A 343,991-nucleotide genomic window follows, 5' to 3' on the forward strand; every position below is an offset into this window, starting at 1 on the left:
GGCCATCACCCGCGCCACCGCGGCGGGATCGGCGAGATCGGCCGTGACCACCATCGCCCGGCCCTGGCCGTGGCGGATCTCCTCGGCCACCTCCTCGGCCTCCTCGCGCGAGGCGTTGCAGTGCACCGCCACGGCGTGGCCGTGGGCAGCGAGGTCGAGCGCGATCGCCCGGCCGATCCGCCGCGCTGCGCCCGTGACGACGGCGACGCCTCTCTCGTGAACGTACATGGCGGGATCTCCCGTGGTCGGCGGCAGCGCCGACATCCGATCCTCCTACGCCGCAGGCCCCGCTCCGGTTCAGCGCCGCGGGGACGGTGCGCGCGGGAACGGGGCGGGGGCCGATCTACGTCCGCCGCGGGTGGCGGGTTTCGGCGCCGGCGGTGAATTCAAAGTGACCGGTCCGCGATCGCTTTCCGGCAAACCGGCCGGGCGTCCGGCGACGTATCGGGGAGCATCGGAAGCAGCACGACAGGCTTCCGGTCCGTCGATCCCCGCTCGGCACAGGGTGCCGACGTCAACTGGAGAGTGGACATGACCTCGTTCCGCAGTGTTTCCGCCGCCGTCTTCATCGCGCTCGCCTCGATCGGCGCCACGACGACGCTGCCGGCCCTCGCGACGGGCACGGTGACCGTGGGCGGTGCGCCGATGTATCCGGACAAGACCATCGTCGAGAACGCGGTGAACTCGAAGGACCACACCACGCTGGTCGCGGCCGTGAAGGCGGCCGGTCTGGTCGACACGCTGTCCGGCGCCGGCCCGTTCACGGTGTTCGCGCCGGTGAACGAGGCCTTCGCCGCGCTGCCGGCCGGCACCGTCGACGGCCTCCTGAAGCCCGAGAACAAGGCGGCGCTGACCAAGGTGCTGACCTACCACGTCGTGCCCGGCGCCTACACCGCCGCCGACCTGATGGCCAAGATCGAGGCCGGCGGCGGCAAGGCGATGCTGAAGACCGTCGAAGGCGCCGAACTCACCCTGACCCGCGGCGACGGCACCATCGACGTCACCGACGCCAAGGGCGACGTCGCCAAGGTCACGATCGCCGACGTCCGGCAGTCCAACGGCGTGATCCACGTGGTCGACGGCGTGCTGCTGCCGGGCTGACGGCGGCCTCGCAGATCGCGACGACGTGGGAACCGGGGGCGCTCGCGCCCCCGGTTTCGCATGACGCAGAGCCGCCGTTCACGCGTCCGTGAGCATCGTTCGCGCGGGCGTGAAGCAAGGGAGCGTCAACGTTGACGGAGCGTTAAAAGTTCCGATCGATTTCGTCATGGTTACTTGAATCTTGCCGGCTTCGTTCAAGTCGATGCAGCCCCATGTGGCAGTTTTGCAACCCTCGGAACTTTCGGTTCCGTGCCGCATTTGAGCCATGGTGTCGCGAAGGGGAGGCCACATTCGGATCCCAACTTCCGCTCATCCACACGGCGACGGTCTCCTCCCTGGACCGAGCCGCCTGGTCCGGAATCGTCCCGCCTCGGCCGAGGCCCTGGCGGGAGTGGTAGAATGGAGTACTAGAATGACCCGTGTGATCGCCGCCCTCCTGGCCGGATCCACCCTCGCCCTCGCCGCTCCGGCCTACGCCGCCGACCTCAACGAGCCGATCCCCGCCGCGCCGGTCGCCGAAGCCGAGCCGGTCGCGACCGCCTTCGACTGGACCGGCGCCTACGTCGGCGCCAACGTCGGCTACGGCTGGGGCGAGTACGACGTGCGCACCGCCGGCGGCAAGTCCTCCAAGGACGCCAGCGGCTTCACCGGCGGCCTCTACGCCGGCTACAACTACACCGTCGCCCCGAACGTGGTGGTCGGCGCCGAGATCGACGCCCAGCTCGGCCCGAGCGAGAGCTTCAACGTCAACGGCACCGGCGTGAAGACCAGCACGCTCTACTACGGCACCGCCCGCGGCCGCGTCGGCTACGCCTTCGACAGCTTCCTCGTCTACGGCACGGCGGGTCTCGCCTACGGCGCCGGCGAGGCGAAGTTCAACGGCGGCAGCGACGACAACCTGCACGTCGGCTGGACGGCCGGTGCCGGTATCGAGGCGGCCCTGACGCAGAACATCACGGCCCGCGCCGAGTATCTCTACGTCGACACCTCGGAAGAGACCTACCACGTCAACGGTCAGTCCGCGAAGGCCGACCTCGACGGCAGCCTCGTCCGCTTCGGCCTCGGCTACAAGTTCTGATCCACGACCCCGCAAGGGATCGGACACGAGGGCCCGGAGCGATCCGGGCCCTTTTCTTTTGCGACGTCAGCGGCTGCCGAGCAGGGCGAGGTACTCCCAGACCACGGTGGCGGCCGACAGCGCGGTGATCTCGGCGACGTCGTAGGCCGGCGCCACCTCGACCACGTCCATGCCGACGAAGTCGAGGCCGCCGAGGCGGCGGATGATCGCCTGGACCTGCCAGGGCAGCAGGCCGGCGAATTCCGGCGTGCCGGTGCCCGGCGCGAAGGCGGGATCGAGACAGTCGACGTCGTAGGTGAAATAGGCCGGCGCGGTGCCGACCACGGCGCGGACGCGCTCGGCCACCGCGGCCGGGCCGATCTCGTGGACGTCCTGGGCGGAGAGGATGGTGACGCCCTTGCCGACCGTCCAGTCCCACACCTCGCGCTGCACCGGCGAGCGGATGCCGATCTGGATGGTGCGGGCCGGGTCGATCAGGCCCTCCTCGATGGCGTGGAAGAACGGCGAACCGTGGCCGTAGACCTGCCCGAAGTTGTCGGGCCAGGTGTCGACGTGGGCGTCGAAATGGACCATGGCGAGCGGCGCGCCGACCCGCTTGCGAAGCGCCCGGAGCAGCGCCAGCGACACGCCGTGCTCGCCGCCGATGGCGAGCAGGTGCTTCAGCCCCTCCGCCTGCGCCTCGATCAGGGCGAGGCTCTTCGCGATGTCGCCGAGGGCGATCGCGAAGTCGCCGACGTCGGCCACCGGCATCGCCGCCGGCTCGACCCAGAAATGCGGATGCGCCCCGTCGGTCAGCATCCGGCTCGCCGCCCGCACCGCCGCCGGCCCCGACCGCGCCCCGGTCCGGTTGGTGACGCCGACGTCGAGCGGAATGCCGGCGACGACGTAGTCGGCGTCACGGGACGTGTTCGTCACGCCGAGGAAGGTCGGCGGAACGGCGAAAGTGGGAATGCCCGACATGCGTGTCTCCTCCGGGGGCTAGGCGGGAGGAGGGATAGCGCGGGGGGAGGGGTGGGGGAAGGGGGGGCGCGATGAGGCTCGTCCGGCCCCCGGCCACCTTGCCCTATGGCGGAAGGCGTTCGTCGAGGGGGAGGGTGGTGCGCAGCGATGGTGCGTCCGTACCCCGAGCCGAGCCGCTCCTGGGCTCGGCTCTTCGCACGGAAGCCCGCCGTGCCCTCTCCCCCTTTGAGGGGGAGAGTTGGAGAGAGGGGGGCGACGCGTCCGGCGGCGCGGCGTCGGAAGCCGCGCGAACCCCTCTCCCTAACCCTCCCCCACAAGGGGGGAGGGGACATGTGGCGGGGGTGGAAAGATTGGTGCGCAGCGATGGTGCGTCCGTACCCCGAGCCGAGCCGCCCCCTGGCCTGGCTTTTCGCACGGAAGCCCGACGTGCCCTCTCCCCCCCTCGTGGGTGAGAGTTGGAGAGAGGGGGGCGACGCGTCCGGCGGCGCGGCGTCGGAAGCCGCGCGAACCCCTCTCCCTAACCCTCCCCCTCAAGGGGGGAGGGGACATGTGGCGGGGGTGGAAAGGGTGGTGCGCTCCGGGGGATGCCTTCACTGCCGACTGCCGACTGCCGACTGCCGACTGCCGACTGCCGACTGCCGACTGCCGACTGCCGAAGCCCTACTGCCCCCATCTCACACCGGCAACCGCACCGTCGCCGTCAGCCCGCCCCCCTCGCGGTTGGTCAGCGTGATCTCGCCGCCGTGGGCGCGGACGATGGAGCGGGCGGTGGAGAGGCCGAGGCCGACGCCGCCGGTTTCGGCGTTGCGGGAGGTCTCGAGGCGGGTGAAGGGTTCGAACACCTCGTCGATGCGGTCGGCGGCGATGCCGGGGCCGTCGTCGTCGACGGTGATCACGGTCTCGCGGGTCTCGCGCGCCAGCGTCACCCGGGCGCGGACGCCGTAGCGCAGCGCGTTCTCGACGAGGTTGCGCAGCGCCCGGCGCAGCGCCGACGGCCGCACGGTCATGTCGAGCCGGTCCGGGCCTTCGGCGACCACGTCGGCGCCCATGTCGGCGAAGTCGTCGACGATGGCGCGCACGAGGGCGGCGACGTCGGTGCGGCGGGCGGCCTCGTCCTTGGCGTCGTCGCGGGCGAAGGCGAGGGTCGCCTCGGTCATCCGGCTCATCTCGTCGATGGTGGCGATCATCTTCTCGCGCGTCTCGTCGTCGTCGACGAACTCGGCGCGCAGGCGCAGCGACGTCAGCGGCGTGCGCAGGTCGTGGCTCATCGCCGCGATCATCCGGGTGCGGTCGGCGACGAAGCGGCGGACCCGCGCCTGCATGGCGTTGAAGGCGTGGGTGGTGCGGCGCGCCTCCTCCGGCCCCTCCTCGGGCAGCGGCGGCACGTCCTCGCCGCGGCCGAGCCGGTCGGCGGCGTCGGCGAGCCGGCGCAGCGGCCGGGTGATCCGGCGCACCGCGAAGCCGGCGGCGATCAGCACGGCGACGGCGGTGATGGCGGTCGAGACCGTCGACGGCCACGCCCAGAAGATCGGGCTCGGCAGCTGGCCCTCGACGTTCAGCCAGCGCGCCGGCCCGAGCGCGACCGACAGCGAGGCGGTGGCGACCCGGAGCGGCGGGGGCGGCGGAGGGGCCGGCCGGTCGTCGCCGTCCGCGCCGGTGCGGGCCCCGGCGTGCTCGCCGGCGTGGTCGCCGGCGTGCTCGCCGGCGCGATCGTGGTCGCGGAAGCGGCGCGGGCGCCAGTCGCGCTCGCCGACGGCGACGCGGACCTCGCGGCCGCCGAAGGCGTCGGCGAGCAGGGCGGCGAGTTCGGGCTCGTCCTCGGGCGGCGCGGAGGTCGTCACCGCCGGCGCGGCGGCGATGGCGTAGGCGAGCCGCGGCGAGCCGGCGGTCTCGAGGATGCGCTCGTGCAGGGAGGGCGGGGTGTCCTCGAGCAGACGCACCAGCGCGGCGGTGCGGCCGAGGATCTGCTCGCGCACGGCGACCTCGATCGCCGAGCGCCGGTTCTGCAGGAACACCACCGTCGACACCGCCTGCGCCCCGACGAGGGCGGCGAGCAGCAGCAGCGTCAGCTGGGCGGCGAGGCTGCGCGGCCTCAGGCGAGCGAGGAGGCTCACGGGGCGTCCTCGACGACGTCGGCGGTGAAGACGTAGCCGCCGCCCCAGACGGTCTTGATCAGGGTCGGGTTCTTCGGATCGGCCTCGATTTTCTTGCGCAGACGGCTCACCTGGTTGTCGATCGAGCGGTCGAACACCTGCGGACTGCGGCCGGAGGTGAGGTCCATCAGCTGGTCGCGGGTCAGCACGAGGTGCGGCCGCTTCAGGAAGGCCTGGAGCAACTGGTACTCGGCCGTCGACAGCGGGATCGAGACGCCGTCCTCGCCGGTGAGTTCGCGGCGGCCGACGTCGAGCGCGAAGCGGTCGAAGACGAGCCGGCGCGCCTCGATCGGATCGCGCTGCTTCGGCACGGCCTGGGTGCGGCGGAGCACGGCGCGGATGCGCGCCAGCAGTTCGCGCGGGTTGAACGGCTTGGTGACGTAGTCGTCCGCGCCGACCTCGAGGCCGACGATGCGGTCGGTGTCCTCGGCCATGGCGGTCAGGAGGATCACCGGGATCTCGGAGGATTCGCGCAGGTGTCGGCAGAAGGACAGGCCGTCCTCGCCGGGCATCATGACGTCGAGCACCACGAGGTCGATCGCGGCGGCCTTCAGCGCCTTGCGCGCGGCGGCCGCGCTCTCGGCCGGGGTGACGCGCAGGCCGTTCTTGACGAGGTAGCGGCCGATCAGGTCGCGGATGTCGCGGTGGTCGTCGACGACGAGGATGTGGGGGGCGGGTTCGGTCATGACGGGTGAGATCGTGTCCTCGGGGAACCCAGCATAGACGCCGCCGCGGCGCACGGCGGCCGACTTGGTATCGAGATGTAACCGGCCCGCCGATCCGCGGCCAGCGGCTACAAATCGGCCCTCCGGCGGAGATAGTCCTGCGACAACCACCCCCCATGTTGGGTGCGTCCGCGGCGGATCCCCCCGACCGCCGCCCGGTGACCGCGCCGCGTCCGACGCTCGCGGGAGCCGCAGAGACATCCCTAGGAGAGAGACACCATGAGGAAGACCACGCTCGCCATCGTCGGCGCCGCCATCGTCGCCACCGGCTCGCTCGCCGCGGTCGGCGCCTACGCCGCCGACGGCTGGGGCTGGCGCCACGGTCACGGCCGGCACGCGATGTTCGGCGAGGGCGGCCCCGGCCCGATGGGTGGCCCGATGGGCGGCCCGGCCCTCGGCCTGATCGGCGGTCCCGAGGGGCTGAAGGCGCTCGACACCGACAAGGACGGCAAGCTGACCAAGGCCGAGATCGAGGCCGGGCTCGCCCAGCGCTTCCCCGGCGTCGACGCCGGCCTGACCATCCAGCAGTTCGAGCCGCTGTACTGGAAGCTGCACCACGAGCGCATGGTGCGCGCCTTCCAGTTCCTCGACCGCGACGGCGACGGCAAGGTGACGTCGGCAGAACTGCAGGCCGTCACCGACGGCGTGTTCGAACGGATGGATCGCAACGGCGACGGCGCGCTGTCGAAGGAGGACCGCCCGGAGCGCGGCCCGGGTCGGCACGGCCGGCACGGCGACTGGAACGGTCCCGGCCCGCACGGCCCGAACGGCCCCGGCCCGAACGCGCCCCAGGGCGCCGGTCCGGACGTCGACGGCCCGGACGGCGACGAGGTCCCGGTTCCGCCGCCGGCGCAGTGACGGTCCGAACGATACGCCGAAGAGAACCCGGGGCGCTCCGCGCCCCGGGGTATCAGTCCTTGAGGACCAGGAGGTCGTCGCGGTCGAAGGCGATCGTGACGGCGGTGCCGCGTTCGGGCGGCGGCGAGGTCGGGTCGTTGAAGAGGTCGAGCGAGATCGCCGCCGTGCCGACCCGGACGCGGACGCGAACGATGGCGCCGAGGAACGCGACCTCCTCGATGAGGCCGGAGAGGGCGTTGCGGCCCGGGCCCGGCTCGCCGATCGTCACCGCCTCCGGGCGGAGCGCTACGGTGCAGGTGGCGCCGCGGGCATGGGCCTCGGCGCCGTGCTCGGCGATGACGCCCTGGCCCTCGATCTCGAGCCGCCCGGCGGACGGATCGACGACGGTGGCCTTCAGGAGGTTCAGCGTGCCGACGAAGGACGCCACGAAGCGGGTCTGCGGATAATTGTAGATCTCGAACGGCCGGCCCATCTGGTCGGCCCGGCCCTCGTTCATCACCACGATGCGGTCGGAGATCGACAGCGCCTCCTCCTGGTCGTGGGTGACGAAGACGGTGGTGATGCCGAGCTCGCGCTGGAGGTTGCGGATGTCCTCGCGCAGGCTGACGCGGATCTTGGCGTCGAGCGCGGACAGGGGCTCGTCGAGGAGCAGCACCTGCGGGCGCACCGCCAGCGCGCGGGCGAGCGCGACGCGCTGCTGCTGGCCGCCGGACATCTGGTAGGGGTAGCGGTCGGCGAGCTGCGGCAGCTTGATCAGCGCCAGCATCTCCTCCACCCGCGCCTTGATCTCGGCCTGCGGCTTCTGCGCCACCTTGAGACCGAAGGCGATGTTCTCCGCCACGGTCATGTTGGGGAAGAGCGCGTAGGCCTGGAACACCATGCCGACGTTGCGCCTGGCCGGCGGCAGGTGGGTGACGTCGGCCCCGGCGAGGCGGATCTCGCCGCCCGACGCCGTCTCGAAACCGGCGATCATCCTGAGGATCGTGGTCTTGCCGCAGCCCGACGGGCCGAGGAAGGAGATGAACTCCCCCTTCTCGATCGCCATCGAGAAGTCGTGCACCACGGTCGTCGGTCCGAACGACTTCTTGAGATTGCGGATGTCGATGAAGCTCATCGGCGCCTCGGTTTTCCGGTCCCCGTCCCGCGTCAGCGCCGCGCGCTGTCGCCGCGGGCGCGGCCGACGATCTGGATCAGGCCCATGCAGGCCCAGGTGACGAAGAAGGCGATGATCGCGAGCGCCGCCGGCTCGTAGGCCCGGTTGGCGCCGACCAGCTGCAGATAGGGACCGAAGGCCGGACGATTCAGCAGGCTGGCGAAGGTGAACTCGCCGATGACGATCGCGAAGGTCAGGAAGGCGCCCGACAGCAGAGCCGAGCGGATGTTCGGCAGGATGATGCGGAACAGGATGGTCGGCCAGCCCGCCCCGAGGCTCTCGGCCGCCTCGGTCAGCGTGCGCACGTCGATCGAGCGCATGCCGCTCTCGACCGAGCGGTACATGTAGGGCAGCGCCAGCGTGGCGTAGCCGCAGGCGAGCAGCACGTTGGTGCCGAAGCTCGAGTTTGTGAGCGGCAGGAAGGACGAGGAATTGTAGAGCCGGAGGTAGCCGAACACGATCACGATCGCCGGGATCACCAGCGGCAAGAGCGTGACGAACTCCACCAGCGGCCGGAGCTTCGGCAGGCGCAGCTGCACCCAGTAGGCGGTCGGCACGACGAGCAGGATGCCGAGCACCACCGTGACGACGGCCATCACGGTCGAGAACAGGAAGGACGCCTGGAAGTTCGGGTCGGAGAACACGACCCGATAGGCCTCGAAGGAGTACTCCCCGCGCTTCATGCGCAGCGAGAACTCGAAGGTGCCGATCAGCGGGATCAGGAAGTAGCTCGCGCCGAGGACGATGGCGAGCCAGGAACCGAAGCGGCTCTCCTTCATTTCAGCCACCTTTCGCTGCGCGCCCTGAGCCAGATGTAGAGGAGGTTCGACGCCGCCGTGATCGCGATCATGCCGACGGCGATCGCGAAGCCGAGGTTGGCGTTGTGCAGCACGTCGCCGCGGATCTGGGCGTAGAGCAGGATCGTGATGATGTTGAGCGAGGAGCCGGTGAGGGCGTAGGCGGTCGCGATCGCGCCGAAGGCGTTGGCGAACAGGAGCAGCGTCGCGCCCATCACGCTCGGCCACAGGATCGGCCCGGCGACCCAGCGCCAGTATTGCAGCGGACTGGCGCCGAGGATCTGGGCCGCCTCGCGCCACTCCTTCCGGAGGCCGTCGAGGGCGGGCGTCACCACCAGCACCATCAGCGGGATCTGGAAGTAGAGATAGGTCAGCGTCAGCCCCCAGAAGGTGAGGAGGTTGAAGCCGGTGGCGTAGAGGTTGAAGCCGAGCAGGTCGCGCAGCAGCAGCGTGACGAGGCCGAGCCGGCCGAGCGTCGAGATGAAGGCGAAGGCGAGCGGTACGCCGGCGAACTGCGAGGCGACGCCCGAGAAGGTCGTCAGCGTCGGGCGGATCCAGCCGGGCAGCTTGCCGAGCACGGCGGCATAGGCGAGCGCGAAGCCGAGCAGGGCGCCGCCGAGCGCCGAGGTCGCGCTGACGTAGATCGAGATGCGGAAGGCCGACAGGATCGACGGCTGCAGGAGATCGCCGAAATTGGCGAGCGTGAACGCACCGGTCTGCGAATCCTGGAAGGCGCCGACGATCAGGATGCCGGTCGGCAGCAAGAGGAACAGGATCGCGAACAGGAAGAACGGCGTCACGCCGATCATGGCACCCGCCGTCTTGCGGCGGGCTGCGGCGGCGGCGGTGGTCGTCACGGTCGTCCCCCCTCGGCGGCCATGATTCCGACGCCGGACCGCCCGGCGCCGGAACGAGACGCCGCGGGCCGGTGGGGCCCGCGGCGGTGGATGCGGATCAGGATCCGCGCGTCACTTGACGTCGGCGCCGACGGCCGCGTCCCAGCCCTTGGTGATGGTCTCCTTGAGGATGCCCTGCTCCTCGAGGGTCGGGAACTTGGCGTTGGCGTAGGCCTCGGCCGGCGGCAGCTTGTCGAGCAGCTCCTGCGGGATCTTGCCGTTCTTGGCGAGGTCGTTGAAGCGGATCGGGTGGCAGTAGCCCTTCAGCCAGCCGAGCTGACCCTCGTCCGAGTAGAGGTATTCCATCCACAGCTTGGCGGCGTTCGGATGCGGGGCGTAGGCGCTGATCGCCTGGACGTAGACGCCGGCGACGACGCCGGTCTTCGGCACGACGACCTCGACGTTCGGGTTGCCGGCGAGGGTGTCGCGATCGGCGAGGGCGTTGTAGTCCCAGCGGATGATGACCGGGGTGGCGCCCTGGGCGAGCGAGGCGGCCTTGCCGATCACCGGCACGAAGTTGCCGGCCTTGTTGAGTTCGGCGAAGAACTTCAGGCCCGCCTCGGCGGCGGCCTTGGCGTCGGCGGCACCCTCGAGGCCGGCGGCGTAGACCGCCTGGATGGCCTGGTTGGAGGCGCGCGGGTCACCGGCGAGGGCGACCGCGTTGGCGAACTCCGGCTTCAGCAGGTCGGCCCAGTCCTTCGGGGCGTCCTTGACGATGTCGGCGTTCACCTCGAAGGCCAGCACGCCGTAGTAGTCGCCGTACCAGTAGCCGTCGGCGTCCTTGGCGCTGTCCGGGATCGAGTCCCAGGTCGCGACCTTGTAGGGCTGGATCAGGCCGTCGGCCTTGGCCGACGGGCCGAAGGACAGGCCGACGTCGATCACGTCCGGAGCCTGCGGGCCCTTGTTGTCCTTGTTGGCCTTGATGGCCTCGATCTCGTCGCCCGAGCCGGCGTCGGGGTTCAGCTCGTTGACCTTCAGGCCGTACTTGGACTTGAAGCCCTCGATCAGCGCGCCGTAACCGCACCAGTCGTGCGGGAGGGCGATCGTGGTCAGCTCGCCCTCGGCCTTGGCGGCGGCGATCAGCTCGGCCGACTGCGCGAAGGCGGCGGTCGACAGCGACATCGACGCCACGGCGGCGGCGGTCGAAAGCATGAGGCTCTTCTTCAGCATGGGATTCCCCCTGTTCCTGGCCCGTTCGGGTTCGCGGAGCCGTCCTGTCGGCTCGCGGTAGCCACCGCTCGCCGGGCCGAGCCCGCACGACGGTGCGATCGGAACGCACCTCGCGCCCCCGCCGCACCACCGCCACACCCGGTTCGGATATTCCCGTTATCCCGAAATCATGACAGTTCGTTACAGATCGTCCGATCCATCGGAACGGCGCCCCGACCGCCCGTGGACGACGGCGGTCCCGCGACCGCCTCCTCCCTCGTCCCCGGCCGGTGCTTGGAGCTCCGGTCCCGGGAACTATGACGGCGCAGAAAACGAAGCGCAATCCGACGACGGCAAAGTTTTGCGGCAGCCCGCGATGCCGCGGTGTGCAGCCGCTCGGCGGCCGGGACGGCCGCCGCGCCGGCGGTTCGGGCGGCGGTCCGCCCACCGCCGCGCGACGTAAGGGTTTCGCCGGAGTTTCGTCCGTCGTCGTCTTTTGCGCGTCCGCCGCCGTTGCGAGCAGGGTGCCGGCGCGATGTCGGATTCCTACCGCGCCGACGTCGCGTCCGGCGTGTCGCCGGGCGGCGTCAGACCCCCCAGCGCAGCGCCGCGGTGTGCACCGGCGCGTCCCAGCCGCGGGCGATGTCGTCGGTGAGGCGCGTCACCGTCAGCGAGCAGCCGGCCATCTCGAGCGACGTCACGTAGTTGCCGACCAGCGAGCGCTCGATCCGGAAGCCGGCCTTCTCGAGCCGGGCGCGGGCGGCGTGGTACATCAGGTAGAGTTCCATCGCCGGCGTGCCGCCGAAGCCGTTGACGAGGAGCAGCGCCGGCCCGCCCGCGTCGGCGCCGAAATCGGCCGTGATCGCCGACACCATCTCGTCGGCGATGGCGTCGGCCGCCATCAGCTTCACGCGCCGCCGGCCGGGCTCGCCGTGGATGCCGACGCCCATCTCCATCTCGTCGTCGCCGAGTTGGAACGTCGGCGAGCCCGCCGCCGGCACGGTGCAGGAGGTGAGCGCCACGCCCATCGAGCGGGTGCGCGCGTTGACCTCGCGCCCGAGCGCCTGCAGCGCCGCGAGGTCCGCGCCGGTCTCGGCGGCGGCGCCGACCACCTTCTCGACCACCAGCGTGCCGGCGACGCCGCGCCGCCCGGTCGACCACGTCGAGGTCTCCACGGCGACGTCGTCGTCGGTGACGACGGTGGCGACGGCGCCCTCGGCCATCTCCGCCGCCATCTCGAAGTTCATCACGTCGCCTTCGTAGTTCTTGACGATGTAGAGCGTGCCGGCGCCCTGGTCGACCGCCGCGGCGGCGGCGAGCATCTGGTCCGGCGTCGGCGAGGTGAAGACCTGGCCGGGGCAGGCGGCGTCGAGCATGCCGAGGCCGACGAAGCCGGCGTGCAGCGGCTCGTGGCCGGAGCCGCCGCCGGAGATCAGCGCGACCTTGCCGGGCGTCGGGTTCAGCCGGCGCACGAACTTGTTCTCCTCGCCGAGCACGACGAGGTCGGCGTGGGCGGCGGCGAAGCCCGACAGGCTCTCGGCGAGCACGGTCTCCGGCGCGTTGATCAGTTTCTTCATGGGTGGTGTCCTCCCGGGATTGCGGCGTCCAAGGCCGCGGTCCTCATCCGTCCCTCGACGCCATCAGCCGCGTCATCCGCTGCACCAGATCGTCGACGAGGCCGTCGAACTCGGCGTTGAGCGCCTCCGAGCCGAGGTCGGGCAGCACCAGCGTGCGGCTGCGCGTCGGCGGGGCCGGATCGTCGAGTCCGCCCTTGCGCGGGTGGGCGCGGCGATAGGCGGCGAGGAAGCGGCTGCGCTCGCCCTCGGAGAAGTGGCAGACGTCGAAGATGGTGGCGAGCGTCGGCGCCGGGATCGGCGTGGCGTAGCTCGGATTGGTGATCTGGCTGACGAAGCTGCGGGTGGTGCCGAGCGCCTCGGCGAGGCGCTGGCGCATGCCCGACGGGCGGCGCTCCAGCACCTCGCGCAGCACCCGCTTGTAGGCGGCGACCGGATCGTCGCCCTCGCCCGAGAGGCTCATGACGCCGGCACCCCGTCGGAGCGGGTCCGCGCCAGCGTGCGCTTGACACGGCCGAGCGCGGCCGGCGCCACCGACACCGAGCGCAGGCCCGCGGCGACCAACTTCGGCAGCACCGCGGCGTCGGCGCCGGCGTCGCCGCACAGCGACACCGGCACCCCGCGCGCCGCCGCCGTCTCGACGACGGTCCGGATCAGCCGCTGCACCGCCGGCGCGCCGGCGTCGTCGAGGCCGTCGAGGCCGGAAGCGTCGCGGGCGGCGGCCATGACGTATTGCACGAGGTCGTTGGAGCCGATCGAGACGAAGTCGACCTCGAAGAGGTCGAGCGTCAGTGCCGCGGCCGGCACCTCGACCATCATGCCGAGCGGGGGCGTCCGGTGGGCGGTGCCGGCGGCGGCGAGGGCGGCGGCCTCTTCGTCGAAGATCCGGCGCACCGCCGCCATCTCGGCCGGCAGCGCCACCATCGGCGCCATCACCAGGAGGTCGCCGTGGACGGCGGCGCGCAGCAGCGCGCGGACCTGGACGCGGAACACCTCGGGCCGGGCCAGCGACAGCCGGACGCCGCGCAGGCCGAGGAAGGGGTTGGCCTCGTCGCGCGTCAGGCCCTCGACCGGCTTGTCGCCGCCGGCGTCGAGCGTGCGTACGACGACCGGCCGGCCGGCCGCCCAGGCGAGCAGACGCCGGTAGGCTGCGAACTGCTCGTCCTCGCCGGGCAGGCCGCGGCGGCCGTGGAACAGGAACTCGCTGCGCACGAGGCCGATGCCGTCGCACGCGGCCGGGTCGACCGCGTCGAGCTCGGCGGGATCGCCGGCGTTGACCATGACCTTGACGGCGACGCCGTCGGCGGTGGCGGCCGGCCGGCCGGCGAGTTCGGCCTCGACGGCGCGCTCGGCGGCGTCGGCCTCGGCGGCGAAGGCGAAGCGGGAGAGGTCGTCGGCGTCCGGCGACAGCACGAGGCGGCCGGTGTGGGCGTCGAGGATCGCCTCGCCGTGGCCGGTGGCATCGACGGCGCCGAAGCCGACCGCCATCGGCACGCCGCGGGCGCGGGCGAGGATGGCGACGTGGGCGGTCGGGCTGCCCTCGGTCAGCGCGACGGCGCGGCCCGCCGACCAGTCGGAGGCGAGGAACAGCGAGGGCGTCAGGTCGCGCGCCACCAGGATGCCGCCGGGCGGCAGGGCGACCGGTCCGGTGTCGCGGCCGGCGAGCCGGTCGGCGACGCGGGCGGCGAGGTCCTCGACGTCGGCGGCGCGGGCGCGGAAATACTCGTCGTCGGCGCCGCGGTAGTCGCCGGCCATGTCGGCCATGGCGTCGCCCCAGGCCTCCTCGGCGGAAGCGCCGCCCTCGATGGCGGCGAAGGCGCCCTCGACCAGGGCGTCGTCGGCGGCGAGGGCGGCCTGGAACTCGAGGATCGCGGCGGCCTCCGGATCGTCCTGCGCCGCCGAAAGGCCGGCGATCTCGGCGCCGGCGGCGGCGACGGCGTCGGCGAGCCGCCCGCGTTCCTCCGCCGGCGTGCCGAGCGCGCGCGCCGTCGCCGTCCGCTCGGCGAGCGCGACCACCGGCCCGCGGGCGAGGCCCGGGGAGGCCGGGCGGCCGCGGTGGACGGAGCGGGCGGGCGCGGCGGTCATCGGGTCAGCCCTCGTGCTCGTCGAAGTCGCGCTCGACCAGGGCGACCAGGGCGGCGACGGCGGCGTCGGCGTCGGGGCCGGCGGCGCGGAAAGTCAGCACGGTGTCCTTCGGCGCCTTGGCGGCCATTACCTTGACGATGCTCTTGGCGTCGATCCAAGGGGCCTCGGCGCCGGTCGAGAGCTCGATCCGGGCGGCGAAGGTCTTGGCGAGCTTGGTGAGCTTGACCGACGGGCGGGCGTGCAGGCCGACGGCGTGGGTCATGGTGACGGCGGCCGTGACGGTCTCGGATGCCTCGGACATGGCGGTCTCTCCGGCGGGAACGGGCGGGGCGGTCAATGCGGCGACAGCTCTTCGGCGGTGCGGCGGACCTGGTCGAGCGTGGCGCCGCCGGAGGCCTCGGTGGCCGCCATCACGGCGCCCTCGACGATCGGGGCGTTGCAGACGACGACGCGGCCCTGGCGGTCCTCGGGCAGCATCTCGATCGCCATCTCGGAATTGGTCTCGGCGCCGCCGAGGTCGACCAGGATGGCGACGCCCTTCTCGGTCCAGGCCCGATCGATCGCCTCCAGGATGGCGCCGACGCTGGTGCCGAGGCCGCCGTCCGGGTCGCCGCCGCACCAGGCGAGGCGGACCTCGTCGCCGACCATCTGCCGCACCATGTCGGCGGCGCCCTCGGCCACCAGCGGCGAATGGGACACGATCACGATCCCGACGCAGTCCGTCATGCCCGTCCCTCCAACACGTCGCAGACCGCCTCGACGATCAACTGGCTCGAGCGCGCGCCCGGGTCCATATGGCCGATCGAGCGCTCGCCGAGGAACGAGGCCCGGCCGCGGATCGCCTTCATCGGCACCGTGGCCGCGGCGCTCTCGGCGGCGACGGCACGGATGCGGGCGAGGTCGCCGGCGGCGACGACGGCCTGCACCGGCACCAGCACGTCGAGCATGGTCTTCTGCCCGGTCTCGGACTTGCCGCGCGCCTTGACCTTCTCGATCGCCGCGGCGAGGGCGGCCGCGACGGTGGTCGCGTCGATCTCGGGCCCGAGCGTCTTGCCGAACTCGGAGAACAGCGTGCCGTAGAGCGGCCCCGACGCGCCGCCGACCTTCATCACCAGCGTGGTGCCGACCTGCTTCAGGGCGTCGCCCGCCGGCTTGGCGGCGATGGCGTCGAGGTCGGCGAGCACGGCCTCGAGGCCGCGGCGCATGTTGACGCCGTGGTCGCCGTCGCCGATCGCCTGATCGAGCCGGGTCAGCTCGTCGGCGTGGTCGACGACGCGGCGCGCCACGGTGTCGACGAGGGTGCGCAGGTCCGCGGTCATGCACGGGCTCCCCGGACGGCGCCGATGCGGCGGCCGTCGCGATCGAAGAACAGCGGCGCGCGCGCCGCGACGGTGACGCGGTCGCCGCGGGCGAGCGGCGCGTGCGCGTCGGTGAGGGTGACCATCTTCTCCGCCCCGAGCGCAAGATGGAGATGGGTCTGATCCCCGAGCCTTTCGACGCGCTCGACGGTGGCGTCGGCGCCGGCCGCGGCGGCGGCACCGGCCGGGCGGATCTCGACGTGCTCGGTGCGCAGCCCCATCCAGGCGGCGGCCGCCGGCGCGCCGCCGACGGGCAGCGCGCCCATCGGCAGGAGGTTGATGCGCGGGGTGCCGAGCCGCGTCGCGACGTAGACGTCGGCGGGGTCCTCGTAGATCTCGCGCGGGGTGCCGAACTGGACGAGACGGCCGCGGTCCATCACGCCGATCCGCGTCGCCATGGTCATCGCCTCGATCTGGTCGTGGGTGACGTAGATCAGCGTCGCCCCGAGATCCTGCTGGATCCGCTTCAGTTCGAGCCGGAGGTCGGCGCGCAGCTTGGCGTCGAGCGAGGACAGCGGTTCGTCCATCAGGTAGACCGACGGCGTGCGCACCAGCGCCCGGCCGATCGCCACGCGCTGCATCTCGCCGCCGGAGAGCCGCGTCGCCTTGTTGCCGAGCTTGGCGTCGATCCGGAGCATCGTCGCCACCGCCCTGACCCGCTCGGCGATCTCGGCCTCGGGCCGCCGCCGCGCCGGCGAGCGCAGCGGGAAGGCGAGGTTGTCGTAGACGGTGAGGTGGGGATAGAGCGAATACTGCTGGAACACGAAGGTGACGTCGCGCTCGGCCGGGCTCGCCTTCGTCACGTCGCGCCCGCCGATCGAGACGGACCCGCGGTCGAGCGGTTCGATGCCGGCGACGCAGCGCAGCGTCGTGGTCTTGCCTGCGCCGGTCGGGCCGAGCAGGACGACGAACTCGCCGTCGCCGACGGTGAGCGAGAGGTCGTCGACGGCGACGGTGTCGCCGAAGGCGCGGGTCACGCCGTGGAGCGCCACTTCGGCCATCACGCGCCTCCGGTCGGGATCGCGGCGCCGCTGGCGCCGTCGAACAGGGACACCCTCTCGGGCAGGAAGTCGAGGCCGACGAGTTCGCCGCGGTCGACGCGGCGGTCGGCCGGCACCCGGGCGCGGACCGCGCCGTAGGGCGTCTCCAGCGTGACGATCTGCTGGGTGCCGAGATATTCCGCCCCGAGCGCGCGCCCCGGCATCACCCCGCCGTCGACGAGGCGGATGTGCTCGGGCCGGACGCCGAGCACCAGCGCCCGCTCGGTGAGGTCGGCACCGATCCGGCCGACGCCGACCGGGTGCTCGCCGATCGCGACCGCGGTGTCGCCGCGCCGGGCGGCGCCGTGGAAGCGGATCAGGTTCATCGACGGCTGGCCGATGAAGTCGGCGACGAACAGGCTGGCCGGCCGGTCGTAGATCTCCTGCGGGGTGGCGAACTGCTCGATCGCGCCGCGGTTCATCACCGCGATCTTGTCGGCCATAGCCATCGCCTCGTGCTGGTCGTGGGTGACGTAGATGGTGGTGGCGCCGAGCCGGTCGTGGAGGGCGCGCAGTTCACCGATCATCACCTCGCGCATCTCGGTGTCGAGCGCGCCGAGCGGCTCGTCCATCATGAAGGCGAGGGGCTTGCGGACGATCGCCCGGCCGAGGGCGACGCGCTGGCGGTCGCCGGAGGAGAGGCCCGAGACCGAGCGGTCGAGGAGGTGGGAGATGCGGAGGATGCGCGCGGTTTCCTCGACGCGCGCGGCGATCTCCGCCTTGGCGACCCCCTGGTTGCGCAGGGGATAGGAGATGTTGGCGCGCACGTTCATGTGCGGGTAGAGCGCGAACAGCTGGAACACGAAGGCGATGTCGCGCCGCGAGGCGCGGGCGAAGGTGACGTCCTCGCCGCCGAGCGTGATGGTGCCCGACGTCGGCAGTTCGAGGCCGGCGATCATGCGCAGCGTCGTCGTCTTGCCGCAGCCGGACGGCCCGAGCATGACGAAGAACTCGCCGTCGGCGACGGTGAAGCTCGACTCCTTCACCGCGGTGAAGGCGCCGAACGCCTTGTGGAGCTTCTCGACACGGATCTCGGCCATCGCCTCACCCGGGGAACTTGGAGCCGACGACGAACAGCGCCGTGCCCGCCAGCATGGTGACGAAGGACCAGCCGTAGAGCGTCAGCGAGAAGGGCTGGAACAGCATCAGGAAGCCGGCGGCGATCAGGAAGGTGGCGAGGCCCTCGGCGATCTGCCTCGGGCTGGTCCGCCGCGCCGGCGGCGGGGCCGGGGCGCGGTCGTCGGTCGGCAGCGGTCCGGTCATTTGCGCACGGCTCCGAAGGTGATGCCGCGGAGGAGGTGCTTCCGCAGGAGGATGGTGAACACCAGGATCGGCACCAGGAAGATGGTGGTGCCGGCCCCGACCGCGGGCCAGTCCATGCCGCCCTCGCCGATGATGGTCGGGATGAAGGGCGGGGCGGTCTGCGCCGAGCCGGAGGTCAGCAGCACCGCGAAGGCGTATTCGTTCCAGGCGAAGATCAGGCAGAAGATCGCCGTCGCCGCGATGCCGGTCGCCGCCTGCGGCAACACCACCTTCCAGAACGCCTGCAGCCGGGTGTAGCCGTCGATCATGGCGGCCTCCTCGTACTCGCGCGGGATCTCGTCGATGAAGCCCTTGAGGAGCCACACCGCCAGCGAGACGTTGACCGCGGTGTAGAGCAGGATCATCCCGACCGCGGTGTCGGACAGGCCGAGCTCGCGGTACATCAGGTAGATCGGGATCGCGACCGCGATCGGCGGCATCATCCGGGTCGACAGGATGAAGAACAAGAGGTCGTCGGCGAGCGGCACCTTGAAGCGCGAGAAGCCGTAGGCCGACAGGGTGCCGAGCGCCACCGCCAGGAAGGTCGAGCCGAAGGCGACAACGACGGAATTGACGAAGCGCGGCACGTAGTTGGACGGCCCGGCGATCACCATGTTGCGGCCGCGGGTGATCTCGTCGCAGACCTCGGTCGCCGGCGGCAGCGAGGCGATGTACTCGGGCGTCTGCCGCGTCCGGGTGGTGAAGAGGTTGCAGTAGCCCTCGAGCGAGGGCTGGAACACGATCTTCGGCGGATAGGAGATCGAGTCCGGCGGGGTCTTGAGGCCGGTGACGAAGATCCAGAACAGCGGGATCATCGAGACCAGCGCGTAGCCGACCACCGCGATCCCCGCGATCCACTTCACCGCCCGGCCGGGCTCGACCACCGAATGGGCCGACGTGTTGCCGCTCATCGCGATTTCACCCGGTTGAGAGCCTTGACGTAGATGTTGGCGAGGCCGAACACCGCGACGAACAGGATGATGGCGAAGGCCGAGGAGAAGCCGGTGCGCCACTTCTCGAACGCCTCGCGCTTCAGCGTGATCGAGGCGACCTCGGTGGTGGACCCCGGACCGCCGCCGGTCAAAAGGTTCACCATGTCGAACATCTTGAAGTTCTCGATGCCGCGGAACAGCACCGCCAGCATGATGAAGGGCGCGGCCATCGGCACGGTGATGGTCCAGAACTGCCGCCAGGGCGAGGCGCGGTCGACCTCGGCCGCCTCGTAGATGTAGTCGGGGATCGAGCGCAGCCCGGCGAGGCAGATCAGCATCACGTAGGGCGCCCACATCCAGGTGTCGACGATCACGATCGCCCAGGGCGCGAGCTCGACCGAGCCGAGCATCTCGAAGGACGACGGGTCGGCACCGGTGAAGAAGGAGACGATGTAGTTGAACAGGCCTATCTGCGGCTGATAGAGGAAGCGCCAGAAGTTTCCGACCACCGCCGGCGACAGCATCATCGGGATCAGAATGATGGTCGTCCAGAAGGCGTGGCCGCGGAACTTGCGGTCGACCAGCCAGGCCAGCGCGAAACCGATCACGGTCTGCAGCAGGATCGTCCAGAACACGAACTGCGCCGTCGCCTGCATGGCGATCCAGACGTCCTCGTCGCCGAGGATGCGGGCGTAGTTCTCGATGCCGACATTCTCGACCGCCGCGTTGGGGCGGTTGGCGCGGTAGTTCGTGAAGGACAGCCGGATCGTCCAGATCAGCGGGAAGATGTTGATCGCGAGCAGCAGCACGATCGTCGGCGCGATGAACAGCCACGCGATCGCCCGGTCGGACAGCCCGCGGACCTTCCGCGCGATCGGCTGCGGCGTCGCGGCGGCGGCGCGGGTCGCGAGGCGGGAGACGGGGGTGTCGGACATCGGGGGATCCGGTGCGGGTGAGGGCGGTGCTGGCGTTGTCGGTGCGGGGAGGGTGGGGCGCGTGGCTCCCCCCTCTCCCTGTCCCTCCCCCTCCACGGGGGAGGGGACGCGGGGTGGGGCGGACTGCATCGTCCCCGCGCGGGGCGCACGGTGATCGGGGATCGTGCTGCCCCGGCCGGTGGCGCTGCATGTTCCGTGCGCCGGTTGGCGCGGTGTGGCCCGTCCGTTCGAGACGACCGCGTTGCGACCGGAGCCTGCGGGAGGCCTGCCGGACGTCGGGAGACGGGGTTCCTTGCCGCCCGGCGCAGCCTGCGTTCCCCCCCCCTGGAGGGGGAGGGGCAGGGAGAGGGGGCAACCGGCACGACGCCCGGCGCCCCTCTCCCCTCGGCGTCACAGCTTGCCGTCGTCCTGGAACACCTCGGTCCAGTCGTCGATCAGCTTGTCGAGCGCCTCCTGGGCGGTGCCCTGGTCGGCGACGACGTAGTCGTGCATGCGCTTCTGCATCGCCTGCAGCAGCGAGGCGTAGGACGGCTCCTGCCAGAAGTCCTGGACCTGGCCCATCGCGGTCAGGAAGTCGGCCGCGAAGGGCTGACTGTCCTTGAAGGAGGGGTCGTTGAGCACGGCGAGGTGGCAGGAATAGCCGCCGAGCTGCCACCACTTCTTCTGCACGTCCGGCTGCGCGAACCATTTGATGTAGGCGAGCGCGCCGTCCATGTTGTCGGTGTTGGCGACCACCGAGATGCCCTGGCCGCCGAGCGTCGAGGCCGCGACCTTCTCGGACGGGTTGACGAAGAAGCCGATGTGTTCGCCGCCGACGTTCTCGTCCTTGTACATGCCCGGCCAGAAGGCGAACCAGTTCATCATCATGGCGACCTGGCCCGACTTGAAGGCGTCGAGACCCTCGCCCATGTAGCTGTCGGTGTAGCCCGGCGGCGTGCAGCACTTGTAGAGGGCCTTGTACATCTCGAGGCCCTTGACGGCGTCCGGCGAGTTCACGGCGCCCTGCATGTCGTACTTGCCGGGGGTGTTCTCGTATTTGAAGCCATAGGAATAGAGCGCCGAGGTCGCGCCCATGGTGATGCCCTCGGAGGCGCGCTCGGTGAAGATCGCCGCACCATAGACCTTCTTGCCGTCGATCTCGCGGCCCTGGAAGAACTCGGCGACCTCCTTGAGTTCGTCCCAGGTCTTCGGCGGGGCGAGGTCGCGGCCGGTCTTGGCCTTGAACTCGGCCTGGATCTCGGGTCGGGCGAACCAGTCCTTGCGGTAGACCCAGGCATTGGCGTCGCCCATCGCCGGCAGCGCCCAGTAGTTCTCGGTGCCCTTCGGCCAGGTGGAATAGGCATAGACCGTCGCCGGAGCGAAGTCCGACATCTTGATGCCTTCCTTGTCGAAGAACTCGTTCAGCTTGACGTAGTAGCCGTTCTCCGCCGAGCCGCCGAGCCACTGGCTGTCGCCGATCAGGAGATCGCACAGCTTGCCGCCCGAGTTCAGCTCGTTGAGCATGCGGTCGGCGAAGTTCGGCCAGGGCACGAACTCGAACTTCATGGTGGTGCCGGTCTGCTTCTCGAAGTCCTTCGAGAGCTCGACCAGGGCGTTCGCCGGGTCCCAGGCCGCCCAGCAGAGCGTCAGCTCGCCGGCCGCCTTCGCCTCGCCGACGTGCGCGAAGGCCGCAAGGCCACCCGCCAACGCCGCGACTGCCAACATCGATGCCTTCATCCACTCCTCCCATGGGTTCTGGACGGGCGGCAAACGCCGTCCGTTCGGGCCCCGCACGGACGTCGCCGGCGGTGCTCCGCGGTCCGGGGCGCGGCCCCGGCACGAGATGGTCGTCGTTTCCCCTCGAGGCGGCCCGGTTGGTCCGGTGCTCGCCGCCGGTCGCTGAATTCAACCGGTTTAGTTTAGTGAACCACGGTTGCTCTCACTCAACAAGACGCAATCGTCGCTGCGGTGCGGCAGGAAAAATCGCCGTGGCATGTTTAGCGACGCGCGTCGGCCCCGGCACCCACGGCGCCGGAGGTCCCCGCCGTGGCGCCGTCCGCGTGCGGGCGGCGCGAGGGGCGATCCGATCCCGCGAATCCCGAGGCCGGGACGTCGCGGGCCCGGTGTCAGCGCCCGACCTTGGTCCAGGCGCCGTCGGCGGCCGAGGAGCGCACGGCGGCGTCGATGAACTCCATGCCCTTCACGCCGTCCTCGACGGTCGGGTAGACCACCGCCGGGTCGACCGGGGCGCCGGTGCGGGCGGCGCGGATCGCCCGCGCCGCCTCGGCGTAGATGGTGGCGAAGCCCTCGAGATAGCCCTCGGGATGGCCGAAGGGCACGCGGGTCACCCGGTTCGCCGCCGCGCCGGCGCCGTCGCCGCCGCGGGTGATCAGGCGCTTCGGCTCGCCGTGCGGGGTGAACCAGAGGTAGTTCGGGTCCTCCTGCGCCCATTCGAGGCCGCCGCGGTCGCCGTAGACGCGCAGGCGCAGGCCGTTCTCGTTGCCCGGCGCCACCTGGCTCGCCCACAGCATGCCCTTCGCCCCGCCGGCGAAGCGCATCAGGACGTGGACGTTGTCGTCGAGCCGGCGCCCGGGCACGAAGGCGGTGAGGTCGGCCGCGACCTGATCGAGGTCGAGCCCGGTGACGAAGCTGGCGAGGTTGAAGGCGTGGGTGCCGATGTCGCCGATCGCGCCGCCCGCGCCCGACTTCGCCGGATCGGTGCGCCAGCCCGCCTGCTTGGAGCCGGTGTCCTCGACCTTGGTGGTCAGCCACGCCTGGGCGTATTCGGCCTGGACGACGCGGATGGTGCCGATCGCGCCGGCCGCGATCATCTCGCGGGCCTGCCGGATCATCGGATAGCCGGTGTAGTTGTGCGTCAGCACGAACAGCCGGCCGGAGGATTTCGCCAGATCCGCCAGCGCGTAGGCGTCCTCCAGCGTCGAGGTCAGCGGCTTGTCGCAGATCACGTGGACGCCGCACTCCAGGAACGCCTTGGCGACGGGGAAGTGCACGTGGTTCGGCGTGACGATCGCCACGGCCTCGATGCCGTCGCGCCGGGTCGATTCGGCCCGCGCCATGCCCTCGTAGGAGGTGTAGGCGCGCTCGGGCGCGATGCCGAGTTCGAGCGCCGACAGCCGCGCCCGCTCCGGATCGGACGACAGCGCGCCGGCGACCAACTGGAACTCGCCGTCGAGGCGGGCGGCGATCCGGTGCACGGCGCCGATGAAGGCACCCTGGCCGCCGCCGACCATGCCGAGGCGGACGGGACCGGCGGAGGAGGCGGAGGGACTGGCTTCGATGGTCATGACGTGGGTCCTCGGAAGAAACGCGGTTCGGAATTTGCCGTGGCGCCGATGCCATCGCTCCACTGACCCTCCCCTCGTGGGAGGGTCGGCGCGTCAGCGCCGGGGAGGGTCGCCGGGCGTGGAACGCGACGCCGCACAACTTCGGCGCCGCCCCACCCCGTCGGCCTTCGGCCGCTGACTTACCTGCCTCGGAGTCGCCTGCCTCATCGGCGTTCGGCTGCGCCTCACCACCACGAGGGGAGGGTAGGAGGCGGCGCCCTCTCAGATCCCCAGCATCCGGCGGTTCGCCGCCTCGTCGGTCCCCGCCCCGGCGAAGTCGTCGAAGGCCTTCTCCGTGACGCGGATGATGTGGTCCTTGATGAAGGCCGCGCCCTCGGCCGCGCCGTCCTCCGGATGCTTCAGCGCACATTCCCACTCGAGCACGGCCCAGCCGGAGAAGTCGTACTGGGTCAACTTGGAGAACACGGCGGCGAAGTCCACCTGCCCGTCGCCGAGCGAGCGGAACCGGCCGGCCCGGTTCACCCACGACTGGTAGCCGCCGTAGACGCCCTGGCGCCCGGTCGGGTTCAGTTCCGCGTCCTTGACGTGGAACATCTTGATGCGCTCGTGGTAGATGTCGATGTTGTCGAGATAGTCTAGCGCCTGCAGAACGTAGTGGCTGGGATCGTAGAGCATGTTGCAGCGCGCGTGGTTGCCGACGCGCTCCAGGAACATCTCGAAGGTGACGCCGTCGTGGAGGTCCTCGCCCGGGTGGATCTCGTAGCAGAGGTCGACGCCGTTCTCCTCGTAGACGTCGAGGATCGGCCGCCAGCGCTTCGCCAACTCGTCGAAGGCGGTCTCGACCAGACCGGCCGGCCGCTGCGGCCACGGATAGACGAAGGGCCACGCCAGCGCGCCGGAGAAGCTGACCGAGGCGGAAAGGCCGAGGTTGCGCGAGGCTTGCGCCGCCCGTTTCACCTGATCGATCGCCCAGGCGGTGCGCGCCTTCGGATCGCCGCGCACGGCCGGTGCCGCGAAGCCGTCGAAGGCCTCGTCGTAGGCGGGATGGACGGCGACGAGCTGGCCCTGAAGATGGGTGGAGAGTTCGGTGATCGCGACGCCGTGACGGGTGGCGATGCCCTTGATCTCGTCGCAATAGTCCTTGGATTCGGAGGCGCGTACGAGGTCGAACAGCCGGCCGTCCCAGGTCGGGACCTGGACGCCGACGAAGCCGAGCGAGGCCGCCCAGGCGCAGATGGAATCGAGCGAATCGAACGGAGCCGTGTCGCCCGCGAACTGGGCGAGGAAGACGGCCGGTCCCTTGATGGTCCTCATCGGTCTGGATCTCCTCCCGAGACGCGGCCTCTTGCCGGGCCGCTCGTCGTTTCGACCGCCCACCGCGGGGCGGAGACGGCTGGATGATGCGATCACATCATCAATTCCGATCCTGTTGAGAGGAACGTCGCAGAATCCGGCGCCGGAGACAAGCGTCGCCGTGGCCGTCGGGCGCGGGAAACGTGTCGTGTGGCGGTGATCGGTGGCGCCGGACTGTCGCCGGATCGGTGAACGACCTGTTCACGCCCCTGCGCGAGCGCGCGAAGGGGACTATGTGAGGGGCGACGGCGGCCGGCCGGCGCGACGCCGGGTCGACCGGCCGCCACCATTCTCGCGAGGAGATCTGCGATGGCCAAGGTACTGGTGCTCTACTATTCGAGCTGGGGTCACGTCGAGAAGATGGCCGAGGCCGTCGCCGAGGGCGCCCGCGGCGCCGGCGCCGAGGTCACGGTGAAGCGCGTGCCGGAGCTGGTTCCGGACGAGGTCGCCAAGGCGGCGTGGTACAAGCTCGATCAGGCGGCGCCGGTCGCCAAGCCGGAAGAGCTCGCCGACTACGACGCCATCGTGATCGGCACGCCGACGCGCTACGGCAACATGGCCTCCCAGATGAAGAACTTCCTCGACCAGACCGGCGGCCTCTGGGCCAAGGGCGCCCTGGTCGGCAAGGTCGGCTCGGTGTTCACCTCCACCGCCACCCAGCACGGCGGCCAGGAGTCGACCATCCTCTCCACCCACACGGTGCTCCTGCACCACGGCATGGTGATCGTCGGCCTGCCCTACGCCTTCGCCGGCCAGATGGGCGTCGGCGAGGTCAAGGGCGGCTCGCCCTACGGCGCCTCGACCATTTCGGACGGCGACGGTTCGCGCCAGCCGAGCGAGGTCGAGCTCGAGGGTGCCAAGTTCCAGGGCGCCCACGTCGCCGGCATCGCCGCCAAGCTGTTCGGCTGATCGCGCTCAGCGGGACCACGCATCGAGCCCCCGTCCGGACCGCCGGGCGGGGGCTTCTTCGTTCCGGCCTCGCCTCGGATCAGTATCCGAGGCCGGGATCGACGAGATTGGCGAGGCCCTCGCCGCGTTCGTAGGCCTCGATCTGCCCCATCACGTAGGCCGACAGCGCCACCGGGTCGCTCTCGGCGGCGACGTGGGGGGTGATGGTGAGGTTGGGCGCGCCCCACAGCGGGCTCGCCTCCGGCAGCGGCTCGACGGCGAAGACGTCGAGGCTCGCGGCGGCGAGCCGGCCGTCGCGCAGCGCCGCGTCGATCGCCGCCTCGTCCTGCAGGCCGCCGCGGCCGGCGTTGACCAGCACCGGTCCGCCGAGCGGGCCGTCCTTGGCGAGGCCGTCGATCAGTGCGGCGTCGATCAGGCCGCGGGTGTCGGCGGTCAGCGGCAGCAGCACCACCAGCAGGTCTGTACGGGCGAGGAAGGCCGGCAGGCCGTCCCGCCCGTGGAAGGTCTCGAGGCCCGGCACCGTCCTCGGCGTCCGGCTCCAGCCGGCGACCGGGAAGCCGAGCCCGGCGAGTGCGCGCGCCGCGTCGAGCCCGAGCACGCCGAGCCCCATGATTCCGACCCGCAGGCCGCGCGCCGAGACCTGATCCTGCGGCGCCCAGCGCCGCTCGGCCTGGAGACGGTCGTAGAGGCGCTGCTTGCGGTGGTGCAGCAGCACCTGCAGGACCACCCACTCGGTCATCCGCATGGTGAGGTCGGGATCGACGATGCGGACGATCGGCAGCGCCGGCAGGGCCGGGTCGCTGGTGAGATGGTCGACGCCGGCGCCGAGCGAGAAGATCACCTCGAGGTTGGGATAGCCGGCGAGCCGGCCCGGTTCGGGCTTCCAGACCAGCGCGTAGCGCACCGCGGCGGGATCCGGCACGTCCGGCGCCACCACGACGTCGCGGCCGGGCGCGCGGGCGCGCAGCGCGTCGACCCAGTGCCCGGGATCCCAGCCCTTCACCGCCACCAGAACCGTCATCGTCGCATGCCTCTGCCGTCCGAGCCGGCCGGCACCATGCGACGGCGCCGCCGCCGGCTCAAGACCGGGCCGCGGCCCGGACCGTCGCCGGCGCGGCGCCGTCCTCGGCCGCGCCCGCGCCGGCCTCGTCGAAGGCGACGTCGTCGATCCGGCCGCCGCGGCGGACGATCTTGTCGGTGGAGACCAGGATCTGCTCGACGTCGCGGCTCGCCTGCCCGAAGTGCTTCTGGAGGTTGAGCGTGCGCTCGCGCAGCCGGTCGACGTCGTCGACGAGGTGGCGCACCTCGGCCTGGATCAGTGCCGCCTGCTCGCGCATCCGCGCGTCGCGCAGCACCGCGCGCGTCAGCTGCACCGACAGCATCAGCAGCGACGGCGACACGAACAGCACCCGCGCCCGGCCCGCCCGCTCGACCACGTCGCCGAAATGCTCGTGGATGTCGGCGAACAGGGACTCCGACGGCACGAAGATCAGGGCGGTGTCCTGGGTCTCGCCGGGCACGAAATAGCGCTGGCGGACGTCGACGACGTGGCGGAGGAGGTCGCGACGGGCGAGGCCGGCGGCCGCCTCGCGCGCCTCGGTGCCGTCGGCGGCGCGCAGCCGCTCGAAGCTCTCCAGCGGGAACTTGGCGTCGATGACGAGCAGCGGCGCCTCGCCGGGCATGTGGACGACGCAGTCCGGCCGGTTGCCGTTCGACAGCGTCGCCTGGAAGGTGAAGGCGCCGGCCGGCAGCCCGTCCTCGACGATCGCCTCCATCCGGCCCTGGCCGAAGGCGCCGCGGCGCTGCTTGTCGCCGAGGATGCGGCGCAGCGACACCACCTCGCCGGCGAGGTCGCCGAGCGACTTCTGGGCCCGGTCGATCACCGCCAGCCGCTCGGCGAGCCGTTCGAGCTGCTCGCCGGACGACTGCTGCGCCGCCGCAAGGTTGGCGCCGACGCGCTGGCCGAGGCCGTCGATGCGCTCGCCGAGGCTGCGGGCGAGCTCGGCCTGCCGGCCGCCGAGGATCTCCGCCATGGTCTGGAGGCGCGCGGTCGTCTCGGCGTTGAGGCGCAGCAGTTCGTCGACCCGGGCCGACACCGCGGCGCCGGCGGCGGGGCGACGGCGCGCCGCCCACCACGCCAGGGCGACCAGAAGCAGCGCGCCGGCGAGGAGGGCGAGCGGGTCGGCGGCCGCGACGAGGCGGCGGAGGTCTTCGAGCCAGCGGTCGATCATGGCGGGAGACTAGCTGATTCCCCTTGTCGAAAAAACAAAGAGCGAACATATGCGAGGAAGCCCGGTTTTCCGCGCTGGCGAACGATATCGTGACAGCCGCGGCGAAGCGGGTTAGGAACGGGAAAATCACCCTCGCCTCGACGGACCGCCATGGCCATCCGACCGCTCGTCATCCTGCCCGACGCCCAGCTGCGCCTCGTCTCCGCCCCGCTCGTCACGGTCGACGACGGCGTGCGCCGCCTCGCCGACGACATGCTGGCGACGATGTACGAGGCGCCGGGCATCGGCCTCGCGGCGATCCAGATCGGCGAGCCGGTCCGGCTGGTGACGATCGACCTCTCCCGCGAGGGCGAGGAGAAGCAGCCGCAGGTGTTCGTGAACCCGGAGGTGCTGTGGTCGTCCGAGGAGACCTCGACCTACGAGGAGGGTTGCCTGTCGATCCCCGACTATTACGAGGAGGTCGAGCGGCCGGCCAAGGTCAAGGTGCGCTACACCACGCTCGCCGGCGAGGCCGCCGAGGTCGACGCCGACGGCCTGCTCGCCACCTGCCTCCAGCACGAGATCGACCACCTCGACGGCGTGCTCTTCATCGACCACATCTCCAAGCTCAAGCGCGACCGCGTGGTGCGCAAGTTCACCAAGCTGGCGCGGGAGAAGACGCGGGCTTGAGGGAGGGGTGGGTTGTCGATCGACTCCATCTGCGATATCGGTGATATCATCAGGAGTTCGGGCATGACCGACATTCTCATTCGCAACGTCGATCCGAACGTGCGGGCGCGCCTGAAGAGTCGTGCGGCCGAGCGCGGGACCAGCCTGTCCGCCGAGATCAACGCGATCCTGGCCGATGCCGTCCTGCCGGCGCAGCCGGTGTCCTCGACGGGCGTCGGGACATGGCTCGCCGGGCTGGCCGCCGCGGCGGACCTGACTGCCTTGGACTTCGCTGCGGTCGAGACGGCCTGGGCCACTGAGCGTGGTGCCGCCGACGACCGGCCGCCGCCATTCGGCGACGAGCGGTGATCCTGCTCGACACCAACGTGCTGTCCGAGCCGATGCGGCCCGCTCCCGACCGGCGCGTGATCGCCTGGCTCGACGGGCTCGATCCCACCGGGCTCCACACCACGGCGATCAGCCTCGCCGAACTTCGCCACGGCGCCCTGCGCCTCGACGCCGGGCGCCGGCGGAGCGCGCTGCTCGCGGCCGTCGATGCGGTGGAGACCGTGGTGTGCGCGGGGCGCATTCTCGCCTTCGAGGCCGCGGACGCGTCGGTCTACGGCGAGATCCGCGCGCTGCGCGAGCGGGCGGGGCAGCCGATCGGCGCGACGGACGCGATGATCGCCGCGATCGCCCTGCGCCGTCGTCTGCGGCTCGCGACGCGCAACACGCGCGATTTCGCGCTGCTCGGCATTGACCTCGTCGATCCCTTCGGCTGAAACGGCGGCCACGCTCGATCCCACCCCCGTCGCGAGGCGCCGATGTCGCTCAGGGTCGTCTTCATGGGCACGCCGGACTTCTCGGTGCCCGTCCTCTCCGAGATCGTCGGCCACGGCCACGAGGTCGCGGCGGTCTACGCCCAGCCGCCGCGGCCGGCGGGGCGCGGCATGGCGGAGCGGCGCTCGCCGGTGCACGAGGCCGCCGACCGCTTCGGCCTTTCCGTGCGCACCCCGAAGAGCCTGCGCGATCCCGCCGAGCAGGACGCCTTCGCGGCGCTGGACGCCGACGTGGCGGTGGTCGTCGCCTACGGCCTCCTGCTGCCGAAGCCGATCCTCGACGCCCCCGCCGAGGGCTGCCTCAACCTCCACGCCTCGCTGCTGCCGCGCTGGCGCGGCGCCGCGCCGATCAACCGGGCGATCATGGCCGGCGACGCCGAGACCGGCGTCATGGTGATGCGCATGGACGAGGGGCTCGACACCGGCCCGGTCGCCATGGCCGAGCGCGTCGCCATCGGCCCGGACACCACCGCCGGCGAACTGCACGACCGCCTCGCCCCGCTCGGCGCCGACCTGATCATCCGCGCCCTCGGCGCGCTGGAGCGCGGCGGCCTGACCTTCCGGCCGCAGCCGGAGGAGGGTGCGCTCTACGCCCGCAAGCTGCGCAACGACGAGACGCGGGTCGACTGGTCGCTCCCGGCCGCGGCGGTGCACGACCACGTCCGCGGGCTCTCGCCGGCGCCGGGCGCGTGGTTCGAGGCCGACCTCGGCAAGGGACCCGAGCGCATCCGCCTCGTCCGCAGCGCCCGCGCCGACGGCGCCGACGCGGCCGGGGCGGCGCCGGGAACAGTGCTCGACGCGGCCGGCACGGTCGCCTGCGGCACCGGCGCGGTCCGGCTGGTCACGCTGCAGCGCGCCGGCGGCAAGCCGCTCGCCTTCGCCGACTTCGCCCGCGGCGCGCGGCTCGCCGCCGGCGCGCTGTTCGGCTGAGCGCCATGCCCCGCTACAAGCTCCTGATCGAGTACGACGGCACCGGCCTCGTCGGCTGGCAGAGTCAAGCCGGCGGTGGTTCAGTGCAGGACCTGCTCGAGCATGCGCTGCAGGCCTTCGTCGGCGAGAAGGTCTCGATCCGCGGCGCCGGGCGCACCGACGCCGGCGTGCACGCGCTCGGTCAGGTCGCCCATTTCGACACGACGCGCGAGATCCGGCCGGACACCATCCGCGACGCCGGCAACGTCCACCTGCGCCCGCACGCGGTGACGATCGTCGAGGCGTGGCGGGTCGGCGAGGACTTCGACGCGCGCTTCTCGGCGATCCGCCGCGCCTACCGCTACCGCATCTTCACGCGGCGGGCGCCGCCGGCGATCGAGCGCACCCAGGTCTGGCACGTGCCGCGCCAACTCGATGTCGAGCGGATGCGGGAGGGCGCCGCCTTCCTCCTCGGCAAGCACGACTTCACCACCTTCCGCTCCACCGACTGCCAGTCCAAGAGCCCGTCGAAGACCCTGGACGGCTTCGCGATCGAGCGCGTCGGCGGCGAGATCTGGTGCGACGTCACCGCCCGCTCCTTCCTGCACAACCAGGTCCGCTCCATGGTCGGCAGCCTGAAGAAGGTCGGCGACGGCAGTTGGGAGCCGGAGGACATCCGCCGCGCCCTCGAGGCCCGCGACCGCGCCGCCTGCGGCCCCGTCGCCCCGCCGACCGGCCTCTGCCTGATGCGGGTGGACTACGCGGACGGGTGAGGGCGTTCTCGGAGACTTGGCCCGCCGCGGGAAATGGCGCAGAGCAACCGCTCGATCCCGGCATTCATCCTTCTCCTCAGGGGAAGGTGGCCCGGAGGGCCGGAAGGGGTCGCCCTTTTTCGGTAGGCTGGCGCGTGTCCGGGTCGAGGGAGCTTCGTTCCCAGCCAAAACGGGTTCTTGGAACGGAAAAAGGGCGACCCCTCCCCCTCGCTTCGCTCGGACCCTCCCCTGGAGGGGAGGGATGAATGGCGGTTTCGCGCGATCGCCCCGTGGCATGGCGGGGTGCGCCCAAGCGCCGAGCCCCGACCCGCGTTCCTGACGAAAATTTAACGTTGCGATGCTCTTCGGCGGCTACGGGAGACTACTTACCTCCAGGTCTCGCCGGCGATGGAGGATCGCCGGTCGGACCAGCGGAGGAATCGATGATCGCGAAGACGAAGACCGCCCTCGCCCTTGCGTCCCTGCTCGCCCTCGCCGCGACGCCGGCGCTCGCCGACACCGGCTGCGTCAAGCTCGACCAGGCCGCGGCCAAGGGCCTGTTCGACAAGTGGGCCGCGGCGCTGCCGGGCCACAACGCCGACCTCGTGCTCGCCTTCTACGCCGACGGCCACAGCTTCAAGCCGCACGACCGCGACGCGGCGCTGACCGAGCGCACCGCGATCCGCGACTACTGGACCGACTTCGTCGACGGCACCCCGCGCGTGACCCTCGGCGAGACCACCGTCACCGCCGACTGCGGCAAGGTCGTCAAGTCCGGCGTCAAGACCATCGCGGTCGGCGGCGAGGAGATCCGCGCCACCTTCGCCATGGAGTTCGCCGACAACGGCGGCACCTGGCTGATCACCCGCCACGAGATCACGCCGATGGCGAACTGACGGCGCCGGCCCGGCCGCTCCGCGGGCGTCACGCCTTCGGGGCGGCCTTCCGTTTCGGCTTCGCCGCCTTCGCAACAGCCCCGATGGGCGCCTCGGCCGACGCCGCCGGCGGCGGGGCGGCGTGGCGGAACACCACGACGGCGAGCGGCGGCAGCGTCACCACGATCGACCCCGCCTCGCCGTGGCTCGGGACGTCCTCGGCCTCGATCCGGCCCTGGTTGCCGACGTTGCCGCCGCCGTAGAGGCCGGCGTCGCTGTTCAGCACCTCTTCCCAGACGCCGCCCGCCGGCACGCCGATCCGGTAGCCCGTACGCGGCACCGGCGTGAAGTTGCAGACGACGAGGCAGGTCGGGTCGGCGGCGTAGCCGATCCGGAGATAGGCGAACACCGCGTTGCGGCGGTCGTCGCCGACGATCCAGCGGAAGCCCTCGCCGTCGCAGTCGCGGGCGTGCAGCGCCGGTTCGGCGCGGTAGAGCGTGTTGAGGTCGCGCACGAGGCGCTGGACGCCGGCGTGGAGCGGGCGATCGGTCAGGTGGAAGTCGAGCGCGCCGTCGTGGTTCCACTCGCGCTCCTGGGCGATCTCGCCGCCCATGAACAGGAGCTTCTTGCCGGGGTGGGTCCACATGAAGGCGAAATAGGCGCGCAGGTTGGCGAAGCGCTGCCACTCGTCGCCCGGCATCCGCCCGATCAGCGAGCGCTTGCCGTGCACCACCTCGTCGTGGCTCAGCGGCAGCACGAATTTCTCGGAGAAGGCGTAGACGAGGCCGAAGGTCATCTCGTCGTGATGGTGGGTGCGGTGGACCGGATCGCGTGAGACGTAGTCGAGCGTGTCGTGCATCCAGCCCATGTTCCACTTGAAATGGAAGCCGAGGCCGCCGTCCGGCAGCGCCGCGGTGACGCCGGGCCAGGCGGTGGATTCCTCGGCGATCATCAGCGCGCCCGGCGCCTCGTGGCGGACGATGCCGTTGAGGTGCTTCAGGAAGGCGACCGCTTCCAGATTCTCGCGGCCGCCGTAGCGGTTCGGGATCCACTCGCCGTCCTTGCGGCTGTAGTCGCGGTAGAGCATCGAGGCGACGGCGTCGACCCGGAGGCCGTCGATGTGGAAGCGCCGGATCCACTCCAGCGCCGAGGCGACCAGGAAGCCGATCACCTCGTTGCGGCCGAAGTTGTAGATCAGCGTGTTCCAGTCCTGGTGGAAGCCCTCGCGCGGGTCCTCGTGCTCGTAGAGCGCGGTGCCGTCGAAGCGGGCGAGGCCGTGGGCGTCGGTCGGGAAATGCGCCGGCACCCAGTCGAGCAGCACACCGATTCCCGCGCGGTGGCAGCGGTCGACGAAGGCGGCGAAGTCGGCCGGCGTGCCGTAGCGCGCGGTCGGGGCGAACAGGCCGAGCGGCTGGTAGCCCCACGAGCCGCCGAACGGGTGCTCCATCACCGGCAGCAGCTCGACGTGGGTGAAGCCCATGTGCGTCAGATATGGCACCAGCTCGTCGGCGAGGAAGGCCCAGGAGACCTCGCCGCCGTCCGGCCGGCGCCAGGAGCCGGGGTGGAGCTCGTAGATCGTCAGGGGCGCGGTCGGGCTCTGGCGCGCCGCCCGGCTCGCCATCCAGTCGTCGTCGCTCCAGGCGAAGGGCACGGGATCGGCGACCAGCGCGGCGGTGCGCGGCGGCGCCTCGAAGGCGCGGCCGACCGGGTCGGCCTTCTGCGGCAGCAGCGCGCCGTTGGCGCCGATCAGCTCGAACTTGTAGGGCTCGCCGGGCCCGAGGCCGGGCACGAAGATCTCCCAGAGGCCGGCTTCCTTGCGCAGGCGCATCGGATGGCGCCGGCCGTCCCAGCCGTTGAAGCCGCCGACCACCGAGACCCGCCGCGCGTTCGGCGCCCATACCGCGAAGCGCACGCCGGAAACGCCGCCGATCGTCGTCGCCTGCGCCCCGAGCGCGTCGGCGAGCTGGAGATGCCGGCCCTCGGCGATCAGGTGGACGTCCACCTCGCCGAGCAGGGCCTGGAACTGGTAGGGGTCCTCGGCCTCGTGGACGCCGCCGGGCCATTCGACGCGCAGCCGATAGGGCCACGGCGCCGGGCCGGGCAGGGCGGCGGCGAACAGGCCGTCCTCGACGGGGACCATGGCGGCGAGCACCGCGCCGTCGGGTCCGACCACCGTCGCCGTCAGGGCGCCCGGCAGGAAGGCGCGGACCACGCTGGCCCCGCCCGGGCCCGGATGCGGCCCGAGCACGGCGAAGGGATCGCCGTGACGGCCGTCGGCGATGGCGCGGATCGCACCGGAATCGAGACCGGCGCGCGCGTCGAACTTCGCCATGGGGTTCCTCCCGGGACAGTTGGTTTTTTCCGGAGCCTACGCCATTCGCGAGACGGGGCAAGCACTTCGCCGCGCGGCCGGCGCGCCGCCCCCGGAAAACGCGGCGGGGGCGCCGACCTCGCGGCCGACGCCCCCGCCCGGGATGGCAACACCGGCGCCGCGGCGCCGGTTCCGGATCAGGCGAACTTCACCATGACGTGGCGCACCACGGTGTAGTCCTCGAGCGCGTACTGGCTCATGTCCTTGCCGTAGCCGGACGCCTTCAGGCCGCCGTGCGGCATCTCGCTGACCAGCATGAAGTGGGTGTTGATCCAGGTGCAGCCGTATTGCAGCCGCGAGGCGATGTTCATCGCCTTGCCGACGTCGCGCGTCCACACCGAGGAGGCGAGGCCGTAGTCGCTGTCGTTGGCCCAGCCGACCGCCTCGTCGACGTCGGAGAAGCGCGTCACCGACACCACCGGGCCGAACACCTCGCGGCGGACGATCTCGTCGCTCTGCAGCGCGCCGGCGACCACGGTCGGCTGGTAGAAGAAACCGCCGCCCTCGCCGGGCCGGCCGCCGGTGGTGATCTCGATGTGGTCCTGCTCGCCGGCGCGCTCGACGAAGCTGGCGACGCGGTCGCGCTGGCGCTTGGAGATCAGCGGCCCGATCTCGTTGTCGGCGTCGTCGGCGTTGCCGAAGGCGATCGTCGAGACCGCGGAGGTGAGGTCCGCGACCAGCCGGTCGTAGACCTTGTCGCCGGCGTAGACGCGGCAGGCGGCGGTGCAGTCCTGCCCGGCGTTATAGTAGCCGAAGGTCCTGACGCCCTCGACGACGGCGTCGATGTCGGCGTCGTCGAGCACGATCACCGGCGCCTTGCCGCCGAGTTCGAGATGGGTGCGCTTGACCGTGCCGGCGGCGGCGGCGAGCACCTTCTTGCCGGTGGCGACGTCGCCGGTGAGCGAGACCATCGCGACCTTGGGATGGTTGATCAGCGCGTTGCCGACGCTGCCGCCGCGCCCGACCACCACGTTGAGCACGCCCTCGGGCAGGATGTCGGCTGCGACGCGGGCGAGCTTCAGCGTCGACAGCGGGGTCTGCTCGGACGGCTTCAGCACCACCGTGTTGCCGCCGGCGAGCGCCGGGCCGATCTTCCACGCCGCCATCATCAGCGGGTAGTTCCACGGCGCGATCGAGGCGACGACGCCGATCGGGTCGCGCCGGATCATCGAGGTGTGGCCGGCGAGGTATTCGCCCGCGGCCGAGGCGTGCAGGGTGCGGCAGGCGCCGGCGAAGAAGCGCAGCACGTCGACGACGCCGGGGATCTCGTCGCGCAGCACGGCCGGATAGGGCTTGCCGCAGTTGAGGCTCTCGATCGCGGCGAAGCTCTCGGCGTCGTCCTCGATCGCCTGGGCGAGGCGCAGCAGGTAGCCGGAGCGCTCGCCCGGCGTCGTCCGCGACCACGTCGCGAAGGCCTTCTCGGCGGCGGCGACGGCGGCGTCGACGTGGGCGGTCGAGGCCTCGGGCAGGTCGAGGACGACGGCGCCGGTCTTCGGCGCCAGCACCGTCTCGGCGTCCTCGCTGCCGGCGACGAAGTCGCCACCGATCAGCATCTTCGTGTCGGCGATGGTGGTCATGGGGGAACCTCCCGGGTCTTCTTCCAAGGGCTTCGGGGCTACTTGCCGGCGCCGGCGACGTCGGCGGTGTCGCGGGTGAGCCAGTAGGCGGCCAGGATCGGCAGGAAGGTGACCGCCATCACGAAGATGGCGACCACGTTGGTGACCGGCCGCTGCCGCGGCCGGATCAGTTCGGTCAGCATCCAGATCGGCAGCGTGGTCTGCTGGCCCGCGGTGAAGGTGGTGACGATCACCTCGTCGAAGGACAGCGCGAAGGCGAGCATGCCGCCGGCGAGCAGGGCGGTGGCGAGATTCGGCAGCACCACGTGGCGGAAGGTCTGGAAGGCGTCGGCGCCGAGGTCCATCGAGGCCTCGATCAGCGACGGCGAGGTGCGCCGGAGCCGCGCCACGGCGTTGTTGTGCACCACCACGATGCAGAAGGTGGCGTGGCCGAGCACGATGGTCCAGAAGCTGAACGGGATCTCGGCGACGCCGAAGGCGGCGCGCAGCGCGATGCCGGTGACGATGCCCGGCAGCGCGATCGGCAGCACGATCAGCAGCGACACCGCCTCGCGGCCGAAAAAGCGCGTGCGGGCGAGCGCGCCGGCGGCGAGCGTGCCGAGCACCAGCGCCAGCGCCGTCGCGATCAGCCCGACCCGGACCGACAGCGCGATGGCGTCCCAGATGTCCTGGCGCTGCCACACCACCTCGAACCAGCGCGTCGTGTAGGACGGTGGCGGGAACTGGTAGCTCTTCTCCTCCGAGGAGAAGGCGTAGAGCACGATGAAGGCGAGCGGCAGGTGCAGGAAGGCGAGCCCGGCGCCGGCGGCGAGCCGGAGGGCGAGCGGAGCGCGTTCGGTCATGGCCGGCCTCCTCGGGCGCGGGGGAGGGGCGGGACGGCGCACGCGCCTCGCTCGGAGCGGTCACAGCGCATCGAAGGCCCCCATCCGCCGGGCGACCGTGAGGTAGACGCCCATGATGACGATCGGGACCACCGAGAAGGCGGCGGCGAGCGGGATGTTGCCGGCGGTGCCCTGCTGGACGTAGACGACCTGACCGAGGAAATAGGCGGACGGGCCGACGATCTGCGGCGCGATGTAGTCGCCGAGCGTCAGCGAGAAGGTGAAGATCGAGCCGGCGGCGACGCCGGGCAGGGCGAGCGGCAGGATCACGTGCCGGAAGGTCTGGCCGGGCCGGGCGCCGAGGTCGCCGGACGCCTCGACGAAGGACTTCGGCACCCGCTCCAGCGACGCCTGCAGCGGCAGGATCATGTAGGGCAGCCAGAGATAGACGAAGACCAGGAAGGTGCCGACGTAGCTGACCGACAGCGACGGGCCGCCGATGCCGGGGATCGCCAGGAGACCGTCGATCAGGGCGGTGGTGCCGGTGCGCTCGGCGAACCAGGTGACGACGCCCTCCTTGGCGAGGATCAGCTTCCAGGCGTAGACGCGCACGAGATAGCTCGACCACAGCGGCAGCATCACCAGCAGGTAGAACGCCGCCTTGGTGCGGCCGCGGGCGTGGCGGGCGGCGTAGTAGGCGATCGGGAAGGCGATCGCACCGCAGGCGAGCGTCACCGCCGCCGCCATCGCCACCGTGCGCAGGACGATGTCGCGGTTGGCCGGCTGCAGCAGTTCGGCGTAGGCCGCGAACGAGAAGTCCGGCACCACGGCGCCGGTGAAGTCGTCGAGCGTCCAGAACGACTGCACCAGGAGCGCCACCAGCGAGCCGACGTAGACGAGGCCGAGCCAGATCAGCGGCGGGGCGAGCAGCAGGCCGGCGAGCAGGCGCGGCCGGCGGACGACGAGGTCCGACAGCCGGCCGCGCAGCGAAGTCGGCGCGGCGGGGGCGGGGAGGGCGGACATCGGCCTCAACCCTCCAGCGGCGTCGCGGCGCCGGCCGGCACGACGACGCGGACGGCGTCGCCGGGCGCGAAGGCGGTTTCGGCCGCCGGGACGGACACGACCAGCCGGCCGCCGCCGGCGACCATGACGTCGTAGCGCCGCGCCGCGCCGTGGTACTCGGCGTCGAGCACGGTGGCGGCGACGCCGTCCCGCGCGCCGATCGCGTGGGCCGCGAGGCGGATCTTCTCGCCGCGCAGCGCGTGCGGCGCCGCCGGCAGGCCGAGCGCCGCCGCGAACGGCGCCTCCAGCACGTTCGCGCCGCCGACGAAGTCGGCGACGAAGCGCGTGCGCGGCCGCTCGTAGATCTCCTCGGGTGGGCCGACCTGGACGATCCGGCCGTCGGCGAACACCGCGACCCGGTCGGCCATGGCGAGCGCCTCGGTCTGGTCGTGGGTGACGAAGACGAAGGTGATGCCGAGCCGGTGCTGCAGCGCCTTGAGTTCGCCCTGCATCTCGCCGCGCAGCTTGAGGTCGAGCGCGCCGAGCGGCTCGTCGAGCAGCAGCACCTTCGGCTCGTTGACGAGCGCGCGGGCGAGCGCGACGCGTTGGCGCTGGCCGCCCGAGAGCTGCGCCGGCTTACGCTCGCCGAAGCCCGCGAGCTTGACCAGCGCAAGCATCTCCTCGGCCCGCGCCCGCCGCGTCCGGCGGTCGACGCCGCGGATCATCGGGCCGTAGGCGACGTTGTCGACCACCGACATGTGCGGGAACAGCGCGTAGTCCTGGAACACCGTGTTGACCGCGCGTCGATAGGGCGGCACGCCCTCGACGTGCTCGCCGAAGATCTCGATCGCCCCCGACGTCGGCTGCTCGAAGCCGGCGATCAGGCGCAGGCAGGTGGTCTTGCCGGACCCGGACGGGCCGAGCATGGCGAAGAACTCCCCGGGCGCGATCTCGAGATCGACGGCGTCGACGGCGCGCACGGCGCCGAAATGCCTGGAGACGCTGCGGAATCGGACGGCGGAGGTCATGTGGGGGTCCGTGGGGGGAGGGGGGAGGGAGGCAGTAGGCAGTGGGCAGTAGGGCGTCGGCTGTCGGGCTTCGATGGTGAGCGTCGCGGCGGCGGCCCCCTCTCCCTGTCCCTCCCCCTCAAGGGGGGAGGGGACGCGGTGGAGCAGTACGGCAGGTCCGGATCCGGCGGTGGCGCCGGGACGCTCTATCGCGCTGACCTGCGACCGTCGAAGTTTCGCGAGACGTCGACATCATCGTCCCCTCCCCCCCTGGAGGGGGAGGGACAGGGAGAGGGGGCGCGCGGCATCCACCGCATCACGACCGGATCACCCGGCCTCACCCTCCCCACCTGCGTCCCCTCGCCCTTGTGGGGGAGGGACGGGCAGAGGGGTGGCGACCTTTCCGCCGCGCCGCCGCCGAACGATCCAGGCTCCCCCGATCCACCTGCGTCCCCTCCCCCCTGGAGGAGGAGGGACAGGGAGAGGGGGGAGCCCCGCGCTCCGCCGCCGGACGGCCTCGCGCCGACGCCCGATCCGGCCTCAGCGGCCGCCGATCACCGCGATGTAGTCGCTGACCCACTTGGAGTAGGGCACGCAGCCCGACGGCTGGCTCTTGCAGGCCTTCACCGGCGTCTTCCAGAACGCGATCTTCTCGAAGTTCTCGAAGCCGTTGATCTTGCAGCCCTCGTCGCCCAGGAGCGCGTTGCCCTTGCACGCTTCCGGCACCGCCGGCACCGAGCCGAACCACGCGGAGACGTCGCCCTGGACCTTGGCCGACAGCGAGTGCTCCATCCACTTGTAGGCGCAGTTCGGATGCGGCGCGGAGACGTGCATCATGGTGGTGTCGGCCCAGCCGGTCGCGCCCTCCTCGGGCACCACCGAGGCGATCGGCTTCGACGACGCCTTCAGGCTGTTGACCTGGAACGGCCAGGACGAGGAGGCGACCACGCCCTCGTTGGTGAAGTCGTCGATCTGGACGTAGGCGTCGTGCCAGTAGCGGTGGATGATCTTGTTCTGCGACCGCAGCAGATCGAGCACGGCGGCGTACTGGTCGGCGTTGAGCTCGTAGGGGTCCTGGATGCCGAGTTCGGGCTTGTGGGTCTTGAGGTAGAGCGCGGCGTCGGCCACGTAGATCGGGCCGTCGTAGGCCTGGACGCGGCCCTTGTTGGACTTGCCGTCCGGCAGCGTCTGCTCCTCGAACACCACGCTCCAGCTCTTCGGCGCCTCCTTGAAGACGTCGGTGTTGTACATCAGCACGTTCGGACCCCACTGGTAGGGCGTGCCGTAGTGGACGCCGTCCACCGTGTGCCAGGGCGCGTCCTTCAGGCGGTCGTCGACCTTCGACCACGACGGGATCAGGTCGACGTTGACCGGCTGCACCGTCTTGCCGGCGATCAGGCGCAGCGAGGCGTCGCCGGAGGCGGTGACGAGGTCGAAGCCGCCCTGGTTCATCAGCGACACCATCTCGTCGGAGGTGCCGGCGGTCTTCACGGTGACCTTGCAGCCGGTCTCCTTCTCGAAGTCGGTGACCCAGTCGTAGGCCTTGTCGCTCTCACCGCGCTCGATGTAGCCGGCCCACGTGACGATGGCGACCTCGCCCTCGCCGGGGCCGACCGCGGTCGGCAGCTCGGTCGCCTGCGCCAGCGTGGCGGCCTGGCCGATCACGAGCGACAGGGTGGCGGTTCCGGCGGCAAGACGCTTGAAGCTCCGCATCGATGTCTCCCTTGGCAAGTCGCCGCGCCGACGGCACGGCGGAGGGCGCGCGCGGCGGCCGATCCCCTCGGATCTTCGTTCTGGCGACGGCCGCGCTGCCGGTGAGGCGAGGATTCCAAACGCGTGGAGCGTTCGCCATAACATAAATCAGAATGAACCTTTCGGTTTTCCCGATAGGTCGGGCCGGATCCGCTCCAGGCGGCGCGAGCGGCCGATGTCGACGAAATCCTGGGCGATCCGCGCCAGCCGCGCCCCCTTGCGCCAGGCGATCCCGACCTTGACCGTCGGCAGCGGCTCGGAGGCGGGCCGCGCCTCGATGCGGTCGCCTTCCAGCGACCACGGCCGGTAGACCAGCGCCGGCAGGATGGTGATGCCGGCCCCGGTGGCGACGAGGCTGCGCACCGCCTCGACCGAGCGGGTGCGGAAGGCGGTGCGCGGGCGGAAGCCGTGCTCGGTCCAGAAGGCGCGGGTGGTCTCCTCGATCTCGTCGACGGTCAGCACGATGTGCGCCTCGCGCGCCGCCTCGGCCAGCGTCACCTCGGCCTGTCGGGCGAGCGGATGGCCGAGCGGCAGCCAGACCTGGTAAGGCTCCTCGCCGAGCAGCTCGATCTGCAGCGCGGCGTCGGCGGCGCGGTCGGGCACCACCATCACGGCGACGTCGAGTTCACCGTTGATGAGCAGGTGCTGGAGATAGTCGCGGTTGTCCTCTACCGCCGAGACGGTGACGCCCGGGTTGGCGCGACGGTAGCGGGCGAGGAGGTCGGAGAAGACGTAGCCGGCCACCAGCGAGGTCACGCCTACGTGGAGCTCGCCGGCGGCGGACGGCCCGCCGTCCTCGGCCAGCGAGCGGCGGGCGTCGGCCACCGTCTCCAGGATACGGTGGGCGTGGCGCAGGAACATCTGGCCCTTGTGGGTCAGGCTGACGCCGCGGCCGTGACGCTCGACCAGCTCGAAGCCGAGGTCGGCCTCGAGCTCCTTGACCGATTCGGTCACGGTCGACTGCGAGATCGACAGCAGCTGCGCCGCCCCGGAGATCGAGCCGGTGTCGGCGACGGCGATGAAATACTGCAACTGGCGGAGCTTGAAGGCCATGGCGGCAGTCGAGCCGAATTTCCCGGTATCGGCAACGGGGGAGGCGGCCGCCCGCGGATCAGACCCGTTCGGCGACGACGATCCGCCCCTCGACCGGGACGCCGCGGTCGAGCCGGAGGGGACCGTCCTCGGCGGCTGCGACGCGGAACCCCGCGGCGGCGAGACCGGCCGCGACGGCGCGGCCGCCGTGGGCGTAGCGCAGCGAATCGCGCAGCAGGAAGGCGGTGTCCGGGTCCTCCGCCGCCTCGACCGAGAAGGCGAACAGGGCACCGGGCAGGGTGCGCGCGGCCACCGCCGCGAATACCGGATCGAGCGCGCCGAGGTAGACGAAGACGTCCGCGGCGACGACGAGGTCGAAGCTCCGCTCCGCGGCGGCGAGATGGTCGACGACGTCGCCGACCGCGAGGGCGTCGTAGTCGCCCTTGTCGCGCGCCTTGGCGACCATGGCCGGCGAGAGGTCGACGCCCTCGAGCCGGTCGGCGGCCGGCCGCAGCACGGCGCCCGTCAGGCCGGTGCCGCAGCCGAGGTCGAGCACGCGCGCGAACCGCGCGTCCGGCCGGACGGCGGCGAGGAGGGCGCCGAGCCGCCATGGCGTGCGGTAGCCGAGGTCCTCGACGAGGGCGCGGTCGAAGCGGTCGGCGTAGCCGTCGAACAGGCCGCGGACGTAGGCCGCGGGCGGGGCGGCGGGCGCGGCGGCGGCGCCGAGGGCGGCGAGCTTCAGGCCGGCGCCGTGGACGTCGGCGGGGTCGAGCGCGAGCGCGCGCCGAAACGCCGCCGCGGCGGCATCCGCCTCGCCGGCGGCGGCGCGGGCCTCGCCGAGGCCGACCAGGGCGGGCAGCCAGTCCGGGGCCGCCTCGAGCGCCTGGGCGTAGAGGTCGGCGGCGGCGGCGTGGTCGCCCGCGGCGGCGTAGCCGCGCGCCCATTCGTAGCGGCGGTCGGCGACGAGGTCGCCGGACGAGCGCGCGGTCACGACGCGCGGCGGTAGCGCACGCGGGCGGAGAACTCGATGGCGCCGACGGTGAGCTTCTGAAGGTCGAAGCGGTCGGCGATCATCTCGAGGAAGGCGAGTTCGTTCTGCCGCGCCATGCCGTCGATCGCCGCGACCTCGACGGCGAGGGCGTAGGCGGTCTCGCGCAGCGCCGGCGTCAGCGCCGCGGCGACGCGGTCGAGGATGGCGTCGAGCCCGTCGGTGTCGGCGAGGTGGGCGACGCAGGCGTCGGCGATCGGACCGACCGGACCGGAAAAGCCCTCGAAGGCCGGCAGGCCGGCGACGATGCCGCCGATCAGGTCGAGTTCGCGCGCCGACATGGCGTGGTCGGAGGCCGAGGTGGTGACCATCACCCAGATCAGGGCTTCGTGGACGGAAAGACTGTCGGCCATGGCGTGGAATTCCCCCGGGGAGCGTCGCGCCCGATGTAGGGGGCGCCGCGCGGAAGGGCAAGCGGGAGGCGGCTTCAGCCCGCGATCACCCCGACCGGCGCGGAGCCGTAGCGGCCCTTGCCGGCCGCGCGGGCGCGCTCGGCGGCGGGGCCGAGCACCGGATCGGCGGGATCGGACGGATCGGCCCAGCCCTGCTCGACCAGCCAGCCGGCGATATCCCGGGTGCCGACCCGGCAGGTCGCGATCACCCGGTCCGGCTCGAGTTCGACGACGTCGACGCAGGCGACCGAGCGGCCGCCGATCAGCCGCGCCAGTTCGGCGCGGGCCTTGGCGCCGCATTTCCACAGCTGGCCGTCGGTGCCGGTGCAGGTCTGCGTGAACGGCACCGGCGCGACGCCGGCGACGCGCACGACCAGGGGCTTCTTGTCGCGGACGGCGCGGAAGCTGCCGCCGTCGACGACGATGACGCGGGCGAACACCGTCTCGGGCTTTTCCGGCCGGACGCCCTCGTCGGCGCTCGGCCGCAGCGGGCCGTCCATCCCGGAGGGTTCGGCGGCCGGTCGCTCGCCCGGCGGCGGCACGTTGCCGAGGTCGACGACGCGGCCGGGGGCGCCGGGCGCGGCGGCCGGGGCCGTCGCGGCGCCCTTCGGCAGCCGCAGTGCGGCGTCGGCGGCCCAGTTGCCCGACCCCGGTGGCGGCGCGGCGGCGTACATCCACGCCATCGCCCCGCCGACGATCGCGGGACCGACCAGCAGCGGCATCGCCCAACGCGCCGCGAAGGACAGCTTGCGCCGGCCCCGCCTCATTGACTGACCCAGAGGATGCGCGCGGCGAACACGACCGCCGACCGCGGCAGCCGGCGCGTCGCCCCGTCGGGGCCGCGCAGCGCCACGGTGTCGCCCCAGGCCTCGACCTCGGCGACGGCGGTGGCGCCGGTCTCGTCGGTGTAGAGCACGCGGTTGCCGCGCCCGATCGGCGCCGAGGCCGACACCACCAGCCGGTCGCCCGGCCGGTAGAGCGGGGCGAGCGGCGGCCCGGCGACGGTGACCACGTGGGCGTCGGCGACGTCGGCGAGCGGCGGCTGCACGCCGTCCTCCGCGAAGCCGGCCGGGGCGAATCCGGCGGGGGCGGCGCCCTTGACCTCGAGCGCGCCGAGCGGCTCGTCGGCGACGAGGCGGGCGAGGTCGGCGACGCTGGTGCCGGTCGCCTCCATCACCTTGGCGAGCGATTCGGTCGAGGGCCAGCGCGGCCGGCCGTCGCCGCCGATGCGCTTCGAGGGGTTGAAGGCGGTGGCGTCGAGCCCGGCCCGCCGCGCCAGTCCCGAGGCGGTCAGGCCGTGGCGCTCGGCCAGGCGGTCGATCACGTCCCAGATCCCGCTGTGCGACAGCATCGTCCCCGCGTCCCGTCGATCGTCGTCCGCCCCGTGCGGACGTTGGAACTTGTCTCCGGTGGAGACGGCGATTACTCGTTTTCCCGAGGGCCCGGCCGTCCGGCCGACCGAACGGGAAGCAACGGCTCCATGCAGGACCGCGTCGTCTACAAGATCGCCCCCCGCGCCCTGTGGGCGGAGGCCGAGCACACCGGGATCTTCCGCGGATCGCCCGTCGACCACGCCGACGGCTTCATCCACTTCTCTTCTACTACCCAAGTCGTCGAGACCGCAAACCGACACTACGCCGGGCTCGACGACCTGCTGCTGGTCGCGGTCGACACCGCCCGGCTCGGCGACGGCCTGCGCTGGGAGCCCTCGCGCGGCGGCGCGCTGTTCCCCCATCTCTACGGCGACCTGCCGCTCGACGCCGTGCTCTCGGTGCGCCCGCTGCCGCTCGGCGCCGACGGCCGCCACGCCTTCCCGCCGCTGGAGGATCCGGCGTGAGCCTCGACGCCATCGGCGCCGCGCTCCTGCGCCGGCTCGACCCGGAGACCGCCCACGGCCTCGCCATCCGCGGCCTCTCCGCCGGCCTCGTCCGCGCCCGCCGCCTGCCGCCGGACCCGCGGCTCGCCGCCCGCCTCGGCGACCTCGTGCTGCCGAACCCGCTCGGCATGGCCGCCGGCTTCGACAAGAACGCGGTGGCGCCCGACGGGTTGCTCGCCCTCGGCTTCGGCTTCGTCGAGGTCGGCACGCTGACGCCGCGCCCGCAGCCGGGCAACCCGCGCCCGCGCATCTTCCGGCTGCCGGAGGCCGGCGCCGTGATCAACCGGCTCGGCTTCAACAACGACGGCCACGCCGCCGCGCTCGCCCGCCTCGAGGCCCGTCGCGGCCGCGGCGGCGTCGTCGGCGTCAACGTCGGCGCCAACAAGGACAGCACGGACCGCCCGGCCGACTACGTCGCCGGCATCCGCGCCTTCGCCGCGGTGGCCTCCTATTTCACCGTCAACGTGTCGTCGCCGAACACGCCGGGTCTGCGCGACCTGCAGGCCCGCGACGCCCTCGACGAACTGCTCGCCCGCGCGCTCGCCGCCCGCGACGACATGGTCGCGGCGGTGGGACGCCGGGTGCCGGTGCTGCTCAAGATCGCTCCCGACCTGACCGAGGCCGGCCTCGACGACGTCGCCGACGTGTCGCTCGCGCGCGGCGTCGACGGGCTGATCGTCTCCAACACCACGCTGTCGCGGGTCGGGGTTTCCGGCCCGGTCGCGGGCGAGGCCGGCGGCCTCTCGGGCCGGCCGCTGTTCGAGCGCTCGACCGTGGTGCTCGCCAAGATGCGCCGGCGCGTCGGCCGGGCGCTGCCGATCGTCGGCGTCGGCGGGATCGCCGACGGCGCGGACGCGGTGGCGAAGATCCGTGCCGGCGCCGACCTCGTCCAGGGCTACACCGGCTTCATCTATGCCGGGCCGGCCTACGCGGCCGACGTGCTCGCCGGCCTCTCCGCCGCGCTCGACCGCGACGGCCTGCCGTCGCCGGCGGCGCTGCGCGACCTCGACCTCGACCGCTGGGCCGACCGTCCGATTCCGGCGTGACCGCCGATCCCCGAAACGGCGAGGGCGCCGCATCCGGCCGGATGCGGCGCCCTCGCGAGCGGGTTCGTGCGCGGAGACGGCCGGGGCCTGCCCCGGCCGGTCGTCACGGCGCCGGCAGCGCGGCCGGCGAATCGGACAGCGAGCGCAGGTAGGCGATCACCGCGGCGCGGTCGTCCGGCTTCTTGATGCCGGCGAAGCCCATCTTCGTACCCGCCACCAGCGCCTTCGGCTGCGCCAGGAAGTGGTCGAGGTGGTCGTAGTCCCAGACGTTGGCCTTGCCGAACTCGACCATGGCCGGCGAGTACTGGAAGCCTTCGTGGCTGCCCGGCACGCGGTTGACCACGTTCCACAGGCCCGGGCCGACCTTGTTGGCGCCCGAGTTGTCGAAGGAATGGCAGCCGGCGCAGGCCTTGGCGACGGTCTCGCCCTTGGCCGGGTCGGCCTTGGCGAGGCGGACCGCGATCGACTCGACCGCTTCGGCCGGCGCGGCGGCACCGGCGCCCTCGGCCGCGCCGCCCTCGGCGACCGCGACCTCGAAGCCCGGCTTCTCCGGCGATTCCTGCTCGAAGATCAGTTCGGAGATGAACCCGACGCCGAAGGCGAAGGTCAGCGTTCCCAGAAGGGCGCCCGCGATCTTGTTCAGTTCAAGGGACATTCACGGCTCCAGACGACACCGGCGCGGGAGGCGGGCACCGGACGAGGTGGCGGCTCCGACGGAAAGGCCGGACGCGCCCGAGCGGGCGTGCACGACCCCGAAAATTCCGCCGGACCCTACAAACTTTCCGCCCGACGTGTCCATACGTATGATGCGGTTGCGAACGGTCTCGGGTAAGGCCGTTTCGCGCCGCGCCGGAGCCGCCCCGCGGGGGGTGCCTCCGGCGTCGTCGCCATGGACGTGGCCGGTGCGTCGCACCGGTTTCTGCATCACGCCGGCAGCGCCGGCAACCGGGCCGTTGGAACGAGACGATGAACGAAGGAAAGGGCGCCGCCCTCGTGGTGATTCCGGCCCGGATGGGCTCGACCCGGCTGCCGGACAAGCCGCTGGCCGACATCGCCGGCGAGCCGATGATCGTCCACGTCTGGCGCCGCGCCGTCGAGGCCGCGATCGGCGACGTCGTGGTCGCCTGCGACGTGCCCGCGATCGCCGACGCCGTCCACGCCGCCGGCGGCCGCGCCGTGCTGACCCGGCCCGACCACCCGAGCGGGTCCGACCGCGTCATGGAGGCGGTCCGCGCCGTCGACCCAGACGGCCGCCACGGCGTGATCGTCAACGTCCAGGGCGACCTGCCGACGATCGCGCCGGCGGCGATCCGCGCCTGCTTCGCCCCGCTCGCCGACCCGGCGGTCGACGTCGCGACGCTGGCGGTGGAGATCGCGGTCGAGGCCGAGAAGACCGATCCCAACGTGGTCAAGGTGGTCGGCTCGCCCACAGCGGACGGGCGCCTGCGCGCGCTCTACTTCACGCGCGCCACCGCCCCGCACGGCCCCGGGCCGCTCTTCCACCACATCGGCCTCTACGCCTACCGCCGGCCGGTGCTGGAGCGCTTCGTGACGCTGCCGCCCTCGACCCTCGAGCTGCGCGAGAAGCTCGAGCAACTGCGCCTGCTCGAGGCCGGCCTCAGGATCGACGTCGCGCTGGTCGACGACGTGCCGCTCGGCGTCGACACCGCCCACGACCTCGAACGCGCCCGCGAGATTCTCGGCGCGCGCAAGTGACGGCGGCGGCGGCGCCTGCTAGAGAGGCGCCGTCTCTTCCCCAGCAGCGGCGTCGCGCGGATCGGTCATGAAGAAGAAGGTCGTGTTCCAGGGCGAGCCGGGAGCCAACTCCCATCTCGCCGCCCTCGAGGTCTACCCCGACTGCGAGCCGGTGCCCTGCCCGACCTTCGAGGACTGCTTCGCGGCGCTGGCCGCCGGCACCGCCGACCTCGGCATGATCCCGATCGAGAATTCGGTCGCCGGCCGCGTCGCCGACATCCACACGCTGCTGCCCGGCGCCGACCTCCACATCGTCGGCGAGCACTTTCTGCCGATCCACCACCAACTGATGGGCCTGAAGGGCGCCGCGCTGTCGGACCTCCGCGTCGTGCAGAGCCACGTCCAGGCGCTCGGCCAGTGTCGGAAGACGCTGCGCGGCCTCGGCCTCACCGCCGTGATCGGCGCCGACACAGCCGGTTCGGCCCGCGAGATCGCCGAGCGCGGCGACCGCGCCCGCGGCGCGCTCGCCTCCCGCCTCGCCGCCGAGATCTACGGCCTCGACATCCTGAAGAACGACGTCGAGGACGAGGCGCACAACACCACGCGCTTCATCATCCTGTCGCCCGAGCCGGCGCCGGCGCCGGCGCTCGGCACGCCGACCATCACCACCTTCCTGTTCCGCGTCCGCAACATGCCGGCCGCGCTCTACAAGGCGCTCGGCGGCTTCGCCACCAACGGAGTCAACATGACCAAGCTGGAGAGCTACCAGCTCGCCGGCCAGTTCTTCGCCTCGCAGTTCTACGCCGACGTCGAGGGCCACCCCGACGAGACCGCCCTGCGCTTCGCCCTCGAGGAACTCGCCTTCTTCAGCCACGAGGTCCGCATCCTCGGCGCCTACCCCGCGAGCCCGTTCCGCGAGACCATCCGCGAGCCCGAGGCCGAGAGGGGGCTGCGCCCGGGGGAGTGACGGGGGAACCCGCGGCACGACCGTAACGGACGGGCACCAAGGGGAGGGCAGGGCCGTGGCCGGCGACGCGACCGATCTCGGACTGGTGGCGCTGGCCACCGCCTTCGACGCGGGGCAGCTGAGCTGCCGCGAGGCGATGGAAGCGGTGCTCGACCGGATCGAGCGCGTCGACGGCCACGTCAATGCCATCGTCGGCCGCGCCGATCCGGACCTCTGCCGCGCCGCCGCCGACCGCGCCGACGCCGAGCGACGGGCCGGCCGTGCCCGCGGCGCGCTTCACGGCGTGCCGATCGCGATCAAGGACCTCTCCGCCGCGGCCGGCCTGCCTTTCACCTGCGGCTCGCCCCTCCACGCCGGCGACGTCGCGGCCGTGGACGATCCCGAGGTGGCGCGGATCCGCGCCGCCGGCGCGATCGTGATCGGCAAGACCAACACGCCGGAATTCGGCCTCGGCTCGCACACGTTCAATCCCGTATACGGCGTCACGCGCAACCCGCACGATCTCTCGCGCAGCGCCGGCGGGTCGAGCGGCGGCGCGGCGGCCGCGCTCGCCGCCCGGCTGCTGCCGGTCGCCGACGGCAGCGACATGATGGGCTCGCTGCGCAACCCCGGCGCCTTCTGCAACGTCGTCGGCTTCCGCCCGAGCTTCGGCTTGGTCCCGTCCGGCGGCACCGCCGGCGACGTCTTCCTCGACACGCTGGCGACCGTCGGGCCGATGGGCCGCTCGGTCGCCGACGTCGCAGCGCTGCTCCGCGTCCAGGCCGGCCGCGATCGGCTGGCGCCGTTCTCCTACGAGGCGTCCGACCTCGACGCCGCGCCGCCGGCCGATCTCGCCGGCGTCCGGGTCGGCTGGCTCGCCGACGTCGCCGCCGACCTGCCCTTCGAGGACGGGATCCTCGCGCTTTGCCGCGACGCCCTCGACGTGTTCACCCGCGCCGGCGCCGTCGTCCGGGACGTCCGGTCGAACTTCCCGCGCGAGCGCCTGTGGGACTGCTGGACGACGCTGCGCAGCGCCGCCGTCGCCGGCGGACATGCCGCCACGGCCGCCGATCCGGCCCGCCGGGCGCTGATGAAGCCGGAACTGCTGTGGGAGGTCGAGCGCGGGGCGCGCTTCTCGGCCCTCGACGTCCACGCCGCCTCGGTGGCGCGCAGCGACTGGTACCGGGCGCTGCTCGCCCTCTACGACGACGTCGACGTGCTCGTGCTGCCGTCGGCGCAGGTGTTTCCCTTCGACGCCGACCTCCACTTTCCCGCGGCGATCGACGGCGTCGCCATGGACACTTACCACCGCTGGATGGAGGTGGTGATCGGCCCGAGCCTCGCCGGCCTGCCGGTCGCCGCCATGCCGGCCGGCTTCGGCCGCGCCGGTCTGCCGGCCGGGATCCAGATCGTCGGCCGGCCCCGCGCCGACGGGACGGTGCTGCGGATCGCCGCCGCCTACGAGGCGCGCACGCCCTGGCTCGCGGTCCGCCCGGCAGGTATTCCGGACTGAGAGGGACTCAACCCGCCACCACCCACGCCTCGACCAGCATCCTGGCGATCGCGAGCTTCGGCGGGCAGTAGAGGCCGTCCGGATGCGTGCCGGCGAGCATGGCGCGGACTTCGGCGCGCGGGAACCAGCGGCAGTCCTCGAGTTCGGCGTGGTCGATGGTGATCTCGGTGCTCACCGCCTCGCCGAGGCAGCCGAGCATCAGGGACGAGGGGAACGGCCAGGGCTGGCTGGAGTGGTAGCGGACGCGGCCGACGCGGATGCCGGCCTCCTCGAAGGTCTCGCGGCGCACGGCGTCCTCGACGGTCTCGCCCGGTTCGACGAAGCCGGCGAGGCAGGAATAGCTGCCGGTTTTGAAGCGCGGCTGGCGGCCGAGCAGGGCGCGGTCGCCGTCCGAGATCAGCATGATCGAGACCGGGTCGACCCTGGGGAAATGCTGCGCCTCGCAGGCCGGGCAGTCGCGGCGGTAGCCGCCGATCGCCGGCACCGTGCGACTGCCGCAGTTGGCGCAAAAGCCGTGGCGGGCGTGCCAGGCGAGCATCGAGCGGCCCTGGGCGACCTGGCCGAAGCCGTCGTCCTCGATGCGACCCTCGAGCGCGAGCGAGCGCAGGTCGGTGGCGACGAGGCCCTCCTCGGCGGCCGGTGCGGCGGGCAGGCCGGCCGCGAAGCGCGGGGCGCCGTCGGGCAGCCAGCCGAGCAGGATCGCCTCGGCGAGGTCGGCGCCGAGGCGGCGGGCGCGGGCAAGGTCGAACAGCGCGAGGCCCGCGGTGGTCGGGTCGAGCACGATCTGGTCGCCGACGAACAAGAAGGCGGCCGCGCGGGCGTCGGCGAGCGCGCCGGCGAGCACCGCGGGGTCGCCGCGCTTCTCCGAGCGGCGGTCGAGCGGATTGACCGAGAAGCCGTTGAAGCGGGAACGGTCGAGCGGCGCGTCGGCGGACATGGGGTCGTCTCCGGAGGGAGGGGTTACATTGGCCGGAGCGCGTCGCCGAGCACGGCGGCGAGCCGCTCGGCCATGTCGCGGGCACCGGCCTCGGAATAGGGCACCGCCGCGGTCTTGCCCCACACCGGGCCGGCCCAGGCCGGATCGGTCGTGAAGCGGGCGATGACGTGGACGTGGAGCTGGCGCACCATGTTGCCGAGCGCGCCGACGTTGATCTTGTCGGGACGGGCGAGGTCGCGGAGCGCGGTCGAGACGAGGGCGATCTCGTCCATCAGCCGGTGGCGCTCGGCGGCGGGAAGGTCGATCAGCTCGGCGAGGCCGGCCCGGCGCGGCACCAGGATCAGCCAGGGATAGGTGCGGTCGTTCATCAGGAGCAGCCGGGAGAGGCCGAGCTCTCCCAGCGGCAGGGTGTCGGCGGCGAGCCGGGGGTCGAGCTCGAAGGCGGTCATCGCGTCTCCTCCGCGAAGGTCCGGGTCGCGAGCGCGGGCACGCGCGCGGCGAGGGTGAGGCCGCGCGCGCCGAGGAAGACCAGCAGCGCCAGCCAGAGGCCGTGGTTGCCGAGGACGGGCGTCGCCGCCCACAGCACGGCGAGGAAGATCGCGAGCGACACCAGCATCATGTTGCGCATCTCGCGCGACCACGTCGCCCCGATGTAGACCCCGTCCATCTCGAAGGCGAGCACGCCGGCGAGCGGCGTCAGCGCCGCCCACGGCAGGAAGGCGGCCGCGGCGGCGCGCACCTCCGGCGACGTCGTCATCACGTCGATCACCGGTCCGCCGGCGACGAACAGCACCACCGCCACCACGGCGGAGAAGGCGAAACCCCAGGCGACGGTGAGGCGCACCGCGGCGTCGAAGGCAGCGCGGGTGCGGGCGCCGACGGCGCGGCCGGCGAGCTGCTCGGCGGCGTTCGCGAGGCCGTCAAGGAAGTAGCCGCCGATCATGAAGAAGTTCATCAGCACCGCGTTGGCCGCCAGCACCGTGTCGCCGAAGCGGGCGCCGGCGCGGGTGAAGGCGGCGAAGGCGAACAGCAGCGCGAAGGAGCGGATCATGATGTCGCGGTTGACCGCGAGCATGCGCAGGAAGGCGGCGCGCTCGAACACCGCGCCGCGGATCCGGTGGAAGCCGTGCCGGCCGATGCCGACGCAGACGACGAGGCCGACCACGGCCGTCACCACCTCGCCGATCACCGTGCCCCAGGCGACGCCGGCGATGCCCCAGCCGGCGCCGAGGCCGAGGCCGATCGAGCCGGCGATGTTGACGCCGTTGAGGAGGGTCTGCAGCGCGAGGCCGAGCCCGGACCGTCCGAGCCCGAGCACCCAGCCGAGCACCGCGTAGTTGGCGAGGGCGAAGGGGGCGGAGAGGATGCGGATGCCGAAATAGGTCGCCGTCGCCGCCGCCACCGCGTCCGACGGGTCGACGAAGGCGAGCGAGGCCGCGAGGATCGGCCCGGCGAGGGCGATCATGGCGAGGCCCGACACGGCCGCCACCACCAGTGCCCGGGCGAGCGAGGCGGCCATCTCGCGCTCGTCGCCGGCGCCGAGCGCCTGGGCGGTCAGGCCGGTGGTGCCGGACCGCAGGAAGTTGAAGGTGGAGAACAGGAAGTCGAACACCAGCGCGCCGACGGCGATGCCGCCGACCAGCGCGGCGTCGCCGAGCTGGCCGACCACGCCGGTGTCGACGGCGCCGAGCAGCGGCGTCGACAGGAAGGCGAGCGTCATCGGGACGGCGATGCGGAAGACGGTGGCGCTGTCGACGCGGAAGTCGCCGGGGCGGGCATGGCTGGTCATCGGCGAGTGGTAGACGGGCCGGCGCGCCGCTTCAAGGCCGTCCGGTCGCCGTCGCGGAGCGCGCCCGTGCGGCGGTGCGAAAAGGCTGTTCCGACCCCGCGCGAAGTCGGGTAGCGTGCCCGCCGGACGGAGGTATGGTCATGGCGTTCATCGACATTTTCGCACGTTTCGTGGCGCTGGTGGGTGGGACGGCGGCGGCGGTCCGCCACCGCGGTCGGATCGAGAAGCCGGCGATCGGCGGCGCGCCGATCATCCCGGAACCGCGCGCCCAGGGCGCGATGCCGACGCTGAAGATGCCGATCGCCGCCGGCTGGAAGGACGGCCGCACGCCGCGCGCGGCGCCGGGGCTTAAGGTGCAGGCCTTCGCCATGGACCTCGCCCATCCGCGCTGGCTCCAGGTGATGCCGGACGGCGAGGTGCTGGTCGCCGAGGCGCTGATGGAGCCGATCGCGATCGAATCGCTGTTCGACTACGCCATGGCGAGCACGCTGCGCCGCGTCCGCGCGCTCGGCCCGAGCCCGAACCGGATCACCCGCCTCGTCGACCGCGACGGCGACGGCAAGGCGGAGGTCCGCGACGTCTTCCTCGACAAGCTGCGCCAGCCCTTCGGCATGGCCCTCGTCGGCGACGTCTTCTACGTCGGCAACACCGACGCCCTCGTCGCCTTCCCCTATTCGCGCGCCGACAAGCGCGTCACCGGCCCCGGCCGGACGATGGCGACCTTCAAGCCGGGCGGCCACTGGACCCGCAGCGTGATCGCCAGCCCGGACGGGACGAAGCTCTACGTCGGCGTCGGCTCGCTCTCCAACATCGCCGAGCGCGGCATGGCCGTCGAGGAGGGCCGCGCCGCGGTCTACGAGGTCGACCTCGCCACCGGCGGCAACCGCATCTTCGCCGGCGGCCTGCGCAACCCGGTCGGCCTCGCCTTCGAGCCGACCACCGGCGCGCTGTGGACCGTGGTCAACGAGCGCGACGGCATCGGCGACGAGACGCCGCCGGACTACCTGACCTCGGTGGTCGACGGCGGCTTCTACGGCTGGCCCTACTGCTACTGGGGCCGCACCGTCGACGAGCGCGTGCCGCAGGACCCGGCGCTGGTCGCCCGCGCGATCCGGCCGGACTACGCCCTCGGCGGCCACACTGCCTCGCTCGGCCTCTGCTGGCACCCGGCCGGCACGCTGCCGGGCCTGCCCGACGGCATGATCGTCGGCCAGCACGGCTCGTGGAACCGCAGCAAGCTGTCGGGCTACCGCGTCATCTTCGTGCCGTTCGAGAACGGCAAGCCGTCCGGCGACATCCGCGTTCTGCTCGACGGCTTCCTGTCGGCCGACGAGCGCGAGGCCTACGGCCGGCCGGTCGGCGTGGCGCTCACCGCCGACGGGGCGCTGCTGGTCGCCGACGACGTCGGCGACGCGGTGTGGCGGGTCTCGGCGGCCTGACGCCGCCGACGCGGGCACCGATCCGGGCCGGGCGCGCCGGCCGATCCGGACCGGGCGGGGACGCGTAGGAAAGGCCGCCATGCCGCGGAGCGGCGAGGAACCGGTCATGCCGCCGATCGTGCACCACCCCGCCTATCACGCCGAGATTCCGGAGGGGCACCGCTTCCCGATGGGCAAGTTCCGCCGCCTCGCCGAGGTGCTGGCGGAGGAGGGGCTGGTGGCGCCGGGCGGCTTCATCGTGCCGGCGCTCGCCCCCGACGGCTGGCTGCGGCTCGCCCACGACGGCGCCTACGTCGACCAGGTGCTGACGGCGACGGTGCCAGACCGGATCGCCCGCGAGATCGGCTTCCCGATGACCGAGGCCGTGACCACCCGCGCCCGCGCCGCCACCGGCGGCACGGTGCTGGCGGCCCGGCTCGCGCTCGAGCACGGCCTCGCGCTCAACACCGCCGGCGGCAGCCACCACGCCCGCCGCGCCCACGGCGCCGGCTTCTGCGTGCTCAACGACGTCGCGGTGGCGGCGGCGGTGCTGCTCGCCGACCACGACGTCCGGCGCGTGGCGGTGATCGACCTCGACGTCCACCAGGGCGACGGCACCGCCGACGTCTTCGCCGGCGACGAGCGCGTCTTCACCGTCTCGGTCCACGCCGAACGCAACTACCCGGTCCGCAAGGTGCCCTCGAGCGTCGACGTCGGCCTGCCCGACGCCGTCGGCGACGCCGACTATCTGGCGATGCTGGCGGAGCTGGTGCCGGCTGTGCTCGACCGGGCGCGCGCCGACGTCGTGTTCTACAACGCCGGCGTCGATCCCCACGCCGACGACCGGCTCGGCCGCCTCGCGCTCTCCGACACCGGCCTCGCCGAGCGTGACCGCCGGGTGATCGGCGCGGTGCGCGAGCGCGGCCTGCCGCTGGTCGGCGTCATCGGCGGCGGCTACGAGGCCGACGTCGACCGCCTCGCCCGCCGCCACGCCATCCTGCACCGCACCGCGGCGGAGTTCGACTGAACCTCTCTCGTGAAGTCCCGACTCGTCGGCACTTTACGAGGTCTCGGCCATTCGGCGGGCGCCCGGTCGGGCGCTCCTCGTCCGCAACGCTCCGACCAGAGGTCGGAACCTTGCGAACTCGGACCGAAGCCGCTTCAGGTGCGGCCGCCGCCGACCTTCATGAGGCGGATCAGCACGTAGAGCGGCACCACCACCACGGCGCCGAGCAGGAAGTAGCGCCAGGCGCGGTCGATCGCGCCGAAGCCGAGGTTCCAGATCCCCTCGACGAAGCGGCGCACGCTGGCGACGATGTCGTAGGGCTCGATGCCGAGCGCCGCCATGATCACGCCGACCACGAAGGACATCAGGACGAGCCGCACCAGGACGCGGCCGGGGGTGTCGCCGAGGATGCGGGTGACGGTGCTGCCGGACATGGCCGATCCTTCTTTCGTGGCGGGCGGGATCCCGACCGCGGTTCTAGGGGGCGCCCCGGCGCCTGTCCAGGTGCCGGCTCGGCGCCCGCGCCCTCAATCCCGGCGGAAGATCACCCCGGCGAGCCAGCCGGTGAGGCAGGCGATCACCACCGTGACGAGGCCGTAGACGAGGCCGTGGCGGTGGGCGAAGTCGGTCATGACCTGCTCGAAGCCGACCTTGCCGATCAGCAGCTCCTCAGAAGTGGTGGCGAGCAGGGCGCCGTCGCGGAACAGGTAGACGCTGGCGAGGTAGCGCCCGACCGGCACGTTGGCCGGCAGCGCCACCGGGGCGCGGAACAGCGCGGCGCTGAGGAACTCGACGCCGTTCTCCTGCTGCTGGTAGAGCCGGCCCGACTGCATCAGCCGCAGGAAGGCCTCGTCGAAGTCGGTGCGGCGCGGCGGCTCGGCCGAGGTCTGCGCGTTGATCGGCAGCATGTCGATGCCGAGGCCGAGCTTGGCACGGGTGGCGTCCGGCGCGATCTCCGCCAGCGGCGCCGACGACAGCACGGCGTGGAACGAGGGCACGCCGCGCATCCGCTCGCTGTCGCGGTTGATCCAGACGCCGGCGGTGCGTTCCTTGCGGCGGGTGACGACGCTGGTCGGCGGGCCGGACAGCGCCACCACCACCTCGTAGCGCGCCGAGCGCGACACTGTCTGGGCGTCGCGCTCGATGGTGCCGAACACCACCACCTTGCTGCCGGTGAAGTTCGAGGTGATCGCCACCGTCTCGTTGGTGAGCGCGGTGACGAGCTGCTCGGCCGCCGCCGGCGCGGCGAGGGCGAGCGGAGCGGCGAGGGCGAGGAAGACGGCGAGGAGGCGCGTCACCGGGCGCCTCCGACGATTGGGTTGACCGAATAGAGCTCCGACGGCGTCGCCACGAGGTCGACGGCGAAGCGCAGGCCGACCGAGAGCACCAGGAGGCCGAGCAGGGCGCGCAGCGTCTCGCCGCGCAGGCGCTGGCCGACCTGGGCGCCGAACTGCGCCCCGACCACGCCGCCGACCATCAGGCAGAGCCCGAGCACGACGTCGACGGTCTGGTTGGTCGAGGCCTGCATCACCGTCGCGAAGGACATCGAGCCGAGCGTCTGCATCAAGGTGGTGCCGATCACGATCGTGGTCGGCACGCGCAGCAGGTAGATCAGCGCCGGCACCATGATGAAGCCGCCGCCGATGCCGAGCAGCGCGCCGAGGAAGCCGATCGCCACCCCGAGCGCCAGCACCGGGAACACCGAGATGTAGAGCCGTGACCGGTGGAAGCGCACCTTGAGCGGCAGGTTGGCGACGAAACCGCGGGTGGCGGGCCGCCGGGTCGGCACCGTCCGGCCGCCGCGCTGGGCCGCCATCGAACGCAGCGCCTCGGTCAGCATCAGCACGCCGATGGTGCCGAGGAACCCAACGTAGCAGAGCGAGATGACGAGATCGAGCTGCCCCTGCCGGCGGAGCGCGGTGTAGACCATGACGCCGAGCGCCGAGCCGGTGACGCCGGACACCATCAGATAGGCGCCGAGCTTGACGTCCACGGCCTTCTTGCGGACGTAGGCGAGCGTGCCCGACGCCGACGAGGCGACGATCTGGCTCGACACCGTGGCGACGGCGACCGCCGGCGAGATGCCGGAGAAGATCAGCAGCGGCGTCAGCAGGAAGCCGCCGCCGACCCCGAACATGCCGGACAGGAAGCCGACCGCGGCGCCCATCCCGAGCAGGACGAAGACGTTGATCGGCAGTTCCGCGATCGGGAGATAGAGGTCCAAGGCGGCGGGTCCGGCGTTCGGGGCGTCGGGGGCGGGCGTTCGGCGGGACGACCGCGACCGCCGCGCTCGGGCGAGCGGGCGGCCGCGACGGAACCCAGTCTGGACCCGGACCGTAGCGATTCCGTGTCCGTCGGCGCCATCCCCTCCCGACCGGCGGTCGGACCCGAGGCCGCGCCCGCCGTCAGATCGCCTGTTCCGCGAGCGCCCGGATCAGGGCGTCGTCGACGGCGCCGGTCGCCGGCAGGCCCTTGGCCTTGCGGAAGGCGGCGATGGCGTCGCGGGTCTTGCGGCCCATCTTGCCGTCGGCCGGACCGACGTCGTAGCCCTGGCGGGCGAGCAGCGTCTGGGCCTGGACGACGAGGTCGCCGCCGCCGACGGTCGCCGCCGCGCTCTCCGGCGTCGCCGACCACGCGGGATCGTCGGTGGCGACGTCGTTGGCGGCCGGGTCCGGCTGCCGAGGCTTCCAGCTCTCGACCGCGAGCCGGGCCCGGGCGAGCGCGTCCTTGTCGAGCACCTGGGCGACGTCGTCGCGCTTCTTGGCGCTGTCGCCGTCGCCGGCGGCCGCCGCGATCGCGAACCACTTGTAGGACGCCGTCAGGTCGCGCGGGACGCCGAGCCCGCGGGCGTAGAGGATGCCGAGATTGTACTGGCTGTCGCGCACGCCGAGGTCGGCGGCCTTCTGGAACCAGCCGGCGGCGGTGTCGTAGTCGGGCTGGCCGAGGCCGCCCTCGGCGTAGAGCACCGCGAGGTTGTGCATGGCCTTGGCGTTGCCGACGTCCGCCGCCTTGGCGTACCAGCTGCCGGCGGTCTTGGTGTCGCGCGGCACGCCCTGGCCCTTCTCGTAGAGGCTGCCGAGCCGGTACTGCGCCGGGGCGAGGCCGGCCTCGGCGGCGTAGCCGTACCAGCGCACCGCCTCGGGAAGGTTCTGCGCGACGCCGCGGCCCTCGGTCAGCCGCGCCGCGACCTCGAACTGCGCCACCGGATTGCCGGCCTGCGCCGCCTGACGCAGTGCCAGCGGACCGACCGTCTCGGGCGGCGCCGGCAGGGCGCCGGCGGGCGGGACGAGCTTGCCGGCCGCCGGCGCGCCGGCGACGGTGCCGTCCGGGGCGGGCGCGAAGCTGGTCGACGGACCGGGCGGCAGCTGCGCCAGCGCGCCGGGATCCGAGCCGTCGGCCGGGGCGGCGGGCGCCGGCGCGGCGGTGTCGGGGGCGGGCGCGGCGTCGGCGACGGCCGGGCCGTCGGCGGGCGGCGTCGCGGCCGCGGCGGGCGCCTCTTCCGTTGGGGGCGTCGCGGCGGGTGGGGCGGCCGGCGTCTCCGCCCGGGCGGTCTCCGCGGCCGGGGCCGGCACGGCCGGCGGCGTCGCGTCGACGGTCACCGTCGGCGCCGAGCCGCGGAAGAAGGTCGTCGTGGCGACGCGGGCGCCGATGCCGGCGACGGCCAGCACCAGCACCACGACCATGATCTTGCGCCGGTGCAGGCGCAGGCCCTCGGGCAGGCGGAGCGCGAAGCGGCCGCGGCGCGGAGCGGGCGCGGCCTCCTCGGCCGGGGCCTCGGCGGCGGGCGCCTGGACCGGCGGCGCCGACTGGCCGCGGCGGCCGTTGCCCGGCAGGTCGGCACCGGCGGCCTGGGCGGCACGGCGGGCGGCGGCGATGAAGTCGGCCTTGGAGAGTTCGGCGCGCGGGCGCTCCTCGCCCTTGCGGCCGGCCGGGGCGGCGTTCGTCGCGGCGGCGTCGGTGCGCGCCGAACGGGCCGGCTTGCCGGATCCGGGTTCGAGCGGCCGGTTGACGTCGACTTCGACGGCGGGCGCGGCGTCGAGGTCCACCGGCGCCTCGTCGCGGCGGCCGAAGATGCGCGGCAGCTCCTCGTCGGTCTCCTCGTCGGCGTCGAGATCGACGGCGGGAGCCGTCGGCGCGGCCGTGGCGGCCGGCACGTCGCCACCGCGCAGGCGGGCGCCGAGACCCTCCGACAACGTGCGCTCGATCTCGCGCCATGCGGCGGAATCGTCCTCGTCCATCCGGCGGGCGGCCGGACGCGGCGGCTCGGGCGCACGGGCGGACGCCGCCGGAGCCGGAGCCGTGTGCGCAGCCTGGGACGGCGCCGGACGGGCCTGCTCGCGCCGCGGTTCGGCGGCGGGCGGCGGCGCGGACATGGCCGCGGCGGCCGTCGGGCGCGACGCCTCGAGATCGCGCGTGGCGAGGCGCTCGACGGCCTCGCCGATCGCGGTCAGCAGCTCACGGTCGCGGCGGGCGCCGGCGCGCAGGTCGTCCTGCAGGGCGGCGAGGTCGCGCTGGATGATCGCGATGCCGGCGTCGAGCGCGCGGTCGTCGTCGCGCGGGGCGGCGGCGACGCGGACCGGGTCGAGCGCCTCGCCGAGCACCTGCTCGAAACGGGCGAGGGCGTCGGCGATCTCGGCCGCCTCGGTCGGGCGGGCGTCGAGCCGGCCGGCGATGTCGGCGAGCCGGTCCTCGATGCGGGCGAGAGCGTTCGGGTCCGCCTGCGGCGCCGCGACGAGGAGATCGAGGCGGTCGGCGAGCTGGCGCAGCTCGCGGTCGAGGCCGGCCGGTGCCAGTGCGAGGCGGCCGACGTCGTCGCGCAGGTCGACCAGCGTGCTCTCGATCCGGCCGAGATCTGGTCCGCCGCGGCCGCCGACGCCGTCGAGCGAGCGGGCGAGGTCGAGGATGCGGCCTTCGAGCGAGACCAGCAGCGTCTCCGAACGGTCGGCGTCGAGATGGTGCTCGATCCGCTCCAACGCCTCGATCAGGCCGTCGGGCACGCCGGAGACCATCGGCGCGGGCGCGGCGGCCGACAGCTTTTCCTCGATGATGCGGGCGAGGCGGTCGAAGCGCGGTTCCAGCGCGTCGAGGCCGGCCGGGTCGGCGGAGACTTCGATGCGCTCCAGCCGCTGCACGATCTCGGCGAGGCGGCTCTCGAAGCCGGGGTCGGCCAGCACCTCGCGGGCCGAGCCCATGCGGTCGACGCGGGCGGCGAGGTCGTCGATGCGCTCGAGCAGCGCGGCGGTGCCGGCGGCGGGATCGCTGCGTTCGACGGCGCGGCGCAGGCCGTCGAGGTCGGCGGCCATGCGCGGCACCGCGCCGACGCTGCGGGCGACCTCGTCGAGCGAGCGGCCGTGGCGCTCGACCAGGGCGGCGACGTCGGGAATCGCACCGGCGCGGGCGTCGACGCCGGCGAGGCGGTCGGAGATCTCGGCGAGGCGGCGGGCGAGGTCGGCATCGGGCTCCGGCGGCACGGCGAGCGCGGAGACCCGGCCGGCGAGGCCGTCGATCCGGCTGCCGAGCTGCTCGAGGCCGCGGGCGGTGGCGCCCGGGTCGAGCGAGCGGCGCAGCGCCTCGACGTCGGACGCGATTCGCGGGATCGCCTCGGTGGTACGGGCGATGCCCTCCACGGAGGCGGTCTGGCGCTCCATCTCGTGGGCGACGCGCGGCAGCTGCTCGGCGCGCTGGGCGAGCTGGGAGAGCAGCGCGTTCTGGCGCTCGACGTTCTCCTGCCAGCGCTCGACGTTGTCGAGCCGGCCGAGGCGGCGTTCCACCGCCAGCATCTGCTCGACTACGTCGGCGAGGCCGATCTCGACGGCCCGGACGGCGTCGCGGTGGTCGAGACCCTTCACCGCGGCGGCGAGCGTGCCGACCTGCGCATGGAGGGCGGTGACGGCGTCGCGGTCGACGCCGCGGTCGAGCCGGTCCGACAGGCCGTCGAGGCGGTCGAGGATCGTGGCGGCCTGCTGGTCGCTGGCGAGGCCGCCGAGGTTGCGGCGGACCTCGCCGAGGCGCTGGACGAGCTCGGCGAGCGCGCGCGGGTTGTCGATCGCCCCGCGCATCTCCTCGAGCCGGCCGACGATCTCGTCATAGGCACCGGCGAGGGCGCGGGCCGGATTGGTCGCCGCCGCCTCCAGGACGACGTCGCGCAGGCGTGCGACGTCGTCGCGCAGACCCGCGACGCTGCGCTGGTCGGCGGCGGTGCGACCGACGTCGTCGATGCGGCCGCCGAGGTCGCGCAGCGCCTCGGCGTGGCCGGCGACGTCGAGACGCTCGACGGTGCGGCGGAGGTCGCGGAGGTCGCCGCGCAGGTCGTCGACGAAGGCGGCCTCGCGGCGGTCGCGCGGCATGGCGGCGCGCGGCTCGGATTCGGGGAAGCGGGTCTCGCGGGCGGCGGTCTCCGGTGCGCGGGCCTGAGCCGAACGGAGATCGGAGGCACGGAGATCGGAGGCCCGGAGATCGGCGCTGCGCGGCTCGGCGGGTCGGCGCGGCGGCGTCGGTTCCTCGGCCGCGCGGGACGGCTGGACGCGCTCGTCGGGGCGGCGCTCCAGGGCGTCGCGCTTGCGGGCGATCTCGTCGATGGCACGCTGCAGGTCGACGCCGCGCGGGGTCGCGGCCCGGCGCGGCGCCGGATCGGCCGGCGGCGGCGGGGCGGCGCGACGGGTCGGGGCCGGCGGCGCGGCGGCCTCGTCGCGGGCGTTCGACAGCGCCCGGATCCGCTCGCCGAGGCGGTCGAGCGAGGTCAGGATGCGGTCGACCGGCTGCTCGGCACGCGCGGGGCCGGCGTCGGGCTCCCGCCCGATCCGGTCGTCGCCGAGGTCGTCGCGCAGGCCTTCGCCGGCGAATCGCGCCTGGCGGCTGGACGAACGAGACGTCATGCTCCATCTCCCGCACGAATTCCTGCGGCCGCCGCGGGCGACCGCGTGGACCGGCGCAGCGCGCCCCACCCATGTCCACGGCTGCAACTTTCCTTAATCAGGGTAAACGACGGGTTAACGCCGCAACCCGATCGCCGGACTTGCTTAAGGTCCGTGAAGGGCCGTTAAGGCGGAACGGTTGCCGTGACGTCAGCGTCATGGCATGGTCGGGCCTGACGCACACGGAAGGTGACGATTTCCGTCCCATCCCGCCCCCGAACGACGGCAGAGCGATGATCCAGTCCGACACCGAAGCCCACGACTTCTCCCGCAGCGCCATGGTCGACGACTTCGACGGCGACGACGGCGACATCGCCAAGGGCACGATGTTCACCATCGGCGACCTCGCGCGCGAGTTCGACGTGACGCTGCGCACCCTGCGCTTCTACGAGGACAAGGGCCTGATCAACCCGAAGCGCGACGGCATGAACCGGCTCTATTCCCGGCGCGACCGCGCCCGGCTGAAGCTGGTGCTGATGGGCAAGCGGGTCGGCTTCTCGCTGACCGAGATCAAGGACATGCTCGACCTCTACGACCTGCGCGACGGGCAGGTCACCCAGCTCAAGGTCGCGCTCGGGCGCTTCAACGAGCAGATCGCCGTGCTCGAGCAGCAGAAGAAGGACATCGAACAGGCCCTCGGCGAGCTGCGCCGCACCACCTCGGTGGTTGCCGGTCTCCTGAAGGAGAAGGAGGCGGCCGGGCAGAAGTGACGGCGCCCCTCGCGCCTGTTGCGCTCGGCCCCGACCTCGCGTATACGGAAGGTGACGTTTACGCAAACGGAAGGTGGTTGCCGGGAGGGCGACCACCGGGCGGTTCGCCCGCCCCTGCCGGAGGAAGTCGATGCCGATCTACCGCGCCCCCGTCGAGGACACCCTGTTCCTCCTGAACGACGTGCTCGGCCTCGAGCGCCACACCAACCTGCCCGGCTTCGCCGACGCGACGCCGGACATGGTCGAAGCGATCCTCGGCGAGGCCGCCCGCTTCGCCGAGGAGGTGCTGCAGCCGCTGAACCGGGTCGGCGACAAGGTCGGCTGCGTGCGCGGCGCCGACGGGACGGTGACGACGCCGCCCGGTTTCCGCGACGCCTACGAGACCTATGCCGCCGCCGGCTGGGTCGGGCTCTCCGCCGATCCCGCCTTCGGCGGCCAGGGCCTGCCCTACACCCTCGCCGCCGCGGTCAGCGAGTTCGTCTCCTCGGCCAACATGGCCTGGGGCATGTACCCGGGCCTGACGCAGGGCGCGATCGCCGCGCTCGCCGCCCACGGATCCGACGACCTCAAGGCGCTCTACCTGCCGAAGATGGTCGCCGGCACCTGGACCGGCACCATGAACCTGACCGAGCCGCACTGCGGCACCGACCTCGGCCTGTTGCGCACCAAGGCCGTGCCGGCCGAGGACGGGTCCTTCCGGATCACCGGCACCAAGATCTTCATCTCCGCCGGCGAGCACGACATGGCGGAGAACATCGTCCACCTCGTCCTCGCCCGCATCGAGGGCGCGCCCGAGGGCGTCAAGGGCATCTCGCTGTTCGTGGTGCCGAAGTTCCTGCCCGACGCGGCCGGCGCCCCCGGCGCGCGCAACGCCGTCTCCTGCGGTGCCCTCGAGGAGAAGATGGGCATCCACGGCAACGCCACCTGCGTGATGAACTACGACGGCGCCACCGGCTGGCTGATCGGCGAGGCGCACAAGGGCCTGAGGGCCATGTTCACGATGATGAACGAGGCCCGCCTCGGCGTCGGCGTCCAGGGCCTCGCCCAGGGCGAGGTCGCCTACCAGAACGCCGCCGCCTACGCCAAGGACCGCGTCCAGGGCCGCGCGCTCACCGGCCCGAAGGCGCCCGACAAGGCCGCCGACCCGATCATCGTCCACCCCGACGTCCGCCGCACGCTGCTCGCGATCCGCGCGATCAACGAGGCCGGCCGCGCGCTGATCCTGCACACCGCCCTGATGTCCGACGTCGCCCACCGCGCCGGCGACGACAAGGACCGGCAGGCCGCCGACGACTTCCTCGGCCTGATGACCCCGGTCATCAAGGGCTTCCTCACGGACAAGGGCTTCCAGGGCGCCGTCGAGGCCCAGCAGATGTTCGGCGGCCACGGCTACGTCGCCGAATGGGGCATGGAGCAGTTCGTCCGCGACGCCCGCATCGCCATGATCTACGAGGGCGCCAACGGCATCCAGGGGCTCGACCTCGTCGGCCGCAAGCTGCCCGCCAACAACGGCCGCGCGATCCAGGCCTTCTTCCGCGAGATGGCCGGCTTCGTCGCCGAACGCAAGGCCGACCCGGTGCTCGGCCCCCTGGTCGCGTCGCTCGAGAAGGGCGTCGGCGACCTGCAGAAGGCGACCATGTGGTTCATGGCCAACGCCCTGAAGAACCCCGACAACGCCGGCGCCGGCTCGACCGACTACCTCGCCCTCGTCGGCCACGTCGTGCTCGGCTGGATGTGGGTCCGCATGGCCGAGACCGCCGAGCGCCTCGTCGCCGCCGGCGATCCGCGCCGGGACATGCTCGAGCGCAAGAAGATCACCGCCCGCTTCTTCATGGAGCGCCTGATGCCGGAGACCGGCGCCTGCCTCGCCAGGATCTCCGCGGGGTCCGAGGCGATCATGGCGCTGCCGGCGGAGGCGTTCTGAGCGGGGTTGGTAGGCAGTAGGGCTTCGGCAGTCGGCAGTCGGCAGTCGGGCTTCGCCGGTTCGCGATGCGGCGGTTCGGGATCAGGCGCACGGCCGATCCCACCCTCGACGAACTCCCTCCCCCCTGGAGGGGGAGGGTTGGGGAGAGGGGGCCGACGGGCCGAGGTTTCAAGTTGCGGCCGTCCCGCGTGGGTCGGCCGAGCAGGTCCGAGGGCGCGGCGTCGGCCCCCTCTCCCTGTCCCTCCCCCTCCAAGGGGGAGGGGACGCGGTGGGGATGGTCCGCCCGATGGACCGGGGTGATGACTCGCAGGCGGCGGTTCGGTGGTGGGTGCCCGGCTCCCACATCTTCCACGAGCCCCCTCCCCCTTGGAGGGGAGGGTCGGGGAGAGGGGGCAGACGGACGGAGGTTTGAGGTCGGGGCGACCCCGGCACGCCTCGGCCGGCGACCGGCCCCCGGCGCCGGCGCGGATACGAGAGAACGGTCCCGGAGGGGACGACGGAGGAGAGATGACCGAGGCCTTCATCTACGATCACGTCCGCACGCCGCGCGGACGCGGCAAGTCGGACGGCGCGCTGCACGAGGTGCCGACCGTCGAACTGGCGGCGACGGCCCTGCGTGCCCTGCGCGACCGCAACGGGCTCGACACCCACCTCGTCGACGACGTCGTGCTCGGCTGCGTCGACCCGGTCGGCGAGGCCGGCGGCGACGTCGCCCGCTCGGCGGTGTTCGCGGCCGGCTACGGCGACCACGTGCCGGGCATCCAGATCAACCGCTTCTGCGCCTCCGGCCTCGACGCGGTCAACTTCGGCTCGGCCCAGATCCTCGCCGGCCAGCACGACATGATCGTCGCCGGCGGCGTCGAATCGATGTCGCGCGTCGGCATCGGCGCCTCCGGCGGCGCCTGGCCGATGGATCCGGACGTGGCGATCCCCGCCTGGTTCATGCCCCAGGGCGTCTCGGCCGACCTGATCGCCACCAAATACGGCTTCTCTCGCGACGACGTCGACGCCTACGCCGTCGAGAGCCAGCGCCGCGCCGCCGCCAGCTGGGCCGCCGGCGCCTTCGACCGCTCGGTCGTGCCGGTCCGCGACGTCAACGGCATCACCATCCTCGGCCGCGACGAGCACATGCGGCCGGGCACCGACATGCAGTCGCTCGGCGCGCTCAAGCCGTCCTTCGTGATGATGGGCGAGATGGGCGGCTTCGACGCCGTCGCCGTCCAGGCCCACCCGGATGTCGAGCGCGTCGAGCACGTCCACCACGCCGGCAACTCCTCCGGCATCGTCGACGGCGCGGGCGCTGTCCTGATCGGCAACGCAGAGGCCGGCGCGGCCGCCGGCCTGAAGCCGCGCGCCCGCATCCGTGCCTTCGCCAACATCGGCTCCGACCCCGCGCTGATGCTGACCGGCCCGGTCGACGTCACCGAGAAGGTGCTGAAGCGCTCGGGCATGACGATCGCCGACATCGACCTCTTCGAGGTCAACGAGGCTTTCGCCGCCGTGGTGCTGCGCTTCCAGCAGGCCTTCGGCCTCGACGGCGACAAGGTCAACGTCGCCGGCGGCGCCATCGCCCTCGGTCACCCGCTCGGCGCCACCGGCGCCATGATCCTCGGCACCGTGCTCGACGAACTCGAGCGGCGGGACCTCAACACGGCCCTCGTCACGCTCTGCATCGGCGCGGGCATGGGCACGGCGACGATCATCGAACGGGTGTGAGGGACGAGCGGACGGCGGGCCGAAGCGCCTGCCGCCGCGCTTTCCACGAAGGGCCTGGTCCGCGGAGGCGGACCATCCACGAAAGACCGCCCGCCCCGTGACCCCTCGTGGATGGTCCGCCGCCGCGGACCAAACCGACGAAGGAAGGGGGCGTGCCGCGACGACACATCCGCGGTCGAGCCCCCCGGGCTCCCGCCCATCCCATTCGGAGGCAAGCCTCGTGACCTACACCCACTTCACCGTCGAGACCGACGCCGACGGCGTCGCCCTCGTGACCTGGAACTCGCCCGACCGCTCGATGAACGTCTTCACCGAGGCGGTGCTGCGCGAACTCGCCGCCATCGTCGAGGCCGTCACCGCCGACGCGGCGGTCGAGGGCGTGGTGGTCACGTCCGGCAAGCCGGGCTCCTTCTCCGGCGGCGCCGACCTCAAGATGCTCGAGGGCCTGCTGAAGGCCTTCCACGCCCGCAAGGGCGCCGATCCCGAGGGCGCCGCCAAGGCGCTGCTCGCCGACGTCTCGGCCATGGGCGCGCTGTTCCGCCGGATCGAGACCTCCGGCAAGCCCTGGGTCGCGGCGATCAACGGCACCTGCATGGGCGGCGCCTTCGAGCTGGCGCTCGCCTGCCACGCCCGCGTCGCGGTCGACGACGAAGGGGTCAAGATGGGCCTGCCCGAGGTCAAGGTCGGCATCTTCCCCGGCGCCGGCGGCACCCAGCGGGTGATGCGGATGACCGACGCGCAAGGCGGCCTGACCTTCCTCCTCCAGGGCCAGACGCCCGGCCCGAAGAAGGCGCTCGCCCAGAAGCTGATCGACAAGGTGGTGCCCGCCGCCGAACTGGTCGAGACGGCCAAGGCCATGATCCGCGCCGGCCTCGACCCGAAGAAGCCGTGGGACAAGGACGGCTTCAAGGCGCCGGCCGGCAAGGTCCAGTCGCCCCAGGGCTTCCAGTTCTGGCCGGCCGCCAACGCGATCTATCGCCGCGAGACCTTCGACAACTACCCGGCCGCCCGCGCCATCCTGAAGGTCTGCCACGACGGCCTGCAGCTGCCGATGGATCTCGCCCTGCGCGTCGAAGCCCGCCACTTCGCCCACGTGCTGACGACGAAGGAAGCGGCGGCGATGATCCGCTCGCTGTTCGTCTCGATGCAGGAGCTGAACAAGGGCGCCCGCCGCCCGGCCGGCGCGCCGGCGACGAAGCTGCGCAAGGTCGGCGTCATCGGCGCCGGCTTCATGGGCGCCGGCATCGCCTACGTCTCGGCCGCCGCCGGGCTCGACGTCGTGCTGATCGACCAGAGCCTCGAGGCCGCCGAGAAGGGCCGCGCCCATTCCGACAAGCTGATCTCCGACCGCGTCGCGAAGGGCCGCGCCAAGCCGGCCGACCGCGAGGCGCTGCTCGCCCGCATCACCGCCACCGACGACTACGCGGCCCTCGCCGGTTGCGACCTCGTCGTCGAGGCGGTGTTCGAGGACCGCGCGGTCAAGGAGGCGGCGATGGCAAAGGCGCGTGCCGTGCTGCCGGCCGGTGCGGTGTTCGCCTCCAACACCTCGACGCTGCCGATCTCCTCGCTGGCGCCGAACTGGCACGCCGAGGCCGACTTCGTCGGCATCCATTTCTTCTCGCCGGTCGACAAGATGATGCTGGTCGAGGTGATCCGCGGCCGCAACACCGGCGACGCCGCGGTCGCCCTCGCGCTCGACTTCGTCAAGGCGATCCGGAAGACCCCGATCGTGGTGAACGACAGCCGCGGCTTCTACGCCAACCGCTGCGTCACCAACTACATGCTGGAAGCGCACCTGCTCTTGACCGAGGGCGTGCCGCCGGCGATGGTCGAGACCGTCGCGCGGATGGCCGGCATGCCGGTCGGGCCGCTGTCGCTCAACGACGAGGTCGCCGTCGACCTCGCCTGGAAGATCCTCCAGGCGGCCAAGAAGGACCTCGGCGACGCCGCCGTCGACCCGCGCCAGGAGAAGCTGCTCCACGGCATGGTGGTCGAGCGCGGCCGGCTCGGCCGCAAGAACGGCAAGGGCTTCTACGACTATCCCGCCGAGAAGGGCGCCAAGAAGACGCTCTGGAAGGGCATCGCCGAGATCGTCGGCGCGCCGAAGCCGGCCGAGGCCTTCGACGTCGCCGAACTGAAGCACCGCCTGCTCGCGGTGCAGGCGCTCGAGGCGGCGCGCTGCGTCGAGGAGGGCGTGGTGACGGACGTCCGCGAGGCCGACGTCGGCTCGATCCTCGGCTTCGGCTTCGCGCCCTTCACCGGCGGCACGCTGTCCTGGATCGACGGCATGGGCGCGGCGGCCTTCGTCGCGCTCTGCGACGACCTCGCCGCCCGCCACGGCGCCCGCTTCGCCCCCCCGGCGCTGCTGCGCGAGATGGCCGAGAAGGGCGAGACCTTCTACGGCCGCTTCGCCCCGCCCGCCGCGGACAAGGCCGCCGCCTGACCGGACCTCCTCCGGCCCGGACGCGATCGAGGACCCGGGGCGCCGTGCGGCGCCCCGGGTCCTCGCGTTTTCGGGGCCCGGTCACGGCCCGACCGTGGCGACCGCGTGGCGGGACCGTGGACCCGCGACGACGGCGGTCGGCGTTACACCGCCTGCAGATTTGATCGGCGGTGGAGCGGTATCCTCGATCATACTGGAAATACACGTGGCGGATCATTGAACGACGATGTCGAATCCGCACGGTATCGTTCAGGGTACCGAAGAAGAAAATTGACCTCTCCAAGGGCCCTCGACGCGGAGGGCGGATCAAATATTGGCGGACACCGCCCGTACAAGGGCGCGCACGAACTCGTGATCCTGCGATCGCGCGATGGTGTCGGGGATGTGACGTGCGTTCCTGCCGGCACGGGTGCAGGTTGAGGCCATCGGGAACGACGCGATGCCGAGGCTGGTCCGGGCGGCGCGTCGACGGAGCCGGGACGGTGGCGCGACCCCCGCCACTTCGAAGACCAGGGAGACCATCATGAAGTATCTCGCCGCCGCTTCCTTCGCGATCCTCGCGCTGTCCGTGGGCGCCGCCTCGGCCGCCTCGGTCACCTACTACGACCCGGCGGAAGCCGAGTTCCGCACCGACCAAGTCAACCCGAACCCGGCGCCGGTCACCGTCGCCGCCCCGGCCGCGCAGACGGTCGACGTCTACGACCCGGCCGAGGCCGAGTTCACCAAGGTGCCGATGCCGCAGGCCGGCTCGGTGATCACGACCCACGCGCCGGCCGCGCCCGCCCGCAACGGCGGCTGGGACCCGGCCGACAATTGATCGGCTCCAGCCGGGGACCCGCGACGCGGGTCCCCGCAGCGAACGCCCGCCGTGCCCGACCGCACGGACGGCGACCCGGCCGGGGCCACGGTGCCCCCCATTCCCACACCCCGCGCCGGAAGAAGGGCGTCGGTCCCCGGACCGGCGCCCTTTTCGCGTCGTGGACGCGGCGGCACACGGTCCCTCCGGGGCACGCCACCCGTGTCCGCCCGCGATTGACCGCCGGCGATTCGGCCCGTTACATCCGGCCATGAGCACCGCCGATCCCGTCGCCATCGCCCGCGCCCTCCTGACCTGCCCGTCCGTGACGCCCGCCGAGGGCGGGGCGCTGACGACGCTGGAGGCGCTGCTGAAGCCCGCCGGATTCACGGTCGACCGGCCGGTGTTCTCGGCACCGGACACGCCCGACGTCGAGAACCTGTTCGCGGCGATCGGCGGCGGCGAGCGCCACCTCTGCTTCGCCGGCCACACCGACGTGGTGCCGCCCGGCGACGTCGCCGCCTGGAGCCACGGCCCCTTCGAGGGCGCGATCGTCGACGGCCTGCTCTACGGCCGCGGCGCGGTCGACATGAAGGGCGGCGTCGCCGCCTTCGCCGCCGCCGCGCTCGACTTCGTTGCCGAGCGCGGGCCGGACTTCGGCGGCCGGCTGTCCTTCCTGATCACCGGCGACGAGGAGGGGCCGGGCGTCAACGGCACGGTCAAGCTGCTCGAATGGGCGGCGGCGCGCGGCGAGAAGCTCACCGCCTGCGTCGTCGGCGAGCCGACCAACCCGTCGGTGCTCGGCGAGGCGATCAAGATCGGCCGCCGCGGTTCGCTGTCGGGCACCATCGTGATCCGCGGCGTCCAGGGCCACGTCGCCTATCCGCACCTCGCCGACAACCCGATCCGGGCGCTGCCGGCCTTCGTGACCGCGCTCTGCGTGCCGCCGCTCGACCGCGGCTCGCCCGACTTCCAGCCGTCGAACCTCGAGGTCACCACGGTCGACACCGGCAACCCCGCGACCAACGTCATCCCGGCGGCGGTGCGGCTCGCCTTCAACGTCCGCTTCAACGACCACTGGACGATCGAGAGCCTGAAGGCCGAGCTGCGCGACCGTACCGCCCGCGCCGCCCAGGACGAGGCGCTGCGCGGCAGCGGCGCCCCGCTGGTCGACTACGAACTCGCCTTCGAGACCACCGCCTCGGACTGCTTCCTGACCACCGCGCCGGACCTGGTCGAGGGCGTCGCCGACGCCGTCGAGGCCGTGGTCGGCCGCCGCCCGGAGCTCTCGACCGGCGGCGGCACCTCGGACGCGCGCTTCGTCAAGAACTACTGCCCGGTCGTGGAGTTCGGTCTCGTCGGCGACACCATGCACAAGGTCGACGAGCGGGTCCCGGTGGCCGACCTCCTGACGCTGAAGCGGATCTACCGGACCTTCCTCGACCGCTACTTCCCGGTCTGAGCGCGATGCCGAGCCCCGACGAGATCGCTCGCGCCGCGGGGGCGGCGTGGGCGCTGTTCCGCGGCGATCCCGCCGGGCTGCGCCGGCTCGACCTCTCGGTGGACGGCTTCTGGCGGTCGTTCTCGGTCTTCGTGCTGACCCTGCCGGCGCTCGGCGTCGTGATCGCGGCCGAGCGGCTGGCGATCCTCGAACACAGCGCCTACACCGCCGAGACCTTCCCGGCCGGCGCCTTCCTGGTGTCGCGCTTCCTCGGGCAGATCCTCGCCTGGGCCGCCTATCCGGCGGTGCTGGCGCTGCTCGCCCGCCCGCTCGGCTTCGCGCGGGTCTACGTGCCGCTGGTGGTGGCGCTGAACTGGTCCACCCTGATCGCCATGGTGCCGGCAACGCTGCCGAGCCTCTTGTACGTCCTCGGCCTGATCTCGGGCGACGCCGCCTTTCTCTGCGGCCTGTTCGCGCTCGGCGTGGTGCTGCGCTACGAGTTCGTGGTGATCCGCCTCGCCACCGGCGCGCCGGTCGCCTTCGCGGCCGGCCTCGTCGCGCTCGACTATCTGGTCTCGGACGCAATCTTCGAGATCGCCGAGCGCATCGCCGGGATCTGATCAGCGCTGCGCCGTCGCCCAGTGCGGGTGGATCCACGGCTCGGCGTTGGAGCGCGGCAGCGGCGGACGGCCGAGCACGTGGTCGGCGACCTTCTCGCCGGTCATGATCGAGGGCGCGTTGAGGTTGCCGTTGGTGACCTGCGGGAAGATCGAGCTGTCGGCGACCCTGAGCCCCTCGACGCCGATCACCTTGGCGGTCGGGTCGACCACCGCGCCGCGGTCGTCGGCCGCGCCCATCCGGCAGGTGCCGCACGGATGGTAGGCGCTCTCGACGTGGTCGCGCACGAAGGCGTCGATCTCGGCGTCGCTCCGCACGTTGTCGCCCGGCGCGATCTCGCGGCCGCGGTAGGGGTCGAACGGCTTCTGCGCGAAAACCTCGCGGGCGAGGCGCACGGCGGTGCGGAAGTCGGCCCAGTCCTCCGGCGTCGACATGTAGTTGAAGCGGATCCGCGGCGGCAGGCGCGGGTCGTGACCGGTCAGCGTCACCGCCCCGCGCGACTTCGAGCGCATCGGCCCGACGTGGACCTGGAAGCCGTGGCCGTCGGCGGGGGCCTTGCCGTCGTAGCGGATCGCCGCCGGCAGGAAGTGGAACTGGATGTCGGGATAGTCGACGCCGGCGGCCGAGCGCACGAAGGCGCAGGCCTCGAAGTGGTTGGTGGCGCCGAGGCCGCGGCCGGTCAGCAGCCACTCGAGGCCGATCATGCCCTTGGAGAAGAGGCCGAGCTTGCCGTTGAGCGTCACCGGCAGCTTCGAGGCCTGCTGGACGTAGACCTCGAGATGGTCCTGCAGATTCTTGCCGACGCCCGGACGGTCGGCGACGACGGGGATGCCCATCGCCTGCAGTTCGGCGGCCGGGCCGATGCCGGACAGCAGGAGCAGCTTCGGCGAGTTGATCGAGGAGGCCGCCAGGATCACCTCGGCGCGGGCGCGCACGACCTCGATCCGGCCGCCGCGCTCGATCTCGACGCCGACGGCGCGCCGGCCCTCGAACAGCACGCGGCGGGCGAGGGTGCGGGTCATCAGCGTCACGTTCGGCCGCTTCAGCGCCGGCTTCAGGTAGGCGTTGGCGGTCGACCAGCGCTTCCCCTTCCAGACGGTCATCTCCATCGGGCCGAAGCCCTCCTGGCGATGGCCGTTGTAGTCGTCGGTGCGGCCGAAGCCGGCGGCGACGCCGGCCTCGACGAAGGCCTCGTAAAGCGGGTTGGCGCGGGTGCCGCGGGTGACGTGGAGCGGGCCGGCGGTGCCGCGCCAGCCGGGCTCGCCGCCGTGGGCGTTCTCGAGGCGCTGGAAATAGGGCAGCACGTCGGCGAAGGCCCAGCCGCGGGCGCCCATCTCCTCCCAGGTGTCGAAGTCGCGGGCGTGGCCGCGGACGTAGACCATGCCGTTGATCGAGGAGGAACCGCCGATCACCTTGCCGCGCGGCGTCGCCAGCGCGCGGCCGCCGAGCGCGGGCTCGGCCTCGGCGCGGAAGCCCCAGTCGTAGAGGCTCATGTTCATCGGGTAGGACAGCGCCGACGGCATCTGGATCAGCGGCCCGGCGTCGGTGCCGCCGAACTCGATCACCAGCACGGAATGACGGCCGTCCTCCGACAGGCGGTAGGCGAGGGCGCTGCCGGCGGAGCCGGATCCGACGACGACGTAGTCAGCCTCGAGCATGGCGGTCCACCAGGTTCCGGACGTAGGCGCGGACGAGGTCGACGGCCTCGTCGGCGGAGAGTTCGACCGCCGGCAGCGCGGCGCGCAGCCAGAGGCCGTCGATCATGGCGGCGACGCCGCGGGCGGCCGAGCGGGCGGCGGGCGCCGGCATCAGGTCGGAAAGGGCGTGCACCAGATTGGATTCGAGGCGGCGCAGGTAGACCTTGAGCAGCCGCGCCGCCTCGGCGTCGTGCTGGGCCTGCATGTAGAAGGCGAGCCAGGCCGAGATCACCTGCGGGCGGAACTGCTCGGAGGCGAAGTTGCCCTCGACGATCGCCATCACCCGCCCGAACGGCCCGTCGGCGTCGGCGAGGCGGCGGCGGAACTCGGCGCCGAGCTCCTCGAGCAGGTGGCGCATGGTGGCGATCAGGAGGTGGTCCTTGGAGCCGAAGTAGTGGTGCGCCAGCGCCGACGACACCCCGGCGCGGCGGGCGATGTCGTTCATGGTGACGTCGCCCATGCCACGGTCGTGGATCGCCTCGATGGCGGCCGAGATCAGCGCCCTGCGGCGCACCGGTTCCATTCCGACCTTGGGCATTCGTCCGATCTTTCCCGCTGGCGCGGTTGCGGCAGAAGCTTGCCGCCACTCTCATTGGACGGACGCGACATGCCGCGTCCCGACCTGCCGAAACGGTATTTTTGATTGATCCGTCAATCAAGAAAAACTTGCGCGGCGTGAAATCGGATGCTTGGATGCCGCTACGAAGAAACCCGCAGGCGAGCGCCGGCGGTCGATCCGGTAGAACCCGGTCGGCCGCGACGGTGTCGCCGAAGCGGGCAGGGCGGGGCGGCGCGGTGCGTCCGCTCCGAACGGCCGGCACGGCCGGCAGGTTGCAAATGGGGAACGGGCCGCGACGGCCCGTCGACCGGGGGCCGGGTGCGCACGAACGGGAGCGGTGCTCGGGCACCGCGGTCTCCCGCCGTCGGGCGCGTCGGCCAATGGGTTGCGCGGCGTGCCGGGTCCATCGGCGCGTCCGGTCGATCAGAAGGGAGCTTTGTCACATGAAGACCATCTCGGGCGCGCTCGCCGCCCTCGGCATCCTGGCCTTCGGCTCCGCGGCCTTCGCCGCCGAGGACGAGGCCTGCAGGACGGTCCGCTTCTCGGACGTCGGCTGGACCGACATCACCGCCACCACCGCCACCGCCTCGGTGATCCTCGAGGGCCTCGGCTACACGCCGGACGTCAAGGTGCTGTCGGTGCCGGTGACCTACGCCTCGATGGAGAACAAGGACATCGACGTCTTCCTCGGCAACTGGATGCCGACGATGGAAGGCGACCTCGGTCCCTATCGCGACAAGGGCACGGTCGAGGTGGTCGGCGTCAACCTCGAGGGCGCCAAGTACACCCTGGCGGTGCCGAAGTACACCTTCGACGCCGGCCTGAAGTCCTTCGCCGACATCGCCAAGTTCAAGGCGGAACTCGACGGCAAGATCTACGGCATCGAGCCGGGCAACGACGGCAACCGCCTGATCCTCGACATGATCTCGGCCGACAAGTTCGGCCTCGGTTCCTTCGAGGTGGTCGAGAGCTCCGAGCAGGGCATGCTCGCCGAGGTCGCCCGCGCCACCCGCGACCAGAAGCCGATCGTCTTCCTCGGCTGGGCGCCGCACCCGATGAACGCCAAGTTCCCGATGGAGTACCTCTCCGGCGGCGACGACGTGTTCGGCCCGAACTTCGGCGGCGCCACCATCTACACCAACGTCCGCAAGGGCTACGCCGCCGACTGCCCGAACGCCGGCAAGTTCATCGCCAACCTCAAGTTCTCCCTCGAGATGGAGAACGTGGTCATGGGCGCGATCCTCGACGACGGCGAGGATCCGAAGGCCGCCGCCGCGACCTGGCTGAAGGCCAACCCGGCGGTGCTCGACGGCTGGCTCGCCGGCGTCACCACCTTCGACGGCGGCGACGCCAAGGCCGCCGTCTCGGCCAAGCTCGGCCTCTGAGGTCCGGCTCGCGAGGGACCGGCCGCCGGCCGGCCCTCGCGATCCCGGCATGACGCGATCCGGTCCGCGCCGCGCGCGGGCCGTCCACCTCCGCGCGCCGCGCCGGCCCCCTCCCGTCGCCCCGGGCCCCTCGATCCATCCGCCGAAGGCAGGGCCATGGATTTCCTGACCGAGTACAAGATCCCCGTCGGACGCTGGATGAAGGCGTTCGTCGACTGGCTGATCGCCGACGCCGGCTGGCTGTTCGACGGCATCCGCGTCGTGCTCGACGCCGTGATCGCCGCGATCCTGGTCGTGCTGCAGGCCCCGCATCCGCTGCTCGCCGTGGCGATCGTCGGCGGCTTCACGTGGTGGCTGCGCCGCTCGGTCGGTCTCACCGTCTTCGTGGTGCTGTCGCTGCTCTTCATCATCAACCAGGGCTACTGGAAGGAGACCACCGAGACGCTCGCGCTCGTCGTCGCCTCCACCGCGGTCTGCATGGCGATCGGCGTGCCGCTCGGCGTCGCCGCGGCGCGCCGGCCCTGGCTGATGACCGCGATGCGGCCGGTGCTCGACCTGATGCAGACGATCCCGACCTTCGTCTACCTGATCCCGGCGCTGATCCTGTTCGGCCTCGGCATGGTGCCGGGCCTGATCGCCACCGTGATCTTCGCGCTGCCGGCCTCGATCCGCCTCACCCACCTCGGCATCGCCTCGACGCCGACGGCGCTGGTCGAGGCGGCCGAGAGCTTCGGTGCGACGCCCTGGCAGCGGCTCTCCAAGGTCGAGATTCCCTGGGCGATGCCCCAGATCCTCGCCGGCTTGACCCAGACCATCATGCTGTCGCTGTCGATGGTGGTGATCGCCGCCCTGGTCGGCGCCAACGGCCTCGGCGTGCCGGTGGTGCGCGCCCTCAACACCGTCAACGTGGCGATGGGCTTCACCGCCGGCCTCGCCATCGTGCTGATCGCCATCGTGCTCGACCGGCTCTGCCGCAGCGACGAAAGGAAGGCCCGATGACCGCCGCCCGTCCCGCCGTCCGCTTCGACAAGGTCGACATCGTCTTCGGCGAGAAGCCGCAGAAGGCCTTCCCGCTGATCGACGCCGGCCGCTCCGTCGCCGAGATCAACGCCGAGACCGGCCAGATCGTCGGTGTCATGGACGCCTCCTTCGAGGTCGCCGAGGGCGAGATCGTCGTGCTGATGGGCCTGTCCGGCTCCGGCAAGTCGACGCTGATCCGCGCCGTCAACGGCCTCAACAAGGTCAGCCGCGGCGGCGTCCACGTCGCCGACGGCGACGGCTCGGTCGACGTCTCCAAATGCGACGCCGGCACGCTGCGCCGGATCCGCCGCTCGCGGGTCGCCATGGTGTTCCAGCAGTTCGGCCTGCTGCCCTGGCGCACGGTGGCCGAGAACGTCGCCTTCGGCCTCGAGCTCTCCGGGGTCGACAAGGCCGAGAGCGACCGCCGCGTCCGGCACAATCTCGAGCTTGTGCACCTCGAGAAGTGGGCGGCCAAGAAGGTCCACGAACTCTCCGGCGGCATGCAGCAGCGCGTCGGCCTCGCCCGCGCCTTCGCGACCCAGGCGCCGATCCTCCTGATGGACGAGCCCTTCTCCGCGCTCGACCCGCTGATCCGCGACAAGCTCCAGGACGAGTTGCTCGAGTTCCAGCGCTCCTTGAAGAAGACCATCCTCTTCGTCAGCCACGACCTCGACGAGGCGATGAAGATCGGCAACCGCATCGTCATCATGGCCGGCGGCCGGGTGATCCAGGTCGGCACCGCCCAGGACATCATGCTGAACCCGGCGACGCCCTATGTCGCCGAGTTCGTCGCCCACATGAACCCGTTGTCGGTGCTGCGCGCCTGCGACCTGATGCGTCCGCTCGCCGGCGCCGACGGCCTCGCCGCCCACGCCGGCGCGATCCGTCTCGGCGAGGCCGCGGCCGAGCCCGGCCGGCCCTGCCTCGCCCCGGCGAGCCTGCCGGTCAAGGCGGTGATGGCGGCGCGCCTGACCTCGGGCCAGCCGATCTTCGTCGAGGACGCCGGCGCCGTCGTCGGCATCATCGACCAGGAGGAGATCCTGAAGGGGATCCTGCGCAAGTAGCGGCGGCGCGGCCGGCCGGCCGCTCGACCATCGTCCTCTCCGACCCGCGGCCCCGTCCGGCCGCGGGCCGCATCGACCACATCCACGACGCCGCGAGTTCCGTCATGCGCGCCCAGCCCACCGCCTCCCACTTCGTCGCCGGCGCCTATCGCGACGACCCCGCCGGCCGCCGCTTCGAGAGCCGCTACCCCGCCACCGGCGAGGTGATCGCCGAGCTGAACGCAGCGACCGAGGCGACCGTCGAGGCCGCGGTCGCGGCGGCGCGCGAGGCGCAGAAGGCCTGGGGCGCGCTGCCGGGCCGCGAGCGCGGACGGGTGCTGCGCCGCGCCGCCGACATCCTGAGGGCGAAGAACCGCGAGATCTCGGTGCTCGAGACCCTCGACACCGGCAAGGCGCTGCAGGAGACGCTGGTCGCCGACGCCGCCTCGGGCGCCGACTGCCTCGAGTATTTCGGCGGCCTCGCCGCCTCGGTCGAGGGCATCACCGCCGACGTCGGCGGCTCCTTCGTCTACACCCGGCGCGAGCCGCTCGGCGTCGTCGCCGCCATCGGCGCGTGGAACTATCCGATCCAGATCGCCTGCTGGAAGGCGGCGCCGGCGCTCGCGGCCGGCAACGCCGTGATCTTCAAGCCGGCCGAGACGACGCCGCTCAGCGCCCTCAAGCTCGCCGAGGCGCTGAAGGAGGCCGGCCTGCCCGACGGCGTCTACAACGTCGTCCAGGGCTTCGCCGAGACCGGCCGCATGCTGGTGCGCCATCCCGGCATCGCCAAGGTGTCGCTGACCGGCGAGACCGGCACCGGCCGCCGGGTGATGGCCGACGCCGCGGAGACGCTGAAGCAGGTGACGCTGGAACTCGGCGGCAAGTCGCCGCTGATCGTGTTCGAGGACGCCGACCTCGACAACGCCGTCGGCGCGGCGATGCTCGCCAACTTCTACTCCACCGGCCAGATCTGTTCCAACGGCACCCGCGTGTTCGTGCAGCGCTCGGTCAAGGACGCGTTCCTCGACAAGCTGGTCGCCCGCACCGAGCGGATCGTGCTCGGCGACCCGCTCGACGAGGCCACCCACCTCGGCCCGCTGGTCAGCCACGAGCACCGCGAGAAGGTGCTGTCCTATCTGGCGATCGGCCGCGAGGAGGGCGCGCGGCTGTTGATCGGCGGCGGCGTGCCGCGGGTGCAGGGCTTCGAGGGCGGCGCCTGGGTCGAGCCGACGGTGTTCGCCGACGTCACCGACGGCATGCGGATCGCGCGCGAGGAGATCTTCGGGCCGGTGATGGCCGTACTCGACTTCGCGGACGAGGCCGAGGTTGTAACGCGCGCCAACGACACGCCCTACGGCCTCGCCGCCGGCGTCTTCACCCGCGACATCGCCCGTGCCCACCGCGTCATCGCCGCCCTCGACGCGGGCACCACCTGGATCAACACCTACAACCTGACCCCGGTCGAGATGCCCTTCGGCGGCGTCAAGCAGTCCGGCCTCGGCCGCGAGAACGGCCGCGCGGCGCTCGATTCCTACACGCGCGTCAAGAGCGTCTACGTGGAAACGGGCGACGTCGCCGCGCCCTACTGATTTTTCGCCGACCCCCGCGAATGTGGCTAGTTCCAGAGCAAAAATTTGGTAATTGTATGCAATCGCGTCGGGATGGCGGCGCGCTTGTCGAAAAAGGGGGTTTTCATGGCGTTTCTGAGGAGGATGGCTGCCGGTGCGCTGGCGCTGGCCGGTCTGGCGCTCGGCGTGGTGACGGCGTCGGCCGGGGCCAAGGATCCGCAGGAGATCATCAACGGCAGCCTCGCCCCGAAGGGCGCCTGGCCGTTCGTGGTCGCGATCGAGTTCGACGACGGCTCGGGCGAGTTCTCGCAGGCCTGCGGCGGCTCGCTGATCAACCGCTACTGGGTGCTGACTGCGGCCCACTGCGTCATCGACGACAACGGCGATTATTCGCAGACGCCGGACTCGACGCTCGTTCTGGTCGGCACGCAGACGCTGTCGTCGGGTGGCCGCGAGGTCGCCGTCCGCAAGATCATCGCGCATCCGCTGTACGATCCCGAGACCAGCGACTACGACATCGCCCTGATCAAGCTGGCGAGCCCGGTCGACAACATCAAGCCGGTCGCCTACATCCAGTCCACCACCGCCGAGGCGACCTACGCCAAGGTCGGCACCAAGGCCTACGTCATGGGCTGGGGCGATACCGACCCGTCCGACCAGGACGCCTATCCGGACAAGATGCGCCAGCTGATCGTGCCGGTTCTGTCGCGGGCACTCTGCAACGGCGCCAACTCGTACAATGGCGACCTCACGGTCCGCATGATGTGCGCCGGCTACATGGGCGGCGGCAAGGACAGCTGCCAGGGCGACAGCGGCGGCCCGCTGATCGTCAAGAACGCCCAGGGCAAGTACGCGCTGCAGGTCGGCGTCGTCTCCTTCGGCATCGGCTGCGCCACCAAGAACTACCCGGGCATCTACTCGCGCCTCGCGCTGCTCGGCGCCTGGGTCACCAACACCCGCGCCCGTAACTGATCCCCTTCCCGCGGCGCCCGATCCGTCGGCGCGCCGCGGGACCGGTCCGTGCCGCGGTCCGGCGGGGGCCCGCACCCCCGAGGGAGCGAGGCCGGTCGTCCCGGCGCCCCAGCGGCGCCGGGATGATAACGCGTCCGAAACGACTTTCGGCTATGCATCTCCCATGCCCGTGGAGATGCGCCCCTCCCAAGCCCTGAAACTCTGGCACGACGTCTCGCTGGCGATCGTCCGGGACGGCGGCGCCGACCTTTCGCCGCGCCAGATCACGATCCTGCTCACGGTCTATCTCGAGGCGCCGCCGCACACCGTCCGCGGCCTCGCCGAGAAGCTGGCGGTGACCAAGCCGGCGATCACCCGGGCCCTGGACACCATGGGCGAACTCGGGCTCCTGTCGCGTCGACGCGACGAGAAGGACCGCCGCAACGTCATCGTGCAGCGCACGGTCGACGGCGCGCTCTATCTCGACAAGCTCGCCGACCTGATCGTCTCCAAGGCCGTGGACCTGCCGCGATGACCCGTTTCGACCGTCGAACCACCCCGGCCCGGCCGGATCTCGCCGCCGCGCGCCTCCGGGGCGTCGTCGAAGCCGAGCGCTACGTCCACCCGGTGCGCCGCCGGCTCGCCGTCCCGCTCGCCGACCTCCGGCCCGAACCGCGGCCGGACCGCTCGATCGACACCCAGGTGCTCTACGGCGAGGCCGTCGACGTCTACGAGGTAACGGACGAGGGCTGGGCCTGGGTCGAACTCCCGCGCGACGGCTACGTCGGCTGGCTCTCCGCCGAGGCGCTCGGGCCGGAAGGCCCGGCGCCGACGCACCGGGTCGCGGTGCCGCGCACGCTGGTCTATCCCGGCCCGGACCTGCGCTTTCCCGTCGCCGCCACGGTGACCATGGGCGCCGCGGTCGCCGTGGTCGACGTGGTCGAGACCCGTGGCCTCGCCTATGCGGTGCTGTCCGACCGCCGCGCGATCGTCGCCGGCCACCTCGTCGCGGTGGACGCGCCGTTCGAGACCGACTTCGTCGCCGTGGCGGCCGCCCATCTCGGCACGCCCTATCTCTGGGGCGGGCGCACCGCGCTCGGGATCGACTGCTCCGGCCTCGTCCAGACCGCGCTCGCCGCCTGCGGCGTTCCCGCCCCGCGCGACAGCGACATGCAGGAGGCCGGCCTCGGCGTCGCCGTCCCGCTCGACGGCGACCTCGCCGCGCTCCGACGCGGCGATCTGGTGTTCTGGAAGGGCCACGTCGGCATCGTCGCCGGGCCTGACCGCCTGCTGCACGCCTCCGGCCACCACATGCTGGTGGTCGACGAGCCGCTCGGCGCGGCCCTCGCGCGCATCGCCGCCAAGGACAGCCCGGTCACGTCGGTGCGCCGGCTCGGCTGACGTCCGGCACGTTCCGTAGTCCAGAGCCCCGACCGGTGGCCGGGGCCCTCGGCGAGCTCGGTGTCAGCCGTGGTCGCCCATGGCGGCGCCGTCGAACTTCAGCTGCTCGGGATGGGCCTGGTAGAGCCACGTCTCCGTGAGCGCCTCGCCCTCGCGCTTCATGTAGAGGCGGATGTCGATCGGCTCGACGCCGGTCGGCTCGATGTCGAACACGGCGCGCCAGCGCTTCGTACCGACCACCGGCAGCACGTAGACGCCCGAGATCTTGCCGGAGGAGGCCGAGACGTCGGCCTCGACGCCCTGGTTCTGGCCGTAGTCGGCGAGCTTGCCGCCCTCGAAGTCGACCACGAACTTGGCGACGCCCTTCGGCCGGAACTGGCCGGGCACGCCGCCAATGCCGACGCGGGTCGAGACCACGCGGCCGGCGGCGGCCGGGTAGGGCTCGTCCTTCAGCCAGTGCAGGCGGTAGTCGACCGCGATGGCGTCGCCGGCCTTCACCGGCTTGGCGGGCACCCAGTAGGCGACGATGTTGTCGTGGATCTCGTCGTTGGTCGGGATCTCGACGAGCTGCACCGCGCCGTCGCCCCAGCCGGCCTTCGGCTCGATCCAGACGCTCGGGCGCTTGTCGTAGAAGACGCCGTCGTCCTGGTAGTTCTCGAAATCGCGGTCGCGCTGGAGCAGGCCGAAGCCCTTGACGTCGTGGTCGACGAAGGTGGAGGTCATCACCCGCGGCGGGTTGTTGAGCGGCCGCCACAGCCGTTCGCCGGCGCCGGTCCAGACCGCGAGGCCGTCGGTGTCGTGGATCTCCGGGCGCCAGTCCGGCGCGGAGCGGGCGTTGAGCTCGTCGTACCAGAACATCGAGGTCAGCGCGGCGAGGCCGAGGCGGGCGATGTCGGCGCGGGCGAAGAAGCGCACCGCCATGTCCATCACGACGCCCTTACTGCCCTCGGCGGTGCCGTGGGCGACGTCCCAGCGCACAGCGCCGGAGATCCGCGGGCCCTCGAGGGCGGCATAGATCACCACGGTGCCGTTGTCGGACGGGGCGAACCAGAAGTCGGTGAAGCGCGGGAACTCCTCCGGCGTCGGCATCGCGACGTCGATCGCCACCGCGCGGGCCGACTGGCCGTACTGGTCGAGTTCGCCCGAGGAGCGGAAATAGGCGGCGCCGAGGAAGGCGAGCCAGTCGCGCTCGACGCCCGGCATCATCACCCGGAAGCCGGCGAAGCCAATGTCGTCGGGCAGGGCGCGGGCCGGATTGTCCTTCGGAATCTCGAAATAGTCGGCCGAGTAGGTCACCGGGCGGGCGTTCTCGCCGTCGACCAGGTAGATGCCGACGGGCTGCTTGAAGAACTTGCCGAGGTGGAAGAAGCGGATCGGCGCCTTGCCGCCGCCGACCTGCAGCGTGTGGTCCGGCTTGAAGCGGATCTTCCAGTGCTGGTCGTAGTCGATCTTCTCGAGGACGTCGCCGGCGCGCACCACGCCGGGATCGTAGGGCTTTGCCGCCCGCGCCTTGGCCTCGGCGATCAGCCGGTCGAAGGAGAACGGCTTCGGCGCGCCGAGCGTGGCACCGCCCGCCGCCTCGGCGGATCCGCCGAGCACCGGGGCGAGGCCGAGGGCGGAGAGCGCGGCGAGGAGGTCGCGGCGGGACAGGGACGAGGTCATCGATGGCGGATCCAGCTTGGAAGAGGGCGGGTCTACCCGCCGTGGAGAGGGTGTAGGAATTCCGCGAATGCGCGTCAATTCCCGCCGGAACGAGCAACCCGGACCGTGGTCCGGACGTTTTCCGTCGCCGGGTCCGGTCGGCCCGCGCCATCCGCCGCCACGGCCGCGAGGGGGACGCGATTGCCACGCTGGCTCTGGACATTGACGCAGGTCGCCAACCAGCTATGGGTGCGGGCGTCGCTGATCGGCGCGCTCGGCGTCGCCGCGGCGCTCCTGGCGACGGTGGCCGATCGCTTCGTTCCCTTCGACGTACCGGGCAGGATCGGGTCGGACGCGGTGGACGACCTCCTGGCGATCCTCGCCTCCAGCATGCTGTCGGTCACGACCTTCTCGCTCAGCGTCACGACCGCCGCCTTCGGGGCGGCCACCAGCAACGTCACGCCACGGGCGACCCGCCTGCTGATGGAGGACCGGGTCACCCAGAACGTCCTGTCGACCTTCGTCGGTTCGTTCCTCTTCAGCATCGTCGGGCTCGTGGTGCTCAAGACCGGAGCCTACGGCCCCCACGGCCGGATGCTGCTGTTCGTGGTCACCATCGCTGTGATCGCCCTGATCGTGATCACGTTGCTGCGTTGGATCGATCATCTCACCCGGCTCGGCCGGGTCGGCGAGACGACGCGGCAGGTCGAAGCGGCCACCCGCCACGCCCTGCTGTCGCGCCGCCGCTCGCCCCATCTCGGCGGACGCCCGCCCGACGATCCGGACCACCCTTCGTCGCCGTCGGGCGACGCCGTGACGGCGCACGAGATCGGCTACGTCCAGCACGTCGACGTCGGCGCGCTCCAGGCGCTGGCGGAGGAGGCGGACGGCGCGGTCCAGGTCGCGGTCCTGCCGGGGACCTTCGTCTATCCCGACACGGTGCTCGCCCTGGACCTGCCCGGCGGTGGCGGTGATCCGGACCGGCGCGCCGCACGCGCGGCGGCGATCCGCGGCGCCTTCGTGATCGCCGAGGAGCGCAGCTTCGACCAGGACCCGCGCTTCGGGCTCTCCGTCCTCAGCGAGATCGCCTCGCGGGCCCTGTCGCCCGCCGTCAACGATCCGGGAACGGCGATCGACGTCGTCGGGCGGGGCGTGCGCCTGCTCGCGCTCTGGGCGGAGCCGCCGGATCCCGCCGTACGGGCCGACCCGCCCTATCCGCGCGTCCGCGTTCCGGCGCTCGCGGTCGAGGACCTCTTCGGGGACGTGTTTGCGCCGCTGGCGCGCGACGGGGCGGGGATCGTGGAGGTGCAGATGCGGTTGCAGAAAGGGCTGCTCGCGCTCGCCCGCATCGGCTCGCCCGCGTTTCGGGCCGCGGCGGCGGGTCTGTCCGAACACGCGCTCGCCCAGGCCGAGGCCGCCCTGCCGACCGCCTTCGACCGGGCCCGTCTGCGCGAGGCGGTTGCCGCGGCACGCCGGGTCTGACGGCTCGACGACTCGCTCGGTTTCGGCCCATATACGGCGATGACCGACGAAACGAAACCCGAACACCGCCTGTTCGACCGGCTGTCCGGAACGGTGGAGCGCGTCACCTTCCACAACGAGGACAACGGCTTCGCCGTGCTGAGGGTCAAGGTGACCGGGCGGCGCGAGCCGGTGGCGGTGGTCGGGCACGTGCCCTCGGTGAGCGCCGGCGAGCGGATCGACGCCGAGGGCGCCTGGACCACCGACCGCACCCACGGCCTGCAGTTCAAGGCCGAGACCATCGCCACCCGCGAGCCGACCGGCCGCGACGCCATCGCCCGCTTCCTCGGCTCCGGCCTGATCGCCGGCGTCGGTCCCGCCATGGCCGAGCGCATCGTCCAGACCCTCGGCGCCGACGCGCTGGAGGTGATCGACAAGGAACCGATGCGGCTGATGAAGGTGCCGGGCGTAGGCCGCCAGCTGGCGGCGAAGATCGCGGAGAGCTACCGCGAGCGCAAGGCGGTCAAGGACGTCATGATCGCCTTCCAGGAGAAGGGCGTCGGCACCGCGCGCGCGGTCAGGATCTGGCGACACTTCGGACCGGAGGCGGTGTCGGTGGTCGAGGGCGATCCCTACCGAATCGCCCGCGAGGTCCGCGGCATCGGTTTCGAGGGCGCCGACGAGATCGCGGGCAAGTTCGGCATCGCCCGCACCGCGCCGGAGCGCCTGCGCGCCGGAGTGACCTACGCCCTCGAGGACGCCGCCGACGGCGGCCACACCGTGGTGCCGCGCGGGGAGATCGCCGAGCGCGCCGCCCGCCTGCTCGGCGTCGACGCCGACGCGGTGGTCGACGCCATCGCCGAGGCGGTCCGCCACGGCGACGTCGAGGAGGTCGACGTCGACGGCACGTCCTGCCTTTCCGCCCGCCGGCTCGCCAAGCTCGAGAAGTCGGTGGCGATCCGCCTGAAGGCGCTCGCCGCGGGACGGCCGCCGTGGGGCAAGGTCGACGTCGACGCCGCCATCGCCCGCTTCGAGGCGTCGACGAGGAAGACGCTGTCGCCCTCGCAGCGCGAGGCGCTGGCGCTGGTCGCCGGCGCCAAGGTCTCGGTGATCACCGGCGGCCCCGGCGTCGGCAAGACCACGCTGCTCGAGGCGCTGCTCGCCACCGTCGCGGGCTCGCGGATCTCGGTGGCGCTCGCCGCCCCGACCGGGCGCGCCGCCCGCCGCATGGCCGAACAGGCCGGCCGCGAGGCGAAGACGCTGCACCGCCTGCTCGAGGTCGATCCGGCCACGGGCTATTTCCGCCGCGGCACCGACGAGCAGCTCGAGGTCGACCTCGTGGTCGTCGACGAGGCCTCGATGGTCGACGTGCCGCTGATGGCGGCGCTGACCGAGGCGATCGGCCCGAACGCGGCGCTGATCCTGATCGGCGACGTCGACCAGCTGCCCTCGGTCGGCCCCGGCCAGGTGCTCGCCGACGTGATCGGCTCGGGCCTGGTGCCGGTCGCGCGGCTGACCGAGATCTTCCGGCAGGCCGAGGAGAGCCGGATCGTCGTCAACGCTCACCGCATCAACCGCGGCGAACGGCCGGAGCCGCCGGCCCCGGGCGAGACCTCCGACTTCTACGTCGTCGACGCCTCCGGCCCGGAGGACGCCCTCGCCAAGGTGATCGAGATCGTCGGCACGCGGATTCCGCGCCGCTTCGGGCTCGACCCGATGCGCGACGTCCAGGTGATCACGCCGATGCAGAAGGGCCTCGTCGGCGCCCGCAACCTCAACGACCGGCTGGCCGAGCTGCTCAATCCGAACCCGGTCGACCGCGTCGAGCGCTTTGGCGCTCTCTACGCCGCTGGCGACAAGGTGATGCAGGTCGAGAACGACTACGACCGCGACGTCTTCAACGGCGACCTCGGCGTGCTCAAGCGGATCCGCGAGCGCGACGACGAGGTCGTCGTCTCCTTCGACGGCCGCGACGTCTCCTACGGCCTGCAGGACCTCGAGGCGCTGCAGCGCGCCTACGCCGTCACCATCCACAAGAGCCAGGGCTCGGAGTATCCGGCCGTGGTGGTGCCGCTGGTGCGCGACCACGCCGTGATGCTCGCCCGCAACCTGCTCTACACCGCGGCGACACGCGGCAAGAAGCTGGTCGTGCTGGTCGCCGAACCGTGGGCGCTCGACGCGGCGGTCGCCGACCACCGCGTCCGCCGGCGCTGGACCCGGCTCAGGGAGCTGCTGGCGACGCCGTGACCGCGGCGATCCCGTCGGCGCCCGCGCCGACCCCGTCGAGCCAGGCCTCGAGGGCGTGGATGCCGGGCAGGCAGAGGTCGGCGTGGGCGGAGAGGCCCTCGGCGGTGCCGGTGCCGGTGAGGACGCCGATCACCGCGCCGGCGCCGGCGGCGCGGCCCATCTCGATGTCGTGGAGGTTGTCGCCGACCACCACCGTCTCGGCCGGGGCGACGCCGACGGCGCGGCAGAAGCCCTCGACCATGCCGCCGCCGGGCTTGACGCCGTGGCCGCTGTCGTAGCCGGCGACGAAGTCGAGGTCGGCTGCGAAACCGAGATGAGCCGCGAGCGCGCGGATCGCGCCCTCGCTGTCGGACGAGGCGATGCCGACCGAGAGCCCACGCGCCTTCAGCCGGGCGAACAGGGCGGCGACGTCGGTCACCGGCACCGCGGCGCCGGCGTTGCCGGTGTAGAGGGCGTCGAGGGCGCGGGTGAGTTCGCCGTGCTCGATCGGGCTGCCGGCGGCCACCCAGGCCGCGGCGATCTCCAGCGTGTTGGCGGCGGCGAGCAGGCTGTCCGCTTCGGTCAGCAGCGTGTCCGGGTCGAGCCCGCCGACCCGCATCAGCCGGGCGGCGAGGTCGGGATCGTCGGCCGCCGCCATGTGGGCGGCACGCCGGTTGACCGGGCCCCAGGTCTTCTGGAAATCGATCAGCGTGCCGTCCTTGTCGAACAGCACCGCGCGGAACGGGCCCCGCGGCCCGGTGGTCGTCGTCCCGTCCATGTCGCCCCCTCGGCGGTTCTCTCTCACTTCGGCCGCGCCATCGCGAAGGTCTCGGCCACCACCGCGTAGTCGGTGTAGCCGAGGCGCGACAGATGGCGGAGCCGGCCGGCGTCCACCAGCCCCTCGACCAGGATCGCCTCGTCGATTTCGATACCGACGACCTCGCCGAGCACCAGGAACGAGTCGGCCGGTTCGCCGGCGTGGTCGCGCAGTTCGACGGTCTGGAGGTGCAGGCACTCCAGCACCGCCGGGGCGTCGGCGACGCGCGGCACGTCGATGCCGCGGCAGGGCCGCGCGGCGAGGCCGGCGAGCACGAACTCGTCGACCTCGCGGCCGACCACGGCCGAGGTCGCGTTCATCGCCCGTGCCAGCGCTTCGCCGACCACGTTGAGCGCGAAGTGGCCGGTCTCGGCGACGTTGCGCAGCGTGTCCTTGTGGCCGGAGCTGGCGAAGCCGACGATGTGCGGGCGGGTCGAGAAGGCGTTGAAGAAGGAATAGGGGGCGAGGTTGGGCACGCCGTCGGCGGAGACGGTCGAGATCCAGCCGATCGGCCGCGGCGCCACCAGCGCCAGGAACGGATCGTGCGGCAGGCCGTGCCGGCCGGTGCGCGGGTCGTAGTACATCAGTCCGCGGTCCACTCGGTGACGATGTCGGCGAGCGCCGGCCGCGGACGGTCCTGCGGCGGGATGGTCGGCGTGCCCACGTGGATCAGGCCGGCGATGCGCTCGCCCGGCTTCACGCCGAGGATGGCGGCGGCCTCCGCGTCGTAGGCGACCCACTCGGTCAGCCAGCAGGCGGCGAAGCCCATGGCGTGGGCGGCGATCTCGAGGTTCATCGCCGCGGCGCCGGCCGAGAGCTGCTGCTCCCAGATCGGGATCTTGACGTGCTCGGCGGCGCGGCTGATCAGCGCCACCACCAGCGGCGCGCGGGCGAGCCGGGCGCGCTCCTCGGCGAGCCGGGCCTCGGAGACGGCGGGGTCGCGCGCCTTCAGGAGGGCGGCGAGCCGCTCGCCGGCGGCGGTGCGGGCCGGCCCGCGGAAGATCACGAAGCGCCAGGGCGCGAGCTTGCCATGGTCGGGCACGCGCGAGGCGATGGTGAGCAGGGTCTCGAGCTGGGCCTCGTTCGGGCCGGGCTCGGCGAGGAACTGGGCCGGGATCGACCGGCGGGTGCGGAGGAGGTCGAGGGCGTCGGGCATGGCGGGGGGAGACTCGCGCTGGTCGGTCGAACGGGGCGTCGGCCGTTGATAGCCGGTCCGGTGCGCCGCCGGAAGCGGCCGTGACGGCGGCCGGGGACGAGGGGGAGGGGGACGAGGGCGAGACCGGGCTTGAATTCGCCACGAACTTCGCACACCACATCGGGAGCATCTTCCCTTCGTCGACGAACGGTCGGCGCCGCCCCCGTGCAATCGGAGACGTCTCCCGGTCCATGTCGCGTCGCCCCGTGATCCGCCTCGCCGCCCTGTTCCTCGCCGCCCTCGTCGGGCTGCCGGCGCTCGCACAGGACTTCCCCGGCACCGGCCCGATCCCCCCGCTCGACATTCCCGGCGCCGGCTTCGGGCCGGGCGGCCCGCCGCGGGCGCTCGAGGTGCCCGGCCTGACGCCGCCGCCGTTGCCGTTCGGCGAGCCCGCCGCCGCCCTGCCGCCGACGGTGGACGGACTGCCCGGCTCGGTCTCGACCTACGCCGCCCCGGACGCGCTGCCCGACGCCATGCGCGACCTCTCGCCCGACATCGCGCCGGTGCTGACGCCGGAACTGGTGCTGACCGCCCGGCTCACCGAGGACGGCCCGCCGCTGCGCGGCGGCATGGTCTGGCGCGTCTTCGGCGAGGCGCCCGGCGCCGACGGTCACCTGCCGCTGGTGGCACAGGCCAACGGCGGCAAGGCCACGGTGAAGTTGAAGCCGGGCACCTATCTGGTCCACGGCGGTTTCGGCTACGCCGGCCGCACCGACCGCGTCGAGGTCCGCGGCGGCATCCGGGAGGTGTCGCTGGTGCTGAACGCCGGCGGCCTCGCGCTCGACGCCAAGGCGGTCGAGGACCTGCCGCTGCGCACCGAGAGCCTGCGCTTCGACGTCTACGCCATGGAGAGCGACGAGCGCGGCGAGCGCAAGGCGGTGGCGACCGACGTCCGGGCCGGCGAGGTGCTGCGGCTGGCCGCCGACACCTACTACGTCGTCAGCCGCTACGGCACGGTCAACGCCCAGACCCACGCCGACGTCGAGGTCAAGGCGGGCAAGCTCACCGAGGTGACGCTCTACCAGCGCGCCGGCGAGGTGACGCTGAAGCTCGTCGGAGCGCCGGGCGGCGAGGCGATCGCCGACACCAAGTGGTCGGTGCTGACGCCCGGCGGCGACATCGTCACCGAGGGCGTCGGCGCGTTCCCGTCGTTCATCCTGGCGGCGGGCGGCTACACCGTGATCGCCAAGCACGACGATCAGGTGTTCCAGCGCGAGTTCGACGTCGAATCCGGGCGTGACGCCGAGGTCGAGGTGCTCGCGCGCGATCCCGTTGCCGCCCGCGCGGGCAAATGATGAAAATCCGGTTCGCCGCGGGCGCCTTTTTCCGCGCCGCGTCCCTAGGAACCGATCACGCTTTCGTGTAAACTCCGTTTAAATCGGTTGAAGGCCCAGTGTCGCGGGGCCGCCGCCGACGGTTCGGAGTGCCGCGAGCATGGCCTTTTCGTCCCGTGACCTGGTGCGTCGCCTTCGTGTCGGACTGACGGCCCTCGCCGTCGCGGTCGTCGCCCTCGCGCCGCTGGCGCCCGCGACCGCCGAAGCGGGCCAACGCCGCTCCGGCGCCTATTCCGACGCCCAGCTGATCGACGGCTTCCGCCGCACCGTGTTCGGCGTCGAGTACGGCAGCAGCCGCTACGGCGCGATCGTCAAGAAATACGCCGGCCCGGTCTCCTTCCGCATCGTCAACAAGGCCTCGATCGACCGCACCAAGGCGATCACGAGCTTCGTGCGCTCGCTGCCCGGCCTCGTCCGCGGCCTCGAGACCCGCGTGGTCGGGGAGGGCGCCCGCGCCGACTTCACCGTCGTGGTGGTCGACCGCGAGGCCTACGTCGAGACGGTCAGGGCCGACGTGCTCGGCAGCCACGCCGGCGCGGCGCCGGGCAGTTGCATCGCCAAGGTCGACGTCGGCCGGAGCGGCATCACCAGTTCGGTGGCCGTCGTGGTCTCCGACGAGGGCGAGGCGATGTTCCGCCGCTGCATGACCGAGGAGATCCTGCAGGGCCTCGGTCCGATGAACGACGATTCCTCGCTGATGGCGAGCGTCTTCAACGACCGCACCACCCACGCCAAGTTCATGCCCTTCGACCGGGCGATCCTGTCGATGCTCTACGATCCCCGGATCCGGCACGGCATGAGCAAGTCCGAGGCCACGGCGATCCTGCCGGAGGTCCTCGCCGACGTCCGCCGCCGGATCCGCTGAGCGAACCGGCCCGCGGCGGCGGCGGGCAGGTCGCGCGGAGCGGCCTCGACACCATCGACCACGAGAAAGGCGGCGCCCCCCGGGGGGGGGCGCCGCCTTTCTCGTTTGCCGTTCGGGATGAGCCCCGTGTCAGGCGACGCCGCCGGAGAGCATCGCGAAGCGGCGCGGTTCCGCCTTCTCGGCGGGCGCCGCGGCGGGGCCGTAGAGGCCGCGGCGGTCGGCGACCGGCTTGAACGCCTCGGTGAGGCCGACCACGGTCTCGGCGGCGCCGAGCATCAGGTAGCCGTCGGGCGGCATCGTCTTGGCGATGCGGTTGAGGATGTCGCTCTTGGTCGGCTGGTCGAAGTAGATCAGCACGTTGCGGCAGAACACCACGTCGAACTGGCCGAGGGCGGCGAAGCTCTCGAGCAGGTTGAACTTCTTCCACTGCACCATCGAACGCAGCTCGTGCGAGATGGTCCAGGTGTCGCCGTTCTGCGTGAAATACTTCAGGAGATGCTGGATCGGCAGGCCGCGCTGCACCTCGAACTGGCTGTAGACACCGGCCTTGGCGCGTTCCAGCACCTCGTTGGAGATGTCGGTGCCGACGATCTCGATCCGCCAGCCGGCGAGCCGGGCGCCGAACTCCTTCAGGCACATGGCGATCGAGTAGGGCTCCTGGCCGGTCGAGGCGGCGGCGCACCAGATCCGGATCTGGCGGCGCGATGCGCGCTTTTCGAGGAGGTCCGGCAGGATCGTCTGGACGAGGTGGTCGAACGGCACCTTGTCGCGGAAGAAGAACGACTCGTTGGTCGTCATCGCCTCGACCACCGCCTCGCCGAGGACGCCGTCGCGGGCGTCGCGCAACTTGGAGACCAGTGCGCCGATCGACTGCAGGCCGTTCTTGCGCGCCACCGGCAGCAGCCGGCTCTCGATCAGGTACTGCTTCTCGTTGGAGAGGACGAGGCCCGAGCGGGTCTTCAGGAACTGGCGGAGGAAATCGTACTCGACCGGGGTCATGGACGGCCTCCGAGCAGGATGCGGGAGACCTTGCGGCCGATCTCGGGCAGGGGCAGCACGTCGGAGCACATGCCGGTGTGGGCGGCGGCGCCGGGCATGCCCCAGACCACGCTGCTCTCCTCGTCCTGGGCGATGACGCTGCCGCCGAGCTTGCCGATCTCGCGGATGCCCTCGGCACCGTCGGCGCCCATGCCGGTCAGCACCAGCGCGAGCGTGGCGTTGCCGTAGATCTCGGCGACGGTGTGGAACAGCGGATCGACGGCGGGCTTGCAGAAGTTGACCGGCGGCCCGTCGGTGAGACGGATGGCGACGTCGGCGCCGTTCTTGGCGAGCACCATGTGGCGCCCGCCGGGCGCGACGTAGATGCGGCCGGGCTGCAACACCTCGCCGTCCTTGCCCTCGGCGGCCGGGCGTCCGGCCGCCTTGGCGATGTGCTCGGCGAGGATGGCGGTGAAGGTCGGCGGCATGTGCTGGGTGACGACCACCGGCACCTGGCCCATCGACGAGCCGATCTCGCCGAACAGGGCGTTGAGCGCCTGCGGGCCGCCGGTGGACGAGCCGATCGCCAGGATGCGCGGGCGCACGCTCGAATAGCCGCGCACGGTGAAGCTGCCGGTGCGGGCGCCGGCGCGCGGCATCACGGCGCCGGCGGGGGCGGCGCGCGGGGCGATCGCGCCCGGCGGGGTCGGGTGGTGGGCCGGGGCGACGACGCCGGAGCGGCCCTGCGAACGCGCACGGGCCCTGAGGCCGAGGTTCAGCACCTTCTCGACGAGCTCGCGGCGGAACTCGGGGGAGGTGGTGACGCCAGAGTTGCTCTCGGGCTTGGGCACGTAGTCGGCGGCGCCGAGCGACAGCGCCTTCAGCGAGATCTCGGCGTTGCGGCGCGTCAGCGTCGAGGCGACGACGACGACGAGGTCCTTCTTCCGCTCGAGCAGCAGCGGCAGCGCGGTCAGCCCGTCCATGTCGGGCATCTCGATGTCGAGGATGACGACGTCGGGATTGGAGCGCTGGACGTCCTCGACCGCGAGGCGGCCATTGCGGTGGCTGGCGACGACGGCGAGCTGGGGATCCTCGTCGACCCAGCGGCCGACGAGGCCGCGGATCACCACGCTGTCGTCGACCACCATGACGCGGATCGGGTTGGTCACGGCTCCGGCCGTGGTCGGTGGGCGTGCGATGGCCGACACTGTGGGCGTCTCCCGGAAATCTGTCGTTCTGATTGGGACTGCGAGGCGGCGGGGGCCGGTCAGATCAGACCGACCTCCTGGAACTTCGCCTCGACGATCTCGCGGTCGAACGGCTTCATGATGTACTCGTTGGCGCCCGCCCTGAGGGCGCGGGCGATGTGGCCGACGTCGTTCTCGGTGGTGCAGAACACCACCTTCGGCGACTGGCCGCCGTCGAGCTTGCGCAGCTGCGCCAGGAACTCCAGGCCGTCCATCACGGGCATGTTCCAGTCCAGCAGCACGGCGTCGGGCATGTGCTGCTTGCACTGCTCGAGCGCCTGCTGGCCGTCCTCGGCCTCCGTGATGGTGAAGGACAGGTCTTCCAGGATGCGGCGGGCGACCTTCCGGATGACGCTCGAGTCATCCACAACCAGACAATGCTTCATCGAACACTCCATGGATCCGCCCCCCGGATCGCGAATTCCGTCAGGCGGCGAGCTGGTCGAGCATGCGGCCGAGCACGCGCTCGACGTCGAGGATGACCATGAGCTGCCCGGACAGGCGGTGGACGCCGCCGGAGATCTCCGCCCAGCGGCGGTCCAGGTTGGCCGGGTTGGCCTCCCGGCTCGCGGTCGGCAGGGTCAGGACCTCGCCGACCTCGTCGATGATCAGGCCGTAGCTCTCGCCGCGGTACTCGATGCCCACCGCCATGATGGTGGAGGCACCCTCGCGGGCCGAGAGGCCGAGGCGGCGGCGCATGTCGATGGCGGTGACGATGCGGCCGCGCAGGTTGAGGACGCCGGCGATCTCCGGCGCCGACAGCGGCACGCGGGTCATGCTCTCGGGCACGAAGACGTCGTGGACCTTGGAGATCGGCAGGCCGAACAGCTGGCCGCCGATCACCACCGTGACGTACTGGGTGGTGTCCGAGTGGGTGTCGTTGGCCGCTTCGCCGTGGTTGAATTCGGTGCTCATGCCGCCAGTCCCATCTCGCTGGTGGTGATTTCCTTGAGGGTGGCGATCAGGCCCGGTCGGTCGAACTTGGCGACGTAGTCGTCGAAGCCCGACTGGCGGCCGCGCTCGATCGAGGCCGGCGTGCAGACCGCCGACAGCGCGATGATCGGCGTCGCCCGGAAGCGGGCGTCGCGGCGCAGCATCTCGGCGAACTCGAAGCCGTTCACGACCGGCATCTCGATGTCGGAGACGATGACGTCGTAGCGCTCGCCGTCGCCGAGGCGCTTCATGGCCTCGGTGGCCGAGGCGCAGGTGGTGACGTCGAAGCCGGCCGCCTTCAGCACCGGGCCGAGCATGTTGCGGAAGAACGGGCTGTCGTCGATGAACAGCAGCGTCCGCGTCAGCGCCGCCGAGGAGATCTCCTTGCGGGTGAACCAGTCCTCGAAGGCGAGCGGCAGGAAGTGGCCGATGTCGATGACCTCGGTCGCCTTGCCCTTGATGACGCCGGAGCCGAGGATGCCGGGCACCTCGGAGCCGACCTGGATGTCGAGACGCTCCTCGACGATGTCGACGATCTCGTCGACCACGAGGCCCATCGAGCGGCCGGCGTCGGAGAACACCAGCATCGGCTGGGTGCCCTCGGTGCGGCGGCGGACGTTCTCGTTGAGGTAGACCAGCGGCATCAGCGTGCCGCGGTACTGCACGAGGTCGCGGCCGTTGGAGCGCTCGATCTTCTCGATCTCGAACTCCTCGAGGCGGGTGACCAGCGACAGCGGCACCGCCTTCGGCTCGGGCGAGCCGGCGTGGAACAGCAGCATCGACACCTTGTTCTGATCCTCGCTCGGGCGGACCTTGGCGTCGTCGTGGCGGTCGGTGGCGTCGGCGGTGGCGGTGCCGATCGCCGAGGCGACGCCGTTCGGGTCGATGATCATGATCACCGAGCCGTCGCCGAGGATGGTGTTGCCCGAGAACATGGTGATGTGCCGGAGCATCTTGCTCATCGGCTTGACCACGATCTCCTCGGTGTGGAACACGCCGTCGACCACGACGCCGAAGGTGACGTTGCCGACCTGCATGACGACGATGAAGCCGTCGTCCTCGCTCTTGGCCTCGGGGCCGTCGGTGATGCCAAGCAGGCGGGCGAGCGGCACCAGCGGCAGCAGCTTGTTGCGCAGGCGCAGCACCGGCGTGTCGTTGATGCGCTCGATGCGGTGCTCGGAGTTGGTCTGCACCCGGACGAGTTCGACGACCGAGAGCTGCGGGATGGCGTAGCGGTCGCCGGAGCACTCGACGATCAGCGTCGAGACGATCGCCAGCGTCAGCGGGATCTTGATGGTGAAGGTGGTGCCCTTGCCGATCACCGACTTCAGGTCGATCGTGCCGCCGATCAGCTCGATGTTGGTGCGCACCACGTCCATGCCGACGCCGCGGCCGGACACCGAGGTCACCTTGGCGGCGGTCGAGAAGCCCGGCGCGAAGATGTACTTGAAGACCTGACTCTCCGACATCTTCTCGAGCTCGGCCTCGCTGGCGAGCCCGTTCTCCACGATCTTGGCCTTGATACGGTCGATGTTGAGACCGCGGCCGTCGTCGGCGATGTCGATGATGATGTGGCCGCCCTCGTGGTAGGCGGACAGCTTGATGATGCCCTTCTCGGTCTTGCCGGCGCGCTTGCGCTCGTCCGGACGCTCGAGGCCGTGGTCCGCGGAGTTGCGGACCATGTGGGTCAGCGGATCCTTGATCAGCTCGAGCACCTGGCGGTCGAGTTCGGTCTCGGCGCCGTTCATCTCGAGCTCGATCTGCTTGCCGAGCTCCTGGGCGAGGTCGCGGACGATGCGCGGCAGCTTCTGCCAGGCGTTGCCGATCGGCTGCATGCGCGTCTTCATGACGCCCTCCTGCAGCTCGGCCGTCACGTTGGAGAGGCGCTGCAGGGGAACCTTGAACTCGCTGTCCTCGTGGCGGCGGACGATCTCGAGCAGCTGGTTGCGGGTCAGCACCAGCTCGGACACCATGGTCATAAGGTGCTCGAGCGTCTCGACGTTGACGCGGATCGACTGGCTGGTGACCGAGCCCTTGCCCTCGCCCTTGGCGCCGTCGTCGTGGTCCTTGTCCTCGGCGACGACCTTCTCGGCCTTCTCCGGCTTCGGGGCCTGACGGGTCATGCGCGCCTCGATCTCGGCGGCGACCTTGGCGAAGTCGATGCCGGCCTGCTGGGCGGCCTCGGCGGCGGGCTCCTCGGCCACGGCGGCGGCGACGGGGGGCGCCTCGACCTCGGTCTCGCGGAAGGCGCGCTCGAGTTCGTCGAGGGAGACCTCGCCGGGGCGCAACTCGCGCTCGAGGATCTGCGGCACCAGCGTGCCGACCGCGACCTCGGGCTTCTTCTCGGCGGCCTTCTTGGCCTCGGCCTTGGCGGCGTCGCCGGCGAGCGACATCCGCTCGAGCTGGGAGATCAGGTCCGAGTCGACGCCCTTCGGCTCCTCGCCCTCCTGCGCCTCGAGTTCGGCCAGGATGCCCTTGATGCGGTCGATGGTCTGCAGGATCAGGCTGACCGCCTCGGGCGTGACCGGCGCGCCCTCGCGGAACTTGCCCATCAGCGTCTCGGCCGCGTGCGCCAGCGCCTCGAGGCGCGGCAGGCCGAGGAATCCGCAGGTGCCCTTGATGGTGTGGACGAGGCGGAAGATGTTGTCGAGGATCCGAGCGTTGTTCGGTTCCTGCTCGAACTTGACCAGTTCGACGTCGACGACGTCGAGCGACTCGTTCGTCTCCGTCAGAAATTCCCGAAGCAGATCGTCCATGGTCACCCCCGCAGGACACGGCCCGCATCCGAGCCGCACCTCCCGTTTCGGGACGCGAAGGTGACGGCCGTCTCTGATCGGGGATTTTCGGGGTAGATCCGTTAAGATTGCTTGAAGTGAAGCGTTCCGAAACGAGGCAATCGCGCGATCGCGAACTAATCAACTCTACGGATGCGGTTTTTCCGGTTCAGGCCGCGGGCGCCGCCTGGAACACGACGGTGTCGTCGGTCTTCTCCACGGTCAGCACGAAGCCGACGTCGCGGGCGAGGGCGCCGGTGTAGTAGGGCTGTATCGCGTGGGCGTCGACGTGGCCGCCGTCCTCGAGCTTGCCGGCGAGCAGGTCGATCGCGCGCGGCGGGATGCGCGCCGACGGGCCGGTCGCCTCGATGCGCAGCGTCGGCGTCGGCAGCTCGCCTTCGGCGGTGACGACGACGCGGCCGCCGCGCGGGATCGCGTGCAGCGAGACCAGCAAGAGGTTCAGCAGCAGCTTGACCTGGTTCTTCGGCAGTAGCCGGCGGGTCGCCTGCCACGACAATTCGGCCTTCTCGCTCTCCATGTAGCGCTTGGCGACCGTCTCGGCGTCGCCGAGGTCGACCTCGGCACCGGCGGAGCCGGCGGCGCCGAAGGCGAGCCGGGCGAACTGCAGCTTGGCCGAGGCGGTGCGCGCGCTCTTGCGGATGAGGTCGAAGGCGAAGGCCTTCATCTCCTCGCCGTCCTCCTCGTCGAGGACCTCGAGGCCGTTGGTGATCGCGCCGACCGGCGAGATGATGTCGTGGCAGACCCGCGAGCACAGCAGCGCGGCGAAGTCGAGGGCTTCGATCCTGGTCGGCTCGGACATGGCGGCGGGTTCCCCGGAAGACACGGCGCGGCAACGGGCCGAATCGGGCGATCCGACCCTTCCGCCCGCCTGGATACAGGCGCGCGCCGGTCCTGCCAACCCGAGCCCCGTCCGCCGCCTCAGGGCGCCAGCATGGCGCGCACCGCCGGCCACTTGGCGTCGGCGGCGGCGACCAGCGCGTCGGCGTCGGCGAGGAAGGCTGTCCGGTCGGCGACCGAGTTGAACAGGTAGAGCCGCTGGCGGTGGATCGCGAAGATCGTCGGGTCGCCCTCCTGCGGCACCGCCCGTGCCACGCCGACGACGCCGTGGCCGCCGTAGGCGGGGGCGTAGACCGCCGGCGCGTCGGAGAAGGCGGCGGCGTTGCCGCGGTTGACGAAGATCCAGTAGGCGCCGTCCCACTCGACCTCGATCTCGGGGTCGCCGCGCACCGGCATGCCGTCGAGGAAATAGGCGACCGGGTCGTAGCCGCCGATGGCGACGCCGGTGAAGGGGTCGGAGACGACGTATTCGCCGATGGCCGCGGCCGGCCGGGCCGTCGCCAACACCGCCGCCGCGGCGCCGAGGAGCAGCTCGCGACGTGCAAGTCGCCGTTGTGTCGCCGGATTCGCCATGTTCATGTTCCGGGACGCCGAATCGAACCGGCGCCGCGCCGATCTTGCCCGCGGGCGGGTGACGGGCGGGTTAACCGGGGACGGGGGTCCGGAGGAAGTCCACGCATGCACGCGTCCGTGTCACGCCGCTTCGCGACCTGCGCCATGGTCGCCGCCGCCGTCGCCGCAGCGGTTCCCGCGGCGGCCCAGCAGCCCGACGCCAGCTTCTCCTCGGCCGAGCTGGTAAACGCCGGCAACAAGTTCTTCGGCGAGATCTCGAGCGGCCTCGCCGCCGTGGTCGAGAAGGCGGTGTCGAGCTACGGCCAGCCCAACGGCTACATCCTCGGCCAGGAGGGCGGCGGCGCCATCTTCGGCGGCCTGCGCTACGGCGAGGGCATGCTCTACACCCGCAACGCCGGCAGCTACAAGGTGTACTGGCAGGGCCCTTCGCTCGGCCTCGACATCGGTGCCGACGGCGCCCGCACCATGATGCTGGTCTACGGCCTGCCGAGCGTCGACGCGCTCTACACCCGCTTCGGCGGCGTCGACGGATCGGCCTACGTGGTCGGCGGCTTCGGCATCACCGCGCTCGCCGCCGGCGGCATTCGGGTGGTGCCGGTGCGCTCCGGCGTCGGCGCCCGCCTCGGCGTCAACGTCGGCTACCTCAAGTTCACGCCGGAAGCGACCTGGAACCCGTTCTGACGGCGTCCGGCGGCTTGACCGGGCGCGCGGGCGCGCCGATCCTGGCGCCGCGTCCGGTCGGCCCGCCGCCGTCCGCGCGAGCACCATCCGCGCCGTTCGCCCGGCCCCGCTGCCCTCCCGGTGTCGCGGGTCCGCCGTGCGCCGCCCCGACCGGACCCGAAGACCCGTGATCGAAGACGTCCTCGTGTTCGCCCTCGGTGCCCTGTTCGCGGGGCTGGTGGCGCTGGTGCTGTTCCCGCCGTTCATGCGCCGGGCGGCCCGGCTCGCCCGCCGTGAGTTCGAGTCCCGGCTGCCGCACACCGCCGCCGAGTTCGCCGCCGCGAAGGACGCGGTGCGCGCCGAATACGCCGCCCGCACCGCCCGCGTGGAGGCCGAGCGCGACGCCGTCCAGGCGGCGCTGGCGGCCGAGCGACTGGCGCTCGCCGCCGAGCGACGCGACCGCCTCGGCGCCGAGGGCGAGCGCGGCGCGCTCGGCGACGCCCTCGCCGAGGCAGAGGCCCGCACGGCGGCCGCGCGGGCCGAACTCCGCGAGCGCGAGGAGGCGCTGACGCGCGCCTCCGCCGATCTCCGCGAGCTCGACCGCCGCCTGCAGCACGAGGCCGAACTGCGCCGCGCCGCCGAGCAGCGCGCCGACGAACTCGCCGCGCTCGCCGGCGAGATGCGCCTCGCCCTCGTCGCCGCCGACACCCGCGACGTCGCCACCGCCGCCCGCCCCGCCGCCCCGGCCAGGACCGCGCCGCGCAGCGACCCGATCGACGCCGAATGGACCGAGGCGCGCGCTCCGCGCCCCGCCGCCGCGATGTTCGACGTGGGCCCCTCGCTCGGCGACGGCGCCGCCGCGGTGCCGGAGGTGCGGCCCCCGACCGCCGAGGACGCCGTCGCCTTCGGCCTCGACGCCGCGCCCGTGGCGCCGGCCGAACCTTCCGACGAACGCGCGCCCGCGGGAGACGCCGGATCGCCCTACGAGGACCCGGCCCAGCGCGCCCGGCTGGTCGAGGCGCTGTCCGACCGGCTGCGCCGCCTGCGCACCGAGAACGCCGCCGCCCGCGGCCGCGGCGCGCCGGTGGAGACCGCGGCGCGGCCCGAACCGCCCGTCGAGCCCGTCCGCGTCGAGCCCGCCGCCGGTGCCGGCCGCGACGTCGTCGTCGCCGGACCGGACGCGGGCGGCCCGACGACCTGAACCCGATCGGCACGCCGGAATGCGAACGCCGGCCGGGAGCGGATCCCGGCCGGCGTCGTGGTGGTCGTGCGCAGGTGCCGGGACGGTCAGGAGCCGCCGGACATCGAGCGGATCAGCGCGTCGGCGTTGTAGTGCATCATCGCCGCGTAGGTCGGCGCCGGGCCGTCGGCGGGCGACAGCGCGTCCGAGAACAGCTTCGGGCCGAGCTTGGCGCCGGTCTCCGCGGCGATCTGCTCGATCAGGCGGGGATCGGCGATGTTCTCGACGAACAGCGTGTGGATGCCGGTCTCGCGGATCTGGCGGATCAGGCCGGCGACGGCGGCGGCACCGGCCTCCGAATCGGTCGAGACGCCCTGGGGGGCGAGGAAGGTGATGCCGTAGGCGGCGCCGTAGTAGCCGAAGGCGTCGTGGCTGGTGATCACCACCCGGCGCTCCTTCGGCACCGCGCCGATGCGGGCGCGGATGTCGTCGTCGAGGGCCTTGAGTTCCGTGGCGTAGGCCTTGGCGGCGGCGTCGTACTCGGGGCAGCCCTCGGCGTCGGCGGCGCAGAGGCCGGCGCGGATCGCCTCGACGTAGCGGATGCCGTTGCCGATGTCCTGCCAGGCGTGCGGGTCGAGACCGCCGTGGTCGTGGTCGTCGTGGCCGGATTCGGCGGCGTGGTCGTGGTCGTGCGCCTCGCCGGCGGCCGGTTCCTCGTCCTCGTCGACGAAGCCGGTGCGCGGGGTCACCGCGCTGCTCGCGGTCACCACCGGGCCCTTGTACTCGGACGCCTCGAGCAGGCGCGTCAGGAAGCCCTCGAAGCCGAGGCCGTTGACGACGACGAGGTCGGCCTTGGCGACCGTCTCGGCGTCGGCCGGCGTCGGCTGGTAGACGTGGGCGTCGCCGTCGGGGCCGACCAGCGTCTTGACCGCGACGCGGTCGCCGCCGATGCGGGCGACCATGTCGCCGAGGATCGAGAAGCTCGCGACGACGTCGAGGCGCGGGGCGGCCGACGCGGGCATGGCGAGGGCGATCGCCGTCGCGAGGACGGCGCTGGACAGGACAGGTTTCACTTCCGAGGTCTCCTTCGTGACCGGGTCGGCTCAGTTGCTCCGGTGCGGGGCCGGCAGGAGGCGCGGGATCAGGCCTCCGGTCGGACCGGCGAGCAGCGAGACGACGTAGACGGCACCGGCGACGAGGATGATCGCCGGGCCGGATGGCAGATCGAAGTGGTAGGAGGCGAGCAGCCCCGTCACCGCGGACACCGCGGCGATCAGGGCGGCGATCGTGGTCATCGCACCGATCTCGTGCGACCAGAACCGGCTGGCGGCGGCGGGCAGCATCATGATGCCGACCGAGAGCAGGGTGCCGAGCGCCTGGTAGCCGGCGACGAGGTTCAGCACCATCAGCACCATGAACACGGCGTGCACCGCCGCGCCCGAGCCGCTGACGACGCGCAGCCACGCCGGATCGACGCACTCCATCACCAGCGGCCGCCAGATCACCGCGAAGGTGAGCACGGTGACCGACGCGACGCCGGCGATGAACCACAGCGACTGGTCGTTGAGGGCGAGCACGGTGCCGAACAGGACGTGCATCAGGTCGACCGGCGAGCCGCGCAGCGACACGATCAGCACGCCGAGGGCGAGCGAGATCAGGTAGAAGCTCGCCATAGAGGCGTCCTCGCGCAGCACCGTCGAGCGCGACACCGCGCTGGTCAGGAGCGCCACCACGAGGCCGGCGACGATGCCGCCGGCGGTCATGGCGACGAGGTCGAGGCCGGCGAGCAGGAAGCCGACCGCGGCGCCGGGCAGGATGGCGTGGGCCATGGCGTCGCCGGTCAGGCTCATCCGCCTGAGCATCAGGAACACGCCGACCGGGGCGGTGCCGACCGACAGCACCACCGATCCCACCAGGGCACGGCGCATGAAGGCGAAGTCGGCGAAGGGTTGGACGAGGGCTTCGTAGAGGGTCATGGCCGGACGTCGGGGCTGCAGACCGGCGCGTCGTCGTCGAAGGCCTCCGTCATCGCGCGGGCGGCGGCGAGGTTGGCCTCCGTCAGCACCCGCGCGGTCGGGCCGGCGGCGACGAGATGGCGGGCGATCAACAGCGCCTGCGGGAAGTGGGCGCGCACGAAGTCGGTGTCGTGCAGCACGGCGACGACGGTCCGGCCCTCGGCGTGCCAGCGCGCCACCATCGCCATCAGGTCGGCGATGGTGCGCTCGTCGAGGGCGGTGAAGGGCTCGTCGAGCAGCACCAGCGGGGCATCCTGCAGCGACAGCCGGGCGAACAGCACGCGCTGGAACTGGCCGCCCGAGAGCGTGTCGAGGGTGCGCCGCTCGAAGCCGGCGAGCCCGACCGCGCCGATCGCGGCGGCGACGGCCTCGTCGTCGCGGCGGCCGAAGCCGGCGAATGCGCCGCGGCGGCGCCACAGGCCCATGGCGACGAAGTCGAACACCTCGATCGGGAAGCTGCGGTCGACCTCGGCCTGCTGCGGCAGGTAGGCGATGCGCCGGCGGGCGCAGCCGTCGACGTCGACGGCGCCGCCCATCGGGCGGACCAGTCCGACAATCGCCTTCAGGAGCGTCGACTTGCCGGCGCCGTTGGGGCCGATCACCGCCGTGAGCGATCCGGCGGCGAGGGTGGCGTCGACGTGGTGGACCGCGGGGTGGCGGTCGTAGCCGACGGTGGCGTCGCGGAAGCGGACGACCGCGCCGGCGACGGCGGGCGAGGCGACGGCGAGGCTCATCCGGTCACCAGGGCGGTCAGGCCCCACACCGCCGTCAGCAACACGGCGGCGCCACCGAGGCGGGCGAGGAGACCGGCGCGGATCAGCGAGGGCGCGATCCGGACCGGGCGGAGCGCGGGCTGCGCCGCTCCGCGCGGCGGATGGTCGCGGCCGGTGCCGTGGCGATGCCCGTGGGCGTGCGAATGGTCGCCGTGATGGTGGTCGTGGCCGTGCGCGGCGGCGTGGTCGTGCCCGTCGGCGGTGTCGGCCGATCGGGCCGAAGCCGCCGTCTCGAAGACGGACCGGCTGGGAATACGGGTGGTGGCGGACATCTGGCCGGCTCCGGCGCTGTTGCGAAGCGACTTGTAACTTTATAACATCACAGCCGTCAAGCAGAGGAAATGCACGCATTGCGTGCAACGACGCTGGGCGGCTCGATTCGAGCCAAGTTCAAGGCCTGTCGACACTAATGAGCAGTTGCGGCGGCAAGGTTACGTTTTCGTAATTGGGTGTGGCGGTTGTTCATTTTTACGACTTAAAACGCTTTGAAGATTGCTCTGACAGTCGATAGAGTTCGACACCGCCGACACCGGTCCCTCCCCCCACGCCGATCGACGGCCATTCTCCCGTGGTCGTCGTGCATTTCATGGTCCACACAACGTGAACGACGCAGCCTCCAAGAAAGAGTTCGCCAGGGACGCCGCTCCGGCCCTCCGCGATGCCCCCGGCGGATCCGCCCGGCTGACGCGCACCTTGCTGCACGCCCGCGAGGCGGTGATGCGGCAGCTGCGTCCGCACCTGCGCATGCACGGGCTGACCGAACAGCAGTGGCGCGTGCTCAGCGAACTGACCACGGTGACCGAGATCGCGGCGTCGGACCTCGCGGCCTCGACGTGCCTGCGCGCCTCGAGCCTGTCGCGAATCATCAAGGACCTCGAGTACCGCGGCCTGATCGCCCGGCGCGCCCAGCTCGAGGACCTGCGCCGGACGCTGGTGTCGATCACCCAGCGCGGCAACAACCTGCTGCACCAGATCGAGCCGGTCTCCGCCCAGATCCGCGCCGACGTCGCCGGCCGCTTCGGCGCCGATCGCCTGGACAGCCTCGCCGAGCTCGCCGACGACCTCGTCGCCGCCTGCGGCGGTCCGCAGGCCGGGGACGACGACGGCGAATGACGGGAAACCCTCCGGCCGGAGACGCTCCGGCCGGACGTGTCGGACGGCGCCGCTCGGGCCGTCAATCGGCGGCGGCGCCCTCGGCGGGTGCCGTCACCAGCACCTTGTCGATGCGGCGGCCGTCCATGTCGACCACCTCGAAGCGCCAGCCGCGCCAGCCGAGCACGTCGCCGGTCGAGGGAATCGCCTTCGATTCCGACAGGATGAACCCGGCGATCGTCTCGTAGTCGCGGTCGGGGTCGTCGAGCGCCGGGCAGCCGACGCGGTCGGCGACGAGGCCGACGCCGAGGTCGCCGTCGACCAGCCAGGACCCGTCCTCGCGGCGCAGGATCGAGGATTCCGCGCCCTCCTCGCCCTCTTCGGCGAGATCGCCGACGATGGCGGCGAGGATGCTGGTGGCGGTGACGATGCCCTCCACCGTGCCGTATTCGTCCATCACCACGACCATGTGGATCGGGGCGCGGCGCAGCACCTCGAGCACGGTCAGCGCCGGCGCGGTGTCGGGCACCACCTCGACGGGGCGCATCGCCGCCTCGATGTCGAAGCTGCCGCCGGAGAGATGGGAATCCAGGAGGTCCTTGGCCTGGACGATGCCGAGGATCGCGTCGGCCGAGCCGCGGTAGACCGGATAGCGCGAATGGGTCGAGTTGCGGATCACCTCGACGATCCGCTCGGGTTCCCAGTCGAGGTCGATGCCGACGATGTCGCGGCGCGGCGTCATGACGGCGCGGATCGAGCGGTCGCCGAAGCGCATCACGCCGGCCATCAGCTCGCGCTCCTCCGGCTCGATGATGCCGGTCTTGGTGCCCTCGGCGAGCACGGCGCGAATCTCCTCCTCGGTCACCGTGCCGTCGCCGGTGGCGGCGACCCGCATCAGGCGCAGCACCAGCCGGCTCGAGGCGTCGAGCACGGAGACCACCGGCGCGGCGATCAGCGCGATCACGGTCATCGGCCCGGCGACGAAGGCGGCGACGCGCTCGGGATTGGAGAGCGCGATGTGCTTGGGCACCAGTTCGCCGACGATCAGCGAGGCGTAGGTGATCGAGCCGACCACGATGGCGATCGAGAGCGCGTTCGCCCAGGCCGCCGGCACGCCGGCGGCGAGCAGTTCGCCGCCGAGCGGCTCGGCCAGCGTCGCGCCGGAGTAGGCGCCGGCGAGGATGCCGACCAGCGTGATGCCGATCTGCACCGCCGACAGGAAGCGCGAGGGATTCTCGGCGAGCTTCAGGGCGGTGCGCGCGCCGCGCACGCCCTGGGCAGCCAGGGCCTCGAGCCGCGGACGGCGCGAGGACACGACCGCGAGCTCGGACATGGCGAACCAGCCGTTCACGAGCAGCAGGACGATCACGATCGCGATTTCGGTGAGGTAGTTCATCGATCCGTCTGCGGTTGCCGCCGAGCCTATCCGAAGGCGTGGGCGAGCAGGAAGAGCGTCACCTTCAGGGCACCATAGATCACCCCGGAGGCGACGACGACACTGGCGGCGGCGGCGACCATGCCGAGCGCGGCCATCAGGCCGTCGAACTCGATCAGGGCGAGGGCGATCAGGCTGATCGCGAGCGCCGGCAGGAAATTGGCGCCCCAGATCGGCAGCGTCAGGATCACCGCCATCACGAGCACCACGAAGCCGAGCACGCGCTCGCCGACGGGCGAGAACACGAACAGCGCGCGCGGGCGCAGCATCCGCTCGGCCCGCTTCAGCCAGGGCTCGGCGCGGCGGGCGAGGGCGCGCAGGTCCGCCGTCTTCAGCGAGCGCCGTCCGACGAAGCGCGGCAGCCTCGGTTGGTGCCAGCCCATCACCATCTGGCCGGCGATCACCACCAGCGGGATGCCGAGCAGCAGCGCCACGCCCGGGATCATGTTGGGGATCGCGAGCACGAGGAACAGGAGGCCGTAGACGCGGTCGCCGAGGGCGCCGATGACGTCGTCGAGCGTCACCTCCTCGGCCTTCCAGGACTCGGCGAAGCCGGTCAGCAGGGCGGAAGCCGACGCGGGCCTCTCGCCCGCGGGTTGCGTCACCTGCCGATCCCTCACCTGCACGTCGCCCTTCCGCCTTTGCGTCGGACGTCACTATATGGGATCGGACCGCCGTTGCGGAAGGCCGAAGCGACCGGCCGCGGTGCGGCCGGATCGGATTTCAGGTTTGACCGCACTGCGAAATTGCGGGACAACGAGGCCCGTGGGGTAGCGTCGCGCCGGTTCGCACCGGGCGGCGGGGATTGCCGGGACCGAGGGCGGCCGCGCAGCGGGCCGGCCCGATTCGACCGACGTGTCGCCGTCGTCGCGCGATCGTCGTCGCGCCGACCGGAATATTCGTCCGGCCGTGCCGTTTCGGATCGACATCGGACCGGCCCCGAGACGAGAGGTTGGACAGCTTGCTACAGACCGCTCCCAAGATGCAGATCGTGCAGTCGCTCTCGCGTGCGCTGCAGACCTACCAGGACGGCGTCACCGCCCTGAACGCCGCCTTCGACGGCGACGAGGCCTTCCGGGCCCAGGTCGTCGCCGCTGTGGAACTGGTGATCGCGCAGGAGGGTCGCGTCATCGTCACCGGCGTCGGCAAGAGCGGCCACATCGGCCGCAAGATCGCCGCCACCATGGCCTCCACCGGCACGCCGGCCTACTTCGTCCATCCGACCGAGGCGAGCCACGGCGATCTCGGCATGATCGGCGTCAACGACGTCGTCATCGCCATGTCCTGGTCGGGCGAGACCGCCGAACTGTCGGCCATCCTGCAGTACACCGCTCGTTTCAAGGTGCCGCTGATCGCGATCACCTCCAAGGCCGACAGCACGCTCGCGCTGCACGCCACGGTGCCGCTGGTGCTGCCGCGTCTCACCGAGGCCTGCGGCCTCGGCCTCGCGCCGACCACCTCGACGCTGCTCCAACTCACCATCGGCGACGCGCTGGCGATCGCGCTGCTCGAGCGGCGCGGCTTCTCCGCCACCGATTTCAAGGTCTTCCATCCGGGTGGCAAGCTGGGCGCGCAGCTGCGCACCGTCGGCGAGCTGTCGCACCGCGGCGACCAGATCCCGCTGGCGCGGATCGGCACCCCGCTGTCGGAGGCGATCATCACCATGTCGGGCAAGGGCTTCGGCGTGATCGGCGTGATCGATCCCGCCGGCGAGCTGATCGGCGTCGTCACCGACGGCGACCTGCGCCGCCACATGGCGCCGAACCTCCTCGAGATGACCGTCGACCAGGTGATGTCGACCAAGCCCAAGGTGGTCGCGCCCGACCATCTCGCCAGCGCCGCGCTGGAGACGATGCAGTCGAAGGCGATCAGCGTGCTGTTCGTCACCGAGGAACGCCGGCCCGTCGGCATCCTGCACGTCCACGACCTCCTGCGCGCCGGCGTCGCCTGACGATCCCACGGCGGCCGGGTTCGAACCACCTCGGCCGAGCCGCCGGTCCCGTCAGCGCACGACCAGCACGGCCGCGAAACCCTCCCGCGCCGCCGCCTCCCGCGCCGCCCGGACGTCCTCGTCCGGGCCGACCACCGTGAACGCCGTCACGCCCGCGGCGCCCGCCGCCAGCACGACGAGGCCGCGCGCGCTCGCCACTGCGGCGGCTCCTCCGCCCGCGGCGACGCCGAGCCGGGCCGCCAGCTTGCCCTCGTCCAACCCGATCGCCGACGCGCGCGCCGGGCGCGCCGTGGCCCGCGCACAGGCGAGCACCGCGGCCGCATCCGCCGGCACGATGCCGGCGACGGCCGTTCCGGCCGCACGGTTCAGCATCGATTCGGCGACGTCGAGCCGCGCGGCGAGCCGGTCGAGGTCCTCCGGACCGGCCGCGTCGGTCGCGATCGCGCCCGCCGCGCCGGTGTCGAGCGCCGCCACTAGGGTCTCGACGTCAAGCGAGTCGAGCGAATCGACGATCAAGTCGGAAACGTCCCTGCTTTCGGTCGGCGACGATGCCAGGAGTTGTCCGTATCGCATCCGGAAACACTCATTAACCAGACGTTAACCAAGATCGCCGAAGTCTTAACCGGGTGTCCGACGGTAGGAGGCCGCGACATGAAGCCTCTGTTCGAGTGGATGACGCAACCGCAGCCGGTCCGCAACCAGCCGGTCCGCAAGACCATCGAGCCCGCCGGCGGCACCGACGGGATCGAGAACCGGATCGAGTCCGCCTTCGCGGCGGCCAGCGAGACGACGGGCACGTCCTTCGACTATCTCGTCAAGACCGCCCAGCGCGAGTCGGCGATGAACCCGACCGCCAAGGCGAAGACGTCGTCGGCGACCGGTCTGTTCCAGTTCATCGAGAGCACCTGGCTCGAGACGATGAAGCAGTCGGGCGCCGAACTCGGCCTCGGCGAGCTCGCCGACAAGATCTCCGTGGACTCCAAGGGCCGCTATTCCGTCGCCGACCCGAAGGACCGCGCCGAGATCCTGGCGCTGCGCAACGATCCCGAGGTGGCCTCGATGATGGCCGGCGCGCTGACGCGGCGCAACGCCGGCTACCTCGCCGACGCGGTCGGCCGCGACCCGAGCGCCGGCGAACTCTACGTCGCCCACTTCCTCGGTGCCCGCGGCGCCGCCAGCCTGATCAAGCAGGCCGAGGCCAACCCGGACGCGAGCGCGGCCGACCTGTTTCCGCGGCAGGCCGCGGCCAACAAGTCGATCTTCTATGACAAGGGCCGCGCCCGCAGCGTCTCGGAAGTCTACGCCCAGCTGGTCTCCACCCACGGCGGTTCCGACCCGATCCAGACCGGGTCGACCGTGGCGACCGCCTACGCCGACGACGGCACGGCCTCCGCGGCGGTGCAGGACCCGTTCTCCCGCGTCGTCGCTGGCTTCCAAGCGACCTCCTCGCAGGACGCCTTCTCGGCGCTGTTCCACGGTGGCGACGGCGCACCGGTGCGCCCGACGGCGGCGGCGGCGTTCTGGCGCGGCTACACCATGGCGCCGGCCCTGTTCGACGTCGCCCTCGCCGAGGACGCCCGCGCGCTCGCCGGCGAGCGCCGGCAGGCCGAGGAGCGGGCGGCCGGGATCGCCGCGGCAACCGACGCCGCCGCGGCGGCGGCCGGCCCGTCGGTGGTGCCCGTCAAGGCGTCCGGCGCTTCTGCGGCGGCGCGCGACGGTGTCCCCCTCGACCTCGCCAAGTACCTGAAGCTCTGACGCTTCCCGGGATCGTTACCGCACCGTTGACGTGCATGGTGAACGGTTCCTTAAGCTCTGCCGGCGAAGATCGGGTCCTGATGGATCCGATCATCGGCGGGCGAGGGCGCGTTCCATGGTTGTTGGCCGCTTCTTGGACTGGATCGACCGGGCCCCGCCGCAGGCGCGGGCGGGCGCGGTGGCGCCGGTGGTCGGCACCTACTTCCGCCCAGACCTCTCGCCGGAGAGCCGCGAGGCGATCGAGGCGGTACTGACCGTGCTGCTCGACGATCCGAGCCTCGACGTCCGCGCCGCGCTCGCCGACGCCGTCGCCGGCCGCGAGGACGCGCCGCGCCACATCGTGCTGACCCTGGCGCACGACCTGCCCCGGGTCGCCGAGCCCGTTCTCGAGCGCTCGCCCTGCCTGCTCGACGCCGAACTGGTCGAGCTCGTGCTCTCCGGCGGCGCCCGGGTCCAGGCCGCGATCGCGGCGCGGCCGTGGGTGTCCTATGCGGTCGCGGCCACGATCGCCGCCGAGGGCGGCACCGAGGCGGTCGCCGTACTCCTCGACAATCCCGGCGCCGACATCGACGAGGCCGCCTTCGGCGTCATGGCCGAGCGTTTCGGCGCCGACGCCGACATCCGCGACACCCTTTTCGCGCGCGAGGACCTGCCGGTGGCGGTGCGCCAGTCGCTGATCGCCGCGCTCGGCGCCCGGCTCGGCGAGCTCGTGGTATCGAGGTCCTGGCTCACCGAACGGCGCGCCCGCTCGGTGGTGCGCGAGGCCTGCGACAAGGCGACCGTGGTGATGGCCGGCCGCGCCGAGGAGGACGAACTGGTCGAACTGGTCGAGCACCTGCGCCGCACCGGACAGCTCACCACCGCGCTCCTGATCCGCATGGTCTGCGAAGGCAACATCCGCTTCCTCGAGGCGGCGCTGTCGCGCCTCGCGGGCATGCCGGCGGCCGGCGTCTACGCCCTGCTCACCGACGGCCGCGACGGCGCGCTGCGCGCCCTGTTCGGCCGCGCCGGCCTGCCCGAGCGCACCCACCCGGCCTTCCTGGTCGCGCTCCAGGTCTGGCGCGAGATGGACTACGACGGCGGCGTCGCCGACAAGGCGCGCTACACCCGGCGCATGGTCGAGCGGATCCTGACGCGCTACCAGCAGTTCGCGCTGACCGAGGTCGACGACCTCCTCGCCATGATGCGCCGGCTCGCCGCCGACGCCGTGCGCGAATCCGCGCGCGCCTACGCCCGTGAAACCCGCGAGGGCACGCCGCGCGCGACCCGCGCGGCGGCCTGACGGACGTCGCGAGGTTCGAACGACGGATCGGGAACGAGGTGCCCGCAGGTGGCGGGCCGCCGGTCACTCGTCGAACGGGGTCTCGTCGCCGAGGGCGCCGTTGTCGGCGAGATAGCGCGTCGAGACCTCGCGGAGCGTGTCGGCGAGCGCCGCGCCGACGCGGTCGTTCTCGTCGCGGGCGCGTTCGCGGTGGATGGCGCGCAGCGCCTGCACGTGCTGCTCGATCAGCGCCCGCGGCAGCTTGTCCGGCCCGGGCAGGCCCTCGAGCAGGGCGCAGAGGCTGCCGGCGACCCGGGTCGCCAGCGGAAAGCCGAGGGTGGTGGCCTGGCCCTTGAGGTCGTGGGCGGCGCGGAAGAAGCCGTCGCGCTTGGGCCCGTCGGCGTAGCCGGCCTTGACCCAGGCGGCGTGCGTCGTCTCGATCTCGCGGATCTCGTCGGCGGCCCAGTCCTCGAAATGCGACGACAGGATCTTCAGCGCGGCCTCCGCGCGGGCGACGGGATCCTCGCCGCGACCGCCGCGGACCTCGCGCACCTTCTTGCGGAGGTCGTTCTTGGCCTCGACGATCTCGTAGGCTTCCGCACTCTGCGCCATGTCGGGGACCCCGTCACGCGCCACCCCCCGGTGGCAAACGCGAAGTGAATGCTACACCTCGCGGCTTAAGGTTCCGTTGCGCGCGGCGCTCCGCCGACGGGGGCACGGGAGACCGGCATCAGTAGCGGAACTGCTCGGCGAGGATGCGCTCGTCCCAGGAATGGTCGCGGTCGAACAGGATCAGGCTGCGCTGCTTGTGGTCCTCGCGGATCGTCACCTTGACGACGCCGCGGATCTCGTTGTGGTCGGCGGCGGCGCTGACCGGGCGCTTTTCGGATTCCAGCACGTCGATCACCACGGTGACCCGGTTCGGCATCAGCGCGCCGCGCCAGGAGCGCGGGCGGAAGGCGCTGATCGGCGTCAGGGCCAGTAGCGGGGCGTGGATCGGCAGGATCGGCCCGTGGGCGGAGAGGTTGTAGGCGGTGGAGCCCGCCGGCGTCGCCACCAGCACGCCGTCGCAGACCAGTTCCTCGAGGCGGACCTTGCCGTCGATGGCGATCCTGAGCTTGGCGGCCTGGTAGGTCTGGCGCAGGAGCGAGACCTCGTTGATCGCGCGGGCGGCGTGGCTGGCGCCGGTGCCGTCGACCGCGGTCATGATCAGCGGGTGGATCGCCGTCACCACCGATTCCGACAGGCGCTCGCGCAGGGCGTCGACGCGGAACTCGTTCATCAGGAAACCGACCGAGCCACGGTTCATGCCGTAGATCGGCTTGTCGGTGTTCATGAAGCGGTGCAGCGTCTGCAGCATCAGGCCGTCGCCGCCGAGGGCGACGACCACGTCGGCCTCCTCGGGCGGCACGTCGCCGTAGAGGCCGGCCAGCGTCGCGCGGGCGGCCTCGGCTTCCTCGGTCTCGCTCGCCACGAAGGCGAGGCGGTCGAAGGAGGGGATCAGGCGGTGGCTCATCCGACCTCTGCGCGTCGCGCGGGCGGCGTTCCCGTCCGCGGAGCATTCGGCTAGCATGTCGCGACGCAAAAGAAAACGCGACACGGGTGGGCGATGGCACAGATCGATTCGGACCTCCGTCAGGTCACCGTGACCTGTCCGGACATGGAGAGCGCGCGCAAGATCGCGGCGACGGTGGTCGGGCGGCGCCTCGCCGCCTGCGTCAACATCGTGCCGGGCGTCGTCTCGATCTACCGTTGGATGGGCGAGATTTCCGAGGACCAGGAGGTGCTCCTCCTGATCAAGACGCGCGAGGAATTCGTCGAGAGCCTGTTCACGGCCATCGTCGCCAACCACCCCTACGAGCAGCCGGCGATCGAGGTGCTGCCCATCGTCCACGCCGGCCGCGGTGTCGCGGTCTGGATCCGCGCGGAGACGGGCGGCGACGAGACCGTGTCGTTGCCGTGACGGCGGCCCCGCGATAGACGCTTGCAATTCGCCGGCCTTGCGCGCCATGGTAGGTCCATGACGCGGCGGAGGGGCGGCCGTCATGGACGACGCGACGACGGATTTCCGGGCGGTCCTCGAGACGGAATACGGCTGGGTCCGCGCACGGCGGAGCGGAGCGGCGCCGAAACTGGATGCGGCCGCGAAGCCGCCTGAGAACCTCGCCGGCCTCGCCCTCTCCGGCGGCGGCATCCGTTCGGCGAGCTTCTGCATGGGTGCGCTGCAGGCGCTCCACAAGCACGGCCTGTTCCAGCCGATGGACTATCTCTCGACGGTCTCGGGTGGCGGCTACGTCGGCGCGGCCGTCACCGCGGACTACGACCGCCGGGCGGCGGCGAGTACGAAGGAGGCGCCGGACGACGCGAAGCGCATCGCGTTGCCGATCGGCCTTCCGCTTCCGGTCCCCGCGGCGACGCCGTCCGACTTCGGACTTGCGCAGTCGGAGGGCGCGGCTGGCGGCCTCTACGGCGACAGCCCTCTGGTCCGCCACATCCGCGACCACGGCAACTTCCTGGCGCCGCACGGCTTCCGGGACGTCCTGACGTCGCTCGCGATCCTCGCCCGCGGTCTCGTCGTCAACGCGGTGATCACCGCGAGCCTGATGATCCTCGCCGCGATCCTGGTCGCGCCGGTGTACCGCACCACCCTGTGCGACGTCGTGATTTCCGAAGGTGGTGGAGGGATCGACGAGGTCGCTGGACCCGGCGGTCCGGTGATCGAGCCGCGCGTGTCCAAGTCGCTGGCGGCGACGTGGTGGAGCGGCACCGCCACGGACTGCGTTTCCCCTCCAAAGGGTCCCCTCCCGACCGCGCTCGCCTGGAGCGACGCCTTTCCCGTGACCCTCGTCGCCGTCGGCCTGTTCGCGGCCTTCTGCGTCGTCTGGGCCCTCGTCCGGTCGTGGCGGGAGAGCCGCAACGACGGTGTCCGCGGGCTCGGCGAACCGGACAGCCGTGCCGCCCGGGGCGCCGCCGTGGCCATGGTGCTCGTCGCCGGCATCGTCGTCGTCGAGGCGATCGGCCCGCTGCTCAACGCGGTCGCGCTGCCGGACCTGACGTCGGTGCTCGGCGACTTCGAGGTCGCGATCCTGCCGATCCTCGCCGGCAGCGGCCTCGTCGGCGCGTTCTGGCAGCGCCTCGCCGGCCTGATCGGGCAGGCGCGGACCGATCCCCGCTGGTCGGCCGCGATCAAGGCTGTGACCGCCAAGGCGCTGCTGCTGGCGGCCGCCCTGGCGGTGCCGCTGCTGTTGTTCGCAGCCTTCCTCGAACTGGTGGCGGCCGCGGTGGTGCGGACGCCGCCGGCGGGCTGGCCGGCCGTGCCGAACGGGATCGTCGGCGGCGTGCCCCTCGCCGTCGGCGTCGTCGGGGCGGTGGTCACGGTCGCCCGCTTCGGCCTGGCCGCGCGACGCCACCGGGCGAACGGGGATCCGCTCAGGCCGGGCCCGGCGGCCGTGGTCGCCGCCGGGGTCGTCGCGCTTCCGATCGTGTTCGGGGTGGTCGTGCTCCGCGAAACCTGCATGACCGGTCCGCAGTGGCAGGTCTGGCGCGATCTCGCCGGCCTCGGGACGGTGCTGACCGTCGCCGCCTATTTCTTCACGCCCAACGCCAGTTCGCTGCACCGGCTCTACCGCGACCGTCTCGCGGTCGCCTTCGACATCACCCCGACCGAACCGCCGCCCGACGGCGGACGGCTGCAGGCCGACGGCGAGAGGCTGACCTTCGCGCGCCTGCGAGATCATCTCGCGAAGGCACCGCGGGCGACCGGCCCGTTCCCGATCGTCAACGCGACGATCAACGTGCCGGGATCGAGCACCGTCAACCGCCGCGGACGCAACGCCGACATCTTCACCTTCACACCGACCCACGTCGGCAGCGAGGCGACCGGATGGGTGCCGACCGCCTGGATGGAGGCCGCGGAACGGCAGCTCGACCTCGCCACGGCCGCGGCGATCTCCGGCGCGGCGGTGTCGTCGAGCATGGGCCGGGTCGGCATCCCGATGCTCGCCTTCACCCTCGCGCTCTTCAACGTCCGCCTCGGCTTCTGGCTGCGCAATCCGCGGGCGCTCCGGGAGGCGGCCGGAGGCGGACGGAAAACGGCGGCGAAGCCCACCCGCGATCCGGAGACCATCGCCGCGCGGGCGTCCCGCGACGACTGGCGCCTGCCCTATCTCGGCGCCGAGATGTTCAACCGGCTCGATGAGAAGCGGGCGCGGATCTACGTCACCGACGGCGGCCACATCGAGAATCTCGGGCTGTACCAGCTCCTGAAGCGGCGCTGCGCCTTCGTCGTCGTGGTCGACGGCGAGGCCGATCCCGGGCTCGACTGCGGCGCAATGGTCGACGCCGAGCGCTTCGCGCGCATCGACGAGGGCATCCGGATCGAACTGCCGTGGGAGGCGATCCGCGATGCCGGGCGGGTCCGCCGCGCCGCGCGGCTGAAGGGCGAGCTCCCGCCGCCCGGCCCGAAGAGCGCCCACGCCGCCGTCGGCCGCATCCGCTATTCGGACGGCCGCGAGCCGGAGGAGGGCGTGATCCTCTACGTCAAGGCCAGCCTGACCGGCGACGAGAACGACTACGTGCTCGATTACGCCCGGCGCTATCCGGAGTTCCCGCACGAGACGACGGCGGACCAGTTCTTCTCCGAAGAGCAGATGGAGGCCTATCGCGCCCTCGGCTTCCACGCCATGGACCACGCGCTGTCGTGCGCTGCGGACGCCGGGCAGGCGGTGCTGCTGAACCGGCTGCGGATGGTGCTCGGGGCGACGGGTGCGCCCGCGGTCGTCGTCGGGGCGCCCGCGCCCGCGCCGGTGCGGCGTTCGCGGGCCGCCCGCCCGGCGCCCGTGCCGGGTCGCGACCGGCCCGGACGCTGATCGCGGCCCCGCCGAAACGAAAACCCCGCAAAAAACGAAAGCCCCGCCGGGGGCGGGGCTCGGAGGTCGGCGCGGCGAGGCAGAAGCCGGATCAGGCGATCTCTCGGATGTCGTCGGGCTCGCGCAGCACGTAGCCGCGGCCCCAGACGGTCTCGATGTAGTTCTTGCCGTCGGTGGCGTTGGCGAGCTTCTTGCGGAGCTTGCAGATGAAGACGTCGATGATCTTCAGCTCCGGCTCGTCCATGCCGCCGTAGAGATGGTTGAGGAACATCTCCTTGGTCAGCGTTGTGCCCTTCCGGAGCGAGAGGAGTTCCAGCATCTGGTACTCCTTGCCGGTCAGGTGGACGCGCTGGCCGCCGACTTCGACGGTCTTGGTGTCGAGGTTGACGACGAGGTCGCCGGTCACGATCACCGACTGGGCGTGGCCCTTCGAGCGGCGGACGATGGCGTGGATGCGCGCGATCAGCTCGTCCTTGTGGAACGGCTTGGTCATGTAGTCGTCGGCACCGAAGCCGAGACCGCGCACCTTGTCCTCGATGTTGCCGAGACCCGACAGGATCAGGATCGGCGTCTTCACCTTGGACACGCGCAGCGTGCGCAGCACCTCGTAACCGGACATGTCCGGGAGGTTGAGATCGAGCAGGATGATGTCGTAGTCGTAGAGCTTCCCGAGGTCTATGCCTTCCTCGCCGAGGTCGGTCGTATAGACGTTGAAGCTTTCGGACTTCAGCATGAGCTCGATGCTCTGTGCGGTCGCGCTGTCGTCCTCGATCAGCAAAACGCGCATGCCTGATCCCCTCGTATCTCGCGGCCCCGCGCTCGACGTCCTGTCGGCGCCCGGACCCGGCAATGCCGGTCATTCGACGTCGGACTTCAGCCTAGCGCCCAATGGTTAACAAACTCTGATTCCCGGCTGCAAGCGGATTGCACAAGAGTCTGCGAAATTGGACGCACGGCCTTCTGATTCCAGTCGGATTCGAATAGGCAAATGCTTCTGTGACGGTTTAACGGATCGACCTAAGCGACTCCCCGGACTCTGCCTTCCGGCTTGTCCACAGGCGCCGCCTCCGCTCTGGCTCGACCGGTCGCCGAGCCGTCCTCAAATCATTAACGGCCCGCGTTAACGAAGGGTTACACTCCCGAATCAGTTCGGACGTTCTTCGACAGGTCTTCGCAATGTCCATGGAAGGGCTGATCGCCGAGATCGACGCGATCCGCGGTCTCGAGGTCTACGGCCGAGTCGCCTCGGTCCAGGGCCTGATGGTGGAGGTCGCCGGCCCCGTGCAGGAGATGAGCGTCGGCACCCGCCTCGCCGTCACCGGCTTCTCCGGCGCCACCGTCGGCATGGAGGTCGTCGGCTTCCGCGGCGAGCGGGCGCTCTGCCTGCCGTTCGGCTCGATGGAGGGCGTGCGCCTCGGCGCCAAGGCCCGCATCGTCGCCAATGCCGCGACCGTGCGGCCGTCTGACGGCTGGCTCGGCCGCGTCGTGAACCCCTTCGGCGAGCCGATCGACGGCAAGGGCCCGATCCGCGGCGGCGGCGACGAGCGGCCGCTCCGGGCGATGCCGCCGGCAGCCTCCGAACGCCAGCGCGTCGGCGCGCCGATCGACCTCGGCGTGCGCGTCCTCAACACCTTCGCCACCTGCTGCCGCGGCCAGCGCATGGGCATCTTCGCCGGCTCGGGCGTCGGCAAGTCGGTGCTGTTGTCGATGCTGGCGCGCTACACCGCCTGCGACGTCTCGGTGATCGGCCTGATCGGCGAGCGCGGCCGCGAGGTCCAGGAGTTCATCGAGGACGACCTCGGCGAGGACGGCCTCGCCCGCTCGGTCGTCGTGGTCGCCACCTCCGACGAGAGCGCGCTCTTGCGCCGGCAGGCGGCCTATCTCACCTTCACCGTCGCCGAGCACTTCCGCGACACCGGCCGCGACGTGCTCTGCATGATGGATTCGGTCACCCGTTTCGCCATGGCCCAGCGCGAGATCGGCCTGTCGGTCGGCGAGCCGCCGGCGTCCAAGGGCTACACCCCGACGGTGTTCGCCGAACTGCCGCGCCTGCTCGAGCGCGCCGGGCCCGGGCGCTACGGCCAGGGCTCGATCACCGGCCTCTTCACGGTGCTGGTCGACGGCGACAACCACAACGAACCGGTCGCCGACGCCGTCCGCGGCATCCTCGACGGCCATATCGTGATGGAGCGGTCGATCGCCGAGCGCGGCCGCTATCCGGCGGTCAACGTGCTGAAGTCGGTGTCGCGCACAATGCCCGGCTGCGTCGAGCCGGAATGGCGGCCGATGATCCGCGAGACCAAGAAGTTGATGGCGACCTACGCCGACATGGAGGAGTTGATCCGGCTCGGCGCCTATCGCAAGGGCTCCAACCCCGAGGTCGACGCGGCGATCGCGCTGTCCGGGCCGATCGAGGCCTTCCTGACCCAGGGCAAGGACGAGAGCACCGGCCGCGAGGAAGGTTATCGCGAACTCGCCAACCTTTTGGAAAGCACTCTGGGGTTAAGGTTCCCGCCATCCGGAGGGTGAGTAACCGATGAAGTCCCGTAACAGTCTCATCCGGCTCAAGCGGTTCCAGGTGGACGAGAAGCGCCGCCAGGTGACCCAGATCGAGGTGATGATCGCCGAGTTCGAGCGCATGGCCGCCGAACTCGACGAGCAGATCCTGGCGGAGCAGAAGCGGGTCGGCATCTCCGACGTCGCCCACTTCGCCTACCCGACCTTCGCCAAGGCCGCGATGCAGCGGCGCGACAACCTGATGGTCTCGGCCGACGACCTGCGCGTCCAGCTCGACGCCGCCCGGGCCGCCCTGTCCGAGGCCGTCGAGGACATGAAGAAGATCGAACTGATCGAGGAGCGCGACCACGTGCGCGAGCGCGCCGAGGCCGACCGGGTGGAACAGGACCACCTCGACGAGGTCGCCGCGCGGCTGTCCTTCCGGATGGCGTGAGGCCGCCTAGGGAATCGCGACGGGCGAGACGAGAAAGGCCGGGCCGCCCCGTGGGCGCCCGGCCTTCGTCGTTCTCGGGCTTCAGATCCGGTGCGGCGCGAGCCTCTCGTAATACGGCGTCGCCGCCTCGGCGATGCGGGCGAGGTCGGCGGGGAGGGTGGCGCGGTCGACGTCGGCGCGGGCCGGGCCGAAGCCGGTCGAGGCCTCGACGGCGTGGTACCAGTGCGGCGCCCAGACGCCGTCGCTCGCCCGCCGGCCCGCCGGCCAGGACAGCATCTCCTCCCGGAACGGGATGCCGAGGGCGGCGGAGAGCCGGCCGAGGGCGCCGCGCGGGTCGGCCAGCACGTCGTTGCCCTCGATCACCGGCGGCGCCGCGCCGAGGCGGTCGGCGACGCGGTCGAAGATTTCGGCCTGACGGCGGAAGCCGATGTCGTCGAGCGTGACCGCCTCGCGTTTCTGGACGTAGGAGGCGAGAACGCTCTCCGGGCGGCGGATCAGGAAGGCGCTGGTCACCCCGTCGATCCAGTCGAGGTCGAATCCGGGCAGCATGTGGTGGGTCATGTGCTTCTGGTAGAACACCGTCCGGCCCTCCGGCACCGGGCCGAGCGCGCGCGCGGCGACGGCGGCCGGGTCGGTGTCGCCGGCGGCGATCACCGCGGCGCGCATCGGGTGGTCGAGGCCGGTGGCGGCGAGATAGGCGGCGTAGAAGGGCTCGTCCCAGACCGCCGTGTCCGGCCGGTTCTCGAAGCTGCGCATCATCGCGGTGGAGATGTTGCGCGGGCCCGACCACATGGCGATGCGGACGGGGGCGGTGCTGTCGGTCATGCGGCGGCTCGCGGATCGGCGGGTGGAGCGGATCTCCCCTCAATCCCGCGCCCGGGTGGTCGCGGTCAAGCCCGCGCCGCGATGAACGCGACATGAACGCCGTGGACGGAGCGGGTTCAGCCGGGCTGCCGCAGTCTCGCCATCACCCGGCCGCGGATGCGGCACGGGGCCGGGGGCTCAGCCATGCGGGCGTTCGTCGTAGCCGTCCTTCTCCTCGCCGCCGTGGTCGCCGCCGCCGCCGGCGCGCCGTCCAACCGGCGCGTCGAAGCCGTGCACGGCCACGCCTCCGCGGTAGCGACGGCCGGGGCCGGCGCGAGTGCGCGCTATCCCTGACGCGCCCGCGCCGCGTCACCCTGCCGCGGCGCTGCCGCCGGCGTTGCGACCAAGGGGGAAGCCTCGTCGATCTTGACGATTTCGTGGCGCACCGGCACGCTGGGGCTACGTCTTGGAGGGGACGTCCATGCTCGCGACCGCAGCCCTGACCGCCGCCGCCGTTCTGGTGATCGCCTTCGTGGCCATTCGCGCCGCCAGCGGCTACAGCCGCCTCGGCGAGCACGTGGAGCGGGTCGATCCGCCGCGCCCGCGTCGCCTCGCCTTCCAGGGCGCCTTCCCGACCGGCCGGACCCGCCGCCGCCGCTGAGCGTCGCCACCGCGCCGGCGCCGCGACCGGGCGGAACGCTGCACGGCCGCGCGGCGTCGCCGGGGGAGGGGAACGGGCGGCCGTCGCGGCCGCCCGTGGTGTCGTGTGCCGAGGCGGGTCCCCGGGGGGGCCGCCGCGGTGCACTCAGCTCTCTTCGGGGAACTGGTCGATCGGGACGAGGAACATCACCTCGTAGGCGTCCTCGTCGTCCTCTTCCTCTTCCTCTTCGTCCGCGTCTTCGGCGAGCGCCTCGGCGTCGTCGCCCTCGGCCGCGTCCTCGTCGTCCTCGCCGAACTCGTCGTCGAAGTCGCCGTCCTCGAAGTCGTCGAACACCGCGACCTCGTCCTCGCTGGCCTCGCGCACGGTGAAGGCGGCGACGCCGTCCCAGAGCGGCCGGCCCTCGACGGTGAGCGACTTCAGGTCGTCCTTGAAGCCGTCGCTGGAGAACAGCGCCTCGGCATCCTCGCGGTCGGCGTCGGTGACGGCGATGGCGACGCCGTCGATCAGAAGGGTGTGCATGGCAGGCCTTTCCTCGCCCTTGTGGCGCCGCGGCGCGGCGCCGGCTGCGGCGCGTCCATCCGGGATGGACGCGCGTCGGTGTGTCGAACGATCGGGAGCCGGCGAAGGCTCCACGGCGCCGCGACCATTGACGATCGCCGACGACGGTCCGATGACGACCGCCGCCGGGGGTGAGCGGACGACGCCGCGCGGTGGCTCCGCGTCAGGCGTTGAACTTGAAGTGCAGCACGTCGCCGTCCTGCACCACGTATTCCTTGCCCTCGTCGCGGGCCTTTCCGGCCTCCTTGGCCTTGACCTCGCCGAGGGTGACGAAATCGTCGTAGCCGATGGTGTGGGCGCGGATGAAGCCGCGCTCGAAGTCGGAGTGGATCACGCCGGCGGCCTGGGGCGCCTTGGTGCCGCGGGTGATCGTCCAGGCGCGGGCCTCCTTCGGCCCGGCGGTGAAGTAGGTGATCAGGCCGAGGAGATCGTAGCCGGCCCGGATCAGCCGGTCGAGCCCCGGTTCCTCGAGGCCGAGGGTCTCGAGGAACTCGGTCTGCTCCTCGTCGGAGAGCTGGGCGACCTCGGCCTCGATGGCGGCGGAGATCACCACCGCCTTGGCGCCCTGGCGGGCGGCCATGGCGAACACCGCCTCCGAGTGCCGGTTCCCCTTCGCGGCCGAGGCCTCCTCGACGTTGCAGACGTAGAGCACGGGCTTGGAGGTCAGGAGGTTGAGCTGGCGGAAGGCGTCCTCGGCGCCCTGCGGCACCGCGACGGTGCGGGCGGGCCGGCCGTCGCGCAGCGCCTCGAGGGCGAGGTCCATGATCTCGACCTGCTCTCTCGCCTCCTTGTCGCCGCCCTGGGCGCGCTTCCTGAGCGGCACGACCCGGCGCTCGAGGCTCTCGAGGTCCGACAGCATCAGCTCGGTCTCGACCGTCTCGGCATCGGCGACCGGATCGACCCGGCCCTCGACGTGGGTGATGTCGCCGTCCTCGAAGCAGCGCAGCACGTGGGCGATGGCGTCGACCTCGCGGATGTTGGCGAGGAACTGGTTGCCGAGGCCCTCGCCCTTGGAAGCGCCGCGGACGAGACCGGCGATGTCGACGAAGGTCAGGCGGGTCGGGATGATCTGCGCCGACTTCGCCGACTGGGCGATCTTCGTCAGCCGCGGGTCGGGAACCGCGACCTCGCCGGTGTTCGGCTCGATGGTGCAGAAGGGATAGTTGGCCGCCTGCGCGGCGGCGGTCTTGGTGAGGGCGTTGAAGAGCGTGGACTTGCCGACGTTCGGCAGGCCGACGATGCCGCACTTGAAACCCATGGCTGGAAGACTTTCCGGACGTGATCGCGATCGGGACGTTGGTGCGGTTCTTGGGGGAGCGCGGCCGGAAGGTCAAGCGCCACGCCCGCGATGGCGCGCCATCGTTCAATTCCGCCGGGTCCGATTATGTCGGCCTTAAGGCCGCGATGCTATCCGTGGTGGACGAATGCGGAGCGCGCGCATGCCTGATCTGCGGACCCACGACCTGCTCCGGCTCCAGACCGACGTCCTCAAGGCGGTCGCCCTCGACGCCGGGCTGGCCGAGGTCGCGGACCTGATCTGCCGGCGGGCCGAGGCGATGGCGCCGGGAGCGACCTGCTCGGTCGTGCTGATCGACGAGACCGCTCGGATCCGTCCGCTCGCGGGCCCGAGCCTGCCGCCGGCCTATTGCGAGGCCATCGACGGCCTCGAGATCGGTCCCGAGGTCGGCTCCTGCGGCACGGCGGCCCATCGCGGCACCGAGGTGATCGTCACCGACATCGAACACGATCCGCTCTGGGCATCCTTCAAGGAACTCGCGCTCGGCTTCGGCCTCAGGGCCTGCTGGTCGAGCCCGATCAAGGACGAGACCGGCGGCGTCGTCGCGACTTTCGCCTTCTACTATGGCGAATGCCGCGGCCCGACCACGCTCGAGCGCCGCATCGTCGAGACCTGCATCGACCTCTGCGCCATCGCCATCCGCCACCACGCGGTGCAGACGCGGATCTCGCGGCTCGCCTACACCGACACCATGACGCAGCTGCCGAACCGCGTCGCCTTCGAGGACTTCGCCACCGCGGCGCTGGTGCGCGGCGGTGTCGGTACCGTCGGCATCCACTACATCGACCTCGACGACTTCAAGACCGTCAACGACACCCTCGGCCACCGGGTCGGCGACGAGTTGCTCGCCGCCGTGGCGCAGCGCATCGCCGCCGCGGTGCCGGCCGGGGCGCTGGTGGCCCGGCTCGGCGGCGACGAATTCGCGATCTGCTGCCCGGCCGAGAGCATGGCCGCCCAGGAGTCGGTGGCCGTGGCGGTGCTGGCGGCGTTCCGCCAGCCCTTCGCGGTCGGCGAACACATGCTCGCCTGCGGCGTCAGCGTCGGCGTCGCCGTCGCCACCTCGGCCGGCGGCGACCTCGAGGTGCTGTCGCAGCGCGCCGACACCGCGCTCTACAGCGCCAAGGCGGCCGGACGGAACACCTACCGCTTCTTCTCCGACGAGATGGCCGACGCCGTGCAGCGGCGCAGCGCGCTCCGCGCCGATCTCGCCCAGGCGCTCGCCGGCGGGCAGTTCCACCTCGTCTACCAGCCGCTGGTCCAGATGGACACCCAGGCCGTGACCGGCTTCGAGGCACTGTTGCGCTGGACGCACCCCGTCCACGGCGCGATCCCGCCGGATCGCTTCGTCCCGCTCGCCGAGGAAATGGGCGCGATCGTCGAGATCGGGCACTGGGTGCTCGACCACGCCCTCGCCGACGCCGCGACCTGGCCGCCGAGCATCGGGCTGTCGGTCAACGTGTCGCCGATCCAGCTCGAGGATCCCGGTTTCGCCGCCGCGGTGACGCTGGCGTTGCTGCGCCACGGCGTCCGGCCGTCCCGCCTCGCCGTCGAGGTCACCGAAACCGCGCTGTTCGAGAGCGGCGGCACCACCCGGCGCACGCTCGACGACCTCAAGGCGCTCGGCGTCGGCATCGTGCTCGACGACTTCGGCACCGGCTACTCCTCGCTGAGCCTGATCCGCGACCGCCGCTTCAGCAAGCTCAAGATCGACAAGTCCTTCGTCGACGGCCTTGGCGTCGACCCCGACTGCAACGCCATCGTGCGCGGCACCCTCGGCGTCGCCCGCGCCACCGGCTTCCGCACCACCGCCGAAGGCATCGAGACCGCCGCCCAGCTCGCTTGGCTGCGCGACAACGGCTGCGACGAGGGCCAGGGCTTCCTGATCGCCCGCCCGATGCGACCGGACGCCGTCGCCGACTTTCTCGCCGCCCGCGCATCCGGCGCGGTCCTGCGCCGGGCCTGACCGCAAGGGCCTTACAGCTTCGGCTTTCCGCCCTTCGGGCGCTGGGCCATCAGCCCGCGCAGCATTGCCGCCATGGCGTTGCGATCGGTGCCCTTCGCCGCGGGCGCGTCCGCGGCCGGAGCGTCCGCGGCCGGGGCGGCCGCTGCCGGGGCGGCCGCTGCCTCGCCGCCGGCCTCGCGCGGCTTCTTCGGCGGCTTGGTCGGCTTCTCCGGGGTGAGCAGCAGGTGGATGCGGTTGCCGAACGTGTCGTCGTGGCCGGTCGCGACGTCGTCGACGTGGCCGGCGACCGCGTCGAGCAGCGGGTCGAGCCAGGCCTGGTCGGCCTTGGCGAAGTCGGAGAGCACGTGGGCGTGCACCAGCTCGCGCTGGCCGGGGTGGCCGATGCCGAGGCGCATGCGGCGGTAGCCGTCGGTGATCTGGCTGGTGATCGAGCGCAGGCCGTTGTGGCCGCCGTGGCCGCCGCCGACCTTCATGCGCAGCTTGCCCGGCGGCAGGTCGAGCTCGTCGTGGAGCACGACGACGTCGGTCGGGGCGAGCTTGAGGAAGCGCACCGCCTCGCCGACGGCGCGGCCGCTCTCGTTCATGTAGGTCTGCGGCTTCATCAGCAGCACCCGCTCGCCGGCGATCGTGCCCTCGGCAACCTCGGACTGGAAGTTCTTCCGCCACGCCGGGAAGCGCCAGCGCGCGTGGATGCGGTCGACCGCCATGAAGCCGATGTTGTGGCGGTTGCCGGCGTATTTCGCGCCGGGATTGCCCAGTCCGGCCAGGATGATCATCGTCCGTGCCTCCGCCCGCTCGCCGCGCCGGCCCGCCGGCGCCCGGAATGGAAACGGGGCCCCGGCCGTGCGGCCGGGACCCCGTGGGATCGCGTCGCTCCGCGGGGGAGCGTCAGCCCTTCGACTCTTCCGAGGTCGAGGCCGCCGAGCCGGCGATCGTCGCGATGGTGAAGTCGCGGTCGCGGGTCACGGTGCGGGCGCCTTCCGGCAGCTTGACCGCGGAGATGTGGATGCTGTCGCCGATCTCGGCGCCGGTCAGGTCGACCTCGAGATGCTCGGGGATCGCGTCCGGCGACACCTCGAGCTCGACCTCGTGACGGACGATGTTCAGCACGCCGCCGCGCTTCAGGCCGGGCGAGGCTTCCTGGTTGAGGAAGTGCACCGGAACCTCGACGGTCAGCTTCGACGAAGCCGACACGCGCAGGAAGTCGACGTGGATCAGGGTGTCGCGGACGACGTCGAGCTGGTAGTCGCGCGGCAGCACGCGGATCTGCTGGCCGTCGACGTCGATGGTGGCGACGTGGGTCAGGAAGCCGCCGGCGTGGAGACGCTTGGAGGTCTCCTTGGCGTCGATCGAGATCGACAGCGGGGGCTGCTTGTCGCCGTAGATGACGGCCGGAATCTTGCCTTCACGCCGCAGAGCCCGGGCGGACCCCTTTCCCGCCCGGTCGCGCGCGCTGGCCTTGAGCTCGTAGGTGTGAGCCATGGCTTGCCTCGCTCGTATGCTATGGGAGATCGGGAGCGGCCGTCGCGGCCGCCCACGCGTCCGCGCTCCCTCCAGGGGGGTCGGCACGGACGCCGGCTCCATAGCCGCAAAGCGCCGGAAACACAAGGCCGCGGCGCGGATTTCCGCCCCGCGCGGCCCGAGGGATCTCCCGCGTCCCGTAAGAAGGCGCTATCGTCCGTCGCCCGCCGGTGCGGCGGAGCCCCTCGCGGACACCAGTCCTCCCATGCGTACGGTCCCGGTCCTCTTCGCCGCCCTCCTCGTCCTCGCCGCCGATCCGGCGGCGGCCGCCAAGCGCGTCGCGCTGGTGATCGGCAACGGCGGCTACGCCAACCTGTCGCCGCTCGACAACCCGACCCGCGACGCCGTCGCGATCGCCGGCGTGCTGCGCGCCAACGGCTTCGAGGTCGCCGAGCACACCGACCTCGACCGCGCCGACTTCCTCGACGCCCTCGACGGCTTCCGCGACACCTCGCGCGGCGCCGACCTCGCCGTGGTGTTCTACGCCGGCCACGGCATGGAGGTCGACGGCAAGGACGTCCTCGCCCCGGTCGACATGGCGCTCGCCTGCGACACCCGCGAGGCCAAACGCGCCGTGCCGATCGACGCCCTGTTCGAGGCGGCCGAGGGCGCCGCGCACAAGGTGGTGCTGCTCGACGCCTGCCGCTCCGACCCGTTCCCGCAGTGCCCGAAGCGCGGCGCCGAGGCCGGCGGCTTCCGCGGCCTCGCCCGCGTCGCCTCGACTGGCTCGACCCTGATCGCCAACGCCACGCTGAGCGGTTCCGTCGCCGCCGACGGCGCGCCCGGCGAACATTCGCCCTTCGCCCGGGCGCTGCTCGCCCGCTTCGAGAACGGCCGCACCGTGCCGTTCCGCGACCTGCTCGACGAGGTCGCCGAGGACGTCCGCGTCGCCACCGACGGCGCCCAGATCCCCGAGGTGACCAGCCGCGGCGGCTCGCCGAAATTCTGCCTCGCCGGCGAGGACTGCGAGGGCTACGTGCTCGCCGCCGCGGCGACCGACGTCTCGACCCGGCTGGTCGGCGCGTTGCCGAAGCCCGCGGTGGTGCCGCGCACCGACCACCCGGTCGGCACCCTGTTCCGCGACTGCACCGACTGCCCGGAGATGACCGTGCTGCCGGCCGGCAAGCTGCTCCTCGGCTCGGCCGCGACCGAGGCCGGCCACGACGCCTCCGAGGCGCCGCAGGTCGCCGTGACGATCGCCCGGCCGTTCGCGGTCTCGACCCACGAGATCACCTTCGACGACTGGGAGACCTGCGCGCTCGAGGGCGGCTGCCCCTCGACGCCGCCGAAGGACGCCGGCTGGGGCCGCGGCAAGCGGCCGGTGATCTACGTCGGCCACAAGGACGCCGAGGCCTACGTCACCTGGCTGTCGGCCGCCACCGGCCGGCGCTACCGGCTCCTGTCGGAGGCGGAATGGGAATACGCCGCCCGCGGCGGCACCACCGGCGCCTACGCCAGCGGCGACAGGCTCGCCAAGGGCTCGGCCAACGTCGACTTCTCGCTCAGCGGCGATCTCGCGCTCGCCGGCGCCTACGAGGGCCGCACCGCCGAGGTCGGCAGCTTCGCGCCCAACCCGTTCGGGCTCTACGACGTCCACGGCAACGTGGCGGAATGGGTCGCCGACTGCTGGACGCCGAACCACCAGGGCGCGCCCACCGACGGCAGCCCGCGCGGCGGCGACTGCGGCCGCCGCGTCGTCAAGGGTGGCGCGTGGTACTTCGAGCCCGCCGCCGCCCGCGTCGCCGCGCGCACCAGCTACCCCGAGGACAAGCGCCTCAACGTCGTCGGCTTCCGCATCGCCCGCGACATGGAGTGAGGCCGGGCTCGCGCCCGGCCCCCGTTCCCGTCCCGACTGCCGGTGTTCAGAAGCTCCGCATCAGCGAGTTGGCGCTCTCGCTGATCAGCGGCTTCTGCTCGAGGCCGAAGGACTTGCGCGCGGTCACGCGGACGTGGTGCGCGGTGTAGACGTAGAGTTCGACCGACTCGATCTTGCGGTCGCCGTTGCCGGTCGGATCGGCGTCGGCGGCGCCCGAGAGGCCCTCGAGCAGCCAGCGGGTGAACAGGCCGGTGCCGAGTTCGGGATCGACCAGGGTCTGCTGGTTGCGGTCGGCGGCGGTGAAGACCGAGAGGCCGGGGATCGGCTTCTCCGGCAGCACCGCGACGTCGGTGTCCGGCAGGTTCGGCGGGTCGACGAGGTCGCTCACCGAGGTCGGGAAGGAGGCCTCCAGCGCGACCGTCAGGCCGGGGGTGCCGAGCTTGCCGAGGGCTTCGTAGACGTCCTGCAGCGCCACCGCGGTCTCGGCGAGGCGAGCGGGGTCGGCGTCGACCGGCAGCAGGTAGGCCTTGCCGGTGGCGGGATCCGACAGGCCGTGGCCGGAGACGTAGAGGATCAGCGAGTTGGTCGGCTTGGCCTTGGCGAGGTCGCCGTCGGGCGCGAACAGTTTCAGGAGATCGGCGCGGGTGAGGTTGTCGCGCGCCACCACGGCGTTCGCGGGATAGCCGAGCCGGTCGGTCAGAAGCGCCTTGAAGGCGGCGGCGTCGCGCTCGGCATGGTCGTTGCCGGGAATGCCGGACTTGTAGCCGCCGAAGCCGAGCACCAGGGCGACCGAGCCCGGGGGCGGCGGCGGCGTCGCGGCCGGCGAGAAGGCGAGCACCTTCTCCACCGTGGTCGCGACCGGCACGCCGACGTATTCGGGCGCGCGGCAGTAGTTCTGGCCGTCGGTCGGGCAGAAGGAGCGGCCGGTCAGGCGCTCGAGGCGCAGCACCTCGGCCGGCGGCATCCAGCCGGTGACCTCGATGCAGCTCTCCGGGCACCAGGCGACGCCGTTGGCCCTGGCGAGGGCGTCGAGGTCGGCCTTGGAGCGCAGCGTGCCCTTCGGGCGCGGCAGACAGCCGGCGTTGCAGGCGACGACGCCGGCGGGCTTCTTGCCGTAGGCGCTGGTCATCAGCGCGACGAGGTCGGCGTCCATGCAAGGCGTGCCGCCCTCGTAGCCGGCGACGCCCGCGGGCGGCCGCTTGGCGACCTTCGGCGGCACCTTCTTCTGGGTGACCCGCTTCGGCGGCGGGGGCGCGGCCGGCGGCGGCTGGTCGACCACCTTCGGGGGCGGCGGCGGGGCGACGACGCAGAGCCCGTCGATCCGCGACAGCCCGGCCTCGCAGACGCAGCCGCCGGGTGTCTGGACCTCGCCGGTCGGGCACTTGGGGTTGGACAGGAACCAGAAGGTGGCGACGTCGAACGCGCCCGCGGGCCGCGACATCGGCGCCGCGTCGTCCGCGGCGCCCGGCCGTTCGGACGCCTCCGCCGGCGCCACGACCAGTGCGGCCAACGCCGCGAACACCGTCACCCGTCGCCGAAAACCGGCCATGACCTGAAACATACCCGTCTCCCTCATCGCCGATACCGCGAAGCGGACGGCGCGCAGTCTAGACAAGAGAGGTTGCCAGGGAAACAACGCACGGCCGGGATTCGCGGAAAACCGGCCGTGCCATCGGAGGAACAGGCGATCGTCGCACGCGCGAGCCGGTAGAATTCCGAAGGCCCGCGGCCCGCGACGATCCCGGATCGCCGGGCCGTCGCGGCGGCGTCAGTCGAACAGGCTCGACACCGACTGCTCGGCGGCGGTGCGCGCGATCGCCTCGCCCATCAGCGGGGCGATCGAGATGGTTCGCAGCTTCGGCGACTGCGCCTGCGCGGCCGTGGCCTGGATCGAATCGGTGACCACCATCTCCTTCAGGCGGGAATCGCCGATGCGGGCGACCGCGCCGCCGGAGAGCACGCCGTGGGTGGCGTAGGCGGTGACCGAGCGGGCGCCCTTGGCGAGCAGCGCGTCGGCGGCGTTGCAGAGCGTGCCGCCGGAATCGACGATGTCGTCGACCAGGATGCAGTCGCGGCCGTCGACCGAGCCGATGATGTTCATCACCTCGGACTCGCCCGGGCGCTCGCGGCGCTTGTCGACGATGGCGAGCGGGGCGTCGATGCGCTTGGCGAGCGCGCGGGCGCGCACCACGCCGCCGACGTCCGGCGAGACCACCACCACGTTGTCGACCGCGTAGCGCTCCTTGATGTCGCGCACCAGCACCGGGGCGGCGAACAGGTTGTCGGTCGGGATGTCGAAGAAGCCCTGGATCTGGCCGGCGTGCAGGTCGAGCGTCAGCACGCGGTCGACGCCGGCGTGGGTGATCAGGTTGGCGACCAGCTTGGCCGAGATCGGCGTGCGGCCGGAGGAGCGGCGATCCTGGCGGGCGTATCCGAAATAGGGCAGCACCGCGGTGATGCGCTTGGCCGAGGAGCGGCGCAGCGCGTCGGTGAGGATCAGCAGCTCCATCAGGTTGTCGTTGGCCGGGAAGCTGGTCGACTGGACGACGAAGACGTCCTCGCCGCGCACGTTCTCCAGGATCTCGACGAAGATCTCCTGGTCCGCGAAGCGGCGGACGGACGTCTTGGTCAGCCCGAGATCGAGATAGTCGGCGATCGCTTCGGAGAGCGGCCGATTGGAGTTGCCGGCGACGAGCTTCATCGGTGGGGACCTCGGATTGCGGACCGGGCGGGACAGTCCGCGGGCGTCCCCGGCCACGTTTCGCGCGGGGTCTTATCACCCGCGACCGGTCGCGTAAACCGCCGTCGGCGGCGGTTTCCCATGCGCCGATGGTCGCGACGGCCCGGTCGCGCGCCGCCCGTCAGATCGCCCGGCCCGGCTGCGGCGCGGCCGCCACGGCCGCCGGCGGAGCGCCCGCGGCGGGACGCTGGTTCACCCAGGCGTAGACCTGCTCGACCGTGCGCGCGGCCACCGCCGCCAGCACCTGGTCGCCGACACCGGACCACGGATCGGCCTCGGCGGTCGAGGCGACCTCGACGCCGGTGATGCGGTGCAGGCGGTTGTTGTTGGCGTCGACGATGTCCCAGACGTAGGTGACGTTGACGCCGGCGTCGCCGCCGACCGCCGACAGGAAGCCGAGCAGGCGGTAGCTCGCGGTCGGGTCGCCGCGGCGCACCAGGGTGAGGTTGCGGCCCTTGGCGTAGGTGGCGATCTCGCGGGCGAGGGTGTCCTGCTTGTTGGTGGGCACGCCGAGGATCTGGTCGAAGCGGAACGAGGCCTGGGCCGCCGGCACCGGCGGCGGGTTCGGCCGGGTCGCCTCGGGCGGGGCGGCGACGGTCGGCGCCGTGACGTCGCGCCCGGCGCCGGTCCGGCCGGCGCCGCCGGCCTGACAGGCGGCGAGCACGAGGGCGGCGAGGAGGGCCGTGGCGACGCGTCCGCGTCCGACGACGCGACCGGCCGGCCGCCCCAGATCTGCGTTCATGCCTGTCCTCCCGCCGGCCCGGGGCCGATTTCCCCGCTGCGACGACCGTTTGTGGACGACGCGGCGTCCGCGTTCAAGCCCCGCGCGAAGCGAAGGACCCGCATTTCAGCCGACCACCGGCAGCGCGAGCGGCAACCGCGACAGCGGTTCCGGCGCGCCGGTGGTGGTGAGGTAGCTGCGGCCGACGCACATCGCCGTGCCGCTGTCGGAGTCCATCAGGATCATGTGCGCGAACAGCACCATGCCCGGCACCACCGCGGCGGGGTTGTCGCGGTAGAACATCGGCCACTCCATCCAGCTCGGCGTGAAGCGGGCGCCGAGCGAATAGCCGCAAGCGGCGAGGCGGTGCGCCGCGAGGCCGCGGGCGTCCATCGCCGCGGCGTGGGCGTCGAAGACGTCGCCGAAGCTGCGGCCGGGCACCATCGCCGTCTCGACGGCGGCGAGCGCGTCGAGCGCGGCGGCGTGCAGTTCGACGTGGCGCGGCCGCGGCCGTCCCACCACCACCGTGCGCATCAGCGCGGCGTGGTAGTGCCGCCAGACCCCGGCGAACTCCAGCGTCAGCTGGTCGTCGGCGGCGAGGATGCGCCGGCCGCTCTTGTAGCGGCAGAGCAGGGCGTCCTCGCCCGATCCGATGATCACCTCGTTGCCGGGATAGTCGCCGCCGGCGGCGAAGATCGAGCCCTGCAGGGCGGCGAGCACGCGGCCCTCGTCGGCGCCCGGGCGGATCTCGGCCATGGCGGCGTCGAAGGCGTCGTCGGCGAGGGCGGCGGCCTTGCGCACGAAGGCGATCTCGGCCGGCGACTTCACCACTCTGAGGGCCGGCACGAGGTCGGAGGCGTCGACCAGCTCGCCGCGGCCGGCGAGACCCGCGTCGAGGGCGCGGCCGTTCTTCGCCGTCAGCCCGTGGGTGTCGTACTCGACGCCCAGCCGGCCGCCGAGGAGCCCGAGGTCGGCGAGCATGTCGGCGAGCTGCGCCACCGGGCCGGCGTCGGCGCGGTCGACCCAGACGCGGACGTCGGCGATGTCAGAGGTGTGGCGGGCCTGCCGGAGGTCGGCCGAGCGTGTCAGCAGCGCCATCCGGCCGTCGGCGCCGACGGCGAGGCACTGGAAGAAGCAGAAGCCGAAGGTGTCGTAGCCGGTCGCCCAGTACATCGATTCCTGGGCGAACATCAGCAGGCCGTCGAGGCCGCGGGCGCGGATCGACGCCGTCAGCGCGGCGCGCCGGGCGGCGTATTCGGCCTCGTCGAAGTGCAGCGCCATGGCCGGCTCCCTCAGGTGGGTTCGAGCACGATGCCGGAGAGATGGCGGCCGTAGTCGGGCTCGCCGCGGTGGGTCGTCCGGCGGTAGGAGAAGAAGCGCGCCTCGTCGGAATAGGTGCAGAGCCCGAGGTCGGCGACGGTGCCGACGCCGGCGCGGGCGAGGCGGAAGGCGATGTAGGCCGGCAGGTCGAACAGCGCGTGGCCGTCCCGGCCCGACGGCCGGAACCAGCGTTCGACCTCCTCGCCGGCGGCGGCGAAGCGGCCGACGAATTCCGGGCCGACCTCGTAGGCCGCCGCCGAGATCATCGGTCCCACGACGGCGCGGATCCGGCCGCGTTCGGCGCCGAGCCGCTCCATCGCGTCCACCGTCGCCTCGAGCACGCCGCCGAAGGCGCCTTTCCAGCCGGAATGGGCGGCGCCGACAACCCGCGCGTCGGCGTCGGCGAACAGCACCGGGCCGCAGTCGGCCGACGACACCGCGATCGCGAGGCCCGGCCGGTCGGTGACGAGGGCGTCGGCCTTCGGGTTGTCCTCCGGCGCCCACGGGGCGGTGGCGTGGACGACGTCAGGGGAGTGGACCTGATGGCAGGTCACCAGCGCGTCGCGGCCGACGCCGAGCGCCTCGGCGATCCGGCCGCGGTTCTCCAGCACCCGATCCCGGTCGTCGGCGGAGCCGAGGCCGGTGTTGAGGCTGCCGTAGATCCCCTCCGAGACGCCGCCGGCGCGGGTGAACCAGCCGTGCCGGATGCCGGGGAGGTCGGCGAGCGCCGGGGCGGTGATCATCGTCGACATCGAGGCCCTCCGAATCGGCGGCGATGGTGGCAGAGCGGCCGGCGCTGTCAAATCGCGACGGCGTCGAAGCCGGGCACGTTCAGGCCGCCCGTCACCGCCATCACCTTGAACAGCGTGCCCATCTCCTCCGGGCCGGCGAGGCGCTCGACCGCGGCCACGATCGTCTCGCGCTCGCGCTCGGAGCGGCCGGCGCCGAGCCGGCCGGCGCGTTCGAGCAGGCCCATGGAGAGCAGGAACTCGCCCTGGGTCACCGGTCCGTGCACCCGCGCCCCGGCGGCGCGGCAGGCGCGGGCGAGGGCGCCGAAGTCGACGTGGGCGGTGAGGTCGGCCTCGCCGGGGGCGGCGAGCGCGTCGGCGTAGGCGTGGCGGCGGACCGCCTGCAGCGTGTCGCCGAAGCCGCTCTCGGCGTGGCCGTAGTCGATCGCGAGCAACGCGCCGCCCTCGGCGGCGATGCGGGCGGCGAGCCGCGCCGCGATCGCCTCGGCGGCAAGGTTGACCTCGGCGACGGCGCCCTCGGGCGCGGCCTCGGCGCCGGGCGGCAGCAGCGCCGGGTCGACCGTGCCGGCGGCGAGGCCGAAGGCGAGGCCGCCGTCGTCCGAAAGGCCGACGCGCCGCTCGGCCCAGCCGCCGCCGGCGCGCACGAACTGGCGGATCGGCAGCGCGTCGAAGAACTCGTTGGCGACCACGATCGCCGGCCCCGGCGGCAGGGTCGCGACGTCGGCGTGCCACGTCGGCGCGGCGAGACCGGCGAGGCTGGCGGCCTGCACTTGGCGCAGGTGCGGGCTGGTCTCGACGAGGTGGACGTCGGCCGCCGCGAGGAAATCCGGCGCCAGCCGGGCGGCGCGCAGGAGGTCGCGCATCAGCGTGCCGCGGCCCGGGCCGAGCTCGACGAGCCGGACCGAGGCCGGCGCGCCGAGGGCGGCGTGGACGGCGAGGCACCAGATCCCGATCAATTCGCCGAACATCTGGCTGATCTCGGGCGCCGTGACGAAGTCGCCGGTGGCGCCGAAGGGATCGCGGGTGGCGTAGTAGCCGTGTTCGGGATCGCCGAGCGCCAGCGCCATGTAGTCGGCCACCGGGATCGGCCCGGTCGCCGCGATCAGGGCGCGGATGCGCTCGCCGAGCGGGTTCACGGCCCCGGCCCCGCGGACGGGCCGGCGGTGCGGCCCGAGACGGCGAGCGCGATCATCGCGAGGCCGACGAAGCCCATCGCCGCCGACAGCACCATGCCCATGGTGACGACGTCGAAGGCGAGGTAGCCGACCTGCGGGTCGGGCTCGCGGAAGAACTCGACGACGATGCGCGCGAGGGCGTAGCCGACGCCGAACAGGCCCGTGACGAGGCCCGGCCGCTTCAGCGCCGGCGTGCGCCAGACCACCAGCGTCAACACCACGAACAGCACCAGCCCCTCGAGCCCGGCCTCGTAGATCTGGCTCGGGTGACGCGGCACGTCGCCGCCGCGCGGGAACACCACCGCCCAGGAAACGTCGGTCGGGCGGCCGTAGAGCTCGCCGTTGACGAAGTTGGCGAGCCGGCCGAGCAGCAGCCCGATCGGCACCGCAGCGGCGGCGGCGTCGAACACCGACCAGAAGTTCAGCTTCCGGCCGCGGGCGAACAGGATCATCGCCAGCGCCGCGCCGGTCATGCCGCCGTGGAACGACATGCCGCCGTCCCACACCTTCACGATCTCGAGCGGGTCGGAGAGATAGTAGTCCAGGTTGTAGAAGGCGACATAGCCGAGCCGGCCGCCGAGCACGACGCCGAAGGTGATCCAGACCAGGAGGTCGTCGACGCCGAGCGCGTCCATGCGGGGGCCGGCCGGCCACAGCCGATCGGTCGCCACGAGGCGGCGGACGTACCACCAGCCGAACAGCAGGCCGGCGACGTAGGCGAGCGCGTACCAGCGGATCGCGAAGGGCCCGAAGGAGACGAGGATCGGATCGATCGCCGGGAAGGGTATCACCAGGATGGGCATCGCACCTGCCGTCGGGAGCGGGGGCTCCACGTCGCGGCGAGGTATCCCGCGACCGGCCGGCGCCGTCAACCGCAGCGCGCCGGCACCCCCAACAAGGTTACGTAAGTCCAACGGATTTTCCATATCGCGCATTTTGCTGCTATCTTGCGCGCGTGGCTGCGGGGGTATCACTTGCCATCCGCCATGTTCCGGGGGTTCCATGTCGTTCAATCGTATCAGCGCCGCCGTCGCGGTCGCCGTGCTCGTCGTGTCGGCCGTTCCGGCGGTCGCGCTCGACCGTCACGTCAAAATCGTGAACAAGACCGACTTTTCGATCGTCGAGTTCTATGCTTCCAGCGTCGGCCAGGACAACTGGGAGGAGAACATCCTCGGCAACGACGAAGTGCCGCCGGGCGGCAACGTCAACGTCAACATCGACGACGGCACCGGCTACTGCAAGTACGACCTGAAGGTGGTGTTCAGCGACGGCGACGAGGTCGTCAAGAACGCCATGAACGTCTGCGAGGTCGGCACTTTCACGATCAACTGAGCCGTCGGACGCCACCCGCCGCGCGAGGGGATCGCGCGGCGGGTGGCGTCCGTCCGGATCGCGACCGGCTCGTCCGCGCGGGGCCCGACTTGATCGCGGCCCCGCGCGGCGCCACATAGGGGGCGCCGCGCGATCGGGGCGCGGGCGAAGCGGAGAGCCGTGATGACGCACACCCAGGGCCGTCTGTTCGACGAGTTCGCCAAGCTCATGAACGACGCCGCCGGCGTCGCCCAGTCGGCCCGCCGCGAGGTCGAGACCGCGATGCGCTCGCAGGCCGACCGCGTCGTCTCCGAACTCGACCTCGTCCGCCGCGAGGATTTCGAGATCGTCCAGGCCCTCGCCGCCAAGGCGGTCGCCGAGGTCGAGCGCCTCGCCGCCCGCGTCGCCGACCTCGAGGCGCGCCTCGCCGTCCGCGACGTCGCCGAGCCCGTTCCGGGCGTCGAGCCGCACGGCACCACGCCCGACGGGGCGAGCGGCGGCGCCTGACCCCGTCTTTCGACATCCACGACCGGACTCGGCCGCGGTCCCTCGGGAACCGTGGCCGAAACGCCATGCGTCCACCGCTTTTTCACCGCGTGCGCAGTGCGGTCGTTCCAAAGCGACGAATCTGCTCCATATTGGGCCCAATCGAGATTCGCGCCCCGGCTCCGGCCGTCGGGCGCCAGGGTTGGCCCCATTTCCGCGGTTCCGCCCCGTCGCGGGCCGCGGGATCACCCGGACGGCCGTCCGCACCCTCCATCCGGTGGGGCGGCCGACGGATCGATTGGGTTCGGAAAACCTCCGGGACGCACCACCCGGAAAGGGCCGATCCCGTTCGCAAAGCGCGAGCTGCGGAGCAGCCGCAACCCTGGAGGTCGATCGTGACCCTCATCGATGTCAACTCCGAACGGCCGGGCAACCCCGTCGACACCATCGAGGTCATCGCCGCGCAGAACGACTGGACGTTCGAGCGCTCCGGCGACGACGAGATCACGGTGTCGATCCAGGGGAACTGGTGCGACTACCACGTCTCCTTCTCCTGGATGGAGGAGATCGAGGCCCTGCAGCTCGCCTGCGCCTTCGACATCAAGGTCCCCGAGACGCGCCGCACCGAGGTGACGCGTCTGCTGGCCCTCATCAACGAGCAGATGTGGATCGGCCACTTCGACCTCTGGCAGGCCGAGGGCGTGGTGATGTACCGCCACGCGCTGCTGCTCGCGGGCCAGATCGAGGCCAGCGACGAGCAGATCGGCGCCATGCTCGAGCACGCGCTCGAGAGCTGCGACCGCTTCTACCAGTCGTTCCAGTTCGTGGTCTGGGCCGGCAAGAGCGCCCGCGAGGCGCTCGACCACGCCCTGATCGAGACGGTCGGCGAGGCCTGAGCGACCGCCGTTTCACCAGGGATGCGAACACCCGAGCCCGGCGGTCCCCCGACCGCCGGGCTTCTTCTTGGGCGCTCGTGCCGCCGTGCCACGGGCTTGTGCGCACGCGCCCGGAACGGCTAGATCGGCCCGAGACCCCGTTTCGATCAGGTGGAGTGCCATGGCCCTGTCCGCGATTTCGTCCCTCGTGCTCGTCGGCGCCGGCAAGATGGGCGGCGCCATGCTGGCGGGCTGGCTCGACCGCGGCCTGCCGGCGGCGGCCGTCACGCTGGTCGATCCCGCGCTCGGGCCGGAGATGGCCGACCTCGTCGCCCGCCACGGCCTCGCGCACGCCACCACCGTCGAGGGCCTCGCGGCGCCGGCGGTGCTGGTGCTGGCGGTGAAGCCGCAGATGATGGCCGGCGTGCTCGCCGCGGTCGCGCCCGTGGTCGGGCCGGAGACGGTGGTGGTGTCGGTGGCGGCGGGCACCACGCTCGCCACCCTCGGCGGCGCGCTCGGCGACGGGCCGATCGTCCGAGTGATGCCGAACACGCCGGCGCAGGTCGGACAGGGCATGTCGGTCGGCGTCGGCAATGCCGCGGTCGGGCCGGAGCAGCGCGCCGTGGTCGACGCGCTGATGCGGGCGGTTGGCGCGACCGCCTGGATCGACGACGAGGGCCTGATGGACGCGGTCACCGCGGTGTCGGGTTCCGGGCCGGCCTACGTCTTCCTGCTCGCCGAGGTACTGGCCGCGGCCGGCCGCGCCGCGGGGCTGCCGGCGGATCTGGCGGCGCTGCTCGCGCGGCAGACGGTGTCCGGCGCCGGCGCGCTGCTCGCCGCCTCCGAGCTCGACCCGGCGACGCTGCGTCGCAACGTCACCTCGCCCGCCGGCACCACCGCGGCGGCGCTCGCCGTGCTGATGGCCGACGACGCGCTGCAGCCGCTGATGACGGCCGCGGTCGCCGCAGCGGCGAAGCGCGGGCGCGAACTCGCCGGCTGAAGCATCGGCGAGGATTGGCGACGAACCGACGGCGGAAAAGCACCGGCGGACCGAGCCCGCCGACTTTTGAAACAGGCTCTGAACCCTTCCGCACGGCGCCCGCCCGCCCATATGTTCCGGGGACCACACCGTCCACGGGAGACCCGGACATGAGCGAGGATACCGCCGTCACCGACCGCATCGTCGACGCCTTCCTCGGGCGGCTCGCGACCACGCCGCTCGGCGCGATCGAACTCGCCGACGTCGCGCGCGACGCCGACGTCGGCCTCGAGGCGCTCCGGGCGCATTTCGACGGCAAGCTCGCGATCCTCGCCGCCCACGCGCGGCGGGTCGACCTCGCGGTGCTCGCCCGCCACGACCCGGCGATGGCCGGCGAACCGGCGCGCGACCGGCTGTTCGACGTGCTGATGCGCCGTCTCGACGCGCTCGCGCCGCATCGCGACGCCATGCGGATGCTGGCGCGCTCGGTGACGCGCGATCCGCTGCTCGCGGCCGCGATCGGCCCGATCGCGGTGCGCTCGATGACCTTCATGCTGTCGGAGGCGGGCATCCCCGCGGCCGGTCCGGCCGGCCGGCTGAGGGCGCGCGGACTCGCGCTCGCCTGGGTCCGCATCCTCGACGTCTTCGTCGACGACCACGACCCCGGCCTCGCCCGCACCATGGTGGCGGTCGACAAGGCGCTCCGGCGCGGCGAACAGGCCGAGGACCTGTTCGACCGCGCCAAGCGGGCCGCCTGCCGGTTCGGCGGCGGTTTCGGCCGCGGCCGGCGCCGCGGCAGCGCGACGGCGGAGGACGTCTCCGCCGGTGCGGGGATCTGAGGATCGGGATGCCCCGCTCCGGGGCGTCACCGTCCGTGTCACATCGCGGTCGGCTCGAAGGTGGCGACCTTGACCGCGTCGGCGTCGGCGGTGCAGGCGACGCGGATCGCCGAGCCGGCGCCGGTGGCGAGTTCGGCGACGTCGGCGGCGGCGACGGTGAAGGCGACGCGGGTCGGCTCGACCGCGAGCGTCTCGTCGTCGCGCTCGGCGACCACCAGCGTCATCCGGCAGGCCTCGCCGGTGCTCTCGAACCAGCCGACCACGTGCTTGGAGCCGGCGGTCTCGCTGATCGCGGCGAACGGGGCGTAGGCGTGCACGCCGGCGACCGAGGGGTGCATCTCGGCGGCGGCGACGGCGGCGGTGCCGGCGAGGAGAGCGGCGAACAGGGCGGCGACGGTCTTGGTCATGATGGCTCCGGGGGATCGGGATCGCTGGGGATTTTCGTTCTTGCGCCGGTCGCTGTCGCGTCGCCGGCCTCGGGATCCGCTTACGGTCCGCTTTCCCCGGACTTCGTCCCGGTTCGGTGGATTTTTCCGCGGCTCCGCGTCTCGCCGCCGCCTTTTCCCCGCCCGGGCGATCGTCTAGGACTTGGGCGACACAGCCCCCCGAGGAGACCCCGCCCGTGACCGAGACTTCCGCCGCCGCGCCGACCATCGGCTTCGACGACTTCCTCAAGGTCGACGTCCGCGTCGGCCGCATCGTCGCGGCGGAGGTTTTCAAGGAGGCGCGCAAGCCGGCGCTCAAGCTCACGATCGACTTCGGGCCCGAGATCGGCGTCAAGAAGTCGTCGGCCCAGATCCGCGTCCACTACGAGCCGGAGGCGATCGTCGGCAAGCTGGTGTTGGCGGTGGTCAACTTCCCGCCCCGCCAGATCGGCCCGATGCGCTCGGAGGTCCTGACCCTCGGCGTCCCCGACGCCGACGGCGCCGTCGTGCTGATCGGCCCGGACAAGGACGTGCCGATCGGCGGCCGGCTGTTCTGAGCCTTCACGCCTCCTCGGTCACCGCCGCGGTCTCGCCGTCGCCCTGGTCGGTGGCGGCCGCCTCGGCGAGCAGCCAGTCGACGAAGCGGTCGACCTCCGGTCGGGCGCGGCCGGTGTCGCGGCGCACCACGTGGTAGTTGGTGCGGTCGGTGACGACGATGCCGCTCGCCCGCACCAGCCGGCCGAGCGTGAGGTCGTCGGCGACCATGGCGAGATCGGCGATGGCGACGCCGCGGCCGCGTTCGGCGGCGCGCAGCGCCATGTCCATGGTGTCGAACCACTCGCCGCCGTCGGTCTCGGCCTCCGGGAAGCCCGCCTGCTTCAGCCAGAGAGGCCAGTCCGGCGCGCCGGAGCAGTGCAAGAGCAGCGCCCGCCGCAGCGCCGCCGGGGTGTCGAGCCGGCCGATCCGCTTCAGGTAGGCGGGCGAGCAGACCGGCGTCAGCCGTTCGCGGAACAGCGCGATCAGCCGTTCCGGCGGCCAGCGGTTCTCGTCCATGACGATGCCGACGTCGTGCTCGACGTCGTCGGGCGTCATCGATTCCCACAGCACGCTGACGCGGACCTTGAGATCGGGATGGGCCGATTCGAACGCGGACAGCCGCGGCAGCAGCCAGCGGGTGCCGAGGGTCGGCAGCACGCGGACACGGATCTCGGCCGGGCCCTTGCGGACCTCGTCGACGCCGCGCCGGATCGTCTCGAACGCCTGCCCCAGCGCCGACGCCAGCCGCTCGCCCGCCGGCGACAGCCGGACGCCGCGATGGACGCGGCGGAACAGGCCGACGCCGAGTTCGTCCTCGAGCACGCGGATCTGGCGGCTGACCGCGCTCTCGGTCACCGACAGCTCGTCGGCGGCGCGGTTGAGCGCGCCGAGCCGGGCGGCGGCTTCGAAGGCGCGCAGGGCGTTTAGGGAGGGCAGGCGCCGGGTGACCATTTGTCAACGGTTGAGTTTTCGGAATGTCAGGCCCGCGAAAAACCCGTTTGAAGGCCATCGCGACCTTGAGCATATTGCAAGCGACCGGTGACGTCATCCGCCATGGGTCGCCCGATGCGGCGACCGGCGGGGACACAGCCCCCACCAACGACCAGACCCGGACCACCGCCCCGCGCTCCGCCTCCCCGGAGCTTGCGCGAGCGGCGTCCGCGTCGCCAGGAGACCGCCATGTTCGCCCCGTCCGATCTCGCCCGCCGCTTCGCCACCTGGCGCGAGCGCGCCCGCTTCCGTGCCGCCCTGGCTCGGCTGGTCGAGGATCCGCATCTCGCCGCCGACGTCGGCTTCGACGTGCCGTCGATCCGCGCCGAGCGGGCGCGGCTGCCGTGGGAGCCGGTGCGGCTGCGCCGCGGCCCGGGCCTGCGTCAGGCCGTCGTCGACGCCCCGGCGTCGTCCGGCTTCGGCGGCATCGGCCTCAACCCGGCAGCCGCGCGACGCATCTGAGCCCGCCGAGCGGGCTCGCCGCCAGCGTGACGTCGCCGCCGTGGGCGCGCGCGACGTCGCGGGCGATGGTGAGCCCGAGCCCGGTGCCGGGGGCGTCCTGGTTGCGCGCCCGGTCGAGCCGGTAGAACGGGCGGAACACCGCCTCGCGTTCCTCGGCCGGGATACCCGGCCCGTCGTCGTCGACCACCACCTTCAGCCAGCCGCCACGGTGCTCCGCCGCGACGGCGACCTTGCCGTGTCCGTAGCGCACCGCGTTGCCGACGAGATTGCCGACGAGCCGCCGGAACGCGCCCGGCCGCACCGTCACCACCGGATCGCCGGAAAAACTCGCCTCGACCCGCCGCCCCTCGGGCTGGCGCGCCGCCACGTCGGCGATCACCGCCGCGACGTCGGTCGGCACCGCCGCCTCGTCGAGATCGCCGCGGGCGAAGGCGAGATAGGCCTCCAGCATCGCCTCCATCTCGTCGACGTCGCGCCGCATCGGCTCGACGTCCTCGCCCTCGCCGAGCAGCGCGAGTTCCAGCCGGAACCGGGTCAGCACCGTCCTGAGGTCGTGGCTGACGCCGGCGAGCATGGTGGTGCGCTGGTCGATCTGGCGCTCGATGCGTCGGCGCATTTCCAGGAAGGCGAGGGCGGCGCGGCGGACCTCGCGCGCGCCCTGCGGCGAGAAGGCGCCGATCGGCCGGCCCTTGCCGAAGGCCTCGGCGGCGTTGGCGAGCCGCTGGATCGGCTTGACCTGATTGCGGATGAAGATGATCGACAGCACGATCAGCACCACGCCGACCACGCCCATCCAGACCAGGAAGAAGTGCCAGTTGGCGGCGTAGGCGAGGTTGCGCGGGAAGGTGACGCGCAGCGTGCCGCGGTCGATCGGCACCCGGATCTCGATCGTCGTCGTCGCCTCGTCGATCGCCAGCGAGAACGGCCGGCCCAGCCGCGACCGCATCTCCGAGGACAGCGTCGAACCGAGCAGGCCGCCGGTGCGCGGCGCCGGCGCGAAGGCGCTCGCCGGCAGGACTTCGACCGACAGGTCGAGCCGGTTCGCGGCGACGCGCAGGATGGCGGCGACGTCGGTGCCCGGCGGCTGGTGCTCGACGAGGTCGACCACCGCCGCGATGTCGCGCACCACCGCCGACGACAGCCGCGCCGTCACCAGCGCCCAGTGCCGGTCCATGAACACGAAGGTCAGCACCGACAACAGCACCAGCATCGGCGTGACGACGATCATCAGCGAGCGGCCGAGCAGGCTCTTCGGCAGCACCTGGCCCATGGCGCCCGCGAGCGCGCGCCAGGAGCGCAGCACCGGCCGCGGCATCACCCGCGCGACGGCCCGGCGCAGCGCCCGTGCGCAGCGGTCGCCGCGATCGAGCGCGCGCCCGACGACACCGGTCCCGACGCCGGCCTCGCCGCCGTCGTCGTCCGGGTCGTGGGACGGGCCGGCCACGCCGCTCACTCCCAGCGCAGCCGGTAGCCGACGCCGCGCACGGTCTGCAGGTGGACCGGGTTGGCCGGGTCGTCCTCGATCTTGCGGCGCAGCCGGTTGATCTGGACGTCGACCGCGCGGTCGCCGACGTCGGCGTCGGGGCCGGCGAGCTGGTCGCGGCCGACGATGCCGTCGGGTGCGGCGGCGAACTGGCCGAGCAGCTGGCGCTCGCGGTCGGTCAGGCGCACGACCTCGTCGCCGTCGCGCAGCTCCTCGCGGCGGAGGTCGTAGGCGAAGCGGCCGAAGCGCACGGTCTCGGGCGGCGTGGCCTTGGCCTCGGCGGGTCGGCGCTTCATCAGGTTGGCGAGCCGCAACAGGAGTTCGCGCGGCTCGAACGGCTTGGCGAGATAGTCGTCGGCGCCGGCCTCGAGGCCGCGGATGCGGTCGTCGGGGTCGCCGCGCGCCGTCAGCAGCAGGATCGGCACGTCGCGTTCGCGCTTCAGCGACGCCGTCAGCGACAGCCCGTCCTCGCCGGGCATCATGACGTCGAGCACCATCAGGTCGAAGTCGATCGCGGCGAGCTTGCGGCGCGCCTCGGCGGCGTCGCCGGCGCCGGTGACGCGGAAGCCGTTGTTGCCGAGATAGCGGCCGATCAGCTGGCGGATCCGGCTGTCGTCGTCGACGACGAGCACGTGGCCGGCGTCGTCGGAGGGCGGGCGCGGCGCCATCGCGGCATCACTCCGCGTCGTCGGCGACGGCGCCGCGCGGCGCGTCGGCGTCGATCATGCGGGCGAGGAAGTCGCGCACGGTGCCGCGGGCCTCGGGCGGCAGGCCGGCGAGCGCCCGGCCGAGCCGGGCCGACTGGCGCGCCGACAGTTCCAGCGCCAGCGCACGGCCGCGCTCGGTGGCGTGCAGCAGGCGCTGGCGGCGGTCGACCGCGCCCTGCTCCTGCTCGACGTAGCCCTTGTCGACCAGTTCCTTGAGGACGCGCCCGAGGCTCTGCTTGGTGATCCGCAGGGTGTCGAGCAGGTCGGTGACGCGCAGGCCCGGATTGCGCGACACGAAGTGCAGGACGCGGTGGTGCGCCCGGCCGAATCCGAAGCGGGCGAGCGTCTGGTCCGGCTCGCCGACGAAGTCGCGATAGGCGAAGAACAAGAGTTCGATCAGCTCGAAGTCGATCGTCGCGGCGTCCGGCGCGAGCACGGCCGGCGCGGCGGGGCGCGCCGTGGTGGCGTCGGCGGCGAAATTTACGTCAGCCATGTTGACTTATTCGGGTTCGTTTGTTACTTGAGGATCCGTCACGGCGAAAGGATCGGTCGCGCGAGCGTCGATCCGGCCCCGAAGAGCCCGCTGCCGTTCCCGATCCGGGAGCGAACCATAGCCGGCCCGATGCCGCGACGCAAAACATGGGTCACGAACGGCGCATCCCCGTGGGAGCGCCTCGCGCGCCCGGGCGACCCGCCGCGACGGCGGGCGCCACAACGGCGGTCGGCCGGTGCCGACCCGACAACGGGAAGTGGGAGAAGATCATGGCGAGCGTTCCCTTCGACAGCCGCGACGGTGTCATCTGGTTCGACGGCCAATTCGTCGACTGGAAGGACGCCAAGGTGCACGTGCTGACCCACGGCCTGCACTATGCCAGCGCCGTGTTCGAGGGCGAGCGCGCCTACGGCGGGGCGATCTTCAAGTCGCGCCAGCACGCCGAGCGCCTGATCGAGTCCGGCCGCATCCTCGGCTTCAAGGTCCCGTACTCCGTCGACGAGATCGTCGCCGCCAAGGACGAGACGCTGGCGCGCATGGGCTTCGAGAACGCCTACGTCCGCCCGATCGCCTGGCGCGGTTCGGAGATGATGGGCGTCTCGGCGCAGAACAACACCATCCACCTCGCGATCGCCGTCTGGGAGTGGCCGAGCTACTTCAAGCCGGAGGAGCGCCTGAAGGGCATCCGCCTCGACATCGCCGAGTACCGCCGCCCGGACCCGAAGACGGCGCCGTCGCGCTCCAAGGCCGCCGGTCTCTACATGATCTGCACGATCAGCAAGCACGCGGCCGAGGCCAAGGGCTACGCCGACGCGATGATGTACGACTATCGCGGCTACGTCGCCGAGGCGACCGGCGCCAACATCTTCTTCGTCAAGGACGGCAAGGTCCACACCCCGACGCCGGACTGCTTCCTGAACGGCATCACCCGGCAGACCGTGATCGAACTCGCCGGCCGCCGTGGGATCGAGGTGGTCGAGCGCCACATCATGCCGGAGGAGCTGGGTGGCTTCACCGAGTGCTTCATCTGCGGCACCGCCGCCGAGGTCACCCCCGTGTCGGAGATCGGCCCGCACGTCTTCAAGCCGGCGACGATCACCGAAACGCTGATGAACGACTACATGGCCGAAGTGCAGCCGAAGCCCGCCGCCGTCGCGGCGGAGTGATCCCGAAACGCCCCGCGCGCCGGCTCTCCGCTCGGCGCGCGGGGACTTTTCCTCACCCCCGCCCTCAGCGGTTGTCGCCGTCGAGCAGGCGGCCGAGACCGCCGAGGAGCGAGCCCTCGCCCTGGCCGCCGCCGCCGGTCTGCGGCGCCGCCGCCCACATCCGGCCGGCGAAGCGCGAGAACGGCAGCGACTGCAGCCAGACCGTCCCGGGCCCGGTCAGACGGGCGAAGAACACGCCCTCGCCGCCGAAGATCATCGACTTGATCGAGCCGGCGCGCACGACGTCGAAGTCGACGCCGGCGGTGTAGGCGGCGACGCAGCCGGTGTCGACGTGGAGTTCCTCGCCGGGCGCGAGCTCGCGCTGGACCAGCGTGCCGCCCATGTGCACGAACACCCAGCCGTCGCCGTCGAGGCGCTGCATCACGAAGCCCTCGCCGCCGAACAGGCCGGTCATGATCCGGCGCTGGAAGGCGATGCCGAGCGAGACGCCCTTGGCGGCGGCCAGGAACGAGTCCTTCTGGCACACCAGCGTGCCGCCGACGGTGTCGAGCTTGATCGCCAGGATGTGGCCCGGGAACGGCGCGGCGAAGGCGACGCGCGCCTTGCCGGAGCCCTCGTGGGTGAACACGGTGGTGAACAGGCTCTCGCCGGTGATCAGCCGCTTGCCGGCACCCATCAGCTTGCCGAGGAGGCCGCCGCCGGCGCCCGAGCCGTCGCCGAACACGGTGGTCATGGTCACCGACGGCGCCTTGAACATCATCGCGCCGGCCTCGGCCACCGCGCTCTCGCCGGGATCGAGCTCGATCTCGACGAACTGCATCTCGGCGCCCTTGATCTCGAAGTCGATGTCGTCGGCACCGCCGCCGGCGGTGTGCCGGGCGACGGGAACGGACGGAACGGATCCCCAGACCATTGCCTGCTCTCCTCTCTTCCCGCGGCAACGGTCGCCGACGCGCGTGGTCGCCGGCGACCGCCAGGACTCAGACCTTCACCCGGGTCGCCTCGAAGGCCGGGACGGCGGCGGCGAAGGCGTCGAGCCATTCCACCAGCCGCGGATGCTCCGCACGCCAGGTGCCGTCGAAACGGAAGTCGAGGTAGCCGAGCGCGCAGGCGAGCGCGATGTCGCCGATCCAAACGCGGCCCTGCGGCGGCGGCGCGGCCTCGAGCGCGGCCACCGCCCGCTCGATCTTGCCGACCTGATGGGCGTCCCACTTGGCGCTGCGCTCGCCTTCGGCGCGCATGGCCACCTCGTAGCGGCGCAGGATGGCGGCGTCCATGATGCCGTCGGCGGTCGCCTGCAGCACCAGCGCCGGGAAGCGCTCGGCCGGGTCGGTCGGCAGGATGCGGCCGCCGCCGGCGACGTGGTCGAGATATTCCACGATCACCCGGCTGTCGTAGAGGCAGGTGCCGTCGGCGGTGATCAGCGCCGGGATCTTGCCGAGCGGGTTCTCGCGGCGGATCGAATCCGCGGGGTCGTTGGTGTCGGTGACCTTGACCGTGATGCGGTCGGAGAGGCCGAGCACCGCGGCGGCGATCTTGACCTTGCGGCCGAAGGGCGAGGGCGGCGAGGAGCGGAGGACGAAGTCGGTCATTCTGGCTGTGGTCCTGCGGGGGTCACGGGGTGGGTGTGGGAAAGACGGGGCGCAGCGGGCCGGGATCGGCGCCGCAGCGGTCGGCGGCCTCGAAGCGGTCGAGGCGGTAGGCGTAGGCGTCGAAGCTCCAGGTGCCGCGGCCGGCGCAGCCGCCGGGATCGCGGGTGCCGCCGGCGAGCCGGGCGCCGTCGAGTTCGACGTCGTCGAGCGTGTCGGTGCCGAACCAGCCGAGCCGCGGCGACCAGCCGGCGAAGACCAGGAGGTGCATGCCGCCGATCTCGCCGCTCTCGATCTCGTAGAGCCGGAACGCGGTCCGGCCGGCCGAGCGGAAGCAGGGCAGGGCGTAGACGGTGGCGGTGTCCGACACCGAGGCGACGATCGGCGCCACGGCGGCGAGGTCGGCCGAGTCCGCCGCCTCGCAGCCGCTCGCCACCGCGTGCCACTCGGCGAGCCGCGGCGGCACGCCGGCGCCGGCCACCAGCGCGCGGCGGTCGACCGCGGGCGCCGGCTCCAACCCCTCGGGTCGGCCGAAGCGGCGGTCGCCGACGACGCGGCGCTGGACGTCGTCGATGGCGTCGAGCGCGTCGGCGAGGCCGCGCAGGCGGAACACGTCGGTGTGCGGCGCGCCGGCGACGTCGACGTAGGAGAAGCGCAGCGACGCCCCGGTGAAGAGCCGCACCACCAGCCGGTCCAGCGCCGACTGCGACAGCACGTAGAAGTCGGTCGGCGCGACGAAGGGAGCGTAGTCGGCGATGGGCTGCAGCCGGACGCCGACGCCGTTGTCGACCGTCACCGCCACCGGGCGGTCGCGGTCGGCGAGGGCGCCGAGCGTGGCGATCGACAGCGTCCAGCGCGCCCGCGAGGCCGGGCCGCGAGCGATCCGGAGCACGCTGCCGGGTCCGTCGCCCTCGGCACGGATCGAGGCGGTGCAGGCGCGGGCGTCGTCGCAGCGGATCTCGACGCCGCCGAAGCGCTCGACCACGTCGGCCGCGGCGGGCGGCGCGGCGGCGAGGAGCAGCAGGATGGCGGCGGCCCGGGCGAGGGCGGACATGGCGGGCCTCAGCGCACCGGCGGCATCGTGACGGACGCCTTGCGGCAGCCGCGGGCGTCGACCTCGCGGCAGTCGGTGAAGGCGAGGTCGCGCGTCAGGCAGATCCGGACCTCGCGCAGGCGGCGGCCGTCGCAGGTCACCGCGACGCCGTCGGCGGCGAGCCCCGGGTTGGCGTCGCGGAACGCCCGCTCCACCGCGGCCGGCGCGACGGTGCGGTAGCGGTCGACCTTGGCGAACTCGGCGGGCACCGTCACCGCCGCGCGGGCCCGGCGCACCAGCGCCAGGTAGTCCGTCGAGGACAGGCCCGAGCAGGTGCCGTGCTTGGCCCATTCGTGCCGGACGAGGCCCGGGTCCGGCATGATGTCGAGCATCGCCTCGACCGCGTCGCGCGACGGCCGGTCGCGCCGGTCGGCGGCGCAGAAGTCCGGGTAGCCGCGGTCGTATTGCGGCCACAGGCCGTGGACCACGAAGGCGTAGGGTCGGCCGCCGTCGCATTGCGCCGAGCCCTCGTCGTCGGCGGCCGCCTCGCAGTAGGACGGCGACCACGACAGCGCCAGGACGTAGAAGTCGAAGTCGCCGGGCTTGCCGTCGGCCCGTGCCGCCGCCGGCGCCAGCACCGTGGCGGCGAGCGCTGCCGCGGCCACCGCCCGGCGTGCCGCCGAGGTCATTTCAGCACCCGGCAGTCGGCGTCGTAGACGCGGTAGTAGTCCTGGCGCGGCAGGCAGAACTCGACGCCCCAGCCGAGCGAGGCGAAGCCCTGGCGGGCCGAGATCACGTAATAGAGCCGGTCGTGCCGCCGCGGGCCGAGCACGGCGGTCGCCACGCAGTGGCGGTGGGCGATCGCGCTGACGAAGCGGACGCCCGGATAGCTCTGCCGCGGCGCGTCGACGGCCGCGATGCGGACGCCGTCGTGCCAAGTGTCGCGCTCGGCGGCGTTCTGGCGGGCGACGATGGTGGAGAGCACACCTGCGTCGTCGCAGGCGGGGATGCCGGCCTCCGCGACGCCGGCGCCCGGCGCGGCGAGATCGGCCGCGGCGGCGGCCGAGGTCAGGGCGGCGAGGACGGCGAGGGTCGCGGCGGCGCGCATCGGACGGCTCCGGTCGAAAGGTCGGGCCGAACGATGCGTCGGCGGCGCCGACCGGTCAAGGGCCGCCGCCGCAAGCGCCCGCCGCGGCGAGGCTTTCCGGCGCCGGAGAACATCGGCCGCCCGCGCGACGGTCCGGATCCGGGATGGACCGTCGCGAGGCCGGGATCACGCGTCCGCGGCGGGGCGGCCGTCCTCGTCGACCAGCCAGTCGACCCGGCCGCGGGCGCCGGGGCCGGCGGCGAGCAGTGCGGCGAGTTCGTCGATCACGCCGGCGATCTCGTCGGCGAGCGGCCAGGGCGGGTTGACCACCAGCATGCCGGCGCCGGCGAGCGGTCCGTCGACGGTCGGCCGGCGGATCCAGTGGTCGATCCGGAGCACCCGCCGCACCGGTCCGGCCGCGACCGCGGCGTGGAAGTCGGCGACGGCGCCGGCGCCCTTGGCGGGGTACCACAACAGCTGGACGCCGGTGGCGAAGCGGCGGTGGGCGTCGCGCATGGCGCGGACGAGGCGGTCGAACTCGCCGGCCTCCTCGAACGGCGGGTCCACCACCAGCACGCCGCGGCGCTCCTCGGGCGGCAGCTGCGCCCGCGGCATGATCCAGCCGTCCTCGGCGGTGACGCGGACGCGGCGGTCGCGGGCGAAGGTGGCGGCGAGCTGGTCGGCGTCGATCGGATGGAGTTCGTTGAAGACGAAGCGGTCCTGCGGCCGGCCGAGCGCGGTGGCGACGGCGGGCGAGCCCGGGTAGACCAGCACGTGGTCGCCGCCGTTGACCTCGCGCAGCGCCTGCCGCCACGGCGCCAGGAATTCGGCCAGCGCCGGCGACGGCGTCGCCTCCAGCACCCGCCCGACCCCGCCGCGCCACTCGCCGGTCTTCAGCGCCTCGTCGGCGGCGAGGTCGTAGAGCCCGACACCGGCATGGGTGTCCAGCACTCGGTAGGGCGCGTCCTTGCGGCCGAGCCGGTCGAGGATGCGCGCGAGGACGGCGTGCTTCACCACGTCGGCGAAATTGCCCGCATGATAGGCGTGACGATAGTTCATGCCGCCGATTACGCCGGAGTCGCCGGGACGGCAAGGGGAAGGGGGGCGTCGGCGCGCTGCGGTGCGCCGGCCCGAGCGTCGCGGCGGAGTACGCCACCCCACCCCGCCGGCCTCTCGGCCGCCGACCTGCCTGCCTCGGAGGCAATGGCCTCCTCGGCGTTCGGCTTCGCCTCACCCCCACGAGGGGGAGGGCAGTCGCTGTTGCACCGCCGGTTCCACCTTCCGACCCTCCCCTCGCGGGAGGGTCGGCGCGTAGCGCCGGGGAGGGTCGCTTCCGCACGCTCGACGCCGGGAAGGACGTCGGGGCGGTGGACGCGGACCCCACCCCGCCGGCCTCCGGCCGTCGACCTGCCTGCCTCGGAGTCACGGGCCTCCTCGGCGTTCGGCTTCGCCTCACCCCCACGAGGGGGCGAGGGTAGTCGCTGTTGCACCGCTGATTCCACCTTCTGACCCTTTCCTCGTGGGAGGGTCGGCGCGTAGCGCCGGGGAGGGTCGCTTCCGCACGCTCGACGCCGGGAAGGACGTCGGGGCGGTAGATGCCACCCCACCCCGCCGGCCTCCGGCCGTCGACCCTCCCCACGAGGGGGAGGGTAGTCGCGTTTATGGTGCCGGTTCCACTTTCTGACCCTCCCTTCGTGGGAGGGGCGGCGCGTAGCGCCGGGGAGGGTCGCTTCCGCACGCTCGGCGCCGGGAAGGACGTCGCGGCGGTGGATGCCACCCCGCCCCGCCGGCCTCCGGCCGTCGACCCTCCCCGCGAGGGGGAGGGTAATGGCGCCGCGCCGTCAGGCCCGACCTCGGCCCCTGCCCAAGAGGGGAAGGCAATAGCAGTCGCCGCGCCGGTTCCAACTTCTGACCCTCCCCTCGCGGGAGGGTCGGCGCGTGAGCCCCGGGGAGCGTCGCTTCCGCGCGCCCGACGCCGGGCCGGACGTCGCGCCGACTCCCGGTCGACGCGCCCCTTCCCGTAGGCGGTACCACCGCATTGTGGACCCCGCCGCTCCGGATTATGGTCCGCGCCGATCGGAGGGGCGGATGACGCCGACGGCGGGCAGGGTGGCGAGGGTGTGGGCGACGATCGTCCTGGTCTGGGCGATCGTGCTGCAGTCGCTCGTGCCGGTGGTCGCGGCCGCGGTGCCGGACGACGCCGGGCTGCACGTGCTCTGCGCCGGCGCAGCCGACGCCGCGCCCGCCGCCCCGGTCTCGGACGGCGCCCACCGCGCACTCTGCTGCGTGCTCTGCGCCGGCGCCGCCGCCGTCGCGCCTCCGGCTCCGCCGGTGGCCGCCGCGCGCGTGCCGGTCGGACGCTCCGTCGTCCCGCCGTCCTCGCCCCGGCATGCCGCCGCCCCGCCGCCGTCGCCGCGCGGCCGGCCGGCCGTTCCGCGCGCACCACCCGTTCCGGCCTGACGCCGACACCCGCCGCGTCCCCCGCGCCGGGCCGTCGCGACCGCCCCGCCCCGCCCGCGCGGGTGGTGCATTCGGACGACCCGCGGCCGACCTCCGTCGCCGCCGTCCGCATCCCGACACCCACCGTCACACACCACGGCCCCGCGCCGCGGCGACCGATCGCGTTCGGCGCCCGCCGGAGCCCCACGACCGGAACGACACCATCATGACCACGATCACCCGTACCCTCGCCCTCGCCGCCGTCCTCGCCGTCGGTGCCACCGGCCTCGCCGAGGCCCACGCCACCCTCGAGGTCAAGGAGGCCGCCGCCGGCTCGACCTACAAGGCCGTCGTCCGCGTCGGCCACGGCTGCGGTGGCAAGGCGACGCTGAAGCTGCGCGTGCAGATCCCCGAGGGCCTCTACAACGTCAAGCCGATGCCGAAGGCCGGCTGGACGCTGGACCTCGCCAAGGGCGCCTACGCCAAGGCCTACGACAACCACGGCACCCAGCTGACCGAGGGCGTTCGCGAGATCACCTGGACCGGCGACCTGCCGGACGCGTACTACGACGAGTTCGTGTTCCGCGGCACGATCGACAAGACGATCGCGCCGGGCACCGTGCTCTACATCCCCGTGGTGCAGGAGTGCGACGGCGCCGCCGAGCGCTGGATCGAGGTGCCGAAGGACGGCCAGTCGGCCGACGACCTGGAGTCCCCCGCCCCGGCCCTCACCGTCACCGCCCCCAAGGGCGGTCACTGACGGCGCGTCCGCACCGGGGGGCCGGCCGCCGGTCGGCCCCCCGGTGCGGGCGGGGCGTGCCGGCCGAGCGGCCGGTGCCCCGGTCGCCGTCCTGACGGTCGTCCATCGTCGCGGGGCCCGGGCGGGAACGTCTCGGCACCCCCGAAAGTCGAGGGCTCGCGTGTCCGCCGGTCCCGAGTTCCCCCGCCCGAGCCGCGTCTCGGCGGAGCTTGTCGCGGCGCAACGACGACGGCCGCCCGCCGTCGTAGCAGCGATGCGTTCGCCACCGGCCGTTCCCGGCCGGCGGCCGTCCGCCCCCACCGAGGCGGCCGACGCCTCGACCTCGCCCGCCCGGCGATCCGTCGCCGGGCGACGCCTGCCCTCCCGGCGATCGCGACGCGCCCGCCGCGATCGCCGCATCCGCCAACCGGACCCCGTGCATGTCGCTCGCCCTTCAACTCCACCGCCTCGCCGCCGCCGTCCTGCTGCTCGTCGCGCTCGCGACCGCTCCGGCCGCGGCGCACGCCGTGCTGCTGTCGACCGTGCCCGCCGACGGCGGCATGCTCGCCGCCGCGCCGGACGAACTGGTGCTGACCTTCAACGAGCCGGTCGAACTGCTGTCGGCCCACCTGAACGGCCCCGACGGCGGTTCGGCGGTTCCGCTGGCGAGCGGCGCCGCCTCGACCCGGCTGGTGCTGAAGGCCGCAGACCTCTGGGGCGAGGGCACCCGGGTGCTGTCCTGGCGCGTCGCCTCCGGCGACGGCCATCCGGTCGCCGGCACGGTGCTCTACTCGGTCGGACGCGCAAGCGTCGTCGCGCCCGCCGGCGAGGATCCGTCGGATCCGGTCGCGCGCGCCGGGCTGTGGGCGGCCCGGCTGGTGGTGCACGCCGGCCTGTTCTTCGGCGTCGGCGCCACCTTCTGGGCCGCGGCCGCGGGACGGCGGTCGCGGACGGCCGTGGTGCTGCCGCTCGCCGGCCTCGCCGCCCTGCCGCTCGCCTTCGGTCTCCACGGCGTCGACGCCCTCGGCGGCGGCGTGGCGCTGCTCGCCTCCGGCCATCCCTGGCTCGCCGCGGCCGGCACCAGCTTCGCCGCCTTCGCCGCGATCGCCGCGGTGGCATTGACGCACGCCGTCGCCGCCGGACGGATCGGCGGCCGGGCCGCGATCGTCCTCGCCGTGGCGGCGGTGGTCGCCTCGGGCCTCGCGCTGGCGGCGACCGGACACGCCGCCGCGGCCGAACCGCGGCTGGTCACCCGCACCGCCCTCGTCGTCCACGGCGCCGCGCTGGCGCTCTGGCTCGGCGCGCTGCCGCCGCTGTGGACCGCGCTGCGCGCGCCGGGTCCCGGCGGCGCGCACCTGCTCGCCCGCTTCTCCGCGCTCGCGCCGGTCGCTGTCGCAGGCCTCGCGGTCGGCGGGCTCGCGCTCGCCGCGGTCCAACTGACCGGCCCGGCCGACCTCGTCGCCACCGGCTACGGCCGCGTGCTCGCGGTCAAGCTGGTGCTGGTGGCGGTCCTGCTGGCGATCGCCGTGGTCAACCGCCGCCGCCACACCGCGCCGGCGCTCGCCGGCGACCCCGCCGCCCTGCGCCGGCTGCGCCGCAACGTCGCCGCCGAGATCGCGATCGGCCTCGCCGTACTGGCGGTCGTCGGCCTGTTCCGCTTCACCCCGCCGCCGCGGGCGCTCGCCGCGGCCGAGGCGGCGCCGGTCGCCTTCCACGTCCACACCCTGCCGGTGATGGCCGACGTCGAGATCGCACCGGGCCGGGCCGGACCGGTCCGCTTCGAGGCGACGTTGATGACCGGCGACTTCGGCCCGCTCGATCCGCGCGAGGTCCGGATCGAGGCGACCAACGCCGGCGCCGGCATCGGCCCGATCCGGGCGGCGCTGGTGCGCCGCGACGGCCGCTTCGTCGCCGACGGTCTCCTGCTGCCCGCGCCGGGGCGTTGGGCGCTGCGGCTGGTCGTCCTGATCGACGACTTCCACCAGGAGAGCCTCGACGCGAGCTTCGACCTCGCGCCCTGAAGCGGGCGGGAACGCGGGCGGGGCGCGCCGCGTTGAGCGATCACGGATCCTTACGTCCTTTCGCCGATGGCGCCGGCCCGCCCGACTCCCGACATCTTCGTCGGCGACCTTGGTCGTCGGCGTCGCCATGGCGATGAACGGCAGGTGAACGCCCGGTTCAGGGCGTCGTCACGGCCGGCGTGGTTCCATGGTGATCGGTTCCGGAAGACCGCGCGAGGCGGGGATCCGGGGAGGGAATTGTGAAGATGCGCAAGCTGTTCACCCTGTTGGCCGCCGCGCTGGGAACGCTGGCGGTGCCCGCCGCGGCCGAGGCCGCCGAGGGCTTCGTCACCGGCGACGTCAACCTGCGCGCCGGCCCGAGCACCGACTATCCGCGCATCGCGGTGGTGCCGCGCGGCAGCGAGGTCGAGGTCTACGGTTGTCTGCCCGACTACCGCTGGTGCGACGTCGGCGTCTACCGCTGGCGCGGCTGGATGTCGTCGCGCTACCTGTCGATCTTCTACGACGGTCCGTCCTACCGCTCGCAGCCGATCTACCGGGTGCCGTCGATCACCTTCGGCTTCGGCTATTGGGATCGCTGGTACCGCGACGAGCCGTGGTATCCGGACTATCGCTGGCGGTGGCAGCGTCCGCCGCGGCCGCGGGTCGATCCGCCGATCTACGGCGGCGGTGGTGGCGGCTGGGTGCCCGGCGGCGAGCCGGGCCGCAACGACCCGCCGCCGCGCCGCAACAACGGCGGCTGGGTGCCGGGCGGCGAGCCGAACCGCCACGTCGACCGGCCGCGCCGCAACGACGGCGGCGGCTGGGTCGGCGGCGGCGAGCCGCCGCGCCGCAACGAGCGTCCGCAGCGCGACTGGGGCGGCGGCGGTGGCGGCTGCGACCCGAGCTCGGGCCAGAAGTGCTTCTTCCAGCCCGGCGGCGGCCGCAACAACTGACGCGCTCCACGGACGGCGGCGACGCCGTCCGGCCACCGCCGATCCCGGGAAGGCTTCGGTGCCCTCCCGCTTCGGCCGACCGATCGGGCCGCCCGGCCGCCACTGGCGAAGGGCGGCCCGATCTTTTCCGCCTGCTGTCATCCCCCGTCAGCAACCCGTCGCGCGGCGGCGCTCCGCCCCCTTGCCTTCGGCGGGTCGGCGGCCGACATTGGCGCCATGGCGCCCCGCAAGACTCCCTCCGCCCGCCGGCCCGACAGCGCCGGCGACGATCTCCCGTCCGGTTTCGGCGAAGCGCCGCAGCCGGCGCTCGACGGCATTCCGATGGCCGGTTCGGTGTCGGACTGGCTGAAGGACCTCGCCGGGGCCGACGACGTCGGCGCCGACAGCGCGCGCTCGCGGATCCGTCCGCCCGAGCCCGCCTCGGCCAAGGCCGCCAGGACCAAGCCGGCGAAGTCGGCGCGCGGCACCTCGATGGGCGCGTCGAACGACCCGAAGGCGCGCGCCAAGGGCGGGCTGAACCCGGTCGCCGGCATGGCGGTCAGCCTGGAGGACGCCGCGGCGCTGCCGACCGGCGGCGTCACCGCCACCGTCAAGGCGCTGGAGGAGCTGATCCAGGGCGGCCGCGACCTGTTCCGCGACGGCAAGCCGTGGACGCCGCACCGGCCGCCGCGGCCGGAGAAGAGCGAGGGCGGCATCCGCTTCGCGCTGAAGTCCGAGTACGAGCCGAAGGGCGACCAGCCGACTGCGATCGCCGAGCTGGTCGCCGGCGTCGAATCCGCCGAGAAGACACAGGTGCTGCTCGGCGTCACCGGCTCCGGCAAGACCTACACGATGGCGCAGGTGATCGCGCGCACCAACCGTCCCGCCCTGGTGCTGGCGCCGAACAAGACGCTGGCGGCCCAGCTCTACGGCGAGTTCAAGTCGTTCTTCCCGGACAACGCGGTCGAGTATTTCGTCTCCTACTACGACTATTACCAGCCGGAGGCCTACGTCCCGCGCACCGACACCTACATCGAGAAGGAATCCTCGATCAACGAGCAGATCGACCGCATGCGCCACGCCGCGACGCGCGCGCTGCTCGAGCGCGACGACGTCATCATCGTCGCGTCGGTGTCGTGCATCTACGGCATCGGCTCGGTCGAGACCTACACCGCGATGACCTTCGCGATCACGGTCGGCGACCGCATCGACCAGCGCCAGCTGCTCGCCGACCTCGTGGCGCTGCAGTACAAGCGCCAGGACATCGGCTTCGTGCGCGGCACCTTCCGCGTCCGCGGCGACACGGTCGAGCTGTTCCCGGCCCACTTCGAGGACCGGGCGTGGCGGATCAGCCTGTTCGGCGACGAGATCGAGGCGATCGAGGAGTTCGACCCGCTGACCGGCCAGAAGACCGCCGCGATGCAGTCGGTCAAGGTCTACGCCAACTCGCACTACGTCACGCCGAAGCCGACGCTCGCCCAGGCCTCGAAGTCGATCAAGGAGGAACTGCGCCACCGCCTCGAGGAGCTCAACGCCCACGGCCGCCTGCTCGAGGCCCAGCGCCTGGAGCAGCGCACCCGCTTCGACCTCGAGATGCTGGAGGCGACCGGCAGCTGCCAGGGCATCGAGAACTATTCGCGCTACCTCACCGGCCGCGCGCCGGGCGAGCCGCCGCCGACGCTGTTCGAATACCTGCCCGACGAGGCGCTGGTGTTCATCGACGAGAGCCACGTCACCGTGCCGCAGATCGGCGCGATGTACCGCGGCGACTTCCGCCGCAAGGCGACGCTGGCCGAATACGGCTTCCGCCTGCCGTCCTGCATGGACAACCGGCCGCTGCGCTTCGAGGAGTGGGACGCCATGCGCCCGCTCACCGTCGCCGTCTCCGCCACCCCGGCGGCGTGGGAACTGGAGCAGTCCGGCGGCACCTTCGCCGAGCAGGTGATCCGCCCGACCGGCCTGATCGACCCCGTCATCGACGTCCGCCCCGCCAAGACCCAGGTCGACGACCTGCTCGGCGAGGTCCGCCAGGTCGCGGCCAAGGGCTACCGCACGCTCGTCACCGTGCTGACCAAGCGCATGGCCGAGGACCTCACCGAGTATCTCCACGAGAACGGCGTCCGCGTCCGCTACATGCACTCCGACATCGAGACGCTGGAGCGCATCGAGATCCTGCGCGACCTGCGCCTCGGCGCCTTCGACGTGCTGGTCGGCATCAACCTCCTGCGCGAGGGCCTCGACATCCCGGAATGCGCGCTGGTCGCCATCCTCGACGCCGACAAGGAGGGCTTCCTGCGCTCCGAGACCTCGCTGATCCAGACCATCGGCCGCGCCGCCCGCAACGTCGACGGCCGGGTCATCCTCTACGCCGACAGCGTGACGGGCTCGATGGAGCGCGCCATGGCCGAGACCGAGCGCCGGCGCGAGAAGCAGATCGCCTACAACACCCTGCACGGCATCACGCCCGAGAGCGTCCGCCGCTCGATCGGCGACATCCTGCAGTCGGTCTACGAGCAGGACCACGTCCGCGTCGACACCGGCTTCGCCGAGGAGGGCGCGCTGGTCGGCCACAACCTCAAGGCCCACATGGCCGACCTCGAGAAGCGCATGAAGGAGGCCGCCGCCAACCTCGAATTCGAGACCGCCGCGCGCCTGCGCGACGAACTCAAGCGCCTGCGCGAAACCGAACTCGCCGTCGCCGAGGACCCGCTGGCGCGCCAGAGCGAAGTGGAAGCCCAGGCAGGCGGCTTCGGCGGCGGGCCGAAATACGGCAAGGCCGGCAACCTGCCGCCGAGCCGGGTGCGGAAGAACTCGCTCGACGAGATGACGGTGGGACGGACGGAGGTCCCGGTGCAGGGCGAGGCGCCGAAGCGGCCGAGCCCGAGCACAGCCGCGGGGACGGTTGGGGGGAGGAAGCGGGGGCTGAAACGATGAGAATTAGCGATACTATCCTCGCGTCTCTTGTCGAGGAAGAGTCTTCGCCCGGGCGGATGTTCCGAATTTTTCGTAATAGCCATGTAGATATTGTGGGACTAAAGAGTAGTGTAGAATTCTGTGATGCCTACATTGACTCGTTTCTAGAGTTTGAGATTTTCGCAGAAGGAGATGCGGATTCATTTTTTGAAATGAGCGACAGTGAGTCCATATCAATAAAAATTTCGCCATTTCCAGAGATTATTCAGGCGATTGCTGTCAAGTCTCGCCTGTCAGAGGGTGGTGCTTCATATGTTCTAAAGCTCGCTAGAGCTCCTTCTATTCTGATGCAGGTAGATAGGGCGAATAAATGGAAGAGCTTAGTTTTTTCAGCGGACGAAATTGCATCTGTCCTTGAGTTCAATGGAAAGGAATTTAGTTTCGAGAAGTGGGAACATTCACTGCATAAGGGGCAGTGGGGATTTGAGCCTTCGCATTTTTGTACTTTAGCAGATAAATCAGGAGAAGTGTTTTCTGTTGAAACTGCCCGGAAAGAGTTTCATTTGTTGAGGTGGTTCTATTGCTTTGTGCATGCGCGACGTATAGCATTTGAATCTCTTTATTCTGAAAACGAAGGTCAATTGGTGCATTTTGAGGTTGGAATATTTGGAGGTGATCGCGACAAGGTGCTTAGAAACTGGTTTCATTACGCGCTGCGGAGCGAGATTCAGAATATATACAAGGGGTATCGAGAGGCGCATGCTTTATTCGGCTTGGATCTTATTAAGATAATTGAATTCTACAGAGTTTCTTCAGTTATTCGATCGAATTCGCAAGAGGTGGCGTATGTTTCTGCGATCTCTGCGTTGGAGCTTCTTTCAAATACAGTACTTTCATTAAAGGCTGGGTGGAGTAGAAATCTAGTATCCAGAAGCAATTTGGATGACAAGATTCGGGCAACTTTTGGATTTCTGGGGCTCGGCTCAGATTTTAAGTTGCATGAAAAACTGCGACATTTGGAAAAAGAAAAGAACTTCGACTCTTTTCAGGTGATTGTCTTTATTCGCAACCAGATTGTTCACTCTATTCCAGGAGACGTTGATACAAGAATTTTGTTTTGCGCGTGGAGTGTATCTATGTGGCTTATTGAAATTTTCCTTCTATGTTTATTTGGACACAAGGGAGGTTACCAAGATCGACGTCAGTTCGGTGGGTATGCAGGGCTTCTTACAGCTATAAAAGCATAGCAGTGTTCAATTGCCGAGGCCTCTCGCCGGCTTGGTCCGCGCAGGCGGACCATCCACGGCACTGCCGTACGCGCCGGTCATCGCCTTCCGTTCAACCGTCTCCGCCCGCGAGTTTCGTGGATGGTCCGCCTTCGCGGACCAAGTCGGTCGCGGCCGTGGGCGAGGGGAGGTGTCGGGTTCGCTCGGGTGCCGCCGTTGTCGACCGCCCATCGCAGTCCAATCCCACCTTCGGCCTCCCGCAGGCTATCCCGCGCTCGCTCACCTGCCTTCCACCATCCCTGCCACTTCCGCATACAAATCCCGCCACTCCGGGTTCAATCCCAAGATCAGTCTCACCTTCCAGGCGCGGTTCCACGTCTTGATCCGGCGCTCCCGCCAGATGGCGTCGCCGATCTCCTCGTGGTCCTCGTACCAGACCAGCCGCGTGCAGCCGTAGCGCTTGGTGAAGCCGTCGATCAGGCCTTCGCGATGCTCGAAGATGCGGCCGACGAGGTCGCTCGTCACCCCGGTGTAGAGGATGCCGTTGGGCCGGTTGGTCACGATGTAGACGGTGCCCGACTTCATGACGTGCAGGGTGCGACAGCGCCGTCATGGTTGCAAGGGTCGAGGCCGGAGACTTTCGTGGATGGTCCGCCTGCGCGGACCAAATCGGCTTCGGGGGAGGGGTGGCGACGGAGCGGTGGCAGTCGATGGGCGGAACCTCTCCACCCGGCTTGGTCCGCGCAGGCGGACCATCCACGGCCCTGCCCTAGGCGCGGCGGTCCCCGCTCTCCGCACGGTCGCTTCCGCGTGCGACTCTCGTGGATGGTCCGCCTCCGCGGACCAAGTCGGATCAGGGGAGGGAAGGCAACGGGGCGGCGGGCCTCGAGGCACGAACCTCTCCACCCGGCTTGGTCCGCGCAGGCGGACCATCCACGAAACACCCGCGCGCCACCTTTCGCGCCTGGGCCGCGCAGCCCCTCCCCGAAATCCTGTCCCCGCCCCCGTCCCCCGCCCTTAAACTCCCCCCATCCCCGCCCGTCACGAGGGCGTTCCGGTCGTTCACGGACGCGGGCGGGGGAGCGGAGACCCGGGGGTGCGGCGTGAACATCCGCTGCCCCGGGCGGGACGAAAGCGTGGGCGCCCGGCCCGTTGGACTACGGGCAGGCATCGCGGGAGGCGCGCGGTGCCGGCTGGAGCCGAAAAGACCAGTAAATCCTGGGGGCAATCCACGTATAAGCCGAAGCCTCCGCGTCCGGGGCGTCGCGGCCGCCCGTCGGGCGGGAACGGACACCCTCCTTCTCCCCCGTCGATCGGCGCCCGTCCGTGCGTCGTCGGCGGCGACGCCCCGGGCGCCTCGTCCCCTCCGCCGGCCGCCGCCGCGCGGAGCCGTGGGCGCTTCCGTGTCCCCGAGCGCCCGCGGACCCGGCGCCGTTCTCCCACCGGTCGCGACCGCGTCCCCGCCCTCGCGCCGACGCCGGAGGACCGCCGCGGCCGGACCGCCGCGGCCGTGCGATCGACGCCGGTCCCGCATCGGCACCCGCCCGCCGCATCCGGATCCGCCGACGCCCGCCCGCCGACACCCGCCCACCGGCGCCCCGCGGGCGCACTCGGGCACCGGCTCCGAACGACACGGGCCCCGGGCCCCGACGACCGGCCCCCGGGGTACGCGCGACCGCGGCCACCCCGAAGCCCGACTGCCGAAGCCCGACTGCCTGCTGCCGACTGCCTCCCCCCCGATCACCGCACCTCGAACGACATCAGCGACGCATGGGCGCCGGCGTTGAAGTCGATCTTGCCCTCCTGCTCGACGGCGATGCAGGGGCCGACGTCGTAGGTGGTGCCGGGGGCGAGTTCGAGGATGGTGTTGATCGACAGCGAATTGTTCTGGGAGGCGTAGCCGAACCAGCCGAAGGTGTAATAGGCGAAGTCGGTGTGCAGCACGCCGTCGGCCTGGTCGCGCCAGCAGATGCCCCAGTCGACGCCCCACTGGCCGGAGAGGGCGCGCGCCGACATGCTGGCGGTGGCGAAGATGCGTTGCTTGGCGCTGGTGACGGGGATCGACACGAAGCCCGGCGAGAAGCCGAAGGTGTAGCCGCCGCGGCCGGTGTCCTTCGGCAAGCCGGCGACGGTCCAGGTGTCGAGGATGCCGCTCGGGCCCTGCGGGCCGGTGGCGCCGGTCGGGCCGGTGGGACCGGCGGCACCGGTGTCGCCCTTGGCACCGGCCGGCCCGGCGGCCCCGGTGTCGCCCTTCGCGCCCTTGGCGCCGGCGGGCCCGGCGGGGCCGGCCGCACCGGCCGGACCGGTGTCGCCCTTGGCGCCGGCGGGGCCGGTGTCGCCCTTGGGTCCCTTCGGACCGGTCGGGCCGCACTTGCCGAGGAACAGGTTGAGCGTGCCCTCGGCGGTCGAGAGCGCCAGCTTGCAGGTGGCGGGCCGGTAGGCGAGGGTGAAGCGGAAGCTGCCGTCGGCGGCGGCCTTGGTGCTGTAGGCGGTGCCGACGATGCGGATGGTCAGGCCGGGTGTGGCGGCCTTGCCGGAGACCACGAGGCGGCCGGCGTCGATCTGGGCGACGGCGACGTCGAGGCCGGCGCCGGAGGTGGCGGCGGCGGCCGGCGCGGCGATGGCGGCGGCGAGCAGGGCGGCGAGCGGCAAGCGGTACGTCATGACAAAGCTCCTGAGCCGGGGGCTTGGGTCGACCCGATGGCTTACGGTCCGCCCGGGCGGGAGGACGCGGTCGCGAAACGGCCGACGGCACGCGGCCGCGGTGGCGGTCGCGCTGAAATCATGGTCGGCACGCCCGCGAAGGCGCGCCGGCAATCGATCGTGTCAACGCGCACATCCTGCCGGATACGTCCGGAAATGACAATGCGGCCGCCCGCCGCCCGCCTCCACCCCCTCGCGCCCGCCGGCGGCCCCGAGGCCCGACTGCCGACTGCCGAAGCCCTACTGCCTTCCCCCCCCCCATCACCCCCTCGTGACTTGCCGCCGTGTAACGCCCGCCTACCCTCCCGCGTATCAGGTGCGAGGCCGTGGACGGCCGGATGGTTTCGACGAGGAGGACGGCATGAACATCCTGCGGCGCCCGGCCTGGGCGATCCCCGAGCGCGAGGCGACGCCCGAGGGCGTGTTCCTGAACCGGCGCGCGGTGCTGGCGGCGATGGGTCTCGGGGCGGGGCTGGCGGCGACGGCCGGTTTCGGCGTGCGGTCGGCCCGGGCGGCGACGCCGATCGACGGGCTGTTCCCGGCCAAGCGCAACCCGGCCTTCGTGCTCGACCGAGACATGACGCCGGAGGAGGCCAACACGACCTACAACAACTTCTACGAATTCGGCTCGTCCAAGGACGTCGCGGGCGCGGCGCGGGCGCTGAAGCCGCGGCCGTGGACGGTGACGGTCGGCGGGCTGGTCGAGGCCGAGAAGACGGTCGACGTCGACGACCTGATCAAGGCGATGCCGGTGGAGGAGCGGCTCTACCGCCACCGCTGCGTCGAGGCGTGGTCGATGACGGTGCCGTGGACCGGCTTCCCGCTGGCGGCGCTGGTGGCCTGGGCCAAGCCCACGGCGGCGGCGAAATACGTCCGCTTCGAGACCTTCCAGGACGCCGACGTCGGCGCCGGCTTCGGCCAGTTCTGGTATCCCTGGCCCTATGTCGAGGGCCTGACCATGGCCGAGGCGACCAACGACCTCGCCTTCATGGTGATGGGCGCCTACGGCAAGCCGCTGCCCAACGTCATGGGCGCGCCGCTCCGGCTGGCGACGCCGTGGAAATACGGCTTCAAGAGCATCAAGTCGATCGTCAAGGTGACCTTCGTCGAGGAGCGACCGGTGTCGTTCTGGGAGCAGCTGCAGGCGTCGGAATACGGCTTTTGGGCCAACGTCAACCCGGAGGTGCCGCACCCGCGCTGGAGCCAGGCGAGCGAGCGCGTGCTGCACACCGGCGAACGCGTGCCGACGCTGCTGTTCAACGGCTACGCCGAGCAGGTCGCGGACCTCTACAAGGACCTGGGCAAGGAGGCGCTCTACATGTGACGCTCGCCTCCGACGGGGACTTCGCGAAGTCCCCACTCGTCGGAACCGCGCGCGCCGCGTATGAACGGATCGGCCGGCCCGATGGGACGCCGGCTCGGTGTTCTCGCGGGTGGCGGCGATGTGGGTGGGCGGTGGTCGGGCGGTCCGGGTGGTCCACGACGGACCGGACGTGCAGGTTCTCCATCTTCCCGGGCGGGAGGACCTCATGCTGGGGATCTTCTCCCCGAAGGGGACCATCGTCGGCGACGGCCACTTCTGGGGCCGGGCGCCGGCCGAGAAGCTCGGCTACGCTGCGCTCGGTTTCGTCGCCAAGGGGCCGACCTGGTTCCCGCGCGCCGACATGGCGGCGGCGCTCGCAGCCGCCGCGCCGATCGCCGCCGGGCACGGCGCCACCCTCGCGATCGGCTCGTCGATGGGCGGCTTCGCGGCGCTGAAATACGGCCGGGCGCTCGGCGCACCGATCGGCCTCGCCTACTGCCCGAACGCGACGGTTCCGATGCGGGACCGGGTGCTGCGGGAGGACTACCGCGGAGAGGTCCCCCGGCGCGACGTCGCGGTCATGGCCGACGAGGTGCCGGACGTCGCCATGTGCATCTACGATCCCGGCGTCGACTTCGACGCGCGCGAGGTCGACGAACTCGCGGCGGTGGCGCCGTGGCTGCGGCGGGTCACCGTGCCCAACGTCGGCCACGAGGTGATCCGGCCGTTCGCGGCGACGGAGGTGTTCGGGGCCGTCGTCGATCTTGCCCGGCATGGCGACGTCGAGGGGCTGCGGCGGCTGGCGCAGGTCCGGCGTCGGCTGCCGGGCCAGAGGACGCTGTCGATCGTCCGCCATTCGATCCTCCGGCGCCCGATGCTCGCCTATCATCTGCTGCTGCGCGAGATCGCCCATTTCCCGCCGCGCGACGCGCGCGAGATCGCCCTCGCGCTCGGCCGGCACTTCCTGCGCCATGCTTCGCCGGGCAAGGCGCGCACCGTCTTCCGCGCCGGCATGGACCGTCTTCCGGGCGACGGGGAACTCCGGGCCGCCTGGGAAGAAGCCGGCGCGGTGCTCGCTGGGCCTCCCGCGGCCTAGAACGTCCGAACGGCACGACTCCCGTCCCCTGCCGTCCGGGCAAAAAAAAGCCGGGCACGAGGGCCCGGCTTGTTCAGTTTGGGGGAGCGCGCCGCAGGGACGGCGCGCACCTTCCAGAGGGGAACAGCTGAAAGCCCGGACCACCGGGAGGAAGTAGCGGTCCGAACGTCGTCATCAGCTGAGAGAGGATATGAGCCCTTCGCGCCTGCGAAACAAGCAGGCAGGTTGCATGTCAGCTATGCAGTTTCGCGGTCGGGTGCCGACAATTCGGGCTTGGCGGTTTTCCGCGGGCTCGCGCGGCAGAATGGGATGCTCGCGCGGCCCGATACGATGGCAACCGATTTTGCGATCGCGAAGGCAGCCGCGGGCGCGATGCGCGCGGCGCGGCAACGGCGTGGCGTCGCTTGCTCTAGCGGCGAACGCCGACCATTCCGCCGACGCACCGTCATGGCGGAGCGCTCATGGACAATCTCGAGGGCGGGTCGCGGACGTTCGTCCGCTTCGCGTCCGCCATTGCGGTGGCAGCCGCCGGCGACGTCGGAATGGTCCGGCACGGGTGCAGGAAAGGATGCGCGGGCGAGGGCGCGTCCGTCCCCGGGCACACCACCCCGTGCTAGCATGACCTTCGCCCGCCCTCAGAAGCTCCAGCGCTGTGCCTTGGAGACGAGGAAGTCGCGGAAGGCGTGGACGCGGGCGCTGTTCCGGAGTTCGTCGGGATAGACGAAATAGGTGTCGAAGGAGGGCAGGTCGACCTCCGGGATCAGCTGCGCCAGCCCGCTGTCGGTCTCGATCAGGTAGTCGGGCAGGAGGGCGATGCCGATGCCGCGCTGCACCGCGCGTTTGATCGCGACGATGTTGTTGACCCGGAGCACCGGCACGCGGGGATTGTCGTAGGCCCGGCCGGCGCTCTCCAGCCAGTTCATGTCGCGCAGATAGGCCGGCGCCGCCGCGCCGAAGGTGACGATGCGATGGCCCTCGAGCTCCTCGATCGTGCGCGGCGAGCCGAAGCGCTTGACGTAGTGCGGCGAGGCGTAGAGGTGGAAATGGACGGTGAACAGCTTGCGCTGGATCAGGTCCGGCTGCGTCGGCTGGCGCAGCCGGATCGCGACGTCGGCCTGACGCATGGCGAGGTCGAGCTCGACGTCGTCGAGGATCAGCTGCAGCTGCACCTCGGGATAGAGGTCGATGAACTCGTGCATGCGCGAGGTCAGCCAGGTCGAACCGAGGCCGACCGTGGTGGTTACGCGCAGCGAGCCCGAGGGGCGCTCGCGGCTGTCGGTCAGCCGGCTCTGGACGTCCTCGAGCTTCATCAGCACGTCGTGGGCGGCCCGGTAGAGCAGTTCGCCCTGTTCGGTGAGGATCAGGCCGCGGGCGTGCCGGTGGAACAGCGGCACGCCGAGGTCCTGTTCCAGCGCGCCGACCTGCCGGCTGACGGCGGACTGGCTCATCGACAGCACGTCGCCGGCGTGGGTGAAACTGCCCGCCCGAGCCGCGGCGTGGAAGATCCTGAGCTTGTCCCAGTCCATCATCGGCGCCCCCTCTCGCGGTGCGGGGCCGTGCTTTCCGTCCCCGTCTACCGCGCTCTGCCCGCGAATCCCGCGTCGTCCCCGGTCCGCGACGCCCCGTTCCCCGGGGGCGTCACGGACGCGTCGTCATTCGGCCGCCTCGCGGAAGGCGGTCTCGGCCAGCCAGCGCTCGGCCTCGAGCGCGGCCATGCAGCCCATGCCGGCGGCGGTGACCGCCTGCCGGAACACCTCGTCGGCGACGTCGCCGGCGGCGAAGACGCCCGGAACCGACGTCCGGGTGCTGCCCGGCTCGGTCCAGAGGTAGCCCGACGGCTTCAGGCGCAGCTGATCCTTGAACAATTCCACGGCGGGAGCGTGGCCGATCGCGACGAAGATGCCGTCGACGGCGATCTCGCTCGTCGCGCCGGTGGCGACGTTGCGGAGCCGCGCACCGTTGACCGACGGCGGGAAGCCGCGGGTGCCGAGCACCTCGTCGAGCGCGGTGTTCCAGATCACCTCGATCTTCGGGTTGTCGAACAGGCGCTGCTGCATCACCCGCTCGGCGCGGAAGTGGTCGCGGCGGTGGATCAGCGTCACCTTGGCGGCGTGGTGGGTGAGATAGAGCGCCTCCTCGACCGCGGTGTTGCCGCCGCCGACGACCAGTACGTGCTTGCCACGGTAGAAGAAGCCGTCGCAGGTGGCGCAGGCCGAGACGCCGAACCCCTTGAAGGTCTCCTCCGAGGGCAGGCCGAGCCAGCGCGCCTGGGCACCGGTGGCGACGATCAGCGCGTCGCCGGCATAGGTGTCGCCGCTGTCGCCGACGAGGCGGAACGGTCCGCCGCCGGCGATCTCGGCCTTGACGACGTGGTCGGCGACGAGGCGCGTGCCCATGTGCTCGGCCTGGGCGCGCATCTGGTCCATCAGCCAGGGGCCCTGGATCGGCTCGGCGAAGCCCGGGTAGTTCTCGACGTCGGTGGTGATCGTCAGCTGGCCGCCCTGCTGCAGACCGGAGACCAGGATCGGCTCCAGCATGGCGCGGGCGGCGTAGATCGCGGCGGTGTAGCCCGCCGGACCGGAGCCGACGATCAGGACCTTGGACCGGTGGTGCGCCATCGCGCGGAAACCTCTCGACTGGAAGCGGGCGCGCGGGCGGCGCCGTGGGCAGACCGTCAGGGTAGGTGTCGCGCGCGGGGCTTTCAAGGGAGGTCCCGGTCGGCACGGCCGACGGTTCCGGCGCTCCACAGCAATTCTCTCGCGAAAATGATCGACTCCGGCCGCCCCGCCGACGAGGGCGAGCACCCGGCGCGCAAGATCCTTTCGCGAATCCGTGGGAAGCGTGTAGGTTGGCCGGCGTCCGCCCCCGCGGGCGGCGCCGTCCGCGCGCCGACGGGATCGCGCGGCAGATCCGCCGGAGACACCGTTGAAAGTCCGCCTCGACGCCATCGACTGGAAGATCCTGAAGGAACTCCAGAGCGACGGGCGCATGACCAACGTCGAGCTGGCCCGCCGGGTCGGCATTTCGGCGCCGCCGTGCCTGCGCCGGGTCCGGGCGCTCGAGGAAGCCGGCGTCATCACCGGCTACCGGGCGTTGCTCGACGAGAAGATGGTGGGCTGGGACATCACCATGTTCGCCATGGTCGGGCTCGCCTCCCAGGCCGAGGCCGACCTCGTCGCCTTCGAGGAGCGCGTGCGCTCTTGGCCGATCGTGCGCGAGTGCTGGATGCTGTCCGGCGACGTCGACTTCATCCTGAAATGCGTCGCGCCCGACCTCAAGACCTTCCAGGCCTTCGTGATCGAGGAACTGACCAAGGCGCCGAATGTCGGCGCCGTGCGCACCAGCCTGACGCTGCGCCAGGTCAAGAACGAGCCGGTGGTGCCGATCCCGTGAGACCCATCCGTAGCGCCGCGAAGCGCGCCCGGATGGCCTCGGCCATCGCGGGCGTGGCGTCGACCGGCGGATAGGACGCGCCGCCGAGCGGACCGGGGAACGGCCGCAACGTCGCGACCCTGCCGAGCGCCGCGAGGAAGCGGTCGATCCGCGGATGGCCGCCGGGCGGGCGGAACACGTGCAGCGGCGCGCCGGTGGCGGCGGCCTCGCCGACCATGTTGGTGGAATCGGCGGTGACGACCACCGAGTCGGCGAGCGCCAGATAGGCCGGCAGCGGATTGTCCGGGCCGCCGGTCCACAGCCGCACGCCGGGCCGGGCCGAAAGCTCCGTCAGCGCCGCGACGAGGGCCGGCGGCGTCCGCCGCGACGTCGTGATCATCAGACCGGCGCCGCCGTCGGCGAGCGCGGCGAGGCCGCCGACGAGGGCGGCGGTCGCGGCGGCGTCGAAGCGGTGGTGGCGGCTGTCGCCGCCGACGAGCACGGCGACGCGCGGGCGCGGCAGGCCGGCGAGGTCGGCGGGCGGATCCGCACGGAGCGCCGCGATCCGCGCCGCCGAGAAGCGGTGCGGCGCCGTGACGGTGACGACGACGTCCGGCCCGCGCGGGGCGTCGTGCGCCTGCACCACCAGGAGGTCGGCGCCGTGGCGGCGGGTGCGCGGATCCTTGAACACCACGACGAGGCAGTCCGGCGCGGCGCGCTTCAGGGCGCGGGCGTAGGGCACGGCGCGTCGGCCGGTGGCGAGGCAGACGTCCGGGAAGGGCGGGGCGAGCGGGCTGCCCGGCCAGTCCGGCCGATCGCGGGCCGGGATCGGGCCATGCGGCGCGAGGAGGGCGCAAAGGCCGGTCGGCCGAACGGTGCGCAGCTCCGGCGCGATCCCGAGCGCCTCGGCGACACCGGCGAGCGGGCCGACGTCGCCTGCCTTGCCGTCGGTGAGGATCCAGAGGCTGCGTGGCACCGCCGGCGCGGTCACCGCGCCGGCTCCGTCAGGCGGCGGTAGACCGCGGCCTCGCGCTCGACGGTGCGTCTGGTGGTGAACTCGGCGAGCACGAAGGCGCGGCCGGCGGCGCCGAGCGCGGCGGCGCGGGCGGGATCGGCGAGCGCCTCGTCGACGGCGGCGGCGAGCGCCTCGGGATCGCCCGGCGGCACCAGCCAGCCGGTCCGGCCGGGCAGCACGGTCTCGAGGCTGCCGCCGTGGGCGGCGGCGATCACCGGTCGCGCCATCGCGGAGGCTTCGATGGCGGCACGGCCGAAGGCCTCGGGTTCGGTGGAGACCGAGAAGGCGAGGTCGGCGGTGGCGAGGATCGCCGGCACGTCGCGGCGGCTGCCGGCGAAGACGATGCGCTCGGCGATGCCGTGTTCGGCCGCCGCGGCGGTCAGCTCGCCGCGGAGCGCGCCGCTGGTCTCGCCGCCGACGAAGACGGCGCGCCACGACCGCGTCGTGCGGAGGGCGGCGAGCGCCCGCACCAGCGTCATGTGCCCTTTCCACCGGCTGAGCCGGCCGACCAGCACCAGCATCGCGGCACCCTCGGGCACGCCGAGTACCTTGCGCAGCGCCGCCCGGGCGGCGTCGCCGTGGTGGGCGGGATCGAAGCGAGCGGGGTCGATGCCGCGCGGGGCGACCACGATGCGTTCGGGCGCGACGCCGTAGACGGAGACGAGGTGGTCGCGGATGAAGCCGGAGTTGGCGATCACCAGCGGACCGCGCAGCATGCCGGCGTTGTAGGCGCGCTTGAGGGCGCCGCGGTGGCCGTAGACGCCGTGGAAGGTCGAGACGAACGCCGGCCGGCGCCGCGACAGCCGGCGGGCGGCGAGCGCCACCCAGGCCGGCATCCGGCTGCGGGCGTGCAGGACGTCGACGGCCGCTTCGTCGATCACGCGGGCGAGCCGGACCGCGGCGCCGAGGGCGGTCAGCGGATTCTTGGCGCCGACCGGCAGGGTGACGTGGCGGGTACCGCTGCGGGCGAGTTCGGCGACGAGGTCGCCGCCGGCGCTCGCGACGAGTCCGGGCGCGCCGAGGTCGGCGAGATGGTCGGCCATCTCGACGGTGCTGCGTTCGACGCCGCCGTCACCGAGCGCGGGCAGGAGCTGGAGGACACGTGGCGTCACGGCCGGCCCCCGCACGCCCGCATGGCGGCACGGACGGCGCCGGTGTAGGGTCGCGCCGCCCCCTGTCGGGGCGGGAGAGACGCCGCGTGCTGGTCGTCGTCACACAGTGCTTTCCGCCAGCGGTCGGCGGCATCGAGGGCCTGATGGGCGGCCTCGCCCGCGAACTCGCGGCGGCGGGCGAGACCGTGGTGGTGCTCGCCGACGGTCGGCCGGGTGAGGTCGATCGCGCCGGCGCGTTCGCGGTCGAGCGTTTCGCCGGTCCGCGGCCGCTGCGCCGGCTGCTGAAGGCCTGGCGGCTCCGTCGCCTGCTGGCGACGGGCACCGTCGGCGCCGTCTACGCCGACAGCTGGAAGAGCGTCGAGACCGCCGCGCTGCTCGGCCGGCCGCGGTCCTCCGAGATGATTTGTTTCGCGCATGGTTCGGAGTATCCCGCCGCCCCGGGCCCGCGCAAGCGCCGACGCATCGTCGCGGCGCTCGGCCGGACGACCCGCATCCTCGCCAACTCGCGCTTCACCGCGCGGCGCGTCGCGGCACTCCTCGGCGACGACCCTCGGCTCGAGGTCAGGGCACTGCCGATCGAACCGACGGTGGAGCCGGACGCAGCGGACGTAGCGGCCGCGGCGGCGCTGTGGGGCGGGGCCGGACCGCGGATCCTCACGGTGGCCCGGCTCGAACCGCGCAAGGGCATCGACGTCACCATCGCGGCCGTCGCCCGACTGGCGGGACGCTTCCCGGACCTCCGCTACGTGGTGGCCGGCGGCGGCGAGGACGGGGCGCGCCTCGAGCGGCTCGCCGCGGAGGCCGGGCTCGGCGAGCGCGTCGTGTTCGCCGGGCGCATCGGCGACGGGCTCAAGACCGCGCTCTACCGCGGCGCCGATCTGTTCGCGATGCCGAACCGCACGGTCGGGGCGTCGGAGGAGGGATTCGGGCTGGTGTTCGTCGAGGCCGGGCTGGCCGGCCTGCCGGCCGTCGGCGGTGTGGCGGGCGGTGCCGCCGACGCGGTCGAGGACGGCGTCACCGGGCGCCTCGTCGACGGCTCCGACGCGGCGGCGGTCGCGGCCGCGATCGGCGATCTGCTCGGCGATCCGGCCCTGGCGGCGCGGATGGGCGCGGCGGCACGGGTGAAGGCGGAGGGCCATCTCTGGCCCGCGCTGATCGGGCGCTTTCTCAGCGACGCCGCGGCCCGGGCGGATCGGCCATCCGCAGCGCCTCGTACATCTTGACGTCGCGCAGCCAGCGGCCGAAGGCCGAGATGCCGGCGAGGGCGACGCCGTAGACACCGGCGCGCCAGAGCTGGCGCTGCACCAGGTGCTTCAGGAAATAGAACGGCAGGGCGAACAGCACGCGCGCGGCGAGTTCGGCGCGACTGCGCGGTCGGGTCTCGCGGGCGCGGACCGTGCTGATCCGGTTGAGCTTGGCGACGACGTGCTCGAAGTCGCGGAAGGAGTGGTGGTAGACGGGCCCGCCGAGGCGGCCGACCGCGGCGCCACGGCCGAGTTCGAGCTGATCCCAGGCGGGATGGTCGGGCATGCGGACGACGCGGCGGTCGTAGAGCTTGCGGCGATGCGCCAGCACGAAGGTCGACCACACCTCGCCGGTGGGCGGCACGGTGACCAGGGTCAGCTCGTAGACCGGCCGCGCCGGCGGGCCCGCGGCGAACAGGGCACGGATCTCGGCGGCGAGCTCGTCGGAGACGATTTCGTCGGCGTCGAGGTCGAGCAGCCAGTCGTTGCGGCAGAGCTCCTCGCCGGCGCGCTTCTGGCCGCCGTTGCCGCGCCAGGGCACCGACACCACCCGCGCTCCGGCCGCCTCGGCGAGCGCCACGGTGTCGTCGGTCGAGCCGCTGTCGACCACCACGACTTCGTCGGCGCAGGCGAGGGCGGCGCGCACGACCTCCCCGATGCGCCCGGCTTCGTTCTTGGTGCGGATGTAGCAGGACAGCGGCGGCGTCGCCGCGGCGCCGGTGGTCCGGTCGGTCGTCTGGTCGCTCACCTGTGCGCTCCGCAGGGCTGGGCCGGGCGGCAGAAAGCGTCCGCATCCCCCGATCGGCGTGCTATGGGGAGCGCGCCCGCCTGTCAACGCCGAGTGCCGTCATGCCGTCGCCGAGCCCGTCAGTCGATTTCGAGGTGGTGGTCACCAGCTGCGGCCGCTTCGATCTCTTGCGCGAAAGCCTGGAGTCGCTGATTGCCCATCTCGACGTGGCGCCGCGCCGGATCCTGGTGATCGAGGATTCCGGCGACGCCGGCGTCCACGCCGCGCTCTCCGGCCTCGACGGTCCGTTCGAGGTGGTGGTCAATCCGCGCCGGCTCGGCCAGATGGCATCGATCGACAAGGCCTACGCCATGCTGTCGGCGCCCTACGTATTCCACACGGAGGACGACTGGCTGTTCGAGCGCTCGGGCTTCGTGGCGGAATCGGCGGCGCTGCTGGAGGCGCGGGCCGACTACAGCATGATCGGCCTCCGGCCGCGGTCCGAACTCAACCCGCTGATCCGCGACATGCCGGAGGAGACGATCGCCGGCGTCCGCCACTTCGCGCTCGATCCGACCCGGCACCCGGAATACTTCAGCCACTCGTTCAACCCGGGCCTGCGCCGGCTCGCCGACGCGCGCGCGATCGGTCCGTTCGACCGGCTCGGTGGCGAGGAGGACGTCTCCTACGCCTTCAAGCAGCGCGGCTTCCGCATCGCCAACCTCGCGGTGCCCGCCTGCCGCCACATCGGCGACGACCGCCACGTCGACGATCCCACCAAGCCCCGCAAGGCCCGCACGCTCGGCGAGCGGCTGGCGCGGTCGTTGCGGAAGCGGTGGAAGCGGCTGAAGCGCCGGTTCGGCGGGGCTTGAACCCGGACGCGCCGGCGCGTCGGGGCCGTGCGGCGGGGCGGCGCGACGCCGCCCCGTCCGGGTCGTCCACGGTCAGCGGAAGGCGACCTCGAGGATCTCGTAGGCACGCGCGCCGCCCGGGGCCGCGACCTCGACGCTGTCGCCGACGGTCTTGCCGATCAGGGCGCGGGCGATCGGCGAGGAGATCGAGATGCGGCCGGCCTTCACGTCGGCCTCGGCGTCGCCGACGATCTGGTAGACCTTCTCCTCCTCGGTGTCCTCGTCGACGAGCTTCACCGTGGCACCGAACTTGATCGTCTTGCCGGAGAGCTTGGAGACGTCGATGATCTCGGCACGGCCGATCATGTCCTCGAGCTCGGAGATGCGGCCCTCGTTGTGGCTCTGGGCCTCCTTGGCGGCATGGTATTCGGCGTTCTCGGACAAGTCGCCGTGCGCGCGCGCCTCGGAGATGGCAGCGATGATCCGGGGCCGCTCCTCGGCCTTGCGGCGGTGCAGCTCACGCTCGAGATCAGCGTAGCCGCCGGCCGTCATCGGGATCTTTTCCATCGGACGAAGAACCTTTCCCAAAAATCAAGGCGCCCGACGTTCCGAAACGCCGGGCACACCCATCGTGTTCAAGACCACCGCGCCGCGCCGGCTCCCATCCGGCCGCGGCCCGCGGCGGAACGCGTTCGATCGCGCCCGGTTCCGGACCCGGAACCGGTCACGCCCGCTCGGCCATGTCGAAGTAGGCCTGGAGCGGCCGCACGTCGCGAACACCCGAGGCCCATGCCTCGATGCCGCGCGCCGCGGCGACCGCTCCGGCGAGCGTCGTATAATACGGGACTTTCTGCAAGAGGGCGGCCCTGCGAAGGGACGAGGAGTCCCGCATCGCCTGCCGCCCGTCCGTGGTGTTGAACACCAGCTGGATCTCGCCGTTGCGGATGGCGTCGACGATGTGCGGCCGACCCTCCAGCACCTTGTTGATCCGCTCGGCCGGCACGCCGTGCTCGACCAGGTAGCGCTGGGTCCCGGAGGTGGCGACCACCTTGAAGCCGAGCCCGACCAGCCGGCGCACCGCGTCGACGATGCGTACCTTGTCGTCCTCGCGCACCGAGACGAACACCGTGCCGCCGGTCGGCACCTTGGTGCCGCCGCCGAGCTGCGACTTGGCGAAGGCGACCGGGAAGGTGGTCGAGAGGCCCATCACCTCGCCGGTCGAGCGCATCTCCGGGCCGAGCACGGTGTCGACGCCGGGGAAGCGGGCGAACGGGAACACCGCCTCCTTGACCGCGATGTGGTCGAGTTGCTTCGGCTCGAGGCCGAAGGAGGCGAGGCTCTCGCCGGCCATGATCCGGGCCGCGATCTTGGCGACCGGGATGCCGACGGTCTTGGCGACGAAGGGCACCGTGCGCGAAGCGCGCGGATTGACCTCGAGGACGAAGACCTCGCCGTCCTTGATGGCGTACTGGACGTTCATCAGGCCGCCGACCTTCAGCGCCCGTGCCATCGCCGCGGTCTGGCGCTCGAGTTCGGCGACCGTCTCGGGCGACAGCGAGTGCACCGGCAGCGAACAGGCGCTGTCGCCGGAATGGATGCCGGCCTCCTCGATGTGCTCCATCACGCCGGCGACGAAGACGTCGCGGCCGTCGCAGAGCGCGTCGACGTCGACCTCGGTGGCGTCGGTCAGGTAGCGGTCGAACAGGAGCGGGCTCTTGCCCAGCACCATGTTGATCTGGCCGGTCTTATCGTTCGGGTACTGCGCCTTGACGTCGGCGGGCACCAGGGCCGGCAGGGTCGCCGAGAGGTAGGCGTCGAAGCCGGCCTCGTCGCGGATGATCGCCATGGCGCGCCCGCCGAGCACGTAGGACGGCCGCACGACGAGCGGGAAGCCGAGCTCCATCGCCACGAGCCGGGCCTGCTCGATCGAGTAGGCGATGCCGTTCTTCGGCTGCTTCAGCTGCAGCTTGTCGAGCAGGCGCTTGAAGCGGTCGCGGTCCTCGGCGAGGTCGATGGCGTCGACCGAGGTGCCGAGGATCGGGATGCCGGCGCGCTCGAGGGCGTCGGCGAGCTTCAGCGGGGTCTGGCCGCCGAACTGCACGATCACGCCGTGCAGCGTGCCGTTCTCCTGCTCGACGCGCAGGATCTCGAGCACGTCCTCGGCGGTCAGCGGCTCGAAGTAGAGCCGGTCGGAGGTGTCGTAGTCGGTCGACACGGTCTCCGGGTTGCAGTTGACCATGATGGTCTCGAAGCCGGCGTCGGCGAGCGCGAAGCAGGCGTGGCAGCAGCAGTAGTCGAACTCGATGCCCTGACCGATCCGGTTCGGGCCGCCGCCGAGGATGACGACCTTGCGCTTGTCGGACGGCCGCGCCTCGTCGGCGAGGGCGCCGGCGAAGGGCGTCTCGTAGGTCGAGTACATGTAGGCGGTCGGCGAGGCGAACTCGGCGGCGCAGGTGTCGATGCGCTTGTAGACCGGGTGCACCCCGAGCGCCCTGCGCCGGGCCGCGACGTCGGCCTCGGTGGTGCGGGCGAGTTCGGCGAGGCGGGCGTCGGAGAAGCCCATCGCCTTCAGCCGGCGCAGCCAGCCGGCCGTGGTCGGCAGGCCGTTCGCGCGGATCTTCGCCTCGGTGGCGACGATGGCCTCGATCTCCTTCAGGAACCAGGGATCGATCTTGGAGATGGCGTGGACGTCCTCGACCGAGAAGCCGAGCCGCATCGCCTGGGCGACGTGGCGCAGCCGGTCCGGCGTCGGCGTGCCGAGGGCGGCGCGCACGGCGTTCTTGTCGTCGCCCTGGCCGGCGCCGGCGATCTCGATCTCGTTGAGTCCGGTCAGGCCGGTCTCGAGGCCGCGCAGCGCCTTCTGCAGCGATTCCTGGAAGGTGCGGCCGATCGCCATCACCTCGCCGACCGACTTCATCGAGGTGGTCAGCGTCGGCTCGGCGCCGGGGAACTTCTCGAAGGCGAAGCGCGGGATCTTCGTGACGACGTAGTCGATCGTCGGCTCGAAGGCCGCCGGGGTGGCGCCGCCGGTGATGTCGTTGGCGAGTTCGTCGAGCGTGTAGCCGACCGCGAGCCGTGCCGCGACCTTGGCGATCGGGAAACCGGTCGCCTTGGAGGCGAGCGCGGACGAGCGCGACACGCGCGGGTTCATCTCGATGACGATCAGCCGACCGTCCTTCGGGTTGACCGCGAACTGGACGTTGGAGCCGCCGGTCTCGACGCCGATCTCGCGCAGCACCGCGCACGAGGCGTCGCGCATGATCTGGTATTCCTTGTCCGTCAGCGTCAGCGCCGGCGCGACCGTGATCGAATCGCCGGTGTGGACGCCCATCGGATCGAGGTTCTCGATCGAGCAGACGATGATGCAGTTGTCGTCGCGATCGCGGACGACCTCCATCTCGAATTCCTTCCAGCCGAGGACGCTCTCCTCGACCAGGACCTCGTTGGTCGGCGACGCCTCGACACCGGACAGGACGATCTCGTTGAGGTCCTCGATGGTGTAGGCGATGCCGCCGCCGAGGCCGCCCATGGTGAAGGACGGCCGCACGATCGCCGGCAGGCCGGTGACCTTGGCGGCCTCGAGCGCCTGCGTCTGCGCCGACAGCCGGTATTCCTGGCGTCTCAGGCTCTCGCCGGCGTCCCATTCGCCCTCGAAGGCGGCGAGCGCCTTGGCGAGCGCGGCGCCCTCGAGGCCCTGGGCCTCGATCGCGGTCCGGCGACCCTCGTACTCGGCCCGGAACTTCTGCTTCAGCGCGGAGGTGTTGACGAAGGCGGCCTTCGGCGTCGCGAGACCGATCCGGGTCATCGCCTCGCGGAACAGCTCGCGGTCCTCGGCCTTGTCGATCGCCTCGGCGGTGGCGCCGATCATCTCGACGCCGTGCTTGTCGAGCACGCCCATGCGCTTCAGGCTGAGGGCGCAGTTGAGCGCGGTCTGGCCGCCCATGGTCGGCAGCAGGACGAGCTTCTCGTCCGGATGGAGGCCGCGCTCGCGCTCGATGATCTTCGCCACGATCTCGGGCGTGATCGGCTCGATGTAGGTGGCGTCCGCCAGCTCCGGATCCGTCATGATGGTGGCCGGATTGGAGTTGACGAGGACGATGCGGTAGCCCTCGGCTTTCAGCGCCTTGCAGGCCTGCGTGCCGGAATAGTCGAACTCGCAGGCCTGGCCGATCACGATGGGGCCGGCGCCGATGATCAGGATGGCGTCGATGTCGGTGCGTCTGGGCATCGCTCACTCGTGTCCGGGCGCGACCGGCGGGCGGGAGGGCGCCGCCGGAGCTGGGGAGATCTCGGAGTCTCGGGAACTCGGGTCGCGCGGCTTATAGAGGAAAAGTCCCGCCCCGCAAACCCCGCGCCGGCGCCGTCCCGGCCGGTCCGGCTCGCGTCATCGCCGCTTCACGTGCGAACAATAGCGCTGGTCCCGACAGGACCGTCAGGGGGTGGACCATGCGCATCTCGATCATCGTCGCCGCCGCGCTCGTCGCGGCGCTCTCCGTCTCTCCGGCCGCGGCGGAGACGCGGCTGAAGGTCATGACCTTCAACGTCTACGGCGCCGGTCTGAACGGCACCGGCTCGATCGCCGAGGTCGCCGCCGCGATCCGTGCCGCCGGCGCCGACGTGGTCGGCGTCCAGGAGGTCCGGGCCGAGAAGAACCCGTGCACCGCCGACGACTGCCCGGCCGACGGTCCCAGCGTCGCCGCCGACCTCGCCAAGGCGCTCGGCTGGCACGTCCACGACCAGACCGCCGCCAACGAGGCGCTGTGGGCCAACGCCGTGATCTCGCGCTACCCGATCGGCGCGGCGACCGCGCACGACCTCGGCGTGCCGCTCGACGTCGAGGGCCGCAAGGTCTGGCTGTTCAACCTGCACCTCGACGATTCGCCCTACCAGCCCTACCAGGCCATGGGCATCGAATACGGTGCCGCGCCCTTCACCAAGGACCCGAAGGAACTCGCCCGCTTCTCCGCCGAGACCCGCGGCGGCGCGATGAAGCTGTTCGCCGAGGACCTGAAGGCCGCCGACGGCGCCGACGCGGTGTTCGTCACCGGCGACTTCAACGAGCCGTCCCATCTCGACTGGTCCGAGGCGGCGGTGAAGGCCGGCCTGCAGCCGGTCGCGGTCGACTACGTCGCGTCGACGACGATCCTCGGCCTCGGCTTCACCGACGCGCTGCGCGCCGTCTTCCCCGACGTCGCGAAGAAGCCGGCCTTCACCTGGACCCCGACCACCGCCGCCGACGACCCGACCGACCACCACGACCGCATCGACTTCGTCTACGCCCGCGGCGCGGGCCTCGAGGTGCTGTCCGCCGCGATCGTCGGCGAGAAGGCGCCCGAGGCCGACGTGGTGGTGACGCCCTGGCCGTCCGACCACCGCGCCGTCGTCGCCGAGGTCGCGTTCTGACCGAAGGGGCCCGAGGGATCGATCCGCCGGCCCGGCGCGTTGTCCGGCGGATCCGCCCGCGGCCGGCCGCGGCGGGGCGGGACAACGGCGGTGGATTCGTGCGAAACCTCCGCGGAGAGGGACGGGGAGGGCGAGCGCCATGCGCTGGAGAGGCCGCGAGGAGAGCAGCAACGTCGAGGACCGCCGCAGCGACGGCGGCGGCATCGGCGACGGCGGGGGCGGCTTCCGCATCCCGGTCGGCGGTCTCGGCCGCGGCGGCGGTCCCAGCATCGGCGTGATCGTCGTGGTGATGGTCGTGCTGTGGTTCCTCGGCATCAACCCGATGGTGCTGCTGCAGGGCGGCTCGATCGACCTCGGCGGCGGGGCTCCCTCGCCGGTGCGCGAGGCGTCGCGGACCGGCGGCGGCGAGGACGAGATGCGCCAGTTCGTCGGCGTCGTCCTCAAGGAGACCGAGACGACCTGGGACCAGATCTTCAAGGCGTCGGGCGAAACCTACCCGAAGCCGAAGCTGGTGCTGTTCACCGGCCAGATCCAGTCGGCCTGCGGCTTCGCCAGCGCGGCCAGCGGGCCGTTCTACTGCCCGGGCGACCGCAAGGTCTACATCGACCTCGCCTTCTATGACGAGTTGAAGCGGCGCTTCAAGGCGCCGGGCGACTTCGCCCAGGCCTACGTGATCGCCCACGAGGTCGGCCACCACATCCAGAACCTCACCGGCGTGTTGCCCGACTTCAACGAGAAGCGCCGGTCGATGTCGGAGCGCGACGCCAACGCCATGAGCGTGCGCGTCGAGCTCCAGGCCGACTGCTACGCCGGCGTCTGGGCCGCCGACGCCGAGCGGCGCGGGCTGCTCGAGGCCGGCGACGTCGAGGAGGCGCTCAACGCCGCCACCCAGATCGGCGACGACGCCATCCAGAAGCGGATGCAGGGCTACGTGGTGCCGGAGAGCTTCAACCACGGCACGTCCGAACAGCGCAAACGCTGGTTCCGCACCGGCTACGAGAACGGCGGGCCGGACGCCTGCGACACCTTCTCGCCGCGCAGCCTGTGAGCGCGGCGCCGGCGCCGGACCATCCGCCCCACCATCCGCCCCCTTGACGGGGCGGCGCTCCCGTGCGCCCGTGCCGGCGGACTCCAAGGAGATCGCGCGGCATGGCGGACGGTCGGGCCCGGGGCGGGCTGCTCTTCGTTTTCCTCACCGTCCTGCTCGACGTGGTCGGGATCGGCATGGTGATCCCGATCCTGCCGAGCCTGATCGGCGAACTCACCGGCGAGACGGTGTCGGCCGCCGCCGTCGACGGCGGCTGGCTGATCTTCGTCTACGCCGGCATGCAGTTCCTGTTCGCGCCGGTGATCGGCAACCTGTCCGACCGCTTCGGCCGGCGGCCGCTGCTGCTCGCCTCCGTCGCCACCTTCGGTCTCGACAACCTGATCTGCGCGCTCGCGCCCAATCTCGCCTGGCTGTTCCTCGGCCGCACCCTCGCCGGCATCTCCGGCGGCAGCTACACCACGGCCGGCGCCTACATCGCCGACGTCGCGACGCCGGAGAACCGGGCGAAGAGCTTCGGGCTGATGGGCGTCGCCTTCGGCGTCGGCTTCGTGCTCGGTCCGGCGCTCGGCGGCCTCGCCGGCGAGCTCGGGCCGCGGGTGCCGTTCTTCGCGGCGGCGGCGCTGTCGGCGGTCAACTTCGCGATCGGCTGGGTGTTCCTGAAGGAGAGCCTGCCGCCCGAGCGGCGCCGGCCGTTCTCGCTCGCCCGCGCCAATCCGCTCGGGGCGCTCCGCCAGATGCGCCGGCACCCGACCATCCTCGGCCTCGGCGCGGTGATCGTGATCTACCAGATCGCCCACGACGCCAACCCGTCGGTGTGGGCCTACGCCGCCAAGCTGCGCTTCGGCTGGAGCGAGGGCGAGATCGGGCTGTCGCTCGCCGCCGTCGGCGTCGCCATGGCGGTGGTGATGGGCGGCCTGATCGGGCCCGTGGTGAAGCGCTTCGGCGAATGGCGGGCGGCGCTCGCCGGCCTGCTGCTCGCCGCCGTCGGCTTCACCGGCTACGCCTTCGCGACGGCGGGCTGGGTGATGTTCGTCTTCGTCGTGCCCTTCGCCTTCATCGGCCTGATCGAGCCCTCGATCCGGGCGATCGCGGTCGGGCGGATGCCCGAGGACGCCCAGGGCGAACTCCAGGGCGCCATCGCCAGCCTGAAGAGCCTGACCATGGTGCTGTCGCCGATCCTGATGACGCGTCTGTTCGCCTGGTTCACCGGCGCCGACGCGCCGGTCTACTTTCCCGGCGCGCCGTTCCTGGCGGCGTCCGTGCTGCTCGTGGTCGGCGCGGCGCTGCTGACGCGGGAGAAGGCGCGGGACGCCGGCTGAACCGGCGCCCCCCCACGGGGCCGAAGAGGTCAGGCCCGCTCGGGCACCGGCGCCTCGCCCTTGCGCTCGCGGATCAGGTTGACGAAGCGGCGGAACAGGTAGTGGCTGTCCTGCGGGCCGGGGCTCGCCTCCGGATGGTACTGCACCGAGAAGGCCGGCTTGTCCTTGAGGCGGATGCCGCAGTTGGAGCCGTCGAACAGCGAGACGTGGGTCTCCTCGACGCTGTCCGGCAGACTGGTGGTGTCGACCGCGAAGCCGTGGTTCATCGAGGTGATCTCGACCTTGCCGGTGGTGTGGTCCATCACCGGGTGGTTCGCGCCGTGGTGGCCCTGGTGCATCTTGACGGTGCGCCCGCCGACGGCGAGGCCGAGCATCTGGTGGCCGAGGCAGATGCCGAAGGTCGGAACGCCGGTCTCGACCACCGCGCGGATGGTCGGCACGGCGTATTCGCCGGTGGCGGCGGGGTCGCCGGGGCCGTTCGACAGGAAGACGCCGTCCGGCTCGTGGGCGAGCACGTCCTCGGCGGTCGCGGTCGCCGGCAGCACGGTGACGGCGCAGCCCTGGTCGGCGAGCAGGCGCAGGATGTTGCGCTTGATGCCGAAGTCGATGGCGACAACCTTGTACTTCGGCTCGGTCTGCCGGCCGTAGCCCTTGCCGTTCTCCCAGGTGGTCTCGTCCCAGGTGAAGCTCTGGGTGTTGGTGACCTCCTTGGCGAGGTCGAGCCCGACCAGCCCGCCCCAGGCCGCCGCCTGCGCCTTCAGCGCGGGGAGGTCGAACACGCCGTCGGCGGCGTGGGCGATCACGGCGTTCGGCATGCCCTTCTCGCGGATCAGCGCGGTGAGGGCGCGGGTGTCGACGCCGGTGATGCCGACGATCCCCCGGGCGGCGAGCCAGGTATCGAAGGCGCGGGTCGAGCGCCAGTTCGAGGGATCGGTGACGTCGTCGCGCAGCACCACGCCGCGCACGCCCGAGGCCGCCGCCATGTTGACGGTCTCGATGTCCTCGTCGTTGACGCCGACGTTGCCGACGTGCGGAAAGGTGAAGGTGACGATCTGCCCGGCGTAGGAGGGATCGGTCAGGATCTCCTCGTAGCCGGTCATGGCGGTGTTGAAGCAGACCTCGCCGACCGCGGCCCCTCGCGCGCCGATGCCGAAGCCCTCGATCACGGTGCCGTCGGCGAGCACCAGCACGGCGGTCGGCGTCGGTTCTTCCCAGGCGGTGGCGGTCATCGGTCGGTCCCTCCGGGTCGCGGACGGATCGCAGGCCGCGTGCGCGCCCGCACCCGGAACGGGCGGCGAGGGCGACGGCGCGTGCGAAAAGGCGCGGGCCGACCCGTCGGGTCCCACGCGCGGCGGAAAATAGGGGAGCCGGGCGGCGCCGTCAACTGCGAGGGAGATGATAAAAAGACAAATGAAAACAATGATCTGCTGTTCCGGTGCGAACGCGGTCGGTGCCGCATGGCAGTCGCTCCGCGGGGGCGGGAAGAAAATCGCGCGAGACTCGATCTCGCGCTGCCCGAGGGTGAAGCGAGTGCCGCCGGCAGATCCCGGTACGCCACGGTCGGCCTGCGCTTCCGCTGGTGACGGTGGATGGCGTGGCGCCGGCGATAGTGGCCGCCGGGTCGGCGGGGTAGTAGGATGGCACCATGCGTTTCCCGCCCCACGTCCTCGACGACATCCGCAACCGGCTGCCGATCTCCCAGGTGGTCGGCCGGCGCGTGACCTTCGACCGCCGCAAGAGCCAGCCCGCCCGCGGCGACTTCTGGGCCTGCTGCCCGTTCCACCAGGAGAAGACGCCGTCGTTCCACTGCGACGACCGCCGCGGCATCTACCATTGCTTCGGTTGCGGGGCGACCGGAGACCACTTCAAGTTCGTCACCGAGACCGAGGGGCTCGGCTTCGGCGAGGCTGTCGAGCGGCTCGCCTCCGAGGCCGGCGTCGCGCTGCCGAAGGCAGATCCGCGCGAGCGCGAGCGCGAGGCGGTCCGCGTCGACCTCTCCGGGGCCTGCGAGATCGCGGCGAAGTTCTTCGAGCAGCGCCTGCGCGCCCCCGAGGGCCGGCCGGCGCGCGACTACCTGATCCGCCGTGGCCTGACCGAGAAGACCGTGGCCGAGTTCCGGATCGGCTGGGCGTCCGACGAGCGCGACGCGCTGAAGCGCCACCTCGTCCAGAACGGCGTCGCCGAGGAGGTCGCGGTCACCGCCGGCCTCCTGATCAAGCCGGAGGACGGCCGCTCGTCCTACGACCGCTTCCGCGGCCGGGTGATGATCCCGATCCACGACGAGCGCGGCCGCGTCGTCGCCTTCGGCGGCCGCACCCTCGATCCGGACGGCCAGCCGAAGTACCTCAACTCGCCGGAGACGCCGATCTTCCACAAGGGCACGATGCTGTTCAACGTGCACCGGGCCCGCGAGGCGGCGCACAAGTCGGGCTCGATCGTCGTCACCGAAGGCTATCTCGACGCCATCGCCGTGCACCAGGCCGGCATCCGCAACGTCGTCGCCGCCCTCGGCACCGCCTTCACCGAGGACCATATCCAGCGGCTCTGGCGCCTCGCGCCCGAACCGGTGATCTGCTTCGACGGCGACCGCGCCGGCATTGCCGCGGCGCACCGGGCGATCGACCGCATCCTGCCCGTCCTGAAGAGCGGCTTCTCCTTCAACTTCTGCTTCCTGCCCGACGGCAAGGACCCCGACGACGTCGTCCGCGCCGGCGGCGCCGAGGCCTTCCTGGCCGAGACCGCCAAGGCCCGCCCGCTGTCGGAGGTGCTGTGGGAGCGCGAGGCCGCCGGCGCGCGCATCGACACGCCCGAGCGCAAGGCGGCGCTGGAGGCGCGCGTCGACGAACTCGTCCGCCTGATCCGCGACGACAGGGTGGCACGGCGCTACCGGCTGGCGCTCCGGGTCAAGCTGTCCGAACTGTTCTGGGCGCACGACCGCCGGACGCGCTCGGGTTCCGCGCCGGGGACCGGCGAGCGCGGCGCTCCGGCCGCGGCGCCGATGGCCGCGGGCGTCGACCTCCGGCCGGCCGACGACCCGGAACTCGCCGCGATCGAACGCATCCTGCTCGGGCTCTGCGTCGAGTATCCCGACCTCTACGAGGCCAACATCGAGCGGCTGGTGCGCACCGAGTTCCGCGTCAAGGCGCTGGAAGACTTCAAGCGCGCGCTCTACCGCATCGCCGTCGACCTCGACGAGAGTTCGGTGTCGAGCTTCTACGAGGCGCTCGACGGCCGCTTCTACTTCGTGCTCAACGAGGTCCACGGCGACGAGGCGCGGCGCGAGGGTGCGGTGACCGCGCCGCGCGGCCACAAGCTGCGCGAACGGCTGCCGATCCTGCGCTTCCACCCGCCGGAGAGCTTCGTCGAGACCTGTTTCGACATCCTGATCGAGCGGTTGTCGCTGCGCGCGCTCGCCGGCGACATCGAGCACGACATGGCCGCGGTGGGAGAGGCCACCGACGAGGAGCAGGCGACGCGCATCTTCGAACTGGCGCGCGAATTGACCCGCCGCCGCGAGGAACTCGCCCGCCGCGAGGCCGAACTCGCCGAAGCCGCCAAGGCGATCCGCGCCGCCACCACCGGCGGGCGCGCCTCGGCGGCGGCGCTGTGGCATTGAGGGCGCGTCCGGCCGCCGATTCGCCGGTGCCGCGAATCACCCTTGCGGATTCCTCGCCGCTCGCTACATAGACGAGTCCGGGAAGGGGTACCCCATTCCCGCGCGAAGGATGCGCGCCACGCGTCGCCCGAGGGCGGCCGGCCGACGACGTCGCGGATCGGGGTGCTCGCGGACCGCATCGGGCTTTCCAGGGCGCGACGAGACGGGACGGGACGAACCATCGCAAGCGGAACGGCGTTGCGAGGGATCGTGGCCGGCCCTCGTTCGGCTTGGCACGGGCCCGTGGCGTGGTCGGTTTTGCCGGCCGGGCAGAGTTAAAGCGGGTTTAAGGGCTGGACGGGCATTTTCCCGAGTGGTGCGACCGCTCGGGATCGCGGCTTCCGGGCGGAGGCGGCGGGTCCGGACGGATGGCGGGACAGGCCCGGCGCGGCAGGACGGCGCGACGGCCGACGGCGGAGACGGACATGGCGACGAAAGCGACCGAAGCGGACGAAGCGACGGAAACCGGCGCGGAGAGCCCGGACAGCCCGCTGCTCGACCTCTCGGATGCCGCCGTCAAGCGGATGATCAAGCTGGCGAAGAAGCGCGGCTACGTCACCTACGACGAGCTCAACGAGGTGCTCCCCTCCGAGGAGGTGACCTCCGAGCAGATCGAGGACACGATGGCCATGCTCTCCGACATGGGCATCAACGTCATCGACGCCGAAGAGGCCGAGGAGAACCAGGGCGCGGCCCAGGCCTCCGCCGACGCCGAGGGCGGCGACGAAGAGGCCGGCGAGCTCGCCGAGAGCACCGGCACCGCGGTCGCCCGCACCACCACCACGCGCGAGCCGACCGACCGCACCGACGACCCGGTGCGCATGTACCTGCGCGAGATGGGCTCGGTCGAGCTCCTGTCCCGCGAGGGCGAGATCGCCATCGCCAAGCGCATCGAGGCCGGCCGCGAGGCGATGATCGCCGGCCTCTGCGAGAGCCCGCTGACCTTCCAGGCCATCATCGTGTGGCGGGACGAGCTCAACGAGGGCAAGATCCTCCTGCGCGACATCATCGACCTCGAGGCCACCTACGCCGGCCCGGACGGGCGCGGCGCGCCGCTGCCCGGCATGGGCGAAGGCGGCGAGGCGGCGGAGGAGGGCGGCGGCGAAGCCGCGCCCGGTCCCGGCGCCGGGGGCGAGGAGACGCCCGAGCCGGAGATGATGGACGAGGACGACATGGAGAACAACATCTCCCTGTCGGCCATGGAAGCCGAACTCAAGCCGAAGGTGCTCGAGACCTTCGACCGCATCGCCGAGAACTTCAAGAAGCTGCGCCGTCTGCAGGAGCAGCACGTCGAGAACCGGCTGAAGAACACCACCCTGTCGCCGTCCCAGGAGCGCCGCTACAAGAAGCTCGAGGAGGAGATCCAGGAGGATGTCAAGTCGCTCTCGCTCAACGCCGCCCGCATCGAGGCGCTGGTCGAGCAGCTCTACGACATCAACAAGAAGCTGATGGGCCTCGAGGGCCGCCTGCTCCGCCTGGCCGAGAGCTACGGCGTCAAGCGCGAGGACTTCCTGCGCGAGTACCAGGGCTCCGAGCTCGACCCGAACTGGATCCGCCGCGTCGCGTCGCTGTCGTCGCGCGGGTGGAAGGAATTCGTGGCGCGCGAGAAGGAGGACATCCGCGAGCTCCGGCAGTCGATCCAGAACCTCGCCACCGAGACCGGCCTCGAGCCCGGCGAGTACCGCCGGATCGTCCATCTGGTGCAGAAGGGCGAGAAGGAGGCCCGGCAGGCCAAGAAGGAGATGGTCGAGGCGAACCTGCGCCTCGTGATCTCGATCGCCAAGAAATACACCAACCGCGGCCTGCAGTTCCTGGACCTGATCCAGGAGGGCAACATCGGCCTGATGAAGGCGGTCGACAAGTTCGAGTACCGCCGCGGCTACAAGTTCTCGACCTACGCCACTTGGTGGATCCGGCAGGCGATCACCCGCTCGATCGCCGACCAGGCCCGCACCATCCGCATCCCGGTGCACATGATCGAGACGATCAACAAGATCGTCCGGACCTCGCGCCAGATGCTGCACGAGATCGGCCGCGAGCCGACGCCGGAGGAGCTGGCCGAGAAGCTGGCGATGCCGCTCGAGAAGGTGCGCAAGGTCCTCAAGATCGCCAAGGAGCCGATCTCGCTCGAAACGCCGATCGGCGACGAGGAGGACAGCCACCTCGGCGACTTCATCGAGGACAAGAACGCGATCCTGCCGATCGACGCGGCGATCCAGTCGAACCTGCGCGAGACGACCACGCGCGTGCTGGCCTCGCTCACCCCGCGCGAGGAACGCGTGCTGCGCATGCGCTTCGGCATCGGCATGAACACCGACCACACCCTCGAGGAGGTCGGCCAGCAGTTCTCGGTCACCCGCGAGCGCATCCGCCAGATCGAGGCGAAGGCGCTACGGAAGCTCAAGCACCCGAGCCGCAGCCGCAAGCTCCGCAGCTTCCTCGACAATTGATACCGGCCCCGCCCGCGTCGCGACGCGGGCGGGGTTACGGCCATTCGGCCTGCGCCCGGTCGGGCGCTCGGCGCGCCATCCCTCGACGAGGCCGCCCGTGCGAAGAGCCCGGGCGGCCTCGCCGTTTCCGGCCGTCAGCGGCCGGGGGCGGCGACCAGCAGCCCGACGATCCGCCGCACCAGCGGCAGCACGAGCAGCAGGGTGGGAAAGGCGACCACCCAGGACAGCGCCCAGGCGGTCGGCCAGACGTGGACGAATTCGGGCACGGGCCCGAGGCTGCGCAGGGTGGAGACGAGCGACACCACCAGCGTCATCAGCACCGACAGGATGAAGGGCATGACGACGGGGGCCCAGTGGGCGGGCAGCTTGCGCGAACGCGCGCGGACATCAGTGTTCATGGGAAGATCCGGGACATCTGCCCGGCAACGGGAGCGATCCATACGTCGACGCCTCCGGCCGGGCCGGTTGATGCGTTGCCTGACGTCGGACGCTTACGGCGCCCGCCATCTCTGTCGATGGATCGGCGCGAGCGGGAGAAGACCACCGCGGCGGCAGCGAGTCAAGGCAGTGGTCGTGGACGACTGCGCCACCCCCGCCCTTGACGGGCGGCGCCGGCGCGGGTTTACCGGAACGAGGCGGCGTCGTGCCGCGTGGAGCTGGTGGCGATGTCGTTCCTGAAGAAGCTGTTCGGTCTCGGCGGCGGCGCCGCCACGCCGGCCGGGCCGGCGCCGGCCTTCGAGTACAAGGGCTTCCTGATCCGGGCGACCCCGGTCGCCGAGGGCGGCGAGTGGCGGGTTTCCGGCGTCGTGGTCGAACTCGGCGAGGGCGGGCGCGAACTGCCGTTCCAGCGCGCCGACCGGATGTCGTCGAAGGACGAATGCGTCGAGATCACCTTCCAGAAGGGCCGGCAGATCATCGACGACCACCGCGGGCGCCCGTTCGGCTGAACGCTTCGGCGTGCACGGGTCTACGCTTTGGCGTGCACCGCGGGCGTGGTAGCATCCGCTCCATGAACAAGCCGGTCGTGATCGCCCAGGACGGACTGCCCCGCCGCCTCTTCTCGGTGGCCGACGTCGACCGCATGGTCGAGGCCGGGATCATCGGCCACGACGAGCGCGTCGAGATCGTCGACGGGGAGATCCTGCCGATGTCGCCGAAGGGCCCGCTGCACGAGACCTTCAAGCAGCATCTCACCATCCACTTCGCCCGCAACCTGCCGGCGGGGACGACCTTCATCCAGGAAGCCGGCTGGCGGCTCGGCGAGATGCTCTATCTCGAGCCGGACTACCTGTTCTTCCCCGACCGTCTCGGCATCGCCACCGTCGGCGGCCCGGACGCGCTGCTGGTCGTCGAGGTCGCCGACACCTCGCTCGGCTACGACGCCGGCCGCAAGGTCGAGCTCTACGCCCGGCTCGGCGTGCGCGAATACTGGGTCGTCGAGGCCCGCACCCGCGAGACCCGCGTCCACCGCGAGCCCGACGGCGGCCATTTCGGCCGCCGCTTCGTCGCCGGTCCCGACGACGTGCTGGCGCCGCATCTCCTCGCCGGCCTGACGCTGCGCCTTTCCGACCTGCCGCTCTGACCACGTGCGGCGCGGACCGGGAGGTCCGCACCGCCGTCCGCGTCCAGCCTCAGACGAACTCGAGCCCCGGCACCGCGCCGAGGAAGTCCGGCTTGCCGATCTCGACGCCGTTGGCGCGCAGGATCCCGTAGGCGGTGGCGAGGTGGAAGTGGAAGTTCGGCAGCGCGTAGTGGAGGAGATAGGCCGTCGCCTCCATGCGGCCGCGCTTGGTCGGGCCCATCGGGAACTCGATCGTGCGGCCGGGCGCGGCGGCGACCAGCGCCGGGTCGATGCCGCCGAGGACGGCGAGGGTGCGCTCGATGCGGGCGCGCAGGTCGGCGAGGGTGGCCTCGTCGTCGGCGAAGGCCGGAGCCTCGACGCCGGCGGCGCGGGCGGTGGCGTTCTTGGCGAAGTCGCAGGCGATCTGGACCTGACGGGCCAGCGGGTACATGTCGGCGATCAGCCGGCAGCCCGGCAGAACGGCGGGGCCGACCCGCCGGGCCTCGGACCAGGCCTCGGCCTTGCCGAGCACGGCCGAGAGCGCGCCGAGCGAGCGCACGAACACGGGAACGGTGATGGTGTAGGCGTCGATCGTCATCCGGTGGTCTCCTCGTGGCGGCCGTGCCGCGGCACCCGCGCCGCGCCGGGATAGCGGTTCGGCACCGCCGCGGAAAGAGGGTGCCGGCCCGACGGCGCTTGCCGGCCGGCCGGCCGGTGCTATCCTCCCGGGCATGAACCACGTTCTCCCCCTTCGGCCAGAACCGGCCCGGACCCAGGCGGCCGACGGCATGCCGCGCCGGGCCTTCACCGTCGCGGAGGTCGAGGCGATGGTGCGCGCCGGCATCGTCGGCGCCGACGAGCGCTTCGAGATGATCGGCGGGGAGATCGTGCCGATGTCGCCCAAGGGCGCCCGCCACGAGTGGGTGAAGATCGAGCTGAACCAGCATTTCCAGACGGTCAGGCCGAACGACTTGACGATCGCGCAGGAGACGACCCTGCGCCTCGACGAGCGCTGCTTCCTCGAGCCCGATTTCTGCGTGTTCCGCCGCCAGGGCGGGCCGCCGGAGATCGACGGCTCGCTGGTGCTGCTGGCGGTCGAGGTCGCCGACAGCTCGCTGCGCTACGATCTCGGCCGCAAGATCGCGGTCTACGCCGCCTACGGCGTGCGCGAGGTCTGGGTGGTGAACGCCCTGACGCTGGTCACCCGCATCCATCGCCGCCTCGGCGTCGCCGGCTACGGCGAGGTCGTGGACCTCGGCGCGGCCGAGCGCCTGGAGCCGATGCTGGTGCCGGCCCTCGCCGTCACGCTCTCCGACCTCGGGCTCGCCCCGTCGACCGACCCGACCTGAAGAGGACCTCGACCCCATGGCCGACACCACCCAGGCGGCGACCGAGCAGCCGCGCGGCGACCTCACGGTGCGCCAGATCGCGATGCCCGCCGACACCAACGCCAACGGCGACATCTTCGGCGGCTGGGTGATGAGCCAGATGGACCAGGCCGGCGGCATCGCCGGTGTCGAGCGGGCGCGCGGCCGTGTCGTCACCGTGGCGGTCGACGGCATGATCTTCCACCGGCCGGTCAAGGTCGGCGACGTGCTCTGCGTCTACACCGAGGTGACGGCGGTCGGGCGGACCTCGATGAAGATCCGCATCGAGGCCTGGGCCCGGCGCTTCCGCACCGAGGGGCGCGAGAAGGTCACCGAGGCGGTGTTCACCTTCGTCGCGATCGACGACGAGGGCCGTCCGCGGCCGGTGCCGACGCTCTGATCCGGGCGGCGCGGTGGCGGTGTCGCGCCGCGGCGGGTCCGGACCGTACCCTCGCCCGTCCGGCGCGAGGGAACCGCGACGGGGGCGCTCGCCGTTTCCCGTCGCACGCCGCGGCGACGGCGGCGCGGCAGGGAGGAAGGGCCATGGCCGCTGACGAGACCATCGCGCTGGTCCGGCGCTATTTCGAGGCGCTCGACGCCCGCTCCATCGCCGGCGTGCTGGCGACGCTCGACCCGGAGGTGGTCCACGACGTCAATCAGGGCGGCCGGCGGATCGGCCGCGAGGCCTTCGAGAGCTTCCTGATCCACATGGCGCGGTGCTACCGCGAGACCTGTGCCGACCTCGTCGTGTTCGCCAGCGACGACGGTGGCCGCGCCGCCGCGGAATACACCCTGCGCGGCACCTACGAGGCCACCGAGGACGGCCTGCCCGAGGCGCGCGGGCAGCGCTATTCGATCGCTGGCGGCTCGTTCTTCGCGATCGAGGACGGTCTGATCGTCCGCGTCACCAGTTACTACAACCTCGAGGACTGGCTCGCCCGGATCGCCGAGGGCTGACGGGGGCGGCGGGTCGGTTTCCGCCGCCGGGAGGGGTGGCGGCCGCAACGGAGAGACGAGATGCGCGAAGTCCGCGTGGCCGCGGCCCAATACCCGATCGACCGCTTCGACGGCCTCGACGCCTACGAGGCCAAGCTCGCCGGCTGGATCACCCGTGCCGCCGAGGCAGGCGCGCAGCTGCTGGTGTTCCCCGAATATGCCGCGATGGAACTCGGCGCGCTCGCGCCCGATCCCGGCGACCTCGCCGGCTCGACCGACGTGGTGGCCCGGCTCCTGCCGGAGATCGACGCGCTGCACCGGACGCTGGCGCGCCGCCACGGCGTCCACGTCCTCGCCGGCTCGGCGCCGGTGAAGGGCGGCGACGGCCTGTTCCGCAACGTCGCCCGGCTGTTCACGCCCGGCGGCGCGGTCGGGCGGCAGGAGAAGGTGATGATGACGCGCTTCGAGCGCGAGCCCTGGGGCGTCGTCGGCGGCGGGCCGATCACGGTCTTCCGCACCGCGCTCGGCATCGTCGGCGTCTCGATCTGCTACGACGTCGAGTTCCCGCTGATCGCGCGGGCGCAGGCCGAGGCCGGCGCCGAGATCATCCTCGCCCCGTCGACGACCGAGACGCTGCACGGTTACTGGCGCGTCCGCCACGGCGGGCAGGCGCGCGCGCTCGAGAACCAGTGCTACGTCGTCCACGCCCCGACCGTCGGCGAGGCGCCGTGGTCGCCGGTGGTGGCGGCCAACCGCGGCGCGGCCGGCGTCTACGGCCCGCCCGACGGCGACTTCCCCGACGACGGCGTCGTCGCCCTCGGCGAGCGCGACGTGCCCGGCTGGGTCCACGCCCGCCTCGACCTCGACCGCGTCGCCGCGCTCCGGGCCGACGGCGGCGTGCTCAACTTCGCGCACTGGCCGGAGCAGGGCGTGGTGACCGCCCCGTCGGCCGAGGTGGTCGACCTGCGCTGAGGTCGCATCCCGAGCGACGGTTCGCCGGCTCCGGCGGGACGATGAGCCGGCTCATCATTGAAGCGGCAACCGTCCCGCCCGTCGCCCGTGCGATGCCCCGGCCGGGGGGGCCGGACATCGTCGTCCCGTCGTCACGGCTTCGGGCGGATCTCCCAGGAGACGTTGACGGTGACCTGGAGTTCCTGCTCGCCGGCGGCGATCGGCACGTCCTCGGCGGCGCGCTTGGCCATCATCGCGGGGGCGGCGTAGGGCATCGCCCCGCCGCTCTCGGAGACCGAGAGGATGCGGACCAGCTCGAAGCCGCCGGCCTCGGCGTAGATCTTCGCCTTGGCGGCGGCGGCGCGCATCGCGTCGGCGCGGGCGCGGTCGAGCAGGGCGTCCTCGTCGGCGCGGCCGAAAGCGATGCCCTGGACCTGGTTGGCGCCGACGCGCACGACCTTGTCGAGCAGGCCGCCAGTCTGGGTGACGTCGCGGATCTTGACGGTGACGAGGTTGGAGACGCGGTAGCCGACCACGCGCGGCGGGTCCTGGGTGCCGTCGTCGCGGGCCTGCGGGTAGACCGTGACCGGCTCGATCGAGAAGTTCGACGTCGCCATGTCGCGGTCGGCGATGCCGGCGGCCTCAAGGCTCTCGAAGGTCTTGCGCATGGCGGCGTTGTTGGCCTCGAGGGCCGCACCCGCGGTCTCCGCCTGCTCGACGACGCCGAGCGTGACCGTCGCAGTGTCCGGGACCGCCGTGACGCTGCCCTCGGCCGAAAGGTTCAGCGTCGGCACCGGCGGCTCGGCGCGCGCGGCCACCGGCACGGCGGCGAGGGCGGCGATCAGGGCGGCGCGTGTCACGATCCTCATGGCGTCGAGATCCTCCCGTTGGTCGCGGCCGGCCACGGCGGGGCCGGTCCATGGCCGATCGGGTCGCATCCGATTACGGCCGATTCAAGAGCCTCCCGCCCGCCACCCGCCATCCGAGCACGAACCGCCCGCACCCGGGTGGACAGCGCGCCCGCAAATCACTACCAAGTCCGTTCGGGGGCCTGTAGCTCAATGGTCAGAGCCGACCGCTCATAACGGTTTGGTTGCAGGTTCGAGTCCTGCCGGGCCCACCATCTCGCTTCGTGGCGGCTGGTCGTTCAGCCCGCGTCCCGCATCTCTTCCGCCGGTCGAACCGCCCTCCGAGGCCGCCGTCTTTTCGAAGAGGCGGGGAGAGGACCGGGATCGGCGTTCGTCGTTCGGTCGGCGTCCGCGCGACGCCGCTCACGCACCGGCGAGCGGCAGGTCGAGCGTTGCGCGGAAGCGTCCGTCCGCCCGCGCGTAGACGACCTCGCCGCCGTGGAGGCGGGCGATCTCGTCGACGATGGCGAGGCCGAGGCCGGTGCCGGTGCCGTCGGCCGAGCGGGCGGCGTCGCCGCGGACGAAGGGCTGGCGCAGGCGGTCGACCTCGTCCGGCGCGATGCCCTCGCCGGCGTCGGAGACGACGAAGCGGATCCGGTCGTCCCGGACGTCCGCCTCGAGCCCGACGGGCGCGGCGCCGTAGCGCAGCGCGTTGTCGACGAGGTTGGCGAGCGCCCGGCGCAGCGCCTCGGGGCGCCCCTGCAGCGTCGCGTCCGCATCCGGCGGCGCGACGACGACGCCCTCGGCGCCGTAGCGGGCGTCGAACGCGTCGAGGAGGTCGCGGACGGAGATCGCGGCCGGCGGCTCCGCCGCGAAGCCGCGGGCGAAGGTGAGGAACTGCGACAGGATCCGTTCCATGGCGTCGATCTGGCGCTCGGCGGCGTCCATCAGCGCACGGTCCTCCGCGTGCATCATCGACAGGGCGAGGCGCAGCTTGGTCAGCGGGGTGCGGACGTCGTGCGAGATGCCGGCGAGCACCATGCGGCGCTCGTTGTCGGCGTCCTGTAGGCGCCGCATCATGCCGTTGAAGCTGCGCGTGACCTCGGCGAGGTCGCGCGGGCCCGCCTCCGGCAGGGCCTCGGGCAGGTCGACCAGCGTCGCCCGCTCGCTGGCGACCCTGAGGTCGGTCAGCGGCTTCAGGAGCCGGCGCGTGAAGTTGGTGGCGACCACGGCGGAGATCGCGGCCGAGGCCAGCGCGCAGATCGCGAAAAGGCCGAGGATGCCGAGGCGTGGCAGCGTGCGCACCGACACCCAGTAACCGTCCGGCCCGATGGTGATGTGGACCCAGAGCCGGCCGAGCACGTCGGTGCGCCAGTGGAGGTCGCCGCGCGGGCCGAGCGCGTCGGAGAGCGCGTTCATGAACACCCGTTCGACCAGCAGCGGCGCCCCGCCGCCGTCGTCCGGGACGTCGGTGTCGTCGCGCAGGTCCAGCCAGCCGGACCGCTCCAGGTGCCCGATCAGCCGCGCCCGTCCCTCCGGGCCGACCTCCGACGCCGCGTCCGCCACCGCCACCACGCTCTCCGCCGTGGCGCGGGCGATGCGACGCATCTCGGGCACCAGCACCGCGACGGTGAACGAGGCGATCGTCAGGACCTGCGCCGCCAGCACCGCGGCGACGGTGGAGGCGAGCACGCGGCCCCACAGCGTGCGCGGCCAGCGTGCCCTCACGGCCCGTCCCCCGGCTTGGCGAAGACGTAGCCGTGGCCCCAGACGGTGCGGATCCAGACCGGGGCGTCGGGGTCGTCGCCGATCGCCTTGCGCAGGCGCGCGATCTGGACGTCGACGGCGCGGTCGGTCACCTCCGCGTCGCGCCCGATCGCCAGTTCGATCAACTGCGCCCGCGACAGCGGGCGGCCGGCATGCGCGACCAGCGTCTTCAGGAACACGAACTCGCGGGTGGTGAGGTCGACGCGCTCGCCGTCGCGGGTCAGTGCGAGGCGGTCGAAGTCGAGCACGAAGGGCCCGAAGGCGACCGATCCGGCCATTGGCAGTCCGAGCGGCGAGGCCTGCCGGCGCCGCATCAGCGCGCCGATCCGGGCGAGCAGCTCGCGCGGCAGGAAGGGTTTGGCGAGATAGTCGTCGGCGCCCATCTCGAGCCCGAGGACCCGGTCGACCGGATCGCCGCGCGCCGTCAGCATGATGATCGGCGTCTGGTCGCCGGCTGCGCGCAGGCGGCGGCACACCGCCAGCCCGTCCTCGCCCGGCATCATCAGGTCGAGGACGACGACGTCGGCGGGTTCGCGGGCGAGCGCACGCGTGAGCGATGCGCCGTCCGGCACGGCGCGCACGGACAGACCGTTCTCACCGAGATAGCGCTGGATCAACGCCCGCATTTCGGCGTCGTCGTCGACCACGATCACACGGCCCTGTGCCGCCATGCCTTCACCTCCGATCCGCTCCGACGACCTTAGGCGCCCGTCGCGCGCCGTCGCGACGGTCGAGTTGTTACAGGATGCTACGAATCGGCCGCCCTGCATCACCTTGCAACGCATCGGCGGTTTCCCGGCACGACGACGCAACATCCCCGGCCCATCGTCCTCCCATCGCAGACGCGATCGGAACACCGAACCGGGAGAAAGCCATGAAGAAGACCCTCGCCACCCTCGCCGCCGCCCTCGCCGTCGCGGTTGCCTTCGCCTCGGTCGCCGAAGCGGCCTCGGGCCGGATCGTCCGGCGCGGCCAGAACGGCGCGTTCGCCGCCGGATCGGTCAAAGGCAACGCCTATGCCCGCGGCTGGGGCGTGCGCAAGAACGCCGACGGCTCCACCTCGGCGGCGAGCGGCGGCGCCTTTCGTCTCGACAACGGCGCCGTCGGCGGGCGCGCTTCCACCACGACCGTGAACCCCGACGGCAGCGTGGCGCACCGCGGCGGCTTCGCGGCGAGCGGGGCCAGGGGCAGCGTGAACAGCCAGGGCGGCTTCACCCGCAATGCCGACGGCACCGTCTCCGGCGGCCGCGACACCAACGTCACCGCGGCCAACGGCAACGGGTACTCCGGTTCGACCACCTACGACAGCACCAACGGTCTCAGCCACAGCGGCAGCTGCCACGACGCCTCCGGCGCCGCGATCGCCTGCCCGACCCGCTGACCCGGCCGCGGGCTTCGCCGGCCGGAACCGGCGGAGCCCCTTCCCGACGTCCGTCCCCGCTTCCGAAGAGAACCGCCCCGATGTCCTACCGCTTCCCGATCGCCGCGCTCGCGACCCTGGTCGCGACCCTCGCGCTCGCACCGACGGCGGCCGTCGCCGCCGACGGCCGCTTCGCGCGGATGTTCCGCGCCGCCGACACCGACGGTGACGGCCGCGTCACCCGCGCCGAGTTCCTGACCGCCCGCGCCGCCGGTTTCGATCGGCTGGACCGCGACGGCGACGGCATCGTCGACCGCGGCGGGGCAACCGGTCGCCTCGTCGCCCGTCGGGTCGCCGCCATGGACGCCGACGGCGACGGTCTGGTCACCCGCGCCGAATTCGAAGCCGCCCCGACGCCCGGCTTCGACCGCGCGGACGGCAACGGCGACGGCGCCGTCGACGCCGCCGAACTCGCCCGGCTGCGGGAGTGAGCGCCGTGCCGGCCGCATTCTCCCAGCATCCCGCCGCCTTCGGCATCCTCGCCGTGCTGGCCGCGGGGCTGATCGTGGCCGAGGCGGTCGCGACCATCCGGCTCGCCCGGCGCGGCTTCGATCTCCGCGACACCCTGCTGTCATTGGGCGTCGCGCTCGGCCACGTCCTCGTCCGTCCGCTCGACGTCGCGGTGTTCGCCGCGGTGTTCCCGGTGGCCGCGGCGGCGGCACCCTGGCAACTGCCGATCGAGCGGCCGGCGACCTGGATCGCCGGCTTCCTCGTCACCGAGTTCTCCTATTACTGGATGCACCGGGCCAGCCACCGCGTGCGCTGGCTCTGGGCCTCGCATTCGGTGCACCACTCGTCGACCACCTTCACGCTCGCCTCGGCGCTCCGCCTCGCCTGGACGGGTGTCCTCTCGGGCGAGTGGCTGTTCTTCGTGCCGGCGGTCCTGCTCGGCTTTCCGCCCACGATGGTGGCCGCCCTGCTGGCGGCGAACCTCGTCTATCAGTTCGTGTTGCACACCGAACTGTCGCCGCGCTGGGGGCCGCTCGAGCGTGTGCTCAACACCCCGTCCCACCACCGCGTCCACCACGCCGCCGACGGCGTCTACCTCGACCGCAACTACGGCGGCGTCCTGATCGTGTTCGACCGCCTGTTCGGCACCTTCGCCGCCGAGCGCCCGGACGTGCCGCCGACCTACGGCATCGCCGGCGTCGCGCCGGACCGCGATCCGGTCTCGATCGCCTTCGGCGAGTGGCGGCGCATGGCGGCCGACCTCGGCCGGGCCGGCTCGTGGCGCGCCGCCGCGGCGATCCTGTTCGGCCCGCCGGGGGGCTGACCGGTCGCCCGGGCCGCGGCCGAGCGGCGCCGGCGTGGCCGATGGCCGGAACGGACGATGGTCGAGGCGGCGCGACGGGACTCAGAGGCCGGGCCGGCGCGCCAGCACGGCCTCGGCACCCTCGGCGACGGCGGCGAACATGGCGTCGAAGAAGGCGGCGAAGGCCGCGCCGAAGCGCGGCGTCAGCGTGACGGTGGCGCCGGTGCGGCCGACGATCGCCAACAGGCCGGCGGCCTCGGCGGTGCGCAGGATCTCGAGCACGTGTCCGCGCGAGACCAGGAAGCGGCGGGCGAGGTCGGTGACGACGATGCGGTGTTCGCCGACCGCGCCGCCGGTCTGCTCGAGGATCGAGAGCAGGACGACGAGGCCCGAGGCGTGCTCGACGACGTCGGTGATGGCCGGCGCGGCGTCGACCACGCGGAAGCCGGCCTCGAAGCGGGCGGCCATGGTGCGGACCAGCACCGCGAGGCCGGCGTCGTCGGCGATCGCCGCGATCACCGCCGGCGCCTCGGGTAGGAGCGGCTCCAGCATCGCCAGCATCTCGCTCCAGCGCTCGCGGTGCAGGGCCACGAAGGCGGGCGTCGGCACGAGCGCGCGCAGGCGCCGGTCGGCGCTCTCGCTCGGCTCGAGCAGCCGCATCACCCGGAACACGGCCAGCATGGCGCGGGCGCGGCCGCGGCTGCAGATGCCGTGGCGCTGGCAGAAGTCCTGCAGGCGGGTCGCCGTCAGCGGGGCGCCGTCGGCGCCGCCGAAGCCGAGGTCGAGCACGACGAGACCGGTGATGAAGCGGCCGCGGTCGTTGAGGACGCGGTTGAGGATGCGGTGGCCCTCGAAGCGGGCGACGATCGACCGCCCGGTCCGCGCCGCCACCGCCGCGAAGGCAGGGTGCGCGGCGAGCGTGCCGAGCAGGGGCGGCGGCGCCTTCGGCCCGGCCGCGATACTGTCAAGAATCGACGTTGAGCCGATCGCGCCGTCCAAGCACCATCCTCCCGCGACGAGACGTGATTTTCCACTTTCGACAGACTAGCAGCGCCGGTCGCCGCGGTCATGGCGGGCGCTTGCGCGATTTCTGGTCGGATTTGGCGACACGGCGACGAGGAGGGTGACACGGTGGGATTTCGGACGATGGTTTTCCTGGCGGCCACGGCCGTCGCGACGCCGGTGTGGGCCGACGGCGCGGCTGCGGACGCCTGTGCGAGCAAGCTCGGCGCCGAGGCCGGCGCGATCTATGCGGCGGCGCGGCCGGGTGTCGCCGCCGGCGGCGACCTGAAGGCGACGATCACCGACGCGACCAAGGCGCTGGTGAAGGCCGGCAAGATCGCCCGTGCCGACGCCAGGTCCAACGCTCAGGCGGCCGGGGCCTGCCTGAAACTCATCTGACACCGGGCTCGAGAGATCCCGACCTCCGGTCGGAGCGTCGCTAGCGGGGAGCGCCCGACCGGGCGGCGGCCGGATGGCCGAAACCCCGCGACGTCCCGAGGAGTCGGGACGTCGCGAGGGCAGGTACGAGAACCGATCCGGGGCACCGGGAACGAGGAGGGACGTCGTGAAGACCACGGGGAACAAGCTCGCGGCCGTCGTCGCCGCCGCGCTGGCCGCGACGGTGCCGGCGGAGGGCGGCGCGGGCGCCGCGCCGGCGGGGCCGCCGAACATCCTGTTCGTGATCCTGGACGACGTCGGCGTCGACCAGATGGCGAGCTTCGGTTTCGGCGGCGTCTCGCCGCCGAAGACCGTCAACATGGACCTGATCGCCGCCGCCGGCGTCAAGTTCACCAACGTCTGGGGCATGCCGGAGTGTTCGTCGAGCCGGGCGGCCTATTTCACCGGCCGCTATCCCTCGCACACCGGCGTCGGGCAGGCGATCCTCGGCAACCACCTGCCGCAGAGCTACGTCTCGCCCTTCGAGACCACGCTGCCGCGCGTGCTGGCCAAGGCCGGCTACAAGAGCGCCATGGTCGGCAAGTACCACCTCGGTGACGAGCTCGACCCGGCCGGCGCCTGCGCCCCCGCGAGCCGCGGCTTCGACGCCTTCATCGGCGCCATGAGCGCCGGCCCGCCCTCGATCGACCGGACCGCCGGCGGCGTCGACCCGTCGGGCGCACAGGCCTGCGGCTACTTCCAGACCGACGCCGCCGGCGCCTGCTACACCAAGGCGGCCGACGGCACGGTCGGCTGCACCGAGATCGACTCCGGCAACGCCCTGCGCGGCACCAGCCCCTCGCGCAGCTGCCTGCAGAGCGGCGGCGTGTTCGCGCCGAACCTGACCTGCTCGGACGCCCGGCCGACCGGCCTGACCTTCGACAACGAGAACGCCTACTACGTCTGGACCCGGACCACCGTCAGCGGTCCGAAGTCGCCCTATTTCGCCGCCGAGAGTTGCGGTCGCGACCGGCTCGACCGCCGCTTCATGACGGGCGCACAGGGCAACGACGGCGTGTCGTGGTGGCGCGCCCAGTCCGGCCCGCGGATGATGACGCTGAGCTTCAACGCGATGCACACGCCGTTCCAGAAGGCGGGCACCGGCTTCGTGCCCGACCCGGCCGATCCGGACAGTGCCTGCAACAGCCTCGCGCCGGAGCGGTTCCTCATCAACAGCGTGCTCGAAGGCGCCGACGCCGCGCTCGGGCGGGCGATGGGGCAGATGGGGCTGGCGAAGCTGAAGCCCGACGGCCGGACCATCGACCACCTCACCCTCGGCAACACCATGGTGGTGATCGTCGGCGACAACGGCAGCTTCGGCCCGACCGTGCGCGCCACCGACGGCTTCAGCGTCACCCGCTCCAAGGGCACGGTCTACCAGACCGGTGTCTGGGTGCCGCTGATCGTGGCCGGCGCCAAGGTCGCCGCGCCGGGCCGCTCGGTCGACGCCCTGGTCAACATCACCGACCTCTACCGCCTGTTCGCCGAGGCCGCCGGCGTCGACGCCGACGTCGCGGTGCCGCCGAGCCACCGCATCGACGGCAAGCCGATGCTCGCCTACCTCACCGATCCCGGCACGCGGGCGATCCGCGAGATGAACTTCACCGAGCTCGATCCCGGCACCTATTCGCCGGATCCGGACGAGCGCAGCTGGCCCTGCGCGGTCGGCGGCGCCTGCTCGGACACGCTGTTCACCGGCGAGAGCTTCTGCCACGACAACGGCGGCACCTGGTACGGCCCCGGCGCGGAGAAGCAGTACGGCTCCTGCTGCGCGGTGCAGCTCGACAACCCCGACGCCGGCATCACCCTGACGCCGCTGAAGCAGATGGCCGCCCGCGTCGGGCGCTACAAGATGGTGCGCTCGACGAGCTTCGACTGCGCCACGCCGCTGGCCGGCTCCGGCCAGGAGGCCGCGCTGCCCTGGGCCGACTACGCCACCAAGACCGCCGACGAGTTCTACGACGTCGCCCGCACCACGGCGAACCCGACCGGCATGGACGTCGCCGGCCGCGACATGCTGGCGGACTGCGCCGCCGACGATCCGGCCGACTGCCTGCCGGCCGCCGCCCGCACCAGCTACCGTCGGCTGTCGGCGCTGATCGCCAAGGTCTCGCGCACCGCCGAGATCGACGCTTCATGCCGCGCCAAGGGCGACGGCGACATGGACATGCGGATCGGCCAATCCGACATCGCCGGCTGGCGAGCCTTCGACGGCAAGGGCCCGAGCCGCTACGACATCGACGTCGACGGCGAGACCGACGCCGACGACCTCGCGATCATCGAGGCCAACCTCGGCACCGACTGCATGTCGCTCTGCCGGCGCGCCGACCTCGACCGCAACGGCAAGCTCGAGGCCCGTGACGCTTCGCTGATCCTCGCCCAGTCCGGCCGCTGCGACGTGGTGACCTGCTCGGGCGACCTCGACGGCGACCGCATGGTCGACGCCACCGACCGCGCCCTCTTCAAGAAGGCGCAGGCGAGCTGTGGCGGCGGTGTCGTCGCCGCGGTCGAAGAGGACTGACCCGGATTTCCCCGCGCGGATGCCGGCCCGGCGTGGCCGGCCCGCGCGGGGCGAGGGCATCGTCCCCACGCGCCGACGGCTCCGTCCCGCAGCGGGGTCCGGCGGTCGCGCCCGGACGGGCACGACGCGGGCGGCGCCGGCGACGGCGCCGCCCGCGCGGCTCTTTGCGGGATCGGCAGCGCTCAGCCGCCGCGCAGGATGGTGCGGAAGCCGACGTGGGAGGAGCCGAGATCGACCTCGTGCGGCTGGCGAGCCGCCGGGCGGTAGCGGCCGCAGAAGGTGTCCGAGCAGAGCCAGGAGCCGCCCTTGATCACGGCGGTGGCGAAGGGCGCCGCCGCTTCGCCGGCGAGCACCGGCCCGGTGGTGTCCGGCGCCGGGTCGACGTGGTCGGCGGTCCAGGGGTCGACCGTCCATTCCCAGACGTTGCCGATCATGTCGAACAGCCCGAACGGATTCGGCCGGTAGCAGCCGACCGCTGCCAGCCCGTGCGCGCCATCCGCCGCCTCGTCGTAGACCGGGAACACGCCCTGCCAGGCGTTGGCGCGGTGCTCGCCGTCCGGCACCGCCACGTCGCCCCAGGCGTAGCGCTTGCCGACGAGGCCGCCGCGGGCGGCATATTCCCACTCCGCCTCGGTCGGCAGGTCGCGGCCGAGCCAGGCGGCGTAGGCGCGGGCGTCCGCGAGGGCGACGTGGACGACCGGGCGGTTGTCGGCGCCGTCTATGGTGCTGCCGGGGCCGGTCGGGTGACGCCAGTCGGCGCCCGGCGTGTAGACCCACCAGCTGCCCGGACGGATCCGCGTCTCCGGCGACGTCGGCATGGTGAACACCATGCTGCCCGGTACCAGCATCTCCTCCGGCAGGTCCGGATAGCGGCTGCGGTCGATGCCGCGTTCGGCGACGGTGCGGTAGCCGGTGGCGGCGACGAAGGCGGCGAATTCGGCGTTGGTGACCTCGTGGCGGTCGATCCGGAACGGTCCGACCGTCGCCTCGCGAACCGGCGCCTCCTCCGGATAGAAATCCTCCGCGCCGATCCGCACCGTGCCGCCGGGGAGTTCGGCCATGCCGGCGGTCGCCGCCTTCGGCCCGGAACCGGGCGGGCCGAAGCCCTTGGGCAGGCCGCGATAGGCGTCGCACAGCCGGGCGAGCGGATCCTCGGCCCGGGCGGGGCCGGCGATGCCGAAGGCGAGCAGCGCGGCGAGGGCGGTGGCGAGACGGGACATGGCCGCTCCGGTGGGATGGTCGGAACGGCAGTTCAGGCGGGCGGAACGGCCGGGCGCAACGTCGAAGTTTGGCCGGGCCGGCGCGCCCTCGGCGAAAGCACGTGTTCCCCGGGCGCGCCGACGTGCTAGTTTCCGGAACGTCCGGAGATCCGCCATGACCTCGAGCCTGCCCCTCGCCGCCATCTTCTTCGCCCGCGGCGAGACCGTCGACGACGTGCTCGCCGCCGCCGCCGAGACGCTCGCGGCCGAGGGCCTCGTCGTCGCCGGCACGGTGCAGGCGGTCGGCGCGGCGGAGGAGGGCTGCTGCGGTCCGATGCTGGTGCGCGACCTCTCCGACGGCACCGTCACGGTGATCTCCCAGGACCTCGGCAAACTGGCGACCGGCTGCCGGCTCGACGGCGGTGCGCTGGCCGAGGTCGCGGTCCGGCTCGACGCCGCGCTCGACCGCGGCGCCGACGTGCTCGTCGTCAACCGCTTCGGCAAGGCCGAAGGCGAGGGCGGCGGCCTGCGCAGCGTGATCGAGCGCGCGGTCGCCGACGGGCTGCCGGTGGTGCTCGCCGTGCGCGCCGACCACGCGGCGGTCTGGGACGCCTTCCACGCCGGCACCGCGACCACCCTGCCGGCCGACGCCGCCGCCGTGGTGCGCTGGTGCCGCGAGGCGATGGCCGCGCCCCGGGCGGCCTGACCGCTCCCCATCCTCGACGCCCGACCACGCCCGAAAATCCGACCCTTTGCGCCCTGATCGCCGCGGCGCGGGATCGGTGGATTCCCTCATGTGCACGTGGCATATTGTGGGCATTGCCGGGCCATGGTCCGAAACGACATCGGGGGGAGTGACGATGCGGGCGTTCGTTCTGTCGGCTTGGCTCGTCGTCGCGGCCATCCTGTGCGCGGCACCGGCGGCCCTGGCGGCCGACGTCGCCTTCGCGACGGCGGTGGCGGATGGCCGGATGTCGGCGGCGGACGCGGCCCGTTTCGAGGACGCGGACGTTTCCTATCACAGGGTGATGGTCCGCACGGCGGCCGGGCGGGCGGTGCTCGGTGGTGTCGACCACGACGCGCGCCGGGTGGCGCTCGCGCGCCGGGTCGGCGTGGTCGAGGCGCTGTTCGGCAGCGTCGAACGTGCCGCAGCCGACGCCGGCCTCCTGATGTTCGACCGCCAGGAGACCTTCTCGGCGACGCTGTCCACGGAGGAGATCCGCCGCCTGCTCGCCCATCCGGACGTCCGCCGGGTGCACCGCGTGCCGACCGCGCCGCTCGAGGCCGTGCTGCGCGGGGCGGCGGCCGGGGCGGACGCCGGCGCGGTGCAGAAGCTCGCCTTCGCCACCCTCGGCATCGACGAGATGAAGAAGGCCAAGCTCAACGGCGCCGGCCGCTCCGTCGCGATCATCGACAGCGGCATCGACATGACGCTACGGCAGATGAAGACCGCGGTGATCGACGGCTTCTGCTTCTCCCGCAACGACGCCCGCCTCGGCCTGAAGGGGACGTGCCCGATCGGCATCCGCTACGGCGCCCGTGGCCTCAAGGCGGGGGCGCAGACCTGCCGGGCTCTCGGCTGCGACCACGGCACCGCCGTCGCCTCGGTGATCGTCGGGGCGAAGACGTCGTCGGGCGGAATGGTCGTGCAGGGCGTCGCGCCGGCGGCCAAGATCGTCGCCGTCAACGCCGCGCGCTTCGACACGCGGACGAACATGATGATCGTCGCCTACGACGACATCCTCAGGGCCTACGAGACACTGTTCCCGGAAGTGGTGGCGCCGACCGGCCGGATCGCGAATTACCCGATCGCCGCGGTCAACGTCAGCGCCTCGGTCCCCTGCGATCTCGACGTCTACCAGGACGGCGACGATCAGGCCTACGCCATGCAGTCCTACGGCGTCGCGACCGTCGCGGCGGCCGGCAACGAGGGGCTGTGGTCGAAGACCGAGCAGGGATGGCCGGCCTGCAACTCGAGCGTCCACGGCGTCGGGGAACTCGATACCGCTTACAAGCCGACCGACATCACCAACTGGTCCGGCTATTACGCGGTCAGCCAGGGCTATCCGGTGGTCGACTCCGACATGGCCAAGGGCGGCTTCGCGGTGGCCGAGGGTAGTGGCACGTCGTTTTCCGCGCCGCTGGTGACCGGTGCGCACCTGCTCGGGCGGCAGGTCAACGGCCGGGGGCTGCTCGGCGCACCCAACGTCGACCTCTATTTCGATCCGGACCACGACAGCAACTACCGCCTCTACCACGGCCGGATTCCGCGCGTCGACGGCAAGGTCGCCTGGGACGGGCGCTTCGTCACCTTCGTGCCGAGCAAGATCAAGACCTATCAGCTGGATGCGCCGGATGAAGACGGCAAGCAGGAAGGCGACGTCTACTGCCGGGACTACGAGTACTATTCGTTCAATACGGCTTTCGATGAGTGGCACAAGTCGACGACCCTCGACTGCCAGTCCACCAATGATTTCACGGCCTACATGTACCCGTTCCTGCCGACCAACTACAAGGTCAGGCTGCTGGGACAGAATTTCCTGGCGCCGGTCGACCTGAAGGACGAGTACATCCACGGCTACAACGTCAGTGCGACGTCCGGCGCCGAGATGGACGACGACAAGTTCCGGGCCTGGACGAAGCCGCTGTTCGAGACCGAGGTGGTCATCACCAACGCCCGCGGCCAAGTCGTCGAACGCATGCCGGTCATGGTGACCAAGAGCAAGCGCATCTGCACGGGGCCGGATAAGAGCAAGACAAACCCCTCCAAGACCTGCGGCAAGTGCGTCTACGGCTGCAAGTATCGCTGAAGAGAGCCGCTCGACCGGACGCCGGGAACGAGGATTGATTCACGTCGTTATTGTTCTGGATCAATGCGCCGGCTCAGCGTCGGCGCGACACTCCGGTCGTACCGAAACGAGGCGGCCCGAGGCCGGAGGAGAGCCAGACGATGCAGGATCGCGAAGCCGTCGAGACCGGGGCCGCCGCGGCGGCCGGTGCCGTCGCCGCGGACGGGGCGCGCTCGATCATGGGCGCGGCCGCCGCCCTGGCGACCCCGCCGGCGCCGCCGAGCGAAGAGCCGCCGGCGACGCGCAAGGGCATGAGGACCGAGCGCCGCGAGGCGATCGAGCGGGTCAAGGCCGACCCGGAGGTGGTGCGGCGCGCCTTCGAGACCGGCGTCTACCCCTATGCCGACCGCCTGACCGAGGGCGTCTACATCAAGGAGATGATGAAGCTCCAGGTCGAGCTCCTGAAGGTGCAGAACTGGGTGCGCCAGACCGGCGAGCGCATCGTGGTGCTGTTCGAGGGCCGCGATGCCGCCGGCAAGGGCGGCACGATCAAGCGCTTCATGGAGCACCTCAACCCGCGCGGGGCGCGGATCGTGGCACTCGAAAAGCCGACCGACCGCGAGCGGACCCAGTGGTATTTCCAGCGTTACGTCGAGCATCTGCCGTCGGGCGGCGAGATCGTGTTCTTCGACCGCTCCTGGTACAATCGCGCCGGTGTCGAGCGGGTGATGGGCTTCTGCTCGCCGACCGACTATCTCGAATTCATGCGGCAGTGCCCGACGCTCGAGCAGATGCTGGTCCGCTCCGGGATCCGTCTCTACAAATACTGGTTCTCGGTGACCCAGGCCGAGCAGGCGCGCCGCTTCAAGGCCCGTCAGGTCGACCCGCTGAAGCAGTGGAAGCTGTCGCCGATCGACCTCGCCTCGCTCGACAAGTGGGACGAGTACACCGAGGCCAAGGAGGCGATGTTCTTCTACACCGACACAGCCGACGCACCCTGGGTGATCATCAAGTCCGACGACAAGAAGCGCGGCCGGCTGAACTGCATGCAGCACTTCCTGTCGACGCTACCCTACCCGAACAAGGACCCCGCGGTCGTCGTCGGGCCGGACCCGCTGATCGTCGGCAACACCGCCCACGTCATCGGGCACGACATGCACATCCTGGGCAAGACGCTGCATCCGGAGCAGCAGCGCGGCTGAACCGTCCGGCTTCGGCGCCCGGACCACGGGTGCCGGGGCCGGCCGTGTCGGGGCGGATTCCGTCCGGGCGCGGCGGGCGGCGCGCCAGCGCCAGGCGAGTTCCGCCGCCGCCCAGGCGAAGAGCACCGCGGCGAACCAGAGCGCCAGCAGCCGCGCCGCCGGCACCGCGCCGTTGAGTTCGCGGAAGGTGCCGAGGGCGAAGGCGGCGTACCAGGAGACGCCGGAGAGCGCGCCGGCCGCGAACAGCATCGAGCGGCGACGCGGCGGGTAGTCCTGGAACAACGGGCCGCCGATGTCGGAGATCAGCACCGGCAGGACGTGCCGGTGCACGAAGATGCCGTTGGCCGTCAGGACGACGACGATCACCGTCTTGGCCCAGAGCTTGGGATTGACGAGAAGATCCGGCATCGCGACCTGGTAGAGCGCGACGAAACCGATGCCGCTCGCCCACAACACCGCGAGGGCGACGCCGATCGCCTTCGAGACGAACTGGAATGTGCGGACGATGTCGGCGGTCACCGGCCAGCCGCGCATCCAGCGCAGGATCCAGAAGTCCAGCATGGTGACGCCGCCGAGGCCGATCGCGAATCCGACGAGGTGCAGCGCGATCAGGATCGTGCGCAGCTTCAACGGCGGCAGGCCGAGAAAACCGGGCAGCGCGAGCGCATAGGCCGCGTCCGGCGCCGGCGCCGGTTTCGCCGTGGCGGTGGGGGCGGCGACGGGGGGCGGAGCGGTCGTCGGCGCCGCTTCGGACGGGATGGCGACGGGAGCTGGGGGACCGGGCTCGGCCCCCGGAGCACCCGCGGAAGCGGACGGACCGTCGAGGCTGCCGCGGAGCGCGAGGCCGTCGTCGGCCGCCGCTGGCAGGGCCGCCGCGACGCCGGCGACCGCGGCGAGGACGAGGATCGTGCGGCGAAGGGCGGCGAGCATCGACGGCGGGTCCGGTTACGCGGGACGGGGGACCGGTCGATCCTGACAACCAAGGGCCAACGAAGTGTAAACCGTCCGACTACCGGCCACGGACGAGGGGTGGCCCGACTGCTTCTACCTTGCGGCCGCGGCGGCCGGCGGCGATGCTCGGAGGCCGACATCCGGAGCCCGCCACCTTGTCCCCACCCCCGACCCTCCGCCTCGCGACGGCGACCCTCGTGCTTCTCCTCGGGGCCGCACCGGCCGCGGCGACCACCTACCGCACCGGTGAACATCGCCTGACCGACCGCGACGTCGCCCGTCTCGACGCCTTCGAGCGGATGCGCGCCGCCGCCCTGGCGGGGGCGCGGGCCGGCGGCGAGGCGGCGGACCTCGAGGTGCTGGAAGCGGTGCTCGGTCCGGCCCGGGGCGTGCCCGGCGACCTCGAACTGGTCGGGCGCTACCGCTGCCGCTCGATCCAGATGGACGAGGGCCTGCCGCTGGTGGTCTACGGCTGGTTCAAGTGCGCGATCGACAACCAATATGCGGGTCCCCATCTCGTCAAGACGACGGGGTCGCAGATGTTCGACGGCCATCTCGGCACCACCGACGAGGACTGGCGGGTGTTCTGGGGTACCGCCTCTGTCTCCGGCGACGCGGCGGTCGCCTACGGCCGCGATCCCGAGCGCGACCGCGTCGGCCGCTTCACCCGGATCGGCGACGGGCATTATCGCCTGGAGTTCCCGGCGCCGATCGGCGGGACCAGCTTCGAGATCGTAGAGATCGAGAAGACGCGCTGAAAAGGTCTCACCGCTTGGCGACGAAGGCGTCGATCAGCACCTTGGTGTCGGGATCGCCGAGGTTGGCGGCCATGCGCTCGCCGGCGAGGGCGTAAGCCTCGTCGAGGTCGCATTCCAGCTGGCGGTAGAACAGGTCCTTGCCGAGGCCGATCGCGGCGGGGAGCTTGGCGGCGATCGCGGCCGCGGCCTCGGCGACGACGGCGTCGAGCCGATCGGCCGGGACGGCGGCGTTGACGAGGCCGATCTCGGCGGCCCGGGTCGCCGGGATCAGCCGGCCGGTCAGGAGCAGTTCGAGCGCCCGCTTCGGCGCCACCGCCCGCGACAGCGCCACCGACGGGGTCGAGCAGAACAGCCCGAGGTCGATGCCGTTGACGCCGAATTTCGCACCCTCGACCGCATAGGCGAGGTCGGCGGTCGCGACCAGCTGGCAGCCGGCGGCGACGGCGGCGCCCTGGACGCGGGCGATCACCGGCTTGACCCGGCGCACCGTCGCCATCATCCGCGAGCAGCGCGCGAACAGGGCGGCGTAGCGGGCCTCGTCGTCGTGGGCGCGCATCTCGGCGAGGTCGTGGCCGGCACAGAAGATCCGGCCGCGGGCGGCGAGCACGATCACCCGCACGTCGGGATCGGCGTCGGCGGCGAGCAGGGCGTCCTCGAGGGCGTCCATCATCGCCGCCGACAGCACGTTGGCCTTGTCGGGCCGGTTCAGCGTCAGCGTGGCGACGCCGTCGGCGGCGCTCGCCAGCACGAGGGCGTCGTCACCCGTCATGGCTCTCGTCTCCCGAGCTCGGCGTCAGCCCTTGAACTGGTCGCGCAGGCGGAACTTCTGGATCTTGCCGGTCGAGGTGCGCGGCAGCTCCGAGAAGACGACGTGGCGCGGCGCCTTGTAGTGGGCGAGGTGCTGGCGGCACCACGCGATCAGCTCCTCGGCGGTCGCTTCCGCGCCGGGGCGCAGTTCGACGAAGGCGCAGGGCGTCTCGCCCCACTTCTCGTCGGGCTTGGCGACCACGGCGGCGTTGGCGACGGCGGGGTGCTTGTAGAGCACGTCCTCGACCTCGATCGAGGAGATGTTCTCGCCGCCGGAGATGATGATGTCCTTGGAACGGTCCTTGAGCTGGACGTAGCCGTCGGGGTGCATGACGCCGAGGTCGCCCGAGTGGAACCAGCCTCCGGCGAAGGCCTCGGCGGTCGCCTTGGGGTTCTTGAGATAGCCGCGCATCACCACGTTGCCGCGGAACATCACCTCGCCGATGGTGGCGCCGTCGCGCGGGACCGGCTGCATCGTCTCGGGATCGATGACGTCGAGGCCGGCGAGCACGGTGTAGCGCACGCCCTGGCGCGCCTTCTTGGCCGCCCATTCGGCGGCGCCGAGCGCGTCCCAGTCGGCCTGCCACTCGTTGACCACGGCCGGGCCGTAGGTCTCGGTCAGGCCGTAGAGGTGGGTGACGGCGAAGCCGGCGGCCTTCATGGCGGCGAGCACCGCCTCCGGCGGCGGCGCGGCGGCGGTGAAGAAGGTGATCGCCCGCTCGACCGGCCGCTTCTCGCTCTCCTTGGCGTTGAGGATGATCGACATCACGATCGGCGCGCCGGACATGTGGGTGACGCCGTGGTCTGCGATGGCGTCGTAGATCGGCGCGGCGCGGACCTGGCGCAGGCAGACGTGGGTGCCGGCCACCACCGACACCGACCATGGGAAGCACCAGCCGTTGCAGTGGAACATCGGCAGGGTCCAGAGATAGACCGCGCCGTTCTGCATGCCCGAGGTCAGCACGTTGCCCATCGCGAGCAGGTAGGCGCCGCGGTGGTGGTAGACGACGCCCTTCGGGTTCGAGGTGGTGCCGGAAGTGTAGTTCAGGCTGATCGCGTCCCACTCGTCGAGCGGGAACTCGGACGTGTAGGCCTCGTCGCCCTCGGCGATCAGGGCCTCGTAGTCGAGGGTGCCGAGGCTGTCGCCGGTCTGAGGGAATTCGGGATCGTCGTAGTCGATCACCAGCGGACGGACGCGGGAAAGGGCGAGGGCGTCGGCCATCACCTTGGAGAACTCGCGGTCGGTGATCAGCACCTTCGCCTCGCCGTGGTCGAGGATGAAGGCGAGGGTGGCGGCGTCGAGGCGGGTGTTGAGCGTGTTGAGCACCGCCCCGCACATCGGCACGCCGTAGTGCGCCTCGATCATCGCGGGGGTGTTGGCGAGCATGACGGCGACGGTGTCGCCGCGGCCGATGCCGCGGGCGGCGAGCGCCGAGCCGAGCCGGTGCGAACGGGCGCGCAGCTCGGCATAGGTCTCGCGGGCGTTGCCGTGCACGATGGCGACGCGGTCGGGGAAGACGTCGGCGGCGCGCTCCAGGAAGGCGAGCGGGGTCAGCTGCTGGAAGTTGGCCGGGTTCTTGTCGAGATCGACGTCGTAGATCGTGCTTGCCATCGAAGGGGTCTCCCGCGGGCGTTTCCCGCCCGTCCTCGACCGGAGATTTGCCGACCGGGCGCCCCGGTGTCCAGCGCGACTTCCGTCGCCCGGAAACGGAAACCCCGCCGACCCGGGAGGGCGCGACGGGGTCGGGTTCTGTCAGGGATCATCCGGGCCGCCGTCTCGCGGTGGCCCGGACGCGGGATCATTCGGCGGCCATCGGCAGCTCGCGCGGGTCGCTGCGCTCGTCGCCGGCGCGGCGCGGGCCGATCGGCACCACGACGGCCGGGGTCGGCACGGCGGCGGCCGCGGGGGGCGCGGCGGCCGGAGCGGGCTCCGCTTCCGCCTGCCGGACCTCTGCGGCGGGCGGAGCGGCCGGGGCCTCCTCGTCGTCGTCGGGGTCCGCGTGGTGCGGCGGGGCGTCGGCGAGGATGACCGCGTCGTGATTCGGCGCGACGCCCTCCTCGTCGCGGACGTTCGGCCGGGCGACGAGGCGGAACAGCCAGGCCACGAAGCGGCTCATGTAGTCCATGATCACGTAGACCGACGGGATGAACACCAGCGACAGCACGGTCGAGACCAGGAGGCCGCCGATCACCGCGATCGCCATCGGCGCGCGGAACTCGCCGCCCTGGCCGACGCCGTAGGCGGCCGGCAGCATGCCGGCGGCCATGGCGATCGTGGTCATCACGATCGGCCGGGCGCGCTTGCGGCCGGCGTCGACCATGGCCTCGATCTGGTCGAGGCCGTGGCGCTCGCGCTCGACCGCGAAGTCGACCAGCATGATCGCGTTCTTTGTGACGATGCCCATCAGCATCAGGATGCCGATGATCACCGGCATCGACAGCGCGTTGTCGGTGATCAGCAGCGCCGCCACCACGCCGCCGACCGAGAGCGGCAGCGAGGCGAGGATTGTGAGCGGCTGGAACACGCTGTTGAACAGCAGGATCAGCACCACGAACACCATCATGATGCCCGACGCCATGGCGACGGCGAAGCCGGAGAACACCTCGGCCTGGATCTCGGCGTCGCCGGTCTCCTGCAGGCGGACGCCGGCGGGCAGGTTCTTCACCGCCGGCAGCGCCATGATCTTCTCGATGCCCTGGCCGGTGGTCCAGCCCGGCGCCATGTCGGTGCCGACCTTGACCAGCCGCTCGCGGTCGTAGCGCTCGATGGTCGACGGGCCGTCGCCGAAGCGGACGTCGGCGACCGCGGTCAGCGGCACGGCGGTGCCCGAGGCGGTCGGCACCATCAGCGCCGACAGGGTGGCGAGGTCTCCGCGCGCGCCGTCGGCGAGCTCGACCCGGATCGGGATCTGGCGGTCGCCCACGGTGAACTTGGCGAGGTTGCCGTCGAGGTCGCCGATGGTGGCGACGCGGATCGTCTGCGAGATCGCCTCGGTGGAGACGCCGAGGTCGGCGGCGACGTCGGTCTTCGGCGCGATCCGGATCTCGGGCCGGGCGAAAGAGGCGAGGGCGGCCGGGTTGGAGAACATCGGCTCGCGGCGCATCTCCGCCTCGAGGTCGCTCGCCGCCTTGGCGACGGCGTCGCCGTCGCGGCCGAGCACGCCGACGGTGGCCTCGCGGTCGCCGCGCTCGTTGACGAAGTAGGTGCGGATGTCGGGCATGTCCGCCAGCACGTCCTGGATGACGAGCTGCATCGTCTTCTGGGTGCGGGTGCGCTCGGTCTTCGGCACCAGATTGACGATGACGGCGGCGCGGCGCGTCTCGAGCGTGCCGGTCGGCGAGGTGCCGCCCATCACGAACACCGACTTGACCTCCGGCAGCTTGCGCAGCGCGTCGGTGATGCGGTCGGTGACGGCGGTGGTCTCCTCGAGCGGCGCGCCGGGCGGCAGCTCGACCGAGGTGACGATGCGGGACTCGTCGACGTTCGGGATGAAGCCGGTCGGCAGGTACTTGGTCGCGTCCATGGCGACCATGAAGATCCAGATGCCGCCGACGATGGTCACCACCGGCATCACCGGCAGGTGGATCCGGCGCCGGTGGCCGTCGGCGCGGCGCCCGGCCGGGATGCGGGCGTGCCAGAGGGTGAGCTTGAGGAGGCCGGTGTAGACCTTCATCACCGGGCCGTCGTGGTGCTCCTCCGGGTGCGGCCGGCCGAGCCAGGCGCGGAAGAAGGCGATGGCGAGCGCGACCGCGCCGGCGACCGCGGCCCAGCGCGAGACGTCGCCGGCGAGCAGCCATTCCGCGCCGTCGCGGGCGAGCGCGCGGACCTTGCCCTCGCCGACGTACCAGCCGTGGGTCGCGCCCCACCAGAAGGCGGCGACGAGCAGCGCCGCGATCGGGATCGACGTCGTCAGCTTGCGGGCGAAGAAGCGCACGAAGCCCGGATAGAGCCGGCGGCCGTCGCTGCCGTCGCCGAGCCAAGGCGAGCGCATGAAGAAGGCCGCCATCAGCGGCGTGATCAGGCGTGCGACCAAGAGCGAGAAGAACACCGCCACCGCGACCGTCAGGCCGAACTGCTTGAAATACTGACCGGCGACGCCGCCCATGAAACTGACCGGCGCGAAGATCGCGATGATCGTCACCGAGATCGCGATCACCGCGAGGCCGATCTCGTCGGCCGCCTCCAGCGCGGCCCGGTAGGGCTTCTTGCCGTTGCGGATGTGGCGGACGATGTTCTCGATCTCGACGATGGCGTCGTCGACCAGGATGCCGGTGACGAGGGTGATGCCGAGCAGGCTGATGAGGTTCAGCGAGAAGCCGAGCGCCGACAGCGCCCAGAAGGTCGGGATCGCCGACAGCGGCAGCGCCACGGCGGCGATGGCGGTGGCGCGGACGTCGCGCAGGAACAGGAGCACCACGATGACGGCGAGCAGGGCACCCTCGACGAGGGTGTCCATGGCGCTCTCGTAGTTGCCGTAGGTGTAGACCACGCTGTCGTCGATGCGGGTCATCGCGACGTCGGGATATTGCGCCTCGAGCTCTTGGACGCGGGTGCGCACCACGTCGGACACCGAGGCGTCGCTGGCGCCCTTGGCGCGGTAGATCGCGAAGGCGACCACCGGGCGGCCGTCGAGGCGGGCGTAGGACTTCGGCTCCTCCCACTTGTCCTCGACGGTGCCGAGTTCCGACAGCCGGACCTGCCGGCCGTCGCCGAGCGCGATCCGGGTGTCGGCGAGGTCCTGCAGCGACTTCGCGGCGGCGAGGGTGCGGATCGCCTGATCGAGGCCGCCGAGCTCGCCCTTGCCGCCGGAAAGGTCGACGCTGGTGGCGCGCAGCTGCTCGTTGACGGCGGCGGCGGTGGTGCCGAGCGCCATCAGCCGGTCGGGATCGAGGCGGACCTGGATCTCGCGCTTGACGCCGCCCATGCGCTCGACGCGGCCGACGCCCTTGAGGCCCTGGAGTTCGCGGATGACGACGTCGTCGACGAACCAGGACAGCTCCTCCGGCGTCTTGGCCGGCGAGGCCGCGGCATAGGTGATGATCGCCTGACCCTCGACGTCGATGCGCTCGACGATCGGCTCCTCGATCGTGCGCGGCAGGTCGCCGCGGATCTTGGCGATGGCGTCCTTGACGTCGTTGAGGGCGCGGTCGGTGTCGATCTCGAGGCGGAACTCGACCGCCGTGGTCGAGGCGCCGTCGGTGATCGTCGAGGTGACGTGCTTGACGCCGGTGAGGCCGGAGATCGAGTCCTCGACCTTCTTGGTCACCTGCGTCTCGAGCTCGGACGGCGCCGACCCGCTGTCCGTGATCGTCACCGCGATGACGGGGACGTCGATGTTCGGGAACTTGGTGATCGGCAGGTTGAGGAACGACCATACGCCCATCGCCATCAGGACGACGAACAGCAGGATCGGCGGGACCGGGTTGCGGATCGCCCAGGCGGAGAAGTTCCAGTTCATCCCTTCGCTCCCTCGCCCGCGCCGCGCACCGGCGAGACGGCGTCGCCGTCGCGCAGGAAGGTGCCCGAGCGCGCCACCACGTCCTCGCCCACCGCGAGACCCGACACGATCTCGACGAGACCGCCACCCGAAAGCCCGGTCTTCACCGGCCGCGTCTCGACCTTGCCGTCCTTCACCACCTGCACCGCCGTCGTGTCGGCGGACGTCAGCACCGCGCCGGCCGGCAGCACGACGCCGCGGACGCGCGCGAGTTCGACCGTGCCGCGCGCGAAGGCGCCGACCCGGAGCGCCGCCGAAGCCGGCAGCGACACCCGGACCTTGCCGAGCCGCGTGGTGGCGTTCACCTCGGGCGCGACGAGGCGGATGGTGCCGGCGACGGCGGTCTCGGCGCCAGCCGGCAGCACCGCGACGGCCTGGCCGGGCCGCATCCGCGCGAGTACGGCGTCGGTGACGTCGGCGTCGAGCTCGATCTCGCCGTTCTCGGCGAGGCGGAACAGCGCGCCGGACTGGCCGGAGACGACGGCGCCAATCCGCGCCGTGCGGGCGAGCACGAGGCCGCCCTTCGGGGTGCGGACCTCGGTGCGGTCGCGCTGCAGCTCGAGGGTGCGGCGCTGCGCGGCCGTGACGGCTCGGGCCGCCTCGGCGGCGGCGAGGCCCTGCTCGGCGGCGGCGAGGCGGGCGTTCGCGGCATCGGCGGTGGCGACGCGCTGGTCGAGGGTGTCGCGCGAGGCGACGCCCTTGTCGGTGAGGGTGCGGGTGCGCTCGAGGGCGGCGGCGGCCTGGACCGCGCTCGCCTTCGCCTCGGCGATCTGGCTGCGCGCCTGCGCGATCGCGGCGTCGGCGGAGGCGAGCTGCGAGCCGTTCTCGGCGAGCGAGATGTCGATCCGGTCGGTGGCGAGGCGGGCGAGCACGGCGCCGGCGGCGACGGTGTCGCCCTCGTCGGCGAGGATCTCCTCGATGCGCAGGCCGTCGACGTCGGCGGCGACCTGGATCTCCTCGCGGGCGATCAGCGTGCCGGTGACGATGACGGTCGAGACCACCTCGCCGTCGGCGGCGGCGACGACGCTCACCACCGGCGGCTTGGCGGGCGCCGCCGTGGCGGCCGGTTCCTCGGCGCGCGCCGGTGCGCCGATGGCGACGGGCGCGGCGAGCGCAGCGAGGAGGAGGAGGGACGGGCGGGACATCGGCGGCATGCGGTCGGTCTCGTTCGGGCGGGTGGCGCGCGGCGGCGGCGCGGGTCGGGTCACGGCGTTGCGGGTCGGGTCGGCGCGGGCAGGAGGGCCGCGGCGATCCGGCGGAGATGGGGTTCGACGGCCTCGGTGGTCAGGTCGGGCTCGAGGCCCATGCGCAGCACGAGACCGTCGGTGACGGCGAACATCACTTGCAGGGTCCGGGCCACGTCGACGTCGGGCGCGATCTCGCCGGTCTCGATCCCGGCGGCGACGACGGCGGCGAGCGCGGCGCGCACGACCGCCTCGTTGCGGCCGAACAGGTCGCCGACGGCGGAGTTGCGCAGGCTCTCGGCGGAGATCTCCAGCATCAGGGCGCGCGACCCGGGCCGGTGCATCAGATCGAGATAGGCGAGCGCGCCGGCGACGAGGCGATCGACCAGCGGGCCGTCGCCGTGGACGAGGTCGAGCACGCCGAGGCAGCGGGCGCGCTCGTCCTCGGCGATCGCCTCGACGATGACGTGCTTGGACGGGAAGTAGCGGTAGAGCGCGCCCGGGCTCATCCGCGCCTCGGCGCAGATGCGCTGCATCGAGGCGCCGTGGAAGCCGCTCTCGGCGAAGCACGTCCGCGCCGCGTCGAGGATGCGCGCGCGGCGCGCCTCCTGCGGCGAGGCCTCGTCGAGGTCGCCGTCGACCGGGACGGCAGCGGGGGACGCGTCGAGCATGGGCCTGGACGGAACGAGAGCGAACGTTCGTTCTCATCCGCCACGCCGCCGCCGCCGTCAAGCGCGCGTGCACCGCGAAGAGGGCCCGGACACGAACATGTCATCGACATGCTCGAGGAGTCGTCAACGACGGCTTCCGCGCGGAACTCCACGCCCGCGCGGGGACGGCCGCCCCAGGCGTTCGGCGCGCCCGCTCAGGCGTCGTGAGCCGACGGGCCGCAGCGCCAACGGCTGATCTGCCACTTCGGATGGGTGCCGATCCACTCGGCGACGGCGAACTGGCCGGAGCGGGCACAGGTCATCAGCGAGCCCTCGAAGGGCAGCCGCTCCTTCTTGCAATCGCCCGGCTGGGTCAGCAGGCACACGGTCATGACGAGTTCGATCATGGTGAGTCCTTCGCATGTGCGAGATGCGCTTTCGCACATGCACAGCGAAGGCCACGAAAACCGCTCGATCCATGCCGATCGGTCAATGCTGCAATGCAAAACGTGCCGCCGTCGGGCGCACGGCGGGTTCAAATCGGACAAAATGTCGACGAGAGCGCGTATCGGGCGGATGTCGTTACGGTGCCGTCCCAGCGCCGCCTGCGCCACGCTGCCTGCCGGATGGGCGGTCGGCCCGAAAAACGGGCGGCCGGATCGCGGTGCGACCCGGCCGCCGGACGGTTCACTTGGCGAGCGCGCCGGCGACCTTGCCGGAGACGTAGCCGAACAGGCTGCCGATGATCATCGACAGCGAGATCGTCACGAACGGGCTGCTGCCCGGCGCCAGCGACGTCAGGGCGTCGAGCTTGTTGGCGAGCAGCGCGAAGCCGGCCGTCGAGGCGTAGCCGTAGACCGCCGACGGGATCTGCGCGAACACCGGCAGATGGGCGCCGGCGATCATCACGAACACCGTGACGCCGACCCAGACCGCGGCGGTGACCGGCAGTTCGCCGATGCCGACGTTGGTGACGAGGATCAGCGCCACCGTGGCGCACAGCGAACCCCAGATGTGGGCGGGAATGTTGGTCTTCAGCGCGGCCTCGCCGCCGCCGGAATGGAAGAAGGCCGCCCAGGCGATGAAGGCCGCCCAGATCTGCAGGCCGAGGCCCCCGGCGGGGCCGAGGAAGAGATAGGTCGCGACGGCGCCGAGAACGCCGATCACGACCGCGAGCGCGGTCACGAGATTCATGTTGTCCTCCCTCTCGAAGCACGGGTGGCCGTCGTCACCCGCCCAAAGGTCCGCGCCGCCGTTGTCCGGCTCGTCGTCTTCGGACCCGGCGGGCTCCCCCTGTCTCGGCCGCCCCGTGTCGATCGTCAGACTATGGTCGTAGACCGATGCTGTCACCTGCCGCGTCTGCGGCCTTTTTGCGCGTTTCCGCGGCGGCCGGCCGATCGCCGGCGACGGGGACGTCACGATTCGTGCCGGCCGGTGCGGTACGTCGACGTCCTCTGTCCGGCACCGGATCGGTCGCGTCATTAGTCTAAGTATTGGTGCGATAAGTTATTGCCACCACTGCGGTGAAGCATACAATTTCCGCGATCTCTTCAGGGTCCGTTTACGGGTGGTGCCTAGGATCGTAGCAATGTTCAGGACCGGGTCGGGGTGGGATGAAATGTCGGACGGGTCTTCCATACTAAAGCATCAGGACCACGCGGCGCTCTACGGCATCGACGACACGTTGCGCCAGGATCTCGCGACGGCCTGGACGTTGATCGAACCGAAGCTCGGCCCCATCCTCGACACCTTCTACGACCGCTGGGAACGGATCCCCAAGCTCGCCGCCCTGATCGCCGGCCGGCGCCAGCACCTGATCGACGCCCAGCGCAAGCACTGGTCCGGCCTGTTCTCGGGCCGCTTCGACACCGCCTATTTCGAGAGCGGCAACCGCATCGGCCTGACCCACCTGCGCATCGGCCTCGAGCCGCACTGGTACATCGCCGGCTACAACGACGTGCTCGCCAAGATGGTGGCCGTGCTCGGCGAGGCCAACCGCCTGCGCGGCCGCCGGCTCGCCCGGCTGGTGCGCGCGGTGCAGACCGCGGTGATGGTCGACCTCGACGTCTCGATCTCGGTCTACGGCGACACCTACGTCGAGCGCCTGCGCGAGCGCCAGGAGCGCACCCAGGAGGCGATCACGGATTTCGACGGCGTGGTCAAGGGTCTGCTCGGCACCATCCGCGACGCCGCCGACGGCCTCGGCGGCACCGCCGGCTCGCTCAACCACCAGTCCGAGAAGGCGACCGTGCGTACCGAGGAGGTCCGCACGCAGCAGCGCCGCGCCGCCGACGGCCTCGGCGCCACCGCCGCCGCCACCGAGGAGCTCTACGCCTCGATCGGCGAGATCGGCCGGCAGGCGGTCGCCTCGCAGTCGGTCGCCGACCGCGCGGTCGACGGCGCCCGCCGCACCTCCGAGACCATCTCCGGCCTCGCCGACGCCTCCGAGCGGATCTCTTCGGTGATCCAGCTGATCTCCGACATCGCCGGTCAGACCAACCTGCTCGCCCTCAACGCGACGATCGAGGCCGCCCGCGCCGGCGAGGCCGGCAAGGGCTTCGCGGTCGTGGCGCAGGAGGTCAAGGTGCTCGCCGGCCAGACCTCCAAGGCGACCGAGGACATCACCCGCCAGATCTCGGCGATCCAGGAGGCGACCCGGGCCAGCGTCGTCGCGATCCAGGGCATCACCGAGACGATCGACGAGGTCGCCCGCATCGGCGCGGCGATCGCCGCCGCGGTCGAGGAACAGGGCGCGGCGACCCGCGAGATCTCCTCCAACGTCCAGGGCATCGCCGAATCGAGCGCCCACATCGAGGGCGCCCTCGGCGAGGTCCACCGCGACGCCGGCGAGACCCAGAAGGCCGCCGGCGACGTCTCCACCCTCGCCGACGCCCTCTCCGGCCACGCCGGCACGCTGGAAGCCAGCGTCGGCGACTTCTTCCGCAAGGTCGCCGCGGGCTGAGGCGCGGCACGGGACATGGTGTGCGACGAGCCCGCGGCCCGAGGGGACGCGGGCTCGACGTGTTTGGGCCGCGCGGCGACACCCCGCCGCCGGCCGCCTTTCCGCTTCCCTCCCGTCCGCCCCCGCGATAGAACACGCGCCACGCGATCAGCCCCCTTTTCATCGGACCGGATCCACGCCATGGCGCGCGAATTCATCTACTACATGCACGGCCTCACCAAGTCCTACGGTGGCGGCAAGAAGGTGCTCGACAACATCCACCTGCAGTTCTACCCGGACGCCAAGATCGGCGTGCTCGGTCCGAACGGCTCGGGCAAGTCGACGCTGCTCCGCATCATGGCCGGGATGGACAAGGAGTTCACGGGCGAGGCCTGGCTCGCCAAGGGCGCGACCGTCGGCTACCTCGCCCAGGAGCCGCAGCTCGATCCGACCAAGGACGTGCTCGGCAACGTCATGGACGGCGTCGCCAAGGACAAGGCGCTGATCGACAAGTACAACGAGCTGATGATGGACTACTCGGAGGAGAACGCCGAGAAGGCCGCCAAGCTGCAGGACGAGATCGACGCCAAGAACCTCTGGGATCTCGACTCGAAGGTCGAGATGGCGATGGACGCCCTGCGCTGCCCGCCCGGCGACGCCGACGTCACCAAGCTCTCGGGCGGCGAGCGCCGCCGCGTCGCGCTCTGCCGGCTGCTGCTCGAGGCGCCCGACCTGATCCTGCTCGACGAGCCGACCAACCATCTCGACGCCGAATCGGTGGCGTGGCTGGAAAAGCACCTGCGCGAGTTCCCGGGCGCGGTGCTGATCATCACCCACGATCGCTACTTCCTCGACAACGTCACCGGCTGGATCCTGGAACTCGACCGCGGCCGCGGCATCCCCTACGAGGGCAACTACTCGGCCTATCTCGAGAAGAAGGCCAAGCGCCTGCAGCAGGAGGGCCGCGAGGAGGCCGCCCGCGAGCGGGCGCTGTCGCGCGAGCGCGAGTGGATCGCGGCGAGCCCGAAGGCCCGGCAGGCCAAGTCCAAGGCGCGCATCAAGAGCTACGACGAACTGCTCAAGCGCAACGACGAGCGCCAGACCGTCGGCACCGCGCAGATCGTCATCCCGCCGGGCCCGCGGCTCGGCGACGTGGTGCTCGAGGTCGACAACCTCTCCAAGGGCTACGGCGACCGGCTGCTGATCGACGACCTGTCGTTCAAGCTGCCGCCCGGCGGCATCGTCGGCATCATCGGCCCGAACGGCGCCGGCAAGACCACGCTGTTCCGCATGATCACCGGCCAGGAGAAGCCCGATGCCGGCTCCTTCCGCCTCGGCGACACGGTGCAGCTCGGCTACGTCGACCAGAGCCGCGACGCGCTCGATCCCAACAAGACCGTGTGGGAGGAGATCTCCGGCGGCCTCGACGTGATCACGCTCGGCAAGAAGGACGTCAACTCGCGCGCCTACTGCTCCGCCTTCAACTTCAAGGGCGGCGACCAGCAGCAGAAGGTCGGCTCGCTCTCGGGCGGCCAGCGCAACCGGGTGCATCTGGCCAAGATGCTGAAGAGCGGCGCCAACGTCCTCTTGCTCGACGAGCCCACCAACGACCTCGACACCGAGACGCTCGGCGCCCTCGAGGACGCGCTGGAGGATTTCGCCGGCTGCGCGGTGGTCATCAGCCACGACCGCATGTTCCTCGACCGCCTCGCCACCCACATCCTCGCCTTCGAGGGCGACAGCCACGTCGAGTGGTTCGAGGGCAACTTCGAGGCCTACGAGGAGGACAAGAAGCGCCGCCTCGGCGCCGATGCGGTCAACCCGCGCCGGATCAAGTACAAGCCGCTGACGCGCTGAGACCTGCGGCGCGGGCGATCTTCGGACAGGGGCGGGCGGTCCGGCGGGCCGCCCGCCTTTTTGTCGCAGGGCCGGGCGATTTCTCCCGGTCGCGCCGGGAAACCGCGGCAATCCGGGCGACCGGGAAGACGGGGCGGCGATACCCGGGAAGAAGTCCCCAATTCTTACCGGCGTGAAATTCTCCTTTGGCAAAGTCTTACCAAGCCGTAATTTGACCGGGCGTCGACGCCCGTGGATCGATCGGTGTCGACGTGAGGGGCGCGGCGGGTCCGGGAGGGCCGTCGCGGCCCGCGGTCCGGCGGCGCGGAAGAGGCGCGCCGCCACCGTCCCGTCCGCGGGGCGGGACGGACCGTTTGGCAGCCAGGGAGGAACGAGATGAGGAAGACGACGCTCGCGCTGGCGCTCGCCGCCTGTGCCTTCGCCGGCACGGCGACCGCCGCGCCGCTCTGCGACGGGGCCAAGCTCGGCTTCGCCGGCCTGCTCGCCAAGTGCAACCGCGGCGAACCGATCAAGCTGACGCTGGCGGCGGGCCAGCCGCTCTACGAGGGCACGCAGCCGGTCAAGCTGCAGTCCGGAGCGTATTACGAGATCCAGATCACCGCCGACGGCTCGCAGGAACTGGCGATCACCGGGCCGGAGTTCCTGCGCGCGATCTGGATGAACGAGATCGTCATCTCCGACATCGAGGTGCGGCCGATGGCGGTGGACTCGCTCGAGTTCGACGCCGCCGGCACCGCCAAGCTGTCGTTCATCGCCATCAAGCCGGGCTCCTACGACCTGCACATCCCCGGCACCCACGGCGAGACCCAGAAGGTCACCCTGCAGATCCAGTGACGCAGGCTCCGTACCGCCGAGAAGCGACGACCGGGTGGGTGGGCGACCCGACAACGAGGGAGGAAACGGGATCCATGCTGAAGGCTGCTCTCATCGCCGGCGCGCTCGCGCTGCTGCCGACCGCCGTCATGGCCGAGGAGGTCCCCGCGGACACCGTCGGCAAGATCCAGGCGATGCTCAAGGACATGCAGTGCGAGGTCGCGCCGGAGAACATCGAGGCCGACGAGGCCGGCTTCGAGCTCGACGACGTCTTCTGCGCCGACGGCCAGTACGACATGGACCTCGACAAGGACCTGAAGGTCGTGAACAAGAAGAAGGAGTGACCGGCCGGACGGGCCGTCACGCCGAGACTTCGGAAGGGCGCGTCCTGGTCGGGCGCGCCCTTCGTCCGTTCAAGGGGGGGGGCGAGGCGGCTTGCGGGCCGCCGCGCCGAGGCCTATCGACGGGGCTCGCGGCGCGGCCGACCGGGGGCGGGCGGCGCCGGCCGACGCGGAGCTTCGCCATGTCCGACTGGTCGCCGTCCACCTATCTCGCCTTCGAGGACGAACGCACGCGCCCGGCGCGCGACCTGCTCGCCCAGGTGCCCCACGCCGCCCCATCCCGGGTGGTCGACGTCGGCTGCGGGCCGGGCAACTCGACCGAACTCCTCGCCCGGCGCTGGCCGGGCGCGGCGGTGAGCGGGATCGACAGTTCGGCGGCGATGCTGGCGGCGGCGCGGCAGAGGCTGCCCGACCTCGCCTTCGACGAGGCCGACGCTGCGACCTGGACGCCGGCGGCGCCGCCCGACGTGATCTTCGCCAACGCGGTGTTCCAGTGGGTGCCGGACCATCTCGCCGTGCTGGTCCGCCTCGCCGGACTGCTCGCCGAGGGCGGGGCGCTGGCGGTGCAGATGCCCGACAACCTCGCCGAGCCGACCCACGTCGCCATGCGCGACGCCGCCGCGGCGATGCCCTTCGCGGAGAAGCTCGCCGGCGCCGCCCGTCCGCCGCTGCCGCCGGTCGCGGCCTATTACGACGCGCTGCGGCCGCTGGTCCGCCGGCTCGACATCTGGCACACGGTCTACAACCATCCGCTCGGCGGCCCCGACGCGGTGGTCGAGTGGGTGAGCGGCACCGGCCTCCGGCCCTATCTCGACCCCCTCGACGAGGACGAGCGCAAGGCGTATCTCGCCGACTACCGGGCGCGGATCGCGGCCTGCCATCCGCTGCGCGCGGACGGCCGGGTGCTGCTCCGCTTCCCGCGCCTGTTCGTCGTCGCGATCCGCTGAGGGAGCCGCCCCGTCCATGTCCGAACCCGCCGCATCCACCGCGGTCACCGTCACGCTGACGCGCGAGGAGGCGCTGGTGCTGCACGAGTGGCTCGCCCGCGTCGTCGACGACGAGAACGCCGACGGCATCGCCGAGACCGTCGAGGACGACGCCGAGGTCTGGGCGCTGAACGCGGTCTACGTCGCGCTCGAGGCCGAACTCGCCGAGCCCTACGCCGAGGGCTTCGACAAGGCGCTGAAGGCGGCCCGTCGCGCGATCGTGACCCGCGCCGGCCGCTGGCCCTGGGACGCCGGCGACGGCGAGGCTTGAAGACGGCGGCCGGACCTGATCTCATCCCGGGAAAAGCTCCCGCGGCGACATGATGTCGCCGGAAGGGACGGGGTGGAGGGAACCTTCGATGGAATACGAAGCCGAGCGTCCGACGGGCTACACGGGCATCCAGATCGCGCTGCACTGGGTGATCGCCGCGCTGGTGCTGTTCCAACTGGTGTTCGGCGAGGACATGGGCGGGGCGTTCCGCGCGGTCCGCAACGGCGAGCCTTTGGATGCGGCGCAGGGGCTCTCGGCCGACCTGCACATCTGGATCGGCGTCGCGATCCTGGTGCTCGCGGCGATCCGGCTCGTCACCCGCCTCGGCTACGGCGCCCCGCCGCCGCCCGCCGGCTCGACGGCGCTGCAGGCGCGGCTCGCCGACGGGATGCACTGGCTGTTCTACGTGCTGCTGTTCACCGTGCCGGTGTCCGGCCTCGTGGCGTGGTACGTGACGCCGGCGGCCGGCGAGATCCACGAGCTCTGCAAGCCGGCCTTCATCGTGCTGATCGTCGGCCACGCCGCGGCGGCGCTCTATCACCAGTTCGTCGTCCGCGACGGCGTGCTCAGGCGGATGCTGGCGCCGAGCCGCTGAGCGGACGGGGCCGAGGACGAGAGGAACGGCATGGCGACCTGGGTGGTGACCGGCGGCGGCCGCGGGATCGGACGCGGCCTCGTCGAGCGTCTGCTCGCCGAGGGCGAGAACGTGGTGGCGACGGTGCGCGAGCCGACCGTGCTCGCCGGCCTCGTCGCCGCCAGCGACGGCCGGCTGAAGGTGATCGCCCTCGACGTCGCCGATCCCGCGGCGGTGGCCCGGCTCGGCGAACTCGTCGAGGGGCCGGTCGACGTGCTCGTCAACAACGCCGGCGTGCTCATGGAGCGCAACGCCGACACACTGGCGCCCGAACTCGACTGGGGCGTGTTCGAGAAGAGCTTCCGGGTCAACGCGATCGCGCCGCTGTTCGTGACGCGGGCGCTCCTGCCGAAGCTGCGCCGTCCCGGCGGCAAGATCCTGATGATCTCGAGCCGGATGGGCTCGCTCGCCGAGGACAAGTCCGACACCACCGCCTACCGCGCGTCAAAGGCGGCGCTCAACCGGATCGCCCGCGGCCTCGCGCGCGACCTCGAACCCGCCGGGATCGCGGTGCTGACGATGCACCCGGGCTGGGTCCGCACCGACATGGGCGGCCCGGGGGCCGCGGTGTCGACCGCCGAGAGCGTGTCGGGGCTGATCGCGCGGGTGCGGGCGCTCGACATCGGCTCGACCGGCCGCTTCCTCGACCATACCGGCGACCCGCTGTCGTGGTGACCGGGGACCTGTTCGGTACGCCGGAACCGGAGATCGTGCCCGGCCGCAAGCTGGCGGCGCGGCTCGAGGCCGTGCTGATCGCCGACGGCGACGGCTTCGCGACCCGGCCGGTCGACCGGTTCGACCTCACCCTCGAGGGCATCGCCGGCGACCACCACGCCGGCCACGTCCGCCGCGCCGGCGGGCGCGAGCCGTGGTATCCGCGCGGCACGGCGATCCGCTCGGGCCGGCAGGTCTCGATCGTGTCGGCCGAGGACCTCGCCGAGGTCGCGGCGGCGCTCGGGCTGGCCGCGGTGCCGCCGGAGGCGATCGGCGCGAACATGGTGCTGTCGGGCGTCGCGCGGCTGTCGTTCCTGCCGGCGGGCAGCCGGCTGTTCCTCGCCGGCGGCGCGGCGCTGGTGGTGGAGGCTCAGAACGCGCCCTGCCGCGACGCCGGTGCGGCGCTGGCGCGCGCCCTCGGCAGGCCGGAGCTCGAGACGGCGTTCGCCAAGGCCGCGGCGCGGCGCCGCGGTCTGGTGGCGAGCGTGGAGCGCGCGGGGGCCGCGGAGGCCGGAACGGCGGTCTCGGTCCGTGTGCCGGCACAGTGGATCTGGCGTTGAGGATCCACGGATTTTCCGGCGTGGAGAACCGCTAAAATTTGCACGTCCCGTGCAACGGAATCTGGAAGCGCCTTCGCTAACGTACGTTCATCGTATCCGATTTCCCGGGCGCGCCATGATCGAAACCAACCTCGTGGACTTCCGAAGCCTCGCTCAGGACCCGTCGGCGAGCCGGCGGAACGAGCTGATGAAGGGGGTCGCTTCCCTGTTCGCCTTCGCCTCCGAGCGATGCACCCTGGAGCAGATCGAGATCTACGACGAGGTCCTCGGCCGTCTCGCCGACATGGTCGAGACCGAGGCCCGCGCCTTCGCCGCCGAGAAGATCGCGCCGCTGCGCCGCGCCCCGGAAGGGGTGGTGCGCCGCTTCGCCCGCGACAGCGAGATCACCGTCGCCGGTCCGGTGCTGACCAAGTCGCCGGTGCTGTCCGACCGCGACCTGATCGCGGTGGCCGGCGCCCACGGCAACGACCATCTCGCCGCCATCGCCGCGCGCTCCAACCTCTCCGAGATCGTCACCGACATGGTGGTCGAGCGCGGCGACAGCCGGGTGCGCCGCACGGTGGCGCAGAACACCGGCGCTCGCATCGGCGACCGCGCGCTCGACCTGCTGGTCCGGCAGGCCATGACCGACCTCGAGACCGCCACCGCCCTCGGCGACCACCCGGACACCCCGGACACGGTGATCGGGCGCCTCGTCGACCACGCCGAGCAGGAGGTGCGCCGGGCGCTCTCCGGCCGCGGCATGAAGGCGGCCGAACAGGGCCTGTCCGAGGCGGCGCGCCGCGCCGGCGAGCGGCTGACCAACAGCTACTGGATCGGCCAGTACGACTTCGAGACCGCCTGGGAGAAGCTGATGCAGCAGGGCGGCTCGCGGGTCGCCAGCGAGGCGCTGCTCTGCCAGTACGCCATCGAGGACCGCTTCGCCGACGTGGTCGCCGTGTTCGCGGTGCTCGCCGACATCGACCTCGAGGAGGCCAAGCACTGGCTGGTGCGCGTCGACACCGAGCCCTTCGTGGTGATCGCCAAGGCGCTCGGCCTGCGCTTCACGACCGTGCAGGCGATGCTGAAGGTCGGCCCGTGGAAGCACCGGCTCGCCAACGAACAGCGCGGTCAGGCGCTGAACCAGTACCAGCAGATGGAACCGCGCTTCGCCCGCGCCCGCATCGCCGCCTGGCGGCAGACGCGGCTGGCGGTGTGAGGGACCTTTCCCGCGCAAGCGACGACGGCCCCGCGAGCTGCTCGCGGGGCCGTTGCGTTCTTGGGCGAGGGCGTCAGGCCGCGGTGGCGCGCTCGGCGAAGACACGCTTGGCAGCGAACAGGCCGTTGAGCGCGGCGGGGAAGCCGGCGTAGACGGCCATCTGCATCAGCACCTCGACGATCTCCTCGCGGGTGAGCCCGACGTTCAGCCCGGCGTGGACATGGACCTCGAGCTGCGGCGTCGCGTTGCCGAGGGCGGCGAGCGCCGCGATCGTCGCGATCTCGCGGTCGCGCAGCGACAGGCCGGGGCGGTCGTAGATGTCGCCGAACGGGAACTCGAGCAGGTAGGTCGCGAAGTCGGGCGCGACGTCGGCGAGGGCGTCGACGACGCGGCGGCCGGCGTCACCGTCGATCGCCGCGAGCGCGCGGCGGCCGCGTTCGAGCCGGCTGGTCGCGGGCGCGTCCGTTTCCGGGGTGGTCGTCGCGGGCGTGGTCCGTCGGGTCTGCGTCATGGTCGGCGATCCCTTGTTCGGCGTCGGCGTAGCCGGCGATCTTGCCGTCGAGGACGAGGAGGCAGGCCGTGAGATCGGCGACATGGGCGCGGACCCGCTCGCGGTGGGCCTCGAGCAGGGCCCGCCGTTCGGCGCCGGTGTGCGCGCCGAGGGCGCGGAGTTCGGCGTAGCGGACCATCTCCCGGATCGGCATGCCGGTCGTCCGGAGACGGCCGACGAAGTCGATCCAGGCGAGGATGGCGGCGTCGTAGTCCCGCCGCCGGCCGCCGTCGCGGTCGGCGAGGGGCAGCAGCCCGATCCGCTCGTAGTAGCGCAGGGTGTGGGCCGAAAGGCCCGTGCGCCGCGCGAGTTCGCCGATCTTCATGAGGGCCTCGATCCCGTCGTGACGCCCGGCAAGCTACGAGTTCGAGCGCACTCGAAGTCAAGACGGATTCGAAGGGGCGGGGGAGGCGCGCCTTCGGGCTTGCGCAGGGTGCCAAAGAGGCATAAAGATATCTTTATGTCCAGAATGCCGTTCGCTACCGCCGCCCTCGACGACGTCGTCACCGCGCTGAAGGCCGCGGGCGAGCCGACGCGCCTGCGCCTGATGGCGCTGCTGGCGGCCGGCGAGGCGACCGTGAAGGACCTGACCGACGTGCTGGCGCAGAGCCAGCCGCGGGTGTCGCGGCACCTCAAGCTGCTCTCGGAGGCCGGCATCGTCGATCGCCTGCCCGAGGGCGCCTGGGCCTACTACCGCCTCGCCGAGGACGGCGCCGGCGCCGCGACGGCCCGCGCCGTGCTGGCGCGGATCGACCCGGCCGACCCGGTGCTCGCCCGCGACCGCCAGCGCTTCGAGGCCGTGCGCGCCGCCCACGCCGCCGAGGCGCAGCGCTATTTCGCCGCCAACGCCGCCTCCTGGGACCGGCTGCGCTCGCTGCACGTCGCCGACACCGCGGTCGAGGCCGCGATCCGCCGTGCCCTCGGCGCCCGGCCGATCCGCGCCCTGCTCGACATCGGCACCGGCACCGGGCGGATCCTGACCCTGCTCGCCGATCGCTACGACCGCGCCGTCGGCATCGACATGAGCCACGACATGCTCTCGGTGGCGCGCGCCAACCTCGCGGCCGCCGGCATCGACCACGCTCACGTGCGCCAGGGCGACGTCTCGGCGCTGTCGGTCGGCACCGGCCAGTTCGATCTGGTGGTGATCCACCAGGTCCTGCACTATCTGGACGATCCGGCCCGCGCGATCCGCGAGGCGAGCCGGGCCGTCGCGCCGGGCGGCCGGCTGCTGGTGGTCGACTTCGCGCCGCACGATCTCGAGTTCCTGCGCGCCGAGCACGCCCACCGCCGCCTCGGCTTCTCGCACGAGCAGATGCGCGGCTGGATCGAGGCGGCCGGCCTCGAGCCGCGCGAGACGGTGGATCTTCCGCCCGGCGCGGACGGCGACCGCCTGACCGTGACGCTGTGGACCGCCGCCGACCGCCGCATCGAGATCGCCGGCGACCTGCCGAGGACCGCCTGAGGCGGCCAGAGAAGAAAAGACAACGAGGACGTATCCCCCATGCGCCAGAGCCACAACCTCGCCGACCTCGACATCGGCGTCTCCTTCGAGTTCTTCCCGCCGAAGACCGAAAAGATGGAGGAGAACCTGTGGGTTGCGATCGAGCGGCTCGCCCCGCTCGGGCCGCGCTTCGTCTCGGTGACCTACGGCGCCGGCGGCTCGACGCGCGAGCGCACCCACGCCACCGTCGCCCGGATCGTCCGCGAGACCGCGCTGAAGCCGGCGGCGCACCTGACCTGCGTCGACGCCAGCCGCGCCGAGGTCGACGAGGTCGTGCGCGGCTACTGGTCGGCGGGCGTGCGCCACGTGGTGGCGCTGCGCGGCGACCCGGTCGGCGGCGTCGGTGCCCGCTACGTGCCGCATCCCGACGGCTACGCCTCGACGCCCGAACTGATCGCCGGCATCCGCGCGATCGGCGACTTCGAGATCTCGGTGTCGGCCTATCCGGAGAAGCACCCGGAGAGCCCGGACGTGCCGGCCGACATCCAGATCCTGAAGCGCAAGGTCGAGGCCGGCGCGAGCCGCGCCATCGCCCAGTTCTGCTTCGACAACGACGTGTTCGAGCGCTACGTCGACCGCGTCCGCGCCGCCGGCATCGACGTGCCGATCGTGCCGGGCATCGTGCCGGTGGTGAACTTCACCCAGACGGCAGGCTTCGCCCGCCGGGCCGGCGCCAGCGTGCCGGCGTGGCTCGCCGAGCGCTTCGAGGGTCTCGAGGACGACCCCGTGACCCGCCAGCTCGTCGCCGCCGCGGTCTGCGCCGAGCAGGTCATGGACCTGATCGACCGCGGCTATCGCGAGTTCCACTTCTACACCATGAACCGGGCCGATCTCGTCTACGCCGTCTGCCACATGCTGGGTCTGCGCCCGAAGCGGCCGAAGCCGGCCGCCGGCGCCGAAGCCGCCTGACCCGGTCGACCCGACACCCCTGCCACGGAGCCCGCCATGAGCCGTCCCCTCTCGCCCACCGAGGCCCAGCTGCGCCGGATCGCGGAGAGCCGCATCCTGGTGATCGACGGCGCCATGGGCACCATGATCCAGCGCCACCGCCTGACCGAGGCCGACTTCCGCGGCGCGCGCTTCGCCGACCACCCGCGCGACCTCAAGGGCAACAACGACCTCCTGTCGATCACCCGGCCCGACGTGATCGCCGGCATCCACCGGCAGTATCTCGAGGCCGGCGCCGACATCGTGGAGACAAACACCTTCTCCTCGACCACCATCGCCCAGGCCGACTACGGCCTGGAGGCGCTCGCCTACGAGCTCAACCTCGAGAGCGCCCGCGTCGCCAAGGCGGCCTGCCGCGAGGTCGAGGCGCGCGACCCGTCGCGGCCGCGCTTCGTCGCCGGCGCGATCGGTCCGACCAACCGCACCGCCTCGATCTCGCCCGACGTCAACAATCCCGGCTACCGCGCCGTCGGCTTCGACGACCTCCGGATCGCCTATGCCGAGGCCGCCCGCGGCCTGATCGACGGCGGCGCGGACATCATCCTGATCGAGACGGTGTTCGACACGCTGAACGCCAAGGCGGCGCTGTTCGCCGTCGAGGAGGTGTTCGAGGAGAAGGGCGTGCGGCTGCCGGTGTCGGTGTCCGGCACCATCACCGACCTCTCCGGCCGCACCCTGTCGGGCCAGACCGCCGAAGCGTTCTGGTACTCGGTGCGCCACGGCGAGCTGTTCTCGATCGGCCTCAACTGCGCGCTCGGCGCCAAGGAGATGCGCGCCCACGTCGCCGACCTCGCCCGCCTCGCCGACACGCTGGTCTGCGCCTATCCGAACGCGGGCCTGCCCAACGAGTTCGGCGAATACGACGAGAGCCCCGCGGCGATGGCGGCCCTGGTCGGCGAATTCGCCCGCGCCGGCCTCGTCAACATCGTCGGCGGCTGCTGCGGCACCACGCCGGACCACATCGCCGCGATCGCGCGGGCGGTCGAGGGCGTCGCGCCGCGGCCGATCCCGACGGTCGAGCGGCGGATGCGGCTCGCCGGATTGGAGCCGGCGGTGATCGCGGCGTGATGTATGATCCGGCGTGCGGAGCCAGGAGCGGACCATGACCCACAGACACGATCCCGAGCCCGGTGCGGCCGTGCGGCCTCCCTACGGGTCGAACGTCGAGCTTCCCGCCGGCTCCGCCGAGGAGCGGCAGGCGGCGTGGGAGCGCCTTCGCGAGTTCATGCTCGATCCGCCGCCGCCGGGTCCCGGCGCCTGCGCGCCGGGCGACTACGGTACGCGCGCGGAATGGTACGACGACGAGAGCGTCCAGTAGCACTCAAGCCCAGACCGACCGGTTCCAGCCGTGCTCCCGACGATCGACAGCAACATCCTGGTCTACGCGATCGACCGGCGCGACACCGCGAAGGCGGACGTCGCCCGGCTCGTCGTGGCCCGTGTACGCGAGACCGGCGGCCTGCTCGGCCTTCAGACCATCGGCGAGACCTTTCGCGTCGCCACGGCCAAGTTGAAATGGCACCCGGCGATCGCCGAGCGCTATCTCCAGGGTCTGCTCGCCACCTTCCCGACCTTCGCGCAGACGTCGGGGACCGTCTCCGCCGCCCTCGCGCTCGCAGCCGCGGGGCGGCTGTCGATCTGGGACGCCAATCTCGTTTCCGCCGCGCAATCGGCCGGCTGCACGCATCTCCTCTCCGAGGACATGCAAGACGGCGATCGGTTCGGCGGCCTCGAAGTGGTCGATCCCTTCGCCGGCCGCGACCTCTCCCCGCGTGCCCGCGACCTCCTTTCTCTCTGACCGACCGGATCCGCTCTCCATGACATTTCCCGCCGCCGACCAGCCCTCGCAGCCCGCCGCCGGCTTCGCCAACTTCGTGATGGTGGGCGAGCGGACCAACGTCACCGGCTCGGCGAAATTCCGCAAGCTGATCAAGGACGGCGACTATGCCGCCGCGCTCGACGTGGCGCGCGGCCAGGTCGAGGGCGGCGCCGTCGTGCTCGACGTCAACATGGACGAGGGCCTGCTCGACAGCGAGAAGGCCATGGTCACCTTCCTCAACCTGATGGCCGCCGAGCCCGACATCGCCCGTGTGCCGGTGATGGTCGACAGCTCGAAGTGGACGGTGATCGAGGCCGGCCTGAAGTGCCTGCAGGGCAAGGGCATCGTCAACTCGATCTCGCTCAAGGAAGGCGAGGAGGCGTTCCTGCGGCAGGCGCGGCTGGTGCGCCGCTACGGCGCCGCCGTGGTGGTGATGGCCTTCGACGAGAAGGGCCAGGCCGACACCTTCGCCCGCAAGACCGAGATCTGCCGGCGCTGCTACGACATCCTGGTCGAGAAGGTCGGCTTCCCGCCCGAGGACGTCATCTTCGACCCCAACATCTTCGCGGTCGCCACCGGCATCGAGGAGCACGACAACTACGGCGTCGACTTCATCGAGGCGACGCGCTGGATCCGCACCAACCTCTCCGGCGCCCACGTCTCCGGCGGCGTCTCCAACCTGTCCTTCTCGTTCCGCGGCAACGAGCCGGTGCGCGAGGCGATGCACACCGTGTTCCTCTACCACGCCATCCAGGCGGGCATGGACTTCGGCATCGTCAACGCCGGCCAGCTCGGCGTCTACGACGACCTCGACCCGGAACTGCGCGAACTCTGCGAGGACGTCGTCCTGAACCGCCGCCGCGACGCCACCGAGCGGCTGGTCGAGGCGGCGCCGCGCTTCAAGGGCGACGGCGCGGCGAAGGAGAAGACGGCGGACCTGGCGTGGCGGTCGTGGCCGGTCGAGAAGCGGCTCGAACACGCGCTCGTCCACGGCATCACCGAGTTCATCGAGACCGACACCGAGGAGGCCCGCGCCGCGGCGGCGCGGCCGCTGCACGTGATCGAGGGCCCGCTGATGGCCGGCATGAACGTGGTCGGCGACCTGTTCGGCGCCGGCAAGATGTTCCTGCCGCAGGTGGTGAAGTCGGCCCGCGTGATGAAGCAGGCGGTCGCCTACCTGATGCCGTTCATGGAGGCCGAGAAGGCCGCGAGCGGCGCCGCGGGCTCCTCGTCGGCCGGCAAGATCCTGCTCGCCACCGTCAAGGGCGACGTCCACGACATCGGCAAGAACATCGTCGGCGTCGTGCTCGCCTGCAACAACTTCGAGGTGATCGACCTCGGCGTGATGGTGCCGATGCAGAAGATCCTCGACACCGCGCGCGCCGAGAACGTCGACATCATCGGCCTGTCCGGCCTGATCACGCCTTCGCTCGACGAGATGGTGCTGGTCGCCGCCGAGATGGAGCGCCAGGGCTACGACCAGCCGCTGCTGATCGGCGGCGCGACCACCAGCCGGATCCACACCGCGGTCAAGATCCACCCGCAGCTGAAGCGCAGTCAGGCGGTCTACGTCACCGACGCCAGCCGCGCGGTCGGCGTCGCCGCGGCGCTGGTCGGCGACAAGCGCGCCGGCTACGTCGACGAGGTCCGGCGCGAATACGCCCGGATCGCCGAGGCGCACGCCCGCGGCCGCGACGACAAGCGCCGGCTCTCGATCGCCGAGGCGCGCGCCAACCGCTTCGACGTCGACTGGGCCGACTGGAGGCCGGTGCGGCCGAGCTTCCTCGGCACCCGCGTCTTCGAGAGCTACGATCTCGCCGAGATCGTCCGCTACGTCGACTGGACGCCGTTCTTCTCGACCTGGGAGATGAAGGGCAGCTACCCGGCCATCCTCGACGACGACCGCTACGGCCCCGCCGCCCGCGCCCTGTTCGAGGACGCGCAGGCGATGCTCGCCAAGATGATCGAGGAGAAGTGGCTGACCGCCAACGGCGTCGTCGGCTTCTGGCCCGCCAACGCGGTCGGAGACGACATCGAACTCTATACCGACGACACCCGGACGACGCGACTCGCGGTGCTGCACGGCCTGCGCCAGCAGATCGCCCGCGATTCCAGCCGCGCCAACCTGTCGATCTCCGACTTCGTCGCCCCGCGCGAGAGCGGCGTCGCCGACTATGTCGGCGGCTTCGCCGTCACGGCCGGCCTCGGCGAGGACGCGGTGATCGAGCGCTTCGCCCGCGCCAACGACGACTATTCCAAGATCCTGTCGCAGGCCCTCGCCGACCGCCTCGCCGAGGCCTTCGCCGAGTGCCTGCACCGGAAGGTGCGCCGCGAGCTCTGGGGCTACGCCCCCGACGAAACCGCCGGCCCCGAGGACCTGATCGCCGAGCGCTACGTCGGCATCCGCCCTGCGCCGGGCTATCCGGCCCAGCCCGACCACACCGAGAAGGGCACGTTGTTCCGCCTGCTCGACGCCACCGCGGCGACCGGAATCCGCCTGACCGAGAGCTATGCCATGTGGCCGGCCTCGGCGGTGTCCGGCCTCTATTTCGCCCATCCGGACAGCCACTACTTCGGCGTCGGCAAGATCGAGCGCGATCAGGTCGAGGACTACGCCGAGCGCAAGGGCATGGACCTCGCCGAGGTCGAGCGCTGGCTGGCGCCGATCCTCAACTACGATCCGGCCGAGGCCGGCCGCGCCGCCGCGGCCGAGTGAGGGAACCGAGCCCGTGACCACGGACGCCGAGACCGCCGCCCACCGCGACCCGGCCTACCGCCGGGTCCTCGTCGAGGCCGCGCTGCTCAACGCGGCGATGTTCTTCGTGGAAGGCGCGGTCGGCCTGTGGATCGGCTCGGCGGCGCTGGTGGCCGACGCGGTCGACTTCCTCGAGGACACCGGCATCTACGGTCTCGGCATCCTCGCGGTCGGCTGGTCGCTGCGCAACCGCGCGCGCGCCGGTTTCGTCATGGGCATCCTGATGACCCTGGTCGGGCTGGTCGCGCTGGTGCAGGTGCTGGTCAGGCTGTGGTACGGCGGGGTGCCGTCGGCGCTCGGCATGTCGGTGACCGCGGCGGTGGCGCTCGCCGTCAACGTCACGGTGGCGACGCGGCTCGCGGCCTGGCGCGGGGGCGACAGCTCGATGCGCTCGATCTGGCTGTCGACCCGCAACGACGCGCTCCTGAACGGCCTCACCGTGGTCGCCGGCGTGCTGGTCGCCAATCGCGGCGCAGCCTGGCCCGACATCGTCGCCGGCCTCGTGATCGCCGCGGTCAACCTCTGGGCCGCCCGCGAGATCCTGACCTCGGCGCGGACCGAGCTGCGCGCAGCCGCGTCGCCTTCGTAGAACCTCGCAGGTCCGAAGTCTCGTCGCTCTCGCCAACATGACGGAACCTTAATTGGAAGGTTTCGCCCGTTCGCGCTTATATCGAGCGCGTGACGGAACGTTCTTCGGAACATCGCGGACTCGGAATTCTTCCCTAGACCACACCGACCCTCGACCGTCCATGCGAGAAGACCCGACGGCTTCCCTCAGCTGTTGGGAAAACTTCCCGGAACACATGCCGTCCGCCGTCCCTCCGGCGTGACGGCATTTCCGTTTCCGGGCAGGTGCGCATCGGCCGGAGCCCTCGCTTCGGTCGATGCGTCGCCGCCCGGGGACGGGACGCGCCGGCGCGGCGACGACCGGCGCGCGCGCCTCATACCAGTCCCGCAAATTCCCGACTCGTCGGGACTTTCCGGGGTTTCGGCCATCCGGCCGGCGCCCGGTCGGGCGCTCCTCGCTCGCAAAGCTCCGACCAGAGGTCGGAACTTTGCGAGCTCGGTATCACGCCGGCTCGTCGGGCCCGAGCGCGGCGGTCGAGAGGCGGTGGTGGCGGTTCTCGACGGCGAAGCGGATCAGGTCGCCGGTGCGGTCCATGCCGAGCTTTTCCTTCACGCGCGTCATGGTGTTGGCGACGGTCTTGTACGCGATGCCGAGCTTCTCGGCGATGTCGGCGAGGCTCTCGCCGTCGCCGAGCAGGCGCAGCACCTCGATCTCCCGCCGCGACAGCGCGCGGACCGGATCGCCGTCGCCGTCGCTGCGCACCGCCGCGATCTCGGCGGCGAGTTCGTCGTCGACGAAGCTCTCGCCGCGCGCCGCCTTGCGCACCGCGGTCAGCAACTGGTCGGCCGGCGCACTCTTGGAGACGTAGCCGATCGCGCCGGCCCGGCGGGCGGAGGTGGCGTAGACCACGTCGGTGTACATGCTGAACACCACCACGCGGGCGCGGTCGTCCTCGGCGCGGATCCGGCGCAGCACCTCGAGGCCGCTGCCGCCGCGCAGGTTGATGTCGAGCACGGTGACGTCCGGCCGCTCGCCGGCCCAGGCCGCGAAGGCGTCGTCCGGCGTCTCGGCCTCGGCGAAGCTCGAGCCCGGGATCGTCTGCAGCAGCCGCACCACGCCCTGACGGACGACGGCGTGATCGTCCACCACCAGGATCCTCATCGTGCTTCCTCCCCATCCACCGCGGCGCCGGTCCGGCCCGGCGGCGGGATCACGGCCGAGACCACCACGCCCGGCACGTCGAATCGGTTGTCGACGGAAAGGCGGCCGCCGAGCGCGGCCGCCCGCTCGCCCATGCCGACGATGCCCCAGCCCTCGCCGGCGGGCCGCTTCAGGCCGCCGCCGTCGTCCGCCACCTTCAGCCGGATCCGCTCGTCGCGCAACGCCACCTCGATCTCGATCCGGGTTGGGTGACCGTGCTTCAGCGCGTTGGCGACCGCCTCGCGGACGATCGCCGCGAGCGCGACGTCGACGCTCTCGCCGAAGCCCTCCTCCGGCACGGCGACGGCGAAGTCGACGCGGGGGTGGTGCAGGGCGAAGAAGGCGACCTGGTCGTGGATGGTCTGGGCGAGGCCGATGGTCTGGGTGCTGCCGGGCCGGAGCTGGCCGAGCAGGGCGCGCACCTGCCGCTTCACCGCCGCGACCGCGGCGCCGGCGGTGCGGGCGCGCTCGAGGATGGCGGCGTCGCGCCCGGGATCTGGCGGGCCGGCGGCGAGGTCGCGAATCGCGGCGGCGTCGACGTCGATGGCGAGCAGCAGCGGACCTATCTCGTCGTGGAGGTCGCGGGCGAGGGCGCGGCGCTCCTCGTCCTCGGCCTCGGCCATCTGGGCGGCGATGCGGGCGTCGCGGGCGCGGACCTCGGCGAGCCGGCCGACCATGCGGTCGAAGGCGGCGCCGACCACCGCGACGTCGTCCGGCGCCGCGATGCCCGCGCGGACCGAGAAGTCGCCGCCGCCGGCCTGCTCGAGGCGCAGGCGCAGCCGGTCGAGCGGGCCCGTCAGGCGGCGGAACGTACGGTCGGCGAGCAGGGCGCAGAGGCCGGCGAGGGCGAGGAGCGCGGCGGCGCCGGCGAGGGTGTCGGCATAGAGCCGGTCGACCGGACGGGCGGGATCGGCGTCGATCCGCAGCGCGCCGATGCCGGGCAGGTCGAAGCGGCGGCCGGCGTCGGAGGGTACGATCAGCCGGGCGAACCACGCCGGCGCCGGCGCGGTGCGCCGCGGCGGCGACGAGCGGTCGCGCAGGGCGCCGGCGGGCGTGACCAGCGTGACGGTGACGAAGTCGTCGCCGTCGAACAGCCGGACGATCTCGCGGATGCGGTCGGGCGTGCGCCGCGTCGCCGGCAGCGCCCCGACGGCGCGCGCGACGGTGGCCCAGGCGGCGTCGACGGCGGCGGTCTCGTCGGCGCGCACGCGCTCGATCCCGCGCGCGACCGAGAAGGCGGCGAAGCCTGCGGCCGCCACCACCCCGGCCAGCCCCAGCGCCAGCACCGATCTCCACCGCGTCCGCACCCGCCGTCCTCCCCGCCAGAGCGGCGGCGATGCTGGCCACGGCACGGCCGAAGCCGCAAGCGAAATGTCGGACGGGCGAAGCCACACCGCGTGGCGGTGCACGAGGCTCGAACAAGGGTATGGCGTCGGGGAGAAATGGTAGCAGAGGGCGGAATCGAACCGCCGACCTACGGGTTATGAGTCCGTCGCTCTAACCAACTGAGCTACTCTGCCACGGGCCCGGGGGCGGTCGGAACCGCCCCGTCGAGCGGCGCCGATATAAGGGGCGGCCCGCCGGCCTGTCAAGCCGCGTCGCGGCCGGCGGTCACTTCACGACTTCGAACTCGAGCAGGCGGTAGAAGCCGCCGAGGCCGGCGGGGCGGTCGGCGAGGAGGCGGGTGCCGGGAAGGGCGGCGAGGGTGGCGGCGGTGATGGTGGTGTTCCAGCCGAGCAGGCGGCCGAACGGCGTCAGCGCCCGGGCGACGAGGCGGCGCGGGCCGGCGTCGGCGGCGAAGTGGCCGACCACCAGGATGCGCCCGCCTGGACGGACGACGCGGCGCATCTCGGCCATGACGCGGGCCGGGTCCGGCACCACGGTCATCACGTACATCGCCATGGCGGCGTCGAAGGCGGATTCGGGGAAGACGAGGCGGGCGGCATCCATCTCGTGGATCGCCTCGACGTTGGCGAGGCGCTTCTCGGCGACGCGGCGGCGCGCCTTCTCGAGCATGTCCGGCGAGAGGTCGATGCCGACGACGCGCGTGGCGGCGGGATAGTCGGGCAGACTGATGCCGGTGCCGACGCCGACCTCGAGCACGCGCTCCGTGCCGGCCGGCAGGGCGGCGACCGCGGTCTTGCGCGCGGCCTCCATGATCGGCCCGAACACGGCGTCGTAGACCGGCGCCCAGCGGGCGTAGGCGTCGACGACGTCCTTGGCCCGCATCACCGTGCGGATCGCCGGGCCGTCGTCGCCGTCCACCGTGCGCGCGCGTTCCTCCGAGGTCATCGATGCTCCTCCCTGACGGATCTGCCGCCGCGCCGGCTCAACCGGCGGCGACGGTGCGTTGTTCCAGGTCCCGCACCGGAGCGCCGGCGCGCTCGCGGGCGAACACCGATTCGGTCGCCTCGATGAAGCCGCCGCCGAGCACGCGGGCGTCCTCGCCGGCGCCGTCGTAGAGCACGCAGGCCTGACCGGGCGCGACGCCGTGTTCGCCGGACAGCAGGTCGACGGCGACGACGCCGCCGGCGGCGTGCAGCACGGCCGGCTGCGGCGGGCGCGAGGACCGCACCTTGGCGTGGACCTCGAGGCCGTCGGCCGGCAGGTCGGCGAGCGCGCCCGGGCCGATCCAGTTGACCTCGCGCAGCGCCAGCCGGCGCGTCATCAGCGCCTCGCGCGGGCCGACGACGACGCGCGCGCCGGCGGCGTCGAGCCGGATCACGAACAGCGGCTCGCCGGCGGAAATGCCGAGGCCGCGGCGCTGGCCGACGGTGTAGTGGATGATGCCGTCGTGGCGGCCGAGCACGCGGCCGTCGACGTGGACGATCTCGCCCGGCGCGGCGGCCTCGGGCTTCAGTCGCTCGATCACGTCGGCGTAGCGGCCCTGCGGCACGAAGCAGATGTCCTGGCTGTCGTGCTTGTCGGCGACGGCGAGGCCGAACTCGCGGGCGAGTTCGCGCGTCTCGGCCTTCGTGAGGTCGCCGAGCGGGAAGCGCAGGAAGTCGAGCTGCTCGGCCGTGGTCGCGAACAGGAACCAGCTCTGGTCGCGGTCGGCGTCGACCGGACGGAACAGGGCACGGCGGCCGTCGACGAGGCGCGAGCGCACGTAGTGGCCGGTGGCGAGCGCGGCCGCACCGAGGCTGCGGGCGGTGTCGAGCAGGTCGGAGAACTTGACGGTCTGGTTGCAGGCGACGCAGGGGATCGGCGTCTCGCCGGCCATGTAGCTCTCGGCGAAACGGTCGATCACCGCGTGGCGGAAGCGCTCCTCGTAGTCCAGCACGTAGTGCGGGATGCCGAGGGCGGCGGCGACCTCGCGGGCGTCGTGGATGTCCTGGCCGGCGCAGCAGGCGCCCTTGCGGTGGGTCGCCTCGCCATGGTCGTAGAGCTGGAGCGTGACGCCGACGACGTCGTAGCCTTCGCGTTTCAGGAGCCCGGCGACCACCGAACTGTCGACGCCGCCCGACATGGCGACGACGACGCGCGTGTCCCCGGGCCGGCCCGGCAGGTCGAGACTGTTCAGCATGCGGCACCCGTTGGTGGTCGCGAACGGCGCGACGCGGGACATTGTCGCCCCGCGGGCCGGGGATCTTCAAGGGCCGCGCGGGTCCGCCGGGCGGCAACTTCTGCCGGGGCTCCGGCAATCCCGGCCGGGCGAGGCGCCGGCGGGAGCCACTCACCTGGGCCGAAAGCGCGGGAAAATCAAGTCCGCCCCTGGGTTTTCGGGGCTGGCACGGCGGTTGCGACGGCCCGGTGTGGAGTTCCGACCGAAAATGGCCCTCGACAGTTCCGCGCTCGCCCTGTTCCCGACCCTGACGCCCGCCGTCGCCGCGGGTCGCGCCGCCGAGCCGGCCGCGTCGGACGAGGGCGACGCCGCGATCCTGTTCGCCGGCTTCCTGGCGGACGCCGGGCGGCCCACCGACGCGGCGCCGCCGGCCGAGCCGATCGCCCCCGCCGAACCGGCCGAGCCCGTCCCCGCCGCGCTCGCGCCCGAACGGGCCGCCGGCACCGTCGACGCCGGCGCGCTGCTCGGCGCCGCCGAGGCGCTCGACGCGCCAGCGGAAGTGGACGCCGCCGTGCCGACGTCGCCTTCGGCGGATGCCACGCCGCCCGAGCGGCCGGAGTCCGGGCCCGCGCCGCGGCGCGAGCCGGGCCGGTCGGAGGCATCGGCCGCGGTCTCGGCGGGCGCGCCAGCCGTCGATGCGCCTTCCGACGAGGCGCGGCCGCTCGCCGGCCCCGCGACCTCGCCCCGCACAGCTGAACGGTTCGCGATCACCGGTGACACCGGCGTGTCGGACGATCTTGCCGCGGACGGTGATGCTCCGGACGGCACGCGGGACGTGTCCGGTGATGCCACCGCGGCCGTGACCGGTTCGTCGACGGCGACCGGGCCGGTTGCCGCCGTCTCGCCGCTCGCCGTCGTGCCGGTGCCCACCGCAACGGACGCCGGCATCGCCGAGATCGCCGAGGCCCGCGAGGGTGCCCCGCGTCCAGCCGCGCCCGCCGCGCCGACGATCCCGGCCTTCCCCGCCGCGGGCACCGATGCCGCCGAGGGGGCGACCGTCCCGGCGACCATCCCGGCGAATCCCACGCGCCCGACCGGCGCGTCCGTCGAGGCCGCGGCCGCGCCGGCCGGAGGCGGTCCGGCGCCGTCGGGGCAGGGCGCCGCCGCGGCGTCCGCGCCGGCGGCGAACAGGCCCGTGGCGGCCGCGGCGACGCCGGTGACGAACGGTACCGGAGCCAAGGCCGCCGGACCGGTGGCCGCGGCGACGCCGGACGTCGCCGCGCATGCGTCCACCGCCGACGTCCCGGGCGCGACCGCGGTCCCGTCCGCCGCCCGCGCGGACGCGGCGCCGTCCCTCGCCTCGCGGCCCGAGCCGACCGACCCAGCTGCCGCCGCAACGGCGCCGGTGACGACGCGCTCGTCCGGCGCTCCCGCGGCCGTTCTGGTCGGCGCCGTGACGGCACCGCGGACGACGACCGACATCGCCGCGGCGGCGCGGCCCGTGATCGCCACCGAAGGGGTCGGCGTCGCCGTCGTGCGCGGCTTCGCGCCGGCGACGGGTCCGAACCCGGCCGCCGCGATCGATCGGTCGGCGGCGCCGCGCGTCCCGGCGGGATCCGAGGCTTCGTCGATGGACGCCGCCGCGGCGCGCCCCGCCGTGGCCGCGGTTCCGTCCGATGCCGAAATGCAGGCCGCCGGTCCCGCCGCCGAAGCCCGCGCGACCGGGGCCGCGACGCCCGGGCGCGGGCCCGACGCTCCCGTGGTCGCCGAGCGCGCTGCGCCGGCAGTGGCCGCCGCCGCCGTCGTTGCGGATGCGGCCCGGCCGGGCGTTTCCACGTCCCCGGCCGAAGCGCCCGTCGTCGCCGCCGATGCCGCCGCGACCGGTGCCGGACGGGGCGTGGGCGCCGCAGCCGACGCCGCGCCGACCACGGCGGTCCGGACGGCCTCCGAACCCGCAGCGAATGCCGCGCCGCCGCGTTCGCCGATCGTCGGCGACGCGCCCGATGCCGGTAGGACCGCGCCGAGCGCATCCGCCCGGTCCGGCGAAACGGCCGGTGCCGCCGCCGCCGCTCCGGCCGCCGCGGCGCCCGTGGCGACGGTCGCGATCGAGCCGGTGCCACTCCCGGAGGTCTCCGTGCCGCGCGCCGCCGGTTCACCCGTTTCGGCGGCCGCGTCGCCCGGCGATCGGCCCGCCGTCGCCGCCGGCGCGACGTCGTCCGCCGCCGAAGACGCGGAGCGCCCGACCGTCGCCGGCGCTGCTCCCACGGCGACGGAGGGAACGGCCGCGCCGGTCCGTGCGGACGCCGGCCGCGCGTCCGCCCCGGTGACGACGCCGATTTCGGCCGCCTCCGCCAGTGTTTCGGGCGAGTCGGTCGCGATCGCTTCGACGATCGGCCCGTCGGCGGCCGCCGCATCGGCCGCGTCGGCCGCGCGCGTCGCCACGGCGGCGGGTGCCGCGCCTGCGTCGACGGACGCCGCCGTCGCGGCTATCGCGGAAGCTCCCCTGTCCGAGGGGGCCGCGGGCGTTCGCCTTGCGCGGACGTCCGACGTCGCCGCCCCGGGCACGGAGCCGGCCGCGGAGGAGGTCGGCACGGCCGGCCGGGCACCGACGGGCAGCATCGCGAACGATGGCACGGCTGTGGTGCAGGGCGACGCGGCCGACGGGCCCGCGGCGGTGCGGACGCGGACGTCCGAGCTCGCGGCTCCGGTCCCGGGCGTCGCGCAGCGCAAGGAAGATTCGGCCACGGCCGCACGGGCATCGACGGGTCTCGCCGCGAACGACGGCGCGGCTCGGGCGGAGGGCGTCGTGCCCGACGCTCTCGTGCCGGTGAGGACGTCGACGACCGGCGCGATCGCCGCCGATTCCGGATCCGATGCGTCCGCGTCCGCTTCGACGGGGCGGAACGCCTTCTTGCCGGTCACCGGTTCGGTGCAGCCTTCCGAGGGCGATGCGGCCGGGTCGGTGGCGACGGCGCGGGCCGATGCCGCCACGCCGACGGGCGCGGCGAGCGGGCTTGCCGCCGGCGCGACCTCCGCGCCCGCGACGACCTCGGCGATCACCACGGCTTCCGTCGCCGAGATGCTCGGTGCAGTTCCGACCTCGACCGGCGCGGCGCGCGCCGCCGCCCTGGTCGAACGGCAGGTGCGCGCGGCCGGCATCGCGACCGGTGGCGCACCGCTGCCGAGCGTCGCGATCGCGGCGGCGAGGCTGGCCGTGTCGAATGCCGGCGGTGGCGCGGGTGGCGTCGCTTCGGCTGCGCGCGATGCCGGGTCGGCGCCGCAGGTCTCGCCCGCCGCCGGGGCCGTGCCGAACCCGCCGGTTTCCGGCGAGGTCGCGCCGACGGCGGCACCGGCCGCCGCATCCGGCTCTGTCCCGACCGCGTCGTCCGGCGCGAGCGCCGCTGCTGCGGCGCGTCCGAGCGCTCCGCCTCCGCCGGTGTCGGGCGAGGTCGTGTCGACGGCGGCACCGGCCGCCGCGTCCGGCTCTGCCCCGACCGCGTCGACCGGCGCGAGCGCCGCTGCTGCGGCGGGCCCGAGCGCGCCGCGTTCGCCGGTGTCGGGCGAGGTCGTGTCGACGGCGGCATCGGCCGCCGCGCCCGCCGCCGCCCCGACCGTGTCGGCCGGCGCGAGCGCCGCCCCGGCCGCGGTTCCGGCGGACGCGCTCGCCACCGCCGTGGCGGTTCCGAACGTGCCGCCCGCGCCGATGTCTGGCGAGGGCGCCGCGACGGCGTCGACACCCGCCGACGTATCGTCCGCCGTGCCGGGTAGCTCGTCCACGACGACGGTCGATCCCGAGGTTCCGCCGGCCGGCCCCGGGCGGTCGACCGCGACCCCGTCGGCCGGCGCCGCCGCTCCGTCCGCGGCTCCCGCCGCGGCGGACGCCCCGGCCGCGCCGACTGCGCCGGTCGCTTCTCCGCGTTCCGATCCGGCCGTGGGCGCGGCGATCGCGGCGCGAACCGCCGCGGATGCGGCAACCGATCTCGTCTCCTCGCCGACGCCGCGGGTCGGGAGCGCCCGACCGGCGAATGTCGCGGCGCCCGCGCCGGCCGGTGCGCGAACTCCTGCGGACGCGCGCGGCGATGCCGGCACCGACACGATCGCCGCCCCGGCGGCGGACACGCCGTCGGCGCGGGCCGCGACCGTGGCCGTCGGGCTCGGCGCGGGCTCCTCCGCGCCCGCCACCGGATCGGCGGTCGGCAGTGCGGCCCCGGTTGCAACGCGCGGCGCCGAGGCGGGTCCGCCGACACCGTCGGCGTCGGCGGGCGCCGGCGCGGCCGTGTTCGCCCGGGGCATCGAGGACGCGGCGCGGCCGACACCGTCCACCTCCGTCGCCGCGGGCGCTGCCGCGACGCCGACCGCTTCGACCGCCGCCGCCGCGTCTCCGGCCGCCGCCGGTGCGACGGCCGTGGGATCCGCCACGACGACGACGACGACGCTCGCGGCCGCGGGCCCGGGCCCGTCCACGCGGGCTTCGACGGCTCCGGCCGCCGCCGTGACGACGGCTGCGACGTCCGCCACGGCGGCGACGAGTGCGTCCCCCGCCATCTCGGCTGCTCCGGCGGCCGCCGCGACCACGGGTGGGACGTCCACGACCGCGGCGACCATCGCTGCCGCGGCGTCGAACGTGTCGACGCCCGGTTCCGCTGCTCCGGGCGTTTCCACGGCTCGGCCCGCGTCGGCGTCCTCCTCGGCGGCAGGGGGCGGGCCCTCGGCCTCGCCTGCCGCGGCGTCGACGGACTCCGCCGCTTCCGACGCGTCGGCCCGGCCGGCCGCGACGCCGGCCGCTCCCGTGCTCGAGGTCCGGGCCGCTGCCGCCGTGGTCGAAGCCGATGCGCCCGCGGATCTGCCGCCCGTCGCACGGCCGGCCACGCCGGCCGTCGGCGGCGATGCCGGCGCGTCGGCCGACGGACGCACCGAGGCTGCGGCCGCGCCATCCGCCCGCGCTCCGGTCGCCGAAGCCGCCGACCGCGTCCTCCGCGACGCGCCGACGCGTGCCGCCGGATCCGCCGCCGACACGGACGTCGCCGCACCCGTCGGCGAACGGGCGACCGCCGCGACCGACGGTGTACGCGGTGCCCCGGCGCAGACCGCGAACCTTACGGATGCGGTCACGCCTTCCGCGCCGGCAATGGCTCCCGCCACGGCAACACCGGGCGCGACTCCGACCGTCGCCGGCGCGGTTCCGACGCCCGTGGCGGGCGCTCCGAGCGACACCGTGGCCACGTCGGAGCGGCCGTCCGCGGTCGACGCTGCGCCGGTCGCGCCGACCCCGACGACCGCACCGGGCCGGACTGCTCCGGCCGTGCCCACGCCGGCCGCGGTGCCGGTGGCGGGATCGAACGGCACCGCGCCGGCCCTTTCGGACGGCCAGGAAGGCGCCGCTTCGCCGCCGCCGGCCGCGGCCGGGGCGACGACCGACGGCCCGGTCGCGGATCGGGATGCCGGCGAGCGGCGCGGCGAGGCGCGCCGGGCGCAGGTCGCCGCCCCGGCGTCGGCCGAGCGGCCGGCGGCGCAGCCGTCGCAGCCCCGTCCGATCACGACCCCGGCCGAAGCGGCGGCGACGGTCGCCGCGGCGGTGCCGGCCGTCGCCGACACCGCGACCACCGAGACGACCACGGCCGCGGCGGGTGCCGGCGTCACCGGCGAGGCCGCCGCCGTGGCGGGACGACAGGCCGCGACCACGACCGCGCGGCCGTCGACGGCGACGACCGATACCGCTCAGCAGCGCTCCGCGGTGCTGCAGCGCCCGGGTGCGGCGCAGGCGATCGCCACGGAATTGCCGGCGATCGCGGTCAAGGCGGCGCAGGGCGTCAGCGCGGCGGCGTCGGCCTTCGCGGCCCGTCTGCGCGGCGAGCGCAAGGCCGAGGGCGAGGCCGCCGGCGACACGACCGCGGCGAATGCGCTGCCGCTGCCGGTGCAGCAGCCGACGGCGGCGGCCGTGCAGACCGCGGCGGCGACCGGCGGGCACTTCGTCGCCCGCCACGTGCCGGTGCACCGCGTCGGCGCCGAGATCGCAAAGGCGGCCGAGGCCGGCGGCGACAGCATCGAGATCAGCCTCGATCCGGTCGATCTCGGGCGGGTGGACGTGCGGCTCGAATTCGGCGACAAGGGTGAGGCGCGGGCGCATCTCGCCGTCGACCGCCCGGAGACCCTCGAACTGCTCACGCGTGACCAGCGACAGATCGAGCGCTCGCTCCGGGACGCCGGTTTCGACGCGCGGGACGGTGCCGTGTCGATGTCGTTGCGCCAGAACGGCGGCGACGGCAACGGGCAGGCCCAGCGTCAGTACCAGGCGTTCGAACAGTCCCGCGGCGCGGGCGGCGCGAGCCGTTCCAACGACGCGGACGTCGGTGCCGCCCCCGTGGCGGATGTTCATCGGCCGCGGCGCGACGCCCTGGTCGATCTGAGGCTCTGAGGAAGGACCAGTCGATGTCGGTCGCCAGCACCACCGCCCGCACCGTCGCCGCCGCCAGCACGGCCTCGACCAGCGCCACGTCGAGCACCTCGAGCACTTCGAGTTCCAGCGAGAGCTCGTCGTCGACCACCTCGGCGGCGACCAACAGCCTGTTCGCCAACTACGACATGTTCCTGAAGCTGTTGACCACGCAGCTCCAGGTGCAGAACCCGCTGGAGCCGATGGACGCCGAGAAGTTCACCGAACAGCTGGTGCAGTACTCGGCGGTCGAACAGCAGATGAAGACCAACGAGAACCTGCAGGCCATGCTGGCGACCATGGTGAGCAGCACCGCGCTCAGCCTCGTCAACTACATCGGCAAGACCGTGGAGGCGACCTCGGACACCACCCGCCTCGAGACCGACGGCACCGCGACCTGGAAGCTGACCGCCGGCGCCGAGGCCAAGGGCGCCAAGGTGACGATCCGCAACTCGGCCGGCGCGCTGATCTACTCGGGCAACAAGGACTTCGCCAAGGGCGAGAACACCTTCTCCTGGGACGGCAAGGGCAACGACGGCACCACGGCGCCGGCCGGCGACTACACCATCACCGTCGAGGGCACCGACGCCGACGGCAAGGCGGTGGCCTTCAGCACCAAGGTCAAGGGCGTGGTGGAGTCGATCGACACCTCCAACGCCGAGCCGTACCTCAAGGTCAACGGCGTGCTGGTGCCGCTGTCGCGCCTGATCTCGATCGGGTCGTCGTGACCGCGGGAAAGCCGACGGAGGGCCGCTACAACCTCTTCTAATTCTTACCGATTTGTTGCTACCCGATTAGGCCATTTTTAAAAGGACCGCGCTAGTCTCTCACACGAGGTCAGGTTTCCAGTGTGAGAGTACGATGACCGAACAGATGCGCCCGAGGGTGAAGTACGTGATCGGGCCGGACGGAAGTCCGCTCACGATCGCGGATCTGCCCCCCGAGGACACCAAGAGATGGGTTATCCGTCGCAAGGCAGAGGTCGTCGCCGCCGTCCGTGGCGGGCTCCTCTCCCTCGAGGAGGCCTGCAAACGCTACACCCTGACCACGGAGGAGTTCATCTCCTGGCAGCAGTCGATCGACCGTCACGGTCTGGCCGGACTGCGGGCCACGCGGGTGCAGCAATACCGCGGCTGACCATGCCGCCGACGGCCGGTTCCGACCGGCCCGAGACCAGCTTGCGAGAGGCCGGCCATCGCGCCGGCCTTTTCGCTTTTCGGACCGCTTCGGCGTGGTCGGCATCGTCCGGTCGGCAGTTTCTACCGGGTGCGCTGGCGTTTCGCTAACCACCAAACCGCGGAACTCCGGGCTTTCCCACAGGGCCTCTCCGGCCGTTAACAACTTGTTTACCAAGCCCGTGCGGAAATTCCTGCCGGGTCGGGGGTGCTTCGCCACCGACCCGACGGAACGTGGTCGGGTAGGACGGAGCGGTCGAGGGTGAACGGGGTCGCCTCCTTGCTGAAGTCACTGGGGCCGGGGCGGCTGGCGGCGATGGGCGCCGTGGCGCTCGGGCTGGTGGGCTTCTTCGCCTACATCATCCTGCGCTTCAACGAAGTGGCGCAGGTCCCGCTCTACACCGGCCTGACGATGGAGGACACCGCCGCCATCACCCAGGAGCTGGACGGCCAGAACGTCCAGTACACGCTGAAGGACAACGGCGCGATCATCCTGGTGCCGGACGCCGATGTGCTGAAGCTGCGCATGCAGCTCGCCGAACAGGGGCTGCCGGCCGGCGGTGGCGTCGGCTACGAGATCTTCGACAAGACCGACGCGCTCGGCACCACGTCCTTCGTGCAGTCGGTCAACGCGCTGCGCGCCCTCGAGGGCGAACTCGCACGCACCATCCGCACGATCCGCCGGGTCGATCAGGCGCGCGTCCACCTCGTGCTGCCCGAGAAGCAGCTGTTCCGCAAGGACGCCCAGAAGCCGACCGCCTCGATCGTGCTGAAGACCCGCGGCGAGCTCGACCCCGGCCAGATCCGCGCGATCCAGCACCTCGTCGCCTCCGCCGTGCCGGGGCTGGAGCCGAGCCGGATCTCGGTGGTCGACGAGACCGGCCGCCTGCTCGCCCAGGGCAGCGGCGAGGACGACACCGCCTACATGGCCTCCACCGTCGACGAGCGCGCGAGCTCGGTCCAGCGGCAGGTCGAGGAGCGCGTGCGCGACATCGTCGAGAGCGTGGTCGGCGCCGGCCGGGTCCGGGTCCGCGTCGCCGCCGAGCTCGACCTCAACCGGGTCACCCAGACCCAGGACACCTTCGATCCCAACGGGCAGGTCGTCCGCTCGACCCAGACCCGCGAGGACAAGTCGGCCTCCCAGGACAACCAGCCGAACGACCAGGTCACGGCGGGCAACCAGGTTCCGAACGCCAACGCCAACCAGAACGGCCAGGCCGCCGGCGCCCAGAGCAACCAGAACGCCGCGGCCACCGAGGAGACCGTCAACTACGAGATCTCCAAGACGACGCGGACCCAGGTCACCGAGATCGGCGGCATCAAGCGGCTGTCGGTGGCGGTGCTGGTCGACGGCCGCTACGCCACCGACGCGGCGGGCACCCAGACCTACACGCCGCGCCCGCAGCCCGAGCTCGACCAGATCTCCGCGCTGGTGCGCACCGCCATGGGCTTCGACCAGAACCGCGGCGACCAGCTGCAGGTCGTGAACCTGCAGTTCGCCGACGGTCCGGCCGTGCCGACCGACGCGGCGGCGACCGGCCTGTTCGACTTCACCAAGGACGACCTCGTTCGCTTCGCCGAGATGGGCGTCATGCTGGTGCTGACGCTCCTGGTGCTGCTGTTCGCGGTGCGTCCGCTGATCCGCCGCATCGTCGCGCCGGACCCGTCCGCCGAGGAGTCCGCGCAGGCGGCGGCGCAGGCGGTGATCGCCGGCACGCCGGGCTCGACCACCATCATCGTCGGCCCGAACGGCCAGCAGATCCCGGTGCAGATCGGCGCCGACGGCAAGCCGCTCCCGGTCCTGATCGACGGCACGACCGAGCAGCCCCAGGGCGGCGGCGTGCCGACCCGCCTCGAGGAGGCCCGCGCCGCCGGCGCCGCCCAGATGGACCAGCTCCGCCGCGTCGGCGACCTCGTCTCGGAGAACCCGAACGAAGCCGCGATCCTCATTCGTACCTGGCTCTCGGAGGCCGCGTAACCCATGGCAGTCAACGGCCCGCTCTCGGCCACGGCGATCGTCGCCAACGGCAACACGCTGACGATCTCGTCGGCGAGCGAGCAGCGCGCTCTCACCGGTGGCGAGAAGGCCGCGGTGATGATGCTCGCACTCGGCGACAAGTACGGCAGCCCGATCTGGAAGGAGCTCGACGAGATCGAGATCAAGCAGCTGTCGCAGGCGATGTCGAAGCTCGGCCCGATCACGCCGACCATGCTCGACGACCTGATGGTCGAGTTCGTCACCAAGGTGTCCTCGACCGGCGCCCTGATGGGCAACTACGACACCACCGAGCGCCTGCTGCTCGCCGTGTTGCCGCAGGACAAGGTCAACGCGATCATGGAGGAGATCCGTGGTCCGGCCGGCCGCAACATGTGGGAGAAGCTGTCGAACGTCCAGGAGGTGGTGCTCGCCAACTACCTGAAGAACGAGTACCCGCAGACCGTCGCCGTGGTGCTCTCGAAGATCAAGGCCGACCACGCCGCCCGCGTCCTCGCCAAGCTGCCGGAGGAGTTCGCGCTCGAGGTCGTCAACCGCATGCTGAAGATGGAGTCGGTGCAGAAGGACGTGCTCGACAAGGTCGAACAGACCCTGCGCGTCGAGTTCATGTCGAACCTCACCAACACCCAGCGCCGCGACGCCCACGAAATGATGGCGGAGATCTTCAACAACTTCGACCGCACCACCGAGGCCCGCTTCGTCACCGCGCTCGAGGAGAACAACCGCGAGGCGGCCGACCGCATCAAGGCGCTGATGTTCACCTTCGACGACCTCGGCAAGCTCGATCCGGGCGCGATCCAGACACTGCTGCGCAACGTCGAGAAGGACAAGCTGGCGCTGGCGCTCAAGGGTGCCAAGGACCAGGTCAAGGACCTGTTCTTCGGCAACATGTCGGCGCGCGCCTCGGCGATGCTGAAGGAGGACATGGAGGCGCTGGGTCCGGTGCGCCTGCGCGACGTCGACGAGGCGCAGGTCTACATGATCAACACAGCCAAGGACCTCGCCGCCAAGGGCGAGATCATGATCTCCAAGAACAAGGGCGAGGACGACCTCGTCGTCTGACGCTCCGTCCGCCGCAACAGCCGAGTCGCCGATGGCCGCCCCCGCCCGTTTCCTGTTCGACACCGACTTCGCCGCCCCGCCACCGCGGCCGGAGCCGGCCGCACCGGTCGTGCCCACGATCGAACTCCCGTTGCACGAGACGCTGCTCGCCGAGGCCGAGCGCCGCGGCCACGAACGCGGCCTCGCCGAGGGCCGCCAGGGCGCCGAGGCCAAGGCGGCCGGCCGTCTCGCCGACGAGGCGAGCCGTCTCGCTTCGGCGGCGCAGTCGATCCTCGCCGTGCTCGACGTCGAGCGCGAACGCATCGAGGCCGAGGCGGCCCGCCTCGCCGTCGCGGTCGCCCGCAAGATCGCCGGCCGGCTCTACGACCTCCATCCGCGCGAGGCGATCCTCGCCGTGCTCGCCGACTCGCTCGGCCCGCTCGCCAAGGCGCCCCACCTCGTCGTGCGCCTCGCGACCGAGGACGCCGGCTCGATCCGCGACGCGCTGACCAAACTCGCCGCCGAGCGCGGCTTCGACGGCCGCCTCGTCGTGCTCGGCGAGGACGGCGTGCCGCGCGGCGACTGCCGCGTCGAGTGGGCCGACGGCGGCATCGTGCTCGACCGCGCCGCGGTCGAGGCCGCGATCGAGACCGCCCTCGACGCCCATCTCGGCGTCGTGCCCGCCGCGGGCGACCGGACCGGAGAGACGACATGAGCAACGGCAACGACCCGGGCGGCCTGCCGTTCGAGACCCACACCGCCGACCGCCGCCGCGGCGAGGACGAGGATCCGAACGCCTCCCACTCGGCCGCCGAACTCGAGGCGGTGTTCGACGTCCCCGTCCGCGTCTCGGCCGTGCTCGGCCGGGCCCGGATGAACGTGCACGACCTGCTGCGCCTCGCCCCCGGCGCGGTGCTTGAACTCGACCGCAAGGTCGGCGAGGCGATCGACATCTTCGTCAACGATCGGCTGGTTGCGCGCGGCGAGGTCGTCCTCGTCGAGGACAAGCTCGGCGTCACCATGACCGAGATCATCAAAGCGGAACGCTGAGGACCAACGCCATGCGCCTCCTGATCGTCGGCAGCCTCGGCGGCCAGCTCACCGCCGCCACCCGGATCGCCATGGACAAGGGCGCGTCGGTGGTCCACGCCGACACGCTCGAGACCGCGCTGCGCACGCTGCGCGCCGGCCGCGGCGCCGACCTCGTCATGGCCGACGTGGCGATCCCGATCGCCGCGCTGATCGCCGCCCTCGAGGCCGAGCGCATCCACGTGCCGGTGGTCGCCTGCGGCACCTCGACCGACGCCCGCGCCGCCGTCGGCGCGATCCGCGCCGGGGCCAAGGAATACATCCCGCTGCCGCCGGACGCCGAGCTGATCGCGGCCGTGCTCGCCGCCGTCTCCGCCGACAACCGCGACCTCGTGGTCCGCGACGAGGCGATGCTGGCGGTGGTCCGCCTCGCCGACCAGGTGGCGGCCTCGGAGGCCTCGATCCTGATCACCGGCGAGAGCGGCACCGGCAAGGAGGTGCTCGCCCGCCACGTCCACCGCCGCTCCAACCGCGCCGACCGGCCGTTCGTCTCGGTCAACTGCGCGGCGATTCCGGAGAACCTGCTCGAGAGCGAGCTGTTCGGCCACGAGAAGGGCGCCTTCACCGGCGCCGTCGCCCGGCGCGTCGGCAAGTTCGAGGAGGCCTCGGGCGGCACGCTGCTGCTCGACGAGATCTCGGAGATGGACGTGCGCCTGCAGGCCAAGCTGCTGCGCGCGATCCAGGAGCGGGTGATCGACCGCGTCGGCGGCGCCAAGCCGGTGCCGGTCGACATCCGCATCCTCGCGACGTCGAACCGCAATCTCGCCGACGCCGTGCGCGAGGGCTCGTTCCGCGAGGACCTGCTCTACCGGCTCAACGTCGTCAACCTGAAGATCCCGCCGCTGCGCGATCGCCCGGCCGACGTGATCGCCCTCGCCGAGCACTTCGGCCGCAAATACGCCGAGGTCAACGGCGTGCCGCACCGGCCGCTGTCGTCGGACGCCAAGCGCGAACTGATCGCCGCGCGCTGGCCCGGCAACGTGCGCGAGCTCGAGAACACCATGCACCGGGCGATCCTCTTGTCGTCCGGCGCCGAGATCGGCGTCGAGGCGATCCGCTCGCCGGACGGCGCCCGCTTCGAGGCCCGGGTCGAGAGCCGGCCCGCGGACGCCGCCGCCCGCGCCGCCCAGACCGCCGAGGCGGTGACGCGCGCGCTGGTCGGCCGCACCGTCGCCGACGTCGAGCGCGACCTCATCCTCGACACGCTCGACCACTGCCTCGGCAACCGCACCCACGCGGCCAAGATCCTCGGCATCTCGATCCGCACCCTGCGCAACAAGCTGAACGAATACTCCGCCGACGGCGTCGAGGTGCCCGAGCCCGGCACCGCGCGGATCGCCATGGCCTGAAACGGCGACGGGCGGCGCGGCTTTCGCCGCACCGCCCGTGCCGTGTCACGGTCGGGGGAAGAGCCCCCGCCGTGCGAGCGTGCCCGTCAACGGCACTCGGTCTGGTCGAGGCCGGCCATGGTCGAGGTGTCGCCGCCGGTCTGCTGGCTGGCGGCGTCCTGGCCGGAGGTGGCGAGATCGGACGACGGGCCGTTGGCGGCACCGCTGCCGGTCGTCGCGCCGGAGGCCGAACCCGTCGCGGCCATGTCGCCGACGCCGCCGGTCGCCATGTTCGAGCCCGTGCCCGTGGTCGAGGAGCCGCCGTCGGTGGCGGCCATGTCGCCGCTGCCGGTCGCGCCGGACGTTCCGGTGGCGCTGCCCGGCGACTGGGCGCTCTGCTGAGAACCGCCGGCGGCACCGGCAGCGCCGCTGCCGTAGGTCGTGGTGGTGCCGTCGGCACCCTGCTGGACCGCCGCGCCGGCGGTGTCGTTCTGCAGCGGCACGTTGGTGCCGTCCTTGGAGATGCCGCCCGAAGCGTCGGCGCCGCTCGCGATCGAGCCGGTGGTCTCGTTGGACGCCGAGGTGCCCGGCGGGCACGCGGCGAAGGCCGATCCGGCGCTGGCGGCGAGGGCGGTGGCGGCGAGCAGGAGCGTGAAGCGTTTCATCCCTGGTTCTCCTTGTCCACGTCGTTGGTGGGGTCCGGGTAACCAAGGGCGGCGCGTCGTGTTCCAAGGCCGGCGAGGCTTCGGAGAGATCCTGCGCGATCACCGTTCACGATGGTGACATTCACGGGCGAACCGCGGGTGACGGCTTGAGCGGAAACGGACGAGGCGCCCTCTCGCCGAGGACGCCTCCGATCGTGACAGGCAGGAAAGGGCCGGGCGCGGCCGGGTAGACCCGGGCGCGGGCCGAGCCGCGCGGCAGGAAGGACCCGGGTACGGCGGACCGTACCCGGGTGCGCCGTCAGGGCTTGCGCGGGTCGAAGGCGCCCGGGGTCACCGCCAGCGGCGGCGAGAAGCGGGCGGCGATCGCCGGCCAGGACACGAACTTGAAGTTCTGCTGCGGCGTTTCGCCGGAGAGACCGTCGAGATCGTCGTCGTAGCCGTCCTGGGTGACGAACAGGCCGCGCGGGAAGCCGGGCAGGGCGTTCGAGATCACCTCGGCGCCGTCGCTCTCCTGCACCGCGTCGATCCCGCCCTTGGCGGCGACGCGGTAGGAGCCGAGGAGCTTCGGCGTCGCCGTGCCCTTCAGGCCGAACACCGCGAAGCTGTCGTCGTAGGGCGCGTCGGCAGAGGGGTTGTCGCCGTGGGCGCCGCCCTGGCTCGAGGCCAGCAGGTAACCGGTGCCGTTGCGGCCGTAGTAAATGCAGAGGCCCTCGACGTCGCGTGCGATCACGCTGGTCGGCTCGTGGAAGCTGCTCTCGGTCGAGCCGCGGGTCTCGTAGACGAGCGTCGGAACCGCCTTGGCGCCCTTCTTCAGGTCGATCCGCCAGATCCCGACGTCCTCCTGGCCGGCGTAGAGGATGCCGTTGCGCTGGTCGACGACGAGGCCCTCGAACTGCGGGCTCCAGTCCTTCTTCGGGTCGTCGCTCTCCTCGCGCAGACTCTGACCGTCGTGGACGACCGGCACGCGGTAGTCGAAGAGGAACTTCGCGACGATCTTGCCGCCCTTCTGCGGCTCCAGCCGGAACACGCCGAGCCGCGGCTCGCCGCGCTGGGTCACGATCACCAGCGGCTTGCCGGTGGTCCGGTTCGACCACGTGGTCAGGCCGTAGGCGGTGTGCTGGTCGTCGAGCGGGTTGTCCTCGAGGCCGGTGCCGTCGGCGAGCGGGCGCTTCGGGAAGGCGCGGGCCGGATCGGCCGGCGTGACGTCGACCAGCGGTTCGGCCTTGCCCGGCGCGACCTGGTAGACGCGGATGCGGTCGAGCGCGCGGTCGCTGGCGACCACGACGTCGACGGTGCGGCCGTTCTTCAGCTTCACGCCGTAGGCGACGTCGACGTTGTTGATGCGCCCCTTGCCCTCGTCGGTCTTCTGCGGGTCGATCACCTGGATCCGCTTGCCGGAGAGGTCGTAGACGCGGATGCCGCCCTTCTTCACCGCTGTGGCGACGAAGCTGGCGTAGCGCGCGTTCGGGGCGACCCAAACGGCCGGATCGTCGGCGTCGGACTCGTAGTCGTTGTCCGGCAGCGGCGGGGTGGTCTCGAGCGTCGGCTTGACCTCGGCCACGACCGGGGCGCCGGCGAAGGCGGGAGCGGCGGAGGCGAGGAGCAGGGCGAGGAGGGCGGCGGTGCGCAAGGGCGTGGTCTCCGGGATGGGACGAGCCCGCGTAGCAGCGGCGCATGACAGCCGATTGAAGCGGGGACGGCGGCGCGGGCGGGGGCCGGGTTAACGGCTCGTTAACCATCCGCCCGGCAATTTCTGCCCAGCGCTTCGCGCCTCTCGCAGCAAGGGACGGATCACGGTGACAGACGTTCCGGACGGTGCCGGCACCGGCTCCTCGGTCCCCCTGGGGCTGAGGCTGCCGACCCTCGAGGAGTTGCGCGGCGCGCTGATGCGCGGCGACGTCGCCTTCGCGGTCGGCGTGATGGCGATCCTGGTCGTCCTGATCCTGCCGCTGCCGTCGATCCTGCTCGACTTCTTCCTGGCGGTCTCGATCATCTTCTCGATCCTGATCCTGATGACGGCGCTCTTCATCCAGGCGCCGCTGGAATTCTCCTCCTTCCCGACCGTGCTCCTGATCGCGACCATGCTGCGGCTCGCGCTCAACCTCGCCTCGACGCGGCTGATCCTCAGCCACGGCCACGAGGGTACGGCCGCCGCCGGCCACGTCATCCAGGCCTTCGGGAACTTCGTGATGGGCGGCAACTTCGTGATCGGCATCATCGTGTTCGCGATCCTGGTGATCGTGAACTTCGTGGTGATCACCAAGGGTTCGGGCCGCATCGCCGAGGTCGCGGCCCGCTTCACCCTCGACGCCATGCCGGGCAAGCAGATGGCGATCGACGCCGATCTCTCCGCCGGCCTGATCAAGGAGACCGAGGCGCGCGAGCGGCGCAAGAACCTCGAGCAGGAGAGCGCCTTCTTCGGCGCCATGGACGGCGCGTCGAAATTCGTGCGCGGCGACGCCGTCGCCGGCCTCCTGATCACCTTCATCAACGTGCTCGGCGGCATCGTCATCGGCACGCTGCAGATGGACCTGACCATCGCCGAGGCCGGCCACAGCTACACCATCCTCACCGTCGGCGACGGCCTCGTCAGCCAGATCCCGGCGCTGATCGTCTCGACCGCGGCCGGCCTGCTCGTCTCCAAGGCCGGCGTCTCCGGCGCCGCCGACAAGGCGCTGGTGACGCAGCTCTCGGGCTATCCGACCGCGCTCGGCATGTCGGCCGCGGCGATGGGCGTGCTGTCGATCCTGCCGGGCCTGCCGTTCCTGCCCTTCGCGACGCTCGCCGCCGGCGCCGGCGTGCTCGCCGTGGTGGCGCGGCGGCAGCTCGCCCAGAAGAAGGTGGTCGCGGCGATGGAGAAGGCGGCCGCCGACGCGCCGCCGCCGCCCCCCGCCGAGGAGCCGATCCAGACCGCGCTGAAGATGGACGACCTGCGCGTCGAGCTCGGCTACGGCCTGTTGCCGCTGATCAACCAGGAGAACGGCGGCGAGAAGCTGTCCGACCAGATCAAGGCGCTGCGCCGGCAGATCGCCTCGGAGATGGGCTTCGTGATGCCGCCGGTGCGCCTCCTCGACAACGTGCAGCTGCCGGCCAACGAATACGTCATCAAGATCAAGGAGGTGGACGCCGGCCGCGGCACGCTCTTCCCCAACCAGTTCATGGTGATGGACCCGATGGGCGGCAAGGTCGCCATCCCGGGCACCCAGACCACCGAGCCGACCTTCGGTCTGGCGGCGACCTGGGTCGAGGCGCGGCTGCGCGAGGAGGCGGCGATCCGCGGTTACACCGTGGTCGACCCGGCGACCGTGCTGTCGACGCACCTCTCCGAAACGCTCAAGAACAACATGCAGGAGATCCTGTCCTACGGCGACGTCAAGAAGCTGCTCGCCGACCTGCCGGCCGATCAGGCCAAGCTGGTCGACGACCTCGTCCCGGGCCAGATCACCATCTCCGGCATCCAGCGGGTGCTGCAGTCGCTGCTGGCCGAGCGCGTCTCGATCCGCGACCTCTCGACCATCATGGAAGGGCTCGCCGAGGCGGTCGGCCACAGCCGGTCGACCCAGATGCTGACCGAGCACGTCCGCGCCCGCCTCGCCCGCCAGATCTGCGCCGGCCACATCGCGCCCGGCGGCTACCTGCCGCTGGTGACGCTGTCGCCGGCCTGGGAACAGGCCTTCATCGAGGCGCTGGTCGGCGACGGCGAGGAGAAGCGGCTCGCCATGGCGCCCTCCAAGCTGCAGGAATTCGTCGTGCTGGTGCGCGACGGCTTCGAGGAATGCGCCCGCCGCGGCGAACTGCCGGTGCTGATGACCAGCCCGATGATCCGCCCCTACGTCCGCTCCATCGTCGAACGCTTCCGCGCGCACACCACGGTGATGAGCCAGGCCGAGGTGCACCCGCGCGTGCGGCTGAAGACGGTGTATTCGATCTGACGGGTGGGCGCGGCGGCTCGCCCCTTCGAGGGCGCGGAGTGCGGCCGCTGGCGATGGACCGTCGGATGGACCGAGCTATTTCCATGGCTTGGTCCGCGAAGGCGGACCATCCACGAGGTCCGGGGCGAGGCGGTGTCCTCGGCCTGTGCGGCCCCGTCGGGACGTGGATGGTCCGCCTCCGCGGACCAAGTCGACTTGGGGGCGGGGCACCGGGGACCGACCGGCCCTTGGCGACTGTCCGTGCTCCATGCCGTCGATGGGCCCGTTCACGCCGAGAGGTGCAGCAGCACCTCGCGCCGGTGCGGGCGGGCGCGGTGTTCGAACAGGTAGAGCCCCTGCCACGTGCCGAGGGCGAGGCGGCCGGCGGTGACCGGGATGCCGACCGAGACGGCGGTCAGCGCGGTCTTGACGTGCGCCGGCATGTCGTCGCGGCCCTCGAGGCGGTGGACGAGGTAGTGCATCGACGGGTCGTCGGCCGGCGGCACCAGCCGGTCGAGGAAGGCGAGGAGGTCGGTCCGGACGTCCGGATCGGCGTTCTCCTGGATCAGCACCGAGCAGGAGGTGTGGCGCACGAAGGCCGTCAGCAGGCCCTCCTCGACGGCGCAGGCCGCCACGAAGGCTTCGGCGCGCGCGGTGATCTCGTAGAGCCCGGGACCGCGGGTGTCGACGACGAGCAGGGTCTGCGGCATCGGGCGTCTCCTTCCCCGCGGTCTCACTCCCCGGCGTAGCGGCCCCATTTCAGGTAGGCGTCGGGCACGCAGCGGCGCGCCGCCTCCAGCATCGGCGCCGCCGCCGCCTTGGTGGGGAAGGGCACCATGTGCACCACCACCACGACGCCGGGCGAGAAGCCCTCGAACTTGGCGCTGAAGTCGCCGAAGGGATCGACGCCGCAGGTGCGGACGTGCGCGTCGAAGGCCGGATCGAACGGCGCCGACTCCCCGTCGGTCGCCCGCGCCGCCAGCACGATCCACCAGCCCTCGGACGGCAGCTCCTCGCCGCCCTCCTCCTGGGCGAGGGCGGGGGACGCCGCGAGCGTCAGGGCGAGTGCCGCGGCGGCGAGGGGAATGCGGAACGTCGATGCCATGGTCGTCTTCTCGGCCCCCGGGGCCGTGTCGGCCCCGCGCGGCAGGCTAGGGATCGCCCGCCGGGCCGTCAACGCGGCCGGCAACCCTAACGAGGGTTTAACCAATCCGGTCGACACTTCGGTGCCATGTCGAAGTTCAGTCGCGCGTCCGGCATCCTGGCCCTCTTCGTTCCCGCCGTCCTCTCGGGCTGCGGGTGGTTCGACTACGAGGATCGCGAGCCCTGGCGGGCGCAGGTGGAAGCCGCCTGCTTCGCCCGCAACCTCGTCAAGCTGTCGCCCCTGATCCAGGAGGTTGACGAGATCGAGGGCAAGGGCGTCTGCGGCCTCGACCGGCCGCTCAAGGTCGCCGCGCTCGAGGACGGCACGGTGCGGATCGGCGGGCGCGCGGTGGTGATGTCCTGCCCGATGACCGCGGCGCTGGAGCGCTGGGTCAAGGACAGCGTCATGCCGGCCGCCTACGCGCGCTACGGCGTGCCGGTCGTCGAGATCAAGACCTTCGGCACCTACAACTGCCGCACCCGCAACAACGTGCCCGGCGCGCGCCTCAGCGAGCACGCCTTCGCCAACGCCTTCGACTTCGCCGGCGCCGTGCTCGCCAACGGCTACACCGTGACGGTGAAGCGAGGCTGGCGCGGCGGCGAGGCCGACCGCGCCTTCCTGCGCCAGATCCACGTCGGCGCCTGCGGGCCGTTCAGCACCGTGCTCGGCCCGGGCTCGGACGGCAAGCACGAGGACCACCTTCACCTCGACCTCGCCCGTCACAACGCCAAGGGCACCTACCGCTACTGCCGGCCGAAGATCGACGCGCCGCCGCCGGCCTCCTATCCGCCGACCTTCCAGGTCGGACCGGACGGCGGCGTGCCGGTGGCGGCGGCCGATCCCGATCCCTGGCCGCGCACCCTGCCGGAGCCGACGCCGGCCGCCGCGGTGCCGCTGCCGCAGGCCTCGCCCGTGCCGCAGGCCTCGACCTATCCGCCGCAGACGGCGCCCACTCCGCCGGCGCCGGTGCAGCAGCCGCCGGGTTGCCCGCCGGGCTACGTCTGCACGCCGGTGACGCCGGACGCCGTCGGCCCGGCCGCGCTCGGCTGGTCACGGGGCGCCGACGCGGTCGACCCCGGCGTCACGGGATCGCTCGGCGAGCCCTATTCGGACGAGTGATCGCGCGCTTGCGGCGCCGCCGGCGCGTCAGCGCTCCGGCCAGCGCCAGACCGGGGCGTCGACGTCCGCGGCCGAGGTCTCGCCGAACGACTTTTCCAGCCGCAGTTCCACGGCGCCCGCCTCCGCCGCGAGGGCGGCGGCGAGCGCGTCGGCGTGGGTGACGACGACCACCTGGGAGCGCGTCGCGGCGGCCGCGAGCATGCGGGCGAGCGGGGCGATCAGGTCCGGGTGCAGGCTGGTCTCGGGTTCGTTCAGCACCATCAGTTCCGGCGGACGCGGCGTCGCGAGTGCCGCGGCGAGCAGCAGGTAGCGCAGCGTGCCGTCGGAGAGCTCGGCGGCGCGCAGCGGCCGGAGCAGGCCGTGCTGGCGCATCGTCGTCTCGAAGAAGCCGTCGGTGGAACTGATCTCGACGCGCGAGCCGGGGAAGGCGTCCGCGATGGCGGCGTCGAGACCGTCGGCGTCGCCGATCTCGCGGATGGTCTGCAGGGCGGCGGCGAGGTCGGCGCCGTCGGCGGCGAGCACGGGGGTGTGGGTGCCGACCTGCGGTCGCCGGCTCGGGGCGTCGCGGTCGGTGCGCAGGCTGTCGTAGAAGCGCCAGCCGCGCAGGCGTTCGCGCAGGGTGAGCAGCTCGAAGCCGTCGCGGCCGTCGGCGGCGTGGGTCAGCATGCTGTCGAGCGGGGAGAGGTGGTCGAAGGCGCGGCGCCAGCCGTGGTCGTCGCCGCGCAGCAGCACCGCCGGGCCGCGCCGCTCGGCGATCGCGTTGCTCCGGCCGAGCCGCTCGCCGACCCAGAGCGTCTCGGCCTTGACGACGGGGTCGAGGTCGAAGGCGGACTTGTCGGGCACGGGATAGCCGAGGTCGATGGCGTAGCCGTAGTCCGATCCGGCGAAGCCGAGCCGGAGCGACACCGGCCCGCGGCGGACCTGGCCCTCGACCGGAACCTCGCCGCGCCGCATCCGCCTGGTCACCTGCTCGGGTCCCGCCCACAGCGCCGCCGGCAGGCCGCCCTCGAGCGCGAGCGACTGCACGACGCGGCCCTGGCCGACGTCGGCGAGGAGGCGCAGCGCCCGGTAGAGGCTGGACTTGCCGCTGCCGTTGGCGCCGGTGACCACGGTGGGCGAGCCGAGCGGCACCACGAGGTCGCGCAGCGAACGGTAGCCGGAGATGGCGACGGTACGGATCATCGCTCGCAAGCTAGCGGAGGGCTGCGGCGCGGAAAAGCGCGGGCGCGATCGCCGCGGGGGCTCGCCGCGGCGCGACCCGGCGCCATCTTCTCGGGTTCGGCCGGCCTCTTCGCGGTTTGGCCAATGTGCAAAGCCCCGGGCGCTGGTATCCTCGGGGCGTCGACTTCGTGAGGTCCCGCCTTGAGCAGCGGCACGCCGCCCGATCATTCGCCCGCGCGGGGCCGTCGCCCATGACGGCCGCCGGCATCCGTGACCTCGTGGATGGCCACGGGGTGTTCTTCGTCGACCAGTTCGGCGTCCTCCACGACGGCCACGAGCCCTATCCAGGCGCCGTCGACGCGCTGGCGCGGCTGAAGGCGGCGGGGCGGCGGGTCGTGATCCTCTCCAATTCCGGCCGGACCGGCGGCTACAACGCCGCCCGGCTGGCGGAACTGGGCTTTCCCGCCGGGCTCTACGACCGCGTCGTCACCTCCGGCGACGTCGCCTTCGCCTGGCTGGCGGCGCCGGGCGCGCCGGTGACGCCGGGGCCGGCGACGCGCTGCCTGACCATCTCCGGCGTCGGCGACCGCAACCTCGCCGGCGCGCTCGCCTTCTCCGAGGCCGAGACCGGCGCCGACGCCGACTTCGTGGTGATCGCCGGCAGCCGCGGCGACGTGGTGCCGCTCTCGACCTACCGCGAGATCCTGGAACCCGCCGCCCGCCGCGGCGTGCCGGCGGTGTGCACCAACCCGGACATGGTGATGCTGACCCGCGGCGGCACCAGCTTCGCGGCGGGCCGCATCGCCGCGCTCTACGCCGAACTCGGCGGGCCGGTCTCCTACGTCGGCAAACCCTACCCGGACATGTACGCCTTCGCGGCGCGGGCGGCGGCGGTGGAGGATCCGGCCACGGTGGTCTGCGTCGGCGACAGCATCGAGCACGACATCGTCGGCGCCAAGCGCTTCGGCGCCGCGGCGGTGCTGGTGCGCACCGGCGTGCTCGCCACCCTCGACGACGCCGCCATCGCCGCCGAGGCGCGCCGCCACGGCGTCGTCCCCGACCTGGTGCTGCCGCGCTTCTCCTGGTGAGGAACCGCGCGTTCGCGCGCGACGTTGGCCCTCCTCCAGGAGGAGACGACCATGAGCGAACGCGAGAAGCCCGGCGAGGGCGGTTCCTTCCACGGCCCCGAGGACCCGGACGGCCGCCACGAGAAGGCGCGGGAAGAGGCCGCGGAACGCGAGGAGACCGCGCGCGAGGACTTGCCGTCGGCCGGTCCCCACGCCGAGGAGCACCTGACCGACCACGGCAAGACCCCCGGCACCGGCGCACTGCCGGACACGGGCTCCAACGACGAGATCGACCCGGGCGCCGGCTGACGGCGCCCGGTCGGTTCGGCCGGACGGGCTCGGCCGGTCCGGCCGTTCTTTCGGACGGGCCTCGGCCCGTCCACTTCCTCTTTCGGACGGGCTTCAGCCCGTCCAGCCGAGGCCGCCGGCGATGCAGTTCATCGACAGGAGCAGCGGCGCGAGGATCGCCTCGCGGGCCGGGCCGTCGGAGGCGGCGCGGTACTCGCCGAGCAGTTGGACCTGCCAGCGGTTGCCGCGGTCGATCAACGGCTTGACGTGGTCGTGGCGGCGGCGGAAGGCCGGGAAACGGACCGAGAGTTCCGAGCCGCCGGTCACCTTCAGCACCTCTTCCACCGTGACCGCGTATTCCTGGCGGACCATGCCGAAGATGCGCTCGCGCGCCTCGGCGTCCGGCACCAGAGCCGCATAGGCGGCGGCGATCTCCATGTCGGCGATCGTCAGCGTCTTCTCGACCTCGTCGATGACGAGGCGGAAGAAGCGGTTCTGGGCGTACATCTCGGCGAGCAGGCGCCGTCCGTCGTCGCCCATCACTTTGACGTAGGAGCGCATCGCCGTGCCCATGCCGTACCAGCCGGTGACGAGGTGGCGGTTTTGGCTCCAGGCGAACACCCATGGGATGGCGCGCAGGTCGGCGAGGGCGCGGGCGCCGAAGCGGCGGGCCGGGCGCGAGCCGAGCTTGAGGTGGGCGAGCTCCTCGACCGGGCTGGCGGCGTTGAAATAGTCGATCAGGCCGGGCTGTTCGATCAGTCGGCGGTAGGAGGCGAGCGAGAGGCCGGACAGTGCCTCCAGTGCGTCTTCGTGCTCGGGCACCGGCTTCAAGGCGGCCTCGCCGGGCGACTTCAGCGTGTGGGCGACCACGCTCGCGGCCAGCAGCTCGAGCTGATAGAGCGCCGTGCCCTTGTTGGCGTACTTGGACGAGACCACCTCGCCCTGCTCGGTCAGCCGCAACCGGCCGCCGACGGTGCCGGCGGGCTGGGCGGCGATGGCGCGGCCGGTGGGGGCGCCGCCGCGCGAGACCGAGCCGCCGCGGCCGTGGAAGAACGAGATCCTGACCTTGCGGCGCCGGCCGACCTCGGCGAGGCGCTTCTGCGCCTTGGCGAGTTCCCAGTTGGAGCAGAGGAAGCCGCCGTCCTTGTTGCTGTCGGAGTAGCCGAGCATGATCTCCTGCACGGAGCCGCGCTCGCGCATCATCCGGCGCACCACCGGCTGCTCGAACAGGTCGAGCATGATCGGCTCGGCGGCGACGAGGTCGTCGATGGTCTCGAACAGCGGGATCACCGGCGGCATCGGATGGAACCGGCCCTCCTCTTCGGGGATCAGACCGGCGTATTTGGCGATGAGGTAGACGGCGAGGAGATCGGCCGCCGAGGTGGTCATCGACAGGATGATCGAGCCGACCGCGGTCGGGTCCGGGCCGTCGCGGCTGTCGCGGACGACGGCGAAGGTGGCGAGCGTCTCGGCCGCCTCCTCGGGCAGGTCGGCCGGGATCTCAGGGACCGGGCGGATCAGCTCGCGGTCGATCATCGCGCGCCAAGCCGGGGTGTTCACCTCGGGGATCGCGACGCCCGGGTGGATGCGCTGCCAGATCGCGGCGACGGTGCGGTTGATGACCGTCGAGTTCTGGCGGATGTCGAGGGCGGCGGTGCGGAAGCCGAAGATCTCGACCTCCCAGCGCACCGGCCGCACTCGCGCCGCGGCGAGCTCGGCGGCACCGACCGCGACCAGCGCGCGCTCGGCGACGGCGAGCTGGCGGGCGAGGTCGTTCGGCGTCAGGTAGGGCTTCGCCTTGCTGGCGGGATCGCCGGCGGTCGCCTTCACGCGCTCCAGCACGGCGACGAAATACTGCCGGAAGATCTCGCCCGGGTTGCGCGCGACGATGTCGGCGGCCTGACCGGAGGCGTGCAGGGCGTCGGCGAGCGGCTTGGCGAAGTCGTCGGGCACGCCGACCACCGCCGCGGAGATCGAGAGGTGGCGGATCAGGTCGGTGACGCGCTGCTCGAGCCGCGACAGGGCGGCCTTGCGGTATTCGCCGAGCGCCCAGCGCGTCACCGGCGCGGTGACGAAGGGGTTGCCGTCGCGGTCGCCGGCGATCCAGGTCGACCAGCGCAGGATCGGCGGCACGGCGATGTCGTCGTCGGGATAGTGGCGGCGCAGCGCCGCCGCGAGCGCCTCGATCACCTCGGGGGTGCGCAGGTAGAGCGTCTCGTGGAAGAAGTGCAGGCCCCAGGCGACCTCCTGCTCGACGGTCGGCTTCTCGAGGCGGAGCTCGCCGGTCATCCACAGGAGGTCGATCTCCGAGCGCAGCGACCGTCGCAGCGCCTCGCGCTCGCGCGGGGTCCAGCGCACGGACTCGAGCTCGACCAGCAGGCGGTAGATCCGGCGGTGGATCTCGAGCACCGTGACGCGCTTGGCCTCGGTCGGGTGGGCGGTGATGGTCGGCACCACCTCCATGCCGGCGAGCGCCTCGCGCAGCTCGTCCGCCTCGACGCCGGCGCGGGCGACGCCGGCGACCACGTTGGAGAAGGAGCCGGCGATGCTGTCGGGGCCGTTGGAGGTCTCGAGGCGCCGGCGGGCGCGCATCGCCACGTTCTCCTCGGCGATCGAGAGCAGCTGGAACCAGATGCCGGTCATCTGCAGGGCCGGCACGCGCAGCTCGTCCGGGATCTCGCCTGAGCGGTCGGGGTCGAACAGCACGCCGGTCAGGCCGGGCTGGCGGATCCGGATGACGTCGGCGAGCAGCTCGAACAGCAGCTCGAACACCTCCGTGAACTCGTCGCCGTGCTCGCCGGCCGGAAAGGCCGCCTGGGTGGAGAACGTCTCGGCATTCATCACGGGTCTGGCCCCATCCGTTCGCGGCCGCCCGTGGTGGCGGGCCGCCGTCGGGCGCGCCTTCCCGGCGCGTCGCTCCGTGCGAACCAAGCGCGCCGCGGCGGCGGCGGACAAGACGACACGGCGTCGCCCTCGGCCGCCGCGGCGACGCCGGCAAGTGTTCGCCCGAGGAACGTTTGCGCGAAGACGCTGGCCGGAAGCGCGGAAAACCGCGGAAAAACCGGTGCCGCCGCCACCTGCTCCACCCGGACGGTCGCCAAGTCTCACTTTTTGTGCGGTCGCACTTCAGAAAATCCGTGTTGCCAGCGCCCGGCATCCCGGGCGTCGCCGCGGGCGGTCCGATCACGACCGCGTGTCGGCGGGGGCGCGGGGGTTGGCCGTGCCGGCCGGCTCCTGTAGGAAGGGCGGGCCGCCGGGGGGCGGCCGCCATCGACCGTCGCGCCGCACCGGCCGGCGGGCCATCCCTTCATAGCCCCGCCGGGGCCCGTCGCCCGCGCGCCCGCCGCGCGAGACACCGGATTCGCCATGACCACCGCACCCGCCCCGTCCGCGGCGCGCTTCCAGTTGCACTTCGCGGAATTCGTCGCCCTCGTCGCCTTCATGATGGGGCTGACCGCGCTCGGCATCGACACGCTGCTGCCGGCCTTCCCGATGATCGCCGCGGAGTTCCACGTCGCCACCGAGAACGACCTGCAGCTGCTCGTCTACGTCTACATGATCGGCTTCGCGGTGACGCAGCTCGCCTACGGCCCGGTCTCCGACATGGTCGGGCGGCGCCCGGTGATGATCGTCGGCATGCTGCTGTTCGCGGTCGGCGGCGTCGCCGCCATGCTGGCGCACAGCTTCACCGCCCTGATCGCCGCCCGCCTCGTGCAGGGCATGGGCGCGGCGGCGGCGCGCGTGCTCGCGGTCTCGATCGTGCGCGACCGCTTCTCCGGGCGCGACATGGCGCGGGTGATGTCGCTGACCATGATGGTGTTCATCACCATCCCCGTGCTCGCGCCCGCCTTCGGCAGCCTCGTGCTGCTGTTCGGCGGCTGGCGCTTCCTGTTCGGCGTGATGTTTGCGCTGGTGCTCGCGGTGCTCGCCTGGTTCACGCTCCGCATGCCCGAGACGCTGCACCCGGAATACCGGATGCCATTGTCCTGGCGGCGGATCGAGGAGGGGGTGCTCGCCTGCGTGCGCAACCGCGCCGCCGCCGGCTATTCCACCGCCATGGGCCTGATGTCGGGCTGCCTGATGGGCTACGTCGGCTCGGCGCAGCAGATCTTCGGCGCCGACGTCTACGCCCTCGGCGCGTGGTTCCCGCTCGCCTTCGGCCTCGTCGCCTGCGTGATGGGCGTCGGCGCCTTCGTCAACTCGCGCCTCGTCGCCCGCCACGGCATGCGGCGGATGGCGCACACGGCGCTGGTCGGCTACGTCGCGGTCGCGCTCTTGCAGCTCGCCGTCTCGTTCGCCTACGGCGGCCATCCGCCGCTGGTGGTGTTCGGGCTGATCCTCGCCGCCAACAACTTCCTGTTCAGCCTGACGGTGCCGAACTTCAACGCCATGTCGATGGAGCCGCTCGGCGCGATCGCCGGGACGGCGTCGTCGCTGATCGGCTTCTACACCACGCTGATGGGCGCCCTGCTCGGCCTCGCGATCGGTCAGGCCTTCGACGGCACCGTGCTGCCGCTCGGCGCCGGCTTCGTGGTCTATTCGGTGCTGTCGCTGGCGGTGGTGCTGTGGGCCGAGAAAGGCCGGCTGTTCCAGGCCCAGCACGCCGCCCCGCGGCACTGACCCTCGACGCGACGCGCGGGCGACGCCTCCCGCGTCTGGCGGTGCGGCGGCGGACGTGGTCTGATCCGGACATGCTCCGGATCCTCGCCTCGCTCGCCGTCCTCCTCGCCGCCGCCCTGCCGGCCTCCGCCCTCGACCGTGCCGCCGCGACGGCGGCCTTCCGCGCCTTCCTCGACGACACGGTGCGCCCCGCCGCCCGCGCGGCCGGGGTCTCGTCCGAGACCTTCGCGGCGGCGACCGACGGCCTGACGCCGGACTTCGACCTGCCCGACCTCTCCGCGCCCGGCACGCCGCCGCGCGCCGACGGCGGCGCCTTCCAGGCGGAGTTCACCGGTCCGGCCGCCTATCTCGCGGAGAAGAAGCTCGCCGCGCTCGTCGCCGGTGCGCGCAAGCGGGCGAAGACCCACGCGGCGACGCTGGCGGCGGTCGAGAAGGCGACGGGTGTTCCCCGCGGCGTGATCCTGGCGATCTGGGGCAAGGAATCCGCCTTCGGCACCGCCGCGATGCCCAAGGAGGCGGTGCGCACGCTGGCGACCCAGGCCTTCATGGGCGCGCGCCGCGACATCTTCCTGCCCGAGCTGGTGGCGGCGCTGCTGATCCTGCAGGAGGAGCCGGTCGGCGAGCACGACATGCGCTCGTCCTGGGCCGGCGCCATGGGCCAGCCGCAGTTCCTGCCCTCGAAGTTCCGCGCCTACGCCGTCGACTTCGACCGCGACGGCCGCCGCGACATCTGGGGCTCGGTGCCGGACGTGCTCGGCTCGATCGGCAATTTCCTCCGTGCCCACGGCTGGGCGCCGGGCGTGCCCTGGGGCGTCGAGGTGCGGCTGCCGGCGTCGGTGTCCTGCACAGTGGAGGGCCCGGACCAGGGCCGACCGGTGGCGGACTGGGCCGCCGACGGCGTCGTCACCACGGCGGGACGTCCGCCGACCGCGAAGGACGTCGGGCCGACCGGGCACCTCCTGATGCCGGCGGGCCGGCTCGGTCCGGCCTTTCTGGTCTCTGGGAATTTCTACGTCCTCAAGGACTACAACGAATCCGACGTCTACGCCCTGCTGGTCGGCCTCGTCGGTGACCGGGTCCGGGCCGACGGGCGCCTCGAGGGTGGGTTCGCGAAACTGCCGGCCTTCACCCGCGGCGACGTCCGCAATCTCCAGCGCCGGCTGGAGCGGCTCGGCCACGACGTCGGCGGCGCCGACGGTCTGGTCGGGTTCCGTACCCGTGTCGCGATCGGCCGCGAGGAGGAGAAGCGCGGCCACGCGGCGACGTGCTTCCCCGGTGCCGCGGCGTTCGCGGAGATCGGGAAGTGAAAGGGGGCAGTCGGCAGTAGGCAGCAGGCAGTAGGGCTTCGGCAGTCGGCAGTCGGCAGTCGGCAGTCGGCAGTTGGCAGTCGGTTGGCGGGGGCGGGGCCCTCGGGGTCCCGCCGCCCTGCCGGGCAACAGGGTCGGGCTCGCGTCAGCGGCCCGGCTTGCTGTGGGTCCGGGCGGCCTGCTCGGCGCGGAGATCTTCGCGCGCCTGTTCGAGGTCGACTTCGCCGGGCCCGCTGAGCGACTGGCCCCAGGTGCCCCACGTGCCGCCGTAGCCGTCCTTGCGGGGATGGGAATAGCCCTCGCGCGAGGCGGTGAAGCCGGCGAGGTGGTCGGTGTGTCCTTCGTCGCGGTCCCGGCCCGGGACCGTGCGGCTCTTCTCGTCCGCCATGATCGTCTCCTCAGGTCTGTCGAGGCCGGCGGACCACTCGGTCTGCGCCGCGCCTCGGCAAGACAACGGATGGACCGGGGGCGGGTTCCGACACGCGGCGTTCACGGCTGCGTCACAGGCGGAGCCCCGGCAGGCCGTCGCGGCCGTGCGGCGCGTCGAGGTCGAGCACCGGGCCGAGCGGGACGATGGCGGTCGGGTTGATGGTGCGGTGGCTCTCGTAATAGTGGCCCTTGATATGGTCGAAGTGCACGATCGGGCGGATCGCCGGGTGCTGGTAGATCTCCCGCACGTAGCCGGAGAGGGCCGGATAGTCGGCGATGCGACGGAGGTTGCACTTGAAGTGGCCGACGTAGACCGCGTCGAAGCGGATCAGTGTCGTGAACAGGCGAACGTCCGCTTCGGTGAAGCGGTCGCCGACGAGCCAGCGCCGGGTCGAGAGCCGCGCCTCCAGCCAGTCGAGCGTCTCGAACAGCGGGCGGACCGCCTCCTCGTAGGCGGCCTGGGTGGTGGCGAAGCCGGCCTTGTAGACGCCGTTGTTGACGCTGTCGTAGACGCGCGCGTTGACCGCGTCGATCTCGGCACGCAGGTGCTCCGGCGAGTAGTCGCCCGGGAGGGCGCCGAGGTCGTCGAAGGCGCCGTTCAGCATCCGGATGATCTCGGAGGACTCGTTGTTGACGATGGTCCCGTCCGAGAGGTCGTAGAGCACCGGCACGGTGACGCGGCCGGTGTAGGTCGGATCGGCCCGGGTGTAGACCTCGTGGAGCCGGGTCACGCCCGGGATCGGCGGCGGCACCACGCCGGGGCCGGGCTCGAAGGTCCAGCCTTCCTCCAGCATGCGCCAGTGCACCACGGCGAGCGGAATGTGATCCTCGAGGCCCTTGAGGGCGCGCAGGATCAGCGTACGATGGGCCCACGGACAGGCGTGGGAAACGATCAGAAGGTACCGGCCGCGTTCGGCCGGAACGCCGGGTCTGCCGTCCGGTGCGACAGCGTTCCCCCTCGTCGTCCAGCGGCGGAAGACCGAGGTGGAGCGCACGAAACGGCCGCCGCTTGCGGCGGTGTCGTACCAGCGGTCCGTCCAGACCCCGTCGACCAACATACCCATGGTGTCGTTCCCTCGTCCCTGTCCGTCGCGGCCCGCCGCGGCGCTTCCATGCGTCCGTCGGACCCCGCGTCGGAGGAAGATCGTGCCCCCGGCCCATCCGTGGCGAACCATCGCGCGGACCGGGGCGTTCCGGCAACAGCCGACAGAGGAGGCCAGGATGGGAAGCAGCCGCCCGAACAAGAACATTGTCGTGATCGAGCCCGACAAGGACACCCGCGACCTCTCCGCCGTGCTGTTCGAGGAGGCCGATCTCGGCGTCGTCGAGTGCGCGACGTGGCGCGACGGCCTCGCTGCGCTCGAGCGCGCCGGCCCCTCGGTCGCCATGGTGTTCGCCGACGTCGAAGCCGACGGCGACGGCCGCCGGCTCGCCGCCGAGCTGAACCGGCGCTGGCCGGAGGTGCGGCTGGTGCTGACCGGCCGCCGCGGCGCCCGCACCGACCTGCCGCCCGGCTCGCGCTACATGCCGAAGCCGTGGCGCCCGCTCGAGGTGCTGATCGCCGCCGAGACCGCCGCCGGCCTGCGCGCCTGAGGATCGCCGTCCCGTGGGCGAGCTTCGCCCCGGATCCGCCCGAGCGGATCCGGGACGGCTCCGATTTGCCCGCCGCCGCCACCTCGGCGATACTGCCGCGGGCGGTCTCACTTTCGCCGTGCCGGGCACGCAAGGAAGGGCCGCGTCAGGTTTGGCAAGAGGATCGCCGGTGGCCCGGGAGAGTGCGCTCACGCGTCTGGTGAAGGGGATCCGGCGCGAGCCCCGGGACGTCAGGGCCGACCTCGCGGTATTCCCGCCGGTCGACGCGCAGGCGCTCGCGGCCGACATGAAGCTCGACCGGCTCGCCCATCAGCGCGGCGCCGCCGGCGAGCCGCCGGCCGACGCCGTCGGCCCCGACGAGGTCGAGATCCGCATCGCCGAGCGGGTCGAGGACGAGCGCCGGCGCGGCCACGGCATTCTGCTGGAACAGTTGCGCGTCGCCGACGAGCGGCTCGCGAATCTCGACTTCGAGGGCCGCTTCGCCGAGATCCGGCAGGCGGCGCCGGCGGCGCTGTCGGAGTTCCGCGCCGAGGCCGCCACCGGGCGCGACGAGCTCAACTCGCTGCGCCGCAAGCTGCGCGAGCACGAGGACGCCAAGGCCGCCTTCAAGCGCGAGCACCGTCTGACCCGGCCGCCGCATCCGCCGACCACCGGCGCGCAGACGCTGAAATACGGCCTCGTCGCCGTGCTCCTGGTGGTTGAGACGCTGGTCAACGGCAGCTTCCTCGCCAAGGGCAGCGAACTCGGCCTGCTCGGCGGCACCACCGAGGCCCTGGCCTTCTCGATGCTGAACGTGGTCGGCAGCTTCCTGTTCGGCCGGCTCGGCCATCCGCAGCTGATCCACCGCGGCGTCTTCCACAAGCTGGTCGGGCTCGTCTCGCTGACCGCATGGCTCGCCGCGGCGGTGGCGCTGAACCTCGCACTGGCGCACTACCGCGAAGTCGCCGGCGAGACGCTGGCCGAAGGCGGCGGTGCGGTGATCCAGCGGCTCGCGACCGACCCGGCCGGCCTGAACGACCTCAAGTCCTGGCTGTTCTTCGCGATCGGCTTCCTGTTCTCGGCCGTCGCCTACATCGACGGCTACGCCACCGTCGACCCCTATCCCGGTTTCGGCGACATCCAGCGCCGGCTCGACGCCACCCACGAAGCCTACATCGGCCGCAAGCAGGACCTGATCGACCGCCTGCTCGAGGTGCGCGACGACTATGTCCAGAGCCTCGAGGACGCCAACCGCGACCTCTCGATCCGCCGCGCCGAATACGACCAGATCCTCGCCACCCGCGCCCGGCTGGTGCGCCTGTTCGACCAGCACCAGGGTCACCTGCAACAGGTCTACGCCCGCCTGCTCGCGCTCTACCGCGAGCCGAACCGGCGCGCCCGCGCGACGCCGGCGCCGGCGGGCTTCGCCGAGGTGCCGGTGCTGGCGCGGCTCGCGGTCGAGGACGAGGTGCCCGACATTTCCGCCGAGGCGGCGGCGATCCGCGCCCGCGTTTCCGAGGCGCAGGCGCTGCTGGTCGAGGAGGTCGCGGCGATCCACCGCGAGTTCGACGCCGCGGTCGCCGGCTACCACCAGATCGACGACGTCGTCGGGGAGGGCCGCGATGGCGCGGCGGCGTAGGCGCCGCGGCGGCGGCGAGGGCCCGAAGATCGCCGCCGGTCTGGCGCTGGCGCTGCTGGCGGCCGGCGCCCTCGGCGCCCTGTTCTATCTCCGCGAGACGACGGTCCCGCCGCCGGTGCTCGACGCCGAAACGCTCTGCCCGGTCGACGGCCCGACCGCGCTGACGGTGGTGCTGCTCGACGGCTCCGACGCCCTGCCCGACGCCGGCCAGCGCCAGGTCACCACCGCGCTGATCGACCTCGCCGACGCGCTGCCGGTGGGCGGCCTCCTGGAACTGAGGTTGCTCGATCCGGCCGATCCCGGCGGGCGGGTGCTGTTCTCGCGCTGCAATCCCGGCAGCGGCGAGGGCCTGTCGGAATGGACAGCCAATCCCGCGGCGGCGCGCAAGCGCTGGCTCGCCGCGTTCCGGGGACCGGTCGGCACCGTAGTGGCGGGCGGCCTGCCGCAGCTTCCCGCCGAGACCAGCCCGATCATGGCGGCGATCCAGCGCATCGCGGTCGACCGCTTCGACGGCCGGGCGCGCGAGGGCGTGCCGAAGCGGCTGGTGATCGTCTCGGACATGATGGAGAACACGAGCGACTATTCGCAGTACCGCGGCGACGCCAGCCTGGAGCGCTGGCGCGCGAGCCCGGCGTCTCGGCGCTACGCCACCGACCTCGAGGGCGCCGACGTCACGCTCTACTACGTCGACCGCCTCGCCGGCCGGCCGTTCGGCAGCGCCGACCATCTCAGGTTCTGGGCGTCCTGGGTCGAGGAGAACGGCGGCCGCCTCGCCGAGGCGGTCAAGCTGCAGGGGGCCGGGTGATGGCGCGCCGGCGCGACACCGGGCGCGGCGTCACGACCGGCGGCCTCGCCGACGCGGTGGTGTTCCTCGTCTTCGTGGCGGTGGGCGCCGCCTACGTGATCTGGTCGAAGCTCTCCGGTCTGCCGCCGGCGGCGGTGACCATGGTGCCGGTCTCGATCATGCTGGTCTACGCCGCGGTCGTGGTGTTCATCCGCAGCCTGCGTCTCGCCGAGGACCAGAGCGGCGACAATCTCTACTACATGGGCTTCCTGTTCACGCTGACCTCGCTGGCGGTCTCGCTCTGGCAGTTCGACGCCGGCGGTCCGCCCGAGGACATCGTGCGCAACTTCGGGATCGCGATCGGCTCGACCATCGCCGGCATCGCGCTGCGTATCTTCATGAACCAGCTGCGCCGCGACCCGCACGACGTCGAGCGCGGCGCCCGCTACGAACTCGCCGACGCCTCGCGCCGGGTCCGCCGCGAACTCGACGCCACGGTGGTCGAACTCAACCAGTTCCGCCGCGCCACCCAGCAGATCGCCGAGGAGAGCTGGTCGGACGTGCGCGCCCAGATCGAGACCACGTCGGCGCGCATCCTCGGGGCGGTCGAAGCGGTGACCGAGCGCTCCACCGCCCCGATCGAGGCGGCCGGGCGCGCCTCCGGCGAGAGCCTCGGGGCGATGTCGCGCACGGTGCTGGCCTCGCTGAAGGAGACCGCCGACGCCCTCGCCGGCGAGAGCGCCGCGCTCGCCCGCCGTGCCGAGGCCTCGGTCGAGGCGGCGTCGGAGCGGATGACGGCGTCGCTGGAGGCGGCGGCGGCGCGGCTGTCGCGGGAATCGCAGCACCTGTCCGGGCAGACGGCGGCGCTGTCGGCGTCGATCGAGGCGCTGTCGCGGTCGCTGCGCGACGTGGCCGTGCCGGAGGGCGCGACGGCGGTGCCGGCGGCGGTGGAGATCGCGGCGGCGGTGCGCGAGATCGGCGCGGCGCTGGAGCGGCACGGGCAGCGGCTCGACGCGCTCGTCGCGGCGCTGCCGCCGGCCGTGGAGACGGCCGCGCCGGTCGCGGAGGAGATCGCGCCGGGCGAGGAACCGCCGCCGCCCGCGCCGCGGACCAGGGAGGGGGCGTGATGGCCGACGTCGCGCGCGACCGCCGTGCCGACCGCCGCGGGCTGGTGCTCGGTCTGACCATGGCCGAGATCATGCTGCTGCTGGTGTTCTGCCTGCTGATCGCGCTGGCGGCGCTGCTCCAGCGCGAGCGAGCGGCCACCACCGCCGCCGAGAAGCGCGTCGCCGAACTCGAACGGGCCGAGGCCGGCAGCCGCGACCTGCTCGCCCGCCTCGGCGGCACCGAGGCGTTGGCGAACCGGCTCGGGCCGGTCGCGCCCGGTGCGGCCGATCCGGCACGGCCGAGCGCCGCCGCGATCGACGACGCCTGGACCCGCCTCGTCGCCGGTGCCGGCCTCGCGTCGCGGCTCGCCGAGGCCGGCGTCGACCCGGCCGACCTCGAGCGGCGCGACGTCGCCGCCGACCTCGCGCTGGCCGACGCCGCCCGCGCGGTGGTGGCGGCGGCCGGCGAGCCGCCCCCGGACGCTGCGGGCGCGCGCGTCGCGCTCGATCGCGCGCTCGACCGGCTCGGCGCGGCCGAGGCGCGCGGCGACGCGCTCGCCCGCGAGGTCGCCGCGCTGTCGGCCCGGGCGGGACGGCCGGTCGACCTGCCGCCGATCCTGATGCTGCGCGAGGACGCCGGCTTCCGCTTCGGCAGCGGCAGCGCCGTGCCGTCGGCGCGGGCGAGCGAGAAGCTGCGCACCGAGACGATCGCCACCCTGCGCGACCTCGTCGACCGCTACGACGTCGACGTCGTCGAGGTGATCGGCCACACCGACGACCAGCCGGTCGGCACCACCCACGTCTCCAACCTCGACCAGAACCTCGTCGGCGTCGTCGGCGGCAGGCCGATCGAGACGCTGTCGGCCGCCGACAACGCCGGGCTCGGCCTCGCCCGCGCCGTCTCGGTGGCGCGGATCCTGAAGTCCGATCCGCGGCTCGCCGGCGTCGAGATCCTGCCGCTGTCGGCGGCGCAACTGGTCGGCACCGACGGCCGTCTCACCGCCGGCGGCGGCGGTGCCGAGCCCGAACGCCGGCGCATCGAGATCCGGCTCCGCCGTTCGGTCGACCGCCGCGAGGCATCCGACGCGGGCCGGTGACCGTCCGCGCCGATGCCGTCACCTCGCCGCGAGGTTCGCCGACCCCAGGAGGTGGGGGCGCCGAGCTGTTTTCCCAGGTTGCCGAAAGATCGCCATTTGTGCTCATCGGCGTGACGCCATGAAGAACGAGCCGCAAACGTGTCACGCACAAATACCGTGGCCGACAAGGCTCCATTAAGTTTCCGCTGACAGCGTCGACGAGCGCGGTTCCCATCGCATCGGCAGTCGGTCGATGTACACTGCTAAGGTATCGGAATGCCGACCGTCGTCATCGTCGATGACCAGATCACCAATCAGAAGATCTTCTCGCGCATGGCCGAGGCGATCGAGGATGGCCTCGACGTCGTAACCTTCGGCGATCCCGCGGCGGCACTGGACTGGCTCAACCAAAACGTGCCGGACCTGATCGTTACAGACTATCAGATGCCGGCGATGAACGGTGCCGCCTTCATCCGGCGGATCCGCGCGGACCGCCGCCTCGCCGACGTGCCGGTGGTGGTGATCACGGTGTTCGAGGAGCGCTCGTTCCGCCTCAACGCCCTCGACGCCGGCGCGACCGACTTCCTGCAGAGCCCGGTCGACCACCGCGAGTTCGTCACGCGCGCGCGCAACCTCCTGAAGCTCCGGCGCCAGCAGCTCGAGCTCGCCGGCCGGGCCGACACGCTGGAGCGCCGGCTGGTGCGCAGCGAGAAGACGCTGGAGCGCGCCATCCGCGATTCCAGCGAGCGGCTGGCGCAGGTGATCGACGCGGTGCCGACGCTGATCTGCGCCACCGACGTCAAGGGCCGCATCCTGTTCGCCAACGCCTATCTCGCCCGCTTCCTCGGGCTCGATCCGGCCTCGATGGTGCGGCGGCCGATGCGCGAGGTGCTCGGCGAGGAGACCGGCTCGGCGGCCGAGGCGCTCGACGCCGCGGTGATCGAGAAGGGCGAGGCGATCGGCAACATCGAGTGGGAGCTGTCCGACCCGAGCGGCGGGCGGCACTGGTTCGTGGTGGCCAAGACGCCGCTGCGCGACGCCTTCGACCGCACCATCGGCGTGGTGACGACGGCCCTCGACATCACCGACCGCAAGGCGACCGAGACCCACCTGCACTACATCGCCCACAACGACGCCCTGACCGGCCTGCCGAACCGCACGGCGCTGATCGCGCGCCTGCGCATGGAGGTGGCGCGCGGCCGGCGCGGCGAGCGCAGCTTCGCGCTCCACCTGATCGACCTCGACGACTTCAAGGCCGTCAACGACGCCCACGGCCACGCCGTCGGCGATCGGTTGCTGGTGCGGGCCGCGGAGCGGATGCGCCACCTCGTCGACGACGGCGCCTTCGTCTCGCGCCTCGGCGGCGACGAGTTCGCGGTGGTGCAGGCCAACGTCGGCTGCACCGAGGAGGTCGCCGAGATGGCGACCCGGATCTGCCGCCTGTTCGACGAGCCGTTCACGCTGACGCCGGGCCCGGTGCAGACCTCCGCCAGCGTCGGCACGGCGATCCACCCGACCGACGGCACCGATCCCGAAGAGCTGTTCCGCTACGCCGACCTCGCGATGTACCGCGCCAAGGAGAGCGGCGGGGCGCAGTTCCGCTTCTACGCCGCCGACATGAAGCTCCGGGCCCAGCAGACCGCGACGCTCGACGCCGAACTCCGCCACGCGGTCGAGAACGACGAGTTCGAGCTGCACTACCAGCCGCAGGTCGACGCCGAGAGCCACCGCGTCGTCGGCGTCGAGGCGCTGATCCGCTGGCGCCTCGCCGACGGCAGCCTGCGCGGGCCGGGTGCGTTCCTGCAGCGCGCCGAGGCGATCGGGCTGATGCTGCCGATCAACACGGCGGTGCTCGAGAAGGCCTGCCGCCAGCAGGCGGCCTGGCGCGACGCCGGCCTGCCGCTGCGCGTCAGCGTCAACCTGTCGCCGGTGCAGTTCCGAGGCGGCGCGCTGCCGCTCCAGGTCGCGCGCATCCTCGCCGAGACCGGCGCCGACGCCGGCCTGCTCGACCTCGAGCTGACCGAGACGACGATGATGGAGGACCTCGCCGTCGTCGCCGACCAGCTCGCCGAGATCCGCGCCCTCGGGGTCTCGATCTCGATCGACGACTTCGGCACCGGCTTCTCCTCGCTGTCCTACGTCAAGCGCTTCCCGGCCGACCGGCTGAAGATCGACCAGAGCTTCGTGCGCGACGTGCTGAAGAACCCCGCCGACGCCGCGATCGTGCGCACGGTGGTGACGCTCGGCGCCAGTTTCGGCATGACCGTGGTCGCCGAGGGCGTCGAGACCGCCCGGCAGGCGGTGTTCCTCGCCGAGGCCGGCTGCGCCGAACTCCAGGGCTACCACTTCGGCCGGCCGATGCCGGCCGACGACATCGAGCGCCTCGTCGCGGCGCGCGCGCAGCGCCAGCGCGCCGGGGGCAAGCGGTGAGCGGCGGTCCGATCGGGCGCCTCCTCGGCGGGCTCCAGCGCCGGCTCGCCGCCACGCGCCGGCTGCTCCGGGCCCGGCCGGACAGCGAACACGAGATGACCGCGAACCGGCTGATCTTCGCCGCGCTCGTCGTGCTGACCCTCGGCGGCGCCGCCTTCGCCGGTAGCACCGAGTCCGCGGCGATCCTGGCGCTGTCGGCGCCGGTCTTCGCGGTCTACTTCGTCGTCGCGCTCGCGATCTTCGCCCACATCCTCGTCCGGCCCGGCGTGAACGTGCGCCGGCGCGTGCTGGCGATGGTGTGCGACTTCGCGATGATCTCCTTCGCCGCCTTTGCCTGCGGGCCGGCGAGCGGCTTCTTCTACCCGCTGTTCCTCTGGACGGTGTTCGGCAACGGCTTCCGCTTCGGCGTGCCCTATCTCTACGGCGCGATGGCGGTGGCGCTCGCCGGCTTCGTCGCCGTGCTAGGCTTCGGCGGCTTCTGGCGCGACCACGTCGGCTTCGCCGTCGCCCTGCTGGTCGGGCTGGTGCTGCTGCCGATGTACGCCGCGGTGCTGATCCGCAAGCTCTCCGAGGCCAAGAAGAACGCCGAGGAGGCGAGCCGGGCCAAGAGCCTGTTCCTGGCCTCGGTCAGCCACGAGCTGCGCACGCCGCTGAACGCCATCATCGGCTTCTCCGACCTGCTGTCGCGCCGCCCGCTCGGCCGGCAGGAGGCCGAGATGGTCGGCACGATCGCGGTGTCCGGCCGCTCGCTGCTCGCCTTGATCAACGGCCTGCTGGACTTCAGCCGGCTCGAGGCGGGGCGGATGCCCTCGCACCGGGTCGACTTCGACCTGTTCGCCCTGATCGGCCGCGTCGAGGCGATGATGTCGATGGAGGCGCGGCGCAAACGGCTGAGGCTCGCCGTCCACGTCGGTGCCGGCGTGCCCGCCCGCGTCCACGGCGACGAGCGCCACCTCGAGGAGGTGCTGGTCAACCTCGTCTCCAACGCCGTCAAGTTCACCGAGGCCGGCCGGGTCTCGATCGACGTCGACCGGGTCGAGGGTGACGACACGGTGCTGCGCCTGCGCTTCGCCGTCACCGACACCGGCATCGGCATCGCCCCCGAGGCGCAGGCGCGGGTGTTCGAGAGCTTCACCCAGGCCGACGAGACCATCATCGACCGCTTCGGCGGCACCGGCCTCGGCCTCTCCATCGTCCGTCAGCTCGTCGACCTGATGGGCGGGCGGGTGACGCTGCGCTCGGTGCTCGGCGAGGGCAGCTGCTTCGCCTTCGACGCCCTGTTCGCACCGGTCGAGGCGGTGGCGGGCGAAGCTGCCGACGTCGCCGTCCTGCTCGTGAGCGCCGACGCCGGCCTCGCCGCCGACGTCGCCGCCGCCTTCCCCGACGCCGCGGTGGTCGCGGACACGGCGGGCGCCTCGCGCCACCTCGCCGAGCCGGACCGTCCGGTCGACCTCGTGCTGATCGACGAGGCCGCCGCCGGACCGGACGCCGCGCGGATGCTGGCGGTGGTCGAGGCGACGCTGGTGTCGGTCGCCGGCCCCGGCGGCGACGAGCGCGGCTGGCGCGACGTGGTTTCCATGCGGCTGCGCCGGCCGCTCGCGCCGCGCGATCTCGCGACCGCGTCCGCCTTTGCCCTCCGCCTCGGTGGCGCCGAACCGGACCGCCCGGTCGCGGCCGTGCCCGACGACCACGGCCTCAAGCCGCTCCGGGTGCTGATCGCCGAGGACAACCGCACCAACCAGATGGTACTCGCCAAGCTGCTCGAGACCGCCGGCCACGCCTCGGTGGCGGTCGACGACGGCGAGCAGGCGGTCGAGGCGCTGAAGGACGGCGGCTACGACCTCGTGCTGATGGACATCAACATGCCGGTGATGAACGGCATCGAGGCGACCAAGCTCTACCGCTTCATGGCGCTCGGCCGGCCGCGGATCCCGATCGTGGCACTGACCGCCGACGCGACGCCGGAGGCGCGGGCGCGCTGCCTCGAGGCCGGCATGGACGCCTGCGTCACCAAGCCGATCGACGTCGACCGCCTGCTCGGCGTAATGGCGAGCGTGCTCGCCGGCGAGGCCGCGCCCGCCGAGGACGCCCGCGCGCTGCAGGGGCGGATCGCGGCGGCGGCCGCCCCCGGCGGCATCCTCGACACCGAGAAGCTCGACGACCTCGAGCGGCTCGGCGGCAAGGCCTTCCTCGACGAACTGGTCGAACAGTTCCTGGTCGAGTCCGACCGGCTCGCCGGCGACGTCGCCGACGCGGTCGCCGACGAGGACGTCGCCGCTTTCCGCGACGCCGCCCACGCGCTCAGGAGCAGCGCCGCCAACGTCGGCGCCCGCGCGGTGTTCGACCTCTGCCTGTCCTGGCGCCAAGCCGGCCACGAGGACCTCGCGCGCGACGGCGAACGCCGCGTCCGTGCCCTCGGCGACGCGCTCGCCGAGGCCCGCGACGCCCTCGGCGCCCATCTCGCGCCGGAGGAGACGCGCCGCGCCGCCCGGCGCTGAGGCAAACGCGCACCCGACATCGCAGCCGGCTCGTGGGCCGACGGTGTCGCGTTGCGCCGATAAATCGGTGTCACTCATAGTGACGCCGATTGACTGATCCCAGATTTGGTGACACAAGCAGTGTCATCGAATTTGGAAGGCCTGCCATGCCCGGCACCACGCGAGCCTACAACAGCCCTCTGCGCGAACAGAACGCGCAGCAGACGCGCGAATCGATCCTCGCGGCGCTCCATGCGCTGATGGGCGACGCCGGTGCGCCCGACGAGATCGGCATGGAGGCGATCGCGCAGAAGGCCGGCGTGCAGCGGCGCACGATCTTTCGTCACTTCGCCAACCGCGAGGACCTGCTCCGCGCCTTCTGGCCGTGGCTCAACGCGAGGATAGGCGCATCCCCGGCCCCGCGAAGCGTGCGCGACGTGGTCGACGGCCCGCGCGAAGCCTTCCCGCGCTTCGATGCGCACGAGGCGGCGATGCGTGCCGCGCTCCACTCGCGCACCGGACGCGAGATGCGCATGGATACCGTCACCGGACGACGTGCGCTGTTCGCCGGCGCGTTGGAGCCCGTCCTCTCCCAGCTTCCGCCGGAGACCGCCCGCAAGGTCGAGGCTCTGGCGCACCTGCTCTTCTCGGCTTCCGCTTGGGAGACCCTGAAAGACTACGGCGGTCTCACCGGTGCCCAGGCCGGCGAGACCGCATCCTGGGCGCTCGAGTTGATCCTGTCCGCGGTCGACCCGGGCCGTGAAAAGGCGGACGTCCCATCGCGAACCAAGGAGAAAGAGCGATGAGCCTCGACGTCATCCCCGCGAACGGAGGAGAGACCCTGTGGGTCGTCGCCGACCGTATCCGCTTCCTCGGCGGCCTGCCGGGCTCGAACCTCGAACTGCTCGACATCGAGGTGCCCCCGGGGTCCGGCACGCCGCCCCACACCCATCTCTCGCCGGAGATGTTCCATGTTCTCGAGGGCGAACTGACCATCCGCGAGTTCGGCGCCGGAAGCGCGCCGCGGATCGTGTCGGCCGGGCCGGGCACGGCGGTGCGGATTCCCTCGATGCTGCCGCACAACTATTCCAACGACAGCGGCGCGCCGGTCCGCATGCTGGTGCTGATCGACAGGACGATGATCGACTTCTTCCGCGACATCGGCGCACCGGAACCGCAGCGCGAACCCGACTTCGCGAAGTTCGGCGCGGCCATGCAGCGCCACGGCATCGAGCCGCTCACCATGGCCGCGTGAAGCGTCCGCGGTGAAATGACCGGTTTGCGGCGGCACCGCCGCTGCCGCCGGTCGAGCCGGTCGAGCACGCCCGTCGGCGCGATCGCGATTCCTCGGTCGCCCCGGCCGAACGAGTTGGACGCCGGGCTCGCCCGGCGTCCCTGCCTCAGCTCGCGGTGGTCTTCTGCAGCCGGCGCCCCTGGGCCTGCTGCAGGTGCTCCATACGCCGGAGGTCGGCCGGCGCCAGCCGCATGATGGCGTCGACCCAGAGGTCGGTGACGTCGCGCAGTTCGGCGAGCGAGATCGGGGCGACGCGCTGGCGCACCTTGTAGAGCGTCGAGCGCACCACGTGGCTCTGGCGGTCGCGCAGGTAGGCCGAGACGGCGGCCTCGCCGGCGCCGTCGTCGACGACCTCGTCGACGATGCCCATCGCGTGCATCTCCTCGGCCGTGTAGATCCGGCCCGACAGGATCATGCGCTCGGCCCGCGCCGCGTCGAGACGGCGGGCGAGGAAGGAATAGGCGCCCATGCCGGGGAAGGAGTTGAACAGGATCTCCGGCAGGCCTAGCTTCACCGAGCGCTCGGCGATCAGCACGTTGCAGCACAGCGCCCCCTCGAAGCCGCCGCCGAGCGCGTCGCCCTGGAGCAGGCCGACGCTGACGATGCCGGAATCGAAGCCGATCGCGATGTGGTAGACCGCGTCGACGCAGTCGAAGGCGTAGCGGCGCACGGCGGTGCGGTCGCCGGCGCGGATCGCGCGCGTCAGGAAGGCGAGGTCGCCGCCCATGTTGTAGATGCCGGGGATGCGCGAGCCCTGGACGTAGTAGCGGATCAGCGGCTCCTCGCCCGGCGGCTGCGACGCCATCAGACCCTGGATGGCGCGGTGGAGCTGGATCAGCTCGCGCACCATGCCCGGCGTGAAGCTCGGCGGTCCGGCCGGGCGCATGTGGCACCACAGCGCGCGGGTGTTGGGGTCGAGCCGGACGTCGAGTTCCTGGTAGCTGCGCGACAGGAAACGGGTGAGCTCGTCGACCGCCCCGGGGGCGGTCGCGGTCCAGATCGGGTCGGGCCGGCGCTCGTCGGAACGCGGGCGCGGAAGCTCGCGCTCGGTCGCGGCGGCGGCCGTCCGCTGCCCGATCGGGGCGTCGAACGTGCGTGCGTCGGTCATCGTCGTCCTCGTGCCGCGGGCGATGGGGGGAACCGCCCGTCGGTCCACTCTCGCCGACGGTTAAGGAAGTCTTAAAGTCCGATTATCAGGCATGGAGAAACAGGGTTAACGGAGCCTTTACGGCGCGTTTCTCCGCTGGAAGATCGGAATATCCGACCATGTCGCGCCACCTGAGGACGCGGAACGTCCGACTGCCCTCATGGACGGGAGGGCGGACCGAAGAGGGGGCGGTAGCTCGGCCGCGAGTGTCGTTCGCAGAAAGTGCGGGAAAGGTCCGGCCGGCATGCCCGGCGGACGCGTGATCCGGGCCGTGCCGGCGGTCTCTGCCCTGAAGTTGTGCACGCTTTTCATCGCGCGATGCGGCGGAGTCGAAGTCAACTTGACACCCTGGTTGCCAGTACGACATCCTGAGTGTCGTCATGCCGACGCTTCCCGACACCGACCCGCTCGCACGCCCGACACCGGCCACGGCCGCCGCGCTCAACGTCGTGGCGGGGCTGGTGCCGTCGCTCGCCCGCCGTCTCGCCGCGGCCGGTGCGCGCGATCACGCCGACGATCGGCCGACCGCCGCGACGCTGCGGCTGCTCGAAAGGCTCTACGGCACGGCCGGCCAATCGGTGCCGGCGTTGGCGCGGGCCATGGGCACGTCACGCCAGTTCGTGCAGCGCGTCGTCGACGACGCGGTCGCGCGCGATCTGGTCGCGCGCGCGCCGAACCCCGCGCACCGTCGTTCGCCGCTCATGCGGCTGACGGAGCGCGGGCGCCAGGCGGTGGAGGCGGTATTGTCGTCGGAGACGGCGGTGCTGGCCGCCGCCGCGCGCGGGCTGTCGGCAGACGACGTCGAGGCCGCCGTCCGGGTGCTGGAGGCGCTGACGGCGGCCTATGGCGCGCCGCCGGCGGGGCGTCAGGACAGGTAGCCCATCAGCCAGAGGATCAGGATGATCGGCAGCGGAATGCCGACGAGCCAGAGAAGAGCGCCGCGGAACATGGGGTTTGTCCTCCCGAGGTTTCTGTCCGGGGGAGGAAGTCGGCGGCGGCGGTCGAGGTTCCCGTCGCGGCCGTGGTTCAGGCGAGCGCGCACACGCCCGCGATCCAGGTCGAGCGGACCCGGAGGTCGTCGCCGAGGTGGACGAGGTCGGCGGCGAGACCCGCGGCGATCCGGCCGCGGACGTCGTCGATACCGAGGAACATGGCCGGGTAGAGCGAGGCCATGCGCAGCGCCTCGTCGACGGGAACGCCGAGATTCTCGACCGTCCAGCGGACCGATGCGGCCATGTCGATGTCGGAGCCGGCGAGCGTGCCGTCGGCGAGTTCGAGCCGCCCGCCCGCGCGGCGGACGGGGCGCCCCGCCAGCACGAAGCCGTCGCCTTCGGCGCCGACCGTCGACATCGCGTCGGTGACGAGGAAGCAGCGGCCGGGGCCGCGCTTGGCGCGGATCGCGGCGGCGAGCGTGACGGGGTGGACGTGGTGGCCGTCGGCGATGACGCCGCACCAGAGCGCCCCGGCGTCGAGCGCGGCGCCGACCATGCCCGGCTCGCGGTTCTGCATCTGGCTCATGGCGTTGAAGAGGTGGGTGGCGCCGCGCGCGCCGGCGTCGATCGCCGCGCGGGCGGCGTCGTGGCGGGCGTCGGTGTGGCCGAGGGAGACGATCACGCCGGCGTCGGCGAGCCGGCGGATCAGCGCCGGGGGCGCCTGTTCGACCGCGAGCGTGACCACGAGCGTGCCGATCGCCTCGCGGGCGGCGATCATCTGGTCGACGTCTGCCTCGGTCAGCGGCCGCATCAGTTCGGCGAGATGGGCGCCCTTGCGCGCGGGGGCGAGGTGCGGGCCCTCGAGGTGCAGGCCGATCACGCCGGGTTCGGTCGCGACCGCGAGACCGGCGGCGGCGATCGCCGCGGCGGTGACGGCCGGCGTCGCGGTGATCAGCGTCGGCAGGAGGCCGGTGGTGCCGAAGCGGCGGTGCGCGGCGGCGATCGCGCCCATGGCCGCCGGGGTCGGGTCGTCGTTCAGCATCACGCCGCCGCCGCCGTTGACCTGGGCGTCGACGAAGCCGGCGGTGACGATGCCGCCGCCGAGGTCGACGACGGTCGCCTCCGCCGGCACCGCGTCGGCGGGGACGACGGCGAGGATCGTGGCGCCGTCGAGGAGCACCGCGGCGCCGTGGCGGCGGCGGTCGCCGTCGAAGACGACGGCGCCGGTGAGGGCGACGAGGGCCATCAGCGGGTCTCCGTGACCTTGGCGAGGTTGGCGGGCCGGTCGGGGTCGAAACCGCGGGCACGCGAGACGGTCTCGGCGAAGCGGTAGAACGACACCGCGGCGGCGATCGGGTCGAGGAGGCCGTGGCCGGTGGGGGCGGTCGGCAGGCGCCGGCCCGGCACGTCGAAGGCGGCGGCGGTGAAGACCTCGCCGCCGGTGCGGCCGAGACGTTCGAGCGCGGCGACGTTGGCGGCGCGAGCGGCGTCGTCCGGCACCACGGCGAGCACCGGGAAGCGATCCTCGACGAGGCGGAGCGGGCCGTGCATCACCTCGGCCGAGGAGAAGGCCTCGGCGTGGATCGCCGCGGTCTCCTTGCACTTCAGCGCCATCTCCTGGGCGATCGGGAAGCCCGGGCCGCGGCCGACCACGTAGAGCGAACCGGCCGTCCGGAAGGTCTCGAGCGCCGGCGACCAGTCGCAGGCGAGCGCGGCGGCGAGCGCCTCGGGCAGGCGGGGGAGGGCGGCGGCGAGGGCGGCCTCGCCGCTCCAGGCCGAGACCAGCGCGGCGGCGGCGGCGGCGGCGGCGACGAAGGACTTGGTGGCGGCGACGCTGGTCTCGGGGCCGGCGTGGAGGGGCACGCAGACGTCGGCCTCGGCGGCGAGCGGGCTGTCGGCGACGTTGACGAAGGCGACGGTGAGCGCGCCGGCGTGCCGGGCGGCGGCCTGCAGCGCCACGATGTCCGGGCTGCGGCCGGACTGCGAAATCGACACCAGCACCCCGCCGGCCATCGACAGCCGCGCGCCGTAGACCGAGGCCACCGACGGGCCGATCGAGGCGACCGGCACGCCGAGGCCGATCTCGACGGCGTATTTCAGGTAACCGGCGGCGTGGTCGGACGAGCCGCGGGCGCAGGTGGCGATCACCGGCGGGCGGAGGGCCGACAGGCGCCGGCCGAGCCGGGCGAGGCTGTCGCCCTCGCGCTCGAACAGGCGCGCGACGGCGTCGGGCGCCTCCGCGGTCTCGCGGGCCATGGCGGTGGTGGCGTCGGACAAGGTCAGGCTCCGATGTCGAGTTCGGCGACGAAGTCGTAGGCGTCGCCGCGAAAGAAGGACCGGGTGAATTCCGCCGCACGGCCGTCGGCGAGGCGGGCGACGCGCTCGATCCTGAGCGCCGCGGCGCCGACGGGAACCTCGAGCAGGGCGGCCTCGGCGGCGGCGAGGTTGCAGGCGGCGAGCCGTTGGGTCGCCCGCACCACCCGGATGCCGCGCGCCTCCAGGACGGCGTAGAGCGACAGCCCGACCGCGGCCGGGTCGGGCAGGTGGACGGCGGGCACGCTCGCCGCCTCGATCGCCATCGGCACGCCGTCGGCGAGGCGCAGGCGCGCGATCCGGGAGACCCGTTCGTCCGGGCCGAGGTCGAGCACGGCCGCCTCCTCGGGCGTCGGCGGCGCGACCGTGGCCGACAGCACCCGGACGTCCGGCACGTAGCCGCGGGTGCGGAGGTCCTCGGTGAAGGAGGTCAGGCGCGTCAGCGGCTGCTCGACCTTGCGCGGCGGCTGGGCGACGTAGGTGCCCGAGCCGCGGCGCTGGACCAGGAGGCCGGCCGCGACCAGACCGGCGAGCGCCTTGCGCACGGTGACGCGGGAGATGCCGAGTTCGGCGGCGAGCTCGCGTTCGGCCGGCAGCGCGTCGCCGGGCGCCAGCGTGCCGGCGGCGACGGCGTCGCGGATCGCGCCCTCGAGGCGCAGGTAGAGCGGGGCCGGATCGTCGCCGCCGAACCGGCTCGGAGCGAGGATGGCGGAAAGGCCGTTCACCGGGCGGACCCGAGGCCGGCGAGCGCCAACGCGCCGTCGAGGGCGTCGCCGTCGGGCTCGACCAGGACAGCGTCGAACCGGGCCGGCAGGTGCGGCCGGGTCGGGGCGGCGAGGCCGCCCATCAGCGCGATCCGGCCGGCGCCGAGTTCGACCAGCCGGTCGAGGAGGGCCGCGACCTCGTCGACGTGGTCCGCGAGCAGTGCGCTCGCGACCGGGTCGCCGGCGGCGGCGTGCTCGAACACCGGCGGCGCGAGCTCGGCCCAGTCGCGCGGGATCGCCTTCAGGGCCCAGGCCAGCATCCGCGGCGGGCTCGCCTCGAAGCGCGCCATCACCGCGCGGGTGAAGGCGGAGGCCGGCTCGATCTCCTCGTGGCCGGTCAGCGCCCGGCGGGCCGCGGCGCGGCCGAGGATCGCCCCGGAGCCGCCGTCCGACAGCGCGAAGCCCCAGCCGCCGACGGTGACCGAGCGGCCGGCGACCAGCGCGGCGCCCTGGCTGCCGGTGCCGAGGATCAGGATGCCGCCGTCGCGGCCGCCGTGGGCGCCGAGGCAGGCGACGTCGGCGTCGGAGGCGACGGTCTGGGCGGCGAAGCCGAACGACCATGCGGCAAGCGCCGCCGCCTCGCGCGGGGCGTTGCCGCCGGCCATGCCGAAACCGGCCCGGATCCGCCCGAACGCGCCGTCGTCGAGCCCGGCGGCGGCGAGGGCGGCGCGCGCGGCCTCGAGGATCGAAGCGGCGGCGCGGGGGAGGTCGGTGGTGATGTTGGACGGGCCGCCGGCGCCTTCGCCGAGCCGCCGACCGGCCGCGTCGGCGAGGCGGGCGCGGCAGGTGGTGCCGCCGCCGTCGATGCCGAGAAAGAGCGGGCCGTTGGTCGGCAAGGGGGCGGTCCTCTCTGGCGCGAACGGGGCGGATGCCCGGTTGGTCGCGGCAGATAATACCAAAACCAGTCCACTTGCAACCGCCGTCGGGACGGGCCGGCCGGGCCGATCAGGGGATCGGCAGGGTCGGGTCCGCACCGGTCGCGAGGGTGAGGGCGTCGGCGCCGACCGGGGCCGTGAAGCCGGTGCCGGCCGCGGGGGCGGCGACAGTCGGGGCGAGCCGGAGCCCGGCGACGGCGGCGATCAGCGCGTCGGTGCTCTCGCGGCCGCAGAGACGGACGCGCAGGTCGACGATCGCGGGGCCGGCGGCGAGTGCGCCGCGTTCGAGGTGCTGCCAGGCGTAGAGGCAGTGGAACGGGCCGGCGGCGCCGACCGCGGCGCCGAACGGGCCGTCGGCGGTGGTGCGGGCGACGGGGACGACGGTCATCGGCACGCCCGGCAGCGCCGCGGCCATCTCGGCGGCGATGGCGACGTCGGTGGGGCGGGCGAGCAGCGACGTATCGGTGCCGGCGGTGCCGGGGATCCGCACGGTGACGGCGTTCTCGCCGGGCAGCGAGCCGGCGCCGGCGAGCACGATGCGCTGGGTCCTGAGTTTCGGGCGGACCTCCTCGACGACCGAGAGCACGGCGCCGGCCGCCGGGGGCAGGCTCGCCCAGGCCTCGGCGGGCGTGCGGCTCACCGACGTCGCGGTCAGGTCGTTCTCGGGCGCGTCGAGGGCGGCGCAGGCGGGCAGGGCGGCGACCAGCGCCAGGGCGGCGAGGGTCGGGGCGATGCGGGTCATGGCGGTGCGCCTCACGAGCTGCCGCGGGCGGTCGCGAGGGCGCGCCGGGTCGCGGAGGTGGAATAGGTGGCGTCGAGCTGCTCGAACAGCCGGCGGGCCTCCGAGCGGCGGCCGAGGTGCCAGAGCGACCAGCCGCGCAACAGAGAGAGGTCGGCGGTCTCGGGCGCGAAGGCGGCGCGCTGCGACAGCGCCTGCAGCGCACCGGCGTAGTCCTTGGCGTCGAAGCGGGCCTGGGCGCGGTTGGCGAGCACGGCGACGCCGATCTCGCCGCGGCGGTCGGTGTCGGCGATGCCGGATGCGGCGACGGCCGCGCCGGCGTCGACGTGGCCGGCGGCGATCAGCGCCAGCGAGCGGCCGTAGACGGCGTCGTCGCGCACGCGCTTCGGCCCGCCCTGGGCAGCCTCGAAGGCCGCCGCGGCCTCGACCGGGCGCGACGACTTCAAGAGGCACCAGCCCCTCCAGAGATTCTGGTCGGCGGCGAGCGGCCCCTTGGCGGCGCGGGCGGCGGCGAGGTCGAGGCAGGCGCTCCAGTCCTTGCGCTCGAAGGCGGCGAGGATCGGATCGCGCACGGCCTGTCGGTCGGTGGCCTTGCCCGGCTTGCCGACCTTGCCGAGGTCGATCGCCGCGACCTCGGGGAAGCTCGGCGACCACTTGGCGACCAGCGCGCGGGCGCCGTCTCGGTCCTTGGCGGCGAGGGCGGCGTAGACCGCGCCGGCGGCGGCGGCCTCCGACGGGGCGTAGTCGAGCGCGGCCTCGAACCAGCGCCGGGCGTCGGCGGGGCGTTTGCCGTCGTGGAGATACCAGCCGAGCGCCTCGGCGCCGGGGGCGGAGCGTGCGGCCTCGACGGCGGCGCCGAAGTCGTCGAGCATGGCCTGGTCGAACTCGACGCGCGGGTCGGCGGCGAGGCGGCGGCCGCCGAGCATCAACTGCAGGTCGGCGAGGGCCGGCGACAGCGTCCGGCGGTCGGCGGCGATGCGGTAGGCCTCGTCGGCGCGGCCGAGGGCGTCGAGCGACAGCACCATGCCCTCGAGCACCTTGGCGTCGAGGGCCGTGCCGGCGAGGGTGGCGGCGGTGCGGAAGGCGGCGAGGGCGTCCTCGTGCCGGCCGGCCTTGCGGTACCACCAGCCGAGCATGGCGGCGTCGCCCGGGGCCGGGCCCTTGCGGGCGGCGGCGTCGAGCAGGGCAACCTCCGCCGGATCGGGCGCCGGGGCGGCGGGATCGGACAGGGCGGCGGCAACGGCGGCGCGGGCGAAGTCGGGGATCAGCGCGTCGAACTCGCCGGGCGGGTTGGCGAGCGCGAGCAGCGGCCGGGTCTCGACCGCACCGAGGCCGGCGAGCGCCTTCTGCACGGTGGCCCGGCGGGCGTCGGCGCCGGTGCAGGTCTCGAGAACGCGGCGGTAGTCGGCGCTGGCGCCGGCCCGGTCGCCGGAGAGGACGCGGGCGTCGGCGACGCGCCAGGCGACGTCGAGGTCGGCGCAGCCGCCGAGGTCGGGATGAGCCGCGGCGAGCGCGACCACCTTGGCGGCATCGCGGGCGTCGGAGGCGGCGATCAGGTCCTTGCGCGCGCGCTTGGCGGCGACCTTGGCGACGAGGTCGGCCGAGGGGGCGAAGGTCGGGTCGGCGGCCTTGGCCTCCGCGATCGCGGCGTCGAGGCCGTCGAGGTCGTCGGCTGCGAACAGCGCCCACAGCGGTCCCTCGCGGTCCGGCGGGGCGGCACCGAGGTCCGTGGGCGGCTGCCAGTCGGGATAGAGCGCCTGCAGGCGGCGGATCTCGGCCTCGGCGCGCGCGGTCTGGCCGTTGGCGGCGTAGTAGCGCAGCGCGCTCTCGTCAACCGGGCCTGTCGCGAAGGCGGGGGCGGCGCAGCCGAGGACGAGGGCGGCGGCGAGGGCGAGGCGGCTCAAAGGCATGCCGGATACCTCTCGGCGGCGGCGACGACGGCGAGCAGGCGCAGCGTCGCGGGATAATAGGGTTCGTGGGCCGGCGCCTTCAGATCGGCCGGCAGCGGCCGGCCGTCGAGGGCGCAGGCGAGGAAGGCCGGAACGGCGCGGTAGCCGCCCTCGCCGAAGCGCACCGGGGCGCGGCCGTCGAACGGGATCGCGTGGGGATCGGCGTCCGGGTCCTTCCAGAGCGCGCGCCAGGGCTCGAGCAGGCGGGCGTCGCCGCCGGCCCAGGCGAGGTAGAACGGCACGCGCAGGGCGTTCCAGCCGAATTCGGCCGGGAAGCCCGCGGCCGGGCGCGGCGCGCCGCCGCCGAGCGCCAGCCAGTCCGGCGGCAGCCGGGCCTCGCCGAAGCGGGCGACGGCGAGGAGGTCGAGCCCGCCGGCGACGAGGCGGTCCCAGGCGTATTCGGGGGCGACCTCGGCGAGGGCGGGGAAGGCCGGGAACACCCAGTAGGACGGATTGACCACCGGGCCGTCCCTGCGGTCGGCGGCGGCGAAGCCGACCGCGGCCGGCAGGAGCAGGCGGCGGCCGCCGTGGTCGATCACCGCGAGGCTCTGGACGGCGCGGGCGATCACGGCGGCGTCGGCGGCGTAGTCCGGCGCGTCCCAGCGCCGCGCCGCCTCGGCGAGCGCCCAGGCGATCAGGATGTCGCCGTCGGTGGCGTCGTTGGTGTCGGCGACGCGCGGCGTCGCGGCGGGATCGTAGCGCCAGGCGAACAGGCCGTCGCCGCGCAGGCCGAGCGCGCCGCGGGTGAAGGTCCACAGCCGGTCGAAGGTGGCGCGGTCGTCGCCGCGCACGGCCAGCAGCATGCCGTAGCCCTGGCCCTCGCTGTGGCTGATGCCGCGGTTGCCGTCGTCGACGACGCGGCCGTCCTCGCGCACGAAGCGGCCGCGCCAGTCGGCCCAAAGCGCGGCGACCACGGGCGCCGGCGGCGCCGCGGCCGCGGCCGGCCCGACCGCGGTCGGGCCCTTCGGCAGCAGGCCGGCGATCGCGGCGAGGCCGAGGGCGCCGGAGAGGAGGAGGGCGCGCCACATCACTTCAGCCTCACCCCGGACCGCTTGACCTTGGCGAAGGTGGCCAGTCCGAACATGCAGCCGGCGCCGAGCAGCAGCATGCCGTAGATCGCGGTGTTGGCCGACAGCCACGCCGAGGCGACGAGGCGGACGTTGGCGACGTCCATCGGACCGGTGGAGACGAAGCGGGTCTCCTCGGCGGCGACGGCGACGAGGCCGCCGGTGGAATCGAGCAGCGAGACGCGGCCGGCGAGGCCGGACCAGCGGTCGGGCTCTGCGATGCGGTCGACCGCGGCGGCGAGCGTCGCCGGATCGGGCGCGGAGACCAGGGTGACCGGGGCGTCGGCACCCTCGGGCAGGGCCTGCGCCAGCACCAGACGGGCGGTCTCGGGCACGGCGTAGGCGCCGGGCGGCTCGCCGAGGCCGACGGCGTCGCGCAGGGCGCGGGCGTAGTCGGCGACCTTGGCGGTCAGCCGGTCGAGGTAACCGTCGCCGGTGCGCACCCGCGAGCGCCAGGCGTCGAGCAGCGGCGCGTCCTCGCCGTTGACGGCGCCGGTGACGAGAGTGTCGCTGCGCGGCGCGCCGGTGCGCCAGCCGTGCCCTTCGGCGGGCGGCTCGAGGCCGGTCTGGCGGAACATCGCCGGCCCGACGTCGCCGGCGGCACCGATCACCACCGTGCCCGGCCGGACGTTGGCGTCGCGCAGCGGCCGCAGTTCGAGGTCGGGCAGGTCGGCCCCCGACACCGCCATCCGGGCGTAGAGCGTCGCCGCCGCGCCGACGGTCGCCGGATCGGCGCCGGCGAGGGCGATGCGCACCGGCTCCTCGGCCCGCGCGCCGGCGCGGCCCGCGCCGACGGTGGCGCCGAGGTCGGGCAGGCGGGCCATCCGGGCGAGCCGGGGCACGACGAAGCGGGTGCTGCCGAGGATCAGGAAGCGGGGATTGCCGGCGATCTGGCGGTGCGGATCGCAGTCGACATCCTCGGGGGCGACGAGGCGGGCCTCGATCCGCAGCGTGTTGAGGCCGGGGCGGAAGGCCGACAGCGGCAGCTCGACGCGCCGGTCCTGGGTGACCTCGCCGCTGCCCTTGCCGAAGGGCACGGTGGCGACGAGCCGGCCGTCGACGAAGACCGAGAGCTCGTCGTCCGGGTCGAGGTCGGGGGCGTAGCCGGCGTCGAGGCGCAGCATGACCGAGCCGTAGTCGGCGGTGACGGCGTCGGTCGGCAGGGCGATGCGGTAGGACCGCGACCACAGCCGGCCGGAGAACTGCTCGTTGCGCTCGCCGAAGTCGGCGAGCGTGATCGACTGTTCGGACGCGCCGTCGAGGCGAACGACGCGGTCGATCGCGGCCGGCGGCGAGGAGGCCTCGGAGATGCGGCGGATCGCCTGGGCGGTCTCGTCGGGCGAGCCGGCGCGGACCACCAGGGTCGGGCGGCCGTCCGTGGCGACGACGATGCGCGGGTCGCCGGCGCCGAAGCGGCCGGGGTCGAAGCCGAGGCCGGCGAGGGTGTCGGCGTCGCCCGCCACGAGGTCGATGCCGGCACCGGTGCCGGGTTCGGCCGCGACGGTGACGACGGGCGCGCGGGTCGCCGCGGCGCGGGCGAGCGCGCCGGCGATCTCGACAGCCGGCTCGAGCGCCCGCGTGTCGAGGGCGCCGCCGCGGCGGATCCGGATCGGCAGGCGGCCGTCCTCGTCGAGGGCGAGGGCGGGCAGGCCGTCGAGGCCGGCGACCGGGCGGACGCCCTCGGCGACGAAGCCGGTCACGGCCGGATCGATCCGGGTCCACAGCTCGTAGGTGCCGTCGACCGAGCAGTCGACGCGGTGGCGCTGGTTGGCGGTGACCCGGACCGCGTTCCAGCCGGCCGACAGGGCCGCCGGCGGGATCGGCAGCGAGACCAGCCGGCGGGCATCGCCGCCGCCGAGCGCGACCTGTCCGACGGTGCGGCCGTTGACCTGCACCACCAGCGTCGAGGCCTCGGGCATCACCGAGACGGCGGTCTCGATGCCGAACACCAGCCGGCCGCCGCGGGCGACCGCGGCACCGTCGAGGTAGAGCGGCCAGACCACGGTGTCGACCTCGCCGGACAGCGTCCAGCCGTCGGCGACCGCCGGCAGGCGGCGCAGGGTCTCGCCGACGCCGGGGGAGGTCGGCGCCGCCGGCGCCGGGGCGGCCGGGGCGAGCGCCGGCGGGGCGGGGAGCGCCGGCGCGGGCTGCACGACCGCGGGGACCACCGGGTCGAGGGGCGCCGGTTCGGCCGCGAAGGGAGCCGCGCCGAACGGGGCGGTGGTGTCGGCGAAGGCGGGCGCCGCCGCGAACGTCGCGGCCAGGAGGGCCGCGGCGGGGAGATGGGCTGCGAGGCGCATGTCAGGTCTGGCTCCGCTGGGCGCCTTCGGCGGGCTTGGCCGCCGGTGCGGGTTCGGGCTTCTCGGCCGGGGGCTGGCCGATGCGGGCGAGGTAGACGAGGCCGCGCAGGGTGTGGCGCAGGCTGAGCGCCACCATCCGTGCGGTGCCGGAGAACACGCCGACATAGTGCTGGCGGCTGCGGCGGAAAGCGGACAGCGGCCCGCCGTCGGCGTACATCAGGTCGGCGACCACGGCGGCCTGGGCGGCGGTCAGGGTGTCGAACGAGACGCCGAAGGCGCCGCCCTTCTCGTCGTGGCCGACGCGCCGCAGCACGATCGGCACCGCGGCGACGCGGCGGTCCTCGTGCGACATCGCCACCGCGAGGAAGCCCTTGCGGCCGGTCGAGCGGTCGGCCGGCAGGCGGCCGTCGAGCGGGCGCAGCTTGGCGCCGCCGCTCGAGACGTCCTCGACCATCACCTGGATGGTGGCGTCACCGATGCGCACGGCGCCGCGGCGCGACACCGACAGGCGCTGGGCCCGGCGGCGCTCCTCGCGCTCGGAGACGACGCCGAGGGCGAGGCCGGCGATGGCGAGGTTGAGCCCGTTCCACAGTGCGACGACGGCGAGCATGTCGCGCGAACCCGGCTCGTGCAGGAGCCGCCAGATCGCCACCGTCTCGGCCACCACCAGCAGTGCGAACATCAGGAAATAGGGCATGGCGAGCTCGCTGAGCCGCTTCTCGTCGGTGACGAGGCCCTTGGCGGTGACGTTGAAGGTGGGCTTGCGCGGGTTGGCGACCACGCTGGCGATGGCGCCGGCGAGATAGAGCGACTGGACGTATTCGTAGAGCTCGGACACCCAGGGCCAGCGGACGTCGCCGTAGAGGTAGTTCTGCATCATCAGGTTCGCCGCCATGTAGATCATGGTGTAAGCGACGAACTCGTCGATGCTCGCCTCGAAAATCTGCATCGACAGGAAAATGTAGAGCATCGGCGCGAAGATGAAGGTCAGGCGCGTCAGCGGGAACAGCCAGAACAGGCTGGAGGAGAGATAGGCGATGCGCTGCGGGATGGTGAGGCCTGCCTTGAAGACGGGGTTCTTCAGGATCAGGATCTGCATCATGCCGCGGCACCAGCGCGAACGCTGGCCGATGAAGGTCGCAAAGGTCTCCGGCTGCAGGCCGGCGATCAGCGGCTTGTCGACGTAGCGGCTGTTCCAGCCGCGCGCGTGCATGCCGAGCGCGGTCTCGCAGTCCTCGGTGATCGAAACGCCGTCGAAGCCGCCGCCTTCCTCGAGCGCCTCGCGGCGGATCAGGGCCGCGGAGCCGCAGAAGAAGGCGGCGTTCCACTTGTCGAGGCCCTTCTGGATCACGCCGTAGAACATCTCGTTCTCGGACGGCATGTGGCGGAAGGTGGAGAGGTTCTTCTCGATCGGGTCCGGGTTGAGGAAGAAGTGCGGCGTCTGCACCAGGAACAAGCGCGGGTCGTCGCGGAAATGGCCGACGGTCTCGCGCAGGAACTCGCGGACCGGGGCGTGGTCGGCGTCGAAGACGGCGATGATCTCGCCGCTGGTCTTCGGCAGCGCCGCGTTCATGTTGCCGGCCTTGGCGTGCTCGTTGCGGACGCGGGTCAGGTAGACGCAGCCGAGGTCGGCGCAGAGTTCCTGCAGTTCGGCGCGGCGGCTGCGCGCCTTGTGGGCGGCGACGGCGTCGGAGGAGCCGCACTTCTGGTCGGTGCCGCCGTCGTCGAGCAGGTAGACGGTGAGCTTGTCGGCCGGGTAGTCCATGGCGCGGGCGGCGGCGAGCGTCGCCGAGAGGATCTCCTTGTCCTCGTTGTAGCTCGGCACGAACACGTCGACGGTCGGCAGGTCGTCGTCGGCGACCGCGGGCGGGGCGGGACGCTCCAGCGGATCGGCGACGACGAACAGGCTGATGCACATCATCAGCACCGTGAACATTTCCATCAGGTAGAGGATCAGGCCGGGCACGAAGTCGACGAGGTCGTCCGGCGAGGGCAGCGTCGAGGTGGTGCGCCAGTAGACGTAGCGCGCCACCACCGTCAGCCCGAGCGCCACGAACACCAGGCGGAACGCGCCCTTGCGGCGGGTCAGCCAGATGCCGGCCATGGCGGCGAGCAGGGTCACCCCCGTCGACATCTGCGCGGCCGTTCCGACCGGCTGGATGGTTACCGCCAGGAGCAAAATGCCCGACAGCACCCATACCCAAGTCGTCATGCGATCCCGTGTCATCCGCCCCACCCGTTGCCGGTTGTTGGGCGGATTTACGCTGCTGCGGCGCTTAATAAGAGTAACCGCGGCGGGTTTTCGCGGGTTTTGTCGATTCGTCGGTTGACGAGATATGAATCGAATGCGACGTATTTACAGAATATTAAGGTTGACGATTTGTTATTGTTTCGCTTTTACATGAAAATCTACCGCGGCGCGCCGCGGAAAGCGCGCTGCGCGTCGCGGTCGCGTCCGGCGACGATCCCGTGGATGACGGGGACGGCGGCGCGAACGCCTTGCGCCGGGCCGCCAGAATCGTGAAGGGTCCGCCGCGGGCGCGCGCGGCGCTCGACGGAACGGTGCGGATGACGGTCGGCGTGGACATCGGAGCGAAGACGGGCGGCCAGCGCGCGATCTTCGATCTGGAGGAACTCCTGGCGACGCGCCTCCTGGTGCAGGGCAACTCGGGCTCGGGCAAGTCGCACCTCCTGCGGCGCCTCCTGGAGCAGAGCGCGCCCTGGGTGCAGCAGTGCGTGATCGACCCGGAGGGCGACTTCGTCACCCTCGCCGACCGGCACGGCCACGTGGTCGTCGACGCCGCCGGCAGCGAGCGCGACCTCGCCCTGATCGCCCAGCGGGTGCGCCAGCACCGCGTCTCGGTGGTGGTCAACCTCGAGGGCCTCGACGTCGACCGCCAGATGCGCGCCGCCGGCGTGTTCCTGAACGGCCTGTTCGACGCCGAGCGCGACCACTGGTACCCGATGCTGGTGGTGGTGGACGAGGCGCAGCTGTTCGCCCCCGCCGCCTCCGGAGACGCCGACGAGGAGGCGCGGCGGGTCTCGCTCGCCGCCATGACCAACCTGATGTGCCGCGGCCGCAAGCGCGGCCTCGCCGGGGTGATCGCCACCCAGCGCCTCGCCAAGCTCGCCAAGAACGTCGCGGCCGAGGCGTCCAACTTCCTGATGGGCCGCACGTTCCTCGACATCGACATGGCGCGGGCGGCCGACCTGCTCGGCATGGAGCGGCGCCAGGCCGAGACCTTCCGCAACCTCGACCGCGGTACCTTCGTGGCGCTCGGTCCGGCGATCGGCCGCAAGCCCGAGCCGGTGAAGATCGGCGGCGTCGAGACCGCCGGCCGCGGCGGCAGCCCCAAGCTGCTGCCGCTGCCGGACAAGCCCGCCGAGGACGCCGCCGAGCTGATCTTTCGGCCGGCGGCGCCCGGCGAGACGGTGCAGCGCCGCGAGGCCGCGCCGGTCTCGACCGCCGACATCCTCGGCCAGCTCGCCCGCGCCCGGCCGGAACCGGCGCCGGAGCCGGAGGCGCCCGACCTCTTCGCCGGTGCCGAGCGCGAGGCTGCGCTCGACGCGGTGATGGCGAGCCTGATGGACGACCCCGACACCGCCTTCCAGACCGTGTCGGTGCTCTACCAGGACTTCCTGGTGCGCTGCCGGATCGCCCGCGTGCCGGGCGATCCGCCGGACCTGCCGTGGTTCCGCGCCCGGATCGCGACCGCCCGCGCCGGTGTCGACGACAAGCCGGCCGACGAGAGCGGCTGGGAACAGGCGCAGCTGGTGGCCTCGGCGCTGCCCGAGGACATCCGCGGGGTGTTCCTCCTGGTGGCGCGCGCCGCGCTGACCAAGGCGCCGTGCCCCGGCGACCTCGCCATCGCCCGCGCCTACGGCACCCGCTCGACCGGCCGGGCCCGTCGGCTGCTCGCCTACATGGAGGAGCGCGGCTTCCTGCTCTGCGCCACCGACCTGCGCGGCAACCGGATCGTCAGCTTGCCCGACCTCGGGTGGCAGACCGCGCCGGGCAACCCCGAGGCGACGGCGGCGGAATAGCCGCGGCCCGGAAACCGGGGATTGGGTTGTTCGCGATGGTGATTCGACACCATTGGTAAATACGTGTAAGTTCTGATCGTCTCAACCAGGGGCTCTTGCGCCACGGGCGCCGTCGAGCCGATGGAGGGCGGTCATGGCTCTCGTGCTGGGCAAGAACGAAGACTATCGAAAGGCGATCGAGGAGGCGGAGAAGCGGACGGGCATCGACGGCTCCGCGATCGCTGCGCTGATCGACGCCGAGGCGGCGAAGGTCGCCTCGGGGGCGGACAAGGGCAAGTGGAAGGCGGATTCCTACAACGCCGGCTCGGGCGCCGCCGGCCTGACGCAGTTCCTGTCCGGAACCTGGATCGGCCACGCCCGCAACCCATCCCATCTCCTCAACGCGCGCGGCAAGACGGACGGTCTGATCGACGCCGCGAACACCGTGATCCCCGGCAGGCAGGCGGCGCTCCTGAAGCTGCGCTTCGATCCCCTGCTCTCGATCGTGTCGGCGGCCGAATACGGGCTCGACAACCTGCGCTACCTCGAGAAGAAGGGCGTGATCCCCTCCGGCATCGGCGACGACGAGCGCGCGCGCTTCATGTATCTCGCGCACCACGAGGGCGCGGGTGGGGCGGTCGGCTTCATCACGGGCACCAAGCTCTACAACCGCGCCAGTCTGGAGGGGCAGGGCCTCGATAAGGCGACGATCGACGCCTACATCGCCAAGGCCGGATCCGCCAACGCGGCCTACCGGCTGTGGCTGAACGAGTACATGGACAAGAAGATCGTGCCGTCGAAGTTCCGGGACGCCGCCGCGCCCGGCGCCGCGGCACCGGCCGGCGCCGCGGCCGCCGCCGAAGAGCCCGAGGACCCGCCGCCCCCGGCGCCGGAGTGGCCGGCCGACGGCGCCGAAGTGCGGGTCGTGACCACGGACGGTCTGAACCTGCGTGCCGAGCCGGGTGGGCCGATCATCCGCGGGCTCGACCTCGGGCAGCGTGTCGCCATCGTCGGCACGAAGCCGGGCGGTTGGGTCGACGTCCGCTTCGGCAACGAAGCCGGCTTCGTCGCCGAGGCCTATTTGCGGCGGCCGGAGACGGCCGCGCGCGAGCGGCTGTTCGAGGTCGTCGTGGCGGAGTGGCTCCGCTTCGCCAAGGGCAAGTCGAGCGAGGAGGCCGAGCCCTACAACAGCTACGTCCACGAGATGTGGCAGGCGATCGGCGAAGACTGGTGGGGCAAGAGCAAATACGCCGACGGCAAGGACGTGCCGTGGTCGGCGGCCTTCGTCTCCTTCGTGGTCGGCCGGTCGGGTCCCGAATACGATGCCTTCGCGTTCGACGCCTCGCATTCCGTGTTCGTCAACGATGCGATCCGAGCACGGGTGATGGGGAACAAGACGAAGCCGTTCTGGGCGTACCGCATCGACGAGAAGAAGCCGGAGATCGGCGACATCGTCCAGCGCAACCGCGCCGGCAACTCCTTCGGCTACGACTACGCCGAGGCGCACGCGAGCTATCCCAGCCATTCGGACGTCGTCTGCGAGGTGCGCGGGCGGGTGGCCCGGGTGATCGGCGGCAACACCGGCGGCGGCGAGGGCACGGTTGCGATGTCCGAATACGACCTCGACGCCAAGGGCTTCCTGCTGCCGGGACAGAGCATCATCGCGCTGCTGAAGAACCGGGCGGACGACGTCAAGACGAGCTGACGCTCCGGCCCGTCGCGCCGAAAGGGCCCCGGCGGCGGCCGACGACGAGAGCGGCCCGGGCGACGACGATCGCCGGGGCCGCGCCGTTGCCGTGGCAGTGTCTCTGCGCCCGGTCGGGCGGTGGCTCGATCCGCCGCGGCGGAGGCCGAATCGGTGGTCGTCCCGCGCTCTGTGGGTGCGATCGACTTGCAAGGCTGCGACGCGGCGGCGGTGGATCAGGAGAATCCCGCATTGCAGCGCACGCATCTTGCGACACGAAATCCGCTTTGCGTGCAGGCGGGTTGAGAAATTACCCAGCTAAGTTGCGTCGCCTTCGGCGGTGCAGCATAAATCGATTGTTAATGTCCGACATGGACCGTCGTCGGGTGACAGCTCCCCATCGGTGGATTCCCCAATGAAGACGAGTTCGATTCGGACCAGAATCGTGGCAGTCGGTGTCGCGACCGTGGCCGTGGCGGCGCTGGCGGTGGCGACCGTCGGATCCGTGATCATGACGAACAACGCCATCGAGGCGAGCACCGCCGAGGCCGGAGAGCTCGCACTGCACCATGCCGCCACCGCCTCGACGCGCATCGAGGTCGGCATTCGCACCGCCCGTACGATCGCCGACGCCACCGAGACGATGATCGCCTCCGGCATGGTCGACCGGAACCGGATCGGCGCGGTCTATCGCGACGCCATCGGTCGCAGCGGCGAGATCTTCGGCATGACGATCGCCTTCGAGCCGAACGCGCTCGACGGTCGCGACGCCGAGTTCACGACGCATCCCTATTCCGACGCCACCGGCCGCTTCGTGCCCTATTTCTACCACCGCCCGGACGGTTCGATCGGCGTCGAGCGGCTGGTCATGACCAAGGAGGCCGGCATCGACGGCTGGTACACCGACCCGATCGTCCGGAACACCGACCTCCTGACGCCGCCCTATTCCTATCCCGTCGAGGGCAAGGAAACGCTGATGACGACCGCGTCGGTCGTGCTGCGCAAGGATGGCAAGCCGATCGGCATCGGCACCTGCGACATGCTGCTCGGCGACCTCTCCGCCTTCCTGTCGGGTCTGAAGCCGTTCGGCGCGGGCTCGGTCTCCCTGATCAGCGGCGACGGGCTGTGGGTCGCCGGCCCGGACGCGGCCGCGCTCGGCAAGCGCGTCGAGGACCCCGCGATCGCGGCGCTCGTGACCGCCGCCGCCGGCGGGCGCACCGAGGGTGGCTTCGTCACCGGGGCGGACGGCGTCGAGCGCTACCGCACGGCGGTGCCGGTGTCCTTCGCCGGCGTCGCCGAACGCTGGGTGCTGCTGATGGAGGTGCCGCGCGACGCCATGATCGGGGCGGCGCTGACGGCGCGCAACACCATGCTCGCCGCCGCCGCGGCGATCACCGCGGTGATGCTGGCCTTTTCCTGGGGCTGGGGTCGGCGCATGACGAAGCCGATCACCGCGCTCACCGAGCGGATGCGCCTGCTCGCCGACGGCGACGCCGCGACGACGGTCGCCGGCGTCGACCGCCGCGACGAGTTCGGCGCGATGGCCCGGGCGGTCGAGGTGTTCCGCCAGAACGAGATCACGCGGACGACGCTGTCGGCCGAAGCCGGCGCGGCCGAGACGGCCCGGCTGGCGCGCCAGAACCGCATCGAGGCGGCCATCGACGCCTTCCGCGCCGCCGCCGCCGGCCTGATCGCCGACGCCCGGGGCGCCAGCGGCGAGCTGTCGCGGGTCTCGGTCGAACTCTCGGCCACCGCCTCGCAGAGCGCCGCGCGCGCGGCCAACGCCCGTGGCGCCTCCGCCGAGGCGTCGGCCAACGTCGACGCGGTCGCCGCGGCGGCGGAGGAACTCAACGCCTCGATCGGCGAGATCGGGCTGCAGGTGTCGCGCACCACCGAGATCGTGCGGCGGGCGACCGAGGGCGCGCGGGTGTCCTCGGACAAGGTCAACGACCTCGCCGCCGCCGCCGGCCGGATCGACCAGGTGGTGGCGCTGATCCAGGCGATCGCCGAGCAGACCAACCTCCTGGCGCTCAACGCCACCATCGAGGCGGCACGCGCCGGCGAGGCCGGCAAGGGCTTCGCCGTGGTCGCGAGCGAGGTCAAGGTCCTCGCCGGTCAGACCGCCAAGGCGACCGGCGACATCGCGGTGCAGGTCGGCGCGATCCAGTCGGCAACCGCCGAGGCGGTAGCCGCGATCCGGGGCATCTCCGAGATCATGGTGGACGTCGATTCCTTCTCCGCGGCGATCGCCTCGGCGATCGAGCAGCAGGGCGCCGCCACCGCCGAGATCGGCAACAGCGTCGAGAAGGCCTCGGTTGGCACTCGCACGGTGGCCGAGGACGTCGGCAGCCTCGACGCCGCCGTGCGTGCCACCAGCGAGACCGCGACCCGCGTCCAGACCGCCTCGGCGGCCATGGACGGCAGCACCCGCGAGATGGAGCGCTCGATCGAACGCTTCGTCGCGGCGGTGGTCGCGGCCTGACGCGAGACGTCTCTGCGAAAACGAGAACGGCCCCGGCGATCGACATCGCCGGGGCCCTTCTCGTTCGGTGTCCGGACCGTACGCCCGTGTCGTGCCGTCGCGGGATCAGCCGCGGCCGCCGCGACGGGGGCCGCGCGACTCGCCGGCGGCCGGACGGCCGGGCGAGGCGAGGAAGCCGACGCGGCCGAGGCTCGCCTCGGCGGCGCCGTTGTCGCGGTGGTTGGGCTTGCCGGAGCCGTGGGCGGGGGTGCCGCCGCCGGCGGGGCGGCGCTCGCCGCGCGGCTTGGCGCCGTCGGCCTTGGCCGGGCCGTGACCGCCGTGGCCCGCCGACCGGCGCTCGCCGCCGCCGGCGTTGCCGCCGCCACGACGCTCGCCGCCGGCCGGGCCGCCGGCGCGACCGCCGGGCTGGCCGTGGCCGCGTCCGCCGCCGGAGCGGCCGCCGGGACGGCCGCCGCGCGCGCCGCGGGCGGGACGCTCGTCACGGATCTCCTCGCCGTCCTCGTCGACCTCGACCTGGTCCTGACGGGGCATGTGGCGCAGTTCGATCTTGCCGCGGCGGTCCTCGGACGGGATCTGCTGACGGGTCAGCTTCTCGATGTCCTTGAGGTAGGCCCGCTCCTCGTGGTCGCAGAAGGAGATGGCGACGCCGCTGGCGCCGGCGCGCGCGGTGCGGCCGATGCGGTGGACGTAGCTCTCGGGGATGTTCGGCAGGTCGAAGTTGACGACGTGGCTGACGCCCGACACGTCGATGCCGCGGGCGGCGATGTCGGTGGCGATCAGGATCGGCGTCTTGCCGTCCTTGAAGCCGGCGAGGGCGCGCTCGCGCTGGGCCTGGCTCTTGTTGCCGTGGATCGCGACGGCGGCGATGCCGTCCATGGCGAGCGAGCGGACGACGCGGTCGGCGCCGTGCTTGGTGCGGGTGAAGACGAGGCAGCGCTCCGGCTTCTCCTCGACCAGCACGTCGCGCAGCAGGGTGCGCTTGGCGGCGGTGTCGACGTGGATGACGCGCTGCTCGACGCGCTCGGCCGTGGTGGCGACCGGCGTCACCTTGACCGTGACCGGATCGGTCAGGAGGTCGCCGGCCAGCTGGCCGATCTCCTTCGGCATGGTGGCGGAGAACAGCAAGGTCTGCCGGGCCGACGGCAGCGTCTTCATGATGCGGCGCACCGCGTGCACGAAGCCCATGTCGAGCATCTGGTCGGCCTCGTCGAGCACGAAGACCTCGGTGGTCTCGAGCGACAGCGCCTTGGTGTCGAGATGGTCGATCAGGCGGCCCGGGGTGGCGACGAGGATGTCGACGCCGCGGCGCAGACGCTCCTCCTGCGGCCGGTGGCTGACGCCGCCGAAGATGGTGGCCACCGACATGTGGTTCATGAAGTGGCCGTAGGCGCGGAAGCTCTCGGCGATCTGGGTCGCGAGCTCGCGGGTCGGCGACAGGATCAGCGCGCGGACGCGGCGCGGGCGGGCGATCTCGCCGGGGGCGAGGCGCTGCAGGATCGGCAGCGCGAAGGCGGCGGTCTTGCCGGTGCCGGTCTGGGCGATGCCGAGCAGGTCGCGGCCTTCCAGGAGCTTCGGGATCGACTGGGTCTGAATCGGGGTCGGGGTCTCGTAGCCTTCCTTGGAGAGGGCCTTGAGGAGGCTTTCGGCGAGGCCGAGTTCGTTGAAGGACGTCAAATATCCGGCTTTCTGGGATGGCGCAGCGGTCGCGCCGGCGCATGTCGCCCCGGCGGTCGGTCGCGGGTGGCGAACGTGCCCCGCGTGATCGGGCCATTCAGGTCTGGGAGGATCCGGCCATCGAAGGCTGCCCTGGGCAGCACCCGTTCACGCGGCCGGTGGTCGGCGGGATCCGGGAGGCGGACCCACGCACCGTACGGTGGAGGACATGGGGCCTTCCGCCGGTCCTGTCAAGCGGTTTCGCGCGGTGCGGGCGGCGCGCTCAGCCTTCGCCGCGCGATTCCCGCCTCAGCGTCTCGGCGTCCCAGCCGCTGTCGTCGGTGCCCGGAACGGTCTGGACGTCGCGGGTGAGCACGCTCGACAGCATCTCGCGGCGCTGGCGGAAGGCGAGGCCGTAGGCGTCGCGGTCGCCGGTCTTCCTGACGACGCGGAGCACGTCCATGGTCTCGATGTCGTGGCGGCGGAAGATGCGGCCGAGGCGGTTTGCCTCGAAGGCGGGCACGCCGAGGACGCGCAGCGATTCCGTCGCCATCTCGATGCCGCCCTCGAAGGTCTCGCGGACGACGCGGTCGGCGCCGGCCTCCTCGACCTCGTAGGCGTGCGGTCGGTCGTAGGCGCGGGCGACGATCTTGAGGCCGGGGAAGTTCCGCCGCGCGGTCTCGACGATCTCGGTGGTGGTCTCCTTGTCGTCGGTGGCGACGACCAGCAGCGCGGCCTCGGCGGCGCCGGCGGCCTCGAGCAGGTCGTGGCGGCGGGCGTCGCCGTAGTAGAGCTTGAAGCCGAAGCGGCGCAGCGCTTCGAGTTGCTCGGCGTCGTGCTCGAGCACGGTGACCGGCACGCCGCGCCCGATCAGGAGGCGGCCGACGATCTGCCCCACGCGGCCGAAGCCGGCGATGATGACCCGGTTGCGCTCGTCGATGGCGTCGGCGGGACGGTCGTCGGCGGTTTCGGCGCCGCTGGCGAAGCGCTCGAACAGGATCAAGAGGATCGGCGTCGTCAGCATCGACAGCGCCACCGAGGCGGTGAGGAGTGCCGCGAGGTCGCCGGCGAGGATGCGGTTCTGGCTGGCGAAGCCGATCAGCACGAAGGCGAATTCGCCGATCTGCGACAGCGCGATCGCGGTGAGCAGCGCGTCGGAGCGGTTGAGCCGGGCCGAGCGGGCGATCGCGTAGAGCACGGCGGCCTTGATCGCGACCACCGCGAGGACGATCGCGGCGACGGCGAGCGGGCGGGCGAGGATCAGGTCGATCTGGATGCCGGCGCCGACGGCGATGAAGAACAGGCCGAGCAGCAGACCCTTGAAGGGCGCGATGTCGGTTTCGATCTCGTGGCGGAACTCGCTGTCGGCGAGCACGACGCCGGCGAGGAACGCGCCGAGGGCGGGCGACAGGCCGACGCTCTCCATGATCAGCGCGGTGCCGGCGACCAGCAGCAGCGCGGTGGCGGTGAAGATCTCGCGCATCCGGAGCCGCGCCATCGCCATGAACAGCGGCCGCATCACGAGGCGGCCGCCGAGCACGATGACGCCGACCGCGGCGAGCACCAGCAGCGCCGCGGCCCAGCCGGGCAGGCCGTCGACCAGCGTGCCGCCGTCGGCGTGCGCGCCCGCGCCGTGGTCGCCGCCCCCGCCGCCGGGGGCGAGCAGCGGCATCACCGCCAGGATCGGGATCACCGCGATGTCCTGGAACAGCAGCACCGCGAAAGAGGTCTCGCCGGCCGGGCTCTTGAGGAGGCCCTTCTCCGCGAGGGCCTGCAGCACCATCGCCGTCGACGACATCGCCAGGATCAGGCCGACCGCAAAGGCGGGCGCGAGGCCGAGGCCGGCTGCGACGGCGGCGAGCGCCACGGCGGCGGCGGTGGCGACGACCTGCGCGCCGCCGAGGCCGAACACGGCGCCGCGCATCGCCCAGAGCTTGGACGGCTGCAGCTCGAGGCCGACCAGGAACAGCATCATCACCACGCCGAACTCGGCGACGTGCATGACGTCCTCCGCGCCGGAGACGAGGCCGAGCACGGCCGGGCCGACCATGACGCCGGCGACGAGGTAGCCGAGCACCGAGCCGAGCCCGAGGCGCTCGGCGATCGGCACCGAGACCACGGCGGCGCCGAGATAGGTGGCGGATTGGACGAGGAGGGCGTCGGCGGCCATGGGGCGGGTGTCCCGGCGTGTCGGAGGAGGCGGCGTCAGACGACGACGCGGACGGGCGAACCGTCGCGCAGCGCGACGAGGCGGGCGCGGAAGGCGTCGGCGGCGGCGTCGATCTCGGCGGCCTCGGCGACGTGGGTGGCGTGGACGACGAAGGGCCGCTGCCAGACCATGTGGCAGAGGTGGGCGGTGGCCTCGAACGGGCGCAGCAGCTCGTCGATCGAATAGCGGTTGAGGCCGTCCTCGCGATAGGCGCCCTCGCGGCCGCCGGTCGAGACCGCCTGCATCCAGGTCTTGCCCTCGAGGGCGCGGCCGTGGCGGCCGTAGGCCCAGCCGTGCTCGAGCACGAGGTCCTGCCATTCGCGCACGATCGCCGGCGCGGAATACCAGAACAGCGGGTGCTGGCAGACGATCGCGTCGTGGTCGAGGAGCAGGCGCTGCTCGCGGTCGACGTCGATCGCGAAGTCCGGATAGGTCTCGTAGAGGTCGTGGACGGTGACGCCGGCGACGGCGGACGCGGCGTCGAGCAGCGCCCGGTTCACGCGGGAGCGGCGGATCGACGGGTGGGCGAACAGCAGCAGGATCTTGTGGGGCATCGGCTCGGCATGGCGGCGTCGGATGGCGCGATCATGGCAAGGCCGCGGCCTCACGGGAAGTCGCGGTCTCGCGCGGCGGTCCATTCGACGCGGGACCGCCGCGCCGGGGCAGGGGGACCGGAGGCGCGGGCGCCCCCGGTTCCCCCGGGGACTCAGCGGCCCTCGAAGCCCTCGAGCACGCCGACCGCGTTGACGCCGATCTCCTCGACCGCGTAGCCGCCCTCCATCACGAACAGCGTGGGCAGGCCGAGCTTCTCGATGCGGGCGCCGATCTTCGGGTAGTCGGCCGTGGTCAGGCGGAAATGGCTGATCGGGTCGCGCTCGAAGGTGTCGACGCCGAGCGAGACCACGACGACGTCGGGGGCGTAGTCGGCGACGCGGCGGCAGCCGGCCTCGAGGGCGGCGCCCCAGTCGGTCCAGTCGGTGCCCCAGGGCAGCGGCAGATTGAGGTTGAAGCCCTCGCCGGCGCCGGCGCCGGTCTCGTCGGCGTAGCCGAGGAAGAAGGGATATTCGGTGGCCGGGTCGCCGTGGATGTTGACGACGAGCACGTCGGAGCGGCCGTAGAAGATCTCCTGGGTGCCGTTGCCGTGGTGGTAGTCGACGTCGAGCACGGCGACGCGGCCGGCGCCCTGGTCGAGGAACCACTGGGCGGCGACGGCGGCGTTGTTGATGTAGCAATAGCCGCCGCAGAAGGCCGAGCCGGCGTGGTGGCCGGGCGGACGGCAGAGCGCGAAGGCGGCGCGTTCGCCGCCCTTCACCAGCGTCGCGGCGGTGAGCGCGGTCTCGTAGGACGAGCGGATCGCGTCCCACGTGCCGGCTTGGAAGCCTGCGCCGGCGTCGAGCGAGTAGAAGCCGAGCAGGGCGTCGATCGATTCGGGGCGGCGGTCGTTGCGCAGGCCCTTGACCGGCCAGGTCATCGGCAGCGCCGTGGTGTGGCGGCCGGTGGCGGCCCACATGTCCCAGGCCTTGCCGAGGAACTCGACGTAGTCGGCGGCGTGGACGCGCAGCGCGGCGTCGAGCGTGAAGGACGACGGCGGCAGGATCGGCCCGAGCCCGACCGCCTCGGCGCGCGAGCGGACGTATTCGGCCCGGATCGGCTTCTCGAAGCCCGGCACCAGCGTGCCGCCCGCGACCTCCCAGTGGCCGGCGTGGCGCAGGTGGGTCGGGGAATAGATCGTCTTCATGATGCGCGTCGAACTCCACTGGACCGGACGGGAGGTCCGGAAACCGGACGAAGGCCCGGGAGTTGGACATGGGCCCCGCGCGGGCGTCAAGGGCGGCGGACCGCGGACGGTCGGCCGCCACGCGCGGTGCAGAAAATGATTGTGCACGATTTAAATGTACGCTATTGAAATCGGCGACGGCCGGGGTGCACCGGCCGGGACGACGAACGGCGGCGGCATCGCCCGCCGACCGGGACGCCAACACCAGGAGGACGATCGATGAAGGTGCTCTACACCGCCCACGCCACGGCCACCGGCGGCGGCCGCGAGGGTCACACCCGCTCGGACGACGGCAAGGTCGACTTCCAGCTGACGGTTCCCAAAGAGCTCGGCGGCCCCGGCGGCGGCGGCACCAACCCCGAGCAGCTGTTCGCCTCCGGTTATTCGGCCTGCTTCCTCGGCGCGCTGCGCTTCGTCGCCGGCAAGGAGAAGGTGAAGCTCCCCGACGACACCTCGGTGTCGGCCGACGTCGGCATCGGCGCCCGCGACGACGGTGCGGGCTTCGGTCTCGAGGTGACGCTGAACGTCTCCGTGCCGGGCTTCGACAAGGCCGAGGCCGAGGCGCTCGTCGCCAAGGCGCACGTGGTCTGCCCCTACAGCCACGCCACCATGGGCAACATTCCGGTGACGCTGAAGGTCGCCTGATCTTCGCTTCGCCAAATTTACGGGTAACGTGTCCGCCGAATCCCCCTCGGGAGGAGACGGCGTGACCACGATCGGCGGCGGCACGGAGGCGACGGAACCGGCGGAGACGCCGGCCGCCGCCCCCGTGCGCCGCACCGACCGCCGCATCCCGATCGCCGTCGGGGCCGCGGTCGTCGTGCTCGCCGCGGGCCTGACCGTCGCCAAGGTCGGCACCGACGCGGTCGTCGCCGTGTTCCACGGACTGGTCGAACTGGTGACGGAGCCGGCGCCGACGCCCCGCCACGTCGTCGCGCCCGCCGCGCCGCAGCCGGTGGTCGCGCCGGCGCGCGACGCCCTCGCCGACCTCCCGGAGGCGGTGCGCGCCGCGCTGATCGGCGCGCCGCCGACCGGCGACTTCACCTTCCGCTTCCAGCCCGGCCGCACCCCGCGCGAGATCTGCCGGGCGATGGACGCCGCCGGCCTCGCCAACCGCGGCTGGGCCAGAGCCACCGACGCCGGCTTCTTCGAGTGCATGTCGGAGCTGATGACGGTGCCGGGATCGAAGCCGGTGGCACGCACCGTCGCGGTCGACCCCGAGGCCGGTGGCACGGTGGACCTGCCGCCGCAGGCCTCGACGCTGTTCTTCGTCGCGCGCGGCCGCGGCGCCGAGGCGATCGACACGGTGCGCTTCAAGCTCAATCTCGACGACGCCTCGGTCGACGCCGCCGGCCGCCGGCTGCTCGCCGAGCGGATCGCCGACCTCGGCACGACGCTGTCGTGGCAGCCGCCCGAGGCGATGCTCGCCGCGATCCGCGACCACCGCAAATACGCCGCCGACGTGCGCGGCATCCACGTCGACGTCCACCCGGAGAGTGATCCGGTGAAGCGGGTCAACGTGGTGCTGGTGCTCGGCCGCCCGGCCAACCGGTTGCCGCCGGACCGCTTCGTCGCCCTGCCGCCGATGCCGGAGGAGCTCGCCCCGCCGCCCGAGCCGCCGCGGACCGCGCCGCTTCAGCCAGCGACGCCCTGAGACGCCGGCCGGTCGTCGCGCCCGCGCCCCGAGACGCGGGCGCCGGCGGCCGCCTGGAACAGGTCGAGGTAGCGCCGCCGGCTGGCGTCGAGATGGCGGCGCATGGCGTCGCGGGCCGCGGCGGGATCGGCGGCGGCGACGGCGTCGAGGATGGCGCGGTGCTCGGCCGTCAGCGCGTCGACGAAGGCGCGGCTCGCCGTGTAGGCCGGGGCTGCTTCGGCGACGAGGTCGCGCGGGATGGTGCGCCGGCCGAGCACGTCCAGCGTCTCGACGTAGAACGGGTTGCTGGTGGCGGCGGCGATGGCGCGGTGGAAGGCGAAGTCGGCGTCGCCGCTCGGCCGTCCCGCCTCGAGCTCGCCGACGAGGCCGGCGAAGGCCTCGCGGATCGCGGCCTCGCCGGCGGCGCTGCGGCGCTGGGCGGCGAGGGCGGCGGCCTCGATCTCGACCGCCATGCGGACCTCGAGCACGTCGAGCACGGCTGTCAGCCTGCCCGAGAGGTCGGCGACGGCGCCGGCGAGACCGGCGCCGGCCCGGGCGGTGACGAAGACGCCGGAGCCCTGGCGCGGCTCGACCAGACCGTCGGCGGCGAGCACGGCCACCGCCTCGCGCACCACCGAGCGCGACACCCCGAACTCCGCGACCAGCGCCGCCTCGGTCGGCAGGCGGGCGCCGGCGGCGAGGTCGCCGGACGCGACGCGGGCGCGCAGCGCCGTCAGCACCCGGTCGGCGCGCCGCGGCCGGCGCGCGAGGGCCGTGTCGGTCATCGCAGGGCCTCCCTTCGCGGTGGATGTCGAACCGCCGGCCCGCGCCCGCCCGGACGGGGCGGGGCGGTCGGCGGGGGCGGCGTCACATCACGGCGCCGACGTGCCATGGCACGAACTCGGCGTCGCCGTAGCCGAGGTCCTCCGAGCGGGTGTGCTCGCCGGAGGCGACCGCCAGCATCTTCTCGAAGATCTGCCGACCCTTCTCCTCCAGCGGCACGCCGTCGAGGACGTCGCCGCAGTTGACGTCCATGTCCTCGGTCATGCGGGCGTAGAGGTCGGAGTTGGTGGCGAGCTTCATCGAGGGCACCGGCTTGGCGCCGAAGGCCGAGCCGCGGCCGGTGGTGAAGGCGATCAGGTTGGCGCCCGACGCGATCTGACCGGTGGCCGAGACCGGGTCGTAGCCGGGCGAGTCCATGAACACGAAGCCGTCGGTGTCGATCGGCTCGGCGTATTCGTAGACGCCGCGCAGCGGCGAGGTGCCGCCCTTGGCGGCGGCGCCGAGCGACTTCTCGAGGATGGTGGTGAGGCCGCCGGCCTTGTTGCCGGGCGAGGGGTTGTTGTCCATCTCGCCGCCGTTCCTGGCGGTGTATTCCTCCCACCAGCGGATCCGCTCCATCAGCTTCTCGGCGATCTCGGGCGTCTCTGCGCGGGCGGCGAGCAGGTGCTCGGCACCGTAGATCTCCGGGGTCTCCGACAGGATCGCGGTGCCGCCCTGCGCGGCGAGCAGGTCGGCGGCGTAGCCGAGCGCCGGGTTGGCGGTGATGCCGGAATAGCCGTCCGAGCCGCCGCACTGCATGCCGACCACCAGCGCCGACGCCGGCACGGTCTCGCGGCGCACCGCGTTGGCGCGCGGCAGCATCTCGCGGACCACGCCGACGCCGGCCTCGATCGAGCGGCGGGTGCCGCCGGTGTCCTGGATCGTGAAGGAGCGGAAGTGGTCGCCCTCGACGATGCCGTAGCGCTCCTTGAGGCGCGGGATCTGGAACACCTCGCAGCCGAGCCCGACCAGCAGCACGCCGGCGAAGTTCGGGTGGCTGGCGTAGCCCCACTGGGTCCGCTCGATCAGGTCGTAGCCCTCGCCGCGGCCGGCCATGCCGCAGCCGTTGCCGTGGACCAGCGACACGACGCCGTCGACGTTGTCGTACTCCTCCAGGATGCCGGAGCGCTCGACCGCCTGGGCGATGTACTTGGCGACGGTGGCCGAGCAGTTCACCGAGGTGAGGATGCCGATGTAGTTGCGGGTGCCGACCTTGCCGTCGGCGCGGCGGAAGCCCTCGAAGGTGGCCGGCGGCAGCGTCGAGACGCGCTCGGCCGCCTCGCCGGCCTCGGCGTGGCGCTCGAAGTCGCGGACGCCGACGTTGTGGACGTGGACGTGGGCGCCGGGGACGATGTCGGCGGTGGCGAAACCGATGATCTGGCCGAACTTGACCACGGGTGCACCCTCGGGAATCGCCGCGGCGGCGATCTTGTGGCCCTTAGGCACCCGGGCCGCGGCGACGAGCCCGCCGTCGAGCGGGCGGCCGGCGTCGATCGGGTCGAGCGCGACCAGGACGTTGTCGGTCGGGTGCAGGCGCAGGGTGCGGGGCGTGCGGTCGGGGGCGTTCATCGGGGGAGCGTCTCGTTCGGGGTCCGTCCGGCCGTCCGGGGGACGGTGGTTCGGTCCTTCTACAAGTTTCCGCGGCCGGAGGCCAGGGTTGTCCGCTCTCTGGTAAAGTCATCGGACAACTCGGGTGGCGCAGGGGAGACGGGGCGGTGCCGGCACGGGGCTTGCATATGTTTTGCGCAGATGATGCGTCCCGTGCCCCCGTCCACACCCCCGATCAAGGTCGTCGTGATCGACGACAACCAGGTCCGCGCCACCATCCTCGAGGAGGGACTGCGCGAGGCCGGGGTGGTCGAGATCACCGTGCTCTCCGGGATGGCCAACCTCCTGAAGCGCATCGTCGCGGTCGATCCCGACGTGGTGATCATCGACCTCGAGAACCCGAGCCGCGACGTGCTCGAGCAGATGTTCCAGGTCAGCCGCGTCGTGCACCGGCCGGTGGCGATGTTCGTCGACCAGTCCGACCGCGCCATGATCGAAGCGGCGGTCGAGGCGGGCGTCTCGGCCTACGTGGTCGACGGGCTGAAGAAGGAGCGCGTCAAGGCGATCCTCGACATGGCGGTGAGCCGGTTCTCCGTGTTCTCCCGCCTGACCCGCGAACTCGACGCCGCCAAGAGCGAACTCGCCGAGCGCAAGCTGATCGAGCGCGCCAAGGGCATCCTGATGAAACATCGCGGGCTGAGCGAGGAGGAGGCGCACGCCGCGCTCCGCCGGACCGCGATGAACGAGAACAAGCGCATGGCCGAGATCGCCCAGAGCGTGATCACGGCCGCCCAACTGTTGGGCTGAGCGCGCCGCCGCGCTCGCCCGTCCCCCTTCGGCGCCGTGCCCGACGACGGGTGCGGCGTCCGCCGGCGACGATGCCGATCCACGCGCGGTGCCCGCCCGGGCGCCGCTGGCGCCACCGCGCCGGATCGGCCCCGTCCGACCGGCGTCCGTCCGGAGACTGGAACGCCGTGCTGGCCGACGACACACACGAGGGCGACGACCGCCGCGACACCGACGCCGGGGCCGAGGCCGCCGACGGCGGCGCGACGATCCGCGCCGGCTTCATCCCGCTGACCGACTGCGCGCCGCTGGCGGTCGCCGCCCGGCTCGGCTTCGCCGCCGCGGAGGGCGTGCGGATCGACCTCGTCCGCCAGACCTCCTGGGCCTCGCTGCGCGACCGCCTCGCCATCGGCCTGTTCGACGTGGCGCAGATGCTGGCGCCGATGCCGATCGCCGCCAATCTCGGCGTCGGCGGCATCCCCGAGCCGATGATCGTGCCGATGGCGCTGTCGCGCGGCGGCAACGCGATCACGGTCTCGACCGCGCTCTGGCGCGCGATGACGGCGGCGGGGGCTCGCCCCGGGGCCGGGCCGGCGGCGCTCGGCGCGGCGCTGCGCAAGGTGGTGCGCGCGGGCCGGCCGCCGATGACCTTCGGCATGGTCCACCCCTTCTCCGCCCACAACTACGCCCTGCGCTACTGGCTGTCGGCCTCCGGCATCGACCCCGACGCCGACGTCCGCCTCGTGGTGGTGCCGCCGCCCTATGCGGTCGAGGCGCTGGAGAGCGGGCAGGTCGACGGCTTCTGCGTCGGCGAACCGTGGAACACCGTCGCGGCGGCGCGCGGCGTCGGCGTGGTCGCGCTCGCCGCCTCGGAGATCTGGACGGCGAGCCCGTGCAAGGTGCTCGGCATGCGCGCGGCCTTCGCCGAGCGCCATCCCGCCCGCGCCGCGGCGCTGGTGCGCGCGCTGGTCCGCGCCGGCCGCTGGGCCGACGATCCCGCCAACCGCCGCCCCCTCGCCGAACTCCTCGCCGCGCCGGACCTCGTCGGCGCCGACGCCGGCCTGATCGAGGACGGCCTCGCCGGCCGCTTACCGGATCCGGCGGGCGCAGCGCCGCGCGCAGTGCCGGACTTCATCGCGTTCGCCGCCGGCGGCGCGACCTTCCCGCGCCGCGACCACGCGCTCTGGTTCTACGGTCAGATGGTGCGCTGGGGCCAGGTGCCGGCCTCCGCCGACGCCGAGCGCGCCGCGGCTGCGACCTACCGCCCGGACATCCACCGCGCCGCCCTCGCCGGTGCGGGGGAGGGCGAGCAGGAGGCCGTCGCGGTCGACGGCTTCTTCGACGGGCGGGTGTTCGATCCGGACGACGTCGCGGGTTACGTGGCGGGGTTCCGCGGCTGACGTGCCCGGACTGCCTGCGAATTGATCGCCGCCCGCGGATTGGGCGATCTGCCCAGGACGGGTGCCGGCGAATTGGGCGCTCGCGACCGCCATCCGGGGCGGCGCTACGCGGGCCGAGGCGGAAAACGGCGCCGGGACGGTCCGCCCGGCAGTTGGCACGGACCCTGCATTCATGTCCCTAAGTGCGCGCCAAAGACGGTCGCACCTTCCAGAGACATAAGCCCGAAGCCGGGCACCGAGCGACGCCGCCGATCCGAAGACAGCCCTGTGCGAGCAGGGCGACCTTCGTCGGCGGCGTTTTCGTTTTTGGCCCCCGCGCCACCGGCTTCCTCCGCCGGCCGCGCCAGACACGGACCCGAAGCGCCGATGACCGACGAGACCAGGGACCTCGCCGCCACTTCCCGCCGCGGCTTCCTCAAGAGTGCCGCCGCGACGGCCGGCACCGCCGCATTGTTCTCCGCCGTGAAGGCGGCCTTTCCCGGCGGCGCCTTCGCGGCCGGCGCCGGCCCCGAGGTGACGGGGACGAAGCTCGGCTTCATCGCCCTCACCGACGCCGCGCCGCTGATCGTGGCGAAGGAGAAGGGCCTGTTCGCCAAATACGGCCTGCCCGACATGGAGATCGTCAAGCAGGCCTCGTGGGGCGCGACGCGCGACAACCTCGTGCTCGGCACCGAGGGCGGCGGCATCGACGGCGCCCACATCCTGACGCCGATGCCCTACCTGATCTCGGCCGGCAAGGTGACGCAGAACGGTCAGCCGCTGAAGATGGCGATCGTCGCCCGCCTCAACCTCGACGCCCAGGGCATCTCGGTCGCCTCGTCCTACGCCGACCTGAAGGTCGGCGTCGACGCCGGCGCGCTCAAGGAGGCCTTCGCGAAAAAGAAGGCCGAGGGCACGCCCGCCAAGGTGGCGATGACCTTCCCCGGCGGCACCCACGACCTCTGGCTCCGCTACTGGCTCGCCGCCGGCGGCATCGACCCGGACAAGGACGTCGAGACCATCGTGGTGCCGCCTCCGCAGATGGTGGCGAACATGAAGGTCGGCACCATGGACGCCTTCTGCGTCGGCGAACCCTGGAACGCCCAGCTCGTCAACCAGGGCATCGGCTACACCGCCGCCAACACCGCCGAGATCTGGGCCCGTCACCCGGAGAAGTCGCTCGGCCTGCGCGCCGATTTCGTCGAGAAGAACCCGAAGGCGACGCAGGCGATCCTCCTGGCGGTGATGGAGGCCCAGATGTGGGCCGACGACATGGCCAACCGCGAGGAACTTGCCGGCATCGTCGCCAAGCGCGCCTGGTTCAACGTGCCGGCCAAGGACATCGTCGGCCGTCTCCAGGGGCGGTACGACTACGGCAACGGCAAGGTCGTCGAGGCGAGCCCGCACTTCATGAAGTTCTGGCGCGACGACGCCAGCTTCCCCTTCAAGAGCCACGACGCCTGGTTCCTCGCCGAGGACGTCCGCTGGGGCAAGTTCGAGCCGGAGACCGACATCGCCGCGCTGGTCGGCGAGGTCAACCGCGCCGACCTCTGGCGCGAGGCCGCCAAGACCCTCGGCGTCGCCGCCCCGGCGAGCGACAGCCGCGGCGTCGAGACCTTCTTCGACGGCAAGACCTTCGATCCCGCGGATCCCCGGAAGTACCTCGAGAGCCTGGAGATCAGGCGAGTGGGGTGATGGGGGCAGGGGGGCAGTAGGCAGTAGGCAGTAGGCAGTAGGGCTTCGGCAGTCGGCAATCGGACCGGATGCTTGTGGCGCGTCGAGGCCCGGGGCTTCCTGCCCTGCCTCTCCCTCCCCACCGCGTCCCCTCCCCCCTGGAGGGGGAGGGACAGGGAGAGGGGGATGGCGCCGAGGCCGGGGCTCCGCCCGGCTTCCGCGTCCGTCTCTCCCTCCCCACCGCGTCCCCTCGCCCCTTGTGGGAGAGGGACAGGGAGAGGGGTTGCCCCGGGCGCCGCGGCCGGAACGTCCGGCGCGGAGTCGCGTGGTGGAAGCCGAGGCGGCGTTTGCCCCCTCTCCCTGTCCCTCCCCCTCCAGGGGGGAGGGGACGATGAACGGGAAGGGTGCGGCTGTGGAACGGGTGCCGCCGGGGCGACGGCTAGCGCGAGACCGGGCGGTCGAAACCGCCGCCGCGGTGGCGGTATGTGGAACGGCCCGGGGGCGTGGGCTCCCGGGTGAGCAGGGATCCGAGGACGAGAGGCGACGATGTCGGCAGTGTCGAAGATGGTGGTGAAGCCGAACGCGCCCGGCGGGCGCTCGGCGACGGTGGTGGCCCTGCCGGTGAAGCGGGTGCCGCTCGCGGTGCGGGTGCGCGGATGGACGGCGTTCGCGGCGGCGCGGGTGCTGCCACCGCTGACGGTGCTGGCGGTGCTGCTGCTCGTCTGGGAGGTCGCCTGCTCGCATCCGGGTGCCAGCCTGCCGACGCCGACCCAGGTGATGAACGACAGCTGGGAACTGATCGCCCACCCGTTCTACGACAACGGCGGCACCGACAAGGGCCTCGGCTGGCACCTCTTCGCCTCGCTGAAGCGCGTCGCGCTCGGCTACGCCATTGCCGCCGCGGTCGGCATCGCGCTCGGCGTGCTGGTGGGGCAGTCGACCTTCGCCATGCGCGGCCTCGACCCGATCTTCCAGGTGCTGCGCACCGTGCCGCCGCTCGCCTGGCTGCCGCTGTCGCTGGCCGCCTTCCGCGACGGCGAGCCGTCGGCGATCTTCGTGATCTTCATCACCGCGGTCTGGCCGGTGATCATCAACACCGCCGTCGGCATCCGCAACATACCCGCCGACTACGTCAACGTCGCCCGCGTGATCCGGCTGAACGGCCTCGAGTATTTCGCCAAGATCATGCTGCCGGCGGCGGCGCCGTACATCTTCACCGGTCTTCGTATCGGCGTCGGTCTGTCCTGGCTCGCCATCGTGGCGGCCGAGATGCTGATCGGCGGCGTCGGCATCGGCTTCTTCATCTGGGACGCGTGGAACTCGTCCCTGATCTCCGACATCATCGTGGCGCTCGTCTACGTCGGCCTGACCGGGTTCGTCCTGGATCGGCTGGTCGCGGCGCTCGCCGTCCTCGTCACCCGCGGCGCCGCCACCAGCTGAAGGACCCGGCCCCAATGACCCGTCCCCATCTCGAGATCTCGGCGGTCGACAAGAGCTTCTCCCGCGGCGGTGTCGTCACGGAGGTGCTGAAGGGCGTGACCCTCGCCATCGCCAAGGGCGAGTTCGTCTCGATCATCGGCCATTCCGGCTGCGGCAAGTCCACGCTGCTCAACCTGATCGCCGGCCTGTCGCCGGTGAGCGCCGGCGGCATCTTCCTCGACGGCGTCGCCGTCGAGGCGCCCGGCCCGGACCGCGCCGTGGTGTTCCAGAACCACTCGCTGCTGCCGTGGCTGACCGTCGCCGAGAACGTGGCGCTCGCCGTCGACAAGGTATTCGCCGGCCGCAAGTCCCGCGCCGAGCGCGCCGAGTGGACGATGCACAACCTCGAGCTCGTCCACATGGGCCACGCCCGCGACAAGCGCCCCGGCGAGATCTCCGGCGGCATGAAGCAGCGCGTCGGCATCGCCCGGGCGCTCGCCATGGAGCCGAAGGTGCTGCTGCTCGACGAGCCCTTCGGCGCCCTCGACGCCCTGACCCGCGCCCACCTGCAGGATCAGGTGATGCAGATCCACGCCGACCTCGGCAACACCATGATCATGATCACCCACGACGTCGACGAGGCGGTGCTCCTGTCCGACCGCATCGTGATGCTGACCAACGGGCCGGCCGCCCGGATCGGCGAGGTGCTGGACGTGCCGCTCGCCCGGCCGCGCCGCCGGCTCGAGCTCGCGCAGGATCCGACCACGATCCGCTGCCGCTCGGCGGTGCTGAAATTCCTCTACGAACGCAACCGCTTCGTCGAAGCCGCGTGAGGAGATCGACCATGACCGCACGCAAGCTCCTCGTCGTCGGCAACGGCATGGCCGCGGGCCGGGTGCTCGAGACCCTGTTCGAGACCGCCCCCGGCGCCTACGACGTCACCGTGTTCAACGCCGAACCGCGCGTGAACTACAACCGCATCATGCTGTCGCCGGTGCTCTCCGGGGAGAAGACCTACGAGGACATCCTGATCCACGACGACGCGTGGTACGCGGCGAACGGGGTGGATCTCAGGAAGGGCGCCCGGGTCGACGCCGTCGATACCGCGGCCAAGACCGTCACCACCGCCGACGGCACCGTGCACGGCTACGACAAGCTGTTGATCGCCACCGGCTCCGGTCCGGTGATCATCCCGCTGCCGGGCCACCGCCTGCCCGGCGTCGTCACCTACCGCGACCTCGACGACGTCGACGCCATGGTGGCGGCGGCGCGCGCCGGCGGCCGGGCCGTGGTGATCGGCGGCGGCCTGCTCGGCCTCGAGGCGGCGGCGGGCCTGAAGGCCCGCGGCATGGACGTCACCGTGCTGCACCTGATGCCGACGCTGATGGAGCGCCAGCTCGATCCGGCCGGCGGCTACCTCCTGCAGAGGGCGATCGAGGACCGCGGCATCGAGGTGATCTGCAAGGCGAACACCGAGGCGATCCTCGGCACCGACCGGGTCGAGGGCGTGCGGCTCGCGGACGGCCGCGAGATCGCCTGCACGCTGGTGGTGATGGCGGTCGGCATCCGCCCGGCGACGGCGCTCGCCAAGGCGGCCGGCATCGCCGTCGCCCGCGGCGTCGTCGTCGACGACCAGATGCGCACCTCGGCGGCCGACGTGCTCGCCGTCGGCGAGTGCGTCGAGCACCGCGGCGCCTGCTACGGCCTCGTCGCCCCGCTCTACGAGATGGCCAAGGTGGCGGCGAAGACGCTTCTCGGCGAGGCTGCCGCCTACGAGGGCTCGGTGACCTCGACCAAGCTCAAGGTCACCGGCATCGACGTGTTCTCGGCCGGCGACTTCGCCGAGGGCGAGGGCCGGCAGGAGATCGTCTACCGCGCCCCCGGCGTCTACAAGCGCCTCGTGCTGAAGGACGACCGCCTGATCGGCGCCGTGCTCTACGGCGACACCGCCGACGGCGGCTGGTTCTTCGACCTCCTGCGCGGCGGCACCGAAGTCGCAGCCATGCGCGACACCCTGATCTTCGGACCCGCCTTCGCCGGAGCGGCCCCGCTGGACCCTACGGCGGCCGTTGCAGCCTTGCCGGATGACGCGCAGGTCTGCGGCTGCAACGGCGTCTGCAAGGGGACCATCGTCAAGGCGATCACGGACAAGGGCCTGACCGGGCTCGACGACGTCAGGGCGCATACCAAGGCGTCGGCGTCCTGCGGGTCCTGCACGCCGCTGGTGGAGAAGCTGCTCGTCGCCACCCTCGGCGGCGCCTATGCCGCCGCGGCGGTGCCGCCGATGTGCAAGTGCACCGACCTCGGCCACGACGAGGTGCGCCGGCTGATCGTCGCCAAGGAGCTGAAGTCGATCCCGGCGGTGATGCAGGAGCTCGGCTGGAAAACCTCATGCGGCTGCGCCAAGTGCCGGCCGGCGCTGAATTACTACCTGCTGTGCGACTGGCCGGGCGAATACGAGGACGACCAGCAGAGCCGCTTCGTCAACGAGCGCGTCCACGCCAACATCCAGAAGGACGGCACCTATTCGGTGGTGCCGCGGATGTGGGGCGGGCTCACCACCCCGGACGAATTGCGCGCCATCGCCGACGTCGCCGACAAGTTCAAGATCCCGACGGTGAAGGTCACCGGCGGCCAGCGCATCGACCTGCTCGGGGTGAAGAAGGAGGACCTGCCGGCGGTCTGGGCCGACCTTGGCAAGGCCGGGATGATCTCCGGCGCCGCCTACGCCAAGGGCCTCCGGACCGTGAAGACCTGCGTCGGCTCGGAATGGTGCCGCTTCGGCACCCAGGATTCCACCGGCCTCGGCGTCAAGCTCGAGAAGATGATGTGGGGCTCGTGGTCGCCGGCCAAGGTCAAGCTCGGCGTCTCCGGCTGCCCGCGCAACTGCGCCGAGGCGACCTGCAAGGACATCGGCATCGTCTGCGTCGACGCCGGCTACGAGATCCACTACGCCGGCGCCGCCGGGATGCACGTCAAGCAGACCGAGGTGCTGACGCTGGTCGCGACCGAGGCGGAGGCGATGGAGATCGTCGCGGCGCTGACCCAGCTCTACCGCGAGCAGGGCCGCTATCTCGAGCGGATCTACAAGTGGGCCGCCCGGGTCGGCGGGGACTCGATCCGCGCGGCCGTCGTCGACGACCTCGACAAGCGCCGGCACTACGCCGCCCGCTTCCACCATTCGCAGCGCTTCGCCCAGGTCGACCCCTGGGCCGAGCGGGTCGGTGGGCGCCACGCCCACGAGTTCGCGCCGATGGCGGCGCTCGGCATCGGGGAGGCGGCGGAATGAACGAGGCGACCGAGCATCTGGTGGCGGTCGGCCGCCTCGACGACATCCCGCGGCAGGGCGCCCGGGTGGTCCGCACCGCCTTCGGCGACCTCGCGGTGTTCCGCACTGCCGACGACGGCGTCTTCGCCCTGCGCAACGCCTGCCCGCACCGCGGCGGGCCGCTGTCCGAAGGCATCGTCCACGGCCGTTCGGTGACCTGCCCGCTGCACAACTGGGTGATCTCGCTCGAGACCGGCGAGGTCGAGGGACCGGATCACGGCTGCACGGCGGTGATCGGGGTGAGCGTCGCGGACGGCGTGGTGCGGCTCGACCTGTCGCGGCTCGCCGCGGCGATGGCGGTGGCGGCGGAATAGCCCCTCCGTCGATCGCCGCGCATCCCCCTCATCCGCCCCTGACGGGGCACCTTCTCCCGCAAGGGGAGAAGGGACATGCGCGCGCCCTTCTCCCCTTGCGGGAGAAGGTGCCGGCGCAAGCCGGCGGATGAGGGGGAGCCACCGCCCTTAACCGCAAGCCGGCGGACGAGGGGGACACTCCGCCCTTCACCGCACTCGCCAACGCCCAGCGGAACGCCCCATGAAACGCGACGCCACCACCGATCCGTCCGGCGCCGGCGCTCCCGCCGGGAGCGTCACCCGCACGACCTGCGCCTATTGCGGCGTCGGCTGCGGGATCCTGGCGCGGCGCGGGCCCGACGGCACGCCGACGGTGGCCGGAGATCCCGACCACCCCGCCAATTTCGGCCGGCTCTGCGCCAAGGGCGCGGCGCTCGCCGAGACGCTGTCGCTCGACGACCGTCTGCTGGAGCCGCGGATCGCCGGCCGCCCCGCCGGCTGGGACGAGGCGCTCGACCTCGTCGCCCGGCGGTTCTCGGAGACGATCGCGGAACACGGGCCCGACGCGGTCGCCTTCTACGTCTCCGGCCAGCTCCTGACCGAGGACTATTACGTCGCCAACAAGCTGATGAAGGGCTTCGTCGGCTCGGCCAACATCGACACCAACTCGCGGCTCTGCATGGCCTCGGCGGTGGCGGGCCACAAGCGGGCCTTCGGCACCGACACCGTGCCCGGCACCTACGAGGATTTCGAGCTCGCCGACCTCGTCGTGCTCGTCGGCTCCAACCTCGCCTGGTGCCACCCGGTGCTGCACCAGCGGCTGATGGCGGCGAAGGCGGCGCGGCCGGAGATGACGGTCGTGGTCGTCGATCCCCGGCGCACCGCCACCACCGACGCCGCCGACGTCCATCTCGCCATCCGGCCGGGATCGGACGTCGCGCTGTTCGCCGGTCTCCTCGCCTTCCTCGCCGAGACGGGCGCGGTCGACCGCGGTTTCGTCGAGGGGCATACGGCGGGCTTCCGAGAGGCGCTGACGGCGGCGCGGGCGGTGGGCCTCGCGGGCGCGGCGGCGGCGACCGGGATCGCCGAGGCCGAACTCGCGCGCTTCTACGCCCTGGTCGCCCGCACGGCGCGCACCGTGACCGCCTTCTCCATGGGCGTGAACCAGGCCGAGGACGGCACCGACCGCGTCAACGCGATCCTGAACGTCCACCTCGCCACCGGCCGGATCGGCCGGCCCGGCGCCACCGCCTTCTCGATCACCGGTCAGCCCAACGCCATGGGCGGGCGCGAGGTCGGCGGGCTCGCCAACCAGCTCGCCGCCCACGGCGAGTTCGACGACCCCGAGGACCGCGCCCGGCTCGCCCGCTTCTGGGGCACCGACCGTCTCGCGGAGCGGCCGGGCCCGAAGGCGGTCGACCTGTTCCGCGCGGTCGAGGACGGCCGGATCAGGGCGCTCCTGATCATGGCGACCAACCCGGCCGTCAGCATGCCCGACGCCGACCGGGTGAAGGCCGCGATCGCCGCCTGTCCCTTCGTGGTGGTCGCCGACGTCACCGCCGAGACCGACACCGCCGACGGCGCCGACGTGCTGCTGCCGGCGCTCGGCTGGGGCGAGAAGGACGGCACCGTCACCAATTCCGAGCGGCGGATCTCGCGCCAGCGCGCCTTCCTGCCGGCCCCGGGCGCCGCGCGGCCGGACTGGTGGATCCTCGCCGAGATCGGCCGGCGCATGGGTTTCCCCGGCTTCGACTGGGACGGCCCGGCCGCGATCTTCCGCGAGCACGCCGCCCTGACCGAGGCGCTCAACGCCGGCCGGCGCGACCTCCGCCTCGGCGGCCTCGCCGACCTCGACCGCGCCGGCTACGACGGGTTGGAACCGGTGCGCTGGCCGGTGCCGGCGGGCACGCGCGAGGGCGCCGACCGGATGTTCGCCGACGGCCGCGCCTTCACGCCCGACCGCCGCTTCCGCTTCGTGCCGACCGTGCCGATCCCGCGGCGGGCGGAGCCCGGACTGGTGCTCGCCACGGGCCGGGTCCGCGACCACTGGCACACCATGACGCGGACGGGGAAGTCGGCGCGGCTGTCGCAGCACATCGCCGAGCCCTATTGCGAGATCCACCCGCGCGACGCCGCGCTGCGCGCCATCCCGGCCGCCGGCCTCGTCGAGATCGCGACCGAGTACGGTTCCGCGGTGGTGCGGGCGCTGGTGACGCCGCGGGTGCCGGCGGGCAGCGTGTTCGTGCCGATGCACTGGACCGGCCGGTCCTCGAGCCGCGGCCGGATCGACGCGGTGGTGGCGCCGCGGGTCGACCCGGTGTCGGGCCAGCCGGCGCTGAAGGCGACCGTCGCCGACGTCCGCGCCTTCGCGGTCGCGTGGTACGGCTTCGCGGTGACGCCGGCGCGGCCGGACCTCGCCGGCTTCGACTATGCCGCGTCGGCCCGGGCCGGGGAGGGCTGGCGGATCGAGATGGCGGGCAAAATCCTTCCCTCGGACGTGGCTTCGTTGGCATCGGCTTGCTTGGCGTGGCAGGACGGAGCCGGCACTCTGCACGCCGTTTCCGACCCGGGCGGCGGACGCCACGGCTTCCTCGCCGTGACGGCCGACGGTCGTGTCGGCGGGGCGATGTGGATCGCGCGCGATCCGGTGGCGGTGTCGCGGCGTTTCGCGGTCGAGGCGCTCGGCGCGCCGGCTGCCGACGTCGCCGCGTTGCTGGCGGGACGGCCGGGCGCGGCGGTGGCCGACGGCGGCGCGCTGGTGTGCAGCTGCCTCGGCGTCGGTGCCGGCACGATCGCCGCGGCGGTACGCGGCGGGTGCCGCGACGTCGCGGCGGTGACGGCCCGGACCGGGGCCGGTGGGAATTGCGGGTCGTGCAGGTCGGAAATCCGGAGAATCGTCGATGACGCGTCAACCGAGATCCCCGCGTGAGGCCGAGCCGGCCCGGATGGGGCCGCTCGCCAAGCTGCCGGTGTTCCTCGACCTCCACGGCCGTCGCGCCGTGGTCGCCGGCGGCTCCGCGGGCGCGGCCTGGAAGGCCGAACTGCTCGCCGCCGCGGGTGCGGCGGTAGACGTCTACGCCGCCGAACCGTCCGATGAGATGGAGCGGCTGGTCGCCCGCGGCGCCGAGGCGGGGTCGCTGACGCTGCACCGGCGGCCGTGGTCGGTCGACGTGCTCACCGGCGCGGCGTTCGCGCTGATCGACGCCGAGGGCGAGGCGGAGGCGCAGGCGTTCCGCTGCGCCGGCCGCGCCGCCGGCGCCATCGTCAACGCCGTCGACAAGCCGGCCCATTGCGACGTCCAGTTCGGCTCGATCGTCAACCGCTCGCCGGTGGTCGTCGGCATCTCCACCGACGGCGCGGCGCCGATCCTCGGTCAGGCGATCCGGCGGCGGATCGAGACGCTGCTGCCGCCGGGCCTCGCCGCCTGGGGCGGTCTCGCCAAACGCGTACGCGAACGGGTGACCGAGCGGCTGAAGCCCGGCCAGGAGCGCCGCGGCTTCTGGGAGCACCTCGCCGAGAAGGCGTTCGGCGCACCGCCGGCCGAGGGCGAGGCCGAGCGTCTCCTCGCCGAGGCCGAGCGGATCGCGACCGGCGGCGGCGACGGCCGCGGCCGGGTGATCCTGGTCGGCGCGGGACCCGGCGACGCCGAGCTCCTGACACTGAAGGCGGTCCGCGCGCTGCAGGCCGCCGACGTCATCCTGTTCGACGACCTCGTCTCCGACGAGGTGCTGGAACTCGCCCGCCGCGAGGCCAAGCGGATGATGGTCGGCAAGCGCGGCGGCCGCGACAGCTGCCGCCAGGAGGACATCAACGCGTTGATGGTGCAGCTCGCCCGCCAGGGCCGCCGCGTCGTGCGGCTCAAGGCCGGCGATCCCATGGTGTTCGGCCGCGCCGGCGAGGAGATCGCCATGCTGGAGGCCGCGGGCATCCCGGTCGAGGTGGTGCCCGGCATCTCCGCGGCGATCGCGCTCGCCTCCGCGCTCGGGGTGTCGCTCACCCATCGCGACGCCTCGCACTCGCTGCGCTTCGTCACCGGCCATGCCAAGAACGGCGAACTCGACCCGACGCTCGACTGGCGCGGCCTCGCCGACCCCGACACCACGCTGATGGTCTACATGGGCGGGCGCACCGCGCCGGCGATCGCCGGACGCCTGATCGCCGAGGGCCTCGATCCGGCGACGCCGGTGGCGATCGGCTACGCGGTCGGACAGCCGGCCCAGCGCATCGCCGGCGCCCGGCTCGCCGACCTCCTCGTCACCGGCGCGATCGAACCGGGTCTGCCGGTGGTGATCGGCGTCGGGCGGGTGTTCGAAGCGGTGGCGGCCGCGGCCGTCGGCGTGGCGACGGCGGGCGCCGGCCGCGGCGGGGTTTGAAATCGGTTGCCGGACCGGTAGTGTGGCGGACCGTTTCCGGTTCGGGGTGAAGTCCGCTCGTGAGCGAAATCCGTCCGAAGTTCACCCGCGAGGAGCCCGAGGTCCGCAAGGCCGAACTGATCGCCGCGACGGCCGCCTGCCTCGCCGGGAAGGGCGTGGCGGGCACGTCCGTACGCGAGGTGGCGGCGCGGGCCGGGGTGTCGCCCGGGCTGATCCGGCATTATTTCGGCGGCATCGACAATCTGGTGCTGGAGACCTACCGCCACGTCGGCGACAAGGTCGCCCGTGCGGTCGACGACGCCGTGGCGCGTGCCGGCGAGGATCCCGACGCCCGGCTCGACGCCTTCCTCGCGGCCAACTTCGCCCCGCCGATCCTCGACGCCGACCTCTTGTCGACGTGGCTCGCCTTCTGGTCGCTGGTGCGGCGCGACGAGGCGGTGCGCGCGGTCCACGGCGAGATCTACGCCGCCAACCGCCGTCAGCTGGAGAGCCTGCTCGCCGCCGCCGCGGCCAAGTCCGGCCGCAGCCTCGACGTCCGGCTCGCGGCGGTCGGCATCACCGCGCTCGTCGACGGCCTCTGGCTGGAACTCTGCCTCGATCCGGCGACCTTCGAGCCCGGCGAGGCGGTCGGTCTGGTGCGCAAGGCGGTTCAGGCGGCGCTGGCCGGGGCCTGATCGAGGACCAAGGGCGCCTCCGGCGTTTCGGTGCCGCAGGCCGTGCCCTGGACGCGGGCGACGCCGAGCGAGCGTAGCACCAGCAGATCGGCCGGCCGGTCGACGCCCTCCACGGCCACCGCGAAGCCGAGGCTGCGGGCGAGCGCGACCACCGAGCCGACGATGTGGCGGGCCTCGGCGGAGCCGGAGATGCCGCGCACCAGCGTCGGGGCGATCTTGATCTGGTCGAGCGGCAGGGCGCGCAGCCGGCTGAGGTTGGCGTAGCCGGCGCCGAAGCCGTCGAGCGACAGCCGCACGCCGGCGGCGCGCAGCCGCGCGAGCTGGCGCAGCGCCTCGCGGGAATGGGCGAGTTGCAGGCCGTCGGACAGCTCGATCTCGAGGCGGCCGGCCGGCAGGTCGCCGCCGTCGATCACCATCAGCACGCGGTCGGCGAAGGAGGGGTCGGACACCTCCGACGGCGGCACGTTGACCGTGACGACGCGGTCGGGCCAGCGCGCGGCGTCGGCGCAGACCTTGCGCAGCAGCACGGTGCCGAGCTCGGCGGTCAGCCCGACCTCCTCGGCGGCGCGCGCCATCGCCCGGGTCGAGACCGGGCGGCCGGCGTCGTCGCGCCAGTTCAGCCGGGCCTCCATGCCGACGGGCGTCGTGCCGTCGGCGACGGCGTAGACCGGCTGCCACGCGATCTCGAAGCGCGAGGTGTCGGCGAGGGCGGCGCGCAGGCGGTCCTCGATCGAGCGCTTCTCGCGGACGCGGTGGTCGAATTCCGGCGCGAAGACGCGGAAGCGGTTCCGGCCGTCGCTCTTGGCGCGGTAGAGCGCGATGTCGGCCTTGCGCAGCCAGTCGGTGCGGTCGGCCGCGTCGCGCGGGGCGAGGGCGATGCCGATCGAGCAGCCGACCCGACCCTCGATGCCGTCGAGGTCGAACGGCCGGCGGGCGAGCGACAGGATGCGCTGCGCCGTGGTCTCGGCCTCGTCGTCGGCGGCGAGGCGTGGGATCAGGATCGCGAATTCGTCGCCGCCGAGGCGGGCGATGCGGACCTCCTCGCCGAGGGCGTGGACGAGGCGGTCGGCGAACTGGCGGATCAGTTCGTCGCCGGCAGCGTGGCCGTGGGTGTCGTTGACGCCCTTGAAGCCGTCGAGGTCGATCAGCAGCAGGCCGGCGGTGTCGCCGCTCTCGGCGAGGCCGGAGAGCGCGTCGTCGAGCTCGACGGCGAGGAACGCGCGGTTGCCGAGGCCGGTCAGCGGATCGTGGGTGGCGTGGTGGGTGCCGAGCGCCTCGCCGGCGGCCTGATCGACCGCCATCCGCTTCAGCCAGCGCACCAGGGCGGTGACGAGGCCGGTGAACAGCAGCATGAAGATGCCGGCGGCGGGCGCGAGACGGACCAGCAGGTCGCTCGCGGGGGTCTCGCGGTCCCAGACCACCGTGGCGATCGGTGCGCCGTCCGCACCGGCGACGATCGGCACGCCGTCGACGCCGGCGTCGGGCTGGACCAGCCGGGCGGTGGCGATACCGGTGTCCTTGCGCAGCGACTTCATGTAGGCCTCGCCGATCGGCACCACGGTGACCAGCGTCGCGTAGGGACCCTTGCGCTCGGAAGCCTTCTCGCGGGCGATCGGCGCGGCGACCACCACCACAGGCGCGCCCTCGAGGTCGGCGAACTCGGCGAAGAGGGGGAAGGACGGTGGCACCGGCTCGCGCTGGTCGAAGGCGGTGGTCAGCTCGAAGCTGTCCATCAGCGGGTCCGGACCCGTGAGCTTGCGGCGGACCTCGGCGACCGCGGCCTCGCAGCGCGGGCAGTGGTCGGCGAGCCAGGCGGCGTCCGACGTCTCGCCGCCGGCGGCGACCCAGGTCGGCCGTCCGGAGGCGTCGAAGATGGCGGCGGTGACGATCGAGGCGTAGGTCGTGAGATTGGACAGCAGCCGTCCGTCGAGGAAGTCGCGGTCGCCAGCGGCATAGGCGTCGGCGAGGTCGGTCCAGATCGCGTAGTCGAGCGTCGCCTGCTTCTCGACCTCGAGGATGTCGGCGACGTAGTCGGTGGCGATGGTACGTTGGCGCTCGGCGAGGTCGCGGTCGCTCCTGGCCGCGACGTACCACACAGTCGCCACCAGGGCGACCTGGGCGAGGATGGCGATCGCCAGCGGGGCGGCGATCGCGAGGCGGGCGTGGCGGCGCTTGAAGAGAATGGTGTCGTCGGACATGGGGGCAGTCTAGTCGCTGCACCCTGAAAATTGCCCGAACGGACGAGGTCAAGGCGCCGTTAACGGATTCCACCGGGGGTGGCGGGTCGCGCCGGTCGTCGCGGTCTTGACAGTCGCATCCGTTCTTTTACAGTCGAGCAACAAGCCCGGTCCCGCGGGCGCCCGGAACCTGAGGGGGTCTTCCGATGCACGCCGTCCACGCCGCCGCCGGCCTGTCGCCGGTCGACGAGGCCACCAGCCTGCCGGCCTGGCTCTACACCGACCCGGAGTTCTTCGAGGTCGAGAAGGAGGAGGTCTTCCGCCCGTCCTGGCAGGTGGTCTGCCACCTCTCCGACGTGCCGGAACCCGGCGACTACCACACCTTCGACTTCATCGGCGAGATGATCGTCGTGGTGCGCGGCGAGGACGGCGTGGTGCGCGCCTTCCACAACGTCTGCCGGCACCGCGCCGCCCGCATCGTCGACGGTCCCGCCGGCAACTGCGGCCACCGCCTGAACTGCCCGTACCACGCCTGGAGCTACGACCTCACGGGTCGTCTCGCCGGCGTGCCGCAGCGCAAGACCTTCGGCGACCTCGACGTCGACACCCACGGGCTGGTGCCGGTCGAGCTCGAGGTGTTCTTCGGCTTCATCTTCGTGCGTCTGAAGTCCGGTGGCCCGAGCGTCGCCGAGATGATGCGGACCTACGCGCCGGAGCTCGAGCCCTACCGCTTCGAGGAGTTGAAGGCGCTCGGCCGCGTGACGCTGCGCCCGCGCCACCTCAACTGGAAGAACATCGGCGACAACTATTCCGACAGCCTGCACATCGCCGTCGCCCATCCGGGCCTGACCCGCCTGTTCGGCCGCGGCTACGGCATCGAGTCGACCGAGTGGGTCGACAAGATGTGGGGCGCGCTCCGCGACACGCCCTCGTCCAACCCGTCAGAGCGCGCCTATCAGCATTTCCTGCCCGATGTCGCCCACCTGCCGCCGGAGCGCAAGCGGTTCTGGACCTATTTCAAGATCTGGCCGAACGTCGCCTTCGACATCTATCCCGATCAGGTCGACTTCATGCAGTGGATCCCGATTTCGGCCACGGAATCCGTGATCCGCGAGATCGCCTACGTGCTGCCCGACGACCGCCGCGAGATGAAGGTGACCCGCTACCTGAACTGGCGCATCAACCGCCAGGTCAACAAGGAGGACACCGACCTGATCTACCGCGTCCAGGCCGGCATGCAGACCTCGGCCTACACCCTCGGCCCGCTCGGCGAGACCGAGGTGTGCCTGCGCCACTTCTCCCGCAAGATGCGCCGCCTCATCCCCGAAGCCCGCCTCCGCCGCGCCCCCGCGCCGGGCTGGAGCCGGCATCGCGAGGGGCTGGCGGACGCGGCGGAGTGACGGGGGAGGGGAGTGGGCGGTAGGCGGTAGGCGGTTGGGTTTTCGGCAGTCGGCAGTCGTGCTTCGGCGGGAGGGGGCCGATCTCTGCGAACATCCGCTCCGCCGCCGGGTGCTTCGTGCGACGGCCTCCTCACCCACGACCTGCCCCCTCCCCCCTCGAGGGGGAGGGTTGGGGAGAGGGGGCAGACGCGCCGCGGTTTTCGGCGACGGCTCCGCCGCAACTCGGTCCGGGCACAGGCCGCGGCGGTGGCCCCCTCTCCCTGTCCCTCCCCACCAGGGGGGAGGGGACGCGGTGGGGGCGTCGCGGTCAGGTTCGGAAGCGCTCGAGCGGGGCCCCGGGTCGATGCCGCCGGGCGGTGGAATCGGATGCGTCGGACCGTTGCGGTCGCGGCGCGCATGTCATCCGCCGGCCTCGGGCCGGCGCGGTCGGAAACGAGCGGCGGCCCCCGGTGGGCGGCCCCGAAGAGCGGGAACGGGAAATCCATGTCCGACGTCGTCGTCATCGGCGGGGGCCACAACGGCCTCGTGTGCGCCTTCTACCTCGCCTCCGCGGGCCTGAAGGTCACGGTGCTGGAGCGCCGCGGCGTCGTCGGCGGCGCGGCGGTGACGGAGGAGTTCCACCCGGGCTTCCGCAACTCGGTGGCCTCCTACACCGTGTCGCTGCTGAACCCCAGGGTGATCGCCGACATGGACCTGCCGCGCCACGGCCTGACCGTGCTGGAGCGGCGGATGCTGAACTTCATGCCGCTGCCGGACGGCCGCGCGCTGGAAGCCGGCCCGGGCCGCACCAAGGCCTCGGTGGCGCAATTCTCTCAGAAGGACGCGGTTGCGCTCGACGCCTACGGCGAGCGGCTCGACGTCGTCGCCGACCTCCTGCGCGACCTCGTGCTGAAGACCCCGCCCAACGTCGTCGCCGGCGGCTGGATGAGCGCGATCCCGGAACTCCTGAAATCGGCCACGCTCGGGCGCAAGTTCGCCGACCTCTCGATGGAGATGCGGCGCGAGATCCTCGACGTCTTCACCAAGTCGGCGTCCGACTATCTCGACCGCTGGTTCGAGAGCGACCCGATCAAGGCGCTGCTCGGCTTCGACGGCGTGGTCGGCAACTTCGCCAGCCCGAACACGCCCGGCACCGCCTACGTGCTGCTCCACCACGTCTTCGGCGAGGTCAACGGCAAGAAGGGCATCTGGGGCCACGCCGTCGGCGGGATGGGCGCGATCACCCAGGCGATGCGGCGGGCCTGCGAGGAGAAGGGCGTCCGCATCGTCACCGACGCGGCGGTCGCCCACGTGCTGGTCGAGAAGGGCCGCGCGGTCGGGGCCGTCACCGAGGCCGGCGACGTCCATCGTGCGCGGCTGGTGGTCTCCAACCTCAATCCGAAGCTGCTCTACACCCGCCTCGTCGACGCCGCCGACCTGCCGAAGGACTTCCTCGACCGCATCCGGGTCTGGAAGAGCGGCTCGGGCACCTTCCGCATGAACGTCGCGCTGTCCGAACTGCCGAGCTTCACCGCCAAGCCCGGCCGCGAGCCGGCCGACCACCACACCGCCGGCATCATCGTCGCGCCCTCGCTCGCCTACATGGACCGCGCCTATCTCGACGCCCGCGACCACGGCTGGTCGAGGGAACCGATCGTCGAGATGCTGATCCCTTCGACGCTGGACGACAGCCTCGCGCCGAAGGGCATGCACGTCGCCAGCCTGTTCTGCCAGCACGTCCGCCCCGAACTGCCCGCGGGCTTCCCCGGCGGCTCGTCCTGGGACGACCACCGCGAGACCGTCGCCGACCTGATGATCGCGACCGTCGACAGATACGCGCCCGGCTTCGCCGCCAGCGTGGTCGGCCGCCAGATCAACTCGCCGCTCGACCTCGAGCGCACCTTCGGCCTCGTCGGCGGCGACATCTTCCACGGCGCGCTGACGCTGGACCAGTTGTTCTCGGCCCGCCCGATGCTCGGCCACGGCGACTACCGCGCGCCGATCCCGGGCCTCTACATGTGCGGCTCCGGAACCCATCCGGGCGGCGGCGTCACCGGCGCGCCCGGCCACAACGCCGCCCGGGAGATCCTGCGCGACGTCAAGCGCCGCAAGGTCGCCTGACGCGCCGTCTCGCGACCTGCGGCGAACTCGGGATTTCCTGTTGCACGGTCGCATCGGAATGGTAGCGTCGCCTAGGTGACAGTGCGTAGGGAGCCGAGCGCTCGATGCAGTCTTCCGTGGAGGTCCTGCGCGGCGACGTGCCGGGAACCGAGTATCGCTTCAAGGTGCTGCGCTTCGGCCCGGCCGATATCGCCGGGCCGTCGGCCTATCTGCAGGCGGCACTGCACGGCGACGAACTGCCGGGCGTGGCGGCGCTGCACTACCTGATCCCGCGGTTGAAGCTCGCCGAGCGCGAGGGCCGGCTCGCCGGCCGCGTCACCGTGGTGCCCTTCGCCAACCCGATCGGCTCGGGGCAGGTGTTCTTCGGCGAGCATCTCGGCCGCTTCGCCTTCGGCTCGCGCACCAATTTCAACCGCGACTTCCCGCTGCTGCCCTCCGACGACACGTCGGGCCTGCCCGGCGACGAGGCGCCGCTGCCGGTGGAGAAGCGGCTGAAGGCCCGGCTGGTGAAGCTGGCGCTCGGCCACGACCTCGTGCTCGACCTGCACTGCGACAGCGAGGGCCTGTCCTATCTCTACATTCCGAAGCCGCTGTGGCCGCACATGGCCGACCTCGCGTCCTGCCTGGGAAGCGAGGCGGTGCTGGTGTGGGACGGCGGCTCCGACGGCGCCTTCGAGGAGGCGGCGCTCTCGCCGCTCGTGTCGCTGCCGCAGGACTCGCCGGAGTGGGCGCGGCGGGCGGTGACCACGGTCGAGTTCCGCGGTCAGGTCGACGTCGCTCCCGAGACCGCCGAGGCCGACGCCGACGGGCTCTACCGCTTCCTGGTCGCCCGCGGCACGATCGTCGACGCGGCCGTGGCGCCGCCGGCGCCCTACGCCGGCCTCGCGGTGCCGCTCGAGAACGTCGAGATGACCTACGCGCCGACCGGCGGCGCCATCCTCTACCACGTCCGCCCCGGCGACCGGGTGCGGGCCGGCGACCTCCTCTGCGAGATCCTGACCGCGCCGGGCGAACCCGGCGGCGCGCACGAGGTGCGGGCCGCCCAGGACGGCCTGATCCTGACGCGGCGCTCGCACCGGATGACCACGCCGGGGGACGACCTGTTGAAGCTGCTCGGCACGCGGCGGTCGACGACTGCCAAGCCGGGCGCGCTGGAATCCTGACCCGGAAGACCGGGCGGGCGAGGGCCGGGCAACGGCCCCGACAACGAACGAGGGGAACAGTCATGACCAGCACGATCAGGAGCCTCGGCCTCGGCCTGCTCCTCGCCGCCGGCCTCGCCGGCTCGGCCGCCGCCGAGGACGTGGTACGCATCGGCACCACGCCGGAATCCTATCCGCCCTTCACCACCATCGACGCCAACGGCAACGTCCAGGGCTTCGAGGCGGACATCAAGGACGCGCTCTGCGAAGAGATGAAGGTGAAGTGCGAGTGGGTTCTCCAGGCCTGGGACGGCATCATCCCGGCGCTGACCGAGAACAAGTTCGACGCGATCATCGCCTCGATGTCGATCACCGACGAGCGCAAGCAGGTCGTCGACTTCTCCGACAAGTACTACGACACCCCGGCGATGTTCGTCGGCCGCAAGGACGCGACCTTCGACGTCGGCGCCGACGGCGCGCTCGCGCTCGACAAGCTCGCCGGCAAGGTGATCGGCGTCCAGGTCTCGACCACGCACGCCTCCTACGCCGACGCCAAGCTGAAGGGCATCGCCGAGATCAAGAGCTACGACACCCAGGAGAACGCCAACCTGGATCTCATCGCCGGCCGCGTCGATCTCCTGCTCGCCGATTCGATCGCGTTGACCGACAGCCTGCTGAACACGCCCGACGGCGAGGACTTCGAGGTCAAGGGCAAGCCCTTCAACGACCCGCTGATGGGCGCCGGCGTCGGCGTCGCGGTCCGCAAGGGAGACCCGCTGAAGGACAAGTTCTCCGCCGCCATCGCCGCCATCCGCGCCAACGGCAAGTACAAGGCGATCAACGACAAGTACTTCAAGTTCGACGCCTACGGCGGCTGAACCGGGACGCGGGCGCCGGGCGGCCGGAGGGCCGCCCGGCGCCGATCCCCGTCCCGATCCGCCGCGACGGCCGGAGCGGCCGAAAGGCCCCGTGCTCCGGCGTCCGCGTCGGCCCGTCCCCACCCCGGCACGACGAGGGCCGATGAAACCGACCGATCCCTTCGTGCTGCTCGGCTTCGGCGAGGGCGGCTGGGGCGCGACCATGCTCGCGGGCACTCTGGTGACCGTCGAGATCGCGGTGCTGTCCTATCTCGTCGGTTGCCTGATCGGCCTCGTCGCCGCCTGGGCCAAGCTGCGTGGGCCGCGGCCACTCGCGCTCGCGGCCGAGGGCTACACCACGGTGGTGCAGGGACTGCCCGACATCCTGGTGATCCTGATCGTCTACTACGGCGGCACCTCGGCGATCCGCGACCTCGTCGGCCTGATCGCGCCGGGCACGACGGTGGAGATCGACGCCTTCGCCGCCGGCGTCGCCTCGCTCGGGCTGATCTGCGGCTCCTACGCCACCGAGATCTTCCGCGCCGCCTTCCTGGCGGTACCGAAGGGGCAGGTCGAGGCCGCGACGTCGCTCGGCCTCCGGCCGGCGCAACTGTTCCGGCTGGTGGTGGCGCCGCAGGCGCTGCGCCGGGCGCTGCCGCCGCTCGGCAACATGTGGCTGGTCACGCTGAAGGACGCGGCGCTCGTCAGCGTCGTCGGCCTGCGCGACCTCGTCGGCGTCGCCGCCTCGGGCGCCGCCTACTCGCGCCAACCCTTCACCTTCTACATGGCGGTGGCGACCGTCTTCTTCGTGCTGTCGACGATCTCGATGCTCGGCCTCGCCGCGCTCGAGCGCCGCTCGGCACGCGCCGGCGCGCAGGGTTGAGCCGATGGACGCCTTCCTCGTCCGCCTCGCCACCGCGCTGTTCGACGGCTTCTGGGTGACGCTGTTCCTGCTGGTCACCTCCGGCATCGCCGGCAACCTCGCCGCCATCGGCGTCGCCCTGGCGCGGACCTCGAGGCGGATCTGGCTGAGCGCGCCGGCCACCGGCTTCATCCTGGCGATCCGCGGCACGCCGCTGATCGTGCAGATGTTCCTGATCTACTACGGCCTCGGCCAGTTCCGGGCGGTGCGCGCCAGCATCCTCTGGCCGATCCTGCGCGACCCCACGTGGTGCGCCTTCCTGGCGCTGACCATCTCGACGGCGGCCTATTCCGGCGAGGTGATCCGCGGCGCGATCCAGCAGGTGCCGGCCGGTCAGGTCCAGGCCGGCGAGGCGCTCGGCCTGTCGCGCTGGCAGATCCGGCGGCTCGTGGTGCTGCCGCTGGCGCTGCGGCAGGTGGTGCCGGTGCTCGCCAACGAGACCGTGCTGCTCCTGAAGGCGAGCGCGATCGTGTTCACGATCACGGTCAAGGACATCATGGGCGAGGCCAACATCATCCGCGCCCAGACCTTCCGGGTCTACGAGCCGCTGCTCGCCGCCGCCATCCTCTATCTCGCGCTCACCTTCGCGATCCGGCGGCTGTTCGCGATCGTCGAGAAGCGCTCGCGCCGGCACCTCGACCCGCCGGCGGCGACGGCGAAGGGCGCGGTACCGGCGGGGTGACCCGGCTTCAGGGCCGGGCGGGATCGTGCCAGCGCAGCGACATGCAGGAGAGGCCGGCGTCGAGCTTCATGACCTCGTCGAGCTTCAGCACGGTGACCGAATAGCCGCGCTCCTCGAGCAGGGCCCGGGTGCGCGGGAAGCCGTCGGCGATCATCACCGTCTCGTTGACGCGGAGCGCGTTGGCGACCGCCTCCTCGCCGTCGGGGACGACCAAGACGTCGAGGCCGTCGAACAGGCGGGCGTCGGCGACCGCGCGGGTGGCGAGCACGCAGTCGTCGGCGACCAGCGAGCAGGCGGTCTTGAGGTGGAGCACGCCCGCCGGCGGCTCGACCGCGATGCCGCGGTAACCGAACTCGGCGAGCAGGTCGCAGAGCTCGGCCGCGCCGGTGCGGTCGGTGCGGGCGGACAGGCCGACATAGACCGTGTCGGGCGTCACCAGCACGTCGCCGCCGTCGGCGTAGCCGGGGCCGGTCATCGCGAGGACGACGGGGAAACGCAGGCGCAGATCGGGCGCGATCTCGGCGGTCTCGCCGATCCGGGTCGGCGCGCCCGGGCGGAGCAGGATCGCGCCGGGCGCGAAGACGAGCGCGGGGTCCTCGACGAACACGGAATCGGGGAAGGCCTCGAGGGCGGGCAGCAGTTCGACCGCGACGCCGGCGGTGGCGAGCGCCTCGCGGTAGGCAGCGTGTTCGGCGCGAAGTTCGGCGACGTCGGGCGCACCCCGGTCGACGGCGCGCAGACCGTCGACGGCGGAGGCCGCGGGCGTGCGGACGAGGGCGCGGTTGAAGCGGCAGACGGACATCGGCAATTCCTCCCTGGCGCCCTTGGCATAGCCCAGCCGCCGGGTGCCCGCCACCCCCGCGCCGAGTGCGTTTCCGGGTGCTTCCACCGGCGCCGTCGCCGTGCTCTAGTCGGCGTCACGACGGCGACCGGGGATGGTGGACGATGACGATCGGGTTCCAGAAGGTTTGCGACATCCACGACTTCTTCGACCCCGACATCGACGACATCATCCGCCACAAGCTGCACACGCCGCCGTTCTCCTCGCGCCGGGCGTGGGAGTTCGCGATGAACTACCGCGCGCTCCGCGCCAGCGGCGTGCTGCGGCCGAACGCCCGCGGCCTCGCCATGGGCGCCGGCACCGAGCGGCTGATCTACGCGATCGTGCCCGAGGTCGCCCACACGGTGGTGACCGACCTCTACGTGCCGGACAGCGGCTGGGTCGGCGTGCGCACGGAGAACCCGCGCGACCTGATCGCGGCCAAGGCGCCGTGGAAAATCGACCCGGCCAAGTACGACGCCCGCGCCATGGACATGCGCAAGCTCGACTTTCCCGACGAGAGCTTCGACTTCTGCTGGTCGACCGGATCGTTCGAACACATCGGCGACGACGAGGACTTCCTCGCGCACTTCCGCGAGGTCGAACGGGTGCTGAAGCCGGGCGGGGTCTACGCCTTCACCACCGCCGTCACCTTCGGCGGCGCCACCGAGCGCATCCCGCACAACTACTACTTCGATCCCGACCACCTGATCGACCTGATCCACGCCTCGCCCCTGCACCCCGAGCCGATCTTCGATTGCGGGATCCGCGACCACATCTACAACCGCCCGCATCCCGAGCGGCTGCAGGACTTCGGCTACGCCGCCTTCCGGCAGTTCACCGTGCCGGTGGTGTCGCTGCGCCGCGGCGTGATCCTGACCGCCAACGCCATGCTGCTGACCAAGGACCGCGGCCGCGAGAAGCGCCGGGCCAAGGTGGTCGGCCTCGCCGAGACGTCGGCGCGGCTGCGCAGGCAGGCCGACGCCCTGGTGAAGGCCACGTTCGAGCGGCCGCAGCTCATGGTCGGCGCGGCCAAGGGCCGGGTCGTGCACTTCCAGCCGCAGAGCTTCGGCTCCGGCACCCTCCGGATCGACGCGACGCTGCCCCTGGCGGGGCCGCATATCGTCGGCTGGAGCGTCGAGAGCCGCGCGGCGTCGGGCAGCTACGATTGGACGCGCGAGGCGCGGGGCGTGCTGGCGCCGCTGCGCAGCGGCTTCACGCTGCCGGTCGCGGCGGGCAGGCTCTACCGGCTGTCGCTGCGCGCCCTCGTGCCGGGTGCCCCGGAACGGGTCCGGATTCGCGCCAAGGTGGTGCCTGTCGCAAGTTAACGCGGTGTTGCGGCAAACGCGCGAATGCGCGGCATCGGGTGAGCCGTCTCCTTACGGGTCGCTGCTACCATGGCGGCAGTGCGGAGAAGACGGATCGCCCGATGATCGCCCTTGCCGAGGCCCGGCTCGCCACCCTGATCGTGCTCGCCACGATCGTCGCCTTCGCCGCCTTCCTGACCGCGTTCCGGCTGTCGGCCCGCTCGCGCGAGGGAACGGCCGAGGGGCGGACCGGATGGACCTTCCTCGCCGGCGTCGCCGCGGGATCGGGTCTGTGGAGCGCGCATCTCCTGCTCGCGATCGCCGCCGACGGCGACCTGGTGTTCCGCTCCGGCCCGCTCGTCGTCAGCTACTTCGTCGCGGTCGCGGGGGCGCTGGTCTGCTTCGCCTTCGCCGGCGGGGGCGAGCGCCGCGGCGGCGCACCGCTCGTCGGCATCATGGCGGCGGCGACGGTGCTCGCCGTCGACCTGATCGACCTCGCCGCGCTTTCGACCGACCGGCCGGTGGTGCTGCACGGAGCCGCCATGACGGTGACCTTCGCCGGAATGGCGCTGCTCCTCGGCACCGGCTTCGCCTTGGCCGGCCGCTCCCATCGGCGCGGCTCGGACCGCGATCTCGAACGCGCCGCCGGGGCGCTCGCCGCGGCGCTGGCGCTGCCGATCTCCAACAGCCTGCTGCTCGGCACCGGCGGGTTCGTCGGCGCCCCGGTCTACGCGGCCGGACCGGACACCATGGGCGTTCCCGCCGTGGCGGCGATGGCGGCGGGGCTGATGTTCCTCGCCGTCGGCACCGGCATGGCGACGGCGTTGATCGACCGCAACGGCCAGTACGTCTCGCAGCGCCGGCTCCGCCAGATGCAGGAGGCCTCGGTCGAGGGCATCGTCGTCGTCCTCGACAACAAGGTCGTCGACGTCAACGACAGCTTCCTCAGGATCACCGGATTCGCCCGCGAGGAGGTGCGCGGCCTGCCCTTCGTCGGCTCGCTGCTGCAGGTCGACCTCTCCGACGACCGGCTGCCGCAGTCGGTGCTGTGGGAGGGCCACGTCGCCGGGGCGCGCGGTGGGCTCGTGCCGGTCGAGGTGGTGGCGCGGCCGTTCGACTACGACGGCCGGCCGCACACGGTCTTCGCCGTGCGCGACCTCTCCGACCGCCGCGACGCCGAACTCCGGATCCGCTTCCTCGCCGAGCACGACGTGCTGACCGGCCTGCCCAACCGCGCCTCGTTCCAGCGCGAACTCGAGCGCGGTTGCGAGGCGGTGTGCGCCGGCACCGGACGCTTCGCGCTGTTCTGCCTCGACCTCGACCGCTTCAAGGAGGCCAACGACGTCTTCGGCCACCTCGCCGGCGACCACGTGCTGCTGCAGACCGCCTCGCGCCTGCGCGAACTGCTCGGCCCCTCCGCCTTCGCCGCCCGCCTCGGCGGCGACGAGTTCGTGGTGATGCTGCGCGATCCGCCGAGCACCCGCGTCGTCGCCGACGTTGCCGACGAGATCGTCGCGGTGCTCGGCCGGCCCTTCCTCTACAACGGCCAGCGGATCATCGTCGGCGCCAGCGTCGGCATCGCGGTCGCCCCCGCCGACGGCGACACGCCGGAACTGGTGCTGGCGCGCGCCGACATGGCGCTCTACCGCGCCAAGGGCGAGGGCCGCGGGCTCTACCGCTTCTTCGAGCAGGCGATGGACGAGGAGACCCGGGTCCGCCGCACGCTCGCCTTCGAGCTGCGCGACGCCATCGTCGAGAACCAGCTCGAGCTCTACTACCAGCCGCTCGCCGACGTCTCCTCGAACGGCATCGTCGGCTTCGAGGCGCTGGTGCGCTGGCACCACCCGGTCCACGGCACGATCTCGCCGACCGTGTTCATCTCGATCGCCGAGGAGAGCGGCTTCATCTCCGAACTCGGCGAGTGGGTGCTGCGCACCGCCTGCGCCGAGGCCGGGCGCTGGAAGGAGAAGCTGAAGATCGCGGTCAACCTGTCGCCGCTCCAGCTCGAGCAGCCGAACCTGCCGGAGATCGTCCACGAGGCGCTGATCGCCGGCCGGCTGGCGCCGAACCGGCTCGAGATCGAGGTCACCGAGGGCTCGCTGATGCGCAATCCGCAGCGCGCGCTCGACGTGCTGCGTCGGATCAAGGCGCTCGGCGTCGGCATCGCCATGGACGACTTCGGCACCGGCTTCTCGTCGCTGTCGACGCTGCAGAGCTTCCCGTTCGACAAGCTGAAGATCGACCGCTCCTTCGTCGACCGTGTCGGCGAGCACGCCCAGGCCTCGTCGATCGTGCGGGCGGTGCTCGGGCTGTCGCGCAGCCTCGAGATCCGCGTGGTCGCCGAGGGCGTCGAGACCGCGGCGCAGTTCCATTTCCTCGCCGAACAGTCCTGCGACGAGGTCCAGGGCTTCATGATCGGCCGGCCGATGCCGATCGCCGCCTATGCCGACGTCGTCAACGGCGAGACGGCGGTGCCGAGCGTCGAACGGCTGCGGGCCTGAGTGCCGGCTCGCGGGCGCGCTCTCATACCTGTCTCGCAAAGTCCCGACTCGTCGGGACTTTGCGAGGTCCCGGCCTTTCGGCCGGCGCCCGGTCGGGCGCTTCTCGCCCGCAAAGTCCGACCACGGGTCGGAACTTTGCGAGCTCGGTATCAGATCCCGAGCGTTGTCGACTTCAGGTCGTCGCCGAGGCGGACGGCCATCTCGAGCGCGATGGTGACCAGCGGCGGCATCGGGCTGCGGTCGAGCGCGACGAGGCCGACCGCGTGCTGGACGTCGGGCGTGTCGATCGGGATCGGCACGAGGTCGGAGCCGGGGCCGAGCGTCTGCTGGATGTATTCCGGCATGATCGAGGCGAGGCCGGTCTCGCGCACGTTGGCGCACAGGTTCATCAGCGAGTTGGTCTCGACCTTGATGATCGGCCGGGCGCCGACCGCGGTGAAGGCGCGGTCGATGATGCGGCGGTTCTGCATGTTCGGCGTCAGGAGCGCGAGCGGGTGGCTCGCCGCCTCGGCCCAGCCGACGCTCTTCAGCCGCGCCAGCGGATCGTCGCCGCGCACGAACAGGCAGTAGCGCTCGCGGTAGACCGGCCGCGCGACGAGGCCGTTGATCGGCTCGTTGTCGAGATAGGTCAGGCCGACGTCGATCGAGAAGTCCTCGAGCCCGCGCAGGATCTCGATCGAGGTGCCGGACAGCACGACGAGGTCGACGTTGCCGTAGGTGGCGCGCAGGATCTTCGAGAGCCGGGCGGCGATCGGCAGCGCCGACGGGATCACGCCGATGGTGAGCCGGCCGCCGAGCTGGCCCTCGCCCTCGCGCAGCTGGCCGATCTCCTGGCGCATCGCCGACCAGTTGTCGAGGATCACCTGCGCCCATTTCAGAACGCGTTCTCCCTCGGCCGTGAAGCCGTGGAAGCGCTGGCCGCGCTCGACGATGGCGACGCCGAGTTCCTCCTCGAGCTGGCGGATCCGTTCCGACAGCGTCGGCTGGGTCACGTTGCAGGCCTGGGCCGCACGGGTGAAGTGCTTCTCCCGGGCGAGCGCGGAGAGATACTGCAGCTGACGGATGTCCATGCGACCGGCGTCACGTCCCTTCTGGCGCGGCGATGGGGGACGACGCTACACGACCTCGACGCCGCGGTGGATCACCAAGATGTCTCTATCATGCCAAAGGCCCGGCCGATGAGGGCCGGGCCTTCGATTTTTCGCGGGCGGGGTCCGAACCCCGGGGGATGCCCCCGGGGGGGCCGGGATCAGCCGAGGTCGTGGACGTCGTTGTCCTTGGTCTCGCGGACGAACAGCGTTCCGATGACCAGGGTCATGGCAGCGACGACGATCGGGTACCAGAGGCCGTAGTAGATGTCGCCGGTGGCGGCCACCATGGCGAAGGCGGTGGTCGGCAGGAAACCGCCGAACCAGCCGTTGCCGATGTGGTAGGGCAGCGACATCGAGGTGTAGCGGATGCGGGTCGGGAACATTTCGACCAGCATGGCCGCGATCGGGCCGTAGACCATGGTGACGTAGAGCACCAGGACGAACAGGATGCCGACGACCAGCGGCTGGTTCATCTTGGAAAGGTCGGCCGGGGCCATCGAGTAGGTCGTGGTCTTGACGCCGTCCTTCTCGGTCTCCTTGACGGCGACCGGGTAGCCGGCGGTCTGCAGGGACTGGAACAGGCCGGTCTCGAAGGCGCCGTTGGCGGCCTTGGCGGCGTCGGCGGCGAGGCCGGTGCCTTCGTAGGACGGGATGACCGTGTCACCGACGTGGATCGCGGCGACCGTTCCGGCCGGCGCGGCCTCGTTCTCGTAGTTCACCGAGTTCTTGGCGAGGAACGCCTTGGCGATGTCGCAGGAGGTGGTGAACTTCGAGGTGCCGACCGGGTTGAACTGGAACGAGCAGGTGGCCGGATCGGCGACGACCTTGACCGGAGCGGTCGCGATCGCCTGGGCCAGCGCCGGATTGGCGGCGTTGGTCAGGGCATGGAACAGCGGGAAGTAGGTCAGGATCGAGAGCAGGCAGCCCAGCATGATGATGGGCTTGCGGCCGATCTTGTCCGACAGCCAGCCGAAGAGCACGAAGAACGGCGTGCCGATCGCCAGCGACAGGGCGATCATGATGTTGGCGGTGAAGCCGTCGACCTTCAGCGTCTGCGTCAGGAAGAACAGCGCGTAGAACTGGCCGGTGTACCAGACCACGGCCTGACCGGCGGTGAGGCCGAACAGGGCGAGGATGACGACCTTGAGGTTCGACCACTGGCCGAAGGACTCCTTGATCGGGGCCTTCGAGGTCTTGCCCTCGGACTTCATCTTCTGGAACGCGGGCGACTCCGACAGGGTCATGCGGATCCAGACGGAGACGGCGAGCAGGATCACCGAGACCAGGAACGGGATGCGCCAGCCCCAGGCCGCGAACGCCTCTTCGCCGACCGACGTGCGGGTGACCAGGATCACCAGCAGCGACAGGAACAGGCCGAGGGTGGCGGTGGTCTGGATCCACGAGGTGAACAGACCGCGCTTGCCGTCCGGCGCGTGCTCGGCGACATAAGTCGCTGCACCGCCGTACTCGCCGCCGAGGGCGAGGCCCTGCAACAGGCGCAGGCCGATCAGGATGATCGGGGCGGTCACGCCGATGGTCTCGTAGTTGGGCAGGATGCCGACGATGAAGGTCGACAGGCCCATGATCAGGATGGTGACGAGGAAGGTGTACTTGCGGCCGACGAGGTCGCCGAGCCGGCCGAACACCAGCGCGCCGAACGGGCGGACCGCGAAACCGGCCGCGAAGGCCATCAGCGCGAAGATGAAGGCCGCCGTCGGATTGACGCCGGAGAAGAACTGCTTGGAGATGATGGCCGCGAGCGAGCCGTAGAGATAGAAGTCGTACCACTCGAAGACGGTGCCGAGCGAAGAGGCGAAGATGACCTTCTTCTCCTCGCCGGTGATGCCGCCGGCGCGGACCGCGCCCCCGGTCGATGCATGTGCCATGGACTGAAGCTCCTCCGAAGTCCCTGCGGCGCCGCCGTCGTGGTCCCTCCAGACCGACTGTCCCCTCGGGCGGCCCCGCTTACCTTTCGTTTAGACATGGCCGCCGCCCCAAGGATAGTTGGCCAATAGCTATACGACTTTCGTCTTAGAATGTTGTTGCGCTGCAGAAACTACGTGTCCGAACACCAATTCGAACGCCACCGTGATGATGCCCGAGGCGGAATCCCGCCCGGATCTACGGAAGCTCCGGGTCCGGATTAAAGTCGATCTAAAGCGCTCTTCAGAAAAATTGCATCCGCCGCCGCGCGAGATCACGCCGATCCGGCATCTAGACTGCGGCGGGTTGCCCCAAGTGCATCTTTGGGGGTGACAGCGCTTCGCCTTCGCTGCCATAGACGGGGACGGCGAGCGCCGCTGAGCGGCCTCGGATCAATGGGGACGACGACGGACATGAGCGCCACCATCATCGACGGCTTCGCGGTCGCGGCCGGCCTGCGTGAGAAGATCGCCGCGGACGCGGCCGCCCTCAAGGCGTCCCACGGCGTGACGCCCGGTCTCGCCGTCGTGCTGGTCGGCGAGGATCCGGCGAGCGCGGTCTACGTGCGCAACAAGCTCAAGGCGACCGCCGAGTGCGGCCTGAAGAGTCTCGAGTTCAAGCTGCCGGCCGAGACGCCGGAGGCCGAGGTGCTCGCCCTCGTCGAGCGGCTCAACGCCGACCCGGCCGTGCATGGCATCCTGGTCCAGCTGCCGCTGCCGAAGCAGATCGACGCCGACAAGGTGCTCGGCCTGATCCATCCGGACAAGGACGTCGACGGCTTCCACCCGCTCAACGCCGGCCGCCTTTCCGTCGGCCTGCCGGGCTTCGTGCCCTGCACCCCGCGCGGCTCGCAGATCCTGATCGACGGCGTGACGTCCGACCTCTCCGGCAAGCACGCCGTGGTGATCGGCCGCTCCAACATCGTCGGCAAGCCGATGGCGCAGCTCCTTCTCCAGAAGAACGCCACGGTGACGATCGCCCATTCGCGCACCAAGGACCTGCCCGCGGTGTGCCGCACCGCCGACGTGCTGGTGGCCGCGGTCGGCCGGCCGCTGATGGTGAAGGGCGACTGGATCAAGCCGGGCGCGATCGTGATCGACGTCGGCATCAACCGCATCGAGGTGGACGGCAAGGGCAAGATCGTCGGCGACGTCGACTTCGACAGCGCGGTCGAGGTCGCCGGCGCGATCACCCCGGTGCCGCGCGGCGTCGGCCCGATGACTATCGCCTGCCTGATGCTGAACACGCTCGATTCGGCGCGCCGGGCCGTCGGCGCGAGCTGACGGCCGCGGGCGCGCGGCGCAGGACCGTAGGCGTCGCGGCGCTGCGAGGTCCCGACGGGTCGGGACCTCGCGGGACCGCCGTCACGGCCGATAGGTCACCAGCATCACGAAGATGCCGAGCGCGCGCGGGTCGCCGTTGCCGCCGGTCGCCGCCGGGACCTTCGGCTCGCAGTCGATCACCAGCCGCGGCGTCCTCGTGCCGGCGGGCAGGCTCACGGTCCGCGTGGTTCGTGGCGGCATGACCACGCGCTCGACCCGTCCGCCGTAATCGAGCGCGACCGGCTGCTCGACGGCGTGGTGGTTGCGCAGCGTGACTTCGAGCGCGGAGAAACTCGGCGTGGTGTCGATCGCGAGTTCGGCGCGGCCGCGGGTCCAGCGACCGGTGGTGTCCGCCCCGTACCACGCGCGGGCCGCCGCGTCGGGCAGCCAGTGTTTCGCCATCTCGATCGTGCCCGGGCGATGCCGGAAGATGTAGCCGCTGTCGAAATTCGAGAAGCCGGGCATCTTGGTCGCCACGAAGCCGTGACGCGTGAACAGCTCCACGAGATAGGCTTCGGTGAAGCCGAGTTCGAACCAGCGCCGCCGGCGCACCACCGCGACCGTTTCGCTGTCGAGACGCATGCCCCAGGGATAGGGAATGGCGGGTTTTTCGGCCGGCGTGATCGGCTCGCCCGCGATGATCACCCGCCCGTCCGGCGCCAGCAGGGCCTTCAGCCGGCCGAGCAGGTGGGTCAGGTTCGTGCAGTGGTGCAGCGATTCGAAGAAGTAGATCAGGTCGTACTTGCGTCCGGGCCGCGGCCCGTCGCCGAACCGGCCCGGGAACGGCGTCAGCGGCACCCGGAAGAACTCGGCCTGCGCCCGCACGAAGTTGCAGAACACCGGCGAGATGTCGACGGTGTCGACGTTGACGCCGAGGCGGGCGAAGTCGAGCGCGATCAGGCCGTAGCCGGCACCGTATTCCAGCGCCCACTGGCCGGGTTGGACGTTCGAATGGACGAGGATGTTGCCGGCCGCCCGGATGTGTTCGCCCGCCTGCGCGACCGCGCCGGGATGGCGATACTTGTAGTAGCCGGGCATGCGGACGACGTCGGGCGTCGTTTCGACCGCGACCTCGTCGAGGTCGGCGTCGTAGTCGCGGCCGGCACCGGCGATCGCCTGCCACAGCCGGTGCTGCTGCTCGGCGTAGGCGGCGGAGAAGGGGTCGAGTCCCTCCTCGTACCAGGAAGGGAGGGCGAGGGCGGCGCGGGCGAAATCCCGCCACGCTTCATCCTTGCCGAAGCCCTTGAAAAACGCATCCGTGACGGCGTCGATATCGTCGAGTTGAAATGTGGCCACGTCGCACTCCTAATCGGGAACTGCGGTCTGCCATACGTAACACGATCAGAACGGGCACATAAGGCGCGGTACAGTCGCAAATATGTCATGAATACGAATGGCAAGGGATCGCGCATCACGTGGATCGGTGCGTTGCCTGCCAGGGCCGGCCAAGCGTCGACGGACGTCGCGAAGGCACGGCGTCCCGCGGCGCGGCCGGCGAGCTCGCCGCGGACGCGCCGGCCTGTCGCACCACGTCCGGGCCACGCCGGCCTTGATCCCGTCGGGGCGCCGTGGTGTCTCTCGCGGCGACACGAATCCCGGCGACGAGAGGAAAGAGCGATGTCCGAGATCTGGTTCAAGGTCGGCGAGGCCACGGTGTTCGCGGCCGACGGTCAGTACACCGACGCCATGCCCGAGGTGCTGATCGGCTCCACCCGCGGCCCGGCCGGCCAGGCCTTCGCCTCGATGATGGGCCAGGTGCAGGGCCACACCCGCATGTTCGTGGTGCGCGACTGCAACCAGCTGGTCCGCCCGGCCACGATGATGACCACCAAGGCGACCATCCAGTCGCTGGAATACGTCGACCTGCTCGGCGGCGTCGTCCAGGGCGCGATCGGCGACGCCATCGTCGACTGCCTCGCCGAGGGCATCATCCCGCGCGACGTCGTCGACGACATCTGCATGATCGTGATGGTCTGGCTCGATCCGCGCTGCGCCGATCACGCCGAACTCGACAAGGCCGACCTCTACCGCACCAACTACGAGGCGACCAAGATCGCGATCTCGCGCGCGCTGACGGGCCAGCCGACGGTCGACGAACTGATCGCCAACCGCAAGACGGTGAAGCACTACGCCCTCGACGGCGTGGTCGACTACTGATCCGGGTCCGGGAGGCTCGCGTCCGTCGGGCCTCCCGCCGCCGCTCACGCGGCCGGCGGCGCGCCGAGACGGTCGGCGATGCGCTCGCCGGCGAGGCGTCCGGTCGCAAGGCACGCGGTCAGCAGGTAGCCGCCGGTCGGGGCCTCCCAGTCCAGCATCTCGCCGGCGACGTGGACGCCGGGGATCGCCCTCAGTTCGAAGGCGTCGTCGACGCCCGCGAAGGCGACGCCGCCCGCGCTCGAGATCGCCTCGGCGATCGGCCGCGGCGCGACGACCGCGAGCGGCAGCGCCTTCAGCGCCGCCGCGAGCGGCTCCGGCCCCAGATCGGCCGCCCCCGGCAGGCACTCGCGGACGAGGCCGGCCTTGACGCCCTCGAGCCCCGCCGCCTTGCGCAGCCGGTTGGCGAAGGACTGCCGGCGATCGAGCCGGGCGAGGTCGCGCGCGAGCCGCGCCGCGTCGCGACCCGGCACCAGGTCCAACTCGACCACCGCCGGGCGGCCCTCCGCCAGCGCGTCGCGCAGCGCCGCCGCGTGGGCGTAGACGAGCGAGCCCTCGATGCCCGTCGCGGTCACCACGAACTCGCCGGCCCGGGCGACGCCGTCGACGCTCGCCACCACCGATTTCACCGGCTGGCCGGCGTTGCGGTCCCGGAAGACCTCGCTCCAGGCGACGTCGAAGCCGCAATTGGCCGGCCGGAGCGGCACGACCGGCACGCCGCGCGCCGCGAGGAGCGCGGTCCACGCCCCGTCGGAGCCGAGCCGCGGCCAGCTGGCGCCGCCGAGGGCGAGCAGCGTCGCCACGGGGCGCTGCGTGAACGGGCCGTCGGGGCCGGAGAAGGCGAG

At 72.3% G+C, this 343,991-nt stretch carries 301 protein-coding genes, 2 tRNA genes and 2 pseudogenes (2 of these 305 cut by a window edge); 154 read left to right on the forward strand and 151 right to left on the reverse strand.

Annotation, left to right across the window (positions count from 1 at the left end; translation table 11 throughout):
- Positions 1 to 228, reverse strand: partial view of an SDR family oxidoreductase gene (locus EDD54_RS18705; protein ID WP_126539242.1) — the 5' end (the start) only. It extends 540 nt beyond the left edge of the window; 228 of the gene's 768 nt are visible here — the first part of the coding sequence; the start codon lies at positions 226 to 228; its stop codon lies beyond the left edge, outside the window.
- 303 nt (positions 229 to 531) lie between these two features.
- Between EDD54_RS18705 and EDD54_RS18710 the strand changes: the two genes are divergently transcribed.
- Together EDD54_RS18710 and EDD54_RS18715 are read left to right on the forward strand one after the other, a co-directional pair.
- Positions 532 to 1,101 (forward strand): fasciclin domain-containing protein, encoded by a 570-nt coding sequence (locus EDD54_RS18710; protein WP_126539240.1) that lies wholly within the window; start codon positions 532 to 534, stop codon positions 1,099 to 1,101.
- A 412-nt stretch (positions 1,102 to 1,513) separates the two neighbouring features.
- A complete protein-coding gene (locus EDD54_RS18715; RefSeq protein WP_165644433.1) occupies positions 1,514 to 2,179 on the forward strand; it encodes an outer membrane protein in 666 nt (221 codons plus the stop codon).
- A gap of 66 nt (positions 2,180 to 2,245) precedes the next feature.
- On the opposite strand, the gene speB is transcribed toward EDD54_RS18715, so the two are convergent.
- From speB to EDD54_RS18735, 3 genes are all read right to left on the reverse strand, one after another.
- Positions 2,246 to 3,139, reverse strand: coding sequence for an agmatinase (speB, locus tag EDD54_RS18720; protein ID WP_126539236.1), 894 nt, complete (start codon positions 3,137 to 3,139; stop codon positions 2,246 to 2,248).
- 674 nt (positions 3,140 to 3,813) lie between these two features.
- Entirely contained in the window at positions 3,814 to 5,253 is a 1,440-nt protein-coding gene (locus EDD54_RS18730) for an ATP-binding protein (protein WP_208112232.1), read from the reverse strand.
- Entirely contained in the window at positions 5,250 to 5,978 is a 729-nt protein-coding gene (locus tag EDD54_RS18735; protein ID WP_126539234.1) for a response regulator, read from the reverse strand. Before EDD54_RS18735 ends, EDD54_RS18730 begins: the two co-directional genes overlap by 4 nt.
- Positions 5,979 to 6,236: 258 nt before the next feature.
- Here EDD54_RS18735 and EDD54_RS18740 point away from each other — a divergent pair, with 258 nt between their 5' ends.
- Positions 6,237 to 6,875, forward strand: coding sequence for an EF-hand domain-containing protein (locus EDD54_RS18740; protein ID WP_126539232.1), 639 nt, complete (start codon positions 6,237 to 6,239; stop codon positions 6,873 to 6,875).
- 52 nt (positions 6,876 to 6,927) lie between these two features.
- On the opposite strand, the gene EDD54_RS18745 is transcribed toward EDD54_RS18740, so the two are convergent.
- The 18 genes from EDD54_RS18745 to EDD54_RS18830 all read right to left on the reverse strand — a co-directional run bounded on the left by EDD54_RS18745 (position 6,928) and on the right by EDD54_RS18830 (position 24,694).
- The gene (locus EDD54_RS18745; protein WP_126539230.1) at positions 6,928 to 7,989 is read right to left on the reverse strand and encodes an ABC transporter ATP-binding protein; all 1,062 of its coding nucleotides are present in this window, start codon (positions 7,987 to 7,989) and stop codon (positions 6,928 to 6,930) included.
- A gap of 32 nt (positions 7,990 to 8,021) precedes the next feature.
- Complete coding sequence (locus EDD54_RS18750) at positions 8,022 to 8,807, reverse strand: ABC transporter permease (RefSeq protein ID WP_126541824.1); 786 nt, start codon at positions 8,805 to 8,807, stop codon at positions 8,022 to 8,024.
- Positions 8,804 to 9,634, reverse strand: coding sequence for an ABC transporter permease (locus tag EDD54_RS18755; RefSeq protein WP_126541823.1), 831 nt, complete (start codon positions 9,632 to 9,634; stop codon positions 8,804 to 8,806). Before EDD54_RS18755 ends, EDD54_RS18750 begins: the two co-directional genes overlap by 4 nt.
- 159 nt (positions 9,635 to 9,793) lie before the next feature.
- Positions 9,794 to 10,891, reverse strand: coding sequence for an ABC transporter substrate-binding protein (locus EDD54_RS18760; RefSeq protein ID WP_126539228.1), 1,098 nt, complete (start codon positions 10,889 to 10,891; stop codon positions 9,794 to 9,796).
- Between the two features lie 566 nt (positions 10,892 to 11,457).
- Positions 11,458 to 12,447 carry a dihydroxyacetone kinase subunit DhaK gene (gene dhaK, locus EDD54_RS18765; protein WP_126539226.1) on the reverse strand — a complete coding sequence of 330 codons (990 nt, stop codon included), beginning with the start codon at positions 12,445 to 12,447 and terminating at the stop codon, positions 11,458 to 11,460.
- A gap of 43 nt (positions 12,448 to 12,490) precedes the next feature.
- A complete protein-coding gene (locus tag EDD54_RS18770) occupies positions 12,491 to 12,907 on the reverse strand; it encodes a hypothetical protein (protein WP_126539224.1) in 417 nt (138 codons plus the stop codon).
- Positions 12,904 to 14,529, reverse strand: coding sequence for a phosphoenolpyruvate--protein phosphotransferase (gene ptsP, locus EDD54_RS18775; RefSeq protein ID WP_126539222.1), 1,626 nt, complete (start codon positions 14,527 to 14,529; stop codon positions 12,904 to 12,906). The genes EDD54_RS18770 and ptsP overlap by 4 nt, the downstream gene beginning before the upstream one ends.
- 4 nt (positions 14,530 to 14,533) lie before the next feature.
- Entirely contained in the window at positions 14,534 to 14,830 is a 297-nt protein-coding gene (locus tag EDD54_RS18780; RefSeq protein WP_126539220.1) for an HPr family phosphocarrier protein, read from the reverse strand.
- 32 nt (positions 14,831 to 14,862) lie between these two features.
- The gene (dhaM, locus tag EDD54_RS18785) at positions 14,863 to 15,255 is read right to left on the reverse strand and encodes a dihydroxyacetone kinase phosphoryl donor subunit DhaM (RefSeq protein WP_126539218.1); all 393 of its coding nucleotides are present in this window, start codon (positions 15,253 to 15,255) and stop codon (positions 14,863 to 14,865) included.
- Positions 15,252 to 15,848, reverse strand: a complete 597-nt coding sequence (gene dhaL, locus EDD54_RS18790; RefSeq protein WP_126539216.1) for a dihydroxyacetone kinase subunit DhaL — start codon at positions 15,846 to 15,848, stop codon at positions 15,252 to 15,254. The genes dhaM and dhaL overlap by 4 nt, the downstream gene beginning before the upstream one ends.
- On the reverse strand, positions 15,845 to 16,888 hold the full coding sequence (locus EDD54_RS18795) for an ABC transporter ATP-binding protein (RefSeq protein WP_126539214.1): 1,044 nt from the start codon (positions 16,886 to 16,888) through the stop codon (positions 15,845 to 15,847). Before EDD54_RS18795 ends, dhaL begins: the two co-directional genes overlap by 4 nt.
- Entirely contained in the window at positions 16,888 to 17,967 is a 1,080-nt protein-coding gene (locus EDD54_RS18800; RefSeq protein ID WP_126539212.1) for an ABC transporter ATP-binding protein, read from the reverse strand. Before EDD54_RS18800 ends, EDD54_RS18795 begins: the two co-directional genes overlap by 1 nt.
- A gap of 4 nt (positions 17,968 to 17,971) precedes the next feature.
- A complete protein-coding gene (locus tag EDD54_RS18805; protein WP_165644511.1) occupies positions 17,972 to 18,190 on the reverse strand; it encodes a hypothetical protein in 219 nt (72 codons plus the stop codon).
- Positions 18,187 to 19,140, reverse strand: a complete 954-nt coding sequence (locus EDD54_RS18810; protein WP_126539210.1) for a carbohydrate ABC transporter permease — start codon at positions 19,138 to 19,140, stop codon at positions 18,187 to 18,189. Before EDD54_RS18810 ends, EDD54_RS18805 begins: the two co-directional genes overlap by 4 nt.
- Positions 19,137 to 20,096, reverse strand: a complete 960-nt coding sequence (locus tag EDD54_RS18815) for a carbohydrate ABC transporter permease (protein ID WP_126539208.1) — start codon at positions 20,094 to 20,096, stop codon at positions 19,137 to 19,139. The genes EDD54_RS18810 and EDD54_RS18815 overlap by 4 nt, the downstream gene beginning before the upstream one ends.
- A gap of 390 nt (positions 20,097 to 20,486) precedes the next feature.
- Positions 20,487 to 21,812 carry an ABC transporter substrate-binding protein gene (locus EDD54_RS18820; RefSeq protein WP_126539206.1) on the reverse strand — a complete coding sequence of 442 codons (1,326 nt, stop codon included), beginning with the start codon at positions 21,810 to 21,812 and terminating at the stop codon, positions 20,487 to 20,489.
- A gap of 389 nt (positions 21,813 to 22,201) precedes the next feature.
- Positions 22,202 to 23,380 carry a Gfo/Idh/MocA family protein gene (locus EDD54_RS18825; protein ID WP_126539204.1) on the reverse strand — a complete coding sequence of 393 codons (1,179 nt, stop codon included), beginning with the start codon at positions 23,378 to 23,380 and terminating at the stop codon, positions 22,202 to 22,204.
- A gap of 261 nt (positions 23,381 to 23,641) precedes the next feature.
- Positions 23,642 to 24,694, reverse strand: coding sequence for a sugar phosphate isomerase/epimerase family protein (locus EDD54_RS18830; protein ID WP_126539202.1), 1,053 nt, complete (start codon positions 24,692 to 24,694; stop codon positions 23,642 to 23,644).
- Positions 24,695 to 25,042: 348 nt separating this feature from the next.
- Here EDD54_RS18830 and wrbA point away from each other — a divergent pair, with 348 nt between their 5' ends.
- Positions 25,043 to 25,642, forward strand: a complete 600-nt coding sequence (gene wrbA / locus EDD54_RS18835) for an NAD(P)H:quinone oxidoreductase (protein ID WP_126539200.1) — start codon at positions 25,043 to 25,045, stop codon at positions 25,640 to 25,642.
- 79 nt (positions 25,643 to 25,721) lie between these two features.
- Here the strand turns inward: wrbA and EDD54_RS18840 are convergent, their stop codons facing one another.
- The gene (locus EDD54_RS18840; protein WP_126539198.1) at positions 25,722 to 26,663 is read right to left on the reverse strand and encodes a 2-hydroxyacid dehydrogenase; all 942 of its coding nucleotides are present in this window, start codon (positions 26,661 to 26,663) and stop codon (positions 25,722 to 25,724) included.
- A 58-nt stretch (positions 26,664 to 26,721) separates the two neighbouring features.
- A complete protein-coding gene (locus EDD54_RS18845; RefSeq protein WP_126539196.1) occupies positions 26,722 to 27,873 on the reverse strand; it encodes a DNA recombination protein RmuC in 1,152 nt (383 codons plus the stop codon).
- 150 nt (positions 27,874 to 28,023) lie between these two features.
- Between EDD54_RS18845 and def the strand changes: the two genes are divergently transcribed.
- From def to EDD54_RS18875, 6 genes are all read left to right on the forward strand, one after another.
- A complete protein-coding gene (gene def / locus EDD54_RS18850) occupies positions 28,024 to 28,542 on the forward strand; it encodes a peptide deformylase (protein WP_126539194.1) in 519 nt (172 codons plus the stop codon).
- A gap of 63 nt (positions 28,543 to 28,605) precedes the next feature.
- A complete protein-coding gene (locus EDD54_RS18855) occupies positions 28,606 to 28,890 on the forward strand; it encodes a FitA-like ribbon-helix-helix domain-containing protein (RefSeq protein ID WP_208112233.1) in 285 nt (94 codons plus the stop codon).
- A complete protein-coding gene (locus EDD54_RS18860) occupies positions 28,887 to 29,303 on the forward strand; it encodes a type II toxin-antitoxin system VapC family toxin (RefSeq protein WP_126539191.1) in 417 nt (138 codons plus the stop codon). The genes EDD54_RS18855 and EDD54_RS18860 overlap by 4 nt, the downstream gene beginning before the upstream one ends.
- Before the next feature lie 42 nt (positions 29,304 to 29,345).
- Positions 29,346 to 30,290 carry a methionyl-tRNA formyltransferase gene (gene fmt / locus EDD54_RS18865; protein ID WP_126539189.1) on the forward strand — a complete coding sequence of 315 codons (945 nt, stop codon included), beginning with the start codon at positions 29,346 to 29,348 and terminating at the stop codon, positions 30,288 to 30,290.
- 5 nt (positions 30,291 to 30,295) lie between these two features.
- Positions 30,296 to 31,042, forward strand: coding sequence for a tRNA pseudouridine(38-40) synthase TruA (gene truA, locus EDD54_RS18870; protein WP_126539187.1), 747 nt, complete (start codon positions 30,296 to 30,298; stop codon positions 31,040 to 31,042).
- Positions 31,043 to 31,464: 422 nt separating this feature from the next.
- The gene (locus tag EDD54_RS18875) at positions 31,465 to 31,917 is read left to right on the forward strand and encodes a nuclear transport factor 2 family protein (protein WP_126539185.1); all 453 of its coding nucleotides are present in this window, start codon (positions 31,465 to 31,467) and stop codon (positions 31,915 to 31,917) included.
- Positions 31,918 to 31,945: 28 nt separating this feature from the next.
- Here EDD54_RS18875 and glgB read toward each other — a convergent pair whose 3' ends face one another.
- From glgB to EDD54_RS18930, 11 genes are all read right to left on the reverse strand, one after another.
- A complete protein-coding gene (glgB, locus tag EDD54_RS18880) occupies positions 31,946 to 34,228 on the reverse strand; it encodes a 1,4-alpha-glucan branching protein GlgB (RefSeq protein WP_126539183.1) in 2,283 nt (760 codons plus the stop codon).
- Between the two features lie 176 nt (positions 34,229 to 34,404).
- Positions 34,405 to 35,844: a gamma-aminobutyraldehyde dehydrogenase gene (locus EDD54_RS18885; protein ID WP_126539181.1), complete on the reverse strand. Its 1,440-nt coding sequence runs from the start codon at positions 35,842 to 35,844 to the stop codon at positions 34,405 to 34,407.
- A gap of 38 nt (positions 35,845 to 35,882) precedes the next feature.
- Positions 35,883 to 36,686 (reverse strand): ABC transporter permease, encoded by an 804-nt coding sequence (locus tag EDD54_RS18890; RefSeq protein WP_126539179.1) that lies wholly within the window; start codon positions 36,684 to 36,686, stop codon positions 35,883 to 35,885.
- A 60-nt stretch (positions 36,687 to 36,746) separates the two neighbouring features.
- Complete coding sequence (locus EDD54_RS18895) at positions 36,747 to 37,688, reverse strand: ABC transporter permease (RefSeq protein ID WP_126539177.1); 942 nt, start codon at positions 37,686 to 37,688, stop codon at positions 36,747 to 36,749.
- 5 nt (positions 37,689 to 37,693) lie between these two features.
- On the reverse strand, positions 37,694 to 38,695 hold the full coding sequence (locus tag EDD54_RS18900; RefSeq protein ID WP_126539175.1) for an ABC transporter ATP-binding protein: 1,002 nt from the start codon (positions 38,693 to 38,695) through the stop codon (positions 37,694 to 37,696).
- Positions 38,696 to 39,214: 519 nt separating this feature from the next.
- Complete coding sequence (locus EDD54_RS18905; RefSeq protein ID WP_126539173.1) at positions 39,215 to 40,387, reverse strand: ABC transporter substrate-binding protein; 1,173 nt, start codon at positions 40,385 to 40,387, stop codon at positions 39,215 to 39,217.
- A 147-nt stretch (positions 40,388 to 40,534) separates the two neighbouring features.
- Positions 40,535 to 41,479, reverse strand: coding sequence for a LysR family transcriptional regulator (locus tag EDD54_RS18910; RefSeq protein WP_126539171.1), 945 nt, complete (start codon positions 41,477 to 41,479; stop codon positions 40,535 to 40,537).
- A 58-nt stretch (positions 41,480 to 41,537) separates the two neighbouring features.
- The gene (locus EDD54_RS18915) at positions 41,538 to 42,449 is read right to left on the reverse strand and encodes a class I SAM-dependent DNA methyltransferase (RefSeq protein WP_126539169.1); all 912 of its coding nucleotides are present in this window, start codon (positions 42,447 to 42,449) and stop codon (positions 41,538 to 41,540) included.
- Positions 42,446 to 42,859: a tellurite resistance TerB family protein gene (locus tag EDD54_RS18920; RefSeq protein ID WP_126539167.1), complete on the reverse strand. Its 414-nt coding sequence runs from the start codon at positions 42,857 to 42,859 to the stop codon at positions 42,446 to 42,448. Before EDD54_RS18920 ends, EDD54_RS18915 begins: the two co-directional genes overlap by 4 nt.
- A gap of 74 nt (positions 42,860 to 42,933) precedes the next feature.
- Positions 42,934 to 43,665: a thermonuclease family protein gene (locus EDD54_RS18925; RefSeq protein WP_126539165.1), complete on the reverse strand. Its 732-nt coding sequence runs from the start codon at positions 43,663 to 43,665 to the stop codon at positions 42,934 to 42,936.
- Positions 43,662 to 44,249: a helix-turn-helix domain-containing protein gene (locus EDD54_RS18930; RefSeq protein WP_126539163.1), complete on the reverse strand. Its 588-nt coding sequence runs from the start codon at positions 44,247 to 44,249 to the stop codon at positions 43,662 to 43,664. Before EDD54_RS18930 ends, EDD54_RS18925 begins: the two co-directional genes overlap by 4 nt.
- A gap of 129 nt (positions 44,250 to 44,378) precedes the next feature.
- Between EDD54_RS18930 and EDD54_RS18935 the strand changes: the two genes are divergently transcribed.
- Both EDD54_RS18935 and EDD54_RS18940 read left to right on the forward strand, forming a co-directional pair.
- A complete protein-coding gene (locus EDD54_RS18935) occupies positions 44,379 to 44,735 on the forward strand; it encodes a DUF952 domain-containing protein (protein ID WP_126539161.1) in 357 nt (118 codons plus the stop codon).
- Positions 44,732 to 45,820, forward strand: a complete 1,089-nt coding sequence (locus EDD54_RS18940) for a quinone-dependent dihydroorotate dehydrogenase (protein WP_126539158.1) — start codon at positions 44,732 to 44,734, stop codon at positions 45,818 to 45,820. Before EDD54_RS18935 ends, EDD54_RS18940 begins: the two co-directional genes overlap by 4 nt.
- A gap of 103 nt (positions 45,821 to 45,923) precedes the next feature.
- On the opposite strand, the gene EDD54_RS18945 is transcribed toward EDD54_RS18940, so the two are convergent.
- Entirely contained in the window at positions 45,924 to 46,475 is a 552-nt protein-coding gene (locus EDD54_RS18945; RefSeq protein ID WP_126539156.1) for a c-type cytochrome, read from the reverse strand.
- A gap of 311 nt (positions 46,476 to 46,786) precedes the next feature.
- Between EDD54_RS18945 and EDD54_RS18950 the strand changes: the two genes are divergently transcribed.
- From EDD54_RS18950 to EDD54_RS18960, 3 genes are all read left to right on the forward strand, one after another.
- Entirely contained in the window at positions 46,787 to 47,536 is a 750-nt protein-coding gene (locus EDD54_RS18950) for a 3-deoxy-manno-octulosonate cytidylyltransferase (protein ID WP_126539154.1), read from the forward strand.
- Positions 47,537 to 47,603: 67 nt separating this feature from the next.
- The gene (locus tag EDD54_RS18955; RefSeq protein ID WP_126539152.1) at positions 47,604 to 48,482 is read left to right on the forward strand and encodes a prephenate dehydratase; all 879 of its coding nucleotides are present in this window, start codon (positions 47,604 to 47,606) and stop codon (positions 48,480 to 48,482) included.
- 55 nt (positions 48,483 to 48,537) lie between these two features.
- Complete coding sequence (locus tag EDD54_RS18960; protein WP_126539150.1) at positions 48,538 to 49,974, forward strand: amidase; 1,437 nt, start codon at positions 48,538 to 48,540, stop codon at positions 49,972 to 49,974.
- A gap of 7 nt (positions 49,975 to 49,981) precedes the next feature.
- Here the strand turns inward: EDD54_RS18960 and nudC are convergent, their stop codons facing one another.
- From nudC to EDD54_RS18975, 3 genes are read right to left on the reverse strand one after another with little or no spacing between them, the layout of a single operon-like run.
- Positions 49,982 to 50,911, reverse strand: coding sequence for an NAD(+) diphosphatase (gene nudC, locus EDD54_RS18965; protein WP_126539148.1), 930 nt, complete (start codon positions 50,909 to 50,911; stop codon positions 49,982 to 49,984).
- Between the two features lie 23 nt (positions 50,912 to 50,934).
- Positions 50,935 to 51,360: an HIT domain-containing protein gene (locus tag EDD54_RS18970; protein ID WP_126539146.1), complete on the reverse strand. Its 426-nt coding sequence runs from the start codon at positions 51,358 to 51,360 to the stop codon at positions 50,935 to 50,937.
- Entirely contained in the window at positions 51,357 to 52,700 is a 1,344-nt protein-coding gene (locus EDD54_RS18975; protein ID WP_126539144.1) for an MATE family efflux transporter, read from the reverse strand. The genes EDD54_RS18970 and EDD54_RS18975 overlap by 4 nt, the downstream gene beginning before the upstream one ends.
- 140 nt (positions 52,701 to 52,840) lie before the next feature.
- Here EDD54_RS18975 and EDD54_RS18980 point away from each other — a divergent pair, with 140 nt between their 5' ends.
- Together EDD54_RS18980 and EDD54_RS18985 are read left to right on the forward strand one after the other, a co-directional pair.
- Positions 52,841 to 54,139, forward strand: a complete 1,299-nt coding sequence (locus EDD54_RS18980) for a PQQ-dependent sugar dehydrogenase (protein WP_126539142.1) — start codon at positions 52,841 to 52,843, stop codon at positions 54,137 to 54,139.
- Between the two features lie 106 nt (positions 54,140 to 54,245).
- A complete protein-coding gene (locus tag EDD54_RS18985; RefSeq protein WP_126539140.1) occupies positions 54,246 to 55,145 on the forward strand; it encodes a histone deacetylase family protein in 900 nt (299 codons plus the stop codon).
- A 134-nt stretch (positions 55,146 to 55,279) separates the two neighbouring features.
- Here EDD54_RS18985 and EDD54_RS18990 read toward each other — a convergent pair whose 3' ends face one another.
- The 4 genes from EDD54_RS18990 to EDD54_RS19005 all read right to left on the reverse strand — a co-directional run bounded on the left by EDD54_RS18990 (position 55,280) and on the right by EDD54_RS19005 (position 61,999).
- Positions 55,280 to 55,558, reverse strand: a complete 279-nt coding sequence (locus EDD54_RS18990; RefSeq protein ID WP_126539138.1) for a DUF6460 domain-containing protein — start codon at positions 55,556 to 55,558, stop codon at positions 55,280 to 55,282.
- A 93-nt stretch (positions 55,559 to 55,651) separates the two neighbouring features.
- Positions 55,652 to 56,422 carry a TIGR02186 family protein gene (locus tag EDD54_RS18995; RefSeq protein ID WP_126539136.1) on the reverse strand — a complete coding sequence of 257 codons (771 nt, stop codon included), beginning with the start codon at positions 56,420 to 56,422 and terminating at the stop codon, positions 55,652 to 55,654.
- Positions 56,419 to 57,348: a sulfite exporter TauE/SafE family protein gene (locus EDD54_RS19000; RefSeq protein ID WP_126539134.1), complete on the reverse strand. Its 930-nt coding sequence runs from the start codon at positions 57,346 to 57,348 to the stop codon at positions 56,419 to 56,421. The genes EDD54_RS18995 and EDD54_RS19000 overlap by 4 nt, the downstream gene beginning before the upstream one ends.
- 181 nt (positions 57,349 to 57,529) lie before the next feature.
- The gene (locus EDD54_RS19005; protein WP_126539132.1) at positions 57,530 to 61,999 is read right to left on the reverse strand and encodes a peptidoglycan-binding protein; all 4,470 of its coding nucleotides are present in this window, start codon (positions 61,997 to 61,999) and stop codon (positions 57,530 to 57,532) included.
- A 317-nt stretch (positions 62,000 to 62,316) separates the two neighbouring features.
- Here EDD54_RS19005 and EDD54_RS19010 point away from each other — a divergent pair, with 317 nt between their 5' ends.
- The 4 genes from EDD54_RS19010 to EDD54_RS19025 all read left to right on the forward strand — a co-directional run bounded on the left by EDD54_RS19010 (position 62,317) and on the right by EDD54_RS19025 (position 68,831).
- On the forward strand, positions 62,317 to 62,748 hold the full coding sequence (locus tag EDD54_RS19010; RefSeq protein ID WP_126541821.1) for a MerR family transcriptional regulator: 432 nt from the start codon (positions 62,317 to 62,319) through the stop codon (positions 62,746 to 62,748).
- A 130-nt stretch (positions 62,749 to 62,878) separates the two neighbouring features.
- Complete coding sequence (locus EDD54_RS19015; RefSeq protein WP_126539130.1) at positions 62,879 to 64,672, forward strand: acyl-CoA dehydrogenase C-terminal domain-containing protein; 1,794 nt, start codon at positions 62,879 to 62,881, stop codon at positions 64,670 to 64,672.
- Between the two features lie 507 nt (positions 64,673 to 65,179).
- Positions 65,180 to 66,388 carry an acetyl-CoA C-acetyltransferase gene (locus tag EDD54_RS19020; protein WP_126539128.1) on the forward strand — a complete coding sequence of 403 codons (1,209 nt, stop codon included), beginning with the start codon at positions 65,180 to 65,182 and terminating at the stop codon, positions 66,386 to 66,388.
- A gap of 220 nt (positions 66,389 to 66,608) precedes the next feature.
- Positions 66,609 to 68,831, forward strand: coding sequence for a 3-hydroxyacyl-CoA dehydrogenase NAD-binding domain-containing protein (locus tag EDD54_RS19025; RefSeq protein WP_126539126.1), 2,223 nt, complete (start codon positions 66,609 to 66,611; stop codon positions 68,829 to 68,831).
- 306 nt (positions 68,832 to 69,137) lie between these two features.
- Here EDD54_RS19025 and EDD54_RS19030 read toward each other — a convergent pair whose 3' ends face one another.
- Entirely contained in the window at positions 69,138 to 69,356 is a 219-nt protein-coding gene (locus EDD54_RS19030) for a hypothetical protein (RefSeq protein WP_126539124.1), read from the reverse strand.
- Here EDD54_RS19030 and EDD54_RS19035 point away from each other — a divergent pair.
- The 3 genes from EDD54_RS19035 (at position 69,355) to EDD54_RS19045 (ending at position 71,688) form a co-directional block, all read left to right on the forward strand.
- Positions 69,355 to 69,648, forward strand: a complete 294-nt coding sequence (locus tag EDD54_RS19035) for a hypothetical protein (protein ID WP_126539122.1) — start codon at positions 69,355 to 69,357, stop codon at positions 69,646 to 69,648. The genes EDD54_RS19030 and EDD54_RS19035 overlap by 2 nt on opposite strands.
- Positions 69,649 to 69,898: 250 nt before the next feature.
- Positions 69,899 to 71,089: a succinyl-diaminopimelate desuccinylase gene (dapE, locus tag EDD54_RS19040; protein WP_126539120.1), complete on the forward strand. Its 1,191-nt coding sequence runs from the start codon at positions 69,899 to 69,901 to the stop codon at positions 71,087 to 71,089.
- A 5-nt stretch (positions 71,090 to 71,094) separates the two neighbouring features.
- Entirely contained in the window at positions 71,095 to 71,688 is a 594-nt protein-coding gene (locus EDD54_RS19045) for a hypothetical protein (RefSeq protein ID WP_126539118.1), read from the forward strand.
- Here EDD54_RS19045 and betA read toward each other — a convergent pair whose 3' ends face one another.
- Together betA and betI (EDD54_RS19055) are read right to left on the reverse strand one after the other, a co-directional pair.
- Positions 71,689 to 73,344, reverse strand: coding sequence for a choline dehydrogenase (gene betA / locus EDD54_RS19050; protein ID WP_126539116.1), 1,656 nt, complete (start codon positions 73,342 to 73,344; stop codon positions 71,689 to 71,691).
- On the reverse strand, positions 73,331 to 73,921 hold the full coding sequence (gene betI, locus EDD54_RS19055; RefSeq protein WP_126539114.1) for a choline-binding transcriptional repressor BetI: 591 nt from the start codon (positions 73,919 to 73,921) through the stop codon (positions 73,331 to 73,333). Before betI (EDD54_RS19055) ends, betA begins: the two co-directional genes overlap by 14 nt.
- A 464-nt stretch (positions 73,922 to 74,385) precedes the next feature.
- Here betI (EDD54_RS19055) and EDD54_RS19060 point away from each other — a divergent pair, with 464 nt between their 5' ends.
- The 7 genes from EDD54_RS19060 to EDD54_RS19090 all read left to right on the forward strand — a co-directional run bounded on the left by EDD54_RS19060 (position 74,386) and on the right by EDD54_RS19090 (position 81,310).
- The gene (locus EDD54_RS19060; protein ID WP_126539112.1) at positions 74,386 to 75,327 is read left to right on the forward strand and encodes a choline ABC transporter substrate-binding protein; all 942 of its coding nucleotides are present in this window, start codon (positions 74,386 to 74,388) and stop codon (positions 75,325 to 75,327) included.
- A 156-nt stretch (positions 75,328 to 75,483) separates the two neighbouring features.
- On the forward strand, positions 75,484 to 76,326 hold the full coding sequence (choW, locus tag EDD54_RS19065; protein WP_126539110.1) for a choline ABC transporter permease subunit: 843 nt from the start codon (positions 75,484 to 75,486) through the stop codon (positions 76,324 to 76,326).
- Positions 76,323 to 77,411, forward strand: a complete 1,089-nt coding sequence (gene choV / locus EDD54_RS19070; protein WP_126539108.1) for a choline ABC transporter ATP-binding protein — start codon at positions 76,323 to 76,325, stop codon at positions 77,409 to 77,411. The genes choW and choV overlap by 4 nt, the downstream gene beginning before the upstream one ends.
- 104 nt (positions 77,412 to 77,515) lie before the next feature.
- The gene (betB, locus tag EDD54_RS19075) at positions 77,516 to 78,979 is read left to right on the forward strand and encodes a betaine-aldehyde dehydrogenase (protein WP_126539106.1); all 1,464 of its coding nucleotides are present in this window, start codon (positions 77,516 to 77,518) and stop codon (positions 78,977 to 78,979) included.
- A gap of 105 nt (positions 78,980 to 79,084) precedes the next feature.
- Positions 79,085 to 79,930: a serine protease gene (locus tag EDD54_RS19080; protein ID WP_165644540.1), complete on the forward strand. Its 846-nt coding sequence runs from the start codon at positions 79,085 to 79,087 to the stop codon at positions 79,928 to 79,930.
- A 163-nt stretch (positions 79,931 to 80,093) separates the two neighbouring features.
- Positions 80,094 to 80,444, forward strand: a complete 351-nt coding sequence (locus EDD54_RS19085) for a MarR family transcriptional regulator (RefSeq protein WP_126539102.1) — start codon at positions 80,094 to 80,096, stop codon at positions 80,442 to 80,444.
- Positions 80,441 to 81,310, forward strand: a complete 870-nt coding sequence (locus tag EDD54_RS19090; RefSeq protein ID WP_126539100.1) for a C40 family peptidase — start codon at positions 80,441 to 80,443, stop codon at positions 81,308 to 81,310. The genes EDD54_RS19085 and EDD54_RS19090 overlap by 4 nt, the downstream gene beginning before the upstream one ends.
- Before the next feature lie 63 nt (positions 81,311 to 81,373).
- Here the strand turns inward: EDD54_RS19090 and EDD54_RS19095 are convergent, their stop codons facing one another.
- A complete protein-coding gene (locus EDD54_RS19095; RefSeq protein WP_126539098.1) occupies positions 81,374 to 82,972 on the reverse strand; it encodes an OpgD/OpgG family glucan biosynthesis protein in 1,599 nt (532 codons plus the stop codon).
- A gap of 180 nt (positions 82,973 to 83,152) precedes the next feature.
- On the opposite strand from EDD54_RS19095, the gene EDD54_RS19100 reads away from it, so the two are divergent.
- Both EDD54_RS19100 and recD2 read left to right on the forward strand, forming a co-directional pair.
- Positions 83,153 to 84,433 (forward strand): DUF2254 domain-containing protein, encoded by a 1,281-nt coding sequence (locus EDD54_RS19100; RefSeq protein ID WP_207620391.1) that lies wholly within the window; start codon positions 83,153 to 83,155, stop codon positions 84,431 to 84,433.
- Between the two features lie 39 nt (positions 84,434 to 84,472).
- A complete protein-coding gene (gene recD2 / locus EDD54_RS19105; protein ID WP_126539096.1) occupies positions 84,473 to 86,659 on the forward strand; it encodes an SF1B family DNA helicase RecD2 in 2,187 nt (728 codons plus the stop codon).
- On the opposite strand, the gene EDD54_RS19110 is transcribed toward recD2, so the two are convergent.
- Genes EDD54_RS19110 through EDD54_RS19120 form a run of 3 tightly spaced genes read right to left on the reverse strand, consistent with a single transcriptional unit; the run spans position 86,634 to position 88,611 of the window.
- On the reverse strand, positions 86,634 to 87,416 hold the full coding sequence (locus EDD54_RS19110; protein WP_126539095.1) for an HAD family hydrolase: 783 nt from the start codon (positions 87,414 to 87,416) through the stop codon (positions 86,634 to 86,636). The two genes, recD2 and EDD54_RS19110, sit on opposite strands and share 26 nt — an antisense overlap.
- A 23-nt stretch (positions 87,417 to 87,439) precedes the next feature.
- A complete protein-coding gene (locus tag EDD54_RS19115; RefSeq protein ID WP_126539093.1) occupies positions 87,440 to 88,039 on the reverse strand; it encodes a flavin reductase family protein in 600 nt (199 codons plus the stop codon).
- The gene (locus EDD54_RS19120) at positions 88,039 to 88,611 is read right to left on the reverse strand and encodes a nitroreductase family protein (protein WP_126539091.1); all 573 of its coding nucleotides are present in this window, start codon (positions 88,609 to 88,611) and stop codon (positions 88,039 to 88,041) included. The genes EDD54_RS19115 and EDD54_RS19120 overlap by 1 nt, the downstream gene beginning before the upstream one ends.
- 230 nt (positions 88,612 to 88,841) lie before the next feature.
- Here EDD54_RS19120 and EDD54_RS19125 point away from each other — a divergent pair, with 230 nt between their 5' ends.
- The gene (locus EDD54_RS19125) at positions 88,842 to 89,945 is read left to right on the forward strand and encodes a hypothetical protein (protein WP_126539089.1); all 1,104 of its coding nucleotides are present in this window, start codon (positions 88,842 to 88,844) and stop codon (positions 89,943 to 89,945) included.
- Positions 89,946 to 90,084: 139 nt separating this feature from the next.
- Positions 90,085 to 90,849: a DUF2927 domain-containing protein gene (locus EDD54_RS19130; RefSeq protein WP_126539087.1), complete on the forward strand. Its 765-nt coding sequence runs from the start codon at positions 90,085 to 90,087 to the stop codon at positions 90,847 to 90,849.
- A 129-nt stretch (positions 90,850 to 90,978) separates the two neighbouring features.
- On the opposite strand, the gene EDD54_RS19135 is transcribed toward EDD54_RS19130, so the two are convergent.
- The 7 genes from EDD54_RS19135 to EDD54_RS19165 all read right to left on the reverse strand — a co-directional run bounded on the left by EDD54_RS19135 (position 90,979) and on the right by EDD54_RS19165 (position 98,212).
- Positions 90,979 to 91,848: a CheR family methyltransferase gene (locus EDD54_RS19135; RefSeq protein ID WP_126539085.1), complete on the reverse strand. Its 870-nt coding sequence runs from the start codon at positions 91,846 to 91,848 to the stop codon at positions 90,979 to 90,981.
- On the reverse strand, positions 91,845 to 92,996 hold the full coding sequence (locus tag EDD54_RS19140; RefSeq protein ID WP_281010205.1) for a protein-glutamate methylesterase/protein-glutamine glutaminase: 1,152 nt from the start codon (positions 92,994 to 92,996) through the stop codon (positions 91,845 to 91,847). Before EDD54_RS19140 ends, EDD54_RS19135 begins: the two co-directional genes overlap by 4 nt.
- A 98-nt stretch (positions 92,997 to 93,094) precedes the next feature.
- The gene (locus EDD54_RS19145) at positions 93,095 to 93,460 is read right to left on the reverse strand and encodes a response regulator (RefSeq protein WP_126539083.1); all 366 of its coding nucleotides are present in this window, start codon (positions 93,458 to 93,460) and stop codon (positions 93,095 to 93,097) included.
- Positions 93,461 to 93,500: 40 nt separating this feature from the next.
- The gene (locus EDD54_RS19150; protein ID WP_126539081.1) at positions 93,501 to 93,989 is read right to left on the reverse strand and encodes a chemotaxis protein CheW; all 489 of its coding nucleotides are present in this window, start codon (positions 93,987 to 93,989) and stop codon (positions 93,501 to 93,503) included.
- Positions 93,986 to 96,763: a hybrid sensor histidine kinase/response regulator gene (locus tag EDD54_RS19155; RefSeq protein WP_126539079.1), complete on the reverse strand. Its 2,778-nt coding sequence runs from the start codon at positions 96,761 to 96,763 to the stop codon at positions 93,986 to 93,988. The genes EDD54_RS19150 and EDD54_RS19155 overlap by 4 nt, the downstream gene beginning before the upstream one ends.
- A gap of 187 nt (positions 96,764 to 96,950) precedes the next feature.
- Complete coding sequence (gene chpT / locus EDD54_RS19160) at positions 96,951 to 97,601, reverse strand: histidine phosphotransferase ChpT (RefSeq protein WP_126539077.1); 651 nt, start codon at positions 97,599 to 97,601, stop codon at positions 96,951 to 96,953.
- A 119-nt stretch (positions 97,602 to 97,720) separates the two neighbouring features.
- Complete coding sequence (locus EDD54_RS19165; RefSeq protein ID WP_126539075.1) at positions 97,721 to 98,212, reverse strand: YHS domain-containing (seleno)protein; 492 nt, start codon at positions 98,210 to 98,212, stop codon at positions 97,721 to 97,723.
- Positions 98,213 to 98,317: 105 nt separating this feature from the next.
- On the opposite strand from EDD54_RS19165, the gene EDD54_RS19170 reads away from it, so the two are divergent.
- The gene (locus EDD54_RS19170) at positions 98,318 to 98,893 is read left to right on the forward strand and encodes a DUF1134 domain-containing protein (RefSeq protein ID WP_126539073.1); all 576 of its coding nucleotides are present in this window, start codon (positions 98,318 to 98,320) and stop codon (positions 98,891 to 98,893) included.
- A gap of 166 nt (positions 98,894 to 99,059) precedes the next feature.
- Complete coding sequence (locus tag EDD54_RS23695; protein ID WP_126539071.1) at positions 99,060 to 100,073, forward strand: hypothetical protein; 1,014 nt, start codon at positions 99,060 to 99,062, stop codon at positions 100,071 to 100,073.
- A gap of 86 nt (positions 100,074 to 100,159) precedes the next feature.
- Here the strand turns inward: EDD54_RS23695 and EDD54_RS19180 are convergent, their stop codons facing one another.
- From EDD54_RS19180 to EDD54_RS19195, 4 genes are all read right to left on the reverse strand, one after another.
- The gene (locus tag EDD54_RS19180) at positions 100,160 to 101,074 is read right to left on the reverse strand and encodes a metal ABC transporter substrate-binding protein (protein WP_126541818.1); all 915 of its coding nucleotides are present in this window, start codon (positions 101,072 to 101,074) and stop codon (positions 100,160 to 100,162) included.
- Between the two features lie 81 nt (positions 101,075 to 101,155).
- Positions 101,156 to 102,028 carry a zinc ABC transporter permease AztB gene (gene aztB, locus EDD54_RS19185; RefSeq protein WP_126539069.1) on the reverse strand — a complete coding sequence of 291 codons (873 nt, stop codon included), beginning with the start codon at positions 102,026 to 102,028 and terminating at the stop codon, positions 101,156 to 101,158.
- Positions 102,025 to 102,801: a zinc ABC transporter ATP-binding protein AztA gene (gene aztA, locus EDD54_RS19190; RefSeq protein WP_126539067.1), complete on the reverse strand. Its 777-nt coding sequence runs from the start codon at positions 102,799 to 102,801 to the stop codon at positions 102,025 to 102,027. Before aztA ends, aztB begins: the two co-directional genes overlap by 4 nt.
- Positions 102,798 to 103,112 carry a hypothetical protein gene (locus tag EDD54_RS19195; RefSeq protein ID WP_126539065.1) on the reverse strand — a complete coding sequence of 105 codons (315 nt, stop codon included), beginning with the start codon at positions 103,110 to 103,112 and terminating at the stop codon, positions 102,798 to 102,800. Before EDD54_RS19195 ends, aztA begins: the two co-directional genes overlap by 4 nt.
- Positions 103,113 to 103,440: 328 nt before the next feature.
- Here EDD54_RS19195 and EDD54_RS19200 point away from each other — a divergent pair, with 328 nt between their 5' ends.
- Positions 103,441 to 103,953 carry a MarR family transcriptional regulator gene (locus tag EDD54_RS19200; protein ID WP_126539063.1) on the forward strand — a complete coding sequence of 171 codons (513 nt, stop codon included), beginning with the start codon at positions 103,441 to 103,443 and terminating at the stop codon, positions 103,951 to 103,953.
- A gap of 61 nt (positions 103,954 to 104,014) precedes the next feature.
- On the opposite strand, the gene EDD54_RS19205 is transcribed toward EDD54_RS19200, so the two are convergent.
- Together EDD54_RS19205 and EDD54_RS19210 are read right to left on the reverse strand one after the other, a co-directional pair.
- Positions 104,015 to 105,328, reverse strand: a complete 1,314-nt coding sequence (locus EDD54_RS19205) for a hemolysin family protein (RefSeq protein WP_126539061.1) — start codon at positions 105,326 to 105,328, stop codon at positions 104,015 to 104,017.
- A gap of 26 nt (positions 105,329 to 105,354) precedes the next feature.
- A complete protein-coding gene (locus EDD54_RS19210; protein ID WP_165644675.1) occupies positions 105,355 to 105,972 on the reverse strand; it encodes an exopolysaccharide biosynthesis protein in 618 nt (205 codons plus the stop codon).
- A 377-nt stretch (positions 105,973 to 106,349) separates the two neighbouring features.
- Between EDD54_RS19210 and EDD54_RS19215 the strand changes: the two genes are divergently transcribed.
- The gene (locus EDD54_RS19215; protein ID WP_126541817.1) at positions 106,350 to 107,318 is read left to right on the forward strand and encodes a KpsF/GutQ family sugar-phosphate isomerase; all 969 of its coding nucleotides are present in this window, start codon (positions 106,350 to 106,352) and stop codon (positions 107,316 to 107,318) included.
- 51 nt (positions 107,319 to 107,369) lie between these two features.
- Here EDD54_RS19215 and EDD54_RS19220 read toward each other — a convergent pair whose 3' ends face one another.
- A complete protein-coding gene (locus EDD54_RS19220) occupies positions 107,370 to 107,834 on the reverse strand; it encodes a hypothetical protein (RefSeq protein ID WP_126539057.1) in 465 nt (154 codons plus the stop codon).
- A gap of 135 nt (positions 107,835 to 107,969) precedes the next feature.
- Here EDD54_RS19220 and EDD54_RS19225 point away from each other — a divergent pair, with 135 nt between their 5' ends.
- Together EDD54_RS19225 and EDD54_RS19230 are read left to right on the forward strand one after the other, a co-directional pair.
- A complete protein-coding gene (locus tag EDD54_RS19225; RefSeq protein ID WP_126539055.1) occupies positions 107,970 to 109,073 on the forward strand; it encodes a transglycosylase SLT domain-containing protein in 1,104 nt (367 codons plus the stop codon).
- 115 nt (positions 109,074 to 109,188) lie between these two features.
- Positions 109,189 to 110,355, forward strand: a complete 1,167-nt coding sequence (locus tag EDD54_RS19230; RefSeq protein ID WP_126539053.1) for a DUF2336 domain-containing protein — start codon at positions 109,189 to 109,191, stop codon at positions 110,353 to 110,355.
- A 63-nt stretch (positions 110,356 to 110,418) separates the two neighbouring features.
- On the opposite strand, the gene EDD54_RS19235 is transcribed toward EDD54_RS19230, so the two are convergent.
- Together EDD54_RS19235 and EDD54_RS19240 are read right to left on the reverse strand one after the other, a co-directional pair.
- Positions 110,419 to 110,946, reverse strand: a complete 528-nt coding sequence (locus EDD54_RS19235; protein ID WP_126539051.1) for an Hpt domain-containing protein — start codon at positions 110,944 to 110,946, stop codon at positions 110,419 to 110,421.
- Positions 110,947 to 111,064: 118 nt separating this feature from the next.
- On the reverse strand, positions 111,065 to 111,850 hold the full coding sequence (locus EDD54_RS19240; RefSeq protein WP_126539049.1) for an NAD kinase: 786 nt from the start codon (positions 111,848 to 111,850) through the stop codon (positions 111,065 to 111,067).
- Between the two features lie 93 nt (positions 111,851 to 111,943).
- Here EDD54_RS19240 and cutA point away from each other — a divergent pair, with 93 nt between their 5' ends.
- Positions 111,944 to 112,297 (forward strand): divalent-cation tolerance protein CutA, encoded by a 354-nt coding sequence (gene cutA / locus EDD54_RS19245; RefSeq protein ID WP_126539046.1) that lies wholly within the window; start codon positions 111,944 to 111,946, stop codon positions 112,295 to 112,297.
- 82 nt (positions 112,298 to 112,379) lie between these two features.
- The gene (locus tag EDD54_RS19250) at positions 112,380 to 115,202 is read left to right on the forward strand and encodes a patatin-like phospholipase family protein (RefSeq protein WP_126539044.1); all 2,823 of its coding nucleotides are present in this window, start codon (positions 112,380 to 112,382) and stop codon (positions 115,200 to 115,202) included.
- A 91-nt stretch (positions 115,203 to 115,293) separates the two neighbouring features.
- Here EDD54_RS19250 and ctrA read toward each other — a convergent pair whose 3' ends face one another.
- On the reverse strand, positions 115,294 to 115,989 hold the full coding sequence (gene ctrA / locus EDD54_RS19255; RefSeq protein WP_126539041.1) for a response regulator transcription factor CtrA: 696 nt from the start codon (positions 115,987 to 115,989) through the stop codon (positions 115,294 to 115,296).
- A gap of 395 nt (positions 115,990 to 116,384) precedes the next feature.
- Here ctrA and fliI point away from each other — a divergent pair, with 395 nt between their 5' ends.
- Together fliI and fliJ are read left to right on the forward strand one after the other, a co-directional pair.
- Complete coding sequence (fliI, locus tag EDD54_RS19260; RefSeq protein ID WP_126541816.1) at positions 116,385 to 117,731, forward strand: flagellar protein export ATPase FliI; 1,347 nt, start codon at positions 116,385 to 116,387, stop codon at positions 117,729 to 117,731.
- A 7-nt stretch (positions 117,732 to 117,738) separates the two neighbouring features.
- Positions 117,739 to 118,152, forward strand: a complete 414-nt coding sequence (fliJ, locus tag EDD54_RS19265; protein ID WP_126539039.1) for a flagellar export protein FliJ — start codon at positions 117,739 to 117,741, stop codon at positions 118,150 to 118,152.
- An 81-nt stretch (positions 118,153 to 118,233) separates the two neighbouring features.
- On the opposite strand, the gene EDD54_RS19270 is transcribed toward fliJ, so the two are convergent.
- The gene (locus tag EDD54_RS19270) at positions 118,234 to 118,977 is read right to left on the reverse strand and encodes a sulfotransferase-like domain-containing protein (RefSeq protein ID WP_207620561.1); all 744 of its coding nucleotides are present in this window, start codon (positions 118,975 to 118,977) and stop codon (positions 118,234 to 118,236) included.
- Positions 118,978 to 119,437: 460 nt separating this feature from the next.
- Between EDD54_RS19270 and EDD54_RS19275 the strand changes: the two genes are divergently transcribed.
- Positions 119,438 to 119,617: a hypothetical protein gene (locus EDD54_RS19275; protein WP_126539037.1), complete on the forward strand. Its 180-nt coding sequence runs from the start codon at positions 119,438 to 119,440 to the stop codon at positions 119,615 to 119,617.
- A 144-nt stretch (positions 119,618 to 119,761) separates the two neighbouring features.
- Here EDD54_RS19275 and EDD54_RS19280 read toward each other — a convergent pair whose 3' ends face one another.
- Together EDD54_RS19280 and ychF are read right to left on the reverse strand one after the other, a co-directional pair.
- Positions 119,762 to 120,136: a hypothetical protein gene (locus tag EDD54_RS19280; protein ID WP_126539035.1), complete on the reverse strand. Its 375-nt coding sequence runs from the start codon at positions 120,134 to 120,136 to the stop codon at positions 119,762 to 119,764.
- Between the two features lie 202 nt (positions 120,137 to 120,338).
- Entirely contained in the window at positions 120,339 to 121,433 is a 1,095-nt protein-coding gene (gene ychF / locus EDD54_RS19285; RefSeq protein ID WP_126539033.1) for a redox-regulated ATPase YchF, read from the reverse strand.
- Between the two features lie 181 nt (positions 121,434 to 121,614).
- Here ychF and EDD54_RS19290 point away from each other — a divergent pair, with 181 nt between their 5' ends.
- Positions 121,615 to 123,435, forward strand: coding sequence for a putative bifunctional diguanylate cyclase/phosphodiesterase (locus EDD54_RS19290; RefSeq protein ID WP_165644910.1), 1,821 nt, complete (start codon positions 121,615 to 121,617; stop codon positions 123,433 to 123,435).
- A gap of 11 nt (positions 123,436 to 123,446) precedes the next feature.
- Here EDD54_RS19290 and pth read toward each other — a convergent pair whose 3' ends face one another.
- Positions 123,447 to 124,211, reverse strand: a complete 765-nt coding sequence (gene pth, locus EDD54_RS19295; protein ID WP_126539029.1) for an aminoacyl-tRNA hydrolase — start codon at positions 124,209 to 124,211, stop codon at positions 123,447 to 123,449.
- Between the two features lie 112 nt (positions 124,212 to 124,323).
- Entirely contained in the window at positions 124,324 to 124,917 is a 594-nt protein-coding gene (locus EDD54_RS19300; RefSeq protein ID WP_126539028.1) for a 50S ribosomal protein L25/general stress protein Ctc, read from the reverse strand.
- Positions 124,918 to 125,161: 244 nt separating this feature from the next.
- Here EDD54_RS19300 and EDD54_RS19305 point away from each other — a divergent pair, with 244 nt between their 5' ends.
- Positions 125,162 to 126,772 carry an SUMF1/EgtB/PvdO family nonheme iron enzyme gene (locus EDD54_RS19305; protein WP_165644709.1) on the forward strand — a complete coding sequence of 537 codons (1,611 nt, stop codon included), beginning with the start codon at positions 125,162 to 125,164 and terminating at the stop codon, positions 126,770 to 126,772.
- 46 nt (positions 126,773 to 126,818) lie between these two features.
- Here EDD54_RS19305 and EDD54_RS19310 read toward each other — a convergent pair whose 3' ends face one another.
- From EDD54_RS19310 to lgt, 7 genes are all read right to left on the reverse strand, one after another.
- The gene (locus tag EDD54_RS19310) at positions 126,819 to 128,333 is read right to left on the reverse strand and encodes a caspase family protein (RefSeq protein WP_126539024.1); all 1,515 of its coding nucleotides are present in this window, start codon (positions 128,331 to 128,333) and stop codon (positions 126,819 to 126,821) included.
- A 207-nt stretch (positions 128,334 to 128,540) separates the two neighbouring features.
- The gene (locus tag EDD54_RS19315; protein ID WP_126539023.1) at positions 128,541 to 129,473 is read right to left on the reverse strand and encodes a ribose-phosphate pyrophosphokinase; all 933 of its coding nucleotides are present in this window, start codon (positions 129,471 to 129,473) and stop codon (positions 128,541 to 128,543) included.
- A gap of 160 nt (positions 129,474 to 129,633) precedes the next feature.
- Entirely contained in the window at positions 129,634 to 130,254 is a 621-nt protein-coding gene (locus tag EDD54_RS19320; protein ID WP_126539021.1) for a hypothetical protein, read from the reverse strand.
- Between the two features lie 105 nt (positions 130,255 to 130,359).
- On the reverse strand, positions 130,360 to 131,514 hold the full coding sequence (locus EDD54_RS19325; protein ID WP_126539019.1) for a M24 family metallopeptidase: 1,155 nt from the start codon (positions 131,512 to 131,514) through the stop codon (positions 130,360 to 130,362).
- Positions 131,515 to 131,525: 11 nt separating this feature from the next.
- Complete coding sequence (pgeF, locus tag EDD54_RS19330) at positions 131,526 to 132,296, reverse strand: peptidoglycan editing factor PgeF (RefSeq protein WP_126541814.1); 771 nt, start codon at positions 132,294 to 132,296, stop codon at positions 131,526 to 131,528.
- Positions 132,297 to 132,352: 56 nt separating this feature from the next.
- On the reverse strand, positions 132,353 to 133,438 hold the full coding sequence (locus EDD54_RS19335) for a class I SAM-dependent methyltransferase (RefSeq protein ID WP_245515823.1): 1,086 nt from the start codon (positions 133,436 to 133,438) through the stop codon (positions 132,353 to 132,355).
- A complete protein-coding gene (gene lgt, locus EDD54_RS19340) occupies positions 133,435 to 134,280 on the reverse strand; it encodes a prolipoprotein diacylglyceryl transferase (protein ID WP_126539017.1) in 846 nt (281 codons plus the stop codon). The genes EDD54_RS19335 and lgt overlap by 4 nt, the downstream gene beginning before the upstream one ends.
- Before the next feature lie 199 nt (positions 134,281 to 134,479).
- Here lgt and EDD54_RS19345 point away from each other — a divergent pair, with 199 nt between their 5' ends.
- From EDD54_RS19345 to EDD54_RS19365, 5 genes are all read left to right on the forward strand, one after another.
- Positions 134,480 to 134,809, forward strand: coding sequence for a hypothetical protein (locus EDD54_RS19345; RefSeq protein WP_126539016.1), 330 nt, complete (start codon positions 134,480 to 134,482; stop codon positions 134,807 to 134,809).
- A 162-nt stretch (positions 134,810 to 134,971) separates the two neighbouring features.
- Positions 134,972 to 135,295, forward strand: a complete 324-nt coding sequence (locus tag EDD54_RS19350; RefSeq protein WP_126539014.1) for an accessory factor UbiK family protein — start codon at positions 134,972 to 134,974, stop codon at positions 135,293 to 135,295.
- 374 nt (positions 135,296 to 135,669) lie between these two features.
- Positions 135,670 to 136,170 carry a type III secretion system chaperone family protein gene (locus EDD54_RS19355; protein WP_126539012.1) on the forward strand — a complete coding sequence of 167 codons (501 nt, stop codon included), beginning with the start codon at positions 135,670 to 135,672 and terminating at the stop codon, positions 136,168 to 136,170.
- A 160-nt stretch (positions 136,171 to 136,330) separates the two neighbouring features.
- Positions 136,331 to 137,149 carry a pyrroline-5-carboxylate reductase gene (proC, locus tag EDD54_RS19360; protein ID WP_126539010.1) on the forward strand — a complete coding sequence of 273 codons (819 nt, stop codon included), beginning with the start codon at positions 136,331 to 136,333 and terminating at the stop codon, positions 137,147 to 137,149.
- A gap of 149 nt (positions 137,150 to 137,298) precedes the next feature.
- Entirely contained in the window at positions 137,299 to 137,967 is a 669-nt protein-coding gene (locus tag EDD54_RS19365) for a TetR/AcrR family transcriptional regulator (RefSeq protein ID WP_126539008.1), read from the forward strand.
- 38 nt (positions 137,968 to 138,005) lie between these two features.
- Here the strand turns inward: EDD54_RS19365 and EDD54_RS19370 are convergent, their stop codons facing one another.
- A complete protein-coding gene (locus EDD54_RS19370; RefSeq protein ID WP_126539006.1) occupies positions 138,006 to 138,374 on the reverse strand; it encodes a hypothetical protein in 369 nt (122 codons plus the stop codon).
- Positions 138,375 to 138,589: 215 nt separating this feature from the next.
- Here EDD54_RS19370 and EDD54_RS19375 point away from each other — a divergent pair, with 215 nt between their 5' ends.
- Positions 138,590 to 138,949 (forward strand): tRNA-binding protein, encoded by a 360-nt coding sequence (locus EDD54_RS19375; RefSeq protein ID WP_126539004.1) that lies wholly within the window; start codon positions 138,590 to 138,592, stop codon positions 138,947 to 138,949.
- Between the two features lie 4 nt (positions 138,950 to 138,953).
- On the opposite strand, the gene EDD54_RS19380 is transcribed toward EDD54_RS19375, so the two are convergent.
- Positions 138,954 to 139,880: a LysR substrate-binding domain-containing protein gene (locus EDD54_RS19380; protein WP_126539002.1), complete on the reverse strand. Its 927-nt coding sequence runs from the start codon at positions 139,878 to 139,880 to the stop codon at positions 138,954 to 138,956.
- Between the two features lie 228 nt (positions 139,881 to 140,108).
- On the opposite strand from EDD54_RS19380, the gene EDD54_RS23270 reads away from it, so the two are divergent.
- Complete coding sequence (locus tag EDD54_RS23270) at positions 140,109 to 140,381, forward strand: hypothetical protein (protein ID WP_208112234.1); 273 nt, start codon at positions 140,109 to 140,111, stop codon at positions 140,379 to 140,381.
- On the opposite strand, the gene EDD54_RS19390 is transcribed toward EDD54_RS23270, so the two are convergent.
- From EDD54_RS19390 to EDD54_RS19400, 3 genes are all read right to left on the reverse strand, one after another.
- Positions 140,353 to 141,696: an ATP-binding protein gene (locus EDD54_RS19390; RefSeq protein ID WP_126541812.1), complete on the reverse strand. Its 1,344-nt coding sequence runs from the start codon at positions 141,694 to 141,696 to the stop codon at positions 140,353 to 140,355. The two genes, EDD54_RS23270 and EDD54_RS19390, sit on opposite strands and share 29 nt — an antisense overlap.
- A gap of 134 nt (positions 141,697 to 141,830) precedes the next feature.
- A complete protein-coding gene (locus EDD54_RS19395; protein WP_126539000.1) occupies positions 141,831 to 142,532 on the reverse strand; it encodes a response regulator in 702 nt (233 codons plus the stop codon).
- A gap of 7 nt (positions 142,533 to 142,539) precedes the next feature.
- Entirely contained in the window at positions 142,540 to 143,064 is a 525-nt protein-coding gene (locus EDD54_RS19400; protein ID WP_126538999.1) for a MarR family winged helix-turn-helix transcriptional regulator, read from the reverse strand.
- A 269-nt stretch (positions 143,065 to 143,333) separates the two neighbouring features.
- Between EDD54_RS19400 and EDD54_RS19405 the strand changes: the two genes are divergently transcribed.
- A complete protein-coding gene (locus EDD54_RS19405) occupies positions 143,334 to 144,230 on the forward strand; it encodes a branched-chain amino acid aminotransferase (protein WP_126538997.1) in 897 nt (298 codons plus the stop codon).
- Positions 144,231 to 144,294: 64 nt separating this feature from the next.
- Here EDD54_RS19405 and EDD54_RS19410 read toward each other — a convergent pair whose 3' ends face one another.
- The 6 genes from EDD54_RS19410 to EDD54_RS19435 all read right to left on the reverse strand — a co-directional run bounded on the left by EDD54_RS19410 (position 144,295) and on the right by EDD54_RS19435 (position 148,998).
- Positions 144,295 to 145,143, reverse strand: a complete 849-nt coding sequence (locus EDD54_RS19410; protein WP_126538996.1) for a TIGR00266 family protein — start codon at positions 145,141 to 145,143, stop codon at positions 144,295 to 144,297.
- A 67-nt stretch (positions 145,144 to 145,210) separates the two neighbouring features.
- Complete coding sequence (locus EDD54_RS19415; RefSeq protein WP_126538994.1) at positions 145,211 to 145,822, reverse strand: glutathione S-transferase family protein; 612 nt, start codon at positions 145,820 to 145,822, stop codon at positions 145,211 to 145,213.
- 22 nt (positions 145,823 to 145,844) lie between these two features.
- Entirely contained in the window at positions 145,845 to 146,873 is a 1,029-nt protein-coding gene (locus EDD54_RS19420) for a DUF1176 domain-containing protein (RefSeq protein WP_126538993.1), read from the reverse strand.
- Between the two features lie 8 nt (positions 146,874 to 146,881).
- Positions 146,882 to 147,541: a ribonuclease T2 family protein gene (locus EDD54_RS19425; protein WP_126538991.1), complete on the reverse strand. Its 660-nt coding sequence runs from the start codon at positions 147,539 to 147,541 to the stop codon at positions 146,882 to 146,884.
- Positions 147,538 to 147,960 (reverse strand): phage portal protein, encoded by a 423-nt coding sequence (locus tag EDD54_RS19430; protein ID WP_126538989.1) that lies wholly within the window; start codon positions 147,958 to 147,960, stop codon positions 147,538 to 147,540. Before EDD54_RS19430 ends, EDD54_RS19425 begins: the two co-directional genes overlap by 4 nt.
- A 165-nt stretch (positions 147,961 to 148,125) precedes the next feature.
- Entirely contained in the window at positions 148,126 to 148,998 is an 873-nt protein-coding gene (locus EDD54_RS19435; protein WP_126538987.1) for a 23S rRNA (adenine(2030)-N(6))-methyltransferase RlmJ, read from the reverse strand.
- A gap of 1,029 nt (positions 148,999 to 150,027) precedes the next feature.
- On the opposite strand from EDD54_RS19435, the gene EDD54_RS19440 reads away from it, so the two are divergent.
- From EDD54_RS19440 to EDD54_RS19465, 6 genes are all read left to right on the forward strand, one after another.
- The gene (locus EDD54_RS19440; protein ID WP_133674044.1) at positions 150,028 to 150,399 is read left to right on the forward strand and encodes a DUF2946 family protein; all 372 of its coding nucleotides are present in this window, start codon (positions 150,028 to 150,030) and stop codon (positions 150,397 to 150,399) included.
- Positions 150,400 to 150,604: 205 nt separating this feature from the next.
- On the forward strand, positions 150,605 to 151,138 hold the full coding sequence (locus tag EDD54_RS19445; protein ID WP_126538985.1) for a YcnI family copper-binding membrane protein: 534 nt from the start codon (positions 150,605 to 150,607) through the stop codon (positions 151,136 to 151,138).
- Positions 151,139 to 151,557: 419 nt separating this feature from the next.
- Positions 151,558 to 153,138 (forward strand): copper resistance CopC/CopD family protein, encoded by a 1,581-nt coding sequence (locus tag EDD54_RS19450; protein ID WP_126538983.1) that lies wholly within the window; start codon positions 151,558 to 151,560, stop codon positions 153,136 to 153,138.
- 245 nt (positions 153,139 to 153,383) lie between these two features.
- Complete coding sequence (locus EDD54_RS19455; protein ID WP_126538981.1) at positions 153,384 to 154,073, forward strand: SH3 domain-containing protein; 690 nt, start codon at positions 153,384 to 153,386, stop codon at positions 154,071 to 154,073.
- 216 nt (positions 154,074 to 154,289) lie between these two features.
- The gene (gene uvrB, locus EDD54_RS19460; RefSeq protein ID WP_126538978.1) at positions 154,290 to 156,986 is read left to right on the forward strand and encodes an excinuclease ABC subunit UvrB; all 2,697 of its coding nucleotides are present in this window, start codon (positions 154,290 to 154,292) and stop codon (positions 156,984 to 156,986) included.
- Positions 156,983 to 158,212 (forward strand): hypothetical protein, encoded by a 1,230-nt coding sequence (locus EDD54_RS19465; RefSeq protein WP_126538976.1) that lies wholly within the window; start codon positions 156,983 to 156,985, stop codon positions 158,210 to 158,212. The genes uvrB and EDD54_RS19465 overlap by 4 nt, the downstream gene beginning before the upstream one ends.
- Positions 158,213 to 158,470: 258 nt before the next feature.
- On the opposite strand, the gene EDD54_RS19470 is transcribed toward EDD54_RS19465, so the two are convergent.
- Both EDD54_RS19470 and EDD54_RS19475 read right to left on the reverse strand, forming a co-directional pair.
- On the reverse strand, positions 158,471 to 158,776 hold the full coding sequence (locus tag EDD54_RS19470; protein ID WP_126538974.1) for a GIY-YIG nuclease family protein: 306 nt from the start codon (positions 158,774 to 158,776) through the stop codon (positions 158,471 to 158,473).
- A gap of 1,155 nt (positions 158,777 to 159,931) precedes the next feature.
- A complete protein-coding gene (locus tag EDD54_RS19475) occupies positions 159,932 to 160,855 on the reverse strand; it encodes a hypothetical protein (protein WP_208112236.1) in 924 nt (307 codons plus the stop codon).
- 400 nt (positions 160,856 to 161,255) lie between these two features.
- Here EDD54_RS19475 and msrP point away from each other — a divergent pair, with 400 nt between their 5' ends.
- Positions 161,256 to 162,218: a protein-methionine-sulfoxide reductase catalytic subunit MsrP gene (msrP, locus tag EDD54_RS19480; protein WP_126538970.1), complete on the forward strand. Its 963-nt coding sequence runs from the start codon at positions 161,256 to 161,258 to the stop codon at positions 162,216 to 162,218.
- A gap of 205 nt (positions 162,219 to 162,423) precedes the next feature.
- Positions 162,424 to 163,293: a hypothetical protein gene (locus tag EDD54_RS19485; RefSeq protein ID WP_126538968.1), complete on the forward strand. Its 870-nt coding sequence runs from the start codon at positions 162,424 to 162,426 to the stop codon at positions 163,291 to 163,293.
- A 635-nt stretch (positions 163,294 to 163,928) separates the two neighbouring features.
- Here the strand turns inward: EDD54_RS19485 and EDD54_RS19490 are convergent.
- Together EDD54_RS19490 and trxB are read right to left on the reverse strand one after the other, a co-directional pair.
- Entirely contained in the window at positions 163,929 to 164,819 is an 891-nt protein-coding gene (locus tag EDD54_RS19490) for a LysR family transcriptional regulator (protein ID WP_126541810.1), read from the reverse strand.
- A gap of 126 nt (positions 164,820 to 164,945) precedes the next feature.
- Positions 164,946 to 165,911: a thioredoxin-disulfide reductase gene (gene trxB / locus EDD54_RS19495; RefSeq protein WP_126538966.1), complete on the reverse strand. Its 966-nt coding sequence runs from the start codon at positions 165,909 to 165,911 to the stop codon at positions 164,946 to 164,948.
- Positions 165,912 to 166,218: 307 nt separating this feature from the next.
- Between trxB and EDD54_RS19500 the strand changes: the two genes are divergently transcribed.
- Positions 166,219 to 166,686 (forward strand): Lrp/AsnC family transcriptional regulator, encoded by a 468-nt coding sequence (locus EDD54_RS19500; RefSeq protein ID WP_126538964.1) that lies wholly within the window; start codon positions 166,219 to 166,221, stop codon positions 166,684 to 166,686.
- On the opposite strand, the gene EDD54_RS19505 is transcribed toward EDD54_RS19500, so the two are convergent.
- Positions 166,655 to 167,656 carry a mitochondrial fission ELM1 family protein gene (locus tag EDD54_RS19505; protein WP_126538962.1) on the reverse strand — a complete coding sequence of 334 codons (1,002 nt, stop codon included), beginning with the start codon at positions 167,654 to 167,656 and terminating at the stop codon, positions 166,655 to 166,657. The two genes, EDD54_RS19500 and EDD54_RS19505, sit on opposite strands and share 32 nt — an antisense overlap.
- Positions 167,653 to 168,792 carry a glycosyltransferase family 4 protein gene (locus EDD54_RS19510; protein ID WP_126538960.1) on the reverse strand — a complete coding sequence of 380 codons (1,140 nt, stop codon included), beginning with the start codon at positions 168,790 to 168,792 and terminating at the stop codon, positions 167,653 to 167,655. Before EDD54_RS19510 ends, EDD54_RS19505 begins: the two co-directional genes overlap by 4 nt.
- Positions 168,793 to 168,878: 86 nt before the next feature.
- Here EDD54_RS19510 and EDD54_RS19515 point away from each other — a divergent pair, with 86 nt between their 5' ends.
- Positions 168,879 to 170,015: a glycosyltransferase family 4 protein gene (locus EDD54_RS19515; RefSeq protein ID WP_126538958.1), complete on the forward strand. Its 1,137-nt coding sequence runs from the start codon at positions 168,879 to 168,881 to the stop codon at positions 170,013 to 170,015.
- On the opposite strand, the gene EDD54_RS23115 is transcribed toward EDD54_RS19515, so the two are convergent.
- The gene (locus tag EDD54_RS23115) at positions 169,960 to 170,784 is read right to left on the reverse strand and encodes a glycosyltransferase family 2 protein (protein WP_281010206.1); all 825 of its coding nucleotides are present in this window, start codon (positions 170,782 to 170,784) and stop codon (positions 169,960 to 169,962) included. The genes EDD54_RS19515 and EDD54_RS23115 overlap by 56 nt on opposite strands.
- A 101-nt stretch (positions 170,785 to 170,885) precedes the next feature.
- Here EDD54_RS23115 and EDD54_RS19525 point away from each other — a divergent pair, with 101 nt between their 5' ends.
- Entirely contained in the window at positions 170,886 to 171,635 is a 750-nt protein-coding gene (locus EDD54_RS19525) for a glycosyltransferase (protein WP_126538956.1), read from the forward strand.
- Positions 171,636 to 171,707: 72 nt separating this feature from the next.
- Here the strand turns inward: EDD54_RS19525 and greA are convergent, their stop codons facing one another.
- Complete coding sequence (gene greA, locus EDD54_RS19530; protein WP_126538954.1) at positions 171,708 to 172,181, reverse strand: transcription elongation factor GreA; 474 nt, start codon at positions 172,179 to 172,181, stop codon at positions 171,708 to 171,710.
- 157 nt (positions 172,182 to 172,338) lie between these two features.
- Entirely contained in the window at positions 172,339 to 175,842 is a 3,504-nt protein-coding gene (gene carB, locus EDD54_RS19535) for a carbamoyl-phosphate synthase large subunit (RefSeq protein WP_126538952.1), read from the reverse strand.
- A 218-nt stretch (positions 175,843 to 176,060) separates the two neighbouring features.
- Between carB and EDD54_RS19540 the strand changes: the two genes are divergently transcribed.
- The 3 genes from EDD54_RS19540 to EDD54_RS19550 all read left to right on the forward strand — a co-directional run bounded on the left by EDD54_RS19540 (position 176,061) and on the right by EDD54_RS19550 (position 179,384).
- Positions 176,061 to 177,017, forward strand: a complete 957-nt coding sequence (locus EDD54_RS19540; RefSeq protein ID WP_126538950.1) for an endonuclease/exonuclease/phosphatase family protein — start codon at positions 176,061 to 176,063, stop codon at positions 177,015 to 177,017.
- A gap of 139 nt (positions 177,018 to 177,156) precedes the next feature.
- The gene (gene ypfJ, locus EDD54_RS19545) at positions 177,157 to 178,065 is read left to right on the forward strand and encodes a KPN_02809 family neutral zinc metallopeptidase (protein WP_126538948.1); all 909 of its coding nucleotides are present in this window, start codon (positions 177,157 to 177,159) and stop codon (positions 178,063 to 178,065) included.
- A gap of 101 nt (positions 178,066 to 178,166) precedes the next feature.
- Positions 178,167 to 179,384 (forward strand): TCR/Tet family MFS transporter, encoded by a 1,218-nt coding sequence (locus EDD54_RS19550; protein WP_126538946.1) that lies wholly within the window; start codon positions 178,167 to 178,169, stop codon positions 179,382 to 179,384.
- Positions 179,385 to 179,413: 29 nt separating this feature from the next.
- Here EDD54_RS19550 and carA read toward each other — a convergent pair whose 3' ends face one another.
- Complete coding sequence (gene carA, locus EDD54_RS19555) at positions 179,414 to 180,613, reverse strand: glutamine-hydrolyzing carbamoyl-phosphate synthase small subunit (protein ID WP_126538944.1); 1,200 nt, start codon at positions 180,611 to 180,613, stop codon at positions 179,414 to 179,416.
- A gap of 416 nt (positions 180,614 to 181,029) precedes the next feature.
- Between carA and dnaG the strand changes: the two genes are divergently transcribed.
- On the forward strand, positions 181,030 to 183,000 hold the full coding sequence (dnaG, locus tag EDD54_RS19560) for a DNA primase (RefSeq protein ID WP_126538942.1): 1,971 nt from the start codon (positions 181,030 to 181,032) through the stop codon (positions 182,998 to 183,000).
- Positions 183,001 to 183,464: 464 nt separating this feature from the next.
- Positions 183,465 to 185,489 (forward strand): RNA polymerase sigma factor RpoD, encoded by a 2,025-nt coding sequence (rpoD, locus tag EDD54_RS19565; protein WP_126538940.1) that lies wholly within the window; start codon positions 183,465 to 183,467, stop codon positions 185,487 to 185,489.
- Positions 185,490 to 185,623: 134 nt separating this feature from the next.
- On the opposite strand, the gene EDD54_RS19570 is transcribed toward rpoD, so the two are convergent.
- A complete protein-coding gene (locus EDD54_RS19570; RefSeq protein ID WP_126538938.1) occupies positions 185,624 to 185,887 on the reverse strand; it encodes a DUF2798 domain-containing protein in 264 nt (87 codons plus the stop codon).
- 267 nt (positions 185,888 to 186,154) lie between these two features.
- Between EDD54_RS19570 and EDD54_RS19575 the strand changes: the two genes are divergently transcribed.
- Positions 186,155 to 186,436 (forward strand): HlyU family transcriptional regulator, encoded by a 282-nt coding sequence (locus tag EDD54_RS19575; protein ID WP_126538936.1) that lies wholly within the window; start codon positions 186,155 to 186,157, stop codon positions 186,434 to 186,436.
- Positions 186,437 to 186,498: 62 nt separating this feature from the next.
- Positions 186,499 to 187,071 (forward strand): Uma2 family endonuclease, encoded by a 573-nt coding sequence (locus EDD54_RS19580; RefSeq protein ID WP_165644336.1) that lies wholly within the window; start codon positions 186,499 to 186,501, stop codon positions 187,069 to 187,071.
- Positions 187,072 to 187,120: 49 nt separating this feature from the next.
- Here EDD54_RS19580 and EDD54_RS19585 read toward each other — a convergent pair whose 3' ends face one another.
- The gene (locus tag EDD54_RS19585) at positions 187,121 to 187,648 is read right to left on the reverse strand and encodes a DUF1993 domain-containing protein (RefSeq protein WP_126538932.1); all 528 of its coding nucleotides are present in this window, start codon (positions 187,646 to 187,648) and stop codon (positions 187,121 to 187,123) included.
- A 190-nt stretch (positions 187,649 to 187,838) separates the two neighbouring features.
- Here EDD54_RS19585 and EDD54_RS19590 point away from each other — a divergent pair, with 190 nt between their 5' ends.
- The 4 genes from EDD54_RS19590 (at position 187,839) to EDD54_RS19605 (ending at position 190,325) form a co-directional block, all read left to right on the forward strand.
- On the forward strand, positions 187,839 to 188,399 hold the full coding sequence (locus tag EDD54_RS19590) for a Uma2 family endonuclease (RefSeq protein ID WP_245515825.1): 561 nt from the start codon (positions 187,839 to 187,841) through the stop codon (positions 188,397 to 188,399).
- A 16-nt stretch (positions 188,400 to 188,415) separates the two neighbouring features.
- Positions 188,416 to 188,817 carry an acyl-CoA thioesterase gene (locus EDD54_RS19595; RefSeq protein WP_126538928.1) on the forward strand — a complete coding sequence of 134 codons (402 nt, stop codon included), beginning with the start codon at positions 188,416 to 188,418 and terminating at the stop codon, positions 188,815 to 188,817.
- 143 nt (positions 188,818 to 188,960) lie between these two features.
- Positions 188,961 to 189,374 carry a ketosteroid isomerase-related protein gene (locus EDD54_RS19600; protein WP_126538926.1) on the forward strand — a complete coding sequence of 138 codons (414 nt, stop codon included), beginning with the start codon at positions 188,961 to 188,963 and terminating at the stop codon, positions 189,372 to 189,374.
- 60 nt (positions 189,375 to 189,434) lie between these two features.
- Positions 189,435 to 190,325 (forward strand): carbon-nitrogen hydrolase family protein, encoded by an 891-nt coding sequence (locus EDD54_RS19605; RefSeq protein ID WP_126538924.1) that lies wholly within the window; start codon positions 189,435 to 189,437, stop codon positions 190,323 to 190,325.
- A gap of 131 nt (positions 190,326 to 190,456) precedes the next feature.
- Here the strand turns inward: EDD54_RS19605 and EDD54_RS19610 are convergent, their stop codons facing one another.
- Positions 190,457 to 191,173 (reverse strand): SIMPL domain-containing protein, encoded by a 717-nt coding sequence (locus EDD54_RS19610; RefSeq protein ID WP_165644335.1) that lies wholly within the window; start codon positions 191,171 to 191,173, stop codon positions 190,457 to 190,459.
- Between the two features lie 178 nt (positions 191,174 to 191,351).
- Here EDD54_RS19610 and EDD54_RS19615 point away from each other — a divergent pair.
- Positions 191,352 to 191,427: transfer RNA gene (locus tag EDD54_RS19615), tRNA-Ile, on the forward strand.
- A 148-nt stretch (positions 191,428 to 191,575) separates the two neighbouring features.
- On the opposite strand, the gene EDD54_RS19620 is transcribed toward EDD54_RS19615, so the two are convergent.
- Together EDD54_RS19620 and EDD54_RS19625 are read right to left on the reverse strand one after the other, a co-directional pair.
- Complete coding sequence (locus EDD54_RS19620) at positions 191,576 to 192,880, reverse strand: ATP-binding protein (RefSeq protein WP_126538919.1); 1,305 nt, start codon at positions 192,878 to 192,880, stop codon at positions 191,576 to 191,578.
- Entirely contained in the window at positions 192,877 to 193,590 is a 714-nt protein-coding gene (locus tag EDD54_RS19625; protein WP_126538917.1) for a response regulator, read from the reverse strand. Before EDD54_RS19625 ends, EDD54_RS19620 begins: the two co-directional genes overlap by 4 nt.
- A 203-nt stretch (positions 193,591 to 193,793) precedes the next feature.
- On the opposite strand from EDD54_RS19625, the gene EDD54_RS19630 reads away from it, so the two are divergent.
- From EDD54_RS19630 to EDD54_RS23275, 3 genes are all read left to right on the forward strand, one after another.
- On the forward strand, positions 193,794 to 194,300 hold the full coding sequence (locus tag EDD54_RS19630; protein WP_126538915.1) for a hypothetical protein: 507 nt from the start codon (positions 193,794 to 193,796) through the stop codon (positions 194,298 to 194,300).
- Positions 194,301 to 194,380: 80 nt separating this feature from the next.
- Complete coding sequence (locus EDD54_RS19635; protein ID WP_126541809.1) at positions 194,381 to 194,770, forward strand: EF-hand domain-containing protein; 390 nt, start codon at positions 194,381 to 194,383, stop codon at positions 194,768 to 194,770.
- A gap of 5 nt (positions 194,771 to 194,775) precedes the next feature.
- The gene (locus tag EDD54_RS23275; protein ID WP_207620247.1) at positions 194,776 to 195,612 is read left to right on the forward strand and encodes a sterol desaturase family protein; all 837 of its coding nucleotides are present in this window, start codon (positions 194,776 to 194,778) and stop codon (positions 195,610 to 195,612) included.
- 81 nt (positions 195,613 to 195,693) lie between these two features.
- Here the strand turns inward: EDD54_RS23275 and EDD54_RS19645 are convergent, their stop codons facing one another.
- Positions 195,694 to 196,590, reverse strand: a complete 897-nt coding sequence (locus EDD54_RS19645; RefSeq protein WP_126538913.1) for a hypothetical protein — start codon at positions 196,588 to 196,590, stop codon at positions 195,694 to 195,696.
- A 147-nt stretch (positions 196,591 to 196,737) separates the two neighbouring features.
- On the opposite strand from EDD54_RS19645, the gene EDD54_RS19650 reads away from it, so the two are divergent.
- Together EDD54_RS19650 and EDD54_RS19655 are read left to right on the forward strand one after the other, a co-directional pair.
- Complete coding sequence (locus EDD54_RS19650) at positions 196,738 to 196,992, forward strand: hypothetical protein (RefSeq protein WP_126538911.1); 255 nt, start codon at positions 196,738 to 196,740, stop codon at positions 196,990 to 196,992.
- Positions 196,993 to 197,158: 166 nt separating this feature from the next.
- Positions 197,159 to 199,552 (forward strand): sulfatase-like hydrolase/transferase, encoded by a 2,394-nt coding sequence (locus tag EDD54_RS19655; protein ID WP_166653470.1) that lies wholly within the window; start codon positions 197,159 to 197,161, stop codon positions 199,550 to 199,552.
- 182 nt (positions 199,553 to 199,734) lie between these two features.
- On the opposite strand, the gene EDD54_RS19660 is transcribed toward EDD54_RS19655, so the two are convergent.
- Positions 199,735 to 200,772, reverse strand: a complete 1,038-nt coding sequence (locus EDD54_RS19660; protein WP_126538907.1) for a formylglycine-generating enzyme family protein — start codon at positions 200,770 to 200,772, stop codon at positions 199,735 to 199,737.
- Positions 200,773 to 200,926: 154 nt separating this feature from the next.
- Between EDD54_RS19660 and EDD54_RS19665 the strand changes: the two genes are divergently transcribed.
- The 4 genes from EDD54_RS19665 (at position 200,927) to EDD54_RS19680 (ending at position 206,451) form a co-directional block, all read left to right on the forward strand.
- The gene (locus EDD54_RS19665; RefSeq protein ID WP_126538905.1) at positions 200,927 to 201,457 is read left to right on the forward strand and encodes a DUF2478 domain-containing protein; all 531 of its coding nucleotides are present in this window, start codon (positions 200,927 to 200,929) and stop codon (positions 201,455 to 201,457) included.
- A 154-nt stretch (positions 201,458 to 201,611) separates the two neighbouring features.
- Positions 201,612 to 203,561, forward strand: a complete 1,950-nt coding sequence (locus tag EDD54_RS19670; RefSeq protein ID WP_126538903.1) for a S8 family peptidase — start codon at positions 201,612 to 201,614, stop codon at positions 203,559 to 203,561.
- A gap of 140 nt (positions 203,562 to 203,701) precedes the next feature.
- Entirely contained in the window at positions 203,702 to 204,742 is a 1,041-nt protein-coding gene (ppk2, locus tag EDD54_RS19675; protein WP_208112238.1) for a polyphosphate kinase 2, read from the forward strand.
- 1,106 nt (positions 204,743 to 205,848) lie between these two features.
- Positions 205,849 to 206,451 (forward strand): DUF4893 domain-containing protein, encoded by a 603-nt coding sequence (locus EDD54_RS19680; protein WP_165644791.1) that lies wholly within the window; start codon positions 205,849 to 205,851, stop codon positions 206,449 to 206,451.
- Between the two features lie 7 nt (positions 206,452 to 206,458).
- Here the strand turns inward: EDD54_RS19680 and EDD54_RS19685 are convergent, their stop codons facing one another.
- From EDD54_RS19685 to EDD54_RS19715, 7 genes are all read right to left on the reverse strand, one after another.
- Positions 206,459 to 207,220, reverse strand: coding sequence for an enoyl-CoA hydratase (locus EDD54_RS19685; RefSeq protein WP_126538899.1), 762 nt, complete (start codon positions 207,218 to 207,220; stop codon positions 206,459 to 206,461).
- A 24-nt stretch (positions 207,221 to 207,244) separates the two neighbouring features.
- Positions 207,245 to 208,870, reverse strand: coding sequence for an acyl-CoA synthetase (locus tag EDD54_RS19690; protein ID WP_126538897.1), 1,626 nt, complete (start codon positions 208,868 to 208,870; stop codon positions 207,245 to 207,247).
- Positions 208,871 to 209,057: 187 nt separating this feature from the next.
- Positions 209,058 to 212,717, reverse strand: coding sequence for an efflux RND transporter permease subunit (locus tag EDD54_RS19695; RefSeq protein WP_208112240.1), 3,660 nt, complete (start codon positions 212,715 to 212,717; stop codon positions 209,058 to 209,060).
- On the reverse strand, positions 212,714 to 213,910 hold the full coding sequence (locus EDD54_RS19700; protein WP_126538895.1) for an efflux RND transporter periplasmic adaptor subunit: 1,197 nt from the start codon (positions 213,908 to 213,910) through the stop codon (positions 212,714 to 212,716). The genes EDD54_RS19695 and EDD54_RS19700 overlap by 4 nt, the downstream gene beginning before the upstream one ends.
- 50 nt (positions 213,911 to 213,960) lie before the next feature.
- Positions 213,961 to 214,611, reverse strand: coding sequence for a TetR/AcrR family transcriptional regulator (locus EDD54_RS19705; protein WP_126538893.1), 651 nt, complete (start codon positions 214,609 to 214,611; stop codon positions 213,961 to 213,963).
- A 194-nt stretch (positions 214,612 to 214,805) separates the two neighbouring features.
- On the reverse strand, positions 214,806 to 214,997 hold the full coding sequence (locus tag EDD54_RS19710; RefSeq protein WP_126538891.1) for a hypothetical protein: 192 nt from the start codon (positions 214,995 to 214,997) through the stop codon (positions 214,806 to 214,808).
- Between the two features lie 280 nt (positions 214,998 to 215,277).
- Positions 215,278 to 215,784, reverse strand: coding sequence for a DUF1097 domain-containing protein (locus tag EDD54_RS19715; protein WP_126538889.1), 507 nt, complete (start codon positions 215,782 to 215,784; stop codon positions 215,278 to 215,280).
- Between the two features lie 424 nt (positions 215,785 to 216,208).
- On the opposite strand from EDD54_RS19715, the gene EDD54_RS19720 reads away from it, so the two are divergent.
- The 10 genes from EDD54_RS19720 (at position 216,209) to EDD54_RS19765 (ending at position 224,905) form a co-directional block, all read left to right on the forward strand.
- Entirely contained in the window at positions 216,209 to 217,552 is a 1,344-nt protein-coding gene (locus tag EDD54_RS19720) for a globin-coupled sensor protein (RefSeq protein WP_165644571.1), read from the forward strand.
- Positions 217,553 to 217,732: 180 nt separating this feature from the next.
- Positions 217,733 to 219,388 (forward strand): energy-dependent translational throttle protein EttA, encoded by a 1,656-nt coding sequence (ettA, locus tag EDD54_RS19725; protein WP_126538885.1) that lies wholly within the window; start codon positions 217,733 to 217,735, stop codon positions 219,386 to 219,388.
- 375 nt (positions 219,389 to 219,763) lie between these two features.
- Positions 219,764 to 220,222 (forward strand): cupredoxin domain-containing protein, encoded by a 459-nt coding sequence (locus EDD54_RS19730; protein WP_126538884.1) that lies wholly within the window; start codon positions 219,764 to 219,766, stop codon positions 220,220 to 220,222.
- 74 nt (positions 220,223 to 220,296) lie between these two features.
- Positions 220,297 to 220,545: a PepSY domain-containing protein gene (locus EDD54_RS19735; RefSeq protein WP_126538882.1), complete on the forward strand. Its 249-nt coding sequence runs from the start codon at positions 220,297 to 220,299 to the stop codon at positions 220,543 to 220,545.
- 179 nt (positions 220,546 to 220,724) lie between these two features.
- Positions 220,725 to 221,489: a trans-aconitate 2-methyltransferase gene (gene tam / locus EDD54_RS19740; RefSeq protein ID WP_126538881.1), complete on the forward strand. Its 765-nt coding sequence runs from the start codon at positions 220,725 to 220,727 to the stop codon at positions 221,487 to 221,489.
- Between the two features lie 16 nt (positions 221,490 to 221,505).
- Positions 221,506 to 221,799, forward strand: a complete 294-nt coding sequence (locus EDD54_RS19745; protein ID WP_126538879.1) for a hypothetical protein — start codon at positions 221,506 to 221,508, stop codon at positions 221,797 to 221,799.
- Positions 221,800 to 221,887: 88 nt separating this feature from the next.
- Entirely contained in the window at positions 221,888 to 222,394 is a 507-nt protein-coding gene (locus EDD54_RS19750; RefSeq protein WP_126538878.1) for a cytochrome b, read from the forward strand.
- Positions 222,395 to 222,424: 30 nt separating this feature from the next.
- Positions 222,425 to 223,108: an SDR family oxidoreductase gene (locus EDD54_RS19755; protein ID WP_126538876.1), complete on the forward strand. Its 684-nt coding sequence runs from the start codon at positions 222,425 to 222,427 to the stop codon at positions 223,106 to 223,108.
- Complete coding sequence (locus tag EDD54_RS19760) at positions 223,102 to 223,707, forward strand: MOSC domain-containing protein (protein WP_166653471.1); 606 nt, start codon at positions 223,102 to 223,104, stop codon at positions 223,705 to 223,707. Before EDD54_RS19755 ends, EDD54_RS19760 begins: the two co-directional genes overlap by 7 nt.
- Positions 223,708 to 223,894: 187 nt before the next feature.
- Positions 223,895 to 224,905: a DUF2336 domain-containing protein gene (locus tag EDD54_RS19765; protein ID WP_165645056.1), complete on the forward strand. Its 1,011-nt coding sequence runs from the start codon at positions 223,895 to 223,897 to the stop codon at positions 224,903 to 224,905.
- A 73-nt stretch (positions 224,906 to 224,978) separates the two neighbouring features.
- Here EDD54_RS19765 and EDD54_RS19770 read toward each other — a convergent pair whose 3' ends face one another.
- On the reverse strand, positions 224,979 to 225,416 hold the full coding sequence (locus tag EDD54_RS19770) for a carboxymuconolactone decarboxylase family protein (RefSeq protein ID WP_126538873.1): 438 nt from the start codon (positions 225,414 to 225,416) through the stop codon (positions 224,979 to 224,981).
- Positions 225,307 to 225,780, reverse strand: a complete 474-nt coding sequence (locus tag EDD54_RS19775; protein ID WP_126538872.1) for a MerR family transcriptional regulator — start codon at positions 225,778 to 225,780, stop codon at positions 225,307 to 225,309. Before EDD54_RS19775 ends, EDD54_RS19770 begins: the two co-directional genes overlap by 110 nt.
- A 144-nt stretch (positions 225,781 to 225,924) precedes the next feature.
- Here EDD54_RS19775 and EDD54_RS19780 point away from each other — a divergent pair, with 144 nt between their 5' ends.
- The 7 genes and pseudogenes from EDD54_RS19780 (at position 225,925) to EDD54_RS19810 (ending at position 233,070) form a co-directional block, all read left to right on the forward strand.
- Entirely contained in the window at positions 225,925 to 226,920 is a 996-nt protein-coding gene (locus EDD54_RS19780; protein ID WP_126538871.1) for an ArsR/SmtB family transcription factor, read from the forward strand.
- 39 nt (positions 226,921 to 226,959) lie between these two features.
- Complete coding sequence (metF, locus tag EDD54_RS19785) at positions 226,960 to 227,868, forward strand: methylenetetrahydrofolate reductase [NAD(P)H] (RefSeq protein WP_126538869.1); 909 nt, start codon at positions 226,960 to 226,962, stop codon at positions 227,866 to 227,868.
- Between the two features lie 36 nt (positions 227,869 to 227,904).
- Positions 227,905 to 228,957: pseudogene (locus tag EDD54_RS19790) on the forward strand (homocysteine S-methyltransferase family protein); the annotation flags it as partial.
- Positions 228,958 to 229,009: 52 nt separating this feature from the next.
- Positions 229,010 to 229,225 (forward strand): hypothetical protein, encoded by a 216-nt coding sequence (locus EDD54_RS19795; RefSeq protein ID WP_126538867.1) that lies wholly within the window; start codon positions 229,010 to 229,012, stop codon positions 229,223 to 229,225.
- A gap of 30 nt (positions 229,226 to 229,255) precedes the next feature.
- Complete coding sequence (locus EDD54_RS19800) at positions 229,256 to 229,705, forward strand: PIN domain-containing protein (protein ID WP_126538865.1); 450 nt, start codon at positions 229,256 to 229,258, stop codon at positions 229,703 to 229,705.
- Positions 229,620 to 232,442: pseudogene (gene metH / locus EDD54_RS19805) on the forward strand (methionine synthase); the annotation flags it as partial. The gene EDD54_RS19800 and the pseudogene metH, both read left to right, overlap by 86 nt.
- A 13-nt stretch (positions 232,443 to 232,455) precedes the next feature.
- Positions 232,456 to 233,070 carry a cation efflux transmembrane domain-containing protein gene (locus EDD54_RS19810; RefSeq protein ID WP_126538861.1) on the forward strand — a complete coding sequence of 205 codons (615 nt, stop codon included), beginning with the start codon at positions 232,456 to 232,458 and terminating at the stop codon, positions 233,068 to 233,070.
- Between the two features lie 480 nt (positions 233,071 to 233,550).
- On the opposite strand, the gene EDD54_RS19815 is transcribed toward EDD54_RS19810, so the two are convergent.
- From EDD54_RS19815 to mnmA, 5 genes are all read right to left on the reverse strand, one after another.
- Positions 233,551 to 234,210: a response regulator transcription factor gene (locus EDD54_RS19815; protein ID WP_126538859.1), complete on the reverse strand. Its 660-nt coding sequence runs from the start codon at positions 234,208 to 234,210 to the stop codon at positions 233,551 to 233,553.
- Positions 234,207 to 235,556: a HAMP domain-containing sensor histidine kinase gene (locus tag EDD54_RS19820; RefSeq protein ID WP_126538857.1), complete on the reverse strand. Its 1,350-nt coding sequence runs from the start codon at positions 235,554 to 235,556 to the stop codon at positions 234,207 to 234,209. The genes EDD54_RS19815 and EDD54_RS19820 overlap by 4 nt, the downstream gene beginning before the upstream one ends.
- A gap of 136 nt (positions 235,557 to 235,692) precedes the next feature.
- Positions 235,693 to 235,769, reverse strand: a tRNA-Met gene (locus EDD54_RS19825).
- Between the two features lie 91 nt (positions 235,770 to 235,860).
- Positions 235,861 to 236,541: a class I SAM-dependent methyltransferase gene (locus EDD54_RS19830; protein ID WP_126538855.1), complete on the reverse strand. Its 681-nt coding sequence runs from the start codon at positions 236,539 to 236,541 to the stop codon at positions 235,861 to 235,863.
- Positions 236,542 to 236,578: 37 nt separating this feature from the next.
- On the reverse strand, positions 236,579 to 237,772 hold the full coding sequence (gene mnmA / locus EDD54_RS19835) for a tRNA 2-thiouridine(34) synthase MnmA (protein WP_126541805.1): 1,194 nt from the start codon (positions 237,770 to 237,772) through the stop codon (positions 236,579 to 236,581).
- Between the two features lies 1 nt (position 237,773).
- On the opposite strand from mnmA, the gene EDD54_RS19840 reads away from it, so the two are divergent.
- From EDD54_RS19840 to flbD, 8 genes are all read left to right on the forward strand, one after another.
- Entirely contained in the window at positions 237,774 to 244,169 is a 6,396-nt protein-coding gene (locus tag EDD54_RS19840; RefSeq protein WP_133674047.1) for a flagellar hook-length control protein FliK, read from the forward strand.
- 14 nt (positions 244,170 to 244,183) lie between these two features.
- Positions 244,184 to 244,915 carry a flagellar hook assembly protein FlgD gene (locus tag EDD54_RS19845; protein WP_126538851.1) on the forward strand — a complete coding sequence of 244 codons (732 nt, stop codon included), beginning with the start codon at positions 244,184 to 244,186 and terminating at the stop codon, positions 244,913 to 244,915.
- A 133-nt stretch (positions 244,916 to 245,048) separates the two neighbouring features.
- Complete coding sequence (gene sciP / locus EDD54_RS19850; RefSeq protein WP_126538849.1) at positions 245,049 to 245,324, forward strand: CtrA inhibitor SciP; 276 nt, start codon at positions 245,049 to 245,051, stop codon at positions 245,322 to 245,324.
- 318 nt (positions 245,325 to 245,642) lie between these two features.
- Complete coding sequence (gene fliF / locus EDD54_RS19855) at positions 245,643 to 247,340, forward strand: flagellar basal-body MS-ring/collar protein FliF (RefSeq protein WP_207620356.1); 1,698 nt, start codon at positions 245,643 to 245,645, stop codon at positions 247,338 to 247,340.
- Between the two features lie 3 nt (positions 247,341 to 247,343).
- Positions 247,344 to 248,420, forward strand: coding sequence for a flagellar motor switch protein FliG (gene fliG, locus EDD54_RS19860; RefSeq protein ID WP_126538845.1), 1,077 nt, complete (start codon positions 247,344 to 247,346; stop codon positions 248,418 to 248,420).
- Positions 248,421 to 248,451: 31 nt separating this feature from the next.
- Positions 248,452 to 249,114: a FliH/SctL family protein gene (locus tag EDD54_RS19865; protein WP_126538843.1), complete on the forward strand. Its 663-nt coding sequence runs from the start codon at positions 248,452 to 248,454 to the stop codon at positions 249,112 to 249,114.
- On the forward strand, positions 249,111 to 249,449 hold the full coding sequence (gene fliN / locus EDD54_RS19870; RefSeq protein WP_126538840.1) for a flagellar motor switch protein FliN: 339 nt from the start codon (positions 249,111 to 249,113) through the stop codon (positions 249,447 to 249,449). Before EDD54_RS19865 ends, fliN begins: the two co-directional genes overlap by 4 nt.
- Before the next feature lie 11 nt (positions 249,450 to 249,460).
- Positions 249,461 to 250,837: a sigma-54-dependent transcriptional regulator FlbD gene (gene flbD, locus EDD54_RS19875; protein ID WP_126538838.1), complete on the forward strand. Its 1,377-nt coding sequence runs from the start codon at positions 249,461 to 249,463 to the stop codon at positions 250,835 to 250,837.
- A gap of 86 nt (positions 250,838 to 250,923) precedes the next feature.
- On the opposite strand, the gene EDD54_RS19880 is transcribed toward flbD, so the two are convergent.
- Both EDD54_RS19880 and EDD54_RS19885 read right to left on the reverse strand, forming a co-directional pair.
- Entirely contained in the window at positions 250,924 to 251,481 is a 558-nt protein-coding gene (locus EDD54_RS19880) for a hypothetical protein (protein WP_126538836.1), read from the reverse strand.
- A 298-nt stretch (positions 251,482 to 251,779) separates the two neighbouring features.
- A complete protein-coding gene (locus EDD54_RS19885) occupies positions 251,780 to 253,111 on the reverse strand; it encodes a phytase (RefSeq protein ID WP_126538834.1) in 1,332 nt (443 codons plus the stop codon).
- A 166-nt stretch (positions 253,112 to 253,277) separates the two neighbouring features.
- On the opposite strand from EDD54_RS19885, the gene flhA reads away from it, so the two are divergent.
- Positions 253,278 to 255,413 carry a flagellar biosynthesis protein FlhA gene (gene flhA, locus EDD54_RS19890; RefSeq protein WP_245515826.1) on the forward strand — a complete coding sequence of 712 codons (2,136 nt, stop codon included), beginning with the start codon at positions 253,278 to 253,280 and terminating at the stop codon, positions 255,411 to 255,413.
- A gap of 266 nt (positions 255,414 to 255,679) precedes the next feature.
- Here flhA and EDD54_RS19895 read toward each other — a convergent pair whose 3' ends face one another.
- Positions 255,680 to 256,102 (reverse strand): secondary thiamine-phosphate synthase enzyme YjbQ, encoded by a 423-nt coding sequence (locus EDD54_RS19895; protein ID WP_126538832.1) that lies wholly within the window; start codon positions 256,100 to 256,102, stop codon positions 255,680 to 255,682.
- A gap of 23 nt (positions 256,103 to 256,125) precedes the next feature.
- Positions 256,126 to 256,497 carry an SPOR domain-containing protein gene (locus tag EDD54_RS19900; RefSeq protein WP_126538830.1) on the reverse strand — a complete coding sequence of 124 codons (372 nt, stop codon included), beginning with the start codon at positions 256,495 to 256,497 and terminating at the stop codon, positions 256,126 to 256,128.
- Between the two features lie 126 nt (positions 256,498 to 256,623).
- Here EDD54_RS19900 and EDD54_RS19905 point away from each other — a divergent pair, with 126 nt between their 5' ends.
- Entirely contained in the window at positions 256,624 to 257,655 is a 1,032-nt protein-coding gene (locus EDD54_RS19905) for an extensin-like domain-containing protein (protein WP_126538828.1), read from the forward strand.
- Positions 257,656 to 257,682: 27 nt separating this feature from the next.
- On the opposite strand, the gene EDD54_RS19910 is transcribed toward EDD54_RS19905, so the two are convergent.
- Complete coding sequence (locus EDD54_RS19910) at positions 257,683 to 258,837, reverse strand: AAA family ATPase (RefSeq protein ID WP_126538826.1); 1,155 nt, start codon at positions 258,835 to 258,837, stop codon at positions 257,683 to 257,685.
- Between the two features lie 230 nt (positions 258,838 to 259,067).
- On the opposite strand from EDD54_RS19910, the gene EDD54_RS19915 reads away from it, so the two are divergent.
- Positions 259,068 to 259,904 carry a TIGR01459 family HAD-type hydrolase gene (locus tag EDD54_RS19915; RefSeq protein WP_126538824.1) on the forward strand — a complete coding sequence of 279 codons (837 nt, stop codon included), beginning with the start codon at positions 259,068 to 259,070 and terminating at the stop codon, positions 259,902 to 259,904.
- A 51-nt stretch (positions 259,905 to 259,955) separates the two neighbouring features.
- Positions 259,956 to 260,192: a hypothetical protein gene (locus EDD54_RS19920; RefSeq protein ID WP_126538822.1), complete on the forward strand. Its 237-nt coding sequence runs from the start codon at positions 259,956 to 259,958 to the stop codon at positions 260,190 to 260,192.
- 93 nt (positions 260,193 to 260,285) lie between these two features.
- Here EDD54_RS19920 and EDD54_RS19925 read toward each other — a convergent pair whose 3' ends face one another.
- Positions 260,286 to 263,012 carry a phosphoenolpyruvate carboxylase gene (locus tag EDD54_RS19925; RefSeq protein ID WP_126538820.1) on the reverse strand — a complete coding sequence of 909 codons (2,727 nt, stop codon included), beginning with the start codon at positions 263,010 to 263,012 and terminating at the stop codon, positions 260,286 to 260,288.
- Positions 263,013 to 263,537: 525 nt separating this feature from the next.
- Here EDD54_RS19925 and EDD54_RS19930 point away from each other — a divergent pair.
- Together EDD54_RS19930 and EDD54_RS19935 are read left to right on the forward strand one after the other, a co-directional pair.
- Complete coding sequence (locus EDD54_RS19930; RefSeq protein ID WP_126538818.1) at positions 263,538 to 264,791, forward strand: multidrug effflux MFS transporter; 1,254 nt, start codon at positions 263,538 to 263,540, stop codon at positions 264,789 to 264,791.
- 71 nt (positions 264,792 to 264,862) lie between these two features.
- Positions 264,863 to 266,098 carry a lytic murein transglycosylase gene (locus tag EDD54_RS19935; protein ID WP_207620355.1) on the forward strand — a complete coding sequence of 412 codons (1,236 nt, stop codon included), beginning with the start codon at positions 264,863 to 264,865 and terminating at the stop codon, positions 266,096 to 266,098.
- A 145-nt stretch (positions 266,099 to 266,243) separates the two neighbouring features.
- Here the strand turns inward: EDD54_RS19935 and EDD54_RS19940 are convergent, their stop codons facing one another.
- Positions 266,244 to 266,486, reverse strand: coding sequence for a hypothetical protein (locus EDD54_RS19940; protein ID WP_126538816.1), 243 nt, complete (start codon positions 266,484 to 266,486; stop codon positions 266,244 to 266,246).
- Positions 266,487 to 266,598: 112 nt separating this feature from the next.
- A complete protein-coding gene (locus EDD54_RS19945; RefSeq protein WP_126538814.1) occupies positions 266,599 to 267,591 on the reverse strand; it encodes a glutathione S-transferase family protein in 993 nt (330 codons plus the stop codon).
- A gap of 157 nt (positions 267,592 to 267,748) precedes the next feature.
- On the opposite strand from EDD54_RS19945, the gene EDD54_RS19950 reads away from it, so the two are divergent.
- The 9 genes from EDD54_RS19950 (at position 267,749) to EDD54_RS19990 (ending at position 278,866) form a co-directional block, all read left to right on the forward strand.
- On the forward strand, positions 267,749 to 268,120 hold the full coding sequence (locus EDD54_RS19950; protein WP_126538812.1) for a response regulator transcription factor: 372 nt from the start codon (positions 267,749 to 267,751) through the stop codon (positions 268,118 to 268,120).
- Between the two features lie 169 nt (positions 268,121 to 268,289).
- A complete protein-coding gene (locus tag EDD54_RS19955) occupies positions 268,290 to 269,738 on the forward strand; it encodes a hypothetical protein (protein ID WP_126538810.1) in 1,449 nt (482 codons plus the stop codon).
- Positions 269,722 to 270,543, forward strand: a complete 822-nt coding sequence (locus EDD54_RS19960) for a hypothetical protein (RefSeq protein ID WP_126538808.1) — start codon at positions 269,722 to 269,724, stop codon at positions 270,541 to 270,543. The genes EDD54_RS19955 and EDD54_RS19960 overlap by 17 nt, the downstream gene beginning before the upstream one ends.
- Entirely contained in the window at positions 270,543 to 271,649 is a 1,107-nt protein-coding gene (locus tag EDD54_RS19965) for a coiled-coil domain-containing protein (RefSeq protein WP_126538806.1), read from the forward strand. The genes EDD54_RS19960 and EDD54_RS19965 overlap by 1 nt, the downstream gene beginning before the upstream one ends.
- Entirely contained in the window at positions 271,649 to 272,725 is a 1,077-nt protein-coding gene (locus tag EDD54_RS19970; protein ID WP_126538804.1) for an OmpA family protein, read from the forward strand. Before EDD54_RS19965 ends, EDD54_RS19970 begins: the two co-directional genes overlap by 1 nt.
- A gap of 255 nt (positions 272,726 to 272,980) precedes the next feature.
- On the forward strand, positions 272,981 to 275,134 hold the full coding sequence (locus tag EDD54_RS19975; protein WP_126538802.1) for an EAL domain-containing response regulator: 2,154 nt from the start codon (positions 272,981 to 272,983) through the stop codon (positions 275,132 to 275,134).
- Complete coding sequence (locus EDD54_RS19980; protein ID WP_126538800.1) at positions 275,131 to 277,632, forward strand: hybrid sensor histidine kinase/response regulator; 2,502 nt, start codon at positions 275,131 to 275,133, stop codon at positions 277,630 to 277,632. The genes EDD54_RS19975 and EDD54_RS19980 overlap by 4 nt, the downstream gene beginning before the upstream one ends.
- Positions 277,633 to 277,778: 146 nt before the next feature.
- Positions 277,779 to 278,417: a TetR/AcrR family transcriptional regulator gene (locus tag EDD54_RS19985; RefSeq protein ID WP_126538798.1), complete on the forward strand. Its 639-nt coding sequence runs from the start codon at positions 277,779 to 277,781 to the stop codon at positions 278,415 to 278,417.
- Positions 278,414 to 278,866: a cupin domain-containing protein gene (locus EDD54_RS19990; RefSeq protein WP_126538796.1), complete on the forward strand. Its 453-nt coding sequence runs from the start codon at positions 278,414 to 278,416 to the stop codon at positions 278,864 to 278,866. The genes EDD54_RS19985 and EDD54_RS19990 overlap by 4 nt, the downstream gene beginning before the upstream one ends.
- Positions 278,867 to 279,011: 145 nt before the next feature.
- On the opposite strand, the gene EDD54_RS19995 is transcribed toward EDD54_RS19990, so the two are convergent.
- Entirely contained in the window at positions 279,012 to 280,013 is a 1,002-nt protein-coding gene (locus EDD54_RS19995; RefSeq protein WP_126538794.1) for a crotonase/enoyl-CoA hydratase family protein, read from the reverse strand.
- A 419-nt stretch (positions 280,014 to 280,432) separates the two neighbouring features.
- Here EDD54_RS19995 and EDD54_RS20000 point away from each other — a divergent pair, with 419 nt between their 5' ends.
- Positions 280,433 to 280,930 carry a MarR family winged helix-turn-helix transcriptional regulator gene (locus EDD54_RS20000; protein ID WP_126538792.1) on the forward strand — a complete coding sequence of 166 codons (498 nt, stop codon included), beginning with the start codon at positions 280,433 to 280,435 and terminating at the stop codon, positions 280,928 to 280,930.
- Between the two features lie 148 nt (positions 280,931 to 281,078).
- Here EDD54_RS20000 and nagA read toward each other — a convergent pair whose 3' ends face one another.
- The 9 genes from nagA to bcsA form a co-directional block, all read right to left on the reverse strand.
- Positions 281,079 to 282,230: an N-acetylglucosamine-6-phosphate deacetylase gene (gene nagA, locus EDD54_RS20005; protein WP_126538790.1), complete on the reverse strand. Its 1,152-nt coding sequence runs from the start codon at positions 282,228 to 282,230 to the stop codon at positions 281,079 to 281,081.
- Positions 282,230 to 283,261 (reverse strand): SIS domain-containing protein, encoded by a 1,032-nt coding sequence (locus EDD54_RS20010; RefSeq protein ID WP_208112242.1) that lies wholly within the window; start codon positions 283,259 to 283,261, stop codon positions 282,230 to 282,232. Before EDD54_RS20010 ends, nagA begins: the two co-directional genes overlap by 1 nt.
- A gap of 2 nt (positions 283,262 to 283,263) precedes the next feature.
- Positions 283,264 to 284,022, reverse strand: coding sequence for a GntR family transcriptional regulator (locus tag EDD54_RS20015; RefSeq protein ID WP_126538788.1), 759 nt, complete (start codon positions 284,020 to 284,022; stop codon positions 283,264 to 283,266).
- Positions 284,019 to 284,897 carry a glucosamine kinase nucleotide-binding domain-containing protein gene (locus EDD54_RS20020; RefSeq protein WP_166653472.1) on the reverse strand — a complete coding sequence of 293 codons (879 nt, stop codon included), beginning with the start codon at positions 284,895 to 284,897 and terminating at the stop codon, positions 284,019 to 284,021. Before EDD54_RS20020 ends, EDD54_RS20015 begins: the two co-directional genes overlap by 4 nt.
- Before the next feature lie 109 nt (positions 284,898 to 285,006).
- Positions 285,007 to 285,678, reverse strand: a complete 672-nt coding sequence (gene bcsN, locus EDD54_RS20025; protein ID WP_126538784.1) for a cellulose biosynthesis protein BcsN — start codon at positions 285,676 to 285,678, stop codon at positions 285,007 to 285,009.
- A gap of 11 nt (positions 285,679 to 285,689) precedes the next feature.
- A complete protein-coding gene (locus EDD54_RS20030; RefSeq protein WP_126538781.1) occupies positions 285,690 to 287,585 on the reverse strand; it encodes a hypothetical protein in 1,896 nt (631 codons plus the stop codon).
- Entirely contained in the window at positions 287,576 to 288,652 is a 1,077-nt protein-coding gene (locus tag EDD54_RS20035; protein WP_126538779.1) for a family 8 glycosyl hydrolase, read from the reverse strand. Before EDD54_RS20035 ends, EDD54_RS20030 begins: the two co-directional genes overlap by 10 nt.
- Positions 288,652 to 290,991 (reverse strand): cellulose biosynthesis cyclic di-GMP-binding regulatory protein BcsB, encoded by a 2,340-nt coding sequence (locus EDD54_RS20040; protein ID WP_126538777.1) that lies wholly within the window; start codon positions 290,989 to 290,991, stop codon positions 288,652 to 288,654. The genes EDD54_RS20035 and EDD54_RS20040 overlap by 1 nt, the downstream gene beginning before the upstream one ends.
- 1 nt (position 290,992) lies before the next feature.
- Positions 290,993 to 293,203: a UDP-forming cellulose synthase catalytic subunit gene (bcsA, locus tag EDD54_RS20045; protein WP_126538775.1), complete on the reverse strand. Its 2,211-nt coding sequence runs from the start codon at positions 293,201 to 293,203 to the stop codon at positions 290,993 to 290,995.
- A 356-nt stretch (positions 293,204 to 293,559) separates the two neighbouring features.
- On the opposite strand from bcsA, the gene EDD54_RS20050 reads away from it, so the two are divergent.
- The 3 genes from EDD54_RS20050 (at position 293,560) to EDD54_RS20060 (ending at position 299,180) form a co-directional block, all read left to right on the forward strand.
- Positions 293,560 to 295,035, forward strand: a complete 1,476-nt coding sequence (locus EDD54_RS20050; RefSeq protein ID WP_126538773.1) for a helicase HerA domain-containing protein — start codon at positions 293,560 to 293,562, stop codon at positions 295,033 to 295,035.
- Positions 295,036 to 295,168: 133 nt separating this feature from the next.
- Positions 295,169 to 296,719, forward strand: coding sequence for a DUF2272 domain-containing protein (locus tag EDD54_RS20055; RefSeq protein WP_126538771.1), 1,551 nt, complete (start codon positions 295,169 to 295,171; stop codon positions 296,717 to 296,719).
- A 424-nt stretch (positions 296,720 to 297,143) separates the two neighbouring features.
- Positions 297,144 to 299,180 carry a methyl-accepting chemotaxis protein gene (locus EDD54_RS20060; RefSeq protein ID WP_165644947.1) on the forward strand — a complete coding sequence of 679 codons (2,037 nt, stop codon included), beginning with the start codon at positions 297,144 to 297,146 and terminating at the stop codon, positions 299,178 to 299,180.
- Positions 299,181 to 299,285: 105 nt separating this feature from the next.
- Here the strand turns inward: EDD54_RS20060 and EDD54_RS20065 are convergent, their stop codons facing one another.
- The 4 genes from EDD54_RS20065 to EDD54_RS20080 form a co-directional block, all read right to left on the reverse strand.
- A complete protein-coding gene (locus tag EDD54_RS20065) occupies positions 299,286 to 300,854 on the reverse strand; it encodes a DEAD/DEAH box helicase (RefSeq protein ID WP_126538767.1) in 1,569 nt (522 codons plus the stop codon).
- Between the two features lie 262 nt (positions 300,855 to 301,116).
- On the reverse strand, positions 301,117 to 303,003 hold the full coding sequence (locus tag EDD54_RS20070; protein ID WP_126538765.1) for a monovalent cation:proton antiporter-2 (CPA2) family protein: 1,887 nt from the start codon (positions 303,001 to 303,003) through the stop codon (positions 301,117 to 301,119).
- A gap of 35 nt (positions 303,004 to 303,038) precedes the next feature.
- Entirely contained in the window at positions 303,039 to 303,596 is a 558-nt protein-coding gene (gene kefF / locus EDD54_RS20075) for a glutathione-regulated potassium-efflux system oxidoreductase KefF (protein WP_126538763.1), read from the reverse strand.
- A 152-nt stretch (positions 303,597 to 303,748) separates the two neighbouring features.
- The gene (locus tag EDD54_RS20080; RefSeq protein WP_126538761.1) at positions 303,749 to 304,780 is read right to left on the reverse strand and encodes a histone deacetylase family protein; all 1,032 of its coding nucleotides are present in this window, start codon (positions 304,778 to 304,780) and stop codon (positions 303,749 to 303,751) included.
- Between the two features lie 258 nt (positions 304,781 to 305,038).
- Between EDD54_RS20080 and EDD54_RS20085 the strand changes: the two genes are divergently transcribed.
- Positions 305,039 to 305,464: an organic hydroperoxide resistance protein gene (locus EDD54_RS20085; protein WP_126538759.1), complete on the forward strand. Its 426-nt coding sequence runs from the start codon at positions 305,039 to 305,041 to the stop codon at positions 305,462 to 305,464.
- Positions 305,465 to 305,525: 61 nt separating this feature from the next.
- A complete protein-coding gene (locus EDD54_RS20090; protein WP_126538757.1) occupies positions 305,526 to 306,473 on the forward strand; it encodes a DUF6030 family protein in 948 nt (315 codons plus the stop codon).
- Here the strand turns inward: EDD54_RS20090 and EDD54_RS20095 are convergent.
- Together EDD54_RS20095 and EDD54_RS20100 are read right to left on the reverse strand one after the other, a co-directional pair.
- The gene (locus EDD54_RS20095; protein ID WP_126538755.1) at positions 306,455 to 307,237 is read right to left on the reverse strand and encodes a FadR/GntR family transcriptional regulator; all 783 of its coding nucleotides are present in this window, start codon (positions 307,235 to 307,237) and stop codon (positions 306,455 to 306,457) included. The two genes, EDD54_RS20090 and EDD54_RS20095, sit on opposite strands and share 19 nt — an antisense overlap.
- An 82-nt stretch (positions 307,238 to 307,319) precedes the next feature.
- Entirely contained in the window at positions 307,320 to 308,843 is a 1,524-nt protein-coding gene (locus EDD54_RS20100; protein WP_126538749.1) for a UxaA family hydrolase, read from the reverse strand.
- Positions 308,844 to 309,023: 180 nt separating this feature from the next.
- On the opposite strand from EDD54_RS20100, the gene EDD54_RS20105 reads away from it, so the two are divergent.
- The 10 genes from EDD54_RS20105 to betI (EDD54_RS20150) all read left to right on the forward strand — a co-directional run bounded on the left by EDD54_RS20105 (position 309,024) and on the right by betI (EDD54_RS20150) (position 322,748).
- On the forward strand, positions 309,024 to 309,629 hold the full coding sequence (locus EDD54_RS20105) for an ANTAR domain-containing response regulator (protein WP_425375006.1): 606 nt from the start codon (positions 309,024 to 309,026) through the stop codon (positions 309,627 to 309,629).
- A 167-nt stretch (positions 309,630 to 309,796) separates the two neighbouring features.
- The gene (locus tag EDD54_RS20110; RefSeq protein WP_245515827.1) at positions 309,797 to 311,008 is read left to right on the forward strand and encodes a CmpA/NrtA family ABC transporter substrate-binding protein; all 1,212 of its coding nucleotides are present in this window, start codon (positions 309,797 to 309,799) and stop codon (positions 311,006 to 311,008) included.
- Positions 311,009 to 311,374: 366 nt separating this feature from the next.
- The gene (locus EDD54_RS20115; RefSeq protein ID WP_126538747.1) at positions 311,375 to 312,682 is read left to right on the forward strand and encodes a CmpA/NrtA family ABC transporter substrate-binding protein; all 1,308 of its coding nucleotides are present in this window, start codon (positions 311,375 to 311,377) and stop codon (positions 312,680 to 312,682) included.
- A 525-nt stretch (positions 312,683 to 313,207) separates the two neighbouring features.
- Positions 313,208 to 314,101 carry a nitrate ABC transporter permease gene (gene ntrB / locus EDD54_RS20120; RefSeq protein ID WP_126538744.1) on the forward strand — a complete coding sequence of 298 codons (894 nt, stop codon included), beginning with the start codon at positions 313,208 to 313,210 and terminating at the stop codon, positions 314,099 to 314,101.
- Positions 314,102 to 314,115: 14 nt separating this feature from the next.
- Positions 314,116 to 314,913 (forward strand): ABC transporter ATP-binding protein, encoded by a 798-nt coding sequence (locus EDD54_RS20125; RefSeq protein ID WP_126538742.1) that lies wholly within the window; start codon positions 314,116 to 314,118, stop codon positions 314,911 to 314,913.
- An 11-nt stretch (positions 314,914 to 314,924) separates the two neighbouring features.
- Positions 314,925 to 317,369: a nitrite reductase large subunit NirB gene (nirB, locus tag EDD54_RS20130; RefSeq protein ID WP_126538740.1), complete on the forward strand. Its 2,445-nt coding sequence runs from the start codon at positions 314,925 to 314,927 to the stop codon at positions 317,367 to 317,369.
- Complete coding sequence (nirD, locus tag EDD54_RS20135; RefSeq protein WP_126538738.1) at positions 317,366 to 317,722, forward strand: nitrite reductase small subunit NirD; 357 nt, start codon at positions 317,366 to 317,368, stop codon at positions 317,720 to 317,722. The genes nirB and nirD overlap by 4 nt, the downstream gene beginning before the upstream one ends.
- Before the next feature lie 220 nt (positions 317,723 to 317,942).
- The gene (locus EDD54_RS20140; RefSeq protein ID WP_126538736.1) at positions 317,943 to 320,630 is read left to right on the forward strand and encodes a nitrate reductase; all 2,688 of its coding nucleotides are present in this window, start codon (positions 317,943 to 317,945) and stop codon (positions 320,628 to 320,630) included.
- A 16-nt stretch (positions 320,631 to 320,646) separates the two neighbouring features.
- Entirely contained in the window at positions 320,647 to 322,074 is a 1,428-nt protein-coding gene (cysG, locus tag EDD54_RS20145) for a siroheme synthase CysG (protein ID WP_126541800.1), read from the forward strand.
- Positions 322,075 to 322,133: 59 nt separating this feature from the next.
- Positions 322,134 to 322,748, forward strand: coding sequence for a transcriptional regulator BetI (gene betI, locus EDD54_RS20150; RefSeq protein WP_207620362.1), 615 nt, complete (start codon positions 322,134 to 322,136; stop codon positions 322,746 to 322,748).
- Here the strand turns inward: betI (EDD54_RS20150) and EDD54_RS20155 are convergent.
- A complete protein-coding gene (locus EDD54_RS20155) occupies positions 322,724 to 324,946 on the reverse strand; it encodes a putative bifunctional diguanylate cyclase/phosphodiesterase (RefSeq protein WP_126538734.1) in 2,223 nt (740 codons plus the stop codon). The two genes, betI (EDD54_RS20150) and EDD54_RS20155, sit on opposite strands and share 25 nt — an antisense overlap.
- Positions 324,947 to 325,131: 185 nt before the next feature.
- Here EDD54_RS20155 and EDD54_RS20160 point away from each other — a divergent pair, with 185 nt between their 5' ends.
- The 6 genes from EDD54_RS20160 (at position 325,132) to EDD54_RS20185 (ending at position 332,028) form a co-directional block, all read left to right on the forward strand.
- The gene (locus EDD54_RS20160) at positions 325,132 to 326,325 is read left to right on the forward strand and encodes an aromatic ring-hydroxylating oxygenase subunit alpha (RefSeq protein ID WP_126538732.1); all 1,194 of its coding nucleotides are present in this window, start codon (positions 325,132 to 325,134) and stop codon (positions 326,323 to 326,325) included.
- Positions 326,326 to 326,808: 483 nt separating this feature from the next.
- The gene (locus EDD54_RS20165; protein WP_126538720.1) at positions 326,809 to 328,425 is read left to right on the forward strand and encodes a phytoene desaturase family protein; all 1,617 of its coding nucleotides are present in this window, start codon (positions 326,809 to 326,811) and stop codon (positions 328,423 to 328,425) included.
- A gap of 104 nt (positions 328,426 to 328,529) precedes the next feature.
- Complete coding sequence (locus EDD54_RS20170; RefSeq protein ID WP_126538718.1) at positions 328,530 to 329,588, forward strand: M14 family metallopeptidase; 1,059 nt, start codon at positions 328,530 to 328,532, stop codon at positions 329,586 to 329,588.
- 62 nt (positions 329,589 to 329,650) lie between these two features.
- Entirely contained in the window at positions 329,651 to 330,445 is a 795-nt protein-coding gene (locus EDD54_RS20175; RefSeq protein ID WP_126538716.1) for a transporter substrate-binding domain-containing protein, read from the forward strand.
- A 142-nt stretch (positions 330,446 to 330,587) separates the two neighbouring features.
- Positions 330,588 to 331,307, forward strand: coding sequence for an ABC transporter permease (locus EDD54_RS20180; protein WP_126538714.1), 720 nt, complete (start codon positions 330,588 to 330,590; stop codon positions 331,305 to 331,307).
- A 4-nt stretch (positions 331,308 to 331,311) separates the two neighbouring features.
- Positions 331,312 to 332,028, forward strand: a complete 717-nt coding sequence (locus EDD54_RS20185) for an ABC transporter permease (protein WP_126538712.1) — start codon at positions 331,312 to 331,314, stop codon at positions 332,026 to 332,028.
- 7 nt (positions 332,029 to 332,035) lie between these two features.
- Here the strand turns inward: EDD54_RS20185 and EDD54_RS20190 are convergent, their stop codons facing one another.
- On the reverse strand, positions 332,036 to 332,830 hold the full coding sequence (locus EDD54_RS20190) for a dimethylarginine dimethylaminohydrolase family protein (RefSeq protein WP_126538710.1): 795 nt from the start codon (positions 332,828 to 332,830) through the stop codon (positions 332,036 to 332,038).
- Between the two features lie 143 nt (positions 332,831 to 332,973).
- On the opposite strand from EDD54_RS20190, the gene EDD54_RS20195 reads away from it, so the two are divergent.
- Together EDD54_RS20195 and EDD54_RS20200 are read left to right on the forward strand one after the other, a co-directional pair.
- Positions 332,974 to 334,176 (forward strand): class I SAM-dependent methyltransferase, encoded by a 1,203-nt coding sequence (locus tag EDD54_RS20195; protein ID WP_126538708.1) that lies wholly within the window; start codon positions 332,974 to 332,976, stop codon positions 334,174 to 334,176.
- A gap of 101 nt (positions 334,177 to 334,277) precedes the next feature.
- Positions 334,278 to 336,656, forward strand: coding sequence for a putative bifunctional diguanylate cyclase/phosphodiesterase (locus EDD54_RS20200; RefSeq protein ID WP_126538706.1), 2,379 nt, complete (start codon positions 334,278 to 334,280; stop codon positions 336,654 to 336,656).
- A 149-nt stretch (positions 336,657 to 336,805) separates the two neighbouring features.
- Here EDD54_RS20200 and EDD54_RS20205 read toward each other — a convergent pair whose 3' ends face one another.
- Together EDD54_RS20205 and EDD54_RS20210 are read right to left on the reverse strand one after the other, a co-directional pair.
- A complete protein-coding gene (locus EDD54_RS20205; RefSeq protein WP_126538704.1) occupies positions 336,806 to 337,726 on the reverse strand; it encodes a LysR family transcriptional regulator in 921 nt (306 codons plus the stop codon).
- A 179-nt stretch (positions 337,727 to 337,905) separates the two neighbouring features.
- The gene (locus EDD54_RS20210) at positions 337,906 to 339,633 is read right to left on the reverse strand and encodes an MFS transporter (RefSeq protein ID WP_207620361.1); all 1,728 of its coding nucleotides are present in this window, start codon (positions 339,631 to 339,633) and stop codon (positions 337,906 to 337,908) included.
- Between the two features lie 450 nt (positions 339,634 to 340,083).
- Between EDD54_RS20210 and folD the strand changes: the two genes are divergently transcribed.
- A complete protein-coding gene (gene folD, locus EDD54_RS20215; protein ID WP_126538702.1) occupies positions 340,084 to 340,953 on the forward strand; it encodes a bifunctional methylenetetrahydrofolate dehydrogenase/methenyltetrahydrofolate cyclohydrolase FolD in 870 nt (289 codons plus the stop codon).
- Between the two features lie 81 nt (positions 340,954 to 341,034).
- Here folD and EDD54_RS20220 read toward each other — a convergent pair whose 3' ends face one another.
- Positions 341,035 to 342,288: a class I SAM-dependent methyltransferase gene (locus EDD54_RS20220; RefSeq protein WP_126538700.1), complete on the reverse strand. Its 1,254-nt coding sequence runs from the start codon at positions 342,286 to 342,288 to the stop codon at positions 341,035 to 341,037.
- A 321-nt stretch (positions 342,289 to 342,609) separates the two neighbouring features.
- On the opposite strand from EDD54_RS20220, the gene fae reads away from it, so the two are divergent.
- A complete protein-coding gene (gene fae, locus EDD54_RS20225; protein ID WP_126538698.1) occupies positions 342,610 to 343,149 on the forward strand; it encodes a formaldehyde-activating enzyme in 540 nt (179 codons plus the stop codon).
- Positions 343,150 to 343,193: 44 nt separating this feature from the next.
- Here fae and EDD54_RS20230 read toward each other — a convergent pair whose 3' ends face one another.
- Positions 343,194 to 343,991: the 3' portion of a TIGR03862 family flavoprotein gene (locus tag EDD54_RS20230; protein WP_126538696.1), read on the reverse strand. It continues 426 nt past the right edge of the window; the window shows 798 of its 1,224 coding nt (coding positions 427-1,224); its start codon lies off the right edge, out of view; the stop codon is at positions 343,194 to 343,196.

The organism is Oharaeibacter diazotrophicus, from assembly GCF_004362745.1.
GTDB classification, from domain to species: domain Bacteria; phylum Pseudomonadota; class Alphaproteobacteria; order Rhizobiales; family Pleomorphomonadaceae; genus Oharaeibacter; species Oharaeibacter diazotrophicus.

Coding starts and splice junctions, on each gene's coding strand:
- EDD54_RS18710 (WP_126539240.1), top strand. CDS start 532: ATGACCTCGTTCCGCAGTGTTTCCGCCGCCGTCTTCATCGCGCTCGCC.
- EDD54_RS18715 (WP_165644433.1), top strand. CDS start 1,514: ATGACCCGTGTGATCGCCGCCCTCCTGGCCGGATCCACCCTCGCCCTC.
- speB (WP_126539236.1), bottom strand. CDS start 3,139: ATGTCGGGCATTCCCACTTTCGCCGTTCCGCCGACCTTCCTCGGCGTG.
- EDD54_RS18735 (WP_126539234.1), bottom strand. CDS start 5,978: ATGACCGAACCCGCCCCCCACATCCTCGTCGTCGACGACCACCGCGAC.
- EDD54_RS18740 (WP_126539232.1), top strand. CDS start 6,237: ATGAGGAAGACCACGCTCGCCATCGTCGGCGCCGCCATCGTCGCCACC.
- EDD54_RS18745 (WP_126539230.1), bottom strand. CDS start 7,989: ATGAGCTTCATCGACATCCGCAATCTCAAGAAGTCGTTCGGACCGACG.
- EDD54_RS18750 (WP_126541824.1), bottom strand. CDS start 8,807: ATGAAGGAGAGCCGCTTCGGTTCCTGGCTCGCCATCGTCCTCGGCGCG.
- EDD54_RS18755 (WP_126541823.1), bottom strand. CDS start 9,634: ATGATCGGCGTGACGCCGTTCTTCCTGTTCGCGATCCTGTTCCTCTTG.
- EDD54_RS18760 (WP_126539228.1), bottom strand. CDS start 10,891: ATGCTGAAGAAGAGCCTCATGCTTTCGACCGCCGCCGCCGTGGCGTCG.
- dhaK (WP_126539226.1), bottom strand. CDS start 12,447: ATGAAGAAACTGATCAACGCGCCGGAGACCGTGCTCGCCGAGAGCCTG.
- EDD54_RS18770 (WP_126539224.1), bottom strand. CDS start 12,907: ATGAGCCTCTCGGGCGAGGGCGACGATCCGGTCGCCGCCTACAAGCGG.
- ptsP (WP_126539222.1), bottom strand. CDS start 14,529: ATGACCGCCGCGCCCGCCCGCTCCGTCCACCGCGGCCGCCCGGCCTCC.
- EDD54_RS18780 (WP_126539220.1), bottom strand. CDS start 14,830: ATGTCCGAGGCATCCGAGACCGTCACGGCCGCCGTCACCATGACCCAC.
- dhaM (WP_126539218.1), bottom strand. CDS start 15,255: ATGACGGACTGCGTCGGGATCGTGATCGTGTCCCATTCGCCGCTGGTG.
- dhaL (WP_126539216.1), bottom strand. CDS start 15,848: ATGACCGCGGACCTGCGCACCCTCGTCGACACCGTGGCGCGCCGCGTC.
- EDD54_RS18795 (WP_126539214.1), bottom strand. CDS start 16,888: ATGGCCGAAGTGGCGCTCCACGGCGTGACCCGCGCCTTCGGCGACACC.
- EDD54_RS18800 (WP_126539212.1), bottom strand. CDS start 17,967: ATGGCCGAGATCCGTGTCGAGAAGCTCCACAAGGCGTTCGGCGCCTTC.
- EDD54_RS18805 (WP_165644511.1), bottom strand. CDS start 18,190: ATGACCGGACCGCTGCCGACCGACGACCGCGCCCCGGCCCCGCCGCCG.
- EDD54_RS18810 (WP_126539210.1), bottom strand. CDS start 19,140: ATGAGCGGCAACACGTCGGCCCATTCGGTGGTCGAGCCCGGCCGGGCG.
- EDD54_RS18815 (WP_126539208.1), bottom strand. CDS start 20,096: ATGTCCGACACCCCCGTCTCCCGCCTCGCGACCCGCGCCGCCGCCGCG.
- EDD54_RS18820 (WP_126539206.1), bottom strand. CDS start 21,812: ATGAAGGCATCGATGTTGGCAGTCGCGGCGTTGGCGGGTGGCCTTGCG.
- EDD54_RS18825 (WP_126539204.1), bottom strand. CDS start 23,380: ATGACCATCGAAGCCAGTCCCTCCGCCTCCTCCGCCGGTCCCGTCCGC.
- EDD54_RS18830 (WP_126539202.1), bottom strand. CDS start 24,694: ATGAGGACCATCAAGGGACCGGCCGTCTTCCTCGCCCAGTTCGCGGGC.
- wrbA (WP_126539200.1), top strand. CDS start 25,043: ATGGCCAAGGTACTGGTGCTCTACTATTCGAGCTGGGGTCACGTCGAG.
- EDD54_RS18840 (WP_126539198.1), bottom strand. CDS start 26,663: ATGACGGTTCTGGTGGCGGTGAAGGGCTGGGATCCCGGGCACTGGGTC.
- EDD54_RS18845 (WP_126539196.1), bottom strand. CDS start 27,873: ATGATCGACCGCTGGCTCGAAGACCTCCGCCGCCTCGTCGCGGCCGCC.
- def (WP_126539194.1), top strand. CDS start 28,024: ATGGCCATCCGACCGCTCGTCATCCTGCCCGACGCCCAGCTGCGCCTC.
- EDD54_RS18855 (WP_208112233.1), top strand. CDS start 28,606: ATGACCGACATTCTCATTCGCAACGTCGATCCGAACGTGCGGGCGCGC.
- fmt (WP_126539189.1), top strand. CDS start 29,346: ATGTCGCTCAGGGTCGTCTTCATGGGCACGCCGGACTTCTCGGTGCCC.
- truA (WP_126539187.1), top strand. CDS start 30,296: ATGCCCCGCTACAAGCTCCTGATCGAGTACGACGGCACCGGCCTCGTC.
- EDD54_RS18875 (WP_126539185.1), top strand. CDS start 31,465: ATGATCGCGAAGACGAAGACCGCCCTCGCCCTTGCGTCCCTGCTCGCC.
- glgB (WP_126539183.1), bottom strand. CDS start 34,228: ATGGCGAAGTTCGACGCGCGCGCCGGTCTCGATTCCGGTGCGATCCGC.
- EDD54_RS18885 (WP_126539181.1), bottom strand. CDS start 35,844: ATGACCACCATCGCCGACACGAAGATGCTGATCGGTGGCGACTTCGTC.
- EDD54_RS18890 (WP_126539179.1), bottom strand. CDS start 36,686: ATGACCGAACGCGCTCCGCTCGCCCTCCGGCTCGCCGCCGGCGCCGGG.
- EDD54_RS18895 (WP_126539177.1), bottom strand. CDS start 37,688: ATGTCCGCCCTCCCCGCCCCCGCCGCGCCGACTTCGCTGCGCGGCCGG.
- EDD54_RS18900 (WP_126539175.1), bottom strand. CDS start 38,695: ATGACCTCCGCCGTCCGATTCCGCAGCGTCTCCAGGCATTTCGGCGCC.
- EDD54_RS18905 (WP_126539173.1), bottom strand. CDS start 40,387: ATGCGGAGCTTCAAGCGTCTTGCCGCCGGAACCGCCACCCTGTCGCTC.
- EDD54_RS18910 (WP_126539171.1), bottom strand. CDS start 41,479: ATGGCCTTCAAGCTCCGCCAGTTGCAGTATTTCATCGCCGTCGCCGAC.
- EDD54_RS18920 (WP_126539167.1), bottom strand. CDS start 42,859: ATGGCCGACAGTCTTTCCGTCCACGAAGCCCTGATCTGGGTGATGGTC.
- EDD54_RS18925 (WP_126539165.1), bottom strand. CDS start 43,665: ATGAGGCGGGGCCGGCGCAAGCTGTCCTTCGCGGCGCGTTGGGCGATG.
- EDD54_RS18930 (WP_126539163.1), bottom strand. CDS start 44,249: ATGCTGTCGCACAGCGGGATCTGGGACGTGATCGACCGCCTGGCCGAG.
- EDD54_RS18935 (WP_126539161.1), top strand. CDS start 44,379: ATGCAGGACCGCGTCGTCTACAAGATCGCCCCCCGCGCCCTGTGGGCG.
- EDD54_RS18945 (WP_126539156.1), bottom strand. CDS start 46,475: ATGTCCCTTGAACTGAACAAGATCGCGGGCGCCCTTCTGGGAACGCTG.
- EDD54_RS18950 (WP_126539154.1), top strand. CDS start 46,787: ATGAACGAAGGAAAGGGCGCCGCCCTCGTGGTGATTCCGGCCCGGATG.
- EDD54_RS18955 (WP_126539152.1), top strand. CDS start 47,604: ATGAAGAAGAAGGTCGTGTTCCAGGGCGAGCCGGGAGCCAACTCCCAT.
- nudC (WP_126539148.1), bottom strand. CDS start 50,911: ATGTCCGCCGACGCGCCGCTCGACCGTTCCCGCTTCAACGGCTTCTCG.
- EDD54_RS18970 (WP_126539146.1), bottom strand. CDS start 51,360: ATGACCGCCTTCGAGCTCGACCCCCGGCTCGCCGCCGACACCCTGCCG.
- EDD54_RS18975 (WP_126539144.1), bottom strand. CDS start 52,700: ATGACCAGCCATGCCCGCCCCGGCGACTTCCGCGTCGACAGCGCCACC.
- EDD54_RS18980 (WP_126539142.1), top strand. CDS start 52,841: ATGGCGTTCATCGACATTTTCGCACGTTTCGTGGCGCTGGTGGGTGGG.
- EDD54_RS18985 (WP_126539140.1), top strand. CDS start 54,246: ATGCCGCCGATCGTGCACCACCCCGCCTATCACGCCGAGATTCCGGAG.
- EDD54_RS18990 (WP_126539138.1), bottom strand. CDS start 55,558: ATGTCCGGCAGCACCGTCACCCGCATCCTCGGCGACACCCCCGGCCGC.
- EDD54_RS19005 (WP_126539132.1), bottom strand. CDS start 61,999: ATGACGTCTCGTTCGTCCAGCCGCCAGGCGCGATTCGCCGGCGAAGGC.
- EDD54_RS19010 (WP_126541821.1), top strand. CDS start 62,317: ATGGTCGACGACTTCGACGGCGACGACGGCGACATCGCCAAGGGCACG.
- EDD54_RS19015 (WP_126539130.1), top strand. CDS start 62,879: ATGCCGATCTACCGCGCCCCCGTCGAGGACACCCTGTTCCTCCTGAAC.
- EDD54_RS19020 (WP_126539128.1), top strand. CDS start 65,180: ATGACCGAGGCCTTCATCTACGATCACGTCCGCACGCCGCGCGGACGC.
- EDD54_RS19035 (WP_126539122.1), top strand. CDS start 69,355: ATGAAGTATCTCGCCGCCGCTTCCTTCGCGATCCTCGCGCTGTCCGTG.
- EDD54_RS19030 (WP_126539124.1), bottom strand. CDS start 69,356: ATGATGGTCTCCCTGGTCTTCGAAGTGGCGGGGGTCGCGCCACCGTCC.
- dapE (WP_126539120.1), top strand. CDS start 69,899: ATGAGCACCGCCGATCCCGTCGCCATCGCCCGCGCCCTCCTGACCTGC.
- EDD54_RS19045 (WP_126539118.1), top strand. CDS start 71,095: ATGCCGAGCCCCGACGAGATCGCTCGCGCCGCGGGGGCGGCGTGGGCG.
- betA (WP_126539116.1), bottom strand. CDS start 73,344: ATGCTCGAGGCTGACTACGTCGTCGTCGGATCCGGCTCCGCCGGCAGC.
- betI (WP_126539114.1), bottom strand. CDS start 73,921: ATGCCCAAGGTCGGAATGGAACCGGTGCGCCGCAGGGCGCTGATCTCG.
- EDD54_RS19060 (WP_126539112.1), top strand. CDS start 74,386: ATGAAGACCATCTCGGGCGCGCTCGCCGCCCTCGGCATCCTGGCCTTC.
- choW (WP_126539110.1), top strand. CDS start 75,484: ATGGATTTCCTGACCGAGTACAAGATCCCCGTCGGACGCTGGATGAAG.
- choV (WP_126539108.1), top strand. CDS start 76,323: ATGACCGCCGCCCGTCCCGCCGTCCGCTTCGACAAGGTCGACATCGTC.
- betB (WP_126539106.1), top strand. CDS start 77,516: ATGCGCGCCCAGCCCACCGCCTCCCACTTCGTCGCCGGCGCCTATCGC.
- EDD54_RS19080 (WP_165644540.1), top strand. CDS start 79,085: ATGGCGTTTCTGAGGAGGATGGCTGCCGGTGCGCTGGCGCTGGCCGGT.
- EDD54_RS19085 (WP_126539102.1), top strand. CDS start 80,094: ATGCCCGTGGAGATGCGCCCCTCCCAAGCCCTGAAACTCTGGCACGAC.
- EDD54_RS19090 (WP_126539100.1), top strand. CDS start 80,441: ATGACCCGTTTCGACCGTCGAACCACCCCGGCCCGGCCGGATCTCGCC.
- EDD54_RS19095 (WP_126539098.1), bottom strand. CDS start 82,972: ATGACCTCGTCCCTGTCCCGCCGCGACCTCCTCGCCGCGCTCTCCGCC.
- recD2 (WP_126539096.1), top strand. CDS start 84,473: ATGACCGACGAAACGAAACCCGAACACCGCCTGTTCGACCGGCTGTCC.
- EDD54_RS19110 (WP_126539095.1), bottom strand. CDS start 87,416: ATGGACGGGACGACGACCACCGGGCCGCGGGGCCCGTTCCGCGCGGTG.
- EDD54_RS19115 (WP_126539093.1), bottom strand. CDS start 88,039: ATGTACTACGACCCGCGCACCGGCCGGCACGGCCTGCCGCACGATCCG.
- EDD54_RS19120 (WP_126539091.1), bottom strand. CDS start 88,611: ATGCCCGACGCCCTCGACCTCCTCCGCACCCGCCGGTCGATCCCGGCC.
- EDD54_RS19125 (WP_126539089.1), top strand. CDS start 88,842: ATGTCGCGTCGCCCCGTGATCCGCCTCGCCGCCCTGTTCCTCGCCGCC.
- EDD54_RS19130 (WP_126539087.1), top strand. CDS start 90,085: ATGGCCTTTTCGTCCCGTGACCTGGTGCGTCGCCTTCGTGTCGGACTG.
- EDD54_RS19135 (WP_126539085.1), bottom strand. CDS start 91,848: ATGACCCCGGTCGAGTACGATTTCCTCCGCCAGTTCCTGAAGACCCGC.
- EDD54_RS19145 (WP_126539083.1), bottom strand. CDS start 93,460: ATGAAGCATTGTCTGGTTGTGGATGACTCGAGCGTCATCCGGAAGGTC.
- EDD54_RS19150 (WP_126539081.1), bottom strand. CDS start 93,989: ATGAGCACCGAATTCAACCACGGCGAAGCGGCCAACGACACCCACTCG.
- EDD54_RS19155 (WP_126539079.1), bottom strand. CDS start 96,763: ATGGACGATCTGCTTCGGGAATTTCTGACGGAGACGAACGAGTCGCTC.
- chpT (WP_126539077.1), bottom strand. CDS start 97,601: ATGTCCGAGCCGACCAGGATCGAAGCCCTCGACTTCGCCGCGCTGCTG.
- EDD54_RS19165 (WP_126539075.1), bottom strand. CDS start 98,212: ATGGCGAATCCGGCGACACAACGGCGACTTGCACGTCGCGAGCTGCTC.
- EDD54_RS19170 (WP_126539073.1), top strand. CDS start 98,318: ATGCACGCGTCCGTGTCACGCCGCTTCGCGACCTGCGCCATGGTCGCC.
- EDD54_RS19180 (WP_126541818.1), bottom strand. CDS start 101,074: ATGCCCGCGTCGGCCGCCCCGCGCCTCGACGTCGTCGCGAGCTTCTCG.
- aztB (WP_126539069.1), bottom strand. CDS start 102,028: ATGACCCTCTACGAAGCCCTCGTCCAACCCTTCGCCGACTTCGCCTTC.
- aztA (WP_126539067.1), bottom strand. CDS start 102,801: ATGAGCCTCGCCGTCGCCTCGCCCGCCGTCGCCGGCGCGGTCGTCCGC.
- EDD54_RS19195 (WP_126539065.1), bottom strand. CDS start 103,112: ATGTCCGCCACCACCCGTATTCCCAGCCGGTCCGTCTTCGAGACGGCG.
- EDD54_RS19205 (WP_126539061.1), bottom strand. CDS start 105,328: ATGAACTACCTCACCGAAATCGCGATCGTGATCGTCCTGCTGCTCGTG.
- EDD54_RS19215 (WP_126541817.1), top strand. CDS start 106,350: ATGCAGATCGTGCAGTCGCTCTCGCGTGCGCTGCAGACCTACCAGGAC.
- EDD54_RS19225 (WP_126539055.1), top strand. CDS start 107,970: ATGAAGCCTCTGTTCGAGTGGATGACGCAACCGCAGCCGGTCCGCAAC.
- EDD54_RS19230 (WP_126539053.1), top strand. CDS start 109,189: ATGGTTGTTGGCCGCTTCTTGGACTGGATCGACCGGGCCCCGCCGCAG.
- EDD54_RS19235 (WP_126539051.1), bottom strand. CDS start 110,946: ATGGCGCAGAGTGCGGAAGCCTACGAGATCGTCGAGGCCAAGAACGAC.
- EDD54_RS19240 (WP_126539049.1), bottom strand. CDS start 111,850: ATGAGCCACCGCCTGATCCCCTCCTTCGACCGCCTCGCCTTCGTGGCG.
- cutA (WP_126539046.1), top strand. CDS start 111,944: ATGGCACAGATCGATTCGGACCTCCGTCAGGTCACCGTGACCTGTCCG.
- EDD54_RS19250 (WP_126539044.1), top strand. CDS start 112,380: ATGGACGACGCGACGACGGATTTCCGGGCGGTCCTCGAGACGGAATAC.
- ctrA (WP_126539041.1), bottom strand. CDS start 115,989: ATGCGCGTTTTGCTGATCGAGGACGACAGCGCGACCGCACAGAGCATC.
- fliI (WP_126541816.1), top strand. CDS start 116,385: ATGGAAGGGCTGATCGCCGAGATCGACGCGATCCGCGGTCTCGAGGTC.
- fliJ (WP_126539039.1), top strand. CDS start 117,739: ATGAAGTCCCGTAACAGTCTCATCCGGCTCAAGCGGTTCCAGGTGGAC.
- EDD54_RS19270 (WP_207620561.1), bottom strand. CDS start 118,977: ATGACCGACAGCACCGCCCCCGTCCGCATCGCCATGTGGTCGGGCCCG.
- EDD54_RS19275 (WP_126539037.1), top strand. CDS start 119,438: ATGCTCGCGACCGCAGCCCTGACCGCCGCCGCCGTTCTGGTGATCGCC.
- EDD54_RS19280 (WP_126539035.1), bottom strand. CDS start 120,136: ATGCACACCCTTCTGATCGACGGCGTCGCCATCGCCGTCACCGACGCC.
- ychF (WP_126539033.1), bottom strand. CDS start 121,433: ATGGGTTTCAAGTGCGGCATCGTCGGCCTGCCGAACGTCGGCAAGTCC.
- EDD54_RS19290 (WP_165644910.1), top strand. CDS start 121,615: ATGCCTGATCTGCGGACCCACGACCTGCTCCGGCTCCAGACCGACGTC.
- pth (WP_126539029.1), bottom strand. CDS start 124,211: ATGATCATCCTGGCCGGACTGGGCAATCCCGGCGCGAAATACGCCGGC.
- EDD54_RS19300 (WP_126539028.1), bottom strand. CDS start 124,917: ATGGCTCACACCTACGAGCTCAAGGCCAGCGCGCGCGACCGGGCGGGA.
- EDD54_RS19305 (WP_165644709.1), top strand. CDS start 125,162: ATGCGTACGGTCCCGGTCCTCTTCGCCGCCCTCCTCGTCCTCGCCGCC.
- EDD54_RS19310 (WP_126539024.1), bottom strand. CDS start 128,333: ATGTTTCAGGTCATGGCCGGTTTTCGGCGACGGGTGACGGTGTTCGCG.
- EDD54_RS19315 (WP_126539023.1), bottom strand. CDS start 129,473: ATGAAGCTCGTCGCCGGCAACTCCAATCGGCCGCTCTCCGAAGCGATC.
- EDD54_RS19320 (WP_126539021.1), bottom strand. CDS start 130,254: ATGAACGCAGATCTGGGGCGGCCGGCCGGTCGCGTCGTCGGACGCGGA.
- EDD54_RS19325 (WP_126539019.1), bottom strand. CDS start 131,514: ATGGCGCTGCACTTCGACGAGGCCGAATACGCCGCCCGGCGCGCCGCG.
- pgeF (WP_126541814.1), bottom strand. CDS start 132,296: ATGATCACCGCCCCGGCGCTCGCCGACCTCCCCGGCATCCGGCACGGC.
- lgt (WP_126539017.1), bottom strand. CDS start 134,280: ATGCCCATCCTGGTGATACCCTTCCCGGCGATCGATCCGATCCTCGTC.
- EDD54_RS19345 (WP_126539016.1), top strand. CDS start 134,480: ATGTCGTTCAATCGTATCAGCGCCGCCGTCGCGGTCGCCGTGCTCGTC.
- EDD54_RS19350 (WP_126539014.1), top strand. CDS start 134,972: ATGACGCACACCCAGGGCCGTCTGTTCGACGAGTTCGCCAAGCTCATG.
- proC (WP_126539010.1), top strand. CDS start 136,331: ATGGCCCTGTCCGCGATTTCGTCCCTCGTGCTCGTCGGCGCCGGCAAG.
- EDD54_RS19365 (WP_126539008.1), top strand. CDS start 137,299: ATGAGCGAGGATACCGCCGTCACCGACCGCATCGTCGACGCCTTCCTC.
- EDD54_RS19370 (WP_126539006.1), bottom strand. CDS start 138,374: ATGACCAAGACCGTCGCCGCCCTGTTCGCCGCTCTCCTCGCCGGCACC.
- EDD54_RS19380 (WP_126539002.1), bottom strand. CDS start 139,880: ATGGTCACCCGGCGCCTGCCCTCCCTAAACGCCCTGCGCGCCTTCGAA.
- EDD54_RS23270 (WP_208112234.1), top strand. CDS start 140,109: ATGTTCGCCCCGTCCGATCTCGCCCGCCGCTTCGCCACCTGGCGCGAG.
- EDD54_RS19390 (WP_126541812.1), bottom strand. CDS start 141,696: ATGCCGCGGCCGGTGCTGCGCTCCTGGCGCGCGCTCGCGGGCGCCATG.
- EDD54_RS19395 (WP_126539000.1), bottom strand. CDS start 142,532: ATGGCGCCGCGCCCGCCCTCCGACGACGCCGGCCACGTGCTCGTCGTC.
- EDD54_RS19400 (WP_126538999.1), bottom strand. CDS start 143,064: ATGGCTGACGTAAATTTCGCCGCCGACGCCACCACGGCGCGCCCCGCC.
- EDD54_RS19405 (WP_126538997.1), top strand. CDS start 143,334: ATGGCGAGCGTTCCCTTCGACAGCCGCGACGGTGTCATCTGGTTCGAC.
- EDD54_RS19410 (WP_126538996.1), bottom strand. CDS start 145,143: ATGGTCTGGGGATCCGTTCCGTCCGTTCCCGTCGCCCGGCACACCGCC.
- EDD54_RS19415 (WP_126538994.1), bottom strand. CDS start 145,822: ATGACCGACTTCGTCCTCCGCTCCTCGCCGCCCTCGCCCTTCGGCCGC.
- EDD54_RS19420 (WP_126538993.1), bottom strand. CDS start 146,873: ATGTCCGCCCTCGCCCGGGCCGCCGCCATCCTGCTGCTCCTCGCCGCC.
- EDD54_RS19425 (WP_126538991.1), bottom strand. CDS start 147,541: ATGACCTCGGCGGCACGCCGGGCGGTGGCCGCGGCAGCGCTCGCCGCC.
- EDD54_RS19430 (WP_126538989.1), bottom strand. CDS start 147,960: ATGCGCGCCGCCGCGACCCTCGCCGTCCTCGCCGCCCTGACCTCGGCC.
- EDD54_RS19435 (WP_126538987.1), bottom strand. CDS start 148,998: ATGAACTATCGTCACGCCTATCATGCGGGCAATTTCGCCGACGTGGTG.
- EDD54_RS19440 (WP_133674044.1), top strand. CDS start 150,028: ATGACGCCGACGGCGGGCAGGGTGGCGAGGGTGTGGGCGACGATCGTC.
- EDD54_RS19445 (WP_126538985.1), top strand. CDS start 150,605: ATGACCACGATCACCCGTACCCTCGCCCTCGCCGCCGTCCTCGCCGTC.
- EDD54_RS19450 (WP_126538983.1), top strand. CDS start 151,558: ATGTCGCTCGCCCTTCAACTCCACCGCCTCGCCGCCGCCGTCCTGCTG.
- EDD54_RS19455 (WP_126538981.1), top strand. CDS start 153,384: ATGCGCAAGCTGTTCACCCTGTTGGCCGCCGCGCTGGGAACGCTGGCG.
- uvrB (WP_126538978.1), top strand. CDS start 154,290: ATGGCGCCCCGCAAGACTCCCTCCGCCCGCCGGCCCGACAGCGCCGGC.
- EDD54_RS19465 (WP_126538976.1), top strand. CDS start 156,983: ATGAGAATTAGCGATACTATCCTCGCGTCTCTTGTCGAGGAAGAGTCT.
- EDD54_RS19470 (WP_126538974.1), bottom strand. CDS start 158,776: ATGAAGTCGGGCACCGTCTACATCGTGACCAACCGGCCCAACGGCATC.
- EDD54_RS19475 (WP_208112236.1), bottom strand. CDS start 160,855: ATGACGTACCGCTTGCCGCTCGCCGCCCTGCTCGCCGCCGCCATCGCC.
- msrP (WP_126538970.1), top strand. CDS start 161,256: ATGAACATCCTGCGGCGCCCGGCCTGGGCGATCCCCGAGCGCGAGGCG.
- EDD54_RS19485 (WP_126538968.1), top strand. CDS start 162,424: ATGCTGGGGATCTTCTCCCCGAAGGGGACCATCGTCGGCGACGGCCAC.
- EDD54_RS19490 (WP_126541810.1), bottom strand. CDS start 164,819: ATGGACTGGGACAAGCTCAGGATCTTCCACGCCGCGGCTCGGGCGGGC.
- trxB (WP_126538966.1), bottom strand. CDS start 165,911: ATGGCGCACCACCGGTCCAAGGTCCTGATCGTCGGCTCCGGTCCGGCG.
- EDD54_RS19525 (WP_126538956.1), top strand. CDS start 170,886: ATGCCGTCGCCGAGCCCGTCAGTCGATTTCGAGGTGGTGGTCACCAGC.
- greA (WP_126538954.1), bottom strand. CDS start 172,181: ATGGAAAAGATCCCGATGACGGCCGGCGGCTACGCTGATCTCGAGCGT.
- carB (WP_126538952.1), bottom strand. CDS start 175,842: ATGCCCAGACGCACCGACATCGACGCCATCCTGATCATCGGCGCCGGC.
- EDD54_RS19540 (WP_126538950.1), top strand. CDS start 176,061: ATGCGCATCTCGATCATCGTCGCCGCCGCGCTCGTCGCGGCGCTCTCC.
- ypfJ (WP_126538948.1), top strand. CDS start 177,157: ATGCGCTGGAGAGGCCGCGAGGAGAGCAGCAACGTCGAGGACCGCCGC.
- EDD54_RS19550 (WP_126538946.1), top strand. CDS start 178,167: ATGGCGGACGGTCGGGCCCGGGGCGGGCTGCTCTTCGTTTTCCTCACC.
- carA (WP_126538944.1), bottom strand. CDS start 180,613: ATGACCGCCACCGCCTGGGAAGAACCGACGCCGACCGCCGTGCTGGTG.
- dnaG (WP_126538942.1), top strand. CDS start 181,030: ATGCGTTTCCCGCCCCACGTCCTCGACGACATCCGCAACCGGCTGCCG.
- rpoD (WP_126538940.1), top strand. CDS start 183,465: ATGGCGACGAAAGCGACCGAAGCGGACGAAGCGACGGAAACCGGCGCG.
- EDD54_RS19570 (WP_126538938.1), bottom strand. CDS start 185,887: ATGAACACTGATGTCCGCGCGCGTTCGCGCAAGCTGCCCGCCCACTGG.
- EDD54_RS19575 (WP_126538936.1), top strand. CDS start 186,155: ATGTCGTTCCTGAAGAAGCTGTTCGGTCTCGGCGGCGGCGCCGCCACG.
- EDD54_RS19580 (WP_165644336.1), top strand. CDS start 186,499: ATGAACAAGCCGGTCGTGATCGCCCAGGACGGACTGCCCCGCCGCCTC.
- EDD54_RS19585 (WP_126538932.1), bottom strand. CDS start 187,648: ATGACGATCGACGCCTACACCATCACCGTTCCCGTGTTCGTGCGCTCG.
- EDD54_RS19590 (WP_245515825.1), top strand. CDS start 187,839: ATGCCGCGCCGGGCCTTCACCGTCGCGGAGGTCGAGGCGATGGTGCGC.
- EDD54_RS19595 (WP_126538928.1), top strand. CDS start 188,416: ATGGCCGACACCACCCAGGCGGCGACCGAGCAGCCGCGCGGCGACCTC.
- EDD54_RS19600 (WP_126538926.1), top strand. CDS start 188,961: ATGGCCGCTGACGAGACCATCGCGCTGGTCCGGCGCTATTTCGAGGCG.
- EDD54_RS19605 (WP_126538924.1), top strand. CDS start 189,435: ATGCGCGAAGTCCGCGTGGCCGCGGCCCAATACCCGATCGACCGCTTC.
- EDD54_RS19610 (WP_165644335.1), bottom strand. CDS start 191,173: ATGAGGATCGTGACACGCGCCGCCCTGATCGCCGCCCTCGCCGCCGTG.
- EDD54_RS19625 (WP_126538917.1), bottom strand. CDS start 193,590: ATGGCGGCACAGGGCCGTGTGATCGTGGTCGACGACGACGCCGAAATG.
- EDD54_RS19630 (WP_126538915.1), top strand. CDS start 193,794: ATGAAGAAGACCCTCGCCACCCTCGCCGCCGCCCTCGCCGTCGCGGTT.
- EDD54_RS19635 (WP_126541809.1), top strand. CDS start 194,381: ATGTCCTACCGCTTCCCGATCGCCGCGCTCGCGACCCTGGTCGCGACC.
- EDD54_RS19650 (WP_126538911.1), top strand. CDS start 196,738: ATGGTTTTCCTGGCGGCCACGGCCGTCGCGACGCCGGTGTGGGCCGAC.
- EDD54_RS19660 (WP_126538907.1), bottom strand. CDS start 200,772: ATGTCCCGTCTCGCCACCGCCCTCGCCGCGCTGCTCGCCTTCGGCATC.
- EDD54_RS19665 (WP_126538905.1), top strand. CDS start 200,927: ATGACCTCGAGCCTGCCCCTCGCCGCCATCTTCTTCGCCCGCGGCGAG.
- EDD54_RS19670 (WP_126538903.1), top strand. CDS start 201,612: ATGCGGGCGTTCGTTCTGTCGGCTTGGCTCGTCGTCGCGGCCATCCTG.
- ppk2 (WP_208112238.1), top strand. CDS start 203,702: ATGCAGGATCGCGAAGCCGTCGAGACCGGGGCCGCCGCGGCGGCCGGT.
- EDD54_RS19685 (WP_126538899.1), bottom strand. CDS start 207,220: ATGACGGGTGACGACGCCCTCGTGCTGGCGAGCGCCGCCGACGGCGTC.
- EDD54_RS19690 (WP_126538897.1), bottom strand. CDS start 208,870: ATGGCAAGCACGATCTACGACGTCGATCTCGACAAGAACCCGGCCAAC.
- EDD54_RS19695 (WP_208112240.1), bottom strand. CDS start 212,717: ATGAACTGGAACTTCTCCGCCTGGGCGATCCGCAACCCGGTCCCGCCG.
- EDD54_RS19700 (WP_126538895.1), bottom strand. CDS start 213,910: ATGCCGCCGATGTCCCGCCCGTCCCTCCTCCTCCTCGCTGCGCTCGCC.
- EDD54_RS19705 (WP_126538893.1), bottom strand. CDS start 214,611: ATGCTCGACGCGTCCCCCGCTGCCGTCCCGGTCGACGGCGACCTCGAC.
- EDD54_RS19710 (WP_126538891.1), bottom strand. CDS start 214,997: ATGATCGAACTCGTCATGACCGTGTGCCTGCTGACCCAGCCGGGCGAT.
- EDD54_RS19715 (WP_126538889.1), bottom strand. CDS start 215,784: ATGAATCTCGTGACCGCGCTCGCGGTCGTGATCGGCGTTCTCGGCGCC.
- EDD54_RS19720 (WP_165644571.1), top strand. CDS start 216,209: ATGTCGGACGGGTCTTCCATACTAAAGCATCAGGACCACGCGGCGCTC.
- ettA (WP_126538885.1), top strand. CDS start 217,733: ATGGCGCGCGAATTCATCTACTACATGCACGGCCTCACCAAGTCCTAC.
- EDD54_RS19730 (WP_126538884.1), top strand. CDS start 219,764: ATGAGGAAGACGACGCTCGCGCTGGCGCTCGCCGCCTGTGCCTTCGCC.
- EDD54_RS19735 (WP_126538882.1), top strand. CDS start 220,297: ATGCTGAAGGCTGCTCTCATCGCCGGCGCGCTCGCGCTGCTGCCGACC.
- tam (WP_126538881.1), top strand. CDS start 220,725: ATGTCCGACTGGTCGCCGTCCACCTATCTCGCCTTCGAGGACGAACGC.
- EDD54_RS19745 (WP_126538879.1), top strand. CDS start 221,506: ATGTCCGAACCCGCCGCATCCACCGCGGTCACCGTCACGCTGACGCGC.
- EDD54_RS19750 (WP_126538878.1), top strand. CDS start 221,888: ATGGAATACGAAGCCGAGCGTCCGACGGGCTACACGGGCATCCAGATC.
- EDD54_RS19755 (WP_126538876.1), top strand. CDS start 222,425: ATGGCGACCTGGGTGGTGACCGGCGGCGGCCGCGGGATCGGACGCGGC.
- EDD54_RS19765 (WP_165645056.1), top strand. CDS start 223,895: ATGAAGGGGGTCGCTTCCCTGTTCGCCTTCGCCTCCGAGCGATGCACC.
- EDD54_RS19770 (WP_126538873.1), bottom strand. CDS start 225,416: ATGACGCAGACCCGACGGACCACGCCCGCGACGACCACCCCGGAAACG.
- EDD54_RS19775 (WP_126538872.1), bottom strand. CDS start 225,780: ATGAAGATCGGCGAACTCGCGCGGCGCACGGGCCTTTCGGCCCACACC.
- EDD54_RS19780 (WP_126538871.1), top strand. CDS start 225,925: ATGCCGTTCGCTACCGCCGCCCTCGACGACGTCGTCACCGCGCTGAAG.
- metF (WP_126538869.1), top strand. CDS start 226,960: ATGCGCCAGAGCCACAACCTCGCCGACCTCGACATCGGCGTCTCCTTC.
- EDD54_RS19795 (WP_126538867.1), top strand. CDS start 229,010: ATGACCCACAGACACGATCCCGAGCCCGGTGCGGCCGTGCGGCCTCCC.
- EDD54_RS19815 (WP_126538859.1), bottom strand. CDS start 234,210: ATGAGGATCCTGGTGGTGGACGATCACGCCGTCGTCCGTCAGGGCGTG.
- EDD54_RS19830 (WP_126538855.1), bottom strand. CDS start 236,541: ATGACCTCGGAGGAACGCGCGCGCACGGTGGACGGCGACGACGGCCCG.
- EDD54_RS19840 (WP_133674047.1), top strand. CDS start 237,774: ATGCGGCACCCGTTGGTGGTCGCGAACGGCGCGACGCGGGACATTGTC.
- EDD54_RS19845 (WP_126538851.1), top strand. CDS start 244,184: ATGTCGGTCGCCAGCACCACCGCCCGCACCGTCGCCGCCGCCAGCACG.
- sciP (WP_126538849.1), top strand. CDS start 245,049: ATGACCGAACAGATGCGCCCGAGGGTGAAGTACGTGATCGGGCCGGAC.
- fliG (WP_126538845.1), top strand. CDS start 247,344: ATGGCAGTCAACGGCCCGCTCTCGGCCACGGCGATCGTCGCCAACGGC.
- EDD54_RS19865 (WP_126538843.1), top strand. CDS start 248,452: ATGGCCGCCCCCGCCCGTTTCCTGTTCGACACCGACTTCGCCGCCCCG.
- fliN (WP_126538840.1), top strand. CDS start 249,111: ATGAGCAACGGCAACGACCCGGGCGGCCTGCCGTTCGAGACCCACACC.
- flbD (WP_126538838.1), top strand. CDS start 249,461: ATGCGCCTCCTGATCGTCGGCAGCCTCGGCGGCCAGCTCACCGCCGCC.
- EDD54_RS19880 (WP_126538836.1), bottom strand. CDS start 251,481: ATGAAACGCTTCACGCTCCTGCTCGCCGCCACCGCCCTCGCCGCCAGC.
- EDD54_RS19895 (WP_126538832.1), bottom strand. CDS start 256,102: ATGCCGCAGACCCTGCTCGTCGTCGACACCCGCGGTCCCGGGCTCTAC.
- EDD54_RS19900 (WP_126538830.1), bottom strand. CDS start 256,497: ATGGCATCGACGTTCCGCATTCCCCTCGCCGCCGCGGCACTCGCCCTG.
- EDD54_RS19905 (WP_126538828.1), top strand. CDS start 256,624: ATGTCGAAGTTCAGTCGCGCGTCCGGCATCCTGGCCCTCTTCGTTCCC.
- EDD54_RS19910 (WP_126538826.1), bottom strand. CDS start 258,837: ATGATCCGTACCGTCGCCATCTCCGGCTACCGTTCGCTGCGCGACCTC.
- EDD54_RS19915 (WP_126538824.1), top strand. CDS start 259,068: ATGACGGCCGCCGGCATCCGTGACCTCGTGGATGGCCACGGGGTGTTC.
- EDD54_RS19920 (WP_126538822.1), top strand. CDS start 259,956: ATGAGCGAACGCGAGAAGCCCGGCGAGGGCGGTTCCTTCCACGGCCCC.
- EDD54_RS19925 (WP_126538820.1), bottom strand. CDS start 263,012: ATGAATGCCGAGACGTTCTCCACCCAGGCGGCCTTTCCGGCCGGCGAG.
- EDD54_RS19930 (WP_126538818.1), top strand. CDS start 263,538: ATGACCACCGCACCCGCCCCGTCCGCGGCGCGCTTCCAGTTGCACTTC.
- EDD54_RS19935 (WP_207620355.1), top strand. CDS start 264,863: ATGCTCCGGATCCTCGCCTCGCTCGCCGTCCTCCTCGCCGCCGCCCTG.
- EDD54_RS19940 (WP_126538816.1), bottom strand. CDS start 266,486: ATGGCGGACGAGAAGAGCCGCACGGTCCCGGGCCGGGACCGCGACGAA.
- EDD54_RS19945 (WP_126538814.1), bottom strand. CDS start 267,591: ATGGGTATGTTGGTCGACGGGGTCTGGACGGACCGCTGGTACGACACC.
- EDD54_RS19950 (WP_126538812.1), top strand. CDS start 267,749: ATGGGAAGCAGCCGCCCGAACAAGAACATTGTCGTGATCGAGCCCGAC.
- EDD54_RS19960 (WP_126538808.1), top strand. CDS start 269,722: ATGGCGCGGCGGCGTAGGCGCCGCGGCGGCGGCGAGGGCCCGAAGATC.
- EDD54_RS19965 (WP_126538806.1), top strand. CDS start 270,543: ATGGCGCGCCGGCGCGACACCGGGCGCGGCGTCACGACCGGCGGCCTC.
- EDD54_RS19970 (WP_126538804.1), top strand. CDS start 271,649: ATGGCCGACGTCGCGCGCGACCGCCGTGCCGACCGCCGCGGGCTGGTG.
- EDD54_RS19975 (WP_126538802.1), top strand. CDS start 272,981: ATGCCGACCGTCGTCATCGTCGATGACCAGATCACCAATCAGAAGATC.
- EDD54_RS19985 (WP_126538798.1), top strand. CDS start 277,779: ATGCCCGGCACCACGCGAGCCTACAACAGCCCTCTGCGCGAACAGAAC.
- EDD54_RS19990 (WP_126538796.1), top strand. CDS start 278,414: ATGAGCCTCGACGTCATCCCCGCGAACGGAGGAGAGACCCTGTGGGTC.
- EDD54_RS19995 (WP_126538794.1), bottom strand. CDS start 280,013: ATGACCGACGCACGCACGTTCGACGCCCCGATCGGGCAGCGGACGGCC.
- EDD54_RS20000 (WP_126538792.1), top strand. CDS start 280,433: ATGCCGACGCTTCCCGACACCGACCCGCTCGCACGCCCGACACCGGCC.
- nagA (WP_126538790.1), bottom strand. CDS start 282,230: ATGGCCCTCGTCGCCCTCACCGGCGCCGTCGTCTTCGACGGCGACCGC.
- bcsN (WP_126538784.1), bottom strand. CDS start 285,678: ATGACCCGCATCGCCCCGACCCTCGCCGCCCTGGCGCTGGTCGCCGCC.
- EDD54_RS20030 (WP_126538781.1), bottom strand. CDS start 287,585: ATGCCTTTGAGCCGCCTCGCCCTCGCCGCCGCCCTCGTCCTCGGCTGC.
- EDD54_RS20035 (WP_126538779.1), bottom strand. CDS start 288,652: ATGTGGCGCGCCCTCCTCCTCTCCGGCGCCCTCGGCCTCGCCGCGATC.
- EDD54_RS20040 (WP_126538777.1), bottom strand. CDS start 290,991: ATGCGCCTCGCAGCCCATCTCCCCGCCGCGGCCCTCCTGGCCGCGACG.
- bcsA (WP_126538775.1), bottom strand. CDS start 293,203: ATGACGACTTGGGTATGGGTGCTGTCGGGCATTTTGCTCCTGGCGGTA.
- EDD54_RS20050 (WP_126538773.1), top strand. CDS start 293,560: ATGACGGTCGGCGTGGACATCGGAGCGAAGACGGGCGGCCAGCGCGCG.
- EDD54_RS20055 (WP_126538771.1), top strand. CDS start 295,169: ATGGCTCTCGTGCTGGGCAAGAACGAAGACTATCGAAAGGCGATCGAG.
- EDD54_RS20070 (WP_126538765.1), bottom strand. CDS start 303,003: ATGGCCGCCGACGCCCTCCTCGTCCAATCCGCCACCTATCTCGGCGCC.
- kefF (WP_126538763.1), bottom strand. CDS start 303,596: ATGCCCCACAAGATCCTGCTGCTGTTCGCCCACCCGTCGATCCGCCGC.
- EDD54_RS20080 (WP_126538761.1), bottom strand. CDS start 304,780: ATGAAGACGATCTATTCCCCGACCCACCTGCGCCACGCCGGCCACTGG.
- EDD54_RS20085 (WP_126538759.1), top strand. CDS start 305,039: ATGAAGGTGCTCTACACCGCCCACGCCACGGCCACCGGCGGCGGCCGC.
- EDD54_RS20095 (WP_126538755.1), bottom strand. CDS start 307,237: ATGACCGACACGGCCCTCGCGCGCCGGCCGCGGCGCGCCGACCGGGTG.
- EDD54_RS20100 (WP_126538749.1), bottom strand. CDS start 308,843: ATGAACGCCCCCGACCGCACGCCCCGCACCCTGCGCCTGCACCCGACC.
- EDD54_RS20105 (WP_425375006.1), top strand. CDS start 309,024: ATGATGCGTCCCGTGCCCCCGTCCACACCCCCGATCAAGGTCGTCGTG.
- EDD54_RS20115 (WP_126538747.1), top strand. CDS start 311,375: ATGACCGACGAGACCAGGGACCTCGCCGCCACTTCCCGCCGCGGCTTC.
- ntrB (WP_126538744.1), top strand. CDS start 313,208: ATGTCGGCAGTGTCGAAGATGGTGGTGAAGCCGAACGCGCCCGGCGGG.
- EDD54_RS20125 (WP_126538742.1), top strand. CDS start 314,116: ATGACCCGTCCCCATCTCGAGATCTCGGCGGTCGACAAGAGCTTCTCC.
- nirB (WP_126538740.1), top strand. CDS start 314,925: ATGACCGCACGCAAGCTCCTCGTCGTCGGCAACGGCATGGCCGCGGGC.
- nirD (WP_126538738.1), top strand. CDS start 317,366: ATGAACGAGGCGACCGAGCATCTGGTGGCGGTCGGCCGCCTCGACGAC.
- EDD54_RS20140 (WP_126538736.1), top strand. CDS start 317,943: ATGAAACGCGACGCCACCACCGATCCGTCCGGCGCCGGCGCTCCCGCC.
- cysG (WP_126541800.1), top strand. CDS start 320,647: ATGGGGCCGCTCGCCAAGCTGCCGGTGTTCCTCGACCTCCACGGCCGT.
- EDD54_RS20155 (WP_126538734.1), bottom strand. CDS start 324,946: ATGTCCGACGACACCATTCTCTTCAAGCGCCGCCACGCCCGCCTCGCG.
- EDD54_RS20160 (WP_126538732.1), top strand. CDS start 325,132: ATGCACGCCGTCCACGCCGCCGCCGGCCTGTCGCCGGTCGACGAGGCC.
- EDD54_RS20165 (WP_126538720.1), top strand. CDS start 326,809: ATGTCCGACGTCGTCGTCATCGGCGGGGGCCACAACGGCCTCGTGTGC.
- EDD54_RS20170 (WP_126538718.1), top strand. CDS start 328,530: ATGCAGTCTTCCGTGGAGGTCCTGCGCGGCGACGTGCCGGGAACCGAG.
- EDD54_RS20175 (WP_126538716.1), top strand. CDS start 329,651: ATGACCAGCACGATCAGGAGCCTCGGCCTCGGCCTGCTCCTCGCCGCC.
- EDD54_RS20180 (WP_126538714.1), top strand. CDS start 330,588: ATGAAACCGACCGATCCCTTCGTGCTGCTCGGCTTCGGCGAGGGCGGC.
- EDD54_RS20185 (WP_126538712.1), top strand. CDS start 331,312: ATGGACGCCTTCCTCGTCCGCCTCGCCACCGCGCTGTTCGACGGCTTC.
- EDD54_RS20190 (WP_126538710.1), bottom strand. CDS start 332,830: ATGTCCGTCTGCCGCTTCAACCGCGCCCTCGTCCGCACGCCCGCGGCC.
- EDD54_RS20195 (WP_126538708.1), top strand. CDS start 332,974: ATGACGATCGGGTTCCAGAAGGTTTGCGACATCCACGACTTCTTCGAC.
- EDD54_RS20200 (WP_126538706.1), top strand. CDS start 334,278: ATGATCGCCCTTGCCGAGGCCCGGCTCGCCACCCTGATCGTGCTCGCC.
- EDD54_RS20205 (WP_126538704.1), bottom strand. CDS start 337,726: ATGGACATCCGTCAGCTGCAGTATCTCTCCGCGCTCGCCCGGGAGAAG.
- EDD54_RS20210 (WP_207620361.1), bottom strand. CDS start 339,633: ATGGCACATGCATCGACCGGGGGCGCGGTCCGCGCCGGCGGCATCACC.
- folD (WP_126538702.1), top strand. CDS start 340,084: ATGAGCGCCACCATCATCGACGGCTTCGCGGTCGCGGCCGGCCTGCGT.
- fae (WP_126538698.1), top strand. CDS start 342,610: ATGTCCGAGATCTGGTTCAAGGTCGGCGAGGCCACGGTGTTCGCGGCC.